Source organism: Chitinophaga horti (assembly GCF_022867795.2).
GTDB classification, from domain to species: Bacteria; Bacteroidota; Bacteroidia; order Chitinophagales; family Chitinophagaceae; genus Chitinophaga; species Chitinophaga horti.
The window spans coordinates 1,440,991-1,902,363 of the sequence record NZ_CP107006.1; the positions used below are offsets into that span (position 1 = coordinate 1,440,991).

The 461,373-nt window shown below is 50.7% G+C and carries 333 protein-coding genes, 2 tRNA genes and 1 pseudogene (2 of these 336 cut by a window edge); 192 read left to right on the forward strand and 144 right to left on the reverse strand.

The features are described 5' to 3' along the window. The 4 genes in view from MKQ68_RS05970 to MKQ68_RS05985 are tightly spaced (at most 4 nt apart) and all read left to right on the forward strand, a layout consistent with a single transcriptional unit that may run on beyond the window. Positions 1-619, forward strand: partial view of a hypothetical protein gene (locus MKQ68_RS05970; RefSeq protein WP_264282505.1) — the 3' portion only. 386 nt of this gene lie to the left of the window's left edge; only the last 619 of its 1,005 coding nucleotides appear in the window; its start codon lies beyond the left edge, outside the window; the stop codon is at positions 617-619. Then, positions 550-19,740: an Ig-like domain-containing protein gene (locus MKQ68_RS05975; RefSeq protein WP_264282506.1), complete on the forward strand. Its 19,191-nt coding sequence runs from the start codon at positions 550-552 to the stop codon at positions 19,738-19,740. Before MKQ68_RS05970 ends, MKQ68_RS05975 begins: the two co-directional genes overlap by 70 nt. Positions 19,741-19,744: 4 nt before the next feature. Then, the gene (locus MKQ68_RS05980) at positions 19,745-20,674 is read left to right on the forward strand and encodes a PorP/SprF family type IX secretion system membrane protein (protein WP_264282507.1); all 930 of its coding nucleotides are present in this window, start codon (positions 19,745-19,747) and stop codon (positions 20,672-20,674) included. 3 nt (positions 20,675-20,677) lie between these two features. Then, positions 20,678-22,120 carry a tetratricopeptide repeat protein gene (locus MKQ68_RS05985; protein WP_264282508.1) on the forward strand — a complete coding sequence of 481 codons (1,443 nt, stop codon included), beginning with the start codon at positions 20,678-20,680 and terminating at the stop codon, positions 22,118-22,120. 73 nt (positions 22,121-22,193) lie between these two features. Here the strand turns inward: MKQ68_RS05985 and MKQ68_RS05990 are convergent, their stop codons facing one another. Further along, positions 22,194-22,496 carry a hypothetical protein gene (locus tag MKQ68_RS05990; protein ID WP_264282509.1) on the reverse strand — a complete coding sequence of 101 codons (303 nt, stop codon included), beginning with the start codon at positions 22,494-22,496 and terminating at the stop codon, positions 22,194-22,196. 240 nt (positions 22,497-22,736) lie between these two features. Here MKQ68_RS05990 and MKQ68_RS05995 point away from each other — a divergent pair, with 240 nt between their 5' ends. From MKQ68_RS05995 to MKQ68_RS06010, 4 genes are all read left to right on the forward strand, one after another. After that, positions 22,737-24,335 (forward strand): DEAD/DEAH box helicase, encoded by a 1,599-nt coding sequence (locus MKQ68_RS05995; RefSeq protein WP_264282510.1) that lies wholly within the window; start codon positions 22,737-22,739, stop codon positions 24,333-24,335. Positions 24,336-24,456: 121 nt separating this feature from the next. Beyond that, positions 24,457-24,924, forward strand: coding sequence for an RNA polymerase sigma factor (locus tag MKQ68_RS06000; protein WP_264282511.1), 468 nt, complete (start codon positions 24,457-24,459; stop codon positions 24,922-24,924). Positions 24,925-24,927: 3 nt separating this feature from the next. Next, positions 24,928-25,455: a hypothetical protein gene (locus MKQ68_RS06005; protein WP_264282512.1), complete on the forward strand. Its 528-nt coding sequence runs from the start codon at positions 24,928-24,930 to the stop codon at positions 25,453-25,455. A gap of 103 nt (positions 25,456-25,558) precedes the next feature. Next, entirely contained in the window at positions 25,559-25,891 is a 333-nt protein-coding gene (locus MKQ68_RS06010; protein ID WP_264282513.1) for a hypothetical protein, read from the forward strand. 6 nt (positions 25,892-25,897) lie between these two features. Here the strand turns inward: MKQ68_RS06010 and MKQ68_RS06015 are convergent, their stop codons facing one another. Both MKQ68_RS06015 and MKQ68_RS06020 read right to left on the reverse strand, forming a co-directional pair. Next, positions 25,898-26,320 carry a hypothetical protein gene (locus tag MKQ68_RS06015; RefSeq protein ID WP_264282514.1) on the reverse strand — a complete coding sequence of 141 codons (423 nt, stop codon included), beginning with the start codon at positions 26,318-26,320 and terminating at the stop codon, positions 25,898-25,900. Between the two features lie 109 nt (positions 26,321-26,429). Continuing rightward, positions 26,430-27,077, reverse strand: a complete 648-nt coding sequence (locus MKQ68_RS06020) for a hypothetical protein (RefSeq protein ID WP_264282515.1) — start codon at positions 27,075-27,077, stop codon at positions 26,430-26,432. A 226-nt stretch (positions 27,078-27,303) separates the two neighbouring features. On the opposite strand from MKQ68_RS06020, the gene MKQ68_RS06025 reads away from it, so the two are divergent. The 3 genes and pseudogenes from MKQ68_RS06025 to MKQ68_RS06035 all read left to right on the forward strand — a co-directional run bounded on the left by MKQ68_RS06025 (position 27,304) and on the right by MKQ68_RS06035 (position 31,162). Further along, positions 27,304-30,117, forward strand: coding sequence for a TonB-dependent receptor (locus MKQ68_RS06025; protein ID WP_264282516.1), 2,814 nt, complete (start codon positions 27,304-27,306; stop codon positions 30,115-30,117). 11 nt (positions 30,118-30,128) lie between these two features. Next, positions 30,129-30,644 (forward strand): annotated as a pseudogene (locus MKQ68_RS06030) (phytase); the annotation flags it as partial. Positions 30,645-30,769: 125 nt separating this feature from the next. Continuing rightward, positions 30,770-31,162 carry a phytase gene (locus MKQ68_RS06035; RefSeq protein ID WP_264282517.1) on the forward strand — a complete coding sequence of 131 codons (393 nt, stop codon included), beginning with the start codon at positions 30,770-30,772 and terminating at the stop codon, positions 31,160-31,162. A gap of 35 nt (positions 31,163-31,197) precedes the next feature. On the opposite strand, the gene MKQ68_RS06040 is transcribed toward MKQ68_RS06035, so the two are convergent. Beyond that, on the reverse strand, positions 31,198-31,734 hold the full coding sequence (locus tag MKQ68_RS06040) for a DinB family protein (protein WP_264282518.1): 537 nt from the start codon (positions 31,732-31,734) through the stop codon (positions 31,198-31,200). Between the two features lie 114 nt (positions 31,735-31,848). Here MKQ68_RS06040 and MKQ68_RS06045 point away from each other — a divergent pair, with 114 nt between their 5' ends. From MKQ68_RS06045 to MKQ68_RS06100, 12 genes are all read left to right on the forward strand, one after another. Further along, a complete protein-coding gene (locus tag MKQ68_RS06045; protein ID WP_264282519.1) occupies positions 31,849-33,099 on the forward strand; it encodes a putative DNA modification/repair radical SAM protein in 1,251 nt (416 codons plus the stop codon). Beyond that, a complete protein-coding gene (locus MKQ68_RS06050) occupies positions 33,099-33,848 on the forward strand; it encodes a TIGR03915 family putative DNA repair protein (protein WP_264282520.1) in 750 nt (249 codons plus the stop codon). Before MKQ68_RS06045 ends, MKQ68_RS06050 begins: the two co-directional genes overlap by 1 nt. A 238-nt stretch (positions 33,849-34,086) precedes the next feature. Next, on the forward strand, positions 34,087-34,908 hold the full coding sequence (locus tag MKQ68_RS06055; RefSeq protein ID WP_264282521.1) for a HipA family kinase: 822 nt from the start codon (positions 34,087-34,089) through the stop codon (positions 34,906-34,908). Further along, the gene (locus tag MKQ68_RS06060; RefSeq protein WP_264282522.1) at positions 34,886-35,272 is read left to right on the forward strand and encodes a DUF3037 domain-containing protein; all 387 of its coding nucleotides are present in this window, start codon (positions 34,886-34,888) and stop codon (positions 35,270-35,272) included. Before MKQ68_RS06055 ends, MKQ68_RS06060 begins: the two co-directional genes overlap by 23 nt. Before the next feature lie 280 nt (positions 35,273-35,552). Beyond that, positions 35,553-35,625 (forward strand) — tRNA-Lys (locus MKQ68_RS06065). A gap of 149 nt (positions 35,626-35,774) precedes the next feature. Next, positions 35,775-36,113 carry a DUF2185 domain-containing protein gene (locus MKQ68_RS06070; protein ID WP_244840008.1) on the forward strand — a complete coding sequence of 113 codons (339 nt, stop codon included), beginning with the start codon at positions 35,775-35,777 and terminating at the stop codon, positions 36,111-36,113. Between the two features lie 3 nt (positions 36,114-36,116). Beyond that, a complete protein-coding gene (locus MKQ68_RS06075) occupies positions 36,117-36,980 on the forward strand; it encodes a helix-turn-helix domain-containing protein (RefSeq protein ID WP_264282523.1) in 864 nt (287 codons plus the stop codon). A 60-nt stretch (positions 36,981-37,040) separates the two neighbouring features. Beyond that, entirely contained in the window at positions 37,041-37,694 is a 654-nt protein-coding gene (locus MKQ68_RS06080) for a siderophore-interacting protein (protein WP_264282524.1), read from the forward strand. 12 nt (positions 37,695-37,706) lie between these two features. After that, positions 37,707-38,645: a cation diffusion facilitator family transporter gene (locus tag MKQ68_RS06085; RefSeq protein WP_264282525.1), complete on the forward strand. Its 939-nt coding sequence runs from the start codon at positions 37,707-37,709 to the stop codon at positions 38,643-38,645. 54 nt (positions 38,646-38,699) lie between these two features. Beyond that, on the forward strand, positions 38,700-39,110 hold the full coding sequence (locus MKQ68_RS06090) for a hypothetical protein (RefSeq protein WP_264282526.1): 411 nt from the start codon (positions 38,700-38,702) through the stop codon (positions 39,108-39,110). 9 nt (positions 39,111-39,119) lie between these two features. Further along, positions 39,120-40,022 (forward strand): helix-turn-helix transcriptional regulator, encoded by a 903-nt coding sequence (locus MKQ68_RS06095; protein WP_264282527.1) that lies wholly within the window; start codon positions 39,120-39,122, stop codon positions 40,020-40,022. A gap of 54 nt (positions 40,023-40,076) precedes the next feature. Further along, positions 40,077-40,532 (forward strand): SRPBCC domain-containing protein, encoded by a 456-nt coding sequence (locus tag MKQ68_RS06100; RefSeq protein ID WP_244840020.1) that lies wholly within the window; start codon positions 40,077-40,079, stop codon positions 40,530-40,532. Positions 40,533-40,567: 35 nt separating this feature from the next. Here MKQ68_RS06100 and MKQ68_RS06105 read toward each other — a convergent pair whose 3' ends face one another. Next, positions 40,568-41,152, reverse strand: a complete 585-nt coding sequence (locus MKQ68_RS06105; RefSeq protein ID WP_244840022.1) for a TetR/AcrR family transcriptional regulator — start codon at positions 41,150-41,152, stop codon at positions 40,568-40,570. A gap of 166 nt (positions 41,153-41,318) precedes the next feature. Here MKQ68_RS06105 and MKQ68_RS06110 point away from each other — a divergent pair, with 166 nt between their 5' ends. Both MKQ68_RS06110 and MKQ68_RS06115 read left to right on the forward strand, forming a co-directional pair. Continuing rightward, positions 41,319-43,679 (forward strand): alpha-L-rhamnosidase-related protein, encoded by a 2,361-nt coding sequence (locus MKQ68_RS06110; RefSeq protein WP_264282528.1) that lies wholly within the window; start codon positions 41,319-41,321, stop codon positions 43,677-43,679. A gap of 294 nt (positions 43,680-43,973) precedes the next feature. Further along, the gene (locus MKQ68_RS06115) at positions 43,974-44,807 is read left to right on the forward strand and encodes a LamG domain-containing protein (protein ID WP_244840030.1); all 834 of its coding nucleotides are present in this window, start codon (positions 43,974-43,976) and stop codon (positions 44,805-44,807) included. A 19-nt stretch (positions 44,808-44,826) separates the two neighbouring features. Here MKQ68_RS06115 and MKQ68_RS06120 read toward each other — a convergent pair whose 3' ends face one another. Both MKQ68_RS06120 and MKQ68_RS25880 read right to left on the reverse strand, forming a co-directional pair. Continuing rightward, positions 44,827-45,588, reverse strand: a complete 762-nt coding sequence (locus tag MKQ68_RS06120; RefSeq protein WP_432803734.1) for an FAD-dependent oxidoreductase — start codon at positions 45,586-45,588, stop codon at positions 44,827-44,829. Then, a complete protein-coding gene (locus tag MKQ68_RS25880) occupies positions 45,471-46,490 on the reverse strand; it encodes an FAD-dependent oxidoreductase (protein ID WP_432803735.1) in 1,020 nt (339 codons plus the stop codon). Before MKQ68_RS25880 ends, MKQ68_RS06120 begins: the two co-directional genes overlap by 118 nt. A gap of 233 nt (positions 46,491-46,723) precedes the next feature. Here MKQ68_RS25880 and MKQ68_RS06130 point away from each other — a divergent pair, with 233 nt between their 5' ends. Both MKQ68_RS06130 and MKQ68_RS06135 read left to right on the forward strand, forming a co-directional pair. Continuing rightward, positions 46,724-47,242, forward strand: a complete 519-nt coding sequence (locus tag MKQ68_RS06130) for a hypothetical protein (RefSeq protein WP_244840035.1) — start codon at positions 46,724-46,726, stop codon at positions 47,240-47,242. Positions 47,243-47,244: 2 nt separating this feature from the next. After that, positions 47,245-47,694, forward strand: coding sequence for an SRPBCC family protein (locus MKQ68_RS06135; protein ID WP_244840037.1), 450 nt, complete (start codon positions 47,245-47,247; stop codon positions 47,692-47,694). On the opposite strand, the gene MKQ68_RS06140 is transcribed toward MKQ68_RS06135, so the two are convergent. Both MKQ68_RS06140 and MKQ68_RS06145 read right to left on the reverse strand, forming a co-directional pair. Next, positions 47,689-48,099: a DUF6841 family protein gene (locus tag MKQ68_RS06140; RefSeq protein WP_244840038.1), complete on the reverse strand. Its 411-nt coding sequence runs from the start codon at positions 48,097-48,099 to the stop codon at positions 47,689-47,691. The genes MKQ68_RS06135 and MKQ68_RS06140 overlap by 6 nt on opposite strands. A gap of 63 nt (positions 48,100-48,162) precedes the next feature. Then, the gene (locus MKQ68_RS06145) at positions 48,163-48,507 is read right to left on the reverse strand and encodes a DUF1801 domain-containing protein (protein WP_264282530.1); all 345 of its coding nucleotides are present in this window, start codon (positions 48,505-48,507) and stop codon (positions 48,163-48,165) included. 56 nt (positions 48,508-48,563) lie between these two features. On the opposite strand from MKQ68_RS06145, the gene MKQ68_RS06150 reads away from it, so the two are divergent. After that, positions 48,564-49,367 carry a 3-keto-disaccharide hydrolase gene (locus MKQ68_RS06150; RefSeq protein ID WP_264282531.1) on the forward strand — a complete coding sequence of 268 codons (804 nt, stop codon included), beginning with the start codon at positions 48,564-48,566 and terminating at the stop codon, positions 49,365-49,367. Positions 49,368-49,576: 209 nt separating this feature from the next. Here MKQ68_RS06150 and MKQ68_RS06155 read toward each other — a convergent pair whose 3' ends face one another. The 3 genes from MKQ68_RS06155 to murI form a co-directional block, all read right to left on the reverse strand. Beyond that, positions 49,577-50,035: a hypothetical protein gene (locus MKQ68_RS06155; protein ID WP_244840040.1), complete on the reverse strand. Its 459-nt coding sequence runs from the start codon at positions 50,033-50,035 to the stop codon at positions 49,577-49,579. Positions 50,036-50,443: 408 nt separating this feature from the next. Beyond that, entirely contained in the window at positions 50,444-50,968 is a 525-nt protein-coding gene (locus tag MKQ68_RS06160; RefSeq protein ID WP_244840041.1) for a ferritin, read from the reverse strand. Between the two features lie 44 nt (positions 50,969-51,012). Then, positions 51,013-51,837 (reverse strand): glutamate racemase, encoded by an 825-nt coding sequence (murI, locus tag MKQ68_RS06165; RefSeq protein WP_264282532.1) that lies wholly within the window; start codon positions 51,835-51,837, stop codon positions 51,013-51,015. 103 nt (positions 51,838-51,940) lie between these two features. Here murI and MKQ68_RS06170 point away from each other — a divergent pair, with 103 nt between their 5' ends. Next, positions 51,941-53,158 (forward strand): DUF763 domain-containing protein, encoded by a 1,218-nt coding sequence (locus MKQ68_RS06170; RefSeq protein WP_244840043.1) that lies wholly within the window; start codon positions 51,941-51,943, stop codon positions 53,156-53,158. A 51-nt stretch (positions 53,159-53,209) separates the two neighbouring features. Here MKQ68_RS06170 and MKQ68_RS06175 read toward each other — a convergent pair whose 3' ends face one another. Then, on the reverse strand, positions 53,210-56,140 hold the full coding sequence (locus MKQ68_RS06175; RefSeq protein WP_264282533.1) for an FAD-binding and (Fe-S)-binding domain-containing protein: 2,931 nt from the start codon (positions 56,138-56,140) through the stop codon (positions 53,210-53,212). 308 nt (positions 56,141-56,448) lie between these two features. Between MKQ68_RS06175 and MKQ68_RS06180 the strand changes: the two genes are divergently transcribed. Further along, complete coding sequence (locus MKQ68_RS06180; protein ID WP_244840044.1) at positions 56,449-56,970, forward strand: hypothetical protein; 522 nt, start codon at positions 56,449-56,451, stop codon at positions 56,968-56,970. Positions 56,971-57,014: 44 nt separating this feature from the next. Here the strand turns inward: MKQ68_RS06180 and MKQ68_RS06185 are convergent, their stop codons facing one another. From MKQ68_RS06185 to MKQ68_RS06195, 3 genes are all read right to left on the reverse strand, one after another. Next, positions 57,015-57,917, reverse strand: a complete 903-nt coding sequence (locus MKQ68_RS06185) for a DUF72 domain-containing protein (RefSeq protein ID WP_264282534.1) — start codon at positions 57,915-57,917, stop codon at positions 57,015-57,017. A gap of 105 nt (positions 57,918-58,022) precedes the next feature. Beyond that, positions 58,023-58,838: a hypothetical protein gene (locus tag MKQ68_RS06190; RefSeq protein ID WP_264282535.1), complete on the reverse strand. Its 816-nt coding sequence runs from the start codon at positions 58,836-58,838 to the stop codon at positions 58,023-58,025. Between the two features lie 102 nt (positions 58,839-58,940). Then, complete coding sequence (locus tag MKQ68_RS06195) at positions 58,941-59,768, reverse strand: KilA-N domain-containing protein (RefSeq protein ID WP_264282536.1); 828 nt, start codon at positions 59,766-59,768, stop codon at positions 58,941-58,943. A 318-nt stretch (positions 59,769-60,086) separates the two neighbouring features. On the opposite strand from MKQ68_RS06195, the gene MKQ68_RS06200 reads away from it, so the two are divergent. From MKQ68_RS06200 to MKQ68_RS06210, 3 genes are read left to right on the forward strand one after another with little or no spacing between them, the layout of a single operon-like run. After that, positions 60,087-61,505, forward strand: a complete 1,419-nt coding sequence (locus tag MKQ68_RS06200) for a glycogen synthase (RefSeq protein ID WP_264282537.1) — start codon at positions 60,087-60,089, stop codon at positions 61,503-61,505. Between the two features lie 3 nt (positions 61,506-61,508). Continuing rightward, positions 61,509-62,780 carry a glucose-1-phosphate adenylyltransferase gene (locus tag MKQ68_RS06205; RefSeq protein ID WP_264282538.1) on the forward strand — a complete coding sequence of 424 codons (1,272 nt, stop codon included), beginning with the start codon at positions 61,509-61,511 and terminating at the stop codon, positions 62,778-62,780. Positions 62,781-62,806: 26 nt separating this feature from the next. Further along, positions 62,807-64,279: a glycoside hydrolase family 130 protein gene (locus MKQ68_RS06210; protein WP_244840050.1), complete on the forward strand. Its 1,473-nt coding sequence runs from the start codon at positions 62,807-62,809 to the stop codon at positions 64,277-64,279. Here the strand turns inward: MKQ68_RS06210 and MKQ68_RS06215 are convergent. Next, positions 64,271-65,281 (reverse strand): glycosyltransferase family 4 protein, encoded by a 1,011-nt coding sequence (locus tag MKQ68_RS06215; RefSeq protein WP_264282539.1) that lies wholly within the window; start codon positions 65,279-65,281, stop codon positions 64,271-64,273. The two genes, MKQ68_RS06210 and MKQ68_RS06215, sit on opposite strands and share 9 nt — an antisense overlap. A 17-nt stretch (positions 65,282-65,298) precedes the next feature. Next, positions 65,299-67,584, reverse strand: a complete 2,286-nt coding sequence (locus tag MKQ68_RS06220; RefSeq protein ID WP_264282540.1) for a glycosyltransferase family 4 protein — start codon at positions 67,582-67,584, stop codon at positions 65,299-65,301. Positions 67,585-67,845: 261 nt separating this feature from the next. Here MKQ68_RS06220 and bshC point away from each other — a divergent pair, with 261 nt between their 5' ends. After that, positions 67,846-69,444 (forward strand): bacillithiol biosynthesis cysteine-adding enzyme BshC, encoded by a 1,599-nt coding sequence (bshC, locus tag MKQ68_RS06225; RefSeq protein WP_264282541.1) that lies wholly within the window; start codon positions 67,846-67,848, stop codon positions 69,442-69,444. Between the two features lie 77 nt (positions 69,445-69,521). Here the strand turns inward: bshC and MKQ68_RS06230 are convergent, their stop codons facing one another. Continuing rightward, complete coding sequence (locus MKQ68_RS06230) at positions 69,522-71,786, reverse strand: FUSC family protein (RefSeq protein ID WP_264282542.1); 2,265 nt, start codon at positions 71,784-71,786, stop codon at positions 69,522-69,524. Positions 71,787-72,108: 322 nt separating this feature from the next. Here MKQ68_RS06230 and smc point away from each other — a divergent pair, with 322 nt between their 5' ends. From smc to MKQ68_RS06245, 3 genes are all read left to right on the forward strand, one after another. After that, the gene (gene smc / locus MKQ68_RS06235) at positions 72,109-75,639 is read left to right on the forward strand and encodes a chromosome segregation protein SMC (protein WP_264282543.1); all 3,531 of its coding nucleotides are present in this window, start codon (positions 72,109-72,111) and stop codon (positions 75,637-75,639) included. Positions 75,640-75,754: 115 nt separating this feature from the next. Continuing rightward, complete coding sequence (locus MKQ68_RS06240) at positions 75,755-78,052, forward strand: DUF7133 domain-containing protein (RefSeq protein ID WP_264282544.1); 2,298 nt, start codon at positions 75,755-75,757, stop codon at positions 78,050-78,052. A gap of 55 nt (positions 78,053-78,107) precedes the next feature. After that, on the forward strand, positions 78,108-78,605 hold the full coding sequence (locus MKQ68_RS06245) for a hypothetical protein (RefSeq protein ID WP_264282545.1): 498 nt from the start codon (positions 78,108-78,110) through the stop codon (positions 78,603-78,605). 127 nt (positions 78,606-78,732) lie between these two features. On the opposite strand, the gene MKQ68_RS06250 is transcribed toward MKQ68_RS06245, so the two are convergent. Continuing rightward, a complete protein-coding gene (locus tag MKQ68_RS06250) occupies positions 78,733-79,245 on the reverse strand; it encodes a DUF192 domain-containing protein (protein ID WP_264282546.1) in 513 nt (170 codons plus the stop codon). 69 nt (positions 79,246-79,314) lie between these two features. Here MKQ68_RS06250 and MKQ68_RS06255 point away from each other — a divergent pair, with 69 nt between their 5' ends. Then, complete coding sequence (locus MKQ68_RS06255; RefSeq protein WP_244840067.1) at positions 79,315-80,598, forward strand: Gfo/Idh/MocA family protein; 1,284 nt, start codon at positions 79,315-79,317, stop codon at positions 80,596-80,598. Between the two features lie 321 nt (positions 80,599-80,919). Here the strand turns inward: MKQ68_RS06255 and mqnE are convergent, their stop codons facing one another. The 6 genes from mqnE to MKQ68_RS06285 form a co-directional block, all read right to left on the reverse strand. Next, entirely contained in the window at positions 80,920-82,104 is a 1,185-nt protein-coding gene (gene mqnE, locus MKQ68_RS06260) for an aminofutalosine synthase MqnE (protein ID WP_264282547.1), read from the reverse strand. Next, the gene (locus MKQ68_RS06265) at positions 82,101-84,230 is read right to left on the reverse strand and encodes a M43 family zinc metalloprotease (protein ID WP_264282548.1); all 2,130 of its coding nucleotides are present in this window, start codon (positions 84,228-84,230) and stop codon (positions 82,101-82,103) included. Before MKQ68_RS06265 ends, mqnE begins: the two co-directional genes overlap by 4 nt. Positions 84,231-84,296: 66 nt before the next feature. Next, positions 84,297-85,931 carry a NupC/NupG family nucleoside CNT transporter gene (locus tag MKQ68_RS06270; RefSeq protein ID WP_264282549.1) on the reverse strand — a complete coding sequence of 545 codons (1,635 nt, stop codon included), beginning with the start codon at positions 85,929-85,931 and terminating at the stop codon, positions 84,297-84,299. Positions 85,932-86,106: 175 nt separating this feature from the next. Then, positions 86,107-86,424, reverse strand: coding sequence for a thioredoxin (gene trxA, locus MKQ68_RS06275; RefSeq protein WP_244840078.1), 318 nt, complete (start codon positions 86,422-86,424; stop codon positions 86,107-86,109). Positions 86,425-86,543: 119 nt separating this feature from the next. Further along, positions 86,544-90,179, reverse strand: a complete 3,636-nt coding sequence (gene dnaE, locus MKQ68_RS06280) for a DNA polymerase III subunit alpha (protein ID WP_264282550.1) — start codon at positions 90,177-90,179, stop codon at positions 86,544-86,546. Positions 90,180-90,879: 700 nt separating this feature from the next. Next, a complete protein-coding gene (locus MKQ68_RS06285) occupies positions 90,880-91,434 on the reverse strand; it encodes a type 1 glutamine amidotransferase domain-containing protein (protein ID WP_264282551.1) in 555 nt (184 codons plus the stop codon). Between the two features lie 194 nt (positions 91,435-91,628). On the opposite strand from MKQ68_RS06285, the gene MKQ68_RS06290 reads away from it, so the two are divergent. Beyond that, positions 91,629-92,801, forward strand: a complete 1,173-nt coding sequence (locus MKQ68_RS06290) for a FecR family protein (RefSeq protein ID WP_264282552.1) — start codon at positions 91,629-91,631, stop codon at positions 92,799-92,801. 507 nt (positions 92,802-93,308) lie between these two features. On the opposite strand, the gene MKQ68_RS06295 is transcribed toward MKQ68_RS06290, so the two are convergent. Continuing rightward, positions 93,309-93,476: a hypothetical protein gene (locus MKQ68_RS06295; RefSeq protein ID WP_244840084.1), complete on the reverse strand. Its 168-nt coding sequence runs from the start codon at positions 93,474-93,476 to the stop codon at positions 93,309-93,311. Positions 93,477-94,422: 946 nt separating this feature from the next. On the opposite strand from MKQ68_RS06295, the gene MKQ68_RS06300 reads away from it, so the two are divergent. The 4 genes from MKQ68_RS06300 to MKQ68_RS06315 all read left to right on the forward strand — a co-directional run bounded on the left by MKQ68_RS06300 (position 94,423) and on the right by MKQ68_RS06315 (position 100,274). After that, a complete protein-coding gene (locus MKQ68_RS06300; protein WP_264282553.1) occupies positions 94,423-95,037 on the forward strand; it encodes an RNA polymerase sigma factor in 615 nt (204 codons plus the stop codon). 354 nt (positions 95,038-95,391) lie between these two features. Beyond that, complete coding sequence (locus tag MKQ68_RS06305; RefSeq protein ID WP_264282554.1) at positions 95,392-98,928, forward strand: SusC/RagA family TonB-linked outer membrane protein; 3,537 nt, start codon at positions 95,392-95,394, stop codon at positions 98,926-98,928. A 6-nt stretch (positions 98,929-98,934) separates the two neighbouring features. Further along, positions 98,935-99,780: a RagB/SusD family nutrient uptake outer membrane protein gene (locus MKQ68_RS06310; protein WP_264282555.1), complete on the forward strand. Its 846-nt coding sequence runs from the start codon at positions 98,935-98,937 to the stop codon at positions 99,778-99,780. After that, positions 99,762-100,274, forward strand: a complete 513-nt coding sequence (locus MKQ68_RS06315; protein ID WP_264282556.1) for a RagB/SusD family nutrient uptake outer membrane protein — start codon at positions 99,762-99,764, stop codon at positions 100,272-100,274. Before MKQ68_RS06310 ends, MKQ68_RS06315 begins: the two co-directional genes overlap by 19 nt. Before the next feature lie 18 nt (positions 100,275-100,292). Here MKQ68_RS06315 and MKQ68_RS06320 read toward each other — a convergent pair whose 3' ends face one another. Then, the gene (locus MKQ68_RS06320) at positions 100,293-100,634 is read right to left on the reverse strand and encodes a hypothetical protein (RefSeq protein ID WP_244840094.1); all 342 of its coding nucleotides are present in this window, start codon (positions 100,632-100,634) and stop codon (positions 100,293-100,295) included. 592 nt (positions 100,635-101,226) lie between these two features. Then, positions 101,227-101,382, reverse strand: a complete 156-nt coding sequence (locus MKQ68_RS06325; RefSeq protein ID WP_264282557.1) for a hypothetical protein — start codon at positions 101,380-101,382, stop codon at positions 101,227-101,229. A 74-nt stretch (positions 101,383-101,456) separates the two neighbouring features. Here MKQ68_RS06325 and MKQ68_RS06330 point away from each other — a divergent pair, with 74 nt between their 5' ends. Continuing rightward, entirely contained in the window at positions 101,457-102,767 is a 1,311-nt protein-coding gene (locus tag MKQ68_RS06330; protein WP_264282558.1) for a DEAD/DEAH box helicase, read from the forward strand. An 8-nt stretch (positions 102,768-102,775) separates the two neighbouring features. Here MKQ68_RS06330 and MKQ68_RS06335 read toward each other — a convergent pair whose 3' ends face one another. The 7 genes from MKQ68_RS06335 to MKQ68_RS06365 all read right to left on the reverse strand — a co-directional run bounded on the left by MKQ68_RS06335 (position 102,776) and on the right by MKQ68_RS06365 (position 110,105). Beyond that, entirely contained in the window at positions 102,776-103,135 is a 360-nt protein-coding gene (locus MKQ68_RS06335; protein WP_264282559.1) for a hypothetical protein, read from the reverse strand. 641 nt (positions 103,136-103,776) lie between these two features. Next, entirely contained in the window at positions 103,777-105,219 is a 1,443-nt protein-coding gene (locus MKQ68_RS06340; protein WP_264282560.1) for a M56 family metallopeptidase, read from the reverse strand. 11 nt (positions 105,220-105,230) lie between these two features. Beyond that, positions 105,231-105,626, reverse strand: a complete 396-nt coding sequence (locus MKQ68_RS06345) for a BlaI/MecI/CopY family transcriptional regulator (protein WP_264282561.1) — start codon at positions 105,624-105,626, stop codon at positions 105,231-105,233. A 195-nt stretch (positions 105,627-105,821) separates the two neighbouring features. Continuing rightward, positions 105,822-107,732, reverse strand: a complete 1,911-nt coding sequence (locus tag MKQ68_RS06350; protein WP_264282562.1) for a S9 family peptidase — start codon at positions 107,730-107,732, stop codon at positions 105,822-105,824. Between the two features lie 104 nt (positions 107,733-107,836). Further along, the gene (locus tag MKQ68_RS06355) at positions 107,837-108,325 is read right to left on the reverse strand and encodes a hypothetical protein (protein WP_264282563.1); all 489 of its coding nucleotides are present in this window, start codon (positions 108,323-108,325) and stop codon (positions 107,837-107,839) included. A gap of 370 nt (positions 108,326-108,695) precedes the next feature. After that, complete coding sequence (locus tag MKQ68_RS06360; protein ID WP_264282564.1) at positions 108,696-109,634, reverse strand: ADP-ribosylglycohydrolase family protein; 939 nt, start codon at positions 109,632-109,634, stop codon at positions 108,696-108,698. A 51-nt stretch (positions 109,635-109,685) separates the two neighbouring features. Continuing rightward, on the reverse strand, positions 109,686-110,105 hold the full coding sequence (locus MKQ68_RS06365; protein ID WP_264282565.1) for a Dabb family protein: 420 nt from the start codon (positions 110,103-110,105) through the stop codon (positions 109,686-109,688). Between the two features lie 195 nt (positions 110,106-110,300). Between MKQ68_RS06365 and MKQ68_RS06370 the strand changes: the two genes are divergently transcribed. The 3 genes from MKQ68_RS06370 (at position 110,301) to MKQ68_RS06380 (ending at position 115,361) form a co-directional block, all read left to right on the forward strand. Continuing rightward, positions 110,301-112,319, forward strand: a complete 2,019-nt coding sequence (locus MKQ68_RS06370; RefSeq protein ID WP_264282566.1) for a DUF3858 domain-containing protein — start codon at positions 110,301-110,303, stop codon at positions 112,317-112,319. A gap of 2 nt (positions 112,320-112,321) precedes the next feature. Then, complete coding sequence (locus MKQ68_RS06375) at positions 112,322-114,226, forward strand: DUF3857 domain-containing protein (protein WP_264282567.1); 1,905 nt, start codon at positions 112,322-112,324, stop codon at positions 114,224-114,226. Between the two features lie 136 nt (positions 114,227-114,362). Then, complete coding sequence (locus MKQ68_RS06380; RefSeq protein WP_264282568.1) at positions 114,363-115,361, forward strand: NADP-dependent oxidoreductase; 999 nt, start codon at positions 114,363-114,365, stop codon at positions 115,359-115,361. 176 nt (positions 115,362-115,537) lie between these two features. Here the strand turns inward: MKQ68_RS06380 and MKQ68_RS06385 are convergent, their stop codons facing one another. After that, a complete protein-coding gene (locus MKQ68_RS06385) occupies positions 115,538-116,326 on the reverse strand; it encodes a DUF937 domain-containing protein (protein ID WP_264282569.1) in 789 nt (262 codons plus the stop codon). 341 nt (positions 116,327-116,667) lie between these two features. On the opposite strand from MKQ68_RS06385, the gene clpB reads away from it, so the two are divergent. Together clpB and MKQ68_RS06395 are read left to right on the forward strand one after the other, a co-directional pair. Beyond that, on the forward strand, positions 116,668-119,265 hold the full coding sequence (gene clpB / locus MKQ68_RS06390; protein ID WP_264283638.1) for an ATP-dependent chaperone ClpB: 2,598 nt from the start codon (positions 116,668-116,670) through the stop codon (positions 119,263-119,265). 138 nt (positions 119,266-119,403) lie between these two features. Further along, positions 119,404-119,856, forward strand: coding sequence for a nucleoside deaminase (locus MKQ68_RS06395; protein WP_244840123.1), 453 nt, complete (start codon positions 119,404-119,406; stop codon positions 119,854-119,856). 3 nt (positions 119,857-119,859) lie between these two features. Here MKQ68_RS06395 and MKQ68_RS06400 read toward each other — a convergent pair whose 3' ends face one another. The 4 genes from MKQ68_RS06400 to MKQ68_RS06415 are packed head-to-tail and all read right to left on the reverse strand — an operon-like array spanning position 119,860 to position 122,501. Then, a complete protein-coding gene (locus tag MKQ68_RS06400; protein WP_244840124.1) occupies positions 119,860-120,213 on the reverse strand; it encodes an anti-sigma factor family protein in 354 nt (117 codons plus the stop codon). A gap of 28 nt (positions 120,214-120,241) precedes the next feature. Next, complete coding sequence (locus MKQ68_RS06405) at positions 120,242-120,829, reverse strand: RNA polymerase sigma factor (protein ID WP_264282570.1); 588 nt, start codon at positions 120,827-120,829, stop codon at positions 120,242-120,244. A gap of 60 nt (positions 120,830-120,889) precedes the next feature. Continuing rightward, positions 120,890-121,942 (reverse strand): tetratricopeptide repeat protein, encoded by a 1,053-nt coding sequence (locus MKQ68_RS06410; protein WP_264282571.1) that lies wholly within the window; start codon positions 121,940-121,942, stop codon positions 120,890-120,892. Next, positions 121,935-122,501 carry an RNA polymerase sigma factor gene (locus MKQ68_RS06415; protein ID WP_264282572.1) on the reverse strand — a complete coding sequence of 189 codons (567 nt, stop codon included), beginning with the start codon at positions 122,499-122,501 and terminating at the stop codon, positions 121,935-121,937. Before MKQ68_RS06415 ends, MKQ68_RS06410 begins: the two co-directional genes overlap by 8 nt. Before the next feature lie 70 nt (positions 122,502-122,571). On the opposite strand from MKQ68_RS06415, the gene MKQ68_RS06420 reads away from it, so the two are divergent. Beyond that, positions 122,572-123,339 carry a C40 family peptidase gene (locus MKQ68_RS06420; protein WP_264282573.1) on the forward strand — a complete coding sequence of 256 codons (768 nt, stop codon included), beginning with the start codon at positions 122,572-122,574 and terminating at the stop codon, positions 123,337-123,339. A 205-nt stretch (positions 123,340-123,544) separates the two neighbouring features. On the opposite strand, the gene MKQ68_RS06425 is transcribed toward MKQ68_RS06420, so the two are convergent. The 3 genes from MKQ68_RS06425 to MKQ68_RS06435 all read right to left on the reverse strand — a co-directional run bounded on the left by MKQ68_RS06425 (position 123,545) and on the right by MKQ68_RS06435 (position 125,871). After that, entirely contained in the window at positions 123,545-124,081 is a 537-nt protein-coding gene (locus MKQ68_RS06425) for an inorganic diphosphatase (protein ID WP_244840151.1), read from the reverse strand. Between the two features lie 194 nt (positions 124,082-124,275). Further along, entirely contained in the window at positions 124,276-124,644 is a 369-nt protein-coding gene (locus tag MKQ68_RS06430; protein WP_264282574.1) for a nuclear transport factor 2 family protein, read from the reverse strand. A gap of 273 nt (positions 124,645-124,917) precedes the next feature. Next, on the reverse strand, positions 124,918-125,871 hold the full coding sequence (locus MKQ68_RS06435; protein ID WP_244840153.1) for a PhoH family protein: 954 nt from the start codon (positions 125,869-125,871) through the stop codon (positions 124,918-124,920). 497 nt (positions 125,872-126,368) lie between these two features. Between MKQ68_RS06435 and MKQ68_RS06440 the strand changes: the two genes are divergently transcribed. Together MKQ68_RS06440 and MKQ68_RS06445 are read left to right on the forward strand one after the other, a co-directional pair. Next, entirely contained in the window at positions 126,369-129,383 is a 3,015-nt protein-coding gene (locus MKQ68_RS06440) for a PAS domain-containing sensor histidine kinase (RefSeq protein WP_264282575.1), read from the forward strand. A gap of 72 nt (positions 129,384-129,455) precedes the next feature. Further along, positions 129,456-129,782, forward strand: a complete 327-nt coding sequence (locus tag MKQ68_RS06445; RefSeq protein WP_264282576.1) for a response regulator — start codon at positions 129,456-129,458, stop codon at positions 129,780-129,782. On the opposite strand, the gene rpe is transcribed toward MKQ68_RS06445, so the two are convergent. The 5 genes from rpe to thrA all read right to left on the reverse strand — a co-directional run bounded on the left by rpe (position 129,779) and on the right by thrA (position 136,379). After that, positions 129,779-130,447, reverse strand: a complete 669-nt coding sequence (gene rpe / locus MKQ68_RS06450) for a ribulose-phosphate 3-epimerase (RefSeq protein WP_264282577.1) — start codon at positions 130,445-130,447, stop codon at positions 129,779-129,781. The two genes, MKQ68_RS06445 and rpe, sit on opposite strands and share 4 nt — an antisense overlap. 30 nt (positions 130,448-130,477) lie before the next feature. Further along, complete coding sequence (locus MKQ68_RS06455) at positions 130,478-131,491, reverse strand: tetratricopeptide repeat protein (RefSeq protein WP_264282578.1); 1,014 nt, start codon at positions 131,489-131,491, stop codon at positions 130,478-130,480. A 162-nt stretch (positions 131,492-131,653) separates the two neighbouring features. Further along, positions 131,654-132,961, reverse strand: coding sequence for a threonine synthase (gene thrC, locus MKQ68_RS06460; RefSeq protein WP_264282579.1), 1,308 nt, complete (start codon positions 132,959-132,961; stop codon positions 131,654-131,656). Between the two features lie 26 nt (positions 132,962-132,987). Then, positions 132,988-133,920: a homoserine kinase gene (locus MKQ68_RS06465; RefSeq protein WP_264282580.1), complete on the reverse strand. Its 933-nt coding sequence runs from the start codon at positions 133,918-133,920 to the stop codon at positions 132,988-132,990. 14 nt (positions 133,921-133,934) lie between these two features. Continuing rightward, complete coding sequence (thrA, locus tag MKQ68_RS06470; protein WP_264282581.1) at positions 133,935-136,379, reverse strand: bifunctional aspartate kinase/homoserine dehydrogenase I; 2,445 nt, start codon at positions 136,377-136,379, stop codon at positions 133,935-133,937. 540 nt (positions 136,380-136,919) lie between these two features. Between thrA and MKQ68_RS06475 the strand changes: the two genes are divergently transcribed. The 8 genes from MKQ68_RS06475 to MKQ68_RS06510 all read left to right on the forward strand — a co-directional run bounded on the left by MKQ68_RS06475 (position 136,920) and on the right by MKQ68_RS06510 (position 145,293). Continuing rightward, the gene (locus MKQ68_RS06475) at positions 136,920-138,077 is read left to right on the forward strand and encodes a homogentisate 1,2-dioxygenase (RefSeq protein WP_264282582.1); all 1,158 of its coding nucleotides are present in this window, start codon (positions 136,920-136,922) and stop codon (positions 138,075-138,077) included. Positions 138,078-138,110: 33 nt separating this feature from the next. Further along, complete coding sequence (locus MKQ68_RS06480; protein ID WP_264282583.1) at positions 138,111-139,103, forward strand: aldo/keto reductase; 993 nt, start codon at positions 138,111-138,113, stop codon at positions 139,101-139,103. Positions 139,104-139,140: 37 nt separating this feature from the next. Beyond that, positions 139,141-140,268, forward strand: coding sequence for a 4-hydroxyphenylpyruvate dioxygenase (gene hppD / locus MKQ68_RS06485; protein WP_264282584.1), 1,128 nt, complete (start codon positions 139,141-139,143; stop codon positions 140,266-140,268). Positions 140,269-140,590: 322 nt separating this feature from the next. Beyond that, entirely contained in the window at positions 140,591-141,340 is a 750-nt protein-coding gene (locus MKQ68_RS06490) for a L,D-transpeptidase family protein (RefSeq protein ID WP_264282585.1), read from the forward strand. 247 nt (positions 141,341-141,587) lie between these two features. Beyond that, positions 141,588-142,163, forward strand: a complete 576-nt coding sequence (locus MKQ68_RS06495; RefSeq protein WP_264282586.1) for a gluconate 2-dehydrogenase subunit 3 family protein — start codon at positions 141,588-141,590, stop codon at positions 142,161-142,163. Between the two features lie 38 nt (positions 142,164-142,201). Beyond that, positions 142,202-143,899 (forward strand): GMC oxidoreductase, encoded by a 1,698-nt coding sequence (locus tag MKQ68_RS06500; RefSeq protein ID WP_244840175.1) that lies wholly within the window; start codon positions 142,202-142,204, stop codon positions 143,897-143,899. 140 nt (positions 143,900-144,039) lie between these two features. Beyond that, positions 144,040-144,747: a suppressor of fused domain protein gene (locus tag MKQ68_RS06505; protein ID WP_264282587.1), complete on the forward strand. Its 708-nt coding sequence runs from the start codon at positions 144,040-144,042 to the stop codon at positions 144,745-144,747. A 102-nt stretch (positions 144,748-144,849) separates the two neighbouring features. Continuing rightward, on the forward strand, positions 144,850-145,293 hold the full coding sequence (locus MKQ68_RS06510) for a CBS domain-containing protein (RefSeq protein ID WP_264282588.1): 444 nt from the start codon (positions 144,850-144,852) through the stop codon (positions 145,291-145,293). Positions 145,294-145,415: 122 nt separating this feature from the next. Here the strand turns inward: MKQ68_RS06510 and MKQ68_RS06515 are convergent, their stop codons facing one another. Next, complete coding sequence (locus MKQ68_RS06515; RefSeq protein WP_264282589.1) at positions 145,416-146,702, reverse strand: aspartate kinase; 1,287 nt, start codon at positions 146,700-146,702, stop codon at positions 145,416-145,418. A gap of 152 nt (positions 146,703-146,854) precedes the next feature. Between MKQ68_RS06515 and fbp the strand changes: the two genes are divergently transcribed. The 6 genes from fbp (at position 146,855) to MKQ68_RS06545 (ending at position 152,167) form a co-directional block, all read left to right on the forward strand. Beyond that, on the forward strand, positions 146,855-147,862 hold the full coding sequence (fbp, locus tag MKQ68_RS06520; protein WP_264282590.1) for a class 1 fructose-bisphosphatase: 1,008 nt from the start codon (positions 146,855-146,857) through the stop codon (positions 147,860-147,862). A gap of 74 nt (positions 147,863-147,936) precedes the next feature. Then, positions 147,937-148,440 (forward strand): CAP domain-containing protein, encoded by a 504-nt coding sequence (locus MKQ68_RS06525; RefSeq protein WP_264282591.1) that lies wholly within the window; start codon positions 147,937-147,939, stop codon positions 148,438-148,440. A 151-nt stretch (positions 148,441-148,591) separates the two neighbouring features. After that, a complete protein-coding gene (locus MKQ68_RS06530; protein ID WP_264282592.1) occupies positions 148,592-149,356 on the forward strand; it encodes an ABC transporter ATP-binding protein in 765 nt (254 codons plus the stop codon). A gap of 25 nt (positions 149,357-149,381) precedes the next feature. After that, complete coding sequence (locus tag MKQ68_RS06535; RefSeq protein WP_244840181.1) at positions 149,382-149,915, forward strand: YfiT family bacillithiol transferase; 534 nt, start codon at positions 149,382-149,384, stop codon at positions 149,913-149,915. A gap of 4 nt (positions 149,916-149,919) precedes the next feature. Continuing rightward, positions 149,920-150,468: an NUDIX hydrolase gene (locus tag MKQ68_RS06540; RefSeq protein WP_264282593.1), complete on the forward strand. Its 549-nt coding sequence runs from the start codon at positions 149,920-149,922 to the stop codon at positions 150,466-150,468. Between the two features lie 352 nt (positions 150,469-150,820). Then, the gene (locus tag MKQ68_RS06545) at positions 150,821-152,167 is read left to right on the forward strand and encodes an IS110 family RNA-guided transposase (protein ID WP_264282594.1); all 1,347 of its coding nucleotides are present in this window, start codon (positions 150,821-150,823) and stop codon (positions 152,165-152,167) included. A 73-nt stretch (positions 152,168-152,240) separates the two neighbouring features. Here the strand turns inward: MKQ68_RS06545 and MKQ68_RS06550 are convergent, their stop codons facing one another. From MKQ68_RS06550 to MKQ68_RS06565, 4 genes are all read right to left on the reverse strand, one after another. Continuing rightward, the gene (locus MKQ68_RS06550; protein WP_264282595.1) at positions 152,241-153,527 is read right to left on the reverse strand and encodes a bifunctional folylpolyglutamate synthase/dihydrofolate synthase; all 1,287 of its coding nucleotides are present in this window, start codon (positions 153,525-153,527) and stop codon (positions 152,241-152,243) included. 12 nt (positions 153,528-153,539) lie between these two features. Next, positions 153,540-155,021 carry a DUF5723 family protein gene (locus tag MKQ68_RS06555; RefSeq protein ID WP_264282596.1) on the reverse strand — a complete coding sequence of 494 codons (1,482 nt, stop codon included), beginning with the start codon at positions 155,019-155,021 and terminating at the stop codon, positions 153,540-153,542. A gap of 147 nt (positions 155,022-155,168) precedes the next feature. Then, positions 155,169-156,065, reverse strand: a complete 897-nt coding sequence (locus MKQ68_RS06560; RefSeq protein ID WP_264282597.1) for an energy transducer TonB family protein — start codon at positions 156,063-156,065, stop codon at positions 155,169-155,171. A 69-nt stretch (positions 156,066-156,134) separates the two neighbouring features. After that, a complete protein-coding gene (locus tag MKQ68_RS06565; protein ID WP_264282598.1) occupies positions 156,135-156,908 on the reverse strand; it encodes a sulfite exporter TauE/SafE family protein in 774 nt (257 codons plus the stop codon). Between the two features lie 51 nt (positions 156,909-156,959). Here MKQ68_RS06565 and MKQ68_RS06570 point away from each other — a divergent pair, with 51 nt between their 5' ends. Next, positions 156,960-158,207 carry an MFS transporter gene (locus MKQ68_RS06570; RefSeq protein ID WP_264282599.1) on the forward strand — a complete coding sequence of 416 codons (1,248 nt, stop codon included), beginning with the start codon at positions 156,960-156,962 and terminating at the stop codon, positions 158,205-158,207. On the opposite strand, the gene MKQ68_RS06575 is transcribed toward MKQ68_RS06570, so the two are convergent. From MKQ68_RS06575 to MKQ68_RS06585, 3 genes are read right to left on the reverse strand one after another with little or no spacing between them, the layout of a single operon-like run. After that, the gene (locus tag MKQ68_RS06575; protein ID WP_264282600.1) at positions 158,170-159,471 is read right to left on the reverse strand and encodes a radical SAM family protein; all 1,302 of its coding nucleotides are present in this window, start codon (positions 159,469-159,471) and stop codon (positions 158,170-158,172) included. The genes MKQ68_RS06570 and MKQ68_RS06575 overlap by 38 nt on opposite strands. A 17-nt stretch (positions 159,472-159,488) precedes the next feature. Continuing rightward, positions 159,489-160,091, reverse strand: coding sequence for a hypothetical protein (locus tag MKQ68_RS06580; RefSeq protein WP_264282601.1), 603 nt, complete (start codon positions 160,089-160,091; stop codon positions 159,489-159,491). Next, positions 160,084-161,127 carry an agmatinase family protein gene (locus MKQ68_RS06585; RefSeq protein ID WP_244840195.1) on the reverse strand — a complete coding sequence of 348 codons (1,044 nt, stop codon included), beginning with the start codon at positions 161,125-161,127 and terminating at the stop codon, positions 160,084-160,086. The genes MKQ68_RS06580 and MKQ68_RS06585 overlap by 8 nt, the downstream gene beginning before the upstream one ends. 156 nt (positions 161,128-161,283) lie before the next feature. Here MKQ68_RS06585 and MKQ68_RS06590 point away from each other — a divergent pair, with 156 nt between their 5' ends. The 21 genes from MKQ68_RS06590 (at position 161,284) to MKQ68_RS06690 (ending at position 182,711) form a co-directional block, all read left to right on the forward strand. Beyond that, a complete protein-coding gene (locus MKQ68_RS06590) occupies positions 161,284-161,682 on the forward strand; it encodes a cytochrome c maturation protein CcmE domain-containing protein (protein ID WP_244840196.1) in 399 nt (132 codons plus the stop codon). Between the two features lie 159 nt (positions 161,683-161,841). Continuing rightward, the gene (gene ccsA / locus MKQ68_RS06595; RefSeq protein ID WP_264282602.1) at positions 161,842-164,298 is read left to right on the forward strand and encodes a cytochrome c biogenesis protein CcsA; all 2,457 of its coding nucleotides are present in this window, start codon (positions 161,842-161,844) and stop codon (positions 164,296-164,298) included. Between the two features lie 73 nt (positions 164,299-164,371). Further along, entirely contained in the window at positions 164,372-165,397 is a 1,026-nt protein-coding gene (locus MKQ68_RS06600; protein WP_264282603.1) for an alpha/beta hydrolase, read from the forward strand. Between the two features lie 244 nt (positions 165,398-165,641). Then, positions 165,642-166,247, forward strand: a complete 606-nt coding sequence (locus MKQ68_RS06605; protein ID WP_264282604.1) for a DUF4294 domain-containing protein — start codon at positions 165,642-165,644, stop codon at positions 166,245-166,247. Positions 166,248-166,325: 78 nt separating this feature from the next. Then, positions 166,326-167,057: a bacillithiol biosynthesis deacetylase BshB1 gene (bshB1, locus tag MKQ68_RS06610; protein WP_264282605.1), complete on the forward strand. Its 732-nt coding sequence runs from the start codon at positions 166,326-166,328 to the stop codon at positions 167,055-167,057. Positions 167,058-167,140: 83 nt separating this feature from the next. Next, positions 167,141-167,404: a hypothetical protein gene (locus MKQ68_RS06615; protein WP_244840207.1), complete on the forward strand. Its 264-nt coding sequence runs from the start codon at positions 167,141-167,143 to the stop codon at positions 167,402-167,404. Between the two features lie 26 nt (positions 167,405-167,430). Beyond that, positions 167,431-168,333 (forward strand): serine hydrolase, encoded by a 903-nt coding sequence (locus MKQ68_RS06620; RefSeq protein WP_264282606.1) that lies wholly within the window; start codon positions 167,431-167,433, stop codon positions 168,331-168,333. 527 nt (positions 168,334-168,860) lie between these two features. Continuing rightward, positions 168,861-169,415 carry a peroxiredoxin gene (locus tag MKQ68_RS06625; RefSeq protein ID WP_264282607.1) on the forward strand — a complete coding sequence of 185 codons (555 nt, stop codon included), beginning with the start codon at positions 168,861-168,863 and terminating at the stop codon, positions 169,413-169,415. A 63-nt stretch (positions 169,416-169,478) separates the two neighbouring features. Continuing rightward, positions 169,479-170,069: a carboxymuconolactone decarboxylase family protein gene (locus MKQ68_RS06630; RefSeq protein ID WP_244840210.1), complete on the forward strand. Its 591-nt coding sequence runs from the start codon at positions 169,479-169,481 to the stop codon at positions 170,067-170,069. Positions 170,070-170,226: 157 nt separating this feature from the next. Then, positions 170,227-170,463: a 50S ribosomal protein L28 gene (gene rpmB / locus MKQ68_RS06635; protein WP_264282608.1), complete on the forward strand. Its 237-nt coding sequence runs from the start codon at positions 170,227-170,229 to the stop codon at positions 170,461-170,463. Between the two features lie 29 nt (positions 170,464-170,492). Then, positions 170,493-170,675, forward strand: a complete 183-nt coding sequence (rpmG, locus tag MKQ68_RS06640; protein WP_149837928.1) for a 50S ribosomal protein L33 — start codon at positions 170,493-170,495, stop codon at positions 170,673-170,675. A 97-nt stretch (positions 170,676-170,772) separates the two neighbouring features. Beyond that, positions 170,773-170,946, forward strand: coding sequence for a DUF4295 family protein (locus MKQ68_RS06645; protein WP_244840211.1), 174 nt, complete (start codon positions 170,773-170,775; stop codon positions 170,944-170,946). Between the two features lie 89 nt (positions 170,947-171,035). Then, positions 171,036-171,995, forward strand: coding sequence for a signal recognition particle-docking protein FtsY (gene ftsY / locus MKQ68_RS06650; protein ID WP_264282609.1), 960 nt, complete (start codon positions 171,036-171,038; stop codon positions 171,993-171,995). Positions 171,996-172,233: 238 nt separating this feature from the next. After that, the gene (locus tag MKQ68_RS06655) at positions 172,234-173,109 is read left to right on the forward strand and encodes a cupin-like domain-containing protein (RefSeq protein WP_264282610.1); all 876 of its coding nucleotides are present in this window, start codon (positions 172,234-172,236) and stop codon (positions 173,107-173,109) included. A 176-nt stretch (positions 173,110-173,285) separates the two neighbouring features. Further along, a complete protein-coding gene (gene rimO / locus MKQ68_RS06660; RefSeq protein WP_264282611.1) occupies positions 173,286-174,593 on the forward strand; it encodes a 30S ribosomal protein S12 methylthiotransferase RimO in 1,308 nt (435 codons plus the stop codon). Between the two features lie 78 nt (positions 174,594-174,671). After that, the gene (locus MKQ68_RS06665) at positions 174,672-176,444 is read left to right on the forward strand and encodes a DEAD/DEAH box helicase (RefSeq protein WP_264282612.1); all 1,773 of its coding nucleotides are present in this window, start codon (positions 174,672-174,674) and stop codon (positions 176,442-176,444) included. Positions 176,445-176,570: 126 nt separating this feature from the next. Further along, complete coding sequence (gene glgB / locus MKQ68_RS06670; RefSeq protein WP_264282613.1) at positions 176,571-178,847, forward strand: 1,4-alpha-glucan branching protein GlgB; 2,277 nt, start codon at positions 176,571-176,573, stop codon at positions 178,845-178,847. A 98-nt stretch (positions 178,848-178,945) separates the two neighbouring features. Next, the gene (locus MKQ68_RS06675; protein ID WP_244840221.1) at positions 178,946-179,101 is read left to right on the forward strand and encodes a lmo0937 family membrane protein; all 156 of its coding nucleotides are present in this window, start codon (positions 178,946-178,948) and stop codon (positions 179,099-179,101) included. A gap of 268 nt (positions 179,102-179,369) precedes the next feature. Then, positions 179,370-180,266, forward strand: coding sequence for a DUF4382 domain-containing protein (locus MKQ68_RS06680; RefSeq protein WP_264282614.1), 897 nt, complete (start codon positions 179,370-179,372; stop codon positions 180,264-180,266). A 122-nt stretch (positions 180,267-180,388) separates the two neighbouring features. Beyond that, positions 180,389-180,979 carry a toxin-antitoxin system YwqK family antitoxin gene (locus MKQ68_RS06685; protein ID WP_264282615.1) on the forward strand — a complete coding sequence of 197 codons (591 nt, stop codon included), beginning with the start codon at positions 180,389-180,391 and terminating at the stop codon, positions 180,977-180,979. Positions 180,980-181,256: 277 nt separating this feature from the next. Beyond that, positions 181,257-182,711, forward strand: coding sequence for a HAMP domain-containing histidine kinase (locus MKQ68_RS06690; RefSeq protein ID WP_264282616.1), 1,455 nt, complete (start codon positions 181,257-181,259; stop codon positions 182,709-182,711). A 2-nt stretch (positions 182,712-182,713) separates the two neighbouring features. Here the strand turns inward: MKQ68_RS06690 and MKQ68_RS06695 are convergent, their stop codons facing one another. From MKQ68_RS06695 to MKQ68_RS06705, 3 genes are all read right to left on the reverse strand, one after another. Next, entirely contained in the window at positions 182,714-183,937 is a 1,224-nt protein-coding gene (locus MKQ68_RS06695) for a sterol desaturase family protein (protein ID WP_264282617.1), read from the reverse strand. 413 nt (positions 183,938-184,350) lie between these two features. Beyond that, positions 184,351-186,744 (reverse strand): glycoside hydrolase family 31 protein, encoded by a 2,394-nt coding sequence (locus MKQ68_RS06700; protein ID WP_264282618.1) that lies wholly within the window; start codon positions 186,742-186,744, stop codon positions 184,351-184,353. Positions 186,745-186,932: 188 nt separating this feature from the next. After that, positions 186,933-187,958: a WD40/YVTN/BNR-like repeat-containing protein gene (locus tag MKQ68_RS06705; protein WP_264282619.1), complete on the reverse strand. Its 1,026-nt coding sequence runs from the start codon at positions 187,956-187,958 to the stop codon at positions 186,933-186,935. Between the two features lie 96 nt (positions 187,959-188,054). Between MKQ68_RS06705 and MKQ68_RS06710 the strand changes: the two genes are divergently transcribed. Both MKQ68_RS06710 and MKQ68_RS06715 read left to right on the forward strand, forming a co-directional pair. Continuing rightward, positions 188,055-191,171 (forward strand): sensor histidine kinase, encoded by a 3,117-nt coding sequence (locus MKQ68_RS06710; protein WP_264282620.1) that lies wholly within the window; start codon positions 188,055-188,057, stop codon positions 191,169-191,171. An 84-nt stretch (positions 191,172-191,255) separates the two neighbouring features. After that, complete coding sequence (locus MKQ68_RS06715) at positions 191,256-191,885, forward strand: response regulator transcription factor (RefSeq protein ID WP_244840236.1); 630 nt, start codon at positions 191,256-191,258, stop codon at positions 191,883-191,885. Between the two features lie 52 nt (positions 191,886-191,937). On the opposite strand, the gene MKQ68_RS06720 is transcribed toward MKQ68_RS06715, so the two are convergent. The 3 genes from MKQ68_RS06720 to MKQ68_RS06730 all read right to left on the reverse strand — a co-directional run bounded on the left by MKQ68_RS06720 (position 191,938) and on the right by MKQ68_RS06730 (position 193,916). Then, positions 191,938-192,915 (reverse strand): hypothetical protein, encoded by a 978-nt coding sequence (locus tag MKQ68_RS06720; protein ID WP_264282621.1) that lies wholly within the window; start codon positions 192,913-192,915, stop codon positions 191,938-191,940. A gap of 17 nt (positions 192,916-192,932) precedes the next feature. After that, positions 192,933-193,460 (reverse strand): hypothetical protein, encoded by a 528-nt coding sequence (locus tag MKQ68_RS06725; protein ID WP_264282622.1) that lies wholly within the window; start codon positions 193,458-193,460, stop codon positions 192,933-192,935. A gap of 300 nt (positions 193,461-193,760) precedes the next feature. Continuing rightward, complete coding sequence (locus MKQ68_RS06730; RefSeq protein WP_264282623.1) at positions 193,761-193,916, reverse strand: hypothetical protein; 156 nt, start codon at positions 193,914-193,916, stop codon at positions 193,761-193,763. 308 nt (positions 193,917-194,224) lie between these two features. Here MKQ68_RS06730 and MKQ68_RS06735 point away from each other — a divergent pair, with 308 nt between their 5' ends. The 4 genes from MKQ68_RS06735 to MKQ68_RS06750 are packed head-to-tail and all read left to right on the forward strand — an operon-like array spanning position 194,225 to position 199,935. Next, positions 194,225-196,117, forward strand: coding sequence for a DNA topoisomerase IV subunit B (locus tag MKQ68_RS06735; protein WP_264282624.1), 1,893 nt, complete (start codon positions 194,225-194,227; stop codon positions 196,115-196,117). A 12-nt stretch (positions 196,118-196,129) separates the two neighbouring features. Then, positions 196,130-196,996, forward strand: a complete 867-nt coding sequence (locus MKQ68_RS06740) for a DUF1835 domain-containing protein (protein ID WP_264282625.1) — start codon at positions 196,130-196,132, stop codon at positions 196,994-196,996. After that, positions 196,989-197,396, forward strand: a complete 408-nt coding sequence (locus tag MKQ68_RS06745; protein WP_264282626.1) for a hypothetical protein — start codon at positions 196,989-196,991, stop codon at positions 197,394-197,396. Before MKQ68_RS06740 ends, MKQ68_RS06745 begins: the two co-directional genes overlap by 8 nt. A 10-nt stretch (positions 197,397-197,406) precedes the next feature. After that, positions 197,407-199,935 (forward strand): DNA gyrase/topoisomerase IV subunit A, encoded by a 2,529-nt coding sequence (locus MKQ68_RS06750; RefSeq protein WP_264282627.1) that lies wholly within the window; start codon positions 197,407-197,409, stop codon positions 199,933-199,935. A 57-nt stretch (positions 199,936-199,992) separates the two neighbouring features. On the opposite strand, the gene MKQ68_RS06755 is transcribed toward MKQ68_RS06750, so the two are convergent. The 6 genes from MKQ68_RS06755 to MKQ68_RS06780 form a co-directional block, all read right to left on the reverse strand. Further along, positions 199,993-200,967: a hypothetical protein gene (locus MKQ68_RS06755; RefSeq protein WP_244840243.1), complete on the reverse strand. Its 975-nt coding sequence runs from the start codon at positions 200,965-200,967 to the stop codon at positions 199,993-199,995. A gap of 69 nt (positions 200,968-201,036) precedes the next feature. Beyond that, the gene (locus tag MKQ68_RS06760; RefSeq protein ID WP_264282628.1) at positions 201,037-202,182 is read right to left on the reverse strand and encodes a glycosyltransferase; all 1,146 of its coding nucleotides are present in this window, start codon (positions 202,180-202,182) and stop codon (positions 201,037-201,039) included. Positions 202,183-202,193: 11 nt separating this feature from the next. Then, positions 202,194-203,144, reverse strand: coding sequence for a glycosyltransferase family 2 protein (locus MKQ68_RS06765; RefSeq protein ID WP_264282629.1), 951 nt, complete (start codon positions 203,142-203,144; stop codon positions 202,194-202,196). Positions 203,145-203,165: 21 nt separating this feature from the next. Next, positions 203,166-203,648 carry a DUF4199 domain-containing protein gene (locus MKQ68_RS06770; protein ID WP_264282630.1) on the reverse strand — a complete coding sequence of 161 codons (483 nt, stop codon included), beginning with the start codon at positions 203,646-203,648 and terminating at the stop codon, positions 203,166-203,168. A 5-nt stretch (positions 203,649-203,653) separates the two neighbouring features. Next, positions 203,654-204,919: a dihydroorotase gene (locus tag MKQ68_RS06775; RefSeq protein ID WP_264282631.1), complete on the reverse strand. Its 1,266-nt coding sequence runs from the start codon at positions 204,917-204,919 to the stop codon at positions 203,654-203,656. A 155-nt stretch (positions 204,920-205,074) separates the two neighbouring features. Further along, positions 205,075-206,052 (reverse strand): helix-turn-helix transcriptional regulator, encoded by a 978-nt coding sequence (locus MKQ68_RS06780; protein ID WP_244840251.1) that lies wholly within the window; start codon positions 206,050-206,052, stop codon positions 205,075-205,077. Between the two features lie 279 nt (positions 206,053-206,331). Between MKQ68_RS06780 and MKQ68_RS06785 the strand changes: the two genes are divergently transcribed. After that, a complete protein-coding gene (locus tag MKQ68_RS06785) occupies positions 206,332-206,907 on the forward strand; it encodes a hypothetical protein (RefSeq protein WP_244840252.1) in 576 nt (191 codons plus the stop codon). Positions 206,908-207,223: 316 nt separating this feature from the next. On the opposite strand, the gene MKQ68_RS06790 is transcribed toward MKQ68_RS06785, so the two are convergent. Both MKQ68_RS06790 and MKQ68_RS06795 read right to left on the reverse strand, forming a co-directional pair. Continuing rightward, positions 207,224-208,069 (reverse strand): hypothetical protein, encoded by an 846-nt coding sequence (locus MKQ68_RS06790; RefSeq protein WP_264282632.1) that lies wholly within the window; start codon positions 208,067-208,069, stop codon positions 207,224-207,226. A 385-nt stretch (positions 208,070-208,454) separates the two neighbouring features. Further along, positions 208,455-208,528: transfer RNA gene (locus MKQ68_RS06795), tRNA-Pro, on the reverse strand. A gap of 152 nt (positions 208,529-208,680) precedes the next feature. Between MKQ68_RS06795 and MKQ68_RS06800 the strand changes: the two genes are divergently transcribed. Beyond that, positions 208,681-210,297 carry a S1C family serine protease gene (locus MKQ68_RS06800; protein WP_264282633.1) on the forward strand — a complete coding sequence of 539 codons (1,617 nt, stop codon included), beginning with the start codon at positions 208,681-208,683 and terminating at the stop codon, positions 210,295-210,297. A 343-nt stretch (positions 210,298-210,640) separates the two neighbouring features. Here MKQ68_RS06800 and MKQ68_RS06805 read toward each other — a convergent pair whose 3' ends face one another. From MKQ68_RS06805 to MKQ68_RS06820, 4 genes are all read right to left on the reverse strand, one after another. After that, positions 210,641-211,816 (reverse strand): GAF domain-containing sensor histidine kinase, encoded by a 1,176-nt coding sequence (locus tag MKQ68_RS06805; RefSeq protein WP_264282634.1) that lies wholly within the window; start codon positions 211,814-211,816, stop codon positions 210,641-210,643. A gap of 129 nt (positions 211,817-211,945) precedes the next feature. After that, positions 211,946-212,392, reverse strand: a complete 447-nt coding sequence (locus MKQ68_RS06810) for a LytR/AlgR family response regulator transcription factor (protein WP_244840260.1) — start codon at positions 212,390-212,392, stop codon at positions 211,946-211,948. 125 nt (positions 212,393-212,517) lie between these two features. Continuing rightward, positions 212,518-213,252, reverse strand: coding sequence for a LytR/AlgR family response regulator transcription factor (locus MKQ68_RS06815; protein WP_264282635.1), 735 nt, complete (start codon positions 213,250-213,252; stop codon positions 212,518-212,520). Continuing rightward, a complete protein-coding gene (locus MKQ68_RS06820) occupies positions 213,152-214,333 on the reverse strand; it encodes a sensor histidine kinase (protein WP_244840262.1) in 1,182 nt (393 codons plus the stop codon). Before MKQ68_RS06820 ends, MKQ68_RS06815 begins: the two co-directional genes overlap by 101 nt. A gap of 392 nt (positions 214,334-214,725) precedes the next feature. Here MKQ68_RS06820 and MKQ68_RS06825 point away from each other — a divergent pair, with 392 nt between their 5' ends. The 7 genes from MKQ68_RS06825 to MKQ68_RS06855 all read left to right on the forward strand — a co-directional run bounded on the left by MKQ68_RS06825 (position 214,726) and on the right by MKQ68_RS06855 (position 227,215). Continuing rightward, the gene (locus MKQ68_RS06825; RefSeq protein WP_264282636.1) at positions 214,726-215,499 is read left to right on the forward strand and encodes a hypothetical protein; all 774 of its coding nucleotides are present in this window, start codon (positions 214,726-214,728) and stop codon (positions 215,497-215,499) included. A 24-nt stretch (positions 215,500-215,523) separates the two neighbouring features. Next, positions 215,524-219,108: a hypothetical protein gene (locus tag MKQ68_RS06830; protein WP_264282637.1), complete on the forward strand. Its 3,585-nt coding sequence runs from the start codon at positions 215,524-215,526 to the stop codon at positions 219,106-219,108. 89 nt (positions 219,109-219,197) lie between these two features. Further along, entirely contained in the window at positions 219,198-223,493 is a 4,296-nt protein-coding gene (locus tag MKQ68_RS06835; protein ID WP_264282638.1) for a DUF6443 domain-containing protein, read from the forward strand. A gap of 3 nt (positions 223,494-223,496) precedes the next feature. Next, positions 223,497-224,240 (forward strand): toxin-antitoxin system YwqK family antitoxin, encoded by a 744-nt coding sequence (locus MKQ68_RS06840; protein ID WP_264282639.1) that lies wholly within the window; start codon positions 223,497-223,499, stop codon positions 224,238-224,240. Positions 224,241-224,272: 32 nt separating this feature from the next. Beyond that, positions 224,273-224,719: a DUF3592 domain-containing protein gene (locus tag MKQ68_RS06845; protein ID WP_244840275.1), complete on the forward strand. Its 447-nt coding sequence runs from the start codon at positions 224,273-224,275 to the stop codon at positions 224,717-224,719. A 505-nt stretch (positions 224,720-225,224) separates the two neighbouring features. Then, complete coding sequence (locus MKQ68_RS06850) at positions 225,225-226,031, forward strand: hypothetical protein (protein WP_264282640.1); 807 nt, start codon at positions 225,225-225,227, stop codon at positions 226,029-226,031. Between the two features lie 560 nt (positions 226,032-226,591). Beyond that, positions 226,592-227,215 (forward strand): hypothetical protein, encoded by a 624-nt coding sequence (locus MKQ68_RS06855; RefSeq protein ID WP_264282641.1) that lies wholly within the window; start codon positions 226,592-226,594, stop codon positions 227,213-227,215. 265 nt (positions 227,216-227,480) lie between these two features. On the opposite strand, the gene MKQ68_RS06860 is transcribed toward MKQ68_RS06855, so the two are convergent. The 7 genes from MKQ68_RS06860 to MKQ68_RS06890 form a co-directional block, all read right to left on the reverse strand. Continuing rightward, positions 227,481-228,563 carry an SMP-30/gluconolactonase/LRE family protein gene (locus MKQ68_RS06860; RefSeq protein WP_264282642.1) on the reverse strand — a complete coding sequence of 361 codons (1,083 nt, stop codon included), beginning with the start codon at positions 228,561-228,563 and terminating at the stop codon, positions 227,481-227,483. A gap of 254 nt (positions 228,564-228,817) precedes the next feature. Further along, the gene (locus MKQ68_RS06865; RefSeq protein ID WP_264282643.1) at positions 228,818-230,344 is read right to left on the reverse strand and encodes a TlpA family protein disulfide reductase; all 1,527 of its coding nucleotides are present in this window, start codon (positions 230,342-230,344) and stop codon (positions 228,818-228,820) included. A 19-nt stretch (positions 230,345-230,363) separates the two neighbouring features. Further along, positions 230,364-231,716, reverse strand: a complete 1,353-nt coding sequence (locus tag MKQ68_RS06870) for a RagB/SusD family nutrient uptake outer membrane protein (RefSeq protein ID WP_264282644.1) — start codon at positions 231,714-231,716, stop codon at positions 230,364-230,366. Then, on the reverse strand, positions 231,716-235,186 hold the full coding sequence (locus MKQ68_RS06875) for a SusC/RagA family TonB-linked outer membrane protein (protein WP_264282645.1): 3,471 nt from the start codon (positions 235,184-235,186) through the stop codon (positions 231,716-231,718). The genes MKQ68_RS06870 and MKQ68_RS06875 overlap by 1 nt, the downstream gene beginning before the upstream one ends. A gap of 264 nt (positions 235,187-235,450) precedes the next feature. After that, positions 235,451-236,542 (reverse strand): FecR family protein, encoded by a 1,092-nt coding sequence (locus tag MKQ68_RS06880; protein WP_264282646.1) that lies wholly within the window; start codon positions 236,540-236,542, stop codon positions 235,451-235,453. Between the two features lie 68 nt (positions 236,543-236,610). Next, the gene (locus tag MKQ68_RS06885) at positions 236,611-237,201 is read right to left on the reverse strand and encodes an RNA polymerase sigma factor (RefSeq protein WP_244840292.1); all 591 of its coding nucleotides are present in this window, start codon (positions 237,199-237,201) and stop codon (positions 236,611-236,613) included. Positions 237,202-237,251: 50 nt separating this feature from the next. Continuing rightward, complete coding sequence (locus tag MKQ68_RS06890; protein WP_264282647.1) at positions 237,252-238,124, reverse strand: AraC family transcriptional regulator; 873 nt, start codon at positions 238,122-238,124, stop codon at positions 237,252-237,254. A gap of 90 nt (positions 238,125-238,214) precedes the next feature. On the opposite strand from MKQ68_RS06890, the gene MKQ68_RS06895 reads away from it, so the two are divergent. Beyond that, positions 238,215-239,642, forward strand: coding sequence for an arabinose isomerase (locus tag MKQ68_RS06895; RefSeq protein WP_264282648.1), 1,428 nt, complete (start codon positions 238,215-238,217; stop codon positions 239,640-239,642). Here the strand turns inward: MKQ68_RS06895 and MKQ68_RS06900 are convergent. After that, positions 239,639-240,505, reverse strand: a complete 867-nt coding sequence (locus MKQ68_RS06900) for an SIR2 family protein (protein WP_264282649.1) — start codon at positions 240,503-240,505, stop codon at positions 239,639-239,641. The two genes, MKQ68_RS06895 and MKQ68_RS06900, sit on opposite strands and share 4 nt — an antisense overlap. A gap of 130 nt (positions 240,506-240,635) precedes the next feature. Here MKQ68_RS06900 and MKQ68_RS06905 point away from each other — a divergent pair, with 130 nt between their 5' ends. Then, positions 240,636-243,065, forward strand: coding sequence for a phosphocholine-specific phospholipase C (locus tag MKQ68_RS06905; protein WP_264282650.1), 2,430 nt, complete (start codon positions 240,636-240,638; stop codon positions 243,063-243,065). Here MKQ68_RS06905 and MKQ68_RS06910 read toward each other — a convergent pair. From MKQ68_RS06910 to MKQ68_RS06940, 7 genes are read right to left on the reverse strand one after another with little or no spacing between them, the layout of a single operon-like run. Then, entirely contained in the window at positions 243,062-243,679 is a 618-nt protein-coding gene (locus MKQ68_RS06910) for a hypothetical protein (protein WP_264282651.1), read from the reverse strand. The genes MKQ68_RS06905 and MKQ68_RS06910 overlap by 4 nt on opposite strands. Before the next feature lie 44 nt (positions 243,680-243,723). Next, complete coding sequence (locus MKQ68_RS06915; RefSeq protein ID WP_264282652.1) at positions 243,724-245,973, reverse strand: DUF4838 domain-containing protein; 2,250 nt, start codon at positions 245,971-245,973, stop codon at positions 243,724-243,726. A 2-nt stretch (positions 245,974-245,975) separates the two neighbouring features. Continuing rightward, positions 245,976-248,849, reverse strand: a complete 2,874-nt coding sequence (locus MKQ68_RS06920; protein ID WP_264282653.1) for a tetratricopeptide repeat protein — start codon at positions 248,847-248,849, stop codon at positions 245,976-245,978. Between the two features lie 2 nt (positions 248,850-248,851). Beyond that, on the reverse strand, positions 248,852-250,351 hold the full coding sequence (locus tag MKQ68_RS06925) for a glycosyltransferase family 2 protein (RefSeq protein WP_264282654.1): 1,500 nt from the start codon (positions 250,349-250,351) through the stop codon (positions 248,852-248,854). Between the two features lie 26 nt (positions 250,352-250,377). Next, positions 250,378-251,823, reverse strand: a complete 1,446-nt coding sequence (locus tag MKQ68_RS06930) for a glycosyltransferase family 2 protein (protein WP_264282655.1) — start codon at positions 251,821-251,823, stop codon at positions 250,378-250,380. Further along, positions 251,823-252,968, reverse strand: coding sequence for a HEAT repeat domain-containing protein (locus tag MKQ68_RS06935; RefSeq protein ID WP_264282656.1), 1,146 nt, complete (start codon positions 252,966-252,968; stop codon positions 251,823-251,825). Before MKQ68_RS06935 ends, MKQ68_RS06930 begins: the two co-directional genes overlap by 1 nt. 35 nt (positions 252,969-253,003) lie before the next feature. Then, positions 253,004-253,381, reverse strand: a complete 378-nt coding sequence (locus MKQ68_RS06940; RefSeq protein WP_264282657.1) for a response regulator — start codon at positions 253,379-253,381, stop codon at positions 253,004-253,006. A gap of 374 nt (positions 253,382-253,755) precedes the next feature. Between MKQ68_RS06940 and MKQ68_RS06945 the strand changes: the two genes are divergently transcribed. The 6 genes from MKQ68_RS06945 (at position 253,756) to MKQ68_RS06970 (ending at position 261,039) form a co-directional block, all read left to right on the forward strand. After that, a complete protein-coding gene (locus tag MKQ68_RS06945; RefSeq protein ID WP_264282658.1) occupies positions 253,756-257,172 on the forward strand; it encodes a response regulator in 3,417 nt (1,138 codons plus the stop codon). Between the two features lie 12 nt (positions 257,173-257,184). After that, entirely contained in the window at positions 257,185-258,006 is an 822-nt protein-coding gene (locus tag MKQ68_RS06950) for a CheR family methyltransferase (protein WP_264282659.1), read from the forward strand. A 10-nt stretch (positions 258,007-258,016) separates the two neighbouring features. Beyond that, positions 258,017-258,586, forward strand: a complete 570-nt coding sequence (locus MKQ68_RS06955; RefSeq protein ID WP_264282660.1) for a chemotaxis protein CheB — start codon at positions 258,017-258,019, stop codon at positions 258,584-258,586. A gap of 19 nt (positions 258,587-258,605) precedes the next feature. After that, positions 258,606-259,706 carry a sensor histidine kinase gene (locus MKQ68_RS06960; RefSeq protein ID WP_264282661.1) on the forward strand — a complete coding sequence of 367 codons (1,101 nt, stop codon included), beginning with the start codon at positions 258,606-258,608 and terminating at the stop codon, positions 259,704-259,706. A 224-nt stretch (positions 259,707-259,930) separates the two neighbouring features. Then, complete coding sequence (locus MKQ68_RS06965; protein ID WP_264282662.1) at positions 259,931-260,809, forward strand: AraC family transcriptional regulator; 879 nt, start codon at positions 259,931-259,933, stop codon at positions 260,807-260,809. A gap of 65 nt (positions 260,810-260,874) precedes the next feature. Continuing rightward, positions 260,875-261,039 carry a phosphatidate cytidylyltransferase gene (locus MKQ68_RS06970; protein ID WP_244844306.1) on the forward strand — a complete coding sequence of 55 codons (165 nt, stop codon included), beginning with the start codon at positions 260,875-260,877 and terminating at the stop codon, positions 261,037-261,039. Between the two features lie 9 nt (positions 261,040-261,048). On the opposite strand, the gene MKQ68_RS06975 is transcribed toward MKQ68_RS06970, so the two are convergent. After that, positions 261,049-261,555, reverse strand: coding sequence for a sigma-70 family RNA polymerase sigma factor (locus MKQ68_RS06975; protein WP_264282663.1), 507 nt, complete (start codon positions 261,553-261,555; stop codon positions 261,049-261,051). A 979-nt stretch (positions 261,556-262,534) separates the two neighbouring features. Between MKQ68_RS06975 and MKQ68_RS06980 the strand changes: the two genes are divergently transcribed. The 3 genes from MKQ68_RS06980 (at position 262,535) to MKQ68_RS06990 (ending at position 266,224) form a co-directional block, all read left to right on the forward strand. After that, positions 262,535-262,981: a hypothetical protein gene (locus tag MKQ68_RS06980; RefSeq protein ID WP_264282664.1), complete on the forward strand. Its 447-nt coding sequence runs from the start codon at positions 262,535-262,537 to the stop codon at positions 262,979-262,981. Continuing rightward, positions 262,870-263,682 (forward strand): FecR family protein, encoded by an 813-nt coding sequence (locus MKQ68_RS06985; protein WP_264282665.1) that lies wholly within the window; start codon positions 262,870-262,872, stop codon positions 263,680-263,682. Before MKQ68_RS06980 ends, MKQ68_RS06985 begins: the two co-directional genes overlap by 112 nt. 262 nt (positions 263,683-263,944) lie before the next feature. Then, complete coding sequence (locus MKQ68_RS06990; RefSeq protein ID WP_264282666.1) at positions 263,945-266,224, forward strand: S9 family peptidase; 2,280 nt, start codon at positions 263,945-263,947, stop codon at positions 266,222-266,224. 78 nt (positions 266,225-266,302) lie between these two features. On the opposite strand, the gene MKQ68_RS06995 is transcribed toward MKQ68_RS06990, so the two are convergent. After that, positions 266,303-267,184 carry an AraC family transcriptional regulator gene (locus MKQ68_RS06995; protein WP_264282667.1) on the reverse strand — a complete coding sequence of 294 codons (882 nt, stop codon included), beginning with the start codon at positions 267,182-267,184 and terminating at the stop codon, positions 266,303-266,305. Positions 267,185-267,386: 202 nt separating this feature from the next. On the opposite strand from MKQ68_RS06995, the gene MKQ68_RS07000 reads away from it, so the two are divergent. From MKQ68_RS07000 to MKQ68_RS07040, 9 genes are all read left to right on the forward strand, one after another. Beyond that, entirely contained in the window at positions 267,387-268,319 is a 933-nt protein-coding gene (locus MKQ68_RS07000) for a dihydrodipicolinate synthase family protein (protein ID WP_244844314.1), read from the forward strand. A gap of 18 nt (positions 268,320-268,337) precedes the next feature. Beyond that, positions 268,338-269,828, forward strand: coding sequence for an aldehyde dehydrogenase (NADP(+)) (locus MKQ68_RS07005; protein WP_244844315.1), 1,491 nt, complete (start codon positions 268,338-268,340; stop codon positions 269,826-269,828). A gap of 66 nt (positions 269,829-269,894) precedes the next feature. Beyond that, positions 269,895-272,075 carry a putative Ig domain-containing protein gene (locus tag MKQ68_RS07010; protein WP_264282668.1) on the forward strand — a complete coding sequence of 727 codons (2,181 nt, stop codon included), beginning with the start codon at positions 269,895-269,897 and terminating at the stop codon, positions 272,073-272,075. A gap of 27 nt (positions 272,076-272,102) precedes the next feature. After that, positions 272,103-273,548, forward strand: a complete 1,446-nt coding sequence (locus tag MKQ68_RS07015; RefSeq protein ID WP_244844317.1) for an APC family permease — start codon at positions 272,103-272,105, stop codon at positions 273,546-273,548. 9 nt (positions 273,549-273,557) lie between these two features. Continuing rightward, the gene (locus tag MKQ68_RS07020) at positions 273,558-276,113 is read left to right on the forward strand and encodes an alpha-L-arabinofuranosidase C-terminal domain-containing protein (RefSeq protein ID WP_264282669.1); all 2,556 of its coding nucleotides are present in this window, start codon (positions 273,558-273,560) and stop codon (positions 276,111-276,113) included. A 113-nt stretch (positions 276,114-276,226) separates the two neighbouring features. Continuing rightward, entirely contained in the window at positions 276,227-277,249 is a 1,023-nt protein-coding gene (locus tag MKQ68_RS07025) for a 4-hydroxyproline epimerase (protein WP_264282670.1), read from the forward strand. A 27-nt stretch (positions 277,250-277,276) separates the two neighbouring features. Then, a complete protein-coding gene (locus tag MKQ68_RS07030) occupies positions 277,277-278,527 on the forward strand; it encodes an NAD(P)/FAD-dependent oxidoreductase (RefSeq protein ID WP_264282671.1) in 1,251 nt (416 codons plus the stop codon). A gap of 35 nt (positions 278,528-278,562) precedes the next feature. Continuing rightward, positions 278,563-279,777 carry a DUF885 family protein gene (locus MKQ68_RS07035; RefSeq protein WP_264282672.1) on the forward strand — a complete coding sequence of 405 codons (1,215 nt, stop codon included), beginning with the start codon at positions 278,563-278,565 and terminating at the stop codon, positions 279,775-279,777. Further along, positions 279,726-280,310, forward strand: coding sequence for a DUF885 domain-containing protein (locus MKQ68_RS07040; RefSeq protein WP_264282673.1), 585 nt, complete (start codon positions 279,726-279,728; stop codon positions 280,308-280,310). Before MKQ68_RS07035 ends, MKQ68_RS07040 begins: the two co-directional genes overlap by 52 nt. Positions 280,311-280,555: 245 nt before the next feature. On the opposite strand, the gene MKQ68_RS07045 is transcribed toward MKQ68_RS07040, so the two are convergent. The 4 genes from MKQ68_RS07045 to MKQ68_RS07060 form a co-directional block, all read right to left on the reverse strand. Then, positions 280,556-283,366: a DUF8487 domain-containing protein gene (locus tag MKQ68_RS07045; RefSeq protein ID WP_264282674.1), complete on the reverse strand. Its 2,811-nt coding sequence runs from the start codon at positions 283,364-283,366 to the stop codon at positions 280,556-280,558. 24 nt (positions 283,367-283,390) lie between these two features. After that, positions 283,391-284,737, reverse strand: a complete 1,347-nt coding sequence (locus MKQ68_RS07050; protein WP_264282675.1) for a sugar porter family MFS transporter — start codon at positions 284,735-284,737, stop codon at positions 283,391-283,393. Positions 284,738-284,746: 9 nt separating this feature from the next. After that, on the reverse strand, positions 284,747-288,088 hold the full coding sequence (locus MKQ68_RS07055) for a tetratricopeptide repeat protein (protein WP_264282676.1): 3,342 nt from the start codon (positions 288,086-288,088) through the stop codon (positions 284,747-284,749). A 202-nt stretch (positions 288,089-288,290) separates the two neighbouring features. Next, positions 288,291-289,853, reverse strand: coding sequence for a M61 family metallopeptidase (locus MKQ68_RS07060; protein WP_264282677.1), 1,563 nt, complete (start codon positions 289,851-289,853; stop codon positions 288,291-288,293). A 230-nt stretch (positions 289,854-290,083) separates the two neighbouring features. Here MKQ68_RS07060 and MKQ68_RS07065 point away from each other — a divergent pair, with 230 nt between their 5' ends. The 5 genes from MKQ68_RS07065 to MKQ68_RS07085 all read left to right on the forward strand — a co-directional run bounded on the left by MKQ68_RS07065 (position 290,084) and on the right by MKQ68_RS07085 (position 296,660). Further along, positions 290,084-290,791: an NUDIX hydrolase gene (locus tag MKQ68_RS07065; protein ID WP_244844330.1), complete on the forward strand. Its 708-nt coding sequence runs from the start codon at positions 290,084-290,086 to the stop codon at positions 290,789-290,791. Between the two features lie 147 nt (positions 290,792-290,938). Beyond that, positions 290,939-292,594 (forward strand): ribulokinase, encoded by a 1,656-nt coding sequence (locus MKQ68_RS07070; RefSeq protein WP_264282678.1) that lies wholly within the window; start codon positions 290,939-290,941, stop codon positions 292,592-292,594. Beyond that, the gene (locus tag MKQ68_RS07075) at positions 292,591-293,289 is read left to right on the forward strand and encodes an L-ribulose-5-phosphate 4-epimerase (protein WP_244844332.1); all 699 of its coding nucleotides are present in this window, start codon (positions 292,591-292,593) and stop codon (positions 293,287-293,289) included. Before MKQ68_RS07070 ends, MKQ68_RS07075 begins: the two co-directional genes overlap by 4 nt. 36 nt (positions 293,290-293,325) lie before the next feature. Next, positions 293,326-294,828 carry an L-arabinose isomerase gene (araA, locus tag MKQ68_RS07080; RefSeq protein WP_264282679.1) on the forward strand — a complete coding sequence of 501 codons (1,503 nt, stop codon included), beginning with the start codon at positions 293,326-293,328 and terminating at the stop codon, positions 294,826-294,828. 131 nt (positions 294,829-294,959) lie between these two features. Further along, positions 294,960-296,660, forward strand: coding sequence for a sodium:solute symporter family transporter (locus tag MKQ68_RS07085; RefSeq protein WP_264282680.1), 1,701 nt, complete (start codon positions 294,960-294,962; stop codon positions 296,658-296,660). Positions 296,661-296,820: 160 nt separating this feature from the next. Here the strand turns inward: MKQ68_RS07085 and MKQ68_RS07090 are convergent, their stop codons facing one another. From MKQ68_RS07090 to MKQ68_RS07120, 7 genes are all read right to left on the reverse strand, one after another. Continuing rightward, positions 296,821-298,077 carry a hypothetical protein gene (locus tag MKQ68_RS07090; RefSeq protein WP_264282681.1) on the reverse strand — a complete coding sequence of 419 codons (1,257 nt, stop codon included), beginning with the start codon at positions 298,075-298,077 and terminating at the stop codon, positions 296,821-296,823. A 137-nt stretch (positions 298,078-298,214) separates the two neighbouring features. Continuing rightward, positions 298,215-298,736, reverse strand: coding sequence for a hypothetical protein (locus tag MKQ68_RS07095; RefSeq protein WP_264282682.1), 522 nt, complete (start codon positions 298,734-298,736; stop codon positions 298,215-298,217). A gap of 191 nt (positions 298,737-298,927) precedes the next feature. Beyond that, a complete protein-coding gene (locus tag MKQ68_RS07100) occupies positions 298,928-299,284 on the reverse strand; it encodes a hypothetical protein (protein ID WP_244844336.1) in 357 nt (118 codons plus the stop codon). 202 nt (positions 299,285-299,486) lie between these two features. Next, entirely contained in the window at positions 299,487-300,239 is a 753-nt protein-coding gene (locus MKQ68_RS07105) for a hypothetical protein (RefSeq protein WP_244844337.1), read from the reverse strand. A 17-nt stretch (positions 300,240-300,256) separates the two neighbouring features. Further along, positions 300,257-301,816: a RagB/SusD family nutrient uptake outer membrane protein gene (locus MKQ68_RS07110; RefSeq protein WP_264282683.1), complete on the reverse strand. Its 1,560-nt coding sequence runs from the start codon at positions 301,814-301,816 to the stop codon at positions 300,257-300,259. 11 nt (positions 301,817-301,827) lie between these two features. Beyond that, the gene (locus tag MKQ68_RS07115; RefSeq protein ID WP_264282684.1) at positions 301,828-304,902 is read right to left on the reverse strand and encodes a SusC/RagA family TonB-linked outer membrane protein; all 3,075 of its coding nucleotides are present in this window, start codon (positions 304,900-304,902) and stop codon (positions 301,828-301,830) included. Positions 304,903-305,014: 112 nt separating this feature from the next. Next, positions 305,015-307,807: a TIM-barrel domain-containing protein gene (locus MKQ68_RS07120; RefSeq protein ID WP_264282685.1), complete on the reverse strand. Its 2,793-nt coding sequence runs from the start codon at positions 307,805-307,807 to the stop codon at positions 305,015-305,017. Positions 307,808-308,266: 459 nt separating this feature from the next. Between MKQ68_RS07120 and MKQ68_RS07125 the strand changes: the two genes are divergently transcribed. Continuing rightward, the gene (locus MKQ68_RS07125; protein ID WP_264282686.1) at positions 308,267-308,683 is read left to right on the forward strand and encodes a hypothetical protein; all 417 of its coding nucleotides are present in this window, start codon (positions 308,267-308,269) and stop codon (positions 308,681-308,683) included. A 306-nt stretch (positions 308,684-308,989) separates the two neighbouring features. Here MKQ68_RS07125 and MKQ68_RS07130 read toward each other — a convergent pair whose 3' ends face one another. Beyond that, complete coding sequence (locus tag MKQ68_RS07130) at positions 308,990-313,018, reverse strand: hybrid sensor histidine kinase/response regulator transcription factor (protein WP_264282687.1); 4,029 nt, start codon at positions 313,016-313,018, stop codon at positions 308,990-308,992. Between the two features lie 293 nt (positions 313,019-313,311). Here MKQ68_RS07130 and MKQ68_RS07135 point away from each other — a divergent pair, with 293 nt between their 5' ends. Next, positions 313,312-314,280, forward strand: coding sequence for a pectinesterase family protein (locus MKQ68_RS07135; protein WP_264282688.1), 969 nt, complete (start codon positions 313,312-313,314; stop codon positions 314,278-314,280). A 38-nt stretch (positions 314,281-314,318) separates the two neighbouring features. Here the strand turns inward: MKQ68_RS07135 and MKQ68_RS07140 are convergent, their stop codons facing one another. The 3 genes from MKQ68_RS07140 to MKQ68_RS07150 all read right to left on the reverse strand — a co-directional run bounded on the left by MKQ68_RS07140 (position 314,319) and on the right by MKQ68_RS07150 (position 322,783). After that, positions 314,319-315,233 (reverse strand): PorP/SprF family type IX secretion system membrane protein, encoded by a 915-nt coding sequence (locus MKQ68_RS07140; protein ID WP_264282689.1) that lies wholly within the window; start codon positions 315,231-315,233, stop codon positions 314,319-314,321. Between the two features lie 30 nt (positions 315,234-315,263). Next, the gene (locus MKQ68_RS07145) at positions 315,264-320,975 is read right to left on the reverse strand and encodes a T9SS type B sorting domain-containing protein (protein ID WP_264282690.1); all 5,712 of its coding nucleotides are present in this window, start codon (positions 320,973-320,975) and stop codon (positions 315,264-315,266) included. Between the two features lie 230 nt (positions 320,976-321,205). Further along, positions 321,206-322,783 carry a Na+/H+ antiporter gene (locus MKQ68_RS07150; RefSeq protein WP_264282691.1) on the reverse strand — a complete coding sequence of 526 codons (1,578 nt, stop codon included), beginning with the start codon at positions 322,781-322,783 and terminating at the stop codon, positions 321,206-321,208. A 260-nt stretch (positions 322,784-323,043) separates the two neighbouring features. Between MKQ68_RS07150 and MKQ68_RS07155 the strand changes: the two genes are divergently transcribed. From MKQ68_RS07155 to MKQ68_RS07175, 5 genes are read left to right on the forward strand one after another with little or no spacing between them, the layout of a single operon-like run. Next, positions 323,044-326,259 (forward strand): SusC/RagA family TonB-linked outer membrane protein, encoded by a 3,216-nt coding sequence (locus tag MKQ68_RS07155; protein ID WP_264282692.1) that lies wholly within the window; start codon positions 323,044-323,046, stop codon positions 326,257-326,259. A gap of 19 nt (positions 326,260-326,278) precedes the next feature. Then, the gene (locus MKQ68_RS07160; RefSeq protein WP_264282693.1) at positions 326,279-328,090 is read left to right on the forward strand and encodes a RagB/SusD family nutrient uptake outer membrane protein; all 1,812 of its coding nucleotides are present in this window, start codon (positions 326,279-326,281) and stop codon (positions 328,088-328,090) included. Positions 328,091-328,109: 19 nt separating this feature from the next. After that, a complete protein-coding gene (locus MKQ68_RS07165) occupies positions 328,110-329,750 on the forward strand; it encodes a DUF4957 domain-containing protein (protein WP_244844360.1) in 1,641 nt (546 codons plus the stop codon). Between the two features lie 6 nt (positions 329,751-329,756). Further along, positions 329,757-331,070 carry a pectate lyase gene (locus MKQ68_RS07170; protein ID WP_264282694.1) on the forward strand — a complete coding sequence of 438 codons (1,314 nt, stop codon included), beginning with the start codon at positions 329,757-329,759 and terminating at the stop codon, positions 331,068-331,070. A gap of 5 nt (positions 331,071-331,075) precedes the next feature. Continuing rightward, entirely contained in the window at positions 331,076-332,698 is a 1,623-nt protein-coding gene (locus tag MKQ68_RS07175; protein ID WP_349773809.1) for a glycoside hydrolase family 43 protein, read from the forward strand. Between the two features lie 163 nt (positions 332,699-332,861). Here the strand turns inward: MKQ68_RS07175 and MKQ68_RS07180 are convergent, their stop codons facing one another. The 4 genes from MKQ68_RS07180 to MKQ68_RS07195 form a co-directional block, all read right to left on the reverse strand. After that, on the reverse strand, positions 332,862-333,410 hold the full coding sequence (locus MKQ68_RS07180; protein ID WP_264282695.1) for a V-type ATP synthase subunit I domain-containing protein: 549 nt from the start codon (positions 333,408-333,410) through the stop codon (positions 332,862-332,864). A gap of 13 nt (positions 333,411-333,423) precedes the next feature. Next, positions 333,424-334,350 carry an AraC family transcriptional regulator gene (locus MKQ68_RS07185; protein ID WP_264282696.1) on the reverse strand — a complete coding sequence of 309 codons (927 nt, stop codon included), beginning with the start codon at positions 334,348-334,350 and terminating at the stop codon, positions 333,424-333,426. 262 nt (positions 334,351-334,612) lie between these two features. Continuing rightward, positions 334,613-336,550, reverse strand: coding sequence for a sigma 54-interacting response regulator (locus MKQ68_RS07190; RefSeq protein WP_264282697.1), 1,938 nt, complete (start codon positions 336,548-336,550; stop codon positions 334,613-334,615). A 555-nt stretch (positions 336,551-337,105) separates the two neighbouring features. Continuing rightward, positions 337,106-338,137, reverse strand: a complete 1,032-nt coding sequence (locus MKQ68_RS07195; RefSeq protein WP_264282698.1) for a LacI family DNA-binding transcriptional regulator — start codon at positions 338,135-338,137, stop codon at positions 337,106-337,108. Between the two features lie 249 nt (positions 338,138-338,386). Here MKQ68_RS07195 and MKQ68_RS07200 point away from each other — a divergent pair, with 249 nt between their 5' ends. From MKQ68_RS07200 to MKQ68_RS07270, 15 genes are all read left to right on the forward strand, one after another. Further along, positions 338,387-341,344, forward strand: a complete 2,958-nt coding sequence (locus MKQ68_RS07200; protein ID WP_264282699.1) for a SusC/RagA family TonB-linked outer membrane protein — start codon at positions 338,387-338,389, stop codon at positions 341,342-341,344. Positions 341,345-341,354: 10 nt separating this feature from the next. Continuing rightward, on the forward strand, positions 341,355-343,007 hold the full coding sequence (locus tag MKQ68_RS07205; protein WP_264282700.1) for a RagB/SusD family nutrient uptake outer membrane protein: 1,653 nt from the start codon (positions 341,355-341,357) through the stop codon (positions 343,005-343,007). Between the two features lie 11 nt (positions 343,008-343,018). Then, complete coding sequence (locus MKQ68_RS07210; RefSeq protein ID WP_264282701.1) at positions 343,019-343,537, forward strand: glycoside hydrolase family 28 protein; 519 nt, start codon at positions 343,019-343,021, stop codon at positions 343,535-343,537. After that, positions 343,522-344,670 carry a glycoside hydrolase family 28 protein gene (locus MKQ68_RS07215; protein ID WP_264282702.1) on the forward strand — a complete coding sequence of 383 codons (1,149 nt, stop codon included), beginning with the start codon at positions 343,522-343,524 and terminating at the stop codon, positions 344,668-344,670. Before MKQ68_RS07210 ends, MKQ68_RS07215 begins: the two co-directional genes overlap by 16 nt. Before the next feature lie 11 nt (positions 344,671-344,681). Continuing rightward, positions 344,682-346,625 (forward strand): glycoside hydrolase family 88 protein, encoded by a 1,944-nt coding sequence (locus tag MKQ68_RS07220; RefSeq protein WP_264282703.1) that lies wholly within the window; start codon positions 344,682-344,684, stop codon positions 346,623-346,625. Between the two features lie 4 nt (positions 346,626-346,629). Further along, on the forward strand, positions 346,630-348,138 hold the full coding sequence (locus tag MKQ68_RS07225) for a tagaturonate reductase (protein WP_264282704.1): 1,509 nt from the start codon (positions 346,630-346,632) through the stop codon (positions 348,136-348,138). Between the two features lie 23 nt (positions 348,139-348,161). Next, positions 348,162-349,607, forward strand: coding sequence for a glucuronate isomerase (gene uxaC / locus MKQ68_RS07230; RefSeq protein WP_264282705.1), 1,446 nt, complete (start codon positions 348,162-348,164; stop codon positions 349,605-349,607). Positions 349,608-349,767: 160 nt separating this feature from the next. Next, positions 349,768-350,169 (forward strand): BlaI/MecI/CopY family transcriptional regulator, encoded by a 402-nt coding sequence (locus MKQ68_RS07235; protein WP_244838533.1) that lies wholly within the window; start codon positions 349,768-349,770, stop codon positions 350,167-350,169. A gap of 25 nt (positions 350,170-350,194) precedes the next feature. Further along, positions 350,195-352,378 (forward strand): M56 family metallopeptidase, encoded by a 2,184-nt coding sequence (locus MKQ68_RS07240; RefSeq protein ID WP_264282706.1) that lies wholly within the window; start codon positions 350,195-350,197, stop codon positions 352,376-352,378. A 263-nt stretch (positions 352,379-352,641) separates the two neighbouring features. Next, a complete protein-coding gene (locus MKQ68_RS07245; protein ID WP_264282707.1) occupies positions 352,642-354,813 on the forward strand; it encodes a transferrin receptor-like dimerization domain-containing protein in 2,172 nt (723 codons plus the stop codon). A gap of 112 nt (positions 354,814-354,925) precedes the next feature. Further along, the gene (locus MKQ68_RS07250) at positions 354,926-358,051 is read left to right on the forward strand and encodes a SusC/RagA family TonB-linked outer membrane protein (RefSeq protein WP_264282708.1); all 3,126 of its coding nucleotides are present in this window, start codon (positions 354,926-354,928) and stop codon (positions 358,049-358,051) included. A gap of 23 nt (positions 358,052-358,074) precedes the next feature. Then, positions 358,075-359,574, forward strand: a complete 1,500-nt coding sequence (locus MKQ68_RS07255; RefSeq protein WP_264282709.1) for a RagB/SusD family nutrient uptake outer membrane protein — start codon at positions 358,075-358,077, stop codon at positions 359,572-359,574. Between the two features lie 10 nt (positions 359,575-359,584). Beyond that, the gene (locus MKQ68_RS07260) at positions 359,585-360,559 is read left to right on the forward strand and encodes a TlpA disulfide reductase family protein (RefSeq protein ID WP_264282710.1); all 975 of its coding nucleotides are present in this window, start codon (positions 359,585-359,587) and stop codon (positions 360,557-360,559) included. 123 nt (positions 360,560-360,682) lie between these two features. Continuing rightward, positions 360,683-360,997: a DUF6686 family protein gene (locus MKQ68_RS07265; RefSeq protein ID WP_244838493.1), complete on the forward strand. Its 315-nt coding sequence runs from the start codon at positions 360,683-360,685 to the stop codon at positions 360,995-360,997. A 268-nt stretch (positions 360,998-361,265) separates the two neighbouring features. Next, positions 361,266-361,805, forward strand: coding sequence for a hypothetical protein (locus MKQ68_RS07270; RefSeq protein ID WP_264282711.1), 540 nt, complete (start codon positions 361,266-361,268; stop codon positions 361,803-361,805). Here MKQ68_RS07270 and MKQ68_RS07275 read toward each other — a convergent pair. Beyond that, on the reverse strand, positions 361,802-363,121 hold the full coding sequence (locus MKQ68_RS07275; protein WP_264282712.1) for a rhamnogalacturonan acetylesterase: 1,320 nt from the start codon (positions 363,119-363,121) through the stop codon (positions 361,802-361,804). The two genes, MKQ68_RS07270 and MKQ68_RS07275, sit on opposite strands and share 4 nt — an antisense overlap. Positions 363,122-363,658: 537 nt before the next feature. Here MKQ68_RS07275 and MKQ68_RS07280 point away from each other — a divergent pair. From MKQ68_RS07280 to MKQ68_RS07300, 5 genes are all read left to right on the forward strand, one after another. Next, the gene (locus MKQ68_RS07280; protein ID WP_264282713.1) at positions 363,659-364,792 is read left to right on the forward strand and encodes an efflux RND transporter periplasmic adaptor subunit; all 1,134 of its coding nucleotides are present in this window, start codon (positions 363,659-363,661) and stop codon (positions 364,790-364,792) included. Positions 364,793-364,824: 32 nt separating this feature from the next. Further along, a complete protein-coding gene (locus MKQ68_RS07285; protein ID WP_264282714.1) occupies positions 364,825-367,998 on the forward strand; it encodes an efflux RND transporter permease subunit in 3,174 nt (1,057 codons plus the stop codon). 10 nt (positions 367,999-368,008) lie between these two features. After that, positions 368,009-369,421 carry an efflux transporter outer membrane subunit gene (locus tag MKQ68_RS07290; protein WP_244838484.1) on the forward strand — a complete coding sequence of 471 codons (1,413 nt, stop codon included), beginning with the start codon at positions 368,009-368,011 and terminating at the stop codon, positions 369,419-369,421. 85 nt (positions 369,422-369,506) lie between these two features. Further along, positions 369,507-369,860: an MmcQ/YjbR family DNA-binding protein gene (locus tag MKQ68_RS07295; protein WP_244838483.1), complete on the forward strand. Its 354-nt coding sequence runs from the start codon at positions 369,507-369,509 to the stop codon at positions 369,858-369,860. 92 nt (positions 369,861-369,952) lie between these two features. Continuing rightward, positions 369,953-370,885 carry a ring-cleaving dioxygenase gene (locus MKQ68_RS07300; RefSeq protein ID WP_264282715.1) on the forward strand — a complete coding sequence of 311 codons (933 nt, stop codon included), beginning with the start codon at positions 369,953-369,955 and terminating at the stop codon, positions 370,883-370,885. Between the two features lie 101 nt (positions 370,886-370,986). Here the strand turns inward: MKQ68_RS07300 and MKQ68_RS07305 are convergent, their stop codons facing one another. From MKQ68_RS07305 to MKQ68_RS07325, 5 genes are all read right to left on the reverse strand, one after another. Beyond that, on the reverse strand, positions 370,987-371,934 hold the full coding sequence (locus tag MKQ68_RS07305) for a PorP/SprF family type IX secretion system membrane protein (protein ID WP_264282716.1): 948 nt from the start codon (positions 371,932-371,934) through the stop codon (positions 370,987-370,989). A gap of 31 nt (positions 371,935-371,965) precedes the next feature. Then, the gene (locus MKQ68_RS07310) at positions 371,966-372,658 is read right to left on the reverse strand and encodes a T9SS type B sorting domain-containing protein (RefSeq protein ID WP_264282717.1); all 693 of its coding nucleotides are present in this window, start codon (positions 372,656-372,658) and stop codon (positions 371,966-371,968) included. A gap of 123 nt (positions 372,659-372,781) precedes the next feature. Next, the gene (locus MKQ68_RS07315; protein ID WP_264282718.1) at positions 372,782-373,861 is read right to left on the reverse strand and encodes an outer membrane protein assembly factor; all 1,080 of its coding nucleotides are present in this window, start codon (positions 373,859-373,861) and stop codon (positions 372,782-372,784) included. Between the two features lie 17 nt (positions 373,862-373,878). Beyond that, on the reverse strand, positions 373,879-375,120 hold the full coding sequence (locus MKQ68_RS07320; RefSeq protein WP_264282719.1) for a BamA/TamA family outer membrane protein: 1,242 nt from the start codon (positions 375,118-375,120) through the stop codon (positions 373,879-373,881). 3 nt (positions 375,121-375,123) lie between these two features. Further along, positions 375,124-380,160 carry a translocation/assembly module TamB domain-containing protein gene (locus MKQ68_RS07325; RefSeq protein ID WP_264282720.1) on the reverse strand — a complete coding sequence of 1,679 codons (5,037 nt, stop codon included), beginning with the start codon at positions 380,158-380,160 and terminating at the stop codon, positions 375,124-375,126. 210 nt (positions 380,161-380,370) lie between these two features. Between MKQ68_RS07325 and MKQ68_RS07330 the strand changes: the two genes are divergently transcribed. From MKQ68_RS07330 to MKQ68_RS07340, 3 genes are all read left to right on the forward strand, one after another. Continuing rightward, positions 380,371-381,018 (forward strand): hypothetical protein, encoded by a 648-nt coding sequence (locus tag MKQ68_RS07330; protein ID WP_264282721.1) that lies wholly within the window; start codon positions 380,371-380,373, stop codon positions 381,016-381,018. Between the two features lie 623 nt (positions 381,019-381,641). After that, a complete protein-coding gene (gene porG, locus MKQ68_RS07335) occupies positions 381,642-382,499 on the forward strand; it encodes a type IX secretion system protein PorG (RefSeq protein WP_264282722.1) in 858 nt (285 codons plus the stop codon). 152 nt (positions 382,500-382,651) lie between these two features. Then, positions 382,652-382,978, forward strand: coding sequence for a hypothetical protein (locus MKQ68_RS07340; RefSeq protein WP_264282723.1), 327 nt, complete (start codon positions 382,652-382,654; stop codon positions 382,976-382,978). Positions 382,979-383,260: 282 nt separating this feature from the next. Here the strand turns inward: MKQ68_RS07340 and MKQ68_RS07345 are convergent, their stop codons facing one another. Then, a complete protein-coding gene (locus MKQ68_RS07345) occupies positions 383,261-384,844 on the reverse strand; it encodes a peptide chain release factor 3 (protein ID WP_264282724.1) in 1,584 nt (527 codons plus the stop codon). A 119-nt stretch (positions 384,845-384,963) separates the two neighbouring features. Here MKQ68_RS07345 and MKQ68_RS07350 point away from each other — a divergent pair, with 119 nt between their 5' ends. Genes MKQ68_RS07350 through MKQ68_RS07365 form a run of 4 tightly spaced genes read left to right on the forward strand, consistent with a single transcriptional unit; the run spans position 384,964 to position 390,193 of the window. Next, positions 384,964-386,217 (forward strand): ABC transporter permease, encoded by a 1,254-nt coding sequence (locus MKQ68_RS07350; protein ID WP_264282725.1) that lies wholly within the window; start codon positions 384,964-384,966, stop codon positions 386,215-386,217. Positions 386,218-386,257: 40 nt separating this feature from the next. Next, positions 386,258-387,271 carry a tRNA (adenosine(37)-N6)-threonylcarbamoyltransferase complex transferase subunit TsaD gene (gene tsaD, locus MKQ68_RS07355; RefSeq protein WP_264282726.1) on the forward strand — a complete coding sequence of 338 codons (1,014 nt, stop codon included), beginning with the start codon at positions 386,258-386,260 and terminating at the stop codon, positions 387,269-387,271. Between the two features lie 58 nt (positions 387,272-387,329). Next, positions 387,330-389,474 carry an alpha-L-fucosidase gene (locus tag MKQ68_RS07360; protein ID WP_264282727.1) on the forward strand — a complete coding sequence of 715 codons (2,145 nt, stop codon included), beginning with the start codon at positions 387,330-387,332 and terminating at the stop codon, positions 389,472-389,474. Positions 389,475-389,476: 2 nt separating this feature from the next. After that, on the forward strand, positions 389,477-390,193 hold the full coding sequence (locus tag MKQ68_RS07365; protein WP_264282728.1) for a tRNA1(Val) (adenine(37)-N6)-methyltransferase: 717 nt from the start codon (positions 389,477-389,479) through the stop codon (positions 390,191-390,193). A gap of 167 nt (positions 390,194-390,360) precedes the next feature. Here the strand turns inward: MKQ68_RS07365 and MKQ68_RS07370 are convergent, their stop codons facing one another. Further along, entirely contained in the window at positions 390,361-391,572 is a 1,212-nt protein-coding gene (locus MKQ68_RS07370; protein ID WP_264282729.1) for an NAD(P)-dependent oxidoreductase, read from the reverse strand. Between the two features lie 51 nt (positions 391,573-391,623). Next, a complete protein-coding gene (locus tag MKQ68_RS07375; protein WP_264282730.1) occupies positions 391,624-393,531 on the reverse strand; it encodes an AAA domain-containing protein in 1,908 nt (635 codons plus the stop codon). An 18-nt stretch (positions 393,532-393,549) separates the two neighbouring features. Between MKQ68_RS07375 and MKQ68_RS07380 the strand changes: the two genes are divergently transcribed. Then, positions 393,550-393,675, forward strand: a complete 126-nt coding sequence (locus MKQ68_RS07380) for a hypothetical protein (RefSeq protein WP_264282731.1) — start codon at positions 393,550-393,552, stop codon at positions 393,673-393,675. 101 nt (positions 393,676-393,776) lie between these two features. Then, complete coding sequence (locus tag MKQ68_RS07385) at positions 393,777-394,646, forward strand: phosphatase PAP2 family protein (protein WP_244838452.1); 870 nt, start codon at positions 393,777-393,779, stop codon at positions 394,644-394,646. A gap of 200 nt (positions 394,647-394,846) precedes the next feature. Here the strand turns inward: MKQ68_RS07385 and MKQ68_RS07390 are convergent, their stop codons facing one another. Next, positions 394,847-395,644 (reverse strand): KilA-N domain-containing protein, encoded by a 798-nt coding sequence (locus MKQ68_RS07390; protein ID WP_264282732.1) that lies wholly within the window; start codon positions 395,642-395,644, stop codon positions 394,847-394,849. Positions 395,645-395,799: 155 nt separating this feature from the next. After that, positions 395,800-397,131 (reverse strand): APC family permease, encoded by a 1,332-nt coding sequence (locus MKQ68_RS07395; RefSeq protein ID WP_264282733.1) that lies wholly within the window; start codon positions 397,129-397,131, stop codon positions 395,800-395,802. Between the two features lie 794 nt (positions 397,132-397,925). Here MKQ68_RS07395 and MKQ68_RS07400 point away from each other — a divergent pair. The 6 genes from MKQ68_RS07400 to MKQ68_RS07425 all read left to right on the forward strand — a co-directional run bounded on the left by MKQ68_RS07400 (position 397,926) and on the right by MKQ68_RS07425 (position 413,679). Beyond that, complete coding sequence (locus MKQ68_RS07400; RefSeq protein WP_264282734.1) at positions 397,926-403,814, forward strand: Ig-like domain-containing protein; 5,889 nt, start codon at positions 397,926-397,928, stop codon at positions 403,812-403,814. A gap of 67 nt (positions 403,815-403,881) precedes the next feature. Beyond that, positions 403,882-406,998 carry a SusC/RagA family TonB-linked outer membrane protein gene (locus MKQ68_RS07405; RefSeq protein ID WP_264282735.1) on the forward strand — a complete coding sequence of 1,039 codons (3,117 nt, stop codon included), beginning with the start codon at positions 403,882-403,884 and terminating at the stop codon, positions 406,996-406,998. A 21-nt stretch (positions 406,999-407,019) separates the two neighbouring features. After that, positions 407,020-408,603, forward strand: a complete 1,584-nt coding sequence (locus tag MKQ68_RS07410) for a RagB/SusD family nutrient uptake outer membrane protein (protein ID WP_264282736.1) — start codon at positions 407,020-407,022, stop codon at positions 408,601-408,603. A 147-nt stretch (positions 408,604-408,750) separates the two neighbouring features. Continuing rightward, on the forward strand, positions 408,751-410,580 hold the full coding sequence (locus MKQ68_RS07415) for a tetratricopeptide repeat-containing sensor histidine kinase (protein WP_264282737.1): 1,830 nt from the start codon (positions 408,751-408,753) through the stop codon (positions 410,578-410,580). Further along, on the forward strand, positions 410,577-411,326 hold the full coding sequence (locus MKQ68_RS07420) for a LytR/AlgR family response regulator transcription factor (protein WP_264282738.1): 750 nt from the start codon (positions 410,577-410,579) through the stop codon (positions 411,324-411,326). The genes MKQ68_RS07415 and MKQ68_RS07420 overlap by 4 nt, the downstream gene beginning before the upstream one ends. A gap of 241 nt (positions 411,327-411,567) precedes the next feature. Further along, positions 411,568-413,679, forward strand: coding sequence for an outer membrane beta-barrel family protein (locus tag MKQ68_RS07425; RefSeq protein WP_264282739.1), 2,112 nt, complete (start codon positions 411,568-411,570; stop codon positions 413,677-413,679). A gap of 72 nt (positions 413,680-413,751) precedes the next feature. Here MKQ68_RS07425 and MKQ68_RS07430 read toward each other — a convergent pair whose 3' ends face one another. Next, positions 413,752-414,846: a family 43 glycosylhydrolase gene (locus MKQ68_RS07430; RefSeq protein ID WP_264282740.1), complete on the reverse strand. Its 1,095-nt coding sequence runs from the start codon at positions 414,844-414,846 to the stop codon at positions 413,752-413,754. 9 nt (positions 414,847-414,855) lie between these two features. Here MKQ68_RS07430 and MKQ68_RS07435 point away from each other — a divergent pair, with 9 nt between their 5' ends. Beyond that, positions 414,856-415,320: a Crp/Fnr family transcriptional regulator gene (locus tag MKQ68_RS07435; protein WP_264282741.1), complete on the forward strand. Its 465-nt coding sequence runs from the start codon at positions 414,856-414,858 to the stop codon at positions 415,318-415,320. On the opposite strand, the gene MKQ68_RS07440 is transcribed toward MKQ68_RS07435, so the two are convergent. Further along, positions 415,315-415,719: a LytR/AlgR family response regulator transcription factor gene (locus MKQ68_RS07440; protein ID WP_244838393.1), complete on the reverse strand. Its 405-nt coding sequence runs from the start codon at positions 415,717-415,719 to the stop codon at positions 415,315-415,317. The two genes, MKQ68_RS07435 and MKQ68_RS07440, sit on opposite strands and share 6 nt — an antisense overlap. A 198-nt stretch (positions 415,720-415,917) precedes the next feature. On the opposite strand from MKQ68_RS07440, the gene MKQ68_RS07445 reads away from it, so the two are divergent. Then, entirely contained in the window at positions 415,918-416,790 is an 873-nt protein-coding gene (locus MKQ68_RS07445; RefSeq protein WP_264282742.1) for a helix-turn-helix domain-containing protein, read from the forward strand. Here MKQ68_RS07445 and MKQ68_RS07450 read toward each other — a convergent pair. From MKQ68_RS07450 to MKQ68_RS07480, 7 genes are all read right to left on the reverse strand, one after another. Continuing rightward, a complete protein-coding gene (locus MKQ68_RS07450) occupies positions 416,777-417,310 on the reverse strand; it encodes a hypothetical protein (protein WP_264282743.1) in 534 nt (177 codons plus the stop codon). The genes MKQ68_RS07445 and MKQ68_RS07450 overlap by 14 nt on opposite strands. Next, positions 417,310-417,612, reverse strand: coding sequence for a hypothetical protein (locus MKQ68_RS07455; RefSeq protein WP_244838386.1), 303 nt, complete (start codon positions 417,610-417,612; stop codon positions 417,310-417,312). Before MKQ68_RS07455 ends, MKQ68_RS07450 begins: the two co-directional genes overlap by 1 nt. Before the next feature lie 75 nt (positions 417,613-417,687). Beyond that, positions 417,688-419,934 (reverse strand): peptidase domain-containing ABC transporter, encoded by a 2,247-nt coding sequence (locus MKQ68_RS07460; protein WP_264282744.1) that lies wholly within the window; start codon positions 419,932-419,934, stop codon positions 417,688-417,690. Beyond that, the gene (locus MKQ68_RS07465; RefSeq protein WP_264282745.1) at positions 419,924-421,084 is read right to left on the reverse strand and encodes an HlyD family secretion protein; all 1,161 of its coding nucleotides are present in this window, start codon (positions 421,082-421,084) and stop codon (positions 419,924-419,926) included. The genes MKQ68_RS07460 and MKQ68_RS07465 overlap by 11 nt, the downstream gene beginning before the upstream one ends. A gap of 67 nt (positions 421,085-421,151) precedes the next feature. Continuing rightward, entirely contained in the window at positions 421,152-421,361 is a 210-nt protein-coding gene (locus MKQ68_RS07470) for a bacteriocin (RefSeq protein WP_244838368.1), read from the reverse strand. Between the two features lie 216 nt (positions 421,362-421,577). After that, on the reverse strand, positions 421,578-422,504 hold the full coding sequence (locus MKQ68_RS07475) for a S41 family peptidase (protein ID WP_264282746.1): 927 nt from the start codon (positions 422,502-422,504) through the stop codon (positions 421,578-421,580). Continuing rightward, positions 422,464-423,174, reverse strand: a complete 711-nt coding sequence (locus MKQ68_RS07480) for a TPR end-of-group domain-containing protein (protein WP_264282747.1) — start codon at positions 423,172-423,174, stop codon at positions 422,464-422,466. The genes MKQ68_RS07475 and MKQ68_RS07480 overlap by 41 nt, the downstream gene beginning before the upstream one ends. A 180-nt stretch (positions 423,175-423,354) precedes the next feature. Between MKQ68_RS07480 and MKQ68_RS07485 the strand changes: the two genes are divergently transcribed. Next, positions 423,355-423,885: a hypothetical protein gene (locus tag MKQ68_RS07485; protein WP_244838344.1), complete on the forward strand. Its 531-nt coding sequence runs from the start codon at positions 423,355-423,357 to the stop codon at positions 423,883-423,885. Here the strand turns inward: MKQ68_RS07485 and MKQ68_RS07490 are convergent. Genes MKQ68_RS07490 through MKQ68_RS07500 form a run of 3 tightly spaced genes read right to left on the reverse strand, consistent with a single transcriptional unit; the run spans position 423,863 to position 427,619 of the window. Further along, on the reverse strand, positions 423,863-426,121 hold the full coding sequence (locus MKQ68_RS07490) for a xanthine dehydrogenase family protein molybdopterin-binding subunit (RefSeq protein WP_264282748.1): 2,259 nt from the start codon (positions 426,119-426,121) through the stop codon (positions 423,863-423,865). The genes MKQ68_RS07485 and MKQ68_RS07490 overlap by 23 nt on opposite strands. 2 nt (positions 426,122-426,123) lie before the next feature. After that, a complete protein-coding gene (locus tag MKQ68_RS07495; RefSeq protein ID WP_244838340.1) occupies positions 426,124-427,143 on the reverse strand; it encodes an FAD binding domain-containing protein in 1,020 nt (339 codons plus the stop codon). Next, the gene (locus tag MKQ68_RS07500; RefSeq protein ID WP_264282749.1) at positions 427,140-427,619 is read right to left on the reverse strand and encodes a (2Fe-2S)-binding protein; all 480 of its coding nucleotides are present in this window, start codon (positions 427,617-427,619) and stop codon (positions 427,140-427,142) included. Before MKQ68_RS07500 ends, MKQ68_RS07495 begins: the two co-directional genes overlap by 4 nt. Before the next feature lie 340 nt (positions 427,620-427,959). Between MKQ68_RS07500 and MKQ68_RS07505 the strand changes: the two genes are divergently transcribed. Together MKQ68_RS07505 and MKQ68_RS07510 are read left to right on the forward strand one after the other, a co-directional pair. Further along, positions 427,960-428,709 carry a DeoR/GlpR family DNA-binding transcription regulator gene (locus tag MKQ68_RS07505; RefSeq protein ID WP_264282750.1) on the forward strand — a complete coding sequence of 250 codons (750 nt, stop codon included), beginning with the start codon at positions 427,960-427,962 and terminating at the stop codon, positions 428,707-428,709. 74 nt (positions 428,710-428,783) lie between these two features. Continuing rightward, complete coding sequence (locus tag MKQ68_RS07510; RefSeq protein ID WP_244838331.1) at positions 428,784-429,587, forward strand: HAD family hydrolase; 804 nt, start codon at positions 428,784-428,786, stop codon at positions 429,585-429,587. Here the strand turns inward: MKQ68_RS07510 and MKQ68_RS07515 are convergent. The 4 genes from MKQ68_RS07515 to MKQ68_RS07530 form a co-directional block, all read right to left on the reverse strand. Beyond that, positions 429,584-430,051: a hypothetical protein gene (locus MKQ68_RS07515; protein WP_264282751.1), complete on the reverse strand. Its 468-nt coding sequence runs from the start codon at positions 430,049-430,051 to the stop codon at positions 429,584-429,586. The genes MKQ68_RS07510 and MKQ68_RS07515 overlap by 4 nt on opposite strands. A gap of 81 nt (positions 430,052-430,132) precedes the next feature. After that, on the reverse strand, positions 430,133-433,180 hold the full coding sequence (locus MKQ68_RS07520; RefSeq protein WP_264282752.1) for a beta-L-arabinofuranosidase domain-containing protein: 3,048 nt from the start codon (positions 433,178-433,180) through the stop codon (positions 430,133-430,135). 146 nt (positions 433,181-433,326) lie between these two features. Further along, positions 433,327-434,529 carry a PQQ-dependent sugar dehydrogenase gene (locus MKQ68_RS07525; RefSeq protein ID WP_264282753.1) on the reverse strand — a complete coding sequence of 401 codons (1,203 nt, stop codon included), beginning with the start codon at positions 434,527-434,529 and terminating at the stop codon, positions 433,327-433,329. Positions 434,530-434,656: 127 nt separating this feature from the next. After that, positions 434,657-435,661: a DUF3500 domain-containing protein gene (locus MKQ68_RS07530; RefSeq protein ID WP_264282754.1), complete on the reverse strand. Its 1,005-nt coding sequence runs from the start codon at positions 435,659-435,661 to the stop codon at positions 434,657-434,659. A 244-nt stretch (positions 435,662-435,905) separates the two neighbouring features. Here MKQ68_RS07530 and rbp point away from each other — a divergent pair, with 244 nt between their 5' ends. The 3 genes from rbp (at position 435,906) to MKQ68_RS07545 (ending at position 436,976) form a co-directional block, all read left to right on the forward strand. After that, positions 435,906-436,184 carry an RNA-binding regulator gene (gene rbp, locus MKQ68_RS07535; protein ID WP_264282755.1) on the forward strand — a complete coding sequence of 93 codons (279 nt, stop codon included), beginning with the start codon at positions 435,906-435,908 and terminating at the stop codon, positions 436,182-436,184. A gap of 22 nt (positions 436,185-436,206) precedes the next feature. Further along, on the forward strand, positions 436,207-436,482 hold the full coding sequence (locus tag MKQ68_RS07540) for a hypothetical protein (RefSeq protein WP_264282756.1): 276 nt from the start codon (positions 436,207-436,209) through the stop codon (positions 436,480-436,482). 191 nt (positions 436,483-436,673) lie between these two features. Next, positions 436,674-436,976 carry a hypothetical protein gene (locus tag MKQ68_RS07545; RefSeq protein WP_264282757.1) on the forward strand — a complete coding sequence of 101 codons (303 nt, stop codon included), beginning with the start codon at positions 436,674-436,676 and terminating at the stop codon, positions 436,974-436,976. Here the strand turns inward: MKQ68_RS07545 and MKQ68_RS07550 are convergent. After that, complete coding sequence (locus tag MKQ68_RS07550; RefSeq protein ID WP_264282758.1) at positions 436,905-437,771, reverse strand: toxin-antitoxin system YwqK family antitoxin; 867 nt, start codon at positions 437,769-437,771, stop codon at positions 436,905-436,907. The two genes, MKQ68_RS07545 and MKQ68_RS07550, sit on opposite strands and share 72 nt — an antisense overlap. Positions 437,772-437,919: 148 nt before the next feature. On the opposite strand from MKQ68_RS07550, the gene MKQ68_RS07555 reads away from it, so the two are divergent. Beyond that, positions 437,920-440,481 carry a tetratricopeptide repeat-containing sensor histidine kinase gene (locus MKQ68_RS07555; RefSeq protein WP_264282759.1) on the forward strand — a complete coding sequence of 854 codons (2,562 nt, stop codon included), beginning with the start codon at positions 437,920-437,922 and terminating at the stop codon, positions 440,479-440,481. A gap of 7 nt (positions 440,482-440,488) precedes the next feature. On the opposite strand, the gene MKQ68_RS07560 is transcribed toward MKQ68_RS07555, so the two are convergent. Then, positions 440,489-441,169, reverse strand: a complete 681-nt coding sequence (locus tag MKQ68_RS07560; protein WP_264282760.1) for a DUF421 domain-containing protein — start codon at positions 441,167-441,169, stop codon at positions 440,489-440,491. Positions 441,170-441,316: 147 nt separating this feature from the next. Here MKQ68_RS07560 and MKQ68_RS07565 point away from each other — a divergent pair, with 147 nt between their 5' ends. Beyond that, positions 441,317-442,924: a hypothetical protein gene (locus MKQ68_RS07565; RefSeq protein WP_264282761.1), complete on the forward strand. Its 1,608-nt coding sequence runs from the start codon at positions 441,317-441,319 to the stop codon at positions 442,922-442,924. Between the two features lie 2 nt (positions 442,925-442,926). Here the strand turns inward: MKQ68_RS07565 and MKQ68_RS07570 are convergent, their stop codons facing one another. After that, the gene (locus MKQ68_RS07570) at positions 442,927-443,088 is read right to left on the reverse strand and encodes a hypothetical protein (RefSeq protein ID WP_264282762.1); all 162 of its coding nucleotides are present in this window, start codon (positions 443,086-443,088) and stop codon (positions 442,927-442,929) included. 186 nt (positions 443,089-443,274) lie between these two features. Here MKQ68_RS07570 and MKQ68_RS07575 point away from each other — a divergent pair, with 186 nt between their 5' ends. The 9 genes from MKQ68_RS07575 to MKQ68_RS07615 all read left to right on the forward strand — a co-directional run bounded on the left by MKQ68_RS07575 (position 443,275) and on the right by MKQ68_RS07615 (position 455,817). Then, the gene (locus MKQ68_RS07575; protein WP_264282763.1) at positions 443,275-444,144 is read left to right on the forward strand and encodes a hypothetical protein; all 870 of its coding nucleotides are present in this window, start codon (positions 443,275-443,277) and stop codon (positions 444,142-444,144) included. 86 nt (positions 444,145-444,230) lie between these two features. Next, complete coding sequence (locus tag MKQ68_RS07580) at positions 444,231-445,136, forward strand: alpha/beta fold hydrolase (protein WP_264282764.1); 906 nt, start codon at positions 444,231-444,233, stop codon at positions 445,134-445,136. A gap of 196 nt (positions 445,137-445,332) precedes the next feature. Further along, complete coding sequence (locus MKQ68_RS07585) at positions 445,333-445,767, forward strand: very short patch repair endonuclease (protein ID WP_264282765.1); 435 nt, start codon at positions 445,333-445,335, stop codon at positions 445,765-445,767. Between the two features lie 50 nt (positions 445,768-445,817). Continuing rightward, on the forward strand, positions 445,818-447,089 hold the full coding sequence (locus MKQ68_RS07590; protein WP_264282766.1) for a DNA cytosine methyltransferase: 1,272 nt from the start codon (positions 445,818-445,820) through the stop codon (positions 447,087-447,089). An 18-nt stretch (positions 447,090-447,107) separates the two neighbouring features. After that, positions 447,108-448,565, forward strand: coding sequence for an ATP-binding protein (locus MKQ68_RS07595; RefSeq protein WP_264282767.1), 1,458 nt, complete (start codon positions 447,108-447,110; stop codon positions 448,563-448,565). Then, the gene (locus MKQ68_RS07600; RefSeq protein WP_264282768.1) at positions 448,562-451,396 is read left to right on the forward strand and encodes a Z1 domain-containing protein; all 2,835 of its coding nucleotides are present in this window, start codon (positions 448,562-448,564) and stop codon (positions 451,394-451,396) included. Before MKQ68_RS07595 ends, MKQ68_RS07600 begins: the two co-directional genes overlap by 4 nt. A gap of 3 nt (positions 451,397-451,399) precedes the next feature. After that, positions 451,400-452,368, forward strand: a complete 969-nt coding sequence (locus tag MKQ68_RS07605; RefSeq protein ID WP_264282769.1) for a PD-(D/E)XK motif protein — start codon at positions 451,400-451,402, stop codon at positions 452,366-452,368. Further along, entirely contained in the window at positions 452,368-454,740 is a 2,373-nt protein-coding gene (locus MKQ68_RS07610) for an AIPR family protein (protein ID WP_264282770.1), read from the forward strand. The genes MKQ68_RS07605 and MKQ68_RS07610 overlap by 1 nt, the downstream gene beginning before the upstream one ends. A 69-nt stretch (positions 454,741-454,809) precedes the next feature. Continuing rightward, positions 454,810-455,817, forward strand: coding sequence for a DUF3089 domain-containing protein (locus tag MKQ68_RS07615; protein ID WP_264282771.1), 1,008 nt, complete (start codon positions 454,810-454,812; stop codon positions 455,815-455,817). A 48-nt stretch (positions 455,818-455,865) separates the two neighbouring features. Here MKQ68_RS07615 and MKQ68_RS07620 read toward each other — a convergent pair whose 3' ends face one another. Then, positions 455,866-456,345 (reverse strand): SRPBCC family protein, encoded by a 480-nt coding sequence (locus MKQ68_RS07620; protein WP_244838273.1) that lies wholly within the window; start codon positions 456,343-456,345, stop codon positions 455,866-455,868. Position 456,346: 1 nt separating this feature from the next. Then, positions 456,347-456,793 carry an SRPBCC domain-containing protein gene (locus MKQ68_RS07625; RefSeq protein WP_264282772.1) on the reverse strand — a complete coding sequence of 149 codons (447 nt, stop codon included), beginning with the start codon at positions 456,791-456,793 and terminating at the stop codon, positions 456,347-456,349. A 107-nt stretch (positions 456,794-456,900) separates the two neighbouring features. Between MKQ68_RS07625 and MKQ68_RS07630 the strand changes: the two genes are divergently transcribed. Together MKQ68_RS07630 and MKQ68_RS07635 are read left to right on the forward strand one after the other, a co-directional pair. Then, a complete protein-coding gene (locus MKQ68_RS07630; protein ID WP_264282773.1) occupies positions 456,901-457,890 on the forward strand; it encodes a GlxA family transcriptional regulator in 990 nt (329 codons plus the stop codon). Beyond that, on the forward strand, positions 457,887-458,435 hold the full coding sequence (locus tag MKQ68_RS07635) for an RBBP9/YdeN family alpha/beta hydrolase (protein WP_264282774.1): 549 nt from the start codon (positions 457,887-457,889) through the stop codon (positions 458,433-458,435). Before MKQ68_RS07630 ends, MKQ68_RS07635 begins: the two co-directional genes overlap by 4 nt. Before the next feature lie 29 nt (positions 458,436-458,464). On the opposite strand, the gene MKQ68_RS07640 is transcribed toward MKQ68_RS07635, so the two are convergent. Then, positions 458,465-460,930 carry a glutaminase family protein gene (locus MKQ68_RS07640; RefSeq protein WP_264282775.1) on the reverse strand — a complete coding sequence of 822 codons (2,466 nt, stop codon included), beginning with the start codon at positions 460,928-460,930 and terminating at the stop codon, positions 458,465-458,467. 209 nt (positions 460,931-461,139) lie between these two features. Between MKQ68_RS07640 and MKQ68_RS07645 the strand changes: the two genes are divergently transcribed. Then, positions 461,140-461,373 carry the 5' portion of an acyltransferase family protein gene (locus MKQ68_RS07645; protein ID WP_264282776.1) on the forward strand. It continues 834 nt past the right edge of the window, so only the first 234 of its 1,068 coding nucleotides appear in the window; the start codon lies at positions 461,140-461,142; its stop codon lies off the right edge, out of view.

The window sequence follows — 461,373 nt, forward strand, 5'->3', positions numbered from 1 at the left end:
GGAAATCGACTTCCTGCCGCCTAACGCCAACAGTACTACGCAGCCGGCCGCTATCAGTGCATCCGGCAACTGGACGCAGCCTAACACCGCGTACATTGCGGCTTTCGACGTATCGGTAAGAAATACGGCTAACACAGGATGGGTTACCGGCCGTACTTACACTAATATTTTCACAGGTAGCCTTGGTAACTTTAACCAGCCTTTTAATGCGCTGTTCTATGCACTTACCCGCGACGGTTATCGTTACACGATCAATAACAACGGGCAAACCGGTTATGGCTTCTCCTTCTTCGTAAATAACAAGGGTGTACAAACCGCGGCAGGAGAGCCTTCGTACAAAAGCTTCAACGACCTTTCCGGCTTCAATATGCAGGATCCCCGCGAAGAGGATACGGAAACAGACTATACCGCTAAACTTTTCTTTAATGCGCCGGATGAAACAATGCCCACATCGGCCACCACGCGAACCGGCACCACCTGGCTGATTACGCAGCCGACCAGTCCCGTGGCGACCAACTATTCGTTCAGGGGGCGGAAGGTACGCAGAACGTGGCCGGTACAAACCCGACGGGCGGTTATATCGGGTTCTCGTCCAACGTTACCACCAACTATGCAGTAGATATCGATGTAAATAACAACGGGGTGTATTCCGACGCGGTAGACCGGCGACTTACCGGTACGGCGGTCGTCGGGGCCAATTCGGTGTTCTGGGATGGTTTGAATGGACAAGGTGTGAAAGTGACGACATCGGGAAGTACGACGGTCAACATGCGGGTGATATTATTCACGGGGGAGTTACACTTCCCCTTTATTGATGTGGAGAACAATGTAAACGGCATTGTTATCACCCGAACGAATGGCGGTAACCAGGGAAATATTGTGTATTGGGACGATACTAACATTACGTTTACAGGCACACCATCCAACCCGATTAAAACCACGATCGATGGTATCAGTAGCGCCACGAACGGCCATAGGTGGGGCTCCACGGCATACAGTTCATCCGACTTCGGTAATGAAGTTATTCTCGATACCTGGACGTACACCACCAGTGCACCGCTTACTTCTTCGGTAGCGATACAACTGCGCGAATCCGATCTTGAAACGGTGAGTGTAACGCCCAATGTGGCCGCATTGTGCGTGGGACAAACGGTTACTTACACTGTTACCATGCGCAACAACGGTCCCAGCGCGGTGACCGGTGCTACGGCACGAATGGTGTTTCCTGCTAACCTGACGGGATTAAGTTTTGGTACACCGGTTACGTCCGGTGCAACGGTCACGGCGTCCTCTACTACTGCCACGCAACTGAATGCGACCTTAAATATGAACAATGGTGGTACGGTAACGTTTACCATCACTGGTACCATATCCTCTTTACCTGCTGGCGGCAACCTCGCTGTAACGGCCAGTATTATGCGTCCTGCCGATTACACCGACCCGGATGCGACCAACCCTGACGCCGCTGCACCGACTGATCCGCAGTCGGAGTGTGACAGTGCGCCTTCGGGTGTAGGGTGTAACAATATCAAAATATCTACACTGGTCGTAAGCCCGGTGCCTACTACTTCGAACGCAGGAGCCGACCAGGCCTTATGTGCTGTTACGACCGCTACACTTGCGGGTAACACGCCTGCTGCCGGTACCGGCACCTGGACGCAGGTAAGCGGTCCGAATACGGCCACGATCACCACGCCTGGCGCCAGTAACACCACCGTTACCGGACTGGTAGCAGGTACCTATAATTTCCGCTGGACTATTGCCAGCGGTGTATGTACCGTGAGTGCCGACGATGTGGCGATTACCGTACTGCCGGCGCTGGCGAACAATACCGTTACAGCACCGGCGACCACCACCTTCTGTGCGTCGGGCGATCCGGCTGTGATTACAGGGTCTACGCCTACAGGTGGCACGGGTGTTTATGGTTACCAGTGGCAGAGCTCCACCGACAATGTAACGTTTACAAATATCAGCGGTGCTACAGGCACTTCCTATGACCCACCGGCGATTTCGGCCACCACTTATTTCCGCCGGCAGGTAACTTCCGGAGGCTGTAGTACGCCGTCCAGCAGCAACGTAATTATGATTACGGTGCAGGCGGCAATCTCCAATAACACCATCACCGCACCTGCAACCGCCGTATTCTGCGGCTCTGGTAATGCGGACGTTATCGCAGGAACTACCCCGTCAGGCGGCAATAATACATTTGCCTATCAGTGGCAGAGTAGTCTCGATAACAGCACCTGGAGTAATATCAGCGGTGCGATCGCGCAAACATATGATCCGCCGCCTGCTGCCGCAACGGTGTATTACAGGCGGCTGGTCACTTCCGGAGCCTGTACCACGGCCGGCATCAGTAACGTGGTCACCATTTCGGTGAATGCCGCGCTCACAGCCGGCACGGTGGCCGGGAATCAAACCTTCTGTGTGAGCGGTGATCCGGCTGCCTTTACACAATCGGCTGCTCCCAACGGTGGGAATAGTGTGTACACTTATCAATGGCAGATATCTACAACCAGCGCTACAAGCGGTTTCTCAAATATAACCGGGGCAACGGGCGCTACTTATGATGCGCCGTCTGTTTCAGCCACCACCTACTATCGCAGGGTGGTAAGTTCTGAAGGTTGTACGGATGCTGTTAGTAATACGATTACGGTAACGGTTACGCCGGCGCTGACGGCCGGTACGGTTGCAGCTTCGCAGGCATTTTGTGCCAGTGGTGATCCGGCCGTATTCACGCAAACGGCGGCACCTACGGGGGGCAACGGCGTTTATTCGTACCAGTGGCAAAGCTCAACAACGAGTGCTACTACTGGTTTTGCAGATATTACCGGTGCTACCTCCGCTACTTATGATGCGCCATCTATCTCTACGACCACTTACTATCGCCGCATCGTTCGTTCCGACGCCTGTGCGGATGCCATCAGTAACGTGCTGACGGTGACCATCAATCCGGCCATTGGAAATAATACCATATCGGCCAACCAGACGATTTGCGCAGGTAGTACTCCGGCAGCCCTCACCGGGTCTGTGCCGGCCGGCGGTAGTGGCAGCTTTACTTATCGCTGGGAGAGCAGCACAACAGGTAGCGCAAACTTTACGACGGCAGCTGGTACTGCCACCGCGCAGAACTACGCGCCAGGCGCGATTTCGCAGAATACGATCTTCAGAAGGATCGTAAGTTCCGGCGCCTGCGGCGAAGTAGCCAGCAATATCGTACAGATCAACGTTACGGCCGCACCAACAACGGCCAATGCCGGCGCGGACCAGGGACCTCTCAACGCTACGGCCGTTACACTGGCAGGCAATGCGCCTACAGTCGGTAACGGCACCTGGACGCAGGTATCAGGCCCCAATACCGCCAATATTCAAAATCCGACACAACCAGGTACCAGCGTAAGCGGACTGGTGGCGGGTAACTATGTATTCCGCTGGACGATCAGCAATGCACCTTGTACCGCCTCTTCCGATGATGTAACCATCACGGTGAACGCGGCGCCAGTAGCACAAAATGACGCCTCAACCACGAATGAAGATACACAGGTAACGATTAACGTAGCAGCGAACGACAGCGATGCAGACGGTACTTTGCAGGCTGGCAGCGTAGTCATCGTTACCCAACCTGCAAACGGTACCTTAACCGTGAATGCCAACAACACTGTGATCTATATTCCGGCTGCCAACTACAATGGCACTGATAACTTCAGCTACACCATTAAAGATAATCTTGGTACGGTATCGAATGTGGCTACCGTAACGCTTACGATCATACCTGTGAACGACGTACCTGTTGCAGGCGACGATAAGATCAACGCGCTGCAGGACCAGGTGTTGAACCTTCCGCCACCCGGACTGCTGGCCAACGACTTCGATGCGGATGGCGAGCAGTTGTCGGCCAGCGTGGTATCGTTCCCCGCCAATGGCACGCTGGTGATCAATTCCGATGGGTCACTTACCTACACACCAAGAGCGGGATATGTCGGGCAGGATGTGTTTTCCTATAAAGTATGCGACGCATCCAACACCTGCGATACCGGAACCGTTACCATCGATGTAGGTAATGTGAACGATGTGCCGGTAGCGAACGCCGACACATACACCGTGGCGGAAGATAATGTACTTACCGTGGCCGCAGCCGGGGTGCTCACCAACGATACCGATGCAGATGGCGATCAGCTGGCAGCGGCGCTGGTAACTGGTCCCACGAAAGGTACTTTAACACTAAACACGAATGGTTCCTTTGTATATACACCGAACGCCAATGCGAACGGTCCGGATAACTTTACCTACAACGCCTGCGATGCGAGCGGCGCCTGTTCCACCGCGACTGTCACCATCAATGTGACCGCCGTGAACGACAAGCCGCTGGCGATCGACGATGCCTACAATACCAATGAGGACGTGGCGCTCACGGTTCCAGCACCTGGTCTGCTCACCAATGATACCGATCCCGATAACGACCCGCTGACAGCCAACGTGATTGTGCAGCCGCTAAATGGCAGCGTAACGCTGAACGCGGCAGGCAATTTCGTCTACACGCCGAACGCCAACTACAATGGTATCGACAACTTTACTTATCGCATCTGCGACAATGGCACGCCACAATTATGCGACACAGGTGTGGTAACGATCACCGTATCTCCGGTGAATGATACTGTAATTGTAGCAGCCGATAATTACACCACTGCGGAGGATGTTCCGTTGAGCGTAGGCGCGCCCGGCGTGCTGTCAAACGACACCGATCCGGATGGAGATCCGCTTACGGCCACTGTGGTTACGCAGCCTGCCCGTGGCACACTGGCGTTCAATGCCAACGGTTCATTTATATATACACCGAATGCTAATTTCAACGGCAATGATAGCTATACCTATCGTGCCTGCGACGCTTCCGGCGCCTGCCGCGTGGCTACGGTCAATCTTATGGTGACTGCCGTAAACGACAAACCGCTGGCCGTGGACGATAGTTATACACTCAATGAGGATGTACCCCTGACGATCGGGATCCCGGGCATACTGGGTAATGATACTGATGCCGACGGCGACGCACTGAGCGCGGCAGTAGTGGCCGGTCCGGTAAACGGAACGCTGACACTGAATGCCAATGGCAGCTTCACCTACACGCCAAACGCTAACTTCAATGGCACCGACCAGTTCACTTACAGGTTATGCGATAACGGTACGCCGCAGCTATGCGATACCGGGCTTGTAACGTTTACCATTAACCCGGTGAACGACGTGCCGGTGGCAACGGACGACACCTATACTATTGCGGAAGATGGTGTGTTGACGGTAACTGCCCCGGGTGTGTTGGGTAATGACAGCGACGTGGATGGAAACACCTTAACGGCTGCCGTTTTAGTTGGGCCGCTGCATGGCACACTAACAATGAACAGTAATGGCGGCTTTGTATATACACCTGCCGCCAACTATAATGGTCCCGATTCGTACACCTATCGCGTTTGCGATAACAGCGGCGCCTGTGATACCGGCGCTGTCAGCATCACCGTGACCGCTGTGAATGACCGTCCAACAGCAGCAGCGGATGCTTACACCATTGCAGAAGACAATACGCTCAACGTAGCAACTCCGGGTGTGTTGTTCAACGACCGTGATGCAGATGGAGATGCGTTAACCGTAACCCTTGTATCTACCACACCGAATGGCACGCTCACGCTGAACGCAAACGGCAGCTTCAACTTTGTGCCGGCTGCAAATTTCAACGGCGTAACCAGCTTCCGTTACAGCGTATGTGACGGTGGCAACCTTTGCGATACGACAACCGCGACCATTACCGTTACTGCCGTCAACGACGCGCCGGTGGCGGGCAATGATACCTATACATTAACCGAAGATGTGCCTTTGTCCATAGCTGCGCCCGGCTTGTTAGCGAACGATACCGATGCGGATGGAGATGCGCTTACAGCTACCATTGCTACCAATCCGGTACATGGTACCGTAACTGTTAATAGTAACGGCAGCTTTGTTTATACACCGGCCGCCAACTACAATGGGGCCGACACCTTTACCTACCGCGTTTGTGATCCATCCGGCGCCTGTGTAACCGGCAGGGTAGCACTCACGGTGGCTGCGGCCAACGATGCGCCCGAAGCAGGCAATGATGCATACACCGTGCAGGAAGACGCGACCCTCACCATCAGCGGTACAGGTGTACTCTTTAACGATGTAGACCTGGATAATGACCCGCTCACCGCTGTGGTGGTACGTCAGCCAGCGCATGGTACACTTACCCTGAATGCCGCAGGTAATTTCACTTACACACCTGCGCCTAACTACAATGGCACCGATACCTTCACTTACCGGGCCTGTGATAACGGCACCCCGTCGCTGTGCGATACGGGCGTGGTGGTGATCACAGTCACACCCGTATCTGATCCGCCGGTAGCGGGCGATGACAATTATACTGTGGCCGAAGATCTGCCATTGACCATCGCCGCTCCCGGGCTGCTGGCCAACGATGTTGATCCTGACCAGGGGCAAACATTGAGCGCCAGCGTGTTTACGCCTCCGGTTAACGGCACCATCACTATTGATGCCAACGGCAGCTTTGTATACACGCCAAGAGCGAATTTCAACGGTATTGACCGGTTCGTGTACCGTGTATGCGATAACGGTGCGCCTTCACTTTGTGATACCGCTACCGTGACCATTACCGTTACGGCCGTAAACGATGCGCCGGTAACCGCCAGCGATAACTATTCGGTAGACGAAGATGCGGTGCTGACCGTTCCGGGACCAGGTGTGTTACTGAACGATGTGGAAGTGGATGGAGAGGCGATGACGGCGGCATTGCAGGTACAGGCGGCGCATGGTGTGGTGACCGTATCAGCCAATGGTGGGTTTATTTACACCCCTAACGCCGACTTTAATGGTATCGATAGCTTTACCTATCGTGCATGTGATCCTTCCAATAATTGTTCGCCCGGCGTGGTGCGCATCGTCGTAAACAATACAAATGATGCACCGGTAGCTGTGAACGATACGCTCAACGCAGTAGAAGACGTTCCGCTGACGATCGCCGCACCAGGTTTGTTAGGCAACGATACCGACCGGGATGGAGATGTGCTGATAGCCAGCATTAATACCCAGCCGGTAAAAGGCGCCGTGGTGCTGAACAACAATGGTAGCTTCACCTATACGCCCGATGCAGACGCCAATGGCGTGGATACGTTCCGGTACAATGTATGTGATCCCGGCGGAGCCTGCGCCATCGGGCTGGTCGTGATTAATATCACACCGGTGAACGATACGGTTCAGGCCAGGGACGATGAATACAATACCCCGGAAGATGTGCCGCTGAATGTGGCAGCACCGGGCGTACTGAGCAACGATGTAGACCGGGAAAATGATCCGCTGACGGTTTCCCTCATCGGTAGCATTCCTGCTACGAAGGGTACGCTGGTGCTTAATCCTGATGGGTCGTTCCAGTTTACACCGACGACGGATACTACCGGTACAATTACCATTCGTTATAGCGTTTGCGAGGCCAACGGGGCCTGCGATACGGCGACCATCATCATCAATGTAGGGGAAACCAATGATCCGCCGGTAGCAGTAGATGATAACAGGCCAGAGTACGCAATAGGAGAGGATAGCACTTTAACGATCCCTGCCGCTATTGGCGTACTGGCCAATGATACCGATCCGGATAATACCACGCTTTCTGCAACTATAGCAACGCCGCCGGCGAATGGTACGCTTACGCTGAACGCAGACGGATCATTCGTATACATTCCAAATCTCAACTTCAACGGCACTGACCAGTTTACGTATAATGTATGTGATGCCAACAACGCCTGCGATGCGGGTACGGTTACCATTACTGTAAGGCCGGTGAATGATGCGCCGGTAGCTGCTTCTGATAGTGTTACCACTGCAGAGGATACGCCTGTAAGCGGACAGATTACCGCTGCATTGGACGTCGATAACGATGCGGTTACTTACACGACCCTGGTATCGCCGGCCTTTGGTGCGTTTACCATCAATGCCACAGGTGGTTACACGTATACACCTAACGCCGACTTCAGCGGATCCGACCAGTTGGTATACATCGTGTGCGATAATGGAAACCCGTCGCTTTGCGACACCGGCAGGCTGAATATTACCGTCACGCCGGTGAACGACATTCCTGTTGCAAACAACGACTTATACACGGTTAACGAAGACAATACGCTTACCGTAGCCTCTACGGGCGGCGTGCTGAATAATGATTTCGACCGGGATGCAGAGCCCATGGTGGCATCGCTCGACGTGCCACCTGCGCGTGGACAGGTAACGCTGGACAGAAACGGTGGTTTTGTATACACCCCGCAATTGAATTTTAATGGTCTGGATAGCTTCACCTACCGCGCCTGCGACGTAAGTAACGCCTGCGGTGTAGCGAAAGCGTACATCAACGTATTGCCGGTTAACGATGCGCCGGTAGCTGTTGCAGATACGTTCTATCGTGCAGAAGATACGACGATCACCTTCCCGCCAAGCGTGGTGTTGATCAACGATATTGATGTAGATGGGGATGTGCTTTCAGGCTACCCGATCGGTTCCCTGAGCAACGGCACCTTCGTATCAAACCCTGATGGTACGTACACATATACGCCGGCGCCGAATTTCAACGGCATCGATTACATTGACTATGTGGTATGCGATAACGGTAACCCATCGCTCTGCGACACCGGCAATATCGTACTCATCATCGTGCCGAGGAACGACCCACCCGTTGCATTGGGCGACACTTACACGCTGGCAGAAGATGGCTTCCTGGAAGTGGATGCGGCTAACGGCGTACTTGCCAACGATACCGATCCGGACGGAGAGGCGCTGGCGTCTGTGCTGGTAACTACTGCCAACGGTACAGTATTACTGAATACCAACGGCTCATTCTCTTACAGGCCTAATCCTAACTTTAATGGTGTAGATACGTTTGTATACCGTGCCTGTGATATATCTGACGCCTGCGACACGGCTGTAGTGAGGATCACGGTAACGCCCGTGAACGACCGGCCGGTTGCTGTAGATGACGTATTCACCCGTTCAGAAGATACGGTGATCACTTTCGGTCCGGGCGTGGTGCTGGCTAATGATTTTGATCCGGATGGAGATGTATTGACGGGCACGCCGCTGGGTCAGCTTACAAAAGGCACCTTCACCACCAATCCTGACGGCACATACACGTACACACCGGCGCGGAACTTTAACGGCACCGATAGTATTTACTACGTCGTGTGCGATCCTGCAGGACTGTGCGATACTGGCCTGATCAGGTTAATTATCACCCCGGTGAACGACGCGCCTGTCGCCAGCCCGATCTATTATTCAGTAACAGAAGATCAGCCGCTGACCGAACCTGCGCCGGGTATTATCGGAGACGACAAAGATCCCGATGGCGAAGACATTGTGGCCGGACTGGTAGCCGGTCCGATCCATGGCACGCTCACCCTCAATGCGGATGGAAGCTTTAGCTATGTGCCTGACCGGGACTTTAATGGCAGGGATAGCGTGATTTTCTCGCTTTGTGACATACAGGCTGCGTGCGATACCGCCATCGCTTACTTTGATGTGCTGCCGGTGAATGATCCGCCGGTGGTTGCTGGTATTACCTTCAACGCAACGGAAGATACACCGCTCACAGTGGCAGCTCCTGGTGTACTTGGTAATAGTTCAGACCCTGATGGTGATCCGCTGACGGCCACCCTCATAGACGGTCCGCAATCGGGCACACTGGTATTGAATCCAGACGGAAGCTTCACTTATACTCCGAATGCGAATTATAATGGACAGGATGCGTTTACGGTTAACATTTGCGACAATGGCACGCCACAATCCTGCGGACAAATCACTGTTGTACTCAATATTGCCGCCGTGGACGATGTGCCTGTTGCGGTGAGCGATTCACTCACTATCGCTGAGGACAACGTACTGAACGTACCTGCTCCGGGCATTCTGGCAAACGATATTAACCGCGACGATGATCCGGTTACGGCAAGCATTGTAACCACCACTACCCGCGGGCAGTTGTCGCTGGACGGAGGTGGCAACCTGCAGTACACACCTGCCCTGAACTTCAATGGTCTCGACAGCGCCGTGTACCAGCTGTGTAAAGCCAACGGCCTTTGCGATACCGCGAAGATATACATCACCGTAACAGCCGTAAACGATGCGCCAATCGCCGTAAATGACCTCTTTGTGCGGGCTGAGGATACCGTGATCACCTTCCCGCCGAGCGTGGCGCTGATCAACGATATCGATCCCGACGGCGATGTACTTAACGGCAGACCGATTGGCAGTCTCACCAAAGGTAGCTTTACCGCTAATCCTGACGGCACCTACACCTACCGTCCGCTGCCGAACTTCAATGGAGTAGACAGCATCCAGTACGAAGTATGCGATCCGGGTGGCCTTTGCGATACCGGCCTTATCCGCCTGATCATCGAACCGAGGAACGACGCGCCGGTAGCGGGAGATGATAATTACAGTACGAATGAAGACATAGCCCTTAGTGTGCCTGCTCCGGGTGTACTGGCCAATGACGTGGATGTGGATGAAAATGACGCACTGAACGTCACCATTCTCCGTAACCCATCGCACGGCACCCTGCGTGTAAATAGCGATAACTCCTTCCTGTATACCCCTGCGCCCAATTACTTTGGCGTGGATACCTTCTGGTACGTGGTATACGACGCTGCTGGTTTGCGCGATACCGGTACCGTGCTCATTACCGTTAATACCGTAAACGACGCGCCAGTCGCAGTAGATAACGTATACACCCTCGACGAGCGCAGTTCCGTGTCCGACAACATTCTCGCCAACGATAGCGATCCCGATAATGATCCGTTGACTGCGAGTGTGGTGACTGGTCCGGCCAATGGTGTGTTCACCCTTAACCCGAACGGCACCTTTACTTATACGCCGAACGTACCATTCATTGGTATCGACCAGGTCGTATACGCCGTTTGTGATACCGGCAATCTCTGCGATACCGCTATCGTCACCTTCAACGTTCAAAACGTTAATGACAAGCCCCTGGCTGTAGACGATAATGTGACGGCCCGCGAAGACAGCCTGGTGACCGGCAACGTCCTCACCAACGACTCCGATCCTGATGGCGACGCACTAACCGCCACCCTGGTAACAGCGCCCGTAAATGGAGCCGTAGTGTTGAATGCCGATGGCAGCTTCACCTACACCCCGAACGCGAACTACAACGGTCCGGATAGCCTCGTGTACCGCATTTGCGACAATGGAGGCCCCGTATTGTGCGACACCGCGGTAGTGCGCTTTACTGTAGTTAATGTAAACGATAAACCAGTAGCCATAGATGATACGCTGACCGTTACAGAAGATACCCCTGCAACCGGCAACGTACTGACGAATGATACTGATCTGGATGGTGATGCATTGACTGCATCTTTAGTGACCGCGCCGGTAAATGGGTCGGTCGTGCTTAATGCTGACGGCAGCTTTACTTATACGCCGAATGCTAATTACAATGGTTTGGATAGCTTGGTATATGCGGTTTGTGATAACGGCACGCCGGTAATCTGCGATACGGCGGTGGTGCGGTTTACGGTGACTGCTGTGAATGACAAACCATCGGCTGTGGACGATGCGGTTACTGTTGTTGAGGATACTCCTGCGACGGGTAATGTGTTGACGAATGATGCTGATCTTGATGGGGATGGGTTGAGTGCATCTTTGGTGACTGCGCCGGTGAATGGATCGGTTGTGCTGAATGCTAACGGTAGCTTCACGTATACACCGAATGCGAATTATAATGGATTGGATAGCCTGGTGTATGCGGTCTGTGATAACGGAACGCCGGTGATCTGCGATACGGCTATTGTGCGGTTTACGGTGACTGCTGTGAACGACAAGCCGCTGGCCGTAGACGATGCGGTTACTGTTGTTGAGGATACTCCTGCAACGGGTAATGTGTTGACGAATGATGCTGATCCTGATGGGGATGCGTTGACGGCTTCTTTGGTGACTGCACCGGCTAATGGATCGGTTGTGCTGAATGCTGACGGTAGCTTCACGTATACACCGAATGCGAATTATAATGGATTGGATAGCCTGGTGTATGCGGTCTGTGATAACGGAACGCCGGTGATCTGCGATACGGCGATTGTGCGGTTTACGATGACTGCTGTGAACGACAAGCCGCTGGCCGTAGACGATGCGGTTACTGTCGTTGAGGATACTCCTGCAACGGGTAATGTGTTGACGAATGATGCTGATCCTGATGGGGATGCGTTGACGGCTTCTTTGGTGACTGCACCGGTGAATGGTAGCGTGGTACTGAATGCTGACGGCAGCTTTACGTATATACCGAATGCGAATTATAACGGAGCTGACAGTCTTGTATATGCCGTTTGCGATAATGGTACGCCTGTGATCTGTGATACGGCGGTGGTGCGGTTTACAGTAACCGCTGTAAACGACAAGCCGTTGGCTGTGGACGATGCGGTGACTGTGGTAGAGGATACCCCAGCCACTGGCAATGTGCTGACGAACGACTCTGATCTGGATGGTGATGCATTGACTGCGTCTTTAGTGACCGCGCCGGTTAACGGGTCGGTGGTGCTTAATGCTGACGGCAGCTTTACTTATACGCCGAACGCGAATTATAACGGAGCTGACAGTCTTGTATACGCCGTTTGCGACAATGGTACGCCAGTGATCTGTGATACGGCGGTGGTGCGGTTCACGGTAACGGCTGTAAACGACAAGCCATCGGCTGTGGACGATGCGGTTACTGTTGTTGAGGATACTCCTGCGACGGGTAATGTGTTGACGAATGATGCTGATCTTGATGGGGATGCATTGACGGCTTCTTTGGTGACTGCACCGGCTAATGGATCGGTTGTGCTGAATGCCGACGGCAGCTTCACGTACACACCGAACGCTAACTACAATGGAGCCGACAGCCTGGTATACGCGGTTTGCGACAACGGAACACCGGTAATCTGCGACACTGCGATAGTGCGCTTCACCGTAACAGCCGTAAACGACAAGCCGCTGGCCGTAGACGATGCTGTAACGGTAGTAGAGGATACTCCAACCACAGGCAATGTGTTAACGAATGACTCCGACATAGACGGAAACACCCTCACCGCAACACTGGTGACACCACCGGTAAACGGCACTGTCGTTCTGAACGCTGACGGCAGCTTCACGTACACACCGAACGCTAACTACAATGGAGCCGACAGCCTGGTATACGCGGTTTGCGACAACGGAACACCGGTAATCTGCGACACTGCGATAGTGCGCTTCACCGTAACAGCCGTAAACGACAAGCCGCTGGCCGTAGACGATGCTGTAACGGTAGTAGAGGATACTCCAACCACAGGCAATGTGTTAACGAATGACTCCGACATAGACGGAAACACCCTCACCGCAACACTGGTGACACCACCAGTGAACGGCACTGTCGTTCTGAACGCTGACGGCAGCTTCACGTACACACCAAACGCAAACTACAACGGAGCCGACAGCCTGGTATACGCCGTTTGCGACAACGGTACGCCGGTGATCTGCGACACTGCGATAGTGCGCTTCACCGTAACAGCTGTAAACGACAAGCCGCTGGCCGTAGACGATGCCGTAACGGTAGTAGAGGATACTCCAACGACAGGCAACGTGTTAACGAACGACTCCGACATAGACGGAAACACCCTCACCGCAACACTGGTGACACCACCAGTGAACGGCAGTGTAGTTCTGAATGCCGACGGCAGCTTCACGTACACACCAAACGCGAACTACAATGGAGCCGACAGCCTGGTGTACGCCGTTTGCGACAATGGAACGCCGGTAATCTGCGACACTGCGATAGTGCGCTTCACCGTAACAGCCGTAAACGACAAACCGCTGGCCGTAGACGATGCTGTAACGGTAGTAGAGGATACTCCAACCACAGGCAACGTTTTAACGAACGACTCCGACATTGACGGAAACACCCTCACCGCAACACTGGTAACACCACCGGTGAATGGCACTGTCGTACTGAACGCTGACGGTAGCTTCACGTACACACCGAACGCTAACTACAACGGAGCCGACAGCCTGGTATACGCGGTTTGCGACAACGGAACACCGGTAATCTGCGACACTGCGATAGTGCGCTTCACCGTAACAGCCGTAAACGACAAACCGCTGGCCGTAGACGATGCTGTAACGGTAGTAGAGGATACTCCAACCACAGGCAACGTTTTAACGAACGACTCCGACATTGACGGAAACACCCTCACCGCAACACTGGTAACACCACCGGTGAATGGCACTGTCGTACTGAACGCTGACGGTAGCTTCACGTACACACCGAACGCTAACTACAACGGAGCCGACAGCCTGGTATACGCGGTTTGCGACAACGGAACACCGGTAATCTGCGACACTGCGATAGTGCGCTTCACCGTAACAGCCGTAAACGACAAGCCGCTGGCCTTAGACGATGCTGTAACGGTAGTAGAGGATACTCCAACCACAGGCAATGTGTTAACGAATGACTCCGACATAGACGGAAACAACCTCACCGCAACACTGGTGACACCACCGGTGAACGGCACTGTCGTACTGAATGCTGACGGCAGCTTCACGTACACACCAAACGCGAACTACAACGGAGCCGACAGCCTGGTATACGCAGTTTGCGACAACGGAACGCCGGTGATCTGCGACACTGCGATTGTACGCTTCACTGTAACGGCTGTGAACGACAAGCCACTGGCCGTAGATGATACGGTGTTGGTGACGGAAGATGTGCTGGCATCTGGAAATGTGCTGACTAACGATACGGACGTAGAAGGCGGTACGCTGACGGCCACGTTGATCAATGGTGGCGCAAACGGAACGATTGGATTTAACCCGGATGGCAGCTTTACTTATTTGCCGAACGCAAACTATAACGGCCCGGATAGCCTGGTATACCTGGTATGCGACAACGGTACGCCATCGCAGTGTGACACAGGCATTGTACGCTTTATCGTAAGTGCAGTGAATGACGCACCGGTTGCAGTGGCGGATACGATTACAGTAACAGAGGATATGCCGGCTACAGGCAATGTGCTGGCCAATGATATCGATGTGGAAGGAGGCACGCTTACGGCTACTTTGGTGACAGCGCCCGTTAATGGTACGGTGGTGTTGAACGGCGATGGTAGCTTCACTTATACGCCAAATGCAAACTATAATGGTGCAGATAGCCTGGTGTACAGTGTTTGTGACAATGGTACGCCGGTGCAGTGTGCTACAGGTGTAGTGCGCTTCTTCGTAGCGGCTGTAAACGATAAACCAGTCGCAGTGAATGATACGGTGCTGGTGACAGAAGATGTACTGGCATCCGGTAATGTGCTGACTAATGATACGGACGTAGAGGGCGGTACGCTCACGGCTACGCTGATCAATGGCGGGGCGCACGGTACGATAGGATTTAATCCTGACGGCAGCTTTACTTATCTGCCAAATGCAAATTATAACGGCCCGGATAGCCTGGTGTACCTGGTTTGTGACAATGGTACGCCATCTCAGTGTGATACAGGCATCGTGCGGTTTATCGTAGGTGCGGTAGATGATGCGCCAATCGCGGTGGCTGATACGATCAATGTAACGGAAGATCAGCCGGCGACTGGTAATGTGCTGGCGAACGACATCGATCCGGACGGCGGACCGCTGAACGCAACGGTGGTGACCAATCCTGCGCATGGTACGCTGGTGCTTAACCCGAATGGAACGTTTACTTATACGCCTGCGTTGAATTACAATGGGGTAGATAGTTTCAGATATCTTGTTTGCGACAACTCAACGCCTGCATTGTGCGATACGGGTGTGGTCCGCTTCTCCTTTACTGCCGTGCCGGATGCGCCGGTGGCAGTGAGGGATACCGTGGCTGTAACAGAAGATCAGCCGGCGAATGCGAATGTGTTGACGAACGATTACGATCCTGATGGGGATGTGATCTCATCTACTATTATTACCGGTCCGAAACATGGTACGGCGACGCTGAGCCTTACAGGCAACCTGGTATATACGCCTGCGGCGGACTTCAACGGTATAGACAGTATTACTTATGAGATTTGTGATCCTACCAGCCGTTGTAGCCGTGCAGTAGTAATATTCGATGTGGAGGCAGATAATGATGCACCGGTAGCACAGGATGATACGGTGACGACAACGGAAGATGTGCCGGTGACAGGCAATGTACTTACGAATGATACGGATCCTGAAGGAAATACGTTAACGGCTTCGCTGGTACTTGCACCGGAGAGCGGTACGGTGGTATTGAATGCCGATGGCAGCTTTACTTATACGTCTGCTGCAGACTTCTTCGGTACAGATAGCCTTGTATACCAGGTTTGTGATAATGGTACGCCATCGCTTTGCGATACGGCTGTGCTTAAGTTTACGGTAACTTCTGTAAATGATGCTCCTGTCGCATTGCCAGATACGTTATACTCGAACGGCGGTGCGATTGCTGGCAGTGTAGTCGATAATGATGTGGATCCTGAAGGAGATGATATGTCGACTTCAATGGTAACAGCACCGGTAAATGGTACGGTGGTACTGAATGCGGACGGTAGTATTGTTTACACGCCGAATCCTGGCTTCCAGGGCCGCGACAGCCTGCTGTATGCGGTGTGTGATAATGGTTCGCCAAGTGCCTGCGATACGGCGAAGGTGATGGTATTTGTGGCGAACCAGGCACCGGTTGCGGTGAATGATACGGTGCAGGTATTGGTGCCAGCTGCCGCGACGTTCAATGTGCTTACGAACGACAGCGATCCAAATGGTGACGCATTGACGGTAACGCTACTGAATGCGCCATCCAGCGGTACGCTGCAGTCTAACGGTAACGGCAGCTACACGTACACCGCAGATAATAGCTTTGTAGGAACGGTAACTATCACCTACCAGGTGTGCGACAATGCCACGCCTGCAGCCTGTGATACGGCGACGATCTTCCTGGTAGTGGTAAACCAGCGGCCGGTGGCGAATGACGATACGTTACGTACGGTCGGCTCACAGATGGTAACGGGTAACTTGCTCACGAACGATACGGACGCAAATGGTAATTCGATCCTGAACGCCACGGTAGTGAAACAACCAACCAATGGTCAGATCGTGATCAACGGTCTGGGTAGCGCCACCTATATGCCGAACGCCGGTTTTGCAGGAATTGATACGGCGATCTACGCAGTGTGCGACAATGGAACGCCGGCGCTTTGTGATACTGCATACGTATTCATCATCGTAGGACAAGGTAACAGATCGCCCATCGCGATGGATGATGCAGTCAATGTAAATAACCTGCAACCGGCCAATGCGAATGTGCTGGCGAATGACAACGATCCGGATGGCAACAACCTCACGGCTTCACTGGTAACGGCACCTGTGAATGGTACGGTGGTATTGAATGCAGATGGCAGTCTTACTTATACCGCCAACGCTGGCTTCACCGGAACGGATGTACTCGTGTACCAGGTATGCGACAATGGCACACCTTCATTCTGCGATACGGCCAGCGTGACCTTCACGGTGGTAAGCGGTAACCGTGCACCGGTTGCGATGAGGGATACCATCGGCGTAAACAACCTACAGCCTGCTACTGGTAACGTACTGAACAACGATACGGATCCGGATGGTAATAACCTCACCGCGTCGCTGGTAACGGCTCCGTTAAATGGTACGGTAGTACTGAACGCAAACGGCAGCCTTACTTACACTGCGAACGCAAACTTCACAGGTACAGACACACTTGTGTACCAGGTATGTGACAATGGTACGCCATCGCTCTGCGATACCGCTAGTGTGACCTTCACAGTAGTTCAGGGTAACCGGGCACCGATCGCAAACAACGATACGATGAATGTAAACAACCTCGTTCCGGCTACGGGCAACGTGTTAACGAACGACAGCGATCCGGATGGAGGTACATTAACGCCGTCTGTCGTAACCGCACCTGCAAACGGTACACTGGTATTAAATAACGACGGCACGTTCACCTACACTGCGAATGCAGGTTACACCGGCAACGATTTCGCAGACTACAGGGTTTGCGACAACGGTACGCCGCAACGCTGCGATACAGCCAGGATGGTGTTCAGGGTGATACAGGGTAACCTGCCGCCTGAAGCCAATAATGATACGGTACGGACGAACAACCTGACGCCGGCTACGGGCAATGTTTTAACGAACGACAGGGACCCTGAGAATAGTACGATGACTGTCACCATATTGACCGCACCAGCTAATGGCAGCGTGACGCTCAATAGCGATGGTAGCTTCACTTACATACCAGCCACGGGCTTCACCGGTACCGAGTTTATGGACTACCGCGTGTGTGATGCCGGCGTTCCGCAACGTTGCGATACGGCCAGGGTAGTGTTTGTGGTTGGCCAGGGTAACCGGGCTCCGTTAGCGGTGGATGATACGGCCCGCACAGTTAGTCCACAGCCGGTGACAGGCAACGCGCTTGCCAACGACAGCGATGCGGATGGTAATACGCTGACGGGCAGTCTCATTACACAACCTGCCAATGGTACGATCAACTTCAGTGCGAATGGAACGTTTACGTATACACCGAATACTGGTTTCGTAGGAACTGATGCGGTGGATTACAGGGTGTGTGACAACGGTACACCGCAACGTTGTGATACGGGCCGTATTACGTTCATCGTAGCGCCTAACCTGCCGCCAGTTGCTATAGACGATACGCTGCGGGTAACAGGGCCAACACCAGTGAATGGTAATGTACTCACCAACGACTCCGATCCGAACGGAAGGCCTGGGCTCACCAGCAGCCTGGTAACAGGACCGCGCAATGGTACGCTGGTAATCAATGCGAACGGTAGTGTGACTTACACTGCGGATGCCGGCTACTATGGCCTCGACAGCGCTACGTACAGGATCTGCGACAATGGCTCGCCGGCGCTTTGCGATGAAGGTAAGATCGTCTTTGTGATCTCCGACATCACCCGTGCGATGATAGGCGCTTCCAAAGCGGTATCTGAACCGATACTGCTGCCGGATGGTTCTTACCAGTTCACCTTCACGTTCGTCGTGCGAAACATGGGTAATACGGCATTAGGCAATATTTCACTGAATGATGACCTCACCAATGTGTTCCCGGCACCAATGGACGCGAGAGTCGTGGCAGTAACGGCGACAGGCAACCTGGTGGCAAACGCGCAGTACAACGGTCGCGGTAATATCAACCTACTGGCTGCTTCCAGCGCACTGGCACCTGGTGTGACGGATAGCGTGAAGCTGGATATGAAGGTGTTCCCGAATGGCCGCTTCGGTACGTTCAACAACCGTGCTACGGCCGGTGGTACCGCTTCAGGCGGGGCAACGGTAACGGACCTGACTACGGTAGGACTTAACCCGGATACCAACAACGACGGCATGCCGGATGAAAATGAGGTAACGCCGGTTGGTTTGCCAGAGATCAAGATCCGCATACCGGAAGGCTTCTCGCCGAACGGTGACGGTAAGAACGACTTCTTTGTACTGCAGGGTGTAGGCACCGACCGCATCGCGCTGGAAGTATATAACCGTTGGGGTAACGTAGTATACCGCAGCGATAGTTACCAGAACAACTGGAATGGTAAGTGTAACACGGGCATCCGCTATGGCGAAGATGTGCCGGACGGTACTTACTACTACATCGTCAGGAACCTGACTACGGGAGAAAAATTTGTTAGTTACATCACAATAATGCGTTAATCCGATGAAAAAGCTGTTATTGTTAAAAGGGATGTTGCTGCTGGCTTTGGCCGGACAGGCGCAGCAGGATGCAATGTATACACAATATATGTTCAACACCATGGCGATCAACCCCGGTTATGCGGGCAGCCGTGGTAACCTGAGCGCTACAGCGATGTATCGCCGGCAATGGATAGGTGTGGAGGGGGCGCCCGAAACACAAACAGTGTCGCTCGACATGGCCACGCGCGACCGGAAAATAGGGTTGGGGCTGCAAGCCTTTAACGACAAAATAGGCATCACGAAGTCCACGGGATTTTATATGACGTACGCCTATCGCATCAACTTTAAAGATGATGTAAGTTCATTAGGGATCGGCTTGCAGGGCGGGTTTACGAACTTTCGCGCGAACCTCGCCAAGGTAGATCTGATCGATCAGAACGGCGATCCGGCGTTCATGCAAAACGTGAATGCCATGATGCCCAGTTTCGGGGCGGGATTGTACTACAATAACGATCGCTTTTACGCCGGCTTTTCGATTCCCAACATCGTGCGCACGTATCTGCGTAAGGAGCAGTACTTGTACCAGACAGATGTGGTGGCGCATCGTTTCATGCACTTGTTTTTCATGACGGGTTATGTGTTTGACCTGGGAGAGGATTATAAGCTGAAGCCGTCATTACTGGTGAAAGCGGTGAGTGGCGCGCCGATAGAGGCTGACATCAATGCGAATCTCTGGATAAAAGATATCGTATCTGTAGGCGCCTCGTACCGCACCGGCGACGCGATAGCCGGGTTGCTGGAATTGCAGCTGGGCAGCCAGTTCAGGCTGGGTTATGCATATGATCACAGCATCTCAAAACTGGTAAAGTATAACCAGGGCACACATGAAATTATGTTACGTTTTGAATTCGGATGGGAGCGGGGCGAGATCCTTTCACCTAGGTATTTTTAAAGTATGAAGAGCTGTACACAACTGTTTTTGTTGATCCTGCTGTTGGTGGCCCATGCCGCCACGGCCCAGAAAGAGGTGGAGAAAGCAGACCGCGAATACGTGGCCCTGCGTTATCGTAATGCCATTCCCATTTACCTGCGTGCGCTGGAAAAAGACTCATCCGATGCGGAGGTGGTAACGAAGCTGGCAGACTGCCTGTACAAAATCAGGGACTATCCCAATGCGCTATACTGGTACGCTAAAGCGGTAAAGATGGATCCCTCGAATACGCGACTCGCGTTGCCGTACGCGCAATTACTGGCCGCTAACTCCGAATACGGAAAGGCGGCAATCTGGTACGAAAAACACCTCGACGAAGCCGGCAGCGACGAAACTGCCAGGAACTTCCTGGATACGTACATGCACCTTGACCGCTTCATGGACTCGAGCCGCTGGGACATTCGTTTCCTAAACATCAATACGGGGTACGATGAGTTTAGCCCGTCCTGGTTCGATGGCGGACTAATATTCGTGAGCAACCGCCCGCGTACGGTGGTGAGCAAAAATACCTTTGAATGGGATCGCACACCGTTCCTCAGTTTGTACCAGGTAGCTGATACGAGCATCGTGAAAACGGTAGACCCGCCCGCCGCACCGCATATCGATATGGATAAATACCAGGGAGTGTACCGGCCCACGCCTAACGATAGCCGCCGCGTATCGGCCCCGGCAGCGGAACTACGACTTCCCATGGAGTTGCCGCCCGTGCCGAAGGAAAGTGTTGTGTTGTTCAACAAACAGCTGGAATCCCGCTTCCATGAGGGGCCGGTAAGCTTTAACAGTCGCGGTGATACGATCTTTATGAGCCGCAACAACGTTTTCAAAGGCAAGTCTGGCAAAGATAAAAAGGGTGTGAACCGCCTGAAGATCTACTCCGCCATATTCCGTTACGGGGACTGGAAAGACTTTACGGAGTTTCCATACAATAGCGATGAATACTCCGTCGGCCACCCGGCCTTAACCGCGGATGGCGACTTTTTGTACTTCGTATCCGATATGCCCGGGGGCCGCGGTGGCAGCGACATCTGGTATTGCCGTAAAATGAGTAATGGCTGGTCGGCCCCGGTGAACGCGGGCCCGGCGATCAATACCAAAGGCAATGAAATGTTTCCTTACATCAGCAAGGATGGCACCCTTTATTTTTCTTCCGACGGAAAGGGTGGCCTGGGCGGACTGGACATCTTCCTCATTCGCCTGCAGGACGATTTGCCCGCCGGTAAGGCGGCTAACCTCGGTTATCCCGTTAATTCCTCGCGGGACGATTTCGGTGTGCTGCTGAACAAAGATGGTTACACTGGTTACTTTAGTTCTAACCGATGTGGTAGCGACGATCTTTATTACTTCCGGTTCGTTGGTCCCGGTTATCCTTCGGGGATCGTTACGCCTGTAACACAAGTTGCAAGGTGATAGTAAAGTAAAAGCTGAAGTGAGTGACACAACGGCGGCTGAGAGGAGTGGTTGAAGCTCGTCCCGAAAAAAATTAACCCAACGCTGGTCCGTCTGGCTGGATGTTAGACTGGTGGCCGGATTGAAGTGTTTTTAAAGCGATGTAAATGTCCTGCGCGATCGCGCGGCCTTCCGGTGAAGAAATGGCCGGCTCAAATTGAATACCTGTGTCTTTTTCTACGAGTGTAAGGTCGTTTGGGATGAAGTCCTGGAACAGTTTGGACGTATCATTATGTAGGATGTGATACGCCTTCCAGCCATCTAACGTTTTCTCCTCCACAGTAAGCTGGTATAACTTGCCATTGATCCGCGCAGGGAACTGGTGAATTACTGACATACCCTTCCGTGTTTTAGTGAATTTATCGTGCAACTTTGGGGCCAAACGCGGCAGTAACCAGCCTCAGATATTACACTGGGAAAGTTTGCAGTGCTGAAAATGAGCGCATTGTGGATCGTAAACTGCCGTCAACAGCGGGTTTAGGCGTTATGGCCGGCCGGGCTCAAGGTTATTTGCGCGTCCGTCGCTATTTCGTTATCTTTACCGTATTGAGCGAATATATTAACAAATACGACTATTTTGAATTTTACAGAATTTGGTTTTGATGACAGGTTGCTGGATGGCATTGATGCTATGCGCTACGAAAAGGCAACCCCTATACAGGAAGAAGTAATACCCCCCATTATTGAAGGCCGGGACATTATGGCCTGCGCACAGACCGGCACCGGTAAAACTGCTGCTTTCCTGCTTCCCGTTATGCATAAGCTGCTGACGGAACCGCATCACGCACAAAAGATCAACTCCATGGTAATTGTACCTACGCGCGAGTTGGCGGTGCAAATATCACAAACACTAGAGGGTATCTCATACTTTACTAATATCAGTTCTATCGCCGTTTATGGTGGTGGCAGCGGTGCTAACTTTGCTATCGAAAAGAAGGCACTGTCTTCGGGCGTTGATATGGTGATTTGTACGCCTGGCCGTATGATCGCCCACCTCAACATGGGGTATGTGAAGATGGATGAACTGCGTTACCTCGTGTTAGACGAGGCCGACCGCATGCTGGACATGGGCTTTCACGACGATATCGTAAAGATCATTTCCTACCTGCCGAAGGAGCGCCAGAATCTGCTGTTTTCCGCTACCATGCCGGATAAAATGCGTAAGCTCGCCATGTCGATCCTGCGCAACCCGGTAGAAGTCAATATCGCAATCAGCAAGCCACCGGAGAAGATCCGCCAGGAAGCTTTCGTGGTGTTCGAAGAGCAGAAAGCCCCGTTGATCAAAGACATTTTGCGTCAGCGCGACTTTAACAGTGTGGTGGTGTTTTGCTCCCGCAAACAAAACGTAAAACAACTGTGCGCGGAGTTAAAACGCGCGAAACTTTCCGTAGAACAGATCCATTCCGACCTGGAGCAGGAAACCCGCGAGCAGGTGCTGATGGACTTCCGCAGTCATCGTTTGAAAATACTGGTGGCTACAGACATCCTGAGCCGCGGTATCGATATTGAAGATATTGACCTGGTGATCAATTACGACGTACCGAACGACGGTGAGGATTACGTACACCGTATCGGTCGTACGGCCCGCGCGGCCGCTGAGGGTACGGCTTACACGTTCATCAGTCCGAAAGAGCAGAACAAGTTTCGCCGGATCGAGCAGCTGATAGGCCGTGAGGTAACCAAGGCGCAAGTGGAAGAAAAGTTTGGCCCTACGCCTGCTTACCAGCCTGGTGGCGGCGGTGGTGGTAAACGCAGGCCCGGCGGCGGTGGCCAGAAGGGGGTGGGCATCGCTCAGGTGGTCCGCGTCCTCCACGTCCGCAAGGCGAAGGTCAGCGTGGCCCTCGTCCGCAAGGACAGCCGCATAATAATGGTCCACGTCCTCAACGTCCGCCACGTCCGCAGGGTGAAGGCCAAAACGGCGAATCACGTCCGCAGGGGGAAGGTGGTAAACGTAAGTTCCATCCAAAACGCCGCGGTGGCGACGGAGAGCGCACGGCTGGCCAGGAAGGCAACCAGGAGCAGAAGCAGGCCCAATAGCCTTTATCATATTGTAATCGGAATGCCGGTACCACTCAGTGGTGCCGGCATTTTTGTTTTGATTTGTACGCCGGCTTTTACCTATCCTTCAGCCGCCGTTGTGTCACTCCCTTCAGCGGCAGCATCCCTTTCGTCATGACGAATAAAGCAACGGCATCCTTATACGAAGGCGGCTCGCTTCAGTCCATCCGCAATGACCATCCATCGGTACTGTAAGTTTTTCCATCAGGGCGCAACTAATACAGTAACTTTTAGCCGATATGGAATTTGAACAACTGCTTGGGGCTCACCAGGGCATCATTCACAAGGTTTGCCGCCTTTACCGCGATAGCCGGGAAGATCGGGAGGACCTGTACCAGGAGATCGCGTACCAGCTTTGGAAGTCATACCCCGCTTACCGGGGCGAGGCCGGGCATAGTACCTGGGTGTATCGCATTGCCCTTAATACTGCCATAGCCGCCTTCCGCCGCAGGCGGCCGGATGTCCGGTACCCCGGCGAGATGCCGGAAAAGCAGGCAGAGGGCGCCGATGAGGAACAGGAGTACCGCCTCCAGTTGTTCTGGCAGGCCCTGCGCCAGCTGCCTGATGGGGAAAAGGCATTGATGGTGCTTTACCTGGAGGACCTGAATTACCGCGAAATTGCGGAGGTGACCGGCATCTCTGAAAACCATGTGGGCGTAAAGCTCAATCGCATCCGCACAAAATTGAAACAACTTCTAAAACAATAAAAAATGGACGAACTGAAATCCGCCTGGAATGAGGCAAACAAAAATATGTCGCCAGCTACTGCCACCTGGGAACCACGTGAACAAAAAGTAACGCGACAGATCAAACGCCAGCTGATAATTGAAAGCATCGCCTGGACTGCACTGCTATTGGTATTCCGTGATATCTTCGATGGTGATGAGAAGCCGCTTTACCTGAACGTAATATTAGCGTCGGCAGTGCTGTTCATGCTGGCGCACAATGTATCTGGGTTGCTGGCGGCGCGCAACCTTATTAATGGTACCGACTTAAAGGCTTCGTTGCACCGTTATGTACGGCGGTTACAGGTGTTTGGCGCCGTGGCCGTACTGGGTAGGGCGTTAGGTGTGGCAGCGTTGTTGTGGTTCTTTTGTGCCGGCATGACTTTTAACGCTACGAAGTATTGGCTGCTGGCAGGCGCACTGGTGGTAATCGGTGTGCAACTCTTTCTGCTGGGGCGCTTGTGGGCTGCGCGGGTCACCAGGATCCGGGCGGCGTTATCAGACCTTCAGTAGTAAGCATGGTGAGCCCAAGAGGCGAGCTGGGCAAAAACTTAACATTGGGATGCGCGGGAGGAGTGTTATTTTTATATTATCAAATTGTAAACAATAGCGAGATATGCCAGATAAGAAAGAAACCCGCAAAAAAATAACCTCTTTGCTCGAGAATGCATTAGCAAGCTTTAAGGAAGAACTGGGAGAAAAGAAATTCGCCAAACGTATCGAGAAGGCCGCCAAGCTGATTAGCGAAGGGCTGGAAGATGACAAATCGCCTAAAACAGAAAAGGCACCCAAAGCAGAAAAATTAAAAAAAGAAAAGCCCGCCAAAGCTGAAAAGCCAGCGATAGCGAAAGTGGCCGCTAAAAAAGCTGCTGCGCCTAAGGCTAAAGCCAAAGCAAAAGTGGCGAAGAAGGCGGCTGCGAAGAAAAGTGCGAAAGCCGCCACTAAATAAAGCGGCTTAAGACAGCCGCCCAACTACATCGAGCAACTCCTCAGAAAGGGCTTTATTGACCTTTGTGAGGTGTTCGCGGCTGCAGTCGATGTATCCCATCTCAAAAAACTGCTCCCAGGTAAGGTCAGCATCTTCGCCGCCCAGCGTACCGCCATCTTCGAATGTGACGGTCACATGGTCGCCGGTAGCTTCCAGTTCGAATTTGCCCCTGTTGTTGTAAAGGTAACGTACCAGCTCACTGTCGATCAGAAAGCTGATCGCCTGGCGTGGGCCGAGCGGATATAACCGATCAAACAACATGTAGCAGATAAATGCTTCCGGTAACTGCAATTGAGCCGCCACGCTGCGGCATACCGCATTAAAATCAACCCCGCCTTTCTGGTTACTGTCAAAGATAAGTGTGTCTGTGCCTGATGAAATGCTGGTCATAATTCGTCGATTGATGGCTCTCGGATGCTTGGAAAAGATAGAATACCTTAACAAATTAGAATAAATCTGTCAGCATTTAGTTAACGGGATGTTATTATAACATAATCGTTTACGAGTGCTGATTGGCTGATATACTGCATTTATCCAGAAATAACCGTACCAGGCTGATCGATGTTTGCTGCAGGGCCGACCGTCCGCGGGTAATTGGCTCGGTGCTGATATGCTTCAGTAGCTTCTTTTCGGCTTCGTCGATGAGGCACGGACCCACATTCAGAAAGGTGCCCATGGTTTGTCCGGCAACTTCCACTTCCTTCCTGATACCAGGGTAGTTTTCAAACAGCTTTTGCCATACAATCCACGATGGGTCTACCTGTACGAACTGGTAGCGGCCAGGCTCCAATGTAATTTCATAGTTGATATTGCGCAGGTATAACAGGGAGGCTTCGCCTTCTCTGAAATGGTTCGTTTGGCCGTCCAGCACCAGTTGCATATTGTTTTCGAGCATATAGTGGAAAGAGGTGGAGGGAACATCGGGGTAAAACTCGAATTGTGTAATCTGCTCTACAGTAAGGTTAAAATGCCAGTACACAAGATTCACCAGGCTTACCCGCTGGATCAGCAGTTTACCGAAAGGAACAGGGGGGAGGTAGGCCTGTGCGTTGGGTATCAGGTCCGCGTGATACAGTTCCCGTTGTTGCGGGTCTCTTAGCTGGTATAGGTGCTGAAGCTTATTACATTGTCGTATCCTGAAATTCATGAAACGGAGGAAGCTTGATGTGATGTTAGTGATGTCTTAAGCAATGCGGGGGTTAAAACAGTAATGAATGCACTCTGCAATATTAGGCTACAGGGCTGCATTATTGCAGCATTTTAACCGCAGTGTTAATATTGCAGCAACAATTCCTTAACCTTTCGATAACGTTATTCATTGGGGGCTTCGGCGCACATCGACTAATCTTGCACTCAAATTTTAACAGCTAGATATGCGCAAGATTTTTACGCTCGTACTGATGGTATTCTCCTGCATCGGTGCCTATGCACAAAGTGGCCTGTTAACCGGTTCGGTTATCGACAAGGGTCAAAACCTGTCCCTCCCTGGTGCTACTTTAAAACTTACACCTGGTAACCAATACACGATCTCTAACCAGTTTGGCAAGTTCGAGTTTTTAAAGGTGCCTGTAGGCAGTTACACACTGACGGTGACTTACATGGGTTACCAGACTGCTACGCAATCGGTAACAGTTGAAGAGAACAAAGCTACCACCGTTAAAATGCAGCTCGAAAGCGGCGGCGTTTCCGGTAAAGAAGTGGTGGTAATGGGCGACCGTCTGCGTGGCCAGGCCAAAGCATTGAACCAGCAAAAGAACAAGCCGAATATCAGCAACATCGTATCTGCCGACCAGATCGGCCGCTTCCCGGATGCGAACATTGGCGATGCGATCAAACGTATTCCCGGTGTAACCATGCAGAACGACCAGGGCGAAGCGCGTAACATCATCATCCGCGGCCTGGCCCCGGAACTGAATTCCGTTACGCTTAACGGCGACCGCATCCCTTCTGCCGAAGGTGATAACCGTCGTGTGCAGATGGACCTGATCCCTTCCGACATGGTGCAGACCATCGAGGTGAATAAGACTTTAACACCTGATATGGATGCCGACGCGATCGGTGGTTCCGTAAACCTGGTAACCCGTGCTGCGCCTACCGGTCCTCGTGTTTCAGCTACACTTTCCGGAGGTTACAATCCTATCCGCGAAAAGGCGCTTTACACCGGTTCCCTGGTACTGGGCAACCGTTTCATGAAAAATAAACTGGGTGCTGTATTAAGCGCATCTTACAATAACAATGATTACGGTTCTGACGATATGGAAGCTACCTGGGCGAAGGATGATGCAGGTAATGTTTATGTAGAAGAATCAGAGATCCGTACGTACAATGTTCAGCGTATACGTCGCAGTGCATCAGTAGCATTGGACTACCAGTTCAACGCCCGTAACGTAATTTTTGCCAATGCTATGTATAACTGGCGCGACGACCGTGAAAACCGTTTCCGCGTTAGCTATAAAGATATCGAGCCTGCTTATGATGGCAACGATAACATTACCGGCTACACTGGTTCCGTTGTTCGTGAATCTAAAGGTGGTATCGAAAACAACCGTAACAAAGGCCGCAGGCTGGAAGATCAGCGCGTGCAGAACTACTCCCTGCGCGGTGAACACCTGCTGGGTAGCAAAGTAAACCTGGATTGGGGTGCATCCTTCTCCACCGCGAGTGAGGATCGTCCGAACGAGCGTTACATTGAATATGAACTGGAAGATCAGGCGATCAACCTGGATCTTGCTAATCCGAAGTTTCCGATGGCGAGCGCTCCAGGAGCCACTAATCCCGATTTTTCCCTGGCCGCTATTTCCGAAAACCACGACCACACCCGTGAGAATGAGTTGGGCCTGCGGTTGAACTTCCGCGTACCTTTAAGCATCGTGCCTGGTCAGAAAGGTCGCCTGCGTTTCGGTACCCGCGTTCGTCTGAAAGACAAGAAACGTGATAACAACTTCTTTGAATATGAGCCACTGAGCGAACTGGATGCTTTCGGCAGCCCATCTACCTCTTTCACTATTGATGGTAATTACGAGCCGGGATCCAAATATGCTAACCGTGGTGCTTTCATTAAGAAGGAATACCTGGGTGGCCTGCAGTTGAAGAACACCAGCCTGTTTGAGCAAAAAGACAAGGCTGACGAGTATCTCGCTATCAACTTTAAAGCAAAAGAAACCATCACAGCCGGTTACCTGCGTTTCGACCAGGACCTGACCAGCCAGCTGTCTATGATCGCCGGTGTGCGTTTCGAGAATACCAGCATCGATTATACTGGTAACGTGGTGGAAAATGAAGAAGACCTGGCCGGAGAGCGCAGTATCTCTAACAGCTACCTGAACATCCTGCCGAACCTGAGCTTTAAATACAATGTAAGCAACGATTTCATCCTCCGCGCTGCCGTTACTACTTCTATTGCCCGCCCGAATTACTACGACCTCGCACCGTACGTGAGCACTGTGGCTGACGATGAGGAGTTGTCTGCCGGTAACCCGAACCTGAAAGCCGCTTACGCCTGGAACTTCGATGTGATGGGTGAATACTACTTTAAATCAGTAGGTATCCTTTCTGGTGGTGTGTTTTACAAAAACATCAAAGACTTCATTTACGTATACCGCGATCAGCAGTATAACACTGCAAAATACGCGGCTGATTATCCAGATCTGACCAACCCGATCCCTGCTGGAGACAACTGGGTGTACAAACAATCCCGCAACGGCGATAACGTGAAAGTTTACGGTTTCGAAGTAGCGCTGCAACGCCAGCTCGACTTCCTGCCAGGTGCGTTGAAAGGTTTGGGAATGTATGCGAACTATACTTACACTAAATCTAAAGCAGACGGTATTTACAATGCTGATGGCGACAAACGTACCGATGTAATGCTGCCTGGTACTGCACCGCACATGTTTAACGTATCTCTGTCTTTCGAGAACAAACGTTTCACGGCGCGTGTTTCCGGCAACTACACAGCAGCTTACCTGGATGAACTGGGAGGTGATGACTTCAGCGACCGTTTCTACGACAAACAATTTTTCCTCGATGCCAACGCATCTTACAAAATTGCGAACCACTGGCGTATTTTCGCTGAAGCGAACAACCTGACTAACCAGTCGTTACGTTATTACCAGGGTATTTCTTCCCGCACTATGCAGGACGAATACTACCGTCCCCGTTACAATTTCGGGGTGAAGTTTGACTTATAATCTGTGAATGAATGTTTAGAAAGAAATTAACGCACGCAGCCTGCCTCGCCGTTCTGGCGCTGGCGGCCTGCGGCGAAAAAAAGCTACCGGTACATGCAGACGCTATCAAGCCGATAGCAGTAACGGAAGAAACAAAGTTTGATACTGATGATCCTGCGATCTGGATCAATAAAGCTGATACAGCGCATAGCCTGATCGTAGGGACCGATAAAGATACCAACGGCGGTTTATACACCTTTGACCTGGACGGTAAAATCCAGAAGAGCGTGCCGTTGAAACGTCCGAACAACGTAGACCTCACTTATGGTTTTATGTTGAATGGCGTGCCCGTAGACATCGCGGTCGTAACGGAAAGAGAAGCGAATAAGATCCGCATCTTCAGCCTGCCCGACCTGCGTCCGCTCGACAATGGTGGTATCCCCGTTTTTGAGGGCGAAACAGAACGCGATCCGATGGGTATTGCCTTGTATAACCGTCCGGCCGATTCGGCGATATTTGCCATCGTCGGCCGCAAATCCGGTCCTGCGCAGGGTTACCTGTGGCAATATCGTTTGGAAGATGCGGGCAATGGTACCATCAAAGCGACCGTGGTACGCAAGTTTGGGCATACAGTGGTAAAAAAGAGATTGAAGCGATTGCGGTGGATAACCAGATGGGGTACGTGTACTATTCTGATGAAACAGTGGGCGTGCGTAAATATTCCGCTAATCCGGGTAACGAGCAGGAGCTGGGCATGTTCGCTAAAACAGGCTTTGCGTCTGACCATGAGGGCATTTCTATTTACCCGACTGGCGATAGCACCGGGTACGTACTGGTGTCAAATCAACAGAACAATACATTTGAAGTGTTTAGCCGAGAGGGTAGCAACACCTTCCTGGCCACCGTACCCGTATCCACCGACGAAAGCGACGGATCGGATGTAACGGCCGTGCCGCTGGGTGCGAAGTACCCGAAAGGACTGTTCGTGGCGATGAGTAACGGCAAAGTTTTTCACTACTACGATTGGCGCGATATTCAGCAAAAGATAGACGCAGCTAAGAAATAACAGCAAGGGGCAGGGGCGAAAGCTTCTGCCTTTTTTTATTGATGTTTCCCCAGAAGCAGGTAAAACATATAATCCGTCATCGGCGCATCGTGAAGGCCCGCCTGGTGGCCCATAGATGTTAGCTGCCCCCGATGATACATGCTGTGCATGAGCGTGTGCATTAATAATTCCGCCCGTGGCCTGGCTGGTGTCATGCCATAAGATTCTGTAAAGTTACAGGGTTCGTAAAGGGTTTCTTCGTCCAGCGACTGCACATATTCATTTAACACCTCCGCTTGTTCCAATACACCGTCGTACAATTCTTCCAGCGAGCCGTTGAACGTTTGTTGAATATTGACACATTCCCTGCCGGCGGCCATCCAGGAGAACCAGTGCGCTTCTGTGGCCCAGATGTGTAACAGCGTGCTGCGGAGACTATAAAAACTCGAGGCCAGTTCCGCCTCAATAATGCTGGCGGGCTTGCGCTTCAGCCAATTGATCAGTCGATGCGTAGCCCATTGATTGAAGGCCGCATAATCCCTTATTAAGCTGCCAGCGCTTATGGAAGGGCCGGCTTGTACAAGTTGTAACATGATCTACCAATTTATGATACAAAGAAAAAACCGGTTAGTGACAGCAGTATGTCAGGAGTCTAAAATAAATTAGTTTGATGTATTTGCTAAAAAAATTAGTAATTTAGTAATCGTATGTCAGACAGAATTAGTGAGAAACTGCAAATATTGGCGGATGCTGCGAAATACGATGTATCGTGCTCATCCAGCGGAAGTAAGCGTAAGAACGATAATAAGGGCCTGGGGGATGCGTATGGCAGTGGGATTTGCCACACCTATACCGAAGACGGCCGTTGTGTATCGCTGCTGAAAATCTTGTTGACCAACTTCTGCATTTATGATTGCGCCTACTGTGTAACGCGGAAAAGTAATGATATCAAACGCGTCGCTTTTACGGTCCAGGAAGTCGTAGATCTTACCATTAATTTTTACCGGCGAAATTATATAGAGGGATTGTTCCTGAGTTCCGGCATTTTCAAAAATGCTGATTATACGATGGAGCGGCTTGTACTGGTGGCAAAGAAGCTGCGCACCGAGCATAAGTTTAATGGGTATATTCACCTGAAGTCGATACCCGGTGCCAGCGATGAGCTGATGCACGAGGCCGGGTTATATGCTGACAGGCTGAGTGTAAATATAGAGATACCGACGGAGCAGGGTTTAAAACTCCTGGCGCCTGATAAAGACCGGAAGGATATGATAAAACCGATGCATTACCTCAAAGGCGCGATAGAGCAGTCGGAGTCGGAGCGGCAGACCTTAAGGCACGCGCCATTATTTGCACCTGCCGGACAGAGTACCCAGATGATCATTGGGGCCACAGGCGAGTCGGACAAAGATATTATGTACACCGCTCACCAGTTCTATAAAGGCTTTAGCTTGAAACGTGTGTATTACTCCGGCTACGTGCCTGTGAGTTCCGACAGCAGGCTGCCAGGCATGCAAAGCAGGGTGCCGCTGGTGAGGGAAAACAGGTTGTACCAGACCGACTGGCTGATGCGTTTTTACGGCTTTCATATCAGGGAGATTTTGAATGACGAGCATCCGCAGCTGGAAACGGACATTGATCCTAAATTGAGTTGGGCCTTACGGAACATGCAAACCTTTCCCGTGGATATTAATAAAGATGACCTGCAATTGATACTGCGTGTACCCGGTATTGGTGTGCAGTCGGCTCGAAAGATCGTAGCTGCCCGTAAGTTCGGGAAGCTGGATTGGGAGCAGTTGAAGAAAATAGGCGTGGCGATTAACAGGGCGCGGTATTTCATTACCTGTGCGGGCGGGCAGTTTCATCGGGACAGGCCGCACGAGCAGATCAGGCAGTTTATTTTGAATGAGTCGAAGAGTAAATTTCACCGGGGCGTACAACAAGGGAGTTTGTTTTAATGGAAACGATATTAGTGTATGATGGCAGCTGGCCGGGTTTACTTACGGCCGTGTTCGAGGCGTATGCAAATACTTGGGTGGCGGGCATCCGTGCGCTGGACAGGCTCTCGCAGCAGGACGTGTTTGCCAGCCAGATGGAAGTGCCCACCGACCTGGAAAAGGCCGCACGCGTTTGGAAAGGCCTGCATGGCAAAGTGCCTGCTGATGCCTGCAGACAGTTGTATTGCGCTTATCTCTCCGAATTGCCGGGTATAGAAATGGTCATTCTGTCCTGTGCGCGTTTCTACTTCTCCGGTGCAAAGGATCCTCATTTAGCTTATGGCAAGAGTGACGTGCTGCGCATCACCCAGGTAGCCAAATCGGTTGACCGGGAGCGGCATAGGATGAAAGCCTTTGTGCGATTTCAGCGCACCGGTGATGATCTGTATTATGCCGCCGTAGAACCAGATTTTAACGTATTGCCCTTGATTGCCGACCACTTTCAGCATCGGTACGCCGATCAGCGTTGGCTGATCTATGATTTTAAGCGAGGGTATGGCATTTACTATAACCTGCAAACCGTGGAAGAAGTGATGTTTGATGGCGGAGGGCCGGATGCTTCGGATGCCTTGCACGAGGGTGAACAGTTGTACCAGGATTTGTGGAAGGAGTATTTTCAGCGTGTCAATATTAGCGAGCGTAAGAATACGAAGCTGCATTTGAGACATGTGCCAAAGCGGTATTGGCGGTTGCTGACGGAGAAGTGGTAATAGTATATTTTGGACGTGTTGCCATGCGACGCAGGCGTCGGTTGTTGCCGCGTGATGTCGGTGTTGGTTAACAACGGAGTGGTAATAGCGGCTTATTGTGGCATGTGCTAACAGGCTCTAAGGGCGGCAGTGATTGGGAGCGCTCCTGAGTTAATTGAAGTGTATACCACCAGGTGAGTTGACAAAATAACGTTCATATCAAAAACTATATCTAATTTTCGCCTGATTTTAGTTATTGATGACGTTTATAACAGGAGAGGAGATGACCATTCAAACGCCCGTACTCAGAAGCGTTAACGTAGTGCGCTACGTGACGCCGCTACGCGAAGGCGGCTCGCTTCCCGCCATTGTGGAAGCAGACGACGGCTTTTTATATGTTTTGAAATTCAGGGGTGCCGGCCAGGGTCTAAAGGCGCTGGTAGCCGACCTGATAGGAGGCGAACTTGCCCGCGCCCTGGGTTTTAAAGTGCCCGAAATCGTATTTGCTAATCTTGACAGTTCATTTGGCCGTACCGAGCCAGACGAAGAGATACAGGACCTGCTGCGTGCGAGCGAAGGAACGAATCTGGCGTTGCATTACCTCTCAGGTGCTATTACTTATGAACCTGCGGTGATGCGGGTAGACGATCGCCTGTCCTCACAGATCGTATGGCTGGATTGCCTCATCACCAACGTAGACCGCACCCCTCGTAATACCAATATGCTCAGCTGGAATCGTGAGTTATGGCTCATCGATCATGGCGCTTCCTTATACTTCCATCACTCCTGGGATAACTGGGAGGAACAGGCACGCCGTCCGTTCGTGCAGGTGAAAGACCATGTGCTGCTGCCATGGGCCAGTCAGTTGCCGGAGGTGGATGCTGAATTTAAAGCGAAGCTCACGCCTGAACTTGTAAACAACATTGTGGCGATGGTGCCTGACGAATGGCTTACCGGTTATGGCATAGATGCTTCGCCCGCCGAGCGGCGTGAGGTGTATGCGAACTTCCTGCTGACACGTATCAATTCTTCCGAAATCTTTGTAAACGAAGCCCAAAATGCAAGAAAAGCACTTATTTGAGTACGCCGTGATTCGCGTTGTACCAAGGGTGGAACGTGAAGAATTTATTAATGCCGGCATCATCGTTTTCTGTAAAAAACAAAAGTACCTGAAAGCCAGGTTAACACTCAACGACAGTCGCCTGAAGGCCCTGTGCGCCGACACTGACTGCGCTGAAATAAAAGAATACCTTTCTGTGATCGAGAACGTATGCCTTGGCAATCCGGCTACGGGCGGCCCCATCGCCCGGCTCGACATGCCCACCCGTTTCCGCTGGCTGACCGCGACGCGCAGTACGGTGGTGCAGTCGTCGAAAGTGCATCCCGGGTTGACGGATGATCTGGATGCGACGCTGGAGAAGTTGCATGGGGAGTTGGTGGTGTAAGGGGAACGGATAAGAGGCTGTTGCGTCGGCTGCATGCTGATGGTTGCGCAAAGGCGGGCGGTGATAGCATGCAGATGGATTGTAAGGCGCAGATGCGAATCTGTTGCGCGGCTGCATGTTGGCGGTTGGACAAAGGCGGGTAGCGGTGGTATGCAGATAGATTGTAAGGCCTACAGATTAAGCGTCTGTTGATCGCGCGTGAAACGAAGGCAGGTAATGTGCCCTCGCAGCAATATCGCTAATTTGGCAGTTTATCGGATTTTAGTTACTTTAATTACATGACTCCGTAGCTCAGTTGGTAGAGCAACAGACTCTTAATCTGTGGGCCCAGGGTTCGACCCCCTGCGGGGTCACGAAGGAAGCACACCGCGGTGTGCTTTTTTTGTTTTATGATGGTCACACAAGTAAATCGAAACGCCCGCTGTGTTAAATTATAGCAACACCCTCCACCTTTTCTCTCAATAATTGTATTTTCGGTAAACTATCAGTTAAAATACAGGGCATGAGAAAAGAGAAAAATTTTAAACTGAAAGCAGCGGATATTATCGATCTGATCCCTCCCATGGGCGGCTGTGTGGCTACTGACCGAATTACTGTAGACGGTTTGCGCATTACACGCATGTACCGCGAAGCGCCTACCGATGAAAGCGATAGCGGCTGGCAGTTTTACTCCGGTACCGAAACGCAGGAGTACGTCGATGATGCCAACAACTGGTCGATTTACAGCGTTAATACTATCGCCAATTATGATAAGGCCATCATTCCTTACCTCCACTTCCCGGTAGGCACCGACCTCGAACGGGTACCCGGCTCCGATAAGTTCGACATCTTCTGCGGATAGCTCATGGCCAAACAGGAGCATATACCGGTTCATTCCATTACTCAGACTTCCGAGTACGGACTGGAGATCACCCGAAGCGACAGCCAGGGCTTTCTCGAGGCACGTGATCCGTTCGTTGCTCACCGTGACGAGCATTATATTTTCGCTTTGCAGGAAACGGGTAGTACGCAGTTTATCATCGACTTCGAAGAGGTGGCGGTGGAGGGATCCTGTATTTTTTGTGTACTGCCAGGCCAGGTGCATAAGCTGCTGCATTCGCACGATGCGATAGGTTGGTTCATAGCAGCCGACCTTTCCTGGGTGAATGCTGCCAATCGTGCGGTGTTAGAATCGCAGGTAACAAAGCTGGCGCCATTGCCGGTGCAGGGTGAAGACGCTCGTATTCTCAGCGATGCCCTGCGCCTGTTCTCCAACGTTTACCAACATCAAGGTCGCACGCCGCACGCCATGCAGGTGTTACACAGTCTTGCCGACGCCTGGATGGGTATGTTTGCATCGGTCTATCTCACTCATGAAAACAGCACAGCCAGCGGCGAATCGCGCATGCGCAGTATCACCCGGTCGTTCAGGCAACTGCTGTCCCGCGATTATAAAATGGTGAAAAGTCCGGCAGCCTATGCATCATCGCTGAATCTGTCGCCGGCGTACCTGAACGAAGCGGTGAAAGCCGTAACAGGCTTCCCCGTCAGTTATTGGATTCATCGGGAGATTATGCTCGAAGCACGCCGCATGTTATATTACACCGACAGTCACATCAAAGAAATCGCCTACGCCCTGGGTTATGAAGACCAGGCCTACTTCACCCGCCTTTTTACAAGGGTAACCGGCATGCCTCCGCAACAGTTCCGGAAATTATACCGCGAATAGTCCAAAGATTACATCCTTTTATGCATTCTCCCGCCGGGCGGGTTGTTGTTGTTTTGCAGTATGAATCTTGTTAAAAAAGCAGCGACAACGCTCATTGAGAGCGCCTGGGGAAAAACAGGAAGGGTATTGTCAGTCAAAAGCTGGGAACCGGCTACGTTTTTCGAGTTGGAGGTGCATTTCCCTGAAATGTCCATGGAGCGATGGGCCGTGGTACAGCATCTGAAAGTAAAGGTTGCCAGCGGAATATATCGTGATTATACCCCTGCCCGCTGGGATGCCGATCGTAAAATTTGTACTTTGTATGTAGATGCGGTGCATGATGGCCCCGGTAGCCGGTGGGTGCAGGGCCTGCGGGCGGGCGATGAAATCACTTATGTAGGCCCGGGCTCGGCGCAGCATCGTCCGGAGAAGGTAACTCAGTACGCACTGGGCGATCTTAGTAGCCTGGGACACTTCCTGGCCTTGCGGCAGTTGTCGCACAATAACGCTGTCCATATTGCGATTGAGGCTAAGGAGCCCGGGCATCATGATTACCTGCGCGCCCTGGACGTTACCCCCGTGTTAAAAGGGCTGACCAGCTGGTGGCGCGGTCAACGGCAGGAAACGGGCATCGTATATGTAGTAGGCAACATGCGCGACTGCATCAGCATAAGAAAGGAAATTAAAGCAACCGGTTTTAACGGGCGCATTAAAGCGCTGGGCTTTTGGAAATAAAATGAATTGAACATGGCACACGAACATTGTAACCATCAACACGACGAAACGCATCAACATGACCACCACGGTATGCTGCATGCACATCCGGTGGTAAAGAACCTGCGTTTCGCACTCGTGCTTAACCTGGGTTTTGCTGTGGTGGAGTTTATCGGTGGCTTTCTTACTAATTCGGTAGCCATTTTATCAGACGCGGTGCACGACCTGGGCGACGCTGCGGCTATTGCGGCATCGCTGGTACTGGAGCGACAGGCAGGCAAAGGCCGCACGCCGCTGTTCAGCTACGGCAAACGCCGCCTGTCCATACTCGCCGCCTTTATCACTTCACTTATACTTGTCATAGGGGCCGTCGTTATCATCTTCGAAGCGGTGCCCAGGTTATTTGCCCCGGAACCGGTAAAGGTGATGGGCGTTCTTTGGCTGGCGGTGGCCGGACTGGTTTTTAACGGGCTCGCAGTACTGCGGCTCCGCTCCGGTGGCAGTAAATCGCTGAACCAGCGCGCAGTTATGTTGCACCTGGTGGAAGATGTGCTGGGCTGGATCGCTGTGCTGGCAGGCGGTGTAATAATGTACTTCACACAATGGTATTGGATAGATCCGCTGCTGTCGTTAGGTATCGCAGCCTTCATTCTTTACAATGCTATCCGTAACATCATGGCGGTACTAAAGATCTTCCTGCAGGCCGTGCCTGAAAATTTCGATGAGGCGGCGCTGGTCAACTCACTGCGCGCATTACCAGGTGTTATCGGTGTACACGATCTGCATGTGTGGACGATGGATGGCGAACGAAATGTGCTTACCGTACACCTCGTAGTGGATGCAAACCTTGGCGATACGCAGGTGTTTAACATCAAACAGCAGGCCCGCCAGGTGATGGACGGCGCCAACATCCAGCACCCGACTTTAGAGATCGAAAGGGCAGGGGAACCGTGTAAGCTGGCAAAGTGCTGATAGGACTCCCCCTGTTGCGCCGCTCGCCGCATCTTCCTATCTTTGCACGGCAAAATGATAGATCTCGCAGACATCCGCATTGGCAACCTGGTTTGGTATTACGACCGGAACATGGAGGAAACGGCCTTCCAGGTGGAAGGTATTTTTGAAGGATATATCTACAATTCAGGCCTGCCGCTTAGCAAACTTCCCGCGGATAAAGCACATCCGCTTATTCTTGACCTGTACCTGCTCCGGCGTTTTGGTTTTATCCAGGGAGATCCGGCCTATGGGGAAAGCGATGCTGTGTATTCGCTGAAGTACAGCCGTTTGAACAGTATCCATATTTTGTGCGCCAACGATGCCTTTCAGCCGGTGTTGAACGCAGACGGCACTTTGCCTTACGGGCGCCCCATCGTACACGTTCATCAACTCCAGAACATGTACCAGGCCCTTACCCGCGACGAGCTGGAGATATTTGAATAACTTTATTACATGGAAACAAAGCTGCATCGTACGCATGAAGACGGGGAAACCAATGGTGTATCCTGGACCGTCGACGGCATTGAAATGGGGCACTCCCGTTCGGTGTTCCGCAAGGCGACCAGCTTTACCGGTAAGAGCGACAAAGATGTAGTACGTCTACACTTCGGTCTCAAGGGCGATTATTGCTTTGACTACAGGCAGCTGAACAACTCCTACGACCTGGTAGGTAGTCATCATAACCTGATGTACAGCCAGGATTTTGAAATCACTGTACATAATAAAACCCTGGAAGTAGAAACGTTTGGGGTGCAGTTTCCCCGGGAACAGTTTCTGCGTTACACCGAAAAGGCCAGTGATACGCTTAAACGCTTCGCCGAACAGGTGGCGGAAGGGCGCAATGTAATGCTGTCGCCGCATTGGGGAAGTATTAGCCCTGCCATTCAACAGGTAATAGATGAAGTGATCTATTGTAAGTACGGGGGGGACCTGAAACAGATGTTCCTGCTGTCAAAAAGCATAGAGTTGCTGGCGCTTTGCGGCGATGCTTACGACGCGGCTATGCAGCGGGGAGAGCTGTTCATCAAAAGTAAATCAGATAAAGAGAAAATTATAGCGGTACGCGATTTGATCAACGACCACGTTACCTGCCCACCGAACTTGTCGCAAATAGCACGGGCGGTGGGACTGAACGAATACAAATTGAAGCGCGGTTTCCGGGAGATTTTCAGTACCACGGTATTCGGTTATCTGGCCGAACAACGCCTGCACCTGGCGCGGCGTTATTTGCAGGACACGCATAAGACCGCGGCGGAGATTGCCTATGAATTAGGTTACGCTACGCCGCAGCATTTTAGCAACATGTTCCGCAAACGTTTTGGCCTTACGCCGAACGCCGTCAGAAATAATCCGTAAAACGCAATCGGTTTGTAACGAAGCAGGTTAATATTGACATCAAAACAGGAAATTATGGAAACGCCCAAAGTTATCACCAACACGATTCAAATCAGTGCACACGCGGAAAGAGTATGGGAAGTACTCACTAAACCTGAATACACTAAACAATATATGTTCGGTTGCGTACCGGAAACAGACTGGCAACCTAACAGCCCTATTTTATGGAAGGGCGTATTCGATGGCGTAGAAATGACGGCGGTGAAGGGCCATATTGTACAGGTAAGGCCTGGTCATCATTTGTCTTACACGGTGATCGATCCCAACAACCAGGAGATTCCTGATGTACCGGAAAACTATCTTACCGTTACTTACGATTTGCAGGAGCTGAACGGGGAAACACGCTTCACTGTTACCCAGGGCGATTATAGCAAAGTGGCCAACGGGGAAGCCCGGTTTAAAGATTCAGAAGCAGAAGGGGGCTGGCAGGCAATTCTGGAGCAGATTAAGTCGGTCGCAGAGCAGGTGTAAAAGTATTCAAAAGGGAGCCGGTCTGGCTCCCTTTTTTATGGTTCTATGGGTGATAGTGTATTCCTTATGATCTCGCTGCAAAGCTTACGGTCGGCCCCGGCTTTAACGGAGATGCTAATGCCGTACAAGGCATTTACGAGATACCTGGCAGCGGCTTTTGGATGAGCAATGCGTTTGATCTGCCGGTCGGCAATGCCCTGCCGTATCAGTTGGTATAAAACGTCTTCATGATCTTTCATACAGTCAGACACGAGGTTGATCAATTCTGTTTCGCGTGGAGCCAGTTCGATGATGGCATTGACGAGGAAGCAGCCTTTCGGATCGGCATCAACAAAACATTCATCCACCGTCATTTGAAAGATGGTCCGGATCGACTGAAGCGCGTTGACGGAACGTTGCTGTACCGACTTTAACTGGTTGGCGCGGTTGCGTTTGTAGCGCTTCATTACTTTAATGAACAGCGAACGTTTGTCGCCATAGGTATCGTAGAGGCTGGAGCGACTGATGCCCAGTTGCTCGGTCAGCTCACGGGGCGTGGTGCCCTGGTAACCCTGGCGGCGAAAGAGGTCCACGGCCTTGTCCAGCACAGCGTCCTCATCAAACTTTTTGGTCCTTACCATCCGGTTCTTTTCCTAAAATTAAGATTTTGGAACTGCAATTCCAATTAGCGCATCGGGCAGTCTATTGCCCAGGCTACAATGTATACGATTTTTTATGCGGACGTTTTGTATCTTACTCCTAGCCGCATAGATGTCAGCGGTGCTAACCAAGACTATAATTCCCGTCATGAAAACGCTTTTCACGTTCACTATTATGTTGTTATGGGCGATGGTCGCCCCCGCGCAGCAGGTAAACCCCGCTTTGCTCTCCGGTCAATGGCCTGCCAGCTGGATCTATTGCGCCTCCGCCCCGGTAAAGGATTATGGCGTGTTTCATTTCCGAAAGACTTTCGAGGTGGCGGCAAAGCCGGCTTCGTTTATCATTCATGTATCTGCCGACAACCGTTATCGCCTGTTTATCAATGGTAAACCCATTTGCAGTGGCCCGGCGCGTGGCGATTTATATAACTGGTATTTTGAAACGGTGGATATTGCCCCTTACCTGCAACCCGGTAAAAACGTGCTGGCCGCCCTGGTATGGAATATGGGTATCGATGCGCCGGTGGCACAGGTCACTAACCAGACGGGCCTCGTGGTGCAAGGTAACGGAGAGGCGGAGAAGATCGTGAACACCAACACCTCATGGAAAGTGTTACACAACAAAGCGTACGCACCCTGCTCGCAGGACAATGGTGCGCGGCTACGCACCTATATGGTAATTGGTCCGGGTGATAAGGTAACCGGTGCTGATTTCCCCTGGGGATGGGAGCAGCCTGGATACAACGATGCCTCATGGTCATCCGCCGCCGGCCTCGGTAATGCTCCGGTTGCAGGCTACGGCACCGATAACCGCTGGACGCTTACGCCACGCACGATCCCGCTGATGGAAGAAACATTGCAACGTATTCCGAAGGTAGCCAGGGCGAACGGTATCAAGGCAAATGACGGCTTCCTGTCCGGTAAGTCGCCGCTTACCATACCAGCTAATCAGACCGTCAGCATACTGCTCGATCAATCGTTCAATACGGTGGCTTACCCCGAACTGCTCGTCAGCAAAGGCGCTGGCAGCAGCATCAAAGTAACTTATGCAGAAGCACTTTTTGCAAACCGTCAGAAGGTGCACCGCGATAAGATCGAGGGCATGGAGATAATGGGTAACTATGATATTTTCCTGCCGGATGGTGGTGCACAACGATTGTTTCGCCCGCTGTGGCTGCGCACGTTCCGGTATCTTCAACTGGATATTACGACTGGTAACGAGCCGCTGGTGATCAACGACCTCCGTGGTGTTTATACCGGTTACCCTTTCGAAGTAAAAGCCGCCTTTTCTTCCAGCGATCCATCGTTACAGGATATCTGGAATGTTGGTTGGCGCACCGCCCGTCTCTGCGCAGGCGAAACGTACTATGACTGCCCGTACTACGAGCAGCTGCAATACGAAGGCGACACCCGCATCCAGGCACTGATCAGCCTTTACGTTACCGGCGACGATCGCCTAATGCGTAAGGCTATTCATGACTTCTATTGTTCCAGGGTGCCCGAAGGCCTCACCCAGGGCCGCTACCCGAGCAACCGGCTGCAGGTGATACCCCCGTTTTCGTTGTACTGGGTGTCGATGGTGTACGATTACTGGATGCATAGAAAGGACGATGCCTTTGTTCAACAATACCTGACGGCCGTTACGGGTGTGCTGGACTGGTATGAGCGGCACATCGATGCAAAAACACAAATGCTCGGCCCCATGAAGTGGTGGAACTTTACCGACTGGAACGCCGCGTTTCCTAATGGTACTCCCGATGGTGCTACAGACGGGAACAGCTCCATATTAAGCCTGCATTACGCCTATACGTTGCAACAGGCAGCGGAGTTGTACGACGCATACGGTCAGCCCGCAGCCGCGAAGCGTGCACGCGAACGGGCGGCAGCATTGAATAAAAGTAGCTACGCGGCATGTTTTAACACCGCCCGCAATGCGATGGCTAACACGCCAGCTCAGCAAACTTACAGTCAGCACGCAGGCATCATCGCCGTACTGGCCGGGGCTATTCCTGCTGATAAAGAAAAGATGGTGTTACGTACGCTTATGACGGATAATACCCTGAGCCAGGCCACCGCTTATTACCGCTTTTACCTGATGCGTGCCTTGAAAAAGGCGGGCATGGCAGATATGTATTATGGTCAGTTGAAACCCTGGCGGGATATGCTGGCCCTGGGGCTTACTACGTTTGCCGAAAAAGAAGAACCTACCCGTTCCGACTGTCACGCGTGGAGCGCCAGTCCCAATTATGATTTCCTGGCCACAATCTGCGGCATCATGCCTGCCAGTCCTGGTTTTGGCACCGTGCGTATTGCGCCGGCCCTGGGTGAACTGAAAACGGCATCTGGCAAAATGCCGCATCCCGCAGGGGAAATTATCGTAGCTTTTAAAAGAAAAGGGGAGAAGGGCCTTACCGCGGATATCACGCTACCAGCTGGCCTCAGTGGCGAGTTTGTATGGAATGGCAAAACCGTGAAACTGAAAGAAGGAAAGCAACAACTGAGCGAATAGCCCGGACAGCAAATTGCCTCTCATGGGGCTGACCCAAAAGTCAAATGAAGGCTTGCAGGATGGTGCATCCGGTATCCAGATAAAAAGGGGCTGGCCATTACTTTTTGGTCAGCCCCTTTTGTGCCCATGCGGTGTACCTGCAGTGCAATAATAAATGTCAAAATAACATTCATTTTACCTATCTTACTACTACCATTAGCGAAGACTTATAGCAAATCTGATCAATTCCACGGCCACAGGCATATCATTCGAAGCCCTCTTTGTTTATCTATTCTCAATTCCAAAACCCACTTTATGAAACTGATTCCTCGAATCTTACCCGCTTTATTAGCCCTGTTTATGCTTTCCTGCAAGAAGGAAGTGCGCACGGAAAAAGTAAGCATTGATGACCAGCAGGCAGCCATTGCCGCCGCTACCTGGGAAACAGTGCTGGATAATACTTCATTTGCGAATTACACTGCCTTTGAATCGAAATGGAACTACCTGTACCCATGGGGTTCCGACCATAACGGCAGCGCAAGGATGTACGCCAGCGCTACCGATCACAATCACGTTTATCTCACCAATGACGAGTTGCACATCCTCGCCACAAAGATCAGCTGGAACGAAGGTAACAGCACGTCTACGCCTTATTACGCGATCAAGTACCATTCAGGTGCCGTAAATGTGAAACAACATGTATTGATCAATGACCAGTTCCCGAACTGGGAAGTGAAATGTGACTTCCAGGCGCCGTCTGTATTAGGCTCCTGGCCTGCGTTTTGGCTGACCGGTGTAAACAGCTGGCCGCCGGAAAGTGACATCATGGAGTTTAAAGGAAATAACAATAACTGGCAGAACACCTTTCGTACATCCTCTGACGTGAGCAGTACCATCACGGCGGTATCTAACCCCGGTGCCTGGCATACTTACCGGGTGTGGATTACGAAAACGAGCGCCACGGACGTAGCGATTCACTATTACATCGATGGGGTGTGGAAGGCGCAACATAACGCGAACTTCGTGGGCAAACCTTTGTATGTGATTATTAACATGCAGATGGAAGGTTCCAGCGGAACGCCCGGCCCAAGCGCCAATACATACCTGAAGGCACGTAACATTTACATCGGCCGCACAAGGGCTTACTAATGGTATTGCCTGTGGTCTTTTATATGATCTGTGAGAGTTCGAGTCGTTGCCCGTCTTCGAATAACCGTACCCGCAAACGGATGTAGTCAATATCCTGTACTGATGATTTGCAGTCAATCGCCTGCGCCGCAGCCGTGGCCGCGCTTTGCCCCAGGATCATAAATACAGGCTCCATACGGATGGAGCCATAGGCGATATGGGAGCTGGACACACATACGGGCACCAGTAAATTCTGGCACTCAGTTCTTTTAGGAATGATGGCACCATAGGAAATGCGGTAGGGCTTTGGTGCATCAATGCCGATGTCGCCCTCATTCTGCACATACCCATCGCGGGTTACGTATCGTTGCGCATTATGAGCATCCAGGGTATACGAGCCCATACCGATCGACTGCCTGATGCCTCGCTTGCTAAGTACTTCATGTTCGGTCATCACTTCCTTACCGATCATACGCCGCGCTTCGCGGATGTACAACTGGTGCGGCCAGTTGCCATTGTCGCGAAACTCATCTCTCGCTAAGCCCCATTGCGACATCTGGTAACGAACGTCTCTCGGTATACGCGGATCGTTTGCCACGAAGTATAACCATCCTTTCTGATACAATTCATGTTCTTTGATAATGGCTTTACGGCGTTCGTAATCGGCTTCAGGATAATCGTAGTTCATGCCGATATTATCGAAGCCGAAAGGACCGTGGTTGTTGGCGTCGGTCTTAAAATTGGGGATCGGATCAAACTTGTTAAATGTTTCGCGCCAGCCGGATTCGAATACACGTAACAAAAGTTCGTATTGCTGCGGATCGTAGCCTGCCGGTTTGCTGAAAGGGAGGCGGTTGGCCTTTTCGCGCGTGAGGCATAGTCGAAAGCAGTAGGCTTGTATCCGTTTGTCTCCATCGCCCCGGCGGCCCGGCAATTCCGGTGATATGCGGGAAGTAGTCCGCTGGCAGGGTCGCCGGGAATTTTGTAAGCATGAATGCTTTTTTTGAAGTAGTGACCATGGTGTAGCACGCCTACCTGTATGCCATTCCATTGCTCATTGTATACACGGTTCGCCTCGCGGCCTACATGGTAACTTACGCCGGCAGCGGCCATCAGGTCACCTTCGTAAGTAGCGTCGATAAAGATTTTGCCGGCGTACACTTTGCCACTGAGCGTTCGGATAGATTGTATATTGGGCCCGTTTTTAACAACGCCGCTTTTGCGGTCGAGCCACTCGTCGCGGTAAACAGTGATTTTATGTTCACGGATAAAGTCTTCAAAAATCTTTTCTGCTACATGTGGTTCAAAAATCCACATCGTACGTTCGTCACCGTCCATGGCTGGTGTGCCTTGTCCCTTGTTACCATAATCCACCTGTGCCTGCCAGCGCCATGCACCCGGCGTTTGATAGTGAAGGTAAACGCGGTGGTAAAACTCGCGGGCCAGTCCACCGATCGTTGATTTATTACCGGTATCGGTAAAGCCTAATCCACCGGAAGTTAATCCACCTAAATGTTTGTCAGGAGAAACGATGATCACGGTTTTACGCAGCTTGCGGGCCTGAACGGCAGCAGTAACGGCAGCAGAAGTACCTCCATAAATAATAATGTCGGCTTCGTACCTGGGGGCGGAACGGCCGTAGCCTGGCGCCGGGCTAAGAAGTTGGTACATAGCCAGACCTGCCAGTAGCAGCATTTTTCTCATGACTTGTTGGTCTTTTAGACGGTCCTATTTGCTTAACGGCAATGTTTAAAATTGATTTTGAGGCTATCGTTATTGTTTACCATTCTGTTCGCTAAATATAGGCATTGCAGCCGGTTTATAAAAATATTAACAACGGAAGTTGCATCAACATCGACAATGGATTACTACTTTTAGTAAGCCCGTTTTGCAGGCGCTCTATATCAACAATACCTGTGCCGCTAATACTGTAACCCATGAAAATTTTTCGCTGGACGATCTGCAGCCTCGCTATTCTCTATGCCTTAACCGCTACGTTTGCCATCACCAAAGGCCAGCAGCTTCCATATGAATTTAAAGATGCACATCTACGGCAGGAATATTATACTAACATGATCTGGCTGTTGCCGGTCGCTATATTGGCGACGTTGGTGGTCACGGTTCGCGAAAGTTTCTCGTCGGGGAAAAATACCCTCATACTGGTGGGCACTTTGCTCATAGCCGCTTTGAGTGTGCGCATGCTGTTAACCCAACGTTCGCCCCTGTACGCCAATTGGGTGGATGTGACTGTCACCTACGAAAAGCGCGACAACCGGGAGATACGGATGGCCGAACAACTGCTGGACGTAGGTGCGTTGGGCTTCAAAGGTAGCCGTGAGGTAAAACTTAGCCCGTTTTTGGGTATTTTTAATAAGGTAGAGCCGGTGGACATCGAGCAGGCAGATAAAAGTGGATGGGTAAAGGTGGATCGCGCCGGCGCTGTTAAACACCCCTGAGCATGGAAAAACTTTTTGTAGATCAATCCATAGACATAAACGCCCCAGCCAGTATTGTATGGGAAGTACTCACGCATCCCGACTTCAATATTCAATGGATACACGAATGGTGGCCTGAAATAAAAGAAGTAAAAACCGAATGGAAAACAGCTGGCCCGGTGCAATGGATGACCGGCGAAGAGGAGATAGGTGCTGAAGGCCGCGTGTTTATTGCTAACCCGCCACTGTTGTTAAGTTACAGCTTTAGCGTGATCGGGAAGGAACCTGCCATGCAGGAAGACATCATTTATAAACTGGAGGAAATCGAATGCGGCACACGTTTGTCCGTTTCGGTGGGAGACTTCAGTGATTCGGAAGAACATATCGCCTGTTTTCCGGGGGCGGTGGTCGCATGGAGTAAGTCGCTGCCCAAAATCAAACAGCTTTCAGAACAGCAGATCGTTCATTTATAATACCCCTTTCTCTTTCATGACTGTTTCCTGGTCTTCATGCGAAATGTACATCACGATCTGTGGGTCGGTAGCGCGGTGGTACAACAGGTAATGCATGTCGAACACGATATTTTGCGCCCCTTCTTTCCGGTAACTGGCCGACCAGGTGACCTTTACCATCGTATAGGATTTGCTGATCGAATCGCCCGTAGTGTTCAATACCTGCATATCTACCAGGCCTGTTTTACGATTGAACTGATGGACTTGTGCCAGCCACTCGACAAAGCGTTCGTCGTTTTTGTAAACTTCGTTTCCATTGGGGCCTGCAGCGATAAAGCTGGGGGCGTAAAAGCTGGTTAAATCCTCATATGCCTCACTTGTAGAAGTTCGGGCATACCGGGCGAAAAAGTCCTGCAGCGCCGTCATAGTGTTACATTTAGATGGGAAGTGCCTCTAAAACGGTGCCACGTCTTCCTGCGCCGGGCGCGGCTATTGACGGATTTTGAGCATTCGCTGCATCAGCTCGTTTAAGGTGTCGACGGGTAAATCGGCTTCCGGGTCGATGAGCAGTATCTTCATCCTTGCCCGTGTTTCCGGTAACAGGTCGGGGTGGTCGATGAGGTTACCGTCAACAATGCCAAGGTAAGGCTGCCCGTACTTTTTGTGCGTCCAAAGGTAACAATACATCTTTCCTTTATAGCAATAGAAAGGCATACGGTACTTCCAGGTTTCCGTAAGCGTGGGACTATATTGTAACAGGTAGCTGCGAAGCGCCAGCAGACAGCTTTTCACCGGTTCATCCTTCGATTGAAAATATTGATCGATGTCGCGCATGAAATTGGGGTAAGATTGTTATATCTTGTACGATCACCAACGTACGCTTTGAAGTTATGAAATATGCCATATACGCCCTCTGTTTCCTGGGACTTTTTTCCGCCTGCAGAACTGCCCGTCCGGCCAAAACCACGCAAGCCGAATGGAAATCGCTCTTCAACGGAAAGGATATCGAAGACTGGTTTGTGAAGATCCATCACCATGAAGTGGGTGTTAATTTCGGGCAAACCTTTCGGGTGGAGGATAGCGTGATACAGGTACGGTATGACCAATATGGGGATTTTAACGACCAGTTCGGGCATCTTTACTATAAAATACCCTACTCGTACTACCATCTTTCGATGGAATACCGCTTCGTAGGCGAGCTGCATCGTGGCGCCCCGGGTTACACCCTGCGCAACAGCGGTGTCATGTACCACTCCCAGGACCCGCGCACCATGCCTAAAGAGCAGGACTGGCCTATTTCTATCGAGATGCAGTTCCTCGGCGGCCTTGGCGACGGCAAGGAGCGCACCACCGGCAATATGTGCTCCCCGGGCACCCATATCGTGTACGAAGGCAAACTCGATACCCGCCATTGCATCAATTCTACCTCTAAAACCTACGACGGCGACCAGTGGGTAAAAGCCGAACTGATCGTCCTGGGCGATTCCCTCATCACCCACATCATTAACGGCGACACCGTGATGCGCTACTCCAAACCGCAGATCGGCGGTGACGTGGCCAACCGCTTCGATCCGCGAATCAAAGAGGATGGTAAGATCCTGAAGAGCGGGTTTATCGCCTTGCAGAGTGAGGGGCAGCCGGTAGATTTCAGGCGGGTGAAGTTGAGGGATTTGAGCAGGGAGATGAAGAAGTAACAGGCGGATTACCTCGCTCACGATCGCAAGGACGTAAGGGGAACGTTCGTAGTCCCCCTTACGTCCTCGCGAATGAAATGAAGCAACCTTCGTGCGTGATCTCCGCGTTAGCAAGCCCGTCCTTAAAAGCAGCTAAATAGCCAGTAATTCTACTGTAATTCTACTACAATTCTACTCTAAGTTCATTATTAGTCCATTCCCAACGCTCATCAAGACCGACCAATTGGCCTGTTAACCTTGCTCCTCAGTGCCGCCAACGTACACCCTTTAGGCAGCTGTTTCGACACATAATATAGGTTTAACCCTCCACCAGCCGCCTGCTTAAGGGCGAGCAGCTCCTTTACCGGGATGCTCATGCCGCCCTTTTTGTCGTTCGTGTCGGCATACTTCCACTGTTTAAGAATTTTGCCGTTCTCATCGCGGACGGACAGCTGGCGGGACTCGCCCACGGCGCCGCAATGGCTGTAGTAAATAACGAGCTGGTCGGTAGGAGAGGCGTTGTCGAGCGGGAGGCTTTTAAGGTCCAGCGGCTCGCTTTCATGGCGTTCGAATAGCAGTTTGTTGTTCAGGAAAATGCGGTAGTATTCACCACCGGCTTTGGCGGAAAGAGAGAACAAGGCAACCAGCAATAAGGCAACTGCATTCGTCTTCAAAAGAAATTGTTGCATATGAAACCAGTTTTAAGGTGATTAATTCTGGTACAAAGCAACGGAATACCCGTACGCGGTCCCCGCGGCTTTGATGAAGGGGCCGATCTGCTTGACGAATTGTCCGAATCCGTACAAAAACGTACGAAAATGTACGGACTTGAACATGGAAAGGATGATTTAGTTGCTGTAGATCAATAACTTATGGATTGGCATCCGGATTGAATAGAAGGAGACGTGTTGCTACTGCTTACCGACATTCGAAGTAGTAACATGATGATAGCAATCCGCCACCGTGCGTATTGCGTTTTTGGTTAGCTAAGCCTTTTCAGGCTATTCCCGCAGTGCGTTGACAAAATATTAAACGGGAATCAAGGAACAAGAAAGCCGCGTATTTCTACGCGGCTTTCGTTTTTTTAAGCGGTATTTTTAGTGTCCTTTGCCGCCGGTACCACTTTGTTGGTTGCGGTAGAACATAATGTCACGGTCAAACAGGTAAAGGCCACTCTTGTCTTCGCCGATCAGTTCCAGTTTGTCGTTGAGCGTACGTGCCAGCCTTTCTTCTTCGATCTGCTCGGATACGTACCATTGCAGGAAATTGTAAGTAGCATAATCTTTCTCTTTCAGCGCCATGTCTACCAGGTCGTTGATGCTTTCAGACACCTGCAGTTCGTGCCGCAGGAACTCTTCGAATACGCGTTTCAGCGACTGGAAGGTGATAATGGGCTGCTCCAGGGCAGGCACCACGGCAAATCCGCCACGTTCGTTGATGTATTTCAACAGTTTCAGCATATGTACGCGCTCTTCTTCCGATTGTTTATCGAAAAAGTCGGCAACGCCCTGCAAACCTGGTTGTATATCGGCCCATGAGTGCATTGCGAGATATGCCTGCGAAGAGGCGGCTTCCAGCGCCAGCTGCTTGTTCAGTGCTTCTTGTAACGTTTTGCTAAGCATAAGTATAAGCGGTTGTTAGTTAAGTAAATATACGTTTTTTCGGATCACAACGCCAGGTGTTTCGAGGCAACAGGGGCTTCAAAAAAGATAGAGGCCTGTCTGTCGAACCCTTCCGGCGCATCGGTAGTATAAAATGTGCGTTGGCCACCTTTACTGCAAACGGCTTCCATTTCAGGATGCCGTTGCAGGTAATCAGACAAACTGTGGGCCACAATGCTGCCTTGTGACAGGATCGTCATGCCTTCGGGTACAAACCTTTTGATCTTGTTGATCAATAAAGGATAGTGCGTGCAACCGAGTACAATAGTGTCGATTTCGGGAGAGCGGGAGAGCAGCTGGCCGATGTACTTGCGAACGAAGTAGTCGGCGCCCTGGTCGTTCCACTCGTTGTTTTCCACCAGGGGCACCCACATAGGGCAGGCCTGCTGGTAAACGGTAATATCAGGAAAGAACTTTTCTATTTCTATCGGGTAGGATTCGGACGCAATAGTACCTGCGGTGCCCATCACGCCCACCTGGCGGCTCTTCGTGTACTCGCCCACTATTTCGGTAGTCGGACGTATCACACCTAACACCCGCCGGTCCGCATCGATACGTGGAAGATCGTTTTGCTGGATGCTGCGCAGGGCTTTGGCAGAGGCAGTGTTGCAGGCGAGTACCACTAAGCGGCAGCCCATGTCGAACAGGTGTTGTACACATTCGAGCGTGTAGTGGTAAACGGTATCGAACGAACGCGTGCCGTAAGGTGCGCGGGCATTGTCGCCCAGATAAATGTAATCGTACTGCGGCAGTTCCTTCACCAGCTCTTTCATCACGGTTAATCCGCCATATCCTGAATCAAAAACGCCTATCGGTCCTGGTTTATGCATCTTTCTTTGTTAATCCTGGCCGGAAAGTTACGAAAATACACGCTGCTTCCTGTTGCATAAATATCGCATCTTCTCCGGCAAAAAAAATGCTAAATTTGTTAGCATGAAGAGATCGGGACATGCAGATATGCCGCTCCATTACGGCCATGTACCTAAATGGCTGGCAGAGCGGATGACGGCTTTGGGCGGCGCCATCGTGGAAGCGATCGTGATGGATTATGGCAAATCGGCCGTACTGCAACGACTCAGTGATCCCTGCTGGTTCCAGGCCCTGGGGTGCGTGATGGGGATGGACTGGCATTCTTCCGGCATCACTACGTCAGTCATGGGGGCCTTAAAACGAGCTGTTAACCCGATGTCCGGCGCTTTAGGTATCCATATTTGCGGCGGCCGTGGCACGCATTCCCGCAAAACACCAGAGGAGTTGTTGCAACTGGGCGACCGTACCGGCATCGATGCCAGGGCGATGGTACATCATAGCCGACTGGCCGCTAAGGTAGATAACACCGCCATCCAGGATGGCTTCCAACTGTACCTGCATAATTTTATCGTGACGAATGAGGGCGAATGGGCAGTGGTGCAGCAAGGGATGAATGAGCAATCGCGTATGGCGAGGCGCTATCACTGGCATGCGCCAAAGGTTACTTCTTTTGTGGATGCACCCCATGCGGGCATTTACGGCCCTAACCAGGGTATGATCCTGAACCTGGTGCACGAACAGGCCGATGTGACGCGCAACAGCATCCTGCAGATGGTGCAACAGGAAACCGCGCAAATCCTGCCTGCCTATAAAGAACTGGTGATGCCTAATCACCATGAAGTGCGGCAAAAAGATGTGCAGTTGAGGCGCCTCGGTGCGGTGTTGGCACTGGCGTACGACAGGCAGCCCGGCGACTTCGAATCATTGTTGTTATTGGAAGGTGTGGGGCCGCGTACATTACAGTCGTTAACCCTGGTGAGTGAAGTGATCCACGGCACGCCTTCCCGGTTTACAGACCCCGCCCGCTTTTCGTTCGCGCATGGGGGTAAGGACGGGCATCCGTTCCCGGTACCAACAAAGGTGTACGATGAGACGATCGGTATTCTCAAGGGTGCGATCTACAAAGCCAAAATTGGTAACCGCGATAAGAACGAGGCCATCCGCCAATTGTCGGACTTCGCGGCCACGCTGGAAAAGGATTTTACCCCGAACGACCAGTTTGACCAATGGGTACAACATGAGCGGGATACGTCGTACCTGCATGGCGGCCGTACGGTAATGGGGAAGGCGAAGCCGCCTAAAGCACCGAAGCCGGACAGTGGGCAGTTGTCTTTGTTCTGATGACGCTGCAAACAAAAATCCCCGTTAGCAAGGCCAACGGGGATAGATATTTTAGGCTAAGGCAGCATGTAATATCTCTACAGGATGCAACGCATGTTTACCCGTGCCGTCCTTGATCTGATGCCGGCAGCTCGTTCCCGGTGCGGCGATCAGCGTGTCGTCGCCGGCGTTACGTACTGCAGGGAACAACACCATCTCACCGATCTGCATCGACAGATCATAATGTTCCTTTTCATAACCAAACGATCCCGCCATACCGCAGCAGCCGGAAGGAATGATTTCCACCGAATAGTTTTCCGGCAGGGAGAGTATTTTTTTGCTGTGTAAGACGGACGATAACGCCTTCTGCTGGCAGTGCCCGTGCAGTTTGATCTTACGCGGCTCGCGGGAGAACTGGTCTTTATGAATATGCCCCTGTTCCGCCGCCATAGAAAGAAATTCGTCTACCATATACACGTTACGGGCCAGTTGTTTTGCATCGGCCCGCAGCGATTCGCCCACCAGGTCCGGGTACTCATCGCGGAAGCTGAGGATGGCAGAAGGTTCTACGCCTAACAGTGGTATGTCGTTCGAAATGATGTCTTTAAACAATCGTACGTTCTTTTCGGCGATCGTGCGGGCTTTGCGCAACATGCCTTTCGACATGTAAGCACGCGCGCTTTCCGGGTGTTCGGTCATCACGACGGTGTAGCCCAGTTTACGCAGCAGCTCCACCGCTTTAATACCGATATGTGTATCGTTAAAGTTCGTGAACTCGTCGCAGAACAGGTAAACGGTTTGTTTGCCGCCACCATGCTGACCCAGTGAAGGTTTATTATTGGCAAACCACTTACGCCAGGTGGTGCTTTGCAGTGTAGGCATGGAGCGGTCCACCGCAAAACCGGAGATGCGTTTGATCAGGTTGCTGGTGGCTTTGGTGTTCACCATCCAGTTGTACACGCCCGGGGCAATGGCCGCCAGGTTGTTCATCATGGCATAGTTGCCGATAAGACGGTTGCGGAAGGGGAGGCCGTTTGCATCGTGGTAATGCTGCAGGAACTCCATTTTCAGCTTCGCCATATCCACGTTCGACGGGCACTCCGACTTACAACCTTTACAGGCCAGGCAGAGGTCCAGTACCTCGTAAATCTCTTTATGATCGAACTTGTTCTCTTTCGGAGAATTGGTAAGGAATTCGCGCAGGATGTTGGCCCTGGCGCGGGTGGTATCTTTCTCATCGCGCGTAGCCATATAGCTTGGGCACATAGTACCGCCGCTCAACTGCGTTTTACGGCAATCGCCGGAACCGTTACATTGTTCCGCATGCTGCAAAACGGTCTGGTCCGGGAAGTGGAAGATCGTTTTGAGCGTCGGTGCGGGCTTGTCGGGCTCGTATCGTAACATGCTGTTCATCGGCGGCGTGTCAACGATCTTAAATGGATTAAAGATGTTGTCCGGGTCCCAGGTGTATTTGAGCTGGCGCATCAGCTGGTAGTTCTTTTCGCCTACCATCTGACGGATGAACTCACCACGCAGGCGGCCGTCGCCGTGTTCACCACTCAGGGAGCCCTGGTATTTTTTTACGAGGGTAGCTATCTCCTCCGCGATTTTGCGGAATAACATATTACCTTCGGAAGTTTTGAGGTTGATGATCGGTCGAAGGTGAATCTCGCCGCTGCCCGCATGCGCATAGTGAACAGAGTACAGACCGTATTTCTTCAATATCTCGTTAAATTCTGCGATGTACGCTGGCAGATCTTCTACGTCTACTGCCGTATCTTCAATTACCGGTACCGCCTTTTCGTCGCCGGGCAGGTTACTGAGCAAGCCCAGGCCCGCTTTGCGCAGCGTCCATATCTTTTTCGTGTCTTCGCCGAACAGGAGCGGGAAGTGGTAGCCAAGGCCGGCCGCTTCCATGGCTTGCTGCATTTGTCCCGCGATCGCTTCGATCTCTTCACGGGTGTTGCGGCAAAACTCCACTACGAGAATGGCGCCGGGATCTCCTTTTACAAAGAAGCGGTTCTTACGTTGTTCGATGTTATCCTTGGTACATTCCAGGATGAAGTGGTCGATCAGCTCACTGGCGCTGGGTTTGAACTTCATCGCAATGATGTTCGCCCGCAATGATTCGTCGATCGTATTGAAATGCACGCACATCAGGCCTGTTTCTTTCGGCGGGATGGGCGATACGTTCAGTTTTATTTCGGTGATAAAGGCCAGCGTTCCCTCGGAGCCGGCGATCAGTTTACAGAAGTTAAATGCTTCTCCACCTAAAGTGAAAGGCGCCGTTTCCAGCAGCATATCCACCGCATAGCCCGTGTTTCTTCTCAAAATGCTTTTGCGGGGAAACTCGCGGCGGATCTCTTCCTGGTTATGATAATCGCTCAGCAGGCTGCGCACCTGCCTGTAAACGGTGGTTTCCAGTGAATCGGGCGCTTCACATTTGGCGTGAAACTCGTCGATCGACATATCTTTGAAATGTACTTCGGAACCGTCGCTCAGCAAGGCTTTTACCTCCAGCAGGTGTTCGCGGGTGCTGCCATATACTACAGAGTTGGAGCCGCAGGAATTGTTTCCCACCATACCGCCAATCATCGCCCTGTTGGCGGTGGAGGTTTCAGGTCCAAAGTAGAGGCCGTGCGGCTTCAGGAACATGTTGAGCTCGTCGCGGATAACGCCGGGCTGTACGCGTACCCAATGTTCCTCTTTATTTAGTTCGAGTATATTGGTAAAGCGCCGCGAAACGTCCACGATGATGCCGTTACCTACTACCTGTCCGGCCAGGGAGGTGCCTGCGGTACGGGGTATCAGCGAAGTTTTTTCCGATTTGGCAAAGGCGATCAGCTTTTTTAAGTCCTTGATATTCTCGGGAATAGCGACGGCGAGGGGCATTTCACGGTAGGCGGAGGCGTCCGTGGCATAGAGCGTTCTCGTGGTAAGGTCGTCGTAAAAGGTGCCGTCCAGCTGGCTGGCCAGTTCCCGCAGTTTTTCACGCTTCATCATATTCTTCCGTGCAATTAGAGAAGGCGAAAATATAATCTTAATCCCTAAAAGTGAAGTGATTGCTAAAATAAGGTTTAGCTGATAGGGCAACCTTGGGTAAAATACGCCCACGCCCTGCTAATTTTGACGAACGGAGACAGCCTTATCTATGGTAAATTAGCTTTATCAGCCACTATCTGTGCAATTGGGCCAACAGACCCCGTGCTACCCAGATTTTTCACCGCCCGCAGATTGGTTCACCCTTACTTTTCAACGCTTCGCCTGGAGCGTGGTGATATTGTATTTTTTAAACCCATAATATGTTAGCTATGAAAATGCTTCCCAGATTGTTATGCGCATGCATTTGTATCCTGTTTTGCGGTGGCACCGCCTCGGCGTTCAAGTTCACTCGCACCGCCGACTTGCAGGTAACGGGCTCCAGTTCATTTACCATCGGTTCGGTAGTGACCTACACCACTATTTATGGCAACTTTACCGATGCCGAAACGGTGGCTTACATCGGCGGTACGCTCAGTGTCAGCTACTCGGTAACCGCGGTGGTGGTGAATTACGGCAGCTATGGAGGCTTCAGCAGCCTGTATTTCACGAACATCAGCCACACTTATTCCGGTAGTACTTACCCGGTGTATTCCAATTCCTCGCCCACCAATTCCTACCTGGCGCAGTACCACTTCCTGATGCAGAATGCGGGATGCACCATTCGTAATTCGGCCAACAATATGACTTTGGCAGATGTAACGTATGAAATTTGGGTGGGCATGACGGGTTCGATCATCAACCCGGGATTAACGTCCACGTACACGATCACCGGGGTGACTAACGTACCCTGACAAATTGAAAAAGCCCATGAACCTATGCTTCATGGGCTTTTTGTTTAAAATAATGTGTTGCCGGATACAAATTGTGGTTTCTGTAAGTTAAGCCCACAGGCGGCGTTCAGCTTGTCGACCATATACACGGTAAGCTCCGGGGAGTAAGCTTCGTCGTGCATGTGCATGAAGAAGTACAGCTCCTTCAGGCCATTGTCCAGCCAAAACTTAATGCGGTTGATCCAGTCGTCGATGCGTGTATAGTCCGTAGGGTGCAGGCTGTTGCCTACATAGCGGATGAACGCACCGGTGGTGGGCAGGTGCATGTGACAACAATCGCGGCGGCCGGCCGTGTCGGTAATCACCGCGCCTACTTTCAGTTCGCGCAATGTTCCAAACAGCTCTTTGCTTACCGCCGGCTCGTACCAGTCCGGGTGGCGAACTTCCAGGTAGAACGAGAGGTCCTTTGGAAGAGAATCGAGGTATTTAAAGAGATTGTCTTTACGGTTCGGGCTGTACTTATCGCTCACCTGCAAAAAGATCGGTCCCAGTTGGTCGCCGAACGCCATTACGCCTTCCAGGAAAGCTGTCGTTTGTACGTCGGTATTTACCAGTTGGCTGTAGTGACTGATGGATTGCGGCACCTTCGGGCAGAACTTAAAATGTTTACCGTCGGCCTTTTCACCCCATTTACGAATATCGGCGGGGGAGTAGGTTTTATAGTGCGTCGCGTTCAGCTCAATGCTATTATAGTGATGCACGTACTGTTGCAGGAAGTCCTTCTCCTTCGTGCCTTTGGGATAGATCTTACCGATCCATTCCTTACGACCCCACTTGGCGCAGCCCAGGTATACCTCCGGTTTCTTAACCGGTTTGCCTTTCAGCGCCTGCTTGTTGAACAGTGGTTCTGCAGCAAGTTTGAAGTCTATCTCATCGAGGAGGGTTTCATCTACGCGTCCGAAATCCATATGGTGTTAGTTTACAGCGCAATTTATTGATAATTGCGGGAATCCGGATGCTGTATGTGGGAATAGTGCGGGCGGCGGGTGTGGACAGGCGGCCCGCACTATGTACTAGTATTTAAATACGGCCGTATCTTCCGCATGCAGTTCGGGATGCTCCGGGTAATCTACCAGGGTAATCAGTTTATTGATCTTCTTATCTGTGATCTCAAACTTTTGCTGATCGATTCTTTCCGTTTTTACTGTGCCCCCGTTCAGTTGTTGCAGCCTGGTGATTTTCGCCGGCAAACGTTTCATGCTGCTCAACACCGGGTAGTTGTAAATAGGATAAAATTCCGTCAGCGACATCGGCACAAATACCCAGGGAGATACTGCGTATTCGTCGGAGTAGGCTTCGATATTATATGTCAGCTTATTGTTGCCATTGGTGGTAATCACCTTGCTGAGTAGTCCCTGGGCGTTGTAAGTATAGTCGGAGAACGCTTTAAGCTGGCTTCCAGCCTCATTATTCTGAAAGTATCGCTGCGATACAACTTCTCCTTTGATGTTGTAGCTATATTCCATCGTGTAGCCGTTGGTGGGATTGCCTTGTGTTTGCGTAAAGATCTTTGTCACTTTGCCCGCTCCGTTGTAAGTAAAAAGACTTACATAGATGGAGTTGGTATAACCTCCTTCAATAACCCGTTTCTGGTCGTACTTGTAATAGATGGCTGCCGCCGCCTGTTGGTTGGTATAAGCGATCTGTTTCAGGGTGCTGTCTGCATTATAGGTCAGTTCCGCTTTGGTACCGCTATTCTGGTACTCGATCGTTTTTAAGAGGAATTGCGGGGTAGTACCCGTCGTAGGTTTCGGTGGTTTTTCTTCCTTCGAGCAGGCGGTAAGTCCTGCCAATACCAAGCATGCAGCCGCTAAGATGTAGTTTTTCATCGTTAAGATGTTTTTATGGTGATGCAATGTGCTGCATGCATCAGGAAAGGCCATCAGTCTAGGTCGGGGTGCTAATAATAAAACGTGGCGGGGGTGCAAAAGTTACAGCTTTTGCAGCGCGGATGTTTTTCGCAAAGATGTTAGTTGCGTGATAGCGGCCTCGCGCATCATCTCATATCGCTCTTTTTTACTGAAGTCTTTGTGGATGAGAATGGCGTTAAGACTTTCCAGGTTGGATAAAACGATCAGCTGAAATGTATCGGCACTATCGCGTATGGTGAGCCGGCGGGCGGCTTCTTCTGGATGCTGTTCCTTCCATTGTTTGGCGGTGAGGCCGAACAAGGCCAGGTTGATGAGGTCAGCTTCTTCTGCGTAAATGAATACGTCGTTCTTTTGCGGCACCTCTGCCCAGGGAATGAGTTTATCCTTTACTGCGTCTGTGTGGATGCGGTAGTTGGTGGCCGCCAAGGCACGCCGCAGGTCCCACTCCGCATGCCGCTCGCGGCCCTCCACCTCTTTTAGTCGCTGAAATTCCTTGATAAGGTACAGTTTGAACCCAGGGTTAATCCAGGCGGCGAACTCAAAGGCGATGTCCTTATGCGCGAACGTGCCGCCGTAGCGGCCAGATTTGGACAGGAGGCCTTGAGCATTAGTCTTGCCGATCCATTGCTGCGGCGATAATGTGAACCTATTGGTGCCAGCTTCGATTTTAAACTCCTCGAAATCGATTAGTTTAAAATCGGCATTGTAAAGTTGTTCCCACAAACCCAGGAACTCGATGGTGTCTTTCCGCCGAAGCCAGTTGCCGATTATGATGTGGCTGTTCGGAAGGTTTCGCACCATATCCGTCAACGATAAAAAATCTTCCTCGCGGTGACGGACAATATTGATCACGCTATCCTGCACGGTGATCGCTCTTTTCTTTGCCATTGGTGTATGATGATTTGAAGATTAAATTTACACCAGTTGCTTTGTACAGGTGGGTGAGAATATCCCGGTTTTACTTAAGCTGAAATCAGGTATGAAATAATTATATGTGTGAAGATGAAGTGTGCGACGCAACGGCGGCTTAATGGTTAAGCTTTGGCCTGGCTCATAAAAAAAATCAGGGACGCATACTTGAGTAGATACATTCTGCTTTACAGCTTGGTTACTGGCAATTAACGGCTTAAATTGCCGCAGGATCTGGCAAGGCCTTTGATTTCTGGATTTTCCTCTTTAACTTATATATCATTCATACATACAGGCATGGAAATTTTACACGTTAGCGCGGAATGTTACCCGGTAGCAAAAGTTGGCGGGCTGGCCGACGTAGTGGGGGCGCTCCCCAAGTACCAGCGCGATGCAGGCCACGTGGCCAAAGTCGTGATGCCCGCCTACAGGAATAAGTTTTTTCATAACAACGCTTTTGAGGTGGTACACCAGGCCGGCATGTGGCTGGGTCACGACTGGTACCACTTTAATGTGTACAAGGAAACAGGTAATGTACTGGGCTTCGACCTGTACCTGGTCGACATCCCGGGGCTGCTCGACCGCGAAGGGGTGTACGGTTACTATAATGACACGGAGCGTTTCCTGGGCTTCCAGGTAGCGGTGTGCGACTGGGTAAACGAATGGCAACACCACCCGGACGTCATGCATTGCCATGACCACCACACGGCATTGATCCCCTTTTTGCTGAAATATGGCTACAAGTATACACGGTTGGCGGAAATACCAACGGTGCTTACGATTCATAACGGACAATACCAGGGACAGTTCGGCTGGGACCGACAATACCTGCTGCCATCGTTCGACCTTTGGAAATCGGGGTTGCTGGAGTGGGCAGGGGCTATTAATCCGCTGGCCGCCGGTATCAAATCGGCCTGGAAGGTTAATACAGTGTCACCCAACTACATGCGCGAGCTGCTGAGCGAAGCGAACGGACTCGAAGCGTTGCTGAATTATGAAGTGGGTAAAACGACGGGCATCCTGAACGGGATCGATACGATGGTGTGGGATCCTGCCAAAGACCCCATGCTGGAATATAACTTTACGGCAACGACGGTAGAGAAAGGAAAGCGGGAGAACAAGCTGCGTATATGCGAGCAGTTTAACCTGAACCCCGATCTGCCGCTGTTTATATTTATTGGCAGGCTTGTTGATGATAAGGGCGCCGATTTGCTGCCGGAGATCATTGGTCGTTCGCTCCACGAATCGGGGAACAAAGCGAGCTTCCTGGTACTGGGCAGCGGCGATAAACATACGGAGTGGAGGTTGGAACAGACGCGCCTTTTTGCGCCGGATAACATGGCCGTATACATCGGTTATAACGAAGCCCTGGCTCACCAGTTGTACGCTGCGGCCGACTTCCTGCTGATGCCTTCAAGGGTGGAACCTTGCGGGCTGAACCAGATGTATGCATTGCGTTATGGTACCATACCGATCGTACGCATCACCGGCGGCCTGGCAGATACGGTAATCGACTTTGGCGACAAGGGCGGTTTCGGTATCCGATTTGTACATGCAGCTATATGGGATGCTTGTGCGGCCGTCAGAAGAGCATTAGAATTATTTGAAAAAAGGACCACGTTTAACAAGATCAGGAAAACGATACTAAAACTCGATCACTCTTGGAACAAGTCCGCACAAGAATATATAGATCTCTACACCAGTATAAAAAGCTAAAGTATGTCGAACCAGGTTATTTCAGTAATTCTCGGCGGTGGTGCCGGAACACGTTTGTATCCCCTCACTCGCAAACGCTCTAAACCGGCTGTTCCGGTAGGGGGCAAGTATCGTTTGGTGGACATCCCGATTTCCAACTGCCTGAATGCCGACCTACACCGTATTTTCGTGTTGACGCAGTTCAACTCTGCCTCACTGAATAAACACATCAAGAACACTTACTTCTTTTCGAACTTCTCCAAAGCGTTTGTAGACATCCTGGCGGCAGAACAAACGCCGGATAACCCTACCTGGTATCAGGGCACGGCCGATGCGGTGCGCCAGAGCCTGCACCACCTGGAGAACTTCGAGTTCGATTATGTACTGATCCTTTCCGGTGACCAGCTGTACCAGATGGACTTCTGCGAAATGATCGACCATCATATTGCACAAGGTGCGGACATCTCTATCGCTACCATCCCGGTAAATGCGAAAGATGCTACGGACTTTGGCATCCTTAAAACGGACGACCGCGGTTTTATCCACTCTTTTACGGAGAAGCCTAAAACAGGCCTGGAAAACTGGACGTCACCCGTGAGTGATGAGATGGATGCGCTGGGCCGTCGTTACCTGGCTTCTATGGGTATCTACATCTTTAACCGCAAACTGCTGTTCGACATGCTGCTGGAAACGCAGGCAGGTGCGGCGGACTTTGGTAAAGAGATACTGCCTTATGCTATTCAGCATCATAAAGTGTTAAGCTTCCAGTACACCGGTTACTGGACAGATATCGGTAATATTTCTTCCTTCTGGGAAGCCAACCTGGGACTGACCGACGAGATTCCGCAGTTCAACCTGTTTGATGAAGCGCAGACCATCTACTCCCGCGCACGTATGCTGCCACCTGCGAAGGTGTCGGTTGCCAGCATGGAGCGGGCAGTTATCTCCGACGGTTGTATCGTACAGGCGAAAAAGCTGGAGCGTGTGGTGCTGGGCATCCGTACCCGCGTTGGAATTGGCAGCGAGGTAACCAATACTTACATCATGGGGAACGACTTCTTTCAGACGCTGGAAGAGATAGCCAAATGGAAAGAGATTGGCCGACCGCTGATGGGGATTGGTGAAAACTGTGTGATCAATAACGCGATCATCGATAAGAATGCCTGCATCGGCAACAACGTGCACATCAACGGAGGGCCGCACCTGACGGACGGTGAATTTGAGAAATATACGGTAAAAGATGGCATTGTAGTTGTGAAGAAAGGAGCAGTGCTGCCCGATGGGTTTACCATCTAGCAGTGGTCCTTTTAAAACGATAGCATATGAGACTCTCCATTGAGCGCCAGAGTACCAGGATATACCCGGACATGAAGCGTGTAGTTGCACGCTTCTTTTATAACGGTGAACCAAGGGCAAAGGCGATCATTCAAAAGGTGCTGGAGATGAATGATCAGCAGGTAGATGTGATCATCACCCCGATACTCCGTGAATTTTCGAAGCGCCATCGCAACATTACGCGAATCTTCGAGCGCCATTGCGACAAACTTAAGAACGTTTTTACATCCATGAAGATCGATATGAGCAGCCTTTCGTACAAGCGAAGGCTGCTCATCGGATCTTACTTCACCAACGAATACTCCATTGAATCGGCTGCCTTCTTTAATCCTTCCATCGTGGAAGATGTGGACCAGAGTGGGTTAGAGGAAGGTGAAAAGCGGGTGATCATCAGCTTCAGGGCGGTAGGTGAAGGCCACGTATCCTCCATCGTGTTCCGCCGCGGGTTGATAGATAAGTTTAACAACGTTTCGTTTGTGCCTGCCGGTAGTTATGTAGATGAACCGGATATTGTCCGCAATTCTATTTACCAGAAAGAAACTTTCTTCCAGAACGCAGTATCCATCAAACTGCCCGACCCTATCATGCGTGAGGTGCAGGACAAGCTGCCCGAAAACTTCGAGTACGTCGCCCTCAAACAGGTGATCCGCGAAATGCAGCAGCGTTACCAGGTCGACCATGTGCTGAAGAAAAGCCTTGAGCGCCTGTTGTGGCTCGCCGACTCTTACTACGAGATCAACTTTTCGCTGGATACGGATATCTCCGACCGTGTGATTTTCCCTTATTCTGATGCGGAAAGCCGTGGTATTGAGGATGCCCGTTTCGTACGCTACACCAACGAAAAAGGAGAGGTGCGCTTCTACGCCACTTACACTGCCTTCGACGGGGTAACGATCCAGCCGAAACTGCTCGTCACCAAAGACTTCTATCACTTCAACATTATGCCGCTCTACGGCGAAGGCGCACAGAATAAAAACCTGGCACTGTTCCCCCGCAAGATCAACGGCAAATACGCGATGCTCTCCCGCATCGACGGTATCAACAACTACATTATGTACTCCGACCGGATCAACATCTGGGAAAATCCGCAGATCCTGCAAACACCGCGCTACCCCTGGGAGCTGGTGCAGATGGGCAACTGTGGCTCACCGATAGAGACAGAGGAAGGATGGTTGCTGATCTCCCACGGCGTTGGACCTATGCGTACTTATTGCATCGGCGTCAGCCTGCTGGACATTAACGATCCGCAAAAGGAAATCGGCCGCCTGCGCGAACCGCTGGTGATCCCAAATAAGGACGAGCGTGAAGGATATGTTCCCAACGTGCTGTACTCCTGCGGTTCCATGATCAACAACGATACACTGATCATCCCATACGGCCTGTCTGACTACGCTTCGGGCTTCGCCAACGTTTCCTTAAAGAAGTTATTGAATAAGATTAAAGAGGATGGTTTAGGATAAGATTTGCTGGTACACGGCAATGTAGTCCTCTACCATTTTCTCCCGGCTGAACTTAGCGGCTGCATGCTCCCGGCAGTGCGGTCGCTGAATGCTGCCCAGTTGTGCCACCGCCGCTACGGCTTCGTCCTCCGAACTAACGAGAAAGCCTGTACGCTCATGCGCTATTAACTCGGGCATAGATCCGCGGTTGTAGGCGATAACGGGCGTACCGCATAACATCGACTCGGCTACGCTCAGGCCGAAAGGTTCCTCAAAATGGATGGGATGCAACAGTGCGAGGGCGTTGCCCAGTAACTTGTTACGCATGTCCGGTCCGGCAGCGCCTACATACTGCACCTGTTCATTGTCTATTAAGGGTTCCACCTGTTCGCGGAAGTAACCCGCGTCCTGAACAATGCCTGCAATGATGATACGTTTGCCGCTTTTAACCGCAATGCGCACCGCATCTGCCGTGCCTTTGTGCGGATGGATGCGGCCGAAATACAGCAGGTAATCGTCATCCGGCTTTTCCACGAAGGTGAAGGTGTTTACATCCAGACCATTATACACCGTGGCCGCGTAATGCAGCGAAGGATGCCGGTCGCTTTCACTGATGGAAACGTAGTGGTTGTTGCCGTTAAACCGCTGGTACACCGGTAATATCTTTTCGGACGAAAACCCGTGAATGGTAGTCACCATCGGTGTTTTCACAAAAGGGGTGTAGGTGAGGGGCAGGAAGTCGAAGTGATTGTGCAGGATGTCGAACTGCCGCGCATGTTCCATAAAGTGGCTGATGTGGAGGCACTCCAGCACTTTAGCGTCCTGGTTGCGGTCTTCTTCATAACCGCGGGGGCAAATGGAATATAAGGTGCCAGCTGTCTGGGAGTCGCCGGTAGCAAACAGGCTTACGTCAAAGCCTTTTGCCACCAGCCCTTCCGCAACATTGGAGGCTACCTGTTCCCAGGGACCATAATGTTGCGGAGGGGTGCGCCAGGCCACTGGCGCGAGGATGGCTATTTTCATAGAATGTATCTCGTCTCTTAACTGATCTTGCTGCTCAACACACTGGCGGTAATGAGCGTAGTTTGCACCGGTTTTTCCTGGCGCAGTGCTTCTGCTTCTTTTAATACGGAAAGGTGGGAAATGAGGTACGCTAATGTGCTTTCTGCTCCCTGGTTCCGGTTGATGCTGCCTTGTTGCAGGCCATCGCAGCAACCATGCGTTTCGCTGTCATACAGCGGTACGCGCAGGGAATTCTCTCCCAGGAACCAACGATAAGCGGTATACATTTTTTCCAGGTGATCGCGCTCGTTGCTCACCGCGTAGGCTTGCTGGTAAAGCAATACCATCGCCATGGTCTCGATCGCCTGCTGGTCGTATTTCGGACTGCATTTGCCGGGTTGGTGCCAGCCATCGTTGCCTACCGGCGTAAGATAGCCGTCGCACATGGTGATCTGCTCCAGGAATTCGATGCTTTCCATGGCTATGCGGTACGTTCTTTCATCGCCGGTTACTTCATATGCATGCAGCAGCGCCAGTGGCAGAATGCCGTTATCGTAGCTCATATTGTATTCAAACCAGCGCCAGTCGTCGGTGTGGTTGCGGTCGTAGCTATCCAGCAAAGGCTGGATCAAAATATCCAACAGTTTAAACATGCCTTCGTCAGTAGGGTGATAGGCCAGGTAGTGACTTACACCGATGGCCGCATTGGCCCGACCACGCAGGTGTTCCATGGTGGCGAAGTGTTGGGTAGAGCGGTGGAACAGTTCCTGTGCAAACTCGCGGTAAGAGTTGTTAGGCGCGAATCGCACCAGGTAACCCAAAGCCCACACCGTGCGACCGAAGCTATCTTCAGAACCTACTTCATCGAGGTACTGGCGGCTAAAGCTCAGGAAGTTGCGGAAGTTACCGTCCTCCCGCTGCATGTATTGGATGAAGCTCAGGTAGGTGGTAATCAGTTCCAGCGATTCTTTATTCCGGCGGTAGTGTTGTGCCATCAGCATCATCATCAGCGCGCGGGAGTTATCGTCCAGGCAATAACCTTCCTTCAGGTTGGGAATGCCATATTTGGCATGTTGAACAATTCCGGTGTCGTCTGTAAGCCTGCGTATATGCGACAGGTTTAGCGGAGATATATTCGTGATATCTGGTATCGGCTTGGTGTTTACCACGGTTGGGCGTGGTGTAGCCAGTATTTTACGGGCCAGCTGGCGGTAACGGGCACCCATCTGTGACCATTGCAGCTTTTTACCGTAGGTAGCCGAGTTTTGCTTCAGCTCCCGCAATTTGCCAGGCGTATCCAGCAAATCGTTTACGCACTTGGCCAGCTGCTGACTGTTCTTAAAGTCGAACAGCAGTCCGCGATCGTTGGCCAGCAGTTCTTTCGCATACCAGTAAGGTGTAGAGATCACTGCCGATCCTGCGCCTAGCGCGTAGGTGAGCGTACCGCTGGTAATCTGTGCTTCGCTGAGGTACGGTGTTACGTAAATATCGCAGCAGGTAAGATAGGCGAACAGTTCTTTCTCTGACAGGAAGCGGTTGAGGAACAGCACATGGTTCTCGAGTTGCAGATCTTCCACCATCTTCTGCAGGCTGTCGCGGTACTCGTCGCCTGCATGGCGCAGTACGGCCGGGTGCGTTGCACCTGCTACTATATATAATACGTCCGGATGTTTTTCAATCACTGCCGGCAGTGCCTGTATCACCGTTTCTATGCCCTTGTTGCGGCTCAGCAGACCGAAAGTAAATATCAGCTTACGCTTTAAAGTGTTTGATACCAGGTATTGTTGCGGATTGGTGAGTTCCGAAAAGTCGGGCACGCCATGTTCGATCAGCTGCACTTTTTCAGAAGATACACCATATATATTCACCAGGAAGTCGATGGCCAACTGGCTCATCACCACGATGCGCGAAGCGCGCTGGGCAATTTCACGTACGATTGACTTCTGGATAAATGATGGTTCTTTTAATACCGTATGGAAGGTTACGAAGAAAGGAATCTCCAGCGCATGCAGCAACGGCAGCAGGTAAACGCCATTGTCGCCCCCGAAAATGCCAAATTCATGCTGCACGATGCAGATGTCGGCCCCGCTCTGGTTAATAAAGCGCGCCGCTTCATGATAATCCTCCAGGTGTTGCTGCCGTATTACATGCTCCACCTCCGACGGGTAATCATATTTCTGATCGCTGTCGTTGATGGCTATAACGGCCACTTCCGGTTTCTCTTCTTTACTTCCGCAAGCCACCATGGATTGCACCAGGTGATTGGTAAACGTGGCGATCCCGCATTCTCTGGGAGGATAAGAGGCAATGTACGCTATCTTCATATAATTCGGTTTATGGTATTACTTGTGTCTGTTTCAGGTTTTTAGGGGCAGGGGTGGTCATTCCCGGACAGGATATATTGACAAAAAGCCAGCCATTCACTATTTCATAATGTATTGCGACTGTAAGATGTGGACGATGTGTGGAGCAACTGTGAAAAATAACCGGCAAACAGTGGATTGGCACACTCAGCCAAAAAATGCTTGTTCCACCATCAAAATCCCTAAATTCGTGCATTCATTTTTTGATCCACATACGCAATTATGAAGCAGGGCGTTCATCATATACCTTATAGTGAGACGGGTTTTTTTAGTCAGTTGGTAGCCGATTTCCTGGCAGAACATCCCTCCATCAGGCCTTTTTATCAATATTCCCCGGTGAAGCCCGACTTCGAGGCGGCCATCCGGGCCAAAAGCACGCAGCCGCTCGACAGGGAACTGCTGGTAAAGGCGCTGACCGTACAATATAGCCAGCTGGAGCAGGACGAGCAGGTAAAAGCCAATATTCAATTGCTGGGTCAGGCAGATACGTATTCTGTTTGTACCGCACACCAGCCTAATATTTTCACAGGTTATCTTTATTTCATATGTAAGATCCTTCAGACCATCAAACTCGCGGGTGAGCTGACAGCGCAGTTCCCGGGCAAACACTTCGTACCTGTTTATTATATGGGCAGTGAGGATGCCGATCTGGACGAGTTGGGGAGCATCTACCTCGGTAACGAAAAACTTACCTGGAAAACCGACCAGGCAGGTGCCGTAGGCCGTATGAAGACGGACGGCCTGCAGCCGATGATCGACGGCATCATGAAACACGTCGGCTACGGCCCGCATGCCGCTGAGCTGAAGGAAATGCTCGACGAGGCCTACTTACATCACGAAAACATTCAGGAGGCTACTTTGTATCTCGTTAACCGCCTGTTCGGCCGTTACGGGCTGGTGGTGCTGGTGCCGGATACTCCGTTGTTCAAGCAGCAGATCAAACATGTGTTAAAGGAAGAACTCTGGCAGCAATCGTCTTACAAAGTAGTTTCCGCTACCACCGAGAAAATATTGCAGCATCATAAGGTACAGGCGTCGCCCCGGGAAATTAACCTGTTTTATCTCCAGGAAGGCTCCCGCGAACGTATTGTAAAAGAGGGAGAGGTTTGGAAGGTGTTACATACGAACGTGGAGTTCAATGAGCAATCCCTGAAACGTGAGATTGACGAGCATCCTGAGCGCTTTAGCCCCAACGTTATTCTCCGCGGTATTCTGCAGGAAACGATCCTGCCAAACATCGCTTTCATCGGCGGTGGCGGCGAAATCGCTTATTGGGTGGAGCTGAAAGCGCTGTTCGGGCATCATAACGTGCCGTACCCGGTATTGCTGCTGCGTAATTCCTTTTTATGGGTAGATAAGTTTTCTGCCGAACGTTTGCAGAAGCTGAACATCTCCATCACCGAGTTTTTCCAGGAAACAGAGTTGCTGATCAACAGTTTCGTGCTGAAGCATACCAACGCTAACCTGGTACTCAAAAAGGAATATGACGATATCGAGATCCTGTTCGCCCAGATGGAAACCAAGGCGAAGAGCATCGACGTTACGCTGGTCGCCTCCGTGAATGCGGAGCTGAAAAAAGCCATGAAATCGCTGGGTAAGATCGAACATAAGTTCCTGCGGGCAGAAAAGAAGAAGTTCGCCTGGCAGTCGGAGCAGATCCGTCAGCTGAAGGCGCGCCTGTTCCCCGGCAACTCGTTGCAGGAGCGGCGCGAGAACTTCCTGCCTTACTACGCCGAACATGGACCGGCATTCTTCGACCGGCTGCTGGAGGCGTTAACGCCTGTTACGGACAAATTCTGTGTAATTACGGAGGAGGCTTAGTCGTTAGGGCTGTTTGCCAACCATCACCCGACCATCACCCAACCATCACCCAACCATCCGATCCGGGTTTGATCCGGCTATTTTCCGATACCAGCCAGCTTCACCGGTTCATGCAAGGCCTTCGCATGCACCGCCGCTTTCTTCATATCTTTTAGCACAGAATAGATCGCATGTAGCTGATCACGCACGTGTTTGATCTCCAACAGCTCTTCCCGGGCGGGCGTATTGCCCTGTCCCTGGTTAATTTCCTCCTGGCGGGTGGCTATTACCGTGTCAAGATGTGCTTCCAGCTCCTGGAACGCGCCGAGTTTCGGCATGTCTTCCAGGTGGCCGCCCGTGTTCATGAAATGTTCTACCTGGTCGATGATCGTTACTATGTAGTCGGCAATAGCGCCGTACTCCACGCGTGGGTAACGTATCTGGTGCTGCAGGCCGTAGTGCGCCAGCTGCGCGATGTGGGAGGAAAAAGAGTGGCTCAACACCACGAAATGATATACTTCTGACCCGTTCTTCTGCTTATTCTTCGGCTCGGACAACATCCGCTGGAAGGCCGCCATGAGGTTGGCGGTACTCACATGCACGTCTTTACGCGCCAGTTTGTAATCTGTGAGGGAGAATGCCTGCCCGGTATACAACTTCATCACTTGGACAAAATACTGGCGGTTGGCGTGCAGCATCTTAAACATGTAATCGGGCAAAAAGCGGTATTCCCAGCTGGGCCAGAAGATGTAGTTGTACGTAAACGCCAGCGCGCCGCCGATGAGGGTATCTAATACCCGCAGACTGATATTCTGGAAGTCGGCAGGGTAGAGGAAGTGCAGCAGGAAAACGATAAACGGTGTCGTAAAGATCACGCTCACCGTATAATTGTACGTCATAAAACTATACGAGCCGATAATACAGATCAGCATGATCACGAATATAGCCGTATGGTTTTGGGTGAGAAACAGCACGCCCACCGCGAACAGTGCCCCGATGATCGTGCCGATCATACGCTGGTAACTGCGCGATTTGGTCATGCTGAAGCCCGGCTTCATGATCACCACGATCGTCAGCAGGATCCAGTAGGTGCGGCTGATGTCCAGGGCGTGGCCCAGCAGGTAACCGGTCACAATGGCCAGACTGGTACGTACGCCGTGCCGGAAGAGGTGCGAGTTAAAGGATAAGTTGTTACGGAAGGTTTCGAAGTCATAACGCTGGCGGGTCGTAAACTTCGACAGTTCAAGCTGCGGATCTATTTCTTCGTCTTTCACCCGCTCCAGCCTTGTAAGACGGTGCAGGTTGTAAATACGTTGCGCGATGTGCTGCAGGTTGTCCACTACGTTGCTGAGCGGCAGCAGCTTGATGCTTCGTTCGCGCAGCGTAGGCATGCTGTCGCGCAGGGCTTCTATCTCCCGTTTTACCTTTTCGATCTCCAGCTTCAGGTTCATTTTCGGCAGGGAGCGTTGTCCTGAGGCGACGGACATCCCTATAGACTCCAGTTCCTCCGTTACCTGTAGTATCGTGCTGTGCAACTGGCTAAGCAGGGGCGTGCCTTTAAAGTTTTGCTGAAGGGAGGTGTAGTCAATCTGTGAGGCCATGATCTCCTCCTGCATATCCACCATATGCAGGAAAATGAGCACCATACTTTTGCTTATACTCGTTGTACCCTGTTGGGCGGAACGCATCTTCAGCAGCAGCTCGCGCACCGCTTCCTGCCGCTCGCTTACCAGTACTTGTTGGGCAAGTACAGCTTTATAGTTCTCGGTGATGTCAATGTCGTCCTTATAAAAGTTCGCCCGCAGGCGCAGGTAGTCGGCCGTTTCCTGGATGCAGTCGCCCAGCGTTTGCTGTATCGTGAGGTAAGGGCGAATTTGCCAGAGCAGCAGTGCGAGCAGGGAGTACCATATACAGCCCGACAGTACCAGCAACGAGGCCTCCAGGGCTTTCGCCATGGGGTATTGCTCGCCAATCGTGGACACCATCACCAGCAAACACCCGATCCCGATATTGCCGCCCCGGTTGCCATACACCAGTAACATTGCGAAGAAGAAGCTGCAAATAGCCACCCATCCTGCCGTTAGCCACACATTGGAGGCTACCAGTCCGGTTACAAGGGCCGTAATAAAAATGAGTGTAGTGCTGATGAGCAGCCCGTTCCGCTTGTGTATGATCGTGCCTGGTACATCGGCCAGGGCGGTACAAAGCGCGCCCATAGAAATGGCAATGCCCACGTCCAGGCGGCCCTGCAGCGCAAATATCACCGACGGAACAACAACGCTCAGGGATACGCGCAACCCGTTGCTGAAATGGTAACTATAGAGAAATGCCTTTACTTCCTTGAGCCAACGTTCTGTCTGCAAACGAATGAAATTGATTTAATTACAAAGGTACAATTAACTGCATTCCGAAAAGCGCAAATGATGTGCCCGTTCATCGCACTTCTTGCCTTATCTATCTTAAAAATATTAATTATCAGTCTATTAAGCCAGCACATAAAGCCTTATCAACAACTGTGCATAAAAAATCGGGCATCTTATCAGGGAGACGATTAAATTACGAATCCTTTTTAACCATACCTCGACAGAAAATCCTGCTAATCGCTTGGTTCCCAGGCCAATGGCTAATTTTAACGGGGGAATGGTTTAAAATTATATCTTTGACGGCTTATTTAAAAAAGGACCAGTGCGCTTAAAAACATTAGAGATCAAAGGATTTAAAAGTTTTGCCGATAAAACCGTTCTGCACTTCGATGAGGGCGTAACGGGCGTTATCGGGCCTAACGGCTGCGGCAAAAGTAATATTATCGACTCTATCCGCTGGGTGATAGGGGAGCACAAGATCAGCAACCTGCGTTCCGAAAACCAGGCCGGACTTGTATTCAACGGGTCCCGCACGCGCTCCGCCTCCGGCATGGCCGAGGTTAGCCTCACTTTTGAAAATACCAAGAACGTACTTCCTACCGAGTTTACTACGGTAACTATTACACGTAAATTCTATAAAAACGGCGATTCCGAATACCGCCTCAACGATGTCGCCTGCCGCCTGAAAGACATTCACAACCTCTTTATGGACACTGGGGTGAGCACTGACTCCTACGCCATTATCGAGCTGGGCATGGTAGACGATATCATCAAGGATAAGGAAAACAGCCGCCGCCGCATGCTGGAACAGGCAGCCGGTATCTCTATCTACAAAACCCGTAAGAAAGAGGCCAAAGCCAAGCTGGACGCCACCGAGGGTGACCTGAACCGTATAGAGGACTTGCTTTTCGAGATCAACAATAACCTGAAAACGCTCGAAAGCCAGGCCCGTAAGGCAGAACGCTTCTACGAAATCAAAAAGGAATACAAAGAGATCAGTATAGAACTGGCCAAGGCCGCCCTGGAAGGCTTTAACGTAACCTTCCGCGACCTTACCGACCAGCAACAGGCCGAGATCGACAAGAAAGCGGCACTCGAAGCGGAAATAGCTACGGAAGAGGCTTCGGTGGAAGAGGATAAACTGCACTTCGTGGCCAAAGAGCGCGAACTGCAGGTGTTACAGCGCTCCTTCAACGAGCTCGTATCCACCATCCGTACCAAAGAGAACGATAAAAACCTGGCCTCGCAACAGTTGACGTACATGCGCGAAAGGGAAAAGAACCTCAGCGACTTCCTCAACAACGCGGAAAGCAATCTACAGGGCCTCACGGAATCGATCAGCTTTACGCAAAGGCAAAGCGAAGAAGAAGCCGAGGTGTTCGAATCGATGCAGGACGAACTGGAAACCCTGCAGGAAATGGTGGACGGCAAAAAGGAACAGTTCCATCAAAAGAAACAACAACTCGAAAACCTGCGCCGCGACCAGCAACAATGGCAACGCCAGCAGTTCGAGGCCGAAAAGAAAGTAGCGGTAGCCGATACGTCTGTACAAAACCTGCAACGCAGCATTCAACAGTTACAGGAAGAAAAAACAGCCCGCGAAACACAGATCGCGCAGTTGAAAGACGAAAAGGAAATTCTCCAGGATACTGTCGATCAGCGGAAAGACGAACTGGAAGAGATGGTGCGCTTCCAGGAGGAGACGAAAAGTAAGATACTCGCCACGCAGTCGGACATTGAATCGCTGCGCGATAAACTGGTAGATGAGAACCGTAAACTGGACAGCCGCAAGAACGAGTATGACCTGTTAAAATCACTTGTAGACAGCCTCGAAGGTTACCCGGAGAGCATCAAGTTCCTCAAGAAAAATAACGAATGGAATAATAAAGCGCCCATCCTGAGTGATGTGTTTTTCTGTAAGGAAGAATACCGCACTTGCGTGGAAAACCTGCTGGAGCCGTACCTGAACTACTATGTGGTGAACAATGCGGAAGAAGCGGTACAGGCTATTCACCTGCTGGATGCGAACAAGAAAGGAAAGGCGAACTTCTTCATTCTTGACCAGTTCAACCACCAGGCGGGCACGCTGTTTACGCCTCCGGGCAGCATTCCTGCGCTGGATGTAGTGGAGATCGACGAAAAGTACAAAGGCCTGGGCAACTACCTGCTGGCTAAAGTATTTATTACGGAAGATGTTACCGCTATCGATTTTGGCCAGCTGCCCGAACAGGATGTGCTGATCATAGAGAAAAGCGGCCGTATGCACCGCGGTAAGTACAGCTTCAGCGGTGGTTCTGTAGGACTGTTCGAAGGTAAGAAGCTCGGTCGTGCCAAAAACCTGGAGAAGCTGGAAGCAGAGATCCGCGATCTCGAGAACGTTGTAGGCGATTTGAAAGACGCCATCCAGGCGAAACATAACGAAGTGCTGGGCTATAACAGCCAGTTGAACGAGAACAACATCAACGCGGCGAAAGAGCGCATCAACCAGTTAAATAACCAGGTTTTTGGCCTGCAGAACAGGATCGAGAACTTCCACCACCTCATCGAGACGGGCGACAAACGCCTGGCCGAAATGCAGCAGTCGTTGCAAACCAACATCGACAGTATTTCCGGCGTGCGTGATGAACTGGACTCCCTCAACGATCGGGTGCATGTGCTGCACGATAGCATCGTAGAGGCCGATCGTGCAGCACAGGAAGCCGAATCGCAGTTTAACCAGGCGAACGTACAGTTCAATAACCAGAACCTGCAACATACCAGGCAGCAAAGTAAGGTAGCCGGCCTGAAACAGGAACTGGAGTTTAAACGCAAACAGTTAAGTGACCTGCACATCCAGATCACGAATAATAAAGCCCAGTTGGAAGATACCGTAGCCAACCTGGCCGCGGCCGAAGACAAGCTGGCCTCCGCTGAAGACGGACTCGTGGAATTGTTCCGCAAGAAAGAAGAGGAGGAGAAAGACCTGAACGAAAAGGACCAGGAATACTACAACTTCCGCAACATGCTGCAGGAACGCGAAAGCGCCCTGCGCGCCAAACAGCGTAGCCGCGAGCAGATGGACCAGGCGCTCACCATCATCAAAGACAAGGTGAACGAACTGAAGCTGCAGCTCGCCTCTATGAAAGAGCGTTTGAGCGTGGAGTTTAAAGTAAACCTCGACGAAATACTCGACGAAGCCCGCAGCAGCGCGCTCTCTGTAGACGAACTGACCGGCAGCGCCGAACGCCTGAAGAAACGCCTCGAGAACATGGGTGAGATTAACCCCACGGCGATCGAAGCGTATACGGAAATGAAGAAACGTTACGAGTTCATCCTCGAACAAAAGAACGACCTGGTAAATGCGAAAGAATCCCTGCTGGCCACGATCCAGGAGGTAGAAACCACCGCTAACCAGAAGTTCCTCGATACCTTTAACCAGGTGAAGGAAAACTTCATCCGCGTATTTAAGGCCCTCTTTACCGAAGAAGACCAGTGTGACATGATCCTCAACGATCCGTCTAACCTGGCCGATACCGGTATCGAGATCATCGCGAAACCGAAAGGTAAACGTCCTGCCGCGATCACGCAGCTGTCGGGTGGAGAGAAGACCCTTACCGCTACCGCGTTGCTGTTCGCGATCTACCTGATCAAACCCGCGCCGTTCTGTATCCTCGATGAGGTGGATGCGCCGCTGGACGATGCCAACGTAGGCAAGTTCACAAACATGATCCGCAAGTTCTCCGATAACTCACAGTTCATCATCGTAACGCACAACAAGCAAACGATGGCGGCGGTAGACGTGATTTATGGGGTAACCATGCAGGAACCGGGTGTAAGTAAGCTGGTGCCGGTGGATTTCAGGAGCCTGAACTAACCACTCATTGAGCGCTCGTCCCGTTTAATCTATTTTTAAGCAGATTTGGATATTTTCCTACTATTTTAGTGCGCACCGTTCCAAAGGAACGGTGTTTTTGCAATCGATAGAAAGAATGAAGATACGCAGCCAACATCTCTTATTGCCTCTGTTACTCAGCCTGCTGGCAGGTGCCTGCAAGCAACATTCCACGCCAGAACAGAAACGCGCAGCCGACTCGCTGGCCGCCCGGAAAGAATTTGCCAGTTCTCCTGTGTTATCCGCGCAGGAAAGTCTCGCCCAACTCCACGTTGAAAAAGGTTTTGACATTACCCTCGCCGCCTCCGAACCGCTAGTCGTGGCGCCCGTTGCCATGAGCTTCGACGAGCGTGGCCGCATGTGGGTGGTGGAAATGATGGGCTACATGCCCGACACCGTTGGTACAGGGGAAGACATGCGGAACGGTAGTATTGCTATTCTGGAAGATACCAACAAAGACGGCGTAGCCGATAAACGCACGGTGTTCCTCGATTCCCTTGTGCTGCCACGTGCCGTTTGCCTTATAGAGAATGGCGTACTGGTCGCTGTGCCACCTTACCTCTGGTACATTGAACGTAACGGCGATGCGCCGGGTCGCAGAACTTTGGTCGACAGTACCTATGCCGTAGAAGGCAATGTGGAGCACCAGCCGAACGGACTGCTGCGCGCGATGGACAACTGGATCTATAATGCGAAGTCAGACAAACGATACCGTAAAAAAGGCAACCAATGGCTGATCGAGAAAACTCACTTCCGTGGCCAATGGGGCATCTCGCAGGATAACTACGGCCGCCTGTACGTAAACAACAACTCCGTAAACTTAGAGGGCGACTACTTTCCGCCAGGTTTCGGTGCCGGCAACAGCAGCCAGCGCGACGTAGGCGGTTACACCGAACGTGTTGTGCGCAACAACCGCGTATACCCGATGCGCGCTACGCCGGGTGTAAACCGTGGCTATACGAAGAATACGCTCACCGATAGTCTGCGTCTTGCTAACTTCACCGCTGCCTGCGGACCGCTCGTATACCGTGGCGCCTTATTCGGCGCGGCTTACGACAACAACGCTTTTGTAGCAGAACCCGCGGGCAACCTGATCAAACGAAACATCCTGAAGGACAGTGGCTACGCCGTTACCGGCCGGCAGGCGTATGCGGACAGCGAGTTCGTGGCCAGTACAGACGAGCGCTTTCGCCCGGTGAATCTATCGACAGGCCCAGATGGAGCGATCTACGTACTCGACATGTATCGCGGCATCATCCAGCATAAAACTTACCTCACCGATTACCTGAAGAACGAGATACGGATGCGCAACCTCAGCCTGCCGCTGAACTGTGGACGCATCTACCGCATTGCACCGAAAGGCAAAGCCGCAACCATGCCTGACTTCAACGTATCGCCGGCCGGTCTGGTCGCGCTGCTCGATCATCCGAACGGGTGGGTGCGCGATATGGCGCAGCAGTTATTGGTAGACAGGCGGCCTGCAGAAGCCATCGCTCCGTTAAAGGCGCGGCTGGCCAATACCGCACAACCCATCGGCGCCTTGCATGCCCTCTGGACGCTCGAAGGCATGAACGCCCTGGACTTCGACCTGGTACGACCGCTGTTGCTACAAGGCGACGCGCAGCTGAAACAACAGGCAATGGCTACGTTGCCTGCGGTGCTCAATAACAGTAATCAGGCGGCCATTATCGCCCTGCTCAAAACATTTGACGCCGATCCCCGCACCGCGCCGATGCTCGGTTATTTACTGCCTTTCCTGCGGAAATACGACGCGCCTGCTGCGGATAACCTGCTCACCCAGCTAAGCCGCCTGTACGCCGACGATCGTTACGTAGCCGATGCGCTCATCAGCGCAGCCCCCGGCCGGGAAAAGGAACTGTTGCAGAGCATCACTGCCTGGAACAGCGATACAGCACTCGTCATCAACAAACGCCTGCAAAAAGTGCTGCGCGATATCTCGGAGAGTAAGAAGGCCAAACTAAGTGAAGCTGTGTTGAATGAATACCCCCGCGGTTACAAGATCTTCACTACGGTTTGCCAAACCTGCCACGGCCCTGATGGCAATGGTATACAGTCACTGGCGCCACCGCTGAACGAATCGCAGTGGGTGAACGGTGAACGCGAGCGCCTGATCGCTATCGTGCTGTTTGGGCTTACCGGTCCGGTAGAGGTGAATGGCAAGGTGTACAAAGCGCCTGAGATCAGCGGGGATATGCCGGGCATTGGTAACAATGACGAGTTCTCCGATGCGGACATCGCGCAGTTATTGAGCTTTTTGCGTAAGGCCTGGAGTAATAATGCCGATAAGATTACGGATAAGGATGTGAAAGCCACACGCCTGAAGCTGAAAGGCAGGCAGAAAGCATTTACGGTGGAAGAATTATTGAAACTATGATGATATAGATATGGAATTTTGCAGGCAGTGCATCTTCCTGCAAAATTCCTTCGATATGAAAAAGCTCATGTTATCGTGTGCTGCTATTGCCCTGGTGCTCTCATCTGTGGCGCAGCAACCTCAAACGAAGAAAGAAGTACCTCCTCCTCCGCCACCACAGGAACCTAAATTGATTATCAGGGAAGGTGAAAAACCTCCGCCACCACCGCCGGCCGAACCGGTAAAGAAGGCAAAGCCTGCCCACCAGCCGGGTGTTGTATTCACGCCGCCGAAGTTTAAGGACGAACCGTCTGTGAAGAAGTCCGCGCACAAGCCGGCAGTGGTGTTTACACCGGCAAAGGCGAAGGATAAACCGTCTGCGAAGAAAGCCTCTAAATCAGGTGTTAAGTTTCCGCCACCGGTGATTAAGGAGGATGCTAAAACACCACTTCCACCACCGCGTCTGATGGAGCGGGACCGTAAGAATCCACCACCTCCGCCTCCGGCAAATGGGCCGAAGCGCAATCCTAAAACGCCGCTACCGCCACCTCCTCCGCCGGTAGAGATGGAATAGGATACAACGCTCAACTGAGTCACCTTTAGATTTTTGCCGATGAGGCGAATCCGCTTCGCCGAATGGGGTAACTACCGTCCAAGTGAGTGACACAACGGCGGCTGAAGTGGGCGCTGATGTTGGCTTCCTATCTTGTTTTAGTAAAAACAATTTTATCCCCGTAAGCGATCTTGTGCCGGTCGATGTAGCCGCCGTTTACTTCCACCACGTACATGGCATCTTTATAACTCGGCAGGCTTTCTTCCGACAAAGGCGTAGCGTATTTCGTGACAGACACGATTTCCTGCTGCGCATTGACATAAGCGATATCGAGCGGGATATAGGTGTTTTTCATATAGAACGCCTGCGGGCCTTCCGCTTCGAAAAGGAACAGCATGCCCTGGGACTCGTCCATTGCTTTGCGGTGCATGAGTCCCGTGGCGCGTTCTTCGTCGGTGATGGCCAGTTCTATATCGATGCGGCTGATCGTATCGCCGGTGGTTTTACTGATGAAATAGAGCTCACCTTCTTTGGTGAATGCAGGTCCCTTATCGGTGGATACTGCAACGGGATTATCCGCAGCAGTAGCAGGTTTCGGTTGGTTGCCGCAGCTATGCAGGGCAAACACTAATCCCAGCGCCCAGTATTGTAAAGTTCCCATAGTATCCGTTTTTGTGCTACGGAAAGATAAGAAAGATCACTATATTGATCTTACTAAAATTCCGCGTACATGCATCGTAGAGATTTCCTGTTCACCTCCGCAAAGGCCGGCGTGGCCTGGTCTGCACTGCCTTTACTGTCTTCTTTTAAACGCACCGAAAGTTATAAACTGGCACTTATCGGCTCCGGCTGGTGGGGCATGAACATCCTGCGCTGCGCATTGAAGCACGGCGGCTGTAAGCTGGTGGCTATTTCGGACGTAGATACCCGGCAGTCGGATAAGGCAATGCAGGAAATCAATAAACTTACTTCGGACAGGCCGCGGGTCTACAAAGACTACCGCGAATTATTACATAAAGAGAAGCCCGAAATCGTAATCGTCGCTACGCCCGATCACTGGCACCCGCTCATCACGATCGCTGCGATCGAACAGGGGGCGCATGTATACGTAGAAAAGCCCATCAGTCACACGATACTGGAGGGACAAGCCATGGTGAACGCCGCCCGTAAGCACGGCAAAATCGTACAGGTAGGTATGCACCGCCGTGTATCCCCGCATAACATGTCGGGCATGGATTTTCTTAAATCAGGAAAAGCAGGTAAGATCGGTATGGTGCGCGCGTTCGTGCATTACCCCGGCGGCGCAGGTAAACCCGTTCCCAACGAGGAAGCGCCGAAAGAACTGGATTGGAACATGTGGTGCGGACCGGCACCTTTGAACCCTTATAATCCTGCCATCCACCCAAAGGGTTTCCGCAACTTCCTCGATTATGCGAATGGTACGTTGGGCGACTGGGGCATTCATTGGATGGACCAGATACTCTGGTGGACGGAAGAAAAGCATCCGCGTAAAATATATTCTTCCGCCGCCCGGCACATCAAAAAAGATAACACCGACGCGCCCGATACGCAGAACGTCATTTTCGAATTTGAATCCTTCACGGCTACCTGGGAACACCGCACGTACGCTGGCAACGAAGCAGAGAAAACAAACATCGGCTGCTACTATTACGGCACCGAAGGCACCTTTCATATGGGCTGGCTCGACGGCTGGACGTTTTATCCATCCGATAAAAACAAGCAGCCCATCCACCAGGCCCCTCAGCTCGACCTGCCCGACCAGCAGAACATTGCCGGCCTATGGGCCAACTTCATGACCTGCATCGAAAAGCGCCAGACGCCGGTCTGCGACATAGAGATCGGGCAACGCTCGACGAATATGAGTTTGCTGGGCATGCTGTCGCACAAAGTAGGGCGCAGTATTGTCTGGGATGGAAAGCAGGTAGTGCAGGACGACGAGGCGAACAAGTTGTTGAAGCGGGCATATAGGGGAGAGTGGAAGTACCCGGTGTAAGCAAAAAATCGGCATGCTGGCAAACGCGGAGATCAAAGCGGGTGCTTCCCTGCGTTGTCATGACGGCGGGGAGAGGCTTCTTTCGAGCGTCATCGCGAATGAAATGAAGCGACCCTCGTGTGCAGTCTCCGCGCTAGTAATCCGCGGAGACTGGTGCGGAAGGTTGCTTCCTTCGTCGCAATGACGATTTTTTTATGCTTTACCATCGTTCAAGCAAACATATGAGGACGAATCTTTCATACCTCGTCATTGTTTGCAAGCATACGATGACGGGGACAAAATCACACGTAGCGCAATGAAGTGAGAGACAAGCCGGTAAGACTAAGCCTTCGCCAAAATCTCACTATCACTAAACTCCACATCCGTATAATCCTTGATCTCATTGTACACCGTATCTCTCTCCACCGGCCTTCTTCCTGCCTGGCGGATGAGCAGCGCGAGCTGTGCGGTGTTCATAGAAGGTGTTTGCTCTTCGGAGCCGGCCATTGAGTAGATCTTCGTGGTGTCGTCGATCGTGCCGTCCAGGTCGTTTACGCCGAAGGCGAGGGTGAGTTGTGCGGTGCTTCTGCCCAACATCGGCCAGTAGGCTTTCAGGTGGGGGATATTATCCATATAGAGGCGGGCAATGGCGTACATGCGCAGATCTTCGATAATCGAAGATTCCGGGATGTGGGCCATGTCGTTATCTTTATTACGGAACTTCAGCGGGATGAAGGTGTTGAATCCATGCGTATCGTCCTGCAGGGAACGCAGGCGGTCCATATGGTCTACGCGGTGCCAGAACTTTTCGACGTGGCCGTACAGCATCGTACAGTTGCTGTGCATGCCCAGTTCGTGCGCGGCACGGTGAATATGTAACCAGCCTTCTGCATCCACTTTATCATGGCAGATTTGCGAACGAACGTCAGGGTGGAAGATCTCTGCACCACCGCCGGGCATAGATTGCAGGCCGGCATCGAACAGCTTTTTCATGCCTTCTTCTACCGTCAGTTTTGCTTTGCGGAACATGTAATCCAGCTCCACCGGTGTAAAGGCCTTAATGTGAAGGTCCGGGCGATGGGCACGGATGCGTTGCAGCAGTTCGCAGAAGAAGTTGAGGTCCATTTTAGGATGTACGCCACCTACGATGTGTACTTCCGTAACGGGCTGATTATCGTACTTCTGCACGATGTGTAACATCTGGTCAACACTCAGTTCCCAGCCGTCTTCGCGGTTCTTGTATAATCTGGAATAGGAGCAGAACTTGCAGGTAAATACGCAAACGTTCGTGGGCTCTATATGAAAGTTCCTGTTAAAATAAGTCTTGTCTCCATGCATCCGCTCTCTCACATGATTGGCCAATGCCCCCACAAATCCCAGGTCTCCCTTCTCAAACAGCATGATGCCATCTTCCTGGCTAAGCCTTTCCTGTGCTAATACTTTGTCTGCAATCTTCTTTAAACCTTGATCTAGCGATGCTTCCTGGAGAATAGTTGGCAGGGCAGGATACGTTTCTTTCGTCATCATTGTGCTTTCACTATTTTAAAAGTCCTTACCTTGTTCTTATAGAATAACTTTACAAAGTAAATACCATTTGGCTCATTTACCAAATCAAAAGTGAAGCGGTTGTTGATCAGCCCCGACAGTGGCAAACGCCGCACCAGCCTGCCTGAAACGTTATATATCCCAATGTGTTCCAGCTCCGTCGGGTACTCGTAGAAGTCTACATAAACCGTTGAACTGAAAGGGTTTGGACGAATAAGGACGCCTTTGTCGCGCAGGTTCGGGTTTACGCCCCTGGCAATTACGCTGATATTATCGAGATAGATGTTGTTTTCATAGTTCGTAGTGTTCCGGAACACCACGCGGAACTTGCTGTTACGTGCGTATTTAGTAAGATCCACACTGTCGCGGCGCCATTCCGAAGCGGTAGGTACAAACTCGGCAGAAGTTGGGGTGGTGCGGGTGATCAGCGTCTTGCCCCATTTCTTGTAACCCACGTCCGTAAACGTTTTGCCGCAATCAGTGGTTACGAGCACCTGTAAGGTATCCCAAACGTTACCGGGATCGTTGGTGTTGGTCTGCGTTGCAGCCGCTATGTCGAAGAACAGGAACACAGAGTCGTTATTGCCGCCATCGAATACAGGCGATAACAGGTCGTCGATCGGGCCGTTGGACGCATAGCCCAGGTTTCGCATCACTATGGAGTAGCCGCCGGATTTTGCCGCTGCTTCCGTTACCTCCCAGGTAAAACTGTTATCGGCGTTGTTCACGGTCCATCCGTAGGGTGTAGTACCCCCTTCAAAGCCTTCGTTGTAGGGGATGATGCCTTCATTATCGTACCGGAAAGTCACCCGGCTCGAATCGTTCGCCACGTCTTCATCATTGCCGCCGTTAGGCGCCGTGGTATAAGCCACAAAGTTGTGCGTACCCTCGGTGGTATTGAACGCTGGCAGCTGCACGGTGGCCGATTGCAGGCTCGACAGGCTGCCTGTCCAGTTATAACTCACTTCCGCACCGTTGTCGACCCTATAGCGGATGATGGCGCTGGTCAATACGTTTGTGCCTTTATTCTTCAGCACTACCATGGGCGTTTGCCCGGTCACACATACTTTGCCCAGCGGATTGCTTACCGTTTCCACGCCAATGTCCAGCGCCTTCTGATTCACAGGCTGTCCGCCGTTCGAACTGGTCAGTCCGGCGCGGGAGGGGGTAGCCAGCGCATTTTGCATGCGCGTTACCTGGCCTGATGTAAACATGTACATACAGGCGTCGTTGGTATAGTCCATGTAGTTCATGAACATGATGCCCGGCGCCGTCGGGCTGCAGGCGTCTGTTACGGGAAAGGTGGGGCAGTTATAGGTATTGTTGCCCTGGTTGGGGGTGTCGCCTACATTGTCGGTGCCGGTACAGGCGCCGTCATCGTCACCCCAGATGTGGATCAAACCCAGGAAGTGGCCGATCTCGTGGGTGGCCGTGCGACCCAGGTTGTAGTTGCCGGAGGCGGTACCCGTGGTGCCAAACGCAGTGTAAGTAATCACTACGCCTTCTTCAGAGGTAGGGTACACATTACCGGGAGGGGTGGCCACGCCCAGGTAATTGTTGGCCAGCACGCATACCCAGATGTTCAGGTAGCGGGTATAGTCCCAGGCGTCGCTGCCGCCTGTATTACTATGTTTCACCGCCATCGCGGCGCTTTGATTTACGTTGAAGTTGTCGCGTGTAGTTACTTTGCGCACGATGCCATTGGTAGGATCGCCGTTCGGCGTGCGTTGCGCCAGGGTAAATTCGATCTGCGCATCGCCAACCAGGGATTGCCATACGGTCGGCACTTTGCTGCGGTCGGCATTGGCGGCGCGGTAATCGGCATTCAGGGTTTGTATCTGCGAAAGTACTTGCGCGTCGGTCACCAGGCTGGGATCTTTCATCACGATATGTACCACCACCGGGATGTTCACCAGCGCAGCCGTTTTACCGAGGTGGGAGGGACGTGCCCTTTGCAGTTCTCCCTCTGTTTGCCGGTAACGAAGTAAGGTTTTGGAATCGGACTGGAGCTGTTGTTGTAAAGCTTCCGCCGTACCGCATTTTCTTTGTGCAGTTGCAGGTAGCCAAATAAGGTTGCTCAACAGGAGCAATAAGGTCGCGGTACGCAAGGGAATCGTTTTTATCAATCTATGGTTTATCCGTAGGGGCAGCGCTTTGCAGGCACTGCCGTTTTTCTAGCTTAACGCACCTGCAATACATCCACACATCAAACACGCGATGGTACCACCGACCAGCGCTCTCACACCCAGTTCTGTCAGGTTCTTACGCTGGTTCGGCGCCAGCTGACTAATACCGCCAATCTGTATACCGATAGACGCAAAGTTGGCAAAACCACACAAAGCGTAGGTGGCGATCAGGATTGATTTAGGGTCCTGTATAACACCCGCCATCTTCATTTTGCCGAGGTGGTCGTAAGCAACAAACTCATTCAGGATGGTCTTTTCTCCCAATAACTGCCCTACGGAAAGCAGGTCGTTACTGCCTACGCCGATCAGCCAGGCCACCGGAGCAAAAATATATCCCAGTATCAGTTCTAAAGATAACTCTTTATAACGGCCCGCAGTCGCTGCCGCTATACCCGGATTAATATTCGTGATATCACCTACCCAGCCCAGCAGGGCGTTGGCGGTATACATCAAAGCGGTAAATACGATCAGCATCGCACCCACGTTCACTGCGAGCTTCAAACCGTCGGTGGTACCGATCGATAAAGCATCGAGGAAGTTGTCGCCAAGCTTCTCCCGCGGTACTTTCAGGTCTTTGGCCAGCTCCATTTCGGGCGGCTGCGGGAAGAGGAGTTTGGAACATACGATGGCCGCCGGTGCGCTCATGATGCTCTGGCTCAGCATGTGTAATGCGAACATCTGTTTCTGCGAAGGATCTGCTCCACCCAACATGTTCACGTAAGCGGCCATCACGCTGCCCGCCGTATTGGCCATGCCGCCGATCATCACACACAATATTTCAGAACGGTTCATCTTCTCCAGGTACGGACGAATCATCAGCGGCGCTTCTGTTTGTCCCAGGAAGATGTTGGCTGCAGTAGATACGCTTTCCGCACCTGAAATACGCAGTTTATTCAATAGATAAGCGAATACGAAAACAATCTTCTGAAGGATGCCTAAATAATATAAAACAGAGGAAAGTGCTGCAAAGAAGATAATATTTGGTAACACCTGTATCGCAAAGATGTACGCCCAGGAGCCACGATCGTCGGCCAGGCTGCCGAACATAAACTCGGTGCCTTTATGACTCAAGTTGATCAGGTTTACAAAAGCATTGGATACGGAACCTAATACATTGCGGAACACATCCGGCGCACACCATTTCATGTATACGCTCACGGTTAATATCGCCAGCGCACCCAGTATCGACCACTTCAACGTTTCAGTACTACGCTTCCGCAGTTGGTTGATCAATACTCCGATCACGACTACGCTCACCGAAATGGCCTGCGAAGGATAGACAAATGCACTGCTGCGAATCATGCCGAAGAAGAAAACGGCCAGCCAGGCGACGGCCAGCACGATGCTCAGCAGATCGGGCGACCCACTTAATTCCTGCTTCTTTTTGATGGCGCGGTTAATGATCACGTACACCAGAATCACCCCAAATGCTAACCAGAAGGCCGGCTGACCGCCCACCGTTGTGTTAAGCACCCCAAGTGCGAACATCACCTGGGCAAAAATGCCCATCCCAATCAGTTTCCAGTTAATAGCCCTGCGGTTGTTGCTCATTAAATAGCAGATACCGACGAGGAACAACATTCCAATTCCACCACGTAACAGGTTATCCCAGTGAAACGTCATTCAGCAGATGATTTAGATTTTAACAAATAAAACGGAAAATAAGCTTTTCAGCAGTAAATATCGATCAACGGCCCATATTTCAAGGTAAAATATTATCATCTATAGATGTAGCCGGGGCCGGTACATAAAAAAAGCGCCCCGTTACCCGGAGCGCTTCGTATAACCAGTAATTGGATTAGAGGTTGGCCTGGATCTTCTTGTCCAGTACAGATTTAGGCACGGCGCCTACTTGTTTGTCTACCACCTGGCCACCTTTAATGAAAAGGATAGCAGGAATGCTGGTGATACCGTAGTTGAAGGAGATCTGTGGGTTTTGGTCCACGTTCACTTTACCTACGTTTACTTTGCCTTCGTAATCTTTAGACAGCTCTTCGATAACCGGACCAATCGCACGACAAGGACCACACCATTCAGCCCAAAAGTCTACAACTGTGAGTTTCTCCGAGTCAAGCACGGTTGTCTTAAAGTTCGCGTCTGTGAATTCTAAAGCCATTTTGCTTATGTATTTAAAAGTTTATAATTATTGATTGTCAGCGCAATCCACATTTTCGGTCATGTATCTCTAACGCTGCAAATATTAAACCGGTGTAAAAGTAATGTTTTTTTGACAGCTTATTTATTGATAGTATCTATATACACATCAATATCCGGCTGTTTCTGCAGGTAGTGCGCCAAATCGTCATTCATTTCGATGTGTTTGTTTACCGTATGCATGCGAATACTCATGTTATCGTCCCTGTCGATCAGCTGCACATACAACTCGGCCTTACCGGGGTTTTCCGCTGCATTCTTCGTCAGGAACTGTACCATTTCCGGCGTCAGGAACTTAGGCATGGTCACCAGGGCCACCTGCCGGGTGTGTGTCTTTTTCACTTCCTGCAACAGCTGAATGCTCTGTACTTTAAACTCGTACTCGTTCTCGTTAAAGCGGCGCGGTTTAAAAGCGGCGTTTACGAACAAACAGATGCCTGCCTTCATGTAGTTGATAAATCGTAAGTAGTCCTCACTCCACAACGCAAACTCAAATTTGCCGGTATAATCTTCCATGGCCATGATACCGAACTGCTTATTGTTCCGGGAGATGCGCTCCTGCGCCATGGTCACGTAGATTGCCAGGCGGAACGAGCGTTCCTTACCTTTCTTGTCTTCACCCGGCGCCTGCAGGAATTGCTGGTAATCCAACACTTCCTGTATCGTGTTCATGTTGTAATATTTCAGCTCGAACTTATAGTCGTCCAGCGGGTGGCCGGATATGTATATACCGGTAATATCTCTTTCATTATTCAGTTTGATGGTCAGCGGCCAGTGATCGCAGGGCGGCATCTTTGGCGGCACCACGTCCGGCATGTCCATCTCACCAAAAAGACTGCCCATGCCGCTGCTGCCCGCAGAAGCCTGCTGCCCGAACTTCACGATCTTCTCTAATCCTGTGCTGTTATCGCCTTCCGGCTTATGGAAGTACTGCGCACGATGCAATTCCGGGAAACAGTCGAATGCGCCCGCCATCGCCATGGCCTCCAGCGATTTCCTGTTTACCGCACGCTGGTTCACGCGTTTGATCATGTCCCATATGGAGGTGTAAGCCCCGTTCTTCGTACGTTCTTCCAGCAGGTTTTCTACCGCACCTTCGCCCACACCTTTCAGACCGGCCAGACCGAAACGGATCTGTCCCGCACTGTTCACCGCAAAACCTTTGAACGACTCGTTTACGTCGGGCGGCAATACGTCAATGCCCATACGTTTACACTCCTCCATAAAGAAGGTGATCTTCTCCAGGTTGTTGGCGTTATTCAGTACGGATGCCATGTACTCGGCAGGGTAGTGGGCCTTCAGGTACGCCGTCTGGTAGGCCACGAAAGCGTAGCAGGTGGAGTGCGATTTGTTGAACGCGTAGGATGCAAACGCCTCCCAGTCTGTCCAGATCTTATCGCATATCTTCAAATCATGGCCGTTGGTTTTACAACCGTCCATGAACTGTTTCTTCATTTTGTCCAGTACAGCCTTCTGCTTTTTACCCATTGCCTTACGCAGTACGTCCGCATCCCCCTTGGAGAAGTTGGCCAGCTTCTGGCTCAAAAGCATTACCTGTTCCTGGTATACCGAAATGCCGTAGGTGTCACGCATGTACTCCTCCATCTCCGGCAGGTCGTACACCGTTTCCTCCAACCCGTGTTTACGGCGGATAAACAACGGAATGTACTCCAACGGACCCGGACGGTACAAGGCGTTCATCGCAATCAGGTCATCGAACCTGTCCGGACGCAGCTCACGCAAATACTTCTGCATGCCCGGGCTCTCAAACTGGAACGTACCGTTGGTTTCGCCCTTCTGGTACAATTCGTAGGTCTTATCGTCATCTAGCGGTATATCATCAATACTGATAGTGATGCCGTGGTTTTGTTTGATCAGGTCCAGCGCGCCCTTGATAATGGTGAGGGTCTTCAGACCCAAAAAGTCCATCTTGATTACGCCGGCCGATTCAATTATACTACCCTCAAACTGCGTTACCAGCAGGTCCGAGTCTTTAGCGGTAGATACAGGAATCAGGTCTGATAAGTCCTGCGGCGCAATGATGATACCCGCCGCGTGAATGCCCGTGTTACGCACCGATCCTTCCAGTACACAAGCCTCACGCAACACTTCACCCTGCAGATCTTCTCCTTTGATCAGTTCCCGCAGTTTCTTCACATTCTCTATGTCTTCGCCCATCAGGCCTTCTTTATCCTGCAGGCTCTTATCACCTTCCAGCGGCGCGTTAAAGATCCTGTCGAGCTGTATACCTGGTTTATCGGGCACCAGTTTCGCCAGGGCGTTGGAGTCCTGCAAAGGCAGGTCCAGCACACGCGCCACGTCCTTAATACTCATTTTGGCAGCCATCGTACCGTAGGTAATGATCTGCGCTACCTGGTTCTTGCCATATTTATCAACTACATAATCAATTACCTTCTGACGGCCTTCATCATCGAAGTCCGTATCAATATCGGGCATAGACTTACGTTCCGGGTTCAGGAACCTTTCGAAAAGCAAGTTGTATTTGATCGGGTCGATGTTCGTGATGCCTATACAGTAAGCCACCGCCGAACCCGCTGCCGATCCACGTCCCGGGCCAATAAACACGCCCAGGTCGCGCCCCGCTTTGATGAAGTCAGACACGATCAGGAAGTAACCCGCAAATCCCATGTTCTCGATCACATTCAGCTCGAAGTTGAGGCGCTCCTCGATCTCGGCCGTCATTTCCGTATAACGCTGGTGCGCGCCTTCCATCGTGAGGTGACGCAGGTATTGGTCCTGCGTAAAGAATTGCGGAGGTATCGGGAAGTTCGGCAGCAAAATGTCCCTTTTCAGGTCCAGCAGCTCCACCTTATCCACGATCTCGTTGGTATTGTCGATCGCGGCCGGGATGTCTGCGAACAGTTTGGTCATCTCGGCTGTGTTCTTAAAGTAAAATTCGTCGTTGTAGAAAGCGAAGCGCCTGTTCTTCATCACCACATCGTCGTCGAAATCCTTCATCGTAGGCGTGGCCTTCTTTTCGCCGGTGTTAATACACAGCAGGATGTCATGCGCATTCGCATCTTCCTTATCTACATAATGCGAGTCGTTGGAGGCAATGATCTTCACATTGTACTTATGCGCCCATTTCTCCAGCAGCACATTCACCTTATCCTGCTCCGGAATACCGTGGCGCTGCATCTCTACGTAAAAGTCCTCGCCGAAAATATCCAGCCACCATTTAAATTCCTTTTCCCCTTCATCTTCCCCTTTTTTGAGGATCGTTTTAGGTACAGAGGCGCCCAGGCAGCACGTCGTAGCGATCAGGCCTTTATGATATTGGAGAATGAGTTCTTTATCGATACGCGGGTATTTACCGTACAGGCCTTCCATGTACCCGAGGGAGCATAGTTTGATGAGGTTACGGTATCCTTCATCGTTTTTAGCGAGTAATACCTGGTGGTAGCGAATGTCCTTCTCTTCTCGGGTAAAAGCGCGCTTGTGGCGGTTCTCCACGAGATAGAACTCACATCCCACGATCGGTTTAACCTTCAGGCGTTTATCTTTCGGATCTTCCGGGTTCAGCTTGTGATTATAGGCCTCTGCAACGAACGAGAACGCGCCAAACATGTTACCATGGTCGGTAATGGCCAATGCGGGCATGCCGTCGGCAATCGACTTCTTGTAAAGCGATTTAATGTCCGCGGCGCCGTCCAGCAGGGAGTATTGCGTATGAACGTGCAGGTGAGAAAACTTCATATAACGGTCTAATTAGGTTTAACGGCACGGGTACCGTTTTCTTTTACATCCAACCAGCAAAAGAACAACAGTTAGCGCAGACTTCAAAATCACCTTATCCACACGTTTTGCCAGGTTATTTCTTTAGCTATCAATCAGTTAGTTAGAGATAGGGATTGCTGAAATGTGAGTATTTCTCCTGTGGTAGTCAGCTTAGGGATGGCTATTGAGCCGCCGTTGCGTCGCACACTTGGGCGACTGTTTTCGCCTCAAGAAAAGTTAAAATACTATCACCTCTTTAGTAGTTGTTCTACTTTTTCCCTGGCCCGAACGGTTAACTTTTCCTCGGGTCAGGCTGCATCGTCCTTCAGTCCTTTAGGCATCCTTTAATGATCCTTGCTTGAACCTAGGTTCATCCTAGGTTAAACTTAGGTTTAAATTAGGTTCAGGTTAGGCTAGCGAACGAAGGTTGAACGAAGGTTCAACCTAGGATGAGCCTACGATGGAGCAAGGATGGTCGGAGGATGATGATACGATATTACCGGTTTAAGAGTTGGGTGTCACGTCCTAAATTTGGTTTACACCCTCGTGAGATAATCCGAATTAAGGTTTACACCTATATGTGTTAATCCGGGCGTATCGGTTGGGAGTGAGGCTGCCGGCACCGGGATTGCGGATCACCATCAAAAAAAGAAGGCGGTCCGTGCGGACCGCCTTCGAATTAGTTCCTGTTATGGATGCCTTCGCCGAGTTCTTCGAGCAGTTTTCGGTTAAACGCTTCCAGGTCTTCCGGGGAACGGCTGGTTACCAGTCCCTGGTCTACGATGACCTCCTTGTCTTCCCAGTCTGCGCCGGCATTGGTCAGGTCAGTTTTGAGGGAAGGGTAGGAGGTCATTTTCCGCCCCTTCAGTTTACCCGTTTCGATCAGTAGCTGCGGACCGTGGCAGATCGCTGCAATCGGTTTGCCGCTATCGAAGAACTGGTTGGCCAGTTCGATCGCTTTGGGTACCGCGCGCAGTTTATCCGGGTTCATAACACCGCCTGGCAGCAGGAGGGCGTCGTAATCGCTTTCACTCACTTCGTCAAAAGTCTTATCAACCTCCAGTTCGATGGACCAATGGTCATGATCCCATGCTTTGACCTTTCCTTTTTGCGAAGAAATAATGTCTACCTGCACGCCAGCGGCCTCGAGCGCTTGTTTGGGGCTGGTGAGTTCCACTTCCTCAAAACCATTTTCTGTGAGGATCGCCACTTTTTTACCAGTAAGATTTGCCATAGAATAGTATTTTAGACTTTAAATAATGGGACTGGGTTCAAATATCCTGCCATGCCCCAAACATTTTTCCTGGCCAATCACTTGAATGTTTAATTGAAAATCAATCACATAGATCCCTATTTTGAGAAAGTTCCACTTAGTTTAAAAATATTTTTTCTCTCGGTATGGTCCCTGGTGATATAAATCGTCGTTTTATGGATAGAATGAAATACAACAGCCATTACATATTGCAGCTATACGTCCAGAAAGTGGTCGGCAGCATCAGTGAAGATGATCTGCGGTTGCTCGAGGATGTGCTGAGGAAAGATGCCGAAATGCGGGCATTGTGTGCAGAATGGGATCGCGATTTAACACCAGAAGAAGTTACGCGCCAGCAGGACCCCGAATTAACGAAACAGCGCTGGCAGCGGATAAAGAACCTATACGAGGAGCGTGGTCCCCAACGGGAGCGTGAGGCAAGCGTCCGGAAGATCCGGGGTTACGTTGTGTCTGGCGTCGCAGCAGCAGCAGTGCTGGCCATCGGATTTTTCGTGCTTAGGACCCCAGAGGAGCGGCCATCATCCAAGCCCTTGTTAGCCACAAACACTACAGAAAACGCTGAGATGATTTTGCCATCCGGCGAGGCGGTCACACTTGATGAAGCCTTGTCTGATAAGCAGATGACTATTGGTGATGTTAGCCTCAGTTATAGTAAAGGAAAACTCGTTCTTTCAGCCGGCCATGGAGCCGGCGCTGGTATCGCCAGCCTAAACGTTCCTGTCGGCAAACAGCTGGACGTAACGTTAACCGATGGTACGGTGGCGATGCTCAATTCGGCATCCACGTTTAAGTTCCCTCTTCAATTCGATGGGGCGAACCGGAGCGTGGAGCTTGCGGGAGAGGCTTACTTTACGGTAGCCGGGAATGCGGAGCGACCGTTTATTGTGCAGAGCCACGGTACTAAAGTTGTGGTGCTGGGCACCGAATTTAATGTTAACTCGTATAACCCCAAAAATATTATCACCTCTTTACGCAGCGGCAGCGTAAGGATGCAAGGTGGTGGCAAGGATACCTTACTTAAACCTGGTCAGGCGGCCAGGGTGCAGGATGGCGTACTTACCGTGAGTAAAGTGAAGGAAGACAGGCCTTATGGCTGGACCAAAGGCATCGTTGACCTGGAAGGCGCTTCTGTTGCCGAAATTGCCGCTATCATTAGTCGCTGGTATGACATAAAAGTAGATTTCGCCCGGCCCGAGCTGAAGGAAGGATCATATGATCTCTCAATCAACAAATCAGAACCTGTAGAAGAAGCATTAAAACGTCTGCGTAAGATTTCCAGTGAGAAAGTGAAGTATAAAATAGAAGGCAAACATCTAAAATTTGAATAGTGAAAGTCAGGAATATAATTAATAATGAAATCGCTTTTCTCCATTTTTCAAATATATAGCCATGTTCACAGGGAAGCCTTTTCAGGGTTCCCTGTTTTTAGTTTAAGACAGCAATATTTTACACATATCCTTTGAGAGCCCTTGTTACCCCGATTAGTTTAAGACAGCAATATGATATCGTCCGTTGATTTGCTTAACCACTTGTTTCACTATTGTTTGCGCCACCCGGGCGGCCCTTCATTCGCACACGACCGCGAAAAGAGGTAAACCGCCCACCAGGCGACGACCCTTCCATCCATTGTTTGCCCCCTGGGGCCCTCGTGCTTAACGGCCGAAGGAAGCCTTCATTCACCGTTGTTTGCCCCCGCAACCTGGTGCTTTGTCGCACAAGGTTATACGGTTCATCATTGTTTGCCCCAGTGGCCTCCTGCTTTTGCAACGACGGTTACATTGTTCATCATTGTTTGCCCCTGTGGCCTCGTGCTTTTGCAACGACGGTTACATTGTTCATCGTTGTTTGCCCCTGTGGCCTCGTGCTTTTGCAACGACGGTTACATTGTTCATCGTTGTTTGCCCCAGTGGCCTCGTGCCTTGTTGCATGACGGTTACATTGTTCATCATTGTTTGCCCCTGTGGCCTGGTGCCTTGTTGCATGACGGTTATACGGTTCATCATTGTTTGCCCCTGTGGCCTCGTGCCTTGTTGCATGACGGTTATATGGTTCATCGTTGTTTGCCGCTGTGACCTCGTGCCTTGTTGCATGACGGTTATAGTTCATCATTGTTTGCCCCTGTAGCCTCGTGCTTCTGCAACGACGGTTACATTGTTTATCGTTGTTTGCCCCTGTGACCTCGTGCCTTGTTGCATGACGGTTATATGGTTCATCGTTGTTTGCCCTGCAGGCAGCTCGCGCTTAGTCGCCGGGAAGTTGCCTGATTCGTCGTTGTTTGTCATTACGCGCATTTCATTTCGCACACGACCGCGAAGCAGATGCTGTGCTAAGTGACCCAGCGTTCATCTTTGTTTGTAGCCATCGGAGCATTCCCGCTTCGCTTAAGACAGCAAATTCTTTGCTGACGATGTTCATGTTTGGAAGCCCCAATTTTACTTAAGGCAGTAAATTATTTCACGCTGCCGGTTCATACCGGACACTCCGGTTTAGCTTTAGACAAGCTTATTGCCATCCACGTTTGCAGGCCCACAATTTAGCTTAAGACGAACCACATTCGTAAATATTCTTTATTTACGGGAAGCTTTATTTTGGATAACTGTAATTCCTTTACAGTGAGGATCTTATGTGCACTTTTGTGTTAACAGTGTATTAACTAGTAAAAGCTGTTTTTTCAGCGATGCGGTAATGATGCAGTACGCATTAATAACCGCTTGTTAACGAATAAAAGTTGTATATTCGACCCTACATGTAAAGCGAAATTTGCATAGGCTAATGGCTAAAATGGAGAAGTAACTGTGTAGATGTACATAGCTGTCGCATTTCGATACATCCTATTTATCCAATCCAAGCTTAAGGAGTGATTTATTCAAAATTGTGCGATCCGGCACGACGGCTGGCGGGGACTATTTCCCATCAACTGCGGCAGGACGGCACTAAAATGTATCAACCATGGATAAATTGCAAGATTTAGATGCCACTCCCGAGAAGGGAATAAAACCTAAGTCCGACATGAAGAACAAGGCGCAAGCCATGACCGAAGCATGTGAAGAACTATTTACAACTTACGGCCCGGAACTGATTCTCTACGCAAAAGCGCTTGGACTCGATGAGGCCCAGGCTGAGGATGTCGTGCTCCAACTGTTCGCTTCCATCTGGGAGAAAAAAGATTCTTTGCGAATCTACGAGATGACAAACCGCAAAGGTTATCTTTTTACCTCAGTACATAACCGCTTCCTCGACCTCCGTAAAGTCGATGGTCGTCAGCGTAACAAAAATGACCAGTACGTTTTCGGTCTCAAATACTGGGAAGATGAAAAGTACAGCGAAGGCTTCGACGTCCGTTCAAAAATGGCGTTTGCCATGAACAAATACCTCACCGAGCAACAACGCCTCGTGGTCGTATATACCCGGTTCGAACAAATGTCGCATGAAGAAGCCGGCGCCCAGATGGGTATCTCGGCCAGCACTGTAAAGAAACATCTAAAGGTCGCGCTGACAAAGCTGCGTAAACACTTGAAAGATCTATATGCATTTTTGATTTTATTGAGTCTGCTGTTCTCGTAAACTATTGCTTTATTGTCCGTCTTGTTATTGGATATTCTGTCTAAATCGACTATAAAAACACAACTTTTTTCAGGGATGAAAGCCTGTCCAACACTCATTAGCATCTTTTATCCAATAGTGAAACTTGTGTATCCCGACACTAAATCGCCGGCAGCCTATCAGGTTGCAGGGTTGTTTTGTTTTGGGTCCCCGGTTGTGGCAGCAGAAAAGGGGAGTCAACAGTGTAAAGGTAAGCGGAAGTGTGATAGTATAACTTGCAATTTGCGAGAAGCATTTTTAAAATTCTCCGTTAGCTTGTAGCCTTCAAATTGTTAATATCCTAGCCTAAAGAAAGAAGATATTTTAATGGCATCTATGATGGACCGTTTCAAACCAAAGCACCTGATACAGCATATCCTTATGCTGCTGGCGCTGTCGTGCGTAAACGTCGTCCTCGCCCAACAAAAAGATACGAGGTCTATTACCGTAACAGGCCGCCGTATCACCATCCAGAAGGTTTTCGATGCCATTAAAGCACAAACGGGCTACACACTGCAGTTCGATCGTGGCGATATCGACGTTACCCGCAAAGTAAATATGAGCGCCCGCAATAAACCGATATCGTACGTGGTGCAGGAAGCACTCGGCCCTGTCTATGACGTGGAGGTTAGCGGCGATTACCTGCTCATCGTCAAAAAGCCACCCGCTTTAGTCGCCTCTGCAAGGCCCGCCAATGGAGCGCCGATCTCGATATACGGCAGTATTGTCGGAGAGGACGGAAACCCGGTGATCGGCGCTACGATCATGGTGAAAGGTCATACCGCCCGCACCATTGCCGATGAGCACGGACGATTTACGCTTACAGGTATTCCGGCCGGATCGAAACTGACCATCAGTTGTATCGGGTTCAAACAGCGTGAGGTGGTCGTTGCCAGAACAGGCAGTTCAACTATTCGCCTCGAACTCGACATCCGCAACATCGATGCCGTAGAGGTTATAAGCACAGGCTACCAGTTCGTACAACTGGGCAAAACTACCGGCTCTATCTCCAAAGTAAATAATACGCTGTTCAACCGCCCTATGTCCACCGACGTACTCAGCCGCCTCGAAGGCACAGTACCAGGGCTCGTATTTAACAGGTATCTCGGCAAAAACAGGCCCAACGATATGAGCGTAAGGGGCGTCAGTACGATCGGTACCACCGACGGTGCCGATGCGCAGCCGCTTATCGTCGTTGATAAATTTCCATATGATGGCAACCTGGACAATATCAATCCAAATGATGTGGAGAGTATTACCATCCTGAAGGATGCCGCATCATCATCAATCTGGGGTGCCCGCGCCGGTAATGGTGTAATCGTAATTACAACAAAGAAAGGTGAATACAACAGGAAGCTCAACGTATCCTTCAACTCGAACGTACTGGTGGGAGGGAAGCCCGACCTGTTCTACGCCCCGCAATTCAGTTCGGACGAATACATCGAACTGGAACGCACACTTTTTAAGAACGGTTATTATAACTCAACACTGAACAACACCCGCAACCGGCCAGTCGTATCGCCCGTAGTGGAACTGCTTGCCGCTGTGCGCGCAGGCAGACTTGATGCTGCTGAAGCCGAGGCGAAGATCGCGAAGTTGAAGACTTATGATGTTCGCCGGGATTATAAGAAGTACCTGTTTCAACCTTCCCTTAACCAGCAATATGCGCTATCTGCGGGTGGCGGCAACGACCGGCTCAATTATTATTTCTCTGCCGGTTACGATCTGAATCGCAGCAACCAGGTAGGCGATGCTCTGGAGCGTATGAGCTTCCGGGGTGTAACGAATGCGAAGCTGACGAAGAAACTGTCGCTGGAAACACGCATAACATTTACCGAAACCGATACCAGGAACAACGCATTGGACGCTCCACTGGGCACAACCACATCGGCTGTAGTTACCCCTGGCGGTAAAACGCTCTATCCTTATGCCCGCCTCGCAGATGAAGATGGTAATCCTCTTCCGACGCCTATGCTGTATCGCAGCAGCTTCCTGGATACCGTTGGCGCTGGTAAGATATTAGACTGGAAATACCGCCCGTTAGATGAGTTGCGTTTGAACAATAATACCACGAAGCTGAATGATGTAGTGCTGTATCTAGGTGCCCGCTATGCTTTCAACAACTCGCTGAACTTTGACCTGATGTACCAGTTCGAGAAAGCCACTTCCCGTAGCAGGGAACGCCACGACCTGGAAAGCTTTTTCACCCGAACGCTCATCAACCTCGCAACACCCACCGGTGGGGAAACCAGTAAATCCGTCACCCCCTGGGGCGATATCCTCGACTACCGGAACGAAAAACTCTATGCCCATAATGCCCGGGCCCAACTAAACTATTCCCGCAATTTCTTCTCGAAACACCAGGTTGATTTCCTGTTAGGGGGTGAGGTGAGGGAGAAGCGTACGGGCTTTAATATCGGTCGCTTGTATGGTTATAATGACGTGGGGCCGGATTTTTCGGTTGAGCGCCCGGATGTATCCGTTCCGAGTTATTACTTATTACAGGGGAACTCTTACAGGCTACCAGACCGTGTAGGAGGTCAATCAAGGGTTACGCGATTCGTTTCTGCTTATTTGAATGGCTCTTACAACTATGATTCCACCTATATACTGACCGGAAGTTTGAGGCGGGATGCCTCCAACGTATTCGGCGTTAGCGCTAACAGTAAATGGGAACCACTGTGGTCTCTGGGTTTAGGTTGGATTGTATCTAACGAGAAGTTCTTCAACGTTCCGTGGATATCTACCTTAAAGTTGCGTATCGCCAATGGGCGTAGCGGGAACGCTAATACGGATATCGCTGGCATTGTAACTATTGAGGATGCAGCCACTAATCCTTTATCCGGTTTGCCCGCCGTGCGGATAAAAGACGTTCCAAATCCGGATCTGAGTTGGGAGGTGGTCCGTACGAGTAATGTGGGAGTCGACTTTGCGATCAGAAACAACAGGATAAGCGGAAGCGCGGAATATTATGTAAAAAAGTCGGAGGATTTAATAATCAGCGCACCGATGAACTATACGACCGGATTTTCATTGTTGCCACGAAACAGCGCCGCTTTTGACGCGAATGGTTTGGATATTGGTGTAAATGTGCTGGCTATAAAGAAACCGTTTGAATGGGCTACAGCTTTAACGTTCACGTATAATGAAACAAAGCTTACCGAATATGACAAGACTGTAAAAAATAACAGTTCTTACATTGGAGTTGGTAGTCTAAATCCGCAGGATGACCAAATAATTTATGGCATAGTAAGCTACAAGTGGGCTGGTCTGGACCCTGTTACCGGCGATCCCAGAGGCTACCTTGATGGTGTGCCAAGTAATAATTATGTTGCTATGGGGGCTAGTAAAGACAGGACGAACTTAGTATTTCACGGTACCGCAAGGCCTCGCATGTTTGGCAATGTACGGAACACGTTCTCTTACAAAAAGCTATCGCTGTCAATAAATATTACTTATGAACTAAAGTATTTCTTCAGAAATCCATACTTGTTAAATTATAATGCTCTTTTTGAATTGTGGAATCAGGTTGGCTACAATGATTATCTGAATCGATGGAATAGGCCCGGAGATGAGCTGAAAACGAATGCGCCGTCAATGATTTATCCTGCAAATGGTTTTCGCGATAACTTTTACTCAACGTCTTCCGTAAATATCGAACGGGGGGATCATATCAGGTTAAAGGACATCGTGTTGGATTACAGCCTTAATACGCCGTCTTTTAGGCGTGCAGGTTACGGCATATCTCTGAAGGCATATGCTACAAACCTGGGAATTATCTGGAAGCAGACGAGCCTTAAGATAGATCCGTCCTACGGCGTACCGCTGCCGTTTATAGTTGGAGGAGGAATAAAAATTAATATGCAGAAATGATGCGCCATGAATAATCGGAATACTAAATCAGGAATAATGCTAGTCGGGATAGTTGTCTTTTACTGTCTGATTATGGCTGCATGCCGTGATTTCCTTGCGGAAAATCCGAATCCGGATAGTGAGGAGTTAACCGATTTGGAGGAGTTGCAAAAAATGCTCGATCATAGCACGCAGAACGTTGACTTTCCTAACTATCCACTTTTAGCGGCAGATGATTATTACGTAACTTCGAACGACTACAAGTCGGGTGAGGCCAACGATCAGTTGATGCATGTTTGGTCTGTCACCGCAAATGGTGATGATGCCTGGCGTGCTGCCTACCGCCGTATATTCGATGCCAACCTTGCACTTGAGAAGCTTGGCGAGTTTGGGAAATCCAGCTCTCAGACAGAAGAGGTGAAGCAAATAAAAGGAAGTGCCCTGTTTCTGCGAGCCTACAATTTTTTCTGTCTTGCACAAACTTTTACTGATCAATATTCGCCCGCAACAGCTAACGCTGTTGGCATACCTCTGAAAATTAATACGAGTACTAACGACATACCGGTCGCCGCATCTATCAGGCAAACGTACGAGCGAATAATACAAGACTGCCTTAACGCTAAAAATTTACTCTCAGAAACTAAAGTATATATATCACGACCTAGTCGTGCAGCCGTTTGGGCGTTGCTATCTAAAACGTATTTAACCATTGGAGATTATGAATTGGCCGGTCAGGCGGCAGACTCCTGTTTGAGCCTCTATAGTTTGTTGTTGGATTATAACCATCTCGATTCAACGTTGGCGGCACCATTTCTATCAAGGACAACAGCGAAATATTGTTCCATTCTGTTTTTATGTCTTCGTTTTTCTTAACGCCAGACATATGTAAGGTGGATAGTTTACTTTATCGGTTATATCCAAGCAACGACTTAAGAAAGCTTCTGTATTTCAAAAGCAATGCGGATGGGACTTATCAATTTAGGGGAAACTATAACGGTACAGCAAATGAGATTCTATTCAATGGATTGGCGGTTGACGAAATTTATTTGATTCGTGCAGAATGCCGTGCTATGCGTAACGACATTGATGGCGCAATGTCAGATCTTAATGCGTTAGCGCGAAAACGATACTTGCAGGGAACGCTCGTTGAATTTTCAGCAACGTCGATTGAAGAAGCACTGCGTTTGATCATGATGGAAAGAAGGAAGGAGCTTGCATTTAGGGGAATGAGGTGGAGTGATTTAAGGAGGTTCAACTTAAATGGTATGTTTAAGGATACATTGTTCAGGAGGATAGATAATTCCGTGTTTACCTTGCTGCCTGATGCCCCAGGATATGTGTTGGGGTTAACAAATCGACCAAGATGAGTTAATTATTAAAAAGATTTATTGCGGGGATTGGTAGTAGATGTAGCCGTGCCAGGTTTGATTATTTTCTAACCTTGTCTCGAGCATCGAATTTGGAGCAATATAAGGATTGGTGCCATTGCCTTGCACATAAACTCCACATAAGCTCTGGGTTCCAGCAGCGCAAGGGTCTGGATCATACGGTGGATTTGCATCGATATAAATGTAATTGGCAGGATCGATTCGCTCTGTTTGATCATACATATTACCAACAAACAAATAATAACCTACCGCGCTTGGAGCAGCAGCCTGGCTTTTCACGACAAAAAATGCTCCGGTCGCGGCTGCAAGCAGCGCGAAACTTAAAATGTACTTTTTCATAATTTACTACTGGTTTTCAAATAAAAAAATAGGAATACCGCCTGGCCTTGTCTAAGGCCGGCTTACTTTAAAAAAAGAGATTTCATGGCAATAGAGCGTCGTATTCATGTTTCGGTGTACTTGGAAATGCGTGAAGTGATGTATGGAGAACAGGAAAAAGTCAGTTAGATCACAAAATCCATTTGCAATTGTAAACGTAATGTGCACCAGAATAACATTGGAGAAGATCACGCAGTGCTCCGGGATGAAAAGTAGGATTCAAATAATTGAGTGGTATTATCCGGCCTGTTGCATTACTATTTTGCGCTTGAAGTAGGCCGTATGATGGTATATACGTACCTCCCCATAAGCGGAGATTCTCCAGTAGAGCATATTCGTCGAACATTCCTTTGCAATTTTTAACTTTCTCCTAAGGCTGCCATTTTGCTTCCAAAACTTGCATGATGAAGGCGGCAAACCAATAGTTCACTGTAAATACTACTTCACATGATTTACTCAACTCCCCCTAACAAGCAAGCTTACACGGGAGGGCGAATACCTAAAAGTAACAATATCTATCAAAAAAACAATTTACATCTTTGTGTAATGTCAATTAATCCCATTCTTTTTTCTCCATCTTGTCATAATCTTCCTTTTTAACGGTCCCTTTCTTCTTACTCCGGGATATACCCTTCTTTTTGCGCTTGTTTATGTTGTTCACGAGCGAGTTCTCCACGCCCAGCTTGTTCTTTTTCTTTTGCTTTGCCATAAAATTGCTTTGGATATATGCCTCAAATAGCGGGCCGCCCGCCTTTGGGGCTAAATTCGTACCTTTGCGACCACATGAAGTTTGAACAATACAATATCTCACCGGAAATCAAACGCAGCCTGGAAGACTTAGGCTTTAAAAGGCCTACAGACATCCAGTTTAAGGCGATCCCCTCTATCCTGAATGGGGACGATGTGCTGGCCATCGCGCAAACCGGTACGGGTAAAACGGCGGCTTTCGCTATCCCGGTGTTGCATATCCTGCAACGCAAACGCCGCCGCATTGGCCGTAAAGAGGTGCGCTGCCTGGTGATGGTGCCCACCCGCGAACTGGCCATCCAGATCGCAGAGGTGTTTGAAACACTGGCTAAATACACGAAACTCAATATACTCGGCCTCTTCGGCGGGGTAGAACAAGCGGAACAGGTGAAAAAACTGGATCAGGGAGTAGATGTCATGATCGCCACGCCAGGCCGTATGTTCGACCTCATCAACCAGGAACATATCGACCTTAGTAATCTCGACATCCTCATCCTCGACGAGGCGGACCATATGCTCGACCTCGGCTTCATCCGCGATATCCGAGATGTGCTGAAGCATATCCCTCGCGATCATCAAACGCTGTTCTTCTCGGCAACGATCGATAAGAATATCAAGGAGTTGGCTTATTCGGTAGTAAGAAATGCGATTCGTATCCAGATATCACCGCAGGACCCGGTGTCTAAAAACGTAAATCATGCAGTGGCTTTCGTGGAGATGGACGATAAACGTTTTTTCCTGGAACGCCTGGTAGGAGAGCTGCCTGATGCAAAGATCCTCGTGTTCGTTCGTACAAAGGTGCGTGCCGAAAGGGTGTTCGCTGCTATGGAGCGTGTGGGCGTAAAGTCGCTGACAATGCACGGCGGCAAGGAGCAAAAAGATCGCCTGCAGGTGATGGAAGAGTTCAAAAAAGGAGATATTAAACTGCTGATTACCACGGATGTAAACGCCCGCGGTATCGACATTCCGAATGTAGATTATGTTGTGAATTATGACTTGCCCGATGTGCCGGAAAACTATGTACACCGCGTGGGTCGTACGGGTAGGGGGGTACAGCGCGGACAGGCAGTGTCGTTCTGCAGCACAGAAGAAAAACCGCTGCTCGAAGCCATAGAGGCCTATATCGGTAAGCCGGTAGTGGTCATGAAAATCGATAGCCAGGATTACCGTGAAACGCTCAGCTTCTCAGAGGATATTCCCAACGATAACTGGCAATTGCTGCTGGATGAACACGAGAAGGAGCTCAAAAACAAAAAAGAAAAAAGAAGTAAGCAAAGCCTACTTCCTTTTTTATTCACGAAACATTGTAGCCTGACGTTCTATTCCCACGATCAGTCCTTCGTCTAACCATATTTTCAGGTCCTTTCGCGAAAGCCCCACGGGGGTGGACAAGTAAGCGGAAGGGCCTTTTCTTTGATGGTCATCAGTCCGCTCACCAGGTTGGTTTCATACTGGCTCATCAATAAGTAGGCAGAATCCGGCGTGGTGGTCATCACTTTGTACAAAGTGTAAGTACCCGAATCTCTTCTTATTTTGATAATATCACCGGCCTCCGGCGATCTTGCCATGGAGGCTGTTTGAAACACATGCCGCTGGCTAACGAAGAAGCTGCTGGCGGTGATGAGAACGAGCAACATGCTTCCACAGTAGGTCCACATGGGTACGCGGGTGCGCCGCTTTACCGATTCATAGGCCTTTTTTAAGACCGGTAGCATCTGATTGTCATTCAGGTTGTCCTTACAATAACTGCATCGGCTCCGGCCGGTCCTGCCGGCAGGCATTAGCGGAAGGTGCAGGATGTGTACATATCGCTGGTGAATGTGCATCGTTACCGTCCTTTCTTTGCCACATGTCGGGCAGCTTAATTGTAGTAACTCAGCGCCGGCATGGGCGCTTTTAGATCCACCAATGATCATAGGAAATGGCACCTGCGTTACTTAAACTCAGGGTGTAACAAATATGAGCGATTTTCTTCAGGTGTTACATAGCACTAAAATGTAATATTTCTCAGGGAGAGGGGAAAGCAAGGGGCTGACCAAAAGTATGGGCCAGCCCTAATTTATTCGGCTACCTGATGGATACATGTCATCATTTAAGCGATTCTCAAAGCCTTCATTTTACTTTTGGGCCAGCCCTAATTTATTCGGCTACCTGATGGATACATGTCATCGTTTAAGCGATTCACAAGGCCTTCATTTTACTTTTGGGTCAGCCCTAACTTATACCGGTACCAGATGGATACATGTCATCATTTAAGCGATTCTCAAAGCCTTCTTTTACTTTTGGGTCAGACCTAATTTATACCGCTACCAGATGGATACCTGTCATCGTTTAAGCGATTCACAAAGCCTTCATTTTATTTTTTAGTCGGCCTATTATTTTCACGGGCAGCATTTGGCGGCTCCTGTACATTAACTTGAACCTGGCTGCTAACGTTTATGGATGTACGTACGTTTGTGTTAACCTGCACGTTCGTATCCAGCGAAATCGGGTCGATCGCTACGATTTTATTGAGCTTCACCTGTATGGGTGATATCGCGTCCATTTTCGCAATGGCTTTCACCTGTAAGGTCAACGTATCGATTTTCGATAACGGTTGCACCTGCATGGTTACCGGCGCAAAGGCGAACACGAGGGTGTCTCTCTTCAGAGTAGGGAGGGTATCTGCCCGGCGCACCTGCGGTTCCGCAGCCAGCATACGCCTGGTTGGCACGGCTGTTGGCTCCTGCATAAACAGGATACGCTTCACGGGTGCTACGGTTTCCCAGGATGCGGGCACGGTGGTTACGGCTACCGGTGCTGCGCTGATAAAGCAAAGGGTTGCCAGTACCAGCACGCCGGCCATCAGCATCAGTTTTCCCGTGCCACCCAGCTGCTCGTTCTCGCCGGTAAGCATTCTTTTGATGCGGGCAAATAACTGCCCCGGATGATCTTTTAAGCTCATGGCATATTGATTTTGAGTGAGCGTAAATTCCTGGAACGACACTAATGCCTGCATATAAGCATCCTCCCGTTTGGTATGCGCCAGTACGATCTCATCGCAGCAAGCTTCCCGCTCTTCTTTCAAAAGCGCGGATACCCATAGCAGACCGGGATTGAAAAAGAAAATGGTTTCCGTAATATGTTGTACCAGGTTTACCAGGTAATCGTTCCGCCGGATGTGGGCCAGTTCGTGCATCAGGATGGTTTCCAGCTGCTCGGCCGGTAAGTTCCCCAGTAAGCCCAAAGGCACCAGTACTACCGGTTTAAAGGTACCCACTGTCAGCGGCACCTTCACGCGGGCAGACTCCAGCAGTTTCACTACTTTACGAATGCCCATGTCATGTTTCAGGTCGTAGAAGCGGTGGCGCCAGGCGTTGTCGGGCAGTTGGGTTCCGGTGGTACGCAGCTGCCGGATGTGCCATAAACCTGCGCCCATACACGCTGTTCTGAACATAAAGATCAATGCCCAGGTAAGTACGATCCACCCGGTGTATTGATTAAGGAAACGTTCCAAAGCTTCCACGAACCCGGGCCGCGCAGCTTGAATGGCGGAAGGAGCGCCAGCAGCGGTGTTAAACGCCACCTGGCCCGGGCTGTGGGCTGTATAAGTTAAGTAAAAGGTTAGCAGGGTGCCGGCCAGGAACAACAGTTGTATACCACCAATCAGCACATACCTGCGGGAGGCGGCCGATCGCCTCGTACAAAGGATCACGAGGCCTGCTATTGCCGCAGCCAACGCGCCCTGCCAGAGGGAATGTAACAACGTGCGGCCAAATGCCGCTACGATCGGGTGATGTAACCATTGTTCTGCAAACATGGGCGAAGGTTTTATTTGCCTTTTTCAACCTGTTGTAAAAACGCTTTAATAGCGTCCAGCTCTTTTTTAGAGGTCTTACGGTTGCCGAGCAGCTGCATCATCAGGCTGCTGGCAGAGCCGTTGTACATGGTCTCCACAAACTTGTCCAACAGGAAGCCTTTCGTTTTGCTCTCCTCTGTAGCCGGACTGTACACATGTTTCATCTGGCTCTCGTCGCGCACGAGCAGACCTTTTTCTACCATTATCTGCATCAGCTTAAGGGTAGAGGTATATTGTACTTCCCGTTTCTCTTCGTTCAGTTTGTCGTTCACCACACGTACAGTCGACGCACCGTACTTCCAGAGCACCTGCAAGATCTCCAGCTCGGAACGGGTAGGTTCCTGTAAGTCTTGTTGTTCTTTCTTCATAGCTTAAAGGTAGGAAATATTTCGTACGAAAAAGTTTCTAGGCGTCTTTTTTCTGAAAATCTGGGTTTATATACATAAAAGAGGCTGTCTCATTATCAATGAGCAGCCTCTTTTTATTGGGGACCTGATCGAAGCAAGTGATCGTTCAAGTCCTTCGTTTATCTATGTTACAACCTTTCGGCAGGATGAAAATTGTTATCTTCTTCCGCCCATTGCACGTGGCGCACCACTTTTCTGTTCTACCTCGCGGTTCATCTCCATGATATCTACCGGTTGCGAGAAATCGCCCAGCAGCCATTTGGCATAGTAGTCCGCTAGTCCCCAGAAGAACCATTCCTGCATGTCGCCATAGGCGTGGGCCTGACCAGGCAGCAGCATGATGTCGAAACGTTTGTTCGCGCGTATCAGTGCATTGATGACACGGATGGTGTTGGCAGGGTTCACGTTATCGTCCACATCGCCGGTAGTCAGCATCAGGTGGCCTTTCAGGTTCTTCGCCAGTTCCGGGTTTTTATCGATGTTGTATACGAATGTGGTGTCGCCTTTATCGCCGACTACTTCTTTTACACCGTGATGTTTTTCACTCCACCAACGATTGTAGATGGCGTTATCGTGGTTACCTGAGGAGGATACGGCCACTTTAAAGAAGTCGGGGTACACGAGCATGGCTGCGGTAGACATAAACCCGCCACCGGAGTGACCGTGAATACCTACGCGATTGATGTCGATAAAGTTGTAGCGGTCAGACAGCTGTTCGATCGCGGCTTTTTTATCTGCCAGTCCGTAGTCACGCAGGTTGCCATAGCCGTAGTTATGATACCATTTTGAACGGCTCGGGTTTCCACCGCGGTTGCCCATAGTCACGACGATCATGCCGATTTGTGCCAGCCTGTCGGTACGGTCGGCTCCTTTACTAAAGGCTTTCAGTACGGCTTCTGTCTGCGGGCCGGGATATACATAAGCTACTACCGGGTATTTTTTCGTGCTGTCGAAATCGTAAGGCTTATACATCACGCCGTAGATGTCTGTGATGCCATCATCCGCCTTTACAGAAAAGATTTCGGGGAACTTGTAGCCTGCAGCAAACAGCTGACTAAGGTCTGCGGTTTCCAGGTCCATCACCTTTTTACCTTCCGCATTGTACAGGGCCGACTTCGGCGTCGTGTTCACGCGGGAGTAGTTATCTACAAAGAAAGTGTTGTTATCGTTCAGGCTCATGCTGTGGTCAAAGTCGCCGGCATTCAGCAGGGTAAGGCCGCTACCGTCGAAGTTAACTTTGTACAGGTGCAGATAGTAGGGGTCTTCTTTGGCTTCGCGCCCGTTGGCGGAGAAGTAGAGTACACGCTTCTTTTCGTCGATGCCAACAATATCTTCACAATGGAAGGAGCCGGAGGTGATCTGGTTCTTCAAAGTGCCGTCACCGTTATACAGGTAGAAGTGGCCCCAGCCGTCTCTTTCGCTCCACTGGATCAATTCTTTACCATCGTTTACCAGGCCCAGTTTGCGCGTTTCCACATAAGTATTCATGCGCTCTTCGATCAATGCTTTGGCAGTACCAGTGGCCACATCCACACTCATCACGTCTATACGTTTGAGATCGCGGCTGGTGCGGTGCAGGTAGAACTTATCTTTTGTGCCCAACCAGGTAAGCGGCCGCCAGTCGTCGTCACGCTCATTCTGTTTAAAGTTGGCCGACCAGATGGCTACGTCCTGGTTCTTAAAGGCGTTTACGGCCAGGGTACGTTGATTGCCGGTGGCGGCGTCGAAGAGGAGTACAAATTCTTCCGGTGCTTCCTTTTCGCCAGGCAGCTGGTATTTGTATGTTTTAAGGGTAGGACGGGGATCGGCAATGCTGTTGATCACCCACATTTCTTTCAGCTTACGCGTATCTGAACGTACCATCGCAAACTGTTTGCTGTCGGGCGACCATAACACGTAGGCCGCACGGCGTTTAGGTTTTGCTTTTGCGCTGTCGCTCGTGTTATCGTCATCTTTTTCACCACCACCATATGCAAAAAACTCAATGCCGTCTTTGGTGAGCTGTGTTTCCACGATCGTGGTATCGCTTTCGTTCTTCAGGGCCTTCTGGTAGTTGGCCTTATCCATCTTATACAGATTATAGTTACGGGCGAAAACGATCGTAGCACTGTCGGGTGAAACGGAAGCCCAGTTTGGCCTGCGGGCTGGTTTCCTGAAGTCTTTCAGCTCTTTTACTTCACCGCTCGCAAAGTTGTATTCGAAGTAGAAGATCTTTTTACCGCGGGGGGAGGCGTGCCTTTTTTCACGGTCGTGTCTTTTCTTTCTTCGTCGATGCTGCTCTTGATCTCGAAACGCATGGCGGTCTCGTTCTCGTTCAGGCGAAGACTGTCGATGGGCAGGTGTTGCGCATCGAAAGGGTCCTTTACGATCTTCGTGAGTTCCGCCGCCAGTTTGTCATTGTTGAACATCTCACGTTTGTCGCGCGCGGCCGGGTTTACGATGTACCATTTGCGGCCGGAGGTAGTTTCGTACATGTACCAGAACCGGTCCGATTGCTTGAACCAGTGGGGCGTTACGGCGGTAGAGAAGACCATCTTACCCAATTTCTTAGGCGAGAATTTAGAGGCCAACTGGTAGTTGGCTTTTGCAGCAGGTTGGCTTTGCGCCATTAACAGCTGCAGGTTCAGCAGGAAGAAAGAAAACAGTAACGCTTTTTTCATTCATTTACAGGTTTTGATAAAGTATAAGGACATACGCCGCCGCCATGAGACGCCGTCATCAGTCCGGGGATATTTGCGGTTAAGAAATGGATAATATCATATAAGTCGCTCCCAGTAAGGGTTTAGACGGGCCGCAAAATACGGAGTAGGGGAGTAAAAGGGGAAGGAAGCAGTATGACCGGTTGCATGCCGGTACAGATGGAGGCGCGGTGCTTACCGGCAGGCCCGCGGCCCGCCGGTTTTAAGATGGGTTATATCTAAGGGAGCTATAATATCGTCTTGACGTTCGGTGGCATCATCCGTTAAGCGATATATCTTGCAGCCAGCTGTTTGTCGGTGCCATCACAGCACGCTATCGCCGGCATGGCGGCTATGCGCCATATCTCACAGCCAGCTGCTCCGCCAGCGCCATAATATCGTCCTTACGCGCCATCGCATTTACCCAGTCGGAGGGGATGGCCTCAAAGCCGTACAGCAACCCGGCCAGTCCGCCTGCAATGGCGCCGGTGGTGTCGGTATCGCTGCCAAGATTCACCGCCTGTAATACGGTATCGCTAAAATTATCATTGTTCAACAAGCACCAGATGGAGGCTTCCAGCGAATGTACCACATAGCCGCCGCTTTGGATCGCGATCTCCGGTATATGCCATATCTCTTCGTTCAACAGGCGCGAAAATATCTTTACCTCTTCCTGGTTGATTCGCAACTGCTGCAGGTACGACTTTACGATGTCTTCCACGCGTTTGTAAGCCTGGAACTTGTCCACGCCATCCAGCAATTGCCGGGCAAACTCCAGGTAATAGAAACATGCGATCACTGAGCGTATATGCCCGTGTGTGATGGCAGATACCTGTTTGGTTAGTGCGTACCGTTCCTCTACCGGAAGATGGCGTATGTGAAATACGAGTGGCAGGATGCGCATAAGTGATCCGTTGCCGTTGTCTTCGCTGCCGAAGCCGCCTGCCAGATCGGGCTGTATGCCCCGCGCCAGGCGGTCGATCGCAATACGGGTGGTGTTGCCGATATCGAATACTTCGCCATGCGCCGCCCAATAGCCGTTCCGCGACCATTGAATAAAACGCTGCGCAGTATCTTCCAGGCTGAAGCCTTCGGCCATACTCGCAGCCAAACAGAAAGTAAGAGAGCCGTCGTCGGAAAAGGTGCCTGCGGGCTGCCGGTGGGTGCCAAATGCCCGCATGTCGGTAACTGGGTTGGATTTCAGGCTTTCACGGCTGGTAAACTCAACAGGCACGCCCAGTGCGTCGCCTGCAGCCACGCCAAAGAGGGCGGCTTTATAAATATGGTCCATATACAATGCTAAAAAATGCAGGCCGAAGCCTGCATCGAAATATGTCAAAGATTACACGTCGATCGAATCATACACTACCACACGGCTCCACAAAGAAGAACATTCTTCGATGAATTTCAGGTGGATAGGATCTGTCTGGTAAGCGTCCTGGTCTTCTTTATTTTTGAAGAACAGCAACCAGGAAACCGCGTAAGAGCGGTCGATTACGTCGCGGTTAGTCGGCGCGGGCTGACCAATATAGAATTGGGCAATGGTTTTGGCGGATGATAGTTTCCTCAGTCCTGCCACGAGTTTAGCCTTATCGTCCTTACTGGTAGCATTCTTCAGCCAGAAGTAAACGTGATGGATAAACGGGCCGTCTGCATTGGCGGCGGCTGCGGCGGGTGCACTCGCCAGAAAAGGCGTGATGGCGGTAACGGCTGCGGCTTTACCGGCGTTAGCCAAAAACTGTCTCCTGGATGCTTTACTCATATACTGGGTAGTTTTATTCGGGACTAAATTAACAATTCCCGCCCGTTCTTCCGACAACTGTATGTTACTATATTGAAAATCAATGCCGGATGGTTGAAAAAATACCATTTTCGGGTCGGTATGACACGAAAGATTATTTCGCAGCAGGCTCATTTTTATTACATTTACGCCAATTGCGTTTAACCTGATCCCTTTATGCCCTTGAAATTTACCAGCATCGTGATGCTATGTTGTGGTTTGTTCACCTTGCAAGCCACTGCCCAGGATAAACTGGACGTTACGTTCGGAAAAGTTGTTCCCGAAGACTTTAATAAGACTTTTACCGCAGATCCGGATGCGCCGGCTGTTGTGCTGTTCGATATTGGCAGTACCACTTTCGAAACGGATGGTGGCTGGTTTCAGCTGATATTTAAACGCCATCGCCGCGTGAAGATCGTGAACAAGAACGGCTATGATGCGGCCAGTGAAGCTATTCCCGTATACGTCGACGGCATGGACGAAGAACGCCTGTCTAACCTGAAAGGCGCTACGTACAACCTCGAGAACGGCAAGGTGGTAGCGACGGAACTGGAAAGTAAATCCGTGTTCAAGGACAAATACGATAAGAAACGTGCGTTGAAGAAGTTTACCATGCCGAATGTAAAAGAAGGCTCTATCGTAGAATACTCGTACACCATCACTTCCGACTTCCTGTTTAACCTGCAGCCCTGGGAGTTCCAATCGACGGATTACCCGATTTTGTGGAGCGAATACAAAGTGGGCATTCCTTCGTGGATAGATTACATCATGTTGCGCAAAGGATATGTAAAAGAACACATTCCTGATAAGCCCGAAACAAAGAGCCGCACGTACTCCTTCCGTTTCGAAGGTGGAGGCCACGCCGCTACGCAGACCTATAGTGACGTAGTGTCTGTCGTACACCACCGCTGGGTATATAAAGATGTACCAGCCCTGAAGCAGGAGGACTTTACCACTACGATCGATAACCACCTCGCGTCTGTCCGTTTTCAGCAGTCCGCCGTGCGTATTCCCGATCAACCCGTAAAGCCGGTACTGACCACGTGGGAAAAGTTGTACGAGAAGTATATGGAAGACGAAAACCTGGGAGCATTGCTAAAAGCCAATAACTATTTCCTGGACGACCAGGTAGCCAGCCTTACCAGGGGGGCAGATAGTAAAAAGGAAAAAGCCCGGCGTATTTACGAATTTGTACGCGACAACTATACCTGTACCAATCATAGCCGTGTAGGGATGGACAATTCCCTGAAAACGACGTTCTCAAAAAAGAACGGTAACGTCACAGAGATCAATATGCTGCTGATCGCCATGTTAAACAAGGCCGAAATTGACGCATATCCTATGATCCTCAGTACGCGGAATAACGGTGTCGCTTATTCGTTTTATCCCATTTTTGATATGTTCAACTACACCGTGTGTGCGGTAAACGACGGCGAAAAGTTCTATTACCTCGATGCGAGCCATCCGTATCTTGGCTTCGGCAGGCTGGACGCATCGTGTTATAACGGGCATGCACGCATCCTGAATCCACTGACAGTGGGTAAGGAGCTGAGTCCGGACTCGCTGCGCGAACGTAAGTTTACGACCGTGATGGTGAGCCCTGACGAGAACGGTGAGCTACGCGGTATCTGGAAACAAACGCCGACGTATTTCGAGTCCTGCGCCATGCGCGAGCGTATCAAAGAAAGCGGGGAAAGCAGCTACTTCAGTAATCTCTCGAAAAGCTACGCCGGTGAGGCTAAGCTGGCCAAGACAAAGATCGATCACCTCGCGGAAAAGGAATCTTCTTTGGGAATTGAATATGAGTTTCTTGCGCAGGAAGACTCAAAGGCAGATGTGCTTTACTTTAGCCCGATGTTTACCGAAGCCTATAAACACAATCCGTTCAAATCCACGGAGCGCACGTATCCCGTAGAAATGCCCTGCGCGATCGATGAGAGTTTCACCTTTGCGCTCATCGTGCCGGAAGGTTATGCCGCAGAGGAGTTGCCCAAGTCTGTAAAGGTGACTTACGGCGATAACGAAGGCCTGTTCGAATACCTGCTGGCCGATGCTGGCGGCACCTTGCAGATGCGCTGCCGTCTCAAACTGAACCGCGCTACTTTTGAGCCGGATGAGTACAATGACCTGCGCAGCTTCTTCGACATGATCGTGAAGAAACAAGCCGAGCAAATAGTTTTGAAAAAGAAAAAGTAACGATGACAAGATACCTGTATAGTACGCTGCTGTTGTTGTTGACGGTGCCTGCGCTGGCTGCTGATCCCGACTATAATGCGGCCTTGATACCGAAAGCACTGAAGGAGAATGCAGACGTGGTGAAACGAATGGAGCGCATCACCGTAAAGCTGGACGGACTGAAAGATGTAGTCATCGTACGCACTTACGCACTCACCATTATGAACGAGAATGGGGATGATTATGCCAATGTGTTTGAGAGTTACGGGCAGCTGGGCGACGTGCGTGGCATTCATGGTGCGTTATATGATGCGAACGGCAAACAGTTACGTAAGCTGAAATCCTCCGAAATAAAGGACCTGAGCGGGTCTGATAACAGTTCGCTGATGACGGATACGCGTTATAAACACCATAATTTTTATCATCGCGTATATCCTTACACGATAGTTTACGAAATCGAGACAAAGGAAAAGCAAACCTTTTTCCTGCCTGACTGGTTCCCACAATCAGCACCGTCATACGCAGTACAGCAAAGCCTTTTCGAGATAAGTGTGCCGGAGGACTACCAGCTGCGCTGGCGTGCATTCGGTTATCCCGCGCAGCCGCTGCAAAAAACAGAGAAGGGTAAGAAGACATACACCTGGGAAGTAAAAGATATGCCCGCGCTGGAAAGTGAACCATTCAGTAAGGAATGGCATAACCGCACCACCGCCGTATACCTTGGGCCGGGTGAGTTCCAGATGGACGCATACAAGGGCCAGATGGCTACCTGGCAGGATTTGGGCAAATTTGTGTATGAGCTGAATAAGGGACGAGATGTGCTGCCCGATAACATCAAAGCAAAAGTTCACGAACTGACCGATGCGCTGGCAGATCCGAAGCAGAAGATCGCTTCGCTCTACCGTTACCTGCAGCAGAACACCCGTTACATCAGCATTCAACTCGGTATCGGGGGATGGCAAACCTTTGATGCAGCGTACGTTGCAGGTAAAGGTTACGGGGATTGTAAGGCATTGAGTAATTACATGTGTGCCCTGCTGAAGGAAGCCGGCATCCGCTCACATTACACGCTGGTAAAGGCGGGGCGTGGCGAAACGGAGATGATAGAAGACTTTCCGATCAGCCAGTTCAATCATATTATCGTAAGTGTGCCCCTTTCACAAGATACCGTGTGGCTGGAGTGTACCAGCCAGACTTTGCCGCCGGGCTATTTGAGCGGCTTTACGGCGAATCGCGCTGTACTGCTCGTAGATGAAAGCGGCGGCAAGCTGGTACGCACGCCAAAATATGGCATGGAGCAAAACCTGCGTCGTAGCCGTCTTACCGCTACCATTACCGACAACGGCGATGCACAGATGGAAGTGCGTACGCATGCCACCGGCCAGTTGCAGGACGATCTGCACGCCACGATTCATTCCTTATCGCGCGAGAAGCAACTGGAAGAGCTGCGCGATAATATCAACCTGCCCAGTTACGAAATCAAAAATTTCGGTTATAAAGAGTTTCCCGGTGAGCTGCCAGCCATCGACGAAGAACTGAACATCTCCGCCGCCGCTTACGCTTCGGTGACCGGTAAACGGATGTTCATTACGCCCAATATACTGTCGCGCAGCGGCGTGCGCATCCAGGAAGATACGGCGCGCAGGTCCGAGATATTTCTTCCTTTCTCATCGCGGTCAGTGGATACGGTGTTGATCACGATCCCCGAAGGCTACACTCCGGAAACGAGCTTTCAGCCGGTGACGGTTTCGAACAAGTTCGGTAAGTATACGTGTAGTGCGACTGTGACAGGCAACCGCATCACTTACGTTCGCGCCAGGGAAACTTATGATGGGGTATTTCCACCATCTGACCTGAAAACGCTGCGTAGCTTTTATGAAGAGATGTATAAGGCAGACAGGCAGCGTATTGTTTTCGTAAAGCAATAAAATTGATACATTCGTCCCGGCGGCCCGCAGGCAACTAGCCACGCGGGCCGTTATTATTTGTTGATAAAAGCGGCTCAACTTTTGGGACGAAGCCGCGTTATCTTACACATACGAAACAGATTTAAACAGATAAATCATGAGTGCAAAACAGATCGTATTAGCGGCACGCCCGAAAGGTTTGCCAGACGCATCCACCTTCCGGTTCGAAAACGTGGAAGTGAAGTCGCCCGCCGAGGGAGAAGTGAGGATAAAAGGCCTCTATTATTCAGTAGACCCTTACATGCGCGGCCGTATGAGCGATGCGAAATCTTACGCCGCACCTTTCGAGGTGGACCAGCCCATCGTTGGCGGTATTGTAGCCGAAGTACTGGAAAGTAAAGCGCCGGGCATCGCCGTGGGCGACCTTGTTACCGGCCGCGTGCCCTGGGCTACGGAAGTAACCGTGCCCGCTACAGAATTGTCAAGGATAGATCCTTCTATTGCCCCGCCTTCGCACTTCCTGGGTATACTGGGCATGCCAGGCCTTACGGCTTATTTCGGGTTGATGGATATCGGTAAACCAAAGGCGGGCGAAACCGTACTGGTATCCGGTGCCGCAGGTGCCGTGGGCACTGTGGTCGGACAACTCGCTAAGCAGGCAGGTTGCCGCGTAGTCGGCATCGCCGGTAGCGACGAAAAAACGGAGCTGCTGAAGCACGAGTTCGGGTTCGACGAAGCCATTAACTACAAAACCACCCCGGACATAACCGCCGCCATCGCTGCCGCCTGTCCGGACGGTGTAGACGTATACTTCGATAACGTCGGCGGAGAGATATCTGATGCCGCTATCATGAACCTCAACTTCCACTCCCGCATCGCCCTTTGCGGCCAGATCGCACATTACAATGCCACCGAAGTGCCGATGGGTCCGCGCCTGTTCCCCAGGCTGCTCACCCGCAAGGTGCTCCTGAAAGGCTTCATTGTCAGCGACTACATCGACCGCGTACAGGAAGGCTTCGCTGCTCTCGCCAAAGGTGTAAAGGAAGGCAAGCTGAAGTACCGGGAGACTGTCGTAGAGGGGTTCGACAAGCTGCCGGAAGCGTTCTTGAGCCTGTTTTCCGGGGAGAACAAAGGGAAAATGATCGTTAAAGCATAGTTGATGAGGGCCGCTCCCGCGGCCCTCATTGTTTATATACATCCTGATCCGGAGGATTTCACCCGGATGTCAAGCTGTTTCAGTACAAGCCCCTGGTCGGTCGTACAGGCTACTTAACCATCACCCAACCATCACCCAACCATCACCCAGCCATCTGCTCCCTGTTCAAACCACTTCTATTGAGCGTCCGAAACCGCCTTTACCGCGTCTGTTTCCATTTGTGACGTAATCACCGTATCCCGCGGAGGCGTCTGCACATTGGTTGTATTACCGCAACCGCGCAGGAGCCACCAGATCATCAGGCCCAATACGAGCAAGATCAGGGCAGGCCATGTAAGGTTGCGGTGGCTGGTTTCGGCGGGCATCTCGGGGTGTTCGTGGTGCTCGCCGCCGCCGATGCTGGCAATGATGCCGGATAACTTACGCCCGATATTATCCAGGCGGCCGATGCCCATTAGCGAAGGAAGGTTAAGTCCGGCGGGAACGGCTTTCAGCACTTCCTCCTTGTGGTTATTCAGGAAAGCCAGGAAGCCCAGGGGGCTCATGCGGTGGTCGAGGGCGTATTTGCCCACTTCGCCGAGCGAGAGCGGGGCGGTAGTTTGCAGCAGTGCGTGGGCGGAGGTTTTTTTAATACCCGCATACTCCGCCAGGCCATTACAAACATGCTCGGTACGATTGCCGAAGAAGGTTTGCAGCAGGTGTTCGCCTTTGTGGATCAGGTTGCCGGATACGCCCTGGGTAACGTTGCCCGCAGGGTGTGCAGCAGCGTCTTTTACCAGTCCGAAAATATTGGTGGCATCGCCGGGGGCGCTGATCTTGCTGAGTAAGCCGGTAAGGATGGTAGGAATGCCGGCGGCCAGTGCTTTCTGGATGCCAGCTTCCGGCTCGGCCAGTTGGGTGGCTACTTTAGCAATATACTCGCCTGTAAAGTGCGATCTAACGGTTTGAAGCAGGTCAAAAGACATAATGCGTTGTTTTGAGTGTTAAAGAAGATAACCAGGGTGGGATAGTTGAAGTGTGCGACGCAACGACGGCCCCATTGGTGTTTTACGGCCGGGCACATCCCATTTCGCATCAGTGATAAGCGGCCTTCTCATGTTCGTTGGCGGGTTAACGTATCACCCAAAAGGTTAGGATGAAGGGGTGAATCGGAAATTTTAGCAGGAAAACGCGCCTTGAACTGATAAAGCTGCAGGTTTTATCGTTAAATGCTGCCAAAATTGCGTCTTTTTTGTTTGGTGCAACGTTTGCTTACTACAACAAAGCAATCAAAGAATTGTTAGGCAAAAAGGAAGAAAGTAAAGCTATGAACCTGAATAATTTCACTATCAAATCACAGGAAACGCTGCAACGGGCGCAGCAACTTGCTTTCAATCACAAAAACCAGTCGATTGAAACAGGCCACATCCTGAAGTCGCTGTTAGACGATGAAGATAACGCTATAGAATATTTATTAAAGAAGAACGATGTAAACACGGGCTTCCTCGACAATAAACTGAACGAGCAACTGCAACGTTATCCGATCGCCAGCGGCGAGCCCGGACAAATGCTCAGTCGCGATGCGAACAACGCGATACTGCGCGCAGGTTCGGTAATTAAAGAGTTTAAGGATGAATTTGTGAGTGTCGAACACTTGCTGATGGGCATCCTGAGCGGCAGCGATGATACTGGCAAACTTTTGAAAGACGCGGGTTTAACCGAGAAAGGACTGAAGTCTGCCATCGCTGAACTGCGTAAAGGTGGTACGGTGAACTCGCAAACGGCCGATGCGCAATATAACTCGCTGCAAAAGTATGCGAAGAACCTGAATGAGCTGGCCGCCGCCGGTAAACTGGACCCGGTAATCGGCCGCGACGAAGAGATCCGCAGAACGCTGCATATCTTAAGCCGCCGTTCTAAGAACAACCCGATACTTGTAGGCGAACCTGGTGTAGGTAAAACCGCTATCGCAGAAGGTTTGGCGCATCGTATCGTCAACGGCGACGTGCCCGATAACCTCAAGTCCCGGATCATTTTTGCCCTGGATATGGGCTCGCTGATGGCGGGTGCCAAGTACCGCGGTGAGTTTGAAGAACGTTTGAAAGCGGTGATCAAAGAGGTGAGCGAAAGCGAAGGAAATATCATTCTCTTTATCGACGAGATACATACCCTCGTAGGTGCAGGTGCCATGGAAGGCGCGATGGACGCAGCCAATATCCTGAAACCGGCCCTTGCCCGCGGTGAACTGCGTGCGGTAGGTGCTACTACCTTAAACGAGTACCAGAAGTACTTTGAGAAAGATAAAGCGCTGGAACGCCGCTTCCAGAAGGTGCTGATCGACGAGCCCAGTACGGAAGACGCGATCTCTATCCTGCGCGGACTAAAGGAACGCTACGAAACGCATCACCATGTGCGTATCAAGGATGATGCGATCATTGCCGCAGTAGAGTTATCGCACCGTTACATTACCGATCGCTTTTTGCCCGATAAGGCCATTGACCTGATCGATGAAAGCGCGGCCAAACTGAGGCTGGAAATGAACTCCATGCCCGAAGAACTGGATGAGCTCGAACGCCGCATCCGCCAGCTCGAAATTGAGCGGGAAGCGATCAAGCGGGAGAAGGATGAAGATAAATTAAGGGAACTCGGCGAACAGATCGAGAACCTGAGCGAAGAAAGAAATACGTTCAAAGCCAAGTGGCAACAGGAAAAAGAAGTAGTAGATAAAATACAGCAGGCGAAAGCAGCGATAGAGGACCTGAAGCATGAAGCAGAGCTGGCAGAGAGAAATGGTGAGTATGGTAAGGTGGCGGAGATCCGTTACGGCAAGATCAAGGAGCAGGAAGAAGTAGTGGAAGAACAAACCGCCGTATTAAGCGCGATTTCCGATAACCAGAAGCGACTGCTGAAAGAGGAAGTAGATGCGGAAGATATTGCAGAAAATGTGGCGAAAGCAACCGGTATTCCGCTGGCGAGGATGATGCAAAGTGAAAAGGAAAAGCTGCTGAACCTGGAAGAGGAACTGCACCAGCGCGTGGTTGGACAAGAGGAAGCGATTAGTGCGGTCGCAGATGCGATACGCCGGAGCCGCGCCGGACTGCAGGACCCTAAACGACCTATAGGTTCCTTCATTTTCCTGGGTACCACGGGTGTAGGTAAAACCGAACTGGCAAAGGCTTTGGCCGAATACCTGTTCGATGACGAAAGTATGATGACCCGCATCGATATGAGTGAGTACCAGGAGAAACACTCCGTAAGCCGCCTGGTAGGCGCGCCTCCGGGCTATGTTGGGTACGATGAAGGTGGTCAGCTCACAGAAGCCGTTCGCCGCAAACCTTACTCCGTAGTACTGCTCGACGAAATCGAGAAAGCCCACCCGGATACGTTTAACGTACTGCTGCAGGTGCTGGATGATGGTCACCTTACCGATAACAAGGGCCGCACGGTGAACTTTAAGAACACCATCATCATTATGACCAGCAATATGGGCGGCAATATCATCCAGGATAACTTCGAGGGAGTAACTGAGGAGAACAAAGACGAAGTAGTGGAAAATACCCGCGACCAGGTGATGGAATTACTCAAACAAACCATTCGTCCGGAGTTCCTCAACAGGGTGGACGAAGTGATTATGTTCCAGCCACTGATGAAGAGTGAGGTGCGTGGTATAATTAACATACAATTACAGCAGCTGAAAGAGCTGGTTTCTAAAAATGGCATGATATTAGATTTCTCTGATTATGCCATTGATTACCTCGCTGAACAAGGCTATGATCCTCAGTTTGGCGCCCGTCCGCTGAAACGTTTGATACAGCGACAGATCGTAAACCTGCTGAGTAAAAAGATACTGGCAGGGGATGTGGAAAAGAGCAAACCAGTATTGGTAGATGTGTTCGACGGCGTGGTGGTAATCCGCAACAAATAACTTCAAATACGACGATATACAGTTACAGGAAATGCCCGGGTGATTCTTCATCCGGGTTTCTTTTTTGAGGAATCAGTATCTTTAAAACTAAACGTACACCATATGAGTCACCCGGCAGGTAAGCGAGAAAAGCATTTTATGCAGATAGCAGTAGCCTTATCCGAAAAAGGTATGAAGAACGGCGATGGCGGTCCGTTTGGCTGCATCGTGGTAAAAGGAGATGAGATCGTGGGAGAGGGGTGGAACCAGGTATTGCTGCACAGTGACCCCACCGCGCATGCCGAAGTGGTGGCCATTCGTGATGCCTGTAAACGGCTGAACACCTTTCAGCTGGAGGGTTGTGAGATCTATACTTCCTGCGAGCCTTGTCCCATGTGTTTAGGCGCCATTTACTGGGCGCGGCCGGCGCGGGTGTATTATGCCAATACCAAAGAAGATGCTGCAAACATATTATTCGATGATTCAGACATCTACCAGCAACTGAATATACCGCATGCGGAGAAACGTATTCCATTGGTAGCGCTGCCGGACGAGCAGGCGATAGCGGTATTTAAGATGTGGGCGGAAAAGCAGGACAGGACGTTATATTAGCCGCTACCGGCGTACCATAAAATGATAAGCAAAGAAGCAGGCCAGTACGATGAAGAGGATGATGAGTGTGGTAACGGCCAGTGACGTATAAAACTCTTTACTGCGTTTGCGACGGTTCTTACGGCGCAGGTTCTGCAACACTTTCCATTTCATTTGCCGGATGACGGCGGGGATCTTTTCCTTCTCGGGGATGGCGGACAATCCTTCCAGCGCGTCGCTGCAAAACGGGCAGTCGGCCACGTGCATTTCCACGCGGTGCCTGTCGGCGTCAGACAGCCTTCCCTGCAGGTAGTCCAGCAGCTCCTGCTGGGATACGCAGCTCGTCTCTACAAATATGTCGCGAAAATTATCGTTCATAAACTGTTGTCGCTAACCGTTATGCAAGTTAGCGTTTATTTTTACTGTACTTTTCTAATAATAGCCTCAGGTTACGCTTCCCGTTCTGGATGTAACTCTTCACATGTGACAATGAATAGCCGGTATGGTCTGCTATTTCCTGGTAGGAGCGTTTGTCTAAATAAAACAGCTTCACGCAGGCCTGTTGTTCCGGGTTCAGCATGTTCATAGCGTCCTGCATGTTTTCGAGCAGGAGGTCTTTCTGCTCCTTTTCCACCCGTGCCTCCTTTTCCTGGTCGATCTCCAGGCTTCCGCCCATCGTATTTTCGTCCAGCTCACGGCTGTAGCGTGTATTCGTTTTACGCAGCTGCATGAGGCAATGGTTCTTCGCTACCTGGTAAATCCAGGCTTTAAAATGTAATACTTCATGCTTATGTACGTCTGATAATACTTTCAGGAAGATATGCTGAACACTGTCTCGTGCATCCTCTTCGTTCTTGAGATACTTCATACATAAACCCAGTAGCAGGATGGCATAACGATCGAACAAGATGCCTATCCATTCGCTATTGCCGTCGGTTTTGTACCGCTGCAGCAATTCCAGGTCAGTAAGGTTTTGATAGCCAGGATAATTCACAGTGTAAATATAGATATCTGTGACTAAGATGCGGCATTTTTAGAAATCCATAAAAAAGGATTAATCTTTCAGGGCGTTCTGGGCGGCTACTTTCATGCTGCCATCCATTTTTACCACCTCTTTGAATAGTTTACGGGCTTTGCCGGACTGGCCGCGGTTCTTGTAACATATGGCCATCTGGTAACGGGCCAACTCTCCAAACTTGCTGGAGGAAGACACTTGTTTATACCGGTCAATGGCTTTGTCGAAGTCGCCTTGTTGTTGCAGCATTTGCGCTGATTTATAAAGAGATTCGTCTACGTTGACGGCTTTGGGTTCTTCTTTTTCTTTCTCTTTGGATGCGGGTGCTGCCGGTTTAGGCTCTTCTTTTTTCTCTACCTCTTTCTTCTCCGCTGCGGCAGGGGCAGGAGGGGGCGTGTGATGCACTACGGAATCCTTTATTACAGTTTTCTTCGGCGCAGGAGTTGCGGCAGAATCTCGTTTAGCCGGAGGCGTTGCCGCGGCCAGCAGTTGTGCAGAATCACGTTTAACAGCAGCTGCCGGTTTGCGTTGTGCAGTATCACGACTGATAGCCACTGCGGGCTGCGCAGGGGCCGGAGCGGAGTTGTTGTCGGCTACGGAAGTGATGGTGGCGTAACGGGCGTCTCCTGACGTTTGCGATACGTTCTCCGGCACGGCTGCCGGCGATGCGGCGGCCATGTGTTGTGGCCTGGAGCCGCGGTGTTTGATCGCCGCCTGTACGATATAGATGCCACCGCCGATGAAGCCGATGAAGGCGAGCGTCCAGAAGTAGGCCAGCAGGCTTTCCTGTTTGCGGCCTTTACGAATGGCCTTTTGCTGCACTACATTACGTGGTGCAGGCATATAATGCTGAGAAATGTAAGTAATGGTATTGGTCGTCAGCTGCTCGTAAGTCTCGCGGTTAGCCTGCTTCTCGAGCGACTGCAACGCCGTGTAACACAGGTCACAATCGACCAGGTGTTGCTCTACGAGATGTTTCTCGATGGGCGTCATCTTACCGTCGATGTAACGGGGCAGCTGGTCGCGGTTAACACACCTTACCGGGGTAAAGATCTTTAAGATCCGTTCTTGTATGGGAAACTTGTTATTCATAGGCCTGGTCCATCAGTTGAGTGGCTAATTTTTTACGCGCTGCTCTGAGCATATTCCTTACTTTATCCCTGGTAATACCTCTTGCTGCCGCTATTTCATCGAAGGATTGCTGTTCCGCGTAAAACTGAGCGACCACTTGCTGATCTTCCTGCGAAAGTTGTTCGAACCGCTGTAACAGTTCGCCGCTGAGTTGCTGTCTTTCAATAGGGTTGCTGCCCGACTGCTGCACGCGGTACTCGGCACGGTAAATTGCCTGTACGTCGCGGGATATATGGTTCGGATGAATATTAGCCTTTGGATTGAAGTGAGTGGCCAGCGTTTGCTGTACGCAGTCGTTTGCGCGCGGCACGTGCATGGTACGGATGTTCTGGTCCAGCGATTTTAACACCGCCGGTATTACCTCCGCCGCCTTTTCGCGGCTCGCCAGTTTAGGCATGCAGTATGCTACCAGCAGATGGCTGTAACGCTCCAGCAGGGCACCTACTGCCTCTTCGTCCCGCAGTTTGCGAACACGGTTCAGCAATTCCTTATCACTCATATTATTTAATAGCAGCTGCATAATCCTATCTATAATTTACGCATTTTCGTGTAAATGTTCGACACACTTATAATAAAAAATAACAATTAGTATGCCATACGCCGTGACCATTGTACCAGTTATGCCCATGCGGGCGGAGCCCAAACATCGGAGCGAGGTTATTTCACAGGTTTTGTTTGGGGAATTTGTTGAAACAGAACCAGTTGTTACGGATGGCTGGGTGAAGGTACGGAACCGCTATGATAATTATGAAGGTTGGGTAACGGTATCGCATGTCGAAATAGTGGAAAAAGATCTTTTCGATGCACCTGCCCGCTTTTACGCACCGGCCTGGGTCAACCGCATCATTTTCAATGGTCAGCCGATGCATGTCCCGTTCGGCTGCGAGTTTAGCACGAACGGCAGCCAGGTCACGAAATGGGGAAAATACGACCTACAGTTTGAGTCTCCGCTAACAGAGCTGCCTGCTACCGTCGATCCCGCAGCGGTCTTGAAGCACGCACCTATGTTCCTGAACACCTCTTACCTATGGGGTGGCAAGTCTGTATTTGGGGTGGACTGTTCCGGTTTTACGCAAACTGTTTACCGCCTGGCGGGTATACCATTACAGCGCGATGCATATCAACAGGCTGCGCAGGGGCAGGGGGTAGGCTTTTTACAGGAAGCGCAGCCCGGCGACCTGGCGTTCTTCGATAATGCAGAGGGGCGCATTACCCATGTAGGCGTGCTGCTCAACGATCACGAAATCATACACTCCGCCGGCAAGGTGCGGATCGACGATATCGATAACGAGGGTATTGTAAACAGGGATACGGGTGAACGAACGCACAAGCTGCGGTTGATCAGGCGGTACTGGTAGGGGATTGGGGCGATCTCTCTATAGAAAATGCGCTGGATCGTGGCGGCATTGCAAACAGCAGCAACACCCGTCGGTGATGCTGATTGTCAAATTCAGGCGGCACCAGGAAACATCGCCAGCGCCAGTCATATGTCAGAGCCGATATACATAAAGGAGAAGCGCGGCCTGTTACAGGCCGCGCTTCTCCTTTATTACTTAGATGTACTTACTTCTTAAAAGTCGTGTTATACAGCTCGATGCTTTCCATCACGATTCTTTCAGCTACTGCTTTGTTCTGGAACTCCTCTACTTTTACGGTCTTCTTCTCGAGTTTCTTGTACTCTTCAAAGAAGTGACGCATTTCGTGGATGAAGTGCGGAGGCAGTTCAGATATATCGTTGATGTGGTTTACGCTCTGGTCGTGGGCGGCAACGGCAATGATCTTATCGTCGGCCTCACCGCTGTCGATCATCTGCATCACACCGATTACCTTCGCTTCTACGAGGCACATGGGCACGCAGGTGATCTGGGAGATGATCAGGATGTCCAGCGGATCATGGTCATCGCAATATGTTTGCGGGATGAAGCCATAGTTGGCCGGATAATATACAGATGAATACAATACCCTGTCGAGTTTCAGCAGACCACTTTCCTTGTCCAGCTCATATTTGGCACGCGAGCCCTGGGGGATTTCGATAATACCTGTAACGATGTGCGGTGCCTTATCGCCGTAACTAACGCTATGCCAAGGATTTGTTGTCATAATCTTGATGCTTTCTGTTTGTTTATATGGTTCAATATTGCATATCCTCGTTATCCGAGGGGGGCAAATTTAATAAATAAGGAACAAATACCGGCAATTATATCCTTGCAGGTAAATGAAGTGTGGAAATATAAAGGGGATTGCCTTGCTTACAGGGTGGGATGGTGCATGTTCCGTTTCCGTAATGTAGGTTGCTATTGGGTTACGGCCGATGAGTCCATCGGTACGACCGTCGCTGAGTCCATAATTGGACCCTCCATGGCGCCTGGGGCCGGGAAGTTCGGGATGATGCTTTCGAAGGTGAGGGATATCTTCCACTTACCACTCTCTTTTATCAGCTGCAGGGTTTCCTCCTGTTTGGATGAAGAATTGAGTATGGTAACAGTGGCGTTATCGCCGTCCTCTTTGGCATTCAGCACCTTAATCTCCGCAAGTTTGATCTTCTCCCGCTCCTCGTCCGTTCTGCGGCGATCGAAGATCGAGTAAAGGGTAATTACCTGGTGCGATTCTTTCGTAGCGTATTCTTTAGCCTGGTCAAAATTAGACTGCTGGATGGCGTGCATAAAATCCAGTGCTACTTCGTCCGGCTTGGTCTGCTTTTGACAACCAACAATCAGAAGGCCAATTAAAACACCAAACAAAAGTACAAGTCGCCTATAATAGCTCATGTGGCTGTTAGTTAAAAAATTTCGACAAAAATAGGGGGATTGTTTGAATTGCGCAACTTACAATATCGGAAGTTAAGGTCCTGTTAAACTGTTTTAGACAAAAGCCAGGCGGGTACTGGCACGGGCCGGTTGGTCCGTGCGGCAGTAACGCCTGGCTTTCGATGAAAATTAATTGTCTTTGTTTGCCTCGTACGCCCTGATGATGGCTTTTACCAGCCTGTGGCGCACCACGTCCTCCTCATCCAGCTGCAAATAACCGATACCATCAATGTTCCTGAGTATCCTTGTCGCCTTTTCCAGCCCGGAACGTTGGTTCTTGGGAAGGTCAATCTGCGTAAGGTCACCTGTAATGATGGCTTTCGCACTGGAACCAATACGGGTAAGGAACATCTTCAGCTGCAACTCGGTCGCATTCTGGGCCTCATCGAGAATGATAAAGGCATTGTCCAGCGTACGTCCGCGCATGTAAGCCAGTGGCGCGATCTCGATCACACGGTTGGTCATGAAGTAGGTGAGCTTGTCCGGCGGGATCATATCGTCCAGCGCATCGTACAACGGGCGCAGGTACGGATCGATCTTCTCTTTCAAGTCGCCGGGCAGGAAACCCAGGCTTTCGCCGGCTTCCACCGCAGGGCGGGTGAGGATGATCTTACGCACGGCCTTGTTTTTCAGTGCCCGTACCGCTAAGGCAACGGCGGTGTAGGTTTTACCGGTACCTGCCGGACCGACTGCAAAAACGATGTCGTTCTTGTCGGTCATGCCCACCATCTTTTTCTGGTTGGCGGTTTTAGCACGTACGGTGCGGCCGTTGGGGCCGAATACCAATACCTCGTTGGGGTTGCGGTCACTGAAATGGTCCACGCTCACTTCTTCGTCGCCCAGGATCTGTTCAAAATAATTTTCGGACAAGTTGCCGTTGCGCTCGAGGTACTTTACGATCTGGCCGATCTTCTCCTGTGCCGTCGCTACCTCTTCAGGCGCGCCCGACAACTTTAGCTGCGTTCCGCGGGAAAGGATCTTAAGCAAGGGGAATTTCTTTTTCAGCAGATCAAGTTTACCATTGTTCACCCCGAAAAATTCGATAGGATTTACACTATCCAGGTTAATGATCGACTCTGTCAATGGACCTAAAGTTTAAGATAAATAATACTGTTTCAATCCCGGATAACTGTCATTCCATGTCAGCACCCGTATAATTTGTAATCATGAAAACCGTCGTCCAGAGCAATTACCTTGATACCTATTTACAGGTATAGGCAGATACATCACCGGGCAGAGCAGCTGCCATGTAATCAGCAGCAATAACAACGCCAAACCCTTTTTCTGTTGCAGTGATGTGATGCTGTTTAAAGATGCTTAACGTCCTGAACCAAAGATATTTGAAAAAACGGATAAAAGGTTGGGTGCCAAATGCCTGTTAGCTATCAATGCCTTATGGGCAAAGGGTTTCAGTTATCCACAGATTATCCCCGGCCGCCCGTCAATGATAATATTGATTTTTTCTGTTAACAAGGAAATGTGTTATATTATGACTACTTTTAACTTTGATTTAATTGGCCGTCTAAGCAGAGCATGATGAATTTCCGGGAGTACAAAATGCCAACAGACTTACTTACAACATGAACGACGCTGCTTTAAGTCAGGTGCTGGATGATATCCAGGACGGCATCGCCATCTTCGATATGGAATGTCGTTTCGTCCGCGTCAACAAGGTCTTTTCGGCAGAATGCCGCAGACTGTACGGAGCGGATATCAGGCCCGGCATCAGTGTTTTATCCCTTTGTGAAGCGTACCCGCAATGGGCCCAGCAATGGTTATATCATTGTAAAAGGGCACTTGCCGGGGATAGCAACACCTATGTGTGCTCCATACCAAATGTGGTTCCCGGGGGCGCGCATCACCGCATTTCCTTTAAACCGCTTTACGATAACGATGGCGAAGTAACGGGGGCGTTTATGCTTTCGCGTAACGTAAGCCACGAGTTGAGTTTTTACCAGGACATGTTGCATGCCAATGCACACCTGCACCAGGTACAGGCAGCAATGGACGCATGCGCCATGGTGGCCCTGCTCGACGAACGTGCCCGCATCATCCGCGTAAACCAGATGTTCTGCGAGGCTACCGGTTTGCCGGCGCCTGCATTGGTAGGCCTCTCGTTCGGACAAATCATCAGCCAGGTAGAATCGCCCTGCGATGCAGACGAAATATGGCGCACGCTTAAAACAGGCAACACCTGGCATAACGAAGTAGCATATAACAGCGCCGATAGTAGTCTTATCTGGGTGGATGCGACCGTAAGTCCGTTCAGTACGGGCGGCGGACAAGGCGGCTATCTTGTTATCTGTTTCAATATTACTGCCCGCAAACAACAGGAGCTAAAAGCCCGCGAGAACGAACAGTTCTACCGCAGTGTGCTCGAAAACCTGCCGGTGGGCCTGCATCAATACACTGCTGATGGCTGGAGCGTTGACCTCAACAACTACATGCGCGACATCCTGGGCGAAAACCACCTGTCGGTAAACGGCCTGCCTTACAATGTATTAGGTGATCCGATCAACCGCCACAACGGCCTCAACGCGTTATTCGAAGAAGTGATCCGCCGCCGGGTGCCGGTCAAAAAAGAAATACTGCTTAAATATACGGAGGTACAAAGCGGCGCGGTTACCCGCATCCAGCCCGCTTATTACGAAGCTACAGGCTTCCCGGTGATCGGGCAGCAGAACGAGCTGGCGTACATGTTCCTCATCCTCAGTGAAATTACAGAGAAGAAGCTGGCAGAACTAAGCCTCGAAAAGAGTGAAAGGCTGCTGAATAATATCGTCGAGAACTTGCCCATCGGGTACATACAGTTCGATAACTTCGGCTTCATTCGCCGCGTCAACCAAACGCAACGCCTGTTTTTCGGCAATGTAACGGATGGTGCGGAGGATAGCTATAATATGATAAACGATCCGTTCGCCAAACTTTTTGAGCTGGACCAGCTGTTTATGCAGGTGCTACAGCACGGCAAAATGGTGCGTACGGAAAAACGGCTTGACTTGTCCATGGACAAGGAGTGGTCAAAGCAGGAGCGGGAAGTGTACCTCGATCTGACCATGTTCCCGGTATACGATCCGGTGGATAAAGACCAGATCGTAGTCGCGCTGGTAAACGATATCACAGACAAAAAGCGCCAGGAAATCGAGAACGCCAAGTCGCAGGAGTTTATGCTGCAAACGGGTGAAATCGGTAAGATCGGCGGCTGGGAGATTGATGTGCCGTCGTACCGGGTACGCTGGTCGCCGCAAACCTATCGCATACACGAACTGCCGCCGCACACGCAGATGTCCATGGAAAAGATGGGCACCTTTTTTAGCGACGATGAACGTATGCGTATGGAAGAAGCGATCCTGGACTGCACGCAGTACGGCAAATCGTTCGATGTGCAGCTCACGCTGGTGACCGCGCGCAACAACAGTATCAAAATAAGAATGATCGGCAGGCCGGAGTTCAAGAACGGCCGCATCGTACGCATACACGGCGTTATACAGGATATTACCGAACAGTTCCAGATCCGTGATCAGCTGTCGCGAAATACGGAGCTGATGAGCCTCTTCTTCGACACGATCGATATGGGCTATGCGATCATGGGGCAGGATGGTAAGGTCAACTTCATCAACAAAAAGGCAGAAGAGATCATTGATCACGAAGCGGTAGTGGGGAATAATATCTTCGAAGTGTTTCCATGGCTGGTAGGTAGTACCTTCCACGCAAAGGTAAACGAGTGTATAGAGCATCGCAGGCCGGTGTCTTTTATCAATTACCTGCCGCAAACGAACACGTGGTACGAGTTCCTGCTGGCCTCCATGCAGGATGGCAGCCTGTCCATCTTCACCCGCAACATCACGTCCAGCCGGCGTATGCAGAAAGAGTTGCGCAAGGCGAACGAGCAGCTGCTCAGCCTCAATAAATACCTGGTAAACCAGAACAAGCAGCTGGAAGATTTTGCACACATCACGTCACATAACCTGCGCGCGCCAATCGCCAACCTGAAGGCGCTCATGCAGATATATAACAACACCGAATCTGAAAACGAGCGCGAACTGTATATCAATATGCAGCACGACGTGATCATGAACATCGATGAAACGCTGAACGACCTGATCGAAATTGTGCAGATCCGCAAGGACCTCAACCTCGAACGGGAATCGCTATCTTTCCAGGAAAGACTGCAGCGTATCAAAGAAATACTAACGGTGGACATTGAAACCAGCGGCATACGGCTTACCAGTGACTTCTCCGACTCGCCGGACATTGAATACCCTAAGATCTACCTCGACAGCATTCTTCAGAACCTGCTCACCAACGCGATCAAGTATCGCGCGAACGACCGGTCGCCGATGGTGCACTTCCAGAGCCGTAAGGTAGATGGGGGGGTAATGCTCACGGCGGAAGACAATGGGGTGGGCATTGACCTCGATCGTTACGGTCACAAGTTGTTCGGCTTCAGGAAAACATTCCACAAAAACAAAGACGCAAAAGGTATCGGATTATTTATCACCAAAAGCCAGATAGAAGCTATGGGCGGCAATATTCTGGCAGAGAGCAAACCTGGAAAAGGAACAAAATTTATTATTACATTTAGGCCCGAATAAGAAGATATGAAGCCGTTAAATACAATTTTTATTGTAGACGATGACCCTATACATCAGCAAATCACCGAGATTATGCTGGATCGTTTAAACATTACCAACGCAGTAAGCAAATTCAGTGACGCACAGGAAGTGCTCGACTACCTCCGCGACGTTGGTAAAGATGCTTCTAAACTTCCTGATATAATTCTCCTCGACCTTAATATGCCGGTGATGGACGGATGGGAATTTCTCGACCGCTTCCAGCAGATACGCCCGATGATGTCAAAGGGTATACGCGTATACGTGCTTACGTCTTCCATCGATGAAAAGGACCAGGAACGTGTTTCTTCGTATGATTTTGTGAGCGGTTATCTTACCAAACCCCTCACGAACGATGTGATTATGCAGCTCGCAGACTAACTTCCCGCTTTTTTCAACTGGCTGATGACTGCTTTCGGATCGGCAGCACTGAACACTGTATTGCCCGCTACCAGCACATCTGTGCCCGCAGCAACGATCTCGCCTGCATTGGCCACCGTCACACCACCGTCGATCTCGATCAGCGCGGAGGATCCGGCATCGTCGATCATTTTACGCAGCTGCCTTATTTTCGTGAGCGTGTGCGGAATGAACTTTTGTCCGCCGAAACCCGGGTTTACGCTCATGATCAGTACCAGGTCCAGGTCGTTGATCACGTTTTCCAGCACATTTAATGGCGTGTGGGGGTTAAGGGCCACACCGGCTTTCATGCCCAGGTCTTTGATCTGTTGAATGTTGCGGTGCAGGTGCGGACAAGCTTCCGCGTGAACGGTCAGGCTATGAGCGCCCGCATCCCGGAAGGCTTCGGCGTACTTCTCCGGCTCCAGGATCATCAGGTGTACGTCGCAAACTTTGTTCTTAACGATCTTCGACACCTGCGAAATCACCGGCAGGCCGAAGCTGATATTGGGTACAAAGCGGCCATCCATCACATCGAGGTGCAGCCAGCCGGCTTCGCTGTTATTGATCATTTCTATTTCCCGGTCGAGCTGCAGAAAGTTGGCTGCCAGCAGGGAAGGGGCTACGATAACATTCCGTTTTTCCAAAGCGTAAAGGTTTAATCCTCACAAACCTAGTTATTTCTTGCCAGAAACCCTTGCCAGTGCTTCTGTCGCTTCCGGAAAGTTTTTACGGAAGCCTAAGGCTTTCTGGTAGTCTGCCTTCGCCGCCGCCATATCGCCCAGCTGCTCGGCCGCATAACCGCGGTTGTAGTAACCACGCGCGCTGTTTGGTTTGTTACGTACGGTGAGGTTGGCAAAATGTTTCGCCTCTTTCCATTTACCGCTGCGGGCAAAAATATCTGTAATGGCAAGATACGCTTCTTCATAACCCGGATCGGCCAGAATCGCCTCCTGGTAAGCTTTGATCGCCTCCTGGGGTTGACCTTTCAACTCGAAATACTGCCCGGCCGCGTAATGCGGATCGGCCAGTGTCGGATCGATTTTAGAGGCCAGGGCGTAATATTGCAGCGCCTCCTGGTCTTTTAGCAGCGAGGCGAGTTCCATCACCGCATCATAGTCACTTTCAATGCCTGCAACCTTTACAGCCGCCTTCAGATGTGTGATGGCAGTGGTCGTATCGCCTTTATCCTCTGCGATGCGGGCTTTCAGGTAATACGCTTTATCCTGCCCCTCTTCGGACTTTGCCAGCACGCCCGCCAGGCTGTCGGCCGCCGCGGGCTGTCCGTTCTCAATTAACGCGATCGCCAGTTTATATTGAATGTAAGGATGTTGCGGCGCCGTTTTAAGCGCCTGCTCAAAGGCAATCGCTGCGTCTTTGTATTGCTCCATCACCAGTGCTGCTTCGCCCGATGTGGCCCAGTAATCTGTATAAGTAGGGTTTAACTGCGCCGCCGACTGAAAGTCTTTTAACGCCAGTTCGGGCGCGTCATTGAACAGCGCTAAACCGCGCCGGTAGTATAATTCATGTTGTTTGGGAAATTGCGCGATGGAGTCGGTGAGCGGTTTCACAAGCGGCGTGTATAGGAGCGTGTCTGGACCGGCAGCTGCCTGCTCCTTAGGTTGATGGTTGTTACAACCGGCCGCGAGGGCGCCGGCAAGCAGTAGGGAAGCGTAAATCGGGTATTTCATAAGGTCAAACCTACAAATTTTATGAATAGGCAAGGCGCATCTATAACGATACGCCTTGCCCCGGTAGTGTGTTGACCTTAAATTTCTTTCTTTTTAGCCATCATTTGTTCACTATTCATCCCCCGTTGTGTCACTCACTTCAACGGAGTTTTTACTATCGGCTTACCTTGCAGGGACCGCCATCATCCAGCTTTTCAATGCTTCATAATCGTTGGGCAGTAACACCGATTGCTTCTCGCGGTTATACAGCTGCTTTACTTTTTCCGGCACGTGTATTTCACTGCGTAATTGCTCTGGCATGGTATCGTCAAACTTCACAGGGTGCGCAGTTTCCAGGAAGATGCCTACATTGTTCGGGGATTGCTGCAAGTATTGTTTCAGACCCAGGTAACCGACCGCGCCATGTGGCTCCATCAAATAATGATGCTCCGCAAACACCGATTCTATGGCTGACACAGTTTCGTTATCAGTAAAGCTGTACGACGAAAGCTTCGCTTTTAAAGCGGTTTCGCTTTTGGAGAAGAGTTGCAGTATCCGCACAAAATTACTCGGGTCCGCCACATCCATGGCGTTGGACAGGGTTGGCACGGCCGCATTTGGCGCATACTGACCATTTTGCAGGAAGCGCGGAACGGTATCGTTCACATTCGTCGCCGCCACAAAATGCGCGATGGGCAGTCCCATCTGCGCGGCCAGCATGCCTGCACAGATGTTGCCGAAGTTGCCACTGGGCACTGCAAACACCACATCCTTCTTCCATTGCTTGATCTTGCGGTACGCTAAAAAGTAATAGAACATCTGCGGCAACCACCGCGCCACGTTAATGGAGTTGGCGGAAGTAAGCAGGTATTGCTCCTGCAGCTCCTGGTCCAGGAAGGCGGTTTTCACCATGCGCTGGCAATCGTCGAAGGTGCCTTGTATTTCCAGGGCAGTGATATTTCCACCGAGGGTAGTTAGTTGCTTTTCCTGCAGGGCGCTCACTTTGCCGCTCGGGTATAATATCACCACGTTTACCCCCGGCACATTATAAAAACCGTTAGCCACCGCGCCGCCGGTATCGCCGGAAGTGGCTACCAGCACAGTTACCGGCCTTGGGTCATGCTTTCGGAAGTAGCCCAGGCAGCCGGCCATAAAACGTGCACCCACATCTTTAAATGCCAGGGTCGGACCGTGAAATAACTCCAGCGCATACACGTTAGGTTCCACTTCCCGCAGCGGGAAAGGGAAGGAGAGAGTTTCGGAAACAATTTGTTTCAGCTGGTGTTCCGGAATTTCGTCCCCGATAAACGGCGCTATCACGTGCCGGCCGATGTATAATGGGTCGTACTCCTCCAATCGCTCTATAAAATCTTTTTCCAGCCTTGGCAGCTGCATGGGAAAGTATAATCCCTTGTCCGGCGCCAGGCCCTGTATCACCGCTTCGCGGAACGAAACGCGGTGCTGCGGGTTTTGTAAGCTGTAGTATTGCATGTTGTCGTTTTTTAAGTTGGATAATGTTATATCTGCCTCACACCTTCTGTGTTGATCCGCGATACATATATCTTGTAATCCACGCCCATGGGCGCATACACCTGGTCCATCACAGCAGCTGTTTTTCTGGCGTTTTCTTCGCCACGGCTCATCATAAATACAGATGGTCCGGAGCCGGAAATACCGCCGCCCAGTGCGCCTGCTTCCTTACATTTCAATTTCAGTTCGTAAAACGCCGGAATCAGGATCGCCCTCACCGGTTCTACGATCACATCTTCCAAAGCCCGGCTCAGCAAACCGTAATCATTCGTATATAAAGCCGCCACCAGCGCGCCTACGTTACCCCACTGACGAATCGCGTCTTTCAGCTGCACCTGTTGTTTCAGGATCTCGCGTGCATCTGAAGTTTTTACCTCTATCTGCGGGTGTATCACTGTAACCCATAAGTCATCCGGGGTTTGCAGGCGGATGAGGTCCAGCGGCTGATAACTTCTCACGAGCGTAAAGCCGCCCATGATGGCCGGGGCCACATTGTCTGCATGCGCAGTGCCGCTCGCCAGTCGTTCGCCTTCCATCGCGAAACGTACCAGTTTCTCCTGCGTGAAAGGTTTACCGAGTAACAGGTTGGCCGCTACTACAGCTCCCGCGGAACTGGCCGCGCTGGAACCAATACCGCTACCGGGTTGAATATTCTTTTTAATCGTCACATCCAGCCCCATATCCGGTTGTCCCAGTTCCTGCAAAAACGCCTGCAGGGCAACGCCGGCTACGTTCTTGCCAGGTTCTTTTGAAAGGAAAGGGGCACCTTCTATGCTCGAAATGGTAATGCCCGGCGTGTCTTTCCTCCGAACGGTCATCTCGTCGCCGGGTGCGTCCAGGGCCAGGCCGATTACATCAAATCCGCATGCTACGTTCGCTACAGTGCCGGGCGCAAATACTTTTATACAGTCGCTATTCATCGTTTGTTTTTTTCTTAGTTCCTGACGGTTCTCATAATGTCCGCAAATATACCGGAGGCGGTAACGTCTGCTCCAGCCCCTGCACCACGTACGATCAGCGGTTGCTCGGCGTAACGGTTAGTCGTATACAGCACAATGTTATCCTTACCTTCTAATTTATAAAACGGGTGATCGGGCGCCACTGCCTGCAGGCCTACAGATGCTTTGCCGTTATGGTAACGGGCCACGAACTTCAGGCGTTTACCTTCGTCGTTCGCGTTCTGCAGCAGTTGCTGAAAATGGTTTGCGTGAACGTCCAGCTGCTCGTAAAACCCAGCTACATCGGCTGCTTCCAGGCATTCCGCCGGCAGAAAGGAGTGGTTCTCGATGTCTTCCAGTTCCATTTCTGCACCACTTTCCCGCGCCAGTATCAATATTTTGCGCATCACGTCTTTGCCACTAAGGTCGATGCGTGGATCGGGTTCGGTATAACCTTCGTCCTGCGCGGCCTTCACCACTTTGCGGAAGTCGGCGCCGTTCACGAAGTTGTTGAACACGAAGTTGAGGCTACCGCTCAATACGGCTTCTATCGTTCGTACTTTATCGCCGCTGCGCACCAGGTCGTTAAGGGTGTTGATCACCGGTAGCCCTGCGCCTACATTGGTTTCGAAAAGGAACGAGGCGTTGAACTTACGGGCCAGGTCCTTCAGTTTTTTGTAAGAGGCGTAGCTGGCGGAACAGGCGATCTTGTTACAGGTAACTACCGATATGCCGTGCTGCAGGAAGGTTTCGTAAATACGGGCAACGTCTTCACTGGCGGTATTATCAACAAAGACGCTGTTGCGTAAGTTCATCGACTTCAGCTTAGCTGCAAATTGCTGCAGGTCCATGCTATCGCCTTGCGCCAGTGCATCTTTCCATTTATCGTGGGACAGCCCGTCTTCTGAAAATACCATCTGGCGGCTGTTGGCCACGGCGATGATGCGTACCTGTATCCCCAGTTCGTTCAATAAGAAATGTTGCTGTTGATGCAATTGTTCCAGCAGTTTGCCGCCCACATTCCCTACGCCGGCAACAAAAAGGTTTACCTGTTTGGTTTCGTTTTCGAAGAAAGCTTCGTGTATCACGTTCAGCGCTTTCTTTACGTCAGCTTTGTTGATCACGGCTGATATATTTTTTTCGGTGGAGCCCTGTGCGATGGCCCTTACGTTGATGGCATTCCTGCCCAGTGCACCAAACAGTTTGCCACTAAGGCCATGGTAGTTCTTCATGTTATCGCCTACGGCCGCCACGATGCACAGGTCTTTTTCCACCAGCAGCGGTGCTATCTTCTTATCAAAGATCTCCTGCGAAAACTCACTGTCTACGGCCGCTTTGGCCTTCAGCATATCTGTTTCATGAATGCCTACGGTAATAGAGTGTTCCGACGAACTTTGGGTAATCAGTATCACATTGATCCGCTCGCGCAGCAATGCATCGAACAGGCGTTTAGAGAAGCCCGGGATGCCTACCATACCGCTGCCTTCGAGGGTGAGCAACGCAATATGCTGTATCCCCGAAATGCCTGTAACCGGAAAAGGCTTTTCGCCATTGTCTTGTATAAGCGTGCCGTAATCATGCGGCGCAAAAGTGTTCTTTATCCAGATAGGAATACGGCGATCCATCACCGGCTGTATGGTAGGCGGGTAAATTACTTTCGCCCCGAAGTGCGACAGCTCCATCGCTTCTGCATAAGAAATATGCGGAATGGGAATGGCCTGCGGCACCAGTCGTGGATCGGCAGTCATCATGCCGCTTACGTCGGTCCATATTTCCAGCCGGTTAGCGTCCATGGCTGCGGCGATAATGGCCGCGGTGTAATCAGACCCGCCACGCCCTAAAGTAGTAGTGTCCCGTTCTGCATTGGCTGCAATAAAGCCAGGCACGACGATATATTCTGCAGCTGCGTGTTGAAAGTATTTGGTTACCTGGTGTTCGGTCATTTCCTGGTCCACCTGCGCGTTGCCGAAGTGGTCGTCGGTCATGATCAATTCGCGGCTGTCTTTCCAGGCGGCGTTGAGTCCGAGCAGTTTTAATCTTTCTGCTACAAGGTAAGAGGAGAGGAGTTCTCCAAAACTCATGATCTGATCGAGGCAGCGGCGTGATAGTTCGCCTACCTGGTAAATGCCGTCGCACAAAAGTTCCAGTTCATTCAGGCGTTTCTTTACCTGGCTTAATAAACCGCTCTGCGCGCCAATAGGGAACAGTTCGCGAATGGTGTCGAGGTGCCGGGCTTCTATCTCCTGCAATAAGGTTTTATATCCGTCATGACTTTTGCCTGACAATTCACCTGCTTTAATGAGCTTATCTGTCGTGCCGCTCATGGCAGAAACCACCACAACGAGTTGTCCTTTCCTGGGATATTGGTTAACAATCTGGCAAACCTGGTCTATTGCCTGTGCGTTACCTACGGAGGTGCCGCCGAATTTCAAAACTTGCATCTGGAAAATAATTTATACGTAGAGAATACCTGGCATTCTTTGCTTGCTTGCTACCAGTAAAGCCTGGTCGTAGGACGATATGTGATGATTAACCCCGGTAAGGGGTTGTGTTTGTCGTCATAATAGTGGCGTGCGCTCCGGAGATGGAACGGCTGTTAGTGATAATATGTGAAGAATTAAAACGCACTATCTTTTTATGACTTAACTGTTACAAAGGTTAAAAATTGAACTGATAAAACAATGCACCAAGGTCAACTTTTGAAATATTTCAATAATGGCGCAAATGCTTGATAAATTTCGAACGTTGTTCTAGCAACGTTTTTCATAAAAAGTTTTGCACTTCTGATAATTATGCTAATTTTAGTCCGTGCATTTACAATCCACACATAAGTATCAATTAGGATACTATTACTTAATGGCCACCCTGGCCATGGATTCTACCGTTTGCTAGGCAGCGGCCCGCACCTTTATTCCCGTTCTGTTTATTGTCTATAATCCTGGCGCCTGCGGGCGGGGTATTATTCATCTAATCGTTCCTTTATGCCACATTACCATCAATTGGGGCAGATTCCGCATAAGAGGCATACGCAGTTCCGTAAACCGGACGGCGGCCTGTATTCGGAGCAGTTATTTTCCACGGAAGGCTTTTCATCAAATTCTACGTTATTGTACCACTGCCATCCGCCCACCGCTATCGTGAAAGTCGACGATCCATATATCGTTGCACCCACCGTAGCGGAGGAAAAGATGCTGAAGCACCGCAGCTTCCAGGGTTTTAACATCCAGCCCGTTGCTGATTTCCTCGAAAGTCGCAAAGCGGTGTTAGTGAATAATGACCTGCACATCGTACTGGCCGCACCGCAGCAAAGCATGAGCGATCATTTTTATAAGAATGCAGATGCCGATGAAATGATATTCGTGCACGAAGGCACCGGCGTATTGCGCACGCAGTATGGCAGCCTGGAGTTCGGGTACGGCGACTACCTCGTTATTCCCCGCGGCACGATCTATAAAATAGAATTTTCCAATAGCCAGAACCGGCTGTTCATTGTAGAATCTTTCAGCCCCATCCGCTATCCAAAGCGTTACCTGAGCCGCTACGGCCAGTTGCTGGAACATGCGCCTTATTGCGAGAGGGACATCCGCCAGCCAAAACATCTTGAAACCATAGATCAGAAAGGTGATTTCCTTATCATGATCAAAAAGAAAGGTGTGATGTATCCCATTCATTACGGCCACCATCCGTTCGACGTTGTCGGGTGGGATGGCTGCGAATACCCGTTTGCCTTTTCGATCCACGATTTTGAACCGATTACGGGCCGCGTGCATCAGCCGCCGCCCGTGCATCAAACATTTGAAGCGCACAACTTTGTGGTATGTTCCTTCTGCCCACGTTTATTCGATTATCACCCGCAGGCGATCCCTGCGCCATATAATCACAGCAATATCGACAGTGATGAGGTATTGTATTATGTAGACGGCGATTTTATGAGCCGTAAACATGTTACCAAAGGCATGATCACTTTGCACCCCGCTGGTATTCCACACGGTCCGCACCCTGGTACAGTAGAGAAGAGCATCGGCGCGAAGGAAACGAAAGAGCTGGCCGTCATGGTAGATACATTCCATCCCTTACAGATCACGAAGGAAGCGCTGCAGATAGAAGATGGAAGTTATACGACAAGCTGGGCGGAATAATTGCCTAACTTAACGGCCTAAACGTTAATCATTATGGAATACAGGCAACTAGGAGAAAGTGATTTGAAGGTATCGGCCATCACGTTTGGTGCATGGGCCATCGGTGGCTGGATGTGGGGTGGCGCAGAACGCCGCGACGCCATCACCGCTATACGCGCATCGATCGATCAGGGAGTAACATCCATTGATACGGCGCCGATATACGGACAGGGGACCAGTGAAGACATACTCGGCGAAGCGCTGCAAGGTATCAGCCGCGATAAGGTGCAGGTGCTGACCAAGTTCGGCATGAGCTGGGAAGGCAACAAAGGACAGTTCTTTTTTAAAAGCAAGGATAACGATGGCAAAGACATCGATATCTATAAATGGTCTGGCAAAGAAGCGGTGATCAAAGAGTGTGAGGCCAGCCTTAAACGCCTGCGCACCGATTACATCGACCTGTACCAGATCCACTGGCCTGACGATACCACGCCCATCGAAGAAACTTTCGAAGCGGTGCTGCGCCTGAAAGAGCAGGGAAAGATCCGCGAAGCCGGCGTTTGTAACTACACGGTAGAACAAATGAAGCGTGCAGAAAGCGTATTGCCACTCGCATCAAACCAAATGCCTTTCAGTATGGTGGAAAGAACGATCGAACAGGAGCTGGTGCCTTACTGCATTGAAAAGAAGCGGGGTATACTGGCTTACAGTCCGCTGCAACGCGGCCTGCTCACCGGTAAGATCAAACCCGATCACCAGTTTAACGAAGGAGACAGCCGCGCGGGTAACCGCTTTTATACGCCGGACAACATCGCACGTATCAACGCTTTCCTGTCGCTGATCAAGCCGCTGGCCGAAAGCAAAAATGCTTCGTTGTCGCAGCTGGTGTTACGCTGGACGATCGAGCGCCCGGGTATTACCGTGGCACTGGCAGGCGCCCGCAACGCCGATCAGGCGATTCAGAACGCCAAAGCGATCGACCTGAAACTGGCACCGGAAGAAATTGATTTCATTAATAAACATCTTAACGCATTAACATTAACCTGATCAGGGTAAAAATCAAAAACCAACCAAATTTGTCTTTATGAACACAGCAGTTGTAAAAGAGTCGCCTGTACAGGCAGAAGATTTCCTGCCGCTTAACGGCACCGATTACGTGGAGTTTTACGTGGGTAATGCCAAACAAGCCGCACATTTTTACAAAGCCGCCTTCGGCTTCCAGTCGCTCGCTTACGCCGGCCCTGAAACCGGGGTGAAAGACCGCGTATCTTATGTGCTGGTGCAAAACAAACTCCGTTTTGTACTTACCACACCACTAAAACCAGGCTCCGATATTTCCCGCCACGTAGAAGCACATGGCGATGGAGTTAAGGTACTGGCCCTGTGGGTTGACGATGCCCGTTCCGCTTACGAGGAAACGATTAAACGTGGCGCTAAGTCCTACATGGAACCGGTAGTGGAAAAAGACGAATTTGGCGAGGTTGTTCGCAGTGGTATCTATACCTACGGCGAAACGGTGCACATCTTCGTGGAAAGGAAGAACTACAATGGAGCTTTCCTGCCAGGCTACAAAGAATGGAAAACCGTGTACAATCCTGAATCTACAGGTTTGCAGTATGTAGACCATTGCGTAGGCAACGTAGGCTGGAACGAGATGAACACCTGGGTTGATTTCTACGAAAAGGTAATGGGCTTCCGCAACCTGATCTCCTTTGACGATAGCGACATTTCTACCGAGTACTCGGCGCTGATGAGTAAGGTAATGAGCAACGGCAACGGCCGTGTGAAATTCCCGATCAACGAACCGGCAGAAGGTAAAAAGAAATCGCAGATCGAAGAGTATCTCGACTTTTACGGTGGTCCAGGTGTACAACACGTAGCGATCGCCACCAATAACATCATCGAAACAGTTTCTGCACTGAAAGCGCGTGGTATCGAGTTCCTGACTGTACCAGGTTCTTACTACGACACCCTGCTCGACCGTGTAGGCCAGATCGACGAAGACCTTAAGCCGCTGCGCGAACTGGGTATTTTGGTGGACCGTGACGATGAAGGTTACCTGTTGCAGATCTTCACCAAGCCTATCCAGGACAGGCCTACGGTATTTTTCGAGATCATTCAACGTAAAGGCGCCAAATCCTTCGGGAAGGGTAACTTTAAAGCGCTGTTCGAGTCTATCGAAAGAGAGCAGGAGGCCAGGGGCAACCTGTAAGCAGGCAGGCGCCTAAATCCTAAAGGCCTGTTAAAAACTTGATTTTATTTTAAGCTTTGGATATTTTTGTAAGCACCTCATTCGTTAATAGTCCGGATGAGGTGCTCTTTTTTATATGAACACTCAAACGTTATTCGGTTATTTGTTCGCATTAGCGGGTCTTTTTCAATTACTTACGGCGTATTTGGTATGGGCGGGCAATCCCCACTACATATTAAAAATTACCGGAAAGAAACTGGGAATCATAATATATATTATTTTTGCACTATTATTGTTCTTCCTGGCCTATAGAAATTTGTCAAAATAGAATTTGTTATTGTTTATGAAAAGAATCATTGCATCGGCGCTGATGTTGTTGATCGTGGGGGGAGTGAAAGCACAGCAATCTTTCCTGGAAAACCAGAAGTTGTTCCCCAGAGTAGGGGTAGCTTTCCGTGAGAGAGAAGAGGCAATTAAAAGCGAATTTGCTAAAAAGGGGCTAACCTATCCCGCCAAGTACATGTATGTGCGCTCGTTCAAGCTGGACAGCGAAATGGAGATCTGGGTGAAGAATAGCGTCACCGATACGTTCCGCCTGTTTAAATCTTACAGGGTTTGTTCGCTTTCCGGTAAAATGGGGCCCAAGCGTAAGGAAGGCGACCGTCAGGTGCCGGAAGGCTTTTATTACATCAACGACTTTAACCCGAACAGCAACTACCACCTGAGCCTGGGTATCAACTACCCGAACTTTTCGGATAAAGTACTAAGCGACCAGAAAAAGCCTGGTGGCGAGATCTATATTCACGGCAGCTGCCTGACCATCGGTTGCATTCCGCTCACGGACGACTTTATCGAAGAAGTTTACATCATGGCGGTAAACGCCAAGAATGCAGGCCAGGACTTTATCCCGGTGCACGTATTCCCGGTAAAGTTCGGTAACAGCCGTTCCATGGACTACCTGGGCACGGTATCACTGAACGATAACGAGTCGCAGAAGTTTTGGGTGAACCTGAAAGGAGCGTACGACTACTTCGAAAAGCATCATAAGCTGCCCGTAGTCATGGTAAACCCGCAAGGCAAATACATCATGTAAAAAAAGTATTACTAAAGATAAAAGAGTAGGGTAACGGACGCCGTTGCCCTATTTTTTTGTTTTGATTTCCGTTTTATTTACTAATTTTTCCTCCGGAACCCACGTTATGCAATCTACACGTCTTGCAAAGCACGGATTTCCAACCCGATGAAAGCAGCTGAGACACGCCATCCTCCTCTGTTGTAATCTGTTAAGGAACGCATTTTTTATCATAGAACTTGAGCTAAGGTCAAATCAATTTAAAATTATGAACAGAAGAGATGCCCTCAAGAATGTGGCTATCCTGATGGGAACGGCCATTTCTGCTTCCACGTTAGCGGCCCTCGAAGGCTGTAATACCGCGGGACCAAAAAACTATACGCTGCAAATGCCTGAAACCAAGGCCATGCTGGCGGAGGTCGCGGAAACGATCATCCCGGAAACCAACACCCCGGGCGCAAAAGCGGCGAAGGTCGACGAGTTTATGCTCACCATGATGAACGACTGTTACGATGAGAAGTCACAGAAAATTTTTGTAGCCGGGCTGAAAGACATTAACGACAAAGCCAACGAGAAGTACAAAGCTTCTTTCATGAACATCACTCCCGAACAACGTACCGAGTTACTCACCGAGATCGACCGGGAACGTATCGCGTACAACAAACGCGAAAATAAGAAGGAAGACGATGGTCCTCACTACTTCCAGCTGATGAAGGAACTGACCCTTACCGGTTATTTCTCTTCCGAACCCGGTGCTACCAAAGCACTGCGTTATGTGAAGGTACCCGCCAAATACGAGGGCTGCGTGCCTTACAAAAAAGGCGACAAAGCCTGGGCATCCTGAGTATCCATCGTTTAAACTGATTTAAAACATTACGGGAAATGATTAATCTGAATCTGAAAGCAACACAAGAAAATACATACGACGCCATCGTGATCGGTTCGGGCGTTAGTGGTGGCTGGGCTGCCAAAGAACTAACCGAAAAAGGTCTGAAAGTACTCATGCTCGATCGCGGTAAAAACCTCGAACACGGCAAGTACGAAACGGCCATGAAAGATCCCTGGGAGTTTCCGCACAGGGGCCGCATCACCAATGCACAAAAGGAAACACACCCTTACCTGAAACGCGATTACCCTTACAGCGAACATAACGAAAGCTATTGGATCAACGACTCCAAAAGCCCTTATGTGGAAGAGAAACGTTTCGACTGGTACCGTCCGGACATCGTGGGAGGTAAATCCATTATGTGGGGCCGCCAGAGCTACCGCTGGAGCGATCTCGATTTTGAGGCCAATGCAAAAGACGGCATCGCCGTTGACTGGCCTATCCGTTACAAAGACCTGAAGCCCTGGTACGAATACGTAGAGAAGTTCGTAGGCATCAGTGGTCAGGCCGAAAACCTGGCGCAATTGCCGGACAGCCTGTTCATGCCGCCGATGGAAATGAACTGTGTGGAGAAGGACGTGGCCGCCGCTATTAAGAGCAATTTTAACGGCCGCCTGATGACCATCGGTCGTGTGGCGAACATTACGCAGCCGCTGCCTGGCCGTACTACCTGCCAGTTCCGCAACCTGTGCAGCCGCGGTTGTCCGTTTGGCGCTTATTTCAGCACGCAATCGTCTACGTTGCCGGCGGCTGTGGCTACGGGCAATCTCACCCTGCGTCCGGATTCCATCGTAAACTCTATCATTTATGATGAGAAACTGGGCAAAGCGACCGGCGTAAGGGTAATCGATAAAAACACCAAACAAATGACCGAATACTTTGCGAAGATCTTCTTCGTAAACGGTTCTACACTTGGTACCACCTTCGTATTGCTGAACTCTACCTCCAGCCGCTTCCCGAATGGTTTGGGCAACGACAGCGGTGTACTGGGTAAATACCTGATGGACCACCACTTCCGCACCGGCGCATCCGGCAGGGCAGAAGGGTACGACGATAAATACTTCTTCGGCAGAAGGGCGAATGGCATCTACGTTCCCCGCTACCGCAACGTTGGCAGCGACAAGCGCGATTACCTGCGTGGCTTCGGCTACCAGGGCGGTGCAAGCCGCAGCGGATGGGGCCGCGGTATTGCCGAACTGGGTGTAGGTAAAGACTTCAAAGAAATGCTTACAGAGCCAGGTAACTGGTCGATGGGCCTCGGTGGCTTCGGTGAGTGTCTGCCTTACGAAGACAACTACGTAACACTCGATAATTCCAAGAAAGATGATTGGGGTCAGCCAGTGCTGAAGTTCCATGCAGACTTCAAGGAGAATGAAGAAAAGATGCGTAAGGATATGATGAACGACGCCGCAGAAATGCTGGAAGCCGCCGGTATTAAAGACGTGAAAACGTACGATAACGGTTCTTATCCTGGCATGGCTATCCACGAGATGGGTACTGCCCGTATGGGACGCGATCCTAAAACATCTGTACTCAATGGCAACAACCAGCTGCACGCTGTGAAGAATGTGTTTGTAACAGACGGCGCAAGCATGACTTCCGCCAGCTGCGTGAACCCGTCGCTCACGTACATGGCGCTTACTGCGCGTGCTGCGGACTTTGCCGTGAACGAACTGAAAAAGAACAATCTTTAATCAGATAGTGATCAATGAAAAAGCCGGTCGTAATTGTAATGACCGGCTTTTTTTATGCCTTTTTTGTCGAAGCCGAAATGTAATACGACCTCCGCGATCGTTTTTTGTATCTTGCCTTTATAACCCGTAAAAACCATCTTATGTCAGATCAGGAAACCAGCGGCAGCGGCGCGCCTATTTACCGCTATAACCCCGACCAGGAGCGGCCCTTCGAATATGCATCCGGCGGGGATAATATCGAACTTATCTCTAGTCACATTGAACAACATGTAGGCCCGGTGGATATGGTATTTCATGAGTTGATTTCAGACCTTGTGCATATCGACGTGCATTGGGTGAAACCATCGGCCGATTACCCGTTCCATACACTGGTCACATCCGGCATGAGCGACCGGCCAATGCATGTGCCCGAAGGCTTTGAGGCGCACCGTTATGCCGAGCTTTGCATCTTGCTGCCGGCGGACTGGCCCATTTCAGAAGAAGCGTTCAAGGACGAAAATAATTACTGGCCCGTGCGCTGGTTAAAACTGTTATCGCGCTTCCCGCATGAATACAAAACCTGGTTGGCCTGGGGCCATACGATCCCGAACGGCGAGGCGGCGCATCCGATGGCAGATAATACGGAACTGGGATGCATGCTGTTGCTGCCTTCCATCAACCTGCCCAACGATTTTCATGAACTGGTGGTGAATGAAGAACAAACCATCCGTTTTTACTGCCTGTACCCCATCTACAAAGAAGAACTGGACTATAAACTGGAACACGGCGCGGAAGGTCTCCTGGACAAATTCGAGGAGTTCGACATACCCAACGTGGTCGACATACACCGGGTAAACACCTGTGCATAACAACAAGGCCGCAGTAGTACTGCGGCCTTGTTCTTTTATTTGATTATCCCCCTGAAAAAACTTAACTTATGAATAGTTTTCACACTTTAAATAAGGCTTGTTATGGGAGCGAGAGTCAGAAACATCCTGCAGGCCAAGGGCCACGCAGTATACTCCATCAGCCCGGAAACAACGGTTTATGAAGCGCTGGAAGTGTTGGTAAGCCGCAATGTAGGTGCATTGCTGGTAACGGAAAACGACCGTATCCTGGGTATCTTTTCCGAACGCGATTACGCCCGTAGGGTGATCCTCAAAGGACGCTCGTCAAGGGAAACGCCGATTCGCGATATCATGACCGAAAACCCCATTGTCATGAAAGAAGATGATTCTATTGAAGATTGTATGGTAAAGATGACGGACAAACACATCCGCCACCTGCCGATCACCGATCATGCCGACCGCCTGGTAGGCGTAGTGTCTATCGGTGACCTGGTGAAGTTCATCATTGATGAACAGCGGACCATCATCCAGAGCCTGGAAGGGTATATCAACGGCACACATCAGTAAAGGTCGGTATCGTCATTCGAAAGGGTTGTTGGATTAACGGCCCTTAGTCGTATGCCACATAACCTGATCCTATGGCTGTTGTCATCGCAAGGCTGTTTTAACCAACGGCCTTTAATCGTGTGTTATATCGTTTGCTCCGAAGGCTGTTTCATCAATACCTGCGTCGTGTGTAATGCCCGCTGCTCCAGCAGGATCGTTTTGCCTTTGATCAGCTCTTCCAGCAGGCCGTTCTTGTTATAACGCACGGTCAGCAATTCTAACTCTTCGTGGTAGGTGATTTTATATTGATCATGCAACGTTTTCATCAGCTGCTCGATCTTTTCGGGATTGTGATCGATACAGCAGCTAAAGCTGATCGCCGCATTCTGCATCAGGTTGATCTTGATCTTCAGTCGGAACAGCATATCGTAAATGTCCGCAATCTTATCCTCCGTAATAAAGCCAAAATCCTTCGAGGTGATCGTTAACAACACCTGGTTACGCTTCAGGATGATTAACGGCGGCAGTTGTGCTGCATCCGTATCTTCTTTAATCACCGTACCTGGCAGGTTCTTGTCCAGGAAACACTTTACGTATAATGGTATCTGTTTGTTCTGTAACGGTTTAATAGTTTTCGGGTGAATCACCTGCGCGCCGTAGTAAGCCATTTCTATCACCTCGCTGAAGCTGATCTCCGGGATGTTCACCGTGTTGGGGAATAGCTTAGGATCGGCGTTCTTCAGGCCTTCCACGTCCTTCCAGATCGTCTGGCTTTCTGCGTTCAGCGTATTGGCGAATACGGCAGCTGAAAAGTCGCTGCCCTCGCGGCCTAAGGTCACACTTTCATTCTGATCGGTGCTGCCGATAAAACCCTGCGCCACGATTACATTGGTGGTGTTGAAGAGAGGCAGTACTTTTTCGTTCACCTGGCGCTGTGTTACCTCCCAGTCGATGTTCGCATCGCGAAAGGTGCTGTCGGTAAGAAAGATGTCGCGCACGTCAAGCCAGGCGTTGTTAAGGCCTATCTGGTTAAAGTAAGCGCTGACGATGGCCGTGGATAAGAGTTCGCCCAGGCCCACGATCTGATCGTAATAATAGTCGTAGGGACGTACGGGCTTTTCACCCAGCGTCCATTCGGCTTCTGTAAAAAACTCCTGCAACTGGGTGAATACGGAGTTGGTTTTGTTGCCGAGCAGTTGTTCCGCCAGCTGTATATGTTGTTGTTCGATATTAAACAGTAACTGGGCGGCAATCTCCCTTTTACGCATGAAATAGTGCTGCGCCACCTTCTCCAGTTCGTTGGTGGTTTTGCCCATGGCAGAGATAACGATCAGGATTTTGTCTTCCGGGAACGATTGCACGATGGCCGCCACGTTTTTTATACGTTCAATACTTTCTAAACTTGCGCCGCCAAATTTGAAAACCTTCATATACAGGGGGAGATTCTGTTAAAAAAATGTCCGGCAAAGTACGGCAACTTTAGATTAGTTTAAAAATATGATTAGTAAGAAATGACACCCCCGTTAAAAAACTCTCCAATTAGCCTAATTTGCGGACACCACACCATCTTTGAATGAATAGTATGAACAACCACCAAAAAGTAATGACCCTGGACGAATTTACGATCCAGGACCTGAAGAATTACCCCGCCGCCACAGGACAACTTTCCGGCTTGCTGCGCGATATCGGAAGAGCCGCGAAACGGGTGAATGTAGAAGTGAATAAGGCCGGCATTGCAGACATCCTCGGCGAGGCTGGTAAAACCAACGTACAGGGCGAATCAGTTAAAAAGCTGGATGAATTTGCCAACGACCAGTTCATCAACTCCCTGCGTTCCAGCATTTACTGCTGCGGCGTGGCTTCCGAAGAGAATGAAGAGTTTATTCCCTTTACGGACGCGCACTCCATGAACTCGAAGTATGTTGTGCTCATCGATCCGCTCGACGGCTCAGGTAACATCGACGTAAACGTCTCGATCGGTACGATCTTCTCTGTTTACCGCCGCCTTACGCCAAACGGCTCGCCCTGCGATGTGAACGACTTCCTGCAACCGGGCCGCGAGCAGATCGCCGCCGGTTACATCATTTACGGATCCAGCACGATGCTCGTTTACGCCACCAGGCGCAGCGTACAGGGATTTACGCTCGATCCGTCGATAGGGGAGTTCTGCCTCTCGCATCCCGATCTGAAGTGCCCGCCGGATAGCGACATTTTCTCCGTAAACGTAGGCTATTACCATCTTTACGAAGAAAAAGTACGTCATACCATCGATCATTTTATGGCGAAAAACGAAGCTGAAAAGATCTACCGTCATCGCTTTGTAGGCTGTATGGTGGCCGAAATACATCGCACGCTCATCCAGGGCGGCGTGTTCTTTTACCCGGCGTTCGGCAAGTACAAAAATGGCAGGCTGCGTTTATGTTACGAATGTAACCCGATGTCGTTCCTGGTAGAAAAAGCCGGCGGCGTAGCGTTAATGGATGGCAAAACAAGGCTGCTGGACGTACAGCCGGAGCAACTGCATCAGCGTATACCCGTATTTATCGGGTCTAAACTGTTGATGGAGCAGATGCAGGCGATACTCTCATAAATATGGCATACTTTTTTCTTTTACCGTTATAATAAACAATATTTGTTTTTATAATGCGTTTAGAAATCATGTCATTGAAGAGAAGAATTTTTGCCTTATCCTTTGCGGTACTTGCCGCCCTGCAAGCATCTGCGTGCAGCCGAAACACCATCCCTTCCGATAGCACCGTTAGCACTGTCAACAAAGGCAGCCTGGAAGAAGAGATTCTTTTTTACACCAACAAATACCGTAAGTCGAAGGGCCTGGCCCCGCTGGAACTCGTTGAAACCGTAAGTGTACAGGCCCGCGAACATAGCCGCGATATGGCTAAAGGCCGCACGGGTTTTGGCCACGACGGGTTTGAAGAAAGAATTGACGACATCTCCAAAAAGATGGGCTCCGTGAGAGGTGCCGCTGAAAATGTTGCCTATGGCACGCTCGATGCGGAAGCGGTAGTAAAAGGCTGGATCAAAAGTCCCGGCCACCGTAAAAACCTGGAAGGCAATTACAATGTAATCGGCATCGGCACCGCCGACAAAGGACGTATCACGTTCTTCACCCAGATTTTCATCAACAAGCCGAAAGCGGCGAGTAAATAGATTTTCCGAACAATCAACGTAGGGCAGCGCCACCGGGTGCTGCCCTTTTTATTTTTATCTTGCACCGGCTTTTGCAGCAACAGTCAGCCGCCGTTGTGTCACTCCCTTCAACCACAACACTTTACTCCCCCTTTTTTTGTAATTTGGCGGCATGGAAAAAAGGACGATGATCGCTGTAAAGGACCTGGTAAAACAGTATGGCGACTTTACAGCCGTGAAAGGGATCAGTTTTGAAGTGTTTGAAGGCGAAATATTCGGCCTGCTCGGGCCCAATGGCGCCGGCAAAAGCACGACCCTCGAAATAATCGAAACGCTCCGCCAGAAGACATCCGGCGAGGTATGGGTCGACGGTATCAACCTGGACGAAAACCCTGAAGCGATCAAAAAGATCATCGGCGTACAGCTGCAGTCCTCCGGTTATTATCCGGGCCTTAACCTGGTAGAGCTGATCAAAATGTTCGCAGGACTTTACAACCAACAGGTAGATCCCAAAGCGCTGCTGCGACTTTTCAACCTGGAAGATAAAGCCAATGCACGTTACAAAGCCCTTTCGGGCGGACAGAAGCAACGTTTCTCCATCGCCACCACGCTCATCAACAAACCTAAAGTGATTTTCCTGGACGAGCCAACTACCGGCCTCGATCCGCAGGCCCGCCGCAACCTCTGGGACCTTATCCAGCAAGTACGCGACCAGGGCACCACGGTGGTGATCACCACGCATTATATGGACGAAGCCGAGTTCCTCTGCGATCGCTGCGCGATCGTCGACAGCGGCCGCGTAATCGCGGTAGACAGTCCCGATGCGCTCATCGACAACCTCGTAGCCTCCGGCTTCGAAAGGAAGAAAGAAGTGAAGAAGGCCAACCTGGAAGATGTGTTTATCCACCTCACCGGGAAGGATTTAAGGGAAGCATAATTCAACGCCCATTAAATACACAGACATGGACCTCGAAACACTCAAATACCCCATCGGCAGGTTTGTCACGCCGCAAAGCGCAAGTGCTCAGCAACGCACGCGTTTAATCAACGACATCCGCCAACTCCCAACACTGGTGGAAATCGCCGTACAGAACCTGGATGAGCATCAGCTGCAAACGCCCTACCGTCCCGATGGCTGGACCATCGCACAGGTCGTACACCACCTGGTGGACAGTCATATGAACGCGCTCACGCGTTTTAAGCTGGCGCTGACGGAATATAATCCTGTCATCAAGCCTTACGACGAAGCTGCCTGGGCAGCGTTGCCCGATGTAAGCAACACGCCGGTAAACGTGTCGATTACGCTGCTGCATGCCCTGCATACGCGTTGGAGCAACTTGCTGGAGGCTTTGACGGACGAGCAGTACGAGCGTACCTTCGTTCACCCGGAAAGCAAACAAACATTTAAACTGTGGCAAACGCTGGCCAGCTACTCCTGGCACGGCTTACACCACCTCACACATATCGTAAACCTGAAAGAAAGTAAAGGCTGGTAGCATTATGGAATGGAAAGTACTGCAATCGGAATACCTGCACCGCGAGCCCTGGCTCACTGTGCGGAAGGATAAGGCGCAAACGCCGGCTGGCAAAGTGGTAGAGAACTATTACGTACACGAATACCCCGATTGGGTAACCGCCGTGCCGGTGACGGAAGATGGTAAGATCATCATGATCAGACAATACCGCCACGCGCTCGGCCGTACTATTATCGAAGTGCCTGGTGGCACACTCGATGACACCGATCCAACGCCCGAATTTGGTATACGCCGCGAACTGCTGGAAGAAACCGGCTACGAGTTCGATACGTTCGAGAACCTCGGTGCCGTATCCGCAAACCCTTCCACCAACACGAACCTAACGCACATGTTCCTGGCGAGAGGCGGTAAAAAAGTGCAGGAGCAACAACTCGATCACAATGAAGATATAGAAGTAATCCTGATGACACCGGAAGAGGTAATACAGTTGCTAAAAAATAACCAGATCATTCAAAGCCTGCATACAAGCTGCCTGTTTTACGGGCTGGCGAAACTGGGGTTAGTGAAGTTTTAATGTTATACAACCCGCTGCAAACGCGGAGACGGTAGCGGAGGATTGCTTCCCTGCGGTCGCAAGGACGAAGAGTGAGACGATCGGCCGCTCCTTTGTCATTGCGAGTAAGCAGCCCTCGAACGGGCAAAATATCCTGATGACATTCTTACCTTAGTGGAGATAAAAGCAGGCTGTCTAAATAACCTGTTCCCTTCATTGATACCCTTGACCGGAGTTCGTTTGCGAGATTAGGATTGATGCTTATTGAAAAATATCTTAGTGGCAACCTGAGGTTGACCCTGTTTATAAGGTTAAAATATTGTTCGAGCATCGAAGACAGCCTGCCTATTGTTTAAAACAAGAAGGTAAAATTATGAAAAAGGCGTCTACAGCCAAATTTCCTCTTCAATTAGGTATTATTAAACCCAATTCTGCAGGTATAGATGTAGGTAGTATGAACATGATGGTGGCTTATCCCGGAGCAGATGGCATCCAGCAAGTTCAGGAGTTTGATGCTTATACCGATGATTTACACGCACTGGCAGATCATTTACAACAGGTTGGCGTCCATTACGTTGCCATGGAAGCAACAGGTTCTTATTGGCTGACAGTATACGACGTATTAACTACGCGCGGTTTTGAAGTAACGGTAGCCAACCCGACCCATTATAAAAATGTTGACGCTCAAAAGACGGATGTAAATGATAGTCAGTGGCTACAGCAGTTGCATGCTCATGGCCTGCTACGTTCATCGCATATAGCAGAAGAACAGTATCGTGAATTAAGAGCCTACATTCATCAACGAAATATTAAGCAATCTCAGAAAAGTGATACCCTCAACCGAATACAAAAAGTGTTAACTGAGATGAATATTAAAGTCCAGCATATCATAAGTGATATAGAGGGGGTAACAGGAATGATGATCATAGAACGTATTTCTACAGGTATCACAGATCCAGCGGCTCTTCTTGCGGGAGTGAAAATCAACCAGTTAAAAGCCAGCAAAGAAGATTTAGAGCGATCGTTGGTGGGCTTATACAAACCATATCAAATCACGTTGTTAAAAAACCATTTAGCCGACTATCATTATTATAAATCCAAAATGCTGGAATTTGAGAAAGAGATAACCGATTTACTCACCAGGCTTGTACCACCGCATGCAGGTTCTGTCGCTAAAAAAGAAAAAGCGACAAAGGTGCGTAAAAACCAATACCACTATAATATTAAAGAGTATCTGCACAAAATTGTAGGCGTTGATCTGACGGAAATTGATGGACTGGAAGAGAACACTGTACTGACGATCATATCTGTCACCGGTCTTAACATGAAAAAGTGGCCAACAGCGGGACACTTTACCAGTTGGCTCAATCTTGCAGCGCGCCCGAAGATCAGTGGCGGCAAAGTGATTGGTTATCAAAAACGAATCACCAACAATACCGCCACCCAGGCATTTAGAATGGCAGCTCAAACGATGTTTAAGAACAAAGGTCAGTTAGGCCAACTATATAGAAGACTGTCAGCGACAAAAGGCAGTAAGAAAGCTATTAAGGCAGTAGCAAGGCGTCTGGCTGTAATTTTCTACAACATGGTAAGCAAGCAAACAAAGTACGATCCGAAGATGGTAGTGCTGGATGAAGAAAAGATAAGAGAGCGAAAACTCGCTCGTTTAAACAGAGAAGTAGCTAAGCTCGGTGGCAAAGTTGTTTTTGCAAATAATTGATAAACAATGAAAAAGCTGGAATGTCATTATAAATGAAATGAAGTAAACTTCGTGTGTAGTCTCCGCGTTAACCCTACAACACCTCCGCCACAATAAAGAAACTCCCGCATACCAGTATCATATCTTCCTTAGCCGCATTCGCCTTCGCCGCGTTAAAGGCCTCCGCCACCGTCGGATACGTGCTGCCGGAAAGCCCCGCTGCCACGGCAAGCGTGTACAGCTCCTGCTCGTCCATAGCGCGTGGTATCTGTGCTTTGGTGAAATAGTATTGAGCAAAACCGGGCAATAGGTCCAAAGCCTTCGCAACGTCTTTGTCTTTTACGAAGCCAGTAACGATATGTAGTTTTTTGTAATTAACGAGAGTAAGCTGCTGAAGTATTTCTTGTATACCCGCCTCGTTGTGCCCCACGTCCAGCACGATATATGGATCACGGGCGATAACGTCCCAGCGGCCACGGATGCCCGTCAGCCGTTTAACGGCCGCAAGGGCGGTATGCACTGCCTGTTCGCTCAACCGCCAGCCCTGGCTACGTAAAATGCGTACGGCACTCAGCACAGACAATAGATTCTTCTCCTGGTAATGGCCGGTAAGGTCAAGGGTGTAGGTGCGGGCCTCGGGATCGGCATCTTCCAGTATGGTGAGGGTTAGCGCCTCTACATCCGGCTGCCTGTCCGTAATACGCCACTCCTGGTCCGCGAAGTGAATCGCCGAGTGATGACGCGCAGCCGTTTCTTCGAACACGTGTTTTACTTCCGGTTGCGTTTCGCCGATCACAACGGGTACGCCGGGTTTGATGATGCCTGCTTTCTCGAACGCAATCTTGGGTAACGTATCGCCTAAAATATGCATGTGGTCAAAGCTGATGTTGGTGATCACACTCAGCTCGGGCAGAATAATGTTCGTACTATCCAGCCGCCCGCCCAACCCGGTTTCTATCACGGCAACGTCTACCTGCTCGGTGGCAAAGTATTCAAACGCCATCATCATCGTCAGCTCGAAAAATGAAGGTTCGATGCTGGTGATGCTCTCGCGCATACGTTCTGTGAAACTGATCACGAAGTCTTCCCGGCAAGGCACACCATTAATGCGGATGCGCTCCCTGAAATCTTTCAGGTGAGGGGAGGTGTACAGGCCGGTTTTATAACCTGCTTGCTGCAACACAGCTGCCAGCATGTGACTGACGGAGCCTTTGCCATTGGTGCCGGCAATATGAATGGATTTGAATTTTCGTTGCGGCTGATCTAATACTTCCGCCAGCGCAAGGGTATTATCAAGGTCTTCTTTGTAAGCACTGGCACCCACACGTGTAAACATGGGCAGCTGGCTGTACAGGTATTCGATGGTTTGCTCGTAATTCATGGTCCGACATCATCAAGGCAGGGGCGGACAGTCTATGCCTGGCTGTGCCTTTTTGCGGAACCAGCCGCCACCACCTTTTTTAAAGTGAATAGGAATTACCCGCAAAGCTACAAAAGCGTCTGCATGATTGAGCTGATTCCGGAAAAGGTTGCTGAAAAGACTGGCGGAGCCGATCACTAACGGGCCGGCGCGTAATACTACACCCGCATCTGCCTGACCAAACCTGTTCACCTGCAAAGGGAGATAAGCACCGAACATATTGATATCGAAACGGGGGGTCACCTGTAATTGCGTTAACGCATAAGTTTTATGATCATCACCGGTAAAGCTGTTCAGGGCAATAGCGGCATTCGCGGATACGAAGAAGCGGCCATTGATGTTATAATCTGCCATCAGGTTTAAGGTGGTAGGCAGGTTCATATAAAATTTATCTTTGGAAGGTACTTCCTCGAACATCGCGCCCAACCGGTTCACGTAATCTCCAACACTCTCTCCGCGACGCTTCCGCGCCGGGTCAATAAGAAAGCCTTTTTGGTCGAGCAGTACGTCGCGGTTGTTGTCAGACTTGGCGTAACTGATGCCGCCGATGTCGGTAATAGATACACCCAAACGGGCTTTAAAGTCGTCACTGTCCGGGTTCCAGCTGCCGCCATCCCTGTCGGTGCTGGGCCCGAAGCCATCGCTGTCGGGGCGCCATTCATAAATGAGGCCGATGTCTAATGCCACGCCCGGGTTATCGAACAACCCTACGGCGTTACGCCATTCGTCGTTCAGTTCATCCAGCTGCCGGTTGTAGCCGGTATGCACTTCGCCGGTGAGATCAGCGCTATTGTTACTGGTCAGCAGCATGGAGGCGTCGCGCGCCGTACCGTAGGCTGCTGCAAATCCGCTCAGGAATTTAAGGGTAACGCCGCCTTTCCATCGGCCGTTATGATCGTCGCGAATGGTGCGGGCGTAAGTAAATCCAAACTCATTCCAGGTATGACCCATGACGCCGAGATAATCGTCGGCTACGGTTTTGCCCCAGTACTTAGGATTATCCGGGAAGCGGTCGCCTACGAGATTTGCGGTCGTTGTTTTTATACCGCCACCATTTACCATCCCGCGAACCCGCCAGGTAAAAGCAACGGCCGATTCTGTGTTAATCGAATACAACGCAGAAGGCAGCATCACATCCACCTGTCCCCAGGCATATTGTTTACCCGAAGCTGCCGTGTCTAAAAAGTAATCTACGTCGCGGCGTAACCGGTCCGGCGGATTAAATACAGATGATTTGAGGAAAGAAGTGTAGGTGTTACCGGCTTTTACATCCAGCCCAACGATGTTGACATCCCATTTATAACGGGTGCCCGCCGCCGCAGCAGGGTTGGTAGAAACGCCATGTATGCCGGCGAAATGGCTGCCATGGTAACCCGGGAAGATCTGCGCTTGCAAATGCCCGGCAATAGCCATTAAGCCTGTAAATGTGAGCAATCTAAAGGTTCGAAGTCTCATGGTTTTTCAGTCGGGCGTTCGTCCTATAACGCTAAATTAACGCGCTTATTGGATCATGAAAGCCAGGTATCAGGGATTTGCAAAAAATACGCCTGAAATGTAGCGCTGGCGCACTAAAACCAATAACTCCTTGAACGAGTAGTTTTGTTACTGTCCTTTAAAGTAGAAACGGATCGGGCCGTATTGTACTTCCGCAGCTTCCGGATTTGCACTGTACTTCAGTTGCTTCGCCGCTTCCAGTGCGATTTGCACCAGCGCGGAGTTGGTTAAGGTAGAACGTTTAGGGTTCAACGTTGCACCCAGTACATTACCGTTCCGGTCAATCTTGATATCTACCGCTACATAACCACTCTCACGGCTGTTATAAGTCAGGCTGGGGGCATGCACCAGGCTTCTGCCGGATAAGCGGAGGGATGATGCGCCGCGGGTATTACCGGTACCACCATCGCCATCATAACCTTTGGCATTTGGATCGCCATTGATCTTGCCGCGGTCACCTGGTTTACCGGTGTTACCTTCGCCGTTGGAATTATTGGAACCATTGGCACCATTGCCTGCATTCGCAGCTGTATTGGTACCGGAGGAAGAAAAGATCGCTTTAGGTTTTGGCGCCGGTGGAGCAGGCGTTGGTTTTGGTGCTTCTGCTACAGGTTTAGGCTTTGCTTTTTCCGGCTTAGGCATCAAAGTTTTCGGTGTTTCCTTCGGCGGGGTAGGTTTAGGTGGTGCGGGCACTTCCGGCGCATCTTCGTCGGTTTGCGTAGCCAGTTCCTCCGTATTACCCTGTTCGGTGGTTTGCACTACCGGGGCAGACTGCGGGGTTTGCACGGGAGCGGATGCCGCAGGTGGATTAGGGTTCAGCGGTTGCTCTTCGCCCATACCGTCATCAGAAGTACCCAGGTTCACTTCCATTCCCAGTTCCTGGTTAGGTAGCGGTGCCGCAGGTTGCGACAAGGGAATAACCAGCAATATGGCGATGATCGCCGCATGTACTACGATCGTTACGATCGCCGCTTTGGTATTCTTTTGTTGCGTTTGTTCCTTCATGATGCTTTCAAAGTTAATATATTTCTTTATGCTGACCTGCTTATTTAAGGGAACGGTAAACCGTGCCGCTTATTGCCCTTTAACGAACAGGTCCCAGGCAAAGCGCAGGATAGTGCAGCAGATAACGCCGAGAAAGAACCAGCGCACCATTTTATTCCCCTTCAATATGGCAAAACGTGCGCCTAAAAATGAGCCGGCCAGGTTACTGATGGCCATAGGTATGGTCATCTTCCAGATGATGAGTCCTTTGGCGCCGAAGTAAAGGATAGAAGCGGCATTGGTGGCCAGGTTCACACACTTGGCATGCGCACTGGCGTGCAGGAAGTCGAGGCCCATCACGCCAATAAACAACAGTATAAAAAAGCTGCCCGTACCCGGACCGAAAAACCCGTCATAAAAACCAATCAATGCCACGATGCCCACCGCAACAGGCCATGCGTTCTTAATTGGGGGGCGTGCTTCGGTCGCCTGTCCGAAATTCTTGTTCATGAAAGTATAGATGGCAATGCCCGTCAGCAAACAAAGCATGAACGGTTTCAGGAACTGGTTCGGCAAACTGCTCACCATCGAAGAGCCGAACATCGAAAACGCAAAGGCAGTAATACCCATCACGACGAGCAGTCTGGTATGAAGTGTAACTTTGCGGGCGTAGGTCCAGGTGGCAAGGGCGGTACCCGAGCCAGACGGGATTTTAGTGGTCGCCAGCAAAGCCGGAACAGGGTATTGCGGAAAGAGAAACAACAGGGCGGGTGTTTGTATTAAACCACCACCACCCACGATCGCGTCCACAAAGCCGGCGCTGAAAGAAAATGCGCACAACACAATAATTGATGTTTCCAACATGTACGCAAAGGTACAAATGTGCGGGTAAATTGGTAGCTTCGCGGGGTAACTATGCTCAACAAGACTATTGCGCTCTATAAAGGGGCCTATGGAGGCTTAACCCCGTCTTCCTGGCTGCTGTCGCTCGTGCTGTTTATTAATCGTTGCGGAAATATGGTGATCCCGTTTATGACGGTGTACCTCACGCAATCGCTCGGCTTCTCGTTAACAAATGCGGGACTGGTCATGGCCTGTTTTGGTCTTGGTGCAGTCGTGGGTGCTTACATCGGTGGCAAACTGACGGACACGATCGGCTTCGCACAGGTGCAGTTCTGGAGTCTCTTTTTAAACGGACTTTTCTTTTTTGGGCTGGGGCAGGTACACTCGCTGCACGGCATTATGCTTTGTATATTCTGTATGAGCGCCGTGGGGGAAGCTTTCCGTCCGGCCAATGCAGCCGCTATCGTGCATTATGCGGATGATGGTTCCCGCACGCGCGCCTATTCCCTCAACCGCCTTGCCGTAAACCTCGGCTTCGCGATCGGCCCTGCCATTGGCGGTATACTCGCCAGCTTCAGTTATGAATTATTGTTCTGGACCGACGGTACTACCTGTATCATCGCCGCGTTCATGATTAAATTCCTGCTCGATCCTGCCAGGGCAAGTAAAGGGGAGGCGCATCACGCGAAGGATGCTGCAATACTGGGCGGCTCCGCTTACCGTGATAAATTATACCTGGTATTCATCTTCCTGGCGATGATCAATGCGGTGTGTTTCTTCCAGATGTTCACCATCGTGCCGGTATATTTTACGGAGCAGATGCACATGAGCAAATTTCTCATCGGGCTTTGCATGGGCCTCAACGGGTTTATCATTGCCGCGGTGGAAATGCTGCTGATCTTTAAACTCGAAGGCCGCCGGCATGCACTGGTATTCATCGGTTACGGTTTGGTGCTGGAGGCGGCGTGTTTCCTGGGGTTTGTATTAATGCCTAAGGAAATATGGGTGGCTTTCGTGTTTATGGGCGCAATCACTTTTGGTGAGATACTCACGCTGCCGTTCATGAACGCCTTCTGGATTTCCCGCTGTGGCGCGCACAATCGCGGACAATACGCGGCTCTTTATACGATCTCTTATTCCGTCGCACACATTGTAGCGCCAACCCTGGGCGCACGTATGGTACAGTGGGCCGGCTTCACCAACTGGTGGTTGATGACGAGCGTAATTTGCCTGTTAACCTTCGTCGGTTTCAGGTGGCTGTATAATAAGGTGGTAGCGGAAACTAATGGTGTGCAAAGTCCTGTTCATAGTTCCCTGTGATCCTTTCCATCGGCGGATTAAAATAGCCGTATTTCAGGTCCGGGAACTCTTCCTGGATCAGGTCCATCAACTGCTTCATGCCTAAAATTTCGCCCGTGTCGGACACGCCGATCTTGCCAAGATACCAGTCCGGGTCGATGTTAAAGTTACGCCACTGGATCATGTTTAACCCGGTTTCGCTGATCAGTTTACGCAGTGCTTCATACTCTTCCACGCTGTCGGTCATGCCGGGGAATACGAAGTAGTTGATAGAAGTCCAGCCGCCAAACTCACGTACTACTTTCAGGCTTTCGATGATGTCTTCGAAGCGGTAGTTGTTCGGGCGGTAGTAAGGTGTATAGATATGCTCGCGGGCGGAGTTGAGGCTTACGCGGATGCTGTTAAGTCCTGCTTCGCACAAAGCCCTTACGGCATTGGGTTTACTTCCGTTGGTGTTGATGTTGATGCTGCCTTTCGGGGTATGCTTACGCATTTCCAGGATCGATTCGCGGATCGTTTCCCACATGAGTAAAGGCTCTCCTTCACACCCCTGGCCGAAGCTCACGATAGGATAGGGGGCGCTTTCCAGGTGGGGCACCGTAAACTCTACGATCTCCTGTGCGGTAGGCTTGAACGTCAAACGGTCCTGCGTGCTCACAATGCTTTCTTCTTCCGGCTGGAAGGAGATGCAACCTACGCAGTTGGCGTTACAGGCGGGCGATGAAGGAATGGGGCATTCCCATCTGCCCATAAAATAATTACGCGCCGCAGGGCACTCATAGGTTAACGCGCAGTTGTTGGCCAGGTGCTGTACCAGGCGGTTGTGCGGATAAGCCTGCTGCATCTGCTGTACGCCTGCTTTTACTTTTTTATCGTCGAAACCGGCACACTCCTGGCGAATGTCCTGCTCTACCCGGCGTGCGGGTACATAAAACTTACCGTCCCACCAACCTACGGCCGTGTAACAGAACAGGGGCAGGGTAGGTGCATCTGGCATGGTTTCGTAAGCGGCAATATAGTAGCCGGTATGCGCTGGCGGAATAAAAGCCGCCACGGCCCAGCCTTTATCACACAATGCCATCTCCCCGGTTTCCGCATCCAGCCCTATGCCACGGCGGCCTGGCAGCTCGTACAGCTGTCCGCCTTCTGGCAGCTCTATCCATTCGTCGTCCGGAATGGGCAGTGCATCCCAGCCGCTGCGGCCTGCAGGATGAAGTGAAAGGTCTTCGAAAATGTTTCCTTTACCGTCGGAGTATAATATGTATGGTGTGATATTCAATTGCATTCGTTTATTGGTAACCGTTACTGATCCGCTCTTTTACCCAGGCGGTGTTCACAAAAATCATTGATCTCCGCCGCTTCCACCGGACCCATTTCGTCCAGCACTTCCAGCTGCATCAGTTTGTTATTTTTAAAGTCGAGGGTAAAAAGCTCGTTCCGCAAAACTACGTTATTCAACTCGTTCCAGGGGTAAAGCTTTTTAGCGAAGATGGTAGGGAGGCTTACGCCGCTGGTGTCCAGCACGGCATAAGCAGGTTGTAATATTTTGTATTCCGCATACCCGATGTAGGCGATCCCGATGCCCGCGCACAACAGCAAAAAGGCTATGAACGGGATCATGTGGCTCAGGAAGAACAGGCAGCCGCTCAGCAGCAAAAATGCCTGCACCAGCCGCGCCAGGGTGTTTACTTCTGCAAACTTCCGCACTTTACGCAGCTGGAAGGGCAGGGCCAGGCTGGCTAAACCGGCCACGATAAACAATCCTACCAGTCCCCAGTTAGGCTGCGCCATCCGGTAGCCGCCAATGGCGTTGAACAGGAACAGCACGCCCACCATCCCGTGCATCACGGGCTGTAAACGTAACCGGGTTACGGCATTGGGATGAAGTATCCGGAATTTATGCATTGGCTTTGATCATGTAGTTACAGAGCTTGAACAATACGCGGGCACCCACGTTGGCATCCCACTCATCATGCCCGGCGCTCACTTCATTCAGGTCAAACCCGATGAGCTGGCGGCCGCTCTCTACTAATTTACGAAACAGGTAGAACATTTGCTCCGCCTCGAAACCACCCGGTACCGGCGTGCCCGTGTGAGGACACAGCTTAGGGTCCAGCCCGTCAATGTCAAAGCTGATGTATACCTGCTGCGGCAAAGTTGCAATAATGCTGTCGCAGATGGATTTCCAGTTCTCGCCTTCAAACATCCTTTCTTTCAGATCTTTATCGAAGAAGGTGGTAACGCGGTCGCTGTTATCGTTGATATAGTTTACTTCCTCTTCGCAATAATCACGGATGCCTACTTGTACGAGCTTTTTCAGCTGCGGCACTTCTTTAAGGGCATTGTACATGATAGATGCGTGCGAATAGGTAAAGCCTTCGTAACTGTCGCGCAGGTCGCAGTGTGCGTCGATCTGCAAAATGCCGAAATCGCCTTTGTGCTCGCCAATGGCTTTAAAGAAGCCAAGGGGTGTGCTATGGTCACCGCCAACGAGCCCTACCAGCTTGCCTTTGTTCAGCAGTTCTTTGGTTTGGTCGTATACCCACTGGATCATTTTCTGCGAACCGGTGTTCACGTCTTCGATCGAACGTCTCAGGAAGTCGTTCTGGGTAACGTCGCCGCCTTCGATCAGGCATTTCAGGTACAGCTCGGCCTCTTTGCGGAGGTAGTCGCTGCGCAACAGCAGCTGTTTGTCGGGCGTACGCATATAAAAACCCTCTTTCCAGCCGTCTTTTACATCCGGGTCGTACAGGTCTACCTGCAGCGACGCGTTAAAGATATGCTCCGGCCCGCGTGCGGTGCCATTGCTGTAGGAAACGGTTACTTCCCAGGGTACGGGCAGTAATACCAGGCGGGCTTCTTCCTCCGTAAAAGGAAGGCCGAAAATGTTGTTGGACAGCAAACCGACCGAGTTGGGGTCAAATTGCGATAAATCAGCCATGAGATGTCGTACTTTTCGTAATTCGCCGCAAAGTTAAGGTAAATTGACAATACCTTATGGCCGAACTCATCCCTCCCTTTTTTCCGTTGTTCCTTTTTTAGCCGAGGTAAACATTTTTTGACGTAATTTTGCGCAGTCAATTAATCTGGTAAGGGAATGAAAAAGACTAATATTGTTTTGCTGATCATGATTGCAGCCTGCGTAGCTGCACTGGTGATGACGATCGGTGACTTCAGCACCTACGAAACTTTCGCCACCGCCAACGCTAAAGAGGGTAAGATCTACCACGTGGTAGGAGCCCTGGATACGACTAAAACGATCCATTACGACGCGCAGAAAGACGCCAACTACTTTACTTTCTATATGAAAGACAAGTCCGGCGAAATCCGTAAGGTAATCTACAACGGTACACGCCCGACAGATTTCGATAAATCTACCGAACTGGTACTCACCGGCAAAATGAAGAACGGCGAGTTCTATTGCAACAAGATATTAATGAAGTGCCCGTCTAAATATAAAGACCAGCAAACCGTTTCCAGCGGCAGGGAGGTCTAAATACGGGTATCAATTAAAATGATATCTCCCCGGAAATAGCCACGGACAAGCTGTTCGTGGCTATCCCATTACAAGGGATGATCAGTTCATGACAAAAGTCATCCGTATCGTTGCCCCTAATCAGTATTTTAGCAATCTTAAACAATCCTGCTGTATATCTTGGAAACGAAATTTGTTGGAGAACACTTACTACCCGGTCAGTTAGGGCATTTCTTTGCGGTACTCGCATTCGTGGCGTCTATCCTGGCGACTGTCGCCTACGCCTGTGCGGTAACGGTAAAAGATCCCCTGCGCAGCGATAGCTGGCGTAAACTGGGCCGCTGGAGTTTTTATGTGCAAACAGCCTCTGTGCTGCTGGTATTCGGTATCTTGTATTACATCATTTCAAATCACCTCTTCGAGTATAAATATGCTTTTCAGCACTCCAGCCGCTCGCTGCCGATGAACTATCTGCTGGCGTGTTTCTGGGAAGGTCAGGAGGGTAGCTTCCTGCTGTGGAGCTTCTGGCATAGCCTGTTAGGCCTGGTGCTGATACATACCACGAAGAAGTGGGAAGCCCCGGTAATGACGGTGCTCTCGCTGGCACAGATCTGCCTTGGCTCAATGCTGCTGGGCATCTACATCTTCGATTACCACGTGGGCAGCAACCCTTTCATCCTCATGAGAGAGGAGAATGTGAACGCGCCTATCTTCCAGTCTGCCAACTACATGGAGATGGACTTTATGAAAGACGGTAACGGCCTTAATATTTTACTGCAGAACTATTGGATGGTGATTCACCCGCCGGTACTGTTCCTCGGTTTCGCCTGTACCATTATCCCGTTTGCCTTTGCTTTCGGTGGTTTGTGGACCAAAGACTTCTCCGGCTGGATCAAACCTGCATTGCCCTGGGCGCTGTTTGGTACGATGATGCTGGGCACGGGTATTATGATGGGTGCCGCCTGGGCATATGAATCGCTCACTTTCGGCGGTTACTGGGCCTGGGACCCGGTGGAGAATGCCTCCCTGGTGCCGTGGCTCACGCTCGTAGCAGGTATACACACGCTGCTGGCCTATAAACACAGCGGTCATGCCCTCAAGTCTACCTTCTTCTTCTTTATTATTTCTTTTGTACTGATCCTGTATTCCACCTTCTTAACGAGAAGCGGCATCCTGGGACAGACTTCTGTACACGCGTTTACCGATTTGGGTATGAGCGGACAGCTGCTCATTTTCATGGGCATCTTTACCATACCGGCGCTGTGGCTGCTGATCAGATACAACAAACTGATCCCTTCCCCTAAAAAGGAGGAAAGCTCTTATAGCCGTGAGTTCTGGCTGTTCGTAGGCTCCCTGGTACTGCTGGTATCGGCGATCCAGATCACGTACGCAACCTCTATCCCGGTATGGGCAAAGATCCCCTGGTTTAAGAACCTGGCACCGCCCACGGAGCCTGAGTTTTATTATAACAAGATCCAGATATGGGTGGCGATTGTGATTGGTCTGCTCACGGGATTGATCCAATATCTAAAGTGGAAAGACACTGCGAAAGGCACCGTGCTGAAGAAAATATGGGTGCCGCTGGCGATAACGCTGGCTGCGACAGTTGCGATCATCGTGTTTGGTAAAGTAAACTATAGCAAATACGGCGCTGGCTTCCTGGTGGCGATTTACCTGATGCTGTTCTCCAGCATCTTCGCGATCGTAGGTAACTTCAGTTACATCTTTATCGGTATTAAGGGTAACCTGAAAGCTGCAGGCGCTTCCGTAGCGCACATCGGCTTTGGTATGGTGTTGCTGGGCGTACTGATTTCTTCTTCGAAGATGCAGGTGCTGTCGCTCGACAAAGCCGGTATCCTCGACGGTTACTTTACCGAAGAAAGCAAGCAGAACTCCCGCGAGAACCTGATGCTGCCGAAAGGCATGCCGATGCAGATGGGTGATTATTACGTAACCTACGCAGGCGACTCTTCCGCCCTAGGCGATCCTAAATCTTACTACATCGTACGTTACGAGCGCAAAGCGAACCGCGATGCGCCGGTAACAGAAAGGTTTACCCTGTACCCCGATGCGTTCATGAACGCGAAAGGACAGGAGGGTACAATTACCCCGAACCCGGCTTCCAAACACTACCTGACCAAAGACATCTTTACTTACGTAACCGGCTTGCCGGACAAGCAGCATAAGAAAGAGGCCGCAGCCTTTAAACCTTACAAGCTGAAAGACGGCGATACCGTGTTCTTCTCGCAGGGTTACCTGGTGATGCGCGGACTGGAGAACAACCCGGTAAAAGCCGGCTATACGCCACAACCTGGCGATATTACCGTAGCTGCCAAGCTGGATGTGTTTACCAAGACCGACAAGAAATATGAACTGAGCCCGCTGTTCGTGCTGCGCGGCACCGAAGTGCACCAGGTGGAAGATTCCATCGCACCGCTGGCGCTGAACGTACAGTTTGCGAAAATACTTCCTGAGGAAAAACAGATCGAGCTGATGATCAGGGAAGTAGATAATTCCGATGATTATATCGTGCTTCGTGCGCTCGTATTTCCGTTTATTAACGTACTTTGGATAGGGATCATCGTGATGATCGCCGGCTTCCTGATGAGTATGTACTACAGGATAAAGAAACGATAACGTTGGCCGGCGTCCGGCGGAAGGGTGATTGTCCTTCCGCCGGCCCCGACCACTTACGTTTAAATATATCCTTATGCGCCGCAAGAAATGGCTGATCCTCCTGGCCATTGTCAGCATGCTGACTGCCACCTATGCTTTCGGTCCCCAGCCGGAGCCCCCGGTACTCACAGGTACATTACCTGCAGTACCCACCGATCCCGATCAACTTGAACAATTTATAGCTGCCGGCGAAAGCCTGCACCGCCTGAAGCCGGATAACGAAGCCAAAATCATCTGGGCCGATTCGCTGCGCCGGAAGACGCCGGTGAGTATCGTGTATCTGCACGGCTTTTCCGCCTCTCGTATGGAGGGCGACCCCGTTCACCGCGACATTGCCCGCCGTTTCGGCGCCAACCTTTATATGGCCCGTTTAGACGGCCATGGCATCGATACTTCCGACGCCCTGTACAACATGACTGCCTCCGGTTTGCTCCGCGACGCCCGCCAGGCCCTGGCCATCGGTCGTGCCCTGGGCGACAAGGTGATACTGGTAGGTTGCTCCACCGGCAGTACGCTTGCGCTTACCCTGGCCGCCCGTTTCCCCCGGGAGGTATATGCGGTGGTGAACCTCTCAGCAAATGTCGCCATCAATCAGCCCATGATCGCCCTGGTCGACGCGCCCTGGGGCTTGCAGATCACCCGCATGGTGAGCGGTGGCGACTATATGGTGTCCAAACCCAAGTACCCGGATCAGCCTAAATACTGGTATAACAAATATCGGCTGGAGGCTATAGTGGAATTGCAAAACCTGGTAGACAACACCATGTTACCCAGTACGTTCGCTACTATTCATCAGCCCGTTCTTAACCTCTACTATTACAAAAATGAGCAGGAGCAGGACCCAACTGTAAAAGTTTCCGCCATCCTCGAAATGCACGGGCAGCTCGGCACCCCGGCCGCTCTGAAGCGCGCCGTGGCCATTCCTGATGCAGGGGCGCATGTGATCGGGTCGAGTATAACTTCTAAGGATGTGGCGAAGGTAGAGGAGGAGATGACGAAATTCCTGGTGGAGGTGCTTAAACTGGCACCGGTCGGCGTTAACGAACCAGCCAGGTATTGATGTGATCGGTGCAGTTTCGGCGCGCGACAGGCATACTCAACCATCACCCGACCATCACCCAACCATCACCCAACCATCCGATCCCGTTTTCGACCGGAACAAAACCGTCCGCTCACCGGGTTACATTTTCGCCCGGGCGGCATTAACATATGTAACACCTCCCATCGTTTTTTATTTTAACTTGATGGGTGTAATTTTAGTCAGACAAACCCGTTTAATTAAAAGGCCCGAAGCCTGTGGAATTATGTATCGTATCAGCACCTTACTTGCCATCCTCGGCTGCCTGTTGTTAACCGGCCTCCGGGGGCAGGCGCAGCAGCGTACCGGCAGGGATTCCATCCCTGTACGGGTGGCTATTTACGGTACGGATACGATCCCATCTATTACACTCGGTATTTTTGAAGTGGTGGACAGGCTCCCCAAACGCCTCCGTAAACAGCGGGAAAAGTGGACGAGGTTGCGTAACGCGGTGTATGTGACGTATCCTTATGCGAGACAGGCGTCCCGCATCCTGAAAGATGTTGGCGGACAATTGGCGACCATGCCCGACAAAAAGAAGCGCAAAGAATACCTCAAATCCAAAGAAAAAGAACTGAAAGCCCAGTTCGGCGATAAACTGACCAATCTTTCCATTTACCAGGGTAAGGTGCTGATGAAGCTCATTCACCGTGAAACCGGCGAAAACTGCTTCGAGATCATCAAAGAACTCAAGGGTGGCTTTAATGCGCAACTTTACCAAACCGTGGCCTTCGTCTTCGGTGGTAACCTCAAAAGCGAGTTCGACATCCAGGATGACCGCGATATTGAGCAGATCGTACAGGAGATCCAGCTCTACAACTACTACAACTAAGCTTTTTTTACCTCCCGCATTTTACTCATCTTTGCAAATTATTTGTTGCAACGCACGAACAATTGTTAATACGCAAAGATGATAAAACTCGATATTCTGGCGATAGCCGCCCACCCGGACGATGTAGAACTGGCTTGTGCAGGTACCTTGCTGACGCACGCGGCACAGGGGCTTAAAACCGGTATTGTGGACCTCACCCGTGGGGAGCTGGGCACCCGTGGTACCCCGGATACCCGCCGCGAAGAGGCGGCAGAGGCAGCGAAAGTGCTGGGGGTAGATGTGAGAGAGAACCTGGGCCTGAAGGACGGCTTTTTCCGCAACGACACCGAAGAACAACTGGCGATCATTACCGCCATCCGTAAATACCGTCCGGAGATTGTACTCGCCAACGCGCAGGACGATCGTCACCCCGACCATGGCCGTGCCGCCAAACTGATTGCCGACAGCTGTTTTATGGCTGGTTTACGCCGTATCGAAACCAGTGTGGACGGGGTGCCCCAGGAAGCATGGCGCCCTAAGCAGGTGTTTCATTTTATACAGGACCGCTACTATAAACCCGACTTTGTGATCGACATCACGCCCTTTATGGAGAAAAAGATCGAAGCGATTAAATGTTTCCGCACCCAGTTCCTGGCGGCGGCAGATAATGAACCGCAAACGTACATCTCCGGCCAGGGCTTCTTCGACAGCATCGTGTACCGCGCGAGGATGTTTGGTAAGATGATCGGTGTAGAGTACGCAGAAGGCTACACGTCCGAAAAAATGCTCGGTTTACGGAGCTTTAACGATATGATCAGCCACGTATCCTGATAAGAAAACGTTGTTTGTATAGAAAAGCCTGTCGTTGATGTACACGACAGGCTTTTTTTAATGGCGGCTTATTATCGCCCGCCGTGGCCATTGCCGGACAGGAGGGTTATCCCTACTACGCGATGGTGGGCCCTGATGGTAAATTACTTGGGCATCTTTTAGATCCCGATTTCAAGATTTATACCGCCTATGCCTTGTTGCGCGGACGCGATGGACAGTCGATAAAGGGTTCGTTTAACGAAACCTTTAAAGCCGCCGGGCTGCTGGAGGATCCGGCTAATATCGACGCTGTGAAGCGGGATTATCCGGTATTGTTCCAGGTGAAAAGGATGTACGGAGTGGAATAGCAGGATTTAATCCCTATTTTAACATCATGAGAACACAACTCCTTTGCCTGTTACTGCTGGCCACTCTGCCCGCCTTCGCCCAGAAAGAAGATAAACAGCTCTACGCCAAACTGAAGCCCCTGCTGGATGCGCATCGCGGTGTAGCGGGCGTGTATGTACATCATCTGAAGAAGAACAAATTCGTCGCCATTAATGCAGATACAGTATTTCCTACGGCCAGTATGATCAAAACGCCGATCGCCATCGGGGTGTTCGATAAGATCGCGAAGGGGGAGTTGCAGTATGATTCGTTACTGGAATACAAAGATTCGTTGTTGTACGCCGGGGAAGACATTCTCGGATCGTTTAAGAGCGGGGAGAAGATCGCCCTGAATAAAGTGATGATGCTGATGCTGACCATGAGCGACAACACCGCCAGCCTGTGGCTGCAGTCCCTGGCCGGTGGGGGGACGGCGATCAATGCCTGGTTGGAGGGGCAGGGTTTTGTGCATACCCGCGTGAACTCCCGCACGCCCGGCAGGCGCGATAACCAGCGGGTGTATGGCTGGGGGCAAACCTCACCGCGGGAAATGGCAACGCTGATGGAAATGATCTACACCGGCAAAGTGATTTCCCCGGTCATCAGCGATCGCATCTACCGAAACCTTACCCGGAACTTCTGGGATGCGCAGGGTTTACAGCAGGTGCCAAAGCAGGTGAGAACGGCGTCCAAGAACGGGGCGGTAGACGAGTCGCGGTCGGAGGTGATTATGGTGAACGCGCCGCATGGGGATTATGTGTATTGCATTATCACGAAGGAAAATAAGGACCAGCGATGGGCTAAAAACAACGAAGCCCTCGTGTTACTGAGGGCAGTCGGCTTTACGATCTGGGGTCATTATGAGAAAGGCAGCAAATGGACGCCCATCCCCATTGGAGAACAGTTTTAAAACGGTACAATTGTGCCCGCCGCGATTACGTTATGTTGGCTGTATATCATGCGTTGATGTGCAGCCCTCTTTTTGTGTAAAAAAGTAATGTAAACATAAGCGCTGTGACTAGATGAACAGGTCCCTGGTGGCGTCAAATTCATCATGTTTGCCGATACTGTTTTTGATAAACGGGATCAGAGCAAGGCCAATCGTAAGTACAACAAAAAGTGCATTTCTAAGTTTCATATCCGGTCGATTTAATTCGTTGTCTACTTATAACTAAATAACGTGCCAAAAGGTTATGGGTTAACCAGTTTTGGGATTAATTTTTATTAATATTTTAAATCTACGATACGTGCCTGCAACTCTACTTCATACTGGGCGCGGCTTACTATAGTTTAATCTATCAGAAATTAAATCGATATAGATTTTATTTATAGCCTTAGCTATAAAATCGATTTGATTATAATAAGCGTATTTGGGACTTTTGCACCCGGAAAAACGAATTAACGACCGTTAAAAAATCAATAAACCGAGATAGTAACATGAAAAATGCAGTTGTTTCTGTAGGTGCACAATTCCCTGAGTTCAAAAAGAAGGCAGTTGTTTCCATCGAGAAAGGTAAAGAGTTTTACGACATTTCATCTGAAGAGATCCGCTCTTCCGGCAAATGGATGGTGATGTTCTGGTGGCCGAAAGATTTCACTTTTGTTTGTCCTACCGAGATTGCCGAATTCAACAATCACTTCCAGGACTTTTCTGACCGCGACGCGATCCTGATCGGTGCTTCTACTGACAGCGAGTTTGTACACGCTGCGTGGAGAAGAGATCATGAAGACCTGCGTGGCCTGAAATTCCCAATGCTGGCTGACACTTCTAAATCACTGGCTGCTGAACTGGGCATCCTGGAAGCAGAAGAGAAAATTGCTTACCGCGCTACTTTCATCGTAGACCCGCAAGGTATTGTACGCTGGACTTCTGTATACGACCTGAACGTAGGCCGTAACGTGAAAGAAGTGATCCGTGTACTGGATGCGCTGCAAACAGACGAGCTGTGCCCCTGCAACTGGCAGAAAGGCGAAGCTACCCTTACAGCTTAATCTTTTTAAAGCCGGTGGTACTTGCCACCGGCTTTTCTTCACCCGAAAAATAGAATCAATAATATGTTTGCAACAACTAACCAAGACACTGCCCAGCAACTTTTACAGGTGGTTGGCTTGTCGGGTATGGCTTTGCCTGCCCAGCTGGATAAACTGGCCGCTACCGATGCGCGGTACCTGAAAGACCTGAAGATCAACGTAACCAATGCTTTGGAGGCCCAAACGCTGACGAAGAAAGAAGCTTACCTGATCGGCCTGTCTGTGGCGATGAACGAGAAGCTCGGTGCTTTACAGGCAGCTTTTGAAAAACTGGCCATTGAGGCAGGCGCTACCGATAAAGAAGTAGCCGAAGCGATCAGCTGCACCTCCCTGATGAATGCCAATAACGTGTATTACCGTTTCCGTCACTTCGTAAACAAGGAGTTTTATACCAATGCACCAGCCGGCATCCGGATGAGCATTATGGCTAACCCGGTTCTCGGAAAAGAGTTTTTCGAGCTGCTGAGCCTCGTAGTATCTGCCCTTAACGGTTGCGAAATGTGTGTGACTTCGCACGAGGAAGCCCTGCTGAAACATGGTACAGCCCAGCAAAGGGTAGCCGATGCAGTAAGATTAGGCGCCGTAATTAAAAGCCTCGTAGTTGTGCTGGCGTAAGCTACCACGGCCGTTTTGTAAGGAAATTATGTCTAAACAATAGTGCAAAACTGTCTAATTTATTAGACGGCTCTCTTTTTTGTGAATAAATAGACTTTTTATAATTTGCTATTTTCCCAAAAGAGTGCGACATTTGCAGTCCAAAATTTTAAGAAACATGGCAAGAGTATGTCAGGTGACGGGAAAGAAGCCTATTACGGGTCATCACGTATCTTTCTCTAACATCAAAACTAAGAGAAGGTTTCTGCCCAATCTGCAGAAAAAACGTTTCTTCCTCGCAGAAGAGGATCGCTGGATCACAATGAAAGTATCTGCTGATGCTTTGAGAACTATCAACAAGAGAGGTTTATACGTAGTGGTAAAAGAACTGCGTGCGGCTGGCCAGCAAATCTAGTTTAGTAGATAATTTAACATTTATACGAAATGGCAAAAAAAGGTAACAGGGTGCAAGTGATACTGGAATGCACAGAGCATAAAACCTCTGGTCAACCCGGTACTTCTCGTTACATCACCAACAAGAACAAGAAAAATACTCCTGAGCGTCTGGAGTTGAAAAAGTACAACCCGATCCTGAGAAAGGTAACTGTACACAAAGAAATTAAATAAGGTCAAAACTTAATTGACTGGCTGTTAATCGTTTAAGAACTACGATTAGCGCTTGACGATTGACAACCTTAACAATTAACGACTAATTCTATACAAGATGGCAAAACAAGCATCAAAGAACTCGAAAGTAAAAGATGCCAAAGCGGCTGCGGAATCTAAAGTGTGGACGAAAGTGATCAAAGCTGTGCGTTCTCCTAAATCCGGCGCTTATACTTTTAAAGACCAGATTATCCACAAGGATAAAGTTCAGGAGTTTTTCAATCAGAAGTAATTCGGCTTTACTAATCATACTGCACGAAAGCTGTCCGTTCATAGGGACGGCTTTTTGTGTTTTTCCGTTAACCATCAACTTTTGAATCGATGAGTTTTTTTAATAAACTCTTTTCCCGCGAAAAGAAAGAGAGCCTGGACCAAGGGTTACAGAAGACCAAAGAGAGTTTCTTAAGCAAGATAGGTCGCGCCATCGCTGGTAAGTCTACCGTAGACGCCGAAGTGCTGGACAACCTGGAGGAAGCATTGATAGGAGCAGACGTGGGCGTGGAAACAACGGTGAAAATCATCAACCGCATCGAAGAGCGTGTGTCGAAAGACAAATACATGAACACGAGCGAGTTGAACCGCATATTACAGGAGGAAGTAGCTGCCTTGCTGGTAGACGCTCCGGATTCCGGGTTCCGCGACTTTGCCACGCCCTCCGGCAAAAAGCCTTATGTAATCATGGTGGTTGGGGTTAACGGAGTAGGCAAGACCACTACCATCGGTAAACTGGCTTACAACTTTAAAAAAGCAGGGAAATCGGTGTTGCTGGGTGCTGCGGATACGTTCCGCGCCGCGGCGGTAGACCAGCTCACGATCTGGAGCGACCGCGTAGGTGTGCCCATCGTAAAACAGCAAATGGGCTCCGATCCGGGTGCTGTGGCCTTTGATACGGTACAAAGCGGCGTAGCCCGCGATGTGGACGTGATCATCATCGACACCGCCGGTCGCCTGCACAACAAAATTCACCTGATGGAAGAGCTGAGCAAGATCAAACGGGTAATGAACAAGATCATTCCCGATGCACCACATGAAGTGTTGCTCGTGCTCGACGGCTCTACCGGTCAGAACGCGCTGGAACAGGCGCGCCAGTTTACAGCGGCTACGGAGGTAACCTCCCTGGCTATCACCAAGCTGGACGGTACCGCTAAAGGCGGCGTGGTGCTCGCCATTGCGAACCAGTTCAAGATCCCCGTAAAATACATCGGCATCGGCGAAAAGATGGAAGACCTGCAGGTATTTGACCGTACCGAATTTGTTGATTCGCTGTTTAGTGTGAAATAAGATTATCAAGCTATAAATAGAACGGCCGCCTGTACCACAGGCGGCCGTTTTTATGGGCAGCAGCGAAATTGCTGCTGAAGAGTGCGACGCAACGGGGGCTGAAGAAAGGAGAAAAGCTGATGCCCTGATAATTATCCACTTGCAATGCACACTCCTGCAATTACTGCGCGTTGAAAAGCTCAATTTCTTAAATTTGATCTTGCAAAATTGTTTCACTCCCACTATTCCACCATAATTTATGCAGATCAAAGAAATAGACCGCGTGGCAGATATTAGCCCGGAAGCGTTCAGAAAGGATTATTATGAGAAAAAGAAGCCCCTTATTATTACCGGGTTGGCCGATAAATGGGCAGCAAAGAACAAGTGGACCTGGGAACATTTCAAGTCGGCGGTCGGCGACAAACAAGTAGGCGTTTACAATAACGAAAGGGCGGGAGCGAAGGTGCTGGTAAATGGGGCTGACGATTACATCCCTTTCGGCGATTACCTGGACATGGTGCAGAAGGGGCCGGTGGAACTGCGCATCTTCCTGTTCAACATTTTTCAACACGCGCCCCAGCTGGTAAACGACTTTCGCTGGCCCGACCAGCTGATGAAAGGGTTCCTGAAAAAGTACCCTATGCTATTCGTCGGCGGGCAGGGCTCCGTAGCTCATATGCACTATGACATCGACCTCAGTCATATTATGCATACCCAGTTTATCGGGCGCAAAAAGGTATTGCTGCTGGGCAACGACCAGTCGGACCTCATTTACCGCATGCCATTTACAGTGGAGAGCGCAGCCAGCTTTGTGAAATGGTACGAAAGGCTGGATACCGAAAAGTTCCCCGCCATTAATTACGCCCAGGCGTATACCACCACCCTGGAACATGGCGAAACCATGTTTATGCCGGCCGGTTACTGGCATCACATGGAATATATTGAACCCGGTTTTGCGATGAGCCTGAGAGCGATGGACGATACCCTGGGCGGTAAGATCAACGGGCTGTATCACTTGCTGGGCTTGAGAAACATGAATAATTTGCTCATCAAAATGGCCCCCGAATGGTGGTACCATTATAAGCGCCGCGTGGCAAAACAGAGGGCCGAAAAAGCCATGGCCCGCCTGGCTTAATAAATAATTAACTTGGTTTACCAAATTAATGCTTAACTTTGCGACTTCCTCAGCCACACTAAGGCAAGTCACATTAACAACGGTAAGTCTGCCGTTTTCGCATTTCGTGTCTGCGTCTTCGTAGTGGTAACGGTTACCAGGAGCTATCCTGCAACCGGGACTTAAAAACAGCGCTTTTGAAGACGAGAACATTACAGAAAGATAAGGTTAATATTATTACGCTTGGTTGTTCCAAGAACATGGTGGATTCAGAAGTTTTAAGCGGTCAGCTTAAGGCCAATGACATTGATGTAGTGCATGAAAGCACGAAAAAGGACCACAACATCGTAGTCGTAAATACCTGTGGATTTATTGATAAGGCCAAGGAAGAATCTATTAACACGATACTGGACCAGGTAAACCTTAAAAAGAAGGGTAAACTGGACAAGGTATACGTAACGGGCTGTCTTAGCGAACGTTACCGCGGTGATCTTGAATCGGAGATACCGGAGGTAGACGCCTGGTTCGGCACGATGGAACTGCCTTTGATCCTGAAACGATTTGACGCGGATTACAAATCGGAACTGATCGGCGAGCGTTTGCTCAGTACACCATCACACTACGCTTATCTCAAGATCGCAGAAGGTTGTAACCGCACCTGCGCATTTTGTGCCATCCCGATGATGCGCGGCACGCACGTTTCGCGCCCGATCGAACAGCTGGTAGCAGAAGCGGAGAAGCTGGTACGTTCTGGTGTAAAAGAGATCATGCTGATTGCACAGGAACTGACCTATTATGGCCTGGACCTGTACAAAAAGCGCCGCCTGGGCGACCTGATGAACGCCCTGGCAGACGTGAAAGGATTAGAATGGATTCGTTTACACTATGCTTATCCCACCAAGTTTCCGATGGAGATACTGGAGGTGATGAAGCAGCGAGATAACATCTGTAATTACCTGGACATGCCCCTGCAACACATCGCTGATCCGATGCTGAAGGCCATGAAAAGGCAGATTACCCGCCAGGAGATATTAGACCTGGTGAAATCTATCCGCGAACAGGTACCGGGCATCTGCCTGCGTACGACGCTGATCACTGGTTTTCCCGGTGAAACGCTGGAGGATGTGGAAGATGTAAAACGGTTTTTAGAGGAAGTGCGTTTCGACAGGGTGGGGGTATTTACCTACAGCCACGAAGAAGGCACCAGCGCTTACGAACTGGAGGATAACATTCCTGCAGAAGAGAAAGAGCGCCGGGCGCAGGATATCATGGAAACGCAACAGGAAATTTCATTAGAGAAAAATCAGGAAAAAGTCGGCAAAGTGTTCCGCGTGATCGTGGACAAGAAAGAGTCCGGCCGTTACCTGGCACGTACTGAGTTTGATTCGGTAGAGGTAGATAATGAGGTAATCATTAGTACCGACAGGAAGCTGAAGCCGGGCGAGTTCGTGAACGTGCGAATTACAAAAGCATTTGACTACGACCTGGAAGGAGAGCTCGTTTAGAACGTCCGGGTTGATATTATCACCAAACGGCGTGGAGCCGTTGCAATTAACAGGCGAAGGAAGCCTGCTTTACACAAGATGACAACATTTGAATCATTAGGGCTGAAGGAGCCCATTTTACAGGCTATTCAGGACCTGGGTTTCGTATCTCCAACACCAATTCAGGAGAAAGCAATTCCAGTACTGTTGGGCGGAGACAGGGATTTCGTGGGACTGGCCCAGACCGGTACCGGTAAAACCGCCGCATTTGGCCTGCCCCTGCTGCACCAGCTGGAAGTAAAGTCCAAGTTCCCACAGGGCTTGATACTTTGTCCGACCCGCGAACTCTGCCTGCAGATCGCGAACGACCTTAAAAACTTTTCCAAACACTTAGGCGATATCAATATCGTAGCCGTATATGGTGGCGCCAACATCGGTTTGCAACTGCGTGAACTGAAAAGAGGTGCACACATCGTAGTAGCTACACCCGGCCGCCTGCTCGACATTATCGAGCGTAAAGCGGTAAACTTCGAACAGGTACGTTACGCTGTACTGGACGAGGCGGATGAAATGCTGAACATGGGCTTCCAGGAAGACATCAACAGCATCCTGTCCAACACGCCGGAAGAGAAAACCACCTGGCTGTTTTCTGCCACTATGCCGAACGAAGTTCGCCGCATTGCGCAGAAGTACATGGAAGATCCGTTCGAACTGACCGTTGGCGGTAAAAATACCGGTAACGCGAACATCGAGCACGAATACTATGTAGTACGTCCCCGCGAAAAATACGCAGCGCTGAAACGTATCGTAGACTTCAATCCGGAGATCTTCGGCATCGTATTTACCCGTACCAAGATCGAGTCGCAGGAAATTGCGGAATCACTGATCAAAGACGGTTACAATGCAGACGCCCTGCACGGCGACCTTACCCAGCAGCAGCGCGATAAAGTGATGAAACGCTTCCGCGAAAAATCACTGCAGGTACTGGTAGCTACCGACGTAGCGGCGCGTGGTATCGACGTTGACAATGTAACACACGTTATCAACTACGAACTGCCCGATGATGTAGAGAACTATACCCACCGTAGCGGCCGTACCGCGAGGGCTGGTCGTTCCGGCGTATCTATCGCCATCATCAGCGGTCGCGATACCGGTAAGATCCGCCAGATCGAGCGCGTGATCGGTAAAAAGTTCATCAAAGCAGAAGTGCCCGATGGCTTCGCCGTTTGCGAAAAACAACTGTTCGGCCTCGTACACCGTGTACACAACGTAGTGGTAAACGAAGAGCAGATCGATCCGTACATGGAGCGCATCAACGAAGAATTTAAAGATATGACCAAGGAAGAACTGATCAAACGATTCGCTTCCCTGGAATTTAACGAGTTCCTCGAATACTACCAGGACGCTCCGGACTTGAACGTGAAGGAAGAACGCCGCACAGCTGGCGACGGTAATACCATGAGAGGTGGTGCCGGCAAGTTCACCCGCCTGTTCATCAACCTGGGATCTGTAGACGATTTTACCCGTGGCGATATGCTGCGCTTCCTGTGCGACAGCACCGGCATCCGTGGTAACAAAATCGGCCGCATCGATCTGAAAGGTGTTTACTCTTTCTTCGAAGTGGAAAACGATGAAGTAAGCAAAGTATACGAAAGCTTCAAAAAGCTGGATTACAACGGTCGTACCGTACGCATTGAAATGTCGCAGGACAGCAATGGTGGCGGCGGCGGCGAGAAACGTAAGTTCAGCCCACGCTCCGAAAGCGGTGGATTCCGTAAAGGCTGGCAAGGTGGCGAAAGCTCCGGCAGCCGCGGCTTCCGCGAAAAACGTGAATACGGTTCACGTCCGGCTTATAAAGGTAAAAAAGCCTAGTACTTAATATCAGTTATTGGCTCCGTGTTTGCTAAGGTTTTATTACCAAAGCAGGCACGGAGTTTTTTTATGCCCTGCTTTAAGGTGAATTATTTATCTTGTATCAAACCCAATTCAAAACACCTCATGGCGACAGCAAAAAAGAAGGCATCGGCCGAAGAACAGGCAACACCGGCGACGGAGAAGAAGGCTACCCCGAAAAAAGCAGCAGCTAAACCTGCAGCAACATCCACTGATGGGGAGGAGCCGGTAAAAAAGCGGAGTGTTGCGAAGAAGGCGGCCGATGGTGAAGGAAAGGTGAGCGCGGCAAAAAAGAAGAAGGCTGTGCAGGTGGAAAGTGTAGAAGTGACGGTGAGCGAAACAGCTTCAGAGGCTGGGATTGATGGTGCTGCCAGGAAGAAGAAGGCGGCGCCCAAGGCAAAGAAGACTGCTACTATCACTCCTTCTGAAACCAACGCAGCCTTGTCCGAAACGCCAACCACCTTCCGCGAACTGGGCGCTGTAGAACCCTTTACGCTGTTTTCTGCAAAAGATATTGAATTGTTCCAGGCAGGCCGCCATTACGGGCTGTACGAAAAATTTGGCGCACACGCCGTAACCTACGAAGGCGTGGAAGGCACCTACTTCGCCGTTTGGGCACCATCTGCCGCATTTGTGTCGGTAGTAGGAGAATTCAACGACTGGACGCCACATACACATACATTATTGCCCCGTTGGGATAACTCCGGCATCTGGGAAGGGTTTGTTCCCAATGTAAAACAAGGGCAACTTTATAAATATTTTATCCGTGCCGAATCAGGCGAGGAGTTATGGAAGGGAGATCCGTTCGCCCGTTACTGGGAAGTTCGTCCTAAAACCGCTTCCATTACTTATGAAGCCGGTTACAAATGGAAAGATAAGAAGTGGATGGACGGCCGTGCACAGAAGAACAGCCTGAAAAGTCCGTACACCGTTTACGAAGTACACCTGGGCTCGTGGCGCAAACCCGATCCTAATGAAGCCGAGGTGTTTTACACCTATGGCGAGATCGCCGAGAAACTGGTGCCTTATGTGAAGGAGATGGGTTTTACCCATGTGGAACTGATGCCGATCAGCGAACATCCTTTCGATGGCTCCTGGGGCTATCAGCAAACAGGTTACTATGCACCGACCTCCCGTTACGGCACGCCGGACGAGTTCATGGCCTTTGTAGATGCCTTTCACCAGGCAGGCATTGGCGTTATCCTCGATTGGGTGGCCTCGCACTTTCCATATGACGACCACGGCCTGTTCCGCTTCGACGGTTCGCACGTGTACGAGTATGCGGACATGCGCAAAGGTTATCACCCGGACTGGAATAGTTATGTATTTAACTACGCCCGTGGGGAAGTACGTTCGTTCCTGGGGAGCAACGCCCTCTATTGGCTCGACAGGTTTCATGTGGACGGGCTGCGCGTCGATGCCGTGGCCTCTATGATCCACCTGAACTACTCGCGTAAAGAAGGCACCTGGGAGCCGAATGAACATGGCGGACCGGAGAACCTGGAGGCCATCACCTTTCTGAAGGAACTGAACGAAGAAATATATGGGCGCTTTCCGGACGTGCAGACCATTGCCGAAGAATCTACCAACTTCTACGGCGTGTCCCGTCCCGTGTTCCTGGGCGGCTTAGGTTTTGGTATGAAATGGATGATGGGTTGGATGAACGATACCCTCGACTACTTCAAAAGAGATCCTTACTTACGTAAATACTACCAGGACCACTTCACCTTTAGCCTGATGTATGCATACAGCGAGAACTTTATGCTGCCGTTAAGCCACGATGAAGTAGTACATGGTAAGTCGCCGATGCTGTACAAAATGCCTGGCGACGACTGGCAGAAGTGTGCGAACCTGCGGTTGTTGTATGCTTACATGTACACCCATCCCGGCACCAAACTGCTGTTCATGGGCGACGAGTTTGGGCAAACCACCGAATGGAATTACAAAACAGAATTGAACTGGCAGCTGCTCGAACATAAAACACACAAAGGCATTCAACAGTTCGTGAAAGATATTAATCACCTGTACACCGGTACGCCCGCACTGTATCAAACCCAGTTCGACGTAGCAGGCTTTGAATGGATTGGCCTTAGCGACCGCGATAACAGCGTGATCGTTTACGCACGTAAGGGGGAAAGCGATAAAGAAGTATTGCTGGTGGTGCTGAACATGATGCCGAATGCCCATGAGGAATATGCCATTGGCGTGCCCTGGTCGCGGAAGTGGAAAGAAGTGCTGAACAGTGATGATGCTAAATATTATGGTAGCGGCGTAGTGAATACCGGTCCGATTGAATCATATGAAGAAACGTATAACGGTCAGCCTTACACGATAAAACTGAGAGTGCCGCCTTTGGGGGCAACGATACTCAAACTGCAATAAGAGAAGCCCCGGCAATGCCGGGGTTTTTTATTCTCCGCCGTTACAACGCATCAACTTTGGAACAAAGATTGTAATACGAATAGTAAAACCTCAACACTATGGGCAACCTGCTTTACCTTATCGCTGTGATTCTTGTGCTGCTCTGGATATTTGGCTATTTCTTCAACGGCTTCGGAACACCGGGCGGACTGATTCACATCTTACTTGTTATCGCTGTTATTGCAATTTTATTAAGGATCATCCGAAGGGCATAATATGCTGAGATAGAACGTGATTTAAATTGATGATTGTAATCAATGAACCATATCTTTTATCCATTTGAGAAAACTGGAAAAAAAAGTTAGCGCTTTGTTAAACCTTTCCCTATTCCAACCATCTAACCTCGCGTAAACATGATAAGGCTAAGTTTGGTATATGTACAATAACCAACTGCTTTTCATCGTTTTACGGTACTATTTAACCATAACTTTAGTTGCTAGTTTTAATTGATTTAAAATTCCTAATCTTAAAACCTTGGCATTTATGAAAAACTTAGCGCGCAGGATAGTTGCGTCCGTACTCGGCGTGGCGGCACTATCGACGATTATCTGGTCTTGTTCCAAAGACGACTCAGCCTCCAGTGAACGCATCGGCGCCAACCAGCAAAGACTACAAGTGTACCTTACGGATGATCCCGGGCTATTTGACCAGGTATTCATCGACATCCGCAATGTGGAAGTGTTAGTAGATACCTGCAGCAGCGACGACGATGACGATCGTTGGGACAAACATAGCCGCTGCTGGTGGGACGATGGTCGTTGGGACCGTAAAAAAGACACTTGTAAAGTATGGGACACCCTGGCCATCCGCTCCGGTATTTATGACATCCTGAGCTTCCGTAACGGTGTGGACACCCTCTTTGCGAACGGTGTTGTACCAAAAGGCACCGTGAAGAAGATCCGCATCACCATTGGTAACAATAACTCCCTGGTAAAAGACAGTGTTACTTATCCACTTAAAACCGTTACCGGCGAAACGAAACTGATCGTGAACATCCGCGGCGACGAGTGGGAAGAATATTCACCTGACCAGTTACGCCTGTGGCTCGACTTTGACGTAAGCCGTTCTATTGTGGAAGTGAGGAGAGGTACCTTCGTGCTGAAGCCGTACATATTGGTATGGACGCCTAAGGTGACAGGCAGCCTGTCCGGAAAAGTAACCCCGGCCGACGCCTTCCCGGTAATTACCGTATGGAACACCGCCGACACCTTGTACGCACTGCCGACCAAACGCGGCGACTTCAAGATACGCGGGTTGAAAGAAGGCAGCTACAGCCTGTTCGTAAATGCAGGCAACGGCTACCGCGATACGACGCTAACCGGCATAGAAATCAAACGGAACAAGGAAACAAAAGTACCGTCCATCACACTCCGTAAATAAATCTCTTTCATAATAATAAGAGCAAGGCCGGTTGATGCTATCAGCCGGCCTTGCCATTTACGTAAGTGCTGTTATGTTTTCTCCGCTATTATCTCTAACTTGTTATTAAATCCTATTCCTGAATGAAGAAACTATTCGTAGTCATCGTGCTGCAGTGCGTTGTGTTGTACGGCATGGCGCAGGGTAAAATTAACCAGATCGATCAGAAAAACCAGAAACAAGGCTCATGGGTCGAACAGGTGCCGGAATTGAGAGGCGAACCAGGCTTCAGCTGGGAAGGCACTTACCGCAATAACCGCAAAGAAGGCGTCTGGAAAAAGTACACTACTACCGGTACTTTGATCGCCGAAGAAACATATAAGAACAACGTGTTGAACGGTCCGGCGAAGTACTATTTCAGTACCGGCAAACTAAACTCCAGTGGCAGCTTTGTTGCTACCGATATTGATGGGCAGAAGGACACGATTCGCGTGATCGATCCGCAAACGAATGAGGAGAAAGAAATAGAGATCGTGCGGCAGGGCAACCCAGTAATGCACGGGTCCTGGAGAGTTTATGATGAAGAAACGGGCAAGTATGTAACGCAGTATTACCAGTTCGGGGAGATTGCGGAAGCGCCTGCGGACACAACGCAGCAGCCAGCCGCTAAACCAAAGAGTACGGCTTTACCGCACGAACAAAAGTCAGCTTTACCGAAGAAGAAAAAACAATAATTATACGCTACCTACAACTATTTCCCCAAGGACCGGCAAGCGGAGTGTAAAGCTCCTGCTTTGTTTATCAGACACATAGAAAAATGCATCGGAAAAGATGCGGAATTACCAGATTTTGATCAATCCGCCCGGGCGGAAGTTTACGTAAGTACATTGGTTTTACGGCAGGTGCTGCAGTACCCCCGTATGTTGACTGATATTAGCTTGAGCTTTCGACTTACAGTGTTGAAATAAATCTTGATCCCTGCATCTATCTGTTAATCTTCAACTTTGTTACATGGGTGTTGATCTACTCCAAAATTTAAAGACCTGGCGCGACCGTATTTACGGCCTGGGCGTGCTGGATACTTACAGCAAAGAAGACGGTCGTCGTATCCGCGTAGTAAACGTTATTGCTGCTGTTACATCGATCCTCGTAGCGATCTACGGCATTGTTTTTTTCCTGATCAGCCGCAACCAGATTATTCTTTGGCCGGCCATCGCCTGCACTCCGATGTTCTGGGGCATCTTATTACTGAATCATAAACGCCGCTACGATGCCGCCCGTTTCGGATTGCTGGGTATCTTTTCATTCATCATGCTGTATTACGGCAGCATCCTGAGTAAAGAGGCCGATGTACAGGTGCTGGCGATATTTATTATCAGCATCACAGTACTGATGTCTAAGCCAGATGGGGACAAGCTTCCGCGTGGATCTGCGATGGTCATACCATTCATTTTCCTGATCGTGGTGGAACTGGGGTATAAGTATAACTGGGGCTTCTTTGGCTTAAAAGCACCGATGACCGCCGAGGTATTGGAAATGTATCGCTGGCTGATCATTCCTATCGTGGTAGTATTGAACTACCTGGTTGTAAGCCTTTACCAGAAAGGGATAGAAGATCTGCTGGTAACGCTGCGCAACCGCAACAACACCTTACGCAAAAGCCGCGACGAGAACCAGAAACAAAAGAAACAACTGCAGGTGAATAGCGAAAAACTCGCAGAAGAAGTAAAGGCCCGCACCGCAGAACTCGACCGTGCCAATCAATCCAAAGCCATCTTTATTTCCGAGCTCAGTAACGAGATCAGCGGACCGTTGCAAGGTATCCTGGAAGTGACACGGCAACTGTCAGACCCGGCCTCTGGTGGCAGGATTACACCACAACAATTACGGAGCATCCGCGCTAACAGCGATGAACTGCAACAGCTGATCCGCAACGTGCACCACCTGTCCGAAATGGAGGAAGGGAAGGCTACACAACTACATCTGCGTCCGTTCGAAATAAAAGCATGGCTGGATGATGCGATACGGTATTACAGCCAGGATGCACGCAGGCAGTCTGTCGAACTATTGAAAGAAATAGACCCACGTTTTCCATCCGCGGTGATCACCGATCCCGATGTGTTGGGCGATGTGATACATCATGTACTTTCCAACGCCGTTAAATTTACCGAAGCCCATAAAAGCGTGCGTATACGTGGTTTTATGAACGCCGGCAAACTGTTCATACAAATATGTGATCAGGGTACAGGCATTGCGATGGATAAGATACCTTCCCTCTTCCGTCCGTTTGACCAGGGCGACCGGGAGATTTGCCGTAAGTATGGCGGTAGCGGCTTTGGTCTGGCCATTGCTAAACGCCAGATAGAGCTACTTGGCGGCGACCTGCAAATCAGCAGCACGCTGGGCGAGGGAACCAACTTCCTGATCAGCTGGCCGGCGAATGTACCGGCCAGGGTAGGCGTGTGAGCTTAACGATTCACCCGTTGGTAAAGTATTCTGTCGAATCGCTGTTGCAGTGTTCTGAAATACAGCGTTACCAGTAATATCGCGAACACTACGGTGCCCACCGCATACAGGTGCGGGAAGTAGAAAATGAGGGCTGCCAGTATGACGAGCATCCTTGTATACTCCAGGTAGAAGATCCATTTACGCTGTTCCAGTATCGCGCCGGTATTCACCAGGCTGAGAAGAATGAAGAGCACCGATAAGGCCGCCAGTCCGTGCGGAATGGCCTTTTCGAAAAGCACCGTGAAGAACAGCAGTACGAGGCTGAGCGTCGTTTGGGCAATGATATATACACGTTGAAACTTCGTGTTCTTCGCTTTTGCCGGCGCGAACAGCCATTTCTGCTCCAGCTCCGGACGAATGTTCCCGTCAATATCATCCGGCTTGCCGAACACTACTTTCCACTTTGCGCGAAAGCCTTTTGCCCGGCGGAATGCCGTAAACAATTCCAGTGCAAAATGAAACTGCTGCCAAAGGAAGCTGTAGCTCTTTAAAGGCGTAGTAAGGCCGAATACACACTTCACATCCTCTTTCTCTTTTACGAACGTACCAAACAACTTATCCCAGATGATAAACACATCGCCATAGTTTTTATCTAGATACACTTCATTGGATGAGTGATGCACGCGATGATGCGAAGGCGTTACCATAAAGTACTCCAGGATGCCCAGTTTGCCAATAGTTTGCGTGTGAATGAAGAACGGGTAAAGTCCATGTACGAGCAGCAGCGAAGTGATCATCGCCGGCGGAAACCCGATAAACGGCAACACCGCCCAGAACAATGATCTTATCACCGCCTGAAACACAGTAATGCGTGCAGATACGGTGTAATTGAAGTCTTCACTCTGGTGATGCACTACATGCGCCGCCCAAAGGATGTTTACTTCATGTGCAAGGCGGTGGTACCAGTACCAGATGAAGTCGGTGAAGAGCAACAGCGCCACCCAGGTCGCCCAGTGCGGCTTAATGTCGAAGAGCGCAAAGTGTTCATGTATATAGGCGAAAAAGAAGTAAAAGATGCCGGTGGTAAACACGTCGAGCAGGCGCTCGGCAATGCCCACGTTGATATTAGCCACCGATTCTGCGAACTGGAAATAGTTCTTACCGGTTTTACGGGCCAACAAATATTCAACTCCCATGAATAGTAAAAAGCCTATGATCGCAAAGGCGAGTAGGTTTAGTTCCATTAGTCTACAGGTTTTATGGACAAATATAGAATAATCAGGAAATAAGCAAAATATTATTTGATGGGGGAGCGGGGAGTTGAGCAGGGCGTATAGTCTGTAAATTGCGCTGGCGCTGGTTATGAGGGGACAGATGGCATTGTCTGCTGAATGAAAGCGGCTTAGCTGGCGCTGGTATGAGAGGACAGGTGGTATCTCAAATGAACAGCCGCTGCTGGTTATGCAAGAAAGCGGTCGTTATCAACCAAATGAAAAGCCGCTGCTTTGGCGCTGGTTAAAGTAGGAAAGCGAGCGTTATCTGCCGAACGAAAAGCCGCTGTTTTGGCCTGGTTATAGAAGGTCAGCGGACATTATCTGCAAATGAAAAGCGGCTGCTTACCTCGTAAACAGCCGCTTTTTTACTTTGTATTCCGTAATTAACGGATCACTAATTCTTCGAATTTACGTTCGAGCACCAGCTCTACGACGCCGTTTTTAACATCGGTCGCTTTCAGGGCGTGGCTAACGCCATCCAGCACATACTCTTTTGGCGTAAACGGCAGGCCGTGTACGAATACGTGGTGGTTACGGTAGCTGGCATTGTATCTGCCCACAAACTTCTTCTTCAGCCTGAACTGTTTCTTATCGGAACCCTGTTTAAAGCGAACCAGGTTATACTGACCGTTTTTATAGCCATAGTGGTCGCCGGCATCTTCATACAAAATGCTGTGCGTTACTTCTTCGCCGAAGTATACGTGCAGGATCATCTCTTCAAACTCTTTCTCACCCACATATTGCATCGGCGGATAGTGGGTTACCACCGCACCGGCTTTCACGAACAAAGGCATTTCTTCAAGAGGAGTATCGATGGTGATGAGTTGTTTGCCTTCGAAGTGTTTATCGTTGAAATAGTAATACCAGTTGCCTTCAGGCAGGTATACCTCTTTCTGCTTAAGGCCGGCTTCGTGTACGTGGCTGATGAGCAGCGAGTCGCCCATCATGAACTCGTGGTTGCGGTCATGTGTATTCGGATCTTTCTGCGATACGAAGGCCAGTGGGCGCAGCATAGGCGTTCCGTAAGCGGCGTATTGCCAGAATGTAGTATACAAATAAGGAAGCAGGCTATAACGGAGCTGGATAAACTTTTTAACAATCGCCTCGTATTCTTCACCAAAGCTCCATGGGTCCTGGTCGAAGTTGGTTTCGTTGCTCGCGCTATGGGTACGCATCAGTGGGTGGAAGGCGCCGAGTTGTATCCAGCGGGTGTACAGTTCGCCATCCGGCTCGCCGATAAAACCACCAATATCGCTGCCAGCGAACGAAATGCCCGAAACGGACAGGCGCTGACATTGTACGGAAGCCAGCCACAGGTGTTCCCAGGTAGAACAGTTGTCGCCCGTCCATACGGAACTCCAGCGCTGTGCACCGGAATAGGCAGAGCGGGTTATAACGAACGGCCTGCGCGGCATCAGGTGCTTCTTCAAACCAGCCGCGGTAGCCTTACTCATGAGATGGCCGTACACGTTATGCGCCTTACGGTGACTCACATCTTCGCCATCGTAATCGTGGCGAACGTCTTCGGGGAAGGAACCGATCTCGAATACGGCCGGTTCGTTCATATCGTTCCAAACGCCGCGCACGCCTGCTTCGGTAAGGCCACGGAATAATCCGGCCCACCAGTCGCGCACTTTGGGATCGGTAAAGTCGGGGAATACACATTTGCCCGGCCATACATCGCCTTCCATCGGCGCACCGTCGGCACGTTTACAGGCAAAGTCGTTTTTGATCAGTTCCTGGTAAATCTCGTAATCAGGATCGGATTTAATACCCGGGTCAATGATCACTACCATTTTATAACCATCGTCGGCCAGGCCTTTAATAAACTTCTCGGGTTCGGGGAAGCCTTCTTTACTCCAGGTGAAGCAACGGAAGCCCTCCATATAGTCGATGTCCAGGTACAGCGCATCGCAGGGAATCTGACGTTTACGGAACTGGGCAGCTATTTCTTGTACTTTTGTATCCGGGTAATAACTCCAGCGGCATTGGTGATAACCGAGCGCCCACAGAGGCGGCAGTTCAGCGGAGCCGGTGATGCGCGTGTAAGCTTCCGCCACCTGCATCAGTTCTGGCCCGTAAATAAAGTAGTAGTTCATCTCGCCACCTCTTGCCCAAAAGCTGCATACATCTTCGCGTTCTTTACCGAAGTCGAACAGCGTGCGGAACGTATTATCGAAGAAGATGCCGTAGCCAATACCGTGGTGCAACCCGTAGTAGAAGGGGATGTTGCGGTACAGCGGATCTGTATCCTTCAGGTAGCCGTAAGCGTCCGTACCATAATTCTCCACTCTTTTCCCGCGGAGGTTCAGTTCCGTAGGCTTATCTCCCAAACCATAAAAGCATTCGCCTTCCTGGATCAGTTTAGTATTATAGATGATCTTTCCGCCTTTAGACAGGTAATACTGCCAGTGAAAGCCCATTTCATCCTGGTTGATGATGCGGCCTTCGAGGTCGGTGATGGTTTTGCGGAGGTTATCACGGGCGATGAAGATGCGAACGGCGGAAGTGTAGATCTCGAATGTTTCTTCCCACTCGCGGATGCCGAAATCTACCGGTGATTCTTCCAGTTTTTCGGTAACGCCGTAGGAGAAATCGCGTTGAAACTTACCATCGGCCGCATACCGGAACCGGATGATTTTGTCTGAAACTACCCTCACTTCGAGGATCGTTTCTGTAGTATAGAAATAAAAATAGTTTCCTTCTTTTTTCCATGACTTGATTACGTCTGGGTAGTGCTTAACTGAGTATTTACCTGATGAGGTGGTAATCTGCATAATTCACATTTTCTAAAGTCCCGGCATCAATACTGATACATATTGCGGGCGAAATTAATAAAAATCTGTGTCGTGACGTTTTCGTAGGTGCCTTCTACAACTAAATTACAGCATTGGCCATGTTTATGCAAATATTATCTTATTTATTAACAAGTACTTTTTACCGGCCGACGACCCGCGAATGACTGTTATTTCGACAATAATATTGCGATACGGCCATTTGAACCCGCCAGAAACACCTTTTCACCTTGTTTTGCCCGCCTGGCGGTATGGTAGCCTTCCCTCGAAATATTATGCCAATGTATACCCCCGTTCTCGGAAATATCGGTGCCCGAAGTACCGGTAGCGATTAACATTTGAGGGCGAATATACTCTACCGCCGACCGGAAACCCAGCGGGGGCGTAGATGGAGCGTCCCAGGTAGCACCGCCATCTTTCGTCATAAAACAATTATTGGTGCGAATGGTATCTTTTTGATAGTCGCCCCCCACGGCAATGCCCCTACGGTCATTTGAGAAAGCGATGGAAAAGGCGCCAGTGCTCGGCTGGCCTTGTATGAGAGGGGTCGGATGTACCGTCCAGCTGCTGCCGTTAAAAACAAACAGGCGTGAAGCCGCACCGCCAGACACAAAACAGAAACTTTTTGGTCCAAGCGTGCGGATCGTTGTACCGCTGGCCGCGAAACTGGCCTCTCCCTCACGGGCGGGTGGCGTTTTAACCGCAAATGGTTGCCAGGTTTCTCCACCATCTGCCGTTTGCAACAAAGTGAATACGCCGTTCAGCGGATCGCCAACGGCAATGCCTTCCCGGTCGTTCCAGAAGTCCATGCCGTCATAAAAAATGCCTTTGGTATTATTGAAGTACACCTTGCGCCAGGTGTGTCCGCCGTCTTTCGTTAAGAAGATATGTGTAGGTTCGCCGGCATTGATAATGATGGCTTTCGTGGCACTGAACGCTTCAATGTCGCGCCAGTCACAGGAGTCGCATCCGTTTACTTTCATCCATTTCCATTCTTTGCCACCATCGGTGCTGCGGCCTACCATGCCCTGGCTGCCCGACACCCACACCACAGAATCACTCACTACACTCAGCCCGCGAATACTGCTGATGGGCGCTTTCATAAGGGGCTGAATACTGTAAGTGGTTTGTTGGCCTCTCGTTTGCAGCACACATATCAACATCAAAATAAACAAGTAAGGGATACCCGGTTTCATAAGTTCCAAATGATTAGTCATAAGAAAAATACGAAAACATTCGAAAGTGTAGCACAGATTTATATATTTGCAATCTACCTAACCTGCTAAGTTATAGTGCGAAACCCGATCCAGATAGGCAAGTTGACGATCCTATGGTTACTGACCATATGCCTGTCCGCATCCGCGCAGGAGAAGAGTTATATTTTTGATGGCTACAGCGTAAACGACGGACTTTCCCAAAGCAGCGTGCTGAGTATCATCCAGGACCAGGAAGATTTCATCTGGTTCTCCACCGGCGACGGTATTAACCAGTTTGACGGTTATGTGTTCAACGAATACCGTGCAAATCCTACATTTAAAAAAGATGGCCAGAAGCAGAAAGGCAGCCTGTTATACGGTTCCGCCGGTAAAGGCCGCTCGGTGATCAACATATTCGGCATTGGGGGTACCCGCAACTATCGCTTTTACCGCGATAAACGCCGCCAGTTACTCGTTTCGCACAACCACGGCATCAGCCTGTACGACCGTTACCGCAACGTGTTCCGCAATGTGTTCGTGGATACGAGTTATGTAAATGAACATGAGCGCGACTTCGGCGAAAAGTTCACCATCCTCGGGGAAGATTCCGCCAGCCTGTACGTCTGGCGCCCGTTGAAAGGCATTTATGTGCTGGACAATAAGGACTTCGAAGTAAAAAAGCTGATCCTCTATCCCCCCGATTACCAGAAGCGCAAAATGACGCCGCTGGCCGCCGTGAAGGATGGCTACCATATCTGGTTCAACTTCCAGTCCGGCGAAATGCTGCGTATGGACTTGTCTACCGCACGTTATGCCACCCTGTGCATCCCCACCGTGATCGGGCAGCCTGTCGTAAAAGTAATGGGAGCAGACTCGCTGTTACTCGTCAGTAACGGTCACATCACCGTGTATAACAAGAAAACAAACCGCTACACCGATCTGCCGTTCGACGTGCGTAACATATATGGCGTGCCGTTTATGCCCACCGCCGTGGAATTCGACAGTGAACATAACGTTTGGATCGGCGGAAACAATGGTATATTGATCTACGACCTGTCGCGCAACGAGATCGTCAAACATATTGTGAGCTTTAATACCGTGGAGTCGCGGTCCTTCAACTTCGTATTCAGCCTGTACCGTGATGGTGCGGATAACATGTGGGTGGGGCTGGATGGCGATGGCGTGAAGAAGTACAGTCCGCATAAGAAAGTATTTAACCTGTACCGGTCGCCCTACATCACCCACAGTATGACCAAGGCGATCTACAAACATGAAGACGGCCGCCTGTACGTAGGACTTTTCCAGGACGGGCTCGACATCTTCGAGAAAGGAGGGAAGTTCCTCAAACGTATTTCCAACGAACAAACGCCCGGTAAGTTTCCTGCGGCCGACCTGCACGCGATCTGCCGTGAAGACCACGACCGGCTGTGGCTGCACTTCCGCAATGCTATTGGTTTATTTGAAGTGGAGAGCGAAGAGTTTAGAGACCTGACAGCCAAGGTAAATGCGTTGGGTGTTCCGGAACAGCGCGACGCGAACCCCTTTGTGGCCAAACGTTCCAACGGGGAAGTGTATTTTAACTGGGGCGAATACCTGCTCATGTTCACCACCGCCGACAAAGGTTACAACGCCGCAATCGTGCACCGTTTCGATGGTGAAAACCTAAGTTGCTTTTTTGAGGATTTCTTCGGCACCGTATATATTGGTACAAAAGCCGGCATCTATTATAAAACACCCGATAACAGCAACTGGAACAGCATATCGCTGCCTGCAGGCGCAGAGGTAAAGTCTATCAACAAAAACGCCCACAAACAGTTGCTGGTGGCCACGAACAAAGGCCTGTTCATGTTCGATAACAATCACCGCATCATCAAACATTATAACAGTTATGACTATCCGGATATTGTAAACGACTACATGTACGGCGTGCTGCTCGACGACAAAGATCGTATCTGGGTAAGCAGCAATCGTGGCCTGTTCCAGATCAATCCTGCGGCGAAAGACAGCATCATCGTTTACAACCATGAAGATGGCTTGCAGTCTAACGAATTTAACACCGGCTCTTACTATAAATCCGTAGACGGAGAACTGTTCTTCGGCGGCATACGTGGCGTAAACGGGTTTTACCCGCGTAACCTCGTTAACAACAAGTATCCGTCCCGCGTGGTCATCCGCCGCCTCGAAGTGCTGGACAAACCCTTCGCGTCGGATACCAATATCGCTTTACTGAAAAAGGTTTCACTCGCTTATAACCAAAATACCATCGCAATCGAGTACGTGCCGCTGGAGTATACCAATCCATTAAAAAACCGGGTGAAGTACATGCTGGAAGGTGCGGACGAAGACTGGCTGAACGCCGGCAACCAGCGTATGGCACGTTATACCAACCTGGCGCCGGGGCACTACGTATTTAAAGTAAAAGCCTGTAACAACGACGGCATCTGGAACGAAGAGCCAACCACCCTGGAAATCAATATCAAAATACCTTTCTGGCAATCGCTTTGGTTCCGCTTCCTGTTGCTGCTGCTGGTATTAGGCGGCGCTTACTACCTGTCGGCCTTGTACCTCGAGTATAAGATCAGGAATGAGAAGTTGAAACTGGAGAAAGAGCAGGCGGTAGACCAGGAAAGGGCGCGTATCTCCAGCGATATGCATGATGATCTCGGGTCCGGGTTAAGTACCATTCGTTTGCTGAGTGAGATTGCCAAACGGAAAATCAAAGACAGTGGTCAGACCAAAGAGATCGAACGTATTTCTGAAGCGGCCGGGGAGCTGGTGGACAAAATGAGTGAGATCATCTGGGCGATGAACTCTTCAAACGACTCCTTGGCTAACCTGCTGGCTTATATCCGCAGTTTTGCCGCCGACTTCCTTGAACATGCGCATATCAAACACCACTTTATCATCCCCGAAAATATTCCCAATATCAAATTGAGCGGGGGGACCAGGCGTAATATCTACCTGGCCGTGAAGGAATCTTTGCACAACGTAATGAAACACGCACAGGCAACCGAGGTGATGATTGAGGTGAATGTGCAAAAAAATATGATGATCAGGATTAAGGATAATGGAAAGGGCTTCGACCCCGAAAAGGTACGCCTGTTCGGCAACGGGCTGAAAAACATACAGAAGCGTATGGAGGTGGTTGGTGGTCAGGCCCAGATATTTTCCGAAAATGGTACAACAGTTTTGTTAGATATACCATTAAATTAATATAAATTTGTTTCTAATAACATTTACGTGTTATTCCTGTTAAATCCTAAAGATGGTATATTCGAAAAAAAGCTCCCAAATAGCATGGATATCATTTCTGTAGCTATCGTAGAAGATAATCATGATATCCGTACGGCCATGGAGTTGTTGATCAATGGTTCTGAAGGATATGCGTGTATTGGTGCGTTCAATAATGCCGAGATGGCCCTGGAGCGTGTTCCACATTTGTTGCCCAATGTAGTACTGATGGATTTTAACCTTCCCGGTATGAATGGCATTGAGTGTATAGCCCGCCTCAAAGCCGAGTATCCAGACATGCAGTTTATGATGCTCACGGTATATGAGGACGACGATAAGATCTTCATGGCCCTGGAAGCAGGCGCCAGCGGTTACATTTTAAAGAAAACATCTCCCGGCGAGTTGCTGGACGCGATCCGTGATCTGCACGACGGCGGTTCTCCTATGAGCTCGCAGATCGCGCGTAGGGTAGTAGCCTATTTCCAGAAACAAGCGAAGCCTAACCCGGCCCTGGAAGCGCTCACCTCCCGTGAAAAGGAAATACTCGACCAGCTGTCGAAAGGCTTCCTGTACAAGGAGATCGCCAGCAACCTGTTTATCAGTATTGAAACCGTGCGCCGGCACGTACATAACATTTATGAGAAATTACACGTGCGGAGTCGTACCGATGCCGTGAATAAGTACTTTAACAGGTAATTTCCTGTTTATGATAATGAAAGAGGCTGTCTCATACGAGCAGCCTCTTTTTTTATTCCAGTACCAATTGGCCCTGTTTGAATATCGTCGTCCATTCTTTTACAAAAGCGGCCGGTAATGTTTTGTGCGGGAGAGAGGCGGAAGCAACGTGAAAATTTGTTTTCCCTTGTACGATGTAATATACCTCGGCGATCTGGCGGCCGTCTGACGGTTTCACATTTTCAAGTTGCAGCAGCGCCCAGATGTTACCAGGTGTATTTGATTTTTCGAGCACAGTAAATTTCGCGCTGGGTTGTTGCAGCAGTACGCTGCCATTTAATGTAGCAATGGCTTGTTCCACCGAGTCCACCTGGCTATTCTTCCACGCCAGTACGTTAATCGCCAGCTGCCAGTTATCGATCGTTTGACCATTAGGCAGCCAGCGTGTGCGGAGTATCTCTGTATTTTCCATATAGCTTTGCTGGCGCAGGTTTACAGTAGCGGGGAAGGTGAGATGCAGGCGTTCTTCCTTTACAGCATCACCGTGCCGGAAAGATTCGGCGATCGTGTGAAATAAAGCCGTGGAGGAAGCCCCATAACTTTGCGGGGCGGCACCTACGAGGATGTAACAGCCATTATCGTCGGTGGAAAGATACGTGGTAGACAACATGGGCGTATCGGTAACATGATTGTTCGACGTTACATCCAGCCAAACCATGTGCTGTCCATACATGAACACCGAACCCGAGTCAACCAGTTTGCCGTTCTTTCTACCCGGAATGCTGTTCACGACTTCTGTTACCACCTGTTCCATCGTCGGGTTGGGGAAGGGGACGTAGTTGATTGATAAATTGCATCGTCCCGAGAACCTGGGCTGCGCTGTGTCGGTTTGCCAGGCGAAGAATTTTCCCTTCGCCGGCTCGCGCTGAAACTGCCAGCCTGTGGGTAAGCCGATGGAAAAGTTGTCGGTGGTGTCTTTTACAATGATTAGTTCCTGCGCTTGCGTAACGACAGCCTGCAGCAGGTATATAATAATAAAGAGCCGTTTCATTTTCGGATGGGTAAGGTTTAAGGATTTGTAGGCACGATCGAAATGCCCATGAACTTAAAGATCGAAAACATGTAAGCGCTACCGGCATTGTCAGGCGCGGTACCTTCGAAAATAAAACTTTGATTTTTAAACTGATGCAACACGATAGTCGACTGCCATCGGCTGCTATCCTCCGCATCCACGTAGCGCGAAAACATCACAAATGCCTGCCGGCCGTTGAGGTTAACGGTGGCAGAATCGAGTATCTCCGCTTTCAGGTCCTTTTTTATATAGGAAATCTCGTGCCTTATCAATTCAGAAAGGGAGTGATCAAAATTAAGGATGGCAAGCGTTGCGACTTCCATTCCGATGTCTGGTTTATCTGTGCTCACCGGCCGCCATGCCTCGAAAGATCCGCGTTCCGGTTTGGTCAAATACCGCCAGCCCTCCGGCACCGAGATGGTATAAGCATCGGTAGTGTCGGTAATGCGATGGAACTTCTGTTCTTTTTGTGCGTTGACAGCAAGCGTAATCAGCAGCAGGGTAGTGGTCAGCAGGTATTTCATCAGTTATAGTTCGTCCACCAAAGAAACGAAAAAAGGGAAAAATCCGCAGATATTTCCCTTCCAAACAGGTAATGCTGTTTCGCAAATAGATGGACAAATAGGTAAAGTTCGTTCGCTAGTGTGCCAATTTAGGTTTGTGAAGCAATTTCTGAACGTATTTGCGCATAAAATGCACCATCAATACGACGGAGGCGATAGAAAGGCACGCCAGTTTGAACAGTAAGCCGGTTTTCATAGGAATAGGGATTTATAGGATATGGATAAATAACTGAAGGGAAATTTGTGCGGAACGCACTCGTATCAACGCATCATCTGCCATGCATCAAATTTTTGCATGAGGCGGATGAACAAGTCTTTAAATCTGTACATAGATGCCTGTTCTCTTTTTACAATATAGGTGATCAATAATGCAACCATCAGAACAGAGAACACCAGGGAAAAAAATAATAGCTTCATAGAATAAGGTTTTTCTGTTGTTAGAAGTTCGATATTGTAAATATAGAGATATTAATCATATAAACTAATTTTTGCATGGAATTTATTTTGAAGGCATAAAGTCTACACAAAAGTGTTATCATGAGGCAGATTTGTTGCGACGTGTATAAATTTCACTTGGCATATTCGGGTAATCCTTTATTTTTGCCATTAACCGGATTTTGCTAAAAGATTTAGTATTTGGCATATATTTGATGGTCGGGAAGCGGCTGGCTTAAATCGTAACCCCTTCATCTTCAATAAAAGGAAAAAGAAATAAACGCAGTAATATGGCAACGGATAACAAAGATTTATTTGCCGCCTATACGGAAGACTCGATACGATCACTTGACTGGCGCGAGCACATAAGGCTTCGCCCCGGTATGTACATCGGTAAACTGGGCGATGGTTCCAGCATGGACGATGGTATCTATATCTTACTAAAAGAGGTGGTGGATAACTGTATCGATGAGCACACGATGGGCTTTGGTAAACAGGTAGATATTAAAGTTACCGAGCATACTGTGACGGTAAGGGATTATGGCCGTGGCATTCCCCTCGGAAAGGTGGTAGATGTGGTGAGCAAGATCAATACCGGCGCCAAATACGATAGCCGTGCTTTCCAGAAATCGGTGGGACTCAACGGTGTAGGTACCAAAGCGGTGAACGCCCTGGCCAGCTACTTCAAGGTGCAGTCCGTAAGAGATGGTAAAATGAAAGTGGCGGAGTTTGACCGGGGTAACCTGATCAAAGAACATAAAGAGACGGCCACCACAGAACCCAACGGCACTTATGTCACTTTCACACCCGATGATACTGTATTTAAGAACTATCATTATATACCTGAGTTCCTGGAAAACCAGATGTGGAACTATTGTTTCCTCAACGCTGGTTTAACCATCAACTTCAATGGTAAAAAATATGTGTCGAAGAATGGTCTGCTCGACCTGCTCCAACGTAAAACGAATGCGGAGGACCTGCGTTACCCGATCATTCACCTGAAAGGGGAGGACATCGAGGTGGCCATTACCCACGAAAACTCTTACGGCGAGGAATATTACTCGTTCGTAAACGGTCAGCATACAACCCAGGGCGGTACGCACCTGGCGGCTTTCCGCGAGGCTTTTGTAAAAACGATCCGTGATTTTTATAAGAAGGATTATGATGCTACAGACATTCGTGCTTCCATTTGTGCGGCGGTGTCCGTGAGGGTACAGGAGCCGGTGTTTGAATCGCAGACCAAGACCAAACTGGGCTCTCTCGTAGTGTATGAGGGAGGTCCTTCCATGAAAGCATTTGTGCTGGAGTTCCTCAGCAAACAGCTGGATGACTTCCTGCATAAGAATTCGGCGGTGGCCGAGGCCATGAAAAAACGGATAGAGCAGAGTGAGAGAGAGCGTAAAGAACTGGCCGGCATCAAGAAACTCGCGAACGAGCGCGCAAAAAAAGCGAATCTTCATAATAAGAAGTTACGTGACTGCCGCATACACATGAACGAGGAAGCAACCGGTAAAGACAAGGCAGAACAGGAAGCGAAACGGCTGGACACAACGATCTTCATTACTGAGGGTGACTCTGCGAGCGGTTCCATCACTAAATCCCGCAACGTGGAAACACAGGCGGTGTTTAGCTTACGTGGTAAACCGCTGAACAGCTTTGGTCTTACCAAAAAGATCGTTTATGAGAACGAGGAGTTTAACCTGCTTCAACACGCATTGAACATTGAAGAAGGCCTGGAAGGCTTACGTTATAATAATATCGTAATGGCAACCGATGCTGACGTTGACGGTATGCACATCCGCCTGCTGTTACTGACGTTCTTCCTGCAGTTTTTCCCTGACCTGGTGAAGAATGGCCACGTTTATGTATTGGAAACGCCGCTGTTCCGCGTACGCAACAAACAGGAAACCATCTATTGTTATTCTGAAGAAGAAAAACAGAAAGCAGTGAAGAAGCTGGGCAACAAACCCGAGATCACGCGCTTTAAAGGATTAGGTGAGATTTCTCCCGAGGAGTTTGGCATGTTCATCAACGAAAACATGCGCAAAGAACCGATCATTCTCAGCACCGATACACATATCCAGAAACTGCTGGAATATTACATGGGCAAAAACACCCAGGACCGCCAGGAGTTTATCATCGGCAACCTGCGTTACGAGAAAGACCTTATCGAAGAAGTTTAAACGTACAATATAGTGGTATTACATATCGTATTCGGCCAATCGTCCGCCGCTAGTTTAAAAGCGGCTTTTGAGCTGGACCCGTTACTAGAGGGCGAGTTACTTTGTTTTGAAGACGATTTGTCCGTAGGGCCCCTGTTCATCCTGGACACACCAGATGGACGATCGGCCCGCAAACAATGGTGGAACCAGGTACTGGATGTGCCTGTTCCCGTTATAGATCCCGAAGCACCTGCGCCGGAACCCGTTCCGGAACCTGATCCCGTGAAGGAGCTGAAAGGCCGCCTGCGGGAAGAAGAAGAACTGGAAGTATGGATATGGGCCGGGCAAAATGCCACGGATGTATGCGGGTACTATTGGCTCGTGAGCCAGCTCGACCGTTTCGCTGGCCGCATTCACATCCTGTACCTCAACAACCTTCCTTTCCTGAATGAAAAGGGAGGGGTGTTTTACCCTACCCATCTGAGCCAGATACTGGCGAAAGAGTTCCTGAAAGCTAAGAAGTTAGTACGTGCCGTATCTACCGCCGAGTTTGAGCTGGACGGAGAAGAATGGCGCCGGCTCATGAATGAGAATGCGGGCGTCCGACTGCTGGAAGGTGGGAAGAAGATAAGGGGAGAAGCGGCTAATTTTTATGATAAAGACCTGGTGGCGCTGGCGACAAAAGAGTTCCAAAAGGCGTCTAAGGTGGTAACAGCAGTTACAGGTAAATTTAAATACCCGGTGATGGATCTGTTCCTCTCCTGGCGTTTGAAGGAGCTGGTGAAAATGGAAATACTCCAGGCGCGGGGTGAATTAAAAACCATGCGTGACTTTGAGGTGAAAATACCGAGTGGCGAACTGGAATTTGAGGAAACGTCCAATACCGAAGATAATGGCTGATGTGAAGGTAACAGCGCTGGAAGTAACAGGTTCAGACGAGCGTGGCGCCAACTACAATTGGGAATGCGATCGTACGGGCACTTTTATGGTCTGTACCCGCAAGGCAGGATCAACCAGTGGTCAGCACTATCATGAAGGGAAACGCGCATTTAAGGCCCCCGAAGTGCAGTACCTTGTGCATGGTATAGTGAAGGTACATTATTGTGGTCTTGATCAAAAAATAATTGCCTCCGTTACTGTAGAAGCGCCTGCCCGTATAGAAATTCCGATCATGTTATGGCATGAAGTAGAAGCTATCACCGATTGCGTGCTGATGGAAATGAACTCACTCGAAGATGTGCAGCAGGATTCTGTACGCATCTGGAGAAAAGATTTTGAAGAAAGGATTAAGACTTTATAATAACACTATCATGGAAGATCAAGTACAATCAGACGAATCATTGCACAACGTGATCCACGTTGGTGGGATGTATGAAAACTGGTTCCTGGATTACGCCTCCTACGTTATCCTGGAAAGGGCGGTACCCAGTATAGAAGACGGATTGAAGCCGGTACAACGGCGCATCCTGCATGCCATGAAAGAAATGGACGATGGCCGCTACAATAAGGCAGCCAACATCATCGGCCAAACCATGCAGTATCACCCCCACGGCGACGCGTCCATTACCGACGCCATGGTGAATATGGGGCAAAAGGAACTGCTGATCGATACCCAGGGCAACTGGGGCGACATTCGCACCGGCGACTCCGCAGCGGCAGCCCGTTACATCGAGGCGCGTCCGTCCAAGTTCGCGCTGGATATTATGTTTAATCCGAAAACCACGCAATGGCAGCTAAGCTACGACGGCCGTAAAAACGAACCGCTGTTCCTGCCCGTGAAGTTCCCGCTGCTGCTGGCACAGGGAGCGGAAGGTATTGCGGTGGGCCTTTCGACCAAAATATTACCACACAATTTCTGTGAGCTGATAGACGCATCTATCAAATACCTGCGCGGTAAAAAGTTCGAATTGTACCCCGACTTCCTGACGGGCGGTATGATCGACGTGGCCAACTATAACGACGGTCGCCGCGGCGGTAAAGTGCGTGTAAGGGCGCATATCGAAGAGCGTGATAAAAAGACGCTGATCGTAAAAGACGTACCTTATGGCGTGACCACCACCAGCCTTATGGAATCGATCGTGAAAGCGAACGATAACGGTAAGATCAAGATCAAAAAGGTAATTGATAATACCGCCAAAGATGTTGAAGTGGAAGTGCAGCTGGCACCCGGCATTTCGCCGGACATTACCATCGATGCGCTGTATGCGTTTACCGATTGTGAAGTGTCTATTTCTCCCAACGCCTGCGTGATCGTGGACGATAAGCCGAAGTTCATCGGCGTATCCGACCTGTTGCGCGAATCCGCCGAGTTTACCAAAGGTTTACTGCAACGCGAGCTGCAGATCAAACTGGGTGAACTGGAAGAGAAATGGCATTATACTTCCCTGGAGAAAATCTTCTTCGAGAAAGGCATCTATAAGGAGCTGGAACAAAAACACAAAGATTGGGAAGCGGTAATCGCTGCGATCGATAAAGCTTTCGGTCCGTATAAAAAGTTGCTGAAAAGGGAGATTGCGAGAGAGGATATTCTTAAACTGACAGAGAAGCCCGTACGTCGTATTTACCGTCTCGACATCAATGAGCTGAACGAACAGATCAAAGGTATTGAAGCCGACATCAAACAGGTAAAACATGACCTGGCGAACCTCACGGACTACACCGTAGCCTATTACGAAAACCTGCTGAAGAAGTATGGTAAAGGCCGCGAGCGTAAAACCGAGATCAAAACCTTTGACACTATCCAGGTGCAGCAGGTGGCCATCGCCAATACCAAGATTTATGTGAACCGCGAAGACGGCTTCATCGGTACGTCGCTTAAGAAAGATGAATTTGTAGCCGATTGCTCGGACCTCGATAACATCATCGTTTTCCGCCGCGACGGTAAAATGCTCGTCACCAAAGTGGCCGACAAAACCTTCGTAGGTAAAGATATTATTCACGTAGACGTGTTCCGCAAGAACGACGAACGTATGACTTATAACATGGTGTACGTCGACGGTAAAAGTGGCATCAGCTTCGCGAAACGTTTCAATGTAACCGGCATTACCCGTGATAAAGAGTACGATCTCACAAAAGGCGAGAAGAACTCTAAAGTACTGTACTTTACCGCTAACGCCAACGGCGAAGCCGAAGTGGTGTCGGTTAAACTGACTGCCAACTCCGCCGCCCGTATCAAGGAACTCGATCTCTATTTCGAAACGATTGCGATCAAGGGGCGTGGCTCTATGGGTAACCAGGTGACCAAATACCCTGTGCGCGCCGTGAAGTTTAAAGAGAAAGGTGTATCTACCCTGGCCGGTATCAAGATATGGTACGACGATGCGGTGGGCCGTTTAAATACAGACAGCCGTGGTTTATACGTGGGTAGTTTCGAGAACGAGGATAAGATCATCGTGTTCTATAAAAACGGTACGTATGAACTGACCAACTTCGAACTTACGAACCGCTACGATCCCGAAGAAGCGGTATACATCGAGAAATTCAACCCGGAGAAGATTGTATCCGCGATTTACTTCGATTCCGATAAGAAACAATTCAACGCCAAACGTTTCAAGATTGAGACGCTTACGATGAACAACAAGTTTTCCTTCATTAAGGAAGGCGCTAAAAACTACCTGGAGCTGGTGACCACACAGGCCGAACCTGTTGTGTTAATCAAAACCGGCAAGAAGCGCGATCCCGAAGAGGAAGAAGTTGCACTGCACGAATACCTTGAAGTGACTGGCTGGCGTACCGTAGGTACCCGCATCGCAGGCGAGGACTTTATCAGCGTGGAGCTGCTGACCGAAGATGAAGAGGAGGAGACGGAAGACGGGCAGGTGCAGGGGGAACTGTTTTAAAAGAAATAAAAACGGGGCTGTATCACACGATACAGCCCCGTTTCATTTTATCAGCGACTAATTTTTCTTCTTCTTCTTTTCCTGCTGCGCTTTCTGCTCCCCAAACACCTCATCATCCGTCCGGATGCGCTTTAAGTCTTTTTTACTTTGATCCAACGGCGCAACAATTGGTGCCTTACCCTGCTCTAACGCGTCGTGGAAGATCTTTTCGATGTGTACCCATTTGCCCGCTTTCCACTGGAAGCCTTCATAATCCAGGTCTGGTACATAAGTAGCGAGTTTACCCGGTTCGTTGGTTTCGGAAATAAGGTGATCGTACATTACCTTTTGCATGTCGGGGCTGTAGTTCAATGACACATTCACATCCTGCTTATACTCCAGCACAAAACGGTTGAGTGTCGGTTTGCGCACGGTGTCCTCTGCGAAGCTGAACATGGGTGCGCCGAATACCGGTTGGCCCGTCTCAAAGGAAAGCATTTCCATCATTTTCTTCTGGCTGCGGAAGTTGTTACCGTCCCAGCCAAAGAGGGTGTAGTATTGCTTATTGAAATATTGTGTCTGAACAATTTTGTAGTACAGGCAACCGATCCAGGCCTTCGGGCTGGTAATGGTATCCCAATTATTGATGAAGTCCGAGTTGTCGAACAGCGGATAAAGTTTCAGCTGGCCGTCCGCGCTTTTCTGCTGGATGGCGCCGTAATGCCGGAACGAGCGGTCTTCCCGCTGTAAGGCCCAGGTAAAGATGCGGAAAGTGCTATCTTTCGGGTATTGGATCGATACCGTGCGCAGTGAGTCAAACGGGTAGTAGAAGGAGCCGGGCGTTTTAAGCGCCTGCACCAGCTTTGGGATAAAGAGATCGCAGGCTTCCTCGCGACGCTCCTGTTCCTGCTCAAAAATGATACGGGAAGCAAAGTAACGCAGGGAATCCTCCTTTTCAGCTAGCGCTTTGAAGCTGGCCGGACTGATGCGCTGTGCGGATGCCGTGAGTGCGGTGAAGCAGGCAAATAATATGCAGATGAATCTTCTCGTCATGATGTAAGGATAGTTGAGCCTGCCAGGGAAAACAGCAGGTATCAACATAAAAACAAATTAAGACTGGTTTTATTGTATGGCCACCAAATTTCCCAGTGCGTCCACGAAGTTTGCCCAGGAGTAACGCTGCTTTTGCGCGGCAATAAACGCAGCGAATTTCTCCGGACCTTCATCTACCAGCCGCAGAATGCCTTCCGCAATAGCCGCTGGTTCCGGTGCTACCACATAACCGGCCTGCCCGTTTGGTACAATTTCCGGCAGGCCGCCGACATTCGTCACCACCATCGGTTTTTCGAAATGATAGGCCATCTGCGAAATGCCACTCTGCGTCGCGGAGCGATAAGGTTGCACCACCGCATCCGCGGCGGAGAAGTAGTACTTCACCATCTCATTCGGGATGAACTCATTGGCCATCACCAGCTTATCTTTCAGTTGGAAACGTTGTAAGAGCTCGTCATAAGGCTGCCTGTCCTCATAAAACTCACCCGCCACGATCAGGCGAATGTCCTTGCGGGCGGCAATACGTACATCACCCATGGCCTCCAGCAGCAGGTCCAGGCCCTTGTAAGCCCGCACGAAACCGAAGAACAACAAGTACTTGTAATTCGGTGCCAGTCCCAGTGCCGTAAGTGCCGCAGGTGCCGGTACTGCGCTGCCAAAGCTATCGTAAACAGGGTGGGGGGAGCAGATTGCCGGTTTGTCAGACAGCATACGCACGTCATTCAACACCTCATCGCTGAGCGTGATGAACGCATCGCACTGCTTTACGAAATAACGTGTAAATGGCCCATCGCCGGGTCTTTTTTCATGAGGGATCAGGTTGTGCATGAGGCCAATCACTTTCGTCTTTCCGTTCTTCTTCGCTTCTTTGATCACCGTACCCAAGCTTGGCGCCATCAATGGCAGCCAGAAGGCTGCAATGATCAGGTCGGGCGCTTCACGGCGCAGGCGTTTGCCCGTCAGTAGCCAGTTCAGCGGGTTCATGGAATGTACGGAGCGGCGAATGTTCAGTCCATCTGGTACCGGGCCTTCCGCATACTGCGTTTTGCCCGGGAACATGAAAGAAGGGTATTGGAAAGAGAACGTTTCGATGCGCACCTCGTTGCCATTGTTTTGCAGCTCGTAAGCCAGGCGCTCATTAAAAGCCGCCAGCCCACCGCGTAACGGGTGGGCCGGACCAAGTATAACTATTTTCTTATGGGTGATCTTCGTCAAGGGAACTGCGTTTAAGCTTTAATTTCCAGTCGCTCTTCCACCAGGTAACTGTTACGGTCGGCGGAGTTGCGGGTAACCAATTCCGCGATAAAGCCCGTGAGGAACAATTGCGAGCCGATGATCATGAACAACAGGGCCAGGTAAAAGATCGGCCTGTCTGTCATATTGTATTGCAGGTTCACGATTTTGGCAAACGCCAGGTAAAAAGAGATCACGAAACCGAGGAAGAAGAACACGAAGCCCATAGCACCGAAGAAGTGCATCGGGCGTTTACCGAACTTACCGACGAACATGATAGACGCGAGGTCCAGGAAGCCGTTGATAAACCTCTCGAGGCCAAACTTCGTTACGCCGTATTTACGAGCGCGGTGTTCCACCACCTTTTCACCGATCTTGCGGAAGCCCGCCCACTTGGCGATTACCGGGATGTAGCGGTGCATCTCTCCATATACCTCTATTGACTTCACCACTTTCCTGCGGTATGATTTGAGGCCACAGTTAAAGTCGTGCAGTTTGATACCGCTCATTTTTGCCGTTACGCCGTTGAAGAACTTCGAAGGGATCGTCTTCATGATCGGGTCGTACCGTTTCTTTTTCCAGCCGCTGATCAGGTCATAACCGTCGCGCATGATCAGGTTATAGAGTTCCGGAATTTCGTCCGGGCTATCCTGCAAATCCGCGTCCATCGTGATGATCACATCACCTTTAGCGGCGCGGAAACCTTCATTGAGCGCGGCTGACTTGCCATAGTTGCGCTGGAAGCGAATGCCTTTAATATGATTGTTGCCGGCGGCCAGTTTGGTGATCACTTCCCAGGAATCGTCCGTACTGCCGTCGTCTATCATCCACACTTCATAGGAGTAATTGTTAGCCTGCATGACGCGGTCGATCCACGCGGCCAGTTCCGGCAGAGATTCTTCTTCGTTTTTTAAGGGAACGATAACGGATATGTCTAAACTCATGTTAATGTCCGGATTATAGGTCTATTGTTTTTTGAAGGCGATTGCGCTGATAGCGGAAAAGATCGCTCCTGCAATCAGCTGACTGATAACGATGCCGCCGAGTACGAATGGGATGAGCATTGAACGCATCCGGGCGTCGTTCTCCTGGATCATTTCCGCTGTATACCCCTGTTGCTTCGCACTTTCCATCGTGTACTTCAGCATCAGGTCCTGGAAACCGGGAGAGCTGGCCAGATAGGCCGCTATGATCACACCCACGATTACCGTGAACACCGCTGTTGTACGAAATCCGTTGGCGAACAAATGTCCGAAGCCGTTTTTATCGTTCTGTTTACGGTATTCAAGCGTAGACAGTACAATGGCGGCCAGCAGCAGAAGGGTAGGGCTCCAGTTCACGAGGAAGTGGGTAGCAGGTAATTTCAGTAAGATCAATCCACCGAGATAAATCAAGACACTCACCGCCGCAAAGGGCACCCCGTATTTCAAATGTGGTTTGTTGTTCATGTCTTTTATCCCAGGTAAACTTTTCCGTTATTGATAATGCCCAGCGCCATGCCTTTCAGCTGGCGGCCAAGATAAGCCGAATTTTTTGATTTGGACCCGATGTGCGCCTCGCTAAAAGTGTACTCCCGTGAGGGGGAGAACAAGGTAAGTTCCGCTTTAGCACCTTCTTCGATAACGGGCGTCGGCAGGTCAAACACCTTGCGGCCACCAGTCGCCAGCATTTCCGCCAGCTGCGCCACCGGAACCTCCGGCAAAGCCGTAACAAGTGCACCAAAAGCACTTTCAAGCCCGATCATGCCGTGTTTAGCATACTCGAACTCCACTTGTTTGGCATCCCAGTCCTGTGGCAGGTGGTGTGTAGCGAAGCAGTCGATCTGCCCGTTCTTCACCGCCGCCTTCAGCGCAGCCACGTCTTCCGCGCTGCGTAGGGGAGGATTTACTTTGAGGTTTGTATCGTAATCTGCCAGGTCGGCATCGGTAAACGTAAGGTGGTAGGGCGTAACGGAGCAAGTCACTTTTACGCCTTCCGCTTTGGCTGCAGTAATCAGTTCCACAGATTTAGCCGTGCTGATGGCGGTAAAGTGGATATGCGAATCTGTATAGCGCGCCAGTTCCAGGTCGCGGCGGATCATGATCTCTTCGCCGATCGCCGGCTTGCCGGGCATGCCCAGGCGGGTGGAGTGGATGCCTTCGTGCATCAGTCCGTGGCCGGAAATGCTTGTATCATCTGGCACCTGTATCACTGCACCATTAAATGCTTTTACGTACTGGAGCGCTTTCAGCATCAGGCCGGATGACTGCAAAGGTTTCAATCCGTCGGAGAAAGCCGCTGCACCAGTCAGGCGCATCTCATACATTTCTGCGAGAGAACTGCCTTCCAGGTTTTTGCTGATGGCGCCGATCGGCAGCACATTTACCAGTCCGTTGCGGGTTTGGCTGAGAATATATTCTACCTGCGGTTTCGTCTGGATAGCCGGTTGCGTATTCGGCACTACCATCACCGTCGTAAAGCCGCCTACGGCCGCAGCCCTGGAGCCGCTTTGCAAGTCCTCCTTATATTCCTGTCCCGGGTCGCAAAAGTTCGCGAAAACATCTGCCCAGCCGGTGGATACATGCAGGTCATCCGAAGAAATTACCTGCGCATCTTCCGGGGCCGAAAGCTCGTCGCCAATCTGCTGAATAATGCCGTTTGAAATGAGAATGTCCTTTTGTTGCCCGTTAAAGGGGGAGTGAGATGCAACTATCCGTACGTTTTTGAGTAATATATGCATTGCAGAATCTGATCTTTATGGTCTATAACCAATCCGGGGCAAATGTAATATAAATGTACTAAAGATGAATATGTGAGGCATGGCCCCTAAAAGCAAACCTCTGCCGTAACCGGGCAGGGGCTGCACTTTAATGGAAACTTGGAGAACTGTTAAAATTATTGTTCCCGGCGAAGCGTCAGCGGATCGCAGCCGAAGAAGCGTATAAAGGCGCGTATAAATCCCATGTAACTGCTGTATCCCACCTTCTGCGCAATCGCCGATTTACCAGCATTCGTCTGCATCAGCAGGTCGAACGCCCGGTACATCCTGATCTGGTGAAGATAATTATCGAACCGCACATTGTACACCTGTTCAAACCCACGCGCCAGCATATCCACCGATAACTGCGACCGCTCGGCCATGTTGGCCAGTGTGATATCGGCATCCGGGTGATTATTAATATGTATCCTCACCAGTGAAAGGCGGTCACGGTACCGCTGGTCCAGGGGCAACGCCGGCTGCTTTTCATTCCGCAGCTGCGTGAGGAATTGCAGGTACATGTCCAGGAAGTTGCGGCGGAAGTAGTAGTATGCCGGCTGGTACACATATTTGCAGGAAATAACCCGGTTCAGCGTTTCCCGTCGCACATCGTCTATCCGGTAAGGCGCACTGTTCACAATGCCACTGTGTTGCAGCAACGGAAGCCGCGCCAGTTCCTCGAAATCCGGGTGTTTAGCCGCGAGGTCCTTCACCTTCAGCGGGTCTACGTTCACATGAATACTCAGCGAACTATCGATCGTCGGCCACACTGTGTGAACCTCCGGAAGTATATTAAACAGATTACACTCATTATCACCCAGTATCATCGGGTTGCCTTCGCGCAACTTGGCCGGCAGGTTGCCGCCGAACCAATGATGCAGTGCGAGCACATGACTGGCGGAGAACGGGTTGAGCGTAGTCAGCTCCCGCATATTGATATAATGCATCCAGAAGGAGAAGGGCCCCGTTTTGATGTTGAGGTCCAGCAGTTCGCCGTTAGCATCACCTTTAAAATAAGTGCGTGCGTACGGAATGAGATACTTCACAAGATGTGACGGTACCTGTGCCGCAGGTACGGTTAAATTATCAGCCCTTTCGATAAGTAAAACGTTCATTGTTTAACGTTTAAAATGTAAGGATGTTATTCCTGGTAGGCTAAACGGAGATTGATCAACTTTTTCCGATATTAATAACGACAAATATGGATTCGCGGGAGTATATGTCTCGAAAAAATAGTTGTTAAAATGATAGTCGCTTTTTCAGTGTTACGCTGAAACTCGTGTTCCCGTGTGTAAGTAAATATAAAAAGTATTGCTGAAAATCATGTATTTAATTATAATATTATGCTTATTCGCAATAATTTCATTAGCTTAACGCCCTTAAATAATTATAGGATGAGAAGGATTGTTTACCCGATAGCCGTTTTATTGGCTGGTTACATCGGGTTGTCGGCTACCACCGCCCCGGGCATAGAAGGAAGTTATGACATAGCAGGATTTAGTTTGCAGTCAACCTATACCGTTACGCCCAAAACCGGCAGGCGTACCATTAAAACCGTTTGGACCAACGCTTACCAGGGCGAGTCCGTAAAAGGGACCGCTGTAATTGACGCCAAGAGCATTAAATATCAGGGCTTTTCGTACACAGTGAATACCGATGGCGAAATGCAGCAAGTATCCGGCGACATGGCTACCCTGCCCGAATCGGCCCCGCTGAACAAAACTATGATGAAGCTGGATGTAACCTTTCCTTATAAACAAATTGCCGCTGATTCCTTGCAGATCGATGCGTCGATTTCGCATTTTGGTGCGGACGGTATGTTGCCTGCCGTGGCTCCGGTGAGGGCGCATTATGCGTGGAGTGGGGATACGTTGGTGGTGACGGAGGTGTTGAAGATGAAGTCGGAACAGGCGGATAAGAATGTGGAGTTGGAAGGAGTGGTGCGGACGAAGTATTTGAAGCGGAAGTAGGTTTTTTATGTTTATAGGAAAGGCTACATGGGGGTGGCCTTTTTTGTTTGTTAGAAGTAAATATATAGAGACTGTAAATGGCGAGTTCGCAAAACTAAAGATCGCCAGTGAAGCTGACGCTTCAGAAAAAGAAGCTCTTGGTAAAGCCCTTGATTTCGTGGAAGCGAGAAGGACACAGGTAGATGCCGGGTTGGGTATCGCAGATGGTGGTAATGCGCGATGCCTGGAGATGGCTGAAAGACCTGTTCTAACGATATTGAGCGATATAAAAAAAGGTCCGCGGATCTGCTGATCGGCGGACCTTTTCATATCATGGCTACTTCTCTCTCAGCAGCCACGGCGTTACGCCTTTGGGCCCATTCCATTCGAAAGTACTGAACGAAGAAGTGAGGCTGGCCGCGGAGAAATCATACGAATCCAGGTATAAAGTTTTCCCGTCTGCAGAAATCACCCCGTAGTAGGGAATAATAAACACCTCCGGCCATGCGGTTATATTAATCCCGGAAAAGGTGATCCGTGAACCGTCTTGCTTGTAGTTCAGCTTGAAGCGACTGGGATCAGTTGGGTCCGCAGTGGCCATAATAGGCTTGCCCCCCTGGGTATAAGTCGTCTGGCCATTCTTATCAAAACTAATAGCGTTTACATCGGGAAACCAGCCAATATTGGCAGGCTGCGACCAGTTTCCTACAATACTGTGAGAAGTTTTTGGGTAAAGCTTCATGTCTACCATCGAAACGATAGGTGGGGTACCACCGGTGATAGTCTTCTTATCCGCCGAAATCGTGAACGTTTGAGGCGAATTAAATTGCTCATTCCCGGGAAGATCAAACAATACCGTCACCTCGGTTTGCCCCTGCGCGTTCTCTTGTACCTTAGTTATTTTCCCTTCGAAATTGCGTTGCCATTGCGAGAGGGTCAGGTAAGAAAATGCAGATACTGTTTCGTCTGCACCAAACCGTAAAGAGAGCGGCCGCGGATAGTAATGATTCCCAACCCGTGCTGTGCCGGTGTATTCAGTGTTGGAAAAACTATAGGTCCCGCCGGAATTATCATCCTTATCCTTCTTGCAGCCCGTGTTCAGAAGCAATACGAAGAGCGCGATGATAGCCGTAAGTAAGTGTCTGTTGCGATTGGGCAACCACATGGAGGTCAACTTTTTCATGGTCATTTATTTAGCAAACAAATATAATGCGGCACAAAAACAGTAGTGGATGATTCGAGGTGAATGGCGGCGAAATGCAAGTAGCTGGTGGGAAATTGGTGTTTTTCGGTGCTAAAAACAAGGACACGCTAGTCGCAGCCTTCAGGCGCCAGATCCCGACGCGTTCATTAATGGCTGTCGAATTTCGACGCTATCCAGTTGTACAATGAGCACACTGTGAGCGCTTACGTACCACAGCATAAGTACGAACAATTCCTGACCAAAAATGAATGTTTTCCGGGTTCAGGAATGGATATGATTTAAGTAAAAAAAGAGGAGACTGCAGAAAACGAGAATGCCTTGAAACGCTCTGTAATAAAGCAATTCAAGGCATTTTCTTTGTTCGTCGGGACGACTAGATTCGAACTAGCGACCTCTTGCACCCCATGCAAGCGCGCTACCGGGCTGCGCTACGTCCCGAACTGTCCAACGGTGTGTAAACCGTAGCGGGGGATGCAAAGGTAATTATCTTTTTCTTTTTTCAAAATAAATTAAAGAAAGGGTTTTACATGACCGGTATAACTCCAGCACTTAATCTCCCTATCTTTCGCATCACAACCAACCATTAAAAGATGATCCGTAAAAGACACATACTGGCAGTCATGGCCCTGTTGACTGCATTTCATGCTTCCAGTCAGCAGCTCAAGCCGGCGATGAATGAGGCTTTACAGCGCGCGTACAGTGCCAGCGTAAGGGCTCATGGTTTCGATACGGCCCGTCAGGTGCAAAACAGTTCGCAGTTCAGCGCGGTAGTGGTAAGTGCCGACGGATATGTGCTCACGGTCGCGCACGCGATCAGGCCAGGGCTTACGTACAAGCTTAGGTTTCCGGATGGGCGTACGGCCATCGCAGCGGGACTGGGCACGATCACCATGAGGGACTCGTCCGGGATGCCGGATATGGCGATGATGAAGATTATAGAGGATGGGCCATTTCCGTTTGCGCCAATGGGGGCTTCTACGGCAGTCAGGAAGGGGGATGGGGTAGTAGGGATCTCGTACCCGGAAAAGCTGGCGCAAACATTTCCCACGGTACGCTATGGTACGGTGATCCAGCCGGATACGCGGTATCGGTTCATGCAGACCAGTTGTGCCATGGAGCCGGGCGATTCGGGCGGACCGATCTTCGATCTGGCAGGGCGTGTGATCGGGATGAACAGTCGTTGCAACCTCACCATACGGGAGAACTATGAAGTGCCTGTCGATCTGTATAAACTTTATTGGACGGCTTTACAACAAAGAAAAGCCTGGGGCCAGTGGCCTGATCAAACTGATTCGCTGCCGGGAGAGCAGATCGCGCCTGCCCCCGCAGCCATGACGGCTATCGCGCCGAATGGCCTTACCGGAAGTGTAACGATTACAAGCGATATGGACGGCCGCGAACAACTGCAATGCGGAACGGTACTGGCAGAAGCACCTCCGGCTTATCGCAAATTGAAAGGATCTTTTATTATCAGCAAAAGCTCCTGTGTGGGAGAGTGGCCGGTAATAGCCGGCAAAAAGGCACAGATCCTGGCACGCAATGAGGAGCAGGACCTGGTGCTTTTACAAATTGATGCGCGTATTAGCAACGGGGTTCGGTTGTCTGCGGACACGCTTACGCCTTCGATAGGCAGTTGGCTGTTTACAGCGCTGCCAAAGGGGGAGGAAAAGCATGGGGTGATTAGCTGTGCGCCCTTCGCACTGGCTGTAAAAAAGCATCCCGGTTTTCTGGGTGCGCCGGCGCGGTTTATCGACAATGCGGTAACGCTTACGAACATCGCACCGGGCAGTCCGGCCGATAAGGCCGGCTGGAAGCGGGGGGACAAGTTGTTAAAGGTCGATGGCGTAAGTCTCGAAAAGCCGGAGGACTATGCCATCCAGGTGCAACCTCGCTCGCCGGGGGAAAAGGTGAGTTTCACGCTGCAACGGCAAGACAGTCTCTTCACGCAGGAAGTGGTACTGGCCGAACCTCAGCGCTCTCAACATCCTGCAGAACATTTCGAAGGCCGCGCCAGTCTCCGTGCTGATGGGTTCCGGCATGTGTTTGCACACGACGCCTGGGTTACCGCCAGCGAATGCGGAAGCCCGGTATTTGACACTGATGGAGTTTGTCACGGCATCAATATCGCCCGCTTTAGTCGCACCGTTACGCTGGTGACCCCCTCTGCGGATATTCTTTACTGGTTGAATGGGTTGAAAAAGGCTTAGCAATTATTCAATTTGCAGTTTTTTAAACAGTGGTTATTTTTGTTTATCTAACAAAGTTGAATTTTATTAGATGTTGTCTAAATAAAATAGATTATGCTTGAATAATTTGGAATGTAAATCCATTTTGTTGTATGTTTGTACTGTTATCAGAAAGGATAGCAACACACTGTGGGGTGATGAAACTGGCAGACATGCCCTCTTGTCTCGGGGGTGAGGATAACGGGATAAACCGGCGTATAACGTACTAACCATTTCAAGTTATTGTATGCTGGCTAACTGCCTCGTGTAGGTTCGACTCCTACTCCTACAGCAAAAAACCGGAAGTGTAAAGCTTCCGGTTTTTTTATGCAGTGGGGAATACTATTCTAATCCTGGCTCCATCGTCTCTCGACTCTGCCTCAATCCGCCCGCCATGTTGCCGCACGATCTTCCGGCAAAACGCCAGTCCCATCCCAAAGCTATCCATGGGCAAGTCGGTCGATAACCGGGAGAACAGGTCGAAGATTTTCTCCAGTTGCGAAGGGGCGATCCCGATGCCGTTATCATCAACAATAATTGCCATCTCGTTGGCATCTGTCATTGTAGTAATATGTACTTCAGGTACCACGCCTGGCTTTGCGAACTTCACCGCGTTATCCAGCAACTGAAAGAATAGCTGCTCCATTTGTTCGCGTACGGCTTTAATCGGCGGGATAGGTCCTGCCTGCACGGTAACGCCGAGCTGTGAGCTCACGATGCGTATCACCTGTTGCAAATCTACCTGTTCGAAATTATGCTGGGCCGGTGTGCCGGAGAAATCTGACAAGTCGCGTATCATCATCGAAATGCGGCGCGCACTATCGTTGATCCGCGCGGCAAGGGCTTGGGTTTTCGCTGCGTCGGGCGGTGTAATCGGATCGGTTAGCATACTGCTGAACATGCGCAGTTTACGCAGCGGTTCCTGTAAGTTATGATTCGATATATGCCGGTACTGCCTGTTCTCATCGCGGCTCTCACCCAGTTCCTGAACGGTTTCCGCCAGGGCACGCGTTTGTTGCTCCAGCAGGCGTTGCTGCGCGACGTGAAACGCGATCAGTTCGGTGAAGGCGGTGAACATCCCGATGGTCTTAGTATTGTTTAGCAGGGCAGGAGCAGGGTCGATGGCGCAAAGGGTGCCAAAGAACTGGCCGTCCGGCAAAATGATCGGGATGGAAATGTAGCTCTGAAAACCGTATTGCAACGGCGTACGGTGTGTACAGAAATGTGCATCTGCTGATACCTGGTCGATGATCACGCCTTGCCCGCTCTGCCGGATTTCATGGCAGATGGTGGTTTCCAGGGGAAGTTCACCGCCTGGAGTTAAACCGAATGCAATTTCGTCGCGCACGCTGCAGGCGATCCATTTATCCTCTGTAACTCGCGCCACGGCAGCAAAGCCCATGCCGGTGCTGCGGCATACTACTTCGAGGATCAGCGGAATAATAGGTATGTTTTGTATATGTGCTATGTCTCTCAACAGCTCACTGCTCAATGCTTTCATTTGGTTACTGGTATGATTAAAGGTACCGATTATTTATTCCACGCGGGCAAAATAAAAAAGGGGCTGCCGGAATCGGCAACCCTTTGGGGCCAGCAATCACAAATGGGGCGACACTTTTTGTAAAACAGTTTATTCGCCCAGCCACTTCTTAAACTCGCTGGCTTTAAGTCGGCTTACGATAATGTCTTCGGGCACTTCGGGTTTTACTTTCACTTTCAACTTGCCGCTGAACCAGGCCTGCACCTGTTGTATATGCCGGTAGTTCACGATAAACTGGCGGTTGATGCGGAAGAACAGGGTGTTGTCGGTTTCCTGCTCCACATCGTCGAGACTTTTGGTGATGAAGTGGTCGGTGTTATGGATCGTTCGAATGCAGCACAGGCGGTTGCGGATGTAGAAGTACGCAATGTCTTCTACAGGCACGGAACAAAGCCTGCTGCCGGAGCGGGCCAGGAAGCGTTGAGCGGCGGGCCGCTGAGGTTCATGCACGATCTCGATCCTGGGGTCGATTGAGGAAACAAGGGCGATCAGCTGTTTCGCGGCGGCCATTTCATGGTCCTTGCAAAGAATTTTCATATATCTGCTGTTGTGTTTATCTAATGGATGATCCATGAAATTATAACACACACCACAAACAACCTGACCCTTTCCTACGAAGTGCAGGAAATGGCTACGAACTGCATTATTTGGCTACCAGGTGATCAGTAAATTAGTTTTTTAAGGTGATTGATGTAGTTCCTGCTCACACTGATTTCCGTTCCTCCATTTAGCAGGATGAAAGTGCGGGAAATGTCACGGTACACTTCTTTAATGTGATAGATGTTTACGATAAACGAGCGATGCACACGCATAAACCGCTGCGGGTCGAGCCGCTTTTCCATGGCGTTGATGCCCTGCGAGCTGAGGTACGATTCCTGCGCGGTATGGATGCGGGTATATTCCTTTTCTGCTTTAAGGTACAACACCAGGTGCAGGTCCAGGCTGCGCAATCGCCCGGGCAGCTCTACGAAAATACGGGTGGGCCAGGTGCCTTGCCGTACGGGTAAGCTGGAGGCCAGCTCATACAATGCATGTTGATCTGTCCGTTGCCGCGCCTTCTCTACTGCCAGGTCGAAACGTTGCCGGGTGTAGGGTTTCAGGAGATAGTCCACTGCATTCAGTTCAAACGCTTTGATCGCAAAGCGGTCGTAGGCTGTTGTGAAGATAATGAGTGGCACATGACTGATCTCGTGAAGTACCTGGAAGCCGTTCAATCCGGGCATCTGCACGTCGAGGAACACCAGATGTGGTTTATGTAGGTTGATGGCCTTTACTGCTTCGAGTCCGTTCTCACATTCACCCAGGATCTGCAACGTGGGGTGGGCGGAAAGATACTGCCGTATCAGGCTCCGCGAGGCTTCTTCGTCGTCGATGATAAGTACGGTTTTGATTGACATGGTATTGAGCAGGAATGAAAAAGTAAAAGATCAGGCCCTTAGGCTCATTTTTTTCTATGTTGATGGTTTCTTTAAACAACAACTCCAGTCTTCGCCGCACATTCTTTAATCCTACGCCGTCACTATTCAGCATCTGTTCCCGCGCGGCCTGGTGGCCGTTTCCCGTGTCGCTCACGCTTACTTTCAGCCGTTGCCCGTGTCGCTCAAAAGCCACCGTAATCTTACCGCCTTCTACCTGCGGCGCTACGCCGTGTCGTATCGCATTTTCTACCAGCGGTTGCAATAACATCGATGGAACAATCAGGCTTGCCAGTTCGCCCAGCGGGGTGATCTCATATTGAAGCCGTTTACCGAAACGCCGGTGCTCCAGCTCCAGCATTGTGCGGATGAATGTGGCTTCTTCCTCCAGCGCCACCCATTCGTTCCGGCTCACATACAAAGCATATCGAAACGTATCGGCCAGCTGCGCGATCAGCTCCCTGGTCGTTTCCTGTTCCGGCGGTACGCTCGCGCTGATGGAGTTGAGTGTATTAAACAGGAAGTGTGGTTGTATCTGTGCTTTTAATGCCTGTATCTCGCTATTGTACGCCAGCGACGCCAGTTCTTGTTCCCGCTTCAGTTGCGCCTCTCTCTCCCTGAAAAAATGATAGATATGCAGAAAGCTAAACAGTTGCAGATAGAACAAAATATTCGGCCCGGCATTGTATAATACCTGCCAGGGCGTCATCACGGGGTGGCCCGCTATAGGATTGTATACCACGTAACACAGCAACCAGTTCCCATAATATACCAGGATGGTAAACGAGTGCAAGGATAATCGCCATTTCAACTGCCACCTGGCACCCATCCTGAAGTGTAACCACCAGGCCGGCAATGCCGCTACCGTCATAAATACACAGTCCAGCAACGTTTCCAGTAACGAGAACCACGATATCCTGCCGGAAAGATATTGCGGCATCCCGTACAGGAAGCTGATCAACATCACCAGTAGGAAGAAACACGTGCCTTCCACCCAGGATATGTTCATCCGCCAGGTATGCTCGCCGGGCGGCGTGCTGCTGTTACCGATAGTATTGCTCATTGCCAGAAGTGCTGCGTAGTTATCAGGATGGCAAATTAGGGGAATGGCTGCAGGTAGGGAAGGGGCGGTGTTTGAAGCGGCAATTGGTTGGGCTGAAGTGATATTTGGAACGGTGGACTGGGAGGAGTCGGCGGGTATTTTCTTAAAAAAAACACACCAGAATATTTTTATCTACCCCAGAAAGATGATACATTCGTAATCGTATAGCTCGTGTAAGTATCGAGTTTTATCAACCCTGTACCCGAATGTGTTAGCTATGAAATCGACATCAGACCTTATTTTGCCGTAACCCGTCAATTCATAATTACCTTTCCTGGATACAATTTATGCAATACCGGCGTATAGAATCGCGTCGGAGATTAGACACTTATCCCTAAAGAATACTCGTTGAGATGAAAGCACTTGTTTTTATTCCCTTGTCGGTGGCCATGCTCATGGCAGCACGGCCCGTTTTTTCACAAAATACTTTTCCTGGCACCGGGGCTGTCGGCATAGGAACCACCACTCCTAATGTGGAGTTGGATGTAGTAGGACGCGTGGCTGCCAAACTTTACACTTTCCGTGGAGTTGATAACGATAGCCAACAACCGCATTTTCATTATGGGATATACCAGGAGGCAGGTCCATGGACGTTTCCTTATCCCAAACTGGTTATTAACTACCACACCGGGATAAAGATGGTAGGTTATTATAATTATGGAGGTATCAGATTTTACGCCGGTTACGGTAATGACGGCACGCCAACGGGTCAGGTTATGAGTATCGCGGAGGGGGATTATAATGTTCGCGTAGCCAACAGCCTGTTTGTAAACAGCAATATTGGTATCGGGACTGCAAGCACGGGCGCTTATCGCCTTGCCGTAGAAGGTATTATCGGGGCCAGAAAAGTCCGCGTCACACAAGCTGCCTGGGCGGACTACGTATTCCAACCGGATTATAAATTAAGATCTATACCAGAACTGGAAGCATTCATCAATACACATGGTCATCTGCCCGACGTGCCCAGCGCGGAAGAAGTCGCCAAAGATGGGATAGACCTTGGCGATATGGATAGCCGACTGCTCCGAAAAATCGAAGAATTAACCCTGTACGTGATCGAACAGCAGAAGCAGATCAAAGCTATGCAGGCGGAAATGGCAGATATGAAAAGGGTCGTAAAGCCATAATTAATCAGCATCAATATTATTGTAATGAATACATTCAGAAGTGCAGCGCGCATGGTATTGTGCGCCTGTTGCCTGCTATTGGGGACGTGGATGCAGGGTTTCGGTCAGGGAAAAGACAATCCCACTTTACCTGTGATCACCCCACCTTCGCCGGAGGCAGCCTCTCTGGGAAAATACGGCGTGTGGCCAGTTTCGCAGTACACAGGTACGCCCGGAATATCCATACCTATTTACGAGATTAATATCAATGGATTTAAGCTGCCTGTTTCACTAAGCTACCACGCCAGCGGCGTGAAGATCGACGAAAAAGCATCCTGGGTAGGCACTAACTGGACTCTCAACGCAGGAGGGATGGTCGGCCGTACGATTGTCGGGCTGGATGACAGCGACCAGAATGGCATCGCTAACCATTCGAAGTTCGGTAGCCGGCTTAAATCTTTTTACGACATCGAATCACATGAAGACTATTCCTTGTTCCTGGATGTGCGCAGGGGAGATGTAGACCTCGAGTCGGATATCTACTATTATAATTTCGCTGGAAAATCGGGTAAGCTGATATTTGACAGTACCCTTAACCCGAGGAGCCTGCCAGCCAATAATCTACTATTCAGGATGACGCCCTTTACCTGGTATCAACCTAACCCGCCACTATATTCGGCAACATACCCCAGGTGGGAAGTACTGGACGAGGCAGGTAACATCTATCGTTTCGGCGCCAATGGCAAAGGTTTGGAAAATACGCAAATCAGGAGGCCAAACGGAGAAATCACAGGCCAGGGCGGAACTGCATTTTATCTTACAGAAATTGTTCTCGCTAATAAGGCGGATACGATCTACTTCGAGTACGTGGAAAAGAACGAGCGCTATGCACACCCATATACACAGGCTTGCCGGTGGATCAATCACTTCCTGCAGATAAGCAACACAGCCAACGACTGTCCAACAGCCGAGCAGGTATTTATGACCAACCAAACCCTTTACAATGGTGCAGAACTGGGACAGGCCCAAAGAAGTTCGTCGTTTGTAACCGGCAACTCGCAGTTGAGGCGGATTACCTGGCGCGGTGGTAAAGTAGAATTTAATGCTGCTACTGTCCGGCAGGATATGATGTTCAACACCGGCAGGATGCTCGACAGCGTGGTGGTGTATGATAGAAAAGGTGCCAGGATCAAGGGAATCGGGATGCAGTACGCCTATGTGAACGGCAGGTATTATCTTGATACACTCAGGGAAACAGGTGGCCCCGGCGTTGCGCCTTTAAAACATGCCTTCGGCTATATTGACCGTACATCCCTGCCGCCGAGTGAGCCATTAGTGGGTACTAGCGGCAGAAACTCCAATGCACAGGATCATTGGGGATATTATAATGGTTTTAATACCAATAACAATCTTCTGCCATCCCACAGCGCAGCCTCCGTTGCCGCATCTTATGTTTTGACGGCCCGGAGGGAGGTGGACACGGTAGCTGCCCAAACTGGCACGTTGAATAAAATCACTTATCCGACAGGCGGGTGGACAACCTTCTCATATGAATCGAATCGTTTTGATAATACAGGCACCGCTAATCCGTCCCCTCCCAAACCAATCATATACAAGACCGCTGGTGCTGCTATGAATTTTCAGCAGCCGGTGAAGGGAGTAGGTGAGTTCACTATTCCATTTGATCAATCTAACGTAAGTGTGTCCATTCATTTTAACGACTATGCCAAGCCGCCTCATAAAAATCTCACGGTATTACCTTATGTCAGAATTGAAAGGATCACCACATCCGGAGGTAACGTATCCGTCAGCACTGTTCACTATTGGGATGCCTTCGATCATTTCCCTACCAGTGGGATGTCCCCGAACGGCAGGGGGTGGTATGATTATTCACTCAACCTGACGAACCTCAACTTCACGGCCGGTACTTATCGCGTTACTGTGAATGATTCCTGTTCCATAATGATGGGCCCAAATTGCCTCGAATCCAACTACCCTGATCCGGACCCGGACGATGATATGTGGATTATCCCGATGGCAACTGCTTCAATCGGCTACATGGGATATGAAGATCTTCCCGAAGCACTGCCTCTCGCCGGTGGTCTGAGGGTGAAAGAGATCATTAATTACACAGGCAACAACCAGGTGGCGGCGAGAAAACGTTTCGGTTACAGCCTTGGTAAAATGGAAACCTATCCGGATTACTATAGTTGTTATGAACATTGGCGAAAGCCGTTCCATGCATTTTGTCACTACGAGGCACGCTTATCGGAAATCAGCAGTGCAAGCCAGGTTTTGCTGGGGGTTACGCAGGGGGCGATCGTGGGATATCCTGAAGTTTGCGAGTGGGATCTCGATGCAGCCGGTAACAACAACGGTTACACTCGCTACCAGTTTTCATATACGCCGGATGAGTTCAACCAGGTTTATATAATGTCGTACTGGCCCAGCCCGTCTGCCCTGGACCCTCGATTCCCGCCTAATTCCTCCGACTATAAAAGGGGCTTATTGCAAACGAAGGCCGTTTATAAGCGCGTAGGAAATGATTATATAAAACAGGATACTCTTGAAAATAAATACGGATTCAACGACAATAATCCACAACACCATTATTACAGGCAGCGGAATGTCAGGATCCGGCAATTAAAGTTCGATCAGAATGGCGGTACGCCTTTAGAAGAAAGCGCATTCTGGGGGCCTGGTCACTGGGGATACCCACACGATTTTGCACACGCTTTCTATGATCACATTACCTCCTGGGTGCAACTATTATCTACGGAACAGCTTACCTATGACGAGAATGGTGCTAATCCGCAATCCAATCTCATTAAGTACTACTACGATAATAAAAACCACATGCTGCCCACCCGCACCGAGCGCACAGCCAGTGACGGCAAAAAGAAGGTCACTTATATGAATTACGCGTCGGATTACGCAGCCGGCACACCGTTCATCGATGATATGATCGCAAATCATATTATCGCAGCACCAATCGAAGCGCTAAACTATGAGCTGGATGCATCCGATAATCCACACCTGCTCTCGGGAGCGATATCAATCTATAAACCCGGAGGTAAAGGTATACTTGACCGATTGAAAATACTCGAGAATAATAGTCCCTTACCATTCGGTCAGTTCAAGTTTGCGAACGTAAACCAGGGCATATTGCCATTCAATACTACGTCGCGCAACACCTTTCAGGCAGATAGCCGCTATAAAGACAGGCTGCTTTATCCAGTAGTGAATAGTTATGGTAACATCGCCGAGCAACATAAAGTGAATGATGTTAAAGAAGTTTATCTCTGGGGATACAAAGGCGTTTACCCGGTAGCAAAATTGATAGGGACTGATTTCAGTACGGCGCAGAGCTACATCTCACAAACTATACTGGATAACGCTCAGGGAGGCGATGACGCCGCGCTCAGAACAGAGTTGAATAAGCTGCGGGCCATTCCGGGCGCGCTGGTGACTACCTATACATACAAACCATTGGTGGGAATAACCAGCCAGACGGATGTAAACGGAAGAACGACGTTTTATGAATACGACGGACATAATCGCCTGCGGCTGATACGCGACCAGGACGGGAACATTCTCAAACTTATTAATTACGACTACAGCGAAAAGTAGCTGTGTAAATACTTGTTGACATGTCTTCAAAAAAGTTATATACAATACAGTGGGTCGTAGTGTTAATGTTGTGTACCTGCCCGGTACGGATGCAGGCACAGAATGCGCCAAACAGCACCACTCAGCCGGTCGCGACCCCAGTTACCGCTCCCGGCGTTTACCCATCGGGTACAAAAATCAGTTACATACGGACCTGGACGCCGTCGCGGCCAGTAGCTGATACAGCAAGCCTGCTGGGTTATGACCAGGCAACCGGTGTATTACAGCAAACGCAGTATTTTGATGGCTTAGGCAGGCCACTACAGACGGTGGCTAAGGGAGTTACTCCGGCTCAAAAGGATTTGGTAAGCCCCATTGTGTACGATGCGCTTGGCAGGGAGCAATATAAGTATTTGCCTTACCAGGCCGACAATGCTACCGGCGGGTTCAGAACAGACCCGTTCACCGAAGCTGTAAGTTTTGGTGGTGGGCAATATCCAGGTGAGTCGGTGTTTTATGGGCAGACAACCTACGAACCGTCACCGCTTAACCGGGTGCTCAGTACCATGGCTCCTGGTAATAGCTGGGCAGGGTCTGCACGTGGTGTGGAACAACAATATCTCACGAATACCGCCTCGGACAGTGTTAAGATATGGGACATAAGCAGTGGGGCCCAGGATTATCCTGTTGCAAGATCCACCAATTATGCGGCGGGCGCCCTGATGAAAAATGTGCTGACCGACGAAAACGGTCAGCGTGTAGACGAGTTTAAAGACAAAGATGGTCGGGTGATCCTGAAAAAAGTGCGTATCTCGGCAACCCCGGCTTCGGGCCATGAGGGATGGATGTGCACTTATTATGTTTACGATGCGTTCGGCCATTTGAGATACGTGATCCCGCCGATGGCTGTCCGAGCAGCCCAGGCCGCAACCTGGAGTATGGCAAACCTCACGCTGAGAACGGAACAATGTTTCCGTTATGTCTATGATACCCGTAACAGGTTAATCGAAAAGCAGGTACCGGGCGCAGCGCCAGTAATCATGTTGTATGATGTACGCGATCGCCTGGTGATGACGCAGGACGGGCTCCTTCGGGGAGAAAACAAGTGGTTGGTAACGTTTTATGATCCGCTCAACCGCCCCGTAATGACCGCCTTTTATACGACGAATGAAACCGGAACCCAGCTTCAGGAAGCGCTGAATATCTCTAGCGATACATCTTCGATAACACATACCGTACCGGCCTCCGCACACCTGCAGGTTAACTACCACGACGGGCGACCAGTATATAAAGCTACCGGGGAGATCACATTTGTAGTAGGGTTTGATAGCGACGTCGCTAGTGAGTTTGAGACTGAAATTGGACCGGGATCTGTCCTGTATAACGAACGGACTGTTGTCAGTAATCCATTGCCCAATTTGCAGCAAGGCAACCTGGAACCGCTCACTTATACCTACTACGACAACTATAATTACGATGGCGCAAAAAGTGCAGTTGCGCACTCGCTCGATGCGTTGGGAAGCCCTTACCTGGACGACCGGGGAACAACAACTGCGGTCAAAGGTCTAACAACCGGCACGCGGGCGAAGCTGCTCGATGGCAGTAACACCTGGTTAACCACTACGAACTATTACGATGACAAAGGACGGCTTCGCCAAACCTTATCAGACAACGCCACTGGCGGCGTGAACGTAGCGACCAACCTGTACGATTTTGCCGGCCGCGTACTCACCACCCGCCTGGAACTCCGCAATCCTAAATCGGCAGGCCACGCTGACATTATTCAACATATCCGCCGCCAGTATGATCATGCCGGTCGCCTGCTAAAAGTAACCAATGATGTAACCGGTCAGCAAGTAACGATCGCTGAAAATACCTATGACGCCCTGGGACAATTAAAGGAAAAAAACTTCTATCGTTCTGACAATTCAGTGCTGGAAAGCCTGGAATATGCCTATAATATCCGTGGCTGGATGAGTTCTGTAAATAAGTCGTATGTAGACGGTGGGGGTGGCCACTATTTCGGCCAGGAATTAAACTACGATTTCGGCTACAATACCCCTCAATATAATGGTAACATAGCCGGCATCAAGTGGCGCGGAGCAGCCGGGCCATCCCGTTCGTACGGTTACCATTACGATGCGGCAAATCGTTTGCTGCAGGCCGACTTTATGGAAAAGAATGGCAGCTGGGCAGATAATCCCTCCGTTAATTATGACGTAAAAATGGGTAATGGGCTTGCTGCTAATACGGCCTATGACCTTAATGGTAATATCCTGGCCATGCAGCAATGGGGCGGCGCCGCGGCTGTGGATAAACTACGCTATGATTACATCCCTGGTACAAACAAATTGCTGGGTGTAGTCGATACCGTTTTCAATCCTTCCTCTACTCTTGGCGACTTCAAAGAACCCTCGCAGGCTACCTCGGATTATAGCTATGACGTGGCTGGTAACCTGAAGACAGACAATAACAAAGGCATTCAGAACATTGTTTACAATTACCTGAACCTGCCTACACAGATAACTATATCCGGCAAGGGCACGATCAGTTACCTCTATGATGCGAGCGGCGTTAAACACCGTAAAACCGTAGTAGATCAAACCTCCAGCCCCCATAAAACAAAGGTGACCGACTACCTGAGTGGTGCCGTTTATGAAAATGATACCCTTCAGTTTCTTGCCCACGAGGAAGGCCGCTTAAGGCCGCAAGACGGAAGCTACATCTATGATTATTTTGTAAAAGACCACCTGGGTAATGTGCGTATGGTGCTTACGGAAGAACGTACCACGCAGCGTTACATGGCTAGTATGGAAACCCAGCGCTCCGCTGTTGAAAACAGCCTGTTCTCAAACATAGACGCTACCCGCGCCGCGAAGCCAGTCGGATATCCGCAGGATGGTACCTCGAACAGTCATGTCGCGAAGCTGAACGGCAAACATAAAGACAAGCGAATCGGCCCGTCCCTGGTATTGAAAGTGATGCCCGGTGACACCGTAGCCATTGGTGCCCGCGCGTTCTACAAATCCGTCGGCAACAGCGCTCCTAAAAACGCCGCCCCAGCCGCCGACATGGCTGCGGCCCTTGTACAGGCCTTTGGCGGCAAAGTAGCAACGGATAATCATGCCAGTGCCGGCAGCGAAACCAACCAGACCCCGTTCGGAGGAAATCTCACCAATAGTCAATACCAGCGCCTGAAAGACCGGGATAACGGTAATCAGCCAAGCCTGCTGCGCCCTAAAGCTTACGTTAATTTTGTACTGTTCGACGATCAGTTTAAATTAGTAGAAGATAACAGCGGCGTCAGGCAGGTGCAGGAATCGCCCGACGTGCTGCAAACCCTGGCGACAGACAAGATGGTCGTGAAAGAGAGCGGTTTCCTGTACGTGTACGCAAGTAACGAAACCGAGGGTGATGTGTTCTTTGATAACCTGACTGTTGATGTTGTACCGGGTGCGGTGTTGGAGGAGACGCATTATTATCCGTTTGGTGGGACGATGGCGGGGATAAGCTCTCGTGCTCTCGGGAACTTGGAAAACAGGATTTTGTATAACGGGAAAGAGCAGCAGCGGAAAGAGTTTGCGGATGGTGTAGGGTTAGAGTGGTATGATTATGGGGCGCGGATGTATGACGGGCAGATTGGAAGGTGGCATGTAGTAGACCCTCTAGCGGAAAAAGCGAGGAGAAATTCTCCATACAGCTACTGTTTGGACAATCCTATTAGATTTATTGACCCGGACGGCATGATGGCGACTGATGTCCTAGGTGGGCCTGAAGATTTCATGCAGTCTATTGTCTCACGGGCAATTAATTACGCAGTTAATAAGGTAAAAGATAGGGTAAATAACGTTATTAATGAAGCGCCTCGAGTGGCATTTGAAATTGTAAAAGAGGAATTTAAAGAAAGGGTAACTATAGAAGCAAGTGCCGAAGCGAAGGTCACAATGGGACTTCAATTAGAAAGCAAGCTTGGAGAAAACTATGTGGGCGGGAAGTTAAATGCTGGTGCGTTGCAGTTGTATGGGGTAACGTTTTCAAGCAAGATTGCAAATGGATCTATAGAAAACAAGGCTGAGGAGACATACGTTGGTAAAAACGGAGAATATGTATTTACGCAAGGCTTGTCAGCCGCAGTCCCAGTTCCGTTCACCCCTGCGGGAGTTGGGTATACGTATAACACTGAAACAGTATTGACTGCAGGACCGAATGGCAATGGGAAAGTGAATCAGGAAACCACTTCTCAGGGTGGGGGGTCTATCCTCGGATTTGGTATTAATATCGGAACTAAGATGGATTCGGATGGAAACAAATATAGGGTTCTGAGCATGGGGGTCTCAGGTGGAATTGGCGTGCTTTTGGGGCTGGAGGGTGAGGCTAAGCTTGAGACTAGAATAAAAACGAATTAACATATGAAGTTTATATATCGCTTTTTCCTGTTCATGTTAATACTGGTTTGCTTGGGGTGTAATGTCAAAAGGAAGCTCGAAAGCAATTTTCGACAAGATTTGCTAATAAGTGAAATCTGGCAAAAAGGAAATACTCTAGAGTTCATATCCTATTTTCCCGATGGAAATGTTGAGTCGCGTGGTGAGGTTGGAAGAGATAGAAAAAAAAGGGGGGCATGGAGATATTATTATGAAGATGGGCGGGTAAAGGCGGAGGGGCAATATCAGGATAATTATCGCATGGGGATTTGGCATTACCATCACAACAATAGATCCTATACCGTTGATTGGACAGTATTTTTGGAACGGCCCTTTAAAATGAATATTCCCCGAGATTGGAAACTAGTGAAAGATAGCGTCGAAAATATGCCATTGCTATTAGTCTCAGCAAATGGTACTAATCTTAATGTCTATAAACATAGAAATGTGTCTGAGAATTTAGATAGCTTCGCGCTTAGAATGCTTAGTGAAACACACGATGCGGGTTTAGTACGGATTAACTCAAAAGAAGCGTTCGATATAAGGGGGCAAAAGGGAGTTAGGGTAGCATATGACATCTATGCGAATAGCGTTGCCTTTGTTGCCATTCAGTATTACTTCAGTTTTTCAAAAGATATTTATGTGTTGTCTATGTTTTCACGCAAGGAAACATACCCTGACGTAGAACTTATGATGAATGAAATGGCCTATAGCTTTTTCTTGTTCTAAACGTCTACCAAACCTCTTTTTAAAATACATATATGAAAGTATTTGATCGGCTATTCAGCTTAGCTGATTGGGCCAACTCGCTAAACTGGACCGCAGTGTTAATCATGTTGATGGGTGGATTAGCATTTTTAACGGCCTTGATAAGACTCCGAAAACAGCGCCGTTTGAAGCGTAATTGTGTTGAAACGACGGGAATGGTTGTTAGATTTAGCAGTAGATTAATAAATGGTCGCTTTTCAATGCATCCAGTGATCACATTCAAAGATCATCAGAATAAGGAGTTTACCTTGGTGAGCGAAATTTCAACAGGTGCCTCGCGCCTAAAAAGAGGCGAAAGTGTTGTTGTCGTTTATGACAGAAGCGACCCAAAAGTTTTTGTATTGAAGGAAGATACGCTTCTCGATTGGGTGCCGGTTGTGATAATAATAATATCGTTCGCTATAATGCTATTTGGTGGCTTATGGCTGCGCTTGGGATAGACCCTAACCTATCTTTAACCAGTTCCGCTTATTCGTTAAAAATAATCACAAATCTGAAAACGACGGCTAAGTCGCGCGTCTTCTGTTTTTGTTCTTATGCATTTTATCTTACTTGCTAAAAAAGTTTAGTATTTTGTATCGTCGGATTGATTGTTACTAATAATTGTTGGCCCGACGGTAATTATCCATATAGACCTTAATCCAAGCCCGTTACCAATGAAACAATTCGCTTCACAATGGCTGTTGCATGGAATCATGTGCTGCGCCGTCACCACACCCGGATCAGTTAGTTGACGTGTTGACCTATCAGTTATACAGCATCTGTATATCCAATAAATTTATTACCCCGAAAAGTTCCTGAAAGAGGTGGAGGGTAAGTCCAGGCGCTTCGAAGAGAAGTTGATGAGGCGTACCGATAAGGCACTTAGTCGTTTTCAGCATCAGGAAATGAAAATGCAGGAAGTCGAAAGGCGTTAAGGGCAAGCTGAACGGGTCTTTACAAAGTGTGCAGGCGCTGCAGGCTAAACTACAATTTGCAGAGCAGGTGAAATCGTATATCCGTGAACGCCGGCAGCAACTGAGAAATCAGTTGTCGCAGTATTCTGCCTTTTCCAAGGATCTGCAAAAGCTTAATAAGGAAGCATACTATTATGCGCAACAGGTAAAGGAATACAAAGAGGTTTTTAAAGATCGAAAAAAGGCGGAGGCAAAAGCAATAGCGCTGTTACAAAAAACAAAAGCTTTTAACAGCTTCATGGAAAAAAACGCTCAACTGGCCAACCTGTTTAATTTCAACCCAGGAGGGGTAACAAACAGCGAAGACCTCGCCCGTAGTCTCGAAGGTCTGCAAACCCGCAGCCAGGTAGAATCATTGATCCAACAGCGAATGGGCGGTGGTCCTAACGCCAATGTGGCCGTTGGTCAGCAAATGGATGCTGCACGGGCGCAATTTGATGAGTTGAAGAAAAACTTTCCCGATGTGGATAATGTTGCGGAGATGCCTGAGTTCAAGCCGAATGAGATGAAAACGAAAAGCTTTCTGCAACGGTTGGAGTTTGGCGGGAATGTGCAATTTCAGCGGTCCAGCCAGTATTTTCCTACTACGGGCGACATCGCGGGACAGGTGGCCTATAAGTTCCATAAAAACGGCAGTGCGGGGATGGGCGTGGCCTATAAGCTAGGGATGGGATCCGGTTGGGGGCATATTGCTTTCAGTCACCAGGGCGTGGGCGTCAGATCATTTGTGGATTGGAAGATCAAAGGCACTTTTTTCCTTAATGGGGGATATGAACATAACTGGGGAGATGAATAAAAAGTTGCTGCAGAAGGTGGAAGAGCTGACTTTGTATTTAATTGAGCAGAATAAAAAAATAGAGGAGTTGACTGCGGAGGTTAGACAGCTTAGGAAATAGAGAAGCTTTAAATTTGAGATGAAATTTGTTAGACATATACTCGATTTTCCAGGAGTCCAGAGTCGCGGCGTTCCCTTACCCTAAACTAATGATTGACTATTGCACAGGGGTATGGCTGCGCAGAAGCTAGTGGTATGGAGCCATGTGTATGTTGATCCAATCGTTTTTGATAGCGTTCAGAACGCGTTGCCTTCTGTTGCCGGACGTTTTGGCACGACGTACCGACTGTTTTAGGATTTGGCAGTGACAGCCCATTTCAGCACATAACACCACCACCCAACCACCACCCAACCATCACCCAACCATCCAACCCCGCATCGGACAAAAAAAGGTTAAAACCTGCGCAATCCCTCTGCCAACAAAGGTTTTCACGCAAAAATGTCAATTTGAGCCTACCTCAAAGTCTACTTGACCCTATCTAAACTGGCCGATATACTTCCGACCTTTGTGCTAAAAAAACATGATACAAAACTCTTTCAATGCCATATCCACAGGCGCTACCGGCATGTTTGGCAAACAGGTAGTACTCTACGTCCGGCACGGCCGCCTCATCATCGCAAAAGCACCCCGTAAGCGACCCGGCCCGGGCACGCCGGGGCAGGAGCGTACGCGGGCCGATTTCTCACAGGCAACGGGTTGGTCCGCCAGGGTGCGCAGCAATGAGGCTTTACAGCAACTATACCACGCCGCCACGGGAAACGGGAAAAACGTGCATAACCTGGCTATCGCCGACTACCTCAAGGCTCCGGAAGTGCACGAAGTGTATATCCAAGGGGGAACGATTTTCATCAGGGCGACGGATAACTTCCAGGTAAAGGATGTCTATGTCACGGTGGAGCTGCCCGACGGTACGGTGCTGGAAAAAGGCCTGGCCGCCTGTTCCGGCGACGACGCCTGGAACTATCGCCCCCAACACATCCCCCCGGGTGCCAGGGTAATCGTAACCGCCAGCGATCTGCCAGGCAATGAATGCCAGTACATCCTCACGCTGCCGGAAAGCAATATGCCAATCGTGTACGTCGCATATAGGCGTGTTGCGCAGCGGGTGCCGCAGCGCAAGTCGTCGTTCGCAAATACAGGCTGACGGCACTCGCCCAAGGGGGCAACTACAAGGCAACATCACCAGCAACCCAGGTTAACAAAACATCACAACTAAACAGGCTAAAACCCCGCCCTACCGTCGAAACGACGCTTAGCGGGCTGCCCAAAACAAGTATTCCCGGCAAAAGGCCTGGAAATGCTTAAGTTCTTTGACATATTGGAAAAAAATGCACACCCGCCATCATCATAAATGGTAAGGGGGCTCCATCAATGAAGTGCCCCCTTACTTTCCTGTCGATGTATGTAAACTATAAACGGATGCGATAAATCGTATAAGGCCGCCCCTGGCGTTTATCAACGCCGTCATTATAGTCGGGCTGCTCGTGGATGCGGGAACAGGTAACGTACAGGTACCCGCCTTCAGATATCGTAAAGCTGTCGGGCCAGCTCAGGCGGCGGTCTTTGATGAAGGTTTGCATACGCAGCTGCGGGGTGATACGCACGATGCGGTAGTGCTGCATGTCCGACAGGTAAAGGTTGCCTTTCTTGTCGAATATCATGCCGTCGCTGGCGGCGAAGTGGCCGAGGTCTTCGACATGGCGTCCAAGTTCGGTTTCACTGAGGCTGCCGTCGCGCAGGTATTCGGTTTTGATGCGGTATAACTTATCGTCTGTAAGTGGCTTGTAGTAAAGCCAGTCGCGATGCGGTGTAAGGGCAATGCCGTCGGAGTGCATCTTTACGGGTTTGCCGAAACGGCTGAGTACTTTGCCGTCTATCTTAAACGTATAGGCGGGGTCAGACATGACGGAGTAGTGGTTCTGCAGGACCTGTCGTGCCTGTCCGGTGGCGAGGTTCAGCACAATAATGCCGCCTTCTTTTGAATTGGTGAGATAGGCCATGTCGCGCTCAGTGTCTACCTGTACATCGTTCAGGTAACTGTTGGGACTGGCCACGCTATCGAAGGAATAGGTACGCAAAATGGTGTTGGTGGCTGCATCTATCTTTACGAGTTTGTGACTGCCTTCATATACGCCCTGCATGCGGGGAGAGGCGGGATCTACGGCCCACATGTAGCCTTCGTCATCGCGGTACAGGGCTTGTGCGCATACCCATTTGTTTTCGCCGTCCTGGCCAGGCTCCCAGCTGTTCCAGGCTTCATTGGGATAAGGGGAGGAGCTGCGGATGCCGTTTACCTGCACCACGTCGTATTGGTGTATGTCCGACCAGCGGGGATAGTTGGTAAAGATTTTTCCTGCTGCCACGGTCACGCCGGTAAGTTGGTAAACGGAATCTTCATAAACAAGTTCCAGCTGGTTCACGTCAACGTCATCATCATGACATGACACAGCCGTAGCGGCGAGCGCTAATGCGAGTAGAAGTCTGTTTTTCATAAAGTGTTCTTTAGAAGGGAAGATGCATCAAAAGCCAAGCCAGTGGCTTCTATGCATGAGTCGCCGTTTTTCATAGAACGCTGGCAGACGATCGGTTACAAGTCGGCAGTAACAATACATCCTGCATGAGCAATTGTGGAAAAGATTGCGGATTGTGTAACCAAAAAACAGGACCGGCCCCGGATTGCTAATGCGCACCATGGCCGGCCCCCTGCATTACTCATGTTCTGGCGGAAGGAGTAAGAGTTGTTTGTTTATCGCTGAGTAGTCAACGCTTCTTTAATTACTGCCAGCAGCTGTTGCTCCGGCAGTTGTAGTTTCGATGCACGGATGATACGCCCATCTTTCCCGATCAGTAGTTGATGCGGATAACCTTTTACTTTATACCATTTCACCAGGTCGTGATCCGGCCCCTGACCAGCGGTATACAGGTTGATCACATTGGCTTTGCCGGCAGATGTGTACTCATCTTTACGCACGCTGTTAATCCAGGTATTTCTGTTTTTGTCTACGCTGATGGTGACAAATACTACATCCGGATTATTGAGCAATGCGGCTTCCACTTTCGATAGCGATGATTTATAAAACCCGCTGCACGCACCACATCCGGTATACCAGAAGTCTACAAACACGGTTTTGCCTTTCAGGTCGGCGAGTGTAACGATCTTGCCGGCAGTATCCGGCAGGGAAAAGTTAAAGGCGGGCATACCGGCTGTGGAAATGCGTGCGGTTTCCTTCAACAGGTTCACGCAAAAAGGGTCTTTGGTAAAAGAGAGGGCGTCGTCAAGCTGTGCTTTCAGGTCGCTGATGTTGCGGCCACTTTCCAAAAAGTAAGCGGTGATCGCTTTGTCGCGCAGGATGCCCTTGTTATGCTGCTGAATATACTTGTAAGGCGCAATGTTGTCGCCGTTCAAAAGGCTCAGGAAGCGCCCCTCCATGGCCAGCAAATCGATGTAGTGGGTGGAGTTGGCAAGGGTGACTGCCGGAAGGTCGCGGAGGTTTGCTGGTTTGTACAGCCGTTTCGCCGCCGCCAATGCCGCGGGGTATTGTTCCGGTAAACCGCGCCGCACCTGCAGCACGCTCAGGTGCAAGTGCTCATAGCGGCTAACGTAGTTCGCCGCGGTAATGTCTGCATACTGTAACTGGTACATGGCTTTACTCAAACGGGACCTGAATAAAGCGAGTATCTGCAGCTGCGTGCGTAATTTGTAGTCGAAGATGGGCATGCTGGAATCCATGTAGGCTACGGTCTGCGGTAGCTCTACACGCCGGCCCAGTTTACTCATGCTGTCCTGGAAACGGTTTTCTTCTGCCTGTAATGCGCGGGTCAGTTCCATCCGGGCCGCCCCGCGACCGGTGATCTTTATCGCTGCTACGCCATAGCCGGCCAGCCAAGGCTCCGCTATCTCGGGTATTTTACGGTACCTGCCGGTGACGCCCGTCAATTGCAGGTTCAGGCTATCGCCCGGCTCCAATAGTGTTTGTTCCATCATGTAGAGGAACTCGCGGCTTACCTTATTGAATTTGCCAAGGGTGATGTATACTGGCTTTTTGATATCCGGCACTTCAAACCGGAACTGGCCGTTATGTATGTCTGCATTGAAGTTGCGCGTAGGCAAATCAGCAATCGTTCGGGGAGTCAGTGTTTCATCCCACACACGGAGGGAAATGTAATCCCAGGCAGTATCGGCAGTAATGGTGCCTGTCAGCACCGCCCGTTGTTGGGCTTTTAGCGGAAGTATGCCAAGCGCAGCACACAACAGCAGTATATAATGTTTCATGAATAAGTTCTTTAAATGATTAACGCTGGTTCTGCGGAATACCGGTGATGTTGATCTCGTCCGGCGGAATTGGCATCACATATCTCGGATCGTTCGGGACCAGTTCGTAGGTCTGGCCATTTGAGATCCGCTTCAGGTGGATGTTGTAGCCTTCTTTGTTCAGGCGTTTCAGATCGGTAAAGCGGGTGCTACGGAAGGGCAGTTCTTTCCGCCTTTCTGCGAGTACGAACGCCAACGCCTCTTCCTTCGTGGTGGCGGATAAGGCCACGTAGCTTGAGGGCGCGAAACGTTTTGCCCGTAAGGTGTTCAGGTCGCTGATCGCTTCATTGATCTTGCCTGCTCGTGCATAACATTCTGCGCGGTTCAGGTAAACTTCATCTGTCGCTAATCCGGAGAAGGGGTTCACGCTCTGGTTGTAACTGCCGCCCAAACTCCATCCACCAGCGGAACTGGCGCGGAAGAATAATGACGGTCGCAGGTCGCCTGTAGTATACGATTTATACAGGTTGGAGTCGATGATCGTACCCGGAGCAGCTATGCCTAATAACACGTAGTTGGTCGTCAATCTGCACTGGAACAGGGTTTCATCGTTCAGTCTTGTAAAAGGAAATAAGGCAGACGCCACGGCGTTGTAGTCGATCAGTTTGTTGTACAGTTGCAGGCTGCTGTCTGCATACAATCCAGCCCTTTCGTAATCTCGCATGTACAGGTACACACGGCTCAACAAAGCCATCGCTGCAGGTCGCGACGGACGGTTACGTAATGTTGCCGGAAAGTCTGCGCTCAACAGGTTTACCGCTTCATGCAGGTCGGTCAGTATCCTGTCGAAAGTCTGCTGCAGGTTACCCCTGGATATGTTTTCATTTACATCAGAGGCCAGTTTTAGCGGTATACCCAAATCACTTTTTGCAGTCGTTGCATCGTAAGCAGCAGCAAACACCGTTGCCAGTTGGTAGAAGGCATGGGCACGGTAAAAGAGGGCGCTGCCTTTCACGTGTTCCCAATCCGCACTCACAGGCAGCTTCTGGATACCTTCGAGTACTACATTCGCGGTAAACACTTGTTTGTACGGCGTATTCCAGTCTTCCACGTTGCCTGTCCCTTCATAGATGTCGGTCTTCCATAACACCGTATTCAGGTCTTTAAGTGGCATCGTTTGCTGAAAGCCGTCTTTCACGTAAAAGTTATCGGCGGTGATTTCACCCATGGCTGGCGACTGGTTCATGATGTCGTTGTCCAGCAAGGCCTGGAAGTCGGTAAGGGTACTGGGTACAACCAGGTTGGTGCGCGGTTTCTTGTTCAGGAAATCACCTTTGGTGCAGGCGCCCAGGCATAGCGCGGCCGCCAGTATCGGATAAAGAAGTTGCTTCATTACAAATCAATTTTTAAACCGGCAGCCACGCTGGCAGGCGGCGGCATGGTCAACACATAATCAGGATCAAAGCCTTTGTCGTTCGCTTTCCAGATCAGGCCCAGGTTGCTGGCGTATACGTACAAGCGCACCGCACGCACCCTGCCTTTCAACGTTGCTATCTCCGGCAGGTCGTAACTGGCTTGTATATCCTGTAAACGGATATGCGCACCTTTCTCGATTACCGCGCTGGAAGTAGCATACATACTTTCCCGCACCGTACCCAATGGGAACTGGAACGACGGAACGTCTGTATGTGCCTCGTCGCCAGGCTTCTGCCAGCGTTGCGCGTATTCATCTGTGCTAAAGCCGAAACCGGAGTTCACAACGTTGGAGTAATCGATGCCCGGCCTCCGGAAGTAATGCCCGAACTTATACATCACATTGCAGGACATGCTCACCTGTCTCCAGGAAAAAGTATTACGCAAACTGCCGAACACAGTCGGTTGCAGCGGACCGTTATACACCAGGTTTGAGAAGTCGGTGTTCGTGATCAGCGCGATGTAGTCTTTACTCACCTCACCGTTCAGGTAGGCGCGTGGATCACCGTTCGCCGGATCGAGGCCTGCCCATTTGTAGCTGTATAAGCTGTATAGGGGCCTGCCTTCTATCGGGTTAAACATCTCTGTATTTACGTAGTAGCCTATCTGCAGTTGTTTTACTTTGTACTTCACCAGTTCGTCTTTGTAATAACTGAACAACAGGTTAGTGTTCCATTTGAAGACGCCATCTGTATTTTTTGTGTTGATTTCGATGTCTGTTCCCTTCCCCTTAATGTTCGCGGTATTGCCTTTGAACTGGCTGTTACCGGTGCTGGGCGCTAAGGGACTGTAGCCTAACAGGTCGGTACCCTTCTTTGTGTAAAACTCCAGGCTGCCTGCCACTCTGCCTTTGAGGGCGGAGAAGTCGGCCGCGAAGTTCATCATGTGTATCTTTTCCCAACGCAGGTCGGGGTTAGGTGGATTGGTAATGGCGCCGGTCAAACTGCCGTACAGGTTGTTGTTGCCCATCATGCTGGTGATGTAGGCATATACGGTTTTGTCGATGTTGCCATTGTAACCTTTAGTCGCACGCAGCTTGAGGTACGGGAGCCAGCTTACTTTGTAAAAGGTTTCCCGGCTAATGTCCCAGGCAAGACCAGCAGACCATAACGGCACGCCTCGCTGGTTGCTGTTCACGCCAAACAGGTTCGACGCATCTTTACGGGCACTGCCCGATACGGTGTACTTGCCCTTATAAGTGTAGGCCGCGTTGCCGTAATAGGCTATAAACCTGTCGAAGTTGCCGTAGTTGAAGTTGTTGTTGGGGATCGCGCGCTGGTCCATAGGGGCATAGTACATCGGAAAGGTGCCTGTATAATTCACATTCGCGTTGCCCAGGTTTTCTTTATTGTAGCCATACTGGCGGGTCGTCGCGATGGTGCCACTCGCATCTTTCAGCTCTGCACCAGCAAGTGCGCTTACTTCGTGATCGTTCCCCCAGCTGTTGTTGTAGGTGAGCTGACCGCGAACGTGGTGCCCGGCGTAGTCCGTACTGCGTGTATCCATAATGCCACCCAGCGGAATGGCCCTTGTAAGCGCGCCGGTGTTATAATTCAGCTGACTAAAGCGGTTGATCAGGTCGCGGGTGAAAAAGGTTTGTTGGCTGTAAAAGGTCTTTTGATCAGATGTGTTGGCATTATACTGATAATACACCGCGGCATCCAGGCCCTTCATCACACGGTATTTAAAGGAAGTATTGATCCGATAGTCGAGGGTGTTGGTCACATTGTCCGCAAGGTCGATTTCATCCAACGGGCGGTAGCGCCAGTCGAGCAGTTTACCCTGACCCGTAGTATCGAGATACCCATTGCGGTAGGTTTCCCGCGCGCCGGTGCTGATCGCCGCATTGCCTGCCCCATCCTTAAAAGCAAAGTAGGGGGAATAGTTGCCAAAACCGCCGGTATTGTTACGCGTACTACTTCTCGTAAACGCAATGCCTGCCTTCACTTCCAGCTTCTGCCGCAGCAGTCGCCAGGTATTGTTATTATTGAGGGTAATGCGCGAATACTGGTCGTTTACCAGCTGTTGCAGGTTCTTGTCATAGCCGGCCATGAAGGCGTATTGGTTATTTACGCCGCCGCCCGTAAGGTTTACCGCGTATTGCTGGTTGATGCTTTTGCGATACAGGTATTGATCCTGCCCGCGGCGGTAATCCTGCGTTTTTAACCGGTTGATCGACGTATTTAGTTCATCCTGTGTGATCTTTCCCTGTGCCGCGTCATGCATCAGTTCTGCTACTTCGGGCAGGCCCGTGCGGTTGGTGCCAAGGCGGGCATTATAAAAACCTTTGCCGTACAGGAACTGCTCCAGGTCTACATAATCGCTGATGCTCATACGACGGTTATAGAACAAGTCGGGTTTGTCGCCTACGGTCACGTTGCTATTTACCGACAGGCGCGGCTCCTGGTTATAACGGCCACGCGTAGTGGTAATAACGATCACCCCGTTGCCGGAGAAAGCGCCCCATATGGAGGCTGCCGCCGCGTCTTTCAACACAGTGATGCTTTCTACGTCATTCGGGTTGATGTTACTGATGTCGCCATCGTACGGAAAGTTGTCGATCACGATCAGTGGGTTCGGGTTGGCAAAAAGCGTACTTCTGCCACGGATGGAAAGGCCGGACGGGTTACTGCCCGTCGTATTGTTCTTATTAAAAATCAGGCCGCTCGTTATACCGTTCAGCCTATCGAGAATGTTGGTAGATACACTGCGGTTCAGCAGTTCCTTGTCAAGGAGTACGAAGGAGCCTGTAGTGCGCTCGGGTGATAACACCTGGTAACCATTGCTTAATACGGCCACGCCATCCAGCGCCACCGCAGCCCGTTTCAGCTGTATAGCCGGTATTGCTGCGGCACCCAGTCCGTTCACGGTTACCTGCCTGCGAACGGTTTCATATCCAAGGAAGGTGATTTCCAGCAGGTAATCACCTTCGGGAATATCTTTTAACAGGAAGATGCCTTTTTCGTTCGTAGTGGCGCGTGCCTTACCAGGTGTAAGCGTTACAGATGCGCCCGCGACGGGAGCGGCACGTTCGTCGGTAACGGTGCCCGTAATCGCCTGTGGTGACCGGGCAGCTTGCGCTACCAGGCTATGGGTAATCGGTTTGTCACTGATAAATATCGTTTGATTCTTGATCGAAAAGGTAAAGGGCTTGTTCTCCAGTAACTGCTGCATAAAGTCGGCCAGCGGCATGTGCTGCGCGTCAATACTACCGGTGCTGTTGCGCAGGCGGTGGTTGTCGTAGAAGAATACAAACCCGGTTTGTTTCTCCACGGCATCAAAAATCTTCTCCAGCTTCACTTCCCGCCCCCGGAAGGTGACAGACTGTGAAACGCTTTTGGCGCTGAGGTGCAGCGCGGTCATGAGCATCAGGAAGGTAGTCAATCGCATTACTCTCCATATTTTCACCCGTGTACGATGTTCGTTTTTCGTGTACCCGGGCGGGTAAGTACCTGTCGGCCATCCGGCCATAGTGGCTGGACGGCAAAGGGCCGCGCAAAGGCGTGGCTTTGCAAGGTAAATTTGCATAGCTTTGCAGTGGTTTGGTTGATTAATAATAGTTGTACGCTATATGACTGTTGGCATCCGGACTACGGCCGTTCTGATGCCAGTCAGAACGGCTTTCGTTTTACGGTTGGTTTCCGTTTACTGTTTTTATGGTGTAACGATCAGTTTTCTTCCCTCGATCGCAAAGTGAACGCCCATTTCGGAAAGTCCTTCCAATACCTGCTGTAACGTCAGGCTGCGTTGCAGTTTGCCGCTGAACTCGCGCTCGGGCATAGTGCCACGGTATTCCACGGTAATGTCGTACCAGCGTTCGAGTTGACGCAGTACTCCCTTTACATCTGCATCCTCGAAATTGAACAGCCCGTTCTTCCAGGCGATGGCCTGTGCGGTATTTACTTGTTTAACGGTCAGCTGTTGTTGTTGCAGCACCTGTTCGCCGGGCTGCAGTTGTACGTTTTGTCCTGCGCCAGTTACGCGTACGGCGCCTTGCAACAGGGTAGTGGTAATAGCTGGCTCGTCGGTATAGGCGTTTACGTTAAAGCTGGTGCCTAACACCTGTATATCCTGTTTGCCCGCAACGGCCACGGTAAAGGGCCGTTGGGCATCTGCTGCGATCTCGAAATAGGCCTCGCCGGTAACGGTCACTTTGCGGGTATTGCCAAAAGCGATCGGGTAGGTGAGGGAGGAGGCGGCGTTCAGCCATACGCGGCTGCCATCGGGCAGGGTGATGGAGAATTGTCCGCCCCGGGGGGTAGCCAACGTATTGTACACGTTTTCGCCTGCACCGGCTTTGGCGGTGTATTGTAACAGGCCGCCTTGCTGCTGAATGGCGGTATTGCCTTCGGAGAGTTGCTGTACGCCGTTGCTGTCCAGCGTAACGGTACGGCCGTCACCCAGGGTGAGGGTGGCCTGGTGGTAGCCGGGTTGTATAGTGGCTACAACGGGTGGGATAGATGTGGACGTGCGCAGTAACAGGCTGCCTGCCACGGTAGCGATCAACAGCACCGCTGCAGCCGCAGCCCACCAGGTGTAGCGCTTCCGCGGCGGAGCAATACGTCTGTAGAGTGCCTCCCGGTCGATGATGTCCGCCTCGGTGGAGGATTGCTCCCACACCACTTCCATGGCGGTATCCAGCTGTTCGCTGTTTGCCAGTTGCATCAGTTCCTGCAACTCGGCGCGGGTACAGCGGTCGTTGGCGTATTGCACTAAAAGGTAAGTAATACGGTCTTGTTCGGGCATAAGTTAGACTTCCTGTATATGTAGACGGCGCTGGAAACGGATCGTACTGCCCGGGACGAAAATATTTTTTAAGGCAGGTAGTGGATCAGGAACAGTACAAGGTACAGCTCCGGGTTATCGCTTTTCTGAATATGGCCGCGAATGTGTTTTAATGATTCCGATAAGTGATTCTTAACGGTGCTTTTAGAGAGTTGCATTCTTTCCGCTATCTCGTCATGGCTTAATCCCTCTTCTTTACTCAGCCTGAAAATGGTTTGTTTCTGTATGGATAGCGCCTCCAAAGCTTCCTGCACCAGCTGCCGCAGTTCGTTTACGGATAACCGTTCTTCTGCGCTGTACGCTGCTGCAGGCTCCTGTTCGGGCAGATCGGCGTTAAAGTGCCCCGAAGCGGCCAGGGAGCGCAATAGGTCGGTACAACGGTTACGGGCCATCGTAAATATCCAGGCCTCGGGCTGTTCCACATCCGCCAGCTGCGCACGCGACTGCCACAGGCGTAAAAACACGTCCTGTATTACTTCTTCGGTGATGTGGGTTGACTTAGAAAGCTTGAACACGAAGGCCGAGAGCCGGGAGAAATATAGGTCGTACACCTGCCGGAAGGCTTTTTCCTCGCCGCGGCTGATGCGGCGGAACAATGTTCGTTCCAGTGGGTGTATCATATCTGCTTCGCTTAAAACGGTATAGAGCCCAAGATAATAAAAGTCGCGGGTTAACGTCCCATTTGCTTACGGTATTCTCCGGGCGTAAGTCCCATCTTCTTACGAAACATCTTGGAAAAGTAAAAGGCTGACTCAAAGCCGGCATCCACGGCAATGGCCTTAACAGGCAAGTCGCTGCCGGAGAGTAGCTGCCTGGCTTTTTCCATGCGTAACTCCAGCAAATATTGATGCGGAGGCATACCAGTATGCAGTTTAAACGCTTTGCGGAAGCTGGAATAACTGACTTGCAATTCGGCGCTCAGCGCTTCAAAGGAAATATCCTCTGTTAAATGGGCACGCAGATAAAGCCGCGCCTTGGCCACCAGGCCTTCGTCTGCGGGCGATAGCCCTTGCCGCGACAGGGAATGGATCAACCCGAAAAGATGTAGCACTGCACCCGAGATCAATGGCTGGTAACCAGGCTTTTCGTCCCGGCTTTGGTCGATAATTTCCTGGAAGAGGCGCGTCACTTCTTCGTTGTAGCCGATATGCAGCAATGGCTGCGCCGGTGAAAAGAAGCCGCGGCGCAACAGGTTGTCTAACACCGGGCCTTTGCAGCCCGTCCACCATTCGTCCCAGCCGGTATCGGAATCGGGTTTGTAACGGTGCCATTCATAGGGGAATAACAGGAACACGCTCCCCTCATTTACCTCCGTGAGCGGACAACTGGCCGATTCAAAGGTGCCTTTGCCGTGGGACAAGTAGATGAGCTGGAATTCGTGCAACACGCGCCCCGACTCCCAGCTAAAGGAATACGGCGGCGGATGGCCGCCCGAAGGATAGGCCTTCTCTTTCTCCACGCGGTTGCAACCGGCGTTCAGCACGTACAGTCCCCATTTTTTGTCCTCCGCACTTACGGGCAGGTATTTATAGTAGTTGTTCATGTATCAAAAAGTGAATCTAATATATCACTTTGGCCATTGCTATAAAAGTGTGAAGGGCGGATATTTGGACCAGTCGTAAATATTCCCGTTATGCAACACACTATGAAGATAGGCCTGTTCGGCATTGGCCTCGATACTTACTGGCCGCAGTTTCCCGGACTGGAAGCCCGCCTGGAGCACAATTTAGCCACGGTAGCCGGTAAATTACAGGCCATTCATCCGCAGGTAATCAATGCCGGCCTGGTCGATAATATTGATAAAGCCTTTGCGGCCGGCCGGCTGTTCCGCTCCGAAGACGTAGATATTATCTTCCTGCATGTTACCACCTACGCACTCTCCGCCACCGTATTGCCTGTCGTACAGCGCGCTAAAGTCCCGGTGATCGTACTTAATCTGAGTCCGGCTACCGCTATCGACTATACGGCGTTTAATGCGATGACTGACCGCACCTCCATGACCGGCGAGTGGCTGGCCCATTGTGCACCATGCCCGGTGCCCGAGATCGCGAATGTATTTCGGCGGACGGGCATCCGGTTTCACCAGGTAACCGGCATGCTGCACGATGACCCGGAGTGCTGGCAGGAGATTACCGCCTGGGTGGAGGCGGCGCGGGTAGCCCACACGATGGCCTACAACCGGATGGGCTGCATGGGTCACTATTACAGTGGCATGCTCGACATCTACACCGATCTTACCCGCCAATACGCCGCATTCGGCGGACATATCGAACTATTGGAGGTGGAAGAACTGGCATCGCTGCGTGCTGCCGTCAGTTCTTCTGAAGCAAAAGCCCGCATCATGCATTTCGGGGAGATGTTCGATGTGCAGCCAGACTGCCCACCCGCCGAGCTGGAAAAGGCAGCGATTACCTCCGTGGCGCTCGACCAGCTCGTTGCCCGGCATCAGCTTGGTTCTATGGCCTATTACTACAAAGGCACGGGCAACGCGGACAATGAGGCGGCTATTGCGTCGATCATCCTGGGTAACTCGCTGCTCACCGCCAGGAGCATTCCCGTAGCCGGTGAGTACGAGATCAAAAATGCCCAGGCCATGAAGATAATGGACAGCTTTGGCGCCGGTGGGTCGTTTACGGAGTATTACGCCATGGATTTTAAAGAAGATGTTGTACTGATGGGTCACGACGGCCCGGGTCATATCGCGATCGCCGAAGGCAAAACGAGGGTGCGGCCGTTGCAGGTGTATCACGGTAAGGTGGGCAGCGGTCTCTCAGTAGAGATGTCGGTGAAGCACGGGCCTGTTACGTTGCTTTCTGTGGTAGAACAACCCAACGGTGACCTGCTGCTGCTCACCGCTGAAGCCGAATCCGTACCCGGGCCAATATTACAGATCGGCAATACCAATAGCCGTTACCGTTTCCCGATAGGCGCCCGCAGGTTCGTAAACGATTGGAACAGTCATGGTCCCGCACATCACTGCGCGGTAGGTGTGGGGCACATCAGTCATAAAATCGAAAAACTGGGAGCGTTGCTGGGGCTGGCCGTGAAGAAAGTGTGTTAGCCTTTTTCAATGTTATCTAACACCAGCCGGTAGTAATCCAGCGATGACTCGTAAGGAAAGTCGACCACCTCTACGCCGTTCACATGTAACAGGTCGAGCTTGAACTTGCTGGCAGCTTTAAACTGTTGTGGAATGTAATAGAAGATGCGATTCTCAATGGGCAGTTGCTTATAGTACTTGAGCCGCGCGCGATACGTGAGCAGCCACCATAAATCGGTCTCTGAAAAATCGAGCGACAGGCCGAAGATGTGCACGTCGGTAGTGAACCACAAGTCAATCCACGATTGGTAATTCACTTTACCATGTTGCAGCCGGTACTCCAGTGAATCTTTGAGAATGCCTTTCGTTTTATAATCCGTGCCCGACACTACGTAGTTCCGCATCTGTTGCAGCTGTCCGCCGTAATGCTCGTATCCCAGGTTGATCGACTGCGGCGAGCGGCATTCGCCGTGCACATGCCAATACGTAGTGTCTTCATGTTGCGAGCGGCGGAATACACTGTAGATGCGCTCTCTCACCAACCCGGTGTTACGCTTGGGCACCGCGCCTTCGAGGGAGTATTCGTAATTGGTCGTCATGATATGCGGGATGCGCATCCCGCGAATGCGTTCATGTATCTCGTTGGAAGTGATGGCTGTTACCTGCTCGGCAATAAACGTTTTCAGCTTCAGCTCGTCGAGATGGCTTTTGCGCAGCGCACTGAGAAAGATCTCTTCGTACAGTAAAGGAAAAGGCTTGTCCTTATGACGCTCCACTTCTCCCACGCAGCAGAACTGGATGATCCGGTCGAGCAGGGTGGCCCAGCTGAGTTGCTGTGTGGCGTTATTAATGTCGTTGCCGACGAGTAGGGAAATCGGTTTCATAAGGTGATTGTCGGGATGAAAATACCGATAAAATAGCGGATTTGGCGATACCAGCGATAAATTAGTAGCAGCATCTTAACATGGATAATTACCAGATAAGTGCTATTTTTTCGGCTCAATCAGATCGTTTATGGACTCCAGGAGGGACTTTTTAAAGAAGGCTGCATTATTATCGGGCAGTGGCGTGTTCGCGGGACTGCCGGCATCGGTACAACGCGCGTTGGCCATTGATCCGGCGCCGGGTAGTACGTTTGAGGATGCCGAGCATGTAGTGTTCCTTATGCAGGAAAACCGCTCGTTCGACCACTGTTTCGGAACGCTGCGTGGCGTGCGGGGCTTCAACGATCCTCGCGCCATTACGCTGCCTTCGGGCAACCCTGTATGGCTGCAGGCCAACCAGGCAGGCGAAACGTATGCGCCCTTCCGGCTCGATATTAAGAACAGCAAATCCACCTGGATGAGCTCTTTGCCGCACTCCTGGGAAAACCAGGTAGATGCCCGTAACCATGGTAAATACGATCAATGGCTGGTGTCCAAACGCTCTGGCAATAAAGATTATCGCCATATGCCGCTTACACTCGGCTATCATACCCGCGAAGACATTCCTTTTTACTATGCCATGGCAGATGCGTTTACTGTCTGTGATCAGCACTTCTGTTCTTCGCTGACTGGTACAACGCCCAACCGCCTGTACTTCTGGAGCGGCAATATTCGTCCGCCGCAAGAGCCGGACGCACACGCGGCGGTGCGTAACTCGGATATTGACTACGGCTCTGAGGCCACCTGGAAGTCCTTCCCTGAAAGACTGGAGGAGGAAGGTATTTCCTGGCGCATCTATCAGAACGAAGTAAGCATCACTACCGGCTTTGAAGGCGAAGAAGAGCCCTGGCTGGCAAACTTTACCGATAACCCGATCGAGTGGTTCCCGGCGTTTCATATTGGTTATGCCCGTAGTCACATGGCGTACCTCGAACGTCGTGCTGCACAGCTGAAACAGGAGATCGCGGCCGCGCCTTCTGATAAAAAGAAGGCGGAGTTGGATAAAGTGGAGCAACGCCGCAGCCAGTTTAATGCTGCTAATTACGACAAACTACCTGCTCATAATAAAGCCTTACACGAAAAGGCTTTCACGACGAACGTCAACGATCCGCATTACCGCGAGCTCGAAACGATCAGTTATGACGAGAACGGCCAAACGCGTACGATGCAGGCACCCAAAGGAGATGTGCTGCATCAGTTCCGTGAAGATGTGAAAACGGGCAAGCTGCCCACTGTATCGTGGCTGGTAGCGCCGGAGAACTTCTGCGATCACCCGTCGGCGCCCTGGTACGGCGCCTGGTATCTTTCAGAAGTGCTGGACATTCTCACACAAAACCCGGAAGTATGGAAGAAGACGATCTTCATCCTCACGTATGATGAAAACGACGGTTACTTCGATCACGTACCGCCGTTCGTGGCGCCCGATCCGAATGATCCGTCATCCGGTGCTGTATCTGCAGGCATCCGGGCAAAAGATGAATGGGTAACACGGGAGCAGGAGTTGCGGCGTAAAGACCTGGAGCCGCATGAGGCCCGTGAAAGTCCGATCGGCCTGGGTTACCGGGTGCCCTTTATTGTGGCCTCGCCCTGGAGCCGTGGAGGATATGTGAACTCCCAGGTATTCGATCACACCTCTGCGCTGCAATTCCTGGAAAAGTTCCTGAGTAAAAAAACGAAGAAGTCCATCAAAGAACCCAATATCAGTACCTGGCGACGTGCCGTTGCAGGTGATCTTACCTCAGTGTTCAGGCCGTATAATGGGGAGAAGATGGATTTGCCGGCGTTCCTGGAACGTAACGAAGTGCTGCAATCCATCTATGAGGCAAGGTTTAAGCCAGTGCCCGATAACTTTAAGGCACTTACACCGGCGGAGATCAAAAACTTCCGGAACACACCTTATGCACCGCGGCAGGAGAAGGGTACAAGGCCTTCGTGCGCGTTGCCTTATGAATTGCAGGTAACGGGTTCACTCAGCAGCGACCGTAAGTCGTTCGAGCTGACGTTCACAGCAGATAACAAACGTTTCGGAACGCAGGCCGCCGGCGCGCCATTCACGGTATACAAACGTTCCGGCACTTTTAAGGTCAGCAATTTTGCCGTGGCAGCAGGTGAGGAGCTGAAGGCTTCCTGGCCGCTGGAAGGCGGACGATATGCGTTGGAAGTGTACGGGCCTAACGGCTTTTACCGGCTGTTTAAAGGCAGCGATAAAGACGTTGTCTCTGACGTGCTGGTAAAACAACGACTGCCTGTAAGGGAACGGGGTGACCGGTATGATAACCTTTTCGTAGGGATTAGTCTTTCACGGCCAGCCACATTGGTGCGGTCAGTAATAAGCCCTGGCCGGGTAGCGGCTACGCTAACGGCTAATCCGCCTTATGTGGATGGTAACGTAAATTTGCAGGCGTCTTTCGGCTGGTACGATTTTTCACTCCTTGTTAAAGAAGATCCGCTGTTCGAACGTCGCTTTGCCGGCCGCTTCGAAAATGGCACCGAAGGGTTCAGTGACCCGGAAATGGCTTAATCCTTCGCGGCAAATAACATCTGCCAGTCCTGCGTCTGTTGCGCGGGCGGCAGGCTGTTGCTCAGCACGATGTCGGCTGCGCGTTCGCGTTGCCGCATGTTCTTTAATGCCGCCTGTAACACCGCATCCAGCCGCACTTCCCATTTCATTAACCATAACGGATCAACGTTTTTTAACACGCCGCCGAGATCGAATACGAGCATCGCGTAGAGGTCGTTGCGCACTGCATGTCCGAGCAACTGGTCTTTATCGAAATGAGCGATATAATCGGCAGGATAGAGGCGAAGGGCGAGGTAATTGCGTGCGTAGTCGTAGGCGGCGGCTTTGTCGGCAAAGTCCTGTTCAAAGGCGGCGGAGTCGTGCAGCAGTGATAAACGTGCCCGAACAAGGTCGGGCCATTCGGTCTCGGGTTGCTGCCTGCACTGGTGGGCCAGTTCTTCCAGCACCAGCATGGCGAAACGGGTGGGTTCTCCCTGGATCTTCAATTCCCGGTAATTCAATGTATATAAAACCTCCCGTTGCCGGAAGTAATTGTCGATCACGGAAAGGAACCGCATATATTCCCGCTGTGAGAAAAAGGCGGCCCAGTAAGGTAAAAGGGCTTTCGGGTCCATCAGGTATAAAGGTTAGCGGAACCCAAGTTATGATTTTTTTTAATCTATAGTATGGTTATTTCGTCACAGCATAAACCCGGCTTCTTGTTTTCCGCACCCCTCCAGGCCGGAATGGCCGGTAAACATTTGGCTGTTACGCGTATGTAACGTACGCTGGTAGCGGGCACATTCAGCTGCACGTTCCGGATAGCGGCCGTGTAATCTTCTTCTCCCACGGCGGCCAGGTCTTGTCTGCCCGCGGGTTTGTAGGTTTTGCCATCCACCGAGGTTTCCACCATCACACTCACAGGCGCGAAAATGTAATGCCGCGCATCCTGCAAAAAGCTGGTTTGTACCCGTTGTATATTTTTAGCCTGACCAAGGTCGATAGTGGCCACCATATCCTGTCCGTAGAAGTACAGCCAGTTTGTGGAAAAATCCAGTCCGCCGGTGAGTCCGTCGGTGAGGGTGCGCTCGCCTTTGGCCGGATAGTCTTCTGAGTAAGGGAACTGCAGGTTTACCTTGGCGCCAAAGGCCATGCTGTTCAGCCACTTCTTCGCGAAAATATCTGCCCACTCTTTCGCGTAAGCGTCGGGGGACAGGCCACCTTCGGACAATTCTGTTACGCCTGCCTTCTTTGCCTGTGCTACAAACCGCTGTACGCGGGCAGGCCATTTTGGATTTACCACGTAGGCGGCGCCCTGCGGAACGAGGTAGCCGAACTTCTCCGCGCCGTAGAAGCGGGATTGCTGCAATACTACATATTCGAGCGACAAGCGCGTTTCGTATACACGTTCCTGTAAATACACATTGCCACCCACGGCCTGTTCTGCTTTGTCAAGCAGGGTAGAGTACTGGTCGAGCAGCTCCGGTTTCAGGTAACCAGCATTGGTGCCGCCGTAAATATCCAGCCGTGTTTTGCTGCTTTGCAGGCCTTTATGCAGCGCATCGAGGTATTCGATGATAAATGGACCCGCAGCGCCGTAGTAGTCGTTTAAAAAGGCTTTGCTGGCCGCCTGGAAGTCCAGGTCCTGCTTCCACAACAACTTCGCTTGTAAGTAGCTGTTATAAGCCGCCATATCGCTAAAGGTGGCACCGCTGCCCTGGGAGAATATGCCCTTCACGCCATTGTCTGCAAAGTAGCGCAGGTTCGGTTGTATCTGCAGGTAGTCGGGGAATGGGTTCAGGTAATTCGTGAACTGGGTAGTGTAATCCCAGATAAAGATGTTCGGCGTTTTAGCGGCCCATCCTTTTAAATCATTCCTGAAACTTGCTGCCGAAGCGCCGCTGCTGATAGGCTCGTGGCGATACACTGCAATGGTGCTCAGCATCACGAAAACATTGGCTGCAGGTTTTATATTCTTAGGAGGATGCACGGTTTGCTCGTACGCCAATGTGGTAATGTTCTGTTGCGGGAATTTAGCCGCCACGCGGTTCACAAAGCTGATGAGTGATCCCTGGTGACCGCCCTCTGCTGCGTTGATACGGCTACATTTATCGCAAGTGCAAAAGCCACCGCCGTCTTCCGGGCTCACCGACCAGTATAAGGCATCAGGATTCTCCGCCATCGCGTTACGCAGCGATTCCGTAAGGATGCGCAGCACGTTGTCGTTACTCAGGCACAATTGTGTCGCTTGTCGTTTGCCGTTCACCAGCGCATAGTATTCCGGATGCGTGGCGAAGTAGGTTTTGGGCGGCACAAGTTTAAAGAAAGAGTGCCCCCAGATACCCCAGAGGTCTTCGAAGCGATGAAGTTTATGCCAGTCGAGGTACTCTGCATCTGCAGAAGCAGGGTAGTAGCTTTCCCGGTATACAAAGGCCGGTTCCTGCCGGTTGTCGAGGTATTGCGGAATGTTGATCGTTTTTGATGCGGGCGCGCTCGCAGGGGCGCTGGTGTATTTCTTACAACCAAGGTAGGTTTCCAGCAGCGTGTATACACCGTATAACACGCCTTTGCCACTGCCGCCCACAATAAATATGTCGCTCGCGTCGGAGCCTATCCAGAAGCCTTCGCCATTGATCTTCGTTTTGGTCAGTGCGTTCCCACGCGTCGTTTTACCAATGTAAATCGCCGACCGGTCTTTATTGTAAGCACTTTCTTTGATGATGTTCAGCGTGGCGCCCGACATCCGTTTCAGGTATTGTTGTAACACTTCGGCCGAGCGGCTTTCTGCTTTGGAAGCCTCGTCTGGCACAATGATCACGTGCCGGGCTGCACCGTTCTGCACCAGGGTAATATCCCCCGCCTTAATATGGCAACCGGTGGTGATCAAAATTGCCATTATTCCTAACAAAGTCTGAAACGTAGTGCGCATAACTAGAATTTACGAAGGAACATCAGGTAAATATCGTACTGGTTCTGGAACTGGCTGTCGCCAATCTTCTGGTTGATCCAGGTGCCGTTAATACTGAGCGTGTTCCGGTATTTGATGGTCTTCTGATAACCCGCGCCTACACTACGTGTAAGCAAACCCGATAACTGGGGAAAGGCAATCAAACGGCTACGGTCGTCCGGCGATGTACCCAGTCCCGCAAACACTGAGAGGAAGTCCTGTCCGCGGTTCATATAATAACGGGTCGTCAGGTTAAAGGAAGTATAAAAGTCAGAGGAGTCGCTGATGAAGTATGCGCGGCCATTCACCCAGAAGTCGTTAAAGGTTTTCGCCAGTGATACAACGCCCGCAATGCTCTCCACACTGTCTGCCTTCAGGTAACGGGCGCCGAGTTCCGCCTCAATATCGTGTTTAAAGGTTTTGAAGATGGAGTAGCCGAGTCGCAGCTGCGGAAACGCTACTTCGTTCGAGTAAGTTGCAATGCCGTAGCTGTACAGCGATTTGCTATGATTGATAAAGGCCTCCAGCTCGCCCTGTATACCCGTACCCTGCGCGCGGCCGGCGTAACTGATACGGCCGGCGATAGAACCGCGTTTAATGAAGCGTCGATACTCGAGGGTAGCTACCTGGTAGCGGTTGTCGGAGTAATCGTATTGGGTGTTCAGGTAATACAACCCAAACTGGTTCTTTAATGTTTTGCTGCGCAGGAAGTCGGCGTAATCGGTGTTAGCCGCACTTCCATTCAGTTTTACCAGGCTATCGGCCGCCAGTGCTGCTTCTGCATAACGCTGCTGGTTCTCCAGCGACACGACGCGTTTCTGCAAAAAGGTTTCCTGCGATGGATAGTATCTTAAACCTTCCTGTGCTAATGCCAATGCGCTATCATTCTGTCCCCGGCTGCTGTAAATATTGATGCTGTATAATAACGCCAGTGAATCGCGCCGGTTCATCGACAGCACTTTTCTAAATGCCTGTAATGCACTGTCCGGCTGATTGTTACGCTGGTATTCCTGCCCCTGTTGCAACAAACCGTCGGTATACGCAGTTTTGTAACGCAGCGTGAACGGGTAACGTTGCAGCAATTGTGCATTGATGTCGTTCGCTTCCGCATAACGTTTCAGTTCGGTGAGTGCGGCCGACTTTTTCAGCAGCAGGTCTTTGTTATCAGGATAATAGGAGAGGCCCTGGTCGGCATATGCCAGCGCGCTGTCGGCCTGTTTGGTGGCGCTTTGCAGGTTGATCATGTAGTTCAGCGCATCCAGGTTGTCGGGGGCCTGTGCGAGCACCAGTGCAAACTGCTGCCTGGCCATATCATATTCTTCCGACTGCATCAGGATGCGACCTGCGGTAAGTCGAAGGTCTACAAAGGTGGATGCATATCTTTCGTCGTTCGGATGGTTGTTCAGTAAAGTTTCTACGATTTCGGCGGCTTCATCGTAACGTCCCATTTCCGCCAGTACGCTCGATTTTTTTGTGAGGAAGCGGGGATTGTTTGGGTAGTAAGACAGGGCGTTGTCCAGCGCTGTTAACGCCCGGTTGTAATCGCGGCGGCCAATGTAAGTATTAGCCAGCATGTCCAGCACGGTGGTGTCGGATGGGGATACCTGCCGCGCATTTTCCAGTTCGGCAATAGCCAGGTCGTATTGCTGTTGGGCCAGGTAATCGCGGCCGCTTTGAACTTTCAGGTAGGTGTAACGGTTGCGCAGGTCGGTAGAACCAGGGTTCAGCTGACGCAATCTGCCTGTAATGGTAGCGGCTTCGGTGAACTTACGGTCGGCTTCGAGTACATCCGCTTTCAGTCCCAACAAACGCTGATCGTTCGGGTTACTTTTTAATCCCCGGTTGATCCAGGCGAGTGCTTCGCGGTACGCACCACGGCTCATGCTAAGGCCAATCACTTTGTCCAGCGCAGCACGGTTGCCCGGACTTTTCTCCAATACGCTCTGGTACAGCATATAGGGATCGGTATCCGTATAATAGCCCGCAGCATCCATACGCAGTTGCGTTTCCATCTGCCGGGCCTTGCTATCGTTCGGGTAATACTTCAGTACTTCCTTTAAAGTGGCCAATGCATCGGGATAGGCGTGCATTTGTTCCTGTAAGCCCAGCTTCTTCATCAGCAGCTCATACGACTTGGGATTAGTCGCCAGTTCCGCATTTACCTGCTCCAAAGCACTGGTGTAGTTGCGGTTCTGCACGTACATCGTGGTGATCGCAGCCTTGGCCTCTTCGTTAGCAGGCTGTATCGCCAGTACTTTTTCGTAATTCGTTTTTGCCATTACGCTGTTGCCGGCGCGTTTGTATACATCTGCCGCCATCAGGTAATGGCCGATGTAAGCATTACGCACGGTGGTGTCCTCCGGGAAGCGGTCCAGCAGTTGTGGTGCATAGCTGTCGCCCCGGTAAAACTTACCGGAAGCGTCCATGATGCTGAGTTTTTTGAGCATCAGTTCTTTATCGTTCGGGAACTCGTACAAGGCTTCATCCACAAAGCAGCCGGCCTCTTCGTACTTCTTTTCCGTCATTTCAATATTGATAGCGTAGAAGTAGGCGTCGCGGTAACGCGGCGCTTTGGCAATCACAGCGTTTACCTGTACCCGTGCGTTTTTGTTATCGCCGGTAAGCATGTACAGTCTGCCCAGCAACAACTGCTGGTCTACGAAGTCGGGCTGTTTGGCCAGCGCCTGTTTCGACAATGCTATAGCCTTTGCATATTGTTTTTGTTTGGTCGCCTGCACGGCCTGTTCGTACAGGGCGTCGGCATCGCCGCTGCCTTTTTTAAACAGCTGCGCATGCGCGGTAAAGCCTGTCAGTAATATCGTCGCAAATAGAATATATCTTAAAGATGCCATCATCATGTTTAAGCAGTTTGTACTTTTTTCTTCTGTCCAAATCCCTGGCGCTGCATGTTGCCCCAGCTGTGTTTCTTACCAATGATAAAGAAGTAATATCCGCGCAAAGCAAAAAACACGATCAGTGGATGATATATCAATGGTTCGAGGAAGGCCATCACAGCCAGTCCCAGCACTTCTTTCCAGGTTTTGTAATAACGGTACGTGATGTGGTCCCACCAGATCGCCATGGTGGTGATCATGATCGAATAGAGATACACGAATAATAGCAGGATGATCGCATAAGGCCAGTTGATCTGGTCGGTGGCAATCAGGTAGATGTAATAGAAGATACCGGTCACCTCGATAATAGGAGCGAGGAACTCGAACAAAAGGTTATAGGGTAATACGACCAGGCCCAGTTGTTTGTAACGCGGATTAAAGATTACTTTACGGTGCATGGTGATAATTTCTGCCAGGCCGCGTCCCCAGCGCGTACGCTGGCGGCTGAAGATCTTCATGTTAGGCGGTCCTTCTGTCCAGCATTGTGTGGTCGGTATATAACGAATAGCGTATTTCAGCTTGTTGTCGATCATATAGGTACACATGCGGGTTACAATGTCCATATCCTCCGCAAAGGATTTACTGTCGTAACCGCCCGCCTTAATCGCTATCTCTTTATCGAACAAGCCCAAACCGCCGGATACGTTCGGCACGCAGTTGATCAGGCTCCAGCCCATTTTACCCAGTACATAAGCACGGATGTACTCCATTTCCTGGAAGCGGGGTAACAGCTGGCGCGGAGGCCTTACGCGCGTAATCACACCTTCGTCGATGTCGGAGCTGTTGGCCAGTCGCAGGGTAGCGCCGGTAGCAATAACGCGGGTACTGTCTTCCACCACATGGATGTAACCACACTCCGGGCAAGGTTCACCCACTTCTTTGATCTTTTTGTCGTCCTCGTCCATAAAGGGTTTGATCATGCGAAGCAGGGTGTCTTTTTCGATGATACAATCCACATCCGTACAAAGGAAGTAATCGAAGGCCGCAGCGTTAATGCCTGCATTGGATGCATCTGCCTTACTTTTACCATTCACTTTATCTACCACTACCAGTTTGTCATAAGCCGTGTTGCGAGACTTGAACAGGCGTTTTACGGGTTGTGATTTGATGCGTTCGTTGTAAGCAAAATCCACTTGCTCGAGTTCAAACTCGTTGATCAGTTTGTCGAGGGTATCGTCGGTACTACCGTCGTTCACGATGATGATCTCAAACTTCGGGTAGTTAAGGGTCATCAGCGAGCGCACGTTCTGGATAATGGTTACCGATTCGTTAAACGCCGGGGCAATGATGGAGATGCCCGGCGCCAGTGGCGACTGTAACAGCTTATCATAGTCCACGTAACTATTCTTACGCTGGTACCTGATGATGCCTCTTAGTGAAAGCATGGCCAGCAGGGCGTACATGAATAACATGGTACAGCCGTACACAAACACAAAGCCTTCATAAAAATTTTTAAATAATTCCATCGCCTGATATTTAGATCAATTGCACGCTATTTTTGAGTCGCTACTTTAGCAGTAGTCTGGAAACCGCGCCGCTGCATGTTACCCCAGCCACTCTTCTTGCCCGTAAGGAAGTTCAGATACCCGCGTATTGAGAAAATCACGATCAGCGGGTGATACAGGAAAAACTCCATAAACGGCGTGAGGCACAAGTACAGTGCTTCCCGCCAGGTTTTATAGTAGCGGAAAGTAAGCTGGTCCCACAGGATGGCGATCGTCGTGATCATTACCGAATACGTATACACGAACAGCAGCAGCCATAATGCTGTAGGCCAGTTAATGAAGCCGAGTATCGCCATCACGATATAATAGATAACACCGGTGATCTCCACCAGCGGTGCCAGCAATTCGAAGAAGAAGTTGTAAGGGAAAACGATGAGACCCATACGTCCGTAACGAGGGTTCATGAACATGCCGAAGTGTGCGTACATCAGCTGGGCCAGGCCGCGCGCCCAGCGGGTACGCTGACGGTTGAATATTTTTACGGTCGATGGTGCTTCCGTCCAGCAAAGTGTTTTCGGCACATAGCGGATCGCGTAGTCGATTTTGTTATCGTGCGCATAGCGACACATACGTGTCATCAGCTCCATATCCTCCCCAAAGGAAGTGTGGTCATAACCACCGCAGCGGATGGCTATCTCTTTGTCGAACAGTCCGAGGCCGCCAGATACGTTAGGTACGCAGTTCAGCAGGCTCCAGCCCATCTTCCCCAATACAAATGCACGGATGTATTCCACTTCCTGGAAGCGGGGCAGCAATTGCCTCGGCGGCCGCATCCTCACCATTACACCATCGTCAAACTCGCAGGAGTTGGCGATACGCAGGGTAGCGCCGGTGGCGATCACGCGTTTGTTTTTTTCCTGCATCACCGGTTTAATCAGTTCCGTGATCGTGTTTTTATCGAGGATACAGTCTACGTCCGTACAAACGAAGTGGGGGTGAGCGGCGGCATTGATGCCGGCATTTACGGCATCGGCCTTACTTTTACCGTTCACTTTGTCGATCACCATCAGTTTGGCGTAGGCCGGGTTGGTCGACTTATAAATGCGCCTTACTGGTTTGGTCTGGATCTTTGCATTGTAGGCGAAATCCACCGGTACTAATTCAAACTCATTGATCAGCTGCTCCAGACTGTCGTCGGTGCTGCCGTCATTGACGATAATGATCTCGTAATTGGCGTAATTCAGTGTGAGCAGTGAGCGCACGTTAAAGATGATCGTAAGACCTTCGTTAAAGGCCGGTGCCAATACCGTAACGCCCGGGGCGAGCGGAGAGCTCATGAGCACATCCGGCTCATGGAATTTGTCCTTCCGTGCATAAGCCCTCACGGCAATAAAGGAGAAAATGGCCAGCAGGGCATAGGTGGTCAGCAGGATTAACCCGTAAACGAAAATCGTGCTCTCATATATCTTGCCGATGGTTTCCCAGATAGTCATCAATATTTGATTAGAGGGTTCATGCTATGTTTCAGAATGAGCTTGTTTTCCGGGGTAGACGTATCTACCAGCTCCTGTACCAGTCCTTTGGCCGCCCATTGGTTGTTGATGATCGACTTTGCTGCATGTTTGCGTACTTCGAAATCTGTGGCGTGCAGGAACTCCTGCCGCAGGAAGTCGATGTATTTACCGCTGCTGATGCGCCCGATGGCTTTGAGTATTTCCAGCTGGCAGAGCAGTGGTTGCGTGTCATACATGTACACCAGTTTTTCTTCGACGGTTTCCACTTTCAGTTTGCCCAGGCAGTTAATGGCATCGGCGCGGAGGTAGTGATCTTTGGTGCCGAGCAGCTTTACTACCGCAGGTACGGCGCTGATCTGGTTATAGTGTACGACCAGCTTCAAACAGAACGACACCACACTCTTATTTGTGGAGTAGGTGATCCATTGCGCAAAGTTGGGAATAGCGATATGTTCCGTGGTGGAGATGATCTTGAATAGCTCTACCTGGTCCCATTCGAGCAGGGGCTCGGTGGCCACATCAAAAAACTTAAAGGGTTCGTTCTTACTCAATTTGATGTAAGCATGCCGTGCCGCCGCGCGTAGCTCACGGTTACGGCTGTTGGTGAGGGGCAAAATAGTTACGTCGGCGATTGACATGTTCATGCTGGTGAACTCATACAATGCCTGTACTTTCTTTTCCCATTTGCCCGACTTCATTTTATTGAGCGTGTCTTTATCCAGCTCCAGTTGCACGTACAAGTTGTGGATCAGGTCGCCCATGGCACCGCGAACGTTTTTGCGGAAGTTGATGAGGCGGTCGATCAGTGCCTGCCGGGCCCATTTCTTTTGAAATACGGGCAGCTCAAATACCTCGATAGGCAGTTGCACCTGGTTGGGCGACAACTCCGGATCGTTGAGCGCTTCATTCATGAGTATGTGTTCGATCAGCAGCTGATCGATCATAGGTTGAAGTTTAGCGAGCCGTTTATCTCTCTGGTTGCCTTTGAAACGCGCCCAAAGGATGGAGAAGTATGCCAGCAACGTGGCTGTTACCGCAATAACGATAAATACGAGCGCAATCTGTATGATCAGTGGCGCATACCGGAAATCGTGAAACAGTACAGAGAAGGACTCTGAAAACATGCACTTAAGTTTAGGATATGGTGTACTGGTAAGGTCTATTTATATTGCATCAGCAAACGCTTCACACGGATGAGCAGTTCGCCTGGAATAACGGGTTTTTTAAGGAAGTCGTCCGCACCGAGTTTAAAACCCTCCAGGATCATATCTTCATTACCTGCGTTGGATACGATGATAACGGGAATAGGTTTTCCATCGGGACGGTTTTTTACTTTGCTGAGGATCTCGAATCCATTGGCATACGGCATCATGATATCGGTGATGATCAGGTCGTAGCCGAAGTTCGTTTCATCTAATTTCGAAAAAGCTTCCTTGCCATTGGTAACGTGATCGATCTGGTATTCTTCGCGATGAAGGATACGCTCCATGATCTTCGGCATTACTTCATCATCTTCTACTAACAAAATTTTACTCATACTGCAAGGTTTTTATGGACAGAAGAGCATTGTGCTGCTACGGTGCCAAATAGGTATCTTAACGGTTATATTATAAATATAGGTACTTCTGTGCTATTTCCGGTCATATCTACGCCGGAACCCAGCCTACGGTTTTTCTGAAAACAGATTTTTTATTGTTTTAATACACCATTTTTCATTTATATGTTCATGCGTATACATCACTCACTGCGATACAAAAGAAACAAATGTTTCGTTCATAACAAAGGACCTATGATATTCTTTTAAAGGTAGTTAGTAATCCATATCATACTTCGGGCCAACTGGCTTATATTTGTGCCAATAACCATGGCGTTGTTGCCGGCACACCCTAGATATCTCATATGGCTATTTCGATGAAGAACCGTTTATACACAGGATTTGCAGTCGCTATCCTGCTTGTACTTATCGGTAGTATTTTGTCCTACATCACCTTCAGAAGACAAACCCGGGAAGCAGACTGGGTGCAGCATACATATGAAGTAATTACCCAGGCGCAGCGTATTAACCGCCTCATTTACGACATGCAGGTGTCGGGCAACAGCTATCGCATCATCCAGGATAAGAAGTTCCTCGACCCTTACTTTGCCACCAAACCCAAACTCGCACCGGCGCTGGAGAACCTCAAACGCCTGACCGACGACAACTTTCTCCAGACACAGCAGATCGATTCCCTGGAAACGGAGATCAATCGCCTGGTCCACTTCTGGGAGTCGCTGGGGGATGATATTCCCATGGAATATGTGTTTGAGCATCAGCTGGAGATATCGCTTACCGAAGGCAAACACCTGGAAACGGTACACCGCAGGGTACAAAACCTGGTGGAGAACGAACGTAATTTACTGGTGATCCGTAACAACCGCAATGATACTTACGTGGGCCGCGCTACGGTGATGCTCGCTTTCAACTGCGTACTGATCCTGATCGTAGCGTTTACGCTCATGTGGTTTACATTCCGCGAATTCCGCAACCGCTGGCGGGCCGAGCGTAAGCTTACGCAAAAGGTGGATGAGCTGGTAACGCTCAACGAAGTAGCCAACGAACGGAACTGGTTGCTTACAGGGATGAGTCGGCTGAATGAAAGCCTGCAGGGAAATGCAGAACTCGATGCGATGATGGAACAGTTCCTGTATACGCTCGTGTCTTACCTGCGTTACCCGGCCGGAGCGCTTTACTACTACGACGAACTCTCCAATACATTGCGCATGGGCGCATCAGTGGCGTTGCCCGACACGGCACGCCAGAGTTATAAATTAAAGGAAGGCATGATCGGACAGGCGGCGATGCGCCGCGAATTGATGATCATGACGGATGTTCCGGATTCTTACTGGCATATCGAAGGCGGCGCGGGCAAGGCCCAGCCTGGCACGGTGTTGCTGGCCCCGCTGTGGCGCGACAATATGCAGGTTGGCGTGATCGAGCTGGCGTCGTTCGGTACGGTGCGCGACCGGGAAAGGCAATTGGTGGAACAGGCGTCCGGCGATATTGCTGTGGCCCTCAGCGCTGCTTCGGCCCGTGACACGGCTACCAAGCTGTTGCAACAGCTGCAGCAGCAAAAAGAGGTGCTCGAAACGCAGCAGGAGGAACTGCGGCAGACGAACGAGGAACTTACCCGCCAGTCGGAGATACTGCAGGCTTCTGAAGAAGAACTGCGGGTACAGGAGGAAGAATTGAGGCAGGTGAACGACGAAATGAGCGAAAAGAACAAGGCGCTGGAAATTACCCGCCAGGAGCTGTCGGTGAAGGCGCAGGAGCTGGAGCAAACGAGCAAGTACAAGTCGGAGTTCCTCGCAAATATGTCGCACGAGCTGCGTACGCCACTGAACAGCGTGCTCATTCTCGCCCGCCTGCTGGAAGAAAACCGCACACAGAATCTCACCCCCAAACAAATGGAATATGCAGGCATCATTCATAAGTCGGGCTCCGACCTGCTGGAACTGATCGATGACATCCTGCACCTGGCCAAAATTGAGGCGGGTAAAATAGAAATGAATTTTGAATCGGAGGAGATACGCGACATCGTAGCCGACATGGAACGCCTGTTCCGCGTAGTGGCCGATGAGAAGAAGATCCGCTTCAGCACGAAAGTAGCTCTTTCTGTACCGGATCGCATCCGCACGGATCGCCAGCGGCTGGAACAGGTGATCAAGAACCTGTTATCAAATGCTTTCAAATTCACGCCTGCCAATGGAACGATCGATCTGACGGTGGAAGTGAAGCGCGACGGGTTGCTGTATGTGGAGGTGAGGGATACCGGTACGGGCATCGCCGCCGAAAAGCTGCAACTCATCTTCGAGGCGTTCCGCCAGGCGGATGGGTCTACCAGCCGGAAATATGGCGGTACGGGCCTTGGATTGTCAATTAGTAAAGAACTTACCCGTCGCCTCGGTGGCGAGATCCGGGTAGAAAGCAGGGTGGGAGAAGGCAGTATATTCACCGTAGTACTGCCGGTCGAATCTTCCGGAGAAGCCATGATCACGGCGCCGGTGAGCGACGTGAAGCCTGCCGCCACATTTGCTGCCGCGTCACCTCAACCGGTAAACGTCAGGCCGCCTGTCGTACAGGAAGTACGCGACGACCGCGATTCAGTCAGTAAAACGGATAAACTCGTCCTCATTATAGAAGATGATGCCACTTTTGCCGCCATCCTGCGTGATGCGGCGCGTGACAAAGGATATAAGGTCGTCGTCGCCCTCAATGGAAATGATGGCGTGTACCTGGCGCGCAAGTTCCTCCCAAGCGCCATCATCCTCGATATGAACCTGCCGCTGATCGATGGCAGCAGCATCCTCAAAATATTAAAGGGGAACGAAGACCTGAAGCATATTCTCGTACACGTGATCTCCGCCGGCGAAATATCGGCCCAGGTGAAGAACAAAGTACATGGCTATACGCAAAAGCCGCTGCAGCTCACCGACATGGAAACGGTGTTCAGCGGTATCAGTCAGCAGTTACAGGCAGGCTTCAAGAATGTGCTCATCGTGTCGAACGGTGGACTGCTCCACAATCCGTCCATCCAGGTGATGAGCGACGAGCGCCAGATGGAAACGCATTATGAGCAGGTGGCCAGTGTGCAGGAAGCAATGGAGCGCCTGGTGAACAACGATTTTGAGGGTATTATCCTGGATGTAGGCAAGGATGCCAAGGCGGGCATTCAACAATTGCTGCAGTTAAGGCAGCTTACGGCGGCGAAGAATATGCCCATCATTGTTTATATCGACCAGGACATATCAGAGGCAGACGAGCAACAGATCCGGAAGGAAGCCGCGGCGATCGTACGCAATTCCACTTTCTCCGCCGACCGGTTGATGGACGAGCTGGAGCTGTTCCTCTATAAATTGAAAGAAGCGGAAAATAACCCGGAGCGGGCCGAAAAGCTGATGCGAGCGGCAGATGTGAAGATGGAAGGAAAGAAAATACTGCTGGCCGACGATGATATGCGCAACGTATTCTCGCTCAGCGCGCTGCTGGAAGGGCATGGACTGGACGTAATAACGGCCTCCGATGGTAAGGAAGCCTTACGGATGCTCGACGAGCACCCGGACATTCAGCTCGTGCTGATGGACATAATGATGCCGGAAATGGACGGTTACGAGGCAATTCGCCACATACGGGCCAATCCTAAGATGGCATCGCTACCGATCATTGCGTTAACCGCCAAAGCAATGACCGGTGACAGGGAAAAATGTATTCAGGCCGGGGCGTCCGATTACGTGGCGAAACCGGTAAATAATAATAAGTTGTTGTCGCTGATGAGAGTTTGGCTGGCATAACTGGCGTTCGTTATGAATGAAGAAATTTCCATGGCGGACTACCTCGAAGTAATCCAGGTGATCCGTTTACGTTATGGCTACGATTTTACGGGGTATGCGCAAGCCTCCCTCAAACGCCGCCTCGTGCGGTTTATGGGGCACGCGAACGTAGCATCGGTCTTCGACCTTAAGCACCAGCTGGTGAATGATGCGAATTTTTTCAACCAGATGGTGCAATACCTTACGGTGAACGTAACCGAAATGTTCCGTGACCCGGCTTTTTACAAAACTTTAAAGGAAGTGGTGTTGCCCAAACTGGCCGCTTATCCCAATATTAAGATATGGCATGCCGGTTGCTCTACAGGTGAAGAGGTGTACTCAATGGCGATTCTGCTGCATGAGGCCGGATTACTGGAACGCACGCGTATTTACGCTACGGACTTAAATCCCGCCAACCTGGAAAGGGCTGCATCGGGCGTAGTGCAGCTGGAATATATGAAGGAGTACACGGCTAATTATATACAGGCCGGCGGGCAGCAGGACTTTTCGGACTATTATACGGCGCGGTACGACAAGGTGATCCTGCAGAAGGAGTTGCGGAAAAATATCACCTTCTTTCAGCATAACCTGGTTACCGACCAGGTATTTAATGAGTTTCAGCTGATCTGCTGCCGCAACGTATTTATCTATTTTAACCGCGACCTGCAGAACGATGTATTGAAACTCTTTTACGATAGCTTGTCGCCCTGGGGTTACCTGGCGCTGGGAATTAAGGAGTCCTTACGATTTACCGAAATGAAAAACGCGTTCGAGAACGTGCATATGAATCATAAAATTTACCGGCGTAAAAGATAAGTCCCAAACAATGGAAGCGCAGTTCAATATCATCCTGATAGGAGGTTCCGCAGGCAGCTTGCAGCCGGTAATCTCAATACTGGAGCAGCTTCCGGAGGATTTGCGTATTCCTGTAGTGATCGTATTACACCGGTTACGGAACGTGCAGAGTGAGATGGACAGGTTGCTGTCCGTGAAAAAAAAGATCACAGAGCCGGAAGATAAAGAGAAAATTTTGCCGGGCCGTATCTATCTTGCGCCCCAAAATTATCACCTCATGCTGGAAGCCGACGATACCTTCATGCTCGATTACTCCGAGCTGGTGAACTTCAGCCGTCCTTCCATCGACATGACATTTAGCAGCGCTGCAATCGCTTATCAGCATAAAGTAATGGCCATACTACTCAGTGGTGCCAATCACGACGGTGCCGCCGGCCTGTGTGAAATAGCCGCCCAGGGCGGTACTGCGATCGTGCAGGACCCTGCCGAAGCCGATTTTGATGTGATGCCGCTGGCGGCTATAGCGATGTGCGATCGGGCACGGGTGATGAGCATTGAAGATATCAATCTATACATAAAAAGTAACACGCAGGCGGATTGATGCCTGCCAACAATTAACCATGACCGAAAGAACCAAACCTAGAAAGTTTACGATCCTGCTGGTGGATGACCGTATCGAAAACCTGCTTTCTCTCGAAGAGATGCTGGACGCTGACCATCGTGTGTTTATGAAGGCCACGTCTGGCAACGATGCATTAAAACAGGTGTTGAAGAACGATGACATCGGGTTGATCATGCTGGACGTACAGATGCCTGAAATGGATGGGTTTGAAGTGGCGCGGCTGTTGAAAGCGAATCCTAAAACGCGCGACATTGCCATTATCTTCGTTACGGCGATCAATAAGGACGAGCAGCATGTACTTAAAGGCTTTGAAGAAGGCGCGGTAGACTACCTGCCCAAACCGCTCGACCTGCTTGTTACGCGGGCTAAGGTAAACGTGTTCGAAAAATTATACTTCTACGAGCGTGATCTGAAGATGGCGCTGAAAGAAAAAGAATTGGTCAACAATCAGCTGGAGCGCTTCATGTACGTGGTTGCTCACGACCTGCAATCCCCACTCTCCGGTTCTATGGGCCTCATGATGCTGATGCAGGAAGATCCGCGCATCAAAGAGCATGAGGATTTGCTGGAATACACTAATATGGCCGTTAAAGCCAGTTATAGCCTGAGTGAGATGATTACGGCCATCTTCGAGTTCTCCCGTAAGAACGAGCTGCAACAGACGATAGAAGATGTGGATGTAACGGAACTGGTGAATGAGATTGTCACGATGTTGTTCCCGCCGTCGCATATAAAAATCCATATAGAAGATACGCTGCCGGTATTATCTACCGTGCGCTCCAAATTACACCAGGTGTTTCAGAACCTGATCGGCAACGCCATCAAGTACAATGACAAACCCCAGGGCGAGATATTCGTCGGCGTAAAGGAAACCGATGCCTTCTACGAGTTTTATGTGAAAGATAACGGTCCGGGTATTGAGGAAAAGAACAACGAGCGCATTTTCAAGCTGTTCGAGGTGGTGGATAAGGAAAACGCGGAAAGTACGGGCATCGGGCTGAATATCCTCAAATACCTGGTAGAATCGCAGGGCGGCAAGGTGTGGGTGGAGTCGTTCCCCGGCGAAGGTAGCTGTTTCTGGTTCCAATGGCGCAAGTAGATCATCGTTCCTGCTTAACAATAATTGTCCTTCTATTATCATTAATTGATCGCTGGGTGACAATTCTGATTTAACTTTTTACATTTGATCTGATAAAAATATTTCATCCTTCGGGGTGATATAACCAACCTGGTCATACACCATAGTAGCTGAAAGCCCCTGTAAACGGGGCTTTCGAAATTGTCGGAAGTACAGAAAGCCATCATGGCCCATAATGTTAAGCAATGAAAGTCATCCAGTTTACTGTGCCAGTCGCCACAGAGGATTCTGTTGTGGTGGAAGAAGACCTGCTTCCTAATTTCTATAATTACCTGCATCGCCACAAGGAAATGCAGGTAACGCTGATCGTGAAGGGGAGTGGTACCCTCATTGCAGGCAACTACACACAGCCGTTTGAACCGGGCGACATCTACGTCATGGGGGCTAACCAGCCGCACATCTTTAAATCCGATCCTTCGCATTTCATCAATCCTCAAAAGGGGAATGCGCATGCGATCCATATCTTTTTTGACCACGAACGTATTCTCAAAAACCTGCTGCACCTGCAGGAGATGGAGCATATCAAACGTTTTCTCGACCGTACCCAAAGCGGTCTGCAGATGTATATGCCGCCCAACCAGCAGGAAATGGCCGGGGCTATCAAAAAAGTAAGCAGCAGTTCTGGTTTCGAAAGACTCATGAACTTCCTGCAGCTGCTGCAAAGTTTTTCGAAGGATGTGAAGGCCTGGAAGTCATTGTCTACCGGCTTTTCCAAACATTCGCTCCCCGACTCCGAAGGTATCCGCATGAATGATATTTACCAATATACTATGGATCATTATGGGGAAAATATTTCGCTGAAGCGGATTGCGGAGGTGGCGCATATTACGCCGCACGCCTTCTGCAAGTATTTTAAGAAGCATACCCGCAAAACCTATATGGCCTTCCTGAACGAGATCCGTATTAATGAAGCCTGTAAGAAGATCATCAACGGCGAATTCAGCAGTATTTCAAGTATAGCCTACTCATCCGGCTTCAACAGCGCCATTAATTTCAACCGCGTATTTAAGAAAACGACAGGCATTTCGCCAAGTGAATACATCCGGGAGTATAAAACGAAGTAAGGAACAGGTTGGGGAGGTAGCCATTTGGCACAGGATATGTGTTAACTCCTTTAAAACCACAACTTATGAAAGGCATCACATTAACATCCATGCTGGCATTTCTTACACTGTTCCTGAGCAGTTGCGAGCTGGTAGAAGGCGTATTTAAGGCTGGCATTTGGACAGGCTTACTGATCGTAGCCGTGGTATTGTTCCTGATTATTTTCCTGATCAGGCGGATGGGCAAATAGGTCTTTGTGTCAATCCCAGGTAACACCGCCTAACTTGAGGCGCAAGTGTTGCAGCCCGATCTTTATCTGGGTCTTGATAGAATTTTTACTGATGCTCAGGCGGTCTGCGGCCTGTTGGTAAGCAAGTCCCTGTATATACACCATTTGAAAGATGAGGGACCTTCTCGCCGGCATGTCGCTGATCGCTGCGGCAAGTTTGTCGGCAATGTCCGGACCGTCAGTGCGGATCCTGATTTCTTCCGCTACCGGCAGTTTTTCCTGCTCATGTGCGGCTACTTTTTTATCGTGATTGGCTTTGTTGCGCTGGTAAGTCATGCACCGGTTGCGCACAGATATCCATAGGTAAGATGTAACATCTTTCCGGATGTCGAGTTCGGCTCGTTTCTCCCACAAGTCAATAAAAAGCGCCTGCACCAGGTCTTTGGCTGCAGGTTCGTCGTTCAGCATACTATATGCCTGTAAACACAATAATTGGTAATGCTTCTTAAAAACGGTTTCAAATGTGCTGGCGTCCATACGGCACTAAGATTTCGGATAACTGATATAGGTACAAAGATGAATCCCGTGTCGGCCGCGTATATTGGAGAAAAGTAAATCTTGAAAACGCCTGCTAAACAGGTGCCGGATCAACAGCACTCCAAAAGTAGCCCAAAAGCGCATTGAATTTTGTTAATAAACCGTTAATGACAGTGGGAGAAGCAGGCGGGGCGGGCGCTGTAGCGAATACTGCTGTAATGCGACGAGGTGTTAAAACAGCGGCGATTTTGCTAAACAGTTCACATCGCATCGCTTAAAATTCGCGATGGCAGCCGCCTTCCGAGGGCTTGCAAAATACGGAATACAACGCTGAAGCCTCTACGATTTCGGAAGCTAAACGTCACTTGTCAAGACAAAAAAATTTTTCCAGACATGGGTTATTGGCAGAGAAAGGTGAAAGAACGATGGTTTTATACAGGATGGGTGATGTGATTCATTTGTTAACGGAGACCACTATTCAAAAAAATGGGGCCCGGGTGGTCTGCACCGGGCCCATCTTAATAGGATATGGTCATTCATATTTTCACACTCCATGTCATGGTGTGTAGTATGATGATCCATGTGCAAGTTCCGGTTCGGTTGCCGGTCACTTTTTTGGAGTACGTCAACAGGTGTATTCAGTTATTTAATCGACAAGATCTTTTCAGGCGCTCTATTATAAAGACTATTAAAACAATAAACAGGGTGAATGAATGAGATAAAAAAATAAGATATTTTTATCTATAATGTGATGAGTGGTCTTTTTGTATTGATATTGTTGTTATGTCAGATATTAAATCGATCTTTACGCTGCAGCCCGGCTGCATCAAACTTCTCCTTAGCTTTATGACGACACGCCACCGTACCATTTGCCAACTTGGCCAGGTCGTGTTTTCTCCATTCTCCCCAGCCAATAAATATTTATGAAATAATGCGTAATGCATTCACCCCACAGAGGTGATAATCTAGTCTTTATAGTATGGAACAGTTCCAGATAGAACAGCTGATGGTGAAAAGACTGGCGGGCATCACGTCCGACAGCGAGAATGCCTTGCTGGACGAGCTGGTCGAAAAGGATGCCGCTGCAAAGGCCCTGTGGGAGGAGCTTTGTGCGATGACAGGGGCTAAAGATATGCAGGCCTTCGCGAAAAGCCTCGACGTGGAAAGTGCCTGGGATGAATTGCAAACAATTGTCGCTCCACAAAAGAAATATCGTCTTCCCCTCCGCAGCCTGTCAATCGCGGCCGCTATCGCGATCATGATAGGAGGCGCTATTTATTTATTGATCAATCCCCGGGAAGACCTACGCCACAAGTGGCTACGGTACAACCGCCCACCAACAGGCCACTCATTACCGGCGTTCGGCTGGAAGCGGCTAACGGCGATATGCTCCCCCTGGATGGTAAGGACGCCGCCACTACGGTGACCCTGGACGGCGTGCAGCTACACAACGACCGCGAGACGCTCCGTTTTGAAGGCAAAGGAAACAACGCCGCCCGATGGAATGCCATCGTAGTGCCGGCGAAGCTCGATTATAAGGTTGTACTGGCCGACGGATCGAAGGTATGGCTGAACGCCAGCACGAAACTGCGTTTCCCTTTCACCTTCCCCAACGATATCAGGGAAGTGTTTGTGGACGGGGAGGCGTACTTCGATATTGCGCCGGATGCTGACAGGCCTTTCGTAGTTAACGTCGGTGGCTCCCGCCTCGAGGTTTTGGGTACAGAGTTTAATGTGAATAACTATGGCGGCAAAGCTATTACCACTTCCCTGGTAAAGGGAGCGGTGGCCGTAAACAGTAAAGCAGAACGCGTCGTATTGCAGCCGGGCAAAGAGGCAATTTTAACCAACAACGGGAAAGTGAAGGTGCACGCCTTTGATCCCGAAGAGGCCACCAGCTGGATGCACGGTGTATATACATTCCACAACACACCACTGTCTGTACTTTCCGAAGTATTGCCCCGGATGTTCGGCACGCAGGTGGTGTTTGACAAACGCGAGATCGGTGAGATCCGTTTTACCGGAGCGCTGGATAAAAACGACCCGCTGTCATATTTCCTCCGCAACCTGGAAGTGGCGGCCGAAGTGCAAAGCTACTACGCTAACGGGGTGTTGCATTTGAAATGACCGCGCGTCCCCGGCAATCTGCCAACGGTGTGTTATATTTGAAGTAACTGCCAGCCCCGGTACTAGAAGTAGCTGCCGAAGTGCAAGGCTATGCCAATGGGGTGTTACATTTGACGTAAGTCACTTAATGTAGCCCGCTCCCCACAAGCGGCTTTACGCTCATCCCTATTGTTAATTTTCGTAAACTATCTGCTAAGAAGCGCTTAACCAGCAAGCCCCGCACCGCGTAATTTTAGTCGCAGGAAATATAACTCCCTGTTACATGACGATCTGCGCTTCCTACTACCGCCTGCTAACACTGGCCTCCCTGTTTTTTGTGACCGCCCGCACCCAGGCGCAGGCACCCTTAATGCCTTACGCACCTGCGGCAGAAGAAGTGGCTGCCAACTATAAAAGTGCCGCCGAACTAGACTCGCTCGTACGCAATAAAGCTTATCGCCTGGGCGTACGTCCCCGCTGGCAGGCCGACAAAAAAGCTTTCTGGTACAAAAATGTGTTGCAAGACAGCGTAGTAGAATACGTATATGTAGATGCCGCGCAAGGTCGCAGGCAGCTGGCCTTCGATCACGCGAAGCTGGCTTCCGGGTTGTCGAAGGCTACTGGCCGCAGCATCAGCGCCGACAAATTGCCCCTCACAGATATCGTGTTCGCCAAAGACGCGATACTTGTAGAAACCGGTGGCAAATGGTACAGCTGCCATCCCGGCAGTTATGAATGTACGCCCGCCGCATCAGCACCGCAGGCTTCCACGGAGTCCTCTAATCCAGGCTCCAGGCCACGTTGGGAACGGGGCGACTGGGGCGCACGTAATATATCGCCCGATAAACAATGGTCGGTGGACATTCGCGATGGCAATGTATGGGTGAAGCCCGCTAATGGTGAGGCTTTCCAATATACGAACAACGGTACCAAAGCCGCTCCGTACGGTGAAGTGCGCTGGTCGCCGGATAGCCGCTATTTTGCGATCTGCCGCATCTACCCGGTGGAAGCAGCCAAAGTGTATTACCTGCTCAGCTCCCAGCCGAATACAACACGGGCGGAGCTAAAGTTCAATGACTATGCGCAACCCGGCGATTCCAATACGATCTACGCGGTGTACGTGGGTGACGTGGCCGGTAAAACGTTACGCAGGGCAGATGTAGACAGCAGCAACGACCGCCCCTCTATCCGCTGGCGCAAGTCTGATAACCGCTACTTTACTTTCGAGCGTGCCGATCGTGGTCACCAGCGCTTCCGCATCGTGGAGGTGGACCGGGAAACGGGGAACACGCGTAATATCGTCGAAGAGAAAACGAACACCTTTATTTACGAGCAGCGCATTTTCACGCACTATATCGAAGACAAGGACGAGGTGATCTGGTCTTCAGAAAAAGATGGTTACATGCACCTCTACCTGGTGAACGCCAAGGCTGGCACGGCTAAGCCGATCACGAAAGGAGCATGGGTGGTGAGAAACGTTGATAGCGTGGATACGCAAAAACGCCAGGTGTGGTTCCGCGCCAGTGGCATGAATCCGGGTGAAGATCCCTATAACGTACATTACTGTCGCATCAACTTTGATGGTAAAGGCCTCGTGAAGCTGACGGCAGGCAATGGTCATCACACGCTCACTTTTTCCCCCGACCGCAGCTATTATATCGATACTTATTCCCGGCCAGATGCGCCGCCTGTAACGGAGCTGCATCAAACGTCGACGGGTAAACTGCTTACCGTGCTGGAAACTGCGGACGTGAGCCGCCTGTTGGCTACAGGTTTGCGGCTGCCGGAAGTATTTGTTGCCAAAGCACGCGATGGTAAAACAGACATATGGGGCGTAGTATGCCGGCCGCGCAACTTCGATCCGCAAAAGAAATACCCGGTGATCGAAAACATATACGCTGGTCCGCAAGATGCATTTGTGCCTAAAAGTTTTATGACTTACAGCGAAATGCAAAGCATGGCGGAACTGGGTTTCATCGTGGTGCAAATGGACGGTATGGGTACTGCAAACCGCTCTAAAGCGTTTCATGACGTTTGCTGGAAAAACCTGGCAGATGCCGGTTTTCCCGATCGCATCCTTTGGATGAAGGCGCTGGCAGCGAAGTATCCGTATGTAGACGTTGATAGGGTAGGACTGTACGGCACTTCCGCCGGCGGGCAAAATACCGTGGGCGGTTTGTTGTTCCATCCGGAGTTTTATAAAGCGGGTGTGGCGGCTTGTGGTTGTCACGATAACCGGGTAGATAAACAATGGTGGAACGAGCAGTGGATGGGGTACCCAGTGGGTAAACATTACGAAGAGCAATCGAATATCGTGAACGCCGCCAAACTGCAAGGCAACCTGCTGCTGATAGTCGGCGAGGCCGATACCAACGTGCCGCCGGAGTCAACATACCGCCTTGCCGATGCATTGATCAAAGCAAACAAAGACTTCGACTTCCTCGTGGTGCCTGGTATGGGACATAGCGATGGCGGGCCTTATGGGCGCAGGAAGAAACGTGATTTTTTCGTGAAAACATTATTGGGCGCGCAGCCTCCGGTTCGCAACATGGCATCTAACTAAACAAGCCAACTAATAAAATGCGGCGCGCCCTTTCCGTGATGGAGAGGGCGCGTCGTTTATAAGCAGGCGAAAATATAGTTAGTGCTCAACGTTCTGGAAGTAGCTGTTCACATAATCACTCGGCGACTGATCGGTAATACTTTTAAACACGCGGTTAAAGTTGGTGATGCTGTTGAATCCACAGGTGTACGCGACTGTGGCGATATTATCATACCCGCCATCAGTCAGCTTTTTACAGGCTTCGTTGATGCGTACTTCATTTAAGAAAGAGACGAAGGTATGTAACGTATGTTTTTTGAAATAGCGGCAAAACGCCTGTGGTGTCATGTGTGCCTGTTTCGCAGCGTCTTCAAGTGTAATGGGTTTATCATAATTGTGCATGATAAAGTTGTAGATGTTACCGATGCGTATGCCTTCATGCTCGCTGTATACAGGTGTTTGACTGGCAGATGATAGGGCTTTCAGCTCCTTCAGGCTGCTCAGGAATTTAAGCAGGTCGATGAAGTGAATGAGTTGATCGGCACCAGCGTGTTGCTGGATGCGGATCATCTTGCTGGATATTTCCGACACATAGGTTTGTGGTACGCGAAAGCCGGATTGGGCTTGCGTGATGAAGTTTTTTAGTAGCTTAAGTTCGGGCAGACTGAAGAAAGAGGCCAGCTGTCCGTTTGGATTGAAAAATATATCCAGCGCCACGATCTTCTTTTTGCTTTTAGGCGTAAAGTAAGACGGGTCGCTTTTAAATACGTGTGGTTGATTTGCGCCGAGCCAGAAGATTTCATTATCCCTAAAGGCATGCATGTTGTTTTCGGCTACGAGTGTGCCTTCTCCCTTCTGGATCCAGGTCATTTGTATTTCCTGGTGACGGTGCAGGTGTTGGTAAAAATGAGGCAGCACATTTTTCTGTACAATAATGGTTTTGTCGTGCGGCACAGGTATCGTGAATTGCAGTACTTTCATGATATATACTGTATTTTAACTGCTGATGGAATAGATTCCGGTTGTTGTTTCTGTTTGCCTAAAGCCTTATTGGCTGGTAGCTTTCCCAATATTACTAATTTTTCGGTTCGTTTTGCAAAGAGGTTAAGATATGGGCATAATTGATTAGAATTGGGCATGTGATCCGAACCGGTTTGAAATACTTTTGAAAAAAAAGATAATTATGAGTATTGCCTGGAAGGGTATATATCCCGCACTGACCACCAAACTAAATGCGAACGAAGAACTGGACCTCCCGCTGTTCAAACAAAACCTGGACGCGCAGCTCTCCGCCGGCATCGACGCCATTGTACTAGGCGGCACCCTTGGCGAAGCCAGCACCCTGACTACGAACGAAAAGGAAACGCTTACGAAGTTTGCGGTGGAGCAAACCACGGGAAAAATACCAGTGATCCTGAACATTGCTGAAGGTTCTACTGCAGAAGCATTGCAGCGTGCAAAAGAAGCAAAGGCATGGGGCGCTAAAGGCCTGATGATGCTGCCGCCAATGCGCTACAAAACAGACGCCCGTGAAACTGCGGCTTACTTTAAAACTGTAGCCAACTCCACGGACCTGCCCATCATGATTTACAACAACCCGGTTGATTATAAAACAGAGGTGACACTCGACGTGTTCGAAGAACTGGCGGAGTGTCCCAACATCCAGGCGGTGAAAGAGTCTACCCGCGACATCAGCAACGTAACGCGCATGCGTAATGCGTTTGGCGATCGTTTCAAAATCCTTTGCGGTGTAGATACGCTGGCTATGGAAGAACTGCTGATGGGTGCCGACGGATGGGTGGGTGGCCTCGTGTGTGCATTCCCGGAGGAAACAGTGGCTGTATATCGCCTGGTAAAAGCCGGTCGAATCGAAGAAGCACTGAAAATCTATCGCTGGTTCCTGCCGCTGCTCGAGTTGGATATTCACGCAAAACTCGTACAATACATTAAATTGGCAGAAGCACAGGTAGGCCTGGGTACCGAGTACGTAAGAGCACCGCGCCTGACCCTTATTGGTAAAGAACGTGAAAGGATCTTAAAAGTGATCAACGACGCCCTGGCTGTTCGCCCGACGCTGCCTGACTACAAATCGATTTCCGCCGCACAGCTGGCGTAACTCATAAATTGAATGGATATGCAAACGCCCGTTACAGCAACAACGAATGTAGAAGAAGTAATGGACAATGCCGCGAAGGCATTTGATGAATACAAACGCCTGTCGGCCGCCAGACGTGCGGATTTCCTGGAGGCGATCGCGCAGGAGCTGGAAGCGGCTAAAGAATCACTGGTAGCGGCTGCACATGCGGAAACTAACCTGCCTTTGCCGCGCCTCAACGGAGAAGTAGGCCGCACTACCGGTCAGCTTCGCCTGTTCGCAAACCTGTTGCGCGAAGGCAGCTGGGTGAATGCCGTGATCGATACAGCTGATCCGAGCCGTACGCCCGCCCGTCCGGATCTACGTAAAATGTCATTGCCATTGGGACCGGTAGCGGTGTTTAGTGCCAGCAACTTTCCTTTTGCCTTTTCTACAGCCGGTGGAGATACGGCGAGCGCGCTTGCTGCGGGTTGTCCGGTAGTGGTAAAAGGACACTCCGCACACTTACAAACATCTTTGCTGGTGTTTGAAGCGATGCAAAAAGCGATCAAAGCTGCAGGTGTACCTGAGTTTACTATACAACATATCACCGGCCCGGGTAACCAGGTAGGCAAGGCATTGGTGCAACATCCTGCAATTGCTGCCGTAGGTTTTACCGGTTCGTTCTCCGGTGGTACCGCACTGGTGGAGTACTCCAGCCAGCGCGCAGTACCGGTGCCGGTTTTCGCGGAGATGAGCAGTATTAACCCTGTCGTGCTCTTCCCGGACGCATTAAAACAACAGGGCGCACAACTGGCGCAAACTTATGCGGGCTCTATCACGCTCGGTATGGGACAATTCTGTACCAATCCCGGTTTATTACTGGCGGTTAAGAGCGCGGAGTTAGACCAGTTCGTGGGTTTACTGGCCGAGGACATTGCGAAGGTAGCGCCAGCGAAGATGCTGCATTCCGGTATCTGTAAATCTTACCATCATGGCCTGGAAGAAGTGCTGTCACATAAGGACGTGGAGTTGGTGAAACAGTCTGCACAAGCACCTGCCGACCTGGAAGCGTATCCGACATTAGCGCGTGTAACCGGTGCGGCTTTCCTTGCGGATGCTGCTTTGCGCGAAGAGGTGTTCGGACCGTTCTCGCTGGTAGTGGTCTGTGAAAACAAAGCCGAACTGGTACAGGTATTAAAAAGCCTGAAAGGACAACTCACCACTACGCTCATGGCTACACCGACCGACATACAGGCGAACCGTGATATACTGGACCTGCAAGCCACGCTGGCCGGCAGGATCATCCTGAACGCTGCGCCAACGGGCGTAGAGGTCTGTGCCGCGATGGTGCATGGTGGCCCGTTCCCGGCTACCACCGATGCGCGGTTCACCTCCGTGGGTTCGTCGGCGATACAGCGTTGGGTAAGGCCCGTATGTTTCCAGGGTTTTACAGATGATATGTTGCCTGAGGAATTGCAAAATGCCAATCCGCTCAATATCTGGCGTAACGTGAACAACCAGCTCACGCAATCGCCGCTGAACGCTTAAGCCGTATCTCGCAGGATGAAAAAAATACTTGCTCTCATTTGTTGCGTTTATGCCGGCATGCACTGCATGGCACAACATAAAGGCGCTATATCGCTACCGGTGGCCAAGTTCGCTACCGGTAGCGATGAGCGTTGGAGCCAGCCTGCGTTTGACGACCGTGAATGGAAACAAATCAATACTGGCACGGTTTGGCAGTCGCAGGGATATACCGATTACCACGGTTATGCCTGGTATCGCATCCATGTAATCATTCCTTCTTCCCTGAAAGATAATGCACATTGGAAGGATAGTCTTCGCGTCTACCTCGCGCATGTAAACGACGTGGATGAAACGTACCTGAATGGCGTGAAAATCGGTAAGACAGGCCGCTTTCCCGAAGATGAGGGCGGCTACGAAAGTAAATGGCCAGCCGTTCGTCAATACCATGTGGCGATGAACAATCCCGCGATCCGCTGGAACGAAGAAAATGTAATCGCCATCAAAGACTACGACGGTGGCGGATCTGGCGGCATTTTTATGGGGAGTCCTTACCTGGATGCGCTTGAACGTACCGACGGACTGCGTGTATCCGTACCGCAAGATCGGCTGCAGTATACCAACAAAGGCATGAACGCCGCCTTGCTTTTACAGAATCAATTTAACACCACACTCCATGGAGTTTTGCAGTACACTTTGTACGATGTGATCTCCGCAAAAGACATTCGTACCAGTACGGTACAAGTATCGCTGCCGCCACACCAGTCGCAGGGACTGAACTGGCAGGCGCCCAACCAGGAGGGATTGCAGTTACGGTATGTATTTACTGAAGCAGGTTCCGGGTTGAAGGTAGCAGATACCCTCGCATTGCCTTACATCCTTACACCAGCAATAACAGTCTTTCCGAAGATAAATAATGCGCGCGTTTACGGTGCCCGTCCCGGCCACCCTTTCCTGTTTTGCATTGCAGCCACGGGCGAAGCGCCGCTCACTTACGAAGTAACGCATCTGCCCCAAGGCTTAACTTTAAATGCCAAAACCGGTGTTATTACCGGCACTACACCTGCGAAAGGCGACTATAAATTGTCTGTAACGGTTAAGAATAAACGAGGCTTGGCAAAGCAACAACTCACCATCAAATCGGGCGATCAGTTATCACTTACACCTCCTATGGGCTGGAACAGCTGGAACTGCTGGGGCGTAAACGTGAGCCAGGACAAAGTGATCAGCAGTGCGCAGGCCATGATTGACAAAGGCCTTACCGGCCACGGATGGACATATGTCAACGTAGATGATGGCTGGGTATCTCCCCAACGCGCCGCTGACAGCAGCATGGTGCCCAATGAAAAGTTTCCTGATATGAAGGGGCTCGGCGACTGGTTGCATGAACGTGGCCTGAAATACGGTATCTATTCATCTCCCGGAACACTCACCTGTGGTGGTTATCTCGGCTCTTACGGCAACGAACGAAAAGACGCAGATACCTATGCCGCCTGGGGCGTCGATTACCTCAAATACGACTGGTGCAGCTACGAACGCATCGCCGCCAGTGACACGACGCTGGAAACATATGTGAAACCTTTCCGCGTTATGCAAACCGCGTTGCAGGCACAACCGCGTGACATCTTCTATAACATTTGCCAGTACGGCCTTAAAGATGTGTGGAAGTGGGGAGGTGCGAATGGTGCACAAAGCTGGCGCACAACCGAAGACATTGAAGACACCTGGGAAAGTCTTTTGCAGATAGGCTTTCAGCAGAATAAACTATATCCTTACGCTCATCCCGGCGGCTGGAACGATCCGGATATGATGATCGTAGGACAAGTAGGCTGGGGTGAAAACCTGCATCCTACAAGACTTACGCCCGAAGAACAATATACGCACGTAAGTCTCTGGTGCCTGTTGTCTGCGCCTTTACTGATCGGCTGCGACCTCAGTAAACTCGACGACTTTACATTGAACCTGCTCACGAATGACGAAGTGCTGGCCATCGACCAGGACCCGCTCGGCAAACAGGCGCAGCGGGTGTTGCAAACGCCAGCGTACGAAGTGTGGTTGAAGCCATTGGAAGACGGTAGCCATGCGCTGGGCATATTCAACATGCAAACAACAACGAACACGGTTAGCCTGCCCTGGAAAAGCCTGGGCCTGCAAAATAAGCAACAACAAGTGCGCGACCTGTGGCGGCAACAGGACCTTGGCACGGTGAAGGATGAATACAGTGTAACACTGCCGCCGCATGGCGTAAGACTGCTGAAAATCGGCAAATAACATTCGGTAACTATTCATTTCGCAACTATGACCAATCAACCAAAGTCATTTAAGCAATCGTTCGGATTGCTGGATGCCACCATGATCGTAGCAGGGTCTATGATCGGATCCGGCATTTTTCTCGTAAGCGCCGATATTACCCGCACCACCGGATCTGCCGGCTGGCTCATCCTCATATGGATAATTACCGGCCTTTTAACCGTTACCGCGGCCCTCAGTTACGGGGAGTTGAGCGGCATGTTCCCAAAAGCCGGCGGACAATACGTTTATCTCAAAGAAGCATTCGGTCCGCTCGTTGGGTTCCTTTATGGATGGAGCTTTTTCACGGTGATACAGGCCGGTTCTATCGCCGCAGTGGGAGTGGCCTTCGCCAAATTTGCAGCCTACATATTTCCTGCACTCAGTGAAAACAACCAGCTGGTCAGTCTCGGTTTCCTCAAAATATCTGCCGCACAAGTCACATCGATCCTGTTAGTAGTGTTGCTAACGTTTGTGAATACACGCGGCGTGAAGGAGGGTAAGATCATACAAACGGTATTTACGCTGACCAAGCTGGCAGCGCTGTTCGGGCTGATCATCTTTGGTTTGCTGTTCGCGGCGAAGAAAGAAGTATGGGACGCAAACTGGGCTACCGGCTTTAGTTTGGGCAAAATGGACGGTCAATCATTGGTGGCTTACTCCGGTTTATCCGTATTGGGCGCTATCGCCGGCAGTATGGTGGGCAGCCTGTTCAGCAGCGACTCCTGGAATAACGTGACCTTCATCGCCGGTGAGATCAGGAATCCCAAACGCAATATCGGCTTGAGTTTGTTTATGGGCACCGCGATCGTAACCATGATCTATGTAGCCACAAACCTCATGTATATCAGTATCATGCCGATGCAGGAAATCGCCTACGCAGAAAATGACAGGGTAGGTGTAGTTGCATCGCGGTACATTTTCGGCGTGAATGGTACCATCATTATCGCTGCTTTCCTGATGATATCGACCTTTGGTTGCAACAATGGTTTGATCCTCGCTGGTTCCCGCGTTTGTTATACCATGGCAAAAGACGGTTTGTTCTTTAAAAGACTTGGTGTGCTTAACAAAAATGCGGTGCCGGGTAAAGCGCTCTGGATTCAATGTGTATGGGCTTCGGTGCTTTGTCTCAGCGGCCGGTACGGAGAACTGCTCGATTATGTAATCTTTTGCGTGCTGATATTTTACATTCTCACGATCATCGGGATTTTCCGGCTGCGCCGCACGCGGCCTGAGCTGCCAAGGCCTTACAAAGCATTTCTTTATCCCGTATTACCGGCATTGTACATACTCGCGGCTTCTGTGATCTGCTTCGCGTTATTGGTGTACAAGCCAATGTACACCTGGCCCGGACTCGGTATCGTGTTATTGGGCATCCCGGTGTATTACCTGGTGTGGGGCAAAAACTATAAACCGGAAACCGTTGAGTCACCTGCTGAGGCAGAAATATTATAATCTATTTTTATGAGGAAATTATTGCTTAGCATATCCGGCAGCCTGTGTATCACTGCTGCTTTGGCTCAAAAGGAGGCTACCGTAACGGTAGATGTGGCCAGTCCTCAGGCGCGTGTCGCACCTACGCTGCATGGTATTTTCTTTGAGGAGATCAGTCATGGCGGCGAAGGCGGCCTGTACGCAGAGCTCGTACAGAACCGCGGTTTCGAGGAAAGCCGTATTCCGCAAGGTGTACAGTTAAAAAACGGTTGGCTGGTGCCAGATCCTAAACCGCATTGGTTCCTGAACGGCAAACCCAGCGAATGGCGTATGCCCTGGGAAATCAAAAGCGATTATCCTAACTGGCGGATGCAGCAAACCGGCGGCTCGGCGATGACGATTGCCCTTACGCAGGAAAAGCCTTTGAACGCGTCGACGCCGCGCAATCTCAAAGTGACGGTGAGTAGGATCGCACCGGGTTCGCGCCAGGAAGTGATTAATGAAGGCTTCTGGGGTATGAATGCGGTTAAGGGCGATAATTATTCGTTGCAATTTTACGCACGCACGGCTGCCGATTATAAAGGCGGGGTAACGGTTTCGCTCCAAAGTAAAAACGGCCGCACATTGGCGCAACATACTTTCAACAGCATCGCGTCCGATAAGTGGAAGAAGTATACCTGCCAGCTGCAACCCACCGAAACAGACCCGCAGGCGGAACTGTCGATTGCGTTTAACAGCACCGGCACCGCTTACCTGGACTTCGTTTCCCTCTTCCCGGAAAAGACATTTAAGGACCGCAAAAACGGGATGCGTAACGATCTTGCGCAGCTGCTGGCCGACATGAATCCTTCGTTCCTTCGCTGGCCCGGAGGATGTTTCGTAGAAGGTATCACGATCGAAAGTGCGCCAGACTGGAAAAAGACGATCGGGCCGCAGGAGCGGAGAGAGGCGACTTACAGTCCCTGGGGATACTGGGCCAGCAACGGTTTCGGTTACCACGAGTTCCTGCAGTTCTGTGAAGATATTAACGCCGATGCGATGTATGTGTTTAACATCGGTATCGCCTGCGAAATGCGCAGCGGCACTTTTTATGGAGAGGAGAAGGTACCGGAGTTGATCGATAATGTGCTGGACGCGATCGAATATGCCATCGGTCCTGCCAACTCCACCTGGGGGCGGATTCGCGCGGCCAACGGTCACCCTGCGCCGTTCCCCTTAAAGTACCTGGAAATCGGTAATGAACAACACGGGCCAGCTTATGCCAAACGTTACAACCTGTTCTACAAAGCCATTAAAGAAAAATATCCGCAGCTGGAACTCATTGCCAGTATGGGGATAGGAGATATTAACCGTCATACGCTGGATAGTATGCATGTTGTGGACATCGCTGACGAGCATGCTTATAAAGCCGCCGGCTGGGCGTTTTCGCATTACGACCACTTCGATAAATACAAACGCGGCGCCTGGGACGTGTACGTAGGAGAGTACGCCACTAATAATGGCGTGGGTGCCGGTAATATGAAAGCGGCGCTCAGCGATGCGGCTTATATTATGGGCATGGAGCGTAATGGCGATCTGGTGAAGATGTCGAGTTACGCGCCGTTGTTGGAGAACGTGAATACCCGCCACTGGCCCGTGAATCTAATCAACTTCGATGCTTCGCGCAGTTTCGGCCGCATCTCTTATCACTTGATTAAGTTGATGAATGAGCATCGCGCCGACCAGAACTTCGCCGCATCTGCCACACTGATCAAAGAAACGAATCCCACGCCGCTGTTTGCAGGCGGTATTGGTCTGGCTACCTGGGATACGCAAACGGATTATAAAGACATACAGGTAATAAAAGATGGAAAAGTCTTGTATCAAAGTGACTTTTCAGCCCGCAAAGAAGAATGGCAAAAAGTAGTGGGTGGATGGGATATTACGGATACCACGATCTCCATGAAACAGGAAGGTCCTCAGCGTCTCGCGTTGTTGAGAGATCATCAGTTTGATACTTATACCTTGAAGCTGAAAGCCCGCCGTAACAGTGGCTACAACGCTTTCATCATCCCATTCGCCGTGAAGGATAGCAAAACGATGCTGCGTGCCCATATCGGCTCCTGGGTAAACCAAAACTGTGTATTCGAGTCAGTAACTAATGGTTTCGATGTGGCGGATGTATCTACCCAGAAAAGATTACCTGCGCCAATTAAGAACGGCCAATGGTACGATATTACCCTGGAGGTAGGCAGAGAGAAAGTAGACTGCTACCTTGACGGAAAGCTGCTCATGTCTTTCGAACAACCACAACAATTCCTGGCCATTGCCGGCCGCGATGACAAGAACGGTGACATCATCATCAAAATGGTGAATGCAATGCCAAATGCGATGGCTACTACTTTGCAGCTGAATGGCGCCGGTATGTTAGGGGATGAATCGCAACTCACGACGCTCAGCGCACCCGGCGAAACGCTGGAGAACTCGCTGGACGAGCCGCTGAAATATGTGCCGCAGCAGACGATTTTAACCGGGATCAAAAACGGCAGCCAGCTTACCCTGCAACCTTTCAGTGTGAATATACTGCGGTTAAAGACGAAGCGCTAATTAACTTACAGGCTTTTGAAATTGCCTGAATAATGTTAATTTTTGCAAACATTTGATTAAATCCTAAGAGCGTTACCTGCCTGTGCAGGAATATCTTTGTTGTTATCAGTATCATGACTAATAAGACGAGCGTGAATAAAAAGACATTTTTTTGTATTGATGCGCATACCTGCGGTAACCCGGTTCGCCTGGTAGCGGGCGGCGGTCCTGTATTGGAAGGGGCTAACATGAGCGAGAAGCGTGGTCACTTTTTGAAAGAATTCGACTGGATCCGTAAAGGACTGATGTTTGAACCCCGTGGTCATGATATGATGAGTGGCAGTATTTTGTACGCCCCACATGACCCCGCCAATGACGTAGCGGTACTGTTTATCGAAACAAGCGGTTGCCTGCCGATGTGTGGTCACGGTACGATTGGTACCATTACCATTGCAGTGGAAGAAGGACTGGTGACGCCGAAAGTGCCGGGTATTATCCGCATGGAGGCGCCGGCCGGCCTGGTTAATATCGAGTATGTGCAGGAAGGTCGTAAGGTAAAAAGCGTGAAACTCACCAACGTGGCTTCTTATCTCGCCGCAGAAAATATTGAAGTGGAATGTCCCGACCTGGGGATGTTGAAAGTGGACGTGTCGTACGGTGGCAATTTCTACGCCATCGTAGATGTGCAGGAAAACTTCCCCGGACTCGAGCACTTCACATCCTCACAACTTGTATCCTGGGCTCGGGAAATGCGCAAACGCATTAACGAGAAACACAGCTTCGTGCATCCTGATAATCCAACGATCAACGGCTGCTCGCATGTGTTGTGGGCCGGCGCGACCATCGATCCGACGGCTACGGCGCGTAACGCGGTGTTCTACGGTGATAAAGCAATCGACCGTTCTCCCTGTGGTACCGGTACTTCTGCCCGCATGGCGCAGTGGTATGCGAAAGGTAAGCTGAAAAAGGGCGATGAGTTTGTACATGAGAGCATTATCGGTTCCAAGTTCATCGGTCGCATCGAGGAAGAAACGACGGTGGGAGGCAAGCCGGCTATCCGTCCGAGTATTGAGGGATGGGCGCGCATTTATGGATACAACACGATTTCCATCGACCCGGAAGATGATCCGTTCGCATACGGCTTTACCGTTATCTAATTATCAATCAAAAGTATTGCAGCAATAATGGGAAATCAGGTGATTATTATCGGCGGCGGCATTATCGGTTTAAGCAGCGCTTTCTATTTACAGGAAGCGGGCTACGAGGTGACGGTCGTAGATAAAACAGACATGTCAAATGGCTGCTCGTACGGCAACGCCGGTTATATTTGTCCCAGCCACTTCGTTCCGCTGGCGGCACCGGGCATCGTTGCACAAGGCTTTAAATGGATGCTCAATTCCAAAAGCCCGTTTTATGTACAACCCAGACTCAATAAGGAATTAATCAGCTGGGGACTGCAATTCATGAAAAGCGCGAACGCCAGACACGTTCAACGTTCGGCCATCCCGCTGCGCGACATTGCATTGCTCAGCAAAAACTTATACGAAGAGTGGACCAGCGTGCCTGGTATCGATTTCGCGTATGAGCCGAAGGGAATGCTGGAGTTTTTTAAAGATGAAGCCAGCGCCCATCATGCAGAACATAGCGTAAAAGCCTCCCGCGACCTGGGTCTCGACGCCCGGCTGATCGGTCGCGAAGAGGTGCAGAAGATGGAACCTGACGCAAAACTGGACATTCTCGGCGCGGTGTACTTCGCCTGCGATTCGCAGTTGTATCCGAATAAGCTGATGAGCAGCCTGCAAACCTATCTCGCGGGTAAAGGCGTAAAATTCCTGCACAACACGGAAGTAACCGGCTTTGTTACTAACGGGGAGCGCATCTCCGGAATTAAAACACCGCAGGAAACACTCACTGCGGCTGAAGTGGTTTTGGCAACCGGTGTGTGGAGCGGACAACTGGCCAAACAATTATCCCTGAACATCCCGATGGTGGGCGGTCGCGGTTACTCTGTAACGCTGGAGAACTCTCCTTATAAATTACACCACTCGATTATCCTGAGCGAAGCCCGTGTAGCCATTTCTCCTATGGACGGCAATAAGCTGCGTTTCGGTGGTACGATGGAAATCACCGGCATTGATGCGCCTCCCCGTATGAAGCGGGTGCAGGGCATTCTGGAATCAGTGAAAAAATACCTGCCCGAATACGACATTGCCATGCCGGCAGAAAAAGATGTGTGGTACGGCTATCGTCCATGTAGTGCAGATGGATTGCCGCATTTAGGCAAGACCTCCCGCTGGAAAAACCTGACGGTGGCTACTGGTCACTCGATGCTCGGCATCAGTCTGGGTGCGGCCACCGGTAAACTCGTGCAGGAAATCGTGCAGGGAAAACCAACTTCCATGGATATTCGTCCCTTTGAAGTAGAGCGCTTTTAATGCGCTTTTTTAATATCAACCAAACATCCGTACGTATGAACCGCAAAACCGATTGGCTTAAAATATTATTGTTTATGATGGGCGTCCACAGCATGCCGGGAACTATAACCGCGCAGGATAAAGGCGGCAACTCACTTTACCAGCAAACCAGCGAAGTGAATAATATCATGGTAAAATATAACGCCGACCGGGGCAACCTGGGGCGTTTTTATTTTATCGATAATTCACCCGAACGCCGCGAACGCATGCGAACCTTGTACGAGGACTACCTGCAACAACTGTCGCCGCTCAACTTCGAAAGTTTACCGGTAGGCTCGCAGGTAGACTACCTGCTGTTCCGCCAGGATTTACAAGAACAACTGCGCCGCCTGGACGTAGAAAAGAAAGAAGTAGAGCAACTGAAAACCTGGTTCGCCTTCGCCGATGAACTGTACGTGACAGAGGCCAAACGCCGCCGTGGTGCTGAACTTGAGGCACAACCAATGGCCTCTTCATGGCACAATATGGCGCTAACCATCAGGAAAAATATCAAACAGCTGGAAGCATCCGGCAGTATGAACATTTACCTGATCCGCCGCGGCGCAGGCATTGTAAGGGGTTTAAAGGAAGTATTGCAAACAGTAGATGCTTTCTATAAAGGTTACGACCCGTCGTACACCTGGTGGATGGCAGGCCCTGTAAAAGAATTGAACGAAGCCCTGGATGAATACGCCTCCGCCTGGAAAGCCAAAGAAAAGGCCGCACCGTCCGGTAAAGACGACGGCAGCGGTATTGTTGGTTACCCTATCGGCGACGAAGAACTCGTACGACAACTGCAACTGGAAATGATCCCTTACTCCCCGGAGGAACTGGTGGCGATCGCGAACAAGGAGTTTGCCTACTGCGATGCAGAAATGTTAAAAGCTTCCCGCGAGATGGGCTTCGGCGATAACTGGAAGGCCGCCATGGAAAAGGTAAAGAACACCTACGTGGCCCCAGGCAAACAGCCGCAGATGATCATGCGACTCTATAATGAATCGGTTGATTTCCTGAAAAAGCACGACCTCATCACCATTCCGGCTTTGGCCGAGGAAGCCTGGTCTATGATCATGATGACGCCGGAACGCCAGCTGGTAAACCCTTTCTTCACCGGTGGCGAAACACTGAGTATTTCCTACCCTACGAATGATATGTCAGAAGCCGACAAACTCATGATGGCATGCGCGGCAACAATCCTCACTTTTCCCGGAGTACCGTACACCACGAACTGATCGCTGGCCACCACCTGCAAGGTTATATGGAATCGCGCTATAAAACCTACCGCAACTTCCAGACGCCTTTCTGGATCGAAGGTTGGGCATTGTATTGGGAGATGTTATTGTGGGATATGCAATTCCCGCAATCGCCCGAAGACCGTATCGGTATGCTATTCTGGCGTATGCACCGTTGTGCACGCATTATCTTCTCGCTCAACTATCACCTCGGCAAATGGACGCCGCAGGAGTGCATCGACTTCCTGGTCGACAGAGTTGGCCACGAACGCGCAAATGCAGAAGGAGAGGTGCGTCGTTCCTTTGTCGGCGGTTATAGTCCGCTATATCAGATCGCCTACATGATCGGCGGCCTGCAATTCTACGCCCTGCAACGCGACCTGGTCGGCCCCGGCAAATGGACGATGAAGCAGTTCCACGATGCGGTATTGCATGAGAATAATATTCCTGTGGAAATGTTGCGGGCCATACTGACGCAGCAGCCGCTGAAGAAGGATTTTAAAACGAATTGGCGGTTTTATAAGTTGAAATAGGCTTCCCTGCTACAGATATTGAAAGGCATTCCGGGTTCGGAATGCCTTTTTGCTATACGGGCCGTATATCCATCCTATATCCATCGTATATGCTAATCTTCTGAAACCCGAGCCCCTGCGCATGGTGTATAGAGAATCACTATAGGATGGATATACCCTCGCCCCTGGTAGCCTATCTTTTTCGTGGCGAATAAAAAAACGGGCTGCCTCAACCCGAGACAGCCCGCATCTATCAAAGGATATGACTATTGATACAACGCCTTCACACTCGCCGCATCTAATGCTACGGCAGGATTGAACGCTGCACCTTTCATGTATTCTGTAATGCTGTAGTACAACTGTTTCGCCGCCGGACGTTGGTCCAGGTTGCTTTCCAGGTCGATGGAGGTAACGAGCAGTTTGCCTTTACCGATCTTACCTTCGAACACCAGGCCGAGTTTTCTCGATTCGAACCAGGTGTCGATGAGTTGAACGGAAGGACGCAGGTTGGCCGGGAGACCTTTCAGGTGCATGGTTTGCGCGGTATGCAAAATGTCCCACCATTGCCAGTTGCTGTGGTATTCAGTTGGGAACTGGCGCAACATGGGCGAAGACGGGTTACACAGGATGCCGAGTGTATGCGGTGCCTGGTAGGTCGTCCATTCAGTGTTCCAGAATACGGTGGACATGCCCGCTTGTATAGCTGCACCACCGGCTTTGGTGATCTTGCCATTCAGCATCAGCAGTACTTTTGCACCGCCTTCCAGTTTGGCGATTACGTCAGGTGTGAGTTCTTTCGCGATGATAATATCGCTGGACGGCGTAGGATTGAGGGTGGATGGGTATACCCAGAAGTCCCAGTCATTCACGCCAAGGCCTTTCACAGTTATCTCCAGGTTCAGTTTAGCGGCCTGTTTGATGCCCGCCAGGTCGAAGGAGATTTGTCCCGCCGGGTTGTTGTTGCTGCGTTTTAGGTCTGCCTGCAACGTGCCGCTCGCCAGTACTTTCTTTTGCAGATCGGTGATGCGCCAGGTAAGGTTTGCGTTAGGTACGCCGGATTTTCCAAAGTGAGAAACCTGAACGTTTGCGCTAAACTTTTCGTTGTTCATCCAGGTGAACTTGGGCATTAGCGCCAGCGGTACGGTGGCGGATGCAAAACGGTGATATTCGGCTGGTGTGCAATATGGTTTGCTGTTCCAGAACGGGTCCAGTACGCCAACGAGGGCGGTGCCTTGTCCGGGAAAATCGTGGAGGTCCAGCAATTGGTAGCCGGCGTAGCCCGTGCGCATACCGGCTTCGATATCTGCTTTATAACATAACACCTGCAATTTGCCGGAAGCCATGAGGAACTCGCGCTCCTGGGACTGAAGGTTTTCTTTTTTAAGAAACTCACGGAAGATGTCGAAGTTACGTGCCTGCAACAGGCCTGTATATTTCTTCGTTTCAGAAAAGTCCGGGTACACGCACCACTGGCCAATCTCATGGGCAACCATCGGTATTTCTTTGCCGAGATACTGATTGATGCCGTTCACTTTCGCGGTGAAATCAAATTGGGTGTTAGGGATTTTGGCATTGATCACACTCTTCACCCCTTCACCCCATGCCTGAATGCGCGGATCTGGCGTTACGTGGTAATCGTTACCCTTCAGCGCAGGCCAGCCGGAACCTGCCGTATAAAGACGGCGGTTGTCGAGCTTACGCCAGTATTCCACTTGTGCTGCCAGGTAAGCATCCTTCTTCTCGCCAGCAGGTTCGTTGCCGTGGATCAGCATGCAGAACGACGGGTGGTTGCCGTAAGCGTCGATGATGCGTTGTGCCTCGTTGTACAGGTAGCCATCAATCGAATGACCATCGCCCACACTGGCCCATGCATCTACTTCTACAGAAAGATAAACGCCATACTTGTCAGCCGCAGCAAATGCTGCTTCCGGTGGACACCAGGAGTGGAAACGCAGGTGGTTAAGGCCATGCGCCTGCATAATGCGGTAGATGCGACCCCAGGCAGCAGTGTCCGTAGGCGGATAACCGGTCAGCGGGAAAATCGCACACTCCAGCGTTCCACGCAGGAACACGGGCTCGCCATTGATGGTGATCTTGTCTTTACTCGTACCCACACTGCGCATGCCGAAACGCGTGCGGCTTACATCCTTGCTGCGGGCGGTTTGCCAGGTGGCCGACAATTCATATAAAGCGGGAGAGAATTCGTCCCATGTTTTGAAATGATTGCCCATGGCATAGGTAAGCGTTACAACGCTGTCGCCTGCACGTAAATCATTGTTCATAGCCGGTAACGAAGCTCCTGTACCGACCGGCTTCACAGCCAGACCGAGTTTGTCACCCGCCATGGCAGCACGGCCGAGTTTTACAGTCACCTTCACTTGTTTCGCTGCCAGATCAGGATATACTTGAATGTTTTTGATAAAAGCCGTCGGACTAGCTTCCAGCTTGATGTCTCCCACAATACCATTCCACGTACCCTGGGTCTGATCGCTGGCGCTGTGGGCGTTAATACCTACTTCGGTGAGATAGCGGTTGTCTACGCGAATGGACAATTTGTGTTTACCAGGAGCAAGTGCGCTCAGGTCATACACGTGTGGTGTGGCCAGGCTGCTGTCGGCTCCCATTGGCTGGTCGTCGACAAATACGGTAGTACCCCAGTGACAACGTTCAAGTGAAAGTGCGATGTGTTGTCCCTTCCAGGCAGCCGGTATGTCAATGCTGCGCTGGTACCAGGCGGCACCCACATAGTATTTTACGGGTGTAAGCCAGAACGGGAACTTGAAGTTGGCGTCGGTGCGGTAAGGGGCGTATTTGTCCTGTTCCAGGAAACGTTCTGTTCCTCTTTCGCCGACCCATTTTGTTCTTACAGATGGATTGTCTCCATAACCTTGCGATTGCATGGCACCGGGCAGTTTCACCGGGTCGGTGAAGGATTGGGTATACCATCGTTGTGTAATGCCTTCATCGTTCCGGTCTATCCGGAAACGCCACTGTCCCGCGAGTGACAGCTGCTGTTGCGCGTTTACGATGCCGCCGAGCAGTAATGCGAACAGTAAGCCGGTAATGCGTTTATTCATAATCATAACGTTTAAAAAAGTCTGTTAATGTCCTATCGGTGCGCCCAGCTGTTCCAGCGTACGGCCTTTCGTTTCCTTTACTTTACGCCTGATAAACAGGAAGCCCAGCAGGCAAATGCCACTATACAAGTAGAATGGTCCGTAAGTGCCCAGTACTTCCGATAAGATCGGGAACGTAAACACGAGCACGAAGTACGCCAGCCATAGCGCAACTATCGCTACGGAGGATGCGAGCCCACGGATATGGTTCGGGAATATCTCTGAAATGATGACCCAGGTAACTGGCGCCAGGGAAGTGGCGTATAAAGCTATCGCGATCAATACCACGAGTGATACCGCGCCTGCCGGGGCAGATGACTGTAACAGTAACGACAGCACGAGGTATACGATCGTCAGTCCAAGCGAACCCGCCAGCATCAAGGGACGCCGGCCGAGTTTATCCACCTGCCACATGGCCACGATGGTGAACACGAGGTTCACGGTGCCGATAGCCACGGTCTCGAACAACTGCCTGTCCAGGTTCGCCCCCACCGATTCAAAAATGGTAGAGGTATAATTGAACACCACATTGATCCCGCATAGCTGCTGAAACACAGCCAATGTCATTCCAATGATCACCATCGGCCTCACACTTTTCTCGAACACCGCACTAAAGGCCGGACGTGTTTCACTTTGCAAGGGCTGCAAAACACCTGCAGCCGTATCACTGGCAAATGTGTCTCCACCTATCTTACGCAGGATGCGCATCGCTTCATCACGCCGGCCGACGGTGAGCAGCCAGCGCGGACTTTCAGGCAGCCAGCATACGCCGGCGAAAAACAGGAGGGAGGGGATCGCACCCAGACCAAACATCCAGCGCCATGCCTCCGGACCATTGTCCGCCAGTTGGTAGTTGACGAGATTTGTAATAAGAATACCTGTTACAATCGTTAACTGGTTGATCGCCACGTTACGGCCGCGAACATGCGCTGGCGATACTTCGGCGATGTACATCGGACTAAGCATAGAAGCCATGCCCACCCCAATGCCCGCCGCAAATCGCATAGCGATAAACACTGATAATGTTTGTGAAAAGGCCATGCCCAATGAAGACGCGGCGAAGATGAGCGCCGCCAGCATGAGCCCGGGTTTACGGCCTTTACGGTCGGCCAGCGCGCCGGCCAGTAAACAACCAGCGATGCAACCTAGTGCCAGGGAGCCGGTTAAGAAGCCTTCCCACCAGGAATTGAGTCCAAATTCTGTTCGCAGGAACGGCAGTGCGCCGGAAATTACAGCAAAGTCGAACCCAAACAGGTAGCCGCCCAGGGCGGAGATGAAGGATATGCCGATAATGTAAGCCGTGTTATAACGATGTGTCGTGCTTATTTGCATAACGGTGGATTAGTGATGGATCGTTTGTAAGCGATGGCGGTTCAGCCATGCCTGGTGTATGAGTGCGCCGAGATGGTTTACATCTTTCGACAGCACCTCTTCGAATAATGTTGCTGCTTTGGATTCGTAGGAGGCATCCCCGCTCAAAGCGTGCCCAAGATAGCCAAGCGCCGTCATATACAGGCAGTGTATCCTGTTTTTCAGGTCCAGGTCGGCATCAAATACCAGCAGGTCCGGCAGCGATACCGCGAAGTAGTCGATCTCGATCTTGTCGTTCAGGTGCTGCTGACCAAAGGCGATGAGGGAATCGAATACATCCGCTGCACGTTGCTGCTCGCCGAGTTTATGGCTCGCCAGTCCGCGGTAGAATATTTTATCCGGCTGCGGATCGTTGTAAAATATTGCCTGTGCAGGTTGCGTGTTGCCTGCTGCCGCCTGCTGCCAGCTTTCCGTTGCACCCGTGGTATTACCAAGCAACGCCAGTGCTTCGCCTTTCAGGTAGAATAAGTCGTTTTCCGGTGTGCCGGAGATCTTGCCTTCACCCAGGTTTTCAGGGAACTGTGCCGCTTTCTCCAGCTCGTCCAGAGCGGCTTGTGGTTTACCGTCTGCCAGGTGTAGCTTCGCCAGTTCCAGGTGGCTTACCAGGTACTGACCAGTGACCTTGCCTTCCCCGCCTTCCCATGGGTGAAAACGCTTCGCATCCAGGGTAGTAGCGGCTTCGGCGAAGTGGGAGCGTTGGTTCAGCAGGATCACGTACTCCAGGTAAAGATCGTCACGTTGCTGCAACAGGCCGGGGTGGGCCGACAGGCGGCGATAACGCTCCTCTGTTGGTGTATTTTTTCTTTTATGCAGCTGATCCAGTTCCATGAATACGCGGGCGTCGTTCTCGTTCAGGCGGAATGCCTGTTCCATCAGCGCAAGCGCTCTCTCCGGATTGCGTTGTTTGTTAAACATCGCCAGCGACAGGTTGCGGTATACCGTGGGAATGCCCGTTCCCAAAGCGATTGCCTGTTCCCAGCAATGCACCGCATCTTCCGACAACTTTTTATCATACCAAAGGTTGCCCAGGTAGTAGTAAGCGGGTGCTGCCGGCGCTATCTCTAACACATACTGTAATGCTAGCGCGTCTTCCACGCGGTGTGGGAAACAGTAATCGTGCGATGCCGCATGGCCTTGGCTGGCATAGTTTACAGCGGCTTCCGTATTGCCTTGTTTACCGGATATCCATGCCAGGTAGTAGTAACATAAGGGAGATGCGTCGTTCGTGTTACGGAGATGCGTGAGCAACAGTTCCGTTGCCTCTTCATACAGTCCCGCATATACGTAGTCGATACTGTATTCCAGCAGCGTGTGCATCCAGTTGCGGGAGCGCTCCAGCAGCAATGGTAATGCCTGCGCATCATGCATGCAGTGTAATTCGAACAGGCAGCCGTAGTTAAACGGATCTATCTCCAGCGACGCCTGTATCCATTCCTTTGCTGCTTGCTCACCCGCCGTTTTACGCAGCAATGCTGCTTTGAGGTGACGCGCGGTGTGACTATGCCAGTTGCGTACCAGCGACTTTTCAACGAAAGCTAATGCCTCGCTCCATTGCCGGCGGCGGCTCGCAATACGCGCCAGTTGCAGGAAACCTGCATGCTGCCAGGCGTCGTTCCAGGTGGATTTATAAAATGCACTGTAAGCCTCTTCTGTTTTATCCTGCCACAGCAGGCTCCAGCCAAGGTGATAATAGCTTTCACCATCGTATGGATTGGGATTACGGTAAGTAGCCGTCGTGATCGCCGCCCGCAGGAAAGGCTCTGCCAACGCAGGTTTCGCCTTACGCAGCAGTCGCAGGCCCATGGCCGTATTACAACGGATGTCGCCCGCATCGCGGCGCAGCGCCTCTTCGTAGTAGTCCGCAGCATCATAAGTTGCGTGGCGGTATTGCTCGATGTGCTGACCCGTCAGGAATAATTGTTCGTTGTTCACTACGTCTGCCGGCTTCAAAGCCGCTGCAGCGGCTGGTGGCAATTCTTTTTCAACCAGCGGTGCAGCCTGGTAGGCCACCAGTATTGTGTTGGTCGACAGGTCGCGTACTTCGAGCAATAAGGTGTCTGTATTGGTGTTGACAGGTAACGTAACCGCAGTGATGTAAGGCTGCATCGGCGAGCCTTTGGTTTCTTCCTGGTGAAGCGCCTGTTTGCCGCTGCGTAAAGTGATGGCCACTTCGTTATATACGGCTGTGAAGTGTATTTTGATAAGCGCCTCCCGGCCGTTGATTTCCAGCCCGGCTGCAGCTTCTTTGGTCGCGTTTTTCACCACGCCCACCTCGCGGTAAGGCATAAAGTACTGCACAAACTCCTTCTGCTCAAACGGCTGAATCCAGGAAAAGTCCGGTTGGTTATCGGTAAACATGCCCGTCATCAGTTCGATGTACGGACCGTCTTCGTCTGTCAGGTTGCGGTCCCATGCTTGTCCAAAATCGCCATGGCCCCAGGTCCATTGTTTTTTTCCGGGGGAGATGTGATGATCTGCTACGTGCAGTAACCCGCCACCAGTGTCATGTTCGTACCCGCCGATGAAGTTATATTCGGATGCTACGGCCATATAAGAGGTAGGTACCGGGATGTTTTTATACCGGGAAATATCGGTGCCCGGTGAATAGTCTACTTTATAGTAAGTGCCTTTAGCGATCGGGAACGAGGATACGTCGCGGCGGCCGTGGTCAAACACGGCGTATACATCCGGCGGAAAAATGGATTGATACCAGTCGTTCACTTTCACTGCCGGGTTGGCCCACCACAGGAAGGTTTGCGGGAATGGCGTACGGTTATACAGCTTGCCGGTTATTTCCAGGTAGGCTTTTCCCGGATGCAACGTGAAGCCCACCATGCCTTTTGTGCGGAACATCAGTTCCACTTCATTCACCCAACACGTAGCGCTGCCATCTTCATTCTGTTTAATTGTAAAGTCCACAGGATCAAACGTACTCGGACGGTGGTGTTGGGGCCAGTTAAACTCGATGCCGCCAGATATCCACGGGCCTGTAAGACCAACCAGCGCCGGTTTTATTACCTGGTTGTAATAAATGAAGTGGCGTTCTTTCACCTTATCATACGCCATCTGAATACGGCCGCCCAATTGCGGCAGTACCATAATACGCAGGAACTCGTTCTCCAGGAAAACCGCGGTGTACTCCTGGTCCTGTTTCTCGTCATAGATCTTGTCGATTACCGCATGCGGATACACCACGCCACTGCTGCCCTGGTATACGCGCTTTTCAAGAAACATTGGATTTTTATCTGGTTTCCCAACGGGATAAGTGGGAATCGTGACCGCCTCGGTCCATATTTTAACGTGTGAATCCATCTGCCTGTAATTAAAGAAGTACTCCTGCAAATAAAGCAGGTTTACCTTTAAAAGGCAGCGACGATATGATTATTTTTGTGGACTTTCTTACTATTAGCCCGGACGCCGCACCGTAGTGTGTCAGGTACGATTAATCGATCGCCCGGCGTTGTCGATTGCCCGCTGCAGGCTGTCCATTACCGACATGTGTGCGCAAAATGGGTCAATCCACCACCCAACTCCTGTTAATCGCCCGCTGTAAGCTATCCATCCCCGGCATATCCCTAAAAGTAAACGGTCGCTCGTGGCCACTTCTGCCAAACACCAGCGGGAAGGGCTTGCCGGGTGTGAGATCGACACTAATGCCGGCGTAAGCCAGGTACTTCGTATAATCCACCGGCTCCGTAGTCGTTGCATATACTTCGAATATCTCCGAAAGCTTGCAGCCTGCTACGGTTTCGCAAACGTGCCGGAACTCATCGTCCGTAAAGCCACGACGTTTGGTGATGTAAAACTCCTGGTACAACTGTCGCATTACATTATCGAGCGAGCGGCGGTTGCCCGTCTCGTGACGGATCTTCAGGTCGAGCAGTAAACCCAGGGCACAGCCCTTATCGTAATAGGAGATCGTGGTATTTGCCGTGTGTGCGTTCCGGTTAAAGAAATGCAGCCAGGTATCGAAGCTGGACGCCGTGGCAGATTGAAAAAGATGACCGGGACTGTTCTCGTAATTCGTGATACTGCCGCGCAGCATATCGTATACGTCCTGCCGCGTCAGCAGGCCGGCACGATTCAGGATCAAATATTCATAGTACACCGTGAATCCTTCCGATACCCATAACATATGCGTCAGGTTTTCCTTGTCGTAGTCGAAAGGACCCAGCGCCACCGGGCGGATCGCTTTAATGTTGTAAAGGTGAAAGTATTCGTGCGTCAGGAAATTCAGCCAGCGTTTGTAAGCCGCCATGTTCTGCCGTCCGTATGGCCCGCCCGAGAACACAGCCGTCGAGTTGCGATGTTCGAGGCCACCACGGCCGTCGCCCATGATCAGGAAGGTGTAGTGTTTGTAAGGTACGGCGCCCATCAGCTCATTCGCCGAGCGTATCATCTTTTGCAGGTCGGCGAAAAACGAGGGCACGTCTATGCCTGCTGTGTCCTGCAATACCAGCCGGTGCTGGCGGCCGCCGATGTCGGTTTGCGTGGCATATTGGTTGCCCAGGAGCAATGGGCAGTCGTACAACTCATCGAAATCTTGCGCGTAATAAGTATGTGATTGTCCCTTTACCGGCTCCAGTCCCGTAAAGCTGCTTTTCCAGGAGGAGGGGAGCAACATCTTTACCGTGGAGGCTTTTGATAACGCGCCTTCCGGGTGCATGAGCAACGAAGCGGGTGGGAGGTAGGCGAAAGTGCTGTCGAGCCAGGCATCTGCCACCGACTGTGTACGCGCATATACATCGTAACTGATAGTGATAGGCCCTTTGCCAGCGATGCTCCAGGTATTCTTATTCGTCTTTTCCCAACGTAAATCTTTGCCCGCAGCCGATTGCGCCCGGAAGTTCACCACGTTTTTCGCATAGTTGATCAGCCAGTAATACCCCGGCGTCCAGGCCGGTAGCTTCACCCGCAGCGCATCTTTTCCTGTATTCTCACATATCATCGTTACATGGAAATAAGCTGATCCGGGCCGCTGTGCGTCCACCGTGAAATGAATGTCAGCAGGCTTTTGTCGTGCAGAAAGCGTTGAAGCAGCAAGTAAAAAAACGGGCAGTAATCGGGCGAAAAGCATTGGGAGATAAATTAAGTGTATGGAAATATGCGCAATACCATGCAGATGCCAACACTTATTCTTGATCATCTACAGCCGTATTTTAACCAGTATCTGCCTATTCTTCCCACTCATAAAAAACCTGCATAAATAGTTGGTTTAGCCAGTTTTTATAATTTATTTTGATACGCTTAAGGGCTGAACACGCTCCGCCGGCAGAAGTTTCAACATCAGATAAATTTCGCGTTAATATGACCAGTTACGGTAAACAGAAGCGGTTGTTAGTGGCAGTCGATTGTATCATCTTCGGATTTGACGGACAAGACCTGAAAGTACTACTCATTAAACGTGGGTTTGAGCCAGAGAAGGGAAACTGGAGCCTGATGGGCGGCTTCGTTCAACCAGAGGAAAGCTTTGAAGACGCGGCCTCCCGCGTGTTGAAGCAACTGACCGGGCTGGAAGACATTTATATGGAACAATTGTATGCATTTAGCCGCCCCACGCGCGATCCTATCGAACGCACCGCGTCTATCGCTTACTTTGCGCTGCTGGACATCAACCAGTACCACCGCCAGCAACTGAGGCATGAGTTTCACGCAGAATGGTTCTCACTTTCGCAAATGCCCGAGCTGATCTTCGATCATACCGAAATGATTACTATGGCTAAGGAGAAGCTGCGCTACAAAGCCGCCATTCACCCGATCCTGTTCGAACTGTTACCGCAGAAGTTTACCATCCCGCAGCTGCAGCTGTTGTACGAGGGCGTATACGAAACCGATTTCGATAAACGTAATTTCAGCCGCAAGATCCTGTCGCTGAAGCTGCTCGTCAAACAAAAAGACAAGGAAAAGGAAAGTTCCAAAAGAGGCGCGTTTTATTACAAACTGGACAAAAGAAGGTACAATGCCAATTTCCACTCTTTCCTCAACTTTATCGCTAAACCACACAACCTGAAGTAATATCCATCCTGTACTGTCCTGCCTTTTTGTAGGAAAGGCAGGCTACAGGTTGATAAAAGTGTTATTTTTATAATAATTGTCGCACCGACAATTTATTTTTGATTACTTTTATTAAATGTCAAACTGACAATCATCATAAAACGCGTTATGAATCAGAGTGCTTATGTAATAGGTGTCGATTTTGGTACAGATTCGGTGAGGGCATTAGTCGCCAGCACACAGAACGGAGAAACGATCGCCACTGCCGTACAGTATTATCCACGTTGGAAAAAAGGCCTGTACTGCGACCCGTCCACCCAGCAATACCGCCAGCATCCGCTGGATTACCTGGAAAGCCTGGAAGCTGCGATCAAACAGGCGCTGGCCAATTGTCCGGCCGATGTGAAAGCCAATATCAAAGGAATTTCTGTGGATACGACCGGGTCTACCCCCGTAGCGGTAGACACTACCGGTACGCCACTGGCCCTTACGCCCGGGATGGAAGAGAACCCGAACGCCATGTTCGTGCTCTGGAAAGACCACACGGCGAACGACGAGGCGGAACTGATCAACACGATCGCGCATAGCGGCAAGTTTGAAGACTATACCAAATATTGCGGCGGAATTTACAGCAGCGAATGGTATTGGGCTAAAATGCTGCATGTAGTGCGGGTGGATGAACTGGTGCGCGAAAAAGCAATATCCTGGGTAGAGCATTGCGACTGGATCCCAGCGGTACTGACCGGCAATAAAGATGTAAAAACACTGGTGCGCAGCCGTTGCGCGGCCGGTCATAAAGCCATGTGGCATGAATCCTGGGGCGGACTGCCCCCGGCAGATTTCCTGGAGGCGATAGACCCGCTGCTCGTTAAATATGCCACCATGTTCAAAGATACGGTAGTCGCCAGCGAGTCCGTAGGTACCATCAGTGCCGAATGGGCTGCTAAACTGGGACTGCCTGCTGATGTAGTAATCGGCTCCGGCGCTTTCGATGCGCACATGGGCGCCGTAGGTGCGGATATTCAGCCTTATGCGCTGTGTAAGATCATCGGCACCTCTACCTGCGATATCCTCATGGCGCCGATGGAAGCCTCTGGTCACCTGTTAATCAAAGGCATTTGCGGCCAGGTGGACGGCTCCGTGGTTCCGGGCATGCTGGGCATGGAAGCAGGTCAGAGCGCTTATGGCGACGTATACGCCTGGTTACGCAAACTGATCATCAAGCCGATGGCCGCCCTCATGAATGGCGACCTGGATGCTGAAAAGATGCAGCAGTACGAAGATAAGCTCCTCGCATATTTATCCGGCGAGGCCGAAAAACTACCCCTGCGCGATAATGACGTGCTGGTACTCGACTGGTTTAACGGCCGCCGTACGCCAGATGCGAACCATACCGTGAAGAGCGCGATGATCGGCCTACACCTTGGTACCGACGCCGCGCATCTCTTTAAAGGATTGGTAGAAGCTACCGCCTTTGGCGCCCACAGCATCGCGCAGCGTTTCGAAGAAGAAGGCGTGCCGATCAAAGAAGTAATCGCACTGGGCGGCGTAGCGAAGAAATCGGGCTACGCGATGCAAGTGCTGGCCAACGTGATGAATCGTCCGATCAAGATCGTAGCCAACGAGCAGGCTTGCGCCATTGGTGCGGCGATGTTCGCGGCTGTTGCTGCCGGTATCTATAAAGACACCGCTGCTGCGCAACAGGCGATGTTCGGCGGTTATGAGAGGGTGTGGGAGCCGCAGCCTGAAAAGGTGGACTACTATGCCAAACGTTACAAGCAATTCCTGGCGCTGGGCGCCTTTTCCGAAAAAGTATACGCATGAGCAAATACCAGCAGATAAAACAAACAGCCTACGAAGCCAACATGCAACTGCCCAAACTGGGACTGGTACTGTTTACTTTCGGCAACGTGAGCCTGGCAGATCATAAGGAACAAGTATTCGCGATTAAGCCGAGCGGTGTGCCGTACGAGCTGCTCACGCCCGATGATATGGTGATCGTAGACTTCGACGGTAACACGGTAGAAGGGAAGATGCGCCCTTCCTCGGACACAAAGACACATGCGGTATTGTATAAACACTGGCCAAAGATCGGCAGCGTGGTACATACGCATTCTACCTACGCCACTGCCTGGGCGCAGGCGCAGCGTGACGTGCCGATTTTTGGTACTACGCACGCCGATCACTTAACGGTGGATGTGCCCTGCGCACCGCCCATGAGTGACGAAATGATCAAGGGAAATTACGAGTACGAAACCGGTTTCCAGATACTGAATTGCTTTAAGGAAAGAGGGCTGAGTTACGAAGAGGTGGAGATGATCCTCGTCGGCAACCACGCGCCGTTCACCTGGGGTAAGGATGCACACAAGGCGGTGTACAATGCCGCGGTGCTGGAAGAAGTTTCCCGCATGGCGTATCTCACGGAAACAATCAATCCGCAGGCGCCACGTTTAAAGGATGCGCTCATCCGCAAACACTTCGAACGTAAGCACGGACCAGACTCGTATTACGGACAATAATTTAAACACTATCAATATCATAAATTTCACAACACAATGGCAGATTTGAAAGCATTTGAAGTTTGGTTCGTCACCGGCAGCCAGCACTTATATGGAGAAGAAACATTACGCCAGGTAGCGGCCAATGCACAGGCCATCGCCACTTCGCTGGATAAAGCAGGGCAGGTGCCGGTGCGGGTAGTGTTTAAACCAGTCGTTAAATCAACAGAAGAAATATACCAGGTTTGCCAGGAAGCTAATGTGGCCAAATCCTGTATCGGCATCATCACCTGGATGCACACTTTCTCCCCCGCTAAAATGTGGATTGGCGGCCTAAAAGTATTGCAGAAACCTATGCTGCACCTGCATACGCAGTTCAACCGCGATATTCCCTGGGGCGATATTGACATGGACTTCATGAACCTGAACCAGAGCGCGCACGGCGACCGTGAGTTCGGATTTATGGTGTCGCGTATGCGCATGAACCGTAAAGTGGTGGTAGGTCACTGGCAGGAAGAGTCGGTGCTGAACAGCATCGAAACCTGGGCCAGGGCGGCTGCAGGTTGGGCCGATCTGCAAGGCGCCCGTTTCGCCCGTATCGGCGACAATATGCGCTTCGTAGCCGTAACCGATGGTGATAAAGTAGAAGCTGAACTGAAGTTTGGGTTCTCTGTAAATACTTATGGTGTAGGCGATGTGGTAGAACATATCAAAGCGGCTTCCGATTCGGCAGTAGCGGCGCTTACCGACGAATACGAGGCTTCTTACAACGTAGTAGCAGGTTTGCGTAAAGGCGGCGCGCAATACGAATCACTGAAAGAAGCGGCGCGTATCGAAATCGGTTTACGCAGCTTCCTCGAAAACGGTAATTTCAAAGGCTTTACCGATACTTTCGAAGACTTGCATGGCATGGTGCAGTTGCCTGGTCTGGCCGCGCAAAGGCTGATGGCTTCCGGCTACGGCTTTGCTGGTGAAGGCGATTGGAAAACATCTGCGCTGGTGCGTGCGATGAAAGTAATGGGTACCGGCCTTAAAGGTGGTAATGCCTTCATGGAAGATTATACTTACCATTTCGACCCGAACAACCGACTGGTACTGGGTTCGCACATGCTGGAGATTTGTTCTTCCATTGCAGATGGTAAACCCAATTGCGAAGTACATCCGTTAGGTATCGGCGGCAAAGCCGACCCGGTAAGGCTGGTGTTTAACGTAGCAGCTGGTCCGGCGATCAACGCATCTATCATTGATATGGGTAACCGTTTCCGTTTACTCGTAAACGATGTGGAAGCCGTAAAGCCAGAACATGATCTGCCAAAACTGCCTGTGGCCCGCGTACTCTGGAAACCTTTGCCAGACATGAATACCGCGCTGGCCGCATGGATACTGGCAGGTGGTGCGCATCACACTTGTTACAGCCAGAACCTCACGTTCGAGCATATGCAGGACTTTGCAGACATGGCCGGTATCGAGTTTGTACACATCGGCGCTAAAACCGACTTGTACCAGTTTAAGAATGAACTGCGCTGGAACGAAGTTTATTATCAAATTAATAAAGCTTAACTAAATAATGTTAACTTGGGAAGCAGTGTTACAATGCGCTGCTTCCCAAGTTAACAAACCACGAGATCAACCAAACTAAACCTATTCCAACGATTTAACATTCCACTAAAAATCAACATAAGTTCTAGGTTATGGATAGACTGTCGCTCATTGACTATGTCATTTTCGTCATTTACTTTTTCCTCGTGGCCGGCTATGGTTACTGGATTTATCGTCGTAAGAAAAAGGCAACTACAGATACAAAAGACTTTTTCCTGGCCGAGGGCTCCCTTACCTGGTGGGCGATCGGCGCTTCCCTTATCGCATCTAACATTTCGGCCGAGCAGTTTATTGGCATGAGTGGTAACGGTTTTACAGTAGGTGTGGCAGTAGCCGCCTACGAATGGGTAGCCGCCGTGGCGCTCATTATCGTAGCCGTTTGGTTTATCCCGGTGTACCTGAAAAACAAGATCTTCACCATGCCACAGTTCCTGAAGGAGCGTTACAACGAAAGCGTAGCACTCATCATGGCCGTGTTTTGGTTATTCCTGTACATCTTCGTAAACCTCACTTCCATCCTGTACCTCGGTGCCGCCGCTATCAGCAGCCTGGTAGGGCCTTATGGAGATTTCCACTACATCATGATCGGCCTGGCCTTCTTTGCCCTCATCATCACCCTGGGTGGTATGAAGGTGATTGGTTATACCGACGTAATCCAGGTGGTGGTACTGATCATTGGCGGTTTGGCCACCACATATCTGGCACTCACCATGGTAAGTGAAAAATTCGGTTTAGGTAGCAGTGCCCTCGCCGGCTTTAACCAGCTGATAAAAGACAGTCCCGAACACTTCAAAATGATCGTTCCTAAACCTGGTGAAGGGGCGTCGCAGGAGGATATTAATAAATATCTCATGCTGCCTGGTATCGCCATGTATTTCGCCGGACAGTGGATCGTGAATCTGAACTATTGGGGTTGTAACCAATACATTACGCAGCGTGCCCTGGGCGCCGACCTTAAAACAGCCCGTAACGGTATCCTGTTCGCTGGTTTGCTGAAGCTGATGATGCCTGTAATTGTCATGTTACCCGGTATTGCGGCTTATGTATTGTATAAAAATGGTAGCTTGCAGGCAGAAATGGCCGCCGGCGGTAAATTTAACCCCGATAACGCCTATTCTGCTGTACTGAGCTTCCTGCCCTCCGGTTTAAAAGGTTTATCCCTGGCCGCCCTTACCGCTGCCATCGTAGCCTCCCTGGCTGGTAAAGCGAACAGTATTTCAACGATCTTTACATTAGATATCTATAAAAAGTACATCAACCGGGAGTCCGACGAGAAGAAGCTGGTTTGGGTAGGGCGCCTCGCTATCGTAGCCGCCATGCTCATTTCCATCGCCTTCACCTGGAACGACACCCTGGGCATTAAGGGCGAAGGTGGTTTTACCTTCATTCAGAAATATACCGGTTTCATCAGCCCGGGTGTATTTGCCATGTTCCTGCTAGGTATGTTCTGGAAACGTACCACAGGATCCGCCGCAGTGGTGGGTGTAATCACCGGTTTTGTACTTTCAGTAGTATTTAATAACTATGCACCACAGTGGTTCGGTCACGAAACGATCTTATACACCGCCTATCTCAATAAAGACGGCATTTATGAGATCCCCTTCCTGATCTGTATGGGCTGGGCATTCTTTTTCACCGTGGTACTCATGGTGGCAGTAAGCCTGGCAGGCCCGAAAGTGAATCCGAAAGCGTTTGCACTGGACAAATCCATGTTCAAAGTAGCGCCTTCCACACTGGCCCTGATCGTAGTAACATTACTGCTCCTGACCGTACTGTACGTACGTTTCTGGTAGCCAACAATATTAAACTTTCTGGGATATCTTACTTCATAAGATCTCAGCATGACGTGGATGCTAACGGAGGCCGGATTTTTCCGGCCTCCCTCTTTTTTGCCCCTTAGGGCACGAGCATCCGGCTCACCAGTCAGCCGCCGTTGTGTCACTCACTTCAACATTACTTATGCTTCACCCTGAACTTCCCTTCAATCTTATGCGTGCTTTTATTCGGCCCACCCGTATTCGGAAACTTCCCCGCATCCAGCACGGTAAACGTGCCTAACAGGTAGCCGTTGGCATCTTTGAGCGAAGTGATATTGATGCTGCCCTGGCTAAATCTTCCTTCCCATACGATTACCCGGAATGAGCGGTAGGTGAAACCGAGGGTTTCGTCCATCAGGCTGAAAAACTCGTCGTCGGTATAAGTGCGGTCGCCCAGCGTGTTCGTGAATTGAAGTGTAAACTCAGGTCCGATGTCAGTGGCGTGGATGACACCCATGTTGGTATTGCCTCCGAGCAACTCTGCCGGCCTTATCTGCCATTCGCCCCCGTCGATACGGTACTGAACAGAACTGCCGCTCACCCGTATCTTCGATAATAGCTGCACTGCAGCGCTTTTAAGGTTCAGGTGAAGCGCTACCACGTCGAAGTCGGGCAGCACCGTTCCTGGTGCTTTATAAACGGCCTGCGCGCCATCTGCCGTCAGCGTTCCTTTGCCGATCAGCTCCCATCTCTTAATGTACTTTGTTTCAAGCGGATACACATCGCCTACAGGCACCGTTGTTCCACCGGGTGGCACTAAGGGCACCAGCCCGTCTTCGTCGATGACAGGCACCACCCGCACCGCCTTGAACGTTTGTGTGGCATTCACTTCCAGGTCGGCGAAGTAAGGCGTCAGGTACATCCACAGCATGAGCGTCCAGTCGGAAAAGTGGGTACTCGTGACCGTTACCGTTTTGTTCGCCGTATTGATGTTCGGCTTCGGCACATATTGCCACACACCCTTATCGTCCTGGAAGGCAATGCCGAGTGTGGAGACGTGCTGTACGAGCAGCTCGATCGTTTCGTAGGAGAAAGTGATGCTGATAGGCTTCTTGAATGTTTGTCCGTGTGGGGTGAGCCTGTAGGCACTGGCCACGCCACCCACGTTCGTATTTTCGATCGGCTGCAGCGAAATTGTCGTCGGTGCATCCAGGGCACCCGCTGGTATCGTTACTACGATATCACCTTCGCCGGATCCGATCGTACCACCTTCGGGGCCTATCTGTTTTTCTATTTTAGCGCCCGTGGTGTTGCCAATGGGGCGGGCGGTGCCGGTTACAGGCGGTTTGCCTGGCTCCGGACGGTCTTTGTCCTTATCGCCGCGGCAGGCGGTTAACAATACGAGGGTTAGCAAACAGCCTAAAAAACTGTTGCGGAATAAAGTGTGTGTCATATCTGCTAGTTTCCGTTTAACTGTCCGCAAAATTAGCGGGCGTTAACGGGCAGGGAAGCAGTAGGAGAGCCGGGTTTTGAAAATCAGTAGTTGTACGGAGGGGAGCAGCGCCTACGGAAACCTGATAAGTTTACCTGTCAAAAGGAAAAGGGAAGTTTCTCTTTAACATAGCCAACTTCTCTGCTTCTTAATGACTTGTTGTGCATGATTTCGTACTCTTTTTCTTTAGCCACTAACCTGAGCCATAGGATAGCCGGAAAGTTTTTGTTCGAATGCAGCTCAAGCCTGATGATCAGCTTATCGGTAGGTTCCCTGTGTTTGTTGATCACCGCACTAAGTTCAGATGGGTCAATGCCGATTTGCTCGGCAAAGTCCTTATTCTTTGTTTCTATACGGGTAATGTATTCTTTAAGGAAGTAGCCGAAGTGTTTTTTTTTATTAAATGGTTTTGACCCAATATAGTCTTCGATCAGGAATTTGAGTTGTAATAAATTGGCGACGATCTTCTCATCGAGGGTTTTACGGGCTTCGGCTTTTTTCCTGACATGACGGAAGGTAGACAGCGCCTCCTCTTTTTTCTGTTTTTCTACAGGAAAAACAAAGGACGCTGCAATTTCTTCAGGTTTGTATGTTTTTGTTATCGCCTTATAAGATTTCATAATCGGATGTTTTAGGTGTTTGTTCGTCACTCCACTTTACTTCTTGGTTTACAATCCAATGTACTTTCTTATGATCGCTTGTGATACTAATCCCGAAGCCACCATTATACCAACGCCTTTGGGTCCGGCACCGGGGTGATACTCAAGGTCATATTTACTGCTATAATGTTGTATTAATTCTGTTTTAGGCACTAAAAATACCCATCCTTCATGCCCTCTTTAAAGCTCTCCCGGCATGCATAAGCAATAAGGCAACCTGCAATATCGTCCACCTCTTTATTAGCGCCGGTATTTTCAAAACTCACTTCCAATAATTCAATTTCGATTGCATCGATGCCAGGATCTATATGATCAACAATAGCCATGAGGCCTAAAATTTTGTTGTTTTCTTCTGCTCTTAATTTATAAACCTCATGCTGTTTGTAACTATTCCAGTTGAACCATTTGAACCTTGTTTTTTCTTTGAGGATTAACTTAAAATCAATGGAGGTCACTCGTTCTACTACTGCTTCGATCAACTCGTTTGTGACTAGATGTTTTACTTTCATTCAGTCTCATTTAGCTGCCCATTCAAAGTTACAATTTCCTCTTCTATTTACAAAAACGTAAATTATTTTACCTGATAAGTGATTAATATACAAGTTCTAACGGTTTTATATTCAGAAAAAGAAATCCCCCGCAGCGTCGCGGGGGATGGGGAGATCAACAAGCAATCGTTCCCTTGTGCGTATGAAAACTGTGTGTGCCAGGTTAATACGTAAAGCCTTTACGTTTGAACAGCCAGAGGTTACGCCAGCCATCGCCTTGTTCCACCAGGGTGAGTTCATTGTTATTGATCTTCGCGATGGTGTAGCTAATGTTTTTGCCGTTGCTGATGTCGCTGCCGGTAATCTTGATGGTTTTATTGGTCGTGTCTAAAGCGAAAAAGCCTTTCTCGGTTTTGCCTTTGCTGATCTTAGAGAAGTTGGCGGCACCATTCAGGTCGAAGGTCATTTCGTCGTTGATCACGCCCCAGCTGGTAAGGTCGGGCACGCCGACACGCCACCATTCGGGGGTGAGGGCGGCACCGGAACCATTACCGTAGCAGGCGCCGTTAGGCTCGTCTACCGCCCATACCCAGGTTTTACCGGTAACGCCGTTGGTCAGCTGGTTCCACATGGCGTTGCTGAAGTAATTGGCGTCGTTTTTTGTAACGGTTACATTGGCGGAGTCTTTCACGGGGCCACCCTGACTGTAAGCATAGAACTTAATGTTGTAGGTGCCTGCAAAAGGAAGGATGATGGTGTCCTTTTGTTTGTTGGAAATGCCAATGCCATAATCCCAATAGGCGATGGTGCCAGGCGTTTGGTTGTCGAGCATGACTTTATTGTCGTAGCCTGCCTGTTGTGTAACAGAGAATTTCAGGTCCGGGCGCTCTACGGGTGCAGGCAGACTGTCGCGGTCTTCGCGCGGGTCGCAGGCGGTGAGCAGGCAGAGTGCGTATATTAAACGAATGTGTTTCATGATCGTAGTTTTTGTGGTTACAGGCTCCAGCCGTCGTTTTGTTTTAAGGTGCCGTTACTCAGGTTGATCTGCTTTTGTGGTATCTGTAGCAGGCCTTTGGTCTCGGCACGGAAGTCTACTTTAAACTGTGCATCGCTGCTCGGATTGTCAATCGCCTGCTTGGCCACGGTCACGCCCTGGCGTAACAGGTCCCAGTAACGAAGGCCTTCCAGCGCCAATTCCAGCCGCCTTTCCTGCATGATCAGCGCTTTGCCTGCGGCGTCGTTGGTGAGCGGTTTGCGATGTGTGATATTGCGGAAGGCACGGTCGCGCACGGTGTTGTAATAGGTTTGCGCTTTCGTGAGATCGCCGTCGAGTTCGAGTTCTGCGGCCATGAGCAACACATCTGCATAACGGATCACGACGTAATCATAAAAGTTATCGATCTGGAAATCGCCGCCCACATCTTCGGGCTTCAGGTCGTTCATGGGCATGTATTTCTTCCAGAAGTAGGTGGTGTACTGCGGGAAGGTTTCGGGGTAGGAGAGGTTTTCGTCATTAATAGAGATGATGCTGCCTGTCCTCCGGGTATCGCCGGTTTCATAGGCGGCATACAGTTTCGGATTCACCGTCGCCGCACCCCAGCCTTTGTAATAGGGCGCCACTACTTTGTTACGAATGCCGATCATCACCATCATGCGGTTGCCGTCGTTCTTGTTCCAGTCTTTCAAACCAAGATGGGTGAACTTGATGGCGAATACGGTTTCTTTGTTATCCTCTTTTACGAAGTTTGCACCGGCTGACTGCCATAGTAAGGGGAACGAATCAATAATGCCATAACCGCTGGTATTGATCAGTTCCTGCAGATAGCCTCTCACTTCGGCTTTGGTCGTTACGCCCGCGAGGTCGTTTTGGGTATAGTAGCCGGTATAATAGAGGTACACGCGCGCCAGTAAAGCCTGCGCTGCCCAGCGGGTCACGCGGCCGTAATCGGCTTTGGGGATAGCGCTGTAGGCGGTAGCGGGCAGGTTAGCGATGGTGTACTCGAGGTCTTCTGCAATGAATTTGTATACTTCTTCTGGTTTGGCCTGTGGCTGATAGTATTCGGTAGGGTCCAGCGGTTTGGTCACCAGCGGAATGTTACCGAACATACGTACCAGGTCAAAGTAAAAGTACGCACGCAGGAAGCGGGCTTCGGCTGTATAGCGCACTTTGTTGGCGCTGTCGGTGCCCCAGTCTACGTTGCCGATATTGGCCAGCAGCACGTTTGCACGGTAAATGCCCTGGTAGTATTTCGTCCACGGGCCATCATTGGTGTTGATGTCGTTTTCGAATCGATCCCACCGTTTCCACGACATGTCCGACTCACCGCCGCCGCCAAAACAGTTGTCGCTGGCGATTTCGGAGATGAGGTGAATGTTGTCGAAGCCACCGAGTTGCAGTACGTCATACACGGCGCTTAAGGCTTCCAGCGCGTCTTTTGGTGTTTTATAAAAGCTTTCGGTAGTTCTTTTGTTGATCGGGTCCCGTTCCAGGAAACTCTTGCTGCACGAGGCGGCAATTACGGTTACCAGCAGGGAAATGAATATCTTTTTCATACAAACGATGTTTAGAATTTAACATTGAGGCCTGCCATCAGGGTTTTAGGTTGCGGATAGGTGCCGATGTCGATACCGGAAGCCCAACCCGTAGGGCCATAACCTACTTCCGGGTCCATGCCCCTGTATTTGGTAAACGTCAGCAGGTTTCCTCCGGAGATGTAGATGCGGCATTGCTGTAACGGCGCGTTCTTCAACAGGCTTTGCTTCAGGTCGTAACCCAGGTTGATGCTGCGCAGGCGCAGGAAGGAAGCGTCGTGCACGAACAGGTCGGAGGCGCGGTTGTAGTTCAGGTTCTTTTCGTCGGCAATGGTCATGCGCGGCAGGCGGTTAGAGGTGCCTTCGCCGGTCCAGCGGCCGAGAATGTCGGTGGTGTAATTGCTGATGGGCCGCGAGAAATCACGGATGCCGTCATACACCTGGTTGCCTGCAACCCCATACACGTAAACAGACAGTTCCAATCCCTTGTAACCTACGCTCAGGTTCATGCCGTAACTCACGTCCGGATTAGGATTGCCGATGATGGTCTTGTCGTTCGCATCGATCACACCGTCGCCGTTGCGGTCAACGAAACGTACGTCGCCAGGCACCGCATCCGGCTGAATCCTTTTCCCTCCCTTGTCTACATAACTATTTACTTCATTCGTGTTCTGGAAAATGCCCGCTGTTTTCAACCCGTAGAAGTAACCCATCGGGAAGCCTTGCTGCGCACGGTAAAATTCATCTGCCCCAACGAAATTAATACCCGCTTCACCCTGGATGATTTTTTCCAGGTTAGGAATATCGATCACGGTGTTCTTATTGAAAGTCACATTAGGATTGATTTTCAGCGCTACGTCGCCGAATGTGTGGTTATAGCCAAGACTGATTTCCACCCCTTCGTTACGCACGCTGCCACCGTTGATCATGGGCGGATTGGCACCCGCGAGTGCGGGCACAGGCGGCGCGATCAGCCAGTCTTTGGTGGTTTTGCGGTACCAGTCTGCCGTCAGACTGAAATCGCCGAACAACTGTGCATCCAGGCCAATGTTCGATTGCTCGGAGGTTTCCCATTTCAGGTTTGGATTGGCCACGCGGTCGGGCGAAGAGCCTACGAATTTCACATCACCATCGCCAAAGTAGTAGTCTTTATTGGTAGAAGTGATGGTCGCCAGGTACAGGAAATCGTCTGTGGGCTGATTACCGTTCTGTCCCCATCCCGCGCGGATCTTCAGGAAGCTGAGCCAGGGCGCCTGCATGAACGTTTCGTTACTGGCCACCCATCCCGCAGAAACTGAAGGGAAGTACCCGAAACGATTGTTCACGCCGAATTTGGTCGACCCATCTGCCCGGAATATACCCGTGATCATATACTTCTCCGCATAGTTATAACCCACGCGGCCGAAGTAAGATACCAGTGCGCTTTCGCTACGACTGCCGTTCACTTTGCGGGTTTCCTCGTTCGTGCCATTGTCGATGATCGCATGGTCAAAGTCCAGCATCAGCAGGTCTTCTTTCGAACCACTCATGTTGAATCCGTTAAATTCGTTGGCAGTCATGCCCGCCAGTAATGTCAGCGCATGTTTACCGAAGGAACGCTGGTAGGAAATAGTGTTATCCCAGTTCCAGGTAGCGTATCTGCCCATATCCTGCGCCGCGCGGGAAAGGTTGTTTACTACGTTGGTCGACAGGTTATAAGCGGGGTAAAAAGCATTGCCCGACACAAAGTTCGCATCCAGTCCAAAGTCGCTGCGCAGTTTCAAACCCGGGATGGGCTCCAGTTCCAGGTAAGCGTTGCCGAGGAAGCGATCAGATTTTGTCCTGTTGTTATAGGAGTAAAACATCAGCGCTACGGGGTTGGTTTCATCGGGGTTGAAGTTCGATTTAGCAAACTCGCCGGTAGAATCATACACGGGGAAAAGCGGGCTTACGTTGATAACTGAACGTAAGGTGTTGCTGTAAATGTTACCAACACCCACGCCTTTTTTGTTCGACATCGTATAGGTGAAGTTCTGCCCGAAACGCAGCACATCCTTATAGAGTTTATGTTCGGTACTCAGGCGAATGTTCACGCGCTCGTATTCCGATTGACCTTTAAAACCGATCACACCGGCCTGTTTCATATAACCGATGGACGTCGAGTACAGCGATTTCTCAGAGCCGCCGGATACTGTGAGCGTGTGACTTTGCATCGGCGCATTCTTGTTATACATCTCTTCCTGCCAGTCCGTGCCCTTGCCCAGGCGTTCTATCTCGCCCAACGTAAAGTACGGCGGCCTGCCCGAGTTGATCGCCGCTTCGTTCATGATGATCGCATATTCTTTCGCGTTCAGCAACGGCAGCTTGCGGGCGGGGTTCTGCACGCCATAGAAGCCGTCATACGCAATGCTCATATCGCCTTTGCGGCCTTTCTTGGTCGTGATGAGGATCACCCCATTCGCCGCACGTGATCCGTAAATCGCGGCAGAAGCGGCATCCTTCAACACGTCCATCGAAGCAATGTCGGAGGCGTTCAGGTAGCTGATGTCGCCGGTAGGTACGCCGTCTACGATGTACAATGGATCCGAATTACCCACGGTACCCGTACCACGGATGCGCACCTTCATGGCTTCGCCGGGTTGGGCGGAGTTCGTGGTGATCTGCACGCCGGGTGTTTGACCCTGTAATGCCTGGTCTACGCGCAGCGTATGCGTTTCCTGCAGGTTTTCGCCCGCTACGTGGCCAATAGCGCCGGTGTTGAGTTTACGTTTTTCTGCACCGTAACCTACTACCACTACCTCATCCAGGCCAGTGGTTGTTTCTTCCAGCTGGATGGTGAGTGTAGTGCGGCCGTTTACGGCGATTGTCTGTTTTACATAACCGATGAGCGTTACTTCCAGCGAATCGGAGGCTTCCACCATTACCTGGAAGGTGCCGTCAGCGCCGCTTACAGCGCCTGTACGCGTGGCTTTCACCATTACGTTTACACCTGGCAGCGGTGAGTTGTCATTAGCCGAAAGCACCTTGCCTTTCAGCGGTTGCCTGTCGCGCCGGGTAGCGCCTGCCGTGGTGGCGAACAGGAGGAATAGGAGCAGTAAGGCTCCGTGGAGTTTGTACACGTTTTTCATAACAAGAGAATTTAGAAGATGGATGCCGCCTCGTGCTTTTGAGTCTTATATCCATGCTGTCGGGGAACGGGCGGTGTGCGTTGCTCTTACGTAGTTTTAATAGTTATCGTGGTCACAGGCGCTGCGTCTGCGCCTTCCCGTTATATTTTATGTTGATACTTGTTGTCATTTCCGGATCGAAGCCTTTGGCCTGTTTGGGGTGTATGTACACAACGCGGAACAGGCGGTTGATGCCCATGCCGGGGAAGCTGCCTGTCCTGTCACCGATCTGCAGTACTTTGTCCGCCTCATTATACCGGAAGGGAATGCTGCTGAACTGTCCTTTTTCATACTGGTAATTCACGCCTTCATCTTCGTACAGCTCGAACGAGGCGTCGCGGCCGCCGTAAACGAACAGCGTAAGTGTATCTGCCCGTTTCTCACCCGTGTATTGTATGGCCGGGCCGGCAGGTATAATGCTGCCATCGCGTACATACAGCGGCAGGCGGCCTAATGGCGCGTCGGCATTGATCGATTGCCCGCCTGTTAAGTGTTTGCCGGAGTAGAAGTCGTACCAGTTACTGCCCGCGGGGAGGTACAGGCGGCGCTGGCGTGCTTTATAATTATATACCGGGTTTACCAGCAAAGAAGGCCCAAACATAAACTGGTCGCCGATGCTGCGCACAGCCGTATCCTGCGGAAAGTCCATAACCAGCGCCCGCATCATGGTGTAATCCTTATGATGCGTGTGGCCCGCCAGTGAGTAGATATAAGGCATCAGCCGGTAACGGAGCCGGTTATAGTACACCATCGATTTATATTCTTCGCTGCCTTCCGGAGCGATGTTAAACACTTCACGATACGGAAACTGCCCGTGAGAGCGGAACAGCGGGCAAAACGCACCATACTGGAACCAACGGGTATTCAGCTCTCGCCATTCGGTTAACGCCTCGCCCTTTGGCGCGGGCTGGTCGTATTTATTTTCCACGAAGAAGCCACCAATATCGGTCGTCCAATAAGGCAGGCCGGATAAAGACATATTCAGCCCTGCCGGTATCTGCCTTTCCATTTCGTCGAAGCGCGCAGCAATGTCGCCACTCCAGCTGGCTGCACCGTAACGTTGCAGTCCCGGGAAGGCCGTGCGGGTAAGGATGAACACGCGTTGATCATTGTTCGTCGCACGTTGCCCCTCGTATACACCTTTGGCATTCATCAGCGTGTACCCGTTAAAGTATTGTTCAGCAGGACCTAAAGCCGTAGGCCCCATCAGCGTTTTGCGGTGTTGGATGCTCGAATTGGAATAGATGTCCGGCTCGGAAGCGTCCAGCCACCAGGCGTCTACGCCTTTGCTGAACAGGTGCTGGTCCATCAGTTGCCAGAAGAGTTTGCGCGCTCCGGGATGGAATGCGTCGTAGAACGTAGATACATATCCCTTACCGATCCAGTCGCGCTGTTTATCTGCAATATTTTGTTTGTACAGCCAGCCCTTTTCGTCGAACAGCTTGTAGTTCGGAATACCTTCGTAAAACTTCGGCCATACCGATATCATAAAATGTGTGTGATACTTTTGATGCAATTCGCCGATCATACCCTTCGCGTCCGGGAAACGATGTTCGTCGAACTGCTGACTGCCCCAGGCGTCTTCTTTCCAGTACGACCAGTCCAGCACGATATTATCCAGCGGGATCTTTTTTTCCCGGAACGTTTTCACCGTTTGCAGGATCTCGTCCTGCGTTTTATACCGCTCCCGGCTCTGCCAGAAGCCCAGCGCCCAGTTAGGCAGTAGAGAAGCCTTACCCGTAAGCGTGCGGTATCCGCCAATCACCTCATCCAGGTTTTGCCCGTGAACAAAGTAGTAATCGATCTTTTCGGCCGCCTCCGAACTCAGGCTCATTTTATCTTTCAGCTCTGCCGAAGGCCCCAGCCAGTTGATCGAAAAGAAAGACTGGTCCGACTCCGGTATCCATTCTATTTTAAGTTGATGTGGTGTTTGTGCTTCGATGATGCTCGGCCCGGGGTTCCAGCTTTCGCGCCAGCGGTCCAGCCGAAGCTGTCCATCCACCCAGATCTTTATGTACCCAGAAGCGGTGGTGTAGAACTTGTACAGGCCATTTTCCGCTGGTGTAAGCTTCCCCTCCCATACCACCTTACCCTTTGCCAGCGGAAATCCTTTGGGTAATCCTTGCAGTGACTCGATGTAGGTATAGGCAATATCCTGTTCCTGCCGCGCCGTATGCACCTTACCCGCCACCGAATAAGTCGCTTCCACGTCGCCCAGTTCCCCGATAGCCCTCGGTTTGCGGTCGTCTCCAAAACGCGTGATCGCATAATTGTCCCATAAAATACCATAGTTACGGCTGGATACCAGGAAGGGCACCGCCGCGATAGCGTTATACTGTGTGAGGTCTACGTCTTTATCCTTGTAATTCATCAGCCCCGTTTGCGGTTGACCAAGGCCGTAAAAAGCCTCATCTTCGGGCGATTCGAACGTCTGCTTTATCGCGTATAGTCCCTTTGAAGCAGCAGCACGGAAACTTTTACCCCCGCCGGCCTTTTCCTGGAGGATAAGTTTTCCGTCCGCGTCGCGGAACGTCACCTCACCGCTGCTCAGCTGCACCGAAGCCGTGAGCGACGCCGTCTTGAGCGTCACCTTGTCGGCATCTTCCGTACTTTCCCATTTTACCCCCGGTACACCCGTGGTAACCACCATTAAACTGGGCGTTTGGGAAAAAGTATCGCCCGCACTAGCCGTTACGTGAATGATCTTGTCGGATACCACCTGCAGTTTTACCTGCCGGGCACCTCCGGAAGTGGGGGACGCAAGTTGAATAAGCAGCCCGTCGGGAAGTTTTTCGACCTTCCCGGGCTGCGTGCGAAAGGAGAATAGAACGATAAGTACCAGGAGCCCTGTCATACTGATTTTCATACGCGGTGGAATTGTGATACGTGTATGGCAAATGTAGCGTGGTGGTGCATAGGCAGTGGTATGGGTATGTTTTCGATTGGGGTGCGATTTGTTAACCGGGAGGGGGAGAAAAGTTGCCCGGAGGGGGTGGATTTGTTAATGAAAGGTGGGTGGTGTAAATTTTCGTCCGGATTATCTAACCCGGGTGTAAGCCTATTTCTGGAAGAAATTGAGGGTTTTTCCAGTGCACGGAACCATCACTGGACCATCACTGAACCATCACTGAACCATCCGAACCCCTTTGTCCGGATAGTCAATATGGGAAAGATGAGGTTGATGGATTAACTTGAGGATTTAATCCGCCAAGTGTAATAAATACACTTTTGACCCGAGCGGTAATTTATTGTAGCGGATTATGTTGATGACACTTATTGTTTAGTAGTTAGGCTCACCCTCATCAGGCCCCGTGTTACCCGCGCAATGAAGCTGCTAACGCTTTTCGCTGTGATACTTTTCGTGGCGGCTATAGCTGGCGTGTTTATAGACGGACCTCGTTGGCTACTTTTCTTCGTTATTCCAGGGTGTGTGTTGATGACAATAAGCGCTCTTCTCAGAGATTATGAGGTGATTGGTTCTATATTGCTGGCACCAGGTGAGATTTCCGTTCACAATCACGATAGGTTACTTGTATTCCGTCTTGGAGAAATAGATCAGGTCGGGTGGCAAGTCGGATACTGTGATCAACACCATGTAGGTGAAAATATTCCGGTGATTTACCTGCCCGGAAATGATACAGTTTTGTTTCCGGATGAAACCGTAATGGTGGAGATCATTGTATTAAGCATCCTCTTTATTGCTTCAGCTATCTACGTCTTAATAATCATCCGTCGAAACTAACGCTTTTTACAGCCATAAATGATGGCTGTCTCTGCATCGTTCAAACCCTCCACCACACGAATTCTCACTCCAAAAATGTCACGTTGTCCCTACCTCAAACTCACTCGCCCCTACCTTCCCATCACCACAATTCCCTCACCTTTGCACTGCCCGCAATCACCGGTCAACAGTGCCCGGTGCGTGCGATTACAACCGTCGAAAGGACGGATGTACCATGCACTGGCGGTGCAGTTCTTTGACATATTGGTTAGAAAAATCTGGCTGGCTTACCGTATTGGTAGGGGAGTGCGGGGCTCCCTTACCTTTTTATCCCTTAAACTTCGCTGCATAAGCGGAAGGCAATACCTTAAACTCATTCTTAAAATACCTCGCGAAGTACTTCGGATTGTTGAATCCTACTTCATAAGCCACTTCCGCCACGGTTAGCTGACTCTTTTCGAGCAGACCGGCGGCGCGTTTCAGCCGAATAAGACGGATGAACTCAAGTGGGGTTTTACCGGTAAGGGCCAGTATCTTTTTGTAAGCGGTCACGCGGCTCATGAACAGGGCTTTGCTGAGGTCTTCTACAGAGAAGTCGGGGTTGCCGATGTGCTGTTCTACGATGGCGGTGGCTTTGGCCATCAGCTGCTCGTCCGCAGGCGTTATCTCGGGCTGGGAGGGGTTCACCTCCAGTTTCTTACGATAGGTGTCCCGCAGGGAGGCTTGCTGGGCGATGATGTTCCGCAACCGCGACAGCAGCATACCGAAGTTGAACGGTTTGGTGATGTAGTCGGTAGCACCCAATTCCAGGGCTTCTACCTGGTCGGCTTCGGCGGCGCGTGCGGTAAGCAGTACGATCGGGATATGGGCAGTGTCGTGGTTGCGGCGCACTTTGCGGCAAAACTCGAGGCCGTCCATGCCGGGCATGGCAACGTCGCTCACGATGAGGTCGGGGAGTTGCTGTTGCAGCAGGTCCCAGGCTACGCGGCCGTTTGGTGCTTCGGTAATGTGGAAGTAGAGGCGCAGATTGTCTTTCAGGTAAAAGCGGAAGTCTTCATTGTCTTCCACTAACAGGAGTGCAGGCTTTTTGCCGGTGCGCACTGCCACAGGGGCTGGCTCGGGAATGCCGGTGGCCATTACTTCGCTTTGGGGTGCTGTAACGGCGGGTAAATGAGCATCACCGAGCGGGAACAGGATGGTGAAACAGCTGCCGGATTCCGGGGCGCTATCCACCGATATAGTGCCGCTGTGGAGTTTGACGAACTCGCTGGTGATACTCAGACCGATACCGCTGCCCTGGTTCAGCAGGTCGCCGGGCAATTCATGCTGGAAGAAGCGGTCGAAAATGCGTTGTTGCTGTTCTAAGGGGATGCCGATTCCGGTATCTTTCACACTGATCTGGCAGGCTTCGGGCAGGCGTTGTACGCTGACGGTAATGCGGCCGTTATCTGGTGTAAACTTAAAGGCGTTGGAGAGTAGGTTGAAGATGATCTTCTCCACTTTATCGGCATCGTAGGGCATGGGCAGCTCGCTCACATTGCTCTCGAAGTGCAGGCGGATGTGTTTCTTCTCCGACAGGTCGGAAAAGGATTGGGTGAGCTCACGCACGAAACGTACCATATCGCCTTCTGCCGTGTGCAGTTTCAGTTCCTGCATCTCCAGTTTGCGGAAGTCGAGCAGCTGGTTTACGAGGTTTAATAGTCTGCGGGCGTTGCGTTGTATGAGGGTAAGCTGTTTCTGAGATTGTTCATCATCGTTCTGCTTTTGCAACTTTTCCAATGGCGCAAGTATCAGGCTGAGTGGCGTACGAAACTCGTGGCTGATGTTGGTGAAGAAGCGGATTTTCAGGGCGTCCAGTTCATGCATACGCTGTGCTTCCTGCCGTTCCTGGGTAATGCGGAAACGCATCCGTTCCCGGTCGAGTAATATACGACGGGCGAGCCACAGGGCGCCGGCGATCAGCAGCGCGTACAGGCAAAAGGCGAGGGGCGAACGCCAGAAGGGGGGCTGCACGGTAATACGCAGGCTTTGTTCCTGCCCCTGCCACTCTCCATCGCTGTTCACGGCTTTCACGCGAAAGGTATATGTACCCGGATCGAGGTTGGTGTAGGTGGCTTTACGGTTAGTTCCTGCAGGCACCCAGTCTTTATCAAACCCCTCCATCTTATACATGTAACGGTTCTTCTCCGGGTGGAAATAGTTCAGCGCCGCAAACGATACGGAAAACACGTTCTCGCGGTGTTTTAGTTTGAGCGCAGGCAGTTGGGTGATGGCCTGTTCCAGTATCACGCGGCCGTTCAGTTTTTCACCGGCAGTAAGCTGGCGATTGAATATCTCGATCCCCGTAAACACTAACGGCGGTGCATATCCCGTAGCGGTAATCGCATCAGGGTAAAACAAATTGAAACCATTGGCCCCACCGAAAAGCAGCTCACCTTTACGGGTCTTCAATGCTGCATTCTCATTAAACTCTTTGCCCTGCAGGCCGTCTGCCTCGTCGTAATTCTTGAACCGGAATTGTTTAGTATCCACCCGGGTAAGGCCGCTGGTAGTACTCATCCATAACTGTCCCTGGTTATCTTGCAGGATGTTTAATACGGTGTTCTCCGGCAATCCATCTTCTTTACGGAATGTGCGGATGTCGCGCGTGGCGGGGTCATATAGGTTCAATCCCTCCCGCGTACCGGCCCATATACGGCGTTGCGCATCTTCGTACAGGCATATGACGTTATTGTTGCTTAACGCGCCGTTCCTTACAGATAGTGAATCGTATCTGCCCCCGGAAGGATCAAATATAGCGATGCCGTTTGCTGTACCTAATACCAGTCGCCCGTCTCGGTCCTCGATAATGGCCGCAATGTAATTCGACTGTGCCAGGCTTTGCCGATAGGTCGTAAAGTTGTTTTCCTTGGGTTGATACAAGGCCAGTCCACCGCCCAAAGTGCCGATCCACAGGCGCTGCCGGCTGTCTTCAAATAACTCCCAGATGTTGTTGTTCGGCAAGCTGTTTGCATCCCCCGGTTGCTGCCGGTAATGCACGAACCGGCCGTTCTCCATCCGGTCCAGTCCACCCGTATAGGTGCCTATCCAAAGCCGCTGCTGGTGGTCTATGAGCAAACTTACAATTACGTTATGGCTGATGCTCGACGGGTTGGCCGGATCATGTTTGTACTGCGTAAACCGCCCGCTGCCCCGGTCAAAGTAGATCAACCCGCCGCCATTGGTACCTATCCATAAGTTGCCTTTTGCATCTTCCACGAAACGGTTTACATCATCGAATGGCAGGCTTTGGGTGTGGTAGGATTGATGTTGATATAAAGGAAACTTCTCGATATTTTCATGATAATAGCTGATGCCTTTTTTATAGGTGCCTATCCATACAATGCCGCTGCTGTCGCGGTATAGCGAGGTAATGCTGTTCTGGCTTAAGCTCTTTGGGTTCGAGGCATTGTGTAGCAGGTATTGTACGCGCTGATCTTTTTTGTGGAGCAGGTTCACGCCGCCATGATCGGTGCCGATCCAGATCTGCCCTTTGTTATCCTGCGCCACACCGCGCACAATGTCGGTATTAAGTCCGCGCCCCTGCGCGTAATGCGTGACCTTGCCGGTACCGGTTTGCAGGTAATACACGCCGCGGCCTTCGCTGATGCAGTAAAGCCAGATGTCGCCGTCTGCATCGGCCATCAGTCCAAAATTCTGACCGGCTGCACCCTGCGCGAAATGGTAGCGCTGTAACACGCCACCATTGCCCGGATGCAGTTTCTCCACGATACCATTGTGATGCGCTACCCATATGTTGCCGCGCTGGTCTTCGGTTATAGCCGCAACGGTATCAGTGGCAATGGTGCTGAATCCTTTGTGACGCACGGCCAGCGTTTGGCCTGGCTGTGGATTATGCCGGTACAGTCCTGCGTTGGGATGAACAAACCAGTATTGCCCTTTCGCAGTTTTCAGTATCGAAGTAATGATGCCGGCAGGGATGTGCAAACGTTGCAACTCGGCCGCCGTATTACGGATAAACTTCTCGGTACGTGGATCATACAGGTTTTGCGTCGAGCCTGCGGACACCCACAGCAGTCCGCCCGGCCCCTCCGACAGTCTCGTCACGATGTCGTCGGATATGGTAGCGGAATCTCTCAGGTCATGACGAAATACTTTAAACTCGTAACCGTCATACCGGTTCAGGCCCGACATGGTGCTGAACCACATAAAGCCCTTGCTGTCCTGCAGGATATTATTTACCTGGTTGTTGGAAAGTCCCTGTGTAATATCGGCCCTGCTGAAAGGGAATGGATCGGTCTGTGCGGCTACATACAGTCGAACGAACAGTAATAATATGAGGATCAGGTATCTCATGAACGTGTGTGGAATCGGAATGTCTCAAGTTAACGAAAGAGCTTAAAAAAGAAAAAGGTTGAAAGAGTTCAACCTTTTATTGCTAAAATTCCACGTTATGACATTTTGAGGGTCATAATCTCTTTATAGTCTTTTATAGAAAATATCTAATGATATTAAGTGTTTATTTGACAATACAAAAATAAGAGGGAATCCATCGCTGACAAAAAATATCTTTTACCGGGAACGATTGCGTAAAAAAATAATCGCCTTTTTTCTTTAAGGGATAATTTGGGAGGATCAAAATTCCCGTTATGCACACTGCCCGTCTTTTGCTCCTAAGCCTGGTTTTGCTGATCACATCTTCCATAAAAGCCCAGACCAAGCACGATTTTGTGGTGGCACAGGATGGCAGCGGAGACTTCACAACGGTACAGGAAGCTATCAATGCCGTGCCGGATTTCAGGAAGAAGCCCACGGTGATCTTCATTAAGAAAGGTACTTATAAAGAGAAGCTGGTATTAGCTAATGGTAAAAACAACGTTACGTTCATCGGTGAAAGCCTCGAGGGTACCGTGATTACGTACGATGACTGGGCACAACGCAAAAACCGTTTCGGCGAAGATATTGGTACCAGCGGTTCATCGGGTTTCTTTATCCATGGTAACGATTTTACAGCTTTCAATATAACGTTCAGTAATACGGCCGGCCCGGTCGGACAGGCGGTGGTGGCAGTGTTCGTAAACGGCGATCACGCGCGGTTTTATAACTGCCGTTTCCTGGGTTTCCAGGACACGTTGTACACTTATGGCCATAACAGCCGTCAATATTATAAAGGCTGCTACATCGAGGGTGCAGTAGACTTCATTTTCGGCTCAGCCACCGCTGTATTTGACAGCTGTACGATTTACTGTCGCCGCGGTGGGTACATTACCGCCGCTTCCACGCCGGATACGAGCCGGTATGGGTACGTATTTCTTCATTGCAACATCACCGGCGATGCGCCCGACGGCTCGTTTTATCTTGGCCGGCCCTGGCGGCCTTATGCCAAAACGGTATTTATCGGCTGTAACATGCCGGCACTGGTAAAGCCAGAGGGCTGGCACAACTGGGGCAGTACGGATAAAGAGAAAACAGTCTTTTATGCAGAATATGAAAATAAAGGAGCTGGGGCAGATGCGAAGCGCCGGGTGCCATGGTCGCACCAGTTAAAAGATGCATCGGATTATACGCTGGAAAAGATATTCGGCGATTGGTGGAAGATCGCCGCGAGTGGAATATAAAAAGAAGGGCTGCCGGTGATGGCAGCCCTTTGACGTAATCAGTAAAGGTCCCTGAAGAGATTTATTGTTATCCCCAGTGTGAAGTTTGAATCGAGGTAGTTGCGTAAACCCGCTGTCTGCGAGGTATACATTAGTTGCAAGTTAACGGTTTCTTTCACATTAAAGCCAGCACCCGCCGTAAAATTTTTCGAGGTGTGGTACAGCCCGAACACGTTCAGTGCGTTCTTCAGGAAAGTGACGTTCGCACCCAGGTCGAACAGGTTGTCGTAATGTCTCACGCCACGGTAGGCCACTTTCGGCTCGATGGAAGTGGCATCGTCGGCCAGGTTAAACTTGTAGCTGGCAGCGGCGTAGAACGTAGCGCTGTTGGCGATCTGGCGGTTTTCTTCCTTCAGGTAGCCGGCAATGTTCGGCAAAGCCGCCTGTACATTCCAGTGCGCATCGGTATACGCCACCCCAAAGTCCCCGTCAAAGTAGTTGTCCCGACGGTTGAACAAACCCAGCGAGGGGTCGTTCGGATCTGCATTTACCGCCTTCGTATCCAGGCGGTCATAGCGGAAGCCGGCAGATACGCCGAAGTGAAGTTTCTGTTCGCCGGATGCGGTGAGCGGCAGGTGATAGGCATATGTAAGCGTCACACGGGAGCGGGAGAGCAGTCCGGCTTTGTCGAGCATCACATTTACGCCGGCACCTACGCGGCGGCCCACGTAATAATCACCGGTAAAGGCCATGGTAACGGGTACGCCGGGTGCGTTCTCCAGCTGGCGGCGGTAGCTGCCGTTTAGATGCAGGCCCGAGTCAACGCCCGCAAAGGCGGGGTTACCCAGGTATTGGTTCTGGAAATACTGCGATGGCAGCGGGTCTACCTGTGTAGTGGTATGACCAAGTTCCTGGGCGTGGCTGGTGCCGGCTGCGAGCAGCAGCGCGCAACCGGCTATGATAATACGTTTCATACGTTTGTTGTTTTTGAGTGTCATGGATAGTTATTTGTCACGAACTACAGTTACGAATCCTTTTACTTTCGGCAGCCCTGCACCAAAGTCAAGTATGTAATAGTAGGTGCCTTCTTCGAGCGGACGGCCGTTTACGCGGGCATCCCACTCGTTGCGGTAACCTTTCTTCACATAGATGAGGCGGCCGGAGCGGTCGAATATCTTCAGTTCATTTCCAGGATAGCTATCGATGTTTTTGATCACGAAGCGGTCGTTGATGCCATCGCCGTTCGGCGTCATCAGGTTGGTCGCATCTACTTTATAATCATCGGCAACGGTAACGCTATACTCCGTGCTGGCCGAGCAACCGGCACCATTGAATGCCGTTACGCGGTAAGTCGCGCTGGCAGACGGACGAATCACCAACTGGGCGTCGTTCTGGCCGGATACGATGTCGGCCGCGTTATCCCACACATAAGATGCGCCACCCGCAGCGGTGAGTGTCATGTTGATGCCTTTCGATGCCGGGTTCGCAGTACTTGCAGTAATCGTAGGCGCGGCAATGCTGGTTACACCCACATTGAAGCTACGGCTGAAAGTGTTGATACCACCATTTGCCGTGCCGCCATTGTCGGTGAGCGTTACTGTAACCGTAGCGGAACCGGTAGCACCCGTCACGAACCGTACATGTACACCGCTGGCATTTACCGTTAAACTGCTGAACAGCGCTGCGTTGTTGGAGCTGACGTCGTATGTAAGGGTTTGCGTCGTTTCCGGGCCGGCAGTGGCGCCGCTGAATGCAATTGTATAGGTGTTGTTCGTGGCACAAAGCGACTGATCGGTCAGCGCATCCAGGGTGGGCGCTTCGTTCACATCTCCAACCGTGATGATGAAGTTGCGGTCAAGCGTAAGGCCCTGGTTGGTCGTTGCCCTTACACGTATGCTGTAGGTGTTCTTCGTTTCGTAGTTAAAGCTGGCAGCAGCCTGCAGTTGGTCGCCGCTGATGACAAATGCGCTGTTGTCCGCATCGCCGGTGCCGCTTACGAGGCTGTAAGTAAAGGTAATGCCCGTTTCCGTAGTAGTAGCGCTCAGCGATCCGATGGTGGCATTTACAGCGTTGTTTTCGGCAATGCTGTTATTGCTCAATAACACGTCGGTCGGTGGCTCGGGAACGTTGGTTACGTTGATGGTGATGGATTGCGCGGTACTGGTATTGGCGCCGTCTGTCACGGTCAGTGTAATGGTGAAGGACGAGGTGGTTTCGTAATCCAGGTCGGCGGCATCGTTTACAGTAATGGCGCCGGTTGCTGCGTTGATCACAAAGGCATTGGTACCATTGCCGTTGGCGTCAACGTTAGTGGTGATCGTCCAGGACTGAAGGGTGCCGGTAGATCCTGGATCGGTGCCGGCTACGGTACCTACTGTTGTACCCGCGGTGCTGTTTTCAGCAACGGACAATGTTTGTCCGGCTGTAATTACAGGCGTTACTGCGTCTACCAGTATGCGGGTGGTAGCAGGCAGGGTAAGTGTGGTGGCGGCATCGTTGCCAGCCGCATCGCGTATGGTGCCGCTGTTGGCGGTAATGTTGTTGTTTACAGCAATCCCGTCACGGTCCAGGTTACCTGTCACCACCGTATAACGGAAAGTGAGCGAAGTGGCCGTGCTGCTAAGCAGGGCGGCCTGGTAGCTGTTGCCGCCAATGTTAAGGGTGATGAGTGGGTTGCCGGTGACAATTATCGCTTCGTCGTAGCTAACGGTGAAGTCGAGTGTTTCTCCTGCCGTATATATTTTATCCGCCGGTATGGTAACGGTAGTAATAGCAGGTGTGATGGCATCTACTGTTACGCCGGTGAGACTTGCCACATTGTTCAGTGTCAGTACAGCCGGGTTGGTGGCGATGTCGGTAATGTTGCCCGACAGTGCATTCAGCCCGATGCCATCTGTATCCAGTTCTCCTGTCGTTACAGTGTAGCGGAAGGTAAGTGCATTGCTGTTATTACCGCCGGTGTACAGTGCCTTTACCGCGCCGCCGCCAATTTGTACTTCCAGTTCAGGAATGCCCGTAACGGTTACTGTTTCATCAAAAGTTGCGATAAAGTTCAGCGACTGCCCGGTCCTGTAAGTACCATTCGCCGGTACAGATACGGAAGTAATCTTCGGTGAGATTCCGTCTATCACCAGCGCTTTGTTGGCACCGAGTGATCCCGCAGCGCCAGGGGCCGGGAGGGTTAGTACCGCAGGCAACCCTGCATGGCTGATGGTGCCGGTATTGAGCGTCAGTGCGGTGGCAGACAGGTAATCGAGGTCGGCCGAAGCGTCGCCGCTTTGAACGGTATAGTCGAAGGTCATTGTACTGCCGGATACCGAAGTAAAGTTGATGGTGCGGTCAGTAGTGCCGGTTTCGAGCGTCAGTTGCGGTGTGCCGGTAACGGTTACTGGCAGGTTGAAGGTAACTGTAACAGGGATCACCTCACCTGTTTTGTAGGTACCATTGGCTTTCGGGCTGCTTACAGCCGTTACTACCGGGTTCACCGCTACTACGTTGATGTTGATAATCCTGGTGTCGGTTAAACCGATGCCGGGGCCGGTATTCCCTTTGTCGTTGATTAGTATGGTAACCGTTGCCGCGCCATAATAGTTAGCAGTCGGACTAAATGATAGTGAACTGAGGGCGGCGTTTATGTCGGCCATAGTGGCGTCGAATTGCATGGAGGCAATATCGATGCCCGGACCGCCGGCGATAAATGCCAGGCCTGCAGTATTACTGAGGGTAAGTGTGCCGTTGGTCGCGGACACCGTAACCAGGGCTGTTGCGGGATTATCCACGTCGGAGGCTGATACCTGGTTGCTGTTAGCGGCATTGAAGTGCAGGGTATTGTTCATATCCACACTTTGCGTGGATGGCGCGGTTAAACGCGGCGCATCGTTCACCATTGATACTTGTATGGTCGAGGCGGAGTTGGTCACCCGTGCTGCACCACCGCTATTACCATTGTCGGTGATAGAAACGGAGAGCGACACATCGTTGACGTCGTTCAGGGCTGTCAGGTACGTTAATCCTTCGGCTGCGATATATGCGTTGATGTCTGCCAGCCTGCCGCTCAGCGTTAATGTAGTGGTGTTGTGGCCTGTAACGGTAACGCCGGCGCCGCTTGTCCCTCTGAGTGCGCCCCGTGCGGCAGTAAAGGTTACGGTTACCATTCCGCTTCCCGCGTCCACATCGCTAAAGGTGAAGGGGCGGAGGGATGTTTGAACGTCTTCTTCAACCGTGTAAAAAACCATGGAAGAAATTGTTGGCGCATCGTTCACAGGAGTAACGGTGAACGCAATGGTTTTGCTGTCGGTCAAACTGCCGCCGCTACCTGTATTGCCGCCATCATTAATGCTTACCGTAATGCTAACTGGCCCATTGAAGTCATTCGCCGGCGACCATCTCATCCTGCCGTCTGCTATGAAAGTATTGAGGTTGTTGAAGCTGCCCGTCAATGTCATAGTTGTGGAAGCGCCTGCGGCTGTTACGCCATTCCCGGGTAGCGCGGTGAATGAGCCGGTCGCTGTACTGAAAGTGACCGTAACGGGAGAGCTGCCTGCATCAACATCTGCGAAGCTCAACCCGGCAAACAGGTATTGATTGTCTTCCGGGTGAGACGGATTTACCGGGATGGTCACCACTGGCCCGTCGTTCACCGCGTCAAACGGGATGGTTAATGTTTTAGTATCTGTCAGCTGACCATTCGTATAATTCGTGCCGCCATCCGATACCTGGATATTGACGTACATGTTGCCGTTCATATTTGCCGCCGGAGTGTAAAAGATGTTACCGTTGAGGTAACTGTTAACAGCGGCGAGCGGACCGGAAAAAATGAGTTGCTGGGAGGTCGCTGCGATTTGTGTAAGAGAAGATGGCAGCGCATTTTGGCTGAGTGTGCCGGATGGTGCCACCATTGTTACCGTCACAGAAGGTGCAACGGCATTACCATCTGTGATGCTGATGCCGGTAAGGGTTAACGATACATCTTCGGTGCCGGTTAGTGTCGTTGGTAAATTAATCACCGGTGGCAGGTTCGTAGTCTGTACCGTGACCGGCAATGTGCTTGAGGCTGACCGGGCTGGTCCTCCTGCATTGCCATTGTCGTCAACCTCTATAGTAAGTACATTGGACACTACGCTGCTTACTAAAATACGCCCTTGCGTAAACATACTATTGATCGTAGGCAGCGGGCCGCTCAGCGTTACTGTATTCGCCGAAAATGAGACGGATACGCCGGGAAGTGCTGTGCCGGAGAAGTTTGCACCGGCCATGCGAAGGCTGACGGTGTAGGCAGCTACGGCATCTGCCTCCGCATCATCAAAGCTGATACCGGTTAATGCTGCCGGCAGTTGCCGTGCTATAGTCACAGAAGCCGGTGCACCGATTGTCGGCGCGTCGTTAGTCGCGTCGATGGTGACTGCAATGGTCCGTGTTACTGACTTTGCGCCACCATTACCGGTATTCCCATTGTCATTTAAGGTTAACGTAATCGTACGTGCTCCATTGTCATTGGCTTTAGGCTGATAGCTGATGGTGCCGGACGCCACCAGGTTGCGAAGATTGATGAGTGCCCCGTTCAGTACGAGCGTGGAAGTATTATTACCAGCTATGGTAACGCCCGTAAAGAGCGGGCTCGTGAAGGTGCCGTCGCCATCCGCTGATATCGTCATAGTCAGGTTGCCGCTACCGGCATCTTCATCATCTATGGTCACACCTGACAAACTGTGTGATGCATCTTCCGGCATGAGATAGCTGGTGGAGGTTAGCGTAATGGTAGGAGCATCATTCGTCCCGGACGTTACTACCACCGACACTGATATCTCCGCTGTTTTTGCACCGCCTGCTCCGGTATGGCCGCCATCATTCGTAGCAATCCGGATGTTTTCATCGAGTCCGGATAAGTTAGTATACTTAACGGCAGTGCCTGGATTGGCCATAAACGAACGGATATCCGAGTAAGCGCCGGTCAGCTGCAGGACCGCGGTATTATCACCGCTGACGGATACACTGCCGCTGCCCGTTGCATTAAATCTTCCCCGTGTGGAAGTAAAAGAAACCGTCACCGGTGAAGCGCCTTCCTCCGGATCATCTGCATTCACGCCGGTGAGGGTATACGCAACGTCTTCGGTTACGGAGATGGGTCCGTACGGATCGATCGTCGGACTATCATTCCCGGCATTTACCTGGAGGGTGAGCGGGATATTCACATCGTACAGGCCTGTCTGGTTTGTACTTAGGTAGATGAATTGAACGGTGCGGTCCAGCACGGAAGGCTCATCGCTGGTATTGGTGTAAGTAACCGCCCGAAGTATGGAAGAAATGATGGCCGGCGTAGCAGCAGGATAAAGATTGATCAGTATAGGGTTCGTGCCGTTTATGCTGCCGACAGGCGTACCGCCGTAAGTAATTTCATTGGCTATGCGGCCGATTTGTCCCGCACCAGCGCCGTCGTTCCGGATGCCCAGCACATCCTGTGTCGGCTCGTAGTTGGCTGAAAGTTGTATATGCAGCAGGCGGCCCGTTGTATTGGGATCAGTAGTAGTAAACGACGCACCCGGCGCCAGCGAAAGGATGGCCGGCGTGAGGGTCTGCGATTCATTGTAAACCGCGGTAGGGAAGTTGGAAAATTGCGCCACTGACGGCAAAGCCCATAACAGCGCTATCATCGTCACCAGGGTCTTCATCCAATTCGTCTTTCTTTTCAGGGACGTGAAAAAGTAAAATTCCTGCATTGTATCTCTGTTAGTGTGTGTCTTGTGAAAAAGCAAACGAAGCCTATGCTTCTCCAGGGAAGCCAGTTTCGGTATAGGGTTTGTCAAGATGGTGGTTAAAATCGGGAAGGTTGGGGGAATTACATCAGGATGAACTGGGCGTTGAGATAAATTGCTACATACTAATAACAACGCCCGGTTTTTAAGCCGGGCGCTAAGATAGTTGAATATTTTATATTTCTAATATTTAATTATTTGCGTAGGCGTGCCTCTTCCAGGTCGAGGTTACTTTCATGCTTCCGGAGCAGTTCATCGTCGTAGTCGTGTTCGTGGCGTAAACGATTTAACTCCTGCCGGCGTACGTCGATCAGTTCTACCAGTATCTTACGGTATTTGCGGGCGATCGATTTATCAAGTCTTTCCGCATTGTTTTCTATAATGCCGGTAAACCGTTTACGCAGTTCCTGTAATGCTGGCGATGTTTCCAGTTCTTCCGCATGATTCGCTTCCAGGTAAGCCAGCGATACCTGCGCCATTTGCAGATTGATGGAAGCTTCCTGCTCACTTTCCTTCATCCCGCTGTCGCCACCCTCGATGTTCAGCAAACGGATGATCAGTGGAAGACTCAGCCCCTGGAACACCAACGTCACCAGTATCACCACGAAAGTGATAAAGAGGATAACGTTACGCTCAGGAAAAGCGACACCCGGATTAATGGTTAACGGGATAGACAAGGCCGACGCCAGTGATACTACGCCGCGCATGCCCGACCAGGCCACGATGAATACGGATTTGGCAGTGGGCTTCTGTTCCTTCTCGCGAATGCTGCGGCTTAACATGCGGGGCAAAAATGTGGCCGGGTACACCCATACAATACGAATCACGATAATCAACAGGCTGATCAGCAATCCGTAGTAAATCGCCTCCATCATGGAGTAATCTTCCAGCCCTTCTACAATCGCCGGCAGCTGCAAGCCTATCAGGATAAATACTAAACCATTTAACAGGAAGATGGCGGTAGACCAGACGTTGGCCGACTGTATCCGCGAACGGTAGCTTAAAAAGCTGTGCGAACGGAAAGAGAGGAACAAACCGCCACTTACGACTGCCAGCACACCGGAAAAATGAAATTCCTCCGCCGTTAGGTACATCAGGTAAGGAGCCATTAATGTAAGCGCCGTATCGATTTGTGGTGTGGTAGGCAGGTAACGATGAAGCAGGTAAAAAATCTGCCCGATGATCAACCCGACTGCAATGCCCGCCAGCGATACGAGAAAGAAATCGCCTACAGCTTTTCCGAGGATGAATTGCCCGGACGTAACCGCCGCCAGCGCAAACCGGAACACGATCAGCGAGGAGGCGTCATTCACCAGGCTTTCGCCCTCCAGGATGGTGGTTACTCTCTTAGGAATGCTCAGCCCTTTCAGTACCGAGGTTGCGGCTACCGCATCGGGAGGAGAAATAATACCGCCCAGCAGGAAGCCAAGTGCCAGCGTAAAGCCGGGAATGATCGCGTGCGATACGTAGGCTACGATGGTGGACGTGAAGATCACCAGCCCGAAAGCCAGCAGCCCGATAGGCCTCCGCCATTTCCAAAATTCCTTCCAGGACGTGTACCAGGCCGCCTCATATAATAAAGGAGGCAAAAAGATCATGAAGATCAGGTTCGGATCGATGTCGATATGTGGAGTGCCCGGAATAAGACTGATACCGAGTCCGGCCAGCACAAGAAAAATGGGGTAGGAGATGCGGAGTTTCTGCCCGAGCATGACCAGGAGCGAAACAACAAACAGCATCAGGATGATCAGCAAAAGATGCTCATGCAACATAATCAGAAAGGCATTTTTAATGAGGGGCGCAATACTCGGCGCGGCCGCAATTTAAGGCTTTTTTACCGGGAACGATTGCGTAAATAATGGTTTCTGTTTCCTCTTTATTCTTCCAAAATCTGTTTATCATTGTTAACAGACTGATACAAATAATCGGAATTTACATCAACCAAATATCGCAGGTGTTAACTTGATCGCGCTTAGACAACTGATCTCTTTACTATAGTCCGCAGGATTTGCCTGCTTAAAAATTGCCACGTATGAAAAAGGTACTTGTACTCCTTTTAACCTTGCTGTTTCCCTTCCTTGCCGCCTGGCCGCAAACGCGGCAGATCCGGGGGAAAGTGACCGATGACAAAAAAGAAGCGCTGATCGGCGTAACGGTTTCTGTCGCCAATACCAGTATTGGTACTGTGACAGATGCCAATGGCCAGTTCGTGCTGAATGTTCCGGGCAGCGGTGAGGTGGAGCTGAATTTCTCTATCCTTGGATTTAAAAAGAAAAAACTACGCACCGATGGTAAGTCGGCCGTAAACCTTGTGCTGGAGCCAGACATGTCGTCACTGAACGATGTGGTGGTGATCGGTTACCAGACGGTAAAAAGAAAAGACCTCACCGGTGCGGTATCGTCTCTCGGTCCGGACGCGTTGAAGGACATGCCCCTCAGTTCCGCTGCAGAAGCCATTACGGGCCGGCTGGCGGGCGTGCAGGTGCAAACGACGGAAGGTCGCCCCGGGGCGGATATTACCATTCGCGTTCGCGGTGGCGGTTCTATTACGCAGGACAACTCGCCTTTGTATATCGTGGACGGTATCCAGCTGGATAACGCCCTTTCCGTTTTATCACCCCAGGAAATTGAATCGATCGACGTGCTGAAAGATGCGGCGTCTACGGCTATTTATGGTGCCCGTGGTGCGAACGGGGTGATGGTTATTACCACGAAAGGCGGCCGGGAAATGAAAACCCGCTTGTCTTACGACGGTTATGCCGGTGCCCGCCAGATCGTGAACAAACTGGATGTAATGAAACCTTACGACTTCGTGAAGTATCAGCACCAGTTATACAATCGTAGCGCAGACGACCGCGCCGCGTTTGAAAAGAACTACGGCCGCTGGGAAGATCTCGATATCTATAAGAACATGCCTTTTACCGACTGGCAGGACGAAGTATTCGGCCGCAACGCATTTACGCAAACGCATGTGCTGAGCGTGATGGGCGGCTCCAAAACCACCTCTTTCAACCTTAACCTGAATAATACCCAGGAAGAAGGGATCATGATCGAGTCAGGTTTTAAACGTACACTGTTGTCGTTTAAGTTCGATCATAAAGTAAACGATAAACTGAAGTTTGGGCTTAACACGCGTTACTCAAGCCAGCGGATCGATGGCGTGGGTACATCTAATACCGGCTCCCAGGGAACGAACAGGCTGCGTAACTCGGTTCGCTTTAAGCCGTTCGTAGCACCCGGCGACGAAAGTTCGGTAGATGAATTTGATTCGGAATATGCATTGCTCACCAACCTTACCAGCCCGGTATTACTGGCGAAAAACGAGCTGCGTTACCAGTATCGTAAAGATGTGATCCTTAACGGCTGGTTCAATTTCGAGATCATTAAGAATTTAAACTTTCGCAGTGTGATCGGTACCACGATTACGAACAGCCGCGATAATGTATTCAACGGTTCCATTACGTCCACAGCGCGTCAGAACGCGAATATGCCCGTAGCCAGTATGGGTACGCGGGAACTGAGATCACTGACTAATTCCAACACGCTCAGTTACCGTTTAACGCTGCCTAAAAAACACCAGGCAGATGTGCTGATCGGCCAGGAGATTTACCAGACGGATGTAACCAATAGTAACATGACGGTGAAATGGCTGCCTGTAGATATTACCGCCGATGAGGCCTTCGCAGGCATCCAGAAAGCTACGCCACCCGCAGGTATGATCCAGGATGCGCCCACATCGTCTAAAGGACTTACCCGCCAGTTGTCTTTCTTCGGTAATGCAAAGTACAGCTACGACGATAAGTATTTGTTCAACGCCAGCCTTCGTTACGACGGATCTTCGAAGTTCCTGTACGATAACGGCTTTGCTGCTTTCCCCTCGGCAGGTGTAGCCTGGAGGATTACGAAAGAAAGCTTCTTTACGCCGCAGCGCTGGCTGTCGGACCTGAAGCTGCGTTTCACTTACGGTGCTTCTGGTAACAACCGTATCGGCGATAACCTGTTTAAAACGATGTACAATACTTCTACAAGCAGTTATGCCTTCGGCGAAGCGATTACACCGGGTATTGCGCCGTTGAGCCTTGCTAACCCAAGGCTGAAATGGGAAACCACGATCGCGCGCAACCTCGGCCTCGACTTCACATTGTTCGCCGGCAGGCTGAGTGGTGCGGTGGATTTCTATCACAACAATACACGAGATCTGTTGCTGGATGCGCGCGTTGCATCTACCACGGGCTACACTACCCAATTGCAGAACATTGGTAAAACAGAGAACAGGGGCGTAGAGGTGCAGTTAAATGCCGTTATCCTCAATAAGAAAGACTTTAGCTGGGGCGCTAACTTCAACATTGGCGCGAACCGTAATAAGATCGTGACCCTGGGTACTAATCCGAATGGTGAGCCGATCAAGTCATACCTCGTTCGTTCCGGTTGGGAAAACAACCTGTATGACTTCCTGGTAGAAGTAGGTTCACCGATCGGGCAGTTCTACGGTTATGTGACCGATGGATTTTACACCACGGATGATTTCGATTTTAATGCATCGAATAATACTTACACACTCAAAGCCGGCATTCCTAATACCAGCGCTGCCGCACTGGGTGCCCGTGAGCCGCAGCCGGGTGATCTGAAATTCAAGAAGTTTTCTGATAAGGCGGATATGAAAGTAGGCGAGGAAGACCGCCGCGTGTTGGGCAACGCTCAACCTAAATTTACAGGCGGCCTGAACCAGCAGTTCATGTATAAAGGTATTGACCTGAGCATTTTTGTGAACTGGTCGTACGGCAACAAAGTATACAATGCGAACAAGGTCGAGTACACCACCGCGTATCTGTACAAGGATAATAATATGCTATCGCTGATGAACGACCGTTACAAGCTGTTCGACGAAAATGGACAGCGTGTTTATGATCCCGGGCAGCTGAAAGCCATGAACGTAAACACCAAATACTGGACGCCTTCTTTGGGTAACTACACCTTGCATTCATTCGCTATCGAGGACGGCTCGTTCCTGCGCATCAGCAACGTAACGCTTGGTTACAGTCTGCCCGAAGCCATGCTGAAGAAAACAAAGGTGTTCACACGTGTGCGGGTATACGCTACCGTAAACAACCTGCACACATTCACGAAGTACAGTGGTTTTGATCCGGAGGCGAGCACCCGCCGCAGTAACCCGCTTACGCCCGCTGTAGACTATGCGGCTTACCCGCGCAGCCGGTTTATCCTGGGTGGTGTAAATGTGAGCTTTTAATCCTTAAATGCACGTCAACATGAAAAAGTTATTATTCTCTACGATATTACTGGCAGCATTGGTAGGACAAGGCTGTAAAGATTACCTGCAGGTGGAAGATCCCTCGTCGCAGTCACAGGTGGCGGTGTTTAACAGCGTATCCTACGCTAACTCCGCTGTGGTGGGCGTGTACGCCATGCTGATCGGCGATAATGCCTACGGCAACCGCGTGAGCTGCCTGTACCCACAGTCTGCCGACGACTTTAAAACCTCCGGCAGCTACAACTGCGACGATCGTCGCGGCATCAGCGTGTATGGTGCATGTAACACCAATTCTGAATTGCTGAACCCGTTCAACCAGCTGTACAAAGGCATTGAAAGGGCGAATGTGTGTATCAAATACATCCCGTTATCGGAGCCATACCTGAATGGCTCGGCTGCAGACAAAGCGGCGATGCGTAAACTACTCGGCGAGGCCTTAACCTTACGTGCGCAGTTTTACCATGAACTGGTACGCAACTGGGGCGATTTGCCCGGCCACTTTGAGCCTGCGGCCGATCTGAGCGACACCTATCTGCCTAAGATGGATCGTGACAGCATTTATGACCAGGTGCTGGCCGACCTCGAACAGGCGGCGGAAATGGTGCCCTGGCGTACCGAATCGCCCGACCAGAACCTGCGCCTCACCAAGGGGGCGGTAAAAGGTCTGCGTGCCCGCATTGCACTCGCCCGTGGCGGTTACTCCCTGCGCCGCGAGCCGCGTAAGATGATCCGTCGCGACGACTACAAGAAATACTACCAGATCGCTTACGATGAATGTAAAGCCATCATGGCGCGTCGCGATCAGCATACCCTAAACGAGAACTACGAAAATATCTTCCGCACGCTGCATACCGGTAACCGCCTGGATGCCGCGCATGAACTGATGTTCGAAGTAGGCGCTTTCGGCGGTAACGCCAGCACCGACAGTAAACTCGGCTATTACAATGGTTTGAAACTGGACGGTAATTCGAAATTCGGCCCTGGTGGCGGCGGTATCGTAGCCCTGCCCACTTACTTCTACGAGTTCGATTCTATTGGTGATGTCAGGCGCGACGTAACACTCGCCTACTACGAAATCGATAAGGATAGCAAAAAGATCATGCGCAAAGCCACCGACATCTGCGACGGTAAATTCCGCCGCTCGTGGACCAGCATCACTGGTACTTCGCAGAACCTGGCGATCAACTGGCCGATCCTGCGTTTTGCTGATATCCTGCTGATGTTTGCAGAGGCGGACAATGAACTGAATAGCGCGCCATCTGCAGAAGCGATTGGCGCGCTAACTGAAGTAAGAGCGAGGGCGTTCAAAGGTAACGAAAACCGGATGGGCCTGGTGCCGGCGGATAAGGAAGGTTTCTTCAAGGCGGTTGTGCAGGAGCGTTTGCTGGAATTTGGCGGGGAAGGTATTCGTAAGTACGACTTGCTGCGCTGGAACATGCTGGCGGCAAAAATTACGGAGACCCGCGCGAAGCTGACCGAGTTTATGAACGGTACCGGCCGTTATGCCAATGTGCCCGTGTATGTGTATACCAAGGCGGCCGACTTCCAGAACGGCCCCGTGCCAGGCGATATTAATACGCTGGACAATTTTGGCGGACATGCATCGAAGGTTTTCTTTGAGCCATCGGTGACGACTACGCCAACCGGCTACAGTCGCCGCGACTGGCGAGCAGCAGTAACGCAGGACTTCCTCACGCATCCGTTGAACGGCTATGTGATCCAGTTTGAAGAAAACCGGAAAGAGTTGTATCCGTTGCACAACACTGTATTGAACGATAACTATAAGCTTAAACAGGATTATGGCTATTAATCCGATAAAACCGACAGCCATGAAGATATTATCCACGTATCCCTTATTACTCCTGTTACTGCTCGTAGCGGCCTGTTCACCCGAAAAGGAGAAACTGGCGCCGATGCGGATGTTCATGCCGAAAGGTATCATCCAGGCGAACAGTGAAGCCACATCTGTACTACTCAGCTGGGAGGCAGCCTTGTATTCGAAAGAAAAGGGAACAACTTATACGGTTGCTATTTCTGATGATACATTGTTCAGTCATACCACCTTACTGCTGCAGACCGACACCACGGGCATACGCCTCGACGATACACAATTAGGCGTGCGTAAGTTTTACTACGCCCGTGTAAAGACAAACGGTCCGGATTCGACGCTCGATTCGAAATGGGTGCATAGCAACCGTTTCCAGATTACGGGTGAACAGATATTCCAACCCACCCGTACGGCGGAGATCAAAGCCATCTCCGTTACCCTGCGCTGGACGGCCACTGCGGGTGTAAGTAAAATTACACTCCTGCCTAATGGCGGCACGCTTACGGATGTACCTGTAACCGCCGCTGAAAGTGCCGACGGTGCAAAAGTGCTGAAAGGCCTCACGCCTAACACCGACTATTACGCGGAGATCTTTGCCGGCACGAAGAGTAAAGGCTACACGGTTTTTAAAACGCTTGTGCTGCCTAACTTTACCGTCGTAGTGAAACCTACCGATAACCTGATCACCGTACTGGATACCTGCTCCAACAACGCCTTCATCGGCCTGGAACCTGGTACGCACGATATTAAGGATGCCGGCGGCGCTTACGCCAACCTGGTGGTAAGACAGAAAACCGTCACGATACAGTCGCTTTCCGGCGACCCGTCCGATACAAAAGTGAACTTTAAAGAGATTACGCTCAAAGGCGACGGCGCTGGTATTAAACTGAACGGGATCGAGTTCGATGGTACGGCCGGTGCAGGCGCCTACTTCCTGAACCTGGTGGGGCTGAATGCGGACGGAGAGGCAGCTACGTTTACCAGCATCGAAATGGAGAACTGCCGTATTCACCATACGGTGAACTGCATCTTCCGTGGCAACCGCGCCAGCGCCAACCTCGGACACAAGATCAGCCTGATCAAAATGAATAACTGTATCGCTTACGAAAATGGCGGCTCTTACACTTATTTCACGTTGGATAAGCTGGACATTGCCCGACTGGAACTGACCAATTCCACGTTCTATAACATTGGCCGCGCCTTCATCAGCTGGAGCACCAACGTAACACCAGCCGCTAAGCCGGTGATGACGATCGACGCCTGCACGTTCAACAACTTCGGCTCCGATGGTCGCAACTATGTACTGCTGGATGCGAATGCCAATGCGCTGGACTTCGTATTCCAGAACAGCATTTTGTGCAACCTGCCCAAGGCTGGCGGCACGATGGGTAATGCACTGTTGCGCGCAACTGGTGCCGCGAGTACGCTGAGCGTTTCTTACAACAACATGTTCAACCTGACGACAGGCGCAGGCGCGGCGGCAACTTTACCAACATACGCCTACCTCACGGCTACCAACAACAAAGCGGTTGACCTGGGCTGGACGGCCACCACTACTAACTTTACACTGCCTGCGGGCTCAGAACTGCGTACGGCCGGCAAAACCGGCGGCGCAGTAGGTGATCCGCGGTGGACATATTAATGAGCGATGAGACTAAGACACTTGACACTGGTACTGGGATGTTATTTTTTACCGGCTGCGCTATATGCGCAGCCACCTGCTTTTCCGGGAGCCGAAGGTTTCGGGAAACATACGACCGGCGGTCGGGGTGGGGCGGTGTATACCGTGACCAACCTGGCAGATGATGGTCCGGGTAGTTTGCGGGAGGCGCTGAACAAAAAGGGCGCCCGCACGATCGTATTCGCCGTATCGGGTACGGTCGCCCTGGAATCTACGCTGGAGATCAAACAGGGCGATGTTACGTTAGCCGGACAATCGGCCCCGGGCGATGGCATCTGCATCCGTAATTACCCGGTGGAAATTGAAGCCGACAACGTGATCGTGCGCTACCTGCGTTTCCGCATGGGGGATGTCGCTAAAAAGGAGGGCGATGCTTTTGGTGGCCGCAACCGCCGGCAGATCATGATCGATCATTGCTCCATCAGCTGGGGAACGGACGAGTGCGCATCGTTTTACCGTAACCGCGAGTTTACGATGCAATGGTGCATCATCGCAGAAAGCCTGAATCACTCGGTGCACGTCAAAGGTGATCATGGTTACGGCGGCATATGGGGCGGCGAGGGCGCCAGCTTTCATCATAACCTGCTGGCCAGCCATAAAAGCCGTATGCCGCGGTTTTCAGGCTCCGCATCCACCCAAAACCCGGAAGATGAACTGGTAGATTTTCGCAATAACGTGGTGTTCAATTGGGGCATCAACAGCAGTTATGGCGGTGAGCGTGGTCGCTACAATGTGGTGAACAATTACTACCGCCCGGGGCCAGCCACCCAGTCGCGCCGTAAAGCCTGTATCGTTAATCCATCCGCGCCTTACGGGCAGTTTTATGTGAATGGGAATGTGATGCATGGCAATGCAGTGGTTACGAAAAACAACTGGAACGGGGGCGTGGATTGCGAGCAGCCGGATTCCGCCCGCGCCCTGAAAGCTTTCACGGTCGCAAACATACCGGTGGAAACAGCGGAGAAAGCCTACGAACGGGTACTCGCATGCGCTGGCGCCAGCTTACGCCGAGATGCAGCGGACAAACGTATTGTGGCAGATGTACGGAGCGGTCAGCCAACGACGGGTAAAAACGGTTTGATAGATACGCAGGCCGACGTAGCCGGCTGGCCGGAACTGGGCGCTGCCACTGCTTTAACAGATACTGATGGCGATGGCATGCCCGACAACTGGGAGCGCAAGCACGGTCTCGACCCAAATAATGCGGAGGATGGAAAAGGGGTGAAGTTGGATAAAGTGTACACTAACTTAGAGGTATACCTGAACGGATTGGTAAAATGACAAGCATGCATACAACGATGAAAGCCCTTTTGCTGGCCGGCGGCTTAACCGCCCCGCTGGCAGCAACGGCGCAACAACAGGCCCTCTCTAAAGTTTGGGTGGCAGACAACGGAAACGGAACTTATAAAAACCCGGTGATCAACGCCGACTATTCCGACCCGGACGCTATTCGTGTCGGGAACGATTTTTACATGATCTCTTCGAGTTTCAACATGTCGCCGGGATTGCCGATCCTGCACAGTAAAGACCTGGTCAACTGGACGCTGATCGGCCATGCACTGCAACGGCAGATCCCGTTCGAGCATTTCTCTAAAGTGCAGCATGGTAACGGTGTGTGGGCGCCCGCTATCCGTTACCACAGGAATGAGTTTTACATTTACTATCCTGATCCTGATTTCGGTATTTATATGACGAAAGCCTCATCGATCAAAGGCCCGTGGTCGGACCCGGTGCTGGTAGCGCCTGGCAGCGGGCTGATCGACCCCTGTCCATATTGGGATACTGACGGCAAGGCTTACCTGGTGCATGCCTATGCAGGCAGCCGCGCGGGCATTAAAAGCCTGATCGTACTGAAACGTATGAACGCCGAAGGTACAAAGGTGCTGGACGGCGGCACGATCGTGTTCGACGGCCACAACCAGGACCCCACGTTGGAAGGCCCGAAGATGCACAAACGAAACGGCTACTATTACATCCTGGCGCCGGCTGGCGGCGTGTCCACGGGTTGGCAGCTGGCCTTACGATCTAAGAATATTTACGGTCCTTACGAACGCAAAGTCGTGATGGACCAGGGCAGTAGTGCGGTAAACGGTCCGCATCAGGGTGCCTGGGTAAATACGGCGGCCGGAGAGGACTGGTTCCTGCACTTCCAGGATAAGGATGCGTATGGCCGGGTGGTGCATCTGCAACCCATGAAATGGGTAAACGACTGGCCGGTGATCGGCGAGGATAAAGACGGCGATGGAAAAGGGACGCCGGTATCTGTCTATAAAAAGCCTGCTACAGGCGCCGCACAACCGAAAGCAACACCTGGCGATTCGGACGAATTTGATGGGCTGCAAGCCGGCTTACAATGGCAATGGCAGGCCAATCCATCCGCTTACTGGAGCCATAGCAACATGAGCGAAGGGGTGTTACGCCTGTTCGCGATCCGCATGGCCGACAGCAGCCGTAATCTCTGGAATGTGCCGAACTTATTATTACAGAAGTTTCCTGCGGATGCGTTTACAGCCACGGCCAAACTGCGCTTTCGTCCGCGCCAGGAAGGCGACAGGGCGGGACTTGTGATTCTCGGTGTAGACTATGCACAACTATCACTCGTAATGAAAGATAGCGTGGTGTACCTGGAACAAGGCATCAATATCCAGGCGGACAAAGGCAAAAAGGAAATGTTTAAGACGATTGGAAAAGCCGCAGGGCGTGATATATGGCTGCGTGTATCCGTGGCGCCAGGCGCCATCTGCAAATTCAGCTACAGCGATAACGGGAAGGATTACACGGACATCCCCGGCAGCTTTACCGCCAGGCCGGGTCGCTGGGTAGGAGCGAAGGTAGGCCTGTTTGCCGTGGGTACCATGCGAACGAACGATGCGGGCTGGGTAGATGCGGACTGGTTCCGTATCGAGTAAAAAAGTGATGGCCGGGATATGATTATCCCGGCCATGTAATTAAACCTACAACTGTCGCTCTTATGTAACTATTTTATTGTCTTATTAACGTTAACAAAGGTCAGCATAATTGTCGCCTGCATCAAGTACCATATGAAGGAATTACTTGTACAAAAGCTTTACTTTAATTGTGCCAGATAAGGTCTGTGATATCGGGCAGGTGTTTTTTGTGTGCATGGTAACAGTAATTGGCTACCATCGCAATCGGCAATCCCACGAAAAAAACATTTACGATCAGTGATAAAACGCCCATCACCGGATCTGGCTCCTGTAAGGGAACGTGGCTGAGCGGAATAACAGCTCCATACATAAACAACCATACGATCACCCCGAATAATAAACCCGCCTTAAAAGCATGCTGCCGCACGAATGGCACCAGGCTATACACTAATAAATACACCGCTGCGATCATGAGCGAAAACATACAATGGAGGAAAAGGCCGGCCACTATGCTGCTCGCACCTTCTGTGTAGGCATGCTCGCCGCATATACCGGATGCGATGAATTGCAGTACCTGTACGGGCGGTTGACCGTTTGCCAGCCACGAAGCCAGCATCATGCCAACCAGGTATAGTATGCAGGTCACGATGCCCGACCAGACGATCGCTTTAATAAAAGTTGGCGACCTGCGCATCATATACCGATTGCCCGGGTACACTTGAAAATTTGTCATAAGCAGAAGTTTATTAGTCCATCGCAACCTGCATAGCCGCCTGCTTCTTAAAATCTGAGAAGCTTACGCCGGATACATTTTTGAAGAACCTGGAGAAGTGGGTAATGTCGTTAAAGCCAAGCTGGTAAGCTATTTCCTTCATGCTTGTTTCCACATACGCGGCCTGTCTTTTTGCTTCCAGGATAATTCTTTGCTGGATGTGATAGCTGGCAGGGAAGCCTGAAACTTTTTTCACAATTTCATTCAGGTAGTTGGGCGTTACGGCAAGGGCCTGTGCATAGTCCGTTACCATTTTGCGCGTGGTGTAATGCTGCTCCAGCAGGTTGAGGAAACGTTTCGTCAACTCCTGGTTGCGCGTGTGCGATACGCCTGTGGCGGTGTTGTCGGACTCGCGGCTCAGATAGATGAGAAAGATCTTTACCAATCCGCGCAGGATCTCTCCGCGAAGCAGGTAATAGTTGTCGAACTCCTGTTTGATCTTTTGCAGCAACGCTTCCTGTTCCCGCGCCAGGTCTTCATCCAGCTGGATGGCGGAGCTGTGCGAGAACGTGTAAAACAGGCCGGTTTTAAACAACAGGTCGAAGTTGTTTTCGTGTAGGCTGAGAAACTCGTTGGTAAATGAAAGCACGTATCCTTCCGTGCCGGGATCCGCCTTTAACAGGTGAATTTGTCCGGGTGTAAGGCAATACACGGAATTGTCGGCCAGTTCATAACGGGCAAGGTCGATCAGGTGAACTCCAGAAGCTTTTTTGAGCCAGATGATCATAAAAAAGTTGTTGCGCCTCGGCGTGTCCTGCTGGTGCTGCCAGCGGTGTTTTTCCATCCATTCCAGGCTGTGAAGTTCGAAAGGCAGGTTGCTCTCGGCTTCCAGCTGTTGCATAGGAGCCACCGCTTTCAGGTACGGTGCAGTTCTCCCCGGTGAGGTAGTTAATCGCGTCATGGTCACAATTTTTTGGGTTTTAGGCAATAGCCGGTTAAGACGATATACAGTAAAATTTAACCGGGACGTATATACTTATTCTATTAATGTGCCGTAATTGACAGGAGTATCTGATGGAGTGCGTGTAAACCTTTGTGGCTATGCGTTTGGGAATGTTTTGGGGGCGTGCCGGAATGCACGATTGAGTCCTTCCGGCTCTGAATATTTTGGAGATTGATGCAGGGGCCTCCAATTTTTTCGGAGGTAGTCCGGAGGACCTTCGTTACTGTAAGTCTTCCTTCCGGATGCCTAATTTAAATATCCTTGATTCGAGGGTCGTCGGTTTGAGGTTCATTATTTCTGCTGCGCCACCGTTGCCACGGATACGGCCATTTGTTTTTTTGAGGATGGAAAGGATGTACGCTTTCTCCGTTTCGCGCTGCGCCATCTTTACTTCCTCCAGGGTTTGCAGGGGTACGTTAGCCGTAGGCGTGGTTTGTGCGGCGGCGCCTAACGGACGACGCAGCTGGAGGGGTTGTTTCCCGTCGCTGAGGATCACACTTTGTTCGATCACGTTTTCCAGCTCGCGGATGTTGCCCGGCCAATGCCATGTTTCCAGCTCGTGCATCATTTTATCGGAGATGCCGGCTGCTGCCTTATTAAACTTCGCCGCAAATTTATCGGCGAAGTATTGCGCCAGGGGAGCAATATCTTCCCGCCGCTCGCGCAACGGCGGCAGCACGATGGGGAATACGTTAAGGCGATAATATAAATCCAGCCGGAAACGCCCTTCGGCTACTTCCTTTTCCAGATTGCGGTTGGTAGCGGCGATGAACCGGACATTGATCTTTACCGTGCTTTTACCGCCCACCCGTTCGATCTCTTTTTCCTGTAATACACGCAACAGTTTTACCTGCAGTTCTACCGGCATTTCGCCGATCTCGTCGAGGAACAGTGTGCCGCCTTCGGCTTGTTCGAACTTGCCGATACGACGTTCCAGCGCACCGGTAAACGCCCCTTTCTCATGCCCGAACAGTTCGGACTCGATCAGGTTAGCCGGCAGGGCGGCGCAGTTTACTTTTACCAAAGGGTGCTTTTTACGTGCCGATAATTCATGGATCGACTGGGCGATCCTTTCCTTGCCGGTACCGCTTTCACCAAGCACCAGCACCGAGGTGTCCACAGGGGCCACCTGGCTTACCAGGTCCAGCACGCTGAGCAGCAGGTGGCTGTTGCCGACGATGTTGGCGAAATTCTTCTGTCGGCCCGTGGTGGCGACGGGCGTAGGCGGTGTGGACACGTTATGGTGCTGGATCGACTGTATAATTCGGGTAAGCATGGGCAGCAGGCGCACGCTGAGCGACAGGTGTTCCTGCTGGTACGCGTCTGCACGCCGACTGTAAAACGATAGTGGGTAAATGCGGCCATCGGGCATTAAGAGTGGTATGACCAGGTTAGCGACCAGGTGAAAGCTGCGCGCATACAATTGCTTCATAGCGTTTTGCTCACAAGCCTGGGTAAAGGCAGCACCGTTCAGGATGGCGGAGAATGTTTCTAAGGCCGAACTGCGTTGCATCGCTTCCAGTTCGGGCTGGCGTAGCTTGGTAATAGTGCCGAGTGCGACGATGTCGATCGGCTGGTATTGTTCAAAACCGATGCGCAGGAACGTTTCACCGCTATAGGGCAAAGCATCGGGCGTAGTGTTACCGGTGGTAATAAAGTCGAAAGGAATATGTGCCTGCAGGGCCTGTATCACCCGCAGTAAACGCAGGTGTTTGTCGGTGGATTGTGCGGCAATGCCGGCGAGTTGTTGTTCCAGCTGTGCTTCGCGGCGAAGCGATGCTTCCAGGCTGTTCTCATGACGGTAACGGGCAATGTCGAGGGTAACGAGCACGTCCTTGCCACGGAAAGGTTTTACCAGAAAGCCGTAGGGCTGTGTGGCGCGGGCAGCTTCCAGCACCTGCTGGTTAGAGTTGGCCGACAGGTAAACGAAGGCAATGTTTACGCTCGATAACCAGCGGGCGAGGTCGATGCCAGTTTCTTTACCTTTTAAGTAGATGTCCAGCAACACCACGTCTGGGCGATTTGTGTCGATAAGCGTTCTGGCCTGTTTCACGGAATCGGCGATGCCGGTCACCTGGTAACCAGCCGACTCGAGGATCAGGCGCAGATCGTTGGAGACTATAAACTCATCTTCTACGATTAAAATTTTCTTATTCATTAGTGTCTTTTTTACCGGGTATGCCGCGTCATGTGCAAACGCAGCCTGGTCAGAAGGCGCTGCAGGAGGATAACTGCAGGGCATGCCGGTATACCAGTTTACTATTTCAGCTTAAACGACTTTCGCAACTATGTTCAGCTTGGTGTACGATATAGTGCATACAATTCTCCATCACTTCACCTGGGGCGGAAATATTCTTTTCCCGATCACAACCTCGGCGCAACGCGCTAAAGGTATAAAAATATCCTGAAAAACCCGGAGCAGGTGTGTTTATGCTAAATCAAAAGGCTGCTTGAAAGCAGCCCTGTTTCTATCTTTAACCTGTAAAGTTAAATGCGCCATAAATAGAGAATGAAAGACTTCTAGTTTATTCGTTTAATTTTTTTAATTGTTTGCCAGGAATCGTATATACGCACAAAAATAATCCGCCCATGCAGGCGGATCAAGTTATGGATGAAGGGAAATCTTGTATAATTAGCGGCTTATTCTGTTTTAAGGCGCTATACCGGATCGGCCACGGCCGCTTTTACCGCCTGCAGACTCACGGTGGCTTTATTACTTCCTGTTCCCCGATTCATTTACGATGAGGCTCGTCGTCAATATCCGCCGCTCGAAGTCCTTCACCGGGCGTTTGCTTTCGATGAGTTGCAGCAGCAGGTCGGTGGCTACTTCGCCCATTTCAAAGGCGGGCTGGCGCACTACGGTGAGCGGTGGGTTCATAAGTTCGATGAGATCGGAGTTGGAGAAACCCACGAGGGCAATGTCGCCGGGGATGGATACGTTGCGGGCCCTCAGTACGCGCAGGCAGCCGGTGGTCAGTTTGTCGCCGGTAGTAAAGATCGCATCCGGACGGGGGCGGAGCTTCAGTAATTGAGAAACGGCTTGTTCCACTTCGGCCAGTTCCATACCGCCATTGGGACAGTATTTAATGAGTGATTTGGAAGGTTTCAGCTGCTTGTGCGCCAGCGCTTCCACGTAACCGGCAATGCGTTCGCGGCTGATGGACAGGTTTTCGGAAGCGGTGATGCACGCAATGTTACGGTAGCCGTTCTGCAACAGGTGCATGGTGGCGTCGTAAGCGCCGCGGAAGTTCTCGATCACTACTTTATGCGTTTGTATATCTTCCACTATGCGGTCGAAGAATACGATCGGGAAACCGCGGTCATGCAGCGCCCGGAGGTGTTCCAGGTCTTTGGTAGCGGCGGATACAGATATCAGGAGCCCGTCGATGGATCGGGACGATAAATAATTAAGCGTTTGTACTTCTTTTTCGAAGGATTCGTGGCTCTGCGATATGATTACATTGTAGCCCCGTTCTTTCGCTACCGACTCGATGCCGTTGATCGCCTGTGAGAAAAAGCTGTTCGCGATCTCGGTAACGATTACGCCGATGGAGCGGCTGCGCTTTTCTTTCAGGCTGAGGGCGATCGGGTTCGGACGGTAGTTGATCTGCGCGGCATACTTCAACACCAGCTTCTTCGTTTCTTCGCTGATCTCGTGGCTGTCGCGCAGCGCGCGGGACACGGTAGAGGTGGATAAACCAAGGGCTTTCGCGATATCTTTTATAGTGGCAGCTTCAAATTTCATAACGTCATATGCAGATGGCTTTAAATGTAATGAATTTTCCCCGTATCCGCTAGTATACTGCCATCGTTGCCGGGAACGATTGCGTAAATAAACCCCCTGGAATGCGCTGCTTTTAAGGAATATAGCCGTAGACTTGTCTTAGTAATTCCACTTATCGAAAATACATATTGCAAGGCCACTAGCGCAGTTTTAACCCTTTAGCAATGCAAGCTTTGGTAGTCATTTTATCAACTCATTCACGTAGTCGTTATGAAAAAGATTTACCTGTTTTTTTTACTCTTGCTTGCCACCGTCCATTGGGCGCAGGCACAAACACGCACCATCAGGGGCAAAGTAACGGATGCAGGAACAGGCGCCGGTTTACCCTTTGTTAGTGTACAATTAAAAGGCAGCACCACAGGTGCTAAAACAGATGAAAACGGAAATTTCTCGCTCACTGTTCCCGCGGGAAAAGCCGATTTGCAGTTTACTTACATGGGTTATCTCACGATAACGCAACCGCATGAAGGAAACGCCAACGTTGTAGTAAAAATGGAAAAGGACGACAAAAAACTGGATGAAGTAGTCGTAATCGGCTACGGACAGGTACGCAAACGCGACCTGACAGGGGCTGTCGTTTCCGTTAAAGGAGAGGAACTGCGGAAAATTCCTTCCACCAATGTGATGGAATCTGTACAGGGTAAAGTGCCCGGGGTCGACATCACCAAGTCCAGCGGGGCTTCCGGGGCCAAGATCAATGTAACGGTGCGCGGTAACCGTTCTATCACCGCAGGTAACTCACCACTGTACATTGTCGACGGTATCCAGTACGGCAACATCGAAGACATTAACCCTAACGATATTCAGTCGATGGAAGTATTGAAAGATGCTTCCTCTACCGCTATTTATGGTTCTCGCGGTGCGAACGGGGTGATCATCGTTACGACCAAACGCGGTTCCACCGGTAAAGCGCAGGTATCGTTCAACGCATACGGCGGTATCTCAGAAGTAGCCGGTTATCCGAAAATGAATACCGGCCCGGAATACGTAGCACTCAAACGCGAAGCGAACCGCACGAACAACCGTTGGAATAGTCCGGCCGACGATCCTGCGATCTTTAACGCGATGGAACTGGCGGCGATCCGCAACGACCTTTGGACCAGCTACGCAGACGAGCTGATCCAGAAAGGCCAGCAGCAGGATTACCAGCTGGGTGTGGCGGCAGGATCGGAGAAAACGAAGATCTATTTGTCGCTCGATTACTTCAAAGAGAAAGGCTTATTTAAGTTAGATAACCTGCAACGCTACACGGCCCGCATGAACGTGGACCAACAGGTGGGCGAGCTGCTGAAAGTGGGTATGCAGGGACAGGTCACGTATTACGACCAGAACGCCCGTCGCGACCCGTTGAACCAGGGAAACAAAATCATTCCGCTGGGCAGGCCGTATGATAGCTCGGGCAACTTCGTCGCGTTCCCGAATGCCGGTCCGCACATTAATCCGCTGGCCGATGAGCAGCCGGGCGCCTACCAGAACAACAGCCGCATGACCCGTACACTCGTAAACGTGTACGCAGAGCTGCAACCCATTAAAGACCTCTCTTTCCGCACCAATCTGGGTATTTCATTAGATAACAGCCGCACCGGTGTGTACGCAGCGCGTTTGACGATCGATCGTGCCACGACCTCCACGTCACGTGCGCAGTACAATACCAGCCAAACGCGCTTCCTGAACTGGGAAAACATCATCAGCTATAAGAAAGAATTAAAGAATCACAGCTTCGGTATTACAGCCATCAGCAGTTTGCTGGGCTCGCAGGCCGAAAGCAGCAACGCGCAGGGAGAAGGACAGTTGCTCCCCAGCCAGTTGTTCCATGCGTTGCAGAATAATGTGAGCGGTATCGCCATTCGGACCACCTACCAGCAATGGAACCTGGTGTCTTTCACCGGCAGATTGAATTATGCATACCAGGGCAAATACCTGCTCACCCTCACGGGCAGGTCCGACGGATCGTCGAAGCTTGCGCAGGGCAACCAGTGGGCGTTTTTCCCGTCGGTGGCAGGCGCATGGCGTATCAGTGACGAGGCGTTCATGAAGAAGCAAACCTTCATCAGCGATCTGAAACTACGCGTGAGTTATGGTATTGCGGGTAACGATGCCGTGGCGCCTTATGGCACACAGAGCGTGTTGTTCCGCGCGCCATTCTCTTATGATGATAATACGGCAGCGATGGCCTATTCCATCAGCGACCAGTTGGGGAACAGGCAGCTGGCCTGGGAGCTGACGGGTACCACCGACATTGGCCTGGATTTCGGGTTGTTTGATAACCGTATTTCCGCCAACATCGATTACTACGATTCGCATACCTCCGACCTGTTGCTGATGCGCAGGCTGCCTACCTCTACCGGGGTAGAAAAAACCTTGCAGAACATCGGTAAAACAAGGAACAACGGGGTGGAAATCGGCCTGAATACCGTTAACTTTAAAACAGCAGATTTCAGCTGGACGACGAACATCTCCTTCACCCGGAATAAAGAGCGGATCGTGTCACTGGCGGATGGCAGTACTAACGACATTGCCAGCGGCCTGTTTATCGGCTATCCTGTAAATGTGTACTTTGATTATGACAAGGTAGGCATCTGGCAATCGAAAGATGTGGATGCGGCTACCCGCTACAAAGCCAAAGTCGGCGACATCCGTGTGCGGGACGTGGTGCAGGACAGTGTGATCAATTCGGAAGACCGGGTAGTGCTGGGCGCACAGGTGCCGAGGTGGTCAGGTGGTATTAACAACGACATTCGCTGGAAAAGCTTCGATCTGAACATCTATGTATTTGCCCGCATTGGTCAGTGGATCAATTCAGAATATGCCGCCAAATATGATCCGCAGGGATTGGAAAACAGCGGCAAAGTAGATTACTGGACGCCTGAAAACCCGACGAACGCCTATCCAAGGCCTAACTCGAGCGTTTCTATGTCTGGTACGCCATTTATCTCCACCCTCGGTTACCGTGATGGTTCTTTCATCAAGATCCGCAACGTATCCCTGGGTTACTCACTGCCATCGGAGGCGGCGAGAAGAATCAGGATGAGCGCCCTGCGCGTGTATGTAACAGGTAAAAACCTGGCGACCTTCAGTAAAGTGAAAGACTACGATCCGGAACGTGGCGGGCAACTGAGCTTCCCGCTTACCCGGATGTATGTGGCCGGCTTAAACGTAACCTTTTAAATCCTGCGTTATGAACCAAAAATTTGCTCCATATATACTCGTACTGCTGCTGGCAACATCCCTGTCAGCCGGCTGTTCCAAACTGCTGGAAGAAAAGAACCCGGGTGGACTGACCGCCGAAGGCGTGTTTAGCAGTCCGGAAGGTTTTGAAACCCTCGTCAACGCCGCCTACAGCTACAACCGCTGGTGGTATGGTAAAGAAGATGCCTATAATATTTCAGAGATGGGCACCGACTTGTGGACGAGCGGTACGGGTGATAAGTATACAGATATCACCAGCTACTATAATTTGCAATCGTACAATACCGCGGTAACTTCCCTCTGGAAGCAACTGTACGCCGCCATCAACCTGATTAATACAGGCATTAATCGCATTGACCAGGTTGGACTGGCAGATGCGATCAAGACCAGGCGGCTGGCCGAACTGCGCTTCCTGCGGGCGTTTTACTACTGGCATGTAGTGGAAACCTGGGGGGATGTACACTTTAGTACGAATGAAACCACTACCGCCGTTACTACAGCAAATCGTACCCCGGTAGATACCTTTTACGCGCACATCTTTGCCGACCTGGAATTTGCCGCAGCGAACCTGCCGCCTACGACCACCGAGTATGGTCGCGCGACGAAGCCTGTAGCCGAAGCCTTCCTGGCGCGGATGAACCTTACACGCGGTCGCAACCAGCAGGCGTTTGACCTGGCCAGTAAGGTGATCAAAGATTATGGCTTTCAGTTGCAGCCTAAGTATGCAGACCTCTGGAGTATGACCAACATACAGAACAAGGAAGTGATATGGGCGGTGAACTATTTCAAGAACCTCGCGTTCAATGACCGTACGGATGCGGTGTTGTACCCTACTGGTCACCCGAGGGGCGCGCATAACGGGCATCTGATGTTCATCATGAAGTACGACGACTTGCCCGGTATGACGAGGGACGTGGCGAACGGGCGGCCGTTTAACCGCTATATGCCTACCTTGTACGCGCTGCGTTTGTTCGATGAAACGAAAGACAGCCGGTACAATGCGACCTTCAAACAGGCCTGGTTGTGTAATACCCTTGGCACCGCGCCCGCTGGTATGAAGATCGGCGACACGGCGGTGTTTTGTACGAAGTATGAAATCCCTGCTGAGATTGAAGCGACCAGGAAATACCGCGTATATGATCTGAGCAAGATGTATAAAGCGAATGGTGGTGGCCTGGACAGGCTGCACTATCCGTCCCTGCAAAAATTCGACGACCCGACCCGTGCCGCGGCCAATGAGGAACAGAGCCCGCGCGATGGCATCGTGATGCGCCTCGCAGAAATGTACCTGATCGCAGCAGAAGCGCAGCTGAAACTGAACAACACGACCATAGCAGCGGAATACATTAATGTGATCCGCAAACGCGCCGCCGTTCCCGGCCAGGAAGCCGCAATGGAAATTCTGCCCGCACAGGTAACGCTGGACTTCATTCTCGATGAAAGAGCTCGCGAACTGATGGGCGAACAACTGCGCTGGTTCGACCTTAAACGTACCGGTAAACTGTCTGAAAGGTTGCAGCTGGCCAATCCGGATGCGGCTGCGAACTTTGCAGAGTTCCACCTGGTGCGGCCTATTCCGAAAGACCAGGTAGATGCGGTGACCAACAAGAATGAGTTTAAACAACACACAGGATATAACTAAAAGATTTACAAGTGAGGCTACACATTCCTATTTTATCGATTGCACTTGCAGCTGCCCTTTACGCCGAACCGGCGACGGCACAGTATTCCTGGAACAACCTGCCCGTAGTGCAGGAACCAACCTTCCGGAAAGACACGTTTAACATCCGCCGCTATGGCGCGAAAGCTGATGGGCTTACGCTCAATTCACCTGCGATCAACAAGGCGATCGACGCCTGTTCGAAGAACGGTGGCGGCGTAGTATTGGTGCCGGCCGGCCTGTGGCTGACTGGTCCGGTGGTGCTGAAAAGCAACGTGGAACTGCACCTGGAAAAGAGTGCGCTGCTGCAATTTACCGAAGACTTTGACCAGTATCCTTTGATAGCGACGAATTATGAGGGGCTGGCGGCCATGCGCTGTCAGCCACCAATATCGGCGGTGGATGCGACAAATATCGCGATCACCGGTCACGGTATCATCGACGGTGCCGGCGACGCCTGGCGCCAGGTAAAAAAGGATAAACTGACGGAGTCGCAATGGAAAAACTGGTAGCCTCCGGCGGACTGGTGAGCGATGATAACCGCACCTGGTATCCCTCCGAAAAATCGAAGAAAGGTACCGGCGTGAAAAACGCAGGTGTAATATCACCAGATAAAACGGCAAAAGATTACGAGGAAATCAAAGACTTCCTGCGACCTAACATGGTGGTGCTGACCCGCTGCAAAAAGGTACTGTTGCAGGGCGTAACGTTCCAGAACAGCCCAGCCTGGTGTTTGCATCCGTTATTGTGCGAGCATATTACCCTGCGGGATGTGTACGTTAAAAATCCATGGTACGCGCAAAACGGCGATGGCGTTGACCTGGAGTCGTGCCGCTTCGGCCGCGTTGAGAACTGCGTATTTGACGTAGGTGACGATGCCATCTGCATTAAATCGGGTCGCGACGAGCAGGGACGTAAAAGAGGCGTGCCAACGGAAAACTTTATCATCAAAAACAACCTCGTATATCATGCGCACGGCGGTTTTGTGATCGGTAGTGAGATGAGCGGCGGCGCGCGTAATTTATTCGTATCGAACTGCACTTTTATGGGCACGGATATCGGGCTTCGTTTTAAAACGACCCGTGGTCGCGGTGGCGTAGTTGAAAAGATCTTTATTAAGGATATCAATATGACCAACATCCCGGGTGAGGCCATCTTGTTCGATATGTATTACATGGCGAAAGATCCTGTTCCATTGGCTGGTGAAAAGGCAGCTGACGTGAAAGTGGAGACCATCCCTGTAACCGAGGCCACGCCACAGTTCCGTGACTTCCAGATCAGCAACGTAGTATGTCATGGCGCGCAAAAAGGCATCTTCATCCGCGGATTACCGGAAATGCCGATCAGCAATATCACCATGGATAACATCGTGATCAAAGCGAAGAAAGGTGCGGAGCTGCTGGAAGCGTCTAACATCCGCATTACCAACGCGACCTTTGAAGTAACAGATTCCGATCCGCTGATCAATGTGCGTAACAGCCGTGAGATCCAGTTGTCGAACATCAAGTTTGATGAAGCGAAAAATTTCATCAACATCAAAGGAGAAAAATCTGGCGTTGTGGTGAGTGGTACCGATATCAAAAAAGCAAAGGATAAACCGGTATTTGCAGATGGTGCAACCGCCGGGGCATTGACCACTAAATAGCAATCGTTCGTATGAAAGGTAAATGGGCATTAATAGCAACATTGTTAGCAGGCGGCATGTATACGGCTGCCTGTGCACAATCCACCGGCGGCGGCGCTTTAAAGCCACCGACTACACCGGCTGAGGATGTGAAACGAATGGCTTTCACCGTAACGGAGGATATCTGGAAAGACTCGCTGGTGATGAATCCGGGCCACCCGGTAAAATGGTCGTACGACCAGGGTGTGGTGCTGGAGGGTATTACCCTGCTGTGGAAGAATACTGGCAACGGGGACTACTTCCGCTACATCCAGAAGAGCATGGACCACTTCGTGGACAAGGACGGCAATGTGCGGTTTTACAAGGAAAGCGAATACAACATCGATCATATCAAAAATGCACGCATCCTGTTGACGTTGTATAAAGTAACCGGGCAGGAAAAGTATCGCAAGGCGATCGAGAAGTTCCGTAACCAATTGCGCAATCATCCGCGTACAAAGGAAGGCGGCTTTTGGCACAAGCAGCGTTATCCCTGGCAGATGTGGCTCGACGGGCTTTACATGGGTGAACCGTTTTATGCAGAATACGCCGCCTTGTTTAACGAACCTGCCGCTTTCGATGATATTACCCGCCAGTTCGTGTTGATGGAAAAACATTCCCTCGACAGCAAAACGGGCTTATTGTATCACGGTTACGACGAATCGCGCGAGCAGCGCTGGGCTGATAAAACTACTGGCCGTTCCCCGCACTTCTGGGGCCGCGCGATGGGCTGGTATGGCATGGGACTGGTAGATGCGCTGGAATACTTTCCGGCCAAACATCCCGGCCGCGATAGCCTCATCGCCATCCTCAACCGCTTTGCCACTGTGGTAGCCAAATACCAGGACCCTAAGTCCGGCGCCTGGTACCAGGTGCTCGACCGCGCTACTTCCAAAGGCAACTACCTGGAATCGTCCGCCACCTGCATGTTCGTGTATGCGATCACGAAAGGCGTGCGTCTGGGCTACCTGCCACAGAAGTTCCTGGCAACCGCCGAGAAAGGTTATAAAGGTATTCAGCAACAATTCCTGGAGCCGACTGCGAAAGGCGGCTTGAACCTGAAAGGCACCGTAAGCGTGGCCGGTTTGGGCGGTGATCCGTATCGCGACGGCAGCTATGAATATTACCTGAGCGAAAAAGTGATTACAAATGATCCCAAAGGCGTTGGCGCTTACCTGCTGGCCGCAGGGGAGTTATCGATCGCAAAGTCGCAGAACAACGGCCGGGGACTTACCGTGGTGCTGGATCAGTATTATAATAACGAATGGAAGAACGGCGCGCGGACGCATTATGTATGGAATGAAATGTCGAACGGCGGTTATTCGCTTTGGGGGCACCTGTTCCATAAACAAGGCGTGAAGACCGATACCTTGTCGGTAGCGCCCACTGCCAGTGGCTTATCGAAAGCAAATATCTATATCATTACAGACCCCGATACCGAAAAGGAAACGGCGTCTCCGAACGGCGTAACTGCTCCCGCAGCGGACGCGGTATACAACTGGGTGAAAGGCGGCGGCGTACTGGTGGTGATGCAAAATGATAGCGGCAACGCGGAGATCAAAGGGTTTAATAAGATGACGGAGCGCTTTGGAATTAAATTTAACGAGAACAGCATTCATCGCGTACAGGGCAACCAGTATGAACAGGGGGCTTTAACGGTTGATGCCGGTAACAAGGTATTTACAAGTGCCCGTAAACTTTATATCAAGGAACTGTCTACGATCCAGGTGCAACCACCCGCCACGCCTGTATTGCAGGAAAACGGTGCGGTGATCATTGCCAGCGCAAAGGTGGGCAAAGGAGCCGTGTTTGCTGTGGGCGACCCCTGGTTTTACAACGAATACCTCGACGGGCGTAAACTGCCTGCCATATATGAAAATTACCAGGCAGCCTCCGACCTGGTGAACTGGTTGATCAAAGAAGCGAAAAGTAATTAAGAACATGAAGCAACTGTCAAGAACAAATTTGCCCGAAACCATATCGTCCGCACTGCTGGAGCTGCCCGAAAAAGTGTTGCAGTTCGGCACCGGTGTATTGCTCAGAGGCCTGCCCGACTATTTTATTGATAAGGCCAACAAGCAGGGCGTCTTCAACGGAAGGGTAGTAGTGGTAAAATCTACTTCTCAGGGTGATACCACTGCATTTGAGCAGCAGGACGGACTATACACAGTGTGTATACGGGGCATTGAGAACGGTCAGGCCGTTTCTGAAAATATCGTGAATGCGTCGATCAGCAGGGTGTTGGCGGCCACTACGGAGTGGCAGTCTATCCTCGATTGTGCTGCGAATCCTCAAATGGAACTGATAATTTCCAATACCACCGAAGTAGGCATCAGCCTGGTGGAAGATGACGTACATGCCGCACCGCCGGTATCTTTCCCGGGAAAACTGCTGGCTTTCTTGCTGGCGAGATATACTCATTTCAAAGGTGCGGCGGATAAGGGTATGGTGATCGTGCCCACAGAACTGCTGCCGGACAATGGTCATAAACTGAAGTCGGTAGTGCTTCAGCTGGCGCGCAACAATCGTCTGGACGAAGCCTTTATTCAATGGGTAAGCGACCATAATCATTTCTGTAATTCGCTGGTCGACCGCATCGTGCCGGGCAAACAGGCGGTGGATGTACAGGCGGCGATTGAGCAGGAGCTGGGTTATACAGATCAACTGATGATCATGTCGGAAGTGTACCGGTTGTGGGCCATTGAATCATCTTCAGAAAAAGTAAAAAGAGTATTGTCGTTTGCGGCGGCCGACAATGGCGTGGTGATCGTTCCGGATATCAACGTGTATCGGGAACTGAAACTGCGTTTGCTGAACGGTTCGCACACCATGAGCTGCGGGCTGGCCGTGCTGGCCGGCTTCGATACGGTGAAAGAAGCAATGGAAGATGCGGACATGAGCGCTTGCATAGAAGCAATGATGATGCAGGAAATCGTGCCTGCGATTACTGACATCTACATTCGGGAGGATAGTGCCTGGCGTTTTGCAGGCGCTGTGCTGGACCGCTACCGTAATCCGCATATCGCGCACCGCTGGATCAGCATTACGATGCAATACACCTCTAAAATGAAAATGCGGGATGTGCCGATCCTGTTACGTCATTACCAGCGCAGCCAGGAAGCACCGGCTTTGCTGGCAATGGGGTTTGCGGCCTACCTGTTGTTCATGCGCAGCGAACGCACGCAGGATGGTCGCTACGAAGGTAGCGCTAACGGTGTGGCTTACACGATCACCGATGATCATGCCGCCTGGTTTTACGACGCCTGGAAAAGACTTGAACCCTCTGTACTCGTACGTACCGTATTAAGTAATACCGGATTGTGGGGCACCGATCTCTGTACCTTAAAAGGCTTTCCGCAGGCCGTGTCTACCATGTTAGGCGCCATGATGACCAGCGGAGTGGCCTCCATCGTTAAAAAAGCGGGCGCAGAAGCAGCGCTTGTCAAATAAATAATTGGAATAAGCTAATGAACATGACCAAGAAAAAATTCCTGGACGAGCATTTTTTGCTGAATACAACCACTGCGCAACGACTGTATCACGAGTTTGCGAAAGAGATGCCGATCATCGATTATCACTGTCATTTACCACCTGCACAAATCGCCGCCGACGCCAGCTTCGAAAACCTGACGCAGGCCTGGCTGTACGGCGATCACTACAAATGGCGCGCGATGCGTACCAATGGTATACATGAAAGCTATTGCACCGGTGATAAAAACGATTACGAGAAGTTTGAAAAATGGGCGGCCACTGTTCCCTACACCTTACGTAACCCGCTGTATCACTGGACGCACCTGGAGTTACAACGCTACTTCGATATCAATGAAGTGCTGAACCCGACATCCGCACGCAGGATATATAACACCGCCAGCGAAATGCTGCAGCAGCCAAGCCACTCCGTACGCAGTTTGCTAAGCCGCATGAACGTAGCGTTGGTTTGCACTACCGACGATCCGGCGGATAACCTGGAGCATCACATCAGCATGAAGCAGGAAGGATACGATACGCCGATACTGCCGGCTTTTCGTCCCGATGCATCGATGAACGCCGACGACCCGGTAGCCTATAACAAATACCTGGGCAGGCTGGAACAGGCGGCGAACATCTCTATCGCTTCTTACGACGATTTGCTGCAGGCGCTGAAATCACGCCACGACTTCTTCGCAGCGCAAGGCTGTAGTGTATCCGATCATGGTATTGAGGAAATTCATGCGGAGGAGTTTACTGCTGTGGAGATCAATGAGATATTCCGCACGGTGCGCGCAGGCAAACAGCTGGAGCCACTTGCGCTGCGTAAGTTTAAGTCTGCATTGCTGCTGCAACTGGCAGAGTGGGACTGGGAAAAAGGTTGGGTGCAACAATACCACCTGGGCGCGCTCAGGAATAACAACTCGCGTATGATGCGTATACTCGGTCCGGATACTGGCTGGGACTCCATCGGTGACTTCTCGCAGGCCCGTGCACTGGCTAAGTTCCTCGATCGCCTCGACAGCCAGGATAAACTCGCAAAAACGATCCTCTATAACCTGAACCCTGCGGACAATGAATTGCTGGCCACGATGATCGGTAATTTTAACGACGGTTCTGTGGCTGGTAAGGTGCAATTCGGCTCGGCCTGGTGGTTCCTGGACCAGAAAGACGGGATGCGTAAGCAATTAGACGCTTTGTCTAACATGTCGCTGCTAAGCCGTTTCGTGGGCATGCTCACCGATTCGCGCAGCTTCCTGTCGTTCCCGCGCCACGAGTACTTCCGCCGCCTGTTGTGTGATTTGCTCGGCAGCGAAATCGAAAATGGCGAATTGCCAGATGATGTGAACTGGGTAGGTAAAGTGGTGCAGGACATCTGCTTCCATAACGCCCGCCAGTATTTTAACTGGCAGCACCTGGATAAGAAGGTGGCTGCGGGTTTGAGCGTATAATCTTTTAATGCGTCAATTTATAATAGCACCGGATCGGGAGAAATACCTGGTCCGGTGACTTTTTTTATGTAACGCACTGGTTTGCAATTCCCACAGAACTATTTCTAAAAATAATTGAGCTAATACTTGTTTCGTACGAATTGATTCGTACCTTTAAGTTATGAAAGAGGAACGTCCTGTAAATCAACAGTCGGAGCCGAGCCGCGGCGAGCTGGAAATACTGAAAGTATTGTGGAAACATGGCCCTTCCACGGTGCGGACGGTAAATGACATGCTGAATGCGGAACGGAACGTGATTTATACGTCTACCCTCAAAACGATGCAGATCATGACCGAGAAGGGCATGCTGGCGAGGGATGAGAGCAGTATGAAACACGTATACCGTGCGTTGCTGGACGAGCAGCCTACCAAAGGGCTGTTGCTGGATAAATTCCTTGAATCGACCTTTAATGGATCCGCGACTACCTTGTTGCAGCAATTGCTGGGCAATGGCAAAACCTCGCGGGACGAGCTGCAGGAACTCAAATCGTTGCTGGATAAGCTGGAAAACGATCAACAATAATTGTAGTATTTAAAAGATAACCCGTATGCAAGCGCTGTTTAATCATGAAGTGATACGCGCCATCGGATGGACGCTGATCCATTCGCTCTGGCAGGGCTTTGCCCTCGCTGTGGTAGCCGGAATACTGATCCTGTTCACCCGCAATGCCAGACCGGTCGTGCGTTACAACCTGTTTACAGCTTTGTTGTTCCTGTTCCTTGCTTGTTCGGCAATCACCTTCTTTTACGTACTGGAACGGCCGTCACCGTTGCCTGTTGTAGAAACGAAAGCTGTTGTTACCGACTGGACGATGCTCACTGCTGATGTTGCACCAATGGCGCAGCAGACTGCCGTAGCACCTTCTTTCATGGAGCGGTTTAAGGGTTACTTCAATGAACACGCGCCTTTGCTGGTAACCGGCTGGTTTATCGTGTTTGTCGCAAAGCTATTGTGGTTGCTATCCTCCCTGATTTACCTGCAACGGGTACGTCGTTATAAAACGTTTACTCCGGACGAGGAGTGGGTACACAAAGTGGCGGAGCTTTCGCAACGCATCGGGTTATCGGTGAAAGTCCGGCTGCTGGAATCCGGTATGATCAAAGTACCGGCGGTAGTGGGCATTTTAAAACCGGTGATACTGATGCCTGCAGGTTTGCTTGCCGGCATGCCGGCCGAGCAGCTGGAAGCAGTGTTGCTGCACGAGCTGGCGCACATCCGCCGCCGCGATTTCCTGGTAAACCTCTTTCAACATTTTGCAGAAACTATTTTCTTCTTTAATCCCGCTTTATTATGGATATCCGCGCGGGTTCGCGAGGAGAGGGAGCATTGCTGCGATGACATGGCCATCACTGTCACGCAAAGCAAAACAGGATACGTAAGGGCCATGGTATCCTTCATGGAGTTAAACCTGGATGCACGCCAGGGCTTCGCCATGACCTTCCCCGGTAAAAAGAACCAGCTGCTGGACCGTGTAAAGCGCATTGTTTACAACAACAATAAAACGTTGAACATGGCAGAAAAATCATTCTTACTAATATGTTTAAGCCTCACCGGCACCATAGGTCTGTTAATCGCTAACACCGAAAAAATCAAGGCCACGCCGCAGGATCCGGTGAAAAAAGAGGCGCCTGCACCGGCTTACAAACCAACGCCGACCCCGACGCCGGACGTCACGGAATACAAGCCGGAAGAACCGGACACAGAAGCATACACAACGCCTTATGAGGCCACGTATGAAGACTACACCGGTGACTATCCCGCGAAAGACACGGTACCTGAAATAAAACGCGAAGGCTATCATCTCACCGGTACGATCGGGCATACATATAATGGACGCGCCTACCGCATCCACGTGAAAAATAACAAGGCGACAGGTTTAAGTATTGATGGGAGGGAAGTTGCGAAAGCTGACTTACCAACGCACTACGATGTAATCAACAGCGTATTCCGCGACATCGAACAAAACGCCGCTGCGGTACCGGCACCGCCATTACCACCGGCACCTGTTGGCCCCGTTGCGCCCCCGCTACCACCAGCGCCGGCTAGTCCTGGCACTCCGGGTCCGCCGCCTGCTCCACCTGCACCTCCAACACCACCGGCCGGTGCGTATGAGATGGTGATTACCGGGCCGAATGGTCCCGTAAAATTGCTGGATCCTTCCGATACAAGTAAAATGGTCTATGTTTCGGGCAATTCATATCATTACAGCCGTAGTAATGTTCCGGCCAGCGTCACTGCCAGTCAGAACTACCAGTCGATTTCCAGGAAGTACCAGCCACCACCGATGGCGTTAATTTCAACCCGCAGCGTAAAAAGAACAGATCATGACGAGAGTGTGATGGATAATACCATTGTTAGTCGTGGAGGTACCACCAACAAAACGCTGACTGCCAGCAGCACGGTGAATAAGCTGATACAAACACCAGGTGTCACCGTGCGCACGCAAAGCGGTGTAGGCACAGGAAAAGACATGGTGACCGTGGCAGGCGGGCCGGTAGTGCAAAGTGAGGACATCCAGCAGATACTGGCCGATATGGTGGCAGACGGTATCATAAAGTCGAAAGAAGATAAATTCAAATTTGTACTCAGTGCCAAACAGTTCACGGTGGATGATAAACAACAGTCTGCCGAACTGTTTGAGAAATATAAAAACAAGTTTGTAGATGGCGACGGCACTTCGTTTTCTTACATAAAAGCAGGCGAAGAAACGCATACTGTCAGTACGAAATAAAACATCATCATAGCAAGCGGCCGGTGCAACTATTGCACCGGCCTTCTTATGCTCAAAAGTTATCCAGTTAAGCCCATTTATGTATTAAAGTCTACAAACTAGGTAGGATAACTTGGTTATTTAGATTTGTGTCTATACATTTGCATCGTGAACGATGGCTATCCCCCAGCTTTGGATAGTGTACGCCAACCTTAGCGCTGGTACTGGACGAAGTATGCCAACACGTGAACAATGAAAGTTTATTAGCACAATTTAAAGGCATTATGAGAAAATATTTACGGACCCTCGCTTTATTATTCACCGTACCGGCCATGGCGCAAACGCCGACGGCACAGTTGGAACTGGAAAAGAAGTTTGACGGATTAATCGACGCAAAACATATCGGCGAAAACATTCGCCTTTTATCCGCAAAGCCGCACGCAATAGGCTCTGCACAGGGTAAACTGGTAGCCGAACAAATACTGGCGCAGTTTAAAAGTTATGGATGGGATGCTAAGATCGAAACCTATCATGTACTCTTTCCCACGCCAAAGGAAAGGGTGCTGGAGTTAACGGGGCCTGTAAAATACAAAGCGGTGCTGCGTGAGCCGGTACTGAAAGAAGACGGTACATCCGGTCAGGACGGGCAGCTGCCCACTTATAATGCCTGGAGTGCTGATGGTGATGTGGAAGCAGAGTTGGTGTATGTAAACTTCGGATTGCCTGCGGATTACGAGCAGCTCGAAAAACTGGGTGTCGATGTAAAAGGAAAGATCGTAATCGCCCGCTACGGCCGCTCCTGGCGCGGTATTAAACCAAAGATAGCGCAGGAGCACGGTGCCATCGGTTGTATCATTTATGCTGATCCGAAAGAGGATGGTTATTACCAGGGTGAGGTATACCCGAAAGGCCCCTATAAGAACGAATTTGGTGTGCAGCGCGGTTCTGTAATGGACATCGTAAAGTATCCCGGCGATCCGTTAACGCCAGGCACCGCATCTACCGAAAATGCACAACGATTAGACAGGCTGAATGCGCCCAATCTTTTAAAGATACCGGTATTGCCGATCAGCGCCCATGATGCTAAGCCACTGCTGGCCGCGTTGGAAGGTGCTGTACCGCCACCGGACTGGCGCGGTGCTTTCCCGTTTACGTATCATGTGGGCCCGGGTAAAACGAAAGTCCATCTGAAAGTAGCTTTCAACTGGGACATCAAACCGGCTTACAATGTGATTGCTACGCTCAAAGGCTCGCAATACCCCGACCAATGGGTGATTCGTGGCAACCACCACGATGCCTGGGTAAACGGCGCCGCGGACCCGATAAGCGGCCTGGCATCGCTGCTGGAAGAAGCCAAAGCGATTGGTGAACTCGCGAAAAGTGGTCACCAATTCAAACGCACGCTCGTGTATTGTGCCTGGGATGGCGAAGAACCAGGTCTGCTCGGCTCCACCGAGTGGGTAGAAGATCACCAGGCAGAATTACAACAGAAAACAGTGGCGTATATCAATACAGATGGCAATGGCCGCGGTTTCCTGGAGGCAGGCGGTTCGCATGCACTGGAAGGTTTAGTAGGCGATATTGCGAAACATGTGCAGGACCCGCAAACAAAGGTAAGTGTGTGGGAACGCAGCAAAGCCCAACTGGTAGCGAATGCAGCATCTGTCAAAACGAAGAAAGAACTGCTCGCGCGTGAAAGTGTGAAACTCGGCGCACTTGGTTCGGGCTCTGATTACTCTACGTTCCTGCAACATGCAGGCATCCCGGTACTGAACCTTGCGTTCGGTGGGGAAGATGAAGCCGGCGAGTATCATTCGATTTACGATTCGTACGATATGTTCGTGCGTTTTAAAGATCCCGGGTTTGCTTATGGCGTAACACTTTCGCAGGTGGCAGGCCGTTCGGCTATTCGCCTGGCGGATGCAGATTTGCTGCCATTCGATTTTCGTAAACTGCATAAAACGATCAATGGATATGTTGGCGAACTGCAGGCTGTACTGGAAACGGAGCGTGAAAATACACAGGTAGAAAACCAGTTGGTGGGCAGCAATGTTTACAGGCTGGCAGCAGATCCGAAAGAAAAAGTAGCGTTGCCCGTGGCCAAAGACGAAGTGCCTTACCTGGATTTTTCTCCCCTGCAAAATGCGCTGAACGGTTTAGATAAAGCAGCCGCGCGAATTGCAGATACGGTGGCTAAGCAGGGCGGCTCACCGGTATTGAACAAAGCATTATATCAGGCGGAACAACAGCTGCTGACGCAACAGGGCCTGCCGCGCCGCGACTGGTATAAACATACAATTTACGCACCCGGCTTTTACACCGGCTATGGCGTAAAAACGCTGCCGGGCATCCGCGAGGCGATCGAACAGCGCAACTGGAAAGAAGCGCAGGAACAGATCGGCATCGTATCGGCTGCGGTGAATAAACTGACAAGTTATCTCAACCAGATTTTATAATAAAAACGACCGTTAAAACAGCCTCAAAGAAAGACCAGTAACAGTATCTATCAAACACTTAAAAAAGGTGGCCAAGGGCTGCCCGGAAATCTATTGCCAAAAAATGACTGCAATGAAAACACTCACTTATCTATTTACCTTCCTGCTTCCCGCCACCGCCGCGCTTGCGCAGGAAAAACGCGTCAGCGGAACGGTACGGGCAACAGACCATACTGCGCTTCCCGGTGTATCGGTACAGGTAAAAGGCACCAACCGTGGCGTGGCTACGGATGCCAATGGTCGCTACAGCCTGCCGCTGCAGGCCGGCGACCAGGTACTGGTGTTCAGCTACACTGGCCAGCAAACGCAGGAAGCGAAAGTGACAGACACGCTGCTAAATATCACGCTCAACGCCGCCAATAAAACGCTCAACGAGGTACTCGTGGTTGCATATGGCACGGCCAATAAATTATCTTACACCGGCTCGGCCTCCACGGTGAGCGCCAAGGATATCGAACGCCAGCAAGTGTCGAGCATCAGCCGCGCGCTGCAAGGCAACGTAGCAGGCGTACAGTCGGTTGCTTCGGCCGGACAACCGGGCAGTAACGCCACGATCCGTATCCGTGGTATCGGCTCCATTAACGCGTCCAGTGATCCGCTGTATGTGGTGGACGGGGTGCCGTTCTCGGGTAATATCAATGTTATCAATCCAGCCGATATTCAATCGATCAGTGTATTGAAGGATGCGGCTGCGAGTGCGTTGTACGGCTCGCGTGGTGCGAACGGCGTGGTGATCATCGCTACTAAACAGGGTCGCTTCAATGCTAAGCCGACGGTGACAGTGAATGCCAGCACGGGTTGGTCCAGCCGCGCAGTGGATGACTATGCCAAAGCAAGCATCGGTGAATATTTCGAACTGCAATGGGAAGCCTTGCGCAACAAGCAGCTCGATAACGGACGTACGGCGGAAGCTGCCGCGCAGTATGCAACGGATAACGTGGTGAATACTTTAAAGATCAACCCGTTTGGTCCGAACTTTACCAAACCGGTAGGTCTCGATGGTAAACTGGTATCCGGCGCTAAGCCTTTGTGGAACGATGACTGGAGCGAATCGACCGAGCGTACGGGCATCCGTAAACAGGTGGACCTGAACGTAAGCGGTGGTACAGAAAACTCGAAGTATTTCGTATCGGCCGGCTACCTCGATGATAAAGGTTTTATCATCGGCTCTGGTTTTACGCGTTACAATGCACGTGTCAACTACAATACGAAAGTGAACAAGTGGTTCGAAGCAGGCGTGAACTTCGCCGCTACATCCGCCGTGCAGGACGCTCCGCCGCAGGATGACAGTCAGCAGGGCAACTACGCGAACTTCGGTCGTATCGTGTCCAACATCTACCCGATATTCGAACACAACCCGGATGGTACCTTTAAGCTGGATGAAGCCGGAAATAAGATCTACGATTTCGGTAACTACCGTCCTAGTGCAGCTGCAACAGGTAACAACCTGCTGGGCTCTTCCAGGCTGAACAAATACAATAATAAACAGGATAACCTCATCTTCCGCGGTAACATCCAGCTGAACCTGCTGGAAGGGCTGAAGTTTAAAACGAGCATTAACGCGGATTATACGAACGGGCTTAGCCACAGTTATACCAACCCGTTATACGGCGGCGGTGTAAGTACGCGCGGTTCCGTCAGTAAAAGCGAAGGCCGCACGCTGGCTTACACGATCAATAACTTCCTGGACTATACTTTCAAATTACAGGAAGATCATCACTTTAACGTGCTGGCTGGGCAGGAGGTGTATGTGTACAACTATACTTCTTTGTCGGGCAGCAAGAACAACTTCGGTTTTATTGGAAAAGATGAACCTTCTGCAGCCTCTGTTATTACGGGTTTCAGCGGCGGGAGCGACGAATATAAACTGGCTAGCTACCTGGCTAAAGTCGATTACAACTTCCAGGATAAATACTTCCTCTCCGGTAGCTTCCGTCGCGACGGCTCTTCCCGCTTTCACCCTGATAGCCGTTGGGGTAACTTCTGGTCGGTTGGCGCTTCCTGGACGCTTACACAGGAAGATTGGCTGAAAAGCGTTAATGGACTGGATGTGCTGAAACTTCGCGCCAGCTATGGCGCGCAGGGTAACGATAACCTTGGCAGCTATTATCAGTACCAGGATTTGTATTCCATTTATAACAGTTTAGGAGAGGCCGGCGCTATCAGCTCCCGCATGCCTACACCCGGACTCAAGTGGGAAACAAACCTTAACGTGAACGTCGGTGTGGACGTCGCTTTATTAAATAACCGCCTGCTGTTAACCGCCGAGTATTTCGAACGGCAGTCGAAAGACCTGCTGTTCCAGCGGCCGATCGCACCATCACTGGGCTACGGCTCTATCGACGATAACATCGGTGCGATGAAGAACGTGGGGTATGATATTCAACTGCAGGTTACTCCGGTAGTGACCAAAGATTTCAAATGGGACATTGGTGTTAATCTGGGGCACTATAAGAACAAGATCACGCAACTCCCGCAGAAGGAGATCATCCCGGCCAATACCTCTGTGATTGGTGCCACCAAAAAGCTGGTAGTAGGTAGTTCTGTATACGACTTCTTCATTCGCGAATGGGCGGGTGTAGACAAAACTACTGGTCTCCCGACCTGGTATAAAAACGTGTATGAAACCCAGCCCGACGGTTCACAGGTATTAAAAGGCCGCACAACGACAAGCGTGTACGCACAGGCAGATCAATATTTCGTAGGTAGTTCTCTGCCGGATGTAGCCGGCGGTATCAATACCACGCTTAATTACAAAGGCATCGAACTGAGTGCATTGCTGGCCTTTAATATTGGCGGTAAAGTATTGGATTATGACCTGGTGATGTTGAGCCACAGCGGTAACAATACCGGCCGTACCTGGAGCAGGGAAATCCTTAACCACTGGACGCCGACAAACACCAACACAGATGTACCACGCCTTACTACTGATGCTACGAACTGGAATAGCACATCCACCCGCTTTTTGTACGATGCGAGTTATGCGCGCCTCCGCAACATCGGGTTAAGCTACAGTTTGCCTGCTAACCTGGTATCGCGCCTGCACCTGCAACAACTGCGCGTGTATGGGAGAGGAGAGAACCTCTTCACCTTTTATAAACAAGATGGACTGGACCCGGAACAGGCGGTGGATGGCGTAACGTTTTACCGTTATCCTGCGCAAAAAACCTTCTCGGTTGGACTGGACCTTTCATTCTAACGTAATGCTTAAACGAAGAAATGATGAAAAAGACTTATCGTACTTTATATAGCCTGCTGGCCGGTTCCGTGCTGTTGTTTTCTTCCTGTAAAAAGGAATGGTTTGGCACATCACCTTCCGGCAGCCTGACTGGTAGCGAGATTTACGCCACCACTAAAAACATCGACGCCCTGCTGAACGGCACGCTGCGTTACCTCATGGAAACGGCTACTTCGCAGGATAACCCGGGCTACGGCTCCATCCTGTTGGCGCACGAAGTAATGGGCAGCGATGCGATTGCCCGTGATGGCGTATATGGCTACCTCGCCACTTACGGCTTCACTGATCCATATGATAATACCACACGCCGCGCATTGTTCTACTGGACGTTCCAGTACAAAGTGATCGACAACTGTAACGGCATTATAGCCAATGTAGATAAAGCCACTGGTACTGAAGCGGAGAAGCGCTACCTGAAAGGCCAGGCGCTTGCCCTGCGCGCTTTCGTATACCTGAACCTGGTGCGCCAGTATCAATTCACCTATAGCAAAGATCAGAACGCGAAAGGGGTGCCGATCTACACAGAACCAACTACACCTGCCTCACAGCCTAAAAAGCGCGCTACCGTAGCGGAAGTGTATGACCGCGTGCTCACAGATCTGCGCGAAGCTGGTCCATTACTGGTAGGTTTCAAGCGTACCGTGAAAAACCGTCCCGATCTGAATGTCGTGAATGGTTTGGCCGCCCGTGCATTCCTGGTGACCGAAAACTGGGACTCCGCCGCCGCCCGTGCACAGCTGGCCGGGCAGTCGTACCCGATCATGGAACCAACTGAGTACAGTAAAGGCTTTAGCGATGTTAGCAATGTAGAATGGATATGGGGCCACCCGCAGGCAACGGACCAAAACCTCGGCGGCGCATCCTTCTTCGGGTATATCGATGTAACGCCCGCTACCGGCTACCGCAGCATCATGGCGGATCCTAACTTCAAAGCGATTTTTGCAGACAACGATATCCGTAAAGCACTGTTCCGCATCAACACCGATACAACAAACGCGCTGTTCGGCTGGCTGCAATACACGAAGTTCGTGAACAAGACCGATCAGAGTGGTCATATTCCTTTGATGCGTTCGTCCGAGCAACTGCTCATCGAAGCGGAAAGCAAAGCCCGCCTGAACAAGCTGGATGATGCAGTAACAGTACTGAACGGCCTGCGTGCCAAACGTGGCCTGGTAGCACTGGCAGCCGGCGATTTCACGCAGCCGCAACTGATCGAAGAAATTCTCCGCGAACGTCGCCGCGAACTGTGGGGCGAAGGCTTCGAACTGCCAGACTTACTGCGCCTGCAACGCCCTGTCGTAAGAACAGTTTCTACGGAAAAGTTCACCGTGGCCACCGCCGGCGGCGGATCACGCCAGGAAACGGTAAAAGGTCACCACCAGCTGAAGTTCCCGGACAAATCCGACTTCTCCGTAAACAGCAATTACTACTTATTCTCCATACCGTTCAATGAAATAAACAGCAACCCTTTCATCAACGATTAAAATGAGTTTTATGAAGTATATAGCACTTGTAGCATGTTTCTTCACCGTTGCTGCCGCACATGCCTTCTCACTCTCCGGAACGGTGAATGGCGTGAAGGACGGCAAAGTGTACCTGCAGCGGTTCAATAATAAAATGTTTACCACCATCGATTCGGCGGTGATCGAGAATGGTCGCTTTACCTTCAAAACGAAGCCGGTATTGCCCGAGTTGTACGGCATCACGCTCAATCCATCCAGGAGTCCTTATTTCCTCTTCCTGGAAGACAGCAATATTGAAGTGGCGCTCGATACCGCACGGTATTTCCGCAATACGAAAGTCACTGGCTCGTCTGCACAGGATGTGTATAACAACTGGCAGCAGCACAGCGATGTGAAGCTGGATGAACTGATCAAAGCCAATCCGGCTTCACTGGCCACAGCCTACATCTTCTATCGCTACTATACCTATCGCACTACGCCCGAAGAAATCGAGCGCGGCATCTCCCTGCTCGACCCCTCGTTGCAGCAAACGCAGTATGTGAATGTGCTGAAGCAATTGCCGACCACGCTGCGCTCCGTAGAAGTAGGTAAAAAGGCGCCTGATTTTGTGATCGCAGATACCGAAGGCCGGCAGGTGCATTTTAAAGATCAATTGGGCAAAAAGTACGTGCTGCTCGACTTCTGGGCCAGTTGGTGCGGTCCATGCCGGGCGGAGAATCCGAACCTCGTGCGTACATATCAGCAGTTTAAGGACAAAGGCTTCGATATTTTCGCCGTATCGCTTGATCGCAACGGCGACCGCGACAAGTGGCTGAAGGCGATTGCGGACGATCAGCTTACCTGGCAGCATGTGTCGGACCTGGCGTTCTGGAATTGCGAACCGGCTGCCTTGTACGGCGTGCGCGCCATTCCTTCTAACCTGCTCATCGCGCCGGACGGAACAATACTAGCCCGTAACCTCCGGGGAAAGGAGCTGGAAGCCAAGCTGGGCGAGCTTTTGAAATAACTGGAAGGCGCGGTCTCTGACATGGGGCCGCGCCTTTTTCCCGTTTGCGTAAATCAATTTCCCGTTTCGAGATAGCGGGCAGCACCAATGCCCTTAATTTCATTGTATTAACCATTATTCATTATGTGTGAAACAAGGGTCCTCAATCATGGAAATGATGCATTGGTAAGCTACTGCGTTCATTGTAAGTCGATTTATTTTTGGTATAATAACCTGCTGCTCACGTTTACCCACGATAGCTTCCAGGTATTCCGGGAAATGGTCAACGAAATAGAGTTTGAAGAGTGTGCCACCATCTTTCCCGATGGCATCGAACGCGCAGTCATGCATTCTCCCTGCAAATCTATCCGCTTTACGTTTACCTGGGGTGAATGGAAACGGATGAAAGCAGCCATCGAGGATGCAGTGTTGATGGAGCAGGTGTACGCCTGTATGTAAAGTCAGAATTGTTTTAGATCAAATACCAGTGTGAAGCCCGCGCCTGATGGTGCGGGCATTTACATGCACGCTGCCCGTCATGGCGAGCGAAACGCGGCCATCTTCGTGCGTAATCTTCGCACCAGTCATTCATAGCTACCTGGCGCTACTGTCTCGCAAACTGGAGCGGAAGTTTGCTTCATTTCATTCGTGATGACGAAGGAGTGTTAAGCAAGCAGGTCCGCCGGTTTTCATCAAAAATGCTTAATTTAAAGCATAAACCATTGTGATGCCCTTTGATATAATTGTTCAATTAGCCAGTAACCTTATTTACATTGCGGCCATCATCGCCATCGTGTATTTCACGTTGAAGATATTCCGCAATGCGCCCGGAAAACCGCCCGCCGCGGCAGGCCCCAAAGTAGTCAGCCGCCCTTTGATGGACCTGTTCATCGAATGCAGGTACGACGTTCGTATGGTACAAGGCTGGAAGTACCAGGTATCCACCGTTATTTACCCGATGAATACCGACAGTGTGGAACAATTGCTGGAATCGCACGTGACGGGCATCCGCTCACTTAGCCTGGAAAGTGCTTCGTTCGATGTAATTCAATTGCAAACGCCCAGCGGGCCGCTTAGCGCATCTGGACTAAGGGCTTCCTGGCTGTTAACGCCTGTTATACCGGGCAACGTCAGTTTCCGCCTGCTCGTAGAGGTCGACAAGCTGGGTGAAGACCCGGAACTGCTGAAGGTCTTGTTCAGCGATGTGTATGTTCGGCGTAACTACGCCCGCTGGTTAAAGTGGGGAGATAAAAAGCAGATGGCCTAATTACCATCTGGCTTCACCGTACCGCTAAATCCACTGGCCGGCCAGTAAAACGTAGCAGGATCGTCCGGCTTAGCATGATCGAATTTCCGGAATACGCCACCACGCCTGTTAAAAGGGAAATGTTTATCTGCCAGCGCATTCGCCACGCATTTCGCGATTTGCCAGGCACCAAAGGCGGAAAAGTGGGTATTATCCTTCAATGCTTCTTTTTGCCCAGGGTAAGTGCCTGCAGGATAGTGTACAAAAGCTTTCAGCGATTTTTCCGGTCCCCACGCTTCATACATCTCCTTGGTCATGGCATTGAGGTCGATGAGGGCTACCTTCATTTCTTTAGCCACCTGCCTCACCGCGGCAGGGAAGTCGCCGAGGGAGTTGGTGATCTTGCCGGTGCTGTCGAAGGATCGCCGGTTTACGGGTGTGATCAACACAGGTACGCCTTCGTGTTTACGCGTTTCCCTCACATAATACTCCAGCTCTTTTTTAAATGACGTAAACGCGCCTACGTTTTCGCCTTTACGCTTCTGGTCGTTATGCCCAAATTCGATAAACAGGTAGTCCCCGCCACGCATCTGGCTAAAGATCTTATCCAGCCTGCCTGCTGCCCGAAAGCTGTGAAGGGTTTCGCCGCTTTCCGCATAGTTGGCGATGGCCACATCGCGGGCATCGTAAAATGCCGGCAGTATCTGTCCCCAGGAACACCAGGGCTCGCGGGACTGGTCAACCACGGTGGAGTTGCCTGCCAGGAAGGCCACATGTTCCGCCTCCGCAGGCATGATATGAATCTCGCATATTTTTGGCAGGCTGTCGGAAAACTCTAAAGTGAGGCGATTGTCCCAATGCAGGTATTCGTGCTCGCGATCTTTCAGTTTTACCTTTCCCGTTACCACGCCTTTCTGGCGGATCAGGCTGTCGCGTACATGTACGGTGAATTTGCTGGCCCTTATCTCATTCTTCCGCGTACGTATGTTATAGAGCATCAGCCGGCGGCATTCCGCGCGAACTGTTGTGGCTGAACGTCCGTAACGGTCACCCGTATACAGTACCACATCATATTCACCTTCCGGCACATCTACCGAAAAAGAAAACGGGTGAGGGGCCGTAATATAATCGCGGGTACGCTGGTGATCGATGTCTTTGTATTGCACTAAACGCAAACCAGTGGTGTCGTCCCAGCCATAGCCGCGTTCCTTGGTATAAAGAGCATCCGTATTTAATTCGCCTTTACCGGGGCCGATGAGAAATACTTTCTTTACGGGTTGCTGCGCAAACGTATAAGTAGAAAGCAGGGTACAAAGTAACAGCAGTTGTAATTTCATAGATGGAAGTTCTGTAAGCGCCAGGGGGCTTGTCAAGCTAAACCCCGCTGATGTTGTAAAATAGTATGTTTATTCTGATTTATCACTTTTAGCCGCCTGCCATGATCACATCTCCATGTTCATGATGCGCCGTGTGCCATCCGCCTTCCTTTCTAAACGTTCGTACCGTTCTAATGTTACTTTGGCCAGGATAAGGCGGAAGAAGCGCTCGAACAGGGGATTGGTCTCACCAATACCGACCATTATCCGTGAACTTGCAAGCGATTGCAAAAAAGCTGGCAAATCGAAGTAAAGTTAACAAGTGATCGCTTAACTCATACATGCTCGTCGCAGGAAATCCCAGTTTCATCGCTAAAAACCCAGGTGGCAAACCGGTCGTTCGTACCTTGCGGGGTATCATTACGTAAGGAAACCTTTCACAAACCCGTATCTGTATGAGAAAAGAACTTTTCACCGTGTTCCGGTGTTGTTTTCCTGGCAGGTCGTTTGGTATACATGGAAAACTTTTCAAATAAGCTCAAAACCAGAACTCACTATATGAAGTGTTACAATTATTGCTACGGTTATATGTGGATGTTAATGGCAGGTGTGCTGCTGACGTCCTGCGGAGAAAAAAAGAAGGCGGGAATGCCCGGTGCGGGAGGCGTTAAGGATTACAAGGTGCAAACAGTGACAGCTGGTAAAGCAGTACTCTACACAGATTTTCCGGCCACTATCCAGGGGCAGCAAGTCGTGGAGATTCGTCCCAAGATCGACGGCTTTGTGGAGAAAGTTTTTGTGGACGAAGGTGCCACGGTGAAAAAGGGACAAGTATTGTTCCGCATCAGCAACCCGATGTACGAACAGGAATTACGTACGGCGGAAGCTGGTATCAAAACTGCACAGGCAGAGGTAAGCACGGCAGAAATGCAGGTAAATAAGGTGCGCCCGCTTGTAGAAAAAGACATCATCAGTAAATATGAACTGGAAAGTGCGGAGTATTCGCTTCAGGCGAAGAAGGCTGCGCTTGCCCAGGCCAACGCTACCCTGGCCAATGCCCGTACGAACGTTGGGTATACCACCATCACCAGCCCGGTGAATGGTGTGATCGGTACGATCCCTAACAAAGTAGGCGCCCTGGTGAGTGCCAGCTCGGCCCAGCCATTGACGACGGTTTCACAGTCCGGCGACGTATATGCTTACTTTTCCGTGAACGAGAAGCAGTTGCTGGCGGTATCGCGTATGTATAAAGGCGCCACCATCCAGGAAAAACTGAAAAGCGCACCCCATGTACTGTTCATTCTGCCCGACGGCGAAACTTACGACCAGGAAGGTAAGATCGAAACCGCCAGCGGACTGGTTACCTCAGAAACCGGTTCGGTACAGTTCCGCGCGACCTATCCCAACCCGCTCGGTATTTTACGCAGCGGTGGTAGTGGTACGGTACGTATCCCCCGTGAAATGGATTCTGCGCTCGTGATCCCGCAGGTCGCTACTTACGACCTGCAGGGCAAACGTTTTGCATGGCAGCTGAAGCCGGATACGACGGTAGCAAGTGTGCCCATTACGGTACGTGCTACGCCCGACGGTAAATCTTTCGTGGTGGAAGAAGGCCTGAAACAAGGCGACGTAATCGTGGTAGAAGGAATCACTGATCTGAAAGATGGCGCGAAGATCCGCCCCAAACAGTAACGCCGGCTGGCATTGACAACTAAACAGACTTTATGCTTAAAAAATTTATAGAACGGCCGGTACTGTCTACGGTTATCTCTGTGATCATCGTGATCCTGGGTGTACTGGGGCTGGTAACGCTGCCGATTGCTCAATACCCGGACATTGCGCCGCCCACCGTGCAGGTTTCCGCCAGTTATCCTGGCGCTAACGCCGATGTGGTACTCAATTCCATTATCATCCCTTTGGAAGAACAAATCAACGGGGTGGAAGATATGACGTACATGACGTCTACTTCCACGAACGAAGGTACTGCTACGATCACGGTCGTTTTTAAAGTGGGTACCAACCCCGACCTGGCCGCGGTGAACGTACAAAACCGCGTATCCCGCGCCACCAGCCTGTTACCGGCAGAGGTAACGCAGGCAGGTGTAACGGTCATCAAAAGGCAGTCGAGTAACCTGCTGATCTTCGCCCTCAATAGTGAGAACCCGGCCTATGATCAGACTTTCCTGCAGAACTATGCGAAGATCAACCTCGTGCCGCAAATCCAGCGTGTAAGCGGCGTGGGCGATGTAACTGTATTCGGTTCCCGCGACTATTCCATGCGTATCTGGCTGAAACCACAGGTGATGGCGGCTTACGGGCTCATGCCTTCCGACATTACGGCGGCGCTGGCAGAGCAGAACATTGAGGCGGCACCCGGTAAAGTAGGGGAGAACAGTAACCAGGCATTCCAGTATGTAATCAAGTACACGGGCCGGTTAAAAGATGTATCGCAGTTCGAAAATATCATTATTAAATCTATCGGCAACGGGCAGCAATTGTTGCTGAAAGACGTGGCCCGCGTAGAACTGGGCGCGCAGAGTTACTCGGCGTATAACCTCGTAAACGATCATCCGGCCGTGGGTGTGGCGGTGGTACAGGCTGCCGGCTCCAACGCGCGGGATGTAATCAATGGTAGTAAGACGGTATTGGAAGAAGCGTCCAAGTCATTCCCTCCCGGGGTGAAATACACGGTGCTGGTGGATGTGAACCGCTTCCTGGATGCGTCTATCGACAAGGTAATTCATACGCTGATAGAGGCATTTATCCTCGTGTTTATCGTGGTATTCCTCTTCCTGCAGGATTTCCGGTCCACGCTGATCCCGGCGATATCGGTGCCGGTGGCGATCGTGGGTACGTTCTTCTTCCTCAACTTATTTGGCTTCAGCATTAACCTGTTAACGTTGTTCGCACTCGTACTGGCAATCGGTATCGTGGTGGATGACGCCATTGTGGTCGTCGAGGCGGTGCATGCGAAGCTGGACCATGGCGCTAAGTCGGCCCGAAAGGCCACGCTGTCGGCCATGAACGAGATCAGTGGCGCGATCGTGTCCATCACGCTGGTAATGTCGGCGGTATTCGTACCCGTAACGTTCATCACCGGTTCGGCGGGTGTGTTCTACAAACAGTTCGGTCTTACGCTGGCGATCTCGATCATCCTCTCGGCTGTAAACGCCTTAACGCTCAGCCCTGCGCTGTGTGCGTTGTTGCTGAAACCACACGACGAGCATAAACATAAGAAAACGACTTACCTGCAGCGTTTCTATAAGGCGTTCAACACGTCTTTCGATGCGGTAACAGGTAAATATAAAAGAGCAGTACATTTCTTATCTATCCGTAAATGGATGGCGATCGCGATCATCGTGTTATTCAGCGGTGGTCTGTATTTGCTGATGAAAACCACGCCATCGTCATTCGTGCCGAGCGAGGATTTGGGAACGGTGTTCGCTTCTGTAAGCTTACCGCCGGGTTCCACGCTGGAACGTTCGGATTCTGTATCTAAAAAGGTAGCGGAAATAGCCCGTAGCATCGACGGCGTAAACAATACGTTGCAGGTGGTAGGTACCAACTTCATCGCGGGTTCGGGTAGCGCTTACTCCATGGTAATTATCGAACTGAAGGAGTGGGGCGACCGTCCCGGCAGAGATGCTACAAAAATCATCGGGGAACTGTTCGCGAAAACAGCGGGTGTTCGGGAGGCGAGCAGCATCATCTTCTTTAGTCCCCCTACGGTACAGGGCTTCAGCGTAAGCGGTGGTTTCGAGTTCCAGTTGCAGGACCGGGGCGGCCACACGATACAGGAGTTCTATAAGGTGAGCAACGACTTCCAGACCGCCCTGCGCGCCCGTCCGGAAATACAATACATCAACTCAACGTTCAACCCGAACTTCCCGCAATTGCAACTGACGGTAAATACCGCTAAAGCAAAGGATGCGGGTGTGTCGCCCAGCTCGATCCTGAGCACCATGCAAGGTTACTTCGGTGGGGTGTACGCATCTAACTTCAACCAGTTCGGTAAGCAGTACAGGGTGATGATCCAGGCGGATTATAACTACCGTACAAGTGAGGCCAGTCTGAATAACGTGTATGTACGCAATACGGCCGGACAAATGGCGCCGATCAGCGAATTCGTTTCGCTGGAAAGGGTGTACGGTCCGGAAGCGATCAACCGTTTTAACCTGTTTACGTCTATCGCGGTGAATGGTTCACCCAACCCGGGCTTCAGCTCTGGTGATGCGATCAAGGCAGTACAGGAGGTAGCGGCCGAAACGCTGCCTGCAGGCTATGGTTACGAATTCTCCGGTATCACCCGCGAGGAGTTGTCTGCCGGCAGCCAGTCGGTATACATCTTTATCCTCTGTCTGATTTTCGTATACTTCCTGCTTTGTGCGCAATACGAAAGCTACATCCTGCCTTTCGCCGTGTTGTTATCGCTGCCTGTTGGCCTGGCGGGTACGTTCGTGTTCAACAAGATCTTCGGAATCGATAATAACATCTATACGCAGATATCGCTGATCATGCTGATAGGCCTGCTCGCGAAGAACGCGATCCTGATCGTGGAGTTCGCGATACAACGCAGGCGCAACGGCGAGTCGGTACTGGATGCCGCGGTAGATGGTGCTGTAGCCCGTTTACGCCCGATCCTGATGACTTCCTTCGCGTTCATTCTCGGCCTGGTGCCGCTGATGCTTGCAAGCGGCGCCGGTGCGAACGGTAACCGCGCGATCGGTACCAGTGCGGTAGGCGGTATGCTTATCGGTACGCTCTTCGGCGTGATGGTGATCCCTGCACTGTTCGTGATTTTCCAGGTATTGCAGGAGAAAGTAGGCCGTAAAAAGAGGCCGGAAGATGAAGACGATGAAGATGAAACCGGATTACAAACCGTGCCGGCAGCTCACTAAAACGAAAAGTATGAAGAACAGATATATCGCATACATCATAAGTATACCGGTTGTGCTGGCGGGATGTAAGATCACGCAGAAGTACGAGAAGCCGGACATTCAAACGCCCGCCACGTATCGTGGCGCGGCCACCACTACGGATACGACTACGCTGGCAGATATCCGTTGGCAGGAACTGTTCAGCGACCCGCAGTTACGTACGCTCATTCAGCAGGGGCTCGACAGTAACCTCGACCTGAAAATAGCTATAGCGCGTATGAAAGCGGCGGCCGCCAACCTGCGCCAGAGCAAGGATGCCTTCTGGCCTACATTAAGCGTATCGCCCAGCTTTACGCATGCGAAGCCATCACCCGCGCAGCTCCGTGCATTCGGTAACTCCAGCGGCGCATCCATTCCCTCGTACGACCAGTACTCGTTAACGGGTACTGCGAGCTGGGAAGTGGATGTTTGGGGCAAATTACGTAGCACTAAACGCTCGCGTGTAGCACAGTTCCTGGCGAGCGATGCCTACCGCCGCACGGTACAAACGCAGTTGATCGCCAACATCGCAAACAGTTATTATACGCTGCTCGCATTGGACCAACAGCTCAAGATCACCGAGCAAACGGTAGCGATCCGTAAGAACGATGTAGAAACGATCAAAGCGCTGAAAGAAGCGGCCACGCTTACCGGTGCCGATGTGGTGAACAGTGAAGCGAACCGCTATGCCGCCGAGGTGAGCATCCCGGATATTAAACAAAACATCCGCGAAACTGAAAATGCGCTCAGCGTATTATTAGGCATCGCAGCAGATACGATCGTACGCGGCAACCTGGCCGAACAAAAGACGGTGGAGTACCTGCAGGCCGGTGTGCCGGTGCATTTGCTCAGCAACCGCCCGGACGTTCAGCAGGCCGAATATTCGCTGATCAGTAATTTCGAACTGACGAATGTTGCCCGCACGTATTTCTACCCGCAGCTAAACATTTCCGCTACCGGTGGTTTCGCAACAGTAAATACGCTAAAAGGCTTTTTTGACCAAACCTTCTACTGGAACCTGGTCGCCGGTCTTACACAGCCAATCTTCAACCAGGGCCTGAACCGCCAGCGCCTGCGCGTAGCAGAAGCGAACCAGGAGGAGTCGTTCTACAGCTTTAAATCGACGATGCTCACGGCTACCCAGGAGGTATCGGATGCGTTATTCAGCTATCGCACGGCGGCTGAGAAAATGACGATCCGCCAGGAGCAATTGAAATCGCTGCAAAAGGCGGTGGAGTTTAACAAGGAACTGCTGCGTTATTCCTCCAGCACGAACTACACAGACGTGTTGACTGCAGAGCAAAACCTGCTCACCGCACAGCTGAACGGTATCAACGACAAACTGCAGCAATTGCAGGCGGTCGTTACATTATACCGCGCACTGGGTGGTGGCTGGAAACAGTAAACGCATCTGCATAAATAATGAAGGGCCGGTCACGTTGGTGGCCGGCCTTTTTAATGTTATCTTTATCGGCTAAAATCCTGATATCTTGAACCTGGAAAAATTCAGAGACTATTGCCTGTCCCTCAAAGGCACTTCGGAAAAGTTTCCCTTCGACGAAAGCACGCTGGTATTTTATGTGATGAACAAAATGTTCGCACTCACCAGTGTCGAGTTCTTCGCCAGCGCCAACCTCAAATGTGATCCCGACCTGGCGGTAGAACTGCGCGAACGTTACGCGGCCGTTGAACCAGGTTATCATATGAACAAGAAACACTGGAACACGGTGTTGATGGACGGCACCATCCCGGATAAACTCATCCTGGAATGGACAAAACACTCGTACGACTTGGTGGTGGCGGGGCTTACAAAGAAAGACCGCGCAGCGCTGGAGAATTTGTAGTAGTGTTCCGATAAAATGTCCATCGTTTTATTTGAATAGTCCATTTATCAACTTTGCAGGTAACGCTACCTTTGACTTGTTAAATAAAATATATGGAAAACAAGATTTTAGGTATCCACCACGTAACGGCAATCGCCGGTAATGCAAAGAGAAATCTGGACTTTTACACCCAGGTGCTGGGAATGAGGCTGGTAAAGAAAACGGTGAACTTCGACGATCCTAATACTTACCATTTTTATTACGGCAACTACGCGGGCCAACCCGGAACCATACTCACTTTCTTCCCATGGGAAGGGATTACTTTAGGCCGCAGGGGCAGCGGACAAGCCACTGAAACGGCATTTGCAGTACCCGAAGGCAGCCTGGATTTCTGGCTAAAACGCCTTGAAGCACGTAATGTGATCTTCAACAATCCTGCACAAAAGTTCGGCCAGGACTACCTCACGTTCCTCGATCCCGACGGCCTGAAACTGGAGCTGGTAGCAGTACCCGAAAGCAAACTGATTACGCCTTACGAAACCGGCGATATTAATGGTAAGGTGGCACTGGGTGGTTTCCATCACGTAACACTGACGCTGAACCGTATTAAGCCTACAGTGGCGGTACTGGAACTGTTGGGATATACTTTGCAGCAGCAGGAAGTAAACCGCTATCGTTACGTACTGGAAGGTAATCCGAACGCCGGTATTATCGACCTGGTAGAAGCAGCCGGCGAACAACGCGGCCACGTAGCTGGCGGCTCGGTTCACCACATCGCTTTCCGCGTTAAAAATCAGGCTGCTCAACTCGAGTTCCAGGAAGCGATCGCGAAGAAAGGTTTTAATATTACACCGGTATTGGACCGTAACTATTTTACCTCCATCTACTTCCGCGAACCAGGCGGCGTACTGTTCGAAATCGCTACAGACGATCCGGGTTTCGCAGTAGATGAATCGCTCGAAACACTGGGCGAAGCACTCAAATTGCCCGCACAGTACGAAGTAAACAGGGAGCAGATCGCTGCGACGTTACCGAAGTTATCATAGCGTAAAGCCCGGGAAACCGGGGTAGACTGTACGACAGAAGATATAAACAACAAAGGCCCGGAACTCCGGGCCTTTTCGTTAGGCATAGGGTATAAATCTTGCTATTGCTCCGTTTGCGGAACCAGCTTCCTGAATAAGTTCAGATGTAAATTGATCTCGAATGCACCGCTCGTATAATTCTTCAAGCCTGCGGTTTGTGAGTTGTAAATCAGTTGCAGGCCGGCATTGGATTTAAAGTTGAAACCCAGTCCCGCAGAGAAGTTGCGGGTGGAGTGATACATGGCGAACAGGTTGGCGAACTCGTCGAGCACGGCGAGGTTAGCGCCAATGTCGATCAGGCTGCTTTCTCCCTTAATACCGCGCACGCAGATCTTCGGTTCGATGTATGAGATGGTGCCGTCGTGTGTTTCCACCTTGTAACTCGCCGCTGCAAAGAACAGTGCGCGGTCAAAGGCTTCGTACTCATCTTTCGTAAACTTCGCGAACAGGCTCGGCACCGATGCCTGTAACGTCATATTATGATTGGTATAAGCCATCCCAAAGTCCGCATCGAAAAAGTTGTCGCGGGCGTTGTAACGCGCCACGGCCGGATCATTGGGATCGCCCTGCATACCTTTGTAAGAAATACGTTTGTTATCCAGCACACCCGATAAACCAAAGTGGAGTGCCGTTTCTTTTTCCAGGTTCAGCGGCAGGTGGTAAGCGTAGGTAACGGCAATGCGCGTTTGTCCCAGCAATCCTGCTTTATCTGAATATACTTGTGCACCGGCAGCTACGCGGCTCGTCACCGGGATGTTAGCCGTAACGGAAGTCGTAACTGGCCCCCCGTCTATTTCCTGCCACATGCGGCGGTGTGCAAAGTCGAGCTTTAAACCCTTGCCTAGCCCGGCCATCGCGGGATTTGCCAGGTACTGGTTCATGAAGTACTGCGCGGCCAGTGGATGTTGTACCTGGGTTTCGTTACCCAGTTCCTGGGCCTTTATGCCTGTTTGTAACAGCAGTAAGGTGGCCGCCGACAGCGCAGTTTTAGTGAGTAAAGGAAATTTCATAGGTGCTTCATAAGATGATGGTTCGGATATCTTAACGCTTGTCGCGCACAAGGGTAATGTACCCCTTAAACTGCTTAGGCCCCAGGTCCAGCACATAATAATAGGTGCCTTCCGCAAGGTGACTGCCGTTTACACTGCCATTCCAGTCGTTCTGATAGTTCTTTTTAGTGTATACCATGCGACCGATACGGTCGTAGATAGCCAGGGTATTGTTCTTGCCGGGGTCGAGGTTTTTGACTACCCACAGGTCGTTGATGCCGTCGCCGTTAGGGGTAAGAATGTTGTTGGCGTCCAGCTTCTCCGGCGTTTCATACACATCGGCGATGTGGATGGAAAAGGTGCGCTCCAGGAACTCGCCAAGGTTGTTGGTCGCCCTTACGCGAATACTGTAGCTCGACTTGGTTTCATAATCAAACACCACGTTCGCGCGCAATACCCCTTTGCTGTCAATCGTAAAGGCGGCATTGTCCACATCGTCCGCGCCTGCTACCAGGGTATAGGCGTATGAAGATGCGGCTGCGTCATTACTCATAAAAGCGCCAACGGCAGTGCCGGTCAGGTTGTTCTCGTGAATTTCTTTTACAGGAAGCTGGATGTCCGTAGGCGTTACCCCACCGGCCCGTAACGACAGCGCAGGTAAGGTCAGCATCAGGTACAGCGCATGCCTGCGGCAAAGGCTAAAGGCCCTGCGGCAAACGCCGGGATAGGATAGTGGGTAGGTCATATACACTTTGCTTTAACCGCCTCGCAAACGCTCCTGTATCGGAACGCCTGCAAGGTATTAGTCTACGGATAGCAAATATATATAATGCGTTTTAATTAATAAAATAAAACTTTCATATGTTGGTTAGAACGGATAGCCGATCGCAATGTTCAATACGAGGTTTTCTTTCCGCCAGTCGGGGTCCCCGAATTTGATCTGGTTGCCCACCCAACGCTGTCCCTCCGGCAGCCAGGGTTTGCGCAGCGGGAACGCCACATCAAAGCGTATAATAAGGATGGATGCGTCTATACGTAAGCCCACACCGGTGCCCATGGCCAGCTGGTCAAACATCTTGCTGGGTTCGAACTTCCCTTCTTCTTTACCGGCCAGGCTTTCTTTTAACCAGATATTACCCGCGTCGAAGAAGGCTGCCAGTTCCACCAGTTTCGTCGGTTTAAAGCGGAACTCGGAGTTGTATTCCAGTTTGATATCGCCCGCCTGGTTAGCCAGCAGCCTGGCGGTATCCAGTCCCTGGTCGCGATAACTACCCGGCCCCAGTGTTCTCGCCCTGAAGGCACGTAAGCTGTTGCTACCACCTATGAAAAACTGTTTCACGAACGGCAGGGTGCTGAAGTTGCCGTATGGTATACCGTAACCGGCCAGGGCACGGTTTACCCAGGTCAGGTTGTCGCTCAGCTTCCAGTAGTGACGGCCCTCCAGGGAGAAACGTACGTACTGCGAGAACGGATTATTAAATATCAACCGCTGACTGTCCTGCTTGGGAATGACCAGCCCCGCAATGTTGCCGGAAATGTCGGTGTTGAAGCTGCCGTAGAAGGTGTGGTATCGCTTCTCCGCCAGGTTATTGAACGTCAGCGTATAGTTGCCGCCTAACAGGAATTGTTTCGTGATGGACTGCTGTATGGCAAGGTCCTGCGCTTTTTGATTCAGGAACAGTACTGATTCCTTCGTCGGCAACACATACGTGATCGAAACAGGATTCAGCTGATGCTCGAGAAATCTTGTCTTCTTCCAGAGATAACCATATTGGAAATAGAATGCGTTCAGGTTGTACATCGCCGGGCGGCTTAACAGCTCATAACCAATACTGAACTTCGTTCGTGGTACGTACGGCGTTCGTATGTTGATGCCGCGTATCGGCGTTACAAAGCGGGGGATGGTCACTGATACGTCGCCCGTCAGGCTATAGCCGCTGGTATTCAACTGGGTACTGCCACCACCTACTTGTGTCTCGAAACCACCGCCGAGTTTGATCTCCAGGAGATTAGCCCCCTTAACCAGTTTCGGTTCTTGGCCGATATATTCAACTGCGATCCCACGAAGTTACTACTCTTCGAGTACCCCGTCAGGTCGAGCTGCAATGATCGTTTCGGGTAGGGGGTAAGGTAGAAGCTGGCGTTCAGCGAACCGGTGTCTCTGCCCGTACGGAACTGCCCGCGAACGAACTTAAATACGCCGAGGTTCACGAGCCTTTGCAGGGTAATGTTGTGACTACTCAAACGGTACAGGCTGTCCCGCTGCAGGAACACAGAACGTTCGAACACGATCGGTTTAAAAAGGCTGTCCGGGTCCACGATGATGAAACCAGGACGTTTGCGGCCGCGACGGGTGCTGTCATTACGTGCTGCACGCGTGGCGCGCGCAGAGTCAGTAGCGCGGCTGCGCGTACGCATGGTGTCTTCGTCCAGGCTGTAATCGGTGTACAACGTTACGTTGCGCATTTTATACTGCCGTAAAGCCGTGGCAGGTGTTTGCGGTTTGATCTGCACGAACAGGTTTACTTTGCCCTGGTGGGTACTGTCTACCTGCACCAGCACATAATCCGGTGTGAAATAATAAAAGCCCTGTTCTTTCAGAATATCGTGTATGCGGTCGCGTTCATCTTTAATATCATCCAATCGGTAGATGGCGTTGTGTTTTAACAGCGATTTGCTTTTCTGCTCCATGATCAGCCGCGACATCACACCGGTATCTATCTCAAAATATACACTGTCGATGGTATAACGGGTACCGGGTGTGGCCGTGTACTTGATGCTGGCTTTTTTACTTCCCTTCAGGTTCACTTTGTTCCGCACATCGGCCTGGAAGTATCCGTTATCTTCCAGGAATTGTTCGAGTATCAGGTTGTTGGTGCCGGGTTTCACCTGGCTGAGCAGGACGGGGGCTTCACCCCATTTCTTGCGAAGCAGGTAGTTGAGGCCCTTGGTTTTATTCCCCGGATCTTTACCCAGGTTATATAACAGCAGTTTGAAGGGGATGCCCAGCGTTTTTTTATTGGGCGAAGGCCGCAGCCTGCTCTCCATGCCGCCATTCAAGGCGCCTTTATCTTTCGGTTTCTTGCCATTCCATTTGATGTCGGAACCTGTAAACAGCCTGTCTCCCTCGGGCACGGTCTTCGTGGTGGAGCAGGCCGCGATTACGGCCCAAACTAATATGATTATATAGCCCTGCTTGCCTCTCATACTTTATTTTGATTTTTTTGCGCGGATGCGTTCCTGTTTCTTTTCTCTCCGCCGTTCGAATATCTCTCTAAACTCGTCGTAGTCCATTACCAGCATAAATGACAGACCGGTTTCGACGACTTCACCTTCAATAATGGTCTCACTCAGGTTACGCCGGTAAGCCCGCAACCGGTATCGCCCATCCCGGCTAAGGGCATATTCGGCCGACACGTCGCCCACGAGGGTACTGGCTTCCTGCGGATCGCCATTGCCGGTTATGCCTACATTCGAACCCACGCTAACGGTTAAACGATCGTTGAACAGGCGTTTGGATACGTCTACTTTCAGGTTGGTACTTTCCTGACGGGTGCCGGAGCTGTAATCGTCTTCCGATTGCAGGTCGAAGTTCACGTCAAAGCCTTTGATCAAACTACCCGCGAGGTTGTTCAGCTGTTGCGATAACACTTTACTCACACTCTTACGGGCAATGTCTTCGAACGAGCTGCCTGTACGGTTATCCAGTTGGTCAAACGGATTTTCGGAGATGAACCTGTTTAAGATCAGCAGGCCCATTACCTGCTTGTTCAATTCTGACGGCACCTGGTTGATCTGTTTCAGACGGGTGTACAGCGCGCCTTCCAGCACATTGCGCGAGTTTTCCGGCATATCCAGTTCAAAGGCTATTTCTGGTTTCAACAGTTCACCGGTGATGATCAGGAACACTTCTACCGGTACTTTTTGATTGTACTGCGCTTTGTTGGTGGTCGCATCAGTTACCTGGTCGCCAATCAGGTCGATGGCGGGGGCATTCACGGCATACTTTGCACGAATGTTCACGTCCGCGCTGGTCGCCTCGCCATTCCATATAATAGTGCTTCCTTTTTCGATCGCAAATTCACGTTTGATCAGCTGGTTCAGCGACATTGCATATTTACCTTCGTCGATCTCGTAGCGACCTGTGAGGCTCATCTTATTACTTGGATCGAGCGTGAGGTTAAGCGTGGCGTTACCCTGTACTTCCAGGTAGTCGCCGTTGCCCGGGTCGATCACGATGCGCATGATGGCTTTCGGGTCGATCTCCACATCTCCCGAAAACACAATGCCCGAAAGGGTAGGCATTGATGGCAGGGTGTCGCGTTTGGCCAGCAGCGCACTGTCCGGCATATTATCCCGGTCTACGAACTCCACAATGCCCTCGCGACTTTCTATCTCCGGTTTGTTCTCGGGTATCACCACGGTCACCTGCGATTTCTCGCGCAGTTTCACATTCAGTTGTACCCTTGGCAAATCCAGGTCGCCGCGAATACGGGCATTCACATCTATATAAGCCGGACCGTAATACAATTGATCATCGCTTGCCTTTGGACCCAAAGCCCTGAAGTTCTCAGCCGTGAAGTCGAGGTTAAAGGCGAAGCTGCGGTAGTCGGTCGTGCGTATCTGTCCGTTCAATATGGCTTCGTTACTCGCACTATCGGCGATTACGAACTGGCGGAAGCGGATGCCTTGCTCTTCAAATAAGATGTCTTCATCAGGTAGTTTCAGTTCGGTATTGATCATGCTTACCGTGAAGCCTACATCGTTAAAGTGCAGGTTACCACGAATCTCCGGTTTGGTTACCGTGCCTTTTACCGTCATGCGGCCATTAGCGAAACCGCTCATCTTGTTTAGGTTGCCGAAGGTAAACGGCTCTACCGCTTTTACATTCAGTTGCTGTAAACTAAGTGTGAAATCCAGGTTACCGTCATAGGTGCCCGTCAGTTCAATATCATTATCATTTCCGGTGATGCGGGCGTCCAGGTTATAGGCCTTTTCGGCGGTGGAATTGGCTTTAAGAGCTAGGTTGCCCACGGCGGTGCCCATCGCACGAATACTGTCGATTTTCAGGTCGCCGTCCAGAATCGGTGCATCTTCCAGGTTGCTTACAGTAATGGCACCATTGGCAATACCGTTGATCAGCGCGGTGTCTTTCTCAATAATGCTGGTCAGCGTTGCCAGGCGGAATTGTTTCAGCTCCACGGTAATATCGGGCATGGTCGTGTCCTGTGCAGCCTGTGGTGTAAATACGCGCAATTGCTGGTCCTGCCGTGCAAAACCAATGTCTGCGAAGGAGAGGTTCCCCGATTTCATTACTACCTTATTGCCACCGGCGGCGCTCCATTCCTGTTGGTTCAGCAGTATGCGCTCCTTCAGCGATAACACCAGGCTGTCGCCCTGCAGGTATTGCAGGTTACCGCCGATCACGTACTTGGCTTCCTGTTTTTTATTGTTGATCTGCAGGTCAAAGTCGAGCAGGCCGTTTTGTGCTTTTGCATCGATGGTGGTACGTTCCAGCGGAATGGTCGGGTGGCGTAACGCGCCCAGTAATACATTGGCGGTCATCAACGAGGTGTCTGCCCGCAGTTTCACCTGGAAGGTGTCTACAAAGAAGGAATCGTAACGCAGGCGCTCCATGCTCAGGTCTGCTGCTAACAACGCACTGTCGCTGTTCAGGCGGCCGCGGATGAACATGGGTTTGTCCATCTCGATGTCGGGGAACAGTGGTTGTAATGATTTCGGGATGAGCACTGCGCCGTTAAACGCCAGCTGTTGCTGCTCTGCCGGCATCTCCGGTACTTCGGAGCGGGCGGAGAGGTGATGGCCGATAATACCTTGAATGGTGGACGCCACCGTTTTGTAGTTAAAGTCGCCCGCAATACGCATCCGCGCAAACGGCGCGCGGAGCACGACACGCTGCATACCACTGTCTGCATCTGCCCGAAGGGTAATGCTGTCCAGCGCATAGATATCAGATTTGTTGGCTACCTGTATCTTGTAGATGTCGGCCGATGCATCCAGCTTCCTGGCCTGCAGGCTGTTTACGCGCGCGTCCAGGGTGGCTTTGATGCTCATGGTGTCTTTGCTGAAGTTGGTCGTATGCATGTCGAACTTCTGCAAATCCGCAAAGGCGGTAATATCCGGGCGGAGCGAATCGATCTTGCCGGATAATTCCAGTTTCAGCTGCACGGCCGGGTCGTCCACATTGCCTTTCGCCCGGTAAGCCCCCTGCTTCAGACCCGCGTCCAGCAGGATGTTGTGGTAAGTATAACGGTTGTAGGTAAACGATGCGATATTGATATTGGCGTCGGCGACGGCCTTTTGTACGTCGGTGCCGCTGCCTTTTGCATAGATCTTACCGTTAAGCGCGCCGAGCGTCGTATCGCGGATGAAGCGGCCTGTCTGCAAACGATCTGCTACCAGGGTAAGCTGGTAGCTCAGTTTTGCCGGATCGGTGAAGTTGGCCACGTCGCCGTTGACAGACAAATTACCGAAGTCGGTGGTGAGGCGCAGGTTGGGGTGTACACGCTGCATGCCGCCCCGCAAGGCGCCGGTGAGTTGTAAATGCCCGGGCAGCTGTACCGTATTGGGAATGGTGCCCGCAGGTACCCAGGTGCTGATGCCATAACGGGTGGCGGTTACTTTCAACGCCACGAGATCAAGCCCGAGTTTATCTGTTTCAGTTACATTAGCCGCGGCACCTCTCACATACAGGTAGGTTTGATCGTTGTCTTTCACTTCCAGCCCGGGAATCTGCAATTGTGCCAGCGAGCCTTCCAGCTGTCCGCGTATCGATAATAACTTACGCCATAACGGTTTCATGGAAGCGTTGGTAGACAGGTCTGGTGCAAAATACAGCGCCTCGCGGAGGGCGAGGGTCGTTGGGCGCAGGTCTGCATTGATCTGTAGCGCACCGAGGTTGTCGGACAGTGTACTCCACGAAGGGGCCTGTATCCGTACGTCTGCATCTATTTTACTGGCTGCGGTTTGTAACAGGAAGTCACCGAGGTTTACTTCGCTGCTCGTATACAACACCCTGCCTTTCAGCTGTTGCACCTGTACGCCGCTCTTTTCGGCCAGACTACCCTCGCTGATGTTTGCGCGGGCACTGTCGGCGTTATAGGCAATGTCGTTCGCTTTCAGGATCACGTTCACCAGTCCCATATGGTTGGCGTCAAACGCGTTTTTGTATTTGATGGCGGCCGAATCGGGATTGTCCATATTGAAGTTCACCCCATCAATGTTCAACGCCCGCGCAGTTACACGCCAGGTGTTGGGGGAGGAGGTGTCTTTCGGTTCGCTGGCGCCGGTAGTGTCCAGGCCTTCTTTCAGCTTCAGGTCTACAGTGCTTTGTTTGAGCGCCAGTTCCTGCGCGTCTACGAGTGTTTGCGCCAGGTCAAAACGGGCGTTTTTCAGTTCGAGGTGACCGATACTGCCGCCCACGTCTATTCCAACACCATCGCTCGCGTACCGGAACTGCGTATTGCTGATTACCAGGCTTACCGCACGCAAATCAAACGGCATGCTGCCCGTATCCACTTTCTCCGGTTCGGGTTTGGCGGGTATTGCGGCTGGTTTATAGAATTGCACGAAGGATGCCTTTACGCCATCCAGCAGGAATTTATCTATATAATAAGCGCCCTTTTCCGTATCTACTTCCTGTGGTTCCAGGTGCAATGTTTTAATGTTCGCACCCACCAGCATGCCGCCCAGGCTATCGTTGTATTTCAGGTCGATGCGCCGCAGGTCTACCTCGCCAATGTCGTACTTCATCGTGGTACCGCTCTCTTCGATCACCGTGTCCTTCGACGGGTTGGGGGAGGCGAAGGCATCAATGATAAACTGGTAGTTAAAGCTGCTATCGTTCGCCGGACGATACACGTTGGCCGTGGCGTCATTCCACTGGAGGGAGTACACCCGCAACTCATTGTGCAGCAGCGCCAGGAGGTTATAACGTACCTCCAGTTCTCCGCTGGAAAACAGGGTTTGTTGTCGCTGATCTTTTACAGATACTTCGCGCAGACTCAGTTCATGCCACCAGGTAAAGCGGAGCCGGCCAATGTGTACTTCTGTACCCAATTGTTTGCGGAGGTAATTCTCGGCTTTACCACGCACGAAGTCCTGTACAGCGGGTAGCTGTAGCAGCAAGAGTAGTAAAAGGGGCAGGCCAACCACGGTAATCACAATGCCAATCAACCATCGCTTTAGTTTTCGCTTCCAGGGTTTGGCGGTAGAGGGTTCCTTCACGTATATGATATCTAATTAATAAATTGAATATTAAACCTTTGATGCAAATATCATACCGTCGATACCACACAATTATACCCCACCCGATATCGATCACACTGGCTTTTTTTCGATTTATTGTACGTAGTCCTTACCGGTAGCGGATTCGCACAAACTTTAACTATTTGTATCATTTTAATTGTTCGATATTCGCCGCAAATTGATGCCCGCATGACTAGATCATTTGTTGCCGCCAGCCTGTTGGCGCTGTTACTGGCCATTAACGTAAAAGCCCAGACGAAAAGTCCCCTGCAGAAGGAAGTCGACCAGTTCAGCTGGGGCCTCTACGAGGAAGTGAAACAGCTGCCTGTCGCCCTGGACCGGCTAACAATTTACGATACCTTAACGATGACGCGCGTGCCCATCATCGGCAAGATCAATCATTTCCTGCACCAGCATGCAGACGCATTCTATAAAAGCCGCCTGCAAAGCCTGGAGGCCGTAAAAGGCAACATTCCTGAAGCCCGCGGTTACCAGCCCCTCGGCTCCCTGGGTATGGAAGACATCCTGAGCGGTTTTATCATGGAAGACAGCACCCTCAATCCGGTATACGCCCTCAAAACCAGCATCGACGCCGGCACCCTGGCCAACAATATGGCCACCACGCTTTTCATCATGCTCGACGAAAACAACCAGACCCGTACCGACAAACTCCGCCTGTACGGTGCCTACGTATTCTCCGGTCTGCGCCTCACCGCCCAACAAGTTTCCGGCGATACCTGGCGCATCTGGGCCGACGGCCAGTGGCGGGTACTCGACCTTACGTGGGATATTCGTAAGAACAAGGTCTGGGGCGTGAAAGTCTGGACGAAAGGTTAAATTCACCGACATATCATCTGTAAGGGGCTCCCGCCCCTTTTTTTATGCCCATACCCGTCAGGCCGTTAAAATACTATGCTTCTCCCAGCTACACTCCGTACTGGCGAGCTACATCCTTGCTGCATCCTTTAAGCAACCTAGGTTCATCCTACGTTCAACCTACGTTCAACCTTTGTTCAACCTAGGCTCACGAACGTAAAATGAACGAAGGATAAGCGAAAGATAAGCCTAGGATGATCGAAGGATGTTCGAAAGATCCTCGAGGGATGTTGGTAGGATATTGCCGGTTTCGCCGGGCTGTCACGTCCTAAAATAGGTTTACACCCTTATGAGATAATCCGGATTAAGGTTTACACCTGGCACACGACCTGTCAGGGTGCGAAACGGCGGCTAAACTGCAGGTGGGAGGCTGGCTCAAATCGACTTTTTTAACTATTCTTCAAATATTTAAATTATTCCCCTAGGTATTGATAATCAGCTCATATTTAGTTCAATGATAATAATCAAAGGCTTGATTATGAATTAATCAGAAAAACCCCTAAATTTGGCCCCATTATTAGGGCATAATAATTTTTTTGTGTATAAAAACGTTACTAATCAATAACCTGTAAACCTTTACTTCCTTGAAAAAGATCATTGGAATATTTTTGTTGTCCGCGGCCCCGTTGATGAGTTTTGCGCAGGATTGGCATGTTGGTGTATTTGCAGGGATCAGTAATTATAGTGGCGACCTGAACGAAAAAGCGGTGGACTTCAGTTATACACGACCATCGCTGGGTATTTTGGTAAGAAAGGATATTAACCGTTTCCTCACGGTGCGCGCTCAGGCTTCCTGGGGGCTGGTAGCAGCAGCGGATAGTACGAATTCTTCCCGCGATCTCTTACAACGTAACCTCAGTTTCAAATCAAATATCTGGGAAGGCGCCATCATGGGCGAACTCAATTTTATGGACCTGGAAATGACCGGGTTCACGCCTTATGTATTTGGTGGTGTAGGTGTATTCAGCTTTTACCCGAAAGCAAAAAACGCCGCCGGTGAATGGACGCCTTTACGTCCGCTCCGCACCGAAGGTCAGGGTTTACCGCAGTATCCAGAAAGACCGATGTACAGTCTTTACCAGGTATCGCTGCCTTTCGGTATGGGTGTAAAATACATCCTAACGGAGAAGCTTACACTGGGTGTTGAAGTAGGCTGGCGTAAAACGTTTACCGACTATCTCGACGACGTAAGTAATACTTACGTTGACGAAAATACGCTGTTGGCTTACGCAGGACAACAGGCCGTTGACCTGGCATTCCGCGGCGATGAAACAGGGCACTTTCTGCCGCCAACGTCTTATCCTGCCGACGGCACCATTCGTGGTAACCCCGACAAGAAAGACTGGTACGTATTCAGTGGGCTTACACTTACTTACCGCATTGGCTCCGGCAGCGGTGGTGGCCGCAGGAGCACTAACTTTTCGAAGTGTTTCAAAATGTAATAACGCATTTTTTCCGCATCGTAAAGCCGCTCGAACGAGCGGCTTTTTTTTATGGCACACTTCTTGAATTTACAGGTACAACTACCAATCGAAACACCGGTGTAAAAGCGAAGTTGGTAACGGAATAACCATCAATTAAAAACTAACAAGCTATGAAAAAGCTAATGCTCCTTATCTTTCTCGCCACGGGTGTTTCCTACACTGTATCAGCCCAGGGCAGAGGTCACAAAAGAGGTCATTATAAAGAGTGCAGAGATGACCGGCGCTATTCCCGCAGAGACGATTGCAACGACCGCAGATATTATCGTAATGAAAGACGTGATAGAGTTTATTACCAGGCACCATGTCCGCCGAGAGGCCGTGTAGTCGTGGTGAACGCACCAAGGCCGCCGCTGTTGCCGCCGCCACCGCCGTTCCCACTGCCACTGCCGCCAAGGCCGCATGTGAGTGGCCACGTGGTAATCAACGCAGGATTTTAACGGAAACCATGTTATATGTAGAAGAGCCGTCCGGTGTTACCGGGCGGCTTTCTTTTTTTATTTTCCCGATTGCGTAAATCATATTTCCAATATCGTAAACGATATGAGACGTATGCCTGTACCTTCGCTATAGTTAATCTCACAAAGACTTTTTACAACGCGATAATTGAGTTGGTCGTACGAATAAGCCGCGCCTTATCCTGGGCGCGGCCTTTTATTTTCCAGCCGTACATAAAAAAAGCCGGTCCTTAAAAGACCGGCTTCGATATCAACAAGTTAATCTTATTTGTGTATTTCCGACGTAAAATGGAATTCGATCTCCGGGTTGTTGGTTCGCTCGGTATTGAGGTACCATTCTGACTGTGCCAGGTATACCAGGTGACCATCTTTATCTTCCACGATGTTCGAGCTCTTGAACCGGATGAAGTCTTCCACTTTTTGTTTCGGACCGGTAATCCAGCAGGCTTTATAGAAGGGCAGGGTATTGAACTGACAGGCGGCGCCGTACTCCTGTAACAGGCGGTATTGGATCACCTCGAATTGCAGTTCGCCCACACAACCAATGATCTTGCGGTTACCTCCGTGCTGCGTAAACAGCTGGGCCACGCCCTCATCCGTCAGCTGGCGGATGCCTTTTTCCAGTTGTTTGGTCTTCATCGGATCTTTGTTTACCAGCTCCTTGAACAGCTCCGGAGAGAAGCTGGGGATGCCTGTAAAGTAAAGATCTTCGCCCTCCGTAAGGGTGTCGCCGATCTTAAAGTTGCCCGTATCGAACAAACCTACCACGTCGCCGGGGAAGGCGTCATCTACCACGTTCTTATCACGCGCCATAAAAGTATAAGGGTTGCTGAAGCGCACATCCTTATCCAGCCTTACGTGGTGATAGAATTTATTACGCTCGAACCTGCCCGAACAGATACGCAGGAACGCGATGCGGTCACGGTGGCGGGGATCGAGGTTAGCGTGTATTTTAAAGATAAAGCCGGTGAACTTGTCTTCGCCGGGTTCAATTTCCCTGATGGTAGAAGGGCGGGGGCGGGGCACTGGTGCGATTTCCACGAAGGTATCGAGCATGTCTTTTACGCCGAAGTTGTTTACCGCACTTCCGAAGAATACGGGGGCCAGTTTGCCCTGCAGGTATTCTTCTTTTTCGAAGGTATCATACACGCCTTCGATCAACTCCACGTCGCTGCGCAGCTGCTGGGCGTCCTGGGCGTTAAACAGTTCATCTACACGTGGGGTGTTTACGTCCGGCATAGGGATGATGTCTTCGTCGGTCGCCTTCTTGTTAGGCGCAAAACTTACGAAGCTTTTGTCGTACAGGTTGTACACGCCTTTAAAGTCTTTACCACCGTTGATTGGCCAGCTGAGCGGGCGAACGCGGATGTTCAGCTTTTCCTCCAGCTCGTCCAGCAGGTCGAACGGATTTTTACCGTCGCGGTCCATTTTATTTACGAAGATGATTACCGGTGTATCGCGCATGCGGCACACTTCCATCAATCTTTCTGTTTGTTCTTCCACTCCCTTCACACAGTCGATCACCAGTACCACACTGTCCACTGCGGTGAGCGTACGATAGGTGTCTTCGGCAAAGTCCTTGTGACCGGGGGTATCGAGCAGGTTCACGAGGGTATCGCGGTACTCGAAGGTCATTACGGAGGTAGCCACCGAGATACCTCTCTGGCGCTCGATCTCCATAAAGTCGGAGGTAGTATGTTTCTTGATCTTATTCGATTTTACCGCGCCGGCCGTTTGGATAGCGCCGCCGAACAGCAGGAACTTCTCCGTAAGGGTAGTCTTACCCGCATCCGGGTGGGCGATGATGGCAAACGTTTTTCGCCTGTTAATCTCGTTAGCGTACTTCATTGATGCAAAAATGGCTGCAAAGGTAATCATTTTCCGGGAGAGTATGGCCGCAGTGAAGGGGCCTTGTCCACTGGTCAATTAGTGCGGCATGGCATCGATATAAATATTAAATTTGATCTATGCTCTCCACCCTGAAAATTCTCTGGAATAGTTTAAAGATGGCCCTGCAGGAACTGCGGGTAAACAAAGTACGTACGTTTTTGTCGTTGCTGGGTATTACGATCGGCATCTTTTGCGTGATCGCGGTATTTTCCGCCACCGACAGCCTGGAGCGCAATATTCGTAACGAGGTGGCTACACTGGGCAGTAATGTGATCTATATCCAGAAGATGCCCTGGGACGACGGTCCGGACATGCCCTGGTGGAAGTTCGTGAACCGCCCCGCCAGCAGCATTAAGGAATTGAAGCCATTGCAGGACAGGGTGCCCCGCGCAGATGCGGTAGCTTTCGCCTTTACCAGCGGCGGTAAAAAGATCGAGGCGGGCAAGGATTATATGGAGAACGTAGAGCTGATGGGCGTGTCGCAGGATTTTGATAAGATACAGGCGCTCGACATCATTTACGGCCGGTATTTTTCTCCCACCGAATCTAACACCGGCGCCAATGTGGTGATCCTGGGCGGTAACCTCTGGCAAACACTGTTTCCTAATCCCGAAGCGGCCATCGGCAGCATCGTAAAGGTGAGCGGCCGGAACTGTAAAGTAATTGGTCTCCTGAAATATAAGGGCGAAGGCGGTTTGGTGAACATCAACTACGACGATACCGCCATCCTTCCATACGGCTTTTCCCGCACCATCGTGGACGAGCGCCGGTATGCCGACCCGTTCCTCATGGTAAAAGGTAAACCAGATGTGAGTCTCGGTCAGCTGAAAGATGACCTCACCGGCGCCATGCGCGCCGTAAGAAGATTGTCGCCCAAGCAGGAAGATAACTTTGCGCTGAATGAGATTACCGCTATCAATAACGATCTGAATGACATCTTCCTCCGTATCAATATCGGCGGATTATTTATCGGCATCTTCGCCCTCTTCGTAGGTGCGTTCGGGATCGCCAATATCATGTTTGTTACCGTAAAAGAACGTACCAACATCATCGGTCTTAAAAAGGCCATCGGCGCTAAAAGAAGCACGATACTGCTGGAGTTCCTGCTGGAAGCGATCCTGTTATGTGTGATCGGCGGCCTGTTAGGATTACTCACCGTGTATGGCATGGCGGTATTGGCCACTAAGCTGATGAACTTCCCTTTTGTATTATCGATGGGGAATATCATTTTTGGTGTCACTTCCTCCATGGTCGTGGGCTTACTCGCCGGCTTCATTCCGGCCTGGTCGGCCTCGCGTTTAGACCCTGTGGTGGCTATTCGCAGCAATTAACGCGGGAAAATTTGCCGCCGCTGCTTATATTTGCCATTCTATGACGGGTGTTAAAATATTAGCGATAGAGTCTTCATGTGACGAGACGAGTGCCTCTGTATTGGTAGATGGTATGGTACTATCCAATATCATCGCAAATCAGTCTGTTCATGAACAATATGGCGGGGTTGTACCGGAACTGGCATCCCGTGCCCACCAGGAGAACATCGTACCCGTGGTAGATACTGCGCTGAAAAAAGCCGGCGTAGACATGACTGAACTGAGTGCCATCGCTTTTACCCAAAGTCCCGGTCTGATCGGCTCCCTGCTCGTAGGTAGCTGTTTTGCCAAGTCGATGGCCATGGCGCTTGACATCCCGCTCATTGGCGTACATCATATGCAGGCCCACGTACTCGCCAACTTCATCGAAGATCCCAAACCGTCTTTCCCTTTCCTTTGTTTAACCGTTTCCGGTGGACATACGCAGATCGTGCAGTGTAACGGTCCGCTCGATATGAAAGTGATCGGCGAAACGATGGACGATGCCGCAGGGGAGGCGTTCGATAAAAGCGCTAAACTGATAGGTTTGCCTTATCCCGGCGGCCCGTTGGTAGACAAACACGCAAAGAACGGTGATCCCAAACGGTTTAAGTTCCCGGAGCCGCAAATTCCCGGTCTCAACTTCAGCTTCAGCGGCCTAAAAACCGCTATTCTTTACTTTTTGCAGGATAACAAGGCGAAAGATCCCGCATTCGTGGAAAACAACCTCGATGATATCTGCGCCTCGGTGCAGCACCGGATCGTGACCATCCTCATGAATAAGCTCGTAAAGGCTTCGGAGGAAACGGGCATCCGGCAGATCAGCATTGCCGGAGGCGTAAGCGCCAACTCTGGTTTACGCGCCGCGCTGGCTGAATATGCGGCAAAGTATGATTGGCAATATTATATTCCTAAATTTGAGTACTGTACCGATAATGCAGCGATGATCGCCATTACCGCGTACTATAAATACCTGGCGGGCGAATTTGCATCCCTGGACGCCATCCCTTCCGCCCGCGCCGTATTCGGCGAGTAGTTTTAGCTGTACCCTATCAAGAGCCTGCACACAACCATTCTAACGTTAATACCATTGTATGAAGAAGTTTGTCCTGGTGAGTATCTGGACCCTTACCACAATTGTTGCTTTATCCCAGCCTAAGTCTGCCCAGCAAACCTGGAAGGACCAAAAATATTCCATGTTCATTCACTGGGGCGCGATTTACAGCTCCCTCGGCGGCGTGTGGAACGGTAAACCTGTGACGACAGGCTACAGCGAACAGATACAGGCCCATGCGGGCATTTACAGTGATGTTTACGCCAATGTGGCTAAACGCTTCAATCCCCAGCGCTGGAAGCCTGATTCTATTGCCTTATTGGCCAAAGCCGCAGGTATGAAATCGGTAGTGATCACTTCCAAACACCACGATGGCTTTTGTATGTTCAAGTCGGCCTATACAACATACAACGTGGTGGATGCCACACCTTACAAACGCGATGTAGTAAAGGAACTGGCAGATGCCTGTAAGAAGCACAACCTCCGTTTCGGCGTATATTTTTCCCTGATAGACTGGCACTTCCCGCAGGCATACCCGATCAGCAGCCATAACAGCGACCCGATTACCGAACAGCACCACCACTATAACGTGGAACAGGTAACGGAGCTGCTCACGAACTACGGACCTATCTCCGAGATCTGGTTCGATATGGGCTCACTTACTGCCGCACAAAGCCAGGAACTGGCTACGCTCGTGCATCGCCTGCAGCCTGATTGTATGGTGAGTGGCCGCCTCGGTAATGACGCCGGAGACTTTTGTGTGATGGGCGACAATGATTATCCCAACTATAAGATCGCAACGCCCTGGCAAACGCCGGCTTCTGTATACGACGAAACCTGGGGTTACCGCTCCTGGCAGGAGCATGGCCCCGTGGCCGATAAAGCCATGCAGAAACTGGAAGGACTGCTGAAAGTGGTGAGCCGTGGCGGTAACTACCTGCTGAATATTGGTCCGCGTGGTGACGGCTCCGTAGTAGATTTTGAGAAGGATGTATTACTCCGTAACGGCAAGTGGCTCGCCCAGAACGGCGAAGCAGTGTATGGAGCAGCGCCGAGCCCTTTCGGCCGCTTTTTCGACTGGGGAGAGGTAACGGCTAAAGAGAATAAGTTGTACCTCAGTTTACTCCGCCAGCCCGAAGGAAACATCATCGCCCTGCCCGGACTTAAAGGCGAAATTGCCAGTGTAACCGTGCTGGATAGCAGCCGTGCACGACTGAACTGCCGCATTTTCACAGAAGGAAACACTACTTACCTCGAGCTGCCATCGAAGTTTAAACTGAATAACCGTGCCCGCGTACTGCGCCTCAACTTTTCCGCACCGTACGCCGTATTGCCGGAAAACATACTGGAGATGACACCGAACAGTCACCTCGTGCTCGACCGGCACAATGCTGAAAAACATTACAGCTTTTCGGGGATAGATTACAACAGCTATTATCGCAGCACCGTAGCGAACAGCTGGCGGTTGAAGGCAAGTACAGACATGAAGGTGATTCCCTGGCTGTCGTACACGCAGCAGGAAAGAGATAATTCTATCACCCTCACGGTGAATGACCGCTCGCAGGTGGTAAAACTCGTTTGTACAGATTCGTTGCTCATCAGCCTCGCTACCCGCAAGATCAGCTGGAGCCCTATGTACCTCGCAGGCCCTTACTGGAACGGCATCAGCTGGGCGAATGGAGATGTGAATACAATCGACGTCACCAAACCCTGGCCGGCCGGGCATGATGCCCGTTGGAAAAAGACCGACTGGAAAAATGATAAAGTATACGAACTGGAAGCCGACTGGAACAACAGCTGGTATGTATACCAGGAAGTAAAAGCAGAAGAGGCGGGGCAATACATCATCCGGTTGACGAGCGGCGATGGCATACAGGTGTTTTTGAACGGGGAGGAGCAAGTGGTGCATAATAACCCGGCGCGCGGGTTTACCCAGCAGGAATACTTAGTTTTGCCGCTGCAAGCGGGCGTTAATAAACTGGTGGTGAAAGTGTACAATCGTTTTGCGAAGAAAACCGTGGTGTCGATCGATAAAGATGTGCCGCAACTCATGTACCGCCAGCGTCTCGCGCCGCTGCAGTTAAAGAAAGACGAGGTAGGAGCGTACAGCTGGCAGTTGTACAACCCGGTTTCCGTACACCGCGATATGCGTATGCCGAACCTGGAGCTGCACCTCGCGCAATAAGTATGGCGAACGACTATTTTCAATTCAAGCAATTTACCGTACACCAGCAGCGGGCCGCGATGCGCGTATGCACAGATGCCTGCATCCAGGGCGCTTACACCGCCCGTTACCTGCGTACCTCGCCGCCCGCCCGTGTACTGGACATAGGTGCCGGCACGGGATTGCTCAGTCTCATGCTGGCGCAAGCCATACCGGCACCTATCGATGCGATCGAGTTAGATGCTGATGCCTTCGCGCAGGCTGGTGAGAACTTTGCTGCGTCACCCTGGGCGCAGCGTTTACAGGTGATACATGCGGATGCCCGTCAGTTCAACGCTGCCAGACCTTATCCGTTCATTATCACGAATCCTCCTTTCTTCATCAACGCCCTTAAAAGTGGCAAAGCCGCCCGTAACACCGCGATGCACGCCACAGAGCTGGACTTCGCCGCATTGGCTGCAGCGATCGACGTCAACTTAAGTGCGGACGGTGCCTGTTCGGTACTGTTGCCTTATGATGCGTTTGAGCAGTTCCGCGTATTGGCGGCTAATAAAGGATTGGAGTTGGCAATAAAACTGGATGTACAGCAATCGCCGAGGCATGGATTCTTCAGAACTGTCGGTATATTTAAGCGGGGAGCGGTAAATACGGAGATGGAAACGCTGCTGATCTATGATGCGCAGAACCAGTACACGCCGGATTTTGTGGCATTGTTGAAGGAGTATTATTTGTATTTATAGCATCATCGCCCGTACATTTCGTGGTTGGGGAGCCATGTTTCCCTCACCAGCCTATTTGTTGAAGGCGTATTACTTGTATTTATAGCATCATCGTGCCGTACATTTCGTGGTTGGGGAACCATGTTTCCCTCACTAGCCTATCGTAAAGAACGTGTTATTTTTTTTAACTATCTGCCCTCCACGTAATCCTGCAGATAATCATAATGCTCCGTCAATTTACCCGCACTTGCAATCGTCGCGCGGTCGATCATCTTACTATCCGTTTTCATCAGGTCATCGAACACGAACTTCATCAGCTGATCACCGAAGTACTGCGATGCATCGCGGGGCAGCTCGTTCGGTAAATTGCCCACACACATCATAGTCACGCCCTCTTCATGGAACGGTGCCAGTTTCTGTTGCGTAAAGCGGTTCACGTCGTACACAGGATCTTCGATCGTAGAGTCGCCGAGGTTGCAGGGGATAGAGCCATGCGCATCGTCCGTAATATCCGCGATCACCCGGATGCGGAAGTTGTCTTTGGCCATATCCGCCCAGGCGAATAGAGGCTCAATGTTTTTATCCCAGTAAATACCGTTCATGAGAATGTCGCTGGCGGTAACGTAAGGCAGGAAACGGCAGTCGTAGTTTTCAGGATGCGCGTGAAAGTCGTCGCGGCTATAAGTTTTATCGGTTTTACGAAGATAGAGTTCACCCGCTTTCAGTTGTGTATACACCGGGTAGGCGTAACTGTTGATGAGGAACTCCTCTGGCGGAATGTACTTGATGCCCAGTAAGCCCATCACCTCCAATATGCCCGCGGTTACACGCCCGGAGCCGGTTGCCACGATCTTGATCGGCGGTATTTTTACCCCGAAGTAATGCGTGATCAACTCCTGGAAATCCCGGCACTCATGTACCCGTTTGAACTTGAACGTACCGGTGCGCGCGCCGTAGGCCAGCAGTCCATTGTGCGCACCCACCACGCCCGCAAAGAAGCCAAAGCCCAGGATGCGTTGTCCGTCTTCATGCACCAAACATTCATAATCGATTAGTGTAATGTTTTTTTCCAGGATGGCCTGTAACATCTGCCGGTTATGCGGTTGCTGTTTTTTGGTGTGGGAGAAGAAGAGGTATGTTTTATCCGCGATCAGCTTTTCCTGCGGGATCTCTTTGATGCCGAGTAATACATCACACATCGATAAATCCTCCGACAGCCGGATGCCCGCCGCCGTATATTCGTCATCGGTAAAGCATCGCTGCTCCGAAGGTTGCACGGTAATCTGCACGCCAGGGTAGTGGCTCAGTATCCACTTACATTGCAGGGGCGTAAAAGCGACGCGGTTATCATGAGGCACTTTCTCCTCCCGCAGCAAGCCGATATGGATGTTTTTGATCATAGCGTTGGAATAGGCTTCTACTGCAACTTACTGAAATTTAATGAAATGGAATTAGTCCACCATAAACTCCCACGCACTCTTATACGCATCATGCCCCTCCGCATACGTGATGAACCCTGCATAAAATGCATCCTGCGAAAGCGTGCCGCTGTCGCCGATCACTACCAGCTTCTTACGGGCACGGGTCATCGCTACGTTCATACGACGGATGTCCGACAGGAAGCCGATCTTGCTGTCGGCGTTACTGCGGGTCATGCTGATGTACACGATGTCGCGCTCCTGGCCCTGGAAGCTGTCGATGGTGTTGACGGTAATCTTATCGGCGTAGGGTTGCAGCTCGGTATGACTGGTCAGCTGTTCGCGCAGTAATTGAATTTGTTGTTTATAGGGGGATATGACCGCTATCGTCGGGAAGTCCTGCTCGCGGTAATGCGGTTGCAAGTCACTCACGAGTTGCGCCAGGTGTTTGAATACGAAGGCGGCTTCCTCGGGATTGGTGGTGCTCGTACCTTCTGCCACTTCCTCGAAGCCACAGCCGGCGGTGTCTACGAAGTTCAGCGGGGTATCGTCCTGGTACAGCAGGTGGCCGGCCACGGATTGATGCGCCCTTAGTTTATCCTCGTAAAATACGGCAGAAGAGTAACCCATGATCGCGGTATGCATGCGGTATTGCTCTTCGAGTAACACCACCGCTTCGGGGTGTGCTTTCACACACTTCTCGAGCAGTGTGGTCGACAGGCCTTTACGCGCCGCTTCCTCCGACTTAACGGTGGGTGACAACTGGCAGTGATCGCCCGCCAGTATTACTTTACGGCCTTTCAGGACAGGTATCCAGCAGGCAGGCTCCAGGGCCTGACCGGCTTCGTCGATCACGACGGTATGGTACCTCAGGTTCTTAACGGTATAATGGTTGGCACCAACGAGCGTAGCGGTAATGACCTGCGCCTTGTTCATCAGGTAGTCGGTGATGTACTGCTCCGTACTTTCTACCTGTTTCATGATGTTACGGGCCTCGTCGAACAAGGCTTTGCGCTGATCACGTTCTGCCTTGCCGAAGTTGCGTTTGTACTTATGCGCCATGTTTTTGAATTCAGACGCCTGCTTCTTCAACCGTTTGATGTCTTTCATCTGCGGATGCCCGGCCATCTTGCTGTCCAGCGTAAGTGCGCTCAATCGTTCCGATACGCGCGCAGGGTTGCCTACCCGCAGCACATTCAGTCCGGCCGAAGAAAGTTTATCGCTCAGCAGGTCGACCGCCGCATTGCTCGGCGCTACGACGAGTATTTTACGGTTGTCGTTCTTCGCCAGGGTTTTGATCGCCTGTACGAGCGTCGTGGTTTTGCCCGTACCCGGAGGGCCGTGCACGATGGCCAGGTCATCCGCCGCGAGAATACGGTTTACCGCCTCCTGCTGGGAAGAGTTGAGGCCGGGTAACGTAACCGGATGCACGTCCTTATCAAATACCGGCTTTTGCTGGCCGGTGAGTACCTGTATCAATCTGCCTTCCTCTCGCTTTTCGCTCAGGCTCTCCGCCAGTTTTAAGGCGTTGGCCATCTCATCGTAACTGTTATCATCGAACAGGAGGTCGATGCCCAGTTTGCCATCGCGCGCCCATTCGGGTAGCTCGTCGGTGCGCAGGGTGATGCGCAGGCGGTCGCCGCCCTGCCAGGTGATGGTGCCTTCCTCGCGGTTGCTTTTAGGATCGTGGTTGGAAAACAGCGTAGCCGAGGCCCCGAAGCGGAGCTGGTGTGGCAGGTCTTTATGGGTAGTACGTTCTACTTCTACAGAAATATAGTCGCCCCGGGTCATTTCGGTATCGCGGATGGCGATGGGGTACCAGGTGAGGCCGTCGGCGCGGCGGTCGTTCACAGAGGCATGCTCGGTGAGGGCCTGGTAACTGCGTTTGTCTTCTTCCAGTTCTATTTTCAGTAATTCCTGCAGCTTTTTGAAATAATCCATTGTGCAAAGTTAACAATTATGGAATTAGGGATTTTGAAAGCCGAATTTGCAGGTAGTTACAAAGGTAAGGCGGGCAACGCGTACCTATATTACACACCCGGTATACGGCACTGGAATGAGGGCCTGGAGGTGACTTGTGAGTAGGCATATATACCTGCTCTGCGCGTATATGTACAATTATATTTGCACAGCATCAGGTGTAAATTGCGTAGTTTTGAGGGATTAAACAGGTTTTACTTTTTACGATGCACAGAATTTTTTTGATGCTGATCTGCTGCGCTACGGGAATGCAATATGTGAAGGCCCAGACAGCGGTAAACGATACTTCGATTACGACCACCGATACACTGCCCACCCATCAAAAGGTGTACAATGTAAAACCCTGGGTAGAACTGCCCGCCGGCTTAGGTGGTGTGATCCTGTTCTCCACCGTGGCGCTGCCTGCCCTTACCAGGCATGCATCATTAACTGAGGCGCAGGCCCTCGCATTAAATCCTGCCGATGTAAACTGGTTCGACCGCCCGATCATTTTCAAGAACCCCGATGGTTACAGCAAGGCCATGAGCCGCTCCGACCTGTTCCTGAACATTTCGGTATTGAGTCCCGCGATATTGGGGTTGGATAAGAAAGTACGTAAAGACTGGTTCGATCTCCTGGGCATGTATTTCATGACGCATACCATCAACCAAACCCTCTATACCGGCATGGCCTTCGCGTTCCGCCGCGAGCGGCCATATACCTACAACCCGGATGTGCCCATGTCTTCCAAGGTAGGTAACGCCAAAGCCAACTCGTTTTATAGCGGCCATGCTTCCGTAGCATCTGCCTCTACTTTCTTCCTCGCGAAAGTATACACCGATTACCATCACATTACGGGCTGGCGCAGGATCCTGGTGTATGGTGCTGCTGCTGTTCCGCCCTCCATCGTTGGCTACTTCCGTATGGAAGGCGGCCGCCACTTCCGCACCGATGTATTTACCGGCCTGGTGATGGGCGCGGCAACAGGCATCCTGGTGCCGGAGCTGCACCGATTCAAAGAGAAACATAAAGGCATCAGCATGTCGCCTTACTATTCGTCGCAGTCTAGCGGGTTTAGTTTGACGGTGAAGCTGTAGTCTGCCAATTTATTGGAACGCCCTGCACGGATTCGTGCGGGGCGTTCTTGTTTATGGAAGCAGGCAGTCATCGTAGGAGGATCGGCTACGTGAACAGGCGTCACGATGGCTTATTCAATCCATGCGGAGGTCATTGCAGCCAGGCACAGCCTATCTGAACGCGGAAGGCCTGTGTATCACCTCTTCATCTGCAACTATCTTTAAGCAATCTTCAACGGGCTCGCAATCGCCCCGTTCTCCCGCTGCAAGGCTGCGAGCTGCGTGAGTGCCGCATCCCGCAGGATGGTATACCGTTGCTCTTTCGCCAGTCCGTTACGGATTAACACGGCGTTAATGCTTTCGAGGTTGGAGAGTACGATGAGTTGATGCGTATCTGCATAGTCACGGATCGTTTTGCCACCGCCAGCCATGCCGGGGTGTTGTGCCTTCCACTCCCGGGAGCCCTGGCCGAAGACCGCCTGGTTGATCAGCTCCGCTTCTTCGGAGTATACGTTCTTGTCATCCGGCGTTGGTAAGATCGTCTTCACCGCCGAAGAATGGATCTTGTAGTTTGTTGCCGCCAACGACCTTCGGAAGCTCCACTCGGAATGCTGTACGCCGCTGTCCTGCAGGGCTTTCACCAACTGCAGCTTAAACTTCGGCAGTACCCAACCCGCAAACTCGGTCGCTATGTCCCGGTGCGCATACAGTCCGCTATTTCGTCCCGGCTTGAAGTATAGCCCGATGGCCCGCGTTTGTGCGCACCATTCCTTTACGGATACACTGAAGGTGGGCCATGTATACTTGCCCATCAGCACCTCAAATACCTCCTTGTCAAAATCCGGGTTGTACAGCTGCTCCCAGGAGCCAAGTAGTTCCAGGGCCGCCGCGTTACAGAGCCAGCGCTCTGCCGTAAAAGGGGCCTTTTCCATATCTGAAACGGAGAGGTACGTCGCCTCGTAGAGGGTAGTGATGGTGATGGCTTTGTCGCCCACCAAAATTGCTTTTTTGTGTGACATAATTATCGGGTTAACATGATAGTTAAGTTACGAAAAAGAGGGGAGATCAGCAAGGGAAAGCCCTGCGTTTTTACCGCATATCGGGGGCTGGCGACAAGCCTACCCGACCATCACCCGACCATCACCCAACCATCACCCAACCATCCAACCAGGCTTTATCCCAGTTCCGATCTCTTCCGCACCGCTTCTTTCGCAAAGTAGACGATAACCCCCAGTAAGGCAAAGCTCGTACCCGTTGCCATTAGCACCGGCCCGGTGGAAACGAAGATCGCGCCCCACATGATCAGGGCGAGTATGACAGGGATGGGGTACAACGGCATACGCCACTGGAGGGTCGACCGGCCAACGCGACGGCTCAACAGGATGAGCCCTACTGCCTGGGCCATAAATTGCACCAGGATGCGCATGGCAAGGATAGCGTCGATGACGTGCTGTAATTTCAGTAACAGGCTGAATATGAAGGCTATACCGCCTAATACCAGCAGTGAAACATGAGGGAAGTTTTTGGTAGGGTGCAGTTTGGCGAAGATGGAGAAGAAGGCACCATCCTGTGCGGCGGCGTAGGGAACACGGCTATAACCAAGGGTGGCGGAGAATACAGAAGCGAAGGCCACCCAGAGTACCATGACGGTAATGATGTTTGCGGCAATCGGGCCGGCCAGGGTCTCTATGTATTCGCTGATCACAAACTTGCTTTCGGTGATCTGTGACATGGGCAGCACAGAGGCCACACTGATGTTCATGCACAGGTATAGTACGGTAATGCCGGCAATCGAGATCAGCATGCTGCGGGGAATGTTCACCGCGGGGCGGGATATCTCGCCGCCGAGGTGGCAAACGTTGTAGTAGCCCAGGTAGCTGTAAATGGTTTTTACGCTGGCTACACCCAGGGCGGCACCGAATGCATAATTCAGTTCCAGCCCGTCATTCATATGTTTTACCGGGGCCAGGAAGTTGCCATGCGCCAGGCCGCTGCCGATGATCCAGGCCATGGTGGCCAGTACGCCCATCCATAACAGTACGCTGATCTTACCGATGGTTTCTATGCGGCGGTACAACAGCAGTACAATGAGTAATACCACACAACCACTCACCGCCTTTTTGCCAAATTCATTCATGGGGATGAGGTACTCGGTATAATGCGAGAACCCGATCGCCGCAGAAGCGATCACCAATGGTGCCTGTATCATGGTTTGCCATACGAACAGGAAACTCATGAGGCGACCCGTGCGCGGACCAAATCCTTCTTTCAAAAAGTTGTAGCTGCCGCCAGCTTTCGGGAAGGTGGCACCCAGCTCACTCCATACCATGGCGTCGATCAGCGAAAGCACCGCACCGGCTATCCATGCGTATAAAAAACCGGGACCGTTCATCAGCTTTGCCACAATGCTAAGCACGATAAAGGGGCCAATGCCTACCATGTCTGTCATATTGATGGCCGTAGCTTGGAGTAGTCCTATTTTGCGGGAGAGTAGCGGCTGGTTCATAAGCGGGAGTAAATGTACTGTATTTGTGGCAGTCGGAGGGGCGATGCTATCATCGGGGAAAGTAACGGGGAGTGCGTTATACCTTCATGTGTGACCTGCACGCAGTATATTTCGTATTATAGGTAATTGCTTGCAGTGTATTAATCACGCTACGCGTTTTTAGCAATTACTTTCAATACTGGTAGCGGGTTTGCGGCGTGGTTGGTTAAGCAGGTAGTCAGATTATTACAATGATGGGATAAAAAAGTATTATCAGTGTGGTTGAAATAATAGTAGTTTTGATAACAGATTCCCGGAGGTGTTTACGATCACGTTAGCTTTTTGAGACAGGTACATGTAATAGAAGAACGTAGAATGGAGTCCGGACTTTAATTCCCGTTTAAACTGAGTGCAAAATATGAATGCCGGTAAGTGCGTCCGGCGAGCCAAAATGAATCGCCCGTAGTTTTTTCCCGTAGCAACCCGTGTGTGCAAACTGTGCGTGTTAGCCATTAGTGTCCCTGTTCGTACATGGTATGCCCGTAAGATTCCGTGAGCTGCATCGCAAGTACTTTGTTGCGCCCGCAACAGATGGTACCTGTAGTTTGGCAGATTGTCAGAGTGCCCGTGAGCTGCATCCGTAAGTGCTTTGTTGCGCCCGCAACGAGGGTGACTTACTATTGGCAGGCCGATCAGATTTTTCCGTGAGCTGCATGGTGACTGCTTCGTTGCGCCCGCAACGGGGGTGGGTAACTATTGGCAGGCCGTTTAATGTTCCACGTAATCTTTTATTCCATGATCTAATTCTAAACGTCATGAAAAACTTTCTCCTAAGATTGCTTCTTCCGGCGATCCTGGCCGGTGTGCCGTGTCTGTCTGTTTTAGCCCAGGGCTATAACTGGAGTCCCGTACGCATTGGTGGTGGTGGCCGTGTTACAAGCTTTTATGCGCACCCGAAGGTGCCTAACTTATACTTTATTACCACGGATGTTGGCACATCCTATAAGTGGAATAATGGCACGCAAAGGTGGGACGATATGCTGCTCGGCAGCAAGTCGCCTTTGGTGTACTGGAACTGGGCCACTTCCCAGGTGAGCGCTAACCTCGCGCTGGACCCTAATGATGTTACAGGCAACACGCTGTACATCACAGTGGCCAACGGCGCAGGCCCGTCTCCCGGTGCCGGTTTAAACAATAAAGGCACGGTGTGGAAGTCGACGGACCGCGGTGAAAGCTGGACGGACTGCGGACTGGAGATCGATGTAAAACCTAACAGCGATCAGACGTTTGCCGACCGTATCGTGGTAGATCCGCAGAACAGTAATTATGTATGGGTAACAACCCGCTCTCATGGTACCTGGCGCAGCAATGCGGCGGGCGCTGTCGGTTCATGGACGCAGATCGCCACGGGATTTACCGGCGCCGGTAACTTTATTAAGTTTGATATTACGGGTGGTACTGTAAATGGCGTGACCAGGAACATGTTCATCGGTACGCCTACAGGCATGTACCGCAGCACGGACGGTGGCTCCACTTTCTCCGCTATGGTCGGCGGTCCTACGGCCACCAGGCGAGCCAGCATTTCGAAAGATGGGATCATGTTTGTTACCACCACACCTTCGCCCACCAACAACGGCGTATGGAAGTGGAACGGCAGCAGCTGGTCGACCGTATCGCCCGACAATGCCCGCGAGTACAAATATGTATCCGTAAACCCCGATAACTCGAACGAAGTGATTGCCGCTGCCGCAGGTACCTGGTCGTCCGAAAAGATGTACCGCAGTACGACGGGCGGTAACGCCGGCAGCTGGACGGAGATGACGCATACTCGCGACAATTCCGAAGCACCGCATTCAAGAATGAGTGTGGGCAACGGCAACATCGGGTTTAAGATCGATATGGTCACCTTCGATCCTTTTCACCCGGGACAGGTGTGGTTCACTGATCTGATCGACGTGGTGCAGACTACCAACGTGTGGGCACCGGTGGTACACTGGAAATTGCGTGTGGCAGGCCTCGAAGAGATCGTAGCCGGTGGGCCGCTTGTAGCGCCGCCGTACGGTCGCAACCTGCTGCACTCCACTACAGGCGACGTAGGCGGGTTCGATCACGTATCGCTCACAGAACCGCCTGCAACGGGCATGTCTGCCTACTTCTCTACCGGTACCGGCGCTAACTTTTCCGGGGTAGATGTGCAGCAAACCGATCCTGACTTCCTGGTACGTATCGGTAGCGATGGCTGGGACGGTCCGCCAATCGGTGGTTACTCCACCAACGGCGGCGTGTCTTATACCCGCTTCACCCAGTATCCTGCAGGCTCCACAGCTCGCGGTCGTATTGCCGTTTCCGCCAACAGCCGCACCTTTATTTGGGTGCCCATGGGTGGCAAAACGTTCATGTCGAACAACCTCGGCGCCAGCTGGGTAACCTGTGCGGGTTTGCCCGATAACGTGTTACGCAGCGGTGATATCTACCAGATCTGGGCAGGGCAGGTGCCGGTTGCTTCAGATAAAGTAAGCGGTAATATTTTCTATGTATATGCAAGGGGTAAAATGTACGTGAGTGAAGACACTGGCCGTACCTTCAGCGCCCGTGCAACCGGTCTGCCCGACGATCAGGGCGTGGCCTCCAACGTACAGGTGCTGGCATCGCCAGGCAGGTCTGGCGACGTGTGGTTTTCTCACGCCGCAGGTTTGTACCACTCCGTGGATACAGGTCGCAGCTTCACCCGCATCAACCCCACCGATGTGCCCAGCCCGAGATGGATGGCCATTGGTACGGCAGATACGACAGCCGGTGCTCCGTTGAGCGTGTTCGTACTGAGTGGTGCTACACCTTTGATGGGCAGCCACTTCAGCGTGTTCCGTTCCGATAACCTGGGGGTAAGCTGGGATAAGATCCTCGACCCGGTGCCCTCTACAATTCTTACTGCCGCTGCGGACAGGCATGGCCGTATTTTTATGGCCTTGTCGGGTAACGGTTTGTATGTAGGTGAACCTTCAGGCGGGCCGGTTACCGGCGTCAACATCAATCCGCCTGCAGATACCCTGGTAGAAACAGATTCGGTGAAACTGGCGGTAACGCTGGAGCCGCAGTATCCTGTCAACCGTAACTATACCCTTACTTCGTTAAATCCGGCTGTTGCAACAGTAGATGCAAATGGTTGGGTGAGGGCGATTGCAGCAGGTACTACAGGCATCGTTGTTACTACAGAGGACGGCTCTTTCCGCGATACCACTTCGATTACGGTAACTCCCTTTGTACATGTAACCGGCGTAGCGCTGGATACGGCTATTTACACCGGTTTGGGTAACAACCTGAGTGTAGTGCCTATCATCACGCCGGCAGATGCAACCAATAAAAAAGTAACCTGGTCATCGTCCGACAGTACTATACTGAGAGTAAGCTCCGGCGGTATTATTACGGCGGTTGGGCTTGGACAGGCGACGCTGACTGCCACTTCTGTTGACGGTAACGTGAGCGGATCAACGACGGTGAACATCAGCACTGTATCGCTTGCCTATAACATGGGCGACACGGTAGCTATTGGTAACTTCCGCAAAGATCCGGACTTCCATACATGGACGGGCGAAGTGCGTACTACCAATGCGATTACGGTTGCAGGTGTTGCGAATGCAGGTCCGGAAGGGATGTATAAATCTGCCCGCTCGGGGTTGGTGGTCAACTCTCCGTATAATCTCTCCGGTTTACATCCCGGTGGGCGCTACACTGTCAGACTGCACTTTGCAGAGCTGGCGAGCAATGTAAGTACCAACAGGGTATTCCATCTGAACATCAATAACGTTCGGCAGGTAACGAACTTCAACATCTACAGCGCCGCGGGTAATGCCCGTTATAAAGCCGTAGTACGGGAGTTTGTAGCGAATGCGAGCAGCACCGGCGTTATATCCGTACGCCTCGAAGCGTTTACCGGCAGTACGCTCATCAGCGGTATAGAGGCCATCCTCACACCGGTAGACAGCGTAACCCTGCCTGTTACTACTGCGTTTGTTGGCATCAACGATACCTTAAGACTCACACCGACCGTATGGCCGCTGGAAGCGAGCAACCGTGCCGTTACCTGGACGTCGTCCAACCCTGCCGTGGTAAGCGTATCACCGAGTGGTTTACTCACCGGTACCGGTGTTGGTACCGCTGTGATTACTGTGATCACAGCCGAAAGCAGCAGGAAAGATTCCGTTCTTGTTACTGCCGACAGCATCCTGGTTGATAGTGTGCGTTTGAGTGTAGCACGCGATACGGTATCTGTTCGTAATACTAAACAGTTGTCTGCCACGGTATATCCTGCCAACGCGAGCGATAAAGCCGTGATATGGTCGTCTTCAGATACCACAATCGTTAAAGTAAGTGCAAGCGGCCTGTTAACCGGTGTTGCAGCGGGCACGGTGAATATCACCGCTACCAGCCGCCAGGGTGGCCATACCGCCACGATACCAGTAGTGTCGGTCGTGTTGCCGGTAAGCCAGGTGAACCTGAACTACACCTCGTTTACGATTGGTGCAGGTGATACTGCTACTATTCGCGCTACCGCGCTGCCTGCCAACGCGAGCAATACAGCTATCGTATGGAGTTCTTCCGATACGACCGTTGCAAGGGTGAACCAGTCTGGCTTCATTACCGCAGTGGCAGCAGGTTCCGTAAACATTACCGCAGCAGCGCAGGATGGCAATGGTGCCAACGCCGTACTGCCGGTAACAGTGACGGCTATTGACTCTTGTGGCCAGATACTGAACAACGGTTTTGAGAGTGGTTTTATCAACTGGTCTAAACCGGTGGCCAATTCTTCCCGTATTACCATGTTGCCTGCAGACGTGCGCAGCGGTACAAGGGCGTTGCAGATCTATGGTGGTGAAAACAACCAGAATGCAGCGCAGAACTATGCAGGCTTACTTCGTTTGCCAGGCGGTGTGCCTTACACACTCAGCTTCTACGCGAAAGTAGCAGGCAGCCCGAACCCAAGCAATCCATCTCAGTTCCTGAACCCATGGTGGTCAGGTGCCGGTATCGACCTTACCGATTCGTCAGGCGCTAAACTCAGCAGCGCACAGGTAAATATTCCCGTGGCCACTTCCGGCTACACCCGCTATGTGATCACAGGTACAACGCCTGCAAACACTTTTGGTATGGGCTTCTGGATCTCTAAAGTAGGCCCTGGTTATGTATTTATAGATGATGTATGTATGACGATCGACGTGGCCGGTGTAACTCTGAACGTTACCGACGCCCTTGTGAAAGTAGGTGGCACCCGTCAGCTGAATGCTGCCGTAATGCCTGCCACAGCATCTAATACCTCCGTAACCTGGACTACCGAAGATACGGCCGTAGCACAAATCAGCACGAGCGGTTTAATTACCGGTAAAGCACAAGGCACCACTTACGTGATCGCAAGATCTGCCGATGGACTTAAGTCTGATACTGCTGCCATCACGGTAGCGCATCAGTTGATTACCGTGAATGCCGGTGGTACTACAACCGGCGGTTTCAATGCAGATCATTCCTTCACCGGAGGCCTGGTATCACCGACTATTTCTGCGTCGCTTGTGAACACCACAGGAGTGAACGATGCAGCCCCGGCAGCGGTATACACCCAGCGCCGTTATGGCAATCACGCTTACCGCTTCCACGGTCTGATGCCGAACAATGCGTACACCGTTCGCCTGCACCTGATCGAAAGCTACTATACACAGGCCAATAAACGCCTGTTCGATGTTCGCCTCAATAACAGCACCGTGATCAGCAGCATCGACCTGTACGCTGCCGGTGGCCTTAACAAAGCGATCGTTCGCGATGTAACGGGAGTGGCAGACAGTGCCGGCGTGTTGCGTGTAGACTTTGTCACCGTGAAAGACAATGCAGCTGTCGCGGGCCTCGAGCTTTACGGTAACAAAGAAAACTTTGAACAAGTGATCGGTATCAACAGTGCAGATACCGCGGCTCATGGCCTGGCGGCAGACAACTCCTTTACCTGGGGAGCTGCTTCCGGTGTAACGCCGGCGGATACGATCAGCACAAAAGGTACCGTGAACGCATTACCTGCGTCGATCTACCAGAAACGTCGTTATGGTACGAATTTTAACTACAACCTTACCGGTCTGGCACCTAACGGTTCGTACGTATTACGCCTGCATTTGATGGAGCCATTCTCTACCAGCGTAGGTCAGCGCGTATTCGATGTACGGGTGAACAATGTTACCCTGCTGAACAACCTGGATGTTTTCGCCTTCGGTGGTAACAAAAGGTTTAAGGCATTAACCCGCGACATACCGGTAACGGCCGATTCCGCAGGTGTACTGTACGTACAGTTCCTGGCAGACGTGGACAATGCCGCTATCGCCGGTTTACAGGTATTGCAAGTGCCTGGCAGCAATAACCTGACCCTGGGCGATGAGCAGAGCATGGCACGTAAACCGGAGATCGTTGTATATGAATCGATGCTGAAGGTGAGCCCGAACCCCGTATCCGGCAACATCCGCTTTAGCCTTGGCGGCCTTTCATCCGACCAGGAACAACTGCAGGTAACAGTAACAAATATGAATGGCAGAGAAGTGTACCGTACGAGGATCACCTCCGCAAAAGGTACTGTGCAGCATGAATTGCAGAACGGTCAACTGCAACGTGGTATCTACATCTTACAAATTACAGGTAAAAACTTCAGGCAAACGGCGAGAGTCGTAGTGCTGTAACGAGTATAATGCCGGGGAGGCACGGGCCTCCCCGGTTTCTTATTGATCAATTCAAATCCTTTACCACATGTTAAAAAATTCCACGTTCGCATGCTTCCTCTGGGTGCTGTTGTTTTCGGTGGCCGCTACCGGGCAGGTGTTAGCGCAGGCTACAGGCACCGTAACCGGGCGGGTTACCAATGATGCAGGCGAACCATTGCCAAAAGCCTCTGTTAAAGTAAAAGGCACCAACACGGGTACGCTCGCCGATGAAACGGGCAACTTTCGCCTGGAGCAGGTACAGCTCCAAACCACACTTGTTATTTCGTATGTGAATTTCGAAGAAAAAGAGATCGTCGTTACCAGCTTTAACCAACCCTTCCAGGTGAAGCTGGCCGGCAACACCAAACAACTGACCGACGTAGTGGTGATCGGCTACGGTGCTACGCGCCGTAAAGAAGTGGCCAGCGCCGTAAGCGTTGTGTCCGTAAAAGAGGCCGGTGCCACCACTGCGCCCACACCATCGGCCCTGCTGATCGGTAAAGCCGCCGGTGTACAGATCGTACAGTCCAGCGGTAACCCCGGTGCTGATGCGCAGATCATCATCCGTGGTACGGGTTCTTTCAAAAGTATTGAACCACTCTACGTAATCGATGGTATACAGAGCACGAAAGGCCTGTTCAATACTTTAAGCACACAAGACATTGATAATATCACTATACTGAAAGACGCATCGTCTACAGCGATCTATGGTTCCGCCGCGGCAAACGGGGTGGTTATCGTTACCACGAAGAAAGGCCGCTCCGGCCCGCCGCGTATTACCTTGATGTCACAATGGGGCAAGTCCAAAGAATGGCGCCGCCTCAACCTGATGAAGGCAAAGGACTATGTAGACCTCATGAAAGACTTCGCAGCTTCCAACGCTACTACACTGCCCGCCAAATTCAGCGGCCCGGGTGTACTGGTCGACAGTACCGACTGGCAGGACCAGATCTTCCAGTCAGGCCTCGTTACCGAACATTACTTGAACATCAATGGTGGTGGTACGAATGTTACTTATAACTTCTCCGCTAACTATCTTACACAGCAGTCGATCGTCGTAAATCAAACCAGCAAACGACTGAACCTGCGCTTAGGCCTCGAAGAGACTTATGGTCGCTTTAAACTGGGGCAGAGCCTGGCAGTACGTTACAGTGACGGTCAGGGTTCTATGGCCAACCTGTTGATGGCCATGCAATATGCGCCTTACAAGTCTATCTTCGATAAAGGTATTCCCGGTGGCTACTCCAACGTAACCAACGTACTTGATGCGAGCAATATCGATAACCCTTTGCTGCAGCCGAATATCAAATCTTCGCGCAGCCAGGGCATCTTGTTGTTCCCGACTTTATATGGCGAAGTAGGTATCCTTAAAGACCTGAAGTTCCGCAGCCAGGTGTTGGCAGAAGTATTCTTCAGCCGTAGCAGTGCATGGCAGTATGCGCATACGGCGAGCAATAACCTCACGTATCCGCGCCAGGCCAACTTGTCGTACAGCGACTACAACAACTATACTTTCGAGAACTTCTTATCCTACGCGAAAACCTTTGGTGAGCACAGCCTGTCCGGCGTGTCAGGTATGAGCTTCCAGGCGGCGGGCAGCAGTGCCAGTCTCGCCGGTATCGGTACCGGTATTGCGAACGATAACATCCGGAATATCAGCGTGGCCACATCCCGTTCGCTGAATGGTGGTGGTATGAACTACGGCCGTACTTCGGTGATTTCTTACTATGGTCGTGCCAACTATGTGTTCCGCGAAAAATACATCATCAACGCCAGCTATCGTCGTGATGGCGCTTCTAACTTCGGTCCGGATTATCGCTGGGGTAACTTCTACGGCGCCGGCGCGGCCTGGAGGTTCTCTGACGAAGATTTCCTGAAAGGAACGATCCTGTCTGACGGTAAACTGCGTGCAGGCTGGGGCCGTACTGGTAACAACAGCATCGGTAACTTCCTTACCGACCCGGTAACATACGCAGGTTCTCCCTCCGGCGTGCTGGTATATTCATTTGGTGCCAACGAAGCGTTTGTGCCCGGTGTAACCGTAAATGCACTCGCCACTCCCGATCTGCGTTGGGAAGAAACCGACCAGACCGACATTGGTCTCGACCTCGGCTTCCTTCAGAACCGCTTCACCGTAAGCTTCGATTATTACAAACGTAAGAGCAACGGTCTGCTCGTATCGGTTAACATGCCGGGCAGTGTAGGCGTGGGGCTGACAGGCGGCGTAAACCAGGTGAAAACCGTGAATGCTGCTAACGCGCAGAACGAAGGTTTTGAACTGACCCTCGGCTACCAGCAACAACTCGGCGACGTACGTGTGAACGTAAGCGCCAACGGTTCTATCAACAATAACAAAGTATTATCACTCGGTAAACAGTTTGCGGCACCTATCAGAAGTGGTAAGTTCAATAACCTGAACGAGATGACGTATACCGCAGCCGGTGGTTCTATCGGCGCCTTCTACGGTTATCGTACCGATCACGTAGCGCGTGATGCTGCTGAAGTGGATGCGCTGAACAAACTCGCAGCTGCGGCGACGAACAACCCGAACGCTGTGTACCAGGTTGGCCTTAAACCTGGTGACTTCATCTACAAAGATCTGAACGGTGATGGCTTGTTGACTGACCAGGACCAGGAAATACTGGGCAGCCCGATCCCTAAATACATCTATGGCTTTAATGCCGGTGTTGATTACAAAGGATTTGATCTGAACGTGGTGATCTCCGGTATTGCAGGTGTGAGCCTGTTGAACGGTACCAGGTTTAACACGCATGCACTGGCTACGGGCCACAACGTATCTACCGATATGCTCGACCGCTGGCGCCAGCCGGGTGATGTAGCGAGCCTGCCACGTGCGGGACAGAATGCTACCGGTACAGGCAACCTCCGCCAGTCTGACTGGTGGGTGGAAGATGGCAGCTACATGCGTTTGCGCAACCTGACACTGGGTTATAAAATTCCGGTAGGATTTACCCGTGGTGTGCTGAAGTCAGCCCGTATTTATGTAGCCGCGCAAAACCTGTTCACCATTACCGATTACGCTGGTTATGATCCCGAAGTGAGCGTAATGCCAGGAGGTAACTACCTGTTCAGCAGGGGCATCGATCTGGGTGCGTTGCCACAGCCAAGAACGTTCCTGGCAGGACTGGAAATCGGGTTTTAATCATCCTCTAAAAGTATCAACATGAAAAAAATATTATTGAGCGCCGCACTGCTTGCAACCCTGTTCAGTTGCCGTAAGGCGGAACTGGAGCTGGTAAACCAGAACGCTTATTCCTACGAAACCTACTTCGCAACGGCCGATGCTTTGAACCAGGCCACCATTGCCACCTACGGCACACTGGTACACCAGGGACTGTGGGCACGCGATTACTATTTCATCTTCGACCTGCTGGGTTACGAGGCCAAAAAGACCTCGAACCTGCTGGGTGATATGGCGCAACTGGCCGATTATAACTTTGGCCCCGAGCAAACCCAGCTCGCACACCTGTGGCAATCACTCTACCGCATCGTGTTTCGCGCCAACATCGTGGACGATCGGGCGGCGGTGTATGTAGCGCCGAACGATGCCGATAAGAACCGCGTGAAACAGTACCTGGCCGAGGCGAAGTTCCTGCGGGCTTACGCCTACTTTCACCTGGCTATGTTGTGGGGGGATGTGCCGTTGTATGAAACGTACAACGAGATCATTACCAATAACTACATTCCGCGCTCGCCCGTAGCCGATGTATGGGCTTTCGTGGAAAAAGACCTGAAAGAGGCACAGGCCGACCTGCCGGTAGCCTATGCCACCGGTGAACTGGGCCGCGTGACCAAAGGCGCTGCTACCGCGTTACTGGGTAAGATGTATCTCTACCAGAAGAAATGGCCGCTGGCACAAACCGAGTTCCTGAAACTGACGGCAGCTCCCTATACTTATGTTTTGGAGAAGGACTATGGTACCAACTTCATTCCTATGAACCAGAACAGTAAAGAAAACGTGTTCCAGATCATGAACGGTCCGTGGACGGACTGGGGCGTTGGTAGCCAGTATTACATGTTTGGCGGACAGGAAACCAGTGGTATGAAGGCCACGCACTCCGGCCGCGCGCTGGAATATGGCTTTAACGACTGGAATAACGTGTACATCCCTACGGCATCGGTAAGGGCGTTTACTTACCCAAACCCCGTGGATGGTACCCCTTACACCGATCCCCGTGCGAAGCATACCTTTTATGGTGACGCCCCAAGCGGTGGCGCTACCGTGTATTGTGAGCAATGCCCGGGCGGCCAGTTAGCGTTTCCTTTTAACACGGCCGATCCGCAGGGCGATTACAAATGGAAAAAGTACGGTTACTACCACCAGATCAAGAACTACGGTGCGCCGATCAGTAATATCAACGGCCAGGTTATCCGTTATGCAGACGTGCTGCTGATGCTGGCGGAAACCTATATCCAGCAGGATGAAACAGGTGCTGCCCCCCGTGGGTACATCGACAGTGTAAGGGCCCGTGTGGGAGCACCGCTGTACACCAACCTTGGCGACAAAACCAATGCTATGAATATACTCATGCGCGAGCGCCAGCTGGAGCTTTGTGGCGAACAGGTCCGCTACTTCGATCTCATTCGCTGGGGTATTGCGAAACAAACCATCAACGCGATCAGGGCGGCCGAGCCGGGTGATGGCAGACAGCCATTCGAGGACAAACACGTGCTGTTCCCGATCCCTAACGTAGAAAAGAACTACAATCCCAACGTTCTCGCTGGTGTGAAGAACGAATGGAATTGAGTAACAGAGGAATATGAAAAGGCTGTCCTTCTTAAAGGACAGCCCTTTTTTTATACGCCGGTCCCCAACGGCTCGCCCAACCCCGTCAACGGATCATTGAGGCCTGTAAACTGCCCGCTTTTCGTTAGTTTTAAGGCTTTAAGCTTTATGTTGATGCGGATAGCAGCCTTCCTTATATTGTTCCTTTGCAACTGCCTGTCGCCTTCCTTTGCGCAATCGAAGCAGGACGAGGCCGCGGAGTTCATACGCCGGGGTAATAGCCAGTTGTGGAAGTTTAAGCCGGATGCGGCCTACCGCCACTACCGGCATGCCTACACGGTGGGGGTGGAGATGGACAATAGCTACTGGAAGGGAGAGGGTTTGTTCGGGATGGGCCAGGCGCAATGGTACATGGGGCGCTTCCAGGATGCGCTGGATACTGTGAAGCTGGCCGTGGAGGCTTATCGCCGGGTGAAGTCGCGGTACGATATAGGGGCCGCGCTACGCATACTCAGCAATATCTACGACGACATGGGCGATTACGAGAACGCCTTTAAAACTGCGATTGACGGGCTGAATTACTATAAATCCAACGCCCGGCACGATAACCACGTACTGCTGCTCGTTCAGCTCGGCGCACTGTATGCTGCCATCGACGATTACCAGACGTCGCTGGAGTATTTCGAAAAAGCGGAGTCATTAAAGCCTGATCCCGGGTCTTATCCCTATCGCGAACTGCATCACCGTATTGGCGACTTGTACGCCAACCAGGGCGACCGGCTGGAAGCCCGGCGGTATTACGCCCGTGCGTTGAGAGGTAATCCTAAAAGTAAGATCATCCGCCTGCGGATGGGGGATATTTATCTTGCCGAAAAGCAATACGATACGGCGTTTAACTACTATGATTCGCTCTATCAGGAAGCTATTCCCACGACAGACGGCAACGTGATCATAGGCGCCATGATGGGAATGGGCCGCGTATATTTACAGCGCGGCCAGTATGCCGAAGCTGCCCGTATGATCAATGGCTCCCTGCAAAACGCCGCCCCGCGCGGCGATCGTAAGAGTAAACGTGATGCCTACAGACTCCTGGCAGATATTGCTGAAGCCCAGGGCGATAGCGAAGGCGCCTTACAACACCTCAAACGTTACGAGGCTCTGAAGGATTCGGTTGTGTCCGAGAATTTCAAGCGGCAGTTATTTACCTTCAGGCAGGATGCGGAAGCAGAGAAGCTGGTGAACCAGCGTAACATGCTGGGCATCGCGATACTGGCTATTGTCGTGGTGGGATTATCGGTGCTGTTCATCGTACTACTCCGGCACAAGAACGAAAAGCTGCAGCTCCGCCAGCGGGCAGATGAGTTGAAAATGCAGGCATTGCGCTCGCAAATGAACCCACACTTCATCTTTAACTGCCTCAGTTCTATCAATCATTTCATCTTAAATGAAGAAGGCGATAAAGCTTCCGAATACCTCACCCGTTTCTCTAAACTGATTCGCACCGTGCTGGTGAACGCCGGCAAAACGACCATCACCCTGGAAGAGGAGCTGGCGATGTTGCAGTTGTACCTCAACATGGAGCAGCTGCGGTTTAAAGAGGCTTTCGATTATTTCCTTTATTTTGATCCGGGATTACATCCTTCTATGATCAATGTTCCTTCTTTCATTTTGCAGCCATTCTGCGAAAATGCCATCTGGCACGGACTGTTGCACAAGGAAGGGAAGGGGCGGCTGGAGATTACTTTCTCCATGCGGAACGACATACTCGTTTGCACCATCCGTGATAACGGTATTGGCCGGGAGAGAGCGCAGGCGCTCAAAACGAGCCCGGTGGAGAAAGGCGCTTCCTTCGGCAACCGCCTGAGCGAAGAGCGGCTCGCCATTTTCAACGGCGAAGCAGCCGGCACTTCTTTTGTAATGGAAGATCTGCGGGACGAGCAGGGTAGGGTAACCGGAACTTTGGTAACACTTAAGATTTACAATAAAACAGGCGCATGATAAAAGCAGTAATTGTGGATGATGAACCTTATGCCTGCCAGGCACTGGCGACGCTGCTGAAGAAGCATTGCCCGGACGTACAGGTGCTGGCGCTGATCAACAACGCCAAGGAAGCTGTAACGATCATCCGCGAACTCAATCCTGAACTCGTTTTTCTTGATATAGAAATGCCTTATCTCAATGGCTTCGAAGTACTGGAAATGCTGGCGCCCATTCATTTCGACTGCATCTTCACTACCAGCTACGATCAATACGCCATTAAAGCCATCCGCTTCAGCGCCCTCGACTACCTGCTGAAACCGGTGGATGTGGAAGAGCTGAAAGCCGCCGTGAAGAAGGTGACCAGCAAAAGTGCCCCTTCGTTACAACAGCAGATGGAGTTATTGTTACAACGTTATCATCAACCGCAACAAGGCGTGAACCGCATTGCACTGCCTACGCTCGACGGTTTACAGATCATCGCGGTAGATACGATTTTGTATTGTAATGCAAGCAGCAACTATACCGTCTTTACCCTCAAAGACACACAAAAACTGGTGATCTCCCGTACCCTGAAGGAGATCGAAGAAATGCTGGAAGAAGATCGTTTCCTCCGCGTACACCATTCCTGCCTGGTAAACCTCGACGAAGTGCGCAAGTACAGCCGGGGAGAGGGCGGCACCTTGCTGATGAGTGATGGTGCGGAGGTAGATGTGTCGCGGTCGCGCAAGGAAGCATTGCTGAAACGGCTGATGCCAGGGAAGTAAGTGGCTGCTGCACAGTCCCGCTTTGTCGACAATTTCTCAGCGCTGTCATTTCGACTGCAGGGCAGCAAACTGCCGCTCCGGCAGAAAACGGCTCACCCATCCCCGTCAACCGCTCATTGCGGTCCGCACCTGTAAGTCACTGCTTTACCTTTGATACATACTTTTTTTATAAATAGTTTGTGTACGGGGATGTATGTCTATGCATGCCCCTTCATCTACCCAAACTTAAAATGTGTGTATTATGAAGCGACTCTCATTGATCATTGCAGCCATATCTTTTACGTTGCCTTTGTTCGCCCAGCAGGATACGGCAAAACAGTTAAAGACCGTCAACGTATCCGCCCGTAAACCATTTGTAACCCGTAAATCCGACCGCACCATACTCGACATAGAAAACAGCGAACTAGCCAACGGTTACAACGGGCTGGAAGTGTTGCAGAAGTCTCCCGGACTATGGGTAGGTGCTAACGGCCAGATCAGTATCAACGGCGCCCGCGGCGTGATGGTGATGATCAATGACGTGGTGCAGCGCATGTCGGCAGGCGAACTGGCAGATTTGCTGCGGTCTTTCCGCTCTGAGGATATCAGTAAGATAGAAGTCATTCCCAATCCGCCATCTGAATACGAGGCCAGTGCTACCGGCGGTATTGTACACATTGTGCTCAAACGCGGCCGGCAGCAAGGTGTTTCTGGTTTACTGAATGCGCAGTATCGTCAGCAGGACGAGCGGCCGTTTTTTGCCGGGGGAGCCTCCCTGGACTATAAAGCTGGTAGGTGGTATGCTTTCGGTGGCTACAATGCTGCCCGCGATAAAAGTAATTACCACGGATATGTAAACACCGATTACGCAGACGGCAGTAAATTTCGCAGTCGCAGCGGCCGGGATAATAACAATACACGTCAGCAATACCGGGCCGGTTTTGTGTTGGATATATCGCCCATGCATTCGCTCACTGTACAACACAATGCCTCGGCCAATCACTTTCGCCAGGGGTTTGATGCCGATGTAACGTATGACGCCGTTACCGGTTATTCGCGTAGCTTCTGGGAGCGGGAGCCGCGGGTAAGCAGTACTACTGCATCCTACGTCTGGAAAACAGATTCCCTGGGCTCTTCGCTGAAAGTGATTGCGGATTACGCCCGCCAGCGTAAAGATGAAACCAACACCTTATCATCTGCCTATAGCGACGCCAGCCGTGACAGGGGCTTCCGCACGACTACGCCGGGGCAAACGGATTTGTATAGCAGTCAGGCTGATTACACGAAAGCTTTTAATTCCAAATCGCAGTTCAAGACCGGTGTAAAATACGTGCGTACAGATCGCGAGAACAGCATTTATGCAGAAGATGCGGCCGGATCAGGTTGGGTGAAGAATGAAGGGGCAAGTAACGAGTTCGTCTATAACGAAGATTTGCTGATGGCTTATGCAAGTTTTGAAACCGTCATACATAAAACCAGTGTGAAGGGTGGCCTGCGGGGCGAGCAGACCTGGTCTCGCGGCCACTCTGTTACGAACGGACAAACGATTCGCCGTGACTACTTCGGCTTGTTTCCTTCGCTGTTTATCAGTCACCAGTTAAACGAGACCAAAGGTAACTCCGTGCAGCTTAGCTACGCACGACGTGTGGGTCGCCCGGCCTTTAATGATCTTAATCCGTACCGCTTACAGGTAACCGATTTTGAAATACTCACCGGCAATCCCGACCTGCAGCCTCAGTATACCCACAGTCTGCAAGCCGGCTACACCTGGAAGCATGCGTTTAACGTGGGCCTGTACTATCGCTATACCCGCGACTATATTTCGCAGAGCGCCTCGACGCTGGATAATAATATCGTAGAATATAAATCGCAGAACTTTCCTTACGCTACGGAGTTGGGTGTTTCGCTGGATTTGCCCATTACGATTAATCCTAACTGGCGTATGAATTACGGCCTGCAAGCTTACCAGTCCAGCGCCGATTTTGTTGAACGCACTATTCGTCGTGCCTCCGTGGCGTTAAAGATGACGCAGATTTACAAATGGCCGAAGGTCGCAGACTTTGATCTGTACAGCGAATATACCTCGCCTTACCGCTCTGAGAATGCATTACAGTACAGCGTGTTTTATACAGACATAGGGGCTACGCGTTCCTTCTTTAAGAATAAGCTGCGTGTACGTGTTGGCGTTACCGATATATTTAACACCTCCCGGGAAAAGACCCTTACTAAGTACGAAGGCACCAGCATCCTGTTTTACCAGAAGCGCCCAACGCGGACGGGTATGATTTCGCTGACGTGGAATTTTAGTGCGGGTAAGGTGTTTGATAAGAAGAAAGTGGAGGTGAATAATTCGGAAGAGAAGGGGAGGATGTAGAGCGGTGTAACGCCGCCGAAGTGAGTGACACAACGGCGGCTGATGGCTGTTTTACTGCTGGTGAACTGCTTATTATTTCTCGATGCGAGGCCACCCGTCCCACCAGGACAATACTTCCATACGCAATTTCGAGCGACCGTTATCATGCGCATCATAGCCGTGAAAAACGAGATAGTCTTTCCCGTCAAACGTATACACGGAGTTGTGTCCAACCCCATGCCAGTCGGCGTTACCTTCGAGCAGCAGGGTGCCGCCGCCCTGCTGCAGGTCTTTGCCGTCTTTATCGAGATAAGGCCCCGACAATTGTCTGGCGCGGCCGACGATCATCTTGTAAGTGCTGTTTACGCCGCGGCAGCAGAAGTCAGTGGAGGCGAACAGGTAATAGTAGCCGTCTTTCTTAAAAATAAAAGGGGCTTCTATCGCCTTGTTACTCGTTTGCCGGCTGGCGATGCTATACAGTTTGCCAACAGGGGCCGTGAGGGTGTCGTTGAGTTGTGTGATCTTCAAGCCGCTCCAGAATGAGCCGAAGCTAAGCCAGGGACGATCTTTTTCATCGAAAATGAGATTGGGGTCGATGGCGTTCCAGTCGTCCTGCCCGGGCGTTGACTGTATCACCTTACCATGATCTTTCCAGGGAGAACCGGCTTGCAGGCTGGTATTAGTCGCCAGTCCGATGCAGGAGCCGTTTTTACCGAAGGTGGATACGGAGTAGAACAGGTAATACACACCTTTGTGATATTGGATGTCCGGCGCCCAGGTGTGGCCATTATAACCGGGTACGGCCTGTACGGCCCATTCCGGCGCTTTGTCAAATACGGGCTTCCCGCGCTTCCAGGTCTGGCGGTCGGTTGATGACCATACTGCGATGCCTCTGCCGGTGGCGAAGAGGTAATAAGTACTATCCTGGCGGATCATTACCGGGTCGTGTACCGACGGACGTTGTGCGCAGAGCGACAGCGGGAGGCATAATAGGAGGAGGTAGCGGAACATCCGGTCAAGATAGGGAATTTTTGCTATCTTGTTGCTACACAACCATGCCCCATGCAACAGCAATACCCGGAATATCTCCCTGCCTGCCGATTCCTGCGCGATCGCCGGATTTACCTGACTGATGGTGAATTTGCGGCTGTGCGTTCCGTCACAAAACGACTTACGATTCCCAAACATACTGTGATCATGGAACAAGGTAAACTGGTAGAGAAACTGTATTTCCTGAACTCGGGCATTGTGCGCCTGGCGCGCGAGCATCGCGGGATGGATTTTACACTGGGCATGATTTCCAGCCAGGAGTTTATCTCCACGCCGTTATATCTCACCAATGGCGTACCCTCTTCCTGTTCGCTGGAAACACTTACGGAGGTGGAAGTGCTGGAATGGGGGAAGCAGGAAGTTGATTTTATCATGAAAGAGCTGCATCATGGGCAGGAGGTTTTCTGGTCGCTGATGGAACGGGTAATGACCTGGGTGCAGGATAACCAGGTGGATGCCTTGTGCCTGAGTGCGGAAGAGCGTTATCAGAAATTGATGGATGAGCAACCAGAGGTAATCAGGGATGTTCCCGTAAAATATATAGCATCGTTCCTGAATATTCACCAGGATAGCCTGAGCCGCATTCGTAAGCAGACGAGGCAGAAGTCATAAGATCAGTTGTTTGAGGGCGGGCATATAATTCCGACTCACAGCCACTTCCACGTTATTAGGCAGCGTTACTACCAACCGCGTATGATCGCGGCGTATTTCCTTTACATGTTGCAGGTTTACAATGTACGAGCGATGAATGCGGATGAACAGCGCGGGGTCCAGTTTCTTTTCTATATAACTGATGCCGTGTGCCGTGAGGTACGTGCGATCGGCCGTATGGATCCATGTGTATTCACGGTCGGCTTTCAGGTAGATGATGGCGTCGATCGCCAGGTTGACGAGCCGTTTACCATTATCGACCAGCACCCGTTGCAGGTAAAAAACGGGCGCGGGCAAGTGTGCGATCTTGATCGCTTCGAGGGGCGGTACAGCGTGGATGGATTTGAGTTGATGCTTCATGACTACAAAAGTATCCGCGCAAGTGATTGGTAAAACTGACGTATGTCAGGAAGTTGCTTTTGCGGTGATCAGCAACTTTTCTTCCGGGAGCTTTTCTTTTGCCTACATTTCATCCATCGATTCTAACAGTTCATTCCCCCTTTTCTTTGTTACATACTGATGGCTGTTAATTTTGTACAGTTGTAAAGAGCAAAGCACATGAACTATCGCGAATACAAGCCCTGCGACCCCTTAGCGGCCTATATCGAGTGTTTCTGGACATACACGGCCCCACCGTCCCCGGACGTAGACAGCCAGCCTGTGAATTATTGTGTGCCCCTCGGCACTGCTGAATTGATTATTCATATGGAGGAGCAGCCCAGCCATATCTTAAACTTACATGGAGAAGGCTGGGGGAAGTCATATAACGCCTTTTTTACCGGGCTTTTCGATTATACGGACTTGTGGAAGGCGAGCCCGGGATCCACGCTGTTTGGCGTACGTATGCGCCCGGAGGCGCTGGAATTATTCTTCGATATACCCGTATCCATTTTGTATAACCAGGTAACGGATGCGGATGCGGTATTGCCGGTAAAGCAAAAACGCTGGTTACAGCGGTTCTTCGAAAAGCGCGATGTGGCTACGCTGATCGTGCGCATGGAGTCTTTTTTCCTGGGCAGACTGCACGCGATGACGCCTGATCATAACGCTGTGGCGGAGGGTTGTCGCCTGATTCGTAAAAGCCAGGAGCCTTTATCGGTGGAGGCGTTGAGTGAGCAGCTGTGCATTAGTCGCCGGCAACTGGAGCGGAACTTTAAGCAGTCTATCGGGATCAGTCCTAAAAATTACCAGCAGATTATCCGGTTCAGGCGATTGTATCAATACATCCGCAGTGCGGGTGGGAAGCCGATCAAGTGGGCGGGATTGAGTTATCCGTTAGGCTATTCGGACCAGGCACATATGGTGCGCGATTGTAAGAAGTTCAGTAGTCTTACCCCATTACGCCTCGCCGCCCCGGACACTGGCTTGTTCCAGTCGCTGGAAGCTTCCGTAACGGCACGTTACGCGTATGAGCGTGTTACTTCTTACTAAAGAACTGCTTTTTTAACTCCTCATGTCCCGGAACGGCACGTAACCCGTCCATCGTTTCCTTTTTGCGGTCTACTGCCCAAAAGATCATCCCGCGTTGCTCCGGGAAGTCGTTGGCCAGCCCGAAATAATACGCGGGTTGTTGTTTTGCCACTTCGTTCAGCACGATGCTGTAATACTTGCTGGAGCCGGCATACGCAGCGGGCAGTTTGGCTATTGCTTCTTTCAGGGAAGTGTAATCAATTATTTTCAGGTTTTCTTTGAGGTAGTTAGTAAGCGCGATGTGCCGCTCGTTCGCCATCGACACGCTGTCTTTGATAAACTTTATGCGCTCGTTCACGATCAACCGGAACTGTGCATGCGGCAGTTCTTTACCTGCGATTGTTTCCCAGGTAGAAAATCCGCCCCGAAAGGTATGGTGGTTGAGCTTGAACTTGTCGTTAAGGTGCTCCGCCATATCGAAGTATCGGCCAAGGCAATAACCATGATTGAGCTGTTTGTTGGCCACGTTTGCATCTTTCATCAGGTGCAGTCGCCTTTTTTCTGTTTCCTCCCATCCAGCAGGTAATATTCGCCGTTTTCGCGGATGATGGTCGTGAACCGGCCTTTAAGCGTACCATCCGCCAGCGTTTGCAACGTGTCGGTATCGATCGTGACGGGGCCGCTGCCTGCCTTATCTATCGTATATCCCATTTTGTAGACGAGCGGTTGTGTGCGATCGAGGTCGATATAGCAGCTGGCTGCACCATAATACGCTTTACTAACTTGTGCAGTAACAGCAAGTTGGGTCAGCAGCAATAGCAGGAGGGGAGTGATTGATTTCATGGTAGTGGCATCGTTACTTAAATATACGGAAAACGGATCGGTCTTACAGCCGCGTTAACAACCATGATAAGTATTTTACTCCTCGCCCGATGCGGGCTTCTTTTTACGCTTTACCGCTTTTTTACGGAGGATGGGGAACTGCTGCTCCCACAGCCGCGTGTAGGCGCTATCCAGCTCCAGCAACTCGTCATGCGTGCCTTCTTCTAATACTTTGCCCTGGTGCATCACGACGATCTTGTCCGCGTTCATCACGGTACTGAGGCGATGCGCAATGATAATGATGGTTTTACCGGCCTCCCGCATGTCGGCAATGGCCTGTTGGATATTGCTTTCAGAAAGGGAGTCCAGCGAGGAGGTGGCTTCGTCGAGGATGAGTACCTCCGGGTCGCGGTACAGGGCACGGGCGATGGCCAGTCTTTGGCGTTGCCCGCCCGAGAGGTTAGCGCCGTTCTCGCCCAGCCAGGTATCGAAGCCATTGGGCAGGCTCTCAATAAAGTTGAGGATGCCCAGTTTACGGGATAGGGCCAGTACTTTCTGCATATCCGGTTCGTGATCGCCGATAGCGATGTTTTCCAGTACACTGCCGGCAAACAGATCCACTTTCTGTGGCACTACACTCACGATGGATCGCAGGCTGGCAGGGTCGATATAACGGATGTCGGTGCCGCCGATCGTGATGGAGCCGGATTGTACCGGGTAAATATGTTGTAATAGCGATAAGAGCGTCGTTTTGCCGGAGCCACTTTCCCCCACAATAGCAGTGATCTTTCCTCTTGGGATAAGCAGGTCGAGCCGCTCGAACACGTTTACACGCGCGCCGTAACGGAAGTTCACGTCTTTCAGCTCTATATCGCCTACCATGGCAGGTGTAAGGGAGGTTTTGTTGGCAGGTGTTTCAATGTCGAGGTCCATGATCTCGAACAAACGATCGGCAGCAATCAACGCATCCTGCATCAGTTTGTTCATGCCGATAAGGCTAACGACGGGACCGGTGAAGTAACCCATCAGGGAGTAAAAAGAAAGTAATTCGCCGGCCGTCAACAGGTGTCTGAGTACAAACGTGCTGCCGATCCAGAGCAGGAGTACGGTGAATAGTCCGGATACCAGGCTGCTGCCGCTGCCCGTCAGCAAAGAGTTCGTGCCCGACCGATATACACTTTGTAACAGCTTCACAAATTTACTTTCCGTTTTCAGGTTAGCATGTGATTCCAGTCCAAAGCGTTTGATCGTGCCGATAGATTGCACCGACTCCACCAGCTGCGCTTCCAGTTCGGCAGTATCTTCCATTAACCTGCGCTGCGTGCGGCGGTTCATCTTGTTAGAGAAATAATACACCACGCCGTAAAGTGGGATCACCGTAAGCATGAACAAAGCCAGTTTCCAGTAGGCGCTGAACATCAGTGCAAAAGAAAATATCAGGATAAAAATGTTTACAGCCAGGTTGATCAATACGTCGTTGACGAACATACGGATCTTCACGGCGTCGTTCATACGTGAGATGATTTCTCCGGTGCGCATGTTGTCGAAGAACGATTGTGGCAGTCGCAGCAGGTGTTTATAGTAACCGAGTATGAGCCGGGCATCTATCTGTTGGCCCGTTTTGATGGTCAATAACGTTTTGGTATAGTTGATAAACAGTTGGCTGAGCACGATGAAGATCATCATGATGCTCATCAGGTTCAGCAGGTTCTGGTTGCCGTCGGGCAATACATAATCGATAATTTTCTGGAGATAGATAGAAGTGCACAGGCCGAGCATCGTAAAGACCATCGCTCCAAGCACGATCTGCACCAGCATGCCTTTATGCGGTTGCAATAACGCAGTAAATCTTTCTACGACGGTGGTTTTTTCATTGCCTGGCTGAAAGTCGGCTTCAGGTGCCAGCAATAACGCTACGCCCGTCCAGATGGACCGGAATTGATCAGCAGGCATAGTTTCCAGCGTGCCTTTGGCAGGATCCATTACATTGATGCCTTTTTCAGAGGCTCCGTATACGACTACATAGTGTTGCAGTTTTTTGTCGATGATCACGTGCGCGATAGCGGGTATCGGCATTTCATAGATGCCTTCGAACGGTGCGCGTATCGCTTTTGCCGAGAAGCCTAGTTGCGTGGCGGCTTCCACCATACCCAGGAGTGAGGTGCCTTTTTTGTCGGTGGCGGCGTATTGCCGTATACGGGCAATAGGGATTTGGGAACCAAACCATGCGGCCACGGAGGCGATACAGGCGGCTCCGCAATCAGTTAAGTCATGCTGACGAATGGTGTATTTACTGGCTGCCGGCCGACCGGAGAGCCAATTGCGTAATATGTTAAGCTTCATTTTTTACAAGGTTGGGGTTCAGCCAGTCATCCGCCTGGTCATACAATAACTGGAAAAGTGTGCGTCGCGTAACGAGGAACCTCGCCTGCACGGTCATGCCTTTTTTGATGTACCCTTTGTAACCATTTTTGAGTTGTAGTGCCTGTTGGTCTACCGCACAACGGATCTTAAACAAAGGTTGTCCTTTATCGATCACCACATCTTTCGAAATCGTTACCACTTTGCCGGTAATCATGCCCCACTGGTTGTAATCGTAAGCATCGACCTGCATGCGTACGGGCGTGCCTTCGTGTATGTAACCGATGTCTTTCGGCAGTACGAATACCTCCGCCAGTAAGGCGGCATCCGGACTCACTTCTCCCAGTACTTCTCCTGCACCCAATGTGCTGCCGCGTTGCAGGCCTTTCAGTTGTTGCACATAACCGTCTGCCGCTGCACGAATGGTGTATTGGTCCTGTTCTTCTTCATACAATGTTTGTCGCGCACCCAGCTCCTGTAATTGCAGGTTGAGTGCCGTCAGCTCCGATTGCCAGCGGGCCGATTGCTGCGCTTTCAGTAACGCTTTTTCATTCATCAACGCCTTGTATTCATAATCATATCGCTCAAACTCTGCGTTGGAGATTACTTTGTCTTTGTGTAAGGACCGGAAACGTTCATATTTCTTTTGTGCTGTGTTCAGCCGAATGTCTGCATCGGTCAGCTGCCTGTTATACAAAGCGATCTGTTGCTGGTACATGCTCGACTTCAGTCGTGTATTACGGCCTGCTACCAGTTGTTGCAAATCCTGTTGTTGCAGTTGCAGTTCGCTTACCTGTGTACCCAGTGACAAGTTTTTATCCGCTACGGATGCCGCTGCCAGTTTGATCAGTGGCTGCCCCGCCTTCACGTGTTCGTTTTCTTTGATGAGTACACTGTCTACCAGTCCGCTCACGAGACTGCGTATCTCCGTGCGCTCCTGTTCGGAGCGTAACAAGCCTGTACTACGAACGGTCACGTCTACTTTAATAATAAAAAGCAGTACAATAGCGATCAGGAACAACGTAAGTAGCAACAGGTACAATACGCGGCTGCGTGGCTCGTAAGCCTGCAAATGTTTTTCTACGGAGTTGTTGACGATTTCAAAAGGAAAGATGTTTTGCTTGGCGGGCATATCACTTGTTTGCAATTAAAAGGGGATAACAGTTACTGTTATCCCCTATATGATGAATAGCGGCTTACTATTCTTCGCTGCTGGATGAGCCGAACATGGAACCTAAACCAAAGTTAATTTTGGTGGAATTAGTGTCGCCATCTTCGTCTACAGTTGTGATACCAATGTAACCTTCGAGCAAGCCAGACAGGGCGCTGGAAGAATCGTTACCGAACAGGCCTAACAGGCCACCGTTAATCTGCTGCATCTCGTTGATGTTAAGTTCTTGCATTTTCATGGCTAAAATTTTTACGCGGTTTAAATAATCTGTGCCTACTCTGTTAAGGGTTTTCAGCTTGGTCCCTGTGAACCGGTTCTGAAATAAATTACGCATTTGGATGTCGCATGGATTTGCGTTTTGTGAAAAATACTATTACAAGTAGTTGTGTTTCAGTTATTTCCCAAATGGTGGAAATGTGATGTGTCTAATAATCATGCCATCGGCTGTAGTGCTTTACTGTATTGATTTTATCGCCGCCTGCAACGCTGTATCAACGCCATTACGCAAATCTTTTAATGTAGCACTTACGATCTTGTCCGGCTGTATACCAACGCCTACGAACTCAGTACCATCTCCCAGCATATCGCGTTTGGTGCATATGCGGGCGTTGCCGTTTCCGGGCAGTGTAATAAATAAAGGTTGACCCGAACTGCCACCAGTAGCTTCGCCGATGATGAGGCCACGTTTCATCGTTTTAAATGCGGCTGCAAAATCTTCTGCGGCGGAGAAGGTACGGGCGCTGGTGAGTACGATCACTTGCCCGTTGTAAGGTGTTTTATCCGGCGGTATTAATTTGCTCCTGTTAAGCGATGGTTGTAGCTTCCTGTTCCATGCGCGATGTGTAGGTTTGTAGTCGCGGGTGTAAGAGGTGTGTACCAATGCGGGCGTGTTCGCAAGGTAGTTGAGAATTGCCCATCCTACCGACGTGTTGCCACCACCGTTATTTCTTACATCGAAGATGATAGCTTTTGCTTTTGATATCTCCGGATAATTTGCAGCGAATGCCTTCGCACAGGAGTCGTTGCCGAAGGTGTTGAGCGCCACGTAGGCAATGTTGCCTGGCAGCATACGATACTCGAATGACGGCACACGCAACCTGGCACTGCGATCGGCAGACTTCACCCTGGCTATGGTATGCTCGCTGGTTTTGCCGGTAGCATCCCGTAGTTGCAGTTGTATGGGTTCATGTAAAGCGCCACTCAGTAATGCGTAATCGTAAGTGCGTGTTTGCCTGTCCTGCTCAGTGGATGCGCTCTGGTAGGGCGCAATGTAACGGGCTGCATATGCTTTGACGGGTATATTGTTGACGCGCAGTACTTCCATGCCCGTTTTGATTCCTTTAGCGCTGAGGGTTTCGTCGTATACACCAATGATGGTCACTTTGTCTTCGATGCCGCGTACGTACTAACGGCCTTGTGTAAACGGAGTCGGATAGTTCGGCGGGCAGGTATACGTTCGTGTGGCCGTCGCGCAGGCTCGCAGCCATTTCTTCCAGCAGGCGATAGTACTCTCTGGTAGAAGCCGATTGGCGTACTCTCGGCAGGTAGGCAAAGTACAGCGAATCGATATTGATTTCGGGCACAATATCGAAGTTCACAAAGTTGTATTTCACTTCTGACCACAATTTGGAAAGACCTGCAATTTTCTGGTCTTCGGGCAGATTAGGTTGGTAGGGTGTGGTGAATTGTTTTGACTCCCAAAAAGTTTTCTGGTTGAAGAACAGTGAAGTGTTTTGTTGTTGTCGTTTGCGGTTATGTTCCATCTGCTTCAATATTTCATGCCACTGCGGATACGTGTGCAGCGATAAGAGGTCCTGGTCTTTCACAGTGTTCTCCGGATCCGCATAGTTTTCATCTATGGCTCGTTGGAGATATTGAAAAGCCATCGCTGGTTTCCCTGCAAGCGCGAAGTAACAGGCGGTGTTGTAGTGTGATATTTCGAACTGTCCGCGGCTCATCTTATCGAGAAGGGTGTCGGCGGGACTTTGTGCGGCAGCTCGTGGTGCTTGCAGCAGGATCAATCCAATGGAGAGTTTGTAAAAGAGGTTCATACGACGTAGTAGTTTTAGAGAAGACGATCGGCCCCGTTAAAAGTTGCACGCCGTCTGCTGAAAAAACAATTGATTCGCCTGCTGTAACAGTTCATTCGCGTGGCTGGTCGCTATGAATCAGCAGATTGTAACTTGCGCCCTGTTTATAACATTCATTAAAACCTCAAAAAATCAATTCAGATGAAGTTTAACCCCAGGCTGTTACTGGCCCCTTTGTTTGCGGTCCTTTTATTCGCTTGCAGTAAAGAAGATAATGAAACGCCTGAACAGGGCGGCCCGGGCAACGGCACGCCCGGTAAAAGTGAGATCCAGATCCGTGTAGATGGTGGCCCCTGGCAAACCCGCGTAGCCGGTGCCGCAGTACGTTTCCGCGATGGTTATTATGCGATTGCTGATATCGATGGAGATGATGTTGGTAGTTACATTCTCATTAGGTGGATGGGTGGTGTGGGCACACATGCATACAAAGAAGTAGCGGCCAACGAAGGCACGCACGTACATTACCTGATCGATGAAGGCAACAATTATGTGCCTTACTACCTGACGCCTGCGGGCATGCACGTGAGTGGCGGTGGCGTTACCATCACCAGTATGGGCGATAAAGATGGATATATCACCGGTACATTCCTGGTAGACCCTGCAGGTTATGGCGATGTGCTGGACAAACAGGCGAAGATCGAAGGGAAGTTTAAAGTGAAGAAGGGCTGGTAGATAACAAGTCCTCCACTTTGATCGGGAACTTATTAATTCTGCGACCGGTCGCGTGAAAGATGGCGTTGGCAATGGCGGGCGGCATAGCGGTGAGGCCCACCTCGCCTACGCCTTTGATGCCCAGTTCATTGATAATGTCATCTTTCTCTTCTACGAAATGTACTTCCAGGTCATGCACATCCGCATGCACAGGCAAGTGATACTCCGCCAGGTTCGCGTTCATGAAACGGCCATAACGGTGGTCCATAATCGATTCTTCGCGCAAGGCCTTGCTGATGCCCCATACCATCGAGCCGATGATCTGGCTGCGGGCTGTTTTCGGGTTGATGATACGGCCCGCCGCAACCATCGTCAGTGCCCGGGTAACATCTACTGTGCCAAGGTCTTCGTCCACTTCTAATTCCACGAATGATACGCTGTGCGCAGCACGGGAATATTTCCTCCATTTGATGAGGTCGGGACCTGTGAATTTTTTGCTGGTGATGGGCTTGCCGTTATTGGCCGCAGCGATGTCAGCGAGCGTCATATGTAGCGCTGGATTATGCTTCAGCACAAGTTGCCCGTTCGTAAAGATGATCTCTTCCGGCTTCGCATCCGCCAGGGGAGAGTTACTTAAGCTTTTTGCTTTTCTGATCAGTTGTTTTCGTAGTCCTTCACAAGCGCCCCTGATGGCCATGGCCACCGATGCCGTAGTCGCTGAGCCGCCTTGTATGGCAGAAAAGGGTAGAGCGCTGTCGCCGTACAGTACTTCTACCTGGTCTAAAGGTAACCCCAGTTCGTCTGCCGCCACCTGCGCCATAACCGTGTAGGTGCCCGTGCCAATATCTGTAACAGCGCTTTTGATACGCAGTTTTCCCGCTTTGGTGAGGGAAGCTTCTGCACGCGCCGGAAACTGGAAAACATCCCAGATGCCCGTTGCCATTCCATACCCCACTAAGCGGTTGCCCCTGCGCATGCTGCGTGGTAAGGGTTGACGCTCGTTCCACCCGAAGCGGAGTGCTCCTTCTTTATAACACTGCCGCAGCTCTTTACTGCTGTACGGCTTATCCTTCGTAGCATCCGTATCACTGTAATTAATTAACCGGAACTCTACAGGGTCGATCCCTAATTGATAGGACAGTGCGTCCATTGTACTCTCCACGGCATGTACCCCCGTGCTACCGCCCGGCGCGCGCATATCGACAGGTGTATACACATCCAGCGGTACGAGCTGGTGTTTGAGTAGGGTGTTTTGGGCAGGATATAACATGTTTGCCCAGTTGACGACTACCTCGATATAATCCTCGAAACGGGAAGTGATGGCCACTGCTTCATGGTTGATAGCGGTGACCTTTCCATCAGCTGCTGCGCCGTAGCGGGTATGTTGAATGGTAGGCGGCCGGAAACCGAAGGTGAACATCTGCTGCCTGTCCAGCGTCACCCTTACGGGTGCTTTAAGCTCCAGCGCCGCCAGTACGGCAAAGAACAGTTGGTACTGCGGGCGCAGTCCCGATCCGAAGGCACCGCCAACGTAGGGCGATATCACGCGGATGTTTTTATAATGGAGTCCGAATACGTTACCAATATACAGCTGCGAGTTGATCGTGCCCTGTGTTTTATCGTATACCGTGAGTTTGCCGGGGCCTTCGTAGACCACCGTGGTGGCGAATAGCTCCATCGGGTTATGATGCTCGTAGCCATGTGTAAACGTGGCAGATGTTTGTGCTTTGGCTTTTGCATATGCCTTTTCAAAGTCGCCTGATGGTTTAGGTGGCGGCGGCTTCAGCACGCTGGCCAATCCGGCCTTGGGTTTGCGGGCATGTTGCAGGTTGGCCTGCAGGTTAGTATGAAACGCTTCCTGTTCATATTCGATGTGCAGGATAGAGGCGCCATACCTTGCCAGTTCAAAGCTCTCTGCCACCACCAGAGCGATCGGCTGTCCGTTAAAGCTGATGTTCTCGTCATGTAACGGCCGGAAAGGCGCGCCCGGCGGTGCATCCATGTCGGAATACAGCTGGTTGAACCAGGCGAGTGAAGGCCGGTTCTCGTGCGTGAAAACTTTGATGATGCCGGGTATGGCCTCTACGATTGCCGTATCGATCTTTTTGATCTTTCCCTTGGTAATGATGCTGTTCACGACATAGCCGTAGCGTAAACCTTTTGCAGGATACTCTCCCGCGTATTTCGCGATACCACTTACTTTGTCCGGACCTTCGAGCCGTGCGACAGGCTTGCCTGAGAGGTGATTGTTCGTCATGTTTATAAGGCTGATCTTGCGCCGGGAAGCTGACTGTCGGGCTGCAATGCCATGTGTGCATTGCGGACGATCGCTCTCCGGGCGAGGGTGAGTTTAAATGCATTGTGTTCATACGGCACAGCGCCCTGTAACAGGATGTCTGCCGCCCGTTCGAAGTGTTCAGGTGTGACCGGTTTGCCGACCAGGTAAGCTTCTGCTTCCGGTACGCGCCATGGCTTATGTGCTACGCCACCTAACGCCATGCGTGCCTGGCTGATATGCCCGTCTTCAATATCCAGCCCCGTAGCCACCGACACAAGCGCAAAGGCATATGAGTTGCGGTCGCGTACTTTCAGGTAGGAGTAGTGCTGTGCAAAGCCTTTTGGCGGTAACGTGATATGGGTGATCAACTCCGACGGTTGCAGCTGATTGTCGATTTCGGGTCTGCCCCCCGGGAGGCGATGAAAGTCGGCAAACGGGATGCTACGTGTGCCCAGTGGTCCTTGTGCCTCTACCGTAGCCTCAAGTGCAGCCAGCGCTACACACATGTCCGATGGAAATACCGCAATGCAATGCTCGCTGGCACCGAGGATGGCCATCATACGATTGTCGCCCTCCAGTGCCGAGCAGCCAGTGCCTGGTTCTCTTTTGTTGCAGGGAGTGGCGGTGTCGTAGAAGTAGACGCAGCGTGTCCGTTGCAGGAGATTGCCGCCATTGGTTGCCATGTTCCTGATCTGTGCCGATGCGCCTGCCAGTATCGCTTTAGACAGCAAAGGGTAACGCGATTCGATCAGCGGGTGATAGGCTGTGTCGGCATTCGTAGCGAAAGCATTGAGCCGCACACCGCCATCCGGCATGGCAGCTGCTGCAGGTTCTGCCGAGAGCTTCGACACGTCGATCATCACATCGGGCGTAGTGATATTGTATTTCCAGAGGTCGAGCAGATTGGTGCCACCGGCGATGAAGTAGCTGTTGATGTCTGCGGCTTTCTGTCGCACGGCTGCTTCCGGGTCGGCCGCATTATAATAGTGAAATGGCTTCATCGTGGTTGGTCTTTTACTTCCATGATCGCATCAATGATATAATTGTTCGCGCCGCAGCGACAAAGGTTGCCGCTCATGAGCTCTTTCACTTCCTCCCGCGTTTGTGCCCTTCCTTCCTGTAACATACCGATTGCGCTGCATATTTGTCCGGGGGTGCAATATCCACACTGGAAGGCGTCGTGGTCGATGAAAGCTTGTTGCAGGGCGTGTAGTCGTCCGGGTTGACCGACACCTTCTATGGTGGTGATGTTACTGCCGTTTTTCATAACGGCCAGGGTGAGGCAACTCAGTGTTCGTTTGCCATCGCATAATACCGTGCAGGCGCCACATTGTCCGTGATCGCAACCTTTTTTGGTACCCGTGAGGTCGAGGTGTTCGCGGAGCGCATCGAGCAGCGACACCCAGGGTGCGAGCGAAAGCGTACGGGGCGTGCCGTTGATTGTAAATGAAATGTTGGTCGCGAGTACATTGGTCATAACGCGTTTTCGTGTGTCCCGCAAATGCTATGCCCGGGTTATGCCATGTGTATTTGATTTAGATTGCCTTTCGATTGCAGGGTTCGGCTAGCACTTTTGTGCGATTTTGATTGGCTGGGTAAAAAAGTGCCTTGTTTCTGGGTAATTTGGTGTTGCAAGATCCCGTAACGATTTGTTGACATCCCTAAAACTTCCAACAGGTACAGGTACTCAGATCAGCATGTTTTATTTTTGGCGTTTTTTGCATACTGCAAATTTCTGCGGTACGGCGCATTATTTTGCAAAATTGCATAGTTTTGCATGATGATTAGTCGCCCCTAATTTTCTCAAACACAAACTTATGCTTAAAGAAAAACGCTTCGAAGTTATACTGGGCAGCCTGCAGACAAAGGATATGGTGACTTATGAGGAGATGGCGTCGGAACTGAACGTCTCGAACGATACCGTCCGCCGGGATATTGAGCATTTACATAACAGCGGACTGCTTTCGAAGGTACGCGGCGGCGCGATACCACGTGCCATGAACCCTTTGAGCTTCCAGGACCGGCAATCGTATCTCCGGAAGGAAAAAGACACCATCGCATTGAAGGCGCAACAGCTGATCAAATCCGGAATGACCATTTTTATGGATGGTGGCACGACCATGTGCGCAATCGCTTCCCTGTTCCCGCGCGATATCATTTTGACTGTAGTGACCAACAACTACGCGCTGATCGATATACTGGCCACCTATAAGAATGTATACGTGATCGTGTTGGGTGGCAATTATAACCGCCATCTGCAAATCTTTTACGGGACGCAAACCTGTACTGCCGCAGATAACTTCAATGTGGAATTGTACTTCATGGGTACCTGCGGATTAGACGCCAAGTTCGGCGTCTCTACTATTTACCAGGAGGACGCTCAGGTGAAACGTGTGATGCTGAGATCGGCCAGGACTGTCGTCGCGCTGGCTAATCGCGACAGTCTCCGTAAGATGTCCACTTATAAAATTTGCGATCCCGGCGGGATAGATGTGTTGATCACTGATTTAAACAGCGACCATCACGCCCTGAATGATTACCGGGAATGGGGAATCCAGATTCTCTGATAAGTGTTTGCGTAATTTTGCAAATTTGCATATATTTGCATAGAAGGAAAAGTGACTTAAAAAGACAACAGATCATGATAAAACTTATTGTAACCGACCTTGACGGTACACTACTAAACGATCAGCACCAGGTACCGGAACGCTTCTGGGAAATTGCAGATCGGCTATTTACCAACGGCGTCAAGTTCGGCATTGCCACCGGCAGGCCACATTTCAGCATCACCGAAAGCTTTGGGGCCATTATGAATGACATTTATGCGATCTCGGACAACGGCAGCTTCATCGTTCATCAGCAAACCGAGATCCTTACCAAACCTTTGCCGTCGGACCTTGTAAAACAACTCGTGATCACTGCCCGGCAGGTGCCCGGTGCATGGCCTGTTTTATGCGGAAAGGAACAGTGGTATATAGAGACATCCGATGAGGCACTTATTGAGCACATCCGCATCTACCATAAACAATACACGATCGTAGACGACCTCACCAAAGTAGACGAAGTGATCCTGAAAATGTCTGTTTGCGACCTGGCAGGTGCCGAGCAAAATACCTATCCCTACTTCAAACACTTTGAAAACGAATTACAGGTGGCCACCGGCGGCAGCATCTGGCTCGACGTGACCCGTCCCGACGCGAACAAAGGTGAGGCGGTAAGGATGTTGCAAAAGCTACACGGAATTACACCTGAAGAAACACTGGTGTTCGGCGATTTCATGAATGACTACGAAATGATGAAAGCCGCAACGCACAGTTACGCCATGAAGAATGCCTACCCTAAAATTATTGAGGCCGCCAATTTCGTTACAGAGAAAGATAACAACGAAGCAGGAGTGCTGGAAGTGATCGAGCGGCTTGTGTTTAAAGAAACGGCAGCTGTCTAAAACACATCGAGGATCGCCGTGTCTTTCTTATTAAAAAGAAACCGGTCACCCACTTTTTTGTGTAACAATATCAATGCAAGCGGCGCATGAGGAGAAAGGAAAAATACCGTCTCATCGGCTATGCGCTGCTTGCCTAATCCTGCCGCAATAAAGAACGAATACTCCGCGCAACGTACGTACGCGCCCGTTTGAACGGCCTCAAATATCACCCCGGTATTTATCTTCTGCAAATGCTCTAACTCCTTCTGGTTTTCTGCCTGCTGCCTGGCATACATATCCTTCTGCAGGTGCCCCATCGCTCTCCCGGTTTCATACTTATCTCCCGCAGAACTTTTCCCTTCACTATTCGCCGCCTCCTGCGCATCGTCGATCAAAGCCTTCGTGGCAGCGATCCGCTCCCTGATGATCAACTCTGCCGTAGTCTTCAATTGCGTCTTAAAACCGATCTTTTCCTGTGGCGTCATCCGTTCATATAGATTTAAAGCCAAGATCGGTAAAAGTTGGCAAATCACCGCAGGGTAGCAAGATCACAGAACGGCCATCGCTTATCTCAATTTCACATCAAGATAAACAGAATGCCGCCCGTACGTTTCGTAAAACGGCTTGAACTCCACCTCATCGATCGTAAACTTCAACTCTTTCGGATCGCCTTTGATCGACTTGCTGATATCGGCAGCGTCGAGGGTGATCTTACGCCATTCTTTCCTGGCTTCGGGTTCCTGGGCGGCCAGTAATACGGGGCCGTAAAACAGGCTTGCAATGTTCTGTTGGTCCATTACGGGGTCGAGGTGAAACTGGAAAGGCATCTTCAGGTCGATCACATCGCCGTCTTTCCAGCTGCGGGTGATGGTGAGATAGGTGCCCGGTTTAGCCGTAAGTTTCTGCTCCTTGCCGTTGATCTTCACAAAGAAGCCTTTCGTCGCCCATCCCGGTACGCGTACGTTCACATCGAACTTGCCACTGCCTTTGATGGTCAGACGGGTATTATCTTCATTCGGGAAGTTAGTCGTTTGTTCCACGGTTACTTTACGTTCGATCCAGTTTAAAGTGGACGGCACGTACAGGTTCACATACAGGGCCTGGTTATTCTTGCTTTTGAAGTAGATGGCGTTCTGCAGTTTGGTACTGCTTTCTATCGCGGTGCCGTTACAGCAGGTAAAGCCGGTCATATCGGCGTTGCCGAACTGTTTTACGGAACCGGGGCGTAACGGTACGTGGTAGGTGTTGGCCGGACTATTCTCCGCCACAGAAGCCAGGATATGATTGTACAGCGCGCGTTCATAGTAATCCATCAGCTCGGGCTTCTGGTTAAAAAGAAACAGGTCGCTGGTGAGTTTAAGCATGTTGTAAGTGGCGCAGGTCTCGTTTTGTCCGCCGGAGGAAAAGCCGTTCTCGTACAGGGTGCCGGGCTGACTGATGAAACATTCTGCATTCGCGGGATTGCGGGCGCCAGCTACGCCGCCGATGCTGTACATGTAATCATTCACGGCCTTGTACCAGAAGTTATCGGCGATCTTGTAATACTCCGGGTTGCTGGATGCACGATACATTTCAATGCTGCCAACGATCTGCGGGATGTGTTGATTGGCGTGCAGTCCACGGAAGATGTCGACGTTCTTCGCGAGTCCGTGTGAATGTTTTGTATCGCCATAAAATACGCGGATGTTATCGAACAGCTGCGCGGTTTTCAGGTATTTCGCATCGCCGGTTACTTCGTACAGGCGGGCCATCGATTCGTTCATGCCGCCAAATTCGCCGGCAATGTAGGTGTTCCACATTTTAATGAGCGTATCGGTAGGTACCTGGTTGAGGCGGGCATACACCCAGTCGCCCATGCCGGTAGCCACTGCCAGCGCTTTCTTATTGCCGCTCACCTGGTACACATCTATCAGGCCGGCCAATATCTTATGCAGCGTGTAATACGGTGCCCAGATCTGCGTTTTCTGCCCTCCATATTTAGCACCTTTTTCGAGCATGATGAACTGGTCCGGAGGATAAGCGCTGATGAAGCCTGTGCCCCAGTTCCAGTAATCGTTGCGGATGCCTTCGTCGCTGAGGTCGGAATCGTATGCCGATTTGCCCGGACCATAAGGCACTTTAGCCGGATCGGATATCCTCTCGCCGCCCGTTTCTTTCGCATTGCCCGACAGTTTCGACAGATCATAGAGAGTGTTCACCATATAATCCATCTTATCCGCAAATTTCGCCTGCAACGCTTTGTCGTACCCTGTACCGGCATATGCCTGCGCAATGGCGGTGAGGTAGTGGCCGGTCGCATGGCCTCTTAATTTGGTGTCTTTACTATCCCACACCCCGAGCGGTTTAGCACCTTCCGGTTGTGGCTGCCCGAACGCATGGCGGAACATGTAGAGGAAGGAGTTAGGATCTGTTTTCGCTAAGGTGTTGATGAACTTGTCGCGGTTCTCTACAAACTTGGTTTCGTGACCATGCGCGTCCATTTTGAGCGATACCTGGTTTAGCGGGAACATGTCAAGTTTGGATACCGGCGCTGTTGGCTTGCCGGCGGCCTTTACGGTTACAATCGCTTTCGGTTGAAAATTTGTACCCGCTACGCGGCCCGTAATCGTATACTGGCCTGGTTCCAGCACGGCGCTGTTATCTGTCGCTGCGGGCCAAATCACGCGTACTTCCGGGCCTTTCAAACCATTTTTATACGTGCCGGCGATATGGCCGGGCAGCCTGGGCAGGTTGCCAGCTTCTGTTTCTACCTTGATGTCTGATACGCTGGCGAGATAAGTATTGTATAACTGCGCCTCCGTGGGAGCGAAGTGCTGCAGATCATCTTCTTTTTTACCGGTGGTATTCACCGAGCCTTCGTTGACACCACGATTAGCTCCGGCGTAAATGCCGGCTACCTGTCTTCTCGTTAGCGGTACGCGGTAAATGCGGAAGTCACGCACCAGGGCATCCAGGCCAGGATCGGAAGCTGATAGGGACTTGCCAATATACAGCTGCGACTTGCCCGGTTGTTCGCCGAATACGGCAGACAATTCCGCCGGAATATCTTTCGCTTCGCCGGCCTGTTTGCTATCTACATAAGTGGTAATCGTTTTGGAAGGAATATCGATCACCACGACCAGGTGTACCCATTTGTTCGCTTCGATGGCCGCAGATACAGCGCCTTTTTTGCCTTTCTCCGCGATGATCGCGGCCTGGTAGCCTTCCTGGCCGCCTGCACCTACAGGCGCCGCAAAAAAGTGTTTGGACGCGTCCTGCCCGAAGTCGAAGAAATGTTGTCCCGGCTGTTTGGAACGCAGGAACACCCATCCGGATATAGAAAGCGATTCCAGGTCGGTCAACGCATCTCCCGGAAGGGAAAGATAACTGTTGTTAGCAAGCGATAACACTTTGCCGAAGCGCGCGTCGTTCACGAACTTCACGTCTCCCTGTGGCTTTGCATGCAGGTTGTTCCTCGACCAGTCCTTCGCATCCCCGTTGAACACGTAGCGTGCAATCATCCCCGTTTCTCCGATCCCGTCCAGTATCTGATCTCCGCTCTGCGCGCGGGCTGTAGTGGCGGTAAGAACGGCAATAAGGAGCAGGATGCGTGGGAATACATGGTACATTTTCATGGTTGAATACTAGTTGTATGTTTCAACGTTGAAACTAGGAAGAATCCGGGTGTGTGGATAAGTGGATTTTAGCTAATCCTCGGATGATATTGACAAGAATGGGGGAGCATAAAAAAAGCCCGCTCTGTGTGGAGCGGGCCGTTTATTTACTTTTTGCCGATGCGATATAGCTTACCAAAGTCGGTGACAGCATACAATGCGCCATCCGATCCTTCAGTGATATCGCGGAAGCGTTGTTTTTCTGACACGAGTAACCGCTCTTCGCCAACAACCTTATTATTCTCGATCACTAAGCGGCATATGTGCATGCCGCTGAGCGAAGAAACGAACAGGTTGTTCTTCCATTCTGCGATCTGGCGGCCGTCGTAGAACGTCATACCGCTCGGAGAAATTACCGGGTCCCAGTAGTACACGGGTTGTTCCATTCCTTCTTTCTGTTGGATAGCGCCGCCAATTTTACCGCCGGAGTATTCGATACCGTAAGTGATCGTAGGCCAGCCATAGTTTTTACCTGGTACGATGCGGTTGATCTCATCGCCACCTCTTGGTCCGAACTCGGAATCCCACAACTCACCGGTAACCGGGTGGAAGGCGATGCCCTGTACGTTACGATGCCCGTAAGTATAGATTTCCGGTCTTGCACCCGCTTTACCTGCAAAAGGATTATTGGCGGCGGGTTTACCATCAGTAGTGATGCGAATGATCTTGCCCAGGCCGGAGTTGAGGTCCTGCGCCTGCGGGCGTGTTTTCATATCGGAACGTTCGCCTGTGCTGAGGTACAGGTTGCCGTCCTTGCCGATGAGTACGCGGCCACCGAAGTGGAGGTCGCCATTATGAAAAGGTTTCGCCTGGTAAATCACCGTTACGCCTTCGAGACGTTTGCCATCGGCAGAGAGTTTGCCTTTTGCTACGGAGGTTACGTTCTCTTCGCCCACCGGTTCAGAAAAAGCCCAGTACACCATTCTTGTTTTTGCGAAAGCCGGATCGATGCAGATGCCGAGCAAGCCGCCCTGGCCGTCATCATCCACCTTCGGTACGCCCGCAACTGGTTCGCTGATATCGCCATTGGCAGATACAATGCGGATATTACCTGCCTTCTCTGTTACGAGGAAGCGGCCGTCCGGCAGCGCAGCAATACCCCAGGGGCGCTCCAATGAAGTAGTAAGCACCTTGGTATCATACGCGCTTTTGGTGGCCACGGCAGCGATGCGCGTTTGGCCTTTGAAAGCAGGCGTATACGCGGAGTTTGGCTTTTTAGTTTCGACAGAGGGGGCCTGTTGCGCATGGAGGCATGCGGAGGGAATCATAAACATGAAGCTACCCAGAATAGTCACAATTCCTTTGCTCATTGATTAATCCGTTTGAAAAATGAAGAAATGCTTTACCGGCATAGCCGGCGTTGTAACGCACAAATTACTATTTTTAGCGGCATAACCGTCTTTTGCGGTATGGGTGCGCGTTAAATTATATGAACGGCTACTGGTGAGCCTTTTCGTAATGTGCCCCGAGCATATCCTCCCCGAAGTCATTTTTCAGGTCGCGAAAACTGGTATGTACGTGATTACCATTGTTCTGCGTATTATCATACTCGATAAGAAACGTAGGCCCCTGGATGCGGTAATAATGCCCGCTGCCCCAGGTTTTACCGCCAGCCCAGGCAAAATGCAACTGCTCCCAGCCTGCATCGCCTATCTCTTTCCAAAGTATATCCGCCATCAGTTTCGTATAGCGGTCGATATACGCGGCGAGTAACCGTTTCAATTGCGCTTGCTGCGCGGGTTGCAATTGCCTGTAACTGAGTCCGGGAGGATCCTGCAGCCAGGCCTTCCTTTTATTGCCCGTGATGATGTCTGCCGGGGCTTTGTCTGCAACAACCGCCGTGGCTAGTTGTTTTTCATCCAGACCTTCAAGCAAGTCGAAGGCCAGCTGGCTTTCCTGCTTTAATATTTGTTGTCCTTTTTTAGGTCCGTCCGGCACAATCGCCGGGTTGGCACCCATGAACGCAGGCGTTACCGCGAACGTATTTTCTCCTGCGGATGTGAAGTTCAGTGCCAGATGATGCCCTTCCATCCGCCATCCCCAGGGCTTCGGGCCTTTAAGGTCGCCAAAGATGGAAAAGTAATATTTACCCGGATCGCGGTAGGTATCGTTATCGCCACGGCCTTCCAGTGCGCGGAGAATGATTTCCTGTTCAACGATAGTAGTCGCTTTTTTGTAGCCGGTGCTGCTCATGCAGGCTTTCAGCAGCTGGTACGCTTTCGCGCGTTGATTGTCTGTCATCGCTTTTAACGGCAGGCCTTTTCGCTCGCGCGGCACAAAGTGCCAGTTAAAACGTTCAGCATTGTCGAACGGGAAGATGGTGGCTGCGCGTTGGGCGGAATCGAGCGTATTGAGGAACGCGGTGGCGAGTCGTTTAATAGATTGACTGGTTGCTCGAAAGGTTAGGGAGGTGAGGAGAATCAGTAAGATGTATTTTTTCATGTGTCGTGGTGTGGAATAGCGTGAAAGTACAAAACCGGTGTTTAGTTCTCATGAATATATGTCGGGCGGTTTTTTCCTGTGATAAAAATAAAATCAACATTATCAATTAATAAGACTACCTTTAGAAGGACATCATTTGAGCCTTCAGCACATCATTACTGGAAATATTCCTTCCCCATTCGTTTACTTCCTTTTCTTTTTTGCTTTTTACTCAGATCATTCTTCATTTTTTTATATCATTTTTATGAACATTTATGTAGCCAATCTTACCAGGCTTGTTAATTCTCAAGACCTTACAAAACATTTTTCCGATTACGGCGAAGTTTCTTCCGCTAAAGTCATCAACGACAAATTCACCGGCGAAAGCAGGGGTTTTGCGTTCCTGGAAATGCCGGATGATAATGCCGGCCGTAAAGCCATCAGCGAACTTAACGGCAGCGTGATCGACGGTCGCAATATCGTTGTGAACGAGGCTAAGCCGCAGCGCGAACGTGAGCGTTCCGACTACGGCCGCAGGTGGTAGTTTCTTCACTAAAACGTAAACCATGCAAATACAGGAACTTTACAAGTTATTGTACAGCCGCATCTTTTACAACCTGGCTGATGCCAGCCGCATAAGGTTTAATAACCAGGTGGTTTTTATCGACCGACGCGCGGGCGTACCGTTTTCTTTAAAAAACGAAGAGGATGTTGTGTATCTCGAAATGCCGCTGTATAATAAAGAACCGTCATTGTTGCGGGTAGTAACCGATCATCCGGACGGCAGCCCGCTGCATCTGTATGAGAAAGAGAGTAACGTGGAACTACTTGTACTTGACTAATTAAAATACCATGGCCCCTGAACAATTGTTGCAGGGGCCATTTTCTTATTGATAGAGCCTGTATCCGGTTATCACAGCAAATAATTTAAAATTGTTTGCAAGGGGACCGATTAATTTTGGGGATCGCCGGCTCCGCTTTACAAACACATCCGATAAACTTCACCATGGAATTGCTTAATCTTGCACTTACCATGAATGAATTAATCGCCTACATCCTTCATTTCGGCAAACTGACCAAAGATCAAATCGATCTGATTACTCAACGGGCCACCGAACTAACGCTCGCCAAAGACGCGTACTTTTCCGAAGCCGGCAAAATTCCCCGGCAGGTAGGTTCTTTAGCGAAGAAACAAATCCGCAAACGGGAGAAATTCCCTGGTAAACAAAAAGAGAGTGGTTTACGCCACTCTCTTTTTAAAATATTATTGTTGCGGTTGGCCGCCTTTGAAGGTCACCGTTTCGCGCACGGTGGTATCGTCGTCGTACATGATTAACGTCCCATCGCCGTCTTTCAGGGTGCCGGCGTTGCGTTTGTTGCCTTTGCTGTCGTAATTGGCGACTACAGTCCACTGGTTACCATCTTTGAAGATAACCTGTATCCAAGGTTTACCATTCGGATAGTAGTAGGTGCGGAGGCCGTCGCGTTTGCCGTTCTTTACGTTAAACTGGTCCTGTAACACACCGGTTTCATAATAGATTTTCATTTCGCCTTCCTGGATGCCGTTGATAAACGTTACTTCCTCCGACACATTACCGTTTTTATGAAAACCGCGTTCGATGTATTTGCCACGGCCGTTGAAGAACTCAAATTCATTCATAACTTTAACGCCATCGATCCAATAGTCCCTGCTAAGGCCGTGCAGACTATCATCCTTAAAAGTCTGCAGCCTGACTACCGTACCCTTGAGATTATAGTACTTCCAGGTGCCGTTCAGCTTATCGTTCTTATAAGTTTGTTCTGCAAGCAGGTACAACTTCTGGTGATCGAGCGAGTCGATCAGGTACTGCCTTGTGATGCCGTTCCTTTTACCGCCTTTCACCTCGCTTTCGAAGTAAACCAGGGCGTTACCGCCCCCCTTTATGGCAGTGGTGTTGTTATCGTCCACATCGAAGTAGGCAATGCGGGTCTCTATGTAAGATTTAGTAGTGCCATTCTTTAAAGGGCCTGTCGGTTTAAAGGTTGTGGCATCGGCCTTTGTTACAAAGTGTTTTGGAGTGTATTTAGGTGCTCTTTGTGCGCTGGCCGTAAGTGTAAGGCCGGCAAAAACGAACAACAGTCTGAATTTCATGGCTAAGGGTAGGTTGATGTGCGGCAAATATAGGGTAAATTATATTTATGTGTGACCGCGCGTGCCGATGATATTGCCTACTACTTCCGTGTTTAGTGCAACCCTGGCTTCAGTAAACCTGCCATGGGATATTTATATCTTTATGCTTATGCGACTGCTCCTTTCCATTTTTGTACTCCTTTGCCTTCAAACAACGGTTTACGGCCAACAACCACCCGATTCTATTGTCATCCGGCAGCTCATAAGTCAGGCCGGGAAGCTGATTTTAAAGCGGGGAGAACTGCCTGCAGACCTGAACGCCGCCCGTCCAATATTGCACCGCGCTGCGGAACTCAGCCGAAAGTCCGGCTACAAGCCAGGGCAGGCCCGATGTTCGCAGCTGGCCTACCAGTTGGCATATGAAGCCAAAGACGATGATTGGTTAGTGAAATTGCTGCCAGAACAAACGTTTCTTAAAAGGAACACGACATTAAAATATCTTTTCTACCGCGTACTCGATCGCAGGCAACTGGACAGCGCTCTGATGTTCGCGAAGATGATGAAGGAAGACGCTATACGTAATCAGCATCCTTTTTTATCGAACGACGCCGAGTTTTACCTGGCATCGTATCACATAGAATTGGCAGAATGGGATAAAATGGCGGAATGTTATACGAACATGATCCGCTTTCACCGGCAGCAAAAGAACCTGGCCGACGAATTGTCTTGCTGGACGGCGCTCAACTTTTACATGACAGAAAACTCACTGAAGGTTTATACGAAAGAGGAGGTGCTTAAAAATATGTTATCCCTCAGTGAGCGCCTGGGTGACAAGCGCCAGTATGCCACCACGCTGGCCGATCTGGGGCGGAGCGACATAACATTCGGAAGGATGAATGAAGCAGAGCAGAAGTTGCTGGAGGCGGAGCGCATCTTGAGAACGAATGGGATAAAGGACCGATTCTCCGTATACGAATGGCTTTGTCGTTTCTATATTATTAAAGCAGATGTGTACAAAGCGTTACAGGCAGCGAGGGCTGCACAGCAAAGCCGCTATGAAGCCGGTGCAGCGGGAGACCTGGAACGATTGTATTACTACGTGGCGGAAGTATATCAAACATTTGGTTTGCGTGGACGGGCGTTCCAGGAGCTGAATAATATGTTTGGTGGCAGCGATCCACTTAACATCCGCCCGGCTAACTATAAATATGCAGTTGTGGGTGCGCAGTTGATCGACCATCGCGGGCAAACGCGGCAGGCGATCGCGTATCTTTCGCAGGGAATGAAAGATAAACTGCTGTTTACCTACGATCACCAGCTGGTAACGGCGAATATGTACATGGGCGATTTTTATCTCCGGCTGAAGGATACGCTTACTGCACTACAGCATTACAAGAAATCGGAGCAGCTGATGGACCTGAAAGTATGGGGCCGTGCCACAGGGCCGTCCGACTTGTATATCCGCCTGGCCCGTTCGTTATATGATGCGGGCAGGTACGATTCCGCGCTGGCCTATCTCCAACGGATCGAAAAGTTACACAATGGGCAGGTAAGACTGGAGGTGCAAATCGACATGCAGCAGTTGTTCTATCGCATCGATTCGTTGCAGGGGCGATACCTCTCCGCCATGGGCCGTTCCCATAAACACCAGGCGCTGCGCGATTCTATCTACGGAATTGAAAGATGGGCCCAGCTGGAAGAGCTGCAGATGAAGTATGAAACAGCGCAAAAAGACCAGCAGTTACAGCAACGCGCGCAGCAGGTAGCCTTGCTTACCCAACAGAATTTTATGCGGGAAGAGTTGCTGGAGCAAAGAGACGTGGCAGCCCGGCAGCGCGATCTGCTCAACAAACGGAACAATCAGCAAGCCCAGCTCGAAGCCCGCCAGCGGGGTGACTCGCTTAAAAATAAGGAGGAACGTATACGGGCGTTAAACAAAGAAGCCAGTCTGCAACATACGGTACTCGAACAAACCCGCAACGCCCGTAATGCGCTTATCCTGGGCGCAGTACTGCTATTGCTATTGCTTTCCCTTGGATACAACCGTTTTTTGCTAAAACAACGTAACAACCGTGAGCTGCAGTTACAGCGGGATGTGATCACAGGTAATAATGTGGCACTTAGTAAACTGGTGAACGAAAAAGAATGGCTGCTCAAAGAAGTGCATCATCGCGTGAAAAATAATCTACAGGTGGTGATGAGTTTACTGAATATACAGTCGTTCTACCTGCAGGACGATCGCGCCATCGCCGCTATCCGCGATAGCCAGCGCCGCCTGAACGCCATATCCCTCATCCACAAAAAGCTGTATCAATCCGATAACATGGCCCTGGTAGACATGCCGCTATATGTTAACGAGCTGGTCGAATGCCTGCGCGAGTCGGTGGATATGCCGGAAAATATCAGGATCGACCTGGCGGTGGATCCCATCATGATGGACGTGAAACGCGCCCTGCCGGTGGGGCTTATCCTCAATGAGTCGATTACGAACGCTTTTAAGTACGCATTCCCGGATAACCATGAAGGCACGATTGACGTGTCGTTGAAGCAGGAGGGAAGCACGTTACTGCTGACGATAGCCGATAACGGCATCGGGTTTCAGCCAGGAAACGGCGGTAATTCACTCGGCATGAGCCTGATGGACGGACTCGCCCGCGACCTCGAAGGGGAGTTGATGGTGGACGGAAGTAAGGGTGCCAAGATCAGCGTGGTGTTTCCGGTGGTGCAATAGTGCGCGATCAGGTAATACGTTTGCTGGTGAGCGACTTCACCCAGCGTTTCTGTTCACAACGTTTGCAAGTATGTTTGCCGGCAGTAAGGCGTTCTGTTCCGCCGCAATAGCAGCAGGAGTACTCTCCATCCCTGGGCACTTCGGCGCATTCCTCGTAATGAGTAGGTGGCAGTACCGGCAAACCTGGCAACACCTCTTCATCCGGGAAGAAAAAGAAACTCACCGTACCATTGGTTTCCAGGATGCCGAGGCGTACCTGTCCCATATGTTCAATGCCTTTACCCCGCATCTCTGCGAAAAATTCATCTTTGGCGAAGGTAGATTTGCCTTTGTTATTCAGTACAATTTCCCCGTTTTCGATGATCACTACCGGGTCGCCTTCCAACACACTTTCAAACTTTTCGTACTTGGCGGCCAGCCAGGTAAGCAGCCGGTAAAAACCAAGGATCACCGCAAACACGACCAGGGAAGGCACGATGGCGTCGTCTTTATGGAACATCGGGTCGCCGGCGGCAGAACCGAGGGCAATGATGATGGCCACTTCGAAGATCGAGAGCTGCCGAACGCCTTTTTTGCCCGAAGCGCGGAGTAACAGCAACACAAAGGCGAACATAACGAGTGTGCGAATGAGGATTTCAACCGCCGCCTGTCCGTCAAAATCCTTTAGAAATATTTCTTGCCATTCCATGGAGGGGAGAGGTTTACAGATGGGTTGGCAAATTTTATTCCAGAACATGCTTTGCGGTGACCTGTAATACGCAAAATCAGGTATTCGGGTAAATAGAGAAAATCATAATTTTAATTATTCTATCACCTATAACTATTAGTGTATTATATGAGAATGCACCTGTTGGCCTTTTTTGTAATATGCAGCCACGCCCTTTCAGCTCAAACTACCCAACCCGCTTATGATTCTGCCCGCGCCATACTTGATCGCGGTGAACTGGAAAAGGCAATTCCTTACTTTGAGACGGTCATGACTAATGGCGACGAGGCCCTGAAAAGGAAAACGATCAATTATCTTACGGAAACCTGGGTGGGTGGCAAACATGCTATCTCCCTGTCTAAGTCGGTCAAGAGTTATGGCAAATTGCTGTCGGATTATATGAGCGCAACTTTCGCCGGAAAAGAAAGCACGATGAATGCTGCCGATCACTATACAGCAGGCATGATCTTCTGGTCGTTCGCCTATGCTGGCTCAAAGGGCGCTACGACTAAGGCAGTCACCCAGTTAAATATGGCCGCGCAGAAAGGCTATTCCGGGGCGGTTATCCACCTCGCAGCGGCGGTCAGACAGTTGAAGAACCAGGATCCGAGTATTCAATGGGGCGATATCATCAACCTATATACGCAGGCCGCGGCCATACAAAAATCTCCTCAGCCCCTGATAGATCTAGCCAATTCGAAAGTGGCTGATCTGGTTTGGGGAAGTTTCGATAAAAAGCAAACAGCTGCCCAGCGTGATACTATCAAAGACGTTTTTTTCATGAGCCTCTATAACATCACGCAGGTGATACCCGATTCGTTTCACGTCGCTGTCGCTTGGTTTTGGGAGCGGAGTATGGGAACTGCCATCCAGGATACGATGGTCAGTAACCTTATGAAAGATTATTTCGCGCGTGCCCCCTTGCCGCAAGGCTCACCGGCACGGAAAGGGCAGGCATGGCATCACCTGTATGAATACTTTTATGATCCCACGCCGAAGAATATGACCGTACGGACGGAGATCATGAATAAACTAAAGGAGTTTTACAATAATGAGCAGGAGTTACTAGGCGTGATCAGCGAATTTGTAGTGACCGCCAAAACGAATGATATTGGTTACGGCATGAGTTACGATTCCAAATGGCTCACCTTCTTTACGCCCGCGCTGGTCGACCAGCCGGAGCGACTTTTTACCGCAGCTGCGATGACGGACCAGGATTTTCTCCCTTTCCTGGAAAAGAACCAGCCTGCCAGCCGCTTTTCGAAGCCGATAGCCGACGGTTACAGGAAACGATTCGACAGGTTGTTTGAAATTGCAGGCGGTAAAAATATCGATGCAAAGTACCAGTTCGCGCTGGCAGAAGTTGGCAGCGCCGCGAACATGCGCCTCATCGAAAAACTGGCAGCCTACCCGGAAATCTGCAAAAGCAGTGCGATCAAACAGGCTTATGCAGACCTTGCGGTGCTGAAAAACCTGGCGTCTTACGGCAGCACAGGCGCAAACATCCCCATCGATTTCACCGAACTGCCGAAAGTATATGAGAACTGGTCTGCAGCCGACAAAAAAAGCTATAACAGACAATACGTCAATTTACTTTTAAAGTACATCCAGGAAGTGATTAGCTCTGGCAGGAATGTGAACTCGCTGGCCAGCGCCACTGGCAAGGTTACACTCGATTTTAATGATTACGATAAAGCGCAGAAGGCGATCACCCAGATATCGGCTGCATTGAAGTAGTTTTAATGCTTGTTTTGTCCGGGTGCGTAGGGCCTGGCCGATTTGGAACCGGTAGCCTTTTTCATTTGTCCGGGAGGTACTTTGCCGCTTCTGCCCGCGGTGCCGGGTGTGTAACAGGACGACAACAGTCCGAGGATCGTTAATGCAAGCAACATTTTTTTCATAAGATTGGTTTTGGTATTGATTACCAAATGTATGCCATTAGTTGATAAGTTGACACAAGGGCCAGGGCGTTGCAAGCGTCCTGGCCCGCGATTTGGTAGCAAAAGCCAAACATTTTCTATCTGTTCCTTAAAAAAACGTAAACCCTGCGCTGCTAAAAATCAACGCGCATCCATCTACATTCATCTATGAAAACAACTTATCTGCAGTTTTGCAAACTGGGCCTGGCAGCCCTCACAGGACTTGTAACCGTATCAGCCTGTAAAAAAGACAAAAACGATCAGCCAGCAGCACCGAACTACCTGCTGACGGCTATTCACCAGGATGGCGAACCGATCGACAGTTTCACCTACAATAGTAATCAGCAACTGGACCGGTTGTATAGTTATTACACCACCGCCGGTTACGAGGAATATCGTCAATTCGAGTATGACGCCAACGGTCGTTGTGTACGTGTAAAGCATATAGACGCCCGGGATGGGGATCTGTTGGGGAAAGACACACTCGTTTATAATAATCGTGACTTTACCGTTTATACGGAGGATGACGATGAACCGTTCGAAATTGAAAACGGTCTATCCTTTAAAGTCGGCAATGATGGTATTACCTTAGTCGGTTCGAAAGATACCATTACAATGTCCACCGGCAGGAGGCGTGTAGACTACATAGAAATTATTTACAGCGGCGGTAATCTATCCAGCTTTAAAGCGGTAGAATACTCTTTTTCTCCTACCACTAATAGTGTGAACAGTAATACCGCCACCTATAGCTTTACCTACGACAACCGGCGTAGTGGTTTGCAATGGATCGCTAAACATAATCCGTATGCAAGCCACCTGTTAAACACCGCTGTTGTTGATTCACCGATTTTCCCAGGTGGCAGGAACAATATAGCAGGTATTAAATACATATGGGGGACGGAAACCTTTACAGATGTAGAAGAATACACCGTAACGAATACCTATGATGCTGCATCGGGATATGTGGCAACCCAGGCAATCTCGGCGGGTGGATCAGAGCAGGTCGTAATAGGATTTCGCTACCAGAAGGCAGAGTAGTGTCGCATTCACCCCTGCGGATTGTCGTACCGACACGCCACCAGTTCGAGGTATAGCAGCGATCTTTGTGTTATAAAACACACGATATGAACAAGCTTTTAATCATCGCTTTACTGGCCATATTCGCTGCCTGTCAGCCAGCATCAAAAAAACATGAACTGTCTATGAAAGATAGCACACAACTTAAGCCCGTTCAATCAGGTTATGCGGATGTGAATGGCCTGAAAATGTACTACGAAGTATATGGTAGCGGCAAACCGCTGGTGATGATTCACGGCTCGTACATGAACATCCCGCTGAACTGGGCGCATATGATCCCTTCGCTGGCAAAAGACCGCCAGGTGATCGTGGCCGAAATGCAGGGGCACGGCCGTACGAAAGATATCGAACGCGAATTGAGCTACGAAGGCATGGCCGATGATGTATCCGGGTTACTTAAACATCTGAAAGTAGACAGTGCCGACATACTGGGTTACAGCATGGGCGGAGGCATTGCCTTCCAGGTTGCGGTTCGCCATCCGCAGCAGGTGCGCAGGCTGGTCATTTTATCCGGCACCTATGCGCATGATGGCTGGTGGCCTGAAGTGGAGGCGGTGTTTGCCACCTTTACGGGAGATATGTTTAAAGGCACACCCATTCAGCAGCAATATGACAGCATGGGTAATGATCCCGCACGCTTCGATGCCTACATAAAGAAAGTCATCAGGGTCGACACGAAGCCTTATGACTGGAGCAATGAAGTAAAGAACATCAAAGCCCCAATACTCATGGCCATCGGCGATGCCGACGGTGTACGATATGAACACGCCCTGGAGCTGTTCCGCGCTAAAGGCGGGGGGAAGATGGGGGATATGGGAGGCCGGCCTAAGTCGCGCCTGGCGATCCTACCCGGAACAACGCATGTCGGTATGATGCAGCAAACGGATGTGGTAGTACCGATGGTCGCTAACTTCCTGGATGCCGACCTGGACGCGCCGCCGCCAACGTTTTAAGATACCGGCCCGCTCGATGGAGCGGGCTTTTTGGGGGACAGTCACGGAGTGCCCATAGATGTGTTATTGTTTGTAAATTGCTGATTTTGGTATTTTTGTTGTATATACACCGGCGTATCATTACTTGTCGGCCTAACTCGAGTCAAGTATGATAAATCCGCGAGATGCCGAGTTTTTTTGTAGTAAACTTTGATAAATGGCTGATGTGCATTCTAAGGAAACCCGGAGTTTCAACATGAGCAAGATAAAGGGTAAGGATACCAAGCCTGAAATGCTTGTCCGAAAGTACTTGTTTTCGCATGGCTTCAGATATAGAGTGCATGACAGAAGGCTTCCAGGCAACCCCGATATCGTTCTTCCAAAGTATCGGACTGCGATATTCATTCACGGCTGCTTCTGGCATGGTCATGAAGGGTGCCGGTATTTTATCATTCCTAAGACTCGCACAGAGTGGTGGGTAAGTAAGTTAAGCCGAAATACAGCGAATGATGAAAAGGCGTTGACAGCGCTACATGCCCTTGGCTGGAAGGCAATAGTGATATGGGAGTGTGACCTGAAGAAGGCTACGTTGGATCATACTCTCAAGGCGCTCTTAGGCGACCTCAGATCAACACTGGTTAAGCAGAAATAAAATATCTTTTGCTGCGAAAATCTTGAAAAAAAGTTTATATTTTCGCGGGCATGAATTATATCGATCTTTTTGCAGGTGCGGGAGGTTTATCAGATGGCTTTATTAGAGCTGGCTATGAGCCGATCGTTCATGTAGAAATGGATGAAGCAGCCTGCTACACTCTTAAGACCCGCGTTGCCTATCATTACCTTAAGGCTACTGAAAACATCGGTGTATATAGGGCATACCTCCGGAATGATATTACGAGGGAGCAACTTTATGGATATATTCCCCGGGACTTACTTTCCAGTGTCATTAATCTTCCTATTGGTGGGGAAAGTAATTCAAAAATACATTCCCTCATAGATGATCAGCTTGATCAAAAAAATATATCAAAGAAAGACGTCGATTTAATAATCGGCGGTCCTCCTTGTCAGGCATACTCAGTTGTTGGGAGAGCCAGAAGCGAAAACGGGATGAAAGGTGACCCACGAAATTATCTATATGTTCAGTACGCACGTTATCTCGAAACATATCAGCCTAAAATGTTTGTATTTGAGAATGTACTAGGATTGAAATCGGCACAGAAGGGCATTTTCCTGTCTAACATGGAAAGGCTTTTCGAAAAAAAGGGATATAAGATAGAGGTCTTCACTGTAGAAGCAAACAATTTCAACGTACTGCAGAATAGAAAGAGGATTATAATCATTGGTTGGAAGGATGATTTTGTTCCGACATTACCAGATCTTGAAGCCGTACGTTTAAACCAGGGCGATCATGTCGAATCACTTTTAAAAGATTTGCCTCCCTTAAACGCAGGAGAGGGTAAAGATAAGTACATGGATTACGCGAGGCTGCCGGATAAATATCTCAGGTCTTCCGGTATCAGGGAGCGGTTAAGGGAATTGACCCAGCATGTGGCTCGTCCTCACACGCAGCAAGATAAAGAGATTTACAAGATAGTCGTAGATAAATGGAATAATCACTCTGAACGACTGGATTATAATTCATTGCCCGAGAAATTGAAAACCCATAGTAATAGGGATGCTTTCGTCGATCGGTTCAAAGTTGTAGCCGCCAACTGCCCTTACTCCCAGACTGTAGTGGCGCATATAGCAAAGGATGGCCATTATTATATTCATCCTGACATAACGCAGAATCGCTCTCTGACGGTTCGCGAAGCAGCACGTTTGCAATCCTTTCCGGATAGTTACTATTTCGAAGGCGTGAAGGAAAAGGGAAGCAGGACTGCCGCTTTTAAGCAAATCGGGAATGCAGTGCCGCCATTAATGGCTTACGAGATTGCAAAAGTTTTGAAACCGGTGCTTGAATCGGTGACCTGAGTATAATTTCTGTTGCCCATGCATGAATATAAAGCAGAAACAGTAACGCCAAATCCAAAGTCCACCATAAATTCCTATCGTAGTTTTGGATATAACCTACCTACAGCGATAGCTGATATACTTGACAATAGTATATCGGCTGAGGCAACTGAAGTTCACATCAATTTCAAGTGGGAAGGAAGCGCATCGTACATCTCTTTGCGTGATAACGGGAAGGGAATGAATCAGAAGGAGCTGGTCGATGCAATGACGCCTGGGAGTAAAGATCCTGAAGAGGAGCGAGGTAAAAATGATCTGGGGCGCTTTGGGTTAGGACTAAAAACAGCTTCTTTCTCACAATGCAAAAGGCTCACCTGCATCACCAAAAAGGAAGGTGAGAAGGTCTTAAAGAGATGCTGGGACATTGATTATATCAACGATAGTAATGTATGGCAGTTGCTGGACTTTGTTTCTGACAGCTCATTCCTGAATGAAGTAAATGAGCAAAAGTCAGGGACCCTGGTCTTATGGGAACACCTCGATCGGATCGTCGGAAAGGCAGATAAAAATAACGAAAGCGTAAAAAACGCATTCTATCAGGAAATGCAGCATGTTTGTGAGCACCTGAGCTTAGTTTTTCATAAATTTTTAGAAAACAGACGTTTGAAGATCTTTGTTCAGGACGACCTGCTGCAGCCATTCAATCCCTTTCTTTTGAATCTCACCCCAAAGCCTCAGATGGGTTTGCCGGAAATATTTGGGGGCGTAGAAATCACCTATTTTATTTTGCCTCACATGTCCGAAACGGGTAAAGAGTCGTATGAAAAGTCAGGCGGTGCATTAGGGTGGTTCCAACAGCAGGGATTTTATATCTATCGGGGGGATAGATTGCTGGTTGCGGGAGATTGGCTGGGACTGGAAAAGAAGAGAGACTATTCCAAGCTGGCACGAATTGCTGTAAATTTCTCTAACGCAGGTGATTTTGATTGGAATCTCGATATCAAGAAGTCCACAGCGAGTCCGCCTATCGAAATTAGAAGAGAACTCGCCCGAATTGCAAAAGTGGCTATTTCGAAATCAGCGAAAATTTATAACTGGCGCGGTCAGAAGCAGCTGTCTGAAGCGCCGGACATTACACATGAACCGCTATGGAAAGACGAAGTCAATAGAGAAGGGATTAAGCGGTATAAAATAAACAGGAAACATCCTGTTATAAGATCGCTGTTATCGGAAAAAACTTTATTTGCAGGTAAGGCACTTGCATTGCTTGAAGAAAATGTTCCCATCGAGCTTATTTTAGGCAATCAGAATGAAAACCCTTGTTACCACGAGCTTGAGAAACATACAGATCAGCCATCCGACGCATTGATCAGCCTTGCTGTCGAGCTCTATCAGATATATATATATCAGCAAATTCCCGAACCCCTCGCGCGACAACAAATTATGAATTCCACTCCTTTTAATTTATTTCCACTGATAAACGAGTATCTGAAATGAGCGACCTCTTAAACACGGCGAGAGCCGTAGCCCATATGCTATTGTCTCACGGTTCGGAAAATATTACCGATGAGTCGATACAAACTGCTGTGAAGAAAGTTTCCGCAATGAACATCGTAGAAGGACTTACGTTCGACGAGCGTGAATTGTTCGAAATATTACGCGCCGATTTCAGCGTCGGGAAAGGCGAAGTAACAATCTTATCCGAGGATGTTGAGCCATGGCTGAATGAAGAGTTGGCAAATATAAACTTTGAATTATGGAACAGGTATAAACTCAATATCAGAGACAATGATCCTTCATTTCCAGTAGGTGACCTGGATGACTTCACCAATAAAATACTGGATAAGTGTGTAAACCCGAGAAAGCCCGGAGCATGGGACAGGCGTGGTATGGTGGTAGGGCATGTTCAGTCCGGTAAAACATCTAACTATGTGGGACTCATCAATAAGGCGACCGATGCAGGTTATAAGGTAATTATCGTAATTGCCGGCACTATCAGTTCCTTGAGGAGGCAAACGCAGGAAAGAATCGATTCCGGCTATATAGGAAGGAGCAGTTCCGCCTTTATAAATAACCGGGGCGAAAATAGGGTGATCGGTGTAGGGAAATATAAGGTGAGTACTGATATATACTCATTGACCTCATCCTATTACAAAAGTGGGGACGAAGGCGACTTCAGCCAATCAGTCGCGAATAAATTAAATATCCCAATCGGCAGAAACCCGGTGGTTTTTGTTATCAAAAAAAATAAAAGCATTCTTGAGAATCTTATAGATTGGTTTGCCAAAAACGAAAATGTTCGGCCTGTAGAGGGAAGCCCTAGACTATTTGACGTTCCGGCACTGATTATTGACGATGAGGCGGATGCAGCCTCCGTAAATACGTCAGGCGATATAAATGACGTGAAGGCAATCAACCGGCTGATACGGATCCTGTTAAATATGTTCAATCAAAGCACATTTATTGGATATACCGCTACGCCATATGCGAACTTGTTCATATCACAGACCTATAATGATGCGCTTACTGAGGTGGTAAAAGGCCGGGAGTATAAGGTTGGCGAAGATTTGTTTCCGCGTGACTTCATTGTTAATATAAAGGCTCCCACGAACTACATTGGTGCTGCGAAAATGTTCGGTTACGAAAATCCTGTTCCGGAGCTTACGAAGGAGCCATTGGAAATTTTTAGAGCGATTGATGATTACGATCCTCCCTTCTTTAAATCAATTAACAAAGAAAATAAAGCCAATTTACCCGAATATATTCCTGATACCCTTGGAACTGCGATTAAGTCTTTCATACTGACCTGTGCGATACGGAGGCTCCGTGGGCATGAAAAAAAGCACAATTCGATGCTGGTTCATGTAGCACTACTCGTGAAGTGGATTGACAAAGTCGCATATTTGGTTAATGAAAAAGTGAAGGAGTATAAAAATGCAATTCTGGCAGAAGATGAAGCTCTCCTTGATGAACTCAGGTGTCTGTATGAAACTGATTTTCTCCCGACAACGCGGAATGTTATGGAGAATCTGGATTACAAAGATCGCCGGCTAGAGCAACATCACTGGGTTGACGTGAGGGCTGAACTTAAAAAAGCCGCTTCAAAAATCGAAGTGCGGGCTGTTCATGGAACCCGCTCTACAACAAATCTTCAGTACCACAATATCGAAGAAATCGACTATGGGCTATATGAGAACGGCTTATCGGTCATCGCTGTCGGTGGAAGCCGGCTTTCGAGGGGAATTACGCTGGAAGGGCTTTCTATCAGTTACTATATACGGACCACTAGGATGTACGATTCTCTGATGCAGATGGGGCGTTGGTTCGGATATCGCCCCGGCTATGTGGATCTATGCCGGCTTTTTACTACGTCTGATATATTCTTGTGGTTTAATCACATCACTATGGCCACGGAAGAGATGAGAAACGATTTTGATGAATTGACCGCAACACATCGCCGGCCCAGAGATTTCAGGTTGAAGGTTAGAAATCATACCGGCCTGCTTACAATAACAAGCCTAGCTAAATTACATTTCTCAGAAAATATAGAAATTTCCTTTTCGGGTAGCAATCTGCAAACCTATCAGCTACTTAAGACTGAAGCTGCCATCCACAACAACTTCAAGGCCTTGAAGGATCTGATTGCAGCTATCGGATTTCCGGAAGAACATCATCGTATAAAAGTAAAAGATAGGATAAAATATCTTCTTTATCGGGATCAGACGCCGGATTCAATATGTGATTTTATAGATGCGTTCAAAACAGATCAGCCCAACATTAAAAACGGTGCCATCAGTGAATATATACGACTACAATCAGAAAGCGGGACAATAAACGAATGGAGTATTTGTGTCGTTGCCAATACTGAAGAGAGAGTTTTTATCGATTACGAAGGGAATACGCAACTGGATAAACGAGAGCCCAATAATGATGTAATGACTTATAACTTGATCTTCGGAGGGGAGGTGCTGACCCTTGGATGCAATGTTCGTAATCAACCAAAACAAGAACGTGGCAGTGATTACTATCTGATCTCAAAAAACCAAATTGATGATATTAGGGATAGGCAGGTTGATTTATTGCGAAACAATCTGAAGACAAATGAGGCTATCAAGGGAGAACGGAAAGAAGAGAAAAAAGGTCTCTTGTTGATTTATGGGTTGGATGAACGAGGTACGCCCGGTCTGAAAAACAAAATTCCGGTTGTAGGCTTCAGTCTCCATTTTCCGACGATTGACGGTGAGGTAAAAGTGTCATATACGGCAACAATTTACAATGGCTTTGATGATGAGATGATGGAGGATGACGATAACAACGATAATGGGTAAGTTATGGTGGATGTAAAATCACTTTGGTCGGATCAAAAGCCGGATGCAACAATAGTTGTCAGAACAAAAATTGACATTCCCGGCTTAAATTGCTTTGTAGCAACTAACAATGTTACAGGTCAATGGTTGTATATCATGTCCGTTTCAAAAAGTCTGGAAATACCTGAGTTGAAAAGTTATCGCTTCAAAGGAATTGAGATTTTTGATATTGAACTAGAAGATAGGACGGAAATAACTATTTATTTGCTGGAGGATGAGCTTAGCGACGTTTTTGCATTATTCATTCAGAACGTAGTGGACGACATTATTGACGTCGCCACAGAGAGTGATGCACTCGCAAAAACACTTAAAGTAGTTGAAAAATGGAAAAAGCTGTTTGATACCATTAATTTCAGCGGCTTAAGGGTTGAACAGCAAAAGGGACTGTGTGGAGAGCTGCTGTTCATCAACTGGTTGCTCGACAATCAGAAGAAGATAGCTCCTGTTCTCAATGGATGGACGGGAGTCGATTTTGGGGATAAGGATTTCGTTTTCGGAGCAACAGGGGTAGAGGTAAAACTGACATCTTCTAAGTATCCGAAAGTTAGTATTAGCAGTGAAAGGCAACTTGATACGCTGAATATCGACGAGCTATATCTAGTATTATATATTGCTGAAGAGGTTAGGCAGAATGGATTTACTTTAAATTCACTCATTTCGCAGATCAGGTTAAAAATCGCCGGGTCGCCTGGTGAGCTTAAGCTCTTTAATGAGAAGTTGCTGGTCGCCGGATATATGGACGATCATGCCAGTTATTACGGTAAGATGTACGCGCTTAAACAGATGCTGACCTTTGCGGTTACAGGCGGTTTTCCGCGGATAACCCGGGATATTCTTCCTCCGGGCGTTTATGATACAGCTTATTTCATAGAATTATCTGCCGCAGCCCCCTTTTCAGTGCTTCCGGACGAAATCCTTAAAAAAGTCTATTGATGGAAAGAGCATTAAGAAGCTACATAGATGAGCTAAAATCTGAGGTGTCCTCTCTTGTTTATTCTGATGGTGAAGGTGTAAGTTTCGAGGATAAATTCACAGAATACTGTATCGCTGTTTTTGAACAGATCGGGAAATCTGAGGGTGCAAGAGCGCTGTCATATATTCATCCAAATAATCAGGGTGGCATAGATTGGAAGATTAATGGCTATTGCCTGAAAGATTCCTTTAAAGAGGAAAATGGTAAAACTTACTTTGGTACGCTCGATTTATTTATTACCAGCTATCGTACCGACAACTATGAGTACAATATTACTAAGGACGAATATCTGAAGTCACTTGCGCAAGTAAAGCGTTTTATCAATGCTGCTTTGAAAAGACATATAAATTATATAGATCCGTCTAATACTGAACTGAACGAACTTGTCAAGGCGATCGGCAAGCAAGGGACTGACTTCGATAGGATCAACGTCTACTATCTGATAAACGGCTTTTCGAATCACGAGAAGGAGAGGATTGAGATCGCTGGAATCGATATCTACGTTCATACATGGGATATTTCCCGGCTCTTTAAAATAAATGAATCCAATAGTGTGCATGAGCCGATTGAGATCGATTTTGAAGCCTTTTCTGCCGACGGGAAGGGGTTACAGTGCCTGCAGGTTCCAAACATTGATGAACTTTACGATTGTTATCTTGCAATTGTACCGGGAGTAGTATTGGCTAAGCTCTATAAAGAATACTCCAATGAACTGTTGGAAAGTAACGTGCGTGCTTTTTTGGGACAAACTGGCGTTTACAACAAAGGTATAAAAGATACGATCCGCACCAAGCCACATATGTTTTTACCCTATAATAATGGAATAACTGCTACCGCTGAGAGTGTTGAGACGAAAATTGACGAAAATAGACTGGTGATCACCAGGCTGAACGACTTTCAGATTGTAAATGGAGGACAGACGACGGCATCTCTCTATCACACTCAAAAAAAATTCAAGGATGCAGACCTAAGCAGGATTTTTGTTCAGATGAAACTTACAGTCATTAAGGACAGGAATCAGAAAAATCTGGAAGTGCCCAATATCTCAAGATTCGCCAACAGCCAGAATAAGGTTTCCGAACTGGATCTGTCATCCAACAATCCATATTTTATTCAGATTGAGAATATGTCCCGCAAAAAGTATGTCATCAATCCCGAAAACAGGAATCAATCCTATCTTTGGTTCTTCGAGCGGGCTAACGGGCAGTATCGTGAGACGTTGAATAAACAATCGCCGTCCGACCAGAAAAAGTTCAAGGAGCAAAACCCTTCACAGCTGAAATTTGTGAAGTCTGACGTAGCAAAGTTTATCAACTTGTGGGAGCAGGAGCCACATTTTGTCTCACAGGGCTCTCAAAAAAATTTCAATCACTTTATCAAAAAAATCAGTGATAAGGTTGCAAAAAATAGGCTTCCCGGGGATAATTTCTACAAAAAGCTGATTGCTAATGCTATCCTTTTCAGGACGACCGATAAACTTTTTGGTAGGAAGAACGCAGATGCGATTGGCGACACAAACTTAAAATCGTTTACGGTAGCCTACACCATTTCATTTTTCTATTTTCTGACCGGAAATCGTATAGATCTCTGGAAGATATACGAGGCACAAAAGGTGGATGATGTTATATCAGATACTTTAAGGAAGCTTCTCATCTTTGTACATCGTCATCTGATTGCAGAAGCTAACAATACGCTGATATCTGAGTATGCAAAAAGGGAATCTTCATGGAAAAAATTGAAGGATGCCGTGTTTATGGAAGACCTGCTTATAACATTGGACGAACATTTGATTTCTGAAGAAGAAAAGGAGCAACGGGAAATTGAGCTGGAGGTTGATTCAAGCTCTGAGGATAATATTTTCCTTGTAAGTGAGATTCGAAAAATGGGCATTAAGTTCTGGGATGGTTTCCTCACTTACATTGCAAAAGTTAATCCAGACGGTTTTGATTATGTAACTGCTTTTGACATATTGAAAAAATTAAAGGAGGATAAAAACCTTATGTCAAGAGAAGTGTCTTTCGGAGCGAAGGTGATATCTTATGTTCAGCAACATCCGGACCTGGTGGCCGAAATAAAAGCACTGTCCAAAATGGAGGAGCGGGAGGAGTTAGATATTAAATTTATTTATGACAGGCTTTCATTATTGTCAAAGGAAGAATGGCGAAGAATTTTTGATCTGGCCAGTCAGACGAAGATATTCAATAGCCTGGAACTGGCTAACGTCAATTCTGTGCAGGCGGCTTTGATAAAGAAAGGTGCTGTAAAAGAACAAGCGGTAATAAAAGCGTATGAGTCTCTTCAAAAGCTTTCGAAGTACGGAATTAGCATCTAGCAGGCTGATAAACCTCTTCAATCTCCGCACGATAATTGCCGCGTACATACCCATAAACGCAAGCCCGATATGAAGTACTGGCCCATCCTGTTTTTACTGTTCGCTAAATTCTCACAGGCCCAGCCTGCACCCGATTATACCCGCCTGAAATACTGGGCCGCCCATCCTCACAAACTGGACGCCGCCGACAGTGTGCCGCTATTCCTCAAAGGAGAAACGCGTGATACAGCTGTAGATGTATTTTTTCTACACCCGACCAGTTTCGTACAGCGATTCCGTAAAGCCCCGTTGAGTGCCGATATCCATGACGAAAAGATCAACGAACTCACCGAACGACAGCTCATTCATCAACAGGCGACCATCTTCAATGCCCACGCTCGGGTGTTTGCCCCATTCTACCGCCAGGCGCACCTGAGAGCGTTTTTTCAACGCGACCAGGCGGCAAACAATGCGTTTGATACCGCTTACCAGGATCTTAAAACGGCTTTTGAATATTATCTTAAACATGATAACCACGGCCGCCCGATCATCATCGCGGGGCATAGCCAGGGTGCTTTTCATGGCATCCGTTTGCTGCAGGAGTTCTTTGACGGCAAGCCGCTGCAAAAGCAACTGGTGGTCGCCTATCTCGTGGGGTGGCGAATAGACAGGAACGACTTCAAACAGATCCCACTGGGTACTTCTCCCACGCAGACAGGCTGCGTGTTAACCTGGCGTACCTACGAGAGCAACCAGATCGGTAAGGAGGATAAGAGAACGGCGGAAGGCGCATTGTGTATCAATCCGGTTACCTGGTTGCCGGGCAACGACTGGTCAGATAAAGCGGCTTATATGGATGCGCCGGACAAACGCCTGCAAAAGCGCAGCCGGAGTGAAATACGCGCCCGTGTGCACGAAAAATATAATGTAGTGTGGGTGAAGGGGTACAACGAAGTAAATGTACCCATGCCGGGTATTGCCAGGCTGGCATCGGCTATAGGTAACCTGCACTTGTTGGATATGAACCTCTTCTATCTGAACGTCCGCGCAAATGTAAAGCAGCGTATCGATGCTTATTTGGTTGCAAAAAGCAGATAATCAATGATTTGATCAATTCGGGACGCACTGCGTCCCGAATTGAAAAAGCTATTTATGTTGCCCCGGCCACGGCTTCCCGACACCCGTTTCACAATACAGCTTTAAACTTTTCAGGAACATCGCCCAGGTATAACTACACTCGGCCAGGTTTGGCGTATTCTCCCGCCAACCCGTATGTTGAAACCGCAGTACCACGCCACGGTCGCTGGCCGCCTGTTCCACCTGCCCCTTCATCTCCGGTTGATCAACCTGTTCATCATGTATCAATTCAAACGAAAGTGTAGTGCCTATCCATTCCGGATCGCCGGCTACACATTTCCAGTGGAAAGAGGTGTTTTCCCGCTGACCGGTAATGATCATATCCTTGAAGTATCCATTGCCGAAGTGAAAGCGGAGCGTGGGGGCGCCTGAACTGAGCAGCTCCGTCCGAGGCGTCCACCAGTGGCTTAGGCCATCTACGCTGGTAATAGCGCGATAAACCTGTTGGAGGGGAGCGGCGATCAGTAACTGATGATGGATGCTGTACATGTTATTCTTTTTTATCGGCGTTGCCTTCGCCGGTTTCGATAAGTTTTTTCAGGCTGCCATGCAGGTAGCCATGCCAGGAGGTAGTGCAAATATCGTAACATTCCAATGGCGCCGCCAACCCGTGATGGGTAAAGGTGATTTCGGTCTTTTCATTGTCGATGTTGGCAATGTCAAATTGAATACTCGTGCCGACCCATTCCTTCGGGTTCTCCAGGAAATGTTTGTGGCCGCCTGTTACTTCCCACATCAATTTGTGGTTCACGAGTTGCTCTTTCAGCTGCAAGTGAATGAACGTGTCGCCAAAGGTAACGGTAAATTCATCGCCGATTTTACCGGTTTTGCCTTCGTAATTCTCGGTCCACCAGCCGGGGATGTTCTTTATAGCCAGGTACACGTCGTTGGCAGATTTGCCGGAGGTCATGCTGGTTGTATAAGATTTGTGATCCATTGTCGTTGATTTTAGGCAAAGAAACATCAAAAAATGCCCTCGCTTAGGGGTCTAAATAGACATTTGAAGGGGCTGATCCGGACATCTATTTTAATTATTTTTGGTAGATGAAACACCTCAGTATCCTGGTCCCGGATGATCAAACCACGATGAGTACGGTCGCCTGCATCGTAGGTGCCTTCCAGGTATTTACGGAAGCGAATCGCGCTGCCAGACGAAACGCGTTTAAGGTAGAGCTGGTGAGCGCTGTTAAGGGCGCTGTACTCACGCAGGGAATGATGTCGGTCGTCAGCCATGTAGCGATCGATGAGGTGAAGAAAACCGACCTGGTGATCATTCCGGCATCGCTGGTCCGCAGTTATGATAAGGCGACCAAACATAACCGGTTGTTGATCGACTGGGTGGCCAGTCAGCACCACGCAGGCGCAGAAGTCGCCAGTATGTGTGCAGGCTGCTTCATGCTGGCTGCCACCGGTATATTGGAAGGTCGCATCTGCTCTACGCACTGGGCCTTGTCAGATGAGTTCCGGGAATTGTACCCTGATGTACAGCTGCAAACGGATAGGCTCATCACGGATGAAAATGGTATCTACACAAATGGCGGCGCCTATTCTTTCCTCAATTTGCTGATGTACCTGGTAGAGAAGTTCTACGACCGCTCCACCGCCCTGCATTGCGCCAAATATTTCCAGGTGGACATGGGCAGGGATATGCAGGCGGAGTTCTCGATATTCAGCGGCTACAAAAAACATACGGACGATCTGGTGCTGGACGCACAGCAATTCGTAGAACGTAACTACCAGGAAAAGATGTCGTTCGAGCAGTTGTCATCCACCTTGGGCACGAGCCGCCGCAATTTCGACAGGCGTTTTATAAAAGCGACAGGATTTAATCCTTTGGATTACCTCCAACGCGTAAGGGTAGAGGCAGCGAAAAAACAACTGGAGGCCACGCGTAAAACGGTGAATGAGGTCATGTATGAGGTGGGTTATAACGATCCCAGGGCCTTCCGCGAGGTGTTTAACCGTATTACCGGACTGTCGCCCCTGGAATACAAATTGAAGTACAACAAAGAAAACAGTTTGCTTTCCATATGAAGAAACAAGTGCTTTTTATACAGGGAGGGGGAGAAGACGGCTACAACGCCGATAAAACCCTGGTCGCAGCGCTTCAGCAGGCGTTGGGAGCAGACTATGAGGTTCAGTACCCGGAACTGGCTTCCGATGATCAGGCGGCCGATTTCGGCTGGCCTGCGCAGATCGGGAAATTGATAAAAGCCTTTGACCTGGTCGTGGCGCATTCACTCGGCGCGTCCATGTTGCTGAAATACTTGTCTGAAAACAAGGTCGAAACCGGCGCAAAGCAAGTATGGCTGATCGCAACGCCCTTCTGGACCGGCAGTGAGGACTGGAAACAAGGATTGAAACTCAGTACAGACTTCGCCACGCATCTTCCGAAGGATTATCGGATTCATTTTTACCACTGTAAAGATGATGACGAGGTGCCGTTTGATCACTTGTCGAAATACAGGCAGCGCCTGCCCTCAGCAACTTTTTGTGAAATAGAAACGGGCGGACATCAACTCGGCGAAAAAATCCGCCTGGTGGCAGATGGTATTAAAAAAGAGGCTGCCCGTCCGTAACGAGCAGCCTCTTTTCTCAATAGATGCGCCTATTTATTCCGCATCCTGTCCGCCAATATCTTCATATAAAAACCTCCCACCACACTTCTTGCCTTAAAGTTCTCGCGGATGCCGGTAATGGCATCGTAGAAGTCGTTCAGCGGCACGCGCGACGGGGTGGCGATGGCATGTTCGTATACGGGTGCCACCAGCTGGTCGAACTGTTCCCGCTGCGGTGCGAAAGTGGCCGTCCATAAGATCCAGTCGTTTTTGGTATACGTTTTCCGGCTGTCCAGGGGCAGGCCGAATCGCTGTTGTTTTGTGAGGTAGTAGTTGGTTTCGGTATCGTACACTTTCTGCGGGAATAGTTCCAGGTCGAGCACCTTGTCCCATACCAGGTTGTATTTCTGGCTCCAGGTGTTTTTGTTGTCGAACGTCAGGCTATAATGATCGCCGCCATCAGCCATCTCCATCCATTTAGGCACCATGCTCTCCGCGATCGCGCGGTACTTTTTCGCCACGTCGGGTTTGCCAGCCATTTCCGCCAGCTGTGCGTAACAGGCGATGCCTACGATGGCTTTAACTGATAGGTTGGCATTGCGGGCGAGGTGACCGGCAAAGTCGTCGGTACACAATTGCGTTTTAGGGTCCAGTCCCTCTTTCACGAGGTAATCGACCCAGGTGGTCAGTGTATTCCAGTGTAGCTTCGCATAATCGGCATTACCCTGTACTTTGGCAATGGCTGCGGTGAGAATGATCATATTGCCTGATTCTTCCACCGGCATGGGTTCTCCGTATGTTTGTCCGTTAGCGATCGGGTAGGTGCCAAGGTCGTGAGCCGCCCATGGGTGTGGGTATTTACCGCTTTCACTGAAGTAAAAGATGCCGTTCAGCATGCCCTGTAATAACTCGGGATTGTAAAGCAGGTATAGCGGGGCAGACGGATAAGTAACATCCACCGTGTTAATGAATCCACCGCTATTGTTTTCTTTTGAAAGCCACAGTACTTCGCCCTTCGGACTTTTCACCAGCGTATGTGCGGCAATGCTTTGGCGATAGGCCAGCGCGCAAAGGTGCGCATACTTGTCGCCCCCGGCTTTGAGTGCTTCCTCTTGCAATTCCTTATTGAAGGCAACACATCTTTCTGTCACTGATTTGTACTCCTTCGCCGCATCTGCCAGCTGGCCTTCGATCGTTTGTTTGTCATCATTATTCCACCAGGGGCGCAGATTCGTGTTGAAGTATTGAACGGAATAAATCTCGTCGTAGGCAAGCATCAGCTGGCGCTCAACCGGTTCCCTGCCCACTTTACTGATGGGAATAACGGTATTCAGCGACAACGATTTTCCATTTGTAATGGTGGATGCAGAAGCGCCTTTGGTAAAAGTACCCGCGGCATCAGGACCTTTGGTGATGTACTGCACCGCGCCTGACGCTTGCGGAGCGGCCACGTAGAAGTAACCCCAGTCGATGCGCATGTCATCTGCTCCCTTTTGGAGGATGGGTTGTTCCACAGTACCCACCTTTAAGATGGACAGGCCGCCATTGGCGTACTTACGCGCTGTTACCGGCTGCATCGGCTGGTGGACAGCGATGTTGGACGACGCGCCTAAGAATATTTTAACGTTGTGTGTTTTATCGTCGTTCGACTTCACATTGTACGTGATGTAGGAAACCGGGCGTGCAAGCAGCTTCATATCGTTCAGCAGCAACGGGGACGTGAAGGTCAGTTTCAGGTCTACATTGCCACAGGCAAAGTCATAGATCGTTTGGGTGGCCGTAAAGCGCACGTCTTTCTGTGTCGCTAAGTCAATTTTCTCCGTGTTGTCTTTCACTTTATCTACCAGGCCAAAGTCCAGGAACCTGCCGCCTGCGGTATTTTTCAGGTGGATGGCGATGATGTTTTGTCCTGTTTTAAGGTCGGATGTAGACAGCGGGTGATATTGAAAAGTGCTGGTCCAGCCCACTTTGTCGTACACCTGCTTACCGTTCAGGAATACCTCGATATTATCATCGTGGTTCAGTTTCAGGAACAGTTCGTTGATAGCAGAAAGGTTGCTTACATTAAATGTTCTTCTCACCCAGATATTGTTCGATTTCCAGCTGGTTTTAGCCGTTTTTGCATCGTCGCCGATCGGTGCCTGCCCGGATTTCCAGCTCGCATCGCTGAAGTTGGCGGCAGTCCAGTCGCCTGTTGGTTTAGCTTCCGTATAGCGAACGTTATACGCCGTTTCATCGGCCGCGCTCACAATGGTTTTATAGTTTATTTCGGCTTTACCCATGAAGCGGTAAATACGGCCGTCCACGTTAATCAGTCCCAGTAAAGAATGATCCGCGCCGGTCCAGTGTTGTGTAGTGGAGGCATTCAACTGGTCGGTGTGCGACCAGATGCTGAAATAGGTATTGTGTGTGATCAGGGGATAAGCCGGTGCCTGTCTTTCCTGTGCGTGGAGCTGCGTGCCTGCGAATAAACCCGCTATGGCCGCAAATGTTTTGATGATAACCAATCTCGTCATGTAAATATCTTTGTTCAAATAAAAGATCGGTAAAGTAAATAACAACCCATGGAACCGTTGTGCATTTTGTTTCATTTTTTGTTCAATCTGTTTCAACACCAACAAATACTGCGATTTCGTGCTCATTCCTACTATATTTACCGCTTACACTAACTGTACCGACGTCGATGGATAACCACCAACTTGCCACAAAACCGCATTATCTTATTTTGGACGGATTGCGTGGCGTGGCCGCTGTGATCGTAGTATGTTTTCACCTGTTCGAGCCACTTTCAACCGGTCATCTCGACCAGGTCATCAACCATGGCTACCTGGCGGTGGATTTCTTCTTCCTGTTGTCTGGATATGTGATCGGCTATGCATACGATGACCGCTGGCACAAACTCACTATCGGCGGCTTTCTCAGGCGTCGTTTCGAACGCCTTCAACCCCTGGTGATACTG

Excerpts from the sequence above, each read along its gene's own strand:
- MKQ68_RS05980 (WP_264282507.1), top strand. The coding sequence starts at position 19,745 with ATGAAAAAGCTGTTATTGTTAAAAGGGATGTTGCTGCTGGCTTTGGCC.
- MKQ68_RS05985 (WP_264282508.1), top strand. The coding sequence starts at position 20,678 with ATGAAGAGCTGTACACAACTGTTTTTGTTGATCCTGCTGTTGGTGGCC.
- MKQ68_RS05990 (WP_264282509.1), bottom strand. The coding sequence starts at position 22,496 with ATGTCAGTAATTCACCAGTTCCCTGCGCGGATCAATGGCAAGTTATAC.
- MKQ68_RS06000 (WP_264282511.1), top strand. The coding sequence starts at position 24,457 with ATGGAATTTGAACAACTGCTTGGGGCTCACCAGGGCATCATTCACAAG.
- MKQ68_RS06005 (WP_264282512.1), top strand. The coding sequence starts at position 24,928 with ATGGACGAACTGAAATCCGCCTGGAATGAGGCAAACAAAAATATGTCG.
- MKQ68_RS06010 (WP_264282513.1), top strand. The coding sequence starts at position 25,559 with ATGCCAGATAAGAAAGAAACCCGCAAAAAAATAACCTCTTTGCTCGAG.
- MKQ68_RS06015 (WP_264282514.1), bottom strand. The coding sequence starts at position 26,320 with ATGACCAGCATTTCATCAGGCACAGACACACTTATCTTTGACAGTAAC.
- MKQ68_RS06020 (WP_264282515.1), bottom strand. The coding sequence starts at position 27,077 with ATGAATTTCAGGATACGACAATGTAATAAGCTTCAGCACCTATACCAG.
- MKQ68_RS06025 (WP_264282516.1), top strand. The coding sequence starts at position 27,304 with ATGCGCAAGATTTTTACGCTCGTACTGATGGTATTCTCCTGCATCGGT.
- MKQ68_RS06035 (WP_264282517.1), top strand. The coding sequence starts at position 30,770 with ATGGGGTACGTGTACTATTCTGATGAAACAGTGGGCGTGCGTAAATAT.
- MKQ68_RS06040 (WP_264282518.1), bottom strand. The coding sequence starts at position 31,734 with ATGTTACAACTTGTACAAGCCGGCCCTTCCATAAGCGCTGGCAGCTTA.
- MKQ68_RS06045 (WP_264282519.1), top strand. The coding sequence starts at position 31,849 with ATGTCAGACAGAATTAGTGAGAAACTGCAAATATTGGCGGATGCTGCG.
- MKQ68_RS06050 (WP_264282520.1), top strand. The coding sequence starts at position 33,099 with ATGGAAACGATATTAGTGTATGATGGCAGCTGGCCGGGTTTACTTACG.
- MKQ68_RS06055 (WP_264282521.1), top strand. The coding sequence starts at position 34,087 with ATGACGTTTATAACAGGAGAGGAGATGACCATTCAAACGCCCGTACTC.
- MKQ68_RS06060 (WP_264282522.1), top strand. The coding sequence starts at position 34,886 with ATGCAAGAAAAGCACTTATTTGAGTACGCCGTGATTCGCGTTGTACCA.
- MKQ68_RS06070 (WP_244840008.1), top strand. The coding sequence starts at position 35,775 with ATGAGAAAAGAGAAAAATTTTAAACTGAAAGCAGCGGATATTATCGAT.
- MKQ68_RS06075 (WP_264282523.1), top strand. The coding sequence starts at position 36,117 with ATGGCCAAACAGGAGCATATACCGGTTCATTCCATTACTCAGACTTCC.
- MKQ68_RS06080 (WP_264282524.1), top strand. The coding sequence starts at position 37,041 with ATGAATCTTGTTAAAAAAGCAGCGACAACGCTCATTGAGAGCGCCTGG.
- MKQ68_RS06085 (WP_264282525.1), top strand. The coding sequence starts at position 37,707 with ATGGCACACGAACATTGTAACCATCAACACGACGAAACGCATCAACAT.
- MKQ68_RS06090 (WP_264282526.1), top strand. The coding sequence starts at position 38,700 with ATGATAGATCTCGCAGACATCCGCATTGGCAACCTGGTTTGGTATTAC.
- MKQ68_RS06095 (WP_264282527.1), top strand. The coding sequence starts at position 39,120 with ATGGAAACAAAGCTGCATCGTACGCATGAAGACGGGGAAACCAATGGT.
- MKQ68_RS06100 (WP_244840020.1), top strand. The coding sequence starts at position 40,077 with ATGGAAACGCCCAAAGTTATCACCAACACGATTCAAATCAGTGCACAC.
- MKQ68_RS06105 (WP_244840022.1), bottom strand. The coding sequence starts at position 41,152 with ATGGTAAGGACCAAAAAGTTTGATGAGGACGCTGTGCTGGACAAGGCC.
- MKQ68_RS06110 (WP_264282528.1), top strand. The coding sequence starts at position 41,319 with ATGAAAACGCTTTTCACGTTCACTATTATGTTGTTATGGGCGATGGTC.
- MKQ68_RS06115 (WP_244840030.1), top strand. The coding sequence starts at position 43,974 with ATGAAACTGATTCCTCGAATCTTACCCGCTTTATTAGCCCTGTTTATG.
- MKQ68_RS25880 (WP_432803735.1), bottom strand. The coding sequence starts at position 46,490 with ATGAGAAAAATGCTGCTACTGGCAGGTCTGGCTATGTACCAACTTCTT.
- MKQ68_RS06130 (WP_244840035.1), top strand. The coding sequence starts at position 46,724 with ATGAAAATTTTTCGCTGGACGATCTGCAGCCTCGCTATTCTCTATGCC.
- MKQ68_RS06135 (WP_244840037.1), top strand. The coding sequence starts at position 47,245 with ATGGAAAAACTTTTTGTAGATCAATCCATAGACATAAACGCCCCAGCC.
- MKQ68_RS06140 (WP_244840038.1), bottom strand. The coding sequence starts at position 48,099 with ATGACGGCGCTGCAGGACTTTTTCGCCCGGTATGCCCGAACTTCTACA.
- MKQ68_RS06145 (WP_264282530.1), bottom strand. The coding sequence starts at position 48,507 with ATGCGCGACATCGATCAATATTTTCAATCGAAGGATGAACCGGTGAAA.
- MKQ68_RS06150 (WP_264282531.1), top strand. The coding sequence starts at position 48,564 with ATGAAATATGCCATATACGCCCTCTGTTTCCTGGGACTTTTTTCCGCC.
- MKQ68_RS06155 (WP_244840040.1), bottom strand. The coding sequence starts at position 50,035 with ATGCAACAATTTCTTTTGAAGACGAATGCAGTTGCCTTATTGCTGGTT.
- MKQ68_RS06160 (WP_244840041.1), bottom strand. The coding sequence starts at position 50,968 with ATGCTTAGCAAAACGTTACAAGAAGCACTGAACAAGCAGCTGGCGCTG.
- murI (WP_264282532.1), bottom strand. The coding sequence starts at position 51,837 with ATGCATAAACCAGGACCGATAGGCGTTTTTGATTCAGGATATGGCGGA.
- MKQ68_RS06170 (WP_244840043.1), top strand. The coding sequence starts at position 51,941 with ATGAAGAGATCGGGACATGCAGATATGCCGCTCCATTACGGCCATGTA.
- MKQ68_RS06175 (WP_264282533.1), bottom strand. The coding sequence starts at position 56,140 with ATGATGAAGCGTGAAAAACTGCGGGAACTGGCCAGCCAGCTGGACGGC.
- MKQ68_RS06180 (WP_244840044.1), top strand. The coding sequence starts at position 56,449 with ATGAAAATGCTTCCCAGATTGTTATGCGCATGCATTTGTATCCTGTTT.
- MKQ68_RS06185 (WP_264282534.1), bottom strand. The coding sequence starts at position 57,917 with ATGGATTTCGGACGCGTAGATGAAACCCTCCTCGATGAGATAGACTTC.
- MKQ68_RS06190 (WP_264282535.1), bottom strand. The coding sequence starts at position 58,838 with ATGAAAAACTACATCTTAGCGGCTGCATGCTTGGTATTGGCAGGACTT.
- MKQ68_RS06195 (WP_264282536.1), bottom strand. The coding sequence starts at position 59,768 with ATGGCAAAGAAAAGAGCGATCACCGTGCAGGATAGCGTGATCAATATT.
- MKQ68_RS06200 (WP_264282537.1), top strand. The coding sequence starts at position 60,087 with ATGGAAATTTTACACGTTAGCGCGGAATGTTACCCGGTAGCAAAAGTT.
- MKQ68_RS06205 (WP_264282538.1), top strand. The coding sequence starts at position 61,509 with ATGTCGAACCAGGTTATTTCAGTAATTCTCGGCGGTGGTGCCGGAACA.
- MKQ68_RS06210 (WP_244840050.1), top strand. The coding sequence starts at position 62,807 with ATGAGACTCTCCATTGAGCGCCAGAGTACCAGGATATACCCGGACATG.
- MKQ68_RS06215 (WP_264282539.1), bottom strand. The coding sequence starts at position 65,281 with ATGAAAATAGCCATCCTCGCGCCAGTGGCCTGGCGCACCCCTCCGCAA.
- MKQ68_RS06220 (WP_264282540.1), bottom strand. The coding sequence starts at position 67,584 with ATGAAGATAGCGTACATTGCCTCTTATCCTCCCAGAGAATGCGGGATC.
- bshC (WP_264282541.1), top strand. The coding sequence starts at position 67,846 with ATGAAGCAGGGCGTTCATCATATACCTTATAGTGAGACGGGTTTTTTT.
- MKQ68_RS06240 (WP_264282544.1), top strand. The coding sequence starts at position 75,755 with ATGAAGATACGCAGCCAACATCTCTTATTGCCTCTGTTACTCAGCCTG.
- MKQ68_RS06245 (WP_264282545.1), top strand. The coding sequence starts at position 78,108 with ATGAAAAAGCTCATGTTATCGTGTGCTGCTATTGCCCTGGTGCTCTCA.
- MKQ68_RS06250 (WP_264282546.1), bottom strand. The coding sequence starts at position 79,245 with ATGGGAACTTTACAATACTGGGCGCTGGGATTAGTGTTTGCCCTGCAT.
- MKQ68_RS06255 (WP_244840067.1), top strand. The coding sequence starts at position 79,315 with ATGCATCGTAGAGATTTCCTGTTCACCTCCGCAAAGGCCGGCGTGGCC.
- mqnE (WP_264282547.1), bottom strand. The coding sequence starts at position 82,104 with ATGATGACGAAAGAAACGTATCCTGCCCTGCCAACTATTCTCCAGGAA.
- MKQ68_RS06270 (WP_264282549.1), bottom strand. The coding sequence starts at position 85,931 with ATGACGTTTCACTGGGATAACCTGTTACGTGGTGGAATTGGAATGTTG.
- trxA (WP_244840078.1), bottom strand. The coding sequence starts at position 86,424 with ATGGCTTTAGAATTCACAGACGCGAACTTTAAGACAACCGTGCTTGAC.
- dnaE (WP_264282550.1), bottom strand. The coding sequence starts at position 90,179 with ATGAAGTTTTCTCACCTGCACGTTCATACGCAATACTCCCTGCTGGAC.
- MKQ68_RS06285 (WP_264282551.1), bottom strand. The coding sequence starts at position 91,434 with ATGGCAAATCTTACTGGTAAAAAAGTGGCGATCCTCACAGAAAATGGT.
- MKQ68_RS06290 (WP_264282552.1), top strand. The coding sequence starts at position 91,629 with ATGGATAGAATGAAATACAACAGCCATTACATATTGCAGCTATACGTC.
- MKQ68_RS06295 (WP_244840084.1), bottom strand. The coding sequence starts at position 93,476 with ATGATGAACCGTATAACCGTCATGCAACAAGGCACCAGGCCACAGGGG.
- MKQ68_RS06300 (WP_264282553.1), top strand. The coding sequence starts at position 94,423 with ATGGATAAATTGCAAGATTTAGATGCCACTCCCGAGAAGGGAATAAAA.
- MKQ68_RS06305 (WP_264282554.1), top strand. The coding sequence starts at position 95,392 with ATGATGGACCGTTTCAAACCAAAGCACCTGATACAGCATATCCTTATG.
- MKQ68_RS06310 (WP_264282555.1), top strand. The coding sequence starts at position 98,935 with ATGAATAATCGGAATACTAAATCAGGAATAATGCTAGTCGGGATAGTT.
- MKQ68_RS06315 (WP_264282556.1), top strand. The coding sequence starts at position 99,762 with ATGTCTTCGTTTTTCTTAACGCCAGACATATGTAAGGTGGATAGTTTA.
- MKQ68_RS06320 (WP_244840094.1), bottom strand. The coding sequence starts at position 100,634 with ATGAAAAAGTACATTTTAAGTTTCGCGCTGCTTGCAGCCGCGACCGGA.
- MKQ68_RS06325 (WP_264282557.1), bottom strand. The coding sequence starts at position 101,382 with ATGGCAAAGCAAAAGAAAAAGAACAAGCTGGGCGTGGAGAACTCGCTC.
- MKQ68_RS06330 (WP_264282558.1), top strand. The coding sequence starts at position 101,457 with ATGAAGTTTGAACAATACAATATCTCACCGGAAATCAAACGCAGCCTG.
- MKQ68_RS06335 (WP_264282559.1), bottom strand. The coding sequence starts at position 103,135 with ATGCTACCGGTCTTAAAAAAGGCCTATGAATCGGTAAAGCGGCGCACC.
- MKQ68_RS06340 (WP_264282560.1), bottom strand. The coding sequence starts at position 105,219 with ATGTTTGCAGAACAATGGTTACATCACCCGATCGTAGCGGCATTTGGC.
- MKQ68_RS06345 (WP_264282561.1), bottom strand. The coding sequence starts at position 105,626 with ATGAAGAAAGAACAACAAGACTTACAGGAACCTACCCGTTCCGAGCTG.
- MKQ68_RS06350 (WP_264282562.1), bottom strand. The coding sequence starts at position 107,732 with ATGGATAAGGCCAACTACCAGAAGGCCCTGAAGAACGAAAGCGATACC.
- MKQ68_RS06355 (WP_264282563.1), bottom strand. The coding sequence starts at position 108,325 with ATGAAAAAAGCGTTACTGTTTTCTTTCTTCCTGCTGAACCTGCAGCTG.
- MKQ68_RS06360 (WP_264282564.1), bottom strand. The coding sequence starts at position 109,634 with ATGGACCATATTTATAAAGCCGCCCTCTTTGGCGTGGCTGCAGGCGAC.
- MKQ68_RS06365 (WP_264282565.1), bottom strand. The coding sequence starts at position 110,105 with ATGAGTAAAGCATCCAGGAGACAGTTTTTGGCTAACGCCGGTAAAGCC.
- MKQ68_RS06370 (WP_264282566.1), top strand. The coding sequence starts at position 110,301 with ATGCCCTTGAAATTTACCAGCATCGTGATGCTATGTTGTGGTTTGTTC.
- MKQ68_RS06375 (WP_264282567.1), top strand. The coding sequence starts at position 112,322 with ATGACAAGATACCTGTATAGTACGCTGCTGTTGTTGTTGACGGTGCCT.
- MKQ68_RS06380 (WP_264282568.1), top strand. The coding sequence starts at position 114,363 with ATGAGTGCAAAACAGATCGTATTAGCGGCACGCCCGAAAGGTTTGCCA.
- MKQ68_RS06385 (WP_264282569.1), bottom strand. The coding sequence starts at position 116,326 with ATGTCTTTTGACCTGCTTCAAACCGTTAGATCGCACTTTACAGGCGAG.
- clpB (WP_264283638.1), top strand. The coding sequence starts at position 116,668 with ATGAACCTGAATAATTTCACTATCAAATCACAGGAAACGCTGCAACGG.
- MKQ68_RS06395 (WP_244840123.1), top strand. The coding sequence starts at position 119,404 with ATGCAGATAGCAGTAGCCTTATCCGAAAAAGGTATGAAGAACGGCGAT.
- MKQ68_RS06400 (WP_244840124.1), bottom strand. The coding sequence starts at position 120,213 with ATGAACGATAATTTTCGCGACATATTTGTAGAGACGAGCTGCGTATCC.
- MKQ68_RS06410 (WP_264282571.1), bottom strand. The coding sequence starts at position 121,942 with ATGAATAACAAGTTTCCCATACAAGAACGGATCTTAAAGATCTTTACC.
- MKQ68_RS06415 (WP_264282572.1), bottom strand. The coding sequence starts at position 122,501 with ATGCAGCTGCTATTAAATAATATGAGTGATAAGGAATTGCTGAACCGT.
- MKQ68_RS06420 (WP_264282573.1), top strand. The coding sequence starts at position 122,572 with ATGCCATACGCCGTGACCATTGTACCAGTTATGCCCATGCGGGCGGAG.
- MKQ68_RS06425 (WP_244840151.1), bottom strand. The coding sequence starts at position 124,081 with ATGACAACAAATCCTTGGCATAGCGTTAGTTACGGCGATAAGGCACCG.
- MKQ68_RS06430 (WP_264282574.1), bottom strand. The coding sequence starts at position 124,644 with ATGCACGCCATCCAGCAGTCTAATTTTGACCAGGCTAAAGAATACGCT.
- MKQ68_RS06440 (WP_264282575.1), top strand. The coding sequence starts at position 126,369 with ATGAACGACGCTGCTTTAAGTCAGGTGCTGGATGATATCCAGGACGGC.
- MKQ68_RS06445 (WP_264282576.1), top strand. The coding sequence starts at position 129,456 with ATGCTGGATCGTTTAAACATTACCAACGCAGTAAGCAAATTCAGTGAC.
- MKQ68_RS06455 (WP_264282578.1), bottom strand. The coding sequence starts at position 131,491 with ATGAAATACCCGATTTACGCTTCCCTACTGCTTGCCGGCGCCCTCGCG.
- thrC (WP_264282579.1), bottom strand. The coding sequence starts at position 132,961 with ATGCAATACTACAGCTTACAAAACCCGCAGCACCGCGTTTCGTTCCGC.
- MKQ68_RS06465 (WP_264282580.1), bottom strand. The coding sequence starts at position 133,920 with ATGAATAGCGACTGTATAAAAGTATTTGCGCCCGGCACTGTAGCGAAC.
- thrA (WP_264282581.1), bottom strand. The coding sequence starts at position 136,379 with ATGCAAGTTTTGAAATTCGGCGGCACCTCCGTAGGTAACGCACAGGCA.
- MKQ68_RS06475 (WP_264282582.1), top strand. The coding sequence starts at position 136,920 with ATGCCACATTACCATCAATTGGGGCAGATTCCGCATAAGAGGCATACG.
- MKQ68_RS06480 (WP_264282583.1), top strand. The coding sequence starts at position 138,111 with ATGGAATACAGGCAACTAGGAGAAAGTGATTTGAAGGTATCGGCCATC.
- hppD (WP_264282584.1), top strand. The coding sequence starts at position 139,141 with ATGAACACAGCAGTTGTAAAAGAGTCGCCTGTACAGGCAGAAGATTTC.
- MKQ68_RS06490 (WP_264282585.1), top strand. The coding sequence starts at position 140,591 with ATGAAAAGAATCATTGCATCGGCGCTGATGTTGTTGATCGTGGGGGGA.
- MKQ68_RS06495 (WP_264282586.1), top strand. The coding sequence starts at position 141,588 with ATGAACAGAAGAGATGCCCTCAAGAATGTGGCTATCCTGATGGGAACG.
- MKQ68_RS06500 (WP_244840175.1), top strand. The coding sequence starts at position 142,202 with ATGATTAATCTGAATCTGAAAGCAACACAAGAAAATACATACGACGCC.
- MKQ68_RS06505 (WP_264282587.1), top strand. The coding sequence starts at position 144,040 with ATGTCAGATCAGGAAACCAGCGGCAGCGGCGCGCCTATTTACCGCTAT.
- MKQ68_RS06510 (WP_264282588.1), top strand. The coding sequence starts at position 144,850 with ATGGGAGCGAGAGTCAGAAACATCCTGCAGGCCAAGGGCCACGCAGTA.
- MKQ68_RS06515 (WP_264282589.1), bottom strand. The coding sequence starts at position 146,702 with ATGAAGGTTTTCAAATTTGGCGGCGCAAGTTTAGAAAGTATTGAACGT.
- fbp (WP_264282590.1), top strand. The coding sequence starts at position 146,855 with ATGAACAACCACCAAAAAGTAATGACCCTGGACGAATTTACGATCCAG.
- MKQ68_RS06530 (WP_264282592.1), top strand. The coding sequence starts at position 148,592 with ATGGAAAAAAGGACGATGATCGCTGTAAAGGACCTGGTAAAACAGTAT.
- MKQ68_RS06535 (WP_244840181.1), top strand. The coding sequence starts at position 149,382 with ATGGACCTCGAAACACTCAAATACCCCATCGGCAGGTTTGTCACGCCG.
- MKQ68_RS06540 (WP_264282593.1), top strand. The coding sequence starts at position 149,920 with ATGGAATGGAAAGTACTGCAATCGGAATACCTGCACCGCGAGCCCTGG.
- MKQ68_RS06545 (WP_264282594.1), top strand. The coding sequence starts at position 150,821 with ATGAAAAAGGCGTCTACAGCCAAATTTCCTCTTCAATTAGGTATTATT.
- MKQ68_RS06550 (WP_264282595.1), bottom strand. The coding sequence starts at position 153,527 with ATGAATTACGAGCAAACCATCGAATACCTGTACAGCCAGCTGCCCATG.
- MKQ68_RS06555 (WP_264282596.1), bottom strand. The coding sequence starts at position 155,021 with ATGAGACTTCGAACCTTTAGATTGCTCACATTTACAGGCTTAATGGCT.
- MKQ68_RS06560 (WP_264282597.1), bottom strand. The coding sequence starts at position 156,065 with ATGAAGGAACAAACGCAACAAAAGAATACCAAAGCGGCGATCGTAACG.
- MKQ68_RS06565 (WP_264282598.1), bottom strand. The coding sequence starts at position 156,908 with ATGTTGGAAACATCAATTATTGTGTTGTGCGCATTTTCTTTCAGCGCC.
- MKQ68_RS06570 (WP_264282599.1), top strand. The coding sequence starts at position 156,960 with ATGCTCAACAAGACTATTGCGCTCTATAAAGGGGCCTATGGAGGCTTA.
- MKQ68_RS06575 (WP_264282600.1), bottom strand. The coding sequence starts at position 159,471 with ATGCAATTGAATATCACACCATACATATTATACTCCGACGGTAAAGGA.
- MKQ68_RS06580 (WP_264282601.1), bottom strand. The coding sequence starts at position 160,091 with ATGCATAAATTCCGGATACTTCATCCCAATGCCGTAACCCGGTTACGT.
- MKQ68_RS06585 (WP_244840195.1), bottom strand. The coding sequence starts at position 161,127 with ATGGCTGATTTATCGCAATTTGACCCCAACTCGGTCGGTTTGCTGTCC.
- MKQ68_RS06590 (WP_244840196.1), top strand. The coding sequence starts at position 161,284 with ATGAAAAAGACTAATATTGTTTTGCTGATCATGATTGCAGCCTGCGTA.
- MKQ68_RS06600 (WP_264282603.1), top strand. The coding sequence starts at position 164,372 with ATGCGCCGCAAGAAATGGCTGATCCTCCTGGCCATTGTCAGCATGCTG.
- MKQ68_RS06605 (WP_264282604.1), top strand. The coding sequence starts at position 165,642 with ATGTATCGTATCAGCACCTTACTTGCCATCCTCGGCTGCCTGTTGTTA.
- bshB1 (WP_264282605.1), top strand. The coding sequence starts at position 166,326 with ATGATAAAACTCGATATTCTGGCGATAGCCGCCCACCCGGACGATGTA.
- MKQ68_RS06620 (WP_264282606.1), top strand. The coding sequence starts at position 167,431 with ATGAGAACACAACTCCTTTGCCTGTTACTGCTGGCCACTCTGCCCGCC.
- MKQ68_RS06625 (WP_264282607.1), top strand. The coding sequence starts at position 168,861 with ATGAAAAATGCAGTTGTTTCTGTAGGTGCACAATTCCCTGAGTTCAAA.
- MKQ68_RS06630 (WP_244840210.1), top strand. The coding sequence starts at position 169,479 with ATGTTTGCAACAACTAACCAAGACACTGCCCAGCAACTTTTACAGGTG.
- rpmB (WP_264282608.1), top strand. The coding sequence starts at position 170,227 with ATGGCAAGAGTATGTCAGGTGACGGGAAAGAAGCCTATTACGGGTCAT.
- rpmG (WP_149837928.1), top strand. The coding sequence starts at position 170,493 with ATGGCAAAAAAAGGTAACAGGGTGCAAGTGATACTGGAATGCACAGAG.
- MKQ68_RS06645 (WP_244840211.1), top strand. The coding sequence starts at position 170,773 with ATGGCAAAACAAGCATCAAAGAACTCGAAAGTAAAAGATGCCAAAGCG.
- ftsY (WP_264282609.1), top strand. The coding sequence starts at position 171,036 with ATGAGTTTTTTTAATAAACTCTTTTCCCGCGAAAAGAAAGAGAGCCTG.
- MKQ68_RS06655 (WP_264282610.1), top strand. The coding sequence starts at position 172,234 with ATGCAGATCAAAGAAATAGACCGCGTGGCAGATATTAGCCCGGAAGCG.
- MKQ68_RS06665 (WP_264282612.1), top strand. The coding sequence starts at position 174,672 with ATGACAACATTTGAATCATTAGGGCTGAAGGAGCCCATTTTACAGGCT.
- glgB (WP_264282613.1), top strand. The coding sequence starts at position 176,571 with ATGGCGACAGCAAAAAAGAAGGCATCGGCCGAAGAACAGGCAACACCG.
- MKQ68_RS06675 (WP_244840221.1), top strand. The coding sequence starts at position 178,946 with ATGGGCAACCTGCTTTACCTTATCGCTGTGATTCTTGTGCTGCTCTGG.
- MKQ68_RS06680 (WP_264282614.1), top strand. The coding sequence starts at position 179,370 with ATGAAAAACTTAGCGCGCAGGATAGTTGCGTCCGTACTCGGCGTGGCG.
- MKQ68_RS06685 (WP_264282615.1), top strand. The coding sequence starts at position 180,389 with ATGAAGAAACTATTCGTAGTCATCGTGCTGCAGTGCGTTGTGTTGTAC.
- MKQ68_RS06690 (WP_264282616.1), top strand. The coding sequence starts at position 181,257 with ATGGGTGTTGATCTACTCCAAAATTTAAAGACCTGGCGCGACCGTATT.
- MKQ68_RS06695 (WP_264282617.1), bottom strand. The coding sequence starts at position 183,937 with ATGGAACTAAACCTACTCGCCTTTGCGATCATAGGCTTTTTACTATTC.
- MKQ68_RS06700 (WP_264282618.1), bottom strand. The coding sequence starts at position 186,744 with ATGCAGATTACCACCTCATCAGGTAAATACTCAGTTAAGCACTACCCA.
- MKQ68_RS06705 (WP_264282619.1), bottom strand. The coding sequence starts at position 187,958 with ATGAAACCGGGTATCCCTTACTTGTTTATTTTGATGTTGATATGTGTG.
- MKQ68_RS06715 (WP_244840236.1), top strand. The coding sequence starts at position 191,256 with ATGGATATCATTTCTGTAGCTATCGTAGAAGATAATCATGATATCCGT.
- MKQ68_RS06720 (WP_264282621.1), bottom strand. The coding sequence starts at position 192,915 with ATGAAACGGCTCTTTATTATTATATACCTGCTGCAGGCTGTCGTTACG.
- MKQ68_RS06725 (WP_264282622.1), bottom strand. The coding sequence starts at position 193,460 with ATGAAATACCTGCTGACCACTACCCTGCTGCTGATTACGCTTGCTGTC.
- MKQ68_RS06730 (WP_264282623.1), bottom strand. The coding sequence starts at position 193,916 with ATGAAGCTATTATTTTTTTCCCTGGTGTTCTCTGTTCTGATGGTTGCA.
- MKQ68_RS06735 (WP_264282624.1), top strand. The coding sequence starts at position 194,225 with ATGGCAACGGATAACAAAGATTTATTTGCCGCCTATACGGAAGACTCG.
- MKQ68_RS06745 (WP_264282626.1), top strand. The coding sequence starts at position 196,989 with ATGGCTGATGTGAAGGTAACAGCGCTGGAAGTAACAGGTTCAGACGAG.
- MKQ68_RS06750 (WP_264282627.1), top strand. The coding sequence starts at position 197,407 with ATGGAAGATCAAGTACAATCAGACGAATCATTGCACAACGTGATCCAC.
- MKQ68_RS06755 (WP_244840243.1), bottom strand. The coding sequence starts at position 200,967 with ATGACGAGAAGATTCATCTGCATATTATTTGCCTGCTTCACCGCACTC.
- MKQ68_RS06765 (WP_264282629.1), bottom strand. The coding sequence starts at position 203,144 with ATGAGTTTAGACATATCCGTTATCGTTCCCTTAAAAAACGAAGAAGAA.
- MKQ68_RS06770 (WP_264282630.1), bottom strand. The coding sequence starts at position 203,648 with ATGAACAACAAACCACATTTGAAATACGGGGTGCCCTTTGCGGCGGTG.
- MKQ68_RS06775 (WP_264282631.1), bottom strand. The coding sequence starts at position 204,919 with ATGCATATATTACTCAAAAACGTACGGATAGTTGCATCTCACTCCCCC.
- MKQ68_RS06780 (WP_244840251.1), bottom strand. The coding sequence starts at position 206,052 with ATGAACGTTTTACTTATCGAAAGGGCTGATAATTTAACCGTACCTGCG.
- MKQ68_RS06785 (WP_244840252.1), top strand. The coding sequence starts at position 206,332 with ATGAGAAGGATTGTTTACCCGATAGCCGTTTTATTGGCTGGTTACATC.
- MKQ68_RS06790 (WP_264282632.1), bottom strand. The coding sequence starts at position 208,069 with ATGAAAAAGTTGACCTCCATGTGGTTGCCCAATCGCAACAGACACTTA.
- MKQ68_RS06800 (WP_264282633.1), top strand. The coding sequence starts at position 208,681 with ATGATCCGTAAAAGACACATACTGGCAGTCATGGCCCTGTTGACTGCA.
- MKQ68_RS06805 (WP_264282634.1), bottom strand. The coding sequence starts at position 211,816 with ATGAAAGCATTGAGCAGTGAGCTGTTGAGAGACATAGCACATATACAA.
- MKQ68_RS06810 (WP_244840260.1), bottom strand. The coding sequence starts at position 212,392 with ATGAAAATTCTTTGCAAGGACCATGAAATGGCCGCCGCGAAACAGCTG.
- MKQ68_RS06815 (WP_264282635.1), bottom strand. The coding sequence starts at position 213,252 with ATGTCAATCAAAACCGTACTTATCATCGACGACGAAGAAGCCTCGCGG.
- MKQ68_RS06820 (WP_244840262.1), bottom strand. The coding sequence starts at position 214,333 with ATGAGCAATACTATCGGTAACAGCAGCACGCCGCCCGGCGAGCATACC.
- MKQ68_RS06825 (WP_264282636.1), top strand. The coding sequence starts at position 214,726 with ATGAAAGCACTTGTTTTTATTCCCTTGTCGGTGGCCATGCTCATGGCA.
- MKQ68_RS06830 (WP_264282637.1), top strand. The coding sequence starts at position 215,524 with ATGAATACATTCAGAAGTGCAGCGCGCATGGTATTGTGCGCCTGTTGC.
- MKQ68_RS06835 (WP_264282638.1), top strand. The coding sequence starts at position 219,198 with ATGCAGGCACAGAATGCGCCAAACAGCACCACTCAGCCGGTCGCGACC.
- MKQ68_RS06840 (WP_264282639.1), top strand. The coding sequence starts at position 223,497 with ATGAAGTTTATATATCGCTTTTTCCTGTTCATGTTAATACTGGTTTGC.
- MKQ68_RS06845 (WP_244840275.1), top strand. The coding sequence starts at position 224,273 with ATGAAAGTATTTGATCGGCTATTCAGCTTAGCTGATTGGGCCAACTCG.
- MKQ68_RS06855 (WP_264282641.1), top strand. The coding sequence starts at position 226,592 with ATGATACAAAACTCTTTCAATGCCATATCCACAGGCGCTACCGGCATG.
- MKQ68_RS06860 (WP_264282642.1), bottom strand. The coding sequence starts at position 228,563 with ATGAAAAACAGACTTCTACTCGCATTAGCGCTCGCCGCTACGGCTGTG.
- MKQ68_RS06865 (WP_264282643.1), bottom strand. The coding sequence starts at position 230,344 with ATGAAACATTATATACTGCTGTTGTGTGCTGCGCTTGGCATACTTCCG.
- MKQ68_RS06870 (WP_264282644.1), bottom strand. The coding sequence starts at position 231,716 with ATGAAGCAACTTCTTTATCCGATACTGGCGGCCGCGCTATGCCTGGGC.
- MKQ68_RS06875 (WP_264282645.1), bottom strand. The coding sequence starts at position 235,186 with ATGCGATTGACTACCTTCCTGATGCTCATGACCGCGCTGCACCTCAGC.
- MKQ68_RS06880 (WP_264282646.1), bottom strand. The coding sequence starts at position 236,542 with ATGCCCGAACAAGACCGTATTACTTACCTTTTAGTGCAATACGCCAAC.
- MKQ68_RS06885 (WP_244840292.1), bottom strand. The coding sequence starts at position 237,201 with ATGATACACCCACTGGAACGAACATTGTTCCGCCGCATCAGCCGCGGC.
- MKQ68_RS06890 (WP_264282647.1), bottom strand. The coding sequence starts at position 238,124 with ATGAACAACTACTATAAATACCTGCCCGTAAGTGCGGAGGACAAAAAA.
- MKQ68_RS06895 (WP_264282648.1), top strand. The coding sequence starts at position 238,215 with ATGCAACACACTATGAAGATAGGCCTGTTCGGCATTGGCCTCGATACT.
- MKQ68_RS06900 (WP_264282649.1), bottom strand. The coding sequence starts at position 240,505 with ATGAAACCGATTTCCCTACTCGTCGGCAACGACATTAATAACGCCACA.
- MKQ68_RS06905 (WP_264282650.1), top strand. The coding sequence starts at position 240,636 with ATGGACTCCAGGAGGGACTTTTTAAAGAAGGCTGCATTATTATCGGGC.
- MKQ68_RS06910 (WP_264282651.1), bottom strand. The coding sequence starts at position 243,679 with ATGGACCCGAAAGCCCTTTTACCTTACTGGGCCGCCTTTTTCTCACAG.
- MKQ68_RS06915 (WP_264282652.1), bottom strand. The coding sequence starts at position 245,973 with ATGCGCACTACGTTTCAGACTTTGTTAGGAATAATGGCAATTTTGATC.
- MKQ68_RS06920 (WP_264282653.1), bottom strand. The coding sequence starts at position 248,849 with ATGATGATGGCATCTTTAAGATATATTCTATTTGCGACGATATTACTG.
- MKQ68_RS06925 (WP_264282654.1), bottom strand. The coding sequence starts at position 250,351 with ATGGAATTATTTAAAAATTTTTATGAAGGCTTTGTGTTTGTGTACGGC.
- MKQ68_RS06930 (WP_264282655.1), bottom strand. The coding sequence starts at position 251,823 with ATGACTATCTGGGAAACCATCGGCAAGATATATGAGAGCACGATTTTC.
- MKQ68_RS06935 (WP_264282656.1), bottom strand. The coding sequence starts at position 252,968 with ATGTTTTCAGAGTCCTTCTCTGTACTGTTTCACGATTTCCGGTATGCG.
- MKQ68_RS06940 (WP_264282657.1), bottom strand. The coding sequence starts at position 253,381 with ATGAGTAAAATTTTGTTAGTAGAAGATGATGAAGTAATGCCGAAGATC.
- MKQ68_RS06945 (WP_264282658.1), top strand. The coding sequence starts at position 253,756 with ATGAAGAACCGTTTATACACAGGATTTGCAGTCGCTATCCTGCTTGTA.
- MKQ68_RS06950 (WP_264282659.1), top strand. The coding sequence starts at position 257,185 with ATGAATGAAGAAATTTCCATGGCGGACTACCTCGAAGTAATCCAGGTG.
- MKQ68_RS06955 (WP_264282660.1), top strand. The coding sequence starts at position 258,017 with ATGGAAGCGCAGTTCAATATCATCCTGATAGGAGGTTCCGCAGGCAGC.
- MKQ68_RS06960 (WP_264282661.1), top strand. The coding sequence starts at position 258,606 with ATGACCGAAAGAACCAAACCTAGAAAGTTTACGATCCTGCTGGTGGAT.
- MKQ68_RS06965 (WP_264282662.1), top strand. The coding sequence starts at position 259,931 with ATGAAAGTCATCCAGTTTACTGTGCCAGTCGCCACAGAGGATTCTGTT.
- MKQ68_RS06970 (WP_244844306.1), top strand. The coding sequence starts at position 260,875 with ATGAAAGGCATCACATTAACATCCATGCTGGCATTTCTTACACTGTTC.
- MKQ68_RS06975 (WP_264282663.1), bottom strand. The coding sequence starts at position 261,555 with ATGGACGCCAGCACATTTGAAACCGTTTTTAAGAAGCATTACCAATTA.
- MKQ68_RS06980 (WP_264282664.1), top strand. The coding sequence starts at position 262,535 with ATGGAACAGTTCCAGATAGAACAGCTGATGGTGAAAAGACTGGCGGGC.
- MKQ68_RS06990 (WP_264282666.1), top strand. The coding sequence starts at position 263,945 with ATGACGATCTGCGCTTCCTACTACCGCCTGCTAACACTGGCCTCCCTG.
- MKQ68_RS06995 (WP_264282667.1), bottom strand. The coding sequence starts at position 267,184 with ATGAAAGTACTGCAATTCACGATACCTGTGCCGCACGACAAAACCATT.
- MKQ68_RS07000 (WP_244844314.1), top strand. The coding sequence starts at position 267,387 with ATGAGTATTGCCTGGAAGGGTATATATCCCGCACTGACCACCAAACTA.
- MKQ68_RS07005 (WP_244844315.1), top strand. The coding sequence starts at position 268,338 with ATGCAAACGCCCGTTACAGCAACAACGAATGTAGAAGAAGTAATGGAC.
- MKQ68_RS07010 (WP_264282668.1), top strand. The coding sequence starts at position 269,895 with ATGGCACAACATAAAGGCGCTATATCGCTACCGGTGGCCAAGTTCGCT.
- MKQ68_RS07015 (WP_244844317.1), top strand. The coding sequence starts at position 272,103 with ATGACCAATCAACCAAAGTCATTTAAGCAATCGTTCGGATTGCTGGAT.
- MKQ68_RS07020 (WP_264282669.1), top strand. The coding sequence starts at position 273,558 with ATGAGGAAATTATTGCTTAGCATATCCGGCAGCCTGTGTATCACTGCT.
- MKQ68_RS07025 (WP_264282670.1), top strand. The coding sequence starts at position 276,227 with ATGACTAATAAGACGAGCGTGAATAAAAAGACATTTTTTTGTATTGAT.
- MKQ68_RS07030 (WP_264282671.1), top strand. The coding sequence starts at position 277,277 with ATGGGAAATCAGGTGATTATTATCGGCGGCGGCATTATCGGTTTAAGC.
- MKQ68_RS07035 (WP_264282672.1), top strand. The coding sequence starts at position 278,563 with ATGAACCGCAAAACCGATTGGCTTAAAATATTATTGTTTATGATGGGC.
- MKQ68_RS07040 (WP_264282673.1), top strand. The coding sequence starts at position 279,726 with ATGCGCGGCAACAATCCTCACTTTTCCCGGAGTACCGTACACCACGAA.
- MKQ68_RS07045 (WP_264282674.1), bottom strand. The coding sequence starts at position 283,366 with ATGAATAAACGCATTACCGGCTTACTGTTCGCATTACTGCTCGGCGGC.
- MKQ68_RS07050 (WP_264282675.1), bottom strand. The coding sequence starts at position 284,737 with ATGCAAATAAGCACGACACATCGTTATAACACGGCTTACATTATCGGC.
- MKQ68_RS07055 (WP_264282676.1), bottom strand. The coding sequence starts at position 288,088 with ATGGATTCACACGTTAAAATATGGACCGAGGCGGTCACGATTCCCACT.
- MKQ68_RS07060 (WP_264282677.1), bottom strand. The coding sequence starts at position 289,853 with ATGCTTTTCGCCCGATTACTGCCCGTTTTTTTACTTGCTGCTTCAACG.
- MKQ68_RS07065 (WP_244844330.1), top strand. The coding sequence starts at position 290,084 with ATGACCAGTTACGGTAAACAGAAGCGGTTGTTAGTGGCAGTCGATTGT.
- MKQ68_RS07070 (WP_264282678.1), top strand. The coding sequence starts at position 290,939 with ATGAATCAGAGTGCTTATGTAATAGGTGTCGATTTTGGTACAGATTCG.
- MKQ68_RS07075 (WP_244844332.1), top strand. The coding sequence starts at position 292,591 with ATGAGCAAATACCAGCAGATAAAACAAACAGCCTACGAAGCCAACATG.
- araA (WP_264282679.1), top strand. The coding sequence starts at position 293,326 with ATGGCAGATTTGAAAGCATTTGAAGTTTGGTTCGTCACCGGCAGCCAG.
- MKQ68_RS07085 (WP_264282680.1), top strand. The coding sequence starts at position 294,960 with ATGGATAGACTGTCGCTCATTGACTATGTCATTTTCGTCATTTACTTT.
- MKQ68_RS07090 (WP_264282681.1), bottom strand. The coding sequence starts at position 298,077 with ATGACACACACTTTATTCCGCAACAGTTTTTTAGGCTGTTTGCTAACC.
- MKQ68_RS07095 (WP_264282682.1), bottom strand. The coding sequence starts at position 298,736 with ATGAAATCTTATAAGGCGATAACAAAAACATACAAACCTGAAGAAATT.
- MKQ68_RS07100 (WP_244844336.1), bottom strand. The coding sequence starts at position 299,284 with ATGAAAGTAAAACATCTAGTCACAAACGAGTTGATCGAAGCAGTAGTA.
- MKQ68_RS07105 (WP_244844337.1), bottom strand. The coding sequence starts at position 300,239 with ATGAAACACATTCGTTTAATATACGCACTCTGCCTGCTCACCGCCTGC.
- MKQ68_RS07110 (WP_264282683.1), bottom strand. The coding sequence starts at position 301,816 with ATGAAAAAGATATTCATTTCCCTGCTGGTAACCGTAATTGCCGCCTCG.
- MKQ68_RS07115 (WP_264282684.1), bottom strand. The coding sequence starts at position 304,902 with ATGAAAAACGTGTACAAACTCCACGGAGCCTTACTGCTCCTATTCCTC.
- MKQ68_RS07120 (WP_264282685.1), bottom strand. The coding sequence starts at position 307,807 with ATGAAAATCAGTATGACAGGGCTCCTGGTACTTATCGTTCTATTCTCC.
- MKQ68_RS07125 (WP_264282686.1), top strand. The coding sequence starts at position 308,267 with ATGAAGCTGCTAACGCTTTTCGCTGTGATACTTTTCGTGGCGGCTATA.
- MKQ68_RS07130 (WP_264282687.1), bottom strand. The coding sequence starts at position 313,018 with ATGAGATACCTGATCCTCATATTATTACTGTTCGTTCGACTGTATGTA.
- MKQ68_RS07135 (WP_264282688.1), top strand. The coding sequence starts at position 313,312 with ATGCACACTGCCCGTCTTTTGCTCCTAAGCCTGGTTTTGCTGATCACA.
- MKQ68_RS07140 (WP_264282689.1), bottom strand. The coding sequence starts at position 315,233 with ATGAAACGTATTATCATAGCCGGTTGCGCGCTGCTGCTCGCAGCCGGC.
- MKQ68_RS07145 (WP_264282690.1), bottom strand. The coding sequence starts at position 320,975 with ATGCAGGAATTTTACTTTTTCACGTCCCTGAAAAGAAAGACGAATTGG.
- MKQ68_RS07150 (WP_264282691.1), bottom strand. The coding sequence starts at position 322,783 with ATGTTGCATGAGCATCTTTTGCTGATCATCCTGATGCTGTTTGTTGTT.
- MKQ68_RS07155 (WP_264282692.1), top strand. The coding sequence starts at position 323,044 with ATGAAAAAGGTACTTGTACTCCTTTTAACCTTGCTGTTTCCCTTCCTT.
- MKQ68_RS07160 (WP_264282693.1), top strand. The coding sequence starts at position 326,279 with ATGAAAAAGTTATTATTCTCTACGATATTACTGGCAGCATTGGTAGGA.
- MKQ68_RS07165 (WP_244844360.1), top strand. The coding sequence starts at position 328,110 with ATGAAGATATTATCCACGTATCCCTTATTACTCCTGTTACTGCTCGTA.
- MKQ68_RS07170 (WP_264282694.1), top strand. The coding sequence starts at position 329,757 with ATGAGACTAAGACACTTGACACTGGTACTGGGATGTTATTTTTTACCG.
- MKQ68_RS07175 (WP_349773809.1), top strand. The coding sequence starts at position 331,076 with ATGCATACAACGATGAAAGCCCTTTTGCTGGCCGGCGGCTTAACCGCC.
- MKQ68_RS07180 (WP_264282695.1), bottom strand. The coding sequence starts at position 333,410 with ATGACAAATTTTCAAGTGTACCCGGGCAATCGGTATATGATGCGCAGG.
- MKQ68_RS07185 (WP_264282696.1), bottom strand. The coding sequence starts at position 334,350 with ATGACGCGATTAACTACCTCACCGGGGAGAACTGCACCGTACCTGAAA.
- MKQ68_RS07190 (WP_264282697.1), bottom strand. The coding sequence starts at position 336,550 with ATGAATAAGAAAATTTTAATCGTAGAAGATGAGTTTATAGTCTCCAAC.
- MKQ68_RS07195 (WP_264282698.1), bottom strand. The coding sequence starts at position 338,137 with ATGAAATTTGAAGCTGCCACTATAAAAGATATCGCGAAAGCCCTTGGT.
- MKQ68_RS07200 (WP_264282699.1), top strand. The coding sequence starts at position 338,387 with ATGAAAAAGATTTACCTGTTTTTTTTACTCTTGCTTGCCACCGTCCAT.
- MKQ68_RS07205 (WP_264282700.1), top strand. The coding sequence starts at position 341,355 with ATGAACCAAAAATTTGCTCCATATATACTCGTACTGCTGCTGGCAACA.
- MKQ68_RS07215 (WP_264282702.1), top strand. The coding sequence starts at position 343,522 with ATGGAAAAACTGGTAGCCTCCGGCGGACTGGTGAGCGATGATAACCGC.
- MKQ68_RS07220 (WP_264282703.1), top strand. The coding sequence starts at position 344,682 with ATGAAAGGTAAATGGGCATTAATAGCAACATTGTTAGCAGGCGGCATG.
- MKQ68_RS07225 (WP_264282704.1), top strand. The coding sequence starts at position 346,630 with ATGAAGCAACTGTCAAGAACAAATTTGCCCGAAACCATATCGTCCGCA.
- uxaC (WP_264282705.1), top strand. The coding sequence starts at position 348,162 with ATGACCAAGAAAAAATTCCTGGACGAGCATTTTTTGCTGAATACAACC.
- MKQ68_RS07235 (WP_244838533.1), top strand. The coding sequence starts at position 349,768 with ATGAAAGAGGAACGTCCTGTAAATCAACAGTCGGAGCCGAGCCGCGGC.
- MKQ68_RS07240 (WP_264282706.1), top strand. The coding sequence starts at position 350,195 with ATGCAAGCGCTGTTTAATCATGAAGTGATACGCGCCATCGGATGGACG.
- MKQ68_RS07245 (WP_264282707.1), top strand. The coding sequence starts at position 352,642 with ATGAGAAAATATTTACGGACCCTCGCTTTATTATTCACCGTACCGGCC.
- MKQ68_RS07250 (WP_264282708.1), top strand. The coding sequence starts at position 354,926 with ATGAAAACACTCACTTATCTATTTACCTTCCTGCTTCCCGCCACCGCC.
- MKQ68_RS07255 (WP_264282709.1), top strand. The coding sequence starts at position 358,075 with ATGAAAAAGACTTATCGTACTTTATATAGCCTGCTGGCCGGTTCCGTG.
- MKQ68_RS07260 (WP_264282710.1), top strand. The coding sequence starts at position 359,585 with ATGAAGTATATAGCACTTGTAGCATGTTTCTTCACCGTTGCTGCCGCA.
- MKQ68_RS07265 (WP_244838493.1), top strand. The coding sequence starts at position 360,683 with ATGTGTGAAACAAGGGTCCTCAATCATGGAAATGATGCATTGGTAAGC.
- MKQ68_RS07270 (WP_264282711.1), top strand. The coding sequence starts at position 361,266 with ATGCCCTTTGATATAATTGTTCAATTAGCCAGTAACCTTATTTACATT.
- MKQ68_RS07275 (WP_264282712.1), bottom strand. The coding sequence starts at position 363,121 with ATGAAATTACAACTGCTGTTACTTTGTACCCTGCTTTCTACTTATACG.
- MKQ68_RS07280 (WP_264282713.1), top strand. The coding sequence starts at position 363,659 with ATGAAGTGTTACAATTATTGCTACGGTTATATGTGGATGTTAATGGCA.
- MKQ68_RS07285 (WP_264282714.1), top strand. The coding sequence starts at position 364,825 with ATGCTTAAAAAATTTATAGAACGGCCGGTACTGTCTACGGTTATCTCT.
- MKQ68_RS07290 (WP_244838484.1), top strand. The coding sequence starts at position 368,009 with ATGAAGAACAGATATATCGCATACATCATAAGTATACCGGTTGTGCTG.
- MKQ68_RS07300 (WP_264282715.1), top strand. The coding sequence starts at position 369,953 with ATGGAAAACAAGATTTTAGGTATCCACCACGTAACGGCAATCGCCGGT.
- MKQ68_RS07305 (WP_264282716.1), bottom strand. The coding sequence starts at position 371,934 with ATGAAATTTCCTTTACTCACTAAAACTGCGCTGTCGGCGGCCACCTTA.
- MKQ68_RS07310 (WP_264282717.1), bottom strand. The coding sequence starts at position 372,658 with ATGACCTACCCACTATCCTATCCCGGCGTTTGCCGCAGGGCCTTTAGC.
- MKQ68_RS07320 (WP_264282719.1), bottom strand. The coding sequence starts at position 375,120 with ATGAGAGGCAAGCAGGGCTATATAATCATATTAGTTTGGGCCGTAATC.
- MKQ68_RS07330 (WP_264282721.1), top strand. The coding sequence starts at position 380,371 with ATGACTAGATCATTTGTTGCCGCCAGCCTGTTGGCGCTGTTACTGGCC.
- MKQ68_RS07340 (WP_264282723.1), top strand. The coding sequence starts at position 382,652 with ATGAAAAAGCTAATGCTCCTTATCTTTCTCGCCACGGGTGTTTCCTAC.
- MKQ68_RS07345 (WP_264282724.1), bottom strand. The coding sequence starts at position 384,844 with ATGAAGTACGCTAACGAGATTAACAGGCGAAAAACGTTTGCCATCATC.
- MKQ68_RS07350 (WP_264282725.1), top strand. The coding sequence starts at position 384,964 with ATGCTCTCCACCCTGAAAATTCTCTGGAATAGTTTAAAGATGGCCCTG.
- tsaD (WP_264282726.1), top strand. The coding sequence starts at position 386,258 with ATGACGGGTGTTAAAATATTAGCGATAGAGTCTTCATGTGACGAGACG.
- MKQ68_RS07360 (WP_264282727.1), top strand. The coding sequence starts at position 387,330 with ATGAAGAAGTTTGTCCTGGTGAGTATCTGGACCCTTACCACAATTGTT.
- MKQ68_RS07365 (WP_264282728.1), top strand. The coding sequence starts at position 389,477 with ATGGCGAACGACTATTTTCAATTCAAGCAATTTACCGTACACCAGCAG.
- MKQ68_RS07370 (WP_264282729.1), bottom strand. The coding sequence starts at position 391,572 with ATGATCAAAAACATCCATATCGGCTTGCTGCGGGAGGAGAAAGTGCCT.
- MKQ68_RS07375 (WP_264282730.1), bottom strand. The coding sequence starts at position 393,531 with ATGGATTATTTCAAAAAGCTGCAGGAATTACTGAAAATAGAACTGGAA.
- MKQ68_RS07380 (WP_264282731.1), top strand. The coding sequence starts at position 393,550 with ATGGAATTAGGGATTTTGAAAGCCGAATTTGCAGGTAGTTACAAAGGT.
- MKQ68_RS07385 (WP_244838452.1), top strand. The coding sequence starts at position 393,777 with ATGCACAGAATTTTTTTGATGCTGATCTGCTGCGCTACGGGAATGCAA.
- MKQ68_RS07390 (WP_264282732.1), bottom strand. The coding sequence starts at position 395,644 with ATGTCACACAAAAAAGCAATTTTGGTGGGCGACAAAGCCATCACCATC.
- MKQ68_RS07395 (WP_264282733.1), bottom strand. The coding sequence starts at position 397,131 with ATGAACCAGCCGCTACTCTCCCGCAAAATAGGACTACTCCAAGCTACG.
- MKQ68_RS07400 (WP_264282734.1), top strand. The coding sequence starts at position 397,926 with ATGAAAAACTTTCTCCTAAGATTGCTTCTTCCGGCGATCCTGGCCGGT.
- MKQ68_RS07405 (WP_264282735.1), top strand. The coding sequence starts at position 403,882 with ATGTTAAAAAATTCCACGTTCGCATGCTTCCTCTGGGTGCTGTTGTTT.
- MKQ68_RS07410 (WP_264282736.1), top strand. The coding sequence starts at position 407,020 with ATGAAAAAAATATTATTGAGCGCCGCACTGCTTGCAACCCTGTTCAGT.
- MKQ68_RS07415 (WP_264282737.1), top strand. The coding sequence starts at position 408,751 with ATGTTGATGCGGATAGCAGCCTTCCTTATATTGTTCCTTTGCAACTGC.
- MKQ68_RS07420 (WP_264282738.1), top strand. The coding sequence starts at position 410,577 with ATGATAAAAGCAGTAATTGTGGATGATGAACCTTATGCCTGCCAGGCA.
- MKQ68_RS07425 (WP_264282739.1), top strand. The coding sequence starts at position 411,568 with ATGAAGCGACTCTCATTGATCATTGCAGCCATATCTTTTACGTTGCCT.
- MKQ68_RS07430 (WP_264282740.1), bottom strand. The coding sequence starts at position 414,846 with ATGTTTGGGAATCGTAAGTCGTTTTGTGACGGAACGCACAGCCGCAAA.
- MKQ68_RS07435 (WP_264282741.1), top strand. The coding sequence starts at position 414,856 with ATGGAACAAGGTAAACTGGTAGAGAAACTGTATTTCCTGAACTCGGGC.
- MKQ68_RS07440 (WP_244838393.1), bottom strand. The coding sequence starts at position 415,719 with ATGAAGCATCAACTCAAATCCATCCACGCTGTACCGCCCCTCGAAGCG.
- MKQ68_RS07445 (WP_264282742.1), top strand. The coding sequence starts at position 415,918 with ATGAACTATCGCGAATACAAGCCCTGCGACCCCTTAGCGGCCTATATC.
- MKQ68_RS07450 (WP_264282743.1), bottom strand. The coding sequence starts at position 417,310 with ATGAAAGATGCAAACGTGGCCAACAAACAGCTCAATCATGGTTATTGC.
- MKQ68_RS07455 (WP_244838386.1), bottom strand. The coding sequence starts at position 417,612 with ATGAAATCAATCACTCCCCTCCTGCTATTGCTGCTGACCCAACTTGCT.
- MKQ68_RS07460 (WP_264282744.1), bottom strand. The coding sequence starts at position 419,934 with ATGAAGCTTAACATATTACGCAATTGGCTCTCCGGTCGGCCGGCAGCC.
- MKQ68_RS07465 (WP_264282745.1), bottom strand. The coding sequence starts at position 421,084 with ATGCCCGCCAAGCAAAACATCTTTCCTTTTGAAATCGTCAACAACTCC.
- MKQ68_RS07470 (WP_244838368.1), bottom strand. The coding sequence starts at position 421,361 with ATGAAAATGCAAGAACTTAACATCAACGAGATGCAGCAGATTAACGGT.
- MKQ68_RS07480 (WP_264282747.1), bottom strand. The coding sequence starts at position 423,174 with ATGAACCTCTTTTACAAACTCTCCATTGGATTGATCCTGCTGCAAGCA.
- MKQ68_RS07485 (WP_244838344.1), top strand. The coding sequence starts at position 423,355 with ATGAAGTTTAACCCCAGGCTGTTACTGGCCCCTTTGTTTGCGGTCCTT.
- MKQ68_RS07490 (WP_264282748.1), bottom strand. The coding sequence starts at position 426,121 with ATGACGAACAATCACCTCTCAGGCAAGCCTGTCGCACGGCTCGAAGGT.
- MKQ68_RS07495 (WP_244838340.1), bottom strand. The coding sequence starts at position 427,143 with ATGAAGCCATTTCACTATTATAATGCGGCCGACCCGGAAGCAGCCGTG.
- MKQ68_RS07500 (WP_264282749.1), bottom strand. The coding sequence starts at position 427,619 with ATGACCAATGTACTCGCGACCAACATTTCATTTACAATCAACGGCACG.
- MKQ68_RS07505 (WP_264282750.1), top strand. The coding sequence starts at position 427,960 with ATGCTTAAAGAAAAACGCTTCGAAGTTATACTGGGCAGCCTGCAGACA.
- MKQ68_RS07510 (WP_244838331.1), top strand. The coding sequence starts at position 428,784 with ATGATAAAACTTATTGTAACCGACCTTGACGGTACACTACTAAACGAT.
- MKQ68_RS07515 (WP_264282751.1), bottom strand. The coding sequence starts at position 430,051 with ATGACGCCACAGGAAAAGATCGGTTTTAAGACGCAATTGAAGACTACG.
- MKQ68_RS07520 (WP_264282752.1), bottom strand. The coding sequence starts at position 433,180 with ATGAAAATGTACCATGTATTCCCACGCATCCTGCTCCTTATTGCCGTT.
- MKQ68_RS07525 (WP_264282753.1), bottom strand. The coding sequence starts at position 434,529 with ATGAGCAAAGGAATTGTGACTATTCTGGGTAGCTTCATGTTTATGATT.
- MKQ68_RS07530 (WP_264282754.1), bottom strand. The coding sequence starts at position 435,661 with ATGAAAAAATACATCTTACTGATTCTCCTCACCTCCCTAACCTTTCGA.
- rbp (WP_264282755.1), top strand. The coding sequence starts at position 435,906 with ATGAACATTTATGTAGCCAATCTTACCAGGCTTGTTAATTCTCAAGAC.
- MKQ68_RS07540 (WP_264282756.1), top strand. The coding sequence starts at position 436,207 with ATGCAAATACAGGAACTTTACAAGTTATTGTACAGCCGCATCTTTTAC.
- MKQ68_RS07545 (WP_264282757.1), top strand. The coding sequence starts at position 436,674 with ATGAATGAATTAATCGCCTACATCCTTCATTTCGGCAAACTGACCAAA.
- MKQ68_RS07550 (WP_264282758.1), bottom strand. The coding sequence starts at position 437,771 with ATGAAATTCAGACTGTTGTTCGTTTTTGCCGGCCTTACACTTACGGCC.
- MKQ68_RS07555 (WP_264282759.1), top strand. The coding sequence starts at position 437,920 with ATGCGACTGCTCCTTTCCATTTTTGTACTCCTTTGCCTTCAAACAACG.
- MKQ68_RS07560 (WP_264282760.1), bottom strand. The coding sequence starts at position 441,169 with ATGGAATGGCAAGAAATATTTCTAAAGGATTTTGACGGACAGGCGGCG.
- MKQ68_RS07565 (WP_264282761.1), top strand. The coding sequence starts at position 441,317 with ATGAGAATGCACCTGTTGGCCTTTTTTGTAATATGCAGCCACGCCCTT.
- MKQ68_RS07570 (WP_264282762.1), bottom strand. The coding sequence starts at position 443,088 with ATGAAAAAAATGTTGCTTGCATTAACGATCCTCGGACTGTTGTCGTCC.
- MKQ68_RS07575 (WP_264282763.1), top strand. The coding sequence starts at position 443,275 with ATGAAAACAACTTATCTGCAGTTTTGCAAACTGGGCCTGGCAGCCCTC.
- MKQ68_RS07580 (WP_264282764.1), top strand. The coding sequence starts at position 444,231 with ATGAACAAGCTTTTAATCATCGCTTTACTGGCCATATTCGCTGCCTGT.
- MKQ68_RS07585 (WP_264282765.1), top strand. The coding sequence starts at position 445,333 with ATGGCTGATGTGCATTCTAAGGAAACCCGGAGTTTCAACATGAGCAAG.
- MKQ68_RS07590 (WP_264282766.1), top strand. The coding sequence starts at position 445,818 with ATGAATTATATCGATCTTTTTGCAGGTGCGGGAGGTTTATCAGATGGC.
- MKQ68_RS07595 (WP_264282767.1), top strand. The coding sequence starts at position 447,108 with ATGCATGAATATAAAGCAGAAACAGTAACGCCAAATCCAAAGTCCACC.
- MKQ68_RS07600 (WP_264282768.1), top strand. The coding sequence starts at position 448,562 with ATGAGCGACCTCTTAAACACGGCGAGAGCCGTAGCCCATATGCTATTG.
- MKQ68_RS07605 (WP_264282769.1), top strand. The coding sequence starts at position 451,400 with ATGGTGGATGTAAAATCACTTTGGTCGGATCAAAAGCCGGATGCAACA.
- MKQ68_RS07610 (WP_264282770.1), top strand. The coding sequence starts at position 452,368 with ATGGAAAGAGCATTAAGAAGCTACATAGATGAGCTAAAATCTGAGGTG.
- MKQ68_RS07615 (WP_264282771.1), top strand. The coding sequence starts at position 454,810 with ATGAAGTACTGGCCCATCCTGTTTTTACTGTTCGCTAAATTCTCACAG.
- MKQ68_RS07620 (WP_244838273.1), bottom strand. The coding sequence starts at position 456,345 with ATGTACAGCATCCATCATCAGTTACTGATCGCCGCTCCCCTCCAACAG.
- MKQ68_RS07625 (WP_264282772.1), bottom strand. The coding sequence starts at position 456,793 with ATGGATCACAAATCTTATACAACCAGCATGACCTCCGGCAAATCTGCC.
- MKQ68_RS07630 (WP_264282773.1), top strand. The coding sequence starts at position 456,901 with ATGAAACACCTCAGTATCCTGGTCCCGGATGATCAAACCACGATGAGT.
- MKQ68_RS07635 (WP_264282774.1), top strand. The coding sequence starts at position 457,887 with ATGAAGAAACAAGTGCTTTTTATACAGGGAGGGGGAGAAGACGGCTAC.
- MKQ68_RS07640 (WP_264282775.1), bottom strand. The coding sequence starts at position 460,930 with ATGACGAGATTGGTTATCATCAAAACATTTGCGGCCATAGCGGGTTTA.